The 451795-nt window shown below is 57.2% G+C and carries 470 protein-coding genes and 9 tRNA genes (2 of these 479 cut by a window edge); 227 read left to right on the forward strand and 252 right to left on the reverse strand.

From position 1 onward, the window contains the following. Both WCY31_RS06635 and WCY31_RS06640 read left to right on the forward strand, forming a co-directional pair. Positions 1–200, forward strand: partial view of an efflux RND transporter permease subunit gene (locus tag WCY31_RS06635; RefSeq protein WP_345971737.1) — the end only. The gene continues 2311 nt to the left of window position 1, outside the view; 200 of the gene's 2511 nt are visible here — the last part of the coding sequence; the start codon falls outside the window, past its left edge; the stop codon is at positions 198–200. A 69-nt stretch (positions 201–269) separates the two neighbouring features. After that, positions 270–2093, forward strand: coding sequence for a response regulator (locus WCY31_RS06640; RefSeq protein ID WP_345971739.1), 1824 nt, complete (start codon positions 270–272; stop codon positions 2091–2093). Between the two features lie 59 nt (positions 2094–2152). Here the strand turns inward: WCY31_RS06640 and hemH are convergent, their stop codons facing one another. Genes hemH through WCY31_RS06660 form a run of 4 tightly spaced genes read right to left on the reverse strand, consistent with a single transcriptional unit; the run spans position 2153 to position 6063 of the window. Beyond that, positions 2153–3106 (reverse strand): ferrochelatase, encoded by a 954-nt coding sequence (gene hemH, locus WCY31_RS06645; protein WP_345971741.1) that lies wholly within the window; start codon positions 3104–3106, stop codon positions 2153–2155. Then, positions 3106–3876 (reverse strand): alpha/beta hydrolase, encoded by a 771-nt coding sequence (locus WCY31_RS06650; RefSeq protein WP_345971743.1) that lies wholly within the window; start codon positions 3874–3876, stop codon positions 3106–3108. The genes hemH and WCY31_RS06650 overlap by 1 nt, the downstream gene beginning before the upstream one ends. Positions 3877–3886: 10 nt before the next feature. After that, complete coding sequence (locus WCY31_RS06655; RefSeq protein WP_345971745.1) at positions 3887–4921, reverse strand: hypothetical protein; 1035 nt, start codon at positions 4919–4921, stop codon at positions 3887–3889. 17 nt (positions 4922–4938) lie between these two features. Further along, on the reverse strand, positions 4939–6063 hold the full coding sequence (locus WCY31_RS06660) for an NAD(P)/FAD-dependent oxidoreductase (RefSeq protein WP_345971747.1): 1125 nt from the start codon (positions 6061–6063) through the stop codon (positions 4939–4941). A gap of 153 nt (positions 6064–6216) precedes the next feature. Between WCY31_RS06660 and WCY31_RS06665 the strand changes: the two genes are divergently transcribed. From WCY31_RS06665 to WCY31_RS06700, 8 genes are all read left to right on the forward strand, one after another. After that, positions 6217–6885, forward strand: coding sequence for a nitroreductase (locus tag WCY31_RS06665; protein WP_345971749.1), 669 nt, complete (start codon positions 6217–6219; stop codon positions 6883–6885). A 67-nt stretch (positions 6886–6952) separates the two neighbouring features. Then, positions 6953–8185: a multidrug effflux MFS transporter gene (locus WCY31_RS06670; protein ID WP_345971751.1), complete on the forward strand. Its 1233-nt coding sequence runs from the start codon at positions 6953–6955 to the stop codon at positions 8183–8185. A gap of 98 nt (positions 8186–8283) precedes the next feature. Then, positions 8284–8745 (forward strand): hypothetical protein, encoded by a 462-nt coding sequence (locus WCY31_RS06675; protein WP_345971753.1) that lies wholly within the window; start codon positions 8284–8286, stop codon positions 8743–8745. Positions 8746–8845: 100 nt separating this feature from the next. Beyond that, complete coding sequence (locus tag WCY31_RS06680) at positions 8846–9313, forward strand: GNAT family N-acetyltransferase (protein WP_345969054.1); 468 nt, start codon at positions 8846–8848, stop codon at positions 9311–9313. Between the two features lie 57 nt (positions 9314–9370). Beyond that, entirely contained in the window at positions 9371–9901 is a 531-nt protein-coding gene (locus tag WCY31_RS06685; RefSeq protein ID WP_345969055.1) for a J domain-containing protein, read from the forward strand. A gap of 348 nt (positions 9902–10249) precedes the next feature. Next, positions 10250–11713, forward strand: coding sequence for a diguanylate cyclase domain-containing protein (locus tag WCY31_RS06690; protein WP_345971755.1), 1464 nt, complete (start codon positions 10250–10252; stop codon positions 11711–11713). Between the two features lie 41 nt (positions 11714–11754). Next, positions 11755–12273 carry a hypothetical protein gene (locus WCY31_RS06695; protein ID WP_345971757.1) on the forward strand — a complete coding sequence of 173 codons (519 nt, stop codon included), beginning with the start codon at positions 11755–11757 and terminating at the stop codon, positions 12271–12273. Positions 12274–12365: 92 nt separating this feature from the next. Then, positions 12366–12818 (forward strand): DUF4188 domain-containing protein, encoded by a 453-nt coding sequence (locus tag WCY31_RS06700; RefSeq protein WP_345971759.1) that lies wholly within the window; start codon positions 12366–12368, stop codon positions 12816–12818. Here the strand turns inward: WCY31_RS06700 and glyS are convergent, their stop codons facing one another. After that, the gene (gene glyS / locus WCY31_RS06705; RefSeq protein WP_345971761.1) at positions 12819–14867 is read right to left on the reverse strand and encodes a glycine--tRNA ligase subunit beta; all 2049 of its coding nucleotides are present in this window, start codon (positions 14865–14867) and stop codon (positions 12819–12821) included. 172 nt (positions 14868–15039) lie between these two features. Between glyS and WCY31_RS06710 the strand changes: the two genes are divergently transcribed. The 5 genes from WCY31_RS06710 (at position 15040) to WCY31_RS06730 (ending at position 19464) form a co-directional block, all read left to right on the forward strand. Beyond that, positions 15040–15516 carry a HugZ family protein gene (locus tag WCY31_RS06710; RefSeq protein ID WP_345969060.1) on the forward strand — a complete coding sequence of 159 codons (477 nt, stop codon included), beginning with the start codon at positions 15040–15042 and terminating at the stop codon, positions 15514–15516. 36 nt (positions 15517–15552) lie between these two features. Further along, positions 15553–16941 (forward strand): phospholipase D-like domain-containing protein, encoded by a 1389-nt coding sequence (locus WCY31_RS06715; RefSeq protein WP_345971763.1) that lies wholly within the window; start codon positions 15553–15555, stop codon positions 16939–16941. Positions 16942–17060: 119 nt separating this feature from the next. Further along, positions 17061–17450 carry a class II SORL domain-containing protein gene (locus WCY31_RS06720; protein WP_231018099.1) on the forward strand — a complete coding sequence of 130 codons (390 nt, stop codon included), beginning with the start codon at positions 17061–17063 and terminating at the stop codon, positions 17448–17450. 77 nt (positions 17451–17527) lie between these two features. Then, entirely contained in the window at positions 17528–18190 is a 663-nt protein-coding gene (locus WCY31_RS06725) for a uracil-DNA glycosylase (protein WP_231018100.1), read from the forward strand. Then, entirely contained in the window at positions 18187–19464 is a 1278-nt protein-coding gene (locus WCY31_RS06730; RefSeq protein ID WP_345971765.1) for a hypothetical protein, read from the forward strand. Before WCY31_RS06725 ends, WCY31_RS06730 begins: the two co-directional genes overlap by 4 nt. On the opposite strand, the gene WCY31_RS06735 is transcribed toward WCY31_RS06730, so the two are convergent. The 10 genes from WCY31_RS06735 to WCY31_RS06780 form a co-directional block, all read right to left on the reverse strand. Next, entirely contained in the window at positions 19450–19830 is a 381-nt protein-coding gene (locus WCY31_RS06735) for a YbgC/FadM family acyl-CoA thioesterase (RefSeq protein ID WP_345971767.1), read from the reverse strand. The two genes, WCY31_RS06730 and WCY31_RS06735, sit on opposite strands and share 15 nt — an antisense overlap. A gap of 5 nt (positions 19831–19835) precedes the next feature. Continuing rightward, positions 19836–21473 (reverse strand): alpha-glucan family phosphorylase, encoded by a 1638-nt coding sequence (glgP, locus tag WCY31_RS06740; protein ID WP_345971769.1) that lies wholly within the window; start codon positions 21471–21473, stop codon positions 19836–19838. Between the two features lie 5 nt (positions 21474–21478). Then, positions 21479–22744: a glucose-6-phosphate isomerase gene (locus WCY31_RS06745; protein WP_345971771.1), complete on the reverse strand. Its 1266-nt coding sequence runs from the start codon at positions 22742–22744 to the stop codon at positions 21479–21481. A gap of 74 nt (positions 22745–22818) precedes the next feature. Beyond that, positions 22819–24741, reverse strand: coding sequence for a 1,4-alpha-glucan branching protein GlgB (gene glgB / locus WCY31_RS06750; RefSeq protein WP_345971773.1), 1923 nt, complete (start codon positions 24739–24741; stop codon positions 22819–22821). An 11-nt stretch (positions 24742–24752) separates the two neighbouring features. Further along, positions 24753–26240: a glycogen synthase GlgA gene (gene glgA, locus WCY31_RS06755; RefSeq protein ID WP_345971776.1), complete on the reverse strand. Its 1488-nt coding sequence runs from the start codon at positions 26238–26240 to the stop codon at positions 24753–24755. Between the two features lie 49 nt (positions 26241–26289). Beyond that, positions 26290–27723, reverse strand: a complete 1434-nt coding sequence (locus WCY31_RS06760) for a glycogen/starch synthase (RefSeq protein WP_345971778.1) — start codon at positions 27721–27723, stop codon at positions 26290–26292. Continuing rightward, entirely contained in the window at positions 27716–28741 is a 1026-nt protein-coding gene (locus WCY31_RS06765; RefSeq protein ID WP_345971779.1) for a UTP--glucose-1-phosphate uridylyltransferase, read from the reverse strand. Before WCY31_RS06765 ends, WCY31_RS06760 begins: the two co-directional genes overlap by 8 nt. A gap of 44 nt (positions 28742–28785) precedes the next feature. After that, complete coding sequence (locus tag WCY31_RS06770; RefSeq protein ID WP_345971780.1) at positions 28786–30819, reverse strand: glycoside hydrolase family 57 protein; 2034 nt, start codon at positions 30817–30819, stop codon at positions 28786–28788. Further along, positions 30819–33326: a sugar phosphate nucleotidyltransferase gene (locus WCY31_RS06775; RefSeq protein WP_345971781.1), complete on the reverse strand. Its 2508-nt coding sequence runs from the start codon at positions 33324–33326 to the stop codon at positions 30819–30821. Before WCY31_RS06775 ends, WCY31_RS06770 begins: the two co-directional genes overlap by 1 nt. A 93-nt stretch (positions 33327–33419) precedes the next feature. Beyond that, complete coding sequence (locus WCY31_RS06780) at positions 33420–33701, reverse strand: hypothetical protein (protein WP_345969072.1); 282 nt, start codon at positions 33699–33701, stop codon at positions 33420–33422. Between the two features lie 178 nt (positions 33702–33879). On the opposite strand from WCY31_RS06780, the gene gatC reads away from it, so the two are divergent. Genes gatC through WCY31_RS06795 form a run of 3 tightly spaced genes read left to right on the forward strand, consistent with a single transcriptional unit; the run spans position 33880 to position 35587 of the window. Then, on the forward strand, positions 33880–34170 hold the full coding sequence (gatC, locus tag WCY31_RS06785) for an Asp-tRNA(Asn)/Glu-tRNA(Gln) amidotransferase subunit GatC (protein WP_345969073.1): 291 nt from the start codon (positions 33880–33882) through the stop codon (positions 34168–34170). Beyond that, complete coding sequence (locus tag WCY31_RS06790) at positions 34167–34514, forward strand: arsenate reductase family protein (RefSeq protein WP_345971783.1); 348 nt, start codon at positions 34167–34169, stop codon at positions 34512–34514. The genes gatC and WCY31_RS06790 overlap by 4 nt, the downstream gene beginning before the upstream one ends. Beyond that, on the forward strand, positions 34511–35587 hold the full coding sequence (locus WCY31_RS06795) for a type IV pilus twitching motility protein PilT (protein WP_345969075.1): 1077 nt from the start codon (positions 34511–34513) through the stop codon (positions 35585–35587). Before WCY31_RS06790 ends, WCY31_RS06795 begins: the two co-directional genes overlap by 4 nt. Before the next feature lie 94 nt (positions 35588–35681). Here WCY31_RS06795 and WCY31_RS06800 read toward each other — a convergent pair whose 3' ends face one another. After that, positions 35682–37031, reverse strand: coding sequence for a class II 3-deoxy-7-phosphoheptulonate synthase (locus WCY31_RS06800; RefSeq protein WP_345971785.1), 1350 nt, complete (start codon positions 37029–37031; stop codon positions 35682–35684). Between the two features lie 150 nt (positions 37032–37181). On the opposite strand from WCY31_RS06800, the gene WCY31_RS06805 reads away from it, so the two are divergent. From WCY31_RS06805 to WCY31_RS06845, 9 genes are all read left to right on the forward strand, one after another. After that, positions 37182–37784 (forward strand): CvpA family protein, encoded by a 603-nt coding sequence (locus tag WCY31_RS06805; protein WP_345969077.1) that lies wholly within the window; start codon positions 37182–37184, stop codon positions 37782–37784. Further along, positions 37781–38263, forward strand: coding sequence for a Fur family transcriptional regulator (locus WCY31_RS06810; protein ID WP_345969078.1), 483 nt, complete (start codon positions 37781–37783; stop codon positions 38261–38263). Before WCY31_RS06805 ends, WCY31_RS06810 begins: the two co-directional genes overlap by 4 nt. A gap of 15 nt (positions 38264–38278) precedes the next feature. Further along, positions 38279–39835 (forward strand): lysine--tRNA ligase, encoded by a 1557-nt coding sequence (gene lysS, locus WCY31_RS06815; RefSeq protein ID WP_345971787.1) that lies wholly within the window; start codon positions 38279–38281, stop codon positions 39833–39835. A 124-nt stretch (positions 39836–39959) separates the two neighbouring features. Then, positions 39960–41207, forward strand: a complete 1248-nt coding sequence (locus WCY31_RS06820) for a serine hydroxymethyltransferase (protein WP_345969080.1) — start codon at positions 39960–39962, stop codon at positions 41205–41207. Continuing rightward, the gene (locus tag WCY31_RS06825) at positions 41207–41743 is read left to right on the forward strand and encodes a DUF1882 domain-containing protein (protein WP_345969081.1); all 537 of its coding nucleotides are present in this window, start codon (positions 41207–41209) and stop codon (positions 41741–41743) included. The genes WCY31_RS06820 and WCY31_RS06825 overlap by 1 nt, the downstream gene beginning before the upstream one ends. After that, positions 41736–42425: an SPOR domain-containing protein gene (locus WCY31_RS06830; protein ID WP_345971789.1), complete on the forward strand. Its 690-nt coding sequence runs from the start codon at positions 41736–41738 to the stop codon at positions 42423–42425. Before WCY31_RS06825 ends, WCY31_RS06830 begins: the two co-directional genes overlap by 8 nt. A 12-nt stretch (positions 42426–42437) precedes the next feature. Then, positions 42438–43844 (forward strand): anthranilate synthase component I family protein, encoded by a 1407-nt coding sequence (locus tag WCY31_RS06835; RefSeq protein WP_345971791.1) that lies wholly within the window; start codon positions 42438–42440, stop codon positions 43842–43844. Continuing rightward, positions 43841–44638: a shikimate dehydrogenase gene (locus WCY31_RS06840; protein ID WP_345971793.1), complete on the forward strand. Its 798-nt coding sequence runs from the start codon at positions 43841–43843 to the stop codon at positions 44636–44638. Before WCY31_RS06835 ends, WCY31_RS06840 begins: the two co-directional genes overlap by 4 nt. Continuing rightward, positions 44619–45605, forward strand: coding sequence for a lytic murein transglycosylase (locus tag WCY31_RS06845; protein WP_345971795.1), 987 nt, complete (start codon positions 44619–44621; stop codon positions 45603–45605). Before WCY31_RS06840 ends, WCY31_RS06845 begins: the two co-directional genes overlap by 20 nt. Positions 45606–45659: 54 nt before the next feature. Here the strand turns inward: WCY31_RS06845 and WCY31_RS06850 are convergent, their stop codons facing one another. From WCY31_RS06850 to WCY31_RS06875, 6 genes are read right to left on the reverse strand one after another with little or no spacing between them, the layout of a single operon-like run. Then, positions 45660–46442, reverse strand: a complete 783-nt coding sequence (locus tag WCY31_RS06850; protein WP_345969086.1) for an ABC transporter ATP-binding protein — start codon at positions 46440–46442, stop codon at positions 45660–45662. Then, a complete protein-coding gene (locus WCY31_RS06855; protein WP_345971797.1) occupies positions 46435–46983 on the reverse strand; it encodes a hypothetical protein in 549 nt (182 codons plus the stop codon). Before WCY31_RS06855 ends, WCY31_RS06850 begins: the two co-directional genes overlap by 8 nt. Continuing rightward, entirely contained in the window at positions 46973–47620 is a 648-nt protein-coding gene (locus WCY31_RS06860) for an energy-coupling factor ABC transporter permease (RefSeq protein ID WP_345971798.1), read from the reverse strand. Before WCY31_RS06860 ends, WCY31_RS06855 begins: the two co-directional genes overlap by 11 nt. A 9-nt stretch (positions 47621–47629) precedes the next feature. Next, on the reverse strand, positions 47630–48604 hold the full coding sequence (locus tag WCY31_RS06865) for a transporter (protein ID WP_345971800.1): 975 nt from the start codon (positions 48602–48604) through the stop codon (positions 47630–47632). Continuing rightward, the gene (locus WCY31_RS06870; protein ID WP_345971802.1) at positions 48601–49020 is read right to left on the reverse strand and encodes a hypothetical protein; all 420 of its coding nucleotides are present in this window, start codon (positions 49018–49020) and stop codon (positions 48601–48603) included. The genes WCY31_RS06865 and WCY31_RS06870 overlap by 4 nt, the downstream gene beginning before the upstream one ends. Continuing rightward, positions 49020–49688, reverse strand: coding sequence for a DUF4198 domain-containing protein (locus WCY31_RS06875; protein WP_345971804.1), 669 nt, complete (start codon positions 49686–49688; stop codon positions 49020–49022). Before WCY31_RS06875 ends, WCY31_RS06870 begins: the two co-directional genes overlap by 1 nt. Before the next feature lie 227 nt (positions 49689–49915). Between WCY31_RS06875 and WCY31_RS06880 the strand changes: the two genes are divergently transcribed. Then, positions 49916–51259, forward strand: coding sequence for a hypothetical protein (locus WCY31_RS06880; RefSeq protein ID WP_345971805.1), 1344 nt, complete (start codon positions 49916–49918; stop codon positions 51257–51259). Here the strand turns inward: WCY31_RS06880 and WCY31_RS06885 are convergent. Beyond that, the gene (locus WCY31_RS06885; protein ID WP_345971807.1) at positions 51256–52794 is read right to left on the reverse strand and encodes an AAA family ATPase; all 1539 of its coding nucleotides are present in this window, start codon (positions 52792–52794) and stop codon (positions 51256–51258) included. The genes WCY31_RS06880 and WCY31_RS06885 overlap by 4 nt on opposite strands. Positions 52795–52799: 5 nt before the next feature. After that, the gene (gene recR / locus WCY31_RS06890) at positions 52800–53369 is read right to left on the reverse strand and encodes a recombination mediator RecR (protein ID WP_345971809.1); all 570 of its coding nucleotides are present in this window, start codon (positions 53367–53369) and stop codon (positions 52800–52802) included. Between the two features lie 145 nt (positions 53370–53514). Here recR and WCY31_RS06895 point away from each other — a divergent pair, with 145 nt between their 5' ends. From WCY31_RS06895 to WCY31_RS06910, 4 genes are all read left to right on the forward strand, one after another. Further along, positions 53515–54186: a class I SAM-dependent methyltransferase gene (locus WCY31_RS06895; RefSeq protein WP_345971810.1), complete on the forward strand. Its 672-nt coding sequence runs from the start codon at positions 53515–53517 to the stop codon at positions 54184–54186. Between the two features lie 281 nt (positions 54187–54467). Further along, entirely contained in the window at positions 54468–55427 is a 960-nt protein-coding gene (locus WCY31_RS06900; RefSeq protein WP_345971811.1) for a hypothetical protein, read from the forward strand. Positions 55428–55546: 119 nt separating this feature from the next. Then, positions 55547–56266, forward strand: a complete 720-nt coding sequence (locus WCY31_RS06905; protein ID WP_345971812.1) for a caspase family protein — start codon at positions 55547–55549, stop codon at positions 56264–56266. Beyond that, a complete protein-coding gene (locus WCY31_RS06910; protein ID WP_345971813.1) occupies positions 56267–57049 on the forward strand; it encodes a hypothetical protein in 783 nt (260 codons plus the stop codon). Positions 57050–57083: 34 nt separating this feature from the next. Here the strand turns inward: WCY31_RS06910 and WCY31_RS06915 are convergent, their stop codons facing one another. Together WCY31_RS06915 and mltA are read right to left on the reverse strand one after the other, a co-directional pair. Continuing rightward, complete coding sequence (locus WCY31_RS06915) at positions 57084–58037, reverse strand: class I SAM-dependent methyltransferase (RefSeq protein ID WP_345971814.1); 954 nt, start codon at positions 58035–58037, stop codon at positions 57084–57086. A gap of 7 nt (positions 58038–58044) precedes the next feature. After that, positions 58045–59067: a murein transglycosylase A gene (gene mltA, locus WCY31_RS06920; RefSeq protein WP_345971815.1), complete on the reverse strand. Its 1023-nt coding sequence runs from the start codon at positions 59065–59067 to the stop codon at positions 58045–58047. A 172-nt stretch (positions 59068–59239) separates the two neighbouring features. On the opposite strand from mltA, the gene dnaJ reads away from it, so the two are divergent. Genes dnaJ through WCY31_RS06935 form a run of 3 tightly spaced genes read left to right on the forward strand, consistent with a single transcriptional unit; the run spans position 59240 to position 61296 of the window. Beyond that, positions 59240–60361 (forward strand): molecular chaperone DnaJ, encoded by a 1122-nt coding sequence (dnaJ, locus tag WCY31_RS06925; protein WP_345971816.1) that lies wholly within the window; start codon positions 59240–59242, stop codon positions 60359–60361. Positions 60362–60402: 41 nt separating this feature from the next. Next, positions 60403–60696: a chorismate mutase gene (locus WCY31_RS06930; RefSeq protein WP_231018142.1), complete on the forward strand. Its 294-nt coding sequence runs from the start codon at positions 60403–60405 to the stop codon at positions 60694–60696. After that, positions 60697–61296, forward strand: a complete 600-nt coding sequence (locus WCY31_RS06935) for a class I SAM-dependent methyltransferase (protein ID WP_345971817.1) — start codon at positions 60697–60699, stop codon at positions 61294–61296. Between the two features lie 66 nt (positions 61297–61362). Here WCY31_RS06935 and WCY31_RS06940 read toward each other — a convergent pair whose 3' ends face one another. The 4 genes from WCY31_RS06940 to WCY31_RS06955 all read right to left on the reverse strand — a co-directional run bounded on the left by WCY31_RS06940 (position 61363) and on the right by WCY31_RS06955 (position 65359). Further along, complete coding sequence (locus WCY31_RS06940) at positions 61363–61578, reverse strand: DUF2892 domain-containing protein (protein WP_345971818.1); 216 nt, start codon at positions 61576–61578, stop codon at positions 61363–61365. An 84-nt stretch (positions 61579–61662) separates the two neighbouring features. Next, entirely contained in the window at positions 61663–63435 is a 1773-nt protein-coding gene (locus WCY31_RS06945; protein ID WP_345969105.1) for an ABC transporter ATP-binding protein, read from the reverse strand. 86 nt (positions 63436–63521) lie between these two features. Further along, positions 63522–64076: a DUF4382 domain-containing protein gene (locus WCY31_RS06950; RefSeq protein ID WP_345971819.1), complete on the reverse strand. Its 555-nt coding sequence runs from the start codon at positions 64074–64076 to the stop codon at positions 63522–63524. An 83-nt stretch (positions 64077–64159) separates the two neighbouring features. Then, positions 64160–65359: a dihydroorotase gene (locus WCY31_RS06955; protein ID WP_345971820.1), complete on the reverse strand. Its 1200-nt coding sequence runs from the start codon at positions 65357–65359 to the stop codon at positions 64160–64162. 97 nt (positions 65360–65456) lie between these two features. On the opposite strand from WCY31_RS06955, the gene WCY31_RS06960 reads away from it, so the two are divergent. The 10 genes from WCY31_RS06960 (at position 65457) to WCY31_RS07005 (ending at position 74171) form a co-directional block, all read left to right on the forward strand. Next, positions 65457–65825, forward strand: coding sequence for a c-type cytochrome (locus tag WCY31_RS06960; RefSeq protein WP_345969108.1), 369 nt, complete (start codon positions 65457–65459; stop codon positions 65823–65825). Further along, a complete protein-coding gene (lpxB, locus tag WCY31_RS06965; protein WP_345971821.1) occupies positions 65822–66874 on the forward strand; it encodes a lipid-A-disaccharide synthase in 1053 nt (350 codons plus the stop codon). The genes WCY31_RS06960 and lpxB overlap by 4 nt, the downstream gene beginning before the upstream one ends. Continuing rightward, positions 66871–67968, forward strand: coding sequence for a DegT/DnrJ/EryC1/StrS family aminotransferase (locus tag WCY31_RS06970; RefSeq protein ID WP_345971822.1), 1098 nt, complete (start codon positions 66871–66873; stop codon positions 67966–67968). The genes lpxB and WCY31_RS06970 overlap by 4 nt, the downstream gene beginning before the upstream one ends. Further along, positions 67965–68864, forward strand: a complete 900-nt coding sequence (locus WCY31_RS06975; RefSeq protein WP_345969111.1) for a Gfo/Idh/MocA family oxidoreductase — start codon at positions 67965–67967, stop codon at positions 68862–68864. The genes WCY31_RS06970 and WCY31_RS06975 overlap by 4 nt, the downstream gene beginning before the upstream one ends. After that, positions 68861–69583 carry an acyl-ACP--UDP-N- acetylglucosamine O-acyltransferase gene (locus WCY31_RS06980; protein WP_345969112.1) on the forward strand — a complete coding sequence of 241 codons (723 nt, stop codon included), beginning with the start codon at positions 68861–68863 and terminating at the stop codon, positions 69581–69583. Before WCY31_RS06975 ends, WCY31_RS06980 begins: the two co-directional genes overlap by 4 nt. A 10-nt stretch (positions 69584–69593) precedes the next feature. Then, entirely contained in the window at positions 69594–70061 is a 468-nt protein-coding gene (locus WCY31_RS06985; RefSeq protein WP_345971823.1) for a hypothetical protein, read from the forward strand. Positions 70062–70064: 3 nt separating this feature from the next. Continuing rightward, positions 70065–71105 carry a coproporphyrinogen III oxidase gene (locus WCY31_RS06990; protein ID WP_345971824.1) on the forward strand — a complete coding sequence of 347 codons (1041 nt, stop codon included), beginning with the start codon at positions 70065–70067 and terminating at the stop codon, positions 71103–71105. Positions 71106–71148: 43 nt separating this feature from the next. Continuing rightward, positions 71149–71292: a hypothetical protein gene (locus WCY31_RS06995; protein ID WP_345971825.1), complete on the forward strand. Its 144-nt coding sequence runs from the start codon at positions 71149–71151 to the stop codon at positions 71290–71292. A gap of 117 nt (positions 71293–71409) precedes the next feature. Continuing rightward, complete coding sequence (locus WCY31_RS07000) at positions 71410–72735, forward strand: NAD-binding protein (RefSeq protein ID WP_345971826.1); 1326 nt, start codon at positions 71410–71412, stop codon at positions 72733–72735. Further along, positions 72717–74171: a TrkH family potassium uptake protein gene (locus WCY31_RS07005; protein WP_345971828.1), complete on the forward strand. Its 1455-nt coding sequence runs from the start codon at positions 72717–72719 to the stop codon at positions 74169–74171. Before WCY31_RS07000 ends, WCY31_RS07005 begins: the two co-directional genes overlap by 19 nt. On the opposite strand, the gene WCY31_RS07010 is transcribed toward WCY31_RS07005, so the two are convergent. Beyond that, positions 74168–74683, reverse strand: coding sequence for a hypothetical protein (locus WCY31_RS07010; protein ID WP_345969118.1), 516 nt, complete (start codon positions 74681–74683; stop codon positions 74168–74170). The two genes, WCY31_RS07005 and WCY31_RS07010, sit on opposite strands and share 4 nt — an antisense overlap. 174 nt (positions 74684–74857) lie before the next feature. Between WCY31_RS07010 and WCY31_RS07015 the strand changes: the two genes are divergently transcribed. From WCY31_RS07015 to WCY31_RS07035, 5 genes are all read left to right on the forward strand, one after another. Further along, positions 74858–75433 (forward strand): class I SAM-dependent methyltransferase, encoded by a 576-nt coding sequence (locus WCY31_RS07015; protein ID WP_345971829.1) that lies wholly within the window; start codon positions 74858–74860, stop codon positions 75431–75433. A 43-nt stretch (positions 75434–75476) separates the two neighbouring features. Further along, positions 75477–75806, forward strand: a complete 330-nt coding sequence (locus WCY31_RS07020) for a hypothetical protein (RefSeq protein ID WP_345971831.1) — start codon at positions 75477–75479, stop codon at positions 75804–75806. A gap of 58 nt (positions 75807–75864) precedes the next feature. Next, the gene (metE, locus tag WCY31_RS07025; protein WP_345971833.1) at positions 75865–78216 is read left to right on the forward strand and encodes a 5-methyltetrahydropteroyltriglutamate--homocysteine S-methyltransferase; all 2352 of its coding nucleotides are present in this window, start codon (positions 75865–75867) and stop codon (positions 78214–78216) included. Beyond that, positions 78171–78899 carry a tRNA pseudouridine(65) synthase TruC gene (gene truC, locus WCY31_RS07030; protein ID WP_345971835.1) on the forward strand — a complete coding sequence of 243 codons (729 nt, stop codon included), beginning with the start codon at positions 78171–78173 and terminating at the stop codon, positions 78897–78899. Before metE ends, truC begins: the two co-directional genes overlap by 46 nt. Positions 78900–78981: 82 nt before the next feature. Further along, positions 78982–79374 (forward strand): hypothetical protein, encoded by a 393-nt coding sequence (locus tag WCY31_RS07035; RefSeq protein ID WP_345971837.1) that lies wholly within the window; start codon positions 78982–78984, stop codon positions 79372–79374. 10 nt (positions 79375–79384) lie between these two features. Here the strand turns inward: WCY31_RS07035 and dsbD are convergent, their stop codons facing one another. Together dsbD and WCY31_RS07045 are read right to left on the reverse strand one after the other, a co-directional pair. Then, positions 79385–81184: a protein-disulfide reductase DsbD gene (gene dsbD / locus WCY31_RS07040; RefSeq protein WP_345971839.1), complete on the reverse strand. Its 1800-nt coding sequence runs from the start codon at positions 81182–81184 to the stop codon at positions 79385–79387. A 105-nt stretch (positions 81185–81289) separates the two neighbouring features. Continuing rightward, the gene (locus WCY31_RS07045; RefSeq protein ID WP_345971841.1) at positions 81290–83116 is read right to left on the reverse strand and encodes a protein containing Six-hairpin glycosidase-like domain protein; all 1827 of its coding nucleotides are present in this window, start codon (positions 83114–83116) and stop codon (positions 81290–81292) included. Between the two features lie 14 nt (positions 83117–83130). Here WCY31_RS07045 and WCY31_RS07050 point away from each other — a divergent pair, with 14 nt between their 5' ends. Further along, on the forward strand, positions 83131–84312 hold the full coding sequence (locus WCY31_RS07050; protein WP_345971842.1) for a hypothetical protein: 1182 nt from the start codon (positions 83131–83133) through the stop codon (positions 84310–84312). 257 nt (positions 84313–84569) lie between these two features. On the opposite strand, the gene WCY31_RS07055 is transcribed toward WCY31_RS07050, so the two are convergent. From WCY31_RS07055 to WCY31_RS07080, 6 genes are all read right to left on the reverse strand, one after another. Beyond that, entirely contained in the window at positions 84570–85103 is a 534-nt protein-coding gene (locus WCY31_RS07055) for a response regulator transcription factor (protein WP_345971843.1), read from the reverse strand. An 85-nt stretch (positions 85104–85188) separates the two neighbouring features. Next, the gene (locus WCY31_RS07060; protein WP_345971844.1) at positions 85189–86577 is read right to left on the reverse strand and encodes an HlyD family type I secretion periplasmic adaptor subunit; all 1389 of its coding nucleotides are present in this window, start codon (positions 86575–86577) and stop codon (positions 85189–85191) included. Then, entirely contained in the window at positions 86570–88723 is a 2154-nt protein-coding gene (locus WCY31_RS07065) for a type I secretion system permease/ATPase (RefSeq protein ID WP_345971845.1), read from the reverse strand. Before WCY31_RS07065 ends, WCY31_RS07060 begins: the two co-directional genes overlap by 8 nt. Then, positions 88724–90628, reverse strand: a complete 1905-nt coding sequence (locus WCY31_RS07070) for a bifunctional diguanylate cyclase/phosphodiesterase (protein WP_345971846.1) — start codon at positions 90626–90628, stop codon at positions 88724–88726. It lies immediately after the preceding gene. Beyond that, complete coding sequence (locus WCY31_RS07075) at positions 90625–91281, reverse strand: transglutaminase-like cysteine peptidase (RefSeq protein ID WP_345971847.1); 657 nt, start codon at positions 91279–91281, stop codon at positions 90625–90627. The genes WCY31_RS07070 and WCY31_RS07075 overlap by 4 nt, the downstream gene beginning before the upstream one ends. Positions 91282–91310: 29 nt before the next feature. Next, on the reverse strand, positions 91311–92687 hold the full coding sequence (locus tag WCY31_RS07080) for a TolC family outer membrane protein (RefSeq protein ID WP_345971848.1): 1377 nt from the start codon (positions 92685–92687) through the stop codon (positions 91311–91313). A 170-nt stretch (positions 92688–92857) separates the two neighbouring features. On the opposite strand from WCY31_RS07080, the gene WCY31_RS07085 reads away from it, so the two are divergent. Further along, positions 92858–94798, forward strand: coding sequence for a thioredoxin domain-containing protein (locus tag WCY31_RS07085; protein WP_345971849.1), 1941 nt, complete (start codon positions 92858–92860; stop codon positions 94796–94798). Between the two features lie 21 nt (positions 94799–94819). On the opposite strand, the gene WCY31_RS07090 is transcribed toward WCY31_RS07085, so the two are convergent. Then, on the reverse strand, positions 94820–99448 hold the full coding sequence (locus tag WCY31_RS07090; RefSeq protein ID WP_345971850.1) for an SBBP repeat-containing protein: 4629 nt from the start codon (positions 99446–99448) through the stop codon (positions 94820–94822). Then, positions 99445–100002 (reverse strand): hypothetical protein, encoded by a 558-nt coding sequence (locus tag WCY31_RS07095; RefSeq protein ID WP_345971852.1) that lies wholly within the window; start codon positions 100000–100002, stop codon positions 99445–99447. The genes WCY31_RS07090 and WCY31_RS07095 overlap by 4 nt, the downstream gene beginning before the upstream one ends. Before the next feature lie 212 nt (positions 100003–100214). Here WCY31_RS07095 and ppk2 point away from each other — a divergent pair, with 212 nt between their 5' ends. Then, the gene (ppk2, locus tag WCY31_RS07100; RefSeq protein ID WP_345971853.1) at positions 100215–101168 is read left to right on the forward strand and encodes a polyphosphate kinase 2; all 954 of its coding nucleotides are present in this window, start codon (positions 100215–100217) and stop codon (positions 101166–101168) included. Here the strand turns inward: ppk2 and thrC are convergent. Genes thrC through cutA form a run of 3 tightly spaced genes read right to left on the reverse strand, consistent with a single transcriptional unit; the run spans position 101165 to position 103322 of the window. Continuing rightward, positions 101165–102634 carry a threonine synthase gene (thrC, locus tag WCY31_RS07105; RefSeq protein ID WP_345973768.1) on the reverse strand — a complete coding sequence of 490 codons (1470 nt, stop codon included), beginning with the start codon at positions 102632–102634 and terminating at the stop codon, positions 101165–101167. The genes ppk2 and thrC overlap by 4 nt on opposite strands. Before the next feature lie 56 nt (positions 102635–102690). Beyond that, complete coding sequence (locus WCY31_RS07110) at positions 102691–103005, reverse strand: MGMT family protein (RefSeq protein WP_345971854.1); 315 nt, start codon at positions 103003–103005, stop codon at positions 102691–102693. Beyond that, on the reverse strand, positions 103002–103322 hold the full coding sequence (gene cutA / locus WCY31_RS07115) for a divalent-cation tolerance protein CutA (RefSeq protein ID WP_345971855.1): 321 nt from the start codon (positions 103320–103322) through the stop codon (positions 103002–103004). The genes WCY31_RS07110 and cutA overlap by 4 nt, the downstream gene beginning before the upstream one ends. Positions 103323–103395: 73 nt before the next feature. Between cutA and WCY31_RS07120 the strand changes: the two genes are divergently transcribed. Further along, positions 103396–104127, forward strand: a complete 732-nt coding sequence (locus WCY31_RS07120) for a methyltransferase family protein (RefSeq protein WP_345971856.1) — start codon at positions 103396–103398, stop codon at positions 104125–104127. On the opposite strand, the gene WCY31_RS07125 is transcribed toward WCY31_RS07120, so the two are convergent. From WCY31_RS07125 to WCY31_RS07150, 6 genes are read right to left on the reverse strand one after another with little or no spacing between them, the layout of a single operon-like run. After that, on the reverse strand, positions 104128–104847 hold the full coding sequence (locus tag WCY31_RS07125) for an LrgB family protein (protein WP_345971858.1): 720 nt from the start codon (positions 104845–104847) through the stop codon (positions 104128–104130). Continuing rightward, the gene (locus WCY31_RS07130) at positions 104837–105199 is read right to left on the reverse strand and encodes a CidA/LrgA family protein (protein ID WP_345971859.1); all 363 of its coding nucleotides are present in this window, start codon (positions 105197–105199) and stop codon (positions 104837–104839) included. The genes WCY31_RS07125 and WCY31_RS07130 overlap by 11 nt, the downstream gene beginning before the upstream one ends. 17 nt (positions 105200–105216) lie before the next feature. Further along, a complete protein-coding gene (argB, locus tag WCY31_RS07135; protein ID WP_345971860.1) occupies positions 105217–106068 on the reverse strand; it encodes an acetylglutamate kinase in 852 nt (283 codons plus the stop codon). After that, a complete protein-coding gene (locus tag WCY31_RS07140) occupies positions 106052–106975 on the reverse strand; it encodes a tetraacyldisaccharide 4'-kinase (protein WP_345971861.1) in 924 nt (307 codons plus the stop codon). Before WCY31_RS07140 ends, argB begins: the two co-directional genes overlap by 17 nt. Further along, the gene (locus WCY31_RS07145; protein ID WP_345971863.1) at positions 106972–108090 is read right to left on the reverse strand and encodes a DegT/DnrJ/EryC1/StrS family aminotransferase; all 1119 of its coding nucleotides are present in this window, start codon (positions 108088–108090) and stop codon (positions 106972–106974) included. Before WCY31_RS07145 ends, WCY31_RS07140 begins: the two co-directional genes overlap by 4 nt. 9 nt (positions 108091–108099) lie before the next feature. Beyond that, a complete protein-coding gene (locus WCY31_RS07150; protein WP_345971865.1) occupies positions 108100–108900 on the reverse strand; it encodes an NAD+ synthase in 801 nt (266 codons plus the stop codon). A 211-nt stretch (positions 108901–109111) separates the two neighbouring features. On the opposite strand from WCY31_RS07150, the gene WCY31_RS07155 reads away from it, so the two are divergent. Then, positions 109112–109768, forward strand: a complete 657-nt coding sequence (locus tag WCY31_RS07155) for an OB-fold nucleic acid binding domain-containing protein (protein WP_345971866.1) — start codon at positions 109112–109114, stop codon at positions 109766–109768. 165 nt (positions 109769–109933) lie between these two features. On the opposite strand, the gene WCY31_RS07160 is transcribed toward WCY31_RS07155, so the two are convergent. Further along, positions 109934–110749 (reverse strand): ferritin-like domain-containing protein, encoded by an 816-nt coding sequence (locus tag WCY31_RS07160; protein WP_345971867.1) that lies wholly within the window; start codon positions 110747–110749, stop codon positions 109934–109936. A gap of 25 nt (positions 110750–110774) precedes the next feature. Between WCY31_RS07160 and WCY31_RS07165 the strand changes: the two genes are divergently transcribed. Next, positions 110775–111368 carry an MBL fold metallo-hydrolase gene (locus WCY31_RS07165; RefSeq protein WP_345971868.1) on the forward strand — a complete coding sequence of 198 codons (594 nt, stop codon included), beginning with the start codon at positions 110775–110777 and terminating at the stop codon, positions 111366–111368. Positions 111369–111405: 37 nt separating this feature from the next. Here WCY31_RS07165 and WCY31_RS07170 read toward each other — a convergent pair whose 3' ends face one another. Continuing rightward, positions 111406–111699 (reverse strand): hypothetical protein, encoded by a 294-nt coding sequence (locus WCY31_RS07170; RefSeq protein ID WP_345971869.1) that lies wholly within the window; start codon positions 111697–111699, stop codon positions 111406–111408. A 57-nt stretch (positions 111700–111756) separates the two neighbouring features. Between WCY31_RS07170 and WCY31_RS07175 the strand changes: the two genes are divergently transcribed. The 7 genes from WCY31_RS07175 (at position 111757) to WCY31_RS07205 (ending at position 119607) form a co-directional block, all read left to right on the forward strand. Beyond that, the gene (locus tag WCY31_RS07175; RefSeq protein WP_345971870.1) at positions 111757–112482 is read left to right on the forward strand and encodes a tetratricopeptide repeat protein; all 726 of its coding nucleotides are present in this window, start codon (positions 111757–111759) and stop codon (positions 112480–112482) included. Positions 112483–113115: 633 nt separating this feature from the next. Continuing rightward, positions 113116–115311, forward strand: a complete 2196-nt coding sequence (locus tag WCY31_RS07180; protein WP_345971871.1) for a TonB-dependent receptor — start codon at positions 113116–113118, stop codon at positions 115309–115311. Between the two features lie 7 nt (positions 115312–115318). Then, entirely contained in the window at positions 115319–116239 is a 921-nt protein-coding gene (locus WCY31_RS07185; RefSeq protein ID WP_345971872.1) for a hypothetical protein, read from the forward strand. 120 nt (positions 116240–116359) lie between these two features. Then, positions 116360–117331: a 4Fe-4S binding protein gene (locus WCY31_RS07190; RefSeq protein WP_345971873.1), complete on the forward strand. Its 972-nt coding sequence runs from the start codon at positions 116360–116362 to the stop codon at positions 117329–117331. Then, positions 117318–118592, forward strand: coding sequence for a 2-hydroxyacyl-CoA dehydratase family protein (locus WCY31_RS07195; RefSeq protein WP_345971875.1), 1275 nt, complete (start codon positions 117318–117320; stop codon positions 118590–118592). Before WCY31_RS07190 ends, WCY31_RS07195 begins: the two co-directional genes overlap by 14 nt. 73 nt (positions 118593–118665) lie before the next feature. After that, a complete protein-coding gene (locus tag WCY31_RS07200) occupies positions 118666–119295 on the forward strand; it encodes a sulfite exporter TauE/SafE family protein (protein WP_345971876.1) in 630 nt (209 codons plus the stop codon). Positions 119296–119391: 96 nt separating this feature from the next. Beyond that, positions 119392–119607 (forward strand): hypothetical protein, encoded by a 216-nt coding sequence (locus WCY31_RS07205; protein ID WP_231018191.1) that lies wholly within the window; start codon positions 119392–119394, stop codon positions 119605–119607. Between the two features lie 5 nt (positions 119608–119612). On the opposite strand, the gene WCY31_RS07210 is transcribed toward WCY31_RS07205, so the two are convergent. The 6 genes from WCY31_RS07210 to WCY31_RS07235 form a co-directional block, all read right to left on the reverse strand. Next, positions 119613–120230, reverse strand: coding sequence for an arylesterase (locus WCY31_RS07210; protein ID WP_345971877.1), 618 nt, complete (start codon positions 120228–120230; stop codon positions 119613–119615). Positions 120231–120235: 5 nt separating this feature from the next. After that, a complete protein-coding gene (gene mnmA, locus WCY31_RS07215) occupies positions 120236–121258 on the reverse strand; it encodes a tRNA 2-thiouridine(34) synthase MnmA (RefSeq protein WP_345971878.1) in 1023 nt (340 codons plus the stop codon). A gap of 71 nt (positions 121259–121329) precedes the next feature. Beyond that, a complete protein-coding gene (locus tag WCY31_RS07220) occupies positions 121330–122598 on the reverse strand; it encodes an ArsS family sensor histidine kinase (RefSeq protein WP_345971879.1) in 1269 nt (422 codons plus the stop codon). Then, positions 122585–123265 carry a response regulator transcription factor gene (locus WCY31_RS07225; RefSeq protein ID WP_345971880.1) on the reverse strand — a complete coding sequence of 227 codons (681 nt, stop codon included), beginning with the start codon at positions 123263–123265 and terminating at the stop codon, positions 122585–122587. The genes WCY31_RS07220 and WCY31_RS07225 overlap by 14 nt, the downstream gene beginning before the upstream one ends. Before the next feature lie 51 nt (positions 123266–123316). Continuing rightward, complete coding sequence (locus tag WCY31_RS07230) at positions 123317–124102, reverse strand: TIGR00730 family Rossman fold protein (RefSeq protein ID WP_345969155.1); 786 nt, start codon at positions 124100–124102, stop codon at positions 123317–123319. Positions 124103–124104: 2 nt separating this feature from the next. Then, positions 124105–125031, reverse strand: coding sequence for a 5'-nucleotidase (locus WCY31_RS07235; protein WP_345971881.1), 927 nt, complete (start codon positions 125029–125031; stop codon positions 124105–124107). Positions 125032–125133: 102 nt separating this feature from the next. Between WCY31_RS07235 and fbaA the strand changes: the two genes are divergently transcribed. Further along, a complete protein-coding gene (gene fbaA, locus WCY31_RS07240; protein ID WP_345971882.1) occupies positions 125134–126213 on the forward strand; it encodes a class II fructose-bisphosphate aldolase in 1080 nt (359 codons plus the stop codon). Here fbaA and WCY31_RS07245 read toward each other — a convergent pair. From WCY31_RS07245 to WCY31_RS07255, 3 genes are all read right to left on the reverse strand, one after another. Further along, the gene (locus WCY31_RS07245) at positions 126210–127085 is read right to left on the reverse strand and encodes a pyridoxal-phosphate dependent enzyme (protein ID WP_345971884.1); all 876 of its coding nucleotides are present in this window, start codon (positions 127083–127085) and stop codon (positions 126210–126212) included. The genes fbaA and WCY31_RS07245 overlap by 4 nt on opposite strands. A 1-nt stretch (position 127086) precedes the next feature. Next, positions 127087–127926, reverse strand: coding sequence for a peptidylprolyl isomerase (locus WCY31_RS07250; protein WP_345969159.1), 840 nt, complete (start codon positions 127924–127926; stop codon positions 127087–127089). 76 nt (positions 127927–128002) lie between these two features. Further along, the gene (locus tag WCY31_RS07255; RefSeq protein WP_345971885.1) at positions 128003–129943 is read right to left on the reverse strand and encodes a response regulator; all 1941 of its coding nucleotides are present in this window, start codon (positions 129941–129943) and stop codon (positions 128003–128005) included. A 129-nt stretch (positions 129944–130072) separates the two neighbouring features. On the opposite strand from WCY31_RS07255, the gene nth reads away from it, so the two are divergent. Next, positions 130073–130729 (forward strand): endonuclease III, encoded by a 657-nt coding sequence (nth, locus tag WCY31_RS07260; protein WP_345971886.1) that lies wholly within the window; start codon positions 130073–130075, stop codon positions 130727–130729. Here the strand turns inward: nth and WCY31_RS07265 are convergent. The 4 genes from WCY31_RS07265 to WCY31_RS07280 are packed head-to-tail and all read right to left on the reverse strand — an operon-like array spanning position 130726 to position 134080. Further along, positions 130726–131982: a M20/M25/M40 family metallo-hydrolase gene (locus WCY31_RS07265; RefSeq protein ID WP_345971887.1), complete on the reverse strand. Its 1257-nt coding sequence runs from the start codon at positions 131980–131982 to the stop codon at positions 130726–130728. The genes nth and WCY31_RS07265 overlap by 4 nt on opposite strands. A 9-nt stretch (positions 131983–131991) precedes the next feature. Next, positions 131992–132702: a carboxy-S-adenosyl-L-methionine synthase CmoA gene (gene cmoA, locus WCY31_RS07270; RefSeq protein WP_345971888.1), complete on the reverse strand. Its 711-nt coding sequence runs from the start codon at positions 132700–132702 to the stop codon at positions 131992–131994. Continuing rightward, positions 132702–133046, reverse strand: coding sequence for a TraR/DksA C4-type zinc finger protein (locus tag WCY31_RS07275; protein WP_345969164.1), 345 nt, complete (start codon positions 133044–133046; stop codon positions 132702–132704). Before WCY31_RS07275 ends, cmoA begins: the two co-directional genes overlap by 1 nt. Continuing rightward, positions 133043–134080: a bifunctional 3,4-dihydroxy-2-butanone 4-phosphate synthase/GTP cyclohydrolase II gene (locus WCY31_RS07280; protein WP_345969165.1), complete on the reverse strand. Its 1038-nt coding sequence runs from the start codon at positions 134078–134080 to the stop codon at positions 133043–133045. Before WCY31_RS07280 ends, WCY31_RS07275 begins: the two co-directional genes overlap by 4 nt. Positions 134081–134256: 176 nt before the next feature. Here WCY31_RS07280 and WCY31_RS07285 point away from each other — a divergent pair. Together WCY31_RS07285 and WCY31_RS07290 are read left to right on the forward strand one after the other, a co-directional pair. Further along, positions 134257–134331 (forward strand) — tRNA-Gln (locus WCY31_RS07285). Between the two features lie 26 nt (positions 134332–134357). Continuing rightward, a tRNA-Met gene (locus WCY31_RS07290) sits at positions 134358–134434 on the forward strand. Positions 134435–134497: 63 nt separating this feature from the next. Here WCY31_RS07290 and WCY31_RS07295 read toward each other — a convergent pair. The 20 genes from WCY31_RS07295 to WCY31_RS07390 form a co-directional block, all read right to left on the reverse strand. Beyond that, on the reverse strand, positions 134498–134962 hold the full coding sequence (locus WCY31_RS07295; RefSeq protein WP_345969166.1) for a hypothetical protein: 465 nt from the start codon (positions 134960–134962) through the stop codon (positions 134498–134500). Beyond that, entirely contained in the window at positions 134959–136350 is a 1392-nt protein-coding gene (locus WCY31_RS07300; protein WP_345971889.1) for a glycosyltransferase family 2 protein, read from the reverse strand. Before WCY31_RS07300 ends, WCY31_RS07295 begins: the two co-directional genes overlap by 4 nt. Further along, positions 136343–137473: a hypothetical protein gene (locus tag WCY31_RS07305; RefSeq protein ID WP_345969168.1), complete on the reverse strand. Its 1131-nt coding sequence runs from the start codon at positions 137471–137473 to the stop codon at positions 136343–136345. The genes WCY31_RS07300 and WCY31_RS07305 overlap by 8 nt, the downstream gene beginning before the upstream one ends. Further along, positions 137473–139212, reverse strand: coding sequence for a YaiO family outer membrane beta-barrel protein (locus WCY31_RS07310; protein WP_345971890.1), 1740 nt, complete (start codon positions 139210–139212; stop codon positions 137473–137475). The genes WCY31_RS07305 and WCY31_RS07310 overlap by 1 nt, the downstream gene beginning before the upstream one ends. 387 nt (positions 139213–139599) lie before the next feature. Next, positions 139600–140013, reverse strand: coding sequence for an ArsC/Spx/MgsR family protein (locus WCY31_RS07315; RefSeq protein WP_345969170.1), 414 nt, complete (start codon positions 140011–140013; stop codon positions 139600–139602). Next, a complete protein-coding gene (locus WCY31_RS07320) occupies positions 140010–140312 on the reverse strand; it encodes a hypothetical protein (RefSeq protein ID WP_231018219.1) in 303 nt (100 codons plus the stop codon). The genes WCY31_RS07315 and WCY31_RS07320 overlap by 4 nt, the downstream gene beginning before the upstream one ends. A 2-nt stretch (positions 140313–140314) precedes the next feature. Further along, positions 140315–141010 (reverse strand): hypothetical protein, encoded by a 696-nt coding sequence (locus WCY31_RS07325; RefSeq protein WP_345971891.1) that lies wholly within the window; start codon positions 141008–141010, stop codon positions 140315–140317. 109 nt (positions 141011–141119) lie between these two features. Further along, positions 141120–142274: a vWA domain-containing protein gene (locus tag WCY31_RS07330; RefSeq protein WP_345969172.1), complete on the reverse strand. Its 1155-nt coding sequence runs from the start codon at positions 142272–142274 to the stop codon at positions 141120–141122. Positions 142275–142337: 63 nt separating this feature from the next. After that, the gene (locus WCY31_RS07335; protein WP_345971892.1) at positions 142338–143042 is read right to left on the reverse strand and encodes a DNA alkylation repair protein; all 705 of its coding nucleotides are present in this window, start codon (positions 143040–143042) and stop codon (positions 142338–142340) included. Positions 143043–143082: 40 nt separating this feature from the next. Continuing rightward, the gene (locus WCY31_RS07340; protein WP_345971893.1) at positions 143083–143613 is read right to left on the reverse strand and encodes a hypothetical protein; all 531 of its coding nucleotides are present in this window, start codon (positions 143611–143613) and stop codon (positions 143083–143085) included. Positions 143614–143699: 86 nt separating this feature from the next. Beyond that, positions 143700–143900 carry a hypothetical protein gene (locus WCY31_RS07345; RefSeq protein ID WP_345971894.1) on the reverse strand — a complete coding sequence of 67 codons (201 nt, stop codon included), beginning with the start codon at positions 143898–143900 and terminating at the stop codon, positions 143700–143702. 35 nt (positions 143901–143935) lie between these two features. Next, the gene (locus WCY31_RS07350; protein ID WP_345971895.1) at positions 143936–144763 is read right to left on the reverse strand and encodes a hypothetical protein; all 828 of its coding nucleotides are present in this window, start codon (positions 144761–144763) and stop codon (positions 143936–143938) included. Between the two features lie 337 nt (positions 144764–145100). After that, the gene (locus WCY31_RS07355; RefSeq protein ID WP_345971896.1) at positions 145101–145301 is read right to left on the reverse strand and encodes a hypothetical protein; all 201 of its coding nucleotides are present in this window, start codon (positions 145299–145301) and stop codon (positions 145101–145103) included. A 99-nt stretch (positions 145302–145400) separates the two neighbouring features. Next, positions 145401–145541, reverse strand: coding sequence for a hypothetical protein (locus WCY31_RS07360; protein ID WP_231018229.1), 141 nt, complete (start codon positions 145539–145541; stop codon positions 145401–145403). 133 nt (positions 145542–145674) lie between these two features. Then, on the reverse strand, positions 145675–146685 hold the full coding sequence (locus WCY31_RS07365; RefSeq protein ID WP_345971897.1) for a MoxR family ATPase: 1011 nt from the start codon (positions 146683–146685) through the stop codon (positions 145675–145677). Between the two features lie 53 nt (positions 146686–146738). Next, on the reverse strand, positions 146739–147083 hold the full coding sequence (locus WCY31_RS07370; RefSeq protein WP_345969179.1) for a nitrogen fixation protein NifQ: 345 nt from the start codon (positions 147081–147083) through the stop codon (positions 146739–146741). A gap of 42 nt (positions 147084–147125) precedes the next feature. Further along, a complete protein-coding gene (locus WCY31_RS07375; RefSeq protein ID WP_345969180.1) occupies positions 147126–147434 on the reverse strand; it encodes a hypothetical protein in 309 nt (102 codons plus the stop codon). Between the two features lie 37 nt (positions 147435–147471). Further along, positions 147472–148704, reverse strand: a complete 1233-nt coding sequence (locus tag WCY31_RS07380; RefSeq protein ID WP_345971898.1) for a nitroreductase family protein — start codon at positions 148702–148704, stop codon at positions 147472–147474. Continuing rightward, entirely contained in the window at positions 148697–149131 is a 435-nt protein-coding gene (locus WCY31_RS07385) for an ankyrin repeat domain-containing protein (protein ID WP_345971900.1), read from the reverse strand. The genes WCY31_RS07380 and WCY31_RS07385 overlap by 8 nt, the downstream gene beginning before the upstream one ends. Positions 149132–149155: 24 nt before the next feature. Beyond that, entirely contained in the window at positions 149156–149710 is a 555-nt protein-coding gene (locus WCY31_RS07390) for a redoxin family protein (protein ID WP_231018238.1), read from the reverse strand. Positions 149711–149898: 188 nt separating this feature from the next. Between WCY31_RS07390 and nifA the strand changes: the two genes are divergently transcribed. After that, a complete protein-coding gene (gene nifA, locus WCY31_RS07395; protein WP_345971901.1) occupies positions 149899–151539 on the forward strand; it encodes a nif-specific transcriptional activator NifA in 1641 nt (546 codons plus the stop codon). A gap of 29 nt (positions 151540–151568) precedes the next feature. Next, positions 151569–151736 (forward strand): hypothetical protein, encoded by a 168-nt coding sequence (locus WCY31_RS07400; protein WP_345971902.1) that lies wholly within the window; start codon positions 151569–151571, stop codon positions 151734–151736. 183 nt (positions 151737–151919) lie between these two features. On the opposite strand, the gene WCY31_RS07405 is transcribed toward WCY31_RS07400, so the two are convergent. Next, a complete protein-coding gene (locus tag WCY31_RS07405; RefSeq protein ID WP_345971903.1) occupies positions 151920–152789 on the reverse strand; it encodes an AraC family transcriptional regulator in 870 nt (289 codons plus the stop codon). A gap of 171 nt (positions 152790–152960) precedes the next feature. Between WCY31_RS07405 and WCY31_RS07410 the strand changes: the two genes are divergently transcribed. Beyond that, the gene (locus tag WCY31_RS07410) at positions 152961–154412 is read left to right on the forward strand and encodes an acetyl-CoA carboxylase biotin carboxylase subunit (RefSeq protein WP_345969186.1); all 1452 of its coding nucleotides are present in this window, start codon (positions 152961–152963) and stop codon (positions 154410–154412) included. A gap of 144 nt (positions 154413–154556) precedes the next feature. Continuing rightward, positions 154557–154802, forward strand: a complete 246-nt coding sequence (locus WCY31_RS07415; protein ID WP_345969187.1) for a hypothetical protein — start codon at positions 154557–154559, stop codon at positions 154800–154802. 16 nt (positions 154803–154818) lie between these two features. On the opposite strand, the gene nifT is transcribed toward WCY31_RS07415, so the two are convergent. From nifT to WCY31_RS07435, 4 genes are read right to left on the reverse strand one after another with little or no spacing between them, the layout of a single operon-like run. Continuing rightward, positions 154819–155040 (reverse strand): putative nitrogen fixation protein NifT, encoded by a 222-nt coding sequence (nifT, locus tag WCY31_RS07420; protein WP_231018245.1) that lies wholly within the window; start codon positions 155038–155040, stop codon positions 154819–154821. Positions 155041–155067: 27 nt separating this feature from the next. Next, complete coding sequence (locus WCY31_RS07425) at positions 155068–156732, reverse strand: L-aspartate oxidase (protein ID WP_345969188.1); 1665 nt, start codon at positions 156730–156732, stop codon at positions 155068–155070. After that, on the reverse strand, positions 156722–157843 hold the full coding sequence (locus WCY31_RS07430; protein WP_345971904.1) for an aldo/keto reductase: 1122 nt from the start codon (positions 157841–157843) through the stop codon (positions 156722–156724). Before WCY31_RS07430 ends, WCY31_RS07425 begins: the two co-directional genes overlap by 11 nt. Continuing rightward, a complete protein-coding gene (locus tag WCY31_RS07435; RefSeq protein WP_345969190.1) occupies positions 157843–158814 on the reverse strand; it encodes an iron-sulfur cluster assembly scaffold protein in 972 nt (323 codons plus the stop codon). The genes WCY31_RS07430 and WCY31_RS07435 overlap by 1 nt, the downstream gene beginning before the upstream one ends. A 162-nt stretch (positions 158815–158976) precedes the next feature. Between WCY31_RS07435 and WCY31_RS07440 the strand changes: the two genes are divergently transcribed. Further along, on the forward strand, positions 158977–159372 hold the full coding sequence (locus WCY31_RS07440) for a P-II family nitrogen regulator (RefSeq protein ID WP_231018251.1): 396 nt from the start codon (positions 158977–158979) through the stop codon (positions 159370–159372). Positions 159373–159375: 3 nt separating this feature from the next. Here WCY31_RS07440 and rpoN read toward each other — a convergent pair whose 3' ends face one another. The 9 genes from rpoN to nifN form a co-directional block, all read right to left on the reverse strand. Beyond that, the gene (rpoN, locus tag WCY31_RS07445; protein ID WP_345969191.1) at positions 159376–160644 is read right to left on the reverse strand and encodes an RNA polymerase factor sigma-54; all 1269 of its coding nucleotides are present in this window, start codon (positions 160642–160644) and stop codon (positions 159376–159378) included. Between the two features lie 147 nt (positions 160645–160791). Continuing rightward, on the reverse strand, positions 160792–161082 hold the full coding sequence (locus WCY31_RS07450; RefSeq protein WP_345969192.1) for a 2Fe-2S iron-sulfur cluster binding domain-containing protein: 291 nt from the start codon (positions 161080–161082) through the stop codon (positions 160792–160794). 15 nt (positions 161083–161097) lie between these two features. Continuing rightward, a complete protein-coding gene (locus WCY31_RS07455; protein ID WP_231018255.1) occupies positions 161098–161478 on the reverse strand; it encodes a 2Fe-2S iron-sulfur cluster-binding protein in 381 nt (126 codons plus the stop codon). 68 nt (positions 161479–161546) lie between these two features. Next, positions 161547–161963: a nitrogen fixation protein NifZ gene (locus tag WCY31_RS07460; RefSeq protein WP_345969193.1), complete on the reverse strand. Its 417-nt coding sequence runs from the start codon at positions 161961–161963 to the stop codon at positions 161547–161549. Between the two features lie 123 nt (positions 161964–162086). Continuing rightward, positions 162087–162467 carry a nitrogenase-stabilizing/protective protein NifW gene (locus WCY31_RS07465; RefSeq protein ID WP_345969194.1) on the reverse strand — a complete coding sequence of 127 codons (381 nt, stop codon included), beginning with the start codon at positions 162465–162467 and terminating at the stop codon, positions 162087–162089. An 87-nt stretch (positions 162468–162554) separates the two neighbouring features. Continuing rightward, positions 162555–163073, reverse strand: a complete 519-nt coding sequence (locus WCY31_RS07470) for a flavodoxin (RefSeq protein ID WP_345969195.1) — start codon at positions 163071–163073, stop codon at positions 162555–162557. A gap of 23 nt (positions 163074–163096) precedes the next feature. Next, positions 163097–163552, reverse strand: coding sequence for a NifX-associated nitrogen fixation protein (locus WCY31_RS07475; RefSeq protein ID WP_231018261.1), 456 nt, complete (start codon positions 163550–163552; stop codon positions 163097–163099). Positions 163553–163596: 44 nt separating this feature from the next. Further along, a complete protein-coding gene (gene nifX / locus WCY31_RS07480; RefSeq protein ID WP_345971905.1) occupies positions 163597–164055 on the reverse strand; it encodes a nitrogen fixation protein NifX in 459 nt (152 codons plus the stop codon). 17 nt (positions 164056–164072) lie between these two features. Then, on the reverse strand, positions 164073–165389 hold the full coding sequence (gene nifN, locus WCY31_RS07485; protein ID WP_345971906.1) for a nitrogenase iron-molybdenum cofactor biosynthesis protein NifN: 1317 nt from the start codon (positions 165387–165389) through the stop codon (positions 164073–164075). 189 nt (positions 165390–165578) lie between these two features. On the opposite strand from nifN, the gene WCY31_RS07490 reads away from it, so the two are divergent. After that, a complete protein-coding gene (locus WCY31_RS07490; RefSeq protein ID WP_345971907.1) occupies positions 165579–166154 on the forward strand; it encodes a YceI family protein in 576 nt (191 codons plus the stop codon). A gap of 7 nt (positions 166155–166161) precedes the next feature. After that, the gene (locus WCY31_RS07495; RefSeq protein WP_345971909.1) at positions 166162–166764 is read left to right on the forward strand and encodes a TetR/AcrR family transcriptional regulator; all 603 of its coding nucleotides are present in this window, start codon (positions 166162–166164) and stop codon (positions 166762–166764) included. Between the two features lie 49 nt (positions 166765–166813). On the opposite strand, the gene WCY31_RS07500 is transcribed toward WCY31_RS07495, so the two are convergent. The 3 genes from WCY31_RS07500 to WCY31_RS07510 form a co-directional block, all read right to left on the reverse strand. Further along, entirely contained in the window at positions 166814–167227 is a 414-nt protein-coding gene (locus WCY31_RS07500) for a hypothetical protein (RefSeq protein ID WP_345969200.1), read from the reverse strand. A 221-nt stretch (positions 167228–167448) separates the two neighbouring features. After that, entirely contained in the window at positions 167449–168816 is a 1368-nt protein-coding gene (nifE, locus tag WCY31_RS07505) for a nitrogenase iron-molybdenum cofactor biosynthesis protein NifE (RefSeq protein WP_345969201.1), read from the reverse strand. Positions 168817–169004: 188 nt separating this feature from the next. Further along, entirely contained in the window at positions 169005–169286 is a 282-nt protein-coding gene (locus WCY31_RS07510) for a hypothetical protein (protein ID WP_345969202.1), read from the reverse strand. 110 nt (positions 169287–169396) lie between these two features. On the opposite strand from WCY31_RS07510, the gene WCY31_RS07515 reads away from it, so the two are divergent. Continuing rightward, complete coding sequence (locus tag WCY31_RS07515; RefSeq protein ID WP_345971910.1) at positions 169397–170203, forward strand: hypothetical protein; 807 nt, start codon at positions 169397–169399, stop codon at positions 170201–170203. A gap of 49 nt (positions 170204–170252) precedes the next feature. Then, positions 170253–172199, forward strand: coding sequence for a diguanylate cyclase (locus WCY31_RS07520; protein ID WP_345969204.1), 1947 nt, complete (start codon positions 170253–170255; stop codon positions 172197–172199). Positions 172200–172212: 13 nt separating this feature from the next. Here the strand turns inward: WCY31_RS07520 and WCY31_RS07525 are convergent, their stop codons facing one another. The 3 genes from WCY31_RS07525 to WCY31_RS07535 all read right to left on the reverse strand — a co-directional run bounded on the left by WCY31_RS07525 (position 172213) and on the right by WCY31_RS07535 (position 174688). Continuing rightward, positions 172213–173268, reverse strand: coding sequence for a hypothetical protein (locus WCY31_RS07525; protein WP_345971911.1), 1056 nt, complete (start codon positions 173266–173268; stop codon positions 172213–172215). 147 nt (positions 173269–173415) lie between these two features. After that, complete coding sequence (locus WCY31_RS07530) at positions 173416–173877, reverse strand: hypothetical protein (RefSeq protein WP_345971912.1); 462 nt, start codon at positions 173875–173877, stop codon at positions 173416–173418. 73 nt (positions 173878–173950) lie between these two features. After that, on the reverse strand, positions 173951–174688 hold the full coding sequence (locus WCY31_RS07535; RefSeq protein ID WP_345971913.1) for a hypothetical protein: 738 nt from the start codon (positions 174686–174688) through the stop codon (positions 173951–173953). Between the two features lie 163 nt (positions 174689–174851). Between WCY31_RS07535 and WCY31_RS07540 the strand changes: the two genes are divergently transcribed. Then, complete coding sequence (locus WCY31_RS07540; protein WP_345969208.1) at positions 174852–175247, forward strand: hypothetical protein; 396 nt, start codon at positions 174852–174854, stop codon at positions 175245–175247. A gap of 22 nt (positions 175248–175269) precedes the next feature. On the opposite strand, the gene amrA is transcribed toward WCY31_RS07540, so the two are convergent. Further along, positions 175270–176268, reverse strand: a complete 999-nt coding sequence (gene amrA / locus WCY31_RS07545) for an AmmeMemoRadiSam system protein A (protein WP_345969209.1) — start codon at positions 176266–176268, stop codon at positions 175270–175272. Positions 176269–176327: 59 nt separating this feature from the next. After that, positions 176328–177536, reverse strand: coding sequence for a tryptophan synthase subunit beta (trpB, locus tag WCY31_RS07550; protein ID WP_345973769.1), 1209 nt, complete (start codon positions 177534–177536; stop codon positions 176328–176330). Between the two features lie 165 nt (positions 177537–177701). Here trpB and WCY31_RS07555 point away from each other — a divergent pair, with 165 nt between their 5' ends. After that, positions 177702–178292 carry a phosphoribosylanthranilate isomerase gene (locus WCY31_RS07555; protein ID WP_345971914.1) on the forward strand — a complete coding sequence of 197 codons (591 nt, stop codon included), beginning with the start codon at positions 177702–177704 and terminating at the stop codon, positions 178290–178292. 10 nt (positions 178293–178302) lie between these two features. Here WCY31_RS07555 and WCY31_RS07560 read toward each other — a convergent pair whose 3' ends face one another. Beyond that, positions 178303–178878 carry a hypothetical protein gene (locus tag WCY31_RS07560; protein WP_345969211.1) on the reverse strand — a complete coding sequence of 192 codons (576 nt, stop codon included), beginning with the start codon at positions 178876–178878 and terminating at the stop codon, positions 178303–178305. 124 nt (positions 178879–179002) lie between these two features. Between WCY31_RS07560 and WCY31_RS07565 the strand changes: the two genes are divergently transcribed. Continuing rightward, entirely contained in the window at positions 179003–179356 is a 354-nt protein-coding gene (locus WCY31_RS07565; protein ID WP_345971915.1) for a hypothetical protein, read from the forward strand. Positions 179357–179386: 30 nt separating this feature from the next. Here WCY31_RS07565 and WCY31_RS07570 read toward each other — a convergent pair whose 3' ends face one another. The 3 genes from WCY31_RS07570 to WCY31_RS07580 form a co-directional block, all read right to left on the reverse strand. Then, positions 179387–179596: a hypothetical protein gene (locus WCY31_RS07570; protein ID WP_345969213.1), complete on the reverse strand. Its 210-nt coding sequence runs from the start codon at positions 179594–179596 to the stop codon at positions 179387–179389. Positions 179597–179664: 68 nt separating this feature from the next. Continuing rightward, positions 179665–179850 carry a hypothetical protein gene (locus WCY31_RS07575; RefSeq protein WP_345969214.1) on the reverse strand — a complete coding sequence of 62 codons (186 nt, stop codon included), beginning with the start codon at positions 179848–179850 and terminating at the stop codon, positions 179665–179667. 82 nt (positions 179851–179932) lie between these two features. Beyond that, positions 179933–180151, reverse strand: a complete 219-nt coding sequence (locus tag WCY31_RS07580) for a cold-shock protein (RefSeq protein ID WP_345969215.1) — start codon at positions 180149–180151, stop codon at positions 179933–179935. Positions 180152–180453: 302 nt separating this feature from the next. Between WCY31_RS07580 and WCY31_RS07585 the strand changes: the two genes are divergently transcribed. Next, positions 180454–181059 carry a superoxide dismutase gene (locus WCY31_RS07585; RefSeq protein WP_231018295.1) on the forward strand — a complete coding sequence of 202 codons (606 nt, stop codon included), beginning with the start codon at positions 180454–180456 and terminating at the stop codon, positions 181057–181059. Positions 181060–181113: 54 nt separating this feature from the next. Here the strand turns inward: WCY31_RS07585 and WCY31_RS07590 are convergent, their stop codons facing one another. After that, positions 181114–181863 (reverse strand): response regulator transcription factor, encoded by a 750-nt coding sequence (locus WCY31_RS07590; RefSeq protein WP_345971916.1) that lies wholly within the window; start codon positions 181861–181863, stop codon positions 181114–181116. After that, entirely contained in the window at positions 181860–183149 is a 1290-nt protein-coding gene (locus WCY31_RS07595) for a sensor histidine kinase (protein ID WP_345971917.1), read from the reverse strand. Before WCY31_RS07595 ends, WCY31_RS07590 begins: the two co-directional genes overlap by 4 nt. Before the next feature lie 158 nt (positions 183150–183307). On the opposite strand from WCY31_RS07595, the gene WCY31_RS07600 reads away from it, so the two are divergent. Genes WCY31_RS07600 through WCY31_RS07610 form a run of 3 tightly spaced genes read left to right on the forward strand, consistent with a single transcriptional unit; the run spans position 183308 to position 185771 of the window. Further along, positions 183308–183637, forward strand: coding sequence for a cytochrome c (locus tag WCY31_RS07600; RefSeq protein ID WP_345971918.1), 330 nt, complete (start codon positions 183308–183310; stop codon positions 183635–183637). A 9-nt stretch (positions 183638–183646) separates the two neighbouring features. Beyond that, complete coding sequence (locus WCY31_RS07605) at positions 183647–184213, forward strand: twin-arginine translocation signal domain-containing protein (protein WP_345971919.1); 567 nt, start codon at positions 183647–183649, stop codon at positions 184211–184213. A 10-nt stretch (positions 184214–184223) separates the two neighbouring features. Further along, a complete protein-coding gene (locus WCY31_RS07610) occupies positions 184224–185771 on the forward strand; it encodes an FAD-binding oxidoreductase (protein ID WP_345971920.1) in 1548 nt (515 codons plus the stop codon). A 53-nt stretch (positions 185772–185824) separates the two neighbouring features. Here WCY31_RS07610 and WCY31_RS07615 read toward each other — a convergent pair whose 3' ends face one another. Further along, positions 185825–186478, reverse strand: coding sequence for a DUF3530 family protein (locus tag WCY31_RS07615; protein ID WP_345971921.1), 654 nt, complete (start codon positions 186476–186478; stop codon positions 185825–185827). A gap of 309 nt (positions 186479–186787) precedes the next feature. Here WCY31_RS07615 and WCY31_RS07620 point away from each other — a divergent pair, with 309 nt between their 5' ends. From WCY31_RS07620 to WCY31_RS07630, 3 genes are all read left to right on the forward strand, one after another. Next, on the forward strand, positions 186788–187066 hold the full coding sequence (locus WCY31_RS07620) for a hypothetical protein (protein ID WP_345971922.1): 279 nt from the start codon (positions 186788–186790) through the stop codon (positions 187064–187066). A 561-nt stretch (positions 187067–187627) separates the two neighbouring features. Continuing rightward, entirely contained in the window at positions 187628–189463 is a 1836-nt protein-coding gene (locus tag WCY31_RS07625; protein WP_345971923.1) for an ABC-F family ATP-binding cassette domain-containing protein, read from the forward strand. After that, positions 189460–189987, forward strand: coding sequence for a 3'-5' exonuclease (locus WCY31_RS07630; RefSeq protein ID WP_345971924.1), 528 nt, complete (start codon positions 189460–189462; stop codon positions 189985–189987). The genes WCY31_RS07625 and WCY31_RS07630 overlap by 4 nt, the downstream gene beginning before the upstream one ends. A gap of 67 nt (positions 189988–190054) precedes the next feature. Here the strand turns inward: WCY31_RS07630 and WCY31_RS07635 are convergent, their stop codons facing one another. The 5 genes from WCY31_RS07635 to WCY31_RS07655 form a co-directional block, all read right to left on the reverse strand. Continuing rightward, positions 190055–190906: a Dam family site-specific DNA-(adenine-N6)-methyltransferase gene (locus WCY31_RS07635; RefSeq protein WP_345971925.1), complete on the reverse strand. Its 852-nt coding sequence runs from the start codon at positions 190904–190906 to the stop codon at positions 190055–190057. Continuing rightward, the gene (locus WCY31_RS07640) at positions 190906–193218 is read right to left on the reverse strand and encodes a DGQHR domain-containing protein (RefSeq protein ID WP_345971926.1); all 2313 of its coding nucleotides are present in this window, start codon (positions 193216–193218) and stop codon (positions 190906–190908) included. Before WCY31_RS07640 ends, WCY31_RS07635 begins: the two co-directional genes overlap by 1 nt. Positions 193219–193900: 682 nt before the next feature. Continuing rightward, the gene (locus WCY31_RS07645) at positions 193901–194284 is read right to left on the reverse strand and encodes a thioredoxin family protein (protein WP_345971927.1); all 384 of its coding nucleotides are present in this window, start codon (positions 194282–194284) and stop codon (positions 193901–193903) included. 28 nt (positions 194285–194312) lie between these two features. Continuing rightward, positions 194313–194678, reverse strand: coding sequence for a rhodanese-like domain-containing protein (locus WCY31_RS07650; protein WP_345971928.1), 366 nt, complete (start codon positions 194676–194678; stop codon positions 194313–194315). A 642-nt stretch (positions 194679–195320) separates the two neighbouring features. Beyond that, a complete protein-coding gene (locus WCY31_RS07655) occupies positions 195321–195629 on the reverse strand; it encodes a Dabb family protein (RefSeq protein WP_345971930.1) in 309 nt (102 codons plus the stop codon). A 175-nt stretch (positions 195630–195804) separates the two neighbouring features. Between WCY31_RS07655 and trxA the strand changes: the two genes are divergently transcribed. Both trxA and WCY31_RS07665 read left to right on the forward strand, forming a co-directional pair. After that, on the forward strand, positions 195805–196179 hold the full coding sequence (trxA, locus tag WCY31_RS07660) for a thioredoxin (protein WP_231018312.1): 375 nt from the start codon (positions 195805–195807) through the stop codon (positions 196177–196179). A 393-nt stretch (positions 196180–196572) separates the two neighbouring features. After that, positions 196573–196866 carry an ATP-dependent Clp protease adaptor ClpS gene (locus WCY31_RS07665; RefSeq protein WP_345971931.1) on the forward strand — a complete coding sequence of 98 codons (294 nt, stop codon included), beginning with the start codon at positions 196573–196575 and terminating at the stop codon, positions 196864–196866. A gap of 137 nt (positions 196867–197003) precedes the next feature. Here WCY31_RS07665 and WCY31_RS07670 read toward each other — a convergent pair whose 3' ends face one another. From WCY31_RS07670 to WCY31_RS07680, 3 genes are read right to left on the reverse strand one after another with little or no spacing between them, the layout of a single operon-like run. Continuing rightward, positions 197004–197885, reverse strand: a complete 882-nt coding sequence (locus tag WCY31_RS07670; RefSeq protein WP_345971933.1) for a hypothetical protein — start codon at positions 197883–197885, stop codon at positions 197004–197006. A 39-nt stretch (positions 197886–197924) separates the two neighbouring features. After that, positions 197925–198365 (reverse strand): DUF6527 family protein, encoded by a 441-nt coding sequence (locus WCY31_RS07675; protein WP_345973770.1) that lies wholly within the window; start codon positions 198363–198365, stop codon positions 197925–197927. Beyond that, on the reverse strand, positions 198355–199551 hold the full coding sequence (locus WCY31_RS07680; RefSeq protein ID WP_345971934.1) for a ThiF family adenylyltransferase: 1197 nt from the start codon (positions 199549–199551) through the stop codon (positions 198355–198357). Before WCY31_RS07680 ends, WCY31_RS07675 begins: the two co-directional genes overlap by 11 nt. 441 nt (positions 199552–199992) lie before the next feature. Here WCY31_RS07680 and WCY31_RS07685 point away from each other — a divergent pair, with 441 nt between their 5' ends. From WCY31_RS07685 to WCY31_RS07725, 9 genes are all read left to right on the forward strand, one after another. Next, on the forward strand, positions 199993–201036 hold the full coding sequence (locus WCY31_RS07685; protein WP_345971935.1) for an XRE family transcriptional regulator: 1044 nt from the start codon (positions 199993–199995) through the stop codon (positions 201034–201036). Between the two features lies 1 nt (position 201037). Then, positions 201038–201415 (forward strand): hypothetical protein, encoded by a 378-nt coding sequence (locus WCY31_RS07690; RefSeq protein WP_345971936.1) that lies wholly within the window; start codon positions 201038–201040, stop codon positions 201413–201415. Between the two features lie 125 nt (positions 201416–201540). After that, positions 201541–202293, forward strand: a complete 753-nt coding sequence (locus WCY31_RS07695; protein ID WP_345971938.1) for a TSUP family transporter — start codon at positions 201541–201543, stop codon at positions 202291–202293. Positions 202294–202451: 158 nt separating this feature from the next. After that, a complete protein-coding gene (locus tag WCY31_RS07700; RefSeq protein ID WP_345971939.1) occupies positions 202452–202805 on the forward strand; it encodes a GerW family sporulation protein in 354 nt (117 codons plus the stop codon). Between the two features lie 10 nt (positions 202806–202815). Further along, a complete protein-coding gene (locus tag WCY31_RS07705) occupies positions 202816–203337 on the forward strand; it encodes a hypothetical protein (RefSeq protein ID WP_345971940.1) in 522 nt (173 codons plus the stop codon). 57 nt (positions 203338–203394) lie between these two features. Next, positions 203395–204117 carry an acetolactate decarboxylase gene (gene budA, locus WCY31_RS07710; protein ID WP_345971942.1) on the forward strand — a complete coding sequence of 241 codons (723 nt, stop codon included), beginning with the start codon at positions 203395–203397 and terminating at the stop codon, positions 204115–204117. Positions 204118–204349: 232 nt separating this feature from the next. Next, a complete protein-coding gene (cowN, locus tag WCY31_RS07715) occupies positions 204350–204661 on the forward strand; it encodes a N(2)-fixation sustaining protein CowN (protein ID WP_231018324.1) in 312 nt (103 codons plus the stop codon). A gap of 172 nt (positions 204662–204833) precedes the next feature. Continuing rightward, positions 204834–205247: a MarR family winged helix-turn-helix transcriptional regulator gene (locus tag WCY31_RS07720; RefSeq protein WP_345971944.1), complete on the forward strand. Its 414-nt coding sequence runs from the start codon at positions 204834–204836 to the stop codon at positions 205245–205247. Positions 205248–205257: 10 nt separating this feature from the next. Continuing rightward, positions 205258–205926 carry a CatB-related O-acetyltransferase gene (locus tag WCY31_RS07725; RefSeq protein WP_345971946.1) on the forward strand — a complete coding sequence of 223 codons (669 nt, stop codon included), beginning with the start codon at positions 205258–205260 and terminating at the stop codon, positions 205924–205926. Here WCY31_RS07725 and WCY31_RS07730 read toward each other — a convergent pair. The 6 genes from WCY31_RS07730 to msrP all read right to left on the reverse strand — a co-directional run bounded on the left by WCY31_RS07730 (position 205923) and on the right by msrP (position 211599). Beyond that, complete coding sequence (locus WCY31_RS07730; protein ID WP_345971947.1) at positions 205923–206171, reverse strand: hypothetical protein; 249 nt, start codon at positions 206169–206171, stop codon at positions 205923–205925. The two genes, WCY31_RS07725 and WCY31_RS07730, sit on opposite strands and share 4 nt — an antisense overlap. Positions 206172–206718: 547 nt before the next feature. Then, entirely contained in the window at positions 206719–208071 is a 1353-nt protein-coding gene (locus WCY31_RS07735; RefSeq protein WP_345971948.1) for an MATE family efflux transporter, read from the reverse strand. 56 nt (positions 208072–208127) lie between these two features. Continuing rightward, a complete protein-coding gene (locus WCY31_RS07740) occupies positions 208128–208916 on the reverse strand; it encodes a phytanoyl-CoA dioxygenase family protein (RefSeq protein ID WP_345971949.1) in 789 nt (262 codons plus the stop codon). Positions 208917–208980: 64 nt separating this feature from the next. Then, positions 208981–209961 carry a sce7726 family protein gene (locus WCY31_RS07745; RefSeq protein ID WP_345971951.1) on the reverse strand — a complete coding sequence of 327 codons (981 nt, stop codon included), beginning with the start codon at positions 209959–209961 and terminating at the stop codon, positions 208981–208983. Between the two features lie 133 nt (positions 209962–210094). Then, on the reverse strand, positions 210095–210643 hold the full coding sequence (locus WCY31_RS07750) for a ferric reductase-like transmembrane domain-containing protein (RefSeq protein ID WP_345971952.1): 549 nt from the start codon (positions 210641–210643) through the stop codon (positions 210095–210097). Further along, positions 210640–211599, reverse strand: a complete 960-nt coding sequence (gene msrP / locus WCY31_RS07755) for a protein-methionine-sulfoxide reductase catalytic subunit MsrP (RefSeq protein ID WP_345971953.1) — start codon at positions 211597–211599, stop codon at positions 210640–210642. Before msrP ends, WCY31_RS07750 begins: the two co-directional genes overlap by 4 nt. A gap of 101 nt (positions 211600–211700) precedes the next feature. Between msrP and WCY31_RS07760 the strand changes: the two genes are divergently transcribed. The 4 genes from WCY31_RS07760 to WCY31_RS07775 all read left to right on the forward strand — a co-directional run bounded on the left by WCY31_RS07760 (position 211701) and on the right by WCY31_RS07775 (position 216952). Continuing rightward, a complete protein-coding gene (locus WCY31_RS07760) occupies positions 211701–212231 on the forward strand; it encodes a YgjP-like metallopeptidase domain-containing protein (protein ID WP_345971954.1) in 531 nt (176 codons plus the stop codon). 117 nt (positions 212232–212348) lie between these two features. Then, positions 212349–215192 (forward strand): choice-of-anchor I family protein, encoded by a 2844-nt coding sequence (locus tag WCY31_RS07765; RefSeq protein ID WP_345971956.1) that lies wholly within the window; start codon positions 212349–212351, stop codon positions 215190–215192. A 107-nt stretch (positions 215193–215299) separates the two neighbouring features. Continuing rightward, positions 215300–216181 (forward strand): hypothetical protein, encoded by an 882-nt coding sequence (locus WCY31_RS07770; RefSeq protein ID WP_345971958.1) that lies wholly within the window; start codon positions 215300–215302, stop codon positions 216179–216181. A gap of 147 nt (positions 216182–216328) precedes the next feature. Then, positions 216329–216952, forward strand: coding sequence for a hypothetical protein (locus WCY31_RS07775; RefSeq protein ID WP_345971959.1), 624 nt, complete (start codon positions 216329–216331; stop codon positions 216950–216952). A gap of 1 nt (position 216953) precedes the next feature. On the opposite strand, the gene WCY31_RS07780 is transcribed toward WCY31_RS07775, so the two are convergent. After that, complete coding sequence (locus WCY31_RS07780; protein ID WP_345971960.1) at positions 216954–217292, reverse strand: hypothetical protein; 339 nt, start codon at positions 217290–217292, stop codon at positions 216954–216956. 218 nt (positions 217293–217510) lie between these two features. Between WCY31_RS07780 and WCY31_RS07785 the strand changes: the two genes are divergently transcribed. From WCY31_RS07785 to WCY31_RS07820, 8 genes are all read left to right on the forward strand, one after another. Beyond that, positions 217511–218449, forward strand: coding sequence for a hypothetical protein (locus WCY31_RS07785; protein WP_345971962.1), 939 nt, complete (start codon positions 217511–217513; stop codon positions 218447–218449). 55 nt (positions 218450–218504) lie between these two features. Further along, on the forward strand, positions 218505–218681 hold the full coding sequence (locus tag WCY31_RS07790; RefSeq protein WP_345969246.1) for a hypothetical protein: 177 nt from the start codon (positions 218505–218507) through the stop codon (positions 218679–218681). Between the two features lie 68 nt (positions 218682–218749). Next, positions 218750–219673 (forward strand): DUF6515 family protein, encoded by a 924-nt coding sequence (locus tag WCY31_RS07795; protein WP_345971964.1) that lies wholly within the window; start codon positions 218750–218752, stop codon positions 219671–219673. A gap of 10 nt (positions 219674–219683) precedes the next feature. Beyond that, on the forward strand, positions 219684–220259 hold the full coding sequence (locus WCY31_RS07800) for a class I SAM-dependent methyltransferase (protein WP_345971965.1): 576 nt from the start codon (positions 219684–219686) through the stop codon (positions 220257–220259). A gap of 68 nt (positions 220260–220327) precedes the next feature. Then, positions 220328–220804: an FKBP-type peptidyl-prolyl cis-trans isomerase gene (locus tag WCY31_RS07805; RefSeq protein ID WP_345971967.1), complete on the forward strand. Its 477-nt coding sequence runs from the start codon at positions 220328–220330 to the stop codon at positions 220802–220804. Next, on the forward strand, positions 220804–221247 hold the full coding sequence (gene dtd / locus WCY31_RS07810; protein WP_345971968.1) for a D-aminoacyl-tRNA deacylase: 444 nt from the start codon (positions 220804–220806) through the stop codon (positions 221245–221247). The genes WCY31_RS07805 and dtd overlap by 1 nt, the downstream gene beginning before the upstream one ends. Continuing rightward, complete coding sequence (locus WCY31_RS07815) at positions 221247–221909, forward strand: DUF6498-containing protein (protein ID WP_345971970.1); 663 nt, start codon at positions 221247–221249, stop codon at positions 221907–221909. The genes dtd and WCY31_RS07815 overlap by 1 nt, the downstream gene beginning before the upstream one ends. Before the next feature lie 113 nt (positions 221910–222022). Next, positions 222023–222571, forward strand: a complete 549-nt coding sequence (locus WCY31_RS07820) for a hypothetical protein (protein WP_345971971.1) — start codon at positions 222023–222025, stop codon at positions 222569–222571. Between the two features lie 8 nt (positions 222572–222579). Here WCY31_RS07820 and WCY31_RS07825 read toward each other — a convergent pair whose 3' ends face one another. Further along, positions 222580–222957, reverse strand: coding sequence for a hypothetical protein (locus tag WCY31_RS07825; protein WP_345971972.1), 378 nt, complete (start codon positions 222955–222957; stop codon positions 222580–222582). Next, complete coding sequence (locus WCY31_RS07830; RefSeq protein WP_345971973.1) at positions 222944–223195, reverse strand: hypothetical protein; 252 nt, start codon at positions 223193–223195, stop codon at positions 222944–222946. Before WCY31_RS07830 ends, WCY31_RS07825 begins: the two co-directional genes overlap by 14 nt. A 115-nt stretch (positions 223196–223310) precedes the next feature. On the opposite strand from WCY31_RS07830, the gene WCY31_RS07835 reads away from it, so the two are divergent. Then, the gene (locus WCY31_RS07835; RefSeq protein WP_231018368.1) at positions 223311–223547 is read left to right on the forward strand and encodes a hypothetical protein; all 237 of its coding nucleotides are present in this window, start codon (positions 223311–223313) and stop codon (positions 223545–223547) included. Between the two features lie 12 nt (positions 223548–223559). Here the strand turns inward: WCY31_RS07835 and WCY31_RS07840 are convergent, their stop codons facing one another. Continuing rightward, entirely contained in the window at positions 223560–223973 is a 414-nt protein-coding gene (locus tag WCY31_RS07840; protein WP_345971974.1) for a hypothetical protein, read from the reverse strand. A gap of 125 nt (positions 223974–224098) precedes the next feature. Between WCY31_RS07840 and WCY31_RS07845 the strand changes: the two genes are divergently transcribed. Together WCY31_RS07845 and WCY31_RS07850 are read left to right on the forward strand one after the other, a co-directional pair. Continuing rightward, complete coding sequence (locus WCY31_RS07845; protein WP_345971976.1) at positions 224099–224485, forward strand: hemerythrin domain-containing protein; 387 nt, start codon at positions 224099–224101, stop codon at positions 224483–224485. Beyond that, positions 224478–225323, forward strand: coding sequence for an aldo/keto reductase (locus WCY31_RS07850; protein ID WP_345971977.1), 846 nt, complete (start codon positions 224478–224480; stop codon positions 225321–225323). Before WCY31_RS07845 ends, WCY31_RS07850 begins: the two co-directional genes overlap by 8 nt. A 357-nt stretch (positions 225324–225680) precedes the next feature. On the opposite strand, the gene galU is transcribed toward WCY31_RS07850, so the two are convergent. The 5 genes from galU to WCY31_RS07875 are packed head-to-tail and all read right to left on the reverse strand — an operon-like array spanning position 225681 to position 231600. Beyond that, on the reverse strand, positions 225681–226532 hold the full coding sequence (gene galU / locus WCY31_RS07855) for a UTP--glucose-1-phosphate uridylyltransferase GalU (RefSeq protein WP_345971978.1): 852 nt from the start codon (positions 226530–226532) through the stop codon (positions 225681–225683). Continuing rightward, positions 226529–228304 carry an alpha-amylase family glycosyl hydrolase gene (locus tag WCY31_RS07860; RefSeq protein WP_345971979.1) on the reverse strand — a complete coding sequence of 592 codons (1776 nt, stop codon included), beginning with the start codon at positions 228302–228304 and terminating at the stop codon, positions 226529–226531. Before WCY31_RS07860 ends, galU begins: the two co-directional genes overlap by 4 nt. A 3-nt stretch (positions 228305–228307) precedes the next feature. Continuing rightward, positions 228308–229525 (reverse strand): glycosyl transferase, encoded by a 1218-nt coding sequence (locus WCY31_RS07865; protein WP_345969260.1) that lies wholly within the window; start codon positions 229523–229525, stop codon positions 228308–228310. Further along, the gene (locus WCY31_RS07870) at positions 229518–230798 is read right to left on the reverse strand and encodes a glycerate kinase type-2 family protein (RefSeq protein ID WP_345971980.1); all 1281 of its coding nucleotides are present in this window, start codon (positions 230796–230798) and stop codon (positions 229518–229520) included. Before WCY31_RS07870 ends, WCY31_RS07865 begins: the two co-directional genes overlap by 8 nt. Continuing rightward, positions 230791–231600: an HAD-IIB family hydrolase gene (locus WCY31_RS07875; RefSeq protein ID WP_345971981.1), complete on the reverse strand. Its 810-nt coding sequence runs from the start codon at positions 231598–231600 to the stop codon at positions 230791–230793. The genes WCY31_RS07870 and WCY31_RS07875 overlap by 8 nt, the downstream gene beginning before the upstream one ends. A gap of 144 nt (positions 231601–231744) precedes the next feature. Here WCY31_RS07875 and WCY31_RS07880 point away from each other — a divergent pair, with 144 nt between their 5' ends. The 4 genes from WCY31_RS07880 (at position 231745) to WCY31_RS07895 (ending at position 234375) form a co-directional block, all read left to right on the forward strand. Next, entirely contained in the window at positions 231745–232497 is a 753-nt protein-coding gene (locus WCY31_RS07880) for a TIGR01458 family HAD-type hydrolase (protein WP_345971982.1), read from the forward strand. 83 nt (positions 232498–232580) lie between these two features. Beyond that, positions 232581–233183: a hypothetical protein gene (locus tag WCY31_RS07885; protein WP_345971983.1), complete on the forward strand. Its 603-nt coding sequence runs from the start codon at positions 232581–232583 to the stop codon at positions 233181–233183. 13 nt (positions 233184–233196) lie between these two features. Further along, a complete protein-coding gene (locus WCY31_RS07890) occupies positions 233197–233631 on the forward strand; it encodes an ankyrin repeat domain-containing protein (protein WP_345969265.1) in 435 nt (144 codons plus the stop codon). A 114-nt stretch (positions 233632–233745) separates the two neighbouring features. Continuing rightward, a complete protein-coding gene (locus WCY31_RS07895; protein WP_345971984.1) occupies positions 233746–234375 on the forward strand; it encodes an HAD hydrolase-like protein in 630 nt (209 codons plus the stop codon). A 10-nt stretch (positions 234376–234385) separates the two neighbouring features. Here WCY31_RS07895 and ald read toward each other — a convergent pair whose 3' ends face one another. Then, on the reverse strand, positions 234386–235483 hold the full coding sequence (gene ald / locus WCY31_RS07900) for an alanine dehydrogenase (RefSeq protein ID WP_345971985.1): 1098 nt from the start codon (positions 235481–235483) through the stop codon (positions 234386–234388). A gap of 424 nt (positions 235484–235907) precedes the next feature. Between ald and WCY31_RS07905 the strand changes: the two genes are divergently transcribed. Next, positions 235908–236831, forward strand: a complete 924-nt coding sequence (locus WCY31_RS07905) for a glutaminase (protein WP_345971987.1) — start codon at positions 235908–235910, stop codon at positions 236829–236831. A gap of 178 nt (positions 236832–237009) precedes the next feature. On the opposite strand, the gene WCY31_RS07910 is transcribed toward WCY31_RS07905, so the two are convergent. After that, positions 237010–237165: a hypothetical protein gene (locus tag WCY31_RS07910; RefSeq protein ID WP_231018384.1), complete on the reverse strand. Its 156-nt coding sequence runs from the start codon at positions 237163–237165 to the stop codon at positions 237010–237012. Between the two features lie 248 nt (positions 237166–237413). Here WCY31_RS07910 and WCY31_RS07915 point away from each other — a divergent pair, with 248 nt between their 5' ends. The 11 genes from WCY31_RS07915 to WCY31_RS07965 all read left to right on the forward strand — a co-directional run bounded on the left by WCY31_RS07915 (position 237414) and on the right by WCY31_RS07965 (position 250199). Next, positions 237414–238418, forward strand: a complete 1005-nt coding sequence (locus tag WCY31_RS07915) for an AAA family ATPase (protein WP_231018385.1) — start codon at positions 237414–237416, stop codon at positions 238416–238418. Between the two features lie 9 nt (positions 238419–238427). Beyond that, positions 238428–239597 carry a vWA domain-containing protein gene (locus tag WCY31_RS07920; protein ID WP_345971988.1) on the forward strand — a complete coding sequence of 390 codons (1170 nt, stop codon included), beginning with the start codon at positions 238428–238430 and terminating at the stop codon, positions 239595–239597. A 58-nt stretch (positions 239598–239655) separates the two neighbouring features. Further along, positions 239656–240036: a hypothetical protein gene (locus WCY31_RS07925; RefSeq protein WP_345971989.1), complete on the forward strand. Its 381-nt coding sequence runs from the start codon at positions 239656–239658 to the stop codon at positions 240034–240036. After that, positions 240036–240728 carry a DNA/RNA nuclease SfsA gene (gene sfsA / locus WCY31_RS07930; RefSeq protein ID WP_345971990.1) on the forward strand — a complete coding sequence of 231 codons (693 nt, stop codon included), beginning with the start codon at positions 240036–240038 and terminating at the stop codon, positions 240726–240728. The genes WCY31_RS07925 and sfsA overlap by 1 nt, the downstream gene beginning before the upstream one ends. 85 nt (positions 240729–240813) lie before the next feature. Then, positions 240814–241632 (forward strand): thioredoxin family protein, encoded by an 819-nt coding sequence (locus WCY31_RS07935; RefSeq protein WP_345969274.1) that lies wholly within the window; start codon positions 240814–240816, stop codon positions 241630–241632. A gap of 70 nt (positions 241633–241702) precedes the next feature. Then, positions 241703–242320, forward strand: a complete 618-nt coding sequence (locus tag WCY31_RS07940) for a hypothetical protein (protein ID WP_345971991.1) — start codon at positions 241703–241705, stop codon at positions 242318–242320. A 105-nt stretch (positions 242321–242425) separates the two neighbouring features. Continuing rightward, positions 242426–243979 (forward strand): SulP family inorganic anion transporter, encoded by a 1554-nt coding sequence (locus tag WCY31_RS07945; protein ID WP_345971992.1) that lies wholly within the window; start codon positions 242426–242428, stop codon positions 243977–243979. A gap of 106 nt (positions 243980–244085) precedes the next feature. Continuing rightward, a complete protein-coding gene (locus tag WCY31_RS07950; RefSeq protein ID WP_345971993.1) occupies positions 244086–244538 on the forward strand; it encodes a MarR family transcriptional regulator in 453 nt (150 codons plus the stop codon). After that, positions 244538–245662: an efflux RND transporter periplasmic adaptor subunit gene (locus WCY31_RS07955; RefSeq protein WP_345971994.1), complete on the forward strand. Its 1125-nt coding sequence runs from the start codon at positions 244538–244540 to the stop codon at positions 245660–245662. The genes WCY31_RS07950 and WCY31_RS07955 overlap by 1 nt, the downstream gene beginning before the upstream one ends. 12 nt (positions 245663–245674) lie before the next feature. Then, positions 245675–248809, forward strand: a complete 3135-nt coding sequence (locus WCY31_RS07960) for a multidrug efflux RND transporter permease subunit (RefSeq protein ID WP_345971995.1) — start codon at positions 245675–245677, stop codon at positions 248807–248809. Next, a complete protein-coding gene (locus WCY31_RS07965; RefSeq protein WP_345971996.1) occupies positions 248796–250199 on the forward strand; it encodes an efflux transporter outer membrane subunit in 1404 nt (467 codons plus the stop codon). The genes WCY31_RS07960 and WCY31_RS07965 overlap by 14 nt, the downstream gene beginning before the upstream one ends. Positions 250200–250226: 27 nt before the next feature. Here the strand turns inward: WCY31_RS07965 and WCY31_RS07970 are convergent, their stop codons facing one another. Together WCY31_RS07970 and WCY31_RS07975 are read right to left on the reverse strand one after the other, a co-directional pair. Then, positions 250227–250424 (reverse strand): hypothetical protein, encoded by a 198-nt coding sequence (locus WCY31_RS07970; protein ID WP_231018395.1) that lies wholly within the window; start codon positions 250422–250424, stop codon positions 250227–250229. Further along, positions 250424–250636: a hypothetical protein gene (locus tag WCY31_RS07975; protein WP_231018396.1), complete on the reverse strand. Its 213-nt coding sequence runs from the start codon at positions 250634–250636 to the stop codon at positions 250424–250426. Before WCY31_RS07975 ends, WCY31_RS07970 begins: the two co-directional genes overlap by 1 nt. A gap of 168 nt (positions 250637–250804) precedes the next feature. On the opposite strand from WCY31_RS07975, the gene WCY31_RS07980 reads away from it, so the two are divergent. Together WCY31_RS07980 and WCY31_RS07985 are read left to right on the forward strand one after the other, a co-directional pair. Then, complete coding sequence (locus tag WCY31_RS07980; protein WP_345971997.1) at positions 250805–251950, forward strand: hypothetical protein; 1146 nt, start codon at positions 250805–250807, stop codon at positions 251948–251950. A gap of 9 nt (positions 251951–251959) precedes the next feature. After that, complete coding sequence (locus WCY31_RS07985) at positions 251960–253126, forward strand: hypothetical protein (protein WP_345971998.1); 1167 nt, start codon at positions 251960–251962, stop codon at positions 253124–253126. A 19-nt stretch (positions 253127–253145) separates the two neighbouring features. On the opposite strand, the gene WCY31_RS07990 is transcribed toward WCY31_RS07985, so the two are convergent. From WCY31_RS07990 to nifB, 14 genes are all read right to left on the reverse strand, one after another. Beyond that, positions 253146–253715, reverse strand: a complete 570-nt coding sequence (locus tag WCY31_RS07990; protein ID WP_345971999.1) for a DUF2628 domain-containing protein — start codon at positions 253713–253715, stop codon at positions 253146–253148. Between the two features lie 115 nt (positions 253716–253830). Continuing rightward, positions 253831–254070: a hypothetical protein gene (locus tag WCY31_RS07995; protein ID WP_231018400.1), complete on the reverse strand. Its 240-nt coding sequence runs from the start codon at positions 254068–254070 to the stop codon at positions 253831–253833. Between the two features lie 10 nt (positions 254071–254080). Further along, a complete protein-coding gene (locus WCY31_RS08000) occupies positions 254081–254233 on the reverse strand; it encodes a hypothetical protein (RefSeq protein ID WP_231018401.1) in 153 nt (50 codons plus the stop codon). 244 nt (positions 254234–254477) lie between these two features. Further along, positions 254478–256028: a nitrogenase molybdenum-iron protein subunit beta gene (gene nifK / locus WCY31_RS08005; protein ID WP_345969285.1), complete on the reverse strand. Its 1551-nt coding sequence runs from the start codon at positions 256026–256028 to the stop codon at positions 254478–254480. After that, positions 256028–257500, reverse strand: a complete 1473-nt coding sequence (gene nifD, locus WCY31_RS08010) for a nitrogenase molybdenum-iron protein alpha chain (protein ID WP_231018403.1) — start codon at positions 257498–257500, stop codon at positions 256028–256030. The genes nifK and nifD overlap by 1 nt, the downstream gene beginning before the upstream one ends. A 48-nt stretch (positions 257501–257548) precedes the next feature. Further along, complete coding sequence (locus WCY31_RS08015) at positions 257549–257902, reverse strand: hypothetical protein (protein ID WP_231018404.1); 354 nt, start codon at positions 257900–257902, stop codon at positions 257549–257551. Positions 257903–258003: 101 nt separating this feature from the next. Continuing rightward, complete coding sequence (gene nifH, locus WCY31_RS08020) at positions 258004–258909, reverse strand: nitrogenase iron protein (RefSeq protein WP_345971537.1); 906 nt, start codon at positions 258907–258909, stop codon at positions 258004–258006. 327 nt (positions 258910–259236) lie between these two features. Then, positions 259237–260745: a GNAT family N-acetyltransferase gene (locus WCY31_RS08025; RefSeq protein ID WP_345972000.1), complete on the reverse strand. Its 1509-nt coding sequence runs from the start codon at positions 260743–260745 to the stop codon at positions 259237–259239. 2 nt (positions 260746–260747) lie between these two features. Next, complete coding sequence (locus tag WCY31_RS08030) at positions 260748–261014, reverse strand: hypothetical protein (protein ID WP_345969287.1); 267 nt, start codon at positions 261012–261014, stop codon at positions 260748–260750. 39 nt (positions 261015–261053) lie between these two features. Beyond that, entirely contained in the window at positions 261054–261248 is a 195-nt protein-coding gene (locus tag WCY31_RS08035; protein ID WP_231018408.1) for a CCE_0567 family metalloprotein, read from the reverse strand. A 71-nt stretch (positions 261249–261319) separates the two neighbouring features. Further along, complete coding sequence (locus WCY31_RS08040) at positions 261320–261547, reverse strand: FeoA family protein (protein WP_231018409.1); 228 nt, start codon at positions 261545–261547, stop codon at positions 261320–261322. Between the two features lie 12 nt (positions 261548–261559). Continuing rightward, positions 261560–262384 carry a GNAT family N-acetyltransferase gene (locus WCY31_RS08045; RefSeq protein WP_345969288.1) on the reverse strand — a complete coding sequence of 275 codons (825 nt, stop codon included), beginning with the start codon at positions 262382–262384 and terminating at the stop codon, positions 261560–261562. Then, on the reverse strand, positions 262375–263490 hold the full coding sequence (gene nifV, locus WCY31_RS08050; protein ID WP_345969289.1) for a homocitrate synthase: 1116 nt from the start codon (positions 263488–263490) through the stop codon (positions 262375–262377). The genes WCY31_RS08045 and nifV overlap by 10 nt, the downstream gene beginning before the upstream one ends. Positions 263491–263599: 109 nt before the next feature. Beyond that, the gene (gene nifB, locus WCY31_RS08055) at positions 263600–264982 is read right to left on the reverse strand and encodes a nitrogenase cofactor biosynthesis protein NifB (RefSeq protein ID WP_345969290.1); all 1383 of its coding nucleotides are present in this window, start codon (positions 264980–264982) and stop codon (positions 263600–263602) included. 348 nt (positions 264983–265330) lie between these two features. On the opposite strand from nifB, the gene WCY31_RS08060 reads away from it, so the two are divergent. The 5 genes from WCY31_RS08060 to clpX all read left to right on the forward strand — a co-directional run bounded on the left by WCY31_RS08060 (position 265331) and on the right by clpX (position 269025). Further along, a complete protein-coding gene (locus tag WCY31_RS08060; protein ID WP_345969291.1) occupies positions 265331–265771 on the forward strand; it encodes a hypothetical protein in 441 nt (146 codons plus the stop codon). Further along, positions 265761–266243, forward strand: a complete 483-nt coding sequence (locus WCY31_RS08065) for a redoxin family protein (RefSeq protein ID WP_345972001.1) — start codon at positions 265761–265763, stop codon at positions 266241–266243. The genes WCY31_RS08060 and WCY31_RS08065 overlap by 11 nt, the downstream gene beginning before the upstream one ends. Next, entirely contained in the window at positions 266243–267109 is an 867-nt protein-coding gene (locus WCY31_RS08070) for a hypothetical protein (protein WP_345969293.1), read from the forward strand. Before WCY31_RS08065 ends, WCY31_RS08070 begins: the two co-directional genes overlap by 1 nt. A 93-nt stretch (positions 267110–267202) precedes the next feature. Continuing rightward, on the forward strand, positions 267203–267799 hold the full coding sequence (locus WCY31_RS08075; RefSeq protein WP_345969294.1) for an ATP-dependent Clp protease proteolytic subunit: 597 nt from the start codon (positions 267203–267205) through the stop codon (positions 267797–267799). After that, on the forward strand, positions 267799–269025 hold the full coding sequence (clpX, locus tag WCY31_RS08080; protein ID WP_345969295.1) for an ATP-dependent Clp protease ATP-binding subunit ClpX: 1227 nt from the start codon (positions 267799–267801) through the stop codon (positions 269023–269025). Before WCY31_RS08075 ends, clpX begins: the two co-directional genes overlap by 1 nt. A 166-nt stretch (positions 269026–269191) precedes the next feature. Here the strand turns inward: clpX and WCY31_RS08085 are convergent, their stop codons facing one another. Further along, positions 269192–271198 carry a diguanylate cyclase gene (locus tag WCY31_RS08085; protein WP_345972002.1) on the reverse strand — a complete coding sequence of 669 codons (2007 nt, stop codon included), beginning with the start codon at positions 271196–271198 and terminating at the stop codon, positions 269192–269194. A gap of 212 nt (positions 271199–271410) precedes the next feature. On the opposite strand from WCY31_RS08085, the gene WCY31_RS08090 reads away from it, so the two are divergent. After that, positions 271411–272592 carry a NifS family cysteine desulfurase gene (locus WCY31_RS08090; protein WP_345972003.1) on the forward strand — a complete coding sequence of 394 codons (1182 nt, stop codon included), beginning with the start codon at positions 271411–271413 and terminating at the stop codon, positions 272590–272592. Positions 272593–272595: 3 nt separating this feature from the next. Next, positions 272596–272799, forward strand: coding sequence for a hypothetical protein (locus tag WCY31_RS08095; protein WP_345969298.1), 204 nt, complete (start codon positions 272596–272598; stop codon positions 272797–272799). Here the strand turns inward: WCY31_RS08095 and WCY31_RS08100 are convergent, their stop codons facing one another. Next, positions 272800–273090, reverse strand: coding sequence for a helix-hairpin-helix domain-containing protein (locus WCY31_RS08100; protein WP_345969299.1), 291 nt, complete (start codon positions 273088–273090; stop codon positions 272800–272802). Positions 273091–273405: 315 nt separating this feature from the next. Between WCY31_RS08100 and WCY31_RS08105 the strand changes: the two genes are divergently transcribed. Then, the gene (locus WCY31_RS08105; RefSeq protein WP_345969300.1) at positions 273406–273969 is read left to right on the forward strand and encodes a hypothetical protein; all 564 of its coding nucleotides are present in this window, start codon (positions 273406–273408) and stop codon (positions 273967–273969) included. A gap of 53 nt (positions 273970–274022) precedes the next feature. Here WCY31_RS08105 and WCY31_RS08110 read toward each other — a convergent pair whose 3' ends face one another. The 10 genes from WCY31_RS08110 to WCY31_RS08155 all read right to left on the reverse strand — a co-directional run bounded on the left by WCY31_RS08110 (position 274023) and on the right by WCY31_RS08155 (position 280289). Beyond that, complete coding sequence (locus tag WCY31_RS08110) at positions 274023–274790, reverse strand: SDR family NAD(P)-dependent oxidoreductase (protein WP_345972004.1); 768 nt, start codon at positions 274788–274790, stop codon at positions 274023–274025. A 125-nt stretch (positions 274791–274915) separates the two neighbouring features. Beyond that, positions 274916–275254 carry a P-II family nitrogen regulator gene (locus tag WCY31_RS08115; RefSeq protein WP_231018425.1) on the reverse strand — a complete coding sequence of 113 codons (339 nt, stop codon included), beginning with the start codon at positions 275252–275254 and terminating at the stop codon, positions 274916–274918. Positions 275255–275321: 67 nt separating this feature from the next. After that, entirely contained in the window at positions 275322–276626 is a 1305-nt protein-coding gene (locus WCY31_RS08120) for an ammonium transporter (RefSeq protein WP_345972005.1), read from the reverse strand. A 197-nt stretch (positions 276627–276823) separates the two neighbouring features. Next, positions 276824–277174, reverse strand: a complete 351-nt coding sequence (locus WCY31_RS08125; protein ID WP_345969303.1) for a hypothetical protein — start codon at positions 277172–277174, stop codon at positions 276824–276826. A 19-nt stretch (positions 277175–277193) separates the two neighbouring features. After that, entirely contained in the window at positions 277194–277469 is a 276-nt protein-coding gene (locus WCY31_RS08130) for a hypothetical protein (protein WP_345969304.1), read from the reverse strand. A 10-nt stretch (positions 277470–277479) separates the two neighbouring features. Then, positions 277480–277875, reverse strand: a complete 396-nt coding sequence (locus tag WCY31_RS08135) for a 4Fe-4S dicluster domain-containing protein (RefSeq protein ID WP_345969305.1) — start codon at positions 277873–277875, stop codon at positions 277480–277482. Between the two features lie 80 nt (positions 277876–277955). After that, a complete protein-coding gene (locus WCY31_RS08140) occupies positions 277956–278333 on the reverse strand; it encodes a NifB/NifX family molybdenum-iron cluster-binding protein (RefSeq protein ID WP_231018429.1) in 378 nt (125 codons plus the stop codon). A 176-nt stretch (positions 278334–278509) separates the two neighbouring features. Then, positions 278510–278902 (reverse strand): 4Fe-4S dicluster domain-containing protein, encoded by a 393-nt coding sequence (locus WCY31_RS08145; protein WP_231018430.1) that lies wholly within the window; start codon positions 278900–278902, stop codon positions 278510–278512. A 27-nt stretch (positions 278903–278929) separates the two neighbouring features. Next, complete coding sequence (locus tag WCY31_RS08150; RefSeq protein ID WP_345969306.1) at positions 278930–279379, reverse strand: TOBE domain-containing protein; 450 nt, start codon at positions 279377–279379, stop codon at positions 278930–278932. Between the two features lie 10 nt (positions 279380–279389). Beyond that, a complete protein-coding gene (locus tag WCY31_RS08155; protein WP_345972006.1) occupies positions 279390–280289 on the reverse strand; it encodes a NifU family protein in 900 nt (299 codons plus the stop codon). Positions 280290–280368: 79 nt separating this feature from the next. On the opposite strand from WCY31_RS08155, the gene WCY31_RS08160 reads away from it, so the two are divergent. The 4 genes from WCY31_RS08160 to WCY31_RS08175 are packed head-to-tail and all read left to right on the forward strand — an operon-like array spanning position 280369 to position 282177. Continuing rightward, positions 280369–280764, forward strand: a complete 396-nt coding sequence (locus WCY31_RS08160) for a NifB/NifX family molybdenum-iron cluster-binding protein (RefSeq protein WP_345969308.1) — start codon at positions 280369–280371, stop codon at positions 280762–280764. Continuing rightward, positions 280757–281002, forward strand: a complete 246-nt coding sequence (locus tag WCY31_RS08165) for a hypothetical protein (RefSeq protein WP_231018434.1) — start codon at positions 280757–280759, stop codon at positions 281000–281002. Before WCY31_RS08160 ends, WCY31_RS08165 begins: the two co-directional genes overlap by 8 nt. Positions 281003–281005: 3 nt before the next feature. After that, positions 281006–281650 carry a hypothetical protein gene (locus tag WCY31_RS08170; RefSeq protein WP_345969309.1) on the forward strand — a complete coding sequence of 215 codons (645 nt, stop codon included), beginning with the start codon at positions 281006–281008 and terminating at the stop codon, positions 281648–281650. 20 nt (positions 281651–281670) lie between these two features. Continuing rightward, positions 281671–282177, forward strand: a complete 507-nt coding sequence (locus WCY31_RS08175; RefSeq protein ID WP_345969310.1) for a hypothetical protein — start codon at positions 281671–281673, stop codon at positions 282175–282177. Between the two features lie 100 nt (positions 282178–282277). Here WCY31_RS08175 and WCY31_RS08180 read toward each other — a convergent pair whose 3' ends face one another. The 3 genes from WCY31_RS08180 to WCY31_RS08190 all read right to left on the reverse strand — a co-directional run bounded on the left by WCY31_RS08180 (position 282278) and on the right by WCY31_RS08190 (position 285180). Further along, on the reverse strand, positions 282278–283531 hold the full coding sequence (locus WCY31_RS08180) for a M18 family aminopeptidase (RefSeq protein ID WP_345972007.1): 1254 nt from the start codon (positions 283529–283531) through the stop codon (positions 282278–282280). Between the two features lie 128 nt (positions 283532–283659). Then, positions 283660–284727: an ADP-ribosylglycohydrolase family protein gene (locus WCY31_RS08185; protein ID WP_345972008.1), complete on the reverse strand. Its 1068-nt coding sequence runs from the start codon at positions 284725–284727 to the stop codon at positions 283660–283662. Between the two features lie 9 nt (positions 284728–284736). Then, positions 284737–285180 (reverse strand): thioredoxin family protein, encoded by a 444-nt coding sequence (locus WCY31_RS08190; RefSeq protein WP_345969313.1) that lies wholly within the window; start codon positions 285178–285180, stop codon positions 284737–284739. A 142-nt stretch (positions 285181–285322) separates the two neighbouring features. Here WCY31_RS08190 and WCY31_RS08195 point away from each other — a divergent pair, with 142 nt between their 5' ends. The 3 genes from WCY31_RS08195 to WCY31_RS08205 are packed head-to-tail and all read left to right on the forward strand — an operon-like array spanning position 285323 to position 287658. Further along, a complete protein-coding gene (locus tag WCY31_RS08195) occupies positions 285323–286075 on the forward strand; it encodes a hypothetical protein (RefSeq protein ID WP_345972009.1) in 753 nt (250 codons plus the stop codon). 27 nt (positions 286076–286102) lie between these two features. Continuing rightward, entirely contained in the window at positions 286103–286963 is an 861-nt protein-coding gene (locus WCY31_RS08200; RefSeq protein WP_345972010.1) for an NAD(P)-dependent oxidoreductase, read from the forward strand. Continuing rightward, a complete protein-coding gene (locus WCY31_RS08205) occupies positions 286960–287658 on the forward strand; it encodes an SDR family oxidoreductase (protein ID WP_345972011.1) in 699 nt (232 codons plus the stop codon). Before WCY31_RS08200 ends, WCY31_RS08205 begins: the two co-directional genes overlap by 4 nt. Before the next feature lie 8 nt (positions 287659–287666). Here WCY31_RS08205 and WCY31_RS08210 read toward each other — a convergent pair whose 3' ends face one another. From WCY31_RS08210 to WCY31_RS08250, 9 genes are all read right to left on the reverse strand, one after another. Beyond that, the gene (locus WCY31_RS08210) at positions 287667–288089 is read right to left on the reverse strand and encodes a pyridoxamine 5'-phosphate oxidase family protein (RefSeq protein WP_345972012.1); all 423 of its coding nucleotides are present in this window, start codon (positions 288087–288089) and stop codon (positions 287667–287669) included. An 84-nt stretch (positions 288090–288173) separates the two neighbouring features. Beyond that, entirely contained in the window at positions 288174–289049 is an 876-nt protein-coding gene (locus WCY31_RS08215) for an AraC family transcriptional regulator (RefSeq protein WP_345972013.1), read from the reverse strand. Between the two features lie 17 nt (positions 289050–289066). Next, positions 289067–292687, reverse strand: a complete 3621-nt coding sequence (dnaE, locus tag WCY31_RS08220; RefSeq protein ID WP_345972014.1) for a DNA polymerase III subunit alpha — start codon at positions 292685–292687, stop codon at positions 289067–289069. A 132-nt stretch (positions 292688–292819) separates the two neighbouring features. Beyond that, positions 292820–294991, reverse strand: a complete 2172-nt coding sequence (locus WCY31_RS08225; protein WP_345972015.1) for a TonB-dependent receptor — start codon at positions 294989–294991, stop codon at positions 292820–292822. A gap of 175 nt (positions 294992–295166) precedes the next feature. Further along, complete coding sequence (locus WCY31_RS08230) at positions 295167–295979, reverse strand: acyl-CoA dehydratase activase (RefSeq protein WP_345972016.1); 813 nt, start codon at positions 295977–295979, stop codon at positions 295167–295169. After that, the gene (locus tag WCY31_RS08235; RefSeq protein WP_345972017.1) at positions 295979–297253 is read right to left on the reverse strand and encodes a double-cubane-cluster-containing anaerobic reductase; all 1275 of its coding nucleotides are present in this window, start codon (positions 297251–297253) and stop codon (positions 295979–295981) included. Before WCY31_RS08235 ends, WCY31_RS08230 begins: the two co-directional genes overlap by 1 nt. Then, positions 297240–298226 carry a 4Fe-4S binding protein gene (locus WCY31_RS08240; protein ID WP_345969323.1) on the reverse strand — a complete coding sequence of 329 codons (987 nt, stop codon included), beginning with the start codon at positions 298224–298226 and terminating at the stop codon, positions 297240–297242. The genes WCY31_RS08235 and WCY31_RS08240 overlap by 14 nt, the downstream gene beginning before the upstream one ends. After that, on the reverse strand, positions 298213–299214 hold the full coding sequence (locus WCY31_RS08245) for a hypothetical protein (protein WP_345972018.1): 1002 nt from the start codon (positions 299212–299214) through the stop codon (positions 298213–298215). Before WCY31_RS08245 ends, WCY31_RS08240 begins: the two co-directional genes overlap by 14 nt. A gap of 12 nt (positions 299215–299226) precedes the next feature. Further along, complete coding sequence (locus WCY31_RS08250; RefSeq protein ID WP_345969325.1) at positions 299227–299871, reverse strand: sulfite exporter TauE/SafE family protein; 645 nt, start codon at positions 299869–299871, stop codon at positions 299227–299229. 180 nt (positions 299872–300051) lie between these two features. Between WCY31_RS08250 and WCY31_RS08255 the strand changes: the two genes are divergently transcribed. The 5 genes from WCY31_RS08255 to WCY31_RS08275 all read left to right on the forward strand — a co-directional run bounded on the left by WCY31_RS08255 (position 300052) and on the right by WCY31_RS08275 (position 303901). Continuing rightward, entirely contained in the window at positions 300052–300303 is a 252-nt protein-coding gene (locus WCY31_RS08255; RefSeq protein WP_345969326.1) for a hypothetical protein, read from the forward strand. Beyond that, positions 300300–300986, forward strand: coding sequence for a TIGR01621 family pseudouridine synthase (locus WCY31_RS08260; RefSeq protein ID WP_345972019.1), 687 nt, complete (start codon positions 300300–300302; stop codon positions 300984–300986). The genes WCY31_RS08255 and WCY31_RS08260 overlap by 4 nt, the downstream gene beginning before the upstream one ends. 81 nt (positions 300987–301067) lie before the next feature. Next, a complete protein-coding gene (locus WCY31_RS08265) occupies positions 301068–302417 on the forward strand; it encodes an FAD-dependent oxidoreductase (RefSeq protein ID WP_345969328.1) in 1350 nt (449 codons plus the stop codon). After that, positions 302414–303526 (forward strand): glycosyltransferase, encoded by a 1113-nt coding sequence (locus WCY31_RS08270; protein ID WP_345972020.1) that lies wholly within the window; start codon positions 302414–302416, stop codon positions 303524–303526. The genes WCY31_RS08265 and WCY31_RS08270 overlap by 4 nt, the downstream gene beginning before the upstream one ends. 57 nt (positions 303527–303583) lie before the next feature. Then, positions 303584–303901 carry a pyrimidine/purine nucleoside phosphorylase gene (locus tag WCY31_RS08275; protein ID WP_345969330.1) on the forward strand — a complete coding sequence of 106 codons (318 nt, stop codon included), beginning with the start codon at positions 303584–303586 and terminating at the stop codon, positions 303899–303901. Between the two features lie 6 nt (positions 303902–303907). Here the strand turns inward: WCY31_RS08275 and WCY31_RS08280 are convergent, their stop codons facing one another. The 3 genes from WCY31_RS08280 to WCY31_RS08290 all read right to left on the reverse strand — a co-directional run bounded on the left by WCY31_RS08280 (position 303908) and on the right by WCY31_RS08290 (position 305742). Beyond that, on the reverse strand, positions 303908–304471 hold the full coding sequence (locus tag WCY31_RS08280; protein ID WP_345972021.1) for a DJ-1 family glyoxalase III: 564 nt from the start codon (positions 304469–304471) through the stop codon (positions 303908–303910). A 93-nt stretch (positions 304472–304564) separates the two neighbouring features. After that, entirely contained in the window at positions 304565–305131 is a 567-nt protein-coding gene (gene efp / locus WCY31_RS08285) for an elongation factor P (RefSeq protein WP_345971539.1), read from the reverse strand. Positions 305132–305193: 62 nt separating this feature from the next. After that, on the reverse strand, positions 305194–305742 hold the full coding sequence (locus WCY31_RS08290) for a hypothetical protein (RefSeq protein WP_345972022.1): 549 nt from the start codon (positions 305740–305742) through the stop codon (positions 305194–305196). A gap of 95 nt (positions 305743–305837) precedes the next feature. Between WCY31_RS08290 and WCY31_RS08295 the strand changes: the two genes are divergently transcribed. The 4 genes from WCY31_RS08295 to msrB all read left to right on the forward strand — a co-directional run bounded on the left by WCY31_RS08295 (position 305838) and on the right by msrB (position 308108). After that, positions 305838–306473 carry a hypothetical protein gene (locus tag WCY31_RS08295; protein ID WP_345972023.1) on the forward strand — a complete coding sequence of 212 codons (636 nt, stop codon included), beginning with the start codon at positions 305838–305840 and terminating at the stop codon, positions 306471–306473. Between the two features lie 234 nt (positions 306474–306707). Then, positions 306708–306953 (forward strand): helix-turn-helix domain-containing protein, encoded by a 246-nt coding sequence (locus WCY31_RS08300; protein WP_231018463.1) that lies wholly within the window; start codon positions 306708–306710, stop codon positions 306951–306953. 335 nt (positions 306954–307288) lie between these two features. After that, positions 307289–307573, forward strand: a complete 285-nt coding sequence (locus WCY31_RS08305) for an HU family DNA-binding protein (RefSeq protein WP_231018465.1) — start codon at positions 307289–307291, stop codon at positions 307571–307573. A gap of 142 nt (positions 307574–307715) precedes the next feature. Next, positions 307716–308108, forward strand: coding sequence for a peptide-methionine (R)-S-oxide reductase MsrB (msrB, locus tag WCY31_RS08310; RefSeq protein WP_345972024.1), 393 nt, complete (start codon positions 307716–307718; stop codon positions 308106–308108). A gap of 2 nt (positions 308109–308110) precedes the next feature. On the opposite strand, the gene WCY31_RS08315 is transcribed toward msrB, so the two are convergent. Continuing rightward, positions 308111–308620, reverse strand: coding sequence for an outer membrane beta-barrel protein (locus WCY31_RS08315; protein ID WP_345969335.1), 510 nt, complete (start codon positions 308618–308620; stop codon positions 308111–308113). A 71-nt stretch (positions 308621–308691) separates the two neighbouring features. Here WCY31_RS08315 and WCY31_RS08320 point away from each other — a divergent pair, with 71 nt between their 5' ends. Then, positions 308692–309231 carry a peptidylprolyl isomerase gene (locus WCY31_RS08320; RefSeq protein WP_345972025.1) on the forward strand — a complete coding sequence of 180 codons (540 nt, stop codon included), beginning with the start codon at positions 308692–308694 and terminating at the stop codon, positions 309229–309231. A 6-nt stretch (positions 309232–309237) separates the two neighbouring features. Here WCY31_RS08320 and WCY31_RS08325 read toward each other — a convergent pair whose 3' ends face one another. From WCY31_RS08325 to WCY31_RS08350, 6 genes are read right to left on the reverse strand one after another with little or no spacing between them, the layout of a single operon-like run. Further along, positions 309238–310824 carry an inorganic phosphate transporter gene (locus WCY31_RS08325; RefSeq protein ID WP_345969337.1) on the reverse strand — a complete coding sequence of 529 codons (1587 nt, stop codon included), beginning with the start codon at positions 310822–310824 and terminating at the stop codon, positions 309238–309240. A 20-nt stretch (positions 310825–310844) separates the two neighbouring features. Then, complete coding sequence (gene folP, locus WCY31_RS08330) at positions 310845–311987, reverse strand: dihydropteroate synthase (RefSeq protein ID WP_345972026.1); 1143 nt, start codon at positions 311985–311987, stop codon at positions 310845–310847. After that, positions 311977–312600 (reverse strand): DNA polymerase III subunit delta', encoded by a 624-nt coding sequence (locus WCY31_RS08335; RefSeq protein ID WP_345972027.1) that lies wholly within the window; start codon positions 312598–312600, stop codon positions 311977–311979. The genes folP and WCY31_RS08335 overlap by 11 nt, the downstream gene beginning before the upstream one ends. Continuing rightward, positions 312593–313141, reverse strand: a complete 549-nt coding sequence (locus WCY31_RS08340; protein ID WP_231018472.1) for a HobA family DNA replication regulator — start codon at positions 313139–313141, stop codon at positions 312593–312595. Before WCY31_RS08340 ends, WCY31_RS08335 begins: the two co-directional genes overlap by 8 nt. A gap of 6 nt (positions 313142–313147) precedes the next feature. Continuing rightward, positions 313148–314359, reverse strand: a complete 1212-nt coding sequence (locus WCY31_RS08345; RefSeq protein ID WP_345969340.1) for an aspartate kinase — start codon at positions 314357–314359, stop codon at positions 313148–313150. 1 nt (position 314360) lies between these two features. Beyond that, complete coding sequence (locus tag WCY31_RS08350; RefSeq protein WP_345969341.1) at positions 314361–314831, reverse strand: RNA pyrophosphohydrolase; 471 nt, start codon at positions 314829–314831, stop codon at positions 314361–314363. Positions 314832–315003: 172 nt separating this feature from the next. Here WCY31_RS08350 and hemW point away from each other — a divergent pair, with 172 nt between their 5' ends. From hemW to queA, 4 genes are all read left to right on the forward strand, one after another. Then, a complete protein-coding gene (hemW, locus tag WCY31_RS08355; RefSeq protein WP_345972029.1) occupies positions 315004–316059 on the forward strand; it encodes a radical SAM family heme chaperone HemW in 1056 nt (351 codons plus the stop codon). Between the two features lie 109 nt (positions 316060–316168). Beyond that, on the forward strand, positions 316169–316603 hold the full coding sequence (gene tatB / locus WCY31_RS08360; RefSeq protein ID WP_345972030.1) for a Sec-independent protein translocase protein TatB: 435 nt from the start codon (positions 316169–316171) through the stop codon (positions 316601–316603). A gap of 104 nt (positions 316604–316707) precedes the next feature. Next, the gene (tatC, locus tag WCY31_RS08365; protein ID WP_345969344.1) at positions 316708–317505 is read left to right on the forward strand and encodes a twin-arginine translocase subunit TatC; all 798 of its coding nucleotides are present in this window, start codon (positions 316708–316710) and stop codon (positions 317503–317505) included. Next, a complete protein-coding gene (gene queA / locus WCY31_RS08370) occupies positions 317459–318502 on the forward strand; it encodes a tRNA preQ1(34) S-adenosylmethionine ribosyltransferase-isomerase QueA (protein ID WP_345972031.1) in 1044 nt (347 codons plus the stop codon). The genes tatC and queA overlap by 47 nt, the downstream gene beginning before the upstream one ends. A gap of 8 nt (positions 318503–318510) precedes the next feature. Here the strand turns inward: queA and WCY31_RS08375 are convergent, their stop codons facing one another. Next, on the reverse strand, positions 318511–319014 hold the full coding sequence (locus WCY31_RS08375) for a heme-binding protein (RefSeq protein ID WP_345972032.1): 504 nt from the start codon (positions 319012–319014) through the stop codon (positions 318511–318513). A gap of 97 nt (positions 319015–319111) precedes the next feature. Here WCY31_RS08375 and WCY31_RS08380 point away from each other — a divergent pair, with 97 nt between their 5' ends. Then, complete coding sequence (locus WCY31_RS08380) at positions 319112–319651, forward strand: lipocalin family protein (protein ID WP_345972033.1); 540 nt, start codon at positions 319112–319114, stop codon at positions 319649–319651. 3 nt (positions 319652–319654) lie between these two features. Here WCY31_RS08380 and WCY31_RS08385 read toward each other — a convergent pair whose 3' ends face one another. From WCY31_RS08385 to WCY31_RS08400, 4 genes are all read right to left on the reverse strand, one after another. After that, the gene (locus tag WCY31_RS08385) at positions 319655–320197 is read right to left on the reverse strand and encodes a nitroreductase family protein (RefSeq protein WP_345972034.1); all 543 of its coding nucleotides are present in this window, start codon (positions 320195–320197) and stop codon (positions 319655–319657) included. Positions 320198–320286: 89 nt separating this feature from the next. Further along, positions 320287–321060, reverse strand: a complete 774-nt coding sequence (locus tag WCY31_RS08390; protein ID WP_345969349.1) for a DNA-processing protein DprA — start codon at positions 321058–321060, stop codon at positions 320287–320289. Beyond that, positions 321053–321931, reverse strand: coding sequence for a divergent polysaccharide deacetylase family protein (locus tag WCY31_RS08395; protein WP_345972035.1), 879 nt, complete (start codon positions 321929–321931; stop codon positions 321053–321055). The genes WCY31_RS08390 and WCY31_RS08395 overlap by 8 nt, the downstream gene beginning before the upstream one ends. A 202-nt stretch (positions 321932–322133) precedes the next feature. Then, positions 322134–322346 carry a hypothetical protein gene (locus WCY31_RS08400; protein WP_345969351.1) on the reverse strand — a complete coding sequence of 71 codons (213 nt, stop codon included), beginning with the start codon at positions 322344–322346 and terminating at the stop codon, positions 322134–322136. Between the two features lie 211 nt (positions 322347–322557). Here WCY31_RS08400 and WCY31_RS08405 point away from each other — a divergent pair, with 211 nt between their 5' ends. The 3 genes from WCY31_RS08405 (at position 322558) to WCY31_RS08415 (ending at position 325796) form a co-directional block, all read left to right on the forward strand. After that, positions 322558–324162 carry a cation:proton antiporter gene (locus WCY31_RS08405; RefSeq protein WP_345969352.1) on the forward strand — a complete coding sequence of 535 codons (1605 nt, stop codon included), beginning with the start codon at positions 322558–322560 and terminating at the stop codon, positions 324160–324162. A gap of 12 nt (positions 324163–324174) precedes the next feature. Beyond that, the gene (locus tag WCY31_RS08410) at positions 324175–324939 is read left to right on the forward strand and encodes a DUF5995 family protein (RefSeq protein WP_345972036.1); all 765 of its coding nucleotides are present in this window, start codon (positions 324175–324177) and stop codon (positions 324937–324939) included. A 77-nt stretch (positions 324940–325016) separates the two neighbouring features. Continuing rightward, complete coding sequence (locus WCY31_RS08415) at positions 325017–325796, forward strand: PhzF family phenazine biosynthesis protein (RefSeq protein ID WP_345972037.1); 780 nt, start codon at positions 325017–325019, stop codon at positions 325794–325796. 19 nt (positions 325797–325815) lie between these two features. Here WCY31_RS08415 and WCY31_RS08420 read toward each other — a convergent pair whose 3' ends face one another. After that, positions 325816–327117 (reverse strand): cytochrome-c peroxidase, encoded by a 1302-nt coding sequence (locus WCY31_RS08420; protein ID WP_345972038.1) that lies wholly within the window; start codon positions 327115–327117, stop codon positions 325816–325818. A gap of 123 nt (positions 327118–327240) precedes the next feature. Here WCY31_RS08420 and WCY31_RS08425 point away from each other — a divergent pair, with 123 nt between their 5' ends. The 5 genes from WCY31_RS08425 to WCY31_RS08445 all read left to right on the forward strand — a co-directional run bounded on the left by WCY31_RS08425 (position 327241) and on the right by WCY31_RS08445 (position 332711). After that, positions 327241–327843, forward strand: a complete 603-nt coding sequence (locus tag WCY31_RS08425) for a c-type cytochrome (RefSeq protein WP_345972039.1) — start codon at positions 327241–327243, stop codon at positions 327841–327843. Beyond that, on the forward strand, positions 327840–328865 hold the full coding sequence (locus tag WCY31_RS08430) for a hypothetical protein (RefSeq protein ID WP_345972040.1): 1026 nt from the start codon (positions 327840–327842) through the stop codon (positions 328863–328865). The genes WCY31_RS08425 and WCY31_RS08430 overlap by 4 nt, the downstream gene beginning before the upstream one ends. 78 nt (positions 328866–328943) lie before the next feature. Beyond that, positions 328944–329564: a Crp/Fnr family transcriptional regulator gene (locus WCY31_RS08435; RefSeq protein WP_345969358.1), complete on the forward strand. Its 621-nt coding sequence runs from the start codon at positions 328944–328946 to the stop codon at positions 329562–329564. Positions 329565–329870: 306 nt separating this feature from the next. Continuing rightward, positions 329871–331922 carry a 2-isopropylmalate synthase gene (locus WCY31_RS08440; protein ID WP_345972041.1) on the forward strand — a complete coding sequence of 684 codons (2052 nt, stop codon included), beginning with the start codon at positions 329871–329873 and terminating at the stop codon, positions 331920–331922. 216 nt (positions 331923–332138) lie between these two features. Beyond that, the gene (locus WCY31_RS08445; protein WP_345972042.1) at positions 332139–332711 is read left to right on the forward strand and encodes a transglutaminase family protein; all 573 of its coding nucleotides are present in this window, start codon (positions 332139–332141) and stop codon (positions 332709–332711) included. 18 nt (positions 332712–332729) lie between these two features. Here WCY31_RS08445 and WCY31_RS08450 read toward each other — a convergent pair whose 3' ends face one another. The 3 genes from WCY31_RS08450 to ilvC all read right to left on the reverse strand — a co-directional run bounded on the left by WCY31_RS08450 (position 332730) and on the right by ilvC (position 335850). Then, a complete protein-coding gene (locus tag WCY31_RS08450) occupies positions 332730–333335 on the reverse strand; it encodes a superoxide dismutase (RefSeq protein ID WP_345972043.1) in 606 nt (201 codons plus the stop codon). Positions 333336–333499: 164 nt separating this feature from the next. Further along, complete coding sequence (locus WCY31_RS08455) at positions 333500–334648, reverse strand: polynucleotide adenylyltransferase (protein ID WP_345972044.1); 1149 nt, start codon at positions 334646–334648, stop codon at positions 333500–333502. A gap of 179 nt (positions 334649–334827) precedes the next feature. After that, positions 334828–335850, reverse strand: coding sequence for a ketol-acid reductoisomerase (gene ilvC / locus WCY31_RS08460; protein ID WP_231018496.1), 1023 nt, complete (start codon positions 335848–335850; stop codon positions 334828–334830). Positions 335851–336044: 194 nt separating this feature from the next. Here ilvC and WCY31_RS08465 point away from each other — a divergent pair, with 194 nt between their 5' ends. Further along, on the forward strand, positions 336045–336719 hold the full coding sequence (locus WCY31_RS08465; protein WP_345972045.1) for a hypothetical protein: 675 nt from the start codon (positions 336045–336047) through the stop codon (positions 336717–336719). Here WCY31_RS08465 and ruvX read toward each other — a convergent pair. The 9 genes from ruvX to WCY31_RS08510 form a co-directional block, all read right to left on the reverse strand. Then, on the reverse strand, positions 336691–337089 hold the full coding sequence (gene ruvX / locus WCY31_RS08470) for a Holliday junction resolvase RuvX (RefSeq protein WP_345969370.1): 399 nt from the start codon (positions 337087–337089) through the stop codon (positions 336691–336693). The two genes, WCY31_RS08465 and ruvX, sit on opposite strands and share 29 nt — an antisense overlap. A gap of 3 nt (positions 337090–337092) precedes the next feature. Then, positions 337093–338442 (reverse strand): tRNA uridine-5-carboxymethylaminomethyl(34) synthesis GTPase MnmE, encoded by a 1350-nt coding sequence (gene mnmE, locus WCY31_RS08475; protein ID WP_345972046.1) that lies wholly within the window; start codon positions 338440–338442, stop codon positions 337093–337095. Then, complete coding sequence (locus WCY31_RS08480) at positions 338439–339212, reverse strand: Jag N-terminal domain-containing protein (protein WP_345972048.1); 774 nt, start codon at positions 339210–339212, stop codon at positions 338439–338441. The genes mnmE and WCY31_RS08480 overlap by 4 nt, the downstream gene beginning before the upstream one ends. Positions 339213–339214: 2 nt before the next feature. Continuing rightward, on the reverse strand, positions 339215–340834 hold the full coding sequence (gene yidC, locus WCY31_RS08485) for a membrane protein insertase YidC (RefSeq protein ID WP_345972049.1): 1620 nt from the start codon (positions 340832–340834) through the stop codon (positions 339215–339217). Positions 340835–340837: 3 nt separating this feature from the next. Further along, on the reverse strand, positions 340838–341164 hold the full coding sequence (gene yidD / locus WCY31_RS08490) for a membrane protein insertion efficiency factor YidD (RefSeq protein ID WP_345972050.1): 327 nt from the start codon (positions 341162–341164) through the stop codon (positions 340838–340840). Further along, entirely contained in the window at positions 341161–341478 is a 318-nt protein-coding gene (gene rnpA / locus WCY31_RS08495) for a ribonuclease P protein component (protein ID WP_345969374.1), read from the reverse strand. The genes yidD and rnpA overlap by 4 nt, the downstream gene beginning before the upstream one ends. Before the next feature lie 11 nt (positions 341479–341489). Continuing rightward, entirely contained in the window at positions 341490–341624 is a 135-nt protein-coding gene (gene rpmH / locus WCY31_RS08500; protein ID WP_231018503.1) for a 50S ribosomal protein L34, read from the reverse strand. A 104-nt stretch (positions 341625–341728) separates the two neighbouring features. Continuing rightward, a complete protein-coding gene (locus WCY31_RS08505; protein WP_345972051.1) occupies positions 341729–342127 on the reverse strand; it encodes a hypothetical protein in 399 nt (132 codons plus the stop codon). A 23-nt stretch (positions 342128–342150) separates the two neighbouring features. Beyond that, a complete protein-coding gene (locus WCY31_RS08510) occupies positions 342151–344727 on the reverse strand; it encodes an ATP-dependent Clp protease ATP-binding subunit (protein ID WP_345972052.1) in 2577 nt (858 codons plus the stop codon). Between the two features lie 219 nt (positions 344728–344946). Here WCY31_RS08510 and WCY31_RS08515 point away from each other — a divergent pair, with 219 nt between their 5' ends. Genes WCY31_RS08515 through WCY31_RS08550 form a run of 8 tightly spaced genes read left to right on the forward strand, consistent with a single transcriptional unit; the run spans position 344947 to position 351309 of the window. Continuing rightward, positions 344947–346275 (forward strand): S41 family peptidase, encoded by a 1329-nt coding sequence (locus tag WCY31_RS08515; RefSeq protein ID WP_345969377.1) that lies wholly within the window; start codon positions 344947–344949, stop codon positions 346273–346275. After that, a complete protein-coding gene (gene purC, locus WCY31_RS08520) occupies positions 346275–346991 on the forward strand; it encodes a phosphoribosylaminoimidazolesuccinocarboxamide synthase (protein WP_345969378.1) in 717 nt (238 codons plus the stop codon). The genes WCY31_RS08515 and purC overlap by 1 nt, the downstream gene beginning before the upstream one ends. Beyond that, a complete protein-coding gene (gene purS, locus WCY31_RS08525; protein ID WP_345969379.1) occupies positions 346991–347233 on the forward strand; it encodes a phosphoribosylformylglycinamidine synthase subunit PurS in 243 nt (80 codons plus the stop codon). Before purC ends, purS begins: the two co-directional genes overlap by 1 nt. Continuing rightward, positions 347230–347904 (forward strand): phosphoribosylformylglycinamidine synthase subunit PurQ, encoded by a 675-nt coding sequence (purQ, locus tag WCY31_RS08530; RefSeq protein ID WP_345969380.1) that lies wholly within the window; start codon positions 347230–347232, stop codon positions 347902–347904. Before purS ends, purQ begins: the two co-directional genes overlap by 4 nt. Continuing rightward, complete coding sequence (locus WCY31_RS08535; RefSeq protein WP_345972053.1) at positions 347904–349082, forward strand: hypothetical protein; 1179 nt, start codon at positions 347904–347906, stop codon at positions 349080–349082. Before purQ ends, WCY31_RS08535 begins: the two co-directional genes overlap by 1 nt. Next, positions 349060–349752 (forward strand): lysophospholipid acyltransferase family protein, encoded by a 693-nt coding sequence (locus tag WCY31_RS08540; protein ID WP_345969382.1) that lies wholly within the window; start codon positions 349060–349062, stop codon positions 349750–349752. The genes WCY31_RS08535 and WCY31_RS08540 overlap by 23 nt, the downstream gene beginning before the upstream one ends. Continuing rightward, complete coding sequence (gene crcB, locus WCY31_RS08545; protein ID WP_345969383.1) at positions 349749–350135, forward strand: fluoride efflux transporter CrcB; 387 nt, start codon at positions 349749–349751, stop codon at positions 350133–350135. The genes WCY31_RS08540 and crcB overlap by 4 nt, the downstream gene beginning before the upstream one ends. Before the next feature lie 31 nt (positions 350136–350166). Then, positions 350167–351309, forward strand: coding sequence for a DegT/DnrJ/EryC1/StrS aminotransferase family protein (locus tag WCY31_RS08550; RefSeq protein ID WP_345972054.1), 1143 nt, complete (start codon positions 350167–350169; stop codon positions 351307–351309). Here WCY31_RS08550 and WCY31_RS08555 read toward each other — a convergent pair. Both WCY31_RS08555 and WCY31_RS08560 read right to left on the reverse strand, forming a co-directional pair. Further along, positions 351306–351857 carry a YqiA/YcfP family alpha/beta fold hydrolase gene (locus WCY31_RS08555; RefSeq protein WP_345972055.1) on the reverse strand — a complete coding sequence of 184 codons (552 nt, stop codon included), beginning with the start codon at positions 351855–351857 and terminating at the stop codon, positions 351306–351308. The genes WCY31_RS08550 and WCY31_RS08555 overlap by 4 nt on opposite strands. A 10-nt stretch (positions 351858–351867) precedes the next feature. Continuing rightward, positions 351868–352182 carry a hypothetical protein gene (locus WCY31_RS08560; protein WP_345972056.1) on the reverse strand — a complete coding sequence of 105 codons (315 nt, stop codon included), beginning with the start codon at positions 352180–352182 and terminating at the stop codon, positions 351868–351870. A gap of 139 nt (positions 352183–352321) precedes the next feature. On the opposite strand from WCY31_RS08560, the gene WCY31_RS08565 reads away from it, so the two are divergent. Further along, complete coding sequence (locus WCY31_RS08565) at positions 352322–352960, forward strand: response regulator transcription factor (protein ID WP_345972057.1); 639 nt, start codon at positions 352322–352324, stop codon at positions 352958–352960. On the opposite strand, the gene WCY31_RS08570 is transcribed toward WCY31_RS08565, so the two are convergent. The 4 genes from WCY31_RS08570 to WCY31_RS08585 form a co-directional block, all read right to left on the reverse strand. Beyond that, positions 352954–353487, reverse strand: a complete 534-nt coding sequence (locus WCY31_RS08570) for a histidine phosphatase (RefSeq protein WP_345969388.1) — start codon at positions 353485–353487, stop codon at positions 352954–352956. The genes WCY31_RS08565 and WCY31_RS08570 overlap by 7 nt on opposite strands. A 45-nt stretch (positions 353488–353532) precedes the next feature. Further along, positions 353533–353922, reverse strand: coding sequence for a hypothetical protein (locus WCY31_RS08575; protein WP_345969389.1), 390 nt, complete (start codon positions 353920–353922; stop codon positions 353533–353535). A gap of 17 nt (positions 353923–353939) precedes the next feature. After that, complete coding sequence (locus WCY31_RS08580) at positions 353940–354458, reverse strand: PAS domain-containing protein (RefSeq protein ID WP_345969390.1); 519 nt, start codon at positions 354456–354458, stop codon at positions 353940–353942. A 126-nt stretch (positions 354459–354584) separates the two neighbouring features. Next, entirely contained in the window at positions 354585–357740 is a 3156-nt protein-coding gene (locus tag WCY31_RS08585) for an FIST N-terminal domain-containing protein (RefSeq protein WP_345972058.1), read from the reverse strand. A gap of 160 nt (positions 357741–357900) precedes the next feature. Between WCY31_RS08585 and WCY31_RS08590 the strand changes: the two genes are divergently transcribed. Then, entirely contained in the window at positions 357901–359961 is a 2061-nt protein-coding gene (locus WCY31_RS08590; RefSeq protein ID WP_345972059.1) for a hybrid sensor histidine kinase/response regulator, read from the forward strand. 69 nt (positions 359962–360030) lie between these two features. On the opposite strand, the gene WCY31_RS08595 is transcribed toward WCY31_RS08590, so the two are convergent. From WCY31_RS08595 to WCY31_RS08605, 3 genes are all read right to left on the reverse strand, one after another. After that, positions 360031–360402, reverse strand: a complete 372-nt coding sequence (locus WCY31_RS08595) for a response regulator (RefSeq protein WP_345972060.1) — start codon at positions 360400–360402, stop codon at positions 360031–360033. A gap of 101 nt (positions 360403–360503) precedes the next feature. Further along, on the reverse strand, positions 360504–361073 hold the full coding sequence (locus WCY31_RS08600) for an ATP-binding cassette domain-containing protein (RefSeq protein WP_345972061.1): 570 nt from the start codon (positions 361071–361073) through the stop codon (positions 360504–360506). Continuing rightward, positions 361073–362338, reverse strand: a complete 1266-nt coding sequence (locus WCY31_RS08605) for a glutamate-5-semialdehyde dehydrogenase (protein WP_345972063.1) — start codon at positions 362336–362338, stop codon at positions 361073–361075. The genes WCY31_RS08600 and WCY31_RS08605 overlap by 1 nt, the downstream gene beginning before the upstream one ends. Before the next feature lie 83 nt (positions 362339–362421). Here WCY31_RS08605 and WCY31_RS08610 point away from each other — a divergent pair, with 83 nt between their 5' ends. Beyond that, a complete protein-coding gene (locus tag WCY31_RS08610; RefSeq protein ID WP_345969395.1) occupies positions 362422–363630 on the forward strand; it encodes an MFS transporter in 1209 nt (402 codons plus the stop codon). A gap of 86 nt (positions 363631–363716) precedes the next feature. Here the strand turns inward: WCY31_RS08610 and dnaK are convergent, their stop codons facing one another. Both dnaK and grpE read right to left on the reverse strand, forming a co-directional pair. Further along, positions 363717–365597, reverse strand: a complete 1881-nt coding sequence (dnaK, locus tag WCY31_RS08615) for a molecular chaperone DnaK (protein WP_345969396.1) — start codon at positions 365595–365597, stop codon at positions 363717–363719. 20 nt (positions 365598–365617) lie between these two features. Further along, the gene (gene grpE / locus WCY31_RS08620) at positions 365618–366175 is read right to left on the reverse strand and encodes a nucleotide exchange factor GrpE (RefSeq protein ID WP_345969397.1); all 558 of its coding nucleotides are present in this window, start codon (positions 366173–366175) and stop codon (positions 365618–365620) included. A 215-nt stretch (positions 366176–366390) separates the two neighbouring features. Here grpE and WCY31_RS08625 point away from each other — a divergent pair, with 215 nt between their 5' ends. The 5 genes from WCY31_RS08625 (at position 366391) to WCY31_RS08645 (ending at position 373723) form a co-directional block, all read left to right on the forward strand. Beyond that, a complete protein-coding gene (locus WCY31_RS08625; RefSeq protein ID WP_345969398.1) occupies positions 366391–366780 on the forward strand; it encodes a hypothetical protein in 390 nt (129 codons plus the stop codon). Between the two features lie 68 nt (positions 366781–366848). Beyond that, complete coding sequence (locus WCY31_RS08630) at positions 366849–368822, forward strand: hypothetical protein (RefSeq protein ID WP_345972064.1); 1974 nt, start codon at positions 366849–366851, stop codon at positions 368820–368822. Between the two features lie 110 nt (positions 368823–368932). Continuing rightward, positions 368933–371275, forward strand: a complete 2343-nt coding sequence (locus tag WCY31_RS08635) for a putative bifunctional diguanylate cyclase/phosphodiesterase (protein ID WP_345972065.1) — start codon at positions 368933–368935, stop codon at positions 371273–371275. Positions 371276–371410: 135 nt separating this feature from the next. After that, a complete protein-coding gene (locus WCY31_RS08640) occupies positions 371411–372967 on the forward strand; it encodes a SagB/ThcOx family dehydrogenase (RefSeq protein WP_345972066.1) in 1557 nt (518 codons plus the stop codon). Between the two features lie 33 nt (positions 372968–373000). After that, on the forward strand, positions 373001–373723 hold the full coding sequence (locus WCY31_RS08645) for a DUF4230 domain-containing protein (RefSeq protein ID WP_345972067.1): 723 nt from the start codon (positions 373001–373003) through the stop codon (positions 373721–373723). A 3-nt stretch (positions 373724–373726) separates the two neighbouring features. Here the strand turns inward: WCY31_RS08645 and WCY31_RS08650 are convergent, their stop codons facing one another. From WCY31_RS08650 to WCY31_RS08665, 4 genes are all read right to left on the reverse strand, one after another. Next, complete coding sequence (locus tag WCY31_RS08650) at positions 373727–374299, reverse strand: ComF family protein (RefSeq protein ID WP_345972068.1); 573 nt, start codon at positions 374297–374299, stop codon at positions 373727–373729. A 10-nt stretch (positions 374300–374309) separates the two neighbouring features. After that, positions 374310–376106 carry a translation elongation factor 4 gene (lepA, locus tag WCY31_RS08655; protein ID WP_345972069.1) on the reverse strand — a complete coding sequence of 599 codons (1797 nt, stop codon included), beginning with the start codon at positions 376104–376106 and terminating at the stop codon, positions 374310–374312. A 110-nt stretch (positions 376107–376216) separates the two neighbouring features. Continuing rightward, complete coding sequence (locus WCY31_RS08660) at positions 376217–377143, reverse strand: ribose-phosphate pyrophosphokinase (RefSeq protein WP_231018534.1); 927 nt, start codon at positions 377141–377143, stop codon at positions 376217–376219. A gap of 98 nt (positions 377144–377241) precedes the next feature. Next, positions 377242–377910, reverse strand: coding sequence for a HesA/MoeB/ThiF family protein (locus WCY31_RS08665; RefSeq protein ID WP_345972070.1), 669 nt, complete (start codon positions 377908–377910; stop codon positions 377242–377244). A gap of 155 nt (positions 377911–378065) precedes the next feature. On the opposite strand from WCY31_RS08665, the gene WCY31_RS08670 reads away from it, so the two are divergent. Both WCY31_RS08670 and WCY31_RS08675 read left to right on the forward strand, forming a co-directional pair. Further along, positions 378066–378557: a hypothetical protein gene (locus tag WCY31_RS08670; RefSeq protein ID WP_345969407.1), complete on the forward strand. Its 492-nt coding sequence runs from the start codon at positions 378066–378068 to the stop codon at positions 378555–378557. A 7-nt stretch (positions 378558–378564) separates the two neighbouring features. Next, complete coding sequence (locus WCY31_RS08675) at positions 378565–378969, forward strand: secondary thiamine-phosphate synthase enzyme YjbQ (protein WP_345972071.1); 405 nt, start codon at positions 378565–378567, stop codon at positions 378967–378969. 413 nt (positions 378970–379382) lie between these two features. Here WCY31_RS08675 and WCY31_RS08680 read toward each other — a convergent pair whose 3' ends face one another. The 9 genes from WCY31_RS08680 to ileS form a co-directional block, all read right to left on the reverse strand. After that, entirely contained in the window at positions 379383–379886 is a 504-nt protein-coding gene (locus WCY31_RS08680; protein ID WP_345972072.1) for a protein disulfide oxidoreductase, read from the reverse strand. Next, positions 379879–380673: a carbon-nitrogen hydrolase family protein gene (locus tag WCY31_RS08685; protein WP_345972073.1), complete on the reverse strand. Its 795-nt coding sequence runs from the start codon at positions 380671–380673 to the stop codon at positions 379879–379881. Before WCY31_RS08685 ends, WCY31_RS08680 begins: the two co-directional genes overlap by 8 nt. Continuing rightward, a complete protein-coding gene (gene xseB / locus WCY31_RS08690; protein ID WP_345972074.1) occupies positions 380670–380870 on the reverse strand; it encodes an exodeoxyribonuclease VII small subunit in 201 nt (66 codons plus the stop codon). The genes WCY31_RS08685 and xseB overlap by 4 nt, the downstream gene beginning before the upstream one ends. A gap of 33 nt (positions 380871–380903) precedes the next feature. Then, on the reverse strand, positions 380904–382019 hold the full coding sequence (gene metX / locus WCY31_RS08695; RefSeq protein WP_345971541.1) for a homoserine O-acetyltransferase MetX: 1116 nt from the start codon (positions 382017–382019) through the stop codon (positions 380904–380906). Continuing rightward, positions 382016–383287: an O-acetylhomoserine aminocarboxypropyltransferase/cysteine synthase family protein gene (locus WCY31_RS08700; RefSeq protein WP_345969411.1), complete on the reverse strand. Its 1272-nt coding sequence runs from the start codon at positions 383285–383287 to the stop codon at positions 382016–382018. Before WCY31_RS08700 ends, metX begins: the two co-directional genes overlap by 4 nt. Positions 383288–383409: 122 nt before the next feature. Then, a complete protein-coding gene (guaB, locus tag WCY31_RS08705; RefSeq protein ID WP_345972076.1) occupies positions 383410–384855 on the reverse strand; it encodes an IMP dehydrogenase in 1446 nt (481 codons plus the stop codon). An 11-nt stretch (positions 384856–384866) separates the two neighbouring features. Beyond that, complete coding sequence (gene gatA / locus WCY31_RS08710) at positions 384867–386207, reverse strand: Asp-tRNA(Asn)/Glu-tRNA(Gln) amidotransferase subunit GatA (RefSeq protein WP_231018543.1); 1341 nt, start codon at positions 386205–386207, stop codon at positions 384867–384869. Then, positions 386204–386329 (reverse strand): hypothetical protein, encoded by a 126-nt coding sequence (locus tag WCY31_RS08715; protein ID WP_345972077.1) that lies wholly within the window; start codon positions 386327–386329, stop codon positions 386204–386206. Before WCY31_RS08715 ends, gatA begins: the two co-directional genes overlap by 4 nt. Further along, positions 386322–389084, reverse strand: a complete 2763-nt coding sequence (gene ileS / locus WCY31_RS08720) for an isoleucine--tRNA ligase (RefSeq protein ID WP_345973771.1) — start codon at positions 389082–389084, stop codon at positions 386322–386324. Before ileS ends, WCY31_RS08715 begins: the two co-directional genes overlap by 8 nt. A gap of 157 nt (positions 389085–389241) precedes the next feature. Here ileS and WCY31_RS08725 point away from each other — a divergent pair, with 157 nt between their 5' ends. The 16 genes from WCY31_RS08725 to WCY31_RS08800 all read left to right on the forward strand — a co-directional run bounded on the left by WCY31_RS08725 (position 389242) and on the right by WCY31_RS08800 (position 400799). Then, a complete protein-coding gene (locus tag WCY31_RS08725) occupies positions 389242–390336 on the forward strand; it encodes a CinA family protein (protein ID WP_345972078.1) in 1095 nt (364 codons plus the stop codon). A gap of 60 nt (positions 390337–390396) precedes the next feature. Beyond that, a tRNA-Lys gene (locus WCY31_RS08730) sits at positions 390397–390472 on the forward strand. Between the two features lie 83 nt (positions 390473–390555). Beyond that, positions 390556–390632, forward strand: a tRNA-Asp gene (locus tag WCY31_RS08735). Between the two features lie 10 nt (positions 390633–390642). Further along, positions 390643–390718 (forward strand) — tRNA-Val (locus WCY31_RS08740). A 293-nt stretch (positions 390719–391011) separates the two neighbouring features. Continuing rightward, a complete protein-coding gene (locus WCY31_RS08745; protein WP_345972079.1) occupies positions 391012–392040 on the forward strand; it encodes a lactonase family protein in 1029 nt (342 codons plus the stop codon). 214 nt (positions 392041–392254) lie between these two features. Further along, positions 392255–392330 (forward strand) — tRNA-Glu (locus WCY31_RS08750). A gap of 71 nt (positions 392331–392401) precedes the next feature. After that, positions 392402–392478 (forward strand) — tRNA-Asp (locus WCY31_RS08755). A gap of 635 nt (positions 392479–393113) precedes the next feature. Further along, positions 393114–394547: a Fe-S cluster assembly protein SufB gene (sufB, locus tag WCY31_RS08760; RefSeq protein WP_345972081.1), complete on the forward strand. Its 1434-nt coding sequence runs from the start codon at positions 393114–393116 to the stop codon at positions 394545–394547. Next, positions 394544–395290 (forward strand): Fe-S cluster assembly ATPase SufC, encoded by a 747-nt coding sequence (gene sufC / locus WCY31_RS08765; protein WP_345972082.1) that lies wholly within the window; start codon positions 394544–394546, stop codon positions 395288–395290. The genes sufB and sufC overlap by 4 nt, the downstream gene beginning before the upstream one ends. Then, complete coding sequence (locus WCY31_RS08770; RefSeq protein ID WP_345972083.1) at positions 395287–396459, forward strand: SufD family Fe-S cluster assembly protein; 1173 nt, start codon at positions 395287–395289, stop codon at positions 396457–396459. Before sufC ends, WCY31_RS08770 begins: the two co-directional genes overlap by 4 nt. Beyond that, positions 396456–396872 (forward strand): SufE family protein, encoded by a 417-nt coding sequence (locus WCY31_RS08775; RefSeq protein WP_345972084.1) that lies wholly within the window; start codon positions 396456–396458, stop codon positions 396870–396872. The genes WCY31_RS08770 and WCY31_RS08775 overlap by 4 nt, the downstream gene beginning before the upstream one ends. A 1-nt stretch (position 396873) precedes the next feature. After that, positions 396874–397203: an iron-sulfur cluster assembly protein gene (locus WCY31_RS08780; protein WP_345972085.1), complete on the forward strand. Its 330-nt coding sequence runs from the start codon at positions 396874–396876 to the stop codon at positions 397201–397203. Between the two features lie 37 nt (positions 397204–397240). After that, the gene (locus WCY31_RS08785; protein ID WP_345972086.1) at positions 397241–398074 is read left to right on the forward strand and encodes an HAD-IIB family hydrolase; all 834 of its coding nucleotides are present in this window, start codon (positions 397241–397243) and stop codon (positions 398072–398074) included. Beyond that, a complete protein-coding gene (locus WCY31_RS08790; RefSeq protein ID WP_345972087.1) occupies positions 398067–399341 on the forward strand; it encodes a sugar MFS transporter in 1275 nt (424 codons plus the stop codon). Before WCY31_RS08785 ends, WCY31_RS08790 begins: the two co-directional genes overlap by 8 nt. Further along, positions 399334–400191, forward strand: coding sequence for a D-hexose-6-phosphate mutarotase (locus tag WCY31_RS08795; RefSeq protein ID WP_345972088.1), 858 nt, complete (start codon positions 399334–399336; stop codon positions 400189–400191). The genes WCY31_RS08790 and WCY31_RS08795 overlap by 8 nt, the downstream gene beginning before the upstream one ends. Then, positions 400188–400799, forward strand: coding sequence for a fumarylacetoacetate hydrolase family protein (locus tag WCY31_RS08800; RefSeq protein ID WP_345972089.1), 612 nt, complete (start codon positions 400188–400190; stop codon positions 400797–400799). Before WCY31_RS08795 ends, WCY31_RS08800 begins: the two co-directional genes overlap by 4 nt. Before the next feature lie 330 nt (positions 400800–401129). On the opposite strand, the gene WCY31_RS08805 is transcribed toward WCY31_RS08800, so the two are convergent. Genes WCY31_RS08805 through WCY31_RS08830 form a run of 6 tightly spaced genes read right to left on the reverse strand, consistent with a single transcriptional unit; the run spans position 401130 to position 406193 of the window. After that, positions 401130–401414, reverse strand: a complete 285-nt coding sequence (locus WCY31_RS08805; protein WP_231018556.1) for a hypothetical protein — start codon at positions 401412–401414, stop codon at positions 401130–401132. A 13-nt stretch (positions 401415–401427) separates the two neighbouring features. Continuing rightward, on the reverse strand, positions 401428–402870 hold the full coding sequence (locus WCY31_RS08810) for a DASS family sodium-coupled anion symporter (protein ID WP_345972090.1): 1443 nt from the start codon (positions 402868–402870) through the stop codon (positions 401428–401430). After that, positions 402867–403427: a hypothetical protein gene (locus WCY31_RS08815; RefSeq protein WP_345972091.1), complete on the reverse strand. Its 561-nt coding sequence runs from the start codon at positions 403425–403427 to the stop codon at positions 402867–402869. Before WCY31_RS08815 ends, WCY31_RS08810 begins: the two co-directional genes overlap by 4 nt. Then, the gene (gene murU, locus WCY31_RS08820; RefSeq protein ID WP_345972092.1) at positions 403427–404092 is read right to left on the reverse strand and encodes an N-acetylmuramate alpha-1-phosphate uridylyltransferase MurU; all 666 of its coding nucleotides are present in this window, start codon (positions 404090–404092) and stop codon (positions 403427–403429) included. The genes WCY31_RS08815 and murU overlap by 1 nt, the downstream gene beginning before the upstream one ends. Positions 404093–404137: 45 nt before the next feature. Continuing rightward, entirely contained in the window at positions 404138–405109 is a 972-nt protein-coding gene (locus tag WCY31_RS08825) for an aminoglycoside phosphotransferase family protein (protein ID WP_345972093.1), read from the reverse strand. Further along, a complete protein-coding gene (locus tag WCY31_RS08830; RefSeq protein ID WP_345972094.1) occupies positions 405102–406193 on the reverse strand; it encodes an anhydro-N-acetylmuramic acid kinase in 1092 nt (363 codons plus the stop codon). The genes WCY31_RS08825 and WCY31_RS08830 overlap by 8 nt, the downstream gene beginning before the upstream one ends. 56 nt (positions 406194–406249) lie before the next feature. On the opposite strand from WCY31_RS08830, the gene WCY31_RS08835 reads away from it, so the two are divergent. Together WCY31_RS08835 and WCY31_RS08840 are read left to right on the forward strand one after the other, a co-directional pair. Next, positions 406250–407104: a DUF808 domain-containing protein gene (locus WCY31_RS08835; protein ID WP_345972095.1), complete on the forward strand. Its 855-nt coding sequence runs from the start codon at positions 406250–406252 to the stop codon at positions 407102–407104. 240 nt (positions 407105–407344) lie between these two features. After that, positions 407345–410782, forward strand: coding sequence for an HD domain-containing protein (locus WCY31_RS08840; protein ID WP_345972096.1), 3438 nt, complete (start codon positions 407345–407347; stop codon positions 410780–410782). A 48-nt stretch (positions 410783–410830) separates the two neighbouring features. Here WCY31_RS08840 and WCY31_RS08845 read toward each other — a convergent pair whose 3' ends face one another. Then, positions 410831–411133 (reverse strand): hypothetical protein, encoded by a 303-nt coding sequence (locus tag WCY31_RS08845; protein ID WP_345972097.1) that lies wholly within the window; start codon positions 411131–411133, stop codon positions 410831–410833. 335 nt (positions 411134–411468) lie between these two features. Between WCY31_RS08845 and WCY31_RS08850 the strand changes: the two genes are divergently transcribed. After that, positions 411469–414096 (forward strand): hypothetical protein, encoded by a 2628-nt coding sequence (locus WCY31_RS08850; RefSeq protein ID WP_345972098.1) that lies wholly within the window; start codon positions 411469–411471, stop codon positions 414094–414096. A 103-nt stretch (positions 414097–414199) separates the two neighbouring features. On the opposite strand, the gene WCY31_RS08855 is transcribed toward WCY31_RS08850, so the two are convergent. Next, positions 414200–415693 carry a sodium:solute symporter gene (locus WCY31_RS08855; protein ID WP_345972099.1) on the reverse strand — a complete coding sequence of 498 codons (1494 nt, stop codon included), beginning with the start codon at positions 415691–415693 and terminating at the stop codon, positions 414200–414202. Further along, a complete protein-coding gene (locus WCY31_RS08860; protein ID WP_345972100.1) occupies positions 415693–417402 on the reverse strand; it encodes a glycoside hydrolase family 3 N-terminal domain-containing protein in 1710 nt (569 codons plus the stop codon). The genes WCY31_RS08855 and WCY31_RS08860 overlap by 1 nt, the downstream gene beginning before the upstream one ends. A 109-nt stretch (positions 417403–417511) precedes the next feature. On the opposite strand from WCY31_RS08860, the gene WCY31_RS08865 reads away from it, so the two are divergent. After that, positions 417512–417817 carry a hypothetical protein gene (locus WCY31_RS08865; protein ID WP_345972102.1) on the forward strand — a complete coding sequence of 102 codons (306 nt, stop codon included), beginning with the start codon at positions 417512–417514 and terminating at the stop codon, positions 417815–417817. A gap of 18 nt (positions 417818–417835) precedes the next feature. Here WCY31_RS08865 and WCY31_RS08870 read toward each other — a convergent pair whose 3' ends face one another. From WCY31_RS08870 to WCY31_RS08880, 3 genes are all read right to left on the reverse strand, one after another. Next, a complete protein-coding gene (locus WCY31_RS08870; RefSeq protein ID WP_345972103.1) occupies positions 417836–418045 on the reverse strand; it encodes a hypothetical protein in 210 nt (69 codons plus the stop codon). 49 nt (positions 418046–418094) lie between these two features. Continuing rightward, complete coding sequence (locus tag WCY31_RS08875) at positions 418095–418496, reverse strand: hypothetical protein (protein ID WP_345972104.1); 402 nt, start codon at positions 418494–418496, stop codon at positions 418095–418097. A gap of 90 nt (positions 418497–418586) precedes the next feature. Next, on the reverse strand, positions 418587–420995 hold the full coding sequence (locus WCY31_RS08880) for a S8 family serine peptidase (protein WP_345972105.1): 2409 nt from the start codon (positions 420993–420995) through the stop codon (positions 418587–418589). A 208-nt stretch (positions 420996–421203) separates the two neighbouring features. On the opposite strand from WCY31_RS08880, the gene WCY31_RS08885 reads away from it, so the two are divergent. From WCY31_RS08885 to WCY31_RS08895, 3 genes are all read left to right on the forward strand, one after another. Beyond that, positions 421204–422424, forward strand: coding sequence for a hypothetical protein (locus WCY31_RS08885; RefSeq protein ID WP_345972106.1), 1221 nt, complete (start codon positions 421204–421206; stop codon positions 422422–422424). Between the two features lie 142 nt (positions 422425–422566). Next, positions 422567–423580 carry a hypothetical protein gene (locus WCY31_RS08890; RefSeq protein ID WP_345972107.1) on the forward strand — a complete coding sequence of 338 codons (1014 nt, stop codon included), beginning with the start codon at positions 422567–422569 and terminating at the stop codon, positions 423578–423580. Beyond that, entirely contained in the window at positions 423573–424556 is a 984-nt protein-coding gene (locus tag WCY31_RS08895) for a hypothetical protein (RefSeq protein ID WP_345972108.1), read from the forward strand. Before WCY31_RS08890 ends, WCY31_RS08895 begins: the two co-directional genes overlap by 8 nt. A 3-nt stretch (positions 424557–424559) precedes the next feature. Here the strand turns inward: WCY31_RS08895 and WCY31_RS08900 are convergent, their stop codons facing one another. After that, a complete protein-coding gene (locus WCY31_RS08900) occupies positions 424560–425858 on the reverse strand; it encodes a GNAT family N-acetyltransferase (protein WP_345973773.1) in 1299 nt (432 codons plus the stop codon). A 168-nt stretch (positions 425859–426026) separates the two neighbouring features. Here WCY31_RS08900 and WCY31_RS08905 point away from each other — a divergent pair, with 168 nt between their 5' ends. Both WCY31_RS08905 and WCY31_RS08910 read left to right on the forward strand, forming a co-directional pair. After that, positions 426027–426560, forward strand: coding sequence for a YaeQ family protein (locus WCY31_RS08905; protein ID WP_345969445.1), 534 nt, complete (start codon positions 426027–426029; stop codon positions 426558–426560). Beyond that, complete coding sequence (locus tag WCY31_RS08910) at positions 426551–427357, forward strand: fructosamine kinase family protein (protein ID WP_345969446.1); 807 nt, start codon at positions 426551–426553, stop codon at positions 427355–427357. The genes WCY31_RS08905 and WCY31_RS08910 overlap by 10 nt, the downstream gene beginning before the upstream one ends. On the opposite strand, the gene WCY31_RS08915 is transcribed toward WCY31_RS08910, so the two are convergent. The 3 genes from WCY31_RS08915 to WCY31_RS08925 are packed head-to-tail and all read right to left on the reverse strand — an operon-like array spanning position 427325 to position 431091. Further along, a complete protein-coding gene (locus tag WCY31_RS08915; RefSeq protein WP_345972109.1) occupies positions 427325–429190 on the reverse strand; it encodes a pyruvate kinase in 1866 nt (621 codons plus the stop codon). The genes WCY31_RS08910 and WCY31_RS08915 overlap by 33 nt on opposite strands. Positions 429191–429224: 34 nt before the next feature. Continuing rightward, complete coding sequence (locus tag WCY31_RS08920) at positions 429225–430502, reverse strand: DNA polymerase IV (RefSeq protein ID WP_345972110.1); 1278 nt, start codon at positions 430500–430502, stop codon at positions 429225–429227. 43 nt (positions 430503–430545) lie between these two features. Then, a complete protein-coding gene (locus WCY31_RS08925) occupies positions 430546–431091 on the reverse strand; it encodes a hypothetical protein (RefSeq protein ID WP_345972111.1) in 546 nt (181 codons plus the stop codon). A 170-nt stretch (positions 431092–431261) separates the two neighbouring features. Between WCY31_RS08925 and WCY31_RS08930 the strand changes: the two genes are divergently transcribed. Then, entirely contained in the window at positions 431262–431561 is a 300-nt protein-coding gene (locus WCY31_RS08930) for a hypothetical protein (protein ID WP_345972112.1), read from the forward strand. Between the two features lie 12 nt (positions 431562–431573). Here WCY31_RS08930 and WCY31_RS08935 read toward each other — a convergent pair whose 3' ends face one another. Then, entirely contained in the window at positions 431574–432023 is a 450-nt protein-coding gene (locus WCY31_RS08935; RefSeq protein WP_231018581.1) for an ankyrin repeat domain-containing protein, read from the reverse strand. A 144-nt stretch (positions 432024–432167) separates the two neighbouring features. On the opposite strand from WCY31_RS08935, the gene WCY31_RS08940 reads away from it, so the two are divergent. From WCY31_RS08940 to WCY31_RS08990, 11 genes are all read left to right on the forward strand, one after another. After that, a complete protein-coding gene (locus tag WCY31_RS08940) occupies positions 432168–433928 on the forward strand; it encodes a proton-conducting transporter membrane subunit (protein WP_345972113.1) in 1761 nt (586 codons plus the stop codon). Further along, positions 433925–434743, forward strand: coding sequence for a complex I subunit 1 family protein (locus tag WCY31_RS08945; RefSeq protein WP_345972114.1), 819 nt, complete (start codon positions 433925–433927; stop codon positions 434741–434743). Before WCY31_RS08940 ends, WCY31_RS08945 begins: the two co-directional genes overlap by 4 nt. Continuing rightward, positions 434740–435267: an NADH-quinone oxidoreductase subunit NuoB gene (locus WCY31_RS08950; protein ID WP_345972115.1), complete on the forward strand. Its 528-nt coding sequence runs from the start codon at positions 434740–434742 to the stop codon at positions 435265–435267. Before WCY31_RS08945 ends, WCY31_RS08950 begins: the two co-directional genes overlap by 4 nt. Then, the gene (locus tag WCY31_RS08955; protein ID WP_345972116.1) at positions 435254–435598 is read left to right on the forward strand and encodes an NADH-quinone oxidoreductase subunit C; all 345 of its coding nucleotides are present in this window, start codon (positions 435254–435256) and stop codon (positions 435596–435598) included. The genes WCY31_RS08950 and WCY31_RS08955 overlap by 14 nt, the downstream gene beginning before the upstream one ends. Then, entirely contained in the window at positions 435595–436680 is a 1086-nt protein-coding gene (locus tag WCY31_RS08960; protein WP_345972117.1) for a nickel-dependent hydrogenase large subunit, read from the forward strand. The genes WCY31_RS08955 and WCY31_RS08960 overlap by 4 nt, the downstream gene beginning before the upstream one ends. A gap of 172 nt (positions 436681–436852) precedes the next feature. After that, entirely contained in the window at positions 436853–437287 is a 435-nt protein-coding gene (locus WCY31_RS08965) for a 4Fe-4S dicluster domain-containing protein (RefSeq protein WP_345972118.1), read from the forward strand. Between the two features lies 1 nt (position 437288). Beyond that, the gene (locus WCY31_RS08970) at positions 437289–439736 is read left to right on the forward strand and encodes a hydrogenase small subunit (protein ID WP_345972119.1); all 2448 of its coding nucleotides are present in this window, start codon (positions 437289–437291) and stop codon (positions 439734–439736) included. Continuing rightward, positions 439726–441420: a nickel-dependent hydrogenase large subunit gene (locus tag WCY31_RS08975; RefSeq protein WP_345972120.1), complete on the forward strand. Its 1695-nt coding sequence runs from the start codon at positions 439726–439728 to the stop codon at positions 441418–441420. The genes WCY31_RS08970 and WCY31_RS08975 overlap by 11 nt, the downstream gene beginning before the upstream one ends. A 221-nt stretch (positions 441421–441641) precedes the next feature. Beyond that, positions 441642–442325, forward strand: coding sequence for an orotidine-5'-phosphate decarboxylase (gene pyrF, locus WCY31_RS08980; protein WP_345972121.1), 684 nt, complete (start codon positions 441642–441644; stop codon positions 442323–442325). 74 nt (positions 442326–442399) lie between these two features. Further along, positions 442400–442488: transfer RNA gene (locus tag WCY31_RS08985), tRNA-Ser, on the forward strand. A gap of 11 nt (positions 442489–442499) precedes the next feature. Continuing rightward, positions 442500–442574, forward strand: a tRNA-Asn gene (locus WCY31_RS08990). Positions 442575–442855: 281 nt separating this feature from the next. On the opposite strand, the gene WCY31_RS08995 is transcribed toward WCY31_RS08990, so the two are convergent. The 3 genes from WCY31_RS08995 to WCY31_RS09005 all read right to left on the reverse strand — a co-directional run bounded on the left by WCY31_RS08995 (position 442856) and on the right by WCY31_RS09005 (position 447863). Next, positions 442856–444100 (reverse strand): DEAD/DEAH box helicase, encoded by a 1245-nt coding sequence (locus WCY31_RS08995; protein ID WP_345972122.1) that lies wholly within the window; start codon positions 444098–444100, stop codon positions 442856–442858. Between the two features lie 125 nt (positions 444101–444225). Further along, positions 444226–446199 carry a fused protease/ribonucleoside-triphosphate reductase gene (locus WCY31_RS09000; RefSeq protein ID WP_345972123.1) on the reverse strand — a complete coding sequence of 658 codons (1974 nt, stop codon included), beginning with the start codon at positions 446197–446199 and terminating at the stop codon, positions 444226–444228. A gap of 1130 nt (positions 446200–447329) precedes the next feature. Next, complete coding sequence (locus tag WCY31_RS09005) at positions 447330–447863, reverse strand: hypothetical protein (RefSeq protein ID WP_345972124.1); 534 nt, start codon at positions 447861–447863, stop codon at positions 447330–447332. Positions 447864–448154: 291 nt separating this feature from the next. On the opposite strand from WCY31_RS09005, the gene WCY31_RS09010 reads away from it, so the two are divergent. From WCY31_RS09010 to WCY31_RS09020, 3 genes are all read left to right on the forward strand, one after another. Further along, entirely contained in the window at positions 448155–448949 is a 795-nt protein-coding gene (locus WCY31_RS09010; RefSeq protein WP_345973774.1) for a DUF4395 domain-containing protein, read from the forward strand. Between the two features lie 322 nt (positions 448950–449271). After that, complete coding sequence (locus tag WCY31_RS09015; RefSeq protein WP_345972125.1) at positions 449272–449772, forward strand: DUF4145 domain-containing protein; 501 nt, start codon at positions 449272–449274, stop codon at positions 449770–449772. A gap of 60 nt (positions 449773–449832) precedes the next feature. Further along, entirely contained in the window at positions 449833–450855 is a 1023-nt protein-coding gene (locus WCY31_RS09020) for a DUF21 domain-containing protein (RefSeq protein WP_345972127.1), read from the forward strand. Positions 450856–450868: 13 nt separating this feature from the next. Here the strand turns inward: WCY31_RS09020 and WCY31_RS09025 are convergent, their stop codons facing one another. Continuing rightward, on the reverse strand, positions 450869–451795 hold the 3' portion of the coding sequence (locus tag WCY31_RS09025) for a lipid A deacylase LpxR family protein (RefSeq protein ID WP_345972128.1). Its footprint extends 84 nt past the window's final position; 927 of the gene's 1011 nt are visible here — the last part of the coding sequence; its start codon lies beyond the right edge, outside the window — the gene reads right to left on this strand; its stop codon occupies positions 450869–450871.

The following is a 451795-nucleotide window of genomic DNA, read 5'->3' on the forward strand; positions in this document are numbered from 1 at the left end:
ACGCGATGAGCTACACCTCTGCGGCCATCATGATCGGTTTTGTCATCCTCGTGCTTTCGGTCTTTATCCCGACCATCTACTTCGGCCTTCTGACCGTACTCGTCATGTTTATGGCGATCGTCGCGGACCTTCTGCTGCTACCGAAACTCATCTTGCTGCTGCGTCCTTTCGGACAGGTGACGAAAAAAGTTGTCAATTAAAATTAACACGCTACAATAGTAACAATATCTACCGGGGGGCCTACGCTCCCTGTGCCATTAGGATGGATCATGATTAAGTTACGTCGTCTTCTTGTTGCCGCTATGTTCCTGGCCGCCGGAGCATTTGCCGCACTCAACCAGGCTATTTCCATCGGTGCCTTCAGCAACGCCGATGCCGCCCAGTCACGCATTGCAGAGGTCAAAAAGCATCTCATGCAGGATGAAGCCGTCGCTGCGCTCATTACCGCAAAGAGCTTCAGCTTCACCGTCGAGCAGGTGAAAGGGCTCTATCGTTCCGAACTGACCGGGTTCGCAGATGCCGGCGATCTTCCCGTCGTTATGGAACGTGTCAAGGGTGTCGTCCCCGACGCCTATTATGTCAGCCGTACTACTGCCGCAAGCGACACAGCGACGGCACCGGTTCCGGTCCAGGAGGAAGACGGCGTCTTCGTCGTCGATGAAACGGATGCTGTCGTCGAGGAAGTCCCTCTTGCCGCAGCGCCGGAAGCAGCCGAAGTTCCCGAAGCCGCGCCCGAAAAGGTTATCCCGGAAGCTGCAGCCGTGGACGAACTCCCCGCCCCCGCCGCTTCGACCGAAGTCACCGCCAGCAACGAGCTGCCCGAACCGCCGCTGGACGGTACCTCCTCGATGCTGCTGTACAGCATCCTCCTCGCCGCCGTCGCCCTGCTGATCCTGCTCTACGTCGCCCGCAGGAAACGGACCTCCAACGACTTCTTCCCCCAGCATGAAAAAGAGGACTTCGAAGAGCTTGCCGAAAAATTCGCCGCTTCTTCGTCCGCTGCGCATGCCCCTGAAACGGAAACGGCTCTTGAGGAGCCCGAAGCACCGGAGAGTGCGCCCGCTGAAGAGCACTTCGAACCCGAACCGGCGGTCGAAATAGAAGAGACGCCGTTCTATGAGGAGCCGGCCGCCGAACCGGAACCGGTCGTCTTCGAAACCCCGGAGGAGACAGTCGCCGAGACCACCCCGGAAACGGCGGAAGAAGTTCCAGAAGCGCCGGCGGAGCCCGCCGCCGCACCGGCAGAAACCGTTTCACGCAAGAAACGCAGCCTGCCGGCGGACCTGGGTTCCGTGACCAAGGAGCGGCTGGCCGAATTCGCCGGCAACCGCCTGCTCATCGCCGAGGACAACCTGATCAACCAGAAGGTGATCTCCCGTCTTCTGGAAGGGAGCGGCATGGAGATCGTCATCGCCAATAACGGCCAGGAAGCCCTGGACATGCTCAATGCGGATCCCGGCTACAACATGGTCCTGATGGATGCGCACATGCCGGTCATGGACGGGTTTGAGGCAACACGGGCCATTCGCCAGGATCCCCGTTTTGACGCCATTACGGTTGTCGCATTGAGCGGGGACGTCGGGGCCGACGACATCCGCAAGATGCGTGAAGCCGGCATGGAGGAGCAGCTGGCCAAGCCGCTGCGGGTCGACGCCCTTTACGAAGTGATGTACCAGTACCTCAACCTCGCTTCGGAAGCGGCCGAAACGGCGGAGGATGAAACACTTCCGGAACTGAAGACCCACGAGTACGACGGGGTCTTCAATGCCTCCGTCGGTCTGGACATCTGCGCCGGTGACAAGGTGATGTATGCGGAGATCCTGGATGAGTTTGTCGCATCGTACAATGAGGCGGACAACCTGGTCCGAACCTATATCAGAGCCAATGACGACGCGAGGCTCGTCGCCTTTATGCTCGACGTCAAAGGCGTCGCATCCAACATCGGCGCCGACGCCCTTGCCGAAGCCGCGGAGACCCTGCGCGAAGCGGTGCTTATCAACCGTGTCGAAGAGTATACAAAGCTCGCCGACGCCTTTGCCTCCACTCTGCACAAAACGATGGCCGCCATCGACAGCTTCAAAACGACGCTCTAAGCGCTACCCCAGGCGCCCGCGCGCCTTCCCCACTATCGTATTTTGCCCTTTTACAACGCTCAGGCGCGCATCTTGCCGTAGAGCGATACCAGCGCCTCTACAAACAGCGGATGGTCGTTCGGACAGGCCGCTACGCGGTAATCCTCGAACCCAAGTTCCTCCGCGACTTCGCGGTACTCCATATCGAGTTCGTAGAGGGTCTCGGAGTTGTCGATCGTAAAGGCGATCGGGAAGACGAGCACTTTCTTGCGCTCCAGGCTTTCGAGCTTCTGCTCCAAAGAGGGCTCCAGCCACTTCATCGGCCCCACCTTGGACTGGTAGGCGATATGGATGTCGGCAAAGGCAAGTCCCGCCGCTTCGAGCATCGGCTTCAGCAGCGCAACGTGTTCGGTGACATGGTGCTCATAGGGGTCGCCCTTGTCGACGATCTTCTGCGGCAGCCCGTGCGCGGAGAAGATCAGCTCGAACGCCCCCGCGTCCGCGCCGGCCATCGCCTCGCGGATACGGTCGATGATGACCGCGTTGTACGCCGCGTTGGCGTAAAAGTGCTTGATCTCCGTCACCAGGGCCTTGAACCCCAGGGCGTGCATCCGCGCTTCATAATCTTCCAGAGAGGACTTTGTCGTTGTCGTCGAGTACTGCGGGTAGAGCGGGATCAGGTAGACATGCGTCACCCCCGCCGCTTTCAGGCGGGCGATGGAAACATCCGCGAAGGGCGGCGTATAGCGCATGGCAAAGTCGACGACAACCTCTTCGCCCAGCTTCACCTGCAGCGCCGCGACGAGTTTCTTGGTGATGCCGGCGATCGGCGACTTTCCGCCGAGTTTCTGGTAGACCTCCTGCGCGCTTTTCGTGCGGTTCGAGGTAATGACGCTGGCGATGAAGCGCCGCAGCAGGCCGCTCTTCATCGTCAGGATATTGGGGTCGTTGAACATGTTATGCAGGAAGGTCTGGACCTCGTAGAGGTCGTTCGGGCCTCCCATATTAAGCAATATGACTGCATTTTTGGCCATCAGCACACCTTTGAGACGTCGGCGATGAAACGATCGCTGCCGAGTATTTCTGCATGATTGTACCCGCTGTATTCTTTATAGACAGCTAACCGCGGCGCTTTCGCCTTCAGCGCATGGCTCTGTTCGATCGGCACGATCTCGTCGTCCCGGCTGGCGAAGATGCTCACCGGCGCCGAAACGCCGCCGAGGTACCGGGCCGTCTCGAAACGGCAGCGCATCATCCAGGCGGGCAGATAGGGGATCCTGAGCCGCGCCAGGGAGGGAACGTCGTAAAAGGGTGCGACGAGAATGAGCTGCGTCACGCTGGTACGCGAGGCGGCATAGGCGGCCACGCTGCTGCCGAGACTGTAGCCCATCAGCATCAGCGGGCCGAAACGCTCCCGCGCGTACGCCACCAGGGCCACGGCGTCTTCAAGCAGAAGCCGTTCGCCGGGTCTGCCGCCGCTGCGCCCGTAGCCGCGGTAGTTGAAGGCGATGATGCGCCAGGCGGGAAAGCGCTCGCTGAGCTTGCCGACCAGCGCGACGCTGTCCTGCTCCTTGCCGCCGAAATAAAAGACGGTACAGCGGGGCGACTCCGGCTCATAAACGACGCCTTCGAGCACGACGTTGCCGCCGCGCACCCGTTCGAGCCCATGGAACCGCTCCGGATGCAGGTGAAAGGCGTCGCGGTTCGGGTAGTATACGGGGGCGAAGACCAGCCGGGGCCACACAAGAAAAAGAATGCCCCAGAGCAGGAGGATCGTACCGAGTACCGTCAGGACTACCGTCATCGCACCCTCACTAAAGCCCTTCGAAACTGCCCGTCTCGAAACAGGCACGCTGCCGCAGCGGCGCGAAAGCGGGATCGTCGACCGCCGCCTCGTGCGCGCCGATCGCAGTGCCTTCGGCATCGTGGTACGTCGCGGCATAGAAGGATTTCCACTGCACGCCCTCTGTCAGGCCTATTTGCGCGTAGGCGTAAACGAAATCGCTGTAGGAGGGGTCGTCCGTCGCCGTCACGGCGCGGATGCGTGCGGGGTCGGGGACAGGCGGCGTCTCGGTGATCCAGTCAGCGACCGTCCCCGTGACGGGCACGTCGTCGGGCACGTCGTAGATGCCCGCGAGCATGCAGACGTAGCCGGCGCCGAAATACTTGGAGAGGTAGAGCGCCTGCCCCGCTCCCTGCGAGTGGCCGCCGGCGTAAAGGTTCGCCCATGCCACGCCGCCCGCGCCGACAACCTTCACCGGGAAGTGAAAGCCGTTGGCTTCAAAATACGCGACGAGCTTCTGCAGCCGCGGGATGACGGCGTCGGCCTCGGGCACGTCGACGACGGCGGAGAGATCCTCGCCCGTCAGCTTCTCCCGCCGCACCTTTCCGGCGCAGTTGTCCACCTCGGGATGGCCGCCGCACTCGGTCGTGCCGTTGACGAGGTAGCGGTTATGGTAGGCGACGTTCAGCACGACGAAACCGTTCTGCGCCGCTTCATGCATAAAGGTTTCGGAAGCGAACGCTCCGTTTTCCTGGTTGTAGGGACGGCCGAAGGTCCCGACCATATGCACGTAGACCCCTTTCACACTGCTCCCCTCCGGCGGGAAAACGGCACTGTGGTATCCGAACCCCAGCCGCTGATCCAGGAGCGTCGCCGTACCGAACTCGTCGCGGGCGGCGGGGTCGAGACGGGAGGGACGCACGGCACAGAGCAGCGTCCCGTCGTCGAGGGTCTTGCTGGCGTCGCAGAGCGCAGCGGAGGGCGGATGAAAGGCGTCTGCGGAGCTGCTGCTCCCGCACCCCTGCATCAGCGCCGCCGCCGCGACGAACAGAAGGAGCGTTTTCATACGACTATTGTAGCAGATCACTTCCCGGCGCGTTTCGCCCAGCGGTAGAGGAAGCGGGTCGGATCGAGCGCCTCGGGGAGCGGCTTGCCTTCCAGCAGCGCCTGGGCAAGGGTGCGCGCGAGCAGCGGGCCCATAACGAAACCGTAGCCGCCCGTGCCGTTGATCATGTAGAGTTCGGGGTGGTAGACAAGCGACGCCGCGTCACTTTTGGCGCCCTTCGCCAGCCCGGGAGCCGCGCACAGCGACGCCTCGGCGTCGGCGACCCTGCCTACCAGCGGATAGTAGTCGTTGGAACCCGAACGAAGGCCCGTATAGTCTTTGACGACTTCGATATGCTCCAGGCTGACGGTCCGCGACGCCTTCTCCAGCAGCTCCGCACGCCCCTGCTCGACGTCATAGGGCTCCGTCGCTGTCTGCGGATCGTAATGCACGTCGTGCGTCGCCCCGATGGCACCCTCCCCGTTCGTACCGGTCGCGGCGATGGAGACGTACTGGTGCAGGTGGCACGGCAGCGGCGTCGTCGTCCTGATATCGACACGGTGCCCCCAGACGGCCCGCAGTGCAATATGCGGCATCGCCACGACGGGCCGGTACGCTCCCGTCGCCAGGACGACCCGTTTCGCACGGATCGCGCCGACCGTCCAGAGGCCGGATTCATATTTGATAATATTAATATCATCCAATATAAAGTCGGAACCTTCCGCCAGACGCGTACAGACTGCCTGGGCGTTGACCAGTCCGCTCCGGGCCAATACGACATGTTCAAAGGCTTCGGTCTCCTTCGTCAGCGGCGCCTCAGGCATCACTGAGAGCATCGGCAGCGCCGTCGTTTCCCTGAAGGCCCTTACCTTTTCGTTCTCGTCCTCGTACTTGGCAAAGTGAATCAGAGGCGCAATACGGATCAGTTCGGGAAAACGGCGCTCGTAAAAATCGATGGAGAAGAGGTAGCTCTCCTCCATCAGGGCCTTGAGGGGGCCGCCCTTGGAGAACTTGGGCGAGACGAAGGCCCCCGCGGCCCCGCTGCCGCCCGCGGCGATCCCTTCGCGGTCGATGAGGGCGACTTTTTCGCCCCCCTGCGTCAAAAAATACGCCGTCGCGCAGCCGTTGATACCGGCGCCGATAATGGCCGTGTCGTAGGTCAAACGGGTCCTTTTTCTTTTGGCTTAGTGTAACGAAACTCCGGTTCAAAACTCGTACACTCCCCCCGCCAAAGCAGGCGCAATGTTGGTCATTGAGTGTTATACTGCCGCCAATAGCATACCCGCGGTCACAAACCGCACGGCATGAGGAATCCGATGAAGACACTCGACGCACTCCTGGAAAGAAAATCGGTCAGGGCCTACCTCGACAAAACGGTGGACCACGCGACCGTCACGGCGATCCTCGAACATGCAAAGCATGCGCCCTCCGGCGTCAACATGCAACCGTGGCGCGTCTGCATCGTCAGCGGCAGCATGAAAAAGCGGATCGAAACGCAGGTTATCCAGGCCTTCGAAGCGGGTGAAAAGGCCCGCATGGATTACCGCTACTACCCGCCGCGGTGGGAGGAGCCCTACCGGAGCCGACGCAAAGAGACGGGCCTGCAGATGTACAAAACCCTGGGGATAGGCAGAGAGGACAAAGCGGCCCAGGCCGAACAGTGGAAAGCCAACTACAGGGCCTTCGATGCCCCTGTCGTGCTCTACTTTTTTGTCGATGCCGCACTGGAAAAAGGTTCCTGGCTCGATTACGGCATGTTCTTGCAATCCGTGATGCTCGCGGCGACCTCCCTGGGGCTGGGGAGCTGTCCCCAGGCCGCTCTGGCCGAGTACCCGGACATCGTGCGCGATGCGCTGGGCATCGCCAGCGACAAAACCCTGCTTTGCGGCATGGCCCTGGGCTACGAGGACAAGGCGGCCCCGATCAACGGCTACCGGACGGAGCGGGTCCCCTTGGAATCATTCGCCGCGTTTTACGATGCCTGAAGCTGAAAGCGTTCCCCCGATGCCCCGCACCGGCCCAACCTGAAGCCGATCCGTGCTAAAAAGGGTTATGATGAAACCGCAGACCCACCAACCCTCCTTTAAAGAGTTCGTCCTGCTGATGAGCCTGATGACCGCCGCGGCGGCCCTGGCCATCGATGCCGTCATGCCCGCGCTCAGCACCATCGGCACGGCCCTGCAGGTGCAGACGGACAACGACCGCCAGCTGATCATCTCCCTGCTGTTTGCCGGGATGGCCCTGGGACAGCTGCTCTACGGACCGCTCAGCGACAGCTTCGGCCGGAAGCGCGCCATCTATGTCGGTTTCGGCCTCTACATCGCCGGTTCCGCCATCGCCCTTTTCAGTCCGAACCTGACCGTCATGCTCTTCGGCCGCTTTCTGCAGGGCCTCGGCGCCGCCGGGCCGCGCATCGTCTCCGTGGCGCTGATCCGCGACCTCTACGAAGGGCGTATGATGGCACGGGTCATGTCCTTTGTCATGAGCATCTTCATCTTCGTGCCCGCCGTCGCCCCGGCGCTGGGCGAAGGTCTCCTCTACCTCTGGGGGTGGCAGGCGATCTTCGGGCTCTTTATCGCCGTCGCCGCCGTTACCCTGGTCTGGTTCACCCTCCGCCAGCCGGAGACCCTGCCGAAAGAGCGGCGCATCCCCCTCTCGCCCGCGCACATCCTCACCGGCGTCGTCGAAACCTGCAAAAACCGCACCGCGCTGGGGTACACCGTCGCCATGGGTTTTGTCTTCAGCGTCTTTATGGGCTATCTCAGCTCCGCCGAGCAGATCTTCCGGGACACCTACGGCGCCGGGGAGCTCTTCGCCCTCTACTTCGGCATCTTCGCCCTCTCCATCGGCCTTGCCTCCTACCTCAATGCACGGCTGGTAATGCGCTACGGGATGCGGCCGCTCAGCGCTTCGGCGCTCGCGGCCCTCACCCTCCTCTCGCTCCTCTTTTTCGCCTATGCCTACGCCCACAACGGTGTGCCGCCGTTTTGGAGCTTTATGCTTTACGGCCTGCTCACCTTCTTCTGCTTCGGACTGCTCTTCGGTAACCTCAATGCCATGGCGATGGAGCCGCTGGGACACATTGCCGGCATCGGCGCGGCGGTCGTCGGTTCGCTCTCGACCTTCATCGCCCTGCCCATCGGCGTGACGATAGGCCGCCTCTACGATGGCGGTATCCTCGCCCTCGTCGGGGGCTTCGCCCTGCTCGGCGCCGCCGGGCTTGCCGTCGTGCGCCGCACCGGCCGCGAAACGATGCAGCGTGTCCCCGTTCCTGCGGACGACTGAGGTCTTCAAGTTACATATTAATTAATATACTATATAGTCGCCGCCGTTCCGGGAGCTTTTTTTGCATTGATGCGGCACAATACGGCAAAAGGAGTCCCATGGAAACGCACAAGGACAGAGTCTTCCTGAGAGGCCGCGGAGGAAGCGACGCGGCGCATCAGGCCGACGAGGCGCTCTACCACGAGCTGCTCGTCCGCCACGACGAACTCGACCGCACGACGCAGAGAACCGATGAGGGGATCGAAACGGTCACCCGCGTCACCTCGGGGGACGCCAAGCTCGTTACCATTCTGCACGAACACGTCGTCGGGATGAAGAAGCGCTACGACGGCGGCCGCGCCGTGCGCTCCTGGGACCCCCTCTTTGTCGAGCTCTTTGACAACCGCGACGCCATGACGCTGTCGTGGGAGATGCTCGAAGACGGCATCAAGGTCACCCTTACCTCCGACGATCCCGCTGTCGTCGACATCATTCACCGCCACGACGAGACCCTGCAGATGTTCGTCCAGCACGGCCTGCAGGCGTCGCGCCACGAAAGCCCTTACCAGCCGGAGGCGTAACGCGACACAACGTCCGAATTCGGACAATAATTATCTGGCATCTTTTTTGCAGTTTCCCGCTCATGATAACGACAACTACCAATATTCAGGAAAAAAACTGATGCGATGGCAATGGTCCCTGTTTGAGACACTCTCCCCCTGGGAAATTCTGGAAATCATGAAACTCCGTCAGGCCGTCTTCGTCGTGGAGCAGGCATGCGCCTACCAGGACGCAGACGATCTTGATCCGCTGTCGTGGCACCTTACGGGGTGGGAAGAGGATTCGAAGGGAAAGCGGCTCGTCGCTTATCTGCGCGTCGTCTTCCCGGGCAGGAAGTTCGACGAACCCTCCATCGGGCGTGTCATCACCCCATTGGCGCTGCGCGGCAGGGGCCTGGGCAGTGCGCTCATCCATGAAGCGATAGAGCGTATCCCTTCTCTTTTCCAGAAGGAGTCCATCCGCATCTCCGCGCAGCAGCGTTTAGAGCCCTTTTATGCCGCTTTCGGCTTTGAGACGGTCTCCACCCCCTATGATGAAGACGGCATACCCCACGTCGAAATGCTCAGAATGCCCCAAAACGACAGCTGATCGTCTTCCAATAGTACGTATATTGCATCTCCTGCCGAACACGCAAGGAGACAGGTCATGCAAGAGCGTTCGTGGGAAGAGGAGCAATTCATCATCTGGAACAGCGCGCTCGGTCTGCGCGACTTTGTCATGATCGACCGGGTCGAAGGCGACGAAGGAAGCCGGGTCGCCTGGCTGGAAGAGCCCTACGAGATGGTCGGCCCCTTCGACTTCGACGAGTTCGTCTCCACCGGCTGTATCAGCTTCGCCGCCTGCGTCGTCATGTCACGCCAGAAGTGGAACACGGACCGCACCCAGCTGCTGCAGGAGTCCATGGAGCGGCGCCGCAAAAATCAGGAGAAGATCTTCGAGGACCTGGCACGGCGCAACCGTCACAAACGTCGCCACGGCAGCCCCTTTCAGCAGTTCAACGAGCGGGAGATGCGCGAGCTCCTGGAACTGCCCGTCAACGGGGAGCTCGAAGCGGCCCAGATCAAAGCCGCCTACCGTCGCCGCGCCAAAGAGGCGCACCCCGACGTCGGCGGCAGCCACGAGCTCTTTGTGCAGATCACTGAAGCGCGTAACCTCCTGCTCGAGTTCATCTCCTAATGCCGCACTGACCGGCCACCAAAACAGTAGAAGACGGCACATAGATTACATCTTCCTCTCAAATAAATGTCAATAAATTATGCTATATTGTTATCTATTACTAATTTTTCTCCAATGGAAAAAATTCAATGGGAACAGATAATCTGCTAATCCAGATGCAGTTGAGCACAGTATCACAGGTTCCATGTTGCACTACCTGCGCTATGGCATCTTGGCCCATACGACACAGAGCACAGTAGCGCAGGAGATGACTATCATGAATCAACGAACTGACGACGCGGCGGGATCGGAATGAAACGGCAGGTGCCGGCCGCTCGCACAAGCGATTACCGGTCTGACACGTTAGCGATGGAACAGATGCGGGTGCTCTACGCCCATCTGCCCTCATCGCTCAGTATCAGCGCTATACTGGCTTTGATCCTGGTAATGATTCAAGCGCCAGTCATTGAGTCCGGTCTGCGATATAGTTGGCTCGCGCTCCTTTTCGCTGTTCTGCTGGGGCGGGTGGCCCTCCTGATTGCCTGGCGACGGTCGGCTGACACTGTGACCCCGGCTGACGCCAAACACTGGCTGCTGCGTTTCCGCCTAGCACTTACAGTGACTGGTATGGTCTGGGGCCTGGGCGGTGTCGTCTTAGTTCCTGCCGAAGACATCTCCCATCAAGTCTATGTTGCATTCACACTTGCCGGACTGAGCGCCGGCAGCGCCACGGTACTGGCTATTGATCGCATATCCGTGTTTGGCTTTATTCTGCCAGTTCTCTTGTCGCTGATTGTGCCTCTTTCAGTCACGGACAATACCCTTTCTCAGGGTATGGGCGCAATGCTCTCCCTCTTCTTGCTCTTTTTACTGCTAAGCGCCCGCGATACCAGGCAAAGGCTCGAAGAGAATTTTCACCTGCGCGTCAAGGCGGCTCAAAACGAGGAGAGTCTCCTTAAAATGCTGGAGAGCAGCCCCATTGCGACGCGCATCTCGGATCTGGCCAGTAATAGCGTGGTGTTTGCCAACAGTCGTTACAACGCCCTACTCGAACTGCCTTCAGAAGAGATCATCGGTATACAACCCTCCCGCTATTACGCCCATCCGGAAGAGCTCTCCGACATTGATGCCATTGTCACCGGGGGAGAAAAAGTTGTCGACAGATTGATAGAACTTCGCTCGCCCGGATCGTCTCCGTGGACCAAATGGGTTTTGGCATCCTACTTCCCGATCGAATATCACGGCAAACCTGCAGTACTTGGATGGTTTTACGATATCACCGATCGCAAACTGGAAGAGGATGTGGTCGAGCACGAGGCTTTCCACGACATGCTGACCGGCCTGCCGAACCGTCTGCATTTCCACAACCGGATTCATAAAGCGATTGCCCATGCCGAGCGCAAGGGTACCGACCTCGCCCTGATGTTTATCGATCTGGATAAGTTTAAACCCGTCAACGATCAATTCGGCCACGACATCGGCGATATGCTGCTCAAGGCGGTTGCCAATCGCCTAGTCGATTGTCTGCGCCAAACCGACATCGCCGCGCGCATCGGCGGTGACGAATTTGTGGTGCTGCTTTCCGACGTGGGGGGCGAAGAGAACGCCGTTGCGATCGGGGAAAAGATTCGGCATGCGCTGGCGATGCCGTTCAAGATCGTGGGGCAGATGATCAACATATCATCAAGCATCGGGGTAGCCATCTACCCCAAGGATGCCGCGCAGGAAGACGAGCTGATCAAGCGCGCGGATATCGCCATGTACAACGCCAAAGCCAAAGGGCGGAACAGTGTGGTGACCTATGAACCGGGCATGCAGGGGGAAGGCGATTAATCACCGTCTGCCGCATCACTAAACAAAAAAGGAAATACTTCATGAACCCGTATTCCACTGAGACAAATCCCCAATTGCCACATCAGGAGTGCTTCGCGTTCAGATTACGCATGCTCGAACAAGGTGCAAAAGAGCTTCAAGAGCATATCAGAAGAGTAGATGACATCCTTTTTAAAATAAAGACCAGTGCCATTACTGTTTGGATTGCACTGATGGGCTGGTCTTTTACAGAAAAAATATGGCATCTGATTCCGTTCGGTCTTATTGTGATTTTGGGCTTCTGGTTGTTTGAAGGTTTCTTTAGGGGCATACAGGCACGCTACTTATTGGCATCGGGAAGATTAACGGCTTTTTTGAATGACGATACGTTGATAAACACCTCATTTGACAGGAGAAGCTTTCCGGCCGACACCATCTATCCCATGACCTTTCAAAGCAACGAACGTGAAAAGTTCATATGGTATCTCAAAGGCCTTATCGCTCCTTCTGTTGCAATTTTATATATCTTCTTGCTGTTTTTGAACATATTTTTAGTGTATACATTGACGACGTTCAATTAATCTGGAATAGTTATCTACAGCATTGTATAACGCTGCTAAAACGTAATGAAAAATTGGGAAACAGAACCATGCAAAAGATTTTCAGTCAAAGAATGACCGCCAGACCCGAAGGGGAATTTGTCGTCTTCCTGATCGGGATGCGTATCAACAAACCGTGGAAGGTCCACAAGTGGCTGCCCGTCGCGCTGGCCATGCCGCGGATGCTCAAAGAGCTTCAGGCCGATCCGGAGCTGGGGCTGCTGCATTACGAGCAGTGGTTCGGGCGCACGATCATTCTGGTGCAGTACTGGAAGTCGTTCGAGCATCTGGAGCAGTTCGCGGGAATGAAAGAAGGGGAGCACCCGCCGGCATGGGCGCAGTTCAACAAGCGCGTCGGGTCAAGCGGCGACGTCGGCATCTGGCACGAGACCTATGTCGTGCGGCCAGGACAGTATGAAAACATCTATCACAATATGCCGCAATTTGGGCTGGCGAAGGCCTTCGGTTCTGTCGAAGCGGAGGGCCGCCATACGACGGCCAGGGGGCGCCTGGAGGGCGAGAAGTAGTTAGATCGAGATCTCTTTGATGTCCGCGATGCCCAGCAGCGTCTTGTAGACGGAGGCGACGAGAACCTTGCGGTTGTAGCGGACGGCTTCGTCCTCGGCGTTGACCATGACGTTGTCAAAAAAGGCGTCGAGCTGCGGCTTCAGGCCGAAGAGAGCGTCGAGCTCCGCTTCGTAGCTGTCGTACTCGGCATCGACGACGGCTTTGAAGGCTTTGTAGAGTGCGCCCTCTTCCACCGCCTCGAAACGGCTGAGGTCAATGTTGAGCGGGCCGTTGACGTCGAAGTCCTTGGTAATGTTCGCAACGCGTTTGAAGGTCGAGAACATCGTGGAGAAGCTGTCCGACTCCACAAAGCTTGCGACGGCCTTGATCTTCGCGTCGAGGGAGAGGATCTCCCGTTCGCCGGAGGCGAGGACCGCCGCGACGATGGAGGGGTTGACCTTGTAGTACTGGTTGACCCGTTCGATGAAGAAGGATTCGAGTTTTTCGAAGTCGATCCCCTCGTACTTGGCGCCGAGTTCGCGCAGGGTCGCCGCGATGTCAAAGGGCAGATCGTGAGCCAGGGCGATGCGGACGATCCCGTTGACGGCGCGGCGCAGACCGAAGGGGTCGCGGGAGCCGGTCGGGATCTGGTCGACGCTGAAAAGGCCCAGGAGTGTGTCGAGCTTGATCGCGAGGGCCACGAGGGCGCTGAAGCGTGTCGAAGGTACAGGGGAGTCCTCGCCTTCGGGGAGGTACTGCTCTTTGATGGCGAGGGCGACTTCGTCCGCCTCACCCAGCGCCTGCGCGTAGTAATAACCCATCAGACCCTGCAGCTCGGTAAATTCGTAGACCATCTCGCTCATCAGGTCGGCCTTGGCCAGTTCGACGGCACGCTGCACGAGCTCCTGGTTCATCTCGTAAGAGAGGCTGTTCTCCGCCGCCACGAGGTCGCCGTAGCGCTCAAAGAGGGCATCGGCGATGTCGTGCTCGCGGTTGATCTTGTCGCGCAGCGTTCCCAGACCGTCCATAAAGACGACCTTCTCCAGCCCCTCGGTGCTGAGGCCTTTGTTCAGGTCGTTGTCGTAGAAGAAGAGCGCATCGGCCAGGCGCGGGCGCAGGACCCGCTCGTTACCTTCGATGACCTTACTGAAGTCCTCCGTCAAAGCGTTGGAGACGACGACGAACTGGTTGACGAGCTTGCCGTCCTTGAAAACGGGGAAGTAGCGCTGGTGCTCCTTCATGGAGGTGATGATGACCTCCGGCGGCAGGCGCAGGAAGGTGTCGTCGAAACTGCCCAGCAGCGGCGTCGGGTTCTCCGTGATGGCGATGACCTCGTCAAGCAGGTCGCCGTCAACCTCGATGGCGATGCCGTGCTCTTTCTCGAGTGCTTCGAACGCGTCGAGGATCGTCTTGCGGCGGTCGTCGGCAAAGAGCGTGACCGCGCCCGATTCGAGCAGCTCGAAGTACTGCTTCTCGTCCGCGACCATCTGCGGCTCGAAGCTGTGCATGCGGTGCACGTAAGTGACCGGAGCGCTCTTGACGTTGAAGAGGGTCATGTCGACGCTCTCGCCCTCCATCATGACGTTGATCCAGCGGATCGGGCGGATGAAGCTCTCTTCGAGCGCGCCCCAGCGCATGGATTTTCCAAAGCTGAGGCTACGCAGCCACTGGGAGATCATCCCCTCGAGCAGCGCCTGGGAGGGCTGACCCTTGATCTCTTTCTTATAGTAGAGGACCTCTTTGCCGCCCTTCTCCGCGCGGCCGACCTCGTCGAGGGAGACGCCGCATTTGCGGGCAAACCCCTCCGCCGCCGGCGTCGGCTTACCCTCTTTGAAGGCGATGGCTACCGGCGCTCCGAAAAGCTCCTCGGTCGTGTCGTCCTGGGCGGACTTGAACTCGCGGTGCCACAGCACGAGGCGGCGCGGCGTGTAGTAGAACTCGAACTCGCACATCAGCGCGTTCTCCTCGAGCACCTTCGCCCACTTCTTCTCGATGTTTCCAAGCTCGCCCAGCAGCGGTACCGCCGGAAGCTCCTCTACCCCGATCTCGATCAATAGTGTCTTCAGCATATCTATCCCGTCGAATAAAAAGTATCGCGATTTTAGCGCGTGGCAGGTTAAAAGCGGATGATAGATGCCCCACCCGGGGGCCGTTGCCCGTTAAAACGGCACACTCTCTCCGTTTTTTTACGCAGGTACCCTATAATAGGGGCAGATTTCGCCATTGAAAAGGCCTGAACTTATGCTCGATTTTCTCTCCGCCTTCCAAAGCACCGTCATCGGGACCGTCGACGCCGACGGATTTCCCTTCTCCTCCTACGCCCCCTTCATCCGGGACGATCACCGCTACTATGTCTTTATCAGCGACATCGCCCGCCATGCGGCCAACCTCCGCCGCGAAGGTCGCGCGTCGCTCTTTTTTATCGAGGACGAGTGCAACGCCGGGAACCTCTTTGCCCGCAAAAGGGTCTCGCTGCAGTGCGAAACGCGCATCGTCCCCCGCGGCACCGCGCGCTTCGACGCCGTCATGTCCCGTTTCAAGGAGACCTTCAACCCCGAGCTGATCTCGGGCCTGATGCAGATGCAGGACTTCAACCTATACGAATTCACCCCCGTCGCCGGGGAAGCGGTTTTCGGTTTCGGCGAGGCCTATACCCTCGGCGGGGAGCATATGGAGACCCTCCTCCCCCGCCGCGGCGGCGGGCACAAAAAGGGGTAAATCACGCTATGCTTTCGGTAAACGCAAAGGGGTGAGATGAATTTCGACTGGCTGCACCTGCTGCTCTTTCACACCTTCGTCATCCTCGGCGAGCTGATGGTCATCGCCTCGCTGCTGCACATGGTCTACCAGCGGCGCACCCCGGCAAGCATGATGGCCTGGATGCTCGCCATCGTGCTGCTGCCCTACCTGGCCGTTCCCCTCTACTTCGTCCTGGGGTCGCGTAAACGCCGCTCGCGCTACCTCAAGACGGCTTTCGACATGCGCGAGACCGAGGCCGCCGTCACCCAGGCCAACCCTATCGACGGCATCCTGCGCAGCAACGGCATCCCCGGGGCGACTTCCGGCAACCGTTTTACCATGCTCTTCGAAGGGACGGAGGCTTACAGTACCCTCCTGGAGCAGATCCGTGCGGCACAAGAGAGCATCTGGCTGAGCACCTACGTTCTCAAGCACGACGCGGTGACGGCGACGCTTTTCGAAGCGCTCATTGCCAAACGGCGCGAGGGCATCGAGGTTAAGCTCCTGATCGACGCCCTGGGCTCCTGGCCGCTCTACTTCTGGCAGTTTCCCCTTCGCGCCCTGCGCAGCGCCGGGGTGGAGGTCTGCTTTTTCATGCCGATCCTGCGGATGCCGTTTCGCAACTACATCAACCTCCGCAACCACCGCAAAATCTATCTTTTCGACCGCACCACGGTGCTGACCGGCGGCATGAACCTCTCCGCCGAATACATAGGCCCCGATGTCGAACCGAAACGGTGGGAGGACCTGCTCTTTCGCATCGAAGGACCGGCGGCCTACCACTACGCGGAGATCTTCGCCGCCGACTGGGCCTACGCCTCCGAAGCGGCACCCCCCGCGCCGGGCACCCCCGTCCATACCGACGGCGATGCCTACGTGCAGGTCGTTCCCTCCGGCCCCGACGTGGCGGACGACGCCCTCTTCGAGGCGCTTCTGAGCGCCGTCTATGCCGCCCACGAACGCATCTGGATCGTGACGCCCTATTTCGTGCCCGACGCTTCGCTGATGCAGGCCCTCACCATCGCCAACACCAAGGGCGTCGACGTCAAGCTCATCACCCCGCGGGACTCCAACCACCTCCTCGCCGATCTCGCCCGCAGCAGCTACATGCGCGAGCTCGAAGAGGCCGGCATCCACGTCGCCCTTTACGAGGGGCCGATGCTCCACGCCAAGGCAATCCTTTTCGACAATCTCGGCGCCATGCTGGGATCGGTCAATATCGACAACCGCAGCCTGCTGCTCAACTACGAAGTCGTCAGTTTCGCCTACTCCGAACGCATCATAAGCGAGACCGAATCATGGATGGAAAAACTGCTCTCCCGCTCGACGACAGTGGTGCATCCGGCGGGGCGTCTGCGGCGGCTCGGAGAGAACCTGATGCGCCTTATCGCACCGCAGCTGTAGCCCCGCTTTCCCGGGCCCTTAGGGATTTATTAAATCAGATATAATTTCTCTTATTTATGTTTTATTAAATCTTTGCAGGTGTACAATGCACGCGTAAATCAAAAACAGAAGGAAATGCCATGCCAACTATCAACCGCTATGTCGACATCGACACTGTCGAACGCGAAGCAAAAAAAGACTACATCGACCGCCACTCTCCGTTCATCCACTGTGATGCAACGGCGAAAAAAGGTGAAAAATTTCCGGTAACGGTCAAAATGGGTAACGAATACACGCACCCGGACGATCCGGACCACTTCATCGAAAGCATCCGCCTCTTCAACGGCGAAACGCTCCTCGGTGAAGCCTCTTTCACTTCCGGCATGCTCGGCGGACAGGACATGAAAGGACACGCAGAAGTCACTTTCAACATCATCCCGAGCAAAAAGATGAAGCTGGTTGCGCAGGCTTACTGTACAAAACACGGTCTCTGGGAAAACGAGCCCGTCGACGTCGCAGTCGAAGACTGATTTCCCTCTTCCGCCGCGCCTTTGCGGCGGTTTTTTTATAATCCCCTTTTAACACCGCATTCACTATACTCTGATTCATGAAATCGTACCAGAACGCTGCGCTACTGCAGAACCTTTACCGGCTCAAAGCCCTGGGTTTCGACTACTGCGACCCGGTCATCGTCAACCCGCGCAACGTTGAAGGGGAACTCCCCGACGATCTTGCCTCCCTGCAGCGCATCGTCGCGAACTGCCACCTCTGCGACCTGGCCAAGATACGCCGCCAGAGCATGGTCGGTACGGGCAGCGGCGGCGCGGACCTCATGATCATCGACGCCTACGTCTCCATGGCCCAGGACGAGAGCGGGGACTACTTCGCCGGCCGGTCCGGGGCCTCGCTCGAGAGCATGATCACCAACGTCCTCGGACGCCCTACGGCGTCGGTCTACCTAACCCATGCCGTCAAATGCAAAGGGGCCGGAACCCAGAAGCCGACACCGTCGGAGTGCAGCAGCTGCAAGCCCTACTGGCGCAAAGAGATCGAACTGCTCCGACCGAAGGTCATCGTCACCCTCGGCCCCGACGCCTACCGCATCGTCACCGACGACAGCACCCCTTTCGAACAGGTGCGCGGGCACAAGATCGACTATGACAAAGGCACCCTCCTCGTGCCGCTGTACCACCCGCAGTACCTGCTCCGTAACCCGTCGCTCAAAAAGGTGACGTTCTTTGACCTTCAAAACATCAAGGCTGCCCTGTGAAAACCCTTCTGTTTACCCTGTTACTCCTCCCCGTGCTGCTCTTTGCCCGCAGCGGCATCGTCTCCGGCCTTCCCCTGCCCAAGACCTACGTGCTCAACCTCGACCCCTACGAATGCGACACCGACTGCCTCGAGGATCTCGTCGAACACGAGCAGTTCTTCTCCCTGCTCGCGCAGATGCCCGAACCGATCGAGGACGAGGAGCTGAACGAACAGCGCCTTATCTACGTTGCGCTGTTCAACATCGACGGGGCCGTCATCGGCACCGGGGTACGTTTCGCGCTGCTGCTGCCCGAACGCGTCATCGGACGCTACGCCGCATCCACGACGAACAGCGTGCTGGCCTACCTGCTGGGCAAAAACCGCGACTTCGAGCTCAAGACTTTCAATATCGGGACCGAAAGCCCTGATGATATCCGCGCCGGGCTCAGCGCCGTCAGCCAGGACCATTTCCACTATGTTATCGCCCCCTTCACCAAAAAGGGCGCCGAGACCCTCGTGCAGCTTCGCCCGCGCTGCAACGTCTATCTTCCCACCGTCAATATCGCCGATATCAACGCCACCGAGCTCGAGGAGAGCGACGGACACTTCTACTTCGGCGGGATCGACTACCGGGCACAGATCGGGAAACTTGTGGAGAATGCCACACCGCCGCTGGTGATCTTCTACGACCAATCCGCCCTGGGCGAAGAGCTGAAAAACGCGGCGGAGTCCGCCTACATGGAACGCTTCTCGGACAACGACCCCCGCAGTTACGATGCGGCAGGCCGCGCCGTTTACGCCTATCCCATCGACAAGCGCACCACGAACCTGAAACACATTCTCGACAAGAATGAACGGCTCCAGCACGGCACCTTCCTGCTCAACACCCCGCTCATCAAAAGCGCGATGATCATGTCGCAACTGACCCTTTACGATGCCAATGCCACGCAGGTGCTTGCAACCCAGATCGGCTACAACTCCATGCTCTTCGACATCACCCAGCCCCTGGACCGCGAGCACATGCTCGTCGCCAACTCCATCAGCAAGCAGAACGGGGTCCTTGTCGAAAGCAACAAGCTGCTGCAGAACGACATCGAATACGACTGGATCAACTACGCCACGACGCTTGGGGTAGACTACTTCTACTCCCTTGCCGCCGGTACGCCGCGCGAATATACGATTCCGATCGAAGATCATCAGGTGGCCTACCCCGTGACGCTCTACCGCGCCGGGATATCAAAGTTTGCGTTGCTGGATGAGGAGGAGGAAGACGAGGGGTCACTCTTCGAGTAGGGTTTTGAGCTTCTCCCGCTTGGCGGCATCGAGCCGCCCGACCCGTCCGTCGGTCATGAGGTAGACCAGCCGGACATCGAGGGTAAAGAGCACCTCGTTTCCGCGCCGCACGGTCTGATGCATCTGCAGTCCCGTACCCCTTATAGACACCACTTCCGCAGAGACCTCCAGCAGATCCCCCAGCACCGCCGAACCGAGGTAATCCGCTTCGATGTGCCGCACGACAAAGTGCCCCCCTTCAAACAGCGGTGACTCCCCTTTGGAGAAGAAAAGTTCGCTGCGGGCGCGTTCGCAGAACTTCAGGTAGTTCGCGTAGTAGACGACCCCGCCCACGTCCGTATCTTCGTAATAGACGCGTATCGTCATCGGGGTCACTTGTACATCAGTTCGTAGTACTCATGGGCCATCCGGCCCGAATCGAACTTCGGAATGACATCGGACATCGCCCGCTTCATCATGTGCGTCCACTGTTCGGGATGGTCGTAGTAGAGCGGGATAATCTGCTGTTCAAGCATATCCATCAGGTTTTTGTTGTCCTCGCGGTCCTGCACCTCCGTCGGGGTGCTGTGGTCGATCGGCGGGATGGTAAAGGCATTCATCCCGTTGATGGCGAACTCGGGGTGCCACCCGTCATCGGTGGAGAGGTGCAGTGTGCCGTTCATGCTCGCGCTCATCCCGCTCGTCCCGCTGGCTTCCCGGGAGACCCGCGGCGTATTGAGCCAGATGTCGCTCCCTTTTTTAAGCACCGCGGAGAGTTCCAGCTCGTATCCCGTCAGTACGGCCATGCGCTTGAACTGGTGGCTGATATGGATCAGCTCGTTGAAGAGGTTGACCGCGCTGGTATCGAAGGGGTACGGTTTCCCGGCCCAGATCACCTGGATGGGCTGTTCCGTCCGCTCGATGAGCGCCTTGAAACGTTCGAAATCGAGCTTGAGCAGTCCGGGACGCTTGTACTCGGCGAAACGGCGCCCCCAGACGATGGTCAGGATATCCGGGTCGAACATTTTTCCGGTCTGGTCGGCCACGATATTGAAAAGCTGCCGCTTGAGGTGCTTTTTGCGGGCGAGCAGTTCGTAATCCTCGTGGCTGTCCAGGGCGGACTGCATCCCCTTGTCCGTCCAGAAACGGCGGTTCTGGGCATTCGTGATGGAGATGATCTCCGAGCGCCCTTTGCAGTTCGCCCACATGCGGTTTGCCACCTCTTCATGGAACTTGGAGACGGCATTGGTCATCTTTGACGCCCGCAGGGCGCCGACGGTCAGGTTGAAGTTTTCGCCGTACTCGCCCGTGATGTTGCGCACTTCGTCCATCTCCAGGCCGTTAAAGAAGCCGAAACGGTGCAGCAGGTGGATGTTGTGTTCCTCGTTGCCGGCGGCCTCGGGAGTATGGGTCGTGAAGGCGACGTGCTGCTTCAGCTCTTCAAGCGAACCGTAGCGTTTGTAGAGTTCGTAAGCCAGTGGCAGCGCGTGCCCCTCATTGAGGTGGTAGACATCCACATGGTGCTTGAGCGACTCCAGCACCTTGACGCCTCCGATGCCCAGGACGATCTCCTGGGAGATGCGGGTCTCCTCGTTGGCATCGTAGAGCTTATGGGTGATGGTGCGCGCGAGGAAGTCGTTTTCGGGGATGTCCGTCGAGAGCAGGATCACCGGAGCCGAGGAGAAGATGTCCGGCGGCAGGTAGTAGGCCTTGATATAGACCTCCTCCCCGTGGATCTTCACCGTCGCGCAGATGCCGAGATCTTTGAGGAAGTAATAGTGCTTGCGGATAAAGTTGATCTTGAGGCTGCGGTCCTCGTGCCGTCCCTGGTCGTAATAGCCGTAGCTCCACATAATACCCACACCGACCATGTTCTGTCGCAGGTCGTAGGCACTGCGCATGTGCGAACCCGCCAGGAACCCGAGGCCGCCCGAATAGACCTTCAGGGCCTGGTGAATGGCGAACTCCATGGAGAAGTAGGCAACAGGTTTGGCGTACTTGGGATCGAAATCGTAATCATGCAGGATCATTGCGATCAGCCTTTGTCTGTAAATGTTTCGTAAAGGATCACCTTGCCGAGCTCGACGCCCGGCTGGTCATAGGTATTGACCAGCAGCATCGCTCCGACGAGGGACGTCAGCAGTTCGTAGTAGATGATCATGGTGCCGACGCTCGCGGCATCGATCTGTTCGATGACGATGCCGTCCGTCGGCACGCCGCTGCGCACGAGGCTTTCGCGGGTAGCCGCGCACTGGGCGTTGATGAGGGTACTGAAGCTCTTGCCGTTGATGAAATCGGTCTTTTCGATGTGCTTGAGCGAGATCTCGGGGATGACGAGCGGCGCGCCGAAATCCTCGATGCTGATAAAGGTGACCGTCTTGTCCTTCGGTCCTTCGATCAGCAGCTGCAAAAAGGAGTGCTGGTCCACCGAACCGATCAGCCCCACCGGCGTCATGCCGACGTGCGATCCCATCGCATCCACCTTGCCCAGCGATTCGCCCCAGAGCTGCACGTACCACTTGGTAAAGTTCTCCAGGTCGTTGGCGTAGGAGAAGAGGACGTTGACGGAGTGTTCTCTGTCATGTTCGTAGATGAAACACGCTTTCTCCAGCAGGTGCTGCTCTTTGCCCTCGAAGAAGGAGGTGAGGAAGCTTCCCGCCCCCGCCAGCAGCGCCGCCGTATCGTAACCCGCCAGCGTCAGCGGAATGATGCCCACGGCGCTGAGCACGGAGAAGCGCCCGCCGACATTGTCGGGGATGTTGAACTGCCCAAGGCCGTACGCGTCGCCGAACTTTGAGAGGCTTGAACCTGCGTCGGTGATGACAAAGACACGCTCCCGGTCCGCACCGTCCAGTTCCAGGCCGAAATGCGCGATCAGCGTCTTGAAGATGGAGGTCGTTTCGATCGTACCGCCGGACTTGGAGATGACAACGAAGAGGGTCTTCTCCTTCGTCAGCTTCGCCATCGTGCGGGTGATGTCGATGGGGTCGGAGTTCTCGAAAAAGTGCAGTTCGCGGGTTTTGTCGCCCCGGGACGCCAGCAGCGAATCCACCGCCTTGATCCCCAGTGAGGAGCCGCCGATGCCGATGACGGCGATGTCCGTGATCGCCCCCGATGCCAGCAGGCTGTTCTGTGTCTCCAGCGCTTTGGCCGCTTCCACCAGCGTCCGGGAGCCTTCCGGAAGGTCATAATAGCCGATCCGTCCCTTGTGTTCTTCAGTGACGACGGCAAACGCCTCCTCCATGACCCGGTGCTGTGCCTCTGAACCCTCAAACGTAAAATCGCGATCAAAACGTAACATTATTCATTCCCCTCATTCTTATTCATATTAGTATAGCCCCATTCTGGCCGAAAAATCACCACCTGACTGCGCGACTATTGTGCAATCAGCTTTTTAAAGTAGACGACGCCCATCGGGGGCAGCGTCATCGCGAGCGAGAAGGGACGGCCGCATAGCGGCGTCTCTTCGGCATAGAGCACACCCTCATTGCCGATCTCCCACCCCTCGTAAGCCTTGGCCTGGGAGTTGAAGATCTCCACGTATTCTCCGCCCTCGGGGAGTGCGAGCCGGTACCCCTCGCGCGTCTCGTCGGCGAAGTTGCAGACGACGTAGACGGTCTCGTCTGGGTTCTCGCTTTTGCGCATGAAGCTGATGCAGTTATGGCTGTAGTCGGCGTCGTCGATCCACTCGAACCCCTTACGCTCTACGTCGTGCAGGTAGAGCGCCGGTTCGCTGCGGTAGAGACGGTTGAGCTCCGCCATCATCTTCTGCAGTCCCTGGTGCAGCGGGAACTCCAGCAGGTGCCACTCGAGGCTGTGCTTATACGCCCACTCGGCGTACTGGGCGAATTCCCCGCCCATAAAGAGCAGTTTCTTGCCCGGGTGGGCCATCATGTAGCCGTAAAGCGCGCGAAGGTTGGCGAACTTCTGGTTCGTATCGCCGGGCATCTTGTTGATGAGCGACCCTTTCATGTGGACCACTTCGTCGTGGCTCAGCGGCAGCATGAAGTTTTCGTCGAAAGCGTACCACATGCTGAAGGTGAGCTGGTCGTGGTGGTGCTGGCGGTAGACCGGGTCGCGGTGCATGTACGCAAGCGTGTCGTGCATCCACCCCATGTTCCATTTGAAGCCGAACCCGAGCCCGCCGACCTCGATCGGGCGCGTCACCATCGGCCAGGCCGTCGACTCCTCGGCGATCATCATGATATCCGGGTGTGCTCCGTAGGCCGCCGCGTTGAGCTGGCGCAGGAAGGCGACCGCTTCGAGATTCTCGTTGCCGCCGTGCTCGTTCGGGACCCATTCGCCCTCTTCGCGGGCGTAGTTGAGGTAGAGCATCGAGGCGACGGCGTCGACGCGGATCCCGTCGATGTGGTACTTCTCCAGCCAGAAGAGTGCCGAACTGATGAGGAAAGCCCTCACTTCGTTGCGGCCGTAGTTGAAGATGATGCTCCCCCACTCCGGGTGGTATCCCTGCCGCGGATCGGCATGTTCGTACAAAGCGGTGCCGTCGAAGTTGATCAGCCCGTGCATATCGACGGCGAAGTGCGAGGGCACCCAGTCCATGATGACGCCGATGCCGTTTTGGTGCAGGGCGTCGATCAGGTGCATCAGGTCCTGCGGTTCCCCGTAGCGCGCCGTCGCGCTGTAGTAGCCCGTCACCTGGTAGCCCCAGGAGCCGTAGTAGGGGTATTCGGTCAGCGGCATGAACTCGACGTGGGTATAGTTCATCTCCTTGAGATAGGCCACCAGCTCGTCCGCCAGCTCGCGGTAGGTCAGATAGCGGTCGCTCTCCTCGACCTTCCGTCGCCAAGAGCCCAAGTGCATCTCGTAGACGCTGACGGGAGCGTCGTGGCGGTTGTGCAGCGCGCGCGTTTGCATCCATCCCCCGTCGTTCCAGCCGTAGCCGTCCAGCTCCCAGATGCGCGACGCGGAGTTGGAGGGCACCTCCGCGTAAAAGGCGAAGGGGTCCGCCTTGTCGTGCACGATGTTATGGAATTTCGAGACGATATGGTACTTGTAGGTCAGCCCCGCTTCGACCCCCTGGATGAACCCTTCCCAGATCCCCGAGCCGTCTTCGCGCAGCCGGAGCGGGTGGCGATGGGTGTCGTAATCGTTGAAGTCTCCCCGGACGCTGACGCGCTCCGCGTTGGGCGCCCAGACGGCGAAATAGACGCCGCGCGCGCCGTCGCGCTCCATAAAGTGCGCCCCCATCTTCTCATAAAGCTTGGTATGGGTCCCCTCTTTGAAGAGGTAGATGTCCATGTCGGTAAAGCGGGAGATATCGTAGTGGATCGTCATGTTGGCTCCGTTTATTGATGGCGGCTGCTGCGCCGTCCGCCGATAATGCGACAGTAGAGGTCGCCGTAGGCTTCGGCCGCGACTTCCCAGTCGAAACGCTGCTGCATCGCATTGAGACGCATCTGGTCGATGGCATCCGGGTCCCCGTACCAGATCTCCGTTGCCCATTTGACGGTATTGCTTAGCGCATCCGGCGTCGCAAAATCGAACTTGAAGCCGGTACCGCTTTGATGGTCGTTCCCGTAATTCCGGATCGTATCGTCCAGTCCGCCCGTTGCGCGGACGATGGGCAGGGTGCCGTAGCGGAGGCTGTAGATCTGGTTCAGCCCGCAGGGCTCGAACAGGGAGGGCATCAGGAAAAGGTCGCTGCCCGCCTCGATGCGGTGGGCCAGGTCGTTGCGGTAGCCGATGTAACAGCCGAATTTATCCGGGTACTTGGCGGCCACGTCGCTGAAGAAGAATTCCGCCCAGGTCTCGCCCGTGCCCAGCAGCACGATCTGGATGTCCAGCTCCATCAGGTTCCAGATCGCCCCGGCCAGCAGGCCGATACCCTTCTGCTCCGCGAGCCGTCCGACCAGGCCGATCAGCGGCACGTCCTCGCGTTCGGGGAGACCGAATTCGCGCTGCAGCTCCTGTTTGCAAATCGCTTTTCCGGCAAGGTTGTCGACGTCGAAGGTCTGCGGGATCAGCGGATCGACCGCCGGGCTCCACTCGTCGTAATCGACGCCGTTGAGGATGCCGTAAAGCTTATGGGCGTTGGCGTCTATAAGCCCCTCCAGCCCCCAGCCGAACTCCGCCGTGCGGATCTCGTTGGCGTACTTGCGGCTGACGGCGTTGACGGCATCGGCGTGCACGATGCCCGCTTTGAGCAGGTTCACCCCGCCGAACTCTTCGAGTTCGTCGGCGTTGTAGTGTTCCCAGCCGACGCCGAGCACATCCATCGCGCCCTTGTAGAACTTGCCCTGGTGCTGGAGGTTGTGGATCGTCAGCAGCGTCCCGGTGTTCTCGAAGTCGGGATCGAAGGCGTAGGTCGTGTTGAGCAGCAGCGGGATCGACGCCGTGTGCCAGTCGTTCGCGTGGATGACGTCGGGTTTGAACCGCAGCATCTTTGCGAGCTGGAACACCGCCTTGGAGAAAAAGATGAAACGATTGTCGTTGTCGCCGTAGGCCTGGCCGCCCTCGTCGTAGAGCCCCTTGCGGCCGAAAAAGCCTTCGTGATCGATAAAGTAGACGGGGACGTCGCTGCCGGGCAGCACCCCTTCGTACACGGCCGCCCACGCTTCGCCCATGCTTCCCATCGGCACGCCGAGGGAACCGTTGAGCTTTTTCAGCCCGTACTTCTCGGTATCAACAATGTAGTAACGCGGCATTACGACGCGGACATCGTGTCCCAACGCGCGCAACGCCTTCGGAAGCGCGCCCGCTACGTCGGCGAGACCGCCGCTCTTGGCAAAAGGAACGGCTTCGGAGGCCGCCAGAAGAATATTGAATGATGTCATATATTGCCTCGTGTTGGAATACGGAATTTCCCGGACGCGATAAAGGGGCTCATTTTAACGCGCTCCCGCTGATTTTCCGGTACAGCGCGGCGTACGCCGAGGCACTTTGACCCCAGGAGACATCCGCCTTCATATTGTGGGTTGCGACCCTGCTCCACGCTTTCGCGTCATTGAAGAGCCCGAGGGCCGCCTCAAAGGCGCCCAGGAGCGCCTCGGGAGTTGCGGCGTCAAAGGCGATCCCGCAGGGGCTCTGCGCTTCGGGGGCATACGCGACCGGGGCCACCGTATCGGCAAGCCCGCCGACACGGTGCACGACCGGCACGGCACCGTAGTGCGCCGCGATGAGCTGGTTCAGCCCGCAGGGTTCGAACAGGGAGGGCATCAGCAGGAAATCCGCCGCCGCGTACATGCGGTGGGCCAGCGCCTCGTCGTAGCCGAAAAAGAGGTGGATGTTGGGGTGCGCCTCCGCCGCCTTCTCGAAACGCGGGGCATACTGCGGCTCCCCCTCCCCCAGAACGGCGATATTGCACGGCAGCGCCGCCATCTGCGGCAGTGCCTCGAGGAGCAGGTCTATCCCCTTCTGCCAGGTAAAGCGCCCGATGAAGATAAAGAGCGGGAGCTCGGCATCGCAGAGGCCCGCCTCCGCCAGATAGTGCTTTTTGTTGGCGTGCTTGCCCCGCGGCGTTTTATAGAGGCGAAAAAGGCTACTGTCCGACTGCGGTGCGAAATGCTCCGTATCGATCCCGTTCGCGATGCCGGTCACTTTAGCCCGGTGGTGCTGCAGGTACCCCTCCAGCCCGCAGCCGAACCGGTGGGTGAGGATCTCCTCCGCATAGGTAGGGCTGACGGTCGTGACGGCATCGGCATACCCTATGCCCGCCTTCATCAGGTTGATCCGGTCGTAGAATTCGATCCCTTCGAGGGTAAAGTGGCGCTTGTCCACTCCCAGCGCAGAGAGCGCACTTTTCGGGAACTCCCCCTGATACGCGAGGTTGTGGATCGTATAGACGGTAGAGGCCTTCAGGGTATCGTCCTCGGCGATGATCAGCGCCGTCAGGGCCGTCTGCCAGTCGTTGAGATGGACGATATCGCTCTGCAGGCGCCGGGCGAGCTCGCTTACCGCATAACTGAAAAGACCGAAACGCTGCGCATTGTCGTCGTACCCCTCGCCCGGCGGGCCGTAGAGGTAATCGCGGTCGCAGAGCTGCGGTTCATAGACAAAGAGGTAGGCGCGCCCTTCGAAGCGGCTCTCATAGACGGAAACGGTACGGCGTTCTATGCCCAGCATCACGTCAAAGAAGTCCGTCGGCCCTTCGATGCCGAAGCGCTGCCGGTCCACCGTGTGGTAGAGCGGCATCACCACGGTCACGTCGAAGGCGTCCGAGAGAGCCTTGGGGAGGCTGTAGCCGACGTCCGCCAGACCGCCGGTCTTTGCGAACGGGTACACCTCGCTGGCGGCGAAGAGTACACTCTGCTTACGCATCAGGTTCACCCCTCAGCAGTCTTGCCGCCGTTTCGGGGGCGACGGGGTTGATCATGACCTGCGTCGAGAGCTCAAACCCGCCGTGCCTGTAGAGCCGCGGCTGGATCCGGAGGGTAAAGCGGAACATATCGTCCGTCGTCGCATAGGGCGCCATGCCCTCGGGGACATGGAACGGGGGCGTGGCGATCTCGACGTTGAAAGCCAGGCACCCCAGCTGCCGTTCCAGCTTCGCGAGGACGTCCAGCAGCAGCGGTGCCAGGGGCTCGAAATCCTTCGGGCCGAGGGTGTCGATCTGGCCGCGCCGTTTTTCCGAGGCAATGATCACCTCGAACGGGTAGGCGCTTGCAAAGGGGCAATATGCCGTATAGCCCCCCTGCTCGGCGATGATGCGTTCTCCCGCCTGGCGCTCGTGGCTGATGATCGCCGCAACGAGCGGCGTGCCGTGCTCGCGAAAATAGTGTGCGTTGCGTTCATAATAGGCGCGCTGCGCCTCCGGGAGGATCGGCAGGCCGATGAGCTGGGTGTGCGAATGGGGCTGGGTCGCCCCCGCGTCGCTCCCCTCGTTTTTAAACAGGGAGATATAGCCGATACGGATGTCCCGCCGCAGGTCCGCCACCCGCGCGCCCAGGGTCAGGAGCCAGTCCACGACCTCCTGTTCGCTCCACTGCGTCATGGAGGTGCGGTGCTCAGGTGTGTCGATGATCACTTCGTGGGCCCCGAACCCGTCGTGGTATTCAAAAAGCCCGTAATGGTGCCGGTGGGGCGTCTCGATCTGCACGGCCTTGTAGAGGTTGGGGACGACGCGGGTCTTCCACCCCGGCTCGTTTGCAAAACTCCCTTCGTCTCTGAGGGCGAAGATCTCCGGCGGCGTCAGCGATTCGTTCCCCTCGCAGAAGGGACATTTGGCCACATGGTGGAACGCCTTGACACGTTTGGGGATGCAGTCAGGACGGTGGAGCCGTTCGGGGGCGATGAGGACGTGCACGTCGTGCAGCTTGTCGTACCGGATCTCAGACATTGCCGCCCCTTTGCATCAGATCGTGTACCATGTGCTCTTTTCTCCTAGACAAACCAGTGCTCCGCGTAAGTTTCATTCATATCGATATGCAGCGATCCGTACCCCGGCAGCGTTTGGATAATCTCGTCGCCGTGGGTAATCTCGAAACGCAGATGGAAGACATCGAGCCCGAGGAACCCCTCGCGTGAGAGCGCCAGTTCCGGGCGCTCGTCGAAGGCGAACGCGAGCCGCTTATCCTGCAGGGTTCTCGCCATCGGCACCACCGCTTGCCGGCCGTTCTCTTCGATCGTCACAACCAGCATGCACCCCTTGGTGCGCAGCATCTCGGTGTCCCCTTCGAAAGCGAGGTAGACCTGTTCCTCGTCATGCCCGTAGTGGATCTTCTCGATGGGGCCGCGGACCCGGTCCATCGTCGAGTACCCCTTGCTTTCGTCGACCATACCGCTGCCCAGCCACTCGAAAAAGCTCGATTCCTTTCCGTCGATGATCGGCGAGACCGCGCTCTGCGGGTAGGTGAGGAAAGCATCGCGCCCCTTCTGGGTGATGATCGGATCGAAAAGATCGGCCGGGGGCTGCATCCCCAGCAGGCGGTAGATAGCGATAAGGTGGTCGCGGAAAAGCGCGTCGAACTCTTCGGCGAAGTCCGTCGCGTGGTCGTCGCCGTACCACCAGAACCAGTCGCTGCATTCGGCGGCCAGGAAATGAAATCGGATCTTTTCCGCCGTCTCCGGGTCAACCCCGCCCCCGTGGTGGTCGGCATCGCGGCGGGTCTGGTAGATCAGTTCCCAGGCGCGGTTCTTCTCGACGTGGCCGCTCCAGGTGTCGAAGTTGCCGTAGATCCAGCTTCCCGGCGCCAGATGCGGCAGCGTCGGCTGATCGGGCTGGAGTGCAACCTCGTTCATCGTCACCGTCTGCAGGCCGTCGCTGCTCTTCAATCGGGCGTAGAGCGCGGTGAAGAAGTCGTAGGCGTTGTTTTCAAAGAACTCCCAGGCGTTCTCCCCGTCAAGGATGACGAAGACGGTACGCTCCGCTTTTCCCGAAGCGATACCGCCGACGGAACGGATAAAGTGCTCCGCCGCTTCGTCCGCCGGTTTGAAACGGTAGGTAAAGCCGATGAGGTCGCTGAGCCCGTGGTCGCGGAAGCCGATGGTGACGCCGTCGAAACGGTAGGGGCTGTAGAGGTCCTCGCGGGCGCTGTTTTTGAGCGAACGGAACAAGATCTCCTCGTCCGTCGCAATCCATTTGAGACCGTGTTCCCGGTAAATGCCGACGCTGCGCTCGTCCACCGCCCCTTCTGCCGGCCAGAACCCGACCGGGTCCGTTCCGAACGTCTTTTGATACAGGGCGATCGCGCGCCGTACCTGCTCCACCGCGTCTCCCTCGAGCGAGAGCGGGTTGGCCGGCAGCGTCGTGTGGGGATTGGCCTTTTTGGCGTTCCCGACATCGAGCAGCAGTGGCAGAATGGGGTGGTTGTACGGCGTCGTCGAGACGGCGATCGTCCCCGACTTCTGCAGCTGCGCGTAAAAAGGGAGGATCGTTGCGACAAAGGAGGTCAGCTCCTCGAGCAGCGCATGCTTGTCCCGCTGGGAGTAGGCATCCTGCTGCGCCAAAAGCTTCTTAACTACGCTGCTGTGCTGGCGCAGGTAGTTGCCGCACCATGCCAGCATAAAGAGCAGCTGCAGCTCCAGCAGCTGCGCGTGGCTGTAATCGTCGCGGTGGAAGAGCGCCGCATAGCGCGGCAGCGGCCGCACCATCGTTTCGAACTGCGTCGATTTGCACATCTTGACCATCCAGGCGCGCTCATGCTCCTCGAGCTGCTCCGTCGGTTTGATCCAGAGCGCCAAAAAGGCGTCGTTGGCAAGCGGATCGCGGTAGAGGTTCAGCTGTTCGATCAGCGGAGGGGTGACGTTGAACGTCGCCTTGAGACCCGGGAACCGCGTCAGCAGCCACGGCATCTCGTAGTAATCTTTGATGGCATGCAGGAACACCCACGGCATCGTCATGACACCGCTGCTGTCCCGGTAATCGGGCTGGTGCATGTGCCAGATGAATGCGAGGTTCAGCGATGCTCTGCGCATTAGACTGTGGCCCACTCCGCGATCTTGGCGGTATATTCCGAAAGGATCTCCTCGCCGCGTTTATCCGACTCCGCCTGGATATAGAGGTTGAGACTGTCGTTGTACTGGTCTGGGATCATCAGGATCCAGTCGTTGGCATCGAGCCAGATCTTCACCCCGTCGAGGGTCGACGCGTCTTTACCCTTGGCATCCTCGAGGAAGCGGCGCATCATCTTGCCCTTGTGGGACTGGCTGCACGCTGCCTGGGCCGCGCGGTAATAGAATTTCGGCAGCGATGCGATCAGGTCGGAGAGTTTGACGTCGAACTTGATCATCAGCTCCAGGATCTTCAACGTCGCGAACATGCTGTCACGGTGCGTCGCGAAGGCGGTAAAGGCGAAGTTCCCCTCCCCTGTCGCCACCAGGTCGTACTGGCGCATCTGCTCGGATTTGAAGTTCGCGTACTGCCCCCGTTCGATCTCCAGGGCGTCGAAGTAGACAATGTCCGCCGCCCAGGTCGGCAGGAAGACTTTCATCTTCTCGCCCCGTTCGCGCGCTTCCATGTTCAGCAGCGTCAGTACGATATAGAGGGCCGTCTGCTTCTCGAGCACCTTCCCTTCGTCGCACACGATCTCCAGACGCTGGCCGTAGGGGTAGACCAAAAAGCCTGCATCGAGTTGCATGGATTGGATCACGGCGCTCAGGTCGCTGACGGAGCGCTTGACCAGGGAGTTGATGTTCGCGAGGCGCTGCTCATCCGCATAGGCGTTGAAGATGATATTGTCCACCTCCATGTCCCGCAGGATATCCGGATAGACCTCGTACCCCATCCCGTGCATCACGTCCACGGCGATCCGGTACCCGCCGCGCTTGAAGAGGTGGGCATCGAAGAGGCGTTCCATCTGCTTCTGATAGGCGGCATACTCTTTGGCGTGGTCGGACTCGAAAATCTGGCCGATCTGGGAGAAGTCCACCCGGCGGAAGGTCTCTTTGAAAAAGGCCTTTTCCACCTTCTTTGCCACCTCGTTGTTGATCCGCAGGGCTTCATGGTTGTAGAAGGTGATGACCGTACTGGTCGGGTCGTCGATCTGCTGGCGGAAGTAGACCCCGGCGACGACGCCGTTGTCCATGGAGAGGCTGCAGCGCAGGACCGAGGAGGGAATGCCGTTGTAATCCTTGACGTTGACGCCGGACGAGAGCAGGCCCCCGACGAAGGCGCGCTTGAGCATCCGCGATCCCTTGTTGTAGTCCCGGGCCATGACGACCGTCGAACCGATGGGCAGCTGGGCGCCGAACGCTTCGGCAAGCTTCGTTGCCATCTCGCAGGAGAGCTCGACGTTGGATTTCCCGATGACGTAGCCGTTCTCGAAGATGGAGTTCTTGTAGCGGCTCCCGAGGATGACGCTGCGGCTGACGATGGCGGCGTCCTCGATCACCTTGTGCGGCCAGATCGTGACGTCTTTTTCGACGGTGACCAGCTGGCCGATCTCACACTCTTCGGCCAGGATCATCCCCGCCTTCGCCGTGACGTTCTTGCCGATCTTGTTGTCGTTGCAGATGACGCAGCCGTCAAAGAGGGCGTGTTTGTCGACGTTGACCCGCTCCCACAGTACGCTGTTGCGCACCTTGCTCTCTTTCCCGATCTCGCAGTCGTCGCCGACAACGACGTTGTTCAGCTTTGTCCCCTTGCCGATCGTGACGTTCCGTCCCAGGACGACCGTCCCGATGATCTCGACGCTGCTGTCGAGTTCATAGGGCTCGTCGCTGAAGAGCACGCCGTCAGGGTACTGCCGGCGGACCGGCGGCATCTGCACCTTCACCCTGCCCCCGAGGATATCCTCGTAGACATCGCGGTAGCTCTCCGGGTTGCCGACGTCGCGCCAGTACCCTTCGGCGTTCCCGGCCATCAGGGGAACCCCTTCGCGCATCAGCAGCGGGAAAAGGTCCTTGGCGAAGTCGAAGTTCTCGTTGCTCGGGATATAGGAGAGGATCTCCGGTTCGATGACGTAGATCCCCGTATTGATCGTATCGCTGAAGACCTCGCCCCAGCTCGGCTTTTCAAGAAACTTCTCGATCCGGCCCTCTTCGTTCGCGATCACCACCCCGAACTCCAGGGGGTTTTCGACGGAAGTGAGCGTAATCGTCAGCTTCGAATCTTTCTGCGCGTGGTAATCGAAGATCTTCTTGAAATCGAAATCGGTCACCAGGTCACCGCTGATGATGATGAAGTTGTCGTCGCCGATATGCTCTTCGGCCAGCTTGACCGCCCCCGCCGTGCCGTAATCGTCATCGGGCAGGACGTAGGTGATATTGATGCCCAGGTGGCTACCGTCTTTGAAATAGTCCCGGATGACATCGGGCTTGAAGTAGAGCAGCACGATAAACTCGGTGATCCCGAGCTCCTTCAGGGTCAACATCGTGTGCTCCATCATCGGACGGTTCACGATCGGCAGCATCGGCTTGGGACGCGAATGGGTTAACGGCTGGATCCTCGTTCCAAACCCACCTGCCATAACAACGGCTTTCATACACTCTCCTCACAATTAAATCGACCCCTCCGTTTAACGACCGGTAAGGCAGTTACGTCGTCCTTACTGCATTATTTAAAGTTCAAAGGGCATTCAAAGCTCCAGCAAAGCGTTGTCGCTGCCGAACGGCGAGGGAACGCAAGTACAGTCGGTTTCCGCCATCCAGGCGCCGTCACCGCTTTTGTAGCCGAATTCAAATGTGCTACCGGCGGGCAATACCTTTGTCAGATAAAACTCGCCGTTCTTCTTCTGCTTCATCGGCTCGTCCGACCAGCCGTTCCAGGCGCCGCACAGTGCGACCGTTTCCATCCCTGTTTCAGGGGACACCGTAAACGTAACCCAGACTTTTTGTCCGTTCTGTTTTTTTCTGATCATTACCCACCTCGTATGTTTTGAAATGTGCGTAAAGGATTTTACTACAAAATAGTATGCAAAACAGATTACAAAGTGATTGCAATTTAATCAACCCTCCCTGCTGCAGGGTCAAAGTAGCCCTCAGAATCTAAGTATCTTTTCGCTACAATTAATATCATTACGTCAAAAAAGGTATGCCATGCAAATCGACGACGCCCTGTTAAGCCGTCTGGAAAAACTCTCAATGCTCAAAATCGATGAGGCCCATCGCGAGGAAGTGATCGGCCAGCTCAGCGAGATCGTCTCATTCGTCGACAATCTTAGCGCGCTTGACACAACAGACGTTCCCGACACCTTCGCCATGACCTCCAATGCGACGCAGCTGCGCGAAGATGTTCCGAACTGTGACACCGCCGTCAACGACGACATCCTGGCGCACGCCCCGCACAGCGACGAGCACTTCTTTATCGTTCCGAAGATTATCGAATGATCACGGTCTACGGCATCAAAAACTGCGACAGCGTCAAAAAGGCCCTCGCCTTTTTCAAAAAGCACGCCATCGACTACACCTTCGTCGACTTCAAGAAAGATCCCGTCGGCGAATCGGACGTCGGCCGCTGGCTGTCGCAAGGTGCCGAAATGCAGCAGCTTTTCAACACCCGGGGCACGACCTACCGCACCCTGAAACTCAAAGAGCTGAACCTGGATGATGCCGGAAAACGCACCTGGCTCACAAAAGAAAACCTGTTAATAAAACGCCCTGTTGTCGAAACCGGAAATCATGTTATAATCGGTTTCAATGAACCCCTCTACGAAGGAGAATTTCTCTCATGAGTCAGACCCTGGATATCCGTAAACTATTAAAAAGCGTCGTTGCCTACAATGCATCGGACCTTCACCTCGTTTCCCGTTCCGAACCGCAGATCCGTATCGACGGGCGCCTGGTCGCACTGAACCTTCCCGTCCTCGACGGCAAAACAATTGAGGATATGTCCTACTCCCTGCTGACAGAGAAACAGAAGAAAGAGTTCGAAGAGCATAACGAACTCGACTTCGCGATCCTGCTCCCCGAAGTCGGCCGTTTCCGTGCGAACTACTATAAAACGATGGGCGACATCGCCTGCGCCTTCCGTATCATTCCGATCGAGATCCCGAGCCTGGACGATCTCAATGCCAAGCCGATCTTCAAAAAACTCGTCAAACGCGAAAAAGGACTGATTCTCGTCACCGGACCGACCGGTAGCGGTAAGTCCACCACCCTGGCCGCGATGCTCAACGAGATCAACGAAACGGAAAACCGCCACATTATCAGTGTCGAGGACCCGGTCGAATTCGTCCACACCAACAAGCAGTGTCTCTTCTCCCACCGTAACGTCGGGACCGATACCGCCAACTTCGCCAACGCGCTCAAATACGCGATGCGTGAAGACCCCGACGTCATCCTCGTCGGGGAGATGCGTGACAAGGAGACCATCGCCGCAGCACTCACCGCCGCCGAGACCGGTCACCTCGTTTTCGGTACCCTGCACACCAACTCCGCGCCGCAGACGATCAACCGTATCATCGACGTCTTCAGCGGGGACGAGCAGCCGCAGGTCCGCGCCCAGCTCTCCACGTCCATCATCGCCATTATCGCCCAGGCGCTGCTGCCGCGCCTCGGCGGCGGCCGTGTCGCAGCCCAGGAGCTGATGATCAACATCCCGGCGATCGCCAACCTGATCCGCGAAGACAAGGTCCACCAGCTCTACTCACAGATGCAGCTCAACCAGCAGGAGACCGGCATGGTCACCCAGACCCAGGAACTCTTCGACCTGGTACGCAAACGCGTCATCTCCAAGCAAGACGCCATCCAGTGGTCCAACCGCCCCGACGAACTCATCAAGGCGCTTGACGCCGCCGCGCTCTAAGCGCACCGCTTCGCACATCCCCGCTCGGGGAAAAATCACTTATTTGTTTTTCTTGAAATTGTTTTGAATCTGAAGGGTGCCGCCGCGTGTAAAATTACGCGCGTGCAGCTTTGAGGGTATCGGCGATCAGGAACGCCAGTTCGAGGGACTGGTCCGCATTGAGACGCGGGTCGCAGTGGGTGTGGTAACGGCTGTTGAGGTCCTCTTCGGTGATCTGGAAGGCCCCGCCGAGACACTCGGTGACGTTCTTGCCCGTCATCTCCAGGTGGACGCCGCCGCCGTAGGTGCCTTCGGATTTGTGGACTTGGAAGAACTCTTTCATCTCGGTGAGGATGTCGTCGACGCGGCGGGTCTTGTAGCCGTTGCCGGACTTGATGATGTTGCCGTGCATCGGGTCGCAGCTCCAGAGCACCTTTTTGCCTTCACGCTCGACGGCGCGGATCAGCTCCGGCAGATGGTTGCCGACCTTGCCCGCACCCATGCGCACGATAACGTTGATGCGTCCCGCTTCGTTCTCCGGGTTGAGGGTGTCGCAGAGCTTCAACAGGTCTTCGGTCGTCATGGACGGGCCGGCTTTGAACGCCAGCGGGTTCTTGACGCCGCGCAGGAACTCGACGTGCGCGCCGTCGACCTGGCGCGTGCGGTCGCCGATCCAGAGCATGTGCGAGGAGACGTCGTACCAGTCGCCCGTCAGGGAGTCCTGGCGGGTGAAGGCCTCTTCGTAGTTGAGCAGGAGCGCTTCGTGGGAGGTAAAGTAGTCCGTTTCGCGCAGGGTGCGGTAGCTCTGCGACGTCACGCCGCACGCCTCCATAAAGCGCAGGGACTGTTCGATCTGCCCCGCGAAGGCTTCGTACTTCTCCGACATCTCCGTCTGCTTGACGAAATCGAGGTTCCACTTGTGCACCTGGTGCAGGTCCGCCATCCCGCCCGAAGCAAAGGCACGCAGCAGGTTCAGCGTCGGGGCCGCCTGGTGGTAGGCATGGATCATGCGTTCCGGGTCCGGGATACGCGCGGCCTCCGTGAACTCGATGCTGTTGATAATGTCACCGCGGTAGCTTGGCAGTGTGACATCGTCGACGGTCTCCGTATCGGAAGAACGCGGTTTGGCGAACTGACCTCCCATGCGTCCCACTTTGACGACCGGCAGGCCGCTGGCAAAACTCATCACGACCGCCATCTGCAGCATCACTTTGAAGGTGTCGCGGATATTGTCGGCATGGAACTCGGAGAAACTTTCGGCGCAGTCACCGCCCTGGAGCAGGAATGCCTTACCGTCGGAAACCTGAGCCAGCTGGGCCTTGAGATTGCGCGCTTCGCCCGCGAAGACCAGCGGGGGATAACGCCGTAGCTCCGCTTCGACCCGTTTCAGATGATCCTGATCGGGGTATGTCGGTTGCTGCTTGATCGGAAAACTTCTCCAGCTCGATGGTGACCAGTTGCTCATAGCTCTCTATACCTTATAACTAATTTTGGGTGGGAATCATACATCAGGAAGCTTTAACAGGGGGTTAATAACGCGCTCCGGGCACTTTGTCAAGCTATTTTTAGTGAGAGTTGTTTATAATTCTTCTCAATTTCAAAACGGGCGTTCTGAATGGATTTCAACTACTTCGACCTGGTCGTCTCCGTCATCATCTTGCTGCTTGGCCTCAAAGGCATTCTCAACGGCTTCTTCAAAGAGCTTTTCGGGCTGATCGGCATCATCGGCGGTATCTTTGTCGCTTCACGTGTCAGCGGCGAGGTCGGTGCCTTCCTCAGCGACAACATTTTTCATTTCGAAAGCCCGTCTCTTATCGCTTTTTCCGGCTTCCTCCTCACCCTCGCCCTCTTCTGGCTCGTGATGGTCGGCCTGGGGCACCTTTTCAAACGCCTGAGTGCGGCCAGCGGGCTGGGGGCGCTCGACCGCATCGCCGGTTTCGTCTTCGGGAGCGGGAAGTTCTTCCTGATCGCGGCCGTCATCGCCTACGCCCTCAACAACGTCGTGACGATACGCGACAACATCAAAGAGCCGCTCGAAGGGAGTATTCTCTTCCCGATTCTCGTTGAAACGGGCGGCTATATCATGCACCTCGACACCGAGAGCCTGCAGCCCGAACCCGCACCGGCAAACGAGACGAACGACACCGGCATCTCGCTTGAACGCGCCGGCGAGATCATCGATACGGTAAAATCGCAGTTGAAGGAGAAGACGCAATGAGCCAAGATAACGACTTTACCGCGAAGACGATCGAGTACGAACAGCTCCTTGAGGATTTCAAACAGCTGCTCAAAAAGAACGGCCTGAAGTTCACGATCCAGCGCGAAGTGATCCTCGAAACCCTTTACAACTCCGACGAGCACCTGACCCCCGAAGCGCTCCACAAGAAGATCCAGGAGAACTATCCGGACCTCAAAACGGGGATCGCGACGATCTACCGCACGCTGGGGCTGCTGGAGAACGAGGATATCGTCACCTCCCTCTCCTTCGGCGCCCAGGGCAAAAAGTACGAACTGGGGGCCAAGGAGCACCACGACCACATGATCTGCACCGAGTGCGGCTCCATCACGGAGTTCGTCGACGCGGAGATCGAGAAGCGGCAGCACGCCATCGCCGACGCGCTTGGCTTCCTGATGAAGGACCACTCCATGCAGATCTACGGGGTCTGCGCCGAGTGCCGGAAAAAACTAAACATCTAACAGAGGAGATCGCTATTGTCTTTTTTTGACAACAAATATATCCAGCAACGTATCGAAAAAGCCGAAGCGCTCAAGGCGGCGGGCATCAACCCCTACGCCAACGACTCGGCCCGCAATACGACCATCGACAAATTCCTGAACGTCAACTCCGACCTGGCGCACAGCGAGACCAAACGCGACGAGAATCGCCGCTACTGCGTGGCGGGGCGCATCAAATTCTTCCGCATCATGGGAAAAGCGAGCTTCGTCAAGATCGAAGACGAAAGCGCCATGCTGCAGATCTACGTCACCCGCGACAACCTGCCGGAGGGATTCTACAACGAGGTCTTCAAAAAACAGATCGAGGTCGGCGACATCATTGAGGTCGAAGGTTTCCCCTTCGTCACCAAACAGGGTGAGCTCTCCCTGCACGTCGACGCCCTCAAACTCCTGACCAAGGCGATCGCCCCGCTGCCGGAGAAGTTCCACGGTCTCACCGACAAAGAGATGCGCTACCGCCAGCGCTACCTCGACCTGATCATGAACAGCGAAGTGCGCAAGACCTTCAAGATTCGCAGCCAGATCATTTCGCTCACGCGCCGCTTCTTCGAGGACAAAGGTTTCCTCGAGGTCGAAACGCCGATGATGCACCCTATCGCCGGCGGCGCCAACGCCAAGCCCTTCGTGACGCACCATAACGCCCTGGGCGTCGACCGCTACCTGCGTATCGCCCCGGAGCTCTACCTCAAGCGCCTCATCGTCGGCGGCTTCGAAGCGGTCTTCGAGATCAACCGCAACTTCCGCAACGAGGGAATGGACGCAACACACAACCCGGAGTTCACCTCCATCGAGTTCTACTGGGCCTTCAAGACCTACAAGGACCTCATTGCGCTGACGAAGGAGTATTTCGAGTACCTCTTCGACCACCTGAACCTGCCGACGCTGCTCCCCTACGGTGAGATGGAAGTCGACTTCTCCAAGTTCACGGAGATCCCGCTGGTCGAATCGCTGAGCGCGATCGGCGGCGTACCGGAGATCATCGTCCACGACAAAGAGAAGATGCTTGTCTACCTCCGCGAAAACGGCTTTGAGGTGAGCGACAGTCTCAACGTCGGCCAGCTCCAGGGCGAGATGTTCGACGCCTTCGTCGAGGAGAAGCTGATCAACCCGACGTTCATCACCATGTACCCGGTCGAGATCTCCCCGCTGGCGCGCCGTAACGACGCCAACCCCGCCCTCACCGACCGTTTCGAACTCTTTATCGCGGGGCGCGAGATCGCCAACGCCTTCAGCGAGCTCAACGACCCCATCGACCAGCTCGGCCGTTTCGAGGGACAGCTCGAAGCCAAAGCCGGCGGTGACGAAGAGGCGCACGAGATGGACGAGGACTTCGTCCGCGCGCTGAGCTACGGGATGGCGCCGACCGCCGGCCAGGGGATCGGTATCGACCGTCTCGTCATGTTGCTGACCAACGAGCACTCCATCCGCGACGTGCTCCTGTTCCCGGCGATGAAGCCGCTGAAACACGAAACCAATCAATCTAACGACGGAGAAGACACAAACGAACCTGACGTAGACTTGAGCGAGATTTAGAGAAGAAAAACATGAGTGCGGTTCACCTGCACGCGGGCCCACCGCCGAGGTGAACATAGCGTTAGCGTAGGCAGCCGGACTTTGTTCGGATGCCGTATAAAACAAATCAACAAAGAGGAAAAAAATGAGCTTTCTGCAAGAGTTTGACAACGAAGTCTATGCCCTGTGTGAAAAAGAGCTGGAGCGTCAGACCGACCACCTTGAGATGATCGCTTCCGAAAACTTTACCCTGCCGGCCGTCATGGAGGCGATGGGTTCCGTGTTTACGAACAAATATGCCGAGGGTTACCCGCAAAAACGCTATTACGGCGGTTGTGAATTCGCCGATGCCGTCGAGCAGCTGGCCATCGACCGCGCCTGCGAACTCTTCGGCTGTAAATTCGCCAACGTCCAGCCCCACGCCGGTTCCCAGGCGAACGGTGCCGTCTACGCCGCGCTGATCAAAGCCGGCGACAAGATCCTCGGTATGGACCTGAGCCACGGCGGTCACCTGACCCACGGCGCCAAGCCGAGCTTCTCGGGCAAGAACTACCAGAGCTTCACCTACGGTGTCGAACTCGACGGCCGCATCAACTACGAGCGCGTCATGGATATCGCCCGCATCGTCCAGCCGAAGATCATCGTCTGCGGCGCTTCCGCCTATGCCCGTGAGATCGACTTCAAGAAGTTTAGAGAGATCGCCGACGAAGTCGGTGCGATCCTCTTTGCGGACATCGCCCATATCGCCGGCCTCGTTGCCGCCGGTGAGCACCCGAGCCCGTTCCCGTACGCGGACGTTGTCACGACGACGACGCACAAGACCCTCGCCGGTCCGCGCGGCGGTCTCATCATGACCAACGATGAAGAGATCGCGAAGAAGATCAACTCCGCGATCTTCCCGGGCCTGCAGGGCGGACCGCTGGTCCACGTCATCGCCGCCAAAGCCGTCGGCTTCAAATACAACCTCTCCGAGGAGTGGAAAGCCTACGCAAAGCAGGTTAAGTCCAATGCGAGCGTCCTCGCCGAGGTCATCATGAAACGCGGCTACAAGGTCGTCAGCGACGGTACGGACAACCACCTCGTCCTCGTCTCTTTCCTGGACCGAGACTTCAGCGGTAAAGACGCCGACGCGGCGCTGGGCCGCGCGGGCATCACCGTCAACAAAAACACCGTCCCGGGCGAATTCCGCTCGCCCTTTGTCACTTCCGGTATCCGTATCGGTTCGCCGGCACTTACGTCGCGCGGCATGAAAGAGGAGCAGTTCGAGATCATCGCCAACCGCATCTGCGACGTCCTTGATGATATCGAGAACGAAGCCAAGCAGGCCGAGATCAAAGAAGAGCTCAAAGCACTCGCCCAGCAGTTCGTCATCTACTCCCAGCCGACGTATTGATGGACAGAGAGGCCCGTTTTTTCGAAGGGATCGTCCGGAACCACTACTGGCAGAAGATGCCGGAGGTGGCTGAGAAGATCTCCTTCGGGAACCGCACCTTCTTTTCAAAATACAAACACATCGAGGCGCCGCTGAGCGATGCGCTGATCAACGCGCACCGCGCCGGGCAGCTCACCCTGGCCCATCCCCTTGTCGACGATGACGGTAACGTCCCTTTTATCGTGATCGACTACAACGGCGATGCGGCAAAACATTTCTACCACCATGCGGGAAAAGTCCTTGCCGCCCTGGGCTACGGGGAGCTGGTCACCTTCCAGTCGGCCACCCCGCAGCACCTGCACCTCTACATTCCCTGCGGCAACGCTTTACAACAGGCCGTTGAAATGGGTAAAATCATTTCCCAAAAACTAGAAGAGAAAATGAACCGGCAATGGCGGGTCTTTCCGACCGATACCCTGCCCGATGCCTACAACATCATCAATCTTCCCTACGCCCTGTTTACACCCGGCGGCAGCAAAGGAGCCCAGCATGCCTGACGAACACCACAACGAACTCAACGATATCATCCTCAACCGGAGCGCACGGGACGGTACCCGCAAGAAGATGCTTATCGGAGTCGGCACGCTGGTGGTCGTCGCCATCGTCATTGTCGTCATCATGGGGCGTATGAGCGGTTCCTCGCCCGTGCAGGTGGCCCATCCCGAAGTCGTCACCCAGCCCGTTGCGGAACCGGTAACGCCTCCGGCATCCGTCAACGCAACGGCCGAAATGCCTGAACCGGCCCCGCTCCCGACAGCCGATGCCACGCCGGCCGCGGCCCCCGAAGTCGCCAACCCGGTGCCGATCGAACAAAGCGACATCATCGTCATCGACGAAACGGAACCCGAAGTCGCACCGCAGCCGAAGCCGGCGCCTGCACCGGTCGCGACGCCCAAACCGACGCCGACACCTACGCCGACCGTCGCGGGTCACCCGGCACCGGGCGACATCTATATCCAGGTCGGCTCGTTCAGCCGTTACAAGCCCAACCGCGCCTTCCTGGACAACATCAAGCGCAGCGGCTACGACTACACCTTCCACCGGGTCGTCATCAACGGTGCAACGGCCAACAAGGTCCTCGTCGGTCCGTTCAAAAACCGCACCGATGCCAAGGCACATCTGCAGGACGTCCGCCGCAAGATCGAGTCCGGCGCGTTCATCTATACCATCAAACCGTAAGAAGCGAGAGTTATGTTCCACCATACCCAGTTTATGCTCGATCAGTTCGCACCGATCGCGCTTTACCAGAAACTCAAAAACGCCTTCGCGGACGAGATCACCTTTTTGTTCGAGAGTGCCGGCGGCAGCGGCGGCAAGAACAGCATCGTCCTGATCGGCGCGCGCGAGCGGCTGCAGTACCGCGAAGGCGAGACCCGCTATACGAACGGCGCGGGCGAAACCGATGTTTCCGCAACCTCCCCCTTTGATTTTCTCAAGTCCTACTACGCCGCGATCGACACCGCCCCGTACAAAGCGGTCTGCAAGAGCCTCGACATCGGCTACGCCGACGGCTTTATCGGCTACATCGGCTACGACATGGTCAAGGTGTTCGAACCGGTACTGAAGAGCTACATGGAGAAGCTCGACGACCCGATGCAGGTGCCCGACCTCGACCTGATCCTGCCCAAACTCGTCGTCGTCTACTCCCACCAGAACCACAAGGTTACCCTGCTGACGACCCTGGACGCGATGGCGGAGCTCTTCGGCACCCTCGAGGCCGAGATCAAGGGCGAGTACGACTACACGCCGCTCGTGCCGATGCACAATGACGAAGGGGGCAGCTTCGCCTTTACGAAGGAGCGCTTCTTCGAGATGGTGGCGGACTCCAAAGAGATGATCAAGAGCGGCGACGTCTTCCAGATCCTGATGACGAACCGCTACACCCGCAAAGCGCATGTGGACCCCTTCAGCTTCTACCGCATCCTCCGCACCAAGAACCCTTCGCCCTATATGTTCCTGATGGAGTACGAGGATTTCGCCATTGTCGGAAGCTCCCCGGAGGTCATGGTGCGACTGCAGGAGAACGAACTGCTGCTGCGCCCCATCGCGGGCACCCGCAAACGCGGCGACACCAAAGAGCGCGACCGTGAACTCGAGGAGGAGCTGCTGGCAGACCCCAAAGAGCTCTCCGAGCACCTTATGCTCATCGACCTGGGCCGCAACGACATCGGCCGCGTCGCCAAGACCGGTACGGTCAAGGTCGAGGATATGATGCACATCGAGCGCTACTCCCACGTCATGCACATCGTCAGCGACGTCACCGCGGAACTGCGCGACGATAAAGATATGTTCGACCTCTTTATGGCGACTTTCACCGCCGGCACCATGACCGGGGCGCCGAAGATCCGCGCGATGGAGCTTATCGCCGAATTCGAAGGCCTCAAGCGCGGCTTCTACAGCGGTGCCATCGGCTACTTCGGCTTCGACGGCAACATGGACAGCGCCATTACGATCCGGACCTCCCTCGTCAAACCGGGCGAGGTGATCCTGCAGGCGGGCGCGGGCATCGTCGCCGACTCCCAGCCCGAACTGGAGTACCTCGAAGTCCAGAACAAACTGGGCGCACTGATGAGCTCCCTGGAGGACCTGAAGTTTTGACCCCCGCCCTCTTCGCCATCTTCGGCGATCCCGTCCACCACTCCCGCTCGCCGCTGATGCACAACCACGTCTTCAAACGCCTGGGGTTTCCCGGCTGCTACACGCGGGTACACCTTACCGACGGCACCAAGCTGCGCAAAACCTTCTTCGACCTGGGGCTTCAGGGCGCGAACATCACCGTACCGCACAAAGAGGCCGCCTATAACGCCTGCGACGAGATCCGCGGCTTCGCCCGCGAGGTCGGCGTCGTCAACACGATCATCAACGAAAACGGGAAGCTCATCGGCTACAACACCGATGCCGACGGCTTCCTCTTCGCCATCCGCAACTTTGAGAACGTCAATGACGTCCTGATCCTCGGCGCGGGCGGTACGGCCCGCGCGCTGGCCTCGCGGCTGCGACAGGAGGGCAAGAGCGTCCATGTGCTCAACCGCTCCGCCGGACGCCTCGCCCCCTTTGCCGACGACGGCTTCGCGACGATGACCTGGGACGATTTCACCCCTAAAGGCTACGACCTCGTCGTCAACACGACCTCGGCCGGGCTCGAAGACGACAGCCTCCCCGCCCCCGAAGCCCTGCTGCTCCCGCTGCTGCAGCAGAGCCGCTACGGGGCCGATGCCATCTACGGCAAGGTGACGCCCTTTCTGGCCCTTTGCGCCGATAACGGCCTGCGCGCCATCGACGGTGCCGAGATGCTCCTGGGCCAGGGGGTCCTGGCCAACCGCTTCTTCACCGAAGAGCGCTACAGTGCCGAATCCATCGAAGAGGTGATGCGTGAAAGTTTTGCCTTCTAAGCGCGCTGCCGCCCTCCTGCTTCCCCTGCTTGGCACCACCCTCTTCGCCTACAGCGACTGCGCCTTCAGGCTGGACGCCTACGAAACTATCTGCAAAAAAGCCGTCTCCAAGGGCGTCAGCATCGACTACGCCAACCGCTACCTTCTCGACTCCCAGACCGCCCTGCGCGACGGCCAGAGTCTCCGCCTCTTCAGCCCCAAGATGATCACGGTGCACCACGCCAACGAAAAACGCGCCAACAACGCCCTTGTCACCTTCGTGCCCGCGATGGTCGAGAACCTGCGGCAGTACCGCGCCGTCTACGACGAAGCCGAACGGCGTTTTCACGTCAACCGCGAGGTCATCGCCGCCATCCTCGCCAAGGAAACAAGGCTGGGACGTTTCGGCTCCAAGCACGACGCCTTTACCGTCTTCAACACCCTCGTGCGCGAACTTCCCGGCAATACCCCGCGCAACAAGGGGCTCCTCGCCATGGCCGAACGCAACATCGTCTCGCTGATGCAGTTTTGCTACGCCAACGGCATCGCGCCGGCCCAGTGCCGCTTTAAAAGCTCCTACGCCGGGGCCGTCGGCATCCCCCAGTTCATGCCCCAGAACTTCTATCTCATCGAGCGCTACGGCGAGGGGACGGGCGACCTGGAACGGATGGAGGACGCTATCCTCTCCACCGCGCGCTTCCTGAACGAAAACGCCGCGTTTAAAGCATTGATCGACTGGAAGCAGTTCCCGGAGATGCCGACGGTGGAGTCCGCGTGGTACGACTACGATTTTGCCAACGACAACGCCTCGTTCGCCTTCGACAAAGGGCGCAACGGACACACCTACAACTGTTTCGCCTGCAAAAAGCCGGAACTGGATTACCTCTCGCTCTACGTCAAGAAGATCATGCGCTACAACAACTCCAGCAACTACGCGCTCGGCGTGCTGCGGCTCGCCTACGACGCCCACGTTCTTTTAAACAAATAATACGGTATCCGGGCAAAACAAGGGTACCGCTCGCGTAGCGATGTTTCAAATGGCCTACGCCCAGTCGTGCAGGTGCGCGTGGGTATGTTCCTTGCCCTCGTGGGTATGGCGGTGGCGGTGCAGCAGCCTCGCCTCATCCAGGATCTCCAGGCGCTCGAACAGCGCTTCGACCGGGCCGTCGTAATGCAGGGTATGGTCTGGACCGAGCACCAGGGCCCTTGTTCCCAGCTCCCGGCCGAGGCTGAGGTTGTGCGTGCACAGCAGGGTCGTGATCTTCATCTCCTGCAGCAGCTCCACGAGCCACCCCGTCGTCGGCGGGTCCAGGTGCGCCGTCGGTTCGTCCATCATCAGGAATTTCGGCTCGACGGCCAGCAGGGACGCCAGCAGCACGCGCTGCTTCTCCCCGCCGCTGAGCCGGTAGGGGGCGCGTTCAAGCAGCTTGGTCACCCCGAAGAGCTCCGCGAAGTGCCTTACCCTTTCGTCGACGTCGTCAAACCCGAAACTGCGGGGCCCGAAGGCGATCTCCTCGTAGACGCTGGTGTTGAAGAGCATGCTGTTGGGGTCCTGCATCTGCAGTACGTTCTCCCGCCGGAACGTCCCTTTATTCGCTTTGAGAAAACGTTTGTCCATCAAGGCGCCGCCGTAGAGGATCTCGCCGCTTTTGGGATACTCCAGCCCGTTGAGGAGTTTGAGCAGCGTCGATTTGCCCGAACCGTTGATCCCGAAGAGCACGATCTTCTCCCCCTCCCCTATGGTGAAAGAGACGTCGCGCAGGAGCGGGAACTTCTCCCCCTCGAAATCGGTCGCGTCGAAACAGACGTTACGGCACTCAATCATCCATCACCCCCCGTGAGCGCATCCCCATCGCATTCTCCTGCGACAATGAGAGCGTTTTGTACATGAAAAAATAGAGCTGGGCCAGCAGCGCGTGCAGCCTCGTGCCGCGCTGCCGCCCGGCATGGCGGCTCTTCAGCCCCTCCGAGAACGCCGCGTAACTGCGCATAAAGGCGATGACCTGCGACACGCAGAGCGTATAGAGCAGCGAGAGCGTCTTTGAGAAGGAAAGTGCCCGGGCCATGTTAATGCGCGACACGAGCGTAAAGGTCATCAGCGTCATCGCCAGGGCGCGCAGGTTTATCAGCAGCAGGGCGGCCTCGGGGAGCCCGAAAAAGTAGTGGGCGAGCAGATAGGTCAGGGTCACCGTCGCGTTAAAAAGCAGCAGGGCCGCGACCGCCCGGCGCAGCAGCAGCCAGCGCCGCCGCCCGCCCAGCGCGACAAGCACGAGCACGGCGGCGGCGACCACGCGGACGTCGTGGATGTAGCCGAGCGCGACGATCCCCGCGAGGTACGCGAAGAGCCAGAGACGCTCACGCTGCATAAAACACCCCCTTGAAGTAGCGCTTTACGAAACGCACCATCATCACCGTCACAGCCCCCTCGGCAACCCCCGCGATCAGGTGCGGGATAACGATGCTCGGCAGCGTCACTTCCAGCCCGAAAGGGAAAAAGAGCGGTTTGCCCCAGGCGTCGTGGGCGATCAGCGGCTGGATGCCCAGCACCGCCGCGACGATCACCGCCGGGACGACGAGACCCATCCAGCCCGCCGCGAAGAGGGCAATGGACTCCGAAACGCGTTTGAGGAAATGGTAGATGCCGTAGGCGGAGAGCGTGCCGGCAAAGGCGATCGCGATGACGTGCACCCCGTACGCGGTGACACCCCCTTCCCCGAAAAGCAGCGCTTGCACCAGCAGCACCAGGGAGAGCGCGCCGAAGGCCGTCCAGGGGCCGAAAAGCACCGCCATCAGCCCCACCCCGCCCAGGTGCACCGAGGTGCCGCCGGGCATCGGGATCGCAAAGAGCATTGCGACAAAGCTGAAGGCGCTGATCGCCGCGATGCCGGCGATCCTGTCCGCATCAAGCTCGGTGCGCTTCAGGGCCAGGATGATAAGCCCCGCCGCCACGGCGGTGGCGGGGAGGTAGGTGGCCGGGGAGAGAAAACCGTCGGGTATATGCATTGTTAAGCCTTAAAAGAGGGTCGAAAAGGTAAAGATGAAGCGGTAGCGCTCCTTGCCCTCGGAGCCCTGCTGCAGATCCTCTTCGTTCAGGTCGGTCGCCGTCGGCAGCTTCACGCCCATCGCGGCCGAGATCGTCTTGTAGGTCAAGCGCAGGCTGGGAGTCGTGTAAAGGATAGACCCGCCCGTCGCTTCGGCGCCCACGCCGTCCTCCTCGTCCCGGCCGAGGTAGAGGTAGTTCGCCTCAAGAGACGCGTCGACCCGAAGCCGCGACTTCGGCACTTCGTAGACCCTTGCCGTCACCGCGCCGTTGACGCGGTACTCGTCACCGAAGCGTAGCTTGGTACCGTCGTCATAGGTGTGTTCAAAAAAGGTATTGTACGAACAGTCGCCGACAAAGGTAAAGGCGTTGCCGAACCACTTGGTCATGCTGGCGCCGACCATCAGCGAGGGTTCGCCGAACCCCGTCTGCATCCCCGGGTCAATGAGTGCACCGCCGGCGTCCTTGCGTTCGGAATTGCCCGTTGGCAGGGTACCGTTGGCAAAAATTGTAAAGTGCCAATCCTCCATGTCGTCCAGACTTTCATTTTTGCGCGCGAGTTTGAACCCCTCGTCGTAGACCAGGCCGAGAACGACCTGGAAATTGACGTCATGGAAGCCCGATACCATCGTCGAATCGTCCAGCGCCTTCGTATAGTAGGGCATAAAGACATAGGCGCTCAGGTAAGGGGTCGCCCCGTAGCCCAGACCGTAGAGCCAGTAGTCCGTCCGATCCATCTCGCCGTCCCTGGCACTCGTATAGGTTTTGTACTTCGCGTGGTCGAGTTTCAGATACCCAAGAAAGGAGCCTTCGGGCAGCGTGGATGAGCTCGTCGTCTCCAGCGGCGCCCCCGGCCCGTCGACCCCGGTCAGGCTGATCGACGGTACGCCGTGATGCCCCCATGCCGCGGCACATGCCAATAATGAACCTCCCAATACCTTTTTCATTTACTCCTCCTTTTTTTATACAGATACAGCGTGCAGAACAGCGCAAAGATCAGCGCCAGCCCGACGAAGATCTTCTGAAACTTCTCGTACAGCGGCTGCGCATACCCGCTGAGCGCCAGATGCTCATTGACGGTGATTTCCACCGACGCGCCGTGCCCGTCCTCGCCGAAGGCTTTCAGGGTCCACACCCCCTGCTTCGTCGGCCGGAAACAGAGCGAGGAGGTTTTGTCCGTCCGCCCGACCTGGTAAGGGATCGTCTCCCCCGGGGCGTAGAGCTCATACGCCTGGTAGGAGAAGTCGCTTTGGTCGGCGTAGGCGAAGGAGACGGCGATGCACTCCGAATGCGACACCCGGTGCACAAGGTCATGGGCCGATAGCAGCGACACCAGGGCCAACAGCGCGAGGAACAAGCGCATTACTTCACCTCCAGGTTCAGCGTCGCATTGTAGAGGCGCTCGGCGACGGGTGCGTTTGTCAACGGCTGCCGCAGGGTGGCACGGACCAGCTGCAGTCCCGCATGGCGGATGCGGACGTTGATGCGCCCCGCGTCGTCCGTCGTGCCGACGACCCGCCCCTCGTAGGCAACGACCGCGCCCGCTTTCGGCGCGCCGTCATAGGTTGCCAGGAGCCGCATCTTGTCCCCCGCTTCCAGGCCGGAGGGGTCCCGGCTGAAACTGAGTTCAAACCCTTTGCCCAGGGGTGCGAAATCCGACAGCTGGTTCAGGCGCTTGACACTCTCAATACTCTCCCAGCTCTTAAGTACCATCGCCGGGTTCGCCTCTGAGGCAGCGACGATGCCGTAAGGGGTTTTGGCGTAGTCGCCCAGGTGCAATATGACCATCATCGTGTCGCAGGCCGTGCCGACACGCTCGGAGACCCCGAACACCCCTTTCACTTCGTCCACGGCGCCACTTTGGCGGCAGTAGCGCTCCGAGGGGTACTGCTTCACCGCTTCGTCCTTGTGCATATGCTCCGATGCATCCGCGCCCAGGTGTCCCCGCTGAAGGCTTCCCGACGCGTCGATCCAGTACTCGTGTGCCGTGAGCGTCGCCGCCGTCGCCAACAGAAGAAAGAGTCGGTACATGCATGCCTCCCGATCAGCCTGCGCTGATTTAAATGAATCATTATTCACCTGCATCTTAAAGAAGGATCACTAAAGCCGCACTAAACGAAATCATTTCTTATATCGTTTTGGGACCAAAAAAGATGAAATATGCTTTTTTCCGCCGCCGTCCCCTCCCCTGAGGCGGCACGTTACAAAAAACTGATACACTGACAGCAAAGATTCTACCGTTTTGCCAAGGAGCCGCCATGCACCCGACCCGTCCGCTTTTTCTGACGCTGCTCGCCTCCCCCCTTCTTTTCGCCGCCACCCTGTCGCCCGCGTCGACGGAAACGGCCCTCGTCATCTACAACGCCGGCATCGGACTGGTGCATGAGAAACGGCAGCTCACCGTCGAGAAGGGAAAACAGAGCATCGTCTACCCCGGCGTCGCGACGACCGTGCAGACCGACGCCGTCAGCGTGAAGCTGCCCTCTGGCGTAACGCTCTACTCGCAGCAGTACCGCTTCGACAAGATCACCCTCTCCAAGATCATCGAGGCAAATATCGGCAAGCGCGTGCGCTTCAAAACCGGCGACGCCGAACATCCGGGCATCGGCGGCGGAACGCTTCTGGCGGCATCGCCTGCCGTCGTGCGGACCGACCGCGGCATCGAGAGCGGCATCAATAATGAGGATTTCATCTTCGACGCCATCCCCGACACGCTCATCATGAAACCTTCCCTCGTCTGGAACGTCGAAGCGTCCAAACGGATCCGGGGCGAGATGGCGCTGGACTACCTCATAGGCAGCATCCAGTGGAAAAGCGACTATACCCTCACCATGGACGGCGACAAAGGGGACCTGACGGGATGGATCACCGTCGACAACCGTTCGGGCAAGCGTTTTGAAGATACGAAGCTGCACCTGCTCGCCGGAGAGATCAACAGGGCTGCCCAGCCGCGTCTCTATGTCGGCAAGGTGATGATGGAGGCCGCGGCGGCGCCGGTGGCGGAGCAGGCCGTCGAGGGGTACCACCTCTACAGCGTCCCCTTCGAGGTCACCCTCGCCGACAATGAAAAGACGCAGATCAGATTTATCGACCGGCCCTCGCACGCGCTCAAGAGGCGCTACGAGGTGACCATGCCCGCGCCCCTGCAGAGCGGTGCGGAGCTCAAACGCCCCGTCAGCCAGTTCGTCGACCTCGAAGGCTTCGACATCCCGCTGCCCGCGGGCACCGTGCGCACCTACGCCGAAACGGACGGCACGACCATCCTGCTGGGCGAAAGCGCGCTGGACAATACCCCCAAAGACGAGACGGTCACCCTGCGCCTGGGGACGAACTTCGACCTCGTCGCCAAGAGCACGCTGGAGACGCGCAAGGACGAGGGGTCCTACTGGAACGTGAAAGTTGCCTACCGCCTCTCCAACCGCTCCGACAGCGCCAAAGATGTCGACGTCCTCGTCCCCGGCGTCTCCTCGGACGGCAAAGCCACCATCAAAAGCACCCTCTCCTACGAACGCCGCGACGGCTACACCATCCGCTTCTCGCCGACGCTGAAGGCGGGGGAGACCAAAACGTGGCAGGTCACGTACCGCAGCCCCAAGCCCTAACTTTTTTGCGCCCCTATAAACGCCGCCAGCGCCTTTACCGGCAGCGGCGCGTCGCACTGCAATACAAAACGGTACGCCTGCTCTGATTGTAAGAGCGGTTTAACTCTGCTCTGCTGCATGGCCAGGACCGCTTCGTCCGCTTCGGAGACGTCGTCGCCCTTCTCGCCGCGCAGCCGTATGCGGCGCAGAAGTTCCTCTTCACCGCACTCGATATCCAAAATGGCATAGGGCACGCCCAGGCGCGCAGCCAGCACGGCAAAGGGCGCGCGCTGTACCGGCAGGAGAAAAGTCGCGTCGGCGACGGCGCTGCAGCCCGCCTCCAACAGCGTTTCGGCAAGCGTTTCGAGCCTGCCGTAGGTTGCAGTCGTCGCTTCCGGTGTGTAGATGTCGACTTCTTCCCCTTCGCTGCGGAACAGGCGCATCCGCTCGATGTCCGAGCGCAGCCGCAGCGCGCCGAACGCTTCGACGGCTTCCAGGGCCAGGGTGCTCTTGCCCGAAGCGGAGACCCCGTGCATGATCATCAGGAAGGGCTCGCCTTTCTCCCCGTAGTTTTTTGCCAGCGCGATGTAAGATCGTACTTCCTCAACGACGCTTTCGCGCTCCTCCTCCGTAATCTCCTGCGCGGCATGGAGGGCGAGAACCTTCGCCCGCACCATGGCCCGGTAGGTCTTGTAAAAGGGCAAAAGGGCCACGGCGGCGTAGTCGCCCGTATGCTCGAGGTAGCGGTTGAGGATGCGGCGGCTCTGACGGGCCAGTCCCCTGTACTCCAGATCCATCAGCAAAAAGGCGAGGTCGCTGATGACGTCGATGTGGTTGAGGTAGGGGTTGAACTCGATGGCGTCGAAGAGCATGGGCCTGCCCTCGAAGAGCGCCATGTTGTGCAGGTGCATGTCGCCGTGGACTTCGCGCACGAAGCCCTCATCCCGCCGGCGCTGCAGCAGCGGGGTCAGGCGCGCGTGCTCCGCCTGCGTCCACCGCGCGAGCGCCGCGACGTCCGCGGCCAGGTCACCGTCGCGGTGCAGGGAGGCCATGAGGTCGAAGTTCTCCTGCATCGGCATGATGACCCTCGCGGGCGTACCGTAGTCGCTCTCACTGTCGACAACACTCGCCCCGTCGTGCATGGCCGCGGCCGTGTCGGCGACGGCGTCACACTCTTCGTCTGTCAGTCCACGCTCGGAAGCGATGTTGTCCAGCTGCGCCCCGGCGTCGAAACGGCGCATCTTGACGGCGTACTCTATGGCAGGGCCCTCTCCGTCCAGCTCCGGCGATGCGATGCTGCCCGTGACGGCGACAACCCCCAGGTAGAGCAGCGGGGCGTAGCGGCCGTTGATGCGCACCTCCTCCTGGCAGAAACGCTTGCGCCGCTCAAGGGTGGAGTAGTCCAGGAAACCGAAGTCGACGGGTTTTTTCAGCTTGTAGACGACGTCTTTGGCAATGATGACGCTGGAGATGTGTGTCTGGATAAGGGAGGATTCGGGCTGCCCCAATGTTTGCAGCAGGTTGCGCACCAGCCGGTCGTGGTCGCGCTCGGTCATTTTGCCTAGACCTTGACGCGGTCTTCGAGGGCCCGGGCGAGGGAGAGCATGTCGATGTTCTCCAGGCTCACGCCCGTGGGCACCCCCTGGGCGATCCGGGTAAACCGCACGTCCATCCCCTGCAGCTTGTCCTCGATGTAGAGGATGACCGCGTCGTTGGCGATGGAAGGCGTCAGCGCAAAGATGATCTCCTCGACGCCGCTGCCCGCCGTGGCGCGCAGGTGGTCGATGTCGAGGCGGTCGAGGGCGTCGAGGACGTAGTAGCGGCCGCCGAAAAGGCCGTTCTCCTCGATAGTAAGGATGTCCTTCGCGTTCTCGACGATGCACAGCAGCGACACGTCTCGCCCCTCGTCGGAGCATACGCCGCAGAGCTCGTCCTCGCTCATCCCCCCGCAGGAACGGCACTTTTTGATGCTGCCGACGGCATCCTCGATGGCATGGGCAATCTTCATCGCCCCAAAGCTGTCATGCATCAGCATATGGTAGGCCAGGCGGGTCGCCGACTTCTGCCCGATGGTCGGGAGCTCCTGCAGGGCGTCGACAAGGCGCGTAAACTTCTCAAGGCTGTGTTTCATAGCGCTATTTTAGCGTAAAGCCGCCCCGGTGAGGCGCTGCCGCCTGAAAGATTTTTCAGCAATTTCGCCGGGAACGGCGACGATAGAAAACCTTTACCTGTTACGGCCTAAAATAAACCATTGTAGCAGAGCAAGGAGTAGCGCGATGGCAGAGTTTGACCCCGAGACATACCGGCAGATGGTCCGTTCCTACCAGGAGCGCGACGACCCGCTGGGGTGGTTCGACAGCATCTACAGCAGCGCAGAAGGCGACCACACCGCCGTCTTCTGGGCCGATCTCGCCCCCAACCCCTACCTCTCGGGCTGGCTCAAAGCGCACCCTCTCGCACCGGGGGAGAAGAAAAAAGCCATCGCCGTCGGCTGCGGGGTCGGTGACGACGCCGAAGAGCTCTCCGCCTTCGGCTACGACGTCACCGCCTTCGACATCGCCCCCAGCGCCATCGCGCTGTGCAAGAACCGCTACCCCGACAGCAAAGTGGAGTACCTCATCGCCGACCTGTTCGACTACCCCGAAGCGTGGCGGGAAGCCTTCGACGTCGTCTACGAATGCAACACCATCCAGGTGCTGCCGGGCAAGTACCGCATCATGGCACGGGACGCCATGGTCTCGCTCCTCGCCCACGGCGGCACCATCCTCGTCTCCTGCCGCAGCCGCCTGGCCGGGGAACAGGAAGAAGCCATTCCCCTCCCCCTCGACAAAGACGAAATAAGCGGCTTCGTCCGCGCAGGCCTTAACCAGGAGAGCTTCGTCGCCTACGACGATGACCAGACTCCGCCGGTGCCGCACTTTTTTGCTACCTACAGCAAGCCTCTCTAGCTGTCAATTCCCAAGCTCAAATGTATGATTAAAACCAAAAACTTCCGATCGACCTGCAATTTGTTAATCGGGCACTTAATATCAGTATTAGTCATACATTCATTTTTGAGTTTATGATCAAAAAGAACTATAGCATATGTTAAAGTGTTATATATTGTGCAGCTTATTCTAATGGATAAATTTATATACTTCTCAAAGGAGAGTAATCGAAAACCTGGAAGCAGCTTTTTGATTACTCATTTCGAGACATCATACACCATTAATTAGACTACGGAGTAATAATGCTTCTTAATAAAGAAACAATAGAAAATTTATCAGTTAATAAGCAAGGTGCCGATTACTGGAACACAATCAAAAAGAATATATCGGAAAACTTTGGACAAATAATCAATAATCCATATTTTGATAATTATTTGAAAACAAAGTTAGATATTTCATTTGAATTCGATTCAGAGGATAAGCCAAAAATTGATGGCCCTAATGCGTATGCAGGAAAACTTGAAAATAAAAAGTATGAGATTGTAATAAGTAGAGAACTTCTCATTTTAATGAGACATTATTCATATAAAATTATCGATTACTCTTTACTATTTTCTGAGTTAGAAAGATGTGAAAAAAATAAAAAAACCTTGTCACAAGTCTCCGACATTATTTTTTACTTTTGGATGGATTTCATTTGTTTACACGAATGGTCTCATATTGTAAAAGGACATTTGGAAGATTATGATAATAACAATTCAACTAAAAAGTTACATTTTGAATTTGGGAAATTATGTGAAGATAATGAAGACAGTATTTATTTAGAAATAGATGCAGATAGAAATGCGGGTAAAATCATGTTTGGAAGGTTTGCTTGGAGTATTCCAAGAATACAAGAAGTTCTCAATGTTGATGAATCAGAAATTGTGTTTAATTTTTGTATCGGTATGCTTTATTTGTTTGACTTGATTTTCTTTATAGGAGGGAACAACAGACAATGCCACCCCTCCCCTGTTGATAGAATGATGATCTTAGGAGCTTCTATGTCAGAAGCACTACATATCAAACATGATATCCTCAAGATGAGTGAAAAAGAATTGAATAAAATTGTAGAAAGAAGTGCTCAAAGGTTTATCCTAGAATATCATATTGACTATAAGCTAAACGCATCAAAAATGCTTAATGAATTTCCAAAATTATTAGAAGAATATACAAAAAAAATGAAGGATTTAAAGCTTTCAAATTATGACTTTATCAAGTAGATATCTAAATACAATGAGAATGGCACTTTACAGTCAATCGAAGCGAATGAATGTCCCCTCAACTCCAATTTATTCACTCATTGTACTATGCATAAAAATTTCAAAAAAAGGATAGAGATTTGAGACGAAGAGCATTAATCATTGGAGCCCCTGGAAAAAGTCAAGAGTATTTACCCGGTGTTAGAAAAGATGTTGAAAACTATACTAATTTTCTTACTTCTAATATTGGTGGTAAATGGTTGAAGGACGAAATTGTTTCGCTATATGACCAAGACATCAATACTGTCCAGAGAACCATCAATTTAGTTAAATCCGAGAATAATGATTTTGTACTCGTAGTATTTTCAGGTCATGGCAATTATTCTGCAATCATGTCGAATAGAAGATTATACATTGATCATGACAATTATATCTACGAAGATAATCTGAAAGGTCTATCAAAAAAAGAACTTCTTATTATTGATACATGTGCAGGAATAGAACGAGAAGTTGGTGAGCGTAAAGTAAAAAAATCAGCTTTTGCTTTATTTCGAGAGAGTTATACAGACTATAGAAAGAAATACGAAGATGCTATATTGAGCTGTCTTGATCAAGAGATTGTATTGTATGCCAGCGATGTTGATGAATATTCAGCTGATACTTCAAAAGGTGGGCTATACTCAAAAAACTTGCTTGAAACTGCTTACAATAATTCGTATGAAGAAGTTTTGAGTAGCTTGGTAGCACATGACATAGCAAGTAGCATCGTAAGGAAAGAGTCGAAAAACAAGCAAAATCCACAATATTCATGTAGCGTCAGAAAAGGCAATAAATTGCCCTTTGCTTTGAAAGAACTGTAAATGGCTGTTGATTATAATGAAGCAAAATGGGGAGAATTGGAAGTAAAGTATTTAGTACTTGATTCTCAAGAATATATCGTTTTCATAGACAATCAGAATCAACTAGATTGGATTACATCTGATGAATACGATGCAAAGGGACATGCTGATTTATCAAAACACAATAGTGTTCTACATCGAATCGCAGTATTAGAATGTAGGCCAAACGATCATCTGTCAGAAAAAGTAATTTTAGATTTTAAACGGCTATTAGGAGAAGCTCTTTCAAGCAGTCTATCTGATGACTATGAAACAGCTGACAAAATAATCATAGATGCAGCTCATTTCATCCAAAATAGAGGAGAAGAACTATCTAGGCAATGGTATTTGTCAACAGCTGGATATTCAACATTAATCATCTTATTAATTGGTATTGTAGCTTGGTTGTTTAGGGATTATCTTATTACAATGGTTGGAAAAACATTTTTCATTTGCTCTCTTTCGATGGTTGCCGGAGCATTAGGGGCTCTTCTCTCTATCATTATGCGTATGGGTGAAGCAAAATTAGATGTCCATGCAGGTAAAACAATCCATGAATTAGAAAGTAGATACAGAATAATAGCAGGCATGCTTTCAGCATTCTTAATCACACTTGGAATTTCAAGTGAAACCATATTCCCCGCATTAGCAACAGTACACAATCCAAATATATTTATCATTTTCATTAGTTTTGTTGCGGGTATGAGCGAACGTTTAGCTCCTTCTATTTCATCTAAACTAATAGAGAAAAATGAAGGTGAGTAATTCGTAAGCTGCTTTTTGATTTCTCACAGAGACATTACACTTGCTGGTGAAGCTTAAATGGAGTTGCGCTCAAATAAAGATAGGGTTTCCCTGTCAGCGTCACCCGGAACTTTTTCTGCTGCAGATACTTCTTGCAGAAGTAAACATCCTTGTAGAGCAGTGACTGTTCCGAAAAGGCATAATTTGGTGCTTTGGCACCGTAGATGAGTTCGCCGTCTGTCCAGCGGCTGTTGGGGAAGCCGAGGATGACGCTGCCGCCGGGGGCGAGGTAGTTTTGTATCAGTGACATAAACAGAGGCTTGAACTCCACGCCCGGACTCTGCAGGGTGCCGATGCTCATAATGAGGTCGAAACGGCCCAGTTCGAGACTGTCGAGATCATTGATGTCGTGGACGTGGAAGTTCACGTTTGGCTCGGGGAACTTCGCCCGGGCTTCGGCGATGGCCGTGGCCGAGTGGTCCACCCCTACAAGCTCCATATCACCAAACTTTTCGCCGAGCATCCGGCGGATAAGCTCGAATTCCTCCCCGCTGTTGATGCCGAGGTTGAGCACCCGCTTCCGCTGTTCCACTTTTACCCGCTCCAATGAATGGCGGTAGGCCCAGAGGAAAGCCGGTTCTTCGTTCTTGTTGATGGCCGCAAAAGGAGAAGCCGCGCCGTACTTTTCCGTCTTCTCCTCCACCTCTTCCCGGTGAAAGGATGATGCCGTGTTGAGCTTCATAAAGCGCAGACTTATCGTGCCGTTTTCGAGGCGTTCGGGGGTCATCATCCGGCACAGCAGAAGCTCCGCTAGGTCAGTCCACGCCTTGTAGCCGCGGTAGAGGTACTCCACGCCTTCAACGGTAACAGTCGCTCCGGCGTAGTTGCCAGCCCCCAGGTCCGGGTCGAGGGCGGAGAACTCAACAATCTCCCCCGCACCGAGCTGCGCCACCTGCGCCTCGAGCAGGGGCAGGATCTCCGCCATCGGTTCTACTGTAAACGTCAGCATCTGCTCCCTACTCTGCTTTCGGCACAAGGAGCCAGAGACGCAGCGGCGACTTCATACGGCCCGCTTCCGCTTCCGCATGTTCGCCGTAGCCCCAGAAGAGGTCGGCGCGCACCTGCCCCTTGATGGCGCTGCCCGTGTCCTGCGCCATCGCCAGGAGCTGTAGCGGTTTGCCTCCCAGGGGTTCTACGGCGTCGACGTAGACGGGGTAACCCAGCGGGATGCGCGTGCGGTCGACGGCGACGGAGTGCATCGGCGTCAGCTCCGCGCCGAGGGTGCCCGTCGCCCCCTGGGTGCGCAGGCCGAAGAAGATGTAGCTTGGGTTCGACTCCAGAATGCGTTTCTTCTCTGCAGGGTGGCTGCGCAGATAGGTGCGGATAGTCTGCAGGGAGATTTCGGCTTTGGGGATGAGCCCCTCCTCGACCATCAGCTTCCCGATGGAGTGGTAGGGATGGCCATTGCGGTCGGTGTGGCCGACGTAGAGGGTCGTGTTATCATCAAGCAGAACACGCCCGGAGCCCTGGACATGGAGAAAGAAGCGGTCGATGTCGCTGCTGACATAGCACAGCGGCCGTGCGTCAACGTCCCCGGCATTGATCTGCGCGCGGGAGGGGTACGGCACCACGCGGTTGCCCTCTGCTCTGCCGCGCAGATAGCGGTGGGTCAGGTCCGGGTAGAGCGAAGCGAGTTCGACGCGCAGCAGGTCCTTCGGCGGCGCATACAAAGGATAGGGATACGCTTCGCTTTGCCGATTGGAACCATGCAGGAGCGGTTCGTAGTAGCCCGTCATCAGCCCCTCACTCTCCCCCTTTTCCGACAGCATAAAGGGGCGGAAGTATGTTTCAAAAAAGACTTTGGCTTCCGTACTCTTTTCCGCCTCGGCGCAGAGGGGCTGCAGCGCAGGCACCCTGTTTAGGCCGCACTGCTTTTTGAAAACGGCCAGACCTGCTTCCGCGCGGGACATGTCCCAATTTGGCAGCACGTCGAAGGAAACGAAGACGCCGCTGCTGTCCGCTTCGCCGTTCAAACTCAAGTGCGTTGCCTTCTCGGCACAGCCGGCCAAAAAGATCAGAAAAACGAGGGTAAAAAGGGAATGAAAAATGTACAACTTTATATCACTTCACTCAAGATGGTATAATTCCGAAAATTTTTTCGGGGCACCTCATTTGTGCCGATCAAAAAAAACAGTATAACAAGGGATTTGTATGGAAGAGATGAGCTATTACGAAATTTTGGAGATCAGCCAGAGCGCTGAAAAGACCGAGATCAAGAAAGCCTATCGCAAAATGGCAAAGAAGTACCATCCCGACGCCAACCCGGACGACCCGGAAGCGGAACACAAATTCAAGCTCTGCAACGAGGCCTACCAGGTTCTCAGCGACGATGAAAAACGGAGCATCTACGACCGCTACGGCAAGCAGGGGCTCGAAGGGATGGCCGGCGGCGGTGCGCGCGGCGGTTTCGGCGGGTTTGAGGACCTGGGCGAGATCTTCGAAGAGATGTTCGGCGGCGGCGGACGCCGTTCGCGCCAGAACCCTGCGGACATGGACAAATACCCCCTCGACCTCGGCGTCGATATCGTACTCAGCTTCAAAGAGGCGGTCTTCGGCTGCGACAAAGAGATCAGCTTCAGCTACAAAAAGGCGTGCGCGATGTGCGACGGCACCGGCGCCAAAGACGGCAAGCTCGCCCCCTGCCAGCAGTGCGGCGGCAAGGGCCAGGTCTACGTGCGCCAGGGCTTCATGACCTTCTCCCAAACCTGTCCGGTCTGCCACGGCGCGGGTACAATGCCGGGCGAGCCCTGCTCCGAGTGCCACGGCGCGGGCTTTGAAGAGGTCGAAGAGACCATCACCATCAAAGTCCCCGCGGGCGTCGACAGCGATAACCGCCTGCGCGTCTCCGGCAAAGGCAACGTCGGCAAGCGCGGCAACCGCGGCGACCTCTACGTCACCTTCCAGGTCGAACACGACGAGACCTTCCAGCGCCACGGCAACGACGTCTACGTCGAAGTCCCCGTCTTCTTCACCCAGGCGATCCTCGGCGAAGCCATCACCATCCCGTCGCTCACCGGCGAGATCGAGCTCAACCTCGACCAGGGGACCCGCGACAAGCAGCAGTACCGCTTCCGCGACGAGGGGATCGAAGACGTCCACGGCCACGGCAAAGGGAGCCTGATCGCCCAGGTCAAGCTCGTCTACCCGAAAAAACTCAACGATGACCAGAAAGCCCTGCTCGAACAGCTCCAGGAGAGCTTCGGCATCGAATCGAAACCCCACGAAAGCGTCTTCGAGTCGGCCTTTGAAAAAGTGAAAGGGTGGTTTAAATAAGGGGCGGTAAAATACCTCTATAATCCCTACAGGAGCGCCCTATGAAAGAGTGCAACTCCCTTGCAGAAGTCCGCGACGAGATCGACCAGCTTGACGACCAGATCGTCGAGCTCATTGCCAAACGCAACAAGTACATCAAGCAGGCCGCCCGCTTCAAGAACACCATCGACGAGGTCAAAGCCCCCGACCGCATCGATGCCGTCATCCAGCGCCTGCGGCGCAAGGCCCTCGACCTCGACCTCTCCCCCAACCTCGTCGCCGACCTCTACAAACTGATGATCGACGAGATGGTCGAAACGGAAATCGCCGAACTCCGCAACGCGAAGGACCTGTAGATGTCCCGTTTCGACGCCGCGGCCGCCGACTGGGACAAGGGGGACCTGCGCCAGCAAATCGCCGCGCACACCGCCGACGCCGTCATCGGCACCATCCCCCTGAACGACACCATGTCCCTGCTTGACTTCGGTGCGGGGACGGGGCTGCTCACCTACCGCGTCGCCCCTTTGGTACACTCCGTCACCGCCGTCGACACCTCCGAGAAGATGCTGGAGGTACTGCAGAGCAAAAGCACACCGGAGCACCAGATCAAGACCGTCTGCGCCGACATCACGCAGATCCCCCTCGAGGAGAACTTCGACGGCATCATCAGCTCCATGGCGATGCACCATGTCAAAGACACCGAAGGGTTCCTCAAGACCCTCTATGAGCACCTCAATCCCGGCGGTTTCATCGCCGTCGCCGACCTCGACAAAGAGGATGGCAGCTTCCACTCCCACGGGAATGAGGGCGTCTTTCATTTCGGTTTCGATCGGGAAAAGTTGACGGAGATGGCAAAAAAGTGCGGATTCACCAACACAGCCTTTACGACCGCGCTGACCATTGAAAAACCGGAGAAGAGTTACCCGGTCTTCCTCTTTACTGCGTACAAAGCATAAGACGATATCCGGGCCAAGCCCGCATATCGACGCTAAAAAATTATGATCAGCACCGAAAGTTGCCGATCACTCCGCTTCTTCTTTCTTCTCTTCGTGCTTGCACCCCGTATTGAGCTTCAGCGGAATGTACAGCGGACAGACGCCGAATACGCCCGTCAGCAGCGGCACGAGCCCGATCACGGCAACAATGTAGTTCGGGGCGACAAGCCCGTAGGCGATCAGGGCGATGCCCAGAATGATCCGGATGACCTTATCGACGGTTCCCATATTGATACACATCATATTCTCCTTGGTATTGAAAACTTGGATGCGTTCAGTATATACAAAATAGGTAACCGCCGTCAGTAACCTAGGTCACCAAAGGCGTCAATGCACGAGCTGTTTCTGCACAAAGCGCTGGTAGAACCCCTCACGCCGCAGCAGCTCCTCGGGCGTGCCCGCCTCGACAATGCGCCCGTCGTCGAGGAAATAGACGTAGTCCGCATGCTCGACGGTACTGAGGCGGTGGGCAATGATGAGGGTCGTCTTGCCCTTGAGGTAGTCGCGCAGAGAGGTGAAGAGGTGGCTCTCCGTCTGCACGTCCAGCGCCGAGGTCGATTCGTCGAGGATAACGACGCTCGGCGCGTGCAGCAGCATCCGGGCGATGGAGAGGCGCTGGCGCTCCCCGCCGGAAAGCCGGATGCCGTCTTTGCCGATCATCGTCTCCAGCCCCTCCGTGAGCTTGGACACGACGTCGTCAAGCTGCGCGACGTGCAGCACGTCGTAGAGCTTGTCGTCGGGGAGATCCCGCCCGAGGGTCAGGTTCTGCCGCAGGGTGTCGTTGAACATCTTCGGCGTCTGCAGCACCAGGGCGACATGGTCGCGGATGACGTCGAGGCCGATCTGCTGCACCGGGATGTCGTCAATGCAGATGCTCCCCTCCTGCGGGGCGTAAAGGCCCAGCACCAGCTGCGCCAGCGTCGTTTTGCCGCTGCCGCTGTGCCCCAGCAGGGCCACGGTCTTGCCCGCGTCGATCTGCATCGAGATGTCGTGGAGTACCCGCTTTTTGCCGTAGCCGAAACTGAGGTGTTCCACGGAGATGGCGTTCGTCGCCCTCCCCTCGAAGGGGTTCTGCTCGTGGGGGTATTTGGGCTCCTTCTCCAGGCGCAGCAGCGCGTTGAGGCGCTCGAGTGCCGCCGTGGCGTTCTGGTAGGAGAAGATGATCTGCAGCATATCCTGCAACGGCGTCACCATGAACCAGAGGTAGCCCAGCACGGCGAACATCTCGCCGATGGAGAGCGATGAGAAGAGCACCATCAGCATGGAGCTCGCCCGGAAGAACTCGAACCCGCTCAGAAAAAGCAGCGAGGAGAGCTGCCCCGCCGCCTCGCTCTTCCAGCCGTACTGCGTCGAGGCGTCGCGGATGGAGCGGGCGTCGTCGATCATGCTGTCGATGTAACGACGCTCCTGGTTATAGGTACGGATCTGCACAAAGAGGTCCAGGGTCTCGGAGAGGCGGTTCTGGAACCGTTCGATCCTCTGGTTCTCCGTCTTTTTCAGCCGCCGCACCTTCTTGCCCAGCCAGGTCGTCAGCGCGACGACGGCGGGATTGAGCAACAAAATGATCAGGGCCAGCTGCCAGTTGATGAAAAGCAGCACGAGCGCCACCCCGATCAGGGAGAGGGCCGAGACGAAAAAGCGGCCGATGCTCACCCCGATGAAGGCGTCGACCGTGTCGATGTCCGTCACCAGCCGCGCGCTCACGCCCCCGCCGCCCAGGGCTTCGTACTCGGAGACGGAGACGCGGCGCAGGTGTTCCAGGATGCGCCGGCGGATCGTAAAGACAAGGTGCTTGGAGATGATCGTAAAGAGGCGGGACTGGAAGACGTTGGCGACGACAAAGAGCATGCGCAGGAACAGCGTCGTCAGCAGCACGACGACAATGTAGCCCCAGGGGTGTTCGGGCGCGAACAGCAGGTCAATCAGCCCCGTCAGCTGCGCGGGTTTTTCGAGCAGCACCTGGTCAACGAGCAGCGGGAAGAGCAGCGGCACCGGGAGGGAGATCGCGACGGCCAGCACCGCGACGAGCTGCCCCAGGGTGATCCGCTTTCGAAAAGGTTTCGTATCGCGCAGCAGCGTGCGCCAGGTCATTTCTTGCATGCAGGATTATAGACTAGGAAGGGTGTATGAAACGTAAAGCGGGGAGACAACGCCCCCGCGTTTACCCGTGTGAAAGGTTGAAGCGTTTACTTCGTATCGACGTGCAGGACCGGCTTGAGCATCCACTTGTTGCTGCCGGTGGAGTGGATCGACTGGTTCGCGTCGAAGTCGACCGTCATCGTCATGTTGCCGTCCGCCGCCATCACGAAGTTGTGGCTCTCTTTGATGACCATGCTCGGTACCGTCAGTTCGCTGGGAGTACCACCGATAACGACATAGTTACCGTACGGGTGAACCGTAGAGTCGTTGCTCTCAGCGGAGAGGACCAGACGCATCTGCGTATACTTAGCCGCCGGGATGTTCGTGACGCCGATCATCGAGACGTTGCCGTCGCGCAGTTTCAGCAGGTCGTAGGTACCGTTGACGTCCGCCACGGTGAGCCAGGTCGCGTTCGATTCGTTGGTGTCGTCCGCACGGTGCACCATGACCTTGTCAATCGTCACATAGACGGCTTGAAAATCAGCCGGTGCGTCGATCAGGGCGACGTTCAGCGTCCCGCTGTCGGATGAACTGCCGCCGCACCCGGCGATCCCGGCCATCAGCAGTGCGGCCGCGGCAATACTTGCGTAAATACTTTTCATTCAGAGCTCCTTGTTATTTACTGTATACCAAAGATTATAACAAAGAAAAGTGACCGGCCTCAAAGCCCTGTTTATAGGGCTTTTTAGGAGATTGTGAAGAGTTTTTCGACCGTTCCATGAAGGGTTTCGCCGTTGTAGAGCGACTGACGGTTTTCCAGCATGCGGACGGGCCGCGGGTCGAAGAGCACCAGGTCTGTGCTTCCGACGCCGACGGTGCCGGCGTCGCGCCCGATCGTGCGGGCCGGTTCGCGCACGCAGAGCGCAATCAGCCGTTCCCAGCCGATCCAGCCCGAGGCGACGAGTTTCGTGTAGAGCAGCGGCAGCGCATCGGCAATGCTCTCGCAGCCGTAGGCCGCGTCGGCGTAGGCGACCTCTTTGTTCACCGGCGAGTTGGGCTGGTGCAGCAGGGTCAGCATGTCGACCGCCCCGGCTTCGAAAGCTTCGCGCAGCTTTGTCACGTCCGCTTCGGACTGCAGCGGCGGGTCGAGCTTGGCGACGGTGTTGAAGTCTTCGCACGCCGCGTCGCTTTTGAGCAGGTGGTGCAGGCTCACTTCGCAGCGCACGTCCACCCCCTCGCGCTTGGCGGCGGAGATCATCTCGAGGGAGCGCGGAGAGGCGATGCTTTTGAAGACGATGGCGATCCCGAATTCGCGGGCGATCTCGATCATCCGCGCGACGTGGACCGGTTCGCCGAGCGACGGGATGCCGACCAGGCCGAGGCGCTGGGCCACCGCCCCTTCGTTCATCACCCCGTTCGAGGAGAGGTTGCGGTCGTAGGCGCGGCAAAAAAGCGTCCCGCCGAACATCTTGACGTACTCGGCGACCCGCACGGCCAGGTGGTTGGAGATGGACGTCGTCATATAAGGAGCGACCGCCCCGCGCTTGAGCAGAATGGCGATGTTGCTGAAACGCTCGTCGTCAATGGTCGCGGCGATGGTCGTTTCGATCCGCGCCCCCTCGCATCCGTCACGCTGGTTCTGGACGAACTCCAGGGAAATCGCATCATTGACCGAGGGCGTGGAATCCGGGGAGAGGACCGCCGTACCGACGCCTCCCTCCCGGGCCGCTTTGGCCAGTTCGGCCAGGTGGCGGCCCGTGAGGCGCCCGTCCTTGAGGCGGACGTTCGTATCCACGAGCGCCGGCAGCAGAACCTTGCCGGTGGCATCGACCCGCTCGTCGCCGGCGATCTGTTCGGCGATCTCGGTGATGCGCCCCTCCTCGATGCGTACGGAAGCGACGCGTTCGCCGTCGCAGTCGCAAATCGTCACGTTTTCAAAAATCATGCCCGTGTCCTCACTCCCGGGCCCCGCAAGCGTGCGGGAAGGCCCGGATGCTATAATGTCGACATTGTATTGCAAAACCAATAAGCCAGGGGTTAGAGTGCGTTTTTTTCTTTTGATTCTTTTCGCGGCCGTTGCATTCGCGGCGCAGGAGAGCGATGAGACCTACGAACGGGGGAAGACCCTCTACTTTCAAAACGGCTGCAACAACTGCCACGGCTCACGGGCCGAGGGGACCGGCAACTACCCCTCCCTCGCCAACCGCGCCCAGGGGTTCCTCGCCTATAAACTCCAGACCTTCCGCAAAGGCGTCGCCGATACGCCGATGCAGGAGATGATGATCGGGTTCGCCGCCGCCCTCAGCGACGAGGACATCGAGGCCATCACGACCTTCCTGCACGACTTTCACGACGCCCAGACGGAACGCTACGACCCGGCCTTCCAGCAGTGGGGGGACGGCGGATCATGAAGCTGCTCGTTTCCGCCCTCGAACACTCCGCCAATGTCCACCTGAAAGCCCTCAAGGCTGAACTCGGGGACGACGTCGAACTGATCGGCATCTTCGACAGTTCCCTGGGCAAGCCCGTCGTCGACCTGCGCTCCCTGGCGATCATGGGTTTCGTCGACGCCCTGAAAAAGCTGCGCTACTTCTTCAAGCTCGCCGACGAGATGGTCGCGCTCGCCGCCGAGGCCGACAAGGTGCTGCTGATGGACTCGTCGGGCTTCAACCTCCCCCTGGCCAAAAAGATAAAAAAGCGCTACCCCGACAAAGAGATCATCTACTACATCCTCCCCCAGGCCTGGGCGTGGAAACGCAAGCGTATCCCCGTGCTGGAGCGCACCATCGACCGCCTCGCCTCCATCCTCCCCTTCGAGAAGGATTACTACAGCCCGCAGGCCCCCATCGAGTACGTCGGCCACCCGCTGCTTGACGAGATCGCGCACTTCAAAACCGAGGCCGCCCCGACACTCAAACGCGTCGCCTTCATGCCCGGAAGCCGCAAAAGCGAAATACGGCGTCTGATGCCGGTATTCAGGGAACTGCGCTCCCGCCTCGATGCCGAAGCGGTGCTCGTCGTGCCGAAGCATTTTGCGAAAGAAGAGCTGAATGATCTTTACGGTAACCTATCACCGTTTATTGTGGCACACGATGCGCATGCGGCCCTCTACGAGAGCGATTTCGCCTTTATCTGCAGCGGCACCGCGACCCTGGAGGCTTCACTGATCGGTACCCCCTTCGTCCTCGCTTATGTGGCGAAACCGCTGGACTACCTGATCGCAAAAAGTTTGGTCAAACTCGACTACATCGGCCTGGCGAACATCATGTTCTCCCGCTTCAAGGGGCGGCCGCTGCACCCGGAACTGATCCAGAACGACGTGACGGCGGAGGCGCTTTTGGGCGCAATGCAGGCCCTTGATCGGCAGGCATTCCTCGAAGACGCCAAGGCGCTCCGGGGGTACCTCGAGCACGGCAGCAGCGCACGTGTGGCACATCTTATCGAAGGTGAACAGGAATGAAAATCAATTTTATCGATCTGCAGGCGCAGTATCAGGCATACAAAGAGGAGATCGACCGCGAAGTCGGCGAGGTCATGGCATCGGCCCAGTTCATCGGCGGGCCGAAACTGCAGAAACTTGAGAGCGACCTGGCCGCCTACACCGGCGCCGCGCACGCCATCGGCTGCAGCAGCGGCACCGACGCCCTGCTGCTGGCCCTCATGGCCCTCGACATCAAAGCCGGCGACGAGGTCATCACCACCCCCTTCACCTTTATTGCCACGGCGGAAGTGATCGCCTTCCTCGGCGCCAAGGCGGTCTTTGTCGACATCGACGAAGCGACCTACAACATCGACGCCGCGCTGATCGAAGACGCCATCACCGAACGCACCAAGGCGATCATCCCCGTCTCGCTCTACGGGCAGTGCGCCGACATGGACGCCGTCAACGCCATCGCCGCCAAACACGGCCTCCCCGTTATCGAGGACGCCTGCCAGAGCTTCGGGGCCGAGTACAAAGGCAAAAAGTCCTGTAACCTCTCCACGATCGGCTGTACCTCCTTCTTCCCGTCCAAACCGCTGGGCGCCTACGGGGACGGCGGTGCCGTCTTTACCAGTGACGACGCTCTGGCGGAAAAGATCCGCATGCTGCTCAACCACGGCCAGAACGAGCGCTACAAGCACAAGTACATCGGCATCAACGGCCGCCTCGACGCCATCCAGGCGGCGGTCCTTAATGTCAAGCTCGCCCACTTCGACGATGAAGTCGAGGCGCGAATGCGCATCGGTGCGGCCTACAGCGGAAAGCTCGCCAACGCGAACGTCGTTACCCCTGCCGTCATGGAAGAACGTACCAGCGTCTACGCCCAGTACTCCGTCCGCGTCAAGCACCGCGAAGCCGTCGCCGCGGCCCTGAACGCCAAAGGCATCCCGACGGCGGTCCACTACCCCATGCCGCTGCACCTGCAGGAAGCCTTCGCACCGCTGGGCTACAAACCCGGCGACTTCCCCGTCTCCGAGCGTGTCAGCGAAGAGATCATGTCCCTGCCGATGAGCCCCTACCTCACCGCGGAGCAGCAGGACTTCATCGTCACCGCCCTGGAGGAGAACGCATGATCAAGATCGCCCTCATCGGCCTGGGTTCCATGGGCCGCAACCACTACCGCATCCTCCACGCCCTGGGCGAAAAAGTCGAGATCGTCGCGCTCTGCGACGTCGTGAAAAACGGCGAGTTTGCCGAGCCCTTCTTTACCGACGTCGACGAGATGCTCGACACCGCCAAGCCCGATGCCGCCATCATCGTCGTGCCGACCTTCCTGCACAAAGAGGTCGCGCTCAAGTGTATCGAGCGCGGGGTGCACGTCTTTATCGAAAAACCGGCGGCCTCGACGATCGAAGACGCGAAACTGATCGCTAAGGCTGTCCAAGAGGCGGGGCTGAAAAGCTGCGTCGGCCACGTCGAACGCTTCAACCCCGTCGTCCAGGCGCTCAAAGAGGAGCTCGAGGGCAAGGAGATCTATACGATGTCCATCACCCGCGTCGGCCCCTTCCCGCCGCGCATCGCCGACGTCGGTGTCCTGACCGACCTTTCGGTGCACGACATCGACCTGATGCGCTTCATCACCCACCGCAACATCCTGGAAAAGAACATCTTCAAATCCCGCAAGATCCACAACCACCACGAGGACAACGCGGTACTGAGCTTCGAGCTCGAAGACGCCATCGTCGGCGAGATCCTGACCAACTGGCTCACGCCGTTCAAAAAGCGTACCATCGAGGTCGCCTGCAAGGACGCCTACTTCGAGGCGGACCTGATCACGCAGAACCTCACCGAGTACTCGAACTTCCACGTCAACAACTCCTACGTCGTGCGCGGCTGCCACATCAAGAAGGACGAGCCGCTGCTCAAAGAGGTTGAGGCCTTCATCACCTACCTCGAAACGGGCGAGCGCGGTTCGCTGGCCACGATCGAAGACAGCATCATTACCCTGCAGGTGGCAACCGAAGCATGATCCATCCTACCGCCGTCATTGCTCCGGGCGCCGTGATCGCCCCGGACGCCCATATCGGGCCCTTCTGCAACATCGGCGCCGACTGCGTGATCGGTGCGGGCGTACGCCTCGAGGCCCACGTCGTGCTTGAAGGCCCCGTCACCCTCGAAGCGGGCGTACGCCTCTTCTCCTTTGTCAAGATCGGCAACGGCGTCGCGCCCGTTACCGTCGGAAAAGGCACCTTTGTGCGCGAGTTCTGCCAGTTCGCGACGCAGAACGACACCGCCGACGCCGTTGTCATCGGCGAAGAGAACTTCATCATGGCCTACGTCCAGCTCTTCCCCGGCGTCACCCTCGGCGCCAACTGCATCCTGACCAACGCCGTGACGATGCAGGCGAAGAGCCGCTGCGAAGAGCGCGTCATCATCGGCGGCCTCAGCACCGTGCACGCGGAGTGCACCATCGGCACGGGCGTGATGGTCGGGGGCGCGTCGAACCTGCAGTACGACGTCCCGCCCTTCTGCCTCGTCGAGGGGAACCCCGCCACCGTCCGGGGACTCAACCTGATCGGGATGCGTCGCCGTTTCGAGGACCGCGAGGACATCGAGAGTGTGCGCCGCTGCTTCCGCCAGCTGCACAAACAGTTCGACCCACACACCGCCGCCGAAATGAGCGAGGCCCTCGAGAATCCTCAGGCCAAACGTTTTACCGGTTTCATTGCCGCGCACCACTGCGCCTGAGGAGAAAAAAATGCTGCAATTCAATACCTATGACAACGACACCCTCGCGGCCATCCGCGAGCAGCTTAACGCCTGCGCCGAAGCCCTGGGCGGTACCGGCCGCCTGCTCGGCCTGGTGGAGACGATCCTCGGCATGAAGCCCTCGCCCCTGCAGAACAAGACGGCATCGTTCCACTTTGAGCAGGGCAAGGTGAGCTGGAACAAAGTCCTCTTCGCCGACAAGATCGAGACGATCACCCAGATGGTCAAGAAGCATGACACGATGGAAAACCTGCTGGAAAAGGGCTCGAAAAAAGAGCAGAACGCCGTGCGGACCCTCTTCCCCGTCACCTTCACCATCACGCCCAAAGAGGGCGAACCCTTCACCTTCAAGGCCGTCGACGCCCCCGATGCGAATACGGCGCGCATCGATCCGCTCTTCGAACTGCTCTTTTTCGCTTCGACGGGGCTGATTAAAAAAGCAATCAAGGAGGCCTAAGTCATGGAACGCATCTATTCGAAAACGGCGGAGTCCGAGGCGGCGATCGCCCTGATGGAGAACCTGCAGCTCTACTTTGTCAACCGCCTCAACGGGCTGAGCCAGATCTTCGGCGGGAACGTCCCCTTCGAAGCCATAGAGTGGTTCCGCGACGAGGGGCGCCACGGCGGCGGGATGCGCTACGAAGGGCGCGACGAGCGGCTCTTCAACCGTGCTTCCGTCAACGTATCGCAGGTGCATTACGAGGATATGCCCGAGAAGAAGCTCGACGCCGCCAGCGCCATCTCGACCATCATCCACCCGCGCAACCCCCATGTCCCCTCCATCCACATGCACATCAGCTATACCCGCATGAAGGACGGCGAGGGCTACTGGCGCATCATGGCGGACCTGAACCCCTCCATCTTCTACGAAGAGGATCAGCACCGTTTTATCGAACACCTCAATTTCATCACCCCGGACCTCTTTGAGCGGGGCGCGGAACAGGGTGACCGCTACTTCAACATCCCCGCCCTCGGACGCCACCGCGGCGTCGCGCACTTCTACCTTGAGCACCACAACAGCGGCGACTTCGGGACGGACTACGGGTTTGCGAAATATTTTGCCGAGCAGGTGATCGACGTCTATGTCTCCATCATCGCCGACGCCCTGGCCAAGCGGACGGAGGTGAGCGAAGAGGATGTCGCCGAACAGCTCGCCTACCACACCCTCTACCTCTTCCAGGTCCTCACCCTCGACCGCGGCACGACCTCGGGGCTGCTGATCCACGACCAGAACGACGTCGGCATCATGGGCTCCATCCCCGAGTTCGTCGACAAGGCCCTGCTGCAGAGCTGGCTGCCGAAGATGGCTGCCCCGCAAGACGCGCTCCTGCAGGCCATCATCGACGCCCTTCCCGAAGCGGACGAGATCGTCCTGGTCGACGAAGCGGTCAAGGCGCGCCTGGCCGAAGCGGTGCGCGCCCATTACAAAGCCCATCCCGAAGCCCTCGCCATGCAGGCCGACAGCGCCGTTGTTCCCCCGACCGTGGAGAACCACCGCTGATTTCAGGCTATAATGGTCTGAAGACAACCACGAGGAGTTGACAGTGGGCCCCGCGAACCTCCCGCCGGACAGTGCCGGCCATCTCAACACCGCCGCCCTGCCCGGCTTTATGGTCTGGGCCGGGGTCATCATCTGCCTCGTCGCCTTTGCCTGGTACCTCGAAAAGCAGCGCAACGACGACGAATAATCCCCAGCTCGTACCCGGCGCATGGTTTTCACCTCCGCCGGCGATTTTAAGCCCCCTCTTTTACAAACCGGATGCCCTTAAGAAACTGTGTACTACAATGCACCTCAAGGACACAGCGTGAATATAATCATTGCGGGTGCGGGACGGGTCGGCTACCGCCTGGCGGGTACCCTTTCGCACCGCCACAACGTCACCATCATCGACCAGAGGCCCTCCGCGCTGCAGCAGCTGCAGGAGAGCATCGACGTCTTCACCATCGCCGGGAACATCGAAGACCCAGACACCTACGCTCCCCTGAAAAACCGCCGTTTCGATATCTTCATCGCCGTCACCGACAGCGACGAGGCGAACATCCTCTCCACCCTCATTGCCGGGGACGTCATCGTCGCCGACCGGAAGATCATCCGCCTCAAGAACCCCTTCTTCGCCGACAGTACCATCGCCGGGAAGCTCGGGATCAGCACAGCCGTCTTCCCCTTCTCCTCCGCGGCAAAGTCCATCAGCGCGCTGCTGGATTTTCCCCAGGCGAACAACGTCAAATCCTTCATCTACACCTCCTTCCTCATGATCTCCGTTTTCGTGGACGAAGCCCCCGAAGCGGGCATCCCGGTGTCGCATTTTATCCATGAAAGCTCCGTTGTCGTTGGGCTTGAGCGCGATAAACGCTTTATCCTCCCCGAAAAAGAGACCCTGCTGCAGCGGGGGGACCTCGTCTATTTCTTCGGCGACCCCGACACCCTTCGCGCTTACTGCGCAAGGCTCAACCCCTCCCTCCCCGATCGGATCAGCCGCGTTGCCATTTTCGATGCCGACCTGCTGGGGCTGGAGATCGCCAGGGCGCTCATCCCCAAGGGGGTGCAGCTCAAGATCATCGACAACCAGATCGAGAAGTGCGAGCACGCCTCCGAACTGCTGCAGGAGCAGGCGACGGTCATCAACAGCCACTACATCGAGCATACCCTCTTCGACAACGAGCACGTCGGGCGCGCGGACATGGCGATCTTCACGAGCAAGGAGGATGAGGAGAACATCATCCGCTCCCTCGAAGCGAAAGAGCGCGGCATCACGCGGACCGTGGCGATCAACAACGACCTCGAACGCTACCAGCTGATGCACTCCCTGGGCATCACCGCCATCCGAGGCCCGAAATCGAGCGCCTACTACACGATCCTCGAGAAGATCAGCTCCAGCTCCATCATCTCCGAGCGCCACTACTGCGGCGGCAAGGGGCTGATCTACTCGCGCAAAATCTTCCCCGATTCGCCGCTGCTGGAGAAGATGGTCAAACCGCCGAACCCGAAGCGGTGCCGCTGTTTCCTCTTCCGCGACAATCTCCTGCTCCCCTGGGTGGCGAAACTGCAGCTGCACCGCGAAGACGTCCTGTTCGTTTTCGTCCATGCCGATAATGAGGAGGAGATCAAGCAGTGGATCTACACACTCTGATCAACAGCGCCAAGTTCATCAGCGCCATCGGAATAGGCCTGGCGCTCTTCTTTCTCATCCCCATCGGGACGGGCATCGTGTACGGCGAAAACATGGCGCCCTTCATCCGCTTCGACCTGCTCTTTTTCCTCTTCAACCTTACCCTGTTCGCCGCCCTCTACCGCCGGCGGATGCGGATGACGGTCAAAAGCGCCATCTTTTCGGTCAACCTCGTCTGGATCCTGCTCGGCATCGCCGGGGCCGTCCCCCTCTACATCTACACCGAGGCCACCTTCGCCGAATCTTTTTTTGAAGCGATCAGCGGCTTTACGACAACCGGGGCGACGATTTACACGGAAATAGAGCATCTGCCCAAAAGCATCCTGATGCTCCGCAGCCTGATGCACTGGCTCGGCGGGATGGGGATCATCGTCCTGGGCGTTGGCCTGCTCTCGCTCATCAACCCGACCGGTTCCATGACGATGTTCCGGGCCGAATCCACCGGCGTGCAGCTGGAGAAGGCGACGCCGAAGATCAGGGATACGGCGCTGCGGCTCTGGGGGCTTTACCTCTTCTTTACCGCGGCGAACACCGTGCTGCTCCTTGCTGGCGGAATGGACCTTTTCGATGCCGTCAACCACGCCTTTTCGACGATATCGACGGGCGGTTTTTCCACGCGCGACCTCTCGATGGGGTACTGGGACGACGCGCCCGTCATCCTCTGGACGACGACCTTTTTCATGATGCTTTCGGGGATCAACTTCCTCGCCCACCTCAAAGCGGCCCGGGGCGACTTCAGCGGTTTCCGCGCCGAAGAGGTGCGGTGGTATCTCGGACTCTTCATCCTGCTTGCCTCCATCCTCACCCTGGTGCACCTGGCCAACAGCGGCGACAGCATTGTCTACAGTACGACCCACGCCTTTTTCACCGTCGCCTCCCTGCTGACCACCACGGGCTTCGCGACGATCAACTACGAGCTCTGGGGCGCCGTCCCCGTCGCGCTCCTGCTCATCGCCATGCTGCTCGGCGGCAACGCCGGTTCGACGGCAGGGGGGATGAAGATCATCCGTTACGTCATCCTCTTCAAGAACCTGAAAGCCCAGCTCAAACAGATCCTCCACCCCAATGCCGTCGTGGGGGTCTTCGTCGACCGCAAACCCGTCAGCGGCAAAGTCATCGGCAGCGTCAGCGGTTTCCTCTTCCTCTTTATCACCACCAACGTCCTGCTCACCTTCTACCTCTTTGCCCGCGGCTACGATGCGGTCACCTGCATCAGTACCTCGATTGCCTGCGTCGGCAATATCGGGCCGGGCTTCGCCATGACGGGCCCTTCGGAGAACTTCCACTTCTTCAGCGGGATCGACAAGATGATCCTTTCGGCGGCCATGATCATCGGCAGGCTGGAGTTCTTCACCGTCGTGCTGCTCTTTACCCGGGATTTCTGGAAACGCTTTTAGCGCTCCGGGGAGGTTTCGTTCCAGAGGGGGTTTTCCCGGTCATCGGGATGGAGTTTTGCCTTCTCTTCCGGGTAGATGTGCCAAAATGACTGGTCGATAGCCGCCTCTTTGTAGGAGGGCTTTTTGTCATGATAGAAGGGGCACCACCAATTCTCCACGACTTTCACGAGATAGGCCAGGTAGCTAAAGAGCGCCACGCTCAAAGGGCAGTAGAGTTTGCAGTTGAAGAGCCAGAAAAAGCGGAAACGGCTGAGGTGCCATCGCGGCGTCTCCGTCGTGAAGGTGATCTGGTCTTGCCGCGTATAGCGGTGGCTCTCCCAGTCGGGAATGAACTCCCGGTAAGATTTCAGCTGCTCCGCCCCCATGATACGGAGGTGCCAGCGCACCAGGATGACCGCCAGCACGGCGAAGGGGATCGCCGCCAGGATCGGCAGGTAGATCAGCACCGTTCCCGGCACCGTTTTCCACATTGACTTCGTTTTATGATGCGCCCCGATTCTGACCCGTTCCATACTGCTCCTTTAGTGGTACCCAGTATAGACAAAGCGGCTTGAGGGGCTGATTAAGCTGCCGCTCCGGCGTTTCCGTGGCAACGCCGCCATCGTTTCATCAGCCGTTTGGGACTATAATCGGTCGCATCGTTTCTGCATACCCCGGACAACAGAGACATACGACAAGGAGAAGCATTGGCCCAGAAAGACAAAGTAAAATGGGATAAAAAATACACGGAGATGGAGGGCCTGCTTGACAGGCGGCCGCCGAGCGAACTGGTGAGCGCCCACGCCGCCGAGGCCCCGGGGAGAAAGGCCCTCGACCTTGCCTGCGGCGGCGGGCGCCACAGCCTCTACCTGGCCGACGAGGGGTTTGCGGTCGATGCCGTCGATATCTCGACCGTCGCCCTCGCGGCCCTGCGGGAGAAGGCAGACCTTGCGCACATCAACCTGATCGAAGCGGACCTCGATACCTTTGTCCCCGACGCGGAAACCTACGACATGATCGTCAAGACGAACTTCCTCGACCGCGACCTGATCACGCGGGCGAAAGCGGCGCTGAAGCCCGGCGGCATCATGGTCGTCGAGACCTATATGGCCGACGCGGGCAACGAGAAGCCCGACTCCAACCCGGACTTCCTGCTCCAGAAAGAGGAGCTTAAATCGCTCTTCGGCGAGGGCTTCAGCGTGCTGGAGTACAGGGAGTTCTGGAACGAACCGCACGAAAAATACCGCATGCGCAAACAGGCGATTGCCGTACGCAAAGATTGATCTCAGTATAATGGCGCAAGATTTTTAGAACAGGAGCGGTGCGTTGAGAACACCCAGAGGCTTCGGCAAGCGTTATTTTACCCTCGCTTCCATCCAGGCGCACAGCGTCGCGCCCGCGCAAAACGCCCTGCGGGTGTGTCTCGAAACCTACGCCACCGTCCTGCAGCACGACCGCGAAAGCGACGAAGCACCGCCCGAGGAGCCCCTGGAGGCCCTCACCTGCTTCACCAGCGACAAACCCTGCCACTGCGACTGTTACTTTAGACGCCGAACCTTCCTAACCCTGCGCGCCTGCCGCAAAAAATCCGCCTGTACCTGCAACTGCCGATTCTACAGCTTCCGACGTACCGGGGTCCATCCGCCGCACCTCTGATTTTTTCCATCCGATCATAATGACAATCAAAAATAGAAAAAAATCAAAGGACAGACCCATGTCAAAAAACTACGTCATCGGCTACCCGCGCATCGGGGAGAACCGCGAACTCAAGTTCGCGCTGGAGAGCTACTGGAGCGGCAAAAGCGACCTTTCCGCCCTTGAAAACTGTGCGGCCGATCTGCGCCGCCGCCACTGGGAGGAGCAGCAGGCCGCCGGCATCGGCGCGATCAGCTGCAACGACTTCAGCTTCTACGACGCGATGCTCGACACCTGTATCATGCTCGGCGCGGTCCCGGCCCGCTTCCGTAACATTGAAGACGAAACAATCCGCTACTTCACCATGGCCCGCGGCGACAGACAGCGCACCGCGATGCAGATGACCAAATGGTTCAACACCAACTACCACTACATCGTCCCTGAGTTCGCGGCGGATGACGCCTTTGCGCCGAACGCTTCGAAAATCGTCGCTGAATACCAGGAGGCGAAGGCGGCAGGGATCGCCCCGAAAATAAACCTGGTCGGTCCCCTTACCTTCCTCGGCCTCGGCAAAAGCGCTGACAAAAACTTTGACCGCTACGCCCATTTCGATGCGATTCTGGAGTGCTATGACGCAGTGCTGACGGCCATCAGCACCCTCGACGACCGCGTCACCGTCCAGATCGACGAGCCGCTCCTCGTCACCGGGCCGGACGCCAAGACACTGAGCCTGCTCAAACGGGCCTACGACCGGCTCGGCAGAAGCGTGTCGAATGTTGAAATCATCGTCGCGACTTACTTCGAACACGCCTGCGAGGCCGTCGAAGTCCTCGCCCATACGCCCATCAGCGGGATTGCCCTCGATTTCGTCCACGGCCCGCGCAATAGCGAAGCGCTCGGCACGATCGCGCAAAGCGGCAAAACGCTCATCGCCGGGGTGATCGACGGTCGTAACGTCTGGCGCAGCGACCTCGATGCCGTCGGCAACACGCTCGAGACGATCGCGCAGACGGTGCCCCGGTCCCGCATCGTTCCCGCCACCTCCTGTTCGCTGCTGCATGTGCCCTATTCGCTCGAAGCGGAAACGGCACTGGATGCGGAAATAAAGCAGTGGCTCGCCTTTGCAAAAGAGAAACTGGCCGAACTGAACGTCGTCGCCAAACGCTTTGCCGGCGAGGCGCTGGACGATGCGGAGCTGAGCCTGATGCAGCTCAGCCGGGAGGCCGTCCATACACGGCAATGCTCCCCGCGTATCCACGACGCCGCTGTACAGCAGCGCGTCGCAGCTCAGACAGGGACGGAACGTGCCGAGCCCTATGAAACAAGGATCAAGGCCCAGCGCGAGGCGCTGCGCTACCCCCTCCTGCCGACGACGACGATAGGCTCCTTCCCCCAGACGCCGGAACTCCGTACGCTGCGTCGTGACTTCAAACGCGGCGACATCGATGTGCAGGCGTACGACGCGGGCATCAAAGCCTACATCGACGACTGTATCGCTTTCCAGGAGTCGATCGGACTGGACGTGCTTGTACACGGCGAGCCCGAACGCAACGATATGGTGGAGTACTTCGGCGAACAACTCGCCGGCTTTGTTTTCAGCGCCAAGGGGTGGGTCCAGAGCTACGGCAGCCGCTGCGTCAAGCCGCCGCTCATCTACGGCGACGTCAGCCGTCCCCTGCCGATGACCGTTGACTGGACGACCTACGCGCAGAGCAAAACGTCCAAGATCGTCAAAGGAATGCTCACCGGTCCCGTCACGATCCTCAACTGGTCCTTCGTCCGCGACGACCTTCCCCGTGCCGACGTCGCCGCGCAGATCGCCCTGGCCATCGGCGACGAGGTCGACGACCTCCAAAACGCCGGCATCCGCATTGTCCAGGTGGACGAAGCGGCCTTCAAGGAGGGGTACCCGCTGCGCCGCGAGAACATCTCCGCCTACGAGACCTGGGCCGTCGACGCCTTCCGCCGCAGCGTTGCCTGCGCGCGCAGCGAGACGCAGATCCATACGCACATGTGCTACAGCCAGTTCAACGACGTCATCCATACCATCGAGGCGATGGACGCGGACGTCATCTCCATCGAGACCGCCCGCAGCGGCAACGCCCTGCTGCGCATCTTCAAAGAGGTCGGCTACAAGCAGGAGGTGGGTCCCGGCGTCTACGACATCCACTCCCCCCGTGTCCCGCCGGTGGCGGAGATGGTCGCGCAGATCAACGCCCTGCTGGAGGTGCTGCCCCAGGAGCAGCTCTGGATCAACCCCGACTGCGGCCTCAAAACCCGCAAATGGGAAGAGGTCAAGCCGAGCCTGGCCAACATGGTGGAAGCCGTTCGGGAGGTGCGCGCCTCATTTGACGCTATAATCGCATCCAAAAAAGGCGACGCAGCATGGACGAACCCCTCGAGATCCTCTACCGCGACGAGTGGCTTGTAGCCGTAAACAAGCCCAGCGGGCTGCTCGTGCACCGCTCCTGGATCGATAAGGACGAGACGCGCTTCGCGCTGCAGCTCGTCCGGGACCAGATCGGGCAGTACGTCTACCCCGTCCACCGCCTCGACAAGCCCACTTCCGGCGTGCTGCTCTTCGCACTCGACCCGGAAACCGCCCGCAAAGTCGGCGAGATCTTCGAGGCCGGGAGCGTCCGCAAGGAGTACCTCGCCGTCGTGCGCGGCTACATTGACGAAGGGGGCCGCATCGACTACCCGCTCAAAGAGCTGCTCGACAAGATGACCGACGCGAAGGCGCGCACGGACAAGGAGGCCCAGGAGGCCGTCACGCTCTTTGAGCGTCTCGCGACCGTCGAGCTTCCTATCCCCGTCGGGCGCTACCAGACCGCCCGCTACTCCCTGGTACGGCTGCGGCCCGAAACGGGGCGTAAACACCAGCTGCGACGCCATATGAAACATCTGCTGCACCCCATCGTCGGCGACACCAAATACGGCCGGACAGAGCACAACAACCTCTTCCGGGAACATTTCGCCTGCCACCGACTGCTGCTGGCCTCGACGAAGCTCGAACTCCCCCATCCCGTCACCGGTGAGCCGCTCTGTATCGAGGCCTCTGTCGGGGAGGCCTTCGCAAGTATCATCACCGCTTTCGGCTGGGACGCTGAATAATATTTTTTAATTCTACACCCCCGATCTCTCCTTAACAACACAGTGGCATAATGAAAAATAACGCCCATGTAAAGGAGTGCCGATGAAACCGATGATCCTGCCCCTCCTCCTCGCCGCATCGCTTTTTGGCGCGGACGGCTACAAGGTTTACGAGCAGCACTGCGCCTCCTGCCATATGGTCATGCTCCCGCTGGAAGAACCGGCGCGCGGCCAGCAGAAGGCGAAGATGAAAGCGCCGACGATACGCATGGTCGCCATGCGGCTGAAGATGATGATCCACATCCACAACGAGGATGAAGATGTCCAGCGCAAAGTCGTCAAGGCCTTTGTCAAGGAGTACATCGACGATCCCGACGAAGAGTATGTTCTATGCCTGCCGGAGATGGTGGAAAAGTTCGGGGTGATGACGCCCGTCAAAGGGTTGACGAACGCCGAAAAGGAGGCCGTGGCCGAGTGGCTCTGGGAGCAGTTCTAGGCGCTGCGTATTAGAGCGAGCGCAGGTGTTCCAGGAAAGCTTCGGGCGGCTTGTAGCCGATCAGTGTCTTCTCCTTCATCAACTTCCCTTTTTCATCAAAGAAGAGGATGCCCGGAGGGCCGTAAAGTCCGAAGTTTTTCGTCAGCGCCCTTTCAGGGTCGCTGTTCTCCGTCACGTCCGCCTGCACCAGGACGAAATCCTGCAGTGCCGCCGCGACACGCGGGTCGGCGAAGGTGAACTCCGCATATTCCTGGCAGGCCGCGCACCACGTGGCGGAGAAGTCCAGCATCACCTTTTTCCCTTTGTTGTCGGCGATGATCTGCTCCAGTTCCGCTTCGGAGTGGATCACCTCGAAGGCCACCTCTTTTGTAGCGGCAGGAGCAGCAGAGCCATCCGTGCACATTTTGACCTCAAACCCTTTGAGCGGGTGCGTCATCGACGTCCCGCCTGAGAGCGCCCCGACGAGCAGAATCGTGCCGTAGAGCATGAAGACGATGCCGATCGCCTTGATAAAGGAGTGCATTGAACGGCGGACACCGCCGTGGATCGGTTCGAAAGCACCGAGGTAGACGGCGGCGACGATGAAGTAGATCGCCCAGAGCATCATCGTGATCCAGTCCGGGATCACCCGCGATACCATCCAGATAGCGACACCGATCATCACGGCGCCGAAGACCTCCGTGACAATGTTCATCCAGCCGCCCGGTTTCGGCATAAATCTGCCGGCGCCCAGGCCGATGAGCAGCAGCGGAACCCCCATGCCGAGGCTCATGACAAAGAGAGCGACGCCGCCGAGGGCCGCATTGCCCGTCTGGCCGATGTAGATCAGCGCCGCCGCCAGGCCGGGGGCCACGCAGGGGCCGACGATAAGCGCACTCAAAAAGCCCATCACCGCGACACCGGTAAACCCGCCCTTTTCACCCGCCTTGTCCGAAAAACGCGACAGACGCGTCTGCAGCGTCGCCGGGAGCCCGATCTCGTAAAACCCGAACATTGAAAATGCCAGCGCGACAAAGATCAGCGCGAATGCCCCGATGGCCCACGGGTTTTGCAAGATCACCTGCAGGTTCTCTCCGAAAAGGCCCGCCATGATCCCGGCGATCGTATAGGCAAAGGCCATCGCCAGGACATAAACAAGCGAAAGGGTGAACCCGCGCCGGGCCGTCAGTTTCTCCCCCTGCGACACGATAATGGAGGAGAGGATCGGGATCATCGGAAAGATGCACGGGGTCAGCGAAAGCGCGAGTCCAAAGCCAAAAAAGAGGGCCAGGATCGCCCAGAGACTGCCGCCTTTGAGCGTGTCGACGATGATGTCCGTTTCACTCTCACCCTGCACGCTCGCCGGAGCTTTCGGCTTTTCGGGTGCCGCGGCGGCGGGCGAACCAAGTTTGGCGAGATCGACGTCGAAGGTGTACTCTTTGTTCTGCGGCTCGTAGCAGAGCCCGCGCTCCGAACACCCCTGAAACGCGAAAGCGACGGTCACCGGGACTGTGCCCGTTTTCTGCGACGATGTCAGGATGATCTCGACGGGCACGTTGTGCAGGTGGACCATGTCGCCGTCATGCTCTTCCGCAACGCTGTTGACCTTCACTTCGGAGATGGAGACCCCGGAGGGCGCCTTGACCTTGGCATCAAGTTTGTCGGCATAGACATAGATGCCCTCGCCCAGTTCGATGTCAATGGCGATGTGCTGGTTGTCGAGCAGGGAAGCCTTGGGTTTGAATGCCTCTTCGGGCATCAGGAAACTGCTCTGAAAGGCGAAGAGGAGCGTCGCCGAAAGCAGGGTAAAAAACGCGAGGAACCGTTTCACAGAAAGCCTTTGTGACGAAATTGGCCCACATTTTAGCGCAAGAAGCAAAAACAAAACAGTAACGCGCGCCCAGCTGTGGGGGGTTAAGCTTTCAGCCCAGGTATTTCACTTCAGTATCGGGAGCAGACGGGCATAGAAACAGGCGGCATGCTGCACGGCATCGACACGGATCCATTGGCGCGTCAGTTTGAAGCGGAAGCTGCCGACGCTGCGCTCGGGGTAGCGGTGGGCGTACGCGGATTCGGGCGTATTGAAGGTGGCGAGCAGTCCCCGCGCCGCCAGAAGCATGGGCCCGAGGATGTGCGTCATCTGCGCCCGCTCCCCCCGCTGCCGCGCCAGCCGGTAGGCCGCCATCAGTCCTTCGCAGCGCGAACCGTCATGGTAGACGTGGTCACCGAAACGGTAGTAAAACCCGCCGGCATAATCTGGACAGAGCGCATTATCAGGCGTGTACATATGGCGGATCATCTGTGCCGCGTCCCCGTACACGAAGGCCCGGTGGGCATCGGTGACGACGCCTTCAATCCCGTCCCAGGCCTCGATTGCCTGCATCAGCCAGCTGTCTGCCGGCAGCGGCTCGAAGAGATCGGCATAGCGCTTCGGACGGATATGGATGAGAAAATCAAGTGCCCGGCGGCTCTCATGCCGAATGCGCGCTTTCAGTTTTTCCGACCCGTCGCCGTGTGCATGGAAAAGTGCCAGGCCAAGCAGCGCCTCGCCGGGGTAGTAAAAGGAGAAGAGGCCCCGCTTCGTCTTGTCATCGATGCCGACAAGCGGCGCCCCCTTCCCGAAACGCGGGTGGCGGTAGTAGCCGATCATCTCCCCCTCCCCGTCGATACGGCTGAGCAGGTGCCGGACCAACCCCTCTGCATAGCGCCCGTAACGCCCGTCGCCGCTGAGATGGCGGTAACGCATCAGGGCGGCCAGCCCTATGCCCGCACCCCCGAGCTTGGACTTCTTGTTATAAAAGGGGTAGCAGCGATACCCCTCCGCATCCTCCTCTTCTTGCAACGTCGTCACAAAATAATCGATGGAGCGGCGCGCCGCCTCCAGCAGACGGCGTTCTTTGAAGAGCGTATACCCCTCGAGCAGGGTGATCGTCGCGCCGCTGTGGCGCAGTATGTTGTAATAACCCGGGTTCTTCGGGTGCTGAAAATCGGCTTCGCTGTCACGCAGGGGATCGTAATAGTAGAGGAAGCGTCCGTCGCGCCGCATATTGTCCGCCAGCCAACCGATGCTCTCGCGCAGTACCCTCTCCACGGTACCGGCCGAGAGGGGAAAAGGCGACGGAAGCCCCCGGTACAGCGGAAGAGTCTTCGCTTCATAGGTGATTACGGCAACGCTTTTGAGCAGGCAGCACTGCAGCGGGAGGCCGCGCATCATCGCGGCACGCTGCTCCTCATCCTGCCCCTTCTGCGCCAGACCGAAGCGCCCGGCAAGATAGTCCAGCAGCTGCGTCACACTCATGATGCTGTGGGTCACGGCATCGGTCGGCATGACGTAACGCACCGTCCCCTCATAGACACAGCGTACCCCGGTCACCCCGGGCTCATATCGCGCCGGCGACACGTCCATCCACGTCAACTCTTCCGGACGACAGGGGATCTCCTCCGTCACCATCTCAACCATGATCCGGCACACGGAGGGGTCGGAAACATGAAAAGCCTCAAAGCCTTTGCGTTTGCGTACTCCCGCCACGGCGCGGCGTACGCTCTCCGCCAGCGAACGGCGACGCGATCCCCAGCGCATCGGCTTCACGCCGCGTTGAAAGAGCGTAATATAGAGCTGCGAGCAGGAGGGATCGAAGCTCCGTGCAAACCGTTTGGGAAGCGGGAATGCCGAAGGCTCTCCCGCCAGCAGCTTCCGAACCGCCCCAAAAAACTGCATCTCATCTGCCGTTTCCGCGCCGGAGACCGCGTGCGGTACCGTCATACCCTCTCCTTCACATGCCTTGCATCGCTTGTGATGCTTTCCGGCCCTTACAAAAACGTGCCTCGCGGGCACCCTTTGGTAAAAGCGGTGCGGGACGAGCCCGCCGCTTAGACAACGCTGTCCGGATCCGGATCCACATCCAGATCGTCCAGATCGCCGTCATCGAAGAGGTCGAAGTCCTCCGCATCCATCGCACCATGGCCGCCGCCGCCCTGTCCGGGGTTGCTGTCGTCGTCATGGTCCTCATCGTTGCCGTGACCGTTGTCATGGTCGTCATCGCTGTCAGAGTCGGCATCGGTATCCGTATCCGTGTCGGTATCGGTATCCGTGTCGGTGTCGGTGTCTGTATCAGAGTCATCGTCCGTGTCGGCACCGTGACCGCCGCCGCCCTGACCCGGGTTGCTGTCGTCATCATGGTCATCGTCATTTCCGTGACCGTTGTTACCATCGTCGTCCGTATCGGTGTCGGTATCCGTATCGGTGTCGGAATCATCATCCGTGTCGGCACCGTGACCGCCGCCGCCCTGACCCGGGTTGCTGTCGTCATCATGGTCATCGTCATTGCCGTGGCCGTTGTTGCCGTCGTCGTCATCGTCGGAGTCATCGTCCGTGTCGGCACCGTGACCGCCGCCCCCCTGACCCGGGTTGCTATCGTCATCATGGTCATCATCGTTACCGTGGCCGTTGTTGCCGTCGTCATCATCGTCATCATCGTCATCGTTGTCATCGTCGTTGTCGGTATCGTCGTCGTTGTCGGTATCGTCATCGTCGTCGTTGTCGGTATCCGTGTCGGTGTCAGTGTCTGTATCCGTATCGGTGTCTGTATCCGTATCGGTGTCTGTATCCGTATCGGTGTCTGTATCCGTGTCAGTGTCTGTATCGGTGTCCGTGTCTGTATCGGTTTCAGCCGCCGGACGGGCATCCGCCGGATTGCCGATTTCCGCGCTCGCAACACCGCGGGCACCCACTTCGTCACCTTCCTGATCGGCACCGACGTCACCCCGCGCGTCATCACGCTCTTCATAGATGGCGCCTTCGCTCAGTCCGCTGCCCTGGCCACCGCCCTGACCTGCTGCAGTCGCACCCATCTCGCCGCCCATCAGGGCGGTTTCGAGGGCGGTAACATCGCCGATCAACGCGTCGTTTTCCGCCGTATCGACCGTTACGCTGCTGTCGAGTACGACATGTTCGTGTGAGCCGATCTCAACGGTATGGCCGTTGTCGAGGCTCAGTACGATACCGCCTTCCCCGGTGATCACGGTGTCATTTTCGTGGATGATATCCCCGGATACAGCGATCTTTTCGTGGCCGCCCGGTCCAATCACTTTCACAACGCCTTCAATTGCCGTTACCATTCCGATTGCAGTTGCCATCTCATCTCCTTTTGATGTATCTTAGCTGTATTATAGGCTTTAACCGCCGCACAGCTCAATACTACTTTCGTATGAATTTGTTATCGTCTGGCATTATTGACCATAATGGCCAGCTCGAGCCGGCTGGCCACGCCGAGCTTCTCATACACCGTCTTCAAATGGGTCTTGACCGTCTGTTCTGTGATATCCGCCGTCTGGGCGATCTCCTTGTTGCTCATCCCGAGCGCCACCATCTCCGCCAGCTCGCGTTCCCGCGCCGACAACGGGTCAAGCGCTTCCTGACGCTGGGCTGCCATCATGCTGTTCTGCCGGATCATCATCTGGATAAACTCCGGGTAAAGCCAGATATTGCCGCCGACGACGGCCTTGACGGCCTGATTGATGTTGTTGGCAGAAGCGTAGGTGTTCAGCAGGGCGCGTGCCCCCTCCTTGAGCAGCAGAATCCCGTCAGAATAGACGGGGCTGCTGTTCATCGCCATCACGGCGCTCTTCGTCCCTTTGAGAAACTGGAGCAGCTCCTCCAACTCCCCGATATTGCCGTCATAATCGAACAGCACGACCGCGGGATGCGCTTTGTCCAAAGCGCCGTAGAGCGCTCCGAGATCCTGAAACATCTGCAGATCATACAACCGTGACATCCCGGTTTTCCAGTGTTTGAGCACAGAATCCCGCCTAGAATAGAGGTAGAGTTTTTTCATCCTATCGCTCCTTGAAGGCATTGTCTTTCGTACGCAGCAGCGGTTGAAGAATATAGTCGAGAATGCTCTTTTTGCCCGTGATGATCTCCGCGTTGACGACCATGCCCGGAATCAGCTTCAACGGATTCTCCACCGTGCCGAGGAACGTTTTGTCCGTTTCGATCCAGACCTGGTAGTAGGTCTTGCCGTCGGCTTCGTTAATGGAGTCGGGGCTGATCCGCACGACCCGGCCGCTGAGTCCCCCGTAGATGGCGAAATCATAGGCCGTAATCTTGATCACCGCGCGCTGATCGGGGTACAAGAAGGCGATATCGCGCGGATGGACCTTGACTTCGACCAGCAGCGAATCTCCCGTCGGAAGGATATCCATCATCTTCATGCCCGGCGTCACGACCCCGCCGATCGTTGTGACATAGAGGCGCTTGACGATCCCGTCGACGGGCGAGCGCACCAGGGTCCGGCTCACCTGGTCTTCGAGCGCCGCCTGGGACTCCTTGATCCGCTGCATCTGCGCCTCGATTCCGTTGAGCTCCTCCTTGGCACGGTTCTGGAAAGCGAGCTCGGCTTCGTCGCGTTTGCTCTTTGCCTCGTCGATCATCGCCCGCGTCGACGCGATCTGATGTCTTGTCGTCGTCAGGGACTGCTGTACGTTGTTGGCATCGCGCTGCAGCTTGATATAGTCAACCTCGGGCACGATCCGCTTTATGACCAGGGGCTTGTTAATCTCGATCTCCTTGCGAACCAGTTCCATCTCCTGCTCAAGCTCGACATAGTGCTCCCGCGCTTCTTTGAGCTCGCTGCTGCGCTGGACGATCTGCGCGTCGAGCACCGCGATGCTCTTTTTGAGTTGCTTCCGGTTACTCGTGAAAAGGCTGCGTTCCTTCTCGATCAGCGCCTTTTGCGCCGGGTCGCTCGTCTCGGGTTCGAGAAAAGCCGTCCCGTGGGCCTCCGCCCGCAGGCGGACCGCCCGGGCGTAAAGTTCGTCATACTCCAGCCGGGTCTTCTCCACCGTCGAACTGAAGTAGATATCCTGCATCTTCAGCAGCGGTTCGCCTTTTTTGACCAGGTCGCCCTCTTTGATGAGGATCTCCTTGACGATCCCCCCTTCGAGGTTCTGGATCGGCTTGATCTGACTGCTCGGCACGATCTTGCCGTTGCCCTTGACAACCTCGTCGATCATCGCGTGATCCGCCCAGACGATGAAAACCGCCACCGTCAGCAGCATAATCCAGAGGAAAAGCCGTGAATGCAGGGCCGTACGCTCCAGTACCGCGGCGCTGCGGCTGTTAAGATAGGCCAGCTCCTCCTCTGAAACGACCCTGGGACGCTGATCACTCTTGTCAGAGGGGCGCTTCGGCGGCCGGCTGGAGAGCATGGAACTGTCAAGCACTGTGCACCTCCGACTTTTTAAGGTAGGCGAGGACCTCCGCCTTCGTTCCGTCCATCACGACCTCCCCGCGCTCGAGCAGGATGATGCGCTCGACCAGTTCCAAAACGGCGTCTTTGTGCGTCACGAAGAGCGCCGTCTTCCCCTTGATCTTCTGGGAGATCCCGAGGATGGCGATGCGCTCGCTCTCTTCATCCAGATGCGAGGTCGGCTCGTCAAAAAGGACCAAAGAGAAATCGTCGATCAGGGCCCGTGCGATTCCGATGCTCTGGCGTTGCCCGCCCGAAACGTTCTGTCCCTTCTCCTTGATCTTCATATTGAAGCCGTCGGGGTTGAGATTGATGTAGCGCAGGGCGCCGCTCAGGCGTGCCGCCTCGACGATCTCGTGCGAATCGATACCGGGATGCTTCAGGGCGATGTTCTCCTTGATCGTCCCCTGCAGCAGAACGATCTCCTGGGGCACGTAGGCGATCTGTTTGCGCAGCTCCGCCGGGGCGTACTGATCCATCTCGACGTCGTCCGCGAGGATCATTCCCTCCTTCGGTGCATAAAAGCCCATCAGCAGGTTGATGATGGTCGTCTTGCCCGATCCCATCTCTCCCATGATGGCGACGTGTTCGCCGGGTTCGATCGTGAACGAGACGTCATGCAGGGCATTGCGCGCCGAATCGGGGTAGGCGAAATCTACATTGACGAAATCGATCTTTCCTTTGAGATGGCTTGCACTGATAAACTCACGCTCTTTGGGGTGTTCGATGGCACTTCCCATCACCTTCTCGATTGCACGGAAGCCTGCACGGGCTTTGTTGAACTGCAAGATCAGCATCACCAGCTTCCCGACGGGGTTGACGGCCCGCGACGAAAGGATGTAGGCGACCAGTAATCCCCCCGTCGTCAGTATGCCCTGGTGGATCATGTAGACGCTGGCCACGATCACGGCAACCGTCTGTACGCGGATCAGAAAGGAGGTCGCCGTCGCGATGGAGCCGTTGAGGACGCGGGATTTGAGCCCCCGCTGGGCAATGTTCCCCGTCGCCTCCTCCAGCTTCCACTGCATAACGCTGTTGTAGTTGAAGGCCTTGATCGTTTCAATGGCATTGAGGCTTTCGAGCAGAATGCTGTTTTTCACCGCCGATGCCTGGTTGGAGTTGCGGATGCTGGTCCGGATCGGTCCTTTTATAAGGAAGGCGTACACTGCGATCAGGACGATTGTCATCAGCGGGATATAGACAACATCGCCGGCGACCCAGTAAACCACCAGCAGGAAAAGAATCGAAAACGGGAGATCGACGAGGGTCGTCACGACGGTGGAGGTCAGAAAGTTCCGGATGCTCTCGTACTGTTTCAGGTCGCTTGAAAACGCGCCGACGGAACCGATCTGCTCGGAGAGCTTCATATCCATGACGTGCTCGAAGATCTTCGACGACATGATCACGTCGCTCTTTTTCGCCGCGATCTCCATAAAGTAGCTCCGCAAAAAACGCAAAAAGGCTTCGAGCACGAAGATGGCCACGACACCGTAGGTGAGGACCCAGAGCGTGTCGAGGGCCGTATTCGGGATGACCCGGTCAAAAACGTTGCGCATATACAGCGGCAGGATCAGAATAAAAAGATTGACCAGGAAGGAGCCGACCAGAATGTCCATATAGATCGTTCTTGTGCGCGACAACGTACTCCAGAACCAGTGCCTTTCGTCCTCCTCTTCCTTCTCTTCCTGCGCTTCCAGGCTGAACCCGAAGTTCTTTTTCATCAGGAAACAGTACCCGAGGTACTCCGCTTCCAGGTGTTCGATGGGGATCCACCCCTCCTGCTCGGGAACGCCGGGAAGCAGTACGTTCGCATACTCCATCTCTTTGTCAAACTCGAGCAGCACGCAGGCGCGATCCTCTTTCAGAATCAGGATACACGGCAGCAGGTGCTGTGCGATCTTGCGCAGGGATTTCTTTTGAAGGGTACTGGCGAAGCCCGCCTTTTCCGCCGCCCGGCTAAAAAGCGAACGGGAGCGCTGGGGGTCGGGCTCGAACAGTTTCGGGTCCTCCGGGTCGACCGGCAACCCCGCCAGGACGATCTCCGCGGTCACTTCCTGGTGATAGAGTTTTGCAACAGCCAACAGGGCGTCAAGCAGCCCGGAACGATTCTGTTCGCCCATCTACACCGCCCCCTTGTCTGGCTTGCCGATCCAGAAGCCCTGCAGCCGCTCAATACCGTGCTCGTACAGACTTGTTGCCGTCTCCTCGCTGTCGACCCCTGTCGCGATCAGATCGATGTCGATCAGCCTGGCGATGGTAAAGAGCGCCGATTCGCGTTTGCTCTCGGAACCGACCAGGGAGAGCAGGTACGCCGCGTCGATCTTCAGGTAGGAGGGTTTGACACGCTGCAGGAAGGTCAGATCTTTTTCGGATTCGACCGTAAAGTGGTCGATGCCGAAACGCCATCCCTGCTTCTGTACGAACATGGAGAAAGCCGCCGCGGGCTCCGGCGCGCTCAGCACCGTACTGTTGGAGACCTCGAACGCCAGTTCCAGCGTATTATCGTCCCAGGCATCTTTCCTGGCGGACAACCATCCAATGGTAGAACTGTGGGCGATAAAATCCTCCGAAACGTTCACCGCAACCTCGACGGCATGAAAGCTCTTGCCCATCTTGTCGAGCACGTAACGGTCAAGCTCCTCGAGCAGATCGAGGTGTGAAACGACCGGAATGAATGCCCCGGCGTTGAGCAGCTTGCCTTCCAGCTCCAGGCGCAGCAACAGCTCTTTTTGCACCGTCTCCCCGCTGCGGGCGACAACGGGCTGGTACACGGTCACAAAACGGTCGAACTGCATTGCGTCGCGCAGATGTTTCCGCCACTCGTCGTGTCCCCATGAAGGAACATGATCGTGTTTTTCACGGTAAAGGACCGGTACGGCCCCGCCGGCTTCTGCCTGCATCAGCGCATAATCGAGATGACTCAGGAGGTCAGAAGGGGTCTCGCCGGTACGGTAGGCCGCCGCGGCGATCGTCACGCAATAGCCGGCCCCCTTGCAGCTCTCCGCCGCCGAGGTGAGCAGTGCCGAAACATCCGACTCTTCCAGCGACGGGAGGATGAGGATCACTTCGAATTCACGGACCCGGCAGGCGACGCCCTCTTCGACCCCGTTGACGATGCCGCGGGCAATGTCGCCGATAAAGGAGAGCACCTTCTGCAGGACGTATCCTCCCTCTTCATGTTTCACCTTGTCGGGGTCGCACAGCTGCAGCGCGGCGACATAGCCGGCGGAGAAGCGGTCTTCGCCCGACATCAGGCTGCCCAGTTTCATCATAAAGAAATCGCGGTTTTTCAGGTGGGTCTGGCGGTCTTCATACAGGAGCGTATTGTAGCGGGCGACGGCATCGGCCTCCTTCTTGAAAACCTCCTTCACTTTAAACACCAGGGTATTGATGGCCTGGACCACATCGCGGAACTCCCTTGTTCTCGGCAGCGACTCCTGGATGATAAAACGGTTCCCCGAGACGGCTTCCGCCTGTTCGCGGACCGCATCGAGCGAACGCAGCACGATCTTCAACATAAAGTAGATCCCGCCCATGGCCAGCAGGCTCAGGATGAAGAAACTGACGAGCACTTCCTTGAGCGCATCCCACATCTGGGTATAAGCGTTGCCGCGGTGTCCTTCGATCTGAAGCTCTCCGACCTGCATCCACTCTCTGCCCACGGGCACGGATGCGGACGCAGGCGGCAGGGCGATGCTGTCGGCGAACCATGCCGGCACGTCATCGAGGATCAGCGGCGTATGACGCTCGTAGAGCACCTTTCCGTCGACGTTGCGGTAGACGATCGCTTCGTAAAGTCCGCTGTCAAATACGGCGTTGATCATCGTTTCGGCCATCGCGACATCCTGACCGTCGGAGGCCCGGCTGATCGCCAGCCCCAGGGATGAAGCCGTGTTGCGTGCACTCGTATAGAGCTGCTCCTCGATGAAACGGACGTTCGTCCGGTAGTTGCTGAACATCGTCATCGCCAGCAGCGCTATCACCAGAATAGACATTGCCAGCGTGATCTCTTTAAAGAGTGTCACAATCCCTCCTTTTCAATGCGTTGCAGGAATGCAGCCCACGCCTTATTGCGTGACTTCCCGCCTGAAAGCGTTTTGCCTCTTCCCTGCTGCGTATTCAAAAAGAGGGACTCCGCGTTGAAACTGTAGACATAGACAAGGTCTTTACGTTTCGTTGCCGGGAAAATGCGGTAATTGAGATTATCCAGGACCAGCGGTACTGCTTTCGGGTCTTCGTAATAGGTCAGCACCATATGCGCCTGGTTGAACTTGACGGCCTTTACGTAGGTAAAGAAGAGCTTTTTTTCGGGGACACCGAGCCGTTTCAGGGCAAAATACTTTGCGATGACGTAATCTTCGCAATCCCCCTGGTCACGCGCGAGGAATTCGCTCGGGCGCGCCCAGTAGTCCTCGACACCCCAGTTTTGGATGTCGGAAACGAAACGGACGCGGTTGAAGAAGTCGTTGACCCCTTTGAGCTTTTCCATTTCACTCTTGTCCCGGAGGCCGTTGAGCATCCGCTCCATCGCTTCTAAGCGTTTCCGGGCGAAATATTCCTGTTCGTTCGCGTTGACGGCTGCATGCCCTGCCGACGCCTTCTCCCCGATGGGAGTCAGCGTGGCACCCTGTCCTGCACATCCTAGAAGGAGCGAAAGAAGTGCGAAATACCTGAGCAAATCAAAAACCGCCTTTTAGCGTCCAGCGTCTACTCAGACGCCGGGACCTCAGTCGGTGCCATCGCATCGCGCTTCAGGGCCAGAACCTCTTCGGGCTTCACCTCCGCGACCAGCGGCAGACTCCCGACGTTTTCAATGACCCGGTATTCGGCCAGTTGCTGATCGTACAGGGTAGAGACGTAAGCCTTGCGGGAAGTGTAGTACTCGTTCTCGACATCCAGCACGTCCAGAAGTGTCCGGCGTCCGAGGCGGAACTCTTCGTTGTACGCCTGCAGGGTTCTTTGTGTGAAGTCACGGTGCTCTTTCAGATACTCCAGCTGCTCCGTGATCCGGGTTTTGGCCGCCCAGGAGTAGTTCAGACGTTCAAAAACAAGGCGCTGGTTCTCCATCATTTTTTCGGAGGCGTTGAAAGCGGAAGCGAGCGCTTTTTTGCGGCTGGCGACATCCGCACCGCCGTTATAGATATTCCACGATGCGACCAGCTGCACGCTGAATTCATTCTCGTCGCCCGCATCCGTGCGCCATGCGTAATCGCCCGTCCTGTCATTGTTGACATGGGACTGTTTGACCTCCAGGTCGACGCTCGGATAGTAGGTGTAAGCCGCCTGGCTGTATGCCTCCTGCGCCGCCTTGATGTTTTTACGGCTGGCCATCAGGGTCGGATAATACTGAAGCGCCGTTTTTTCCGCCGCCTCGATGCTCATCGGCATCAACGCAGCGTTGACCTTCGCTTCCATCATATCCTCGGGGTCGACCGTTTCTCCGTAGATGCGCTTGAAGTTCGTCTGGGCATCTTCGAAATTGTTGATGGCAACCTTGACGTTCGACTCGGCCAGTGCGAGACGGCCGGAGATCTGTTCCATATCCGACTGTGCGCCCACGCCGGCTTCGAGACGCTCTTTGATCATGTCATAGTAGCGCTGGTGCGTGTCGCGGTTCTCCAGCGTCAGGGCGAGGATCTGCTTCTGCTTTAGCACGGCCAGATAGCTTTCGATCATGGTGAGGCCGAGCTGGCTCACTTTTTCCATCAGCGAGTACTCCGCGGAGAGCAGTCTCGCATCCTGCTGCGCGACGTCGTGCATCGTCGAGAAACCGCGGAAAAGGTTTTCGCGCGCCCGAACGAACGCTTCCGTATGCATGTAGGTGTCTGAATCCACGTTAGGACCGATCGGTCCATTGGAACCTTCATCATGCTTAAGACCGACGGATCCCTGCAGATCTACCACCGGGAGGTAATCAGCGAATGCGATCGTTTTGTCCTCTTCGACGGCACGGTAATCTTCAATGCGCTGCCGGATTTCCGGATTGGTGTCCACCACCGTCCGATACGCTTCTTCCAATGTCAATCCGTGGCCTGCCGTTGCCAGTAGGAAAGGCAGAATCCCAAGTATTCCCTTATGTTTCATCGTCGATCCTTTGCACTTGATTTGCCAGTTATTGAAACTGTCCTTAAAAGGATTATAGCCCGTTTCAACCTTACAGAAACATAATGTAATAATTTCCATTGATCTTCTTTTTTTATTTAAGTAACAGATTGTATATAATGCCCTACGAATCCAACGCAGACGGACCGACCATGCCCAACCGACTTGCCAACGAAGACTCCCCCTACCTGCAGCAGCACAAGAACAACCCCGTCGACTGGTACCCCTGGTGCGACGAAGCCTTTGCCCGCGCCCGCGACGAGAAGCGTCCGATCTTTATCTCCATCGGCTACAGCAGCTGCCACTGGTGCCACGTGATGGAGCACGAGGTGTTCGAAAACGAAGCCATCGCTGCGTATCTGAACGAACACTTTATCAGCATCAAGGTCGACCGCGAAGAGCGCCCCGACCTCGACAAGTACTACCAGGAGGTGCACCAGCTGCTCAACCGCCGTGCGGGCGGCTGGCCCGCCTCCATCTTCTGCACCCCCGACAACAAACCCTTCTACGCCGGCACCTACATCCCGCCGACCACCCGCGACCGGATGCTGGGATTTACGGAACTGACAGAGATCATCGCCACCAAGGTGGCCGAGGGGGACGAGAAGCTCTTCCAGAACGCCGACGAGATACAAAACTACCTGAAACCCGAAGCGCGGCCGAAAGAGGCGACAGTCCTGAAGCCCTCCCTGGCCACCGGATTCGTCAAACAGGCGCTGCACAACTTCGAGAGCACACATGGCGGCTTCTCCCAGCAGCCGAAGTTTCCGCACACCTCGACGCTGAACGCCCTGCTCGACATCGTGCTGCTGCAAAACGACGCCGATGCGAAAAAGATGGTGACGCAGACCCTCTCCACGATGCACCGCGGCGGTATGTACGACCTCGTCGACGGCGGTTTCTGCCGCTACAGCGTCGACCCGGAGTGGCTGGTGCCACACTTTGAGAAGATGACCTACGACAACGGGCTGCTCTGCGAGCTCTACGCCCGGGCCGGGCGGATGTTCGGCGATGCCTCCTATACACGGACTGCCACGGAGATCGCCGACTTCATGGCGGCGAAGATGCAAGAAGACGGCCTCTTCTACTCCGCCAGCGACGCCGACAGCGAAGGGGAGGAAGGCACCTACTTCATCGTCGCGTACGACGTCGCCAGGGCGGCGCTGATCGAGGACGGCTTTGCCGAAGATGACGCCGATGCGATCCTGGAGACCCTCCACGTCACACCGGGCGGCAACTTCGAGGGCAGGAACATTCTCTGGCTCTCCGAACCCGTCGAACGCCCCGAGTGGTTCGCCCCCGTCCGCGACGTCTTCCTCCGCCTTCGCACAGAGCGCGAATACCCCTTTATCGACCGCAAGATCCAGACCTCGTGGAACGCGATGATGATCCGCGGCCTCTTCGAGCTCGGCAAAAGCGACCCGACCTATATCGAAAAGGCGGTGACGGCCCTCAAGGCCCTGCAGGGTTTCCTGATGCCGGACGGCACGCTCTACCACACGGCCCTCATCCACAGCACGCCGAAGATCGGCGCCTTCCTGGAGGATTACGCCTACCTCGGCACCGCTTTCGTCAAGGCCTATGAAGCGACCTACGACGAGACCTATCTTATGCAGGCGCAGCAGACGGCCAACCGCGCACTGGAGACCCTCTACGACAGCGGGCGCTGGTACTTCGTGCGCGGCGAGTTCGTCACCGACGCCGACCCCACCGACAGCTCCTACCCCGGCTCCGTCGGCGTCATGGTCGACCTGCTGCTGAGCCTCGGCATCCTCGTCGAGGAGAAGTACCGCCACTTCGCCTTCAAGACCCTGGAGTACTACTCGGCCCGCCTGGCGAAGACGCCCATCTACTTCCCCTACCTCTTCAACCAGGCGCTGCGCTACCTCTACGAAGACCTCGTCGTCAAAGCCGACGCCGAACGGCTGGCATCGGCCGCAGGTAACATTTCGACGGTCACCTACCCCTACGTCCACGTCAAGGCCACAGACGACAACAGCTACATGCTCTGCGGCGTCCAAAGCTGTTTCGCACAGCTCAAGAGCGCAGACGAGATCGCCCCGACGATCAAAGAGAAGCTCCCGGCGTTATAAACACGCCTGGGACACCGAAATCTAGTCACCAATTTTCATTAAGAATGCATCTGCCACACCTAAGGGTGGGTTTCCATCCAGCGCTTCATAAACTAATCCACCCAAAAGCACATTTCCATCAAGGTCGATCACCATATCCAGTACACTGTCATTGTCGATCGTCCCATACTGTTTAGTGCTAATTTCAGTTCCATTCAAGTCCATTTTCATCAAAAAGAGATCGCTTTTCTCACTGCTTTCAAGATAGGGCGTTTTGTTGAAGTTTCCATTTAAGTCGCCGGATGTATTTCCAACAATATACAACACACCTAAAGGGTCATAAATTATTCTACTCGCTGTATCATTTTCTAGTGTTCCGTAATGACGACTCCAGAGCATAGTACCATTCATATCTACTTTCGCCAATGTGACATTTAGATCGTAGTATCCCCTATATTCGGTTTCCCAATACACATCATTAACTCCGACCAAAAATAGATTTCCGGCCCCGTCAAATGTAAAATCTTTATAATAATTACAGTCATATGATGTTGAGGTATCGCACGGATAGGAATGCATCCAGATCAACTTCCCATTACTATCATATTTAACAAGCATTTCATCCTCTAAGACAAAGAGTTTTCCGTCATCATCCAATGCGATTCCATTGGCGAAATCGGAGTATCGGGTGCCTATTTGATGCAGCCATATTGTGTCGTTCTCATTGGTAAGCTTGGCTACAAAAATATCTGTATGACCATAATTGACTCCCCCGTCAATAGAACCGCCTGTTTCTCCTAAAATGTATAAGTTCTCAACTTTGTCAGCTACAACTCTTTCCACCGAGTCCCAATAGTCATCACCACTGTTATATAGATGCGTCCAAAGTTCATCACCATCATTTGAAACAGCCATGATCCATCCCGCAGTTCTATAATTTATCTTATTACAGCAACTGTACGGCTTCGAATATTGACTTCCAACGAGATAAATTGTGCCGTCACTGCCTATGGCCATATCCGAAACAGATGTCTCAAACTCGTTTTTATACTGTTTAATCCAGAGCTGTTTACCTGCCGGATCAAATTTGGACAAAAGGACGCTCCTTTTCCCTTCGCTTGCATTGCCATCAATAGCTCCGTATGTCCATCCTGCAGTATAGATATTATTTTGTGTATCGACAACAATTGCAGTCGTGCTGTCAGATGCTGATGTACCATATTGTCTAGTCCATTTATTTACAAAAATCACAACTTCTACGGATTGGCTGGCACCAAGACTGTTCGTGCCGATAGCTTCTAAATGATATTCCGAATGTAGCATACGGTTCAAATCCGCTGTAGGTGACACTGAAATCGTACCGTTGGTATCGATGACGAAATCCTTGCTCCCGTCACCCTCCAACGCGACCGAAAGACCCGTCCCTAATCCGGGGTAAACATACATCTGACCCACTTCTTTTCCGGCAGGAGCGTGTTCATCCATACTTCCGGTAAAAGGATGCAGTTCCGGTAGAGGCTCCTCAACATCTTTGACGTTGACGATCACCTCTGCCCATGCCGATGTTTGTCCAACGCTGTTAACGGCTCTGGCCTGAAACCGGTAGTTGTTTTCTTTTTCGAAATCAAAAGGATTTCTTGTTATGATCGTCCCATTCTTATCTATTCCGAAATCGAGATAACCCCAGTAATCGAGTTCATACCGTGTAATGTTTCCGTCACCTTCACTGATTAACGTAACATGCCCTATTTGGCTCCCCACTGGAATGTCTTCATCGACCACCATGATGCTCTGTCCCAATACAGGCGCCTCATAAACGTCATCAACGACTATAGTGATGTTAACATCAACAGCATTTCCGACACTATCGGTGATACGCACTTGTACTTCATATGTATTATCTTTATTACTGTCATCAGGTTTTTCGAAATTAGGAGCATTGTTAAAGATAAGATGCCCCATCGTATCAATAGAGAATAAATTTGCATCTACTCCACCGGAAATCACATAAGTAAGAGGTAGACTAGTATCCATTGCATTGATATAGACAACTGTCTGAATGTTCTCATTTACATGCACCTTGTCAGGCATATCGATCTGCGGAGGGGTTATATCAGGTATGGTAACCAGTTCTGTAAACTGCGTATAGAGCAGTTGCCCTTTATCTCCCCTAACTCCTACTGTAAAAGTCAGTGTATAGTTCTTTCCTTCCGTCAATGCTTCTGAGGGAATAAATGAGAGGGTTCTATCGTTGAGTACAACCTGCCCCTTAATAATATTCCCAGTCTCATCAGTCAGAATGATCTCCACTGATTCAATCATGGACATTTCAACAGAAGCATTAATAGTAAATGTGAAATTTCCATCTGTAGCCGTACCTTCCCAACCGGACTGTTCAAAGTCTAGGTTGGCATAAACCAGCGCATAGGCATCTGCATAGATATCCTGACCGAGATGAACTTTCTCGACAATAGGCAAAATACGTCTGTCATAGTCGGCGCGCAGTCGGCTTTTCCCATCATATGGCAGCCATCCCAGCACGGCTTCGTAATCGGAAGGTGCATTCGTATTGGTAACATTCTTCAGTAACCTGCTCGCAACATCATCCAAATGAGCGATAATCTCAGCTGTTGAGACATTTGCCTCCAACATATGCTTCGTCACCTGGTACGCGATCTCGGTCAGAATATTGACTTTATAGCCCCCTTCTTCTATTCTGCTTCCAAATAGAAGCGCACGTAATGTGCCGTTATTTTCTGTCGGGGTCTGATCAATGGCCATATCGTCGTCGACATCGATATCCTGACCGCCATGAATACTAAGCAGATAAAGCTGTGTTGCGTCGATTGACGTCATGAAATCAGACGGCATGCTGATCAGGCCTGTTGTGATGCTGGATCCACCATAGGTTGTCGAACCGCTTGCAAGGGGTTCGGCAGCGCTGCCGAACGCATCACGCACTTCAATAGTAGCTCCGCCAAGCGGCCCGAGCAATGCCTGTGTCAGCATAGGAACGATCCCATAAATATGCTTTGTTTCGTCAAATTGCCTTCTGCTTTTTCCCAACTTCACTAATGTATGATTGCAATCTATGCATCCACTGTTTTTTGACACTGTCGAATAGTTCCCATCCTTAACAACGATATCAAGCACATGCCCGATATTAAGTCCGGATGGATCTTTAATGTCCAATGCAAACATCTCCCCCCCATCAGGTGTTATGACATTAAAAATCAGTGTCTCCGGCGATCTACTATTTACGCATGTTTCGTCGATTTCCCCTTTACTGTTGGCAAAAACCCCATACGTCCCGACAGAAAGGTCATCTTCAACATAGTAGTGCTCAAAGGCCGTGTCTTTCAAGTCCGAAAGGTCCTTGACCGCCTGCTCTGCCTGGAAGTCGAGGTCCATATCAATATACGGATAGCGCCATGTCAGCCCGACAGTCACTTTGCCGTCATGAGCTGTGTGATTGCTGTCGTTTACATCCCGGCACTGGGACATGACATAGGAATTGCCTTCACCATGTATTTTCCCCATCTCTAAAAAATAGACGTCTTTAAGATCCGGCATGGCTTGAAATCGGTGTTCCATAGGTCTTATGGTCCCAACCATACACAGATCCGCACTTTTTGGTATGTACTGTGAAGGAGCATTTTTATGCGTCAAAACGGCATTGTCAATAAACTTAAGGATTTGCTGGCGTGTCAAATCCGTCGCCATATAACTCTCAAGAAATGCATGTGCCTTGATCGAATAGTGGATCTCTATCTTTTCGCCGGTTGAACTTACAAAAAAATATCGCTTCGGGTTCTCAACAAAATCATCCAGACTATCAGGAACCAGCCGAATCATGTCATTGTCAAAAGTGAGATATGGCGTTTTCTCACCGATCACATTATTTGCCGGTGTCGCAACGCCCATAACATAAAAATACTGCTGTACCCATGTCAGATTTTTAATTTGCGTAGGGTCACTGAATGTAAAGAATGCCCGGTTTGTAAAAAAATTCCCCTGACTGTGGGCAATGATGATAACACCATGTCCACTTTCTACACTCTTGGAATAGGCATTGACCTGCTTCTCCACATCTTGCTTTTCCTGCGCAATAATTTCTTCTTCAGTCATGTCAAAAATACTACCGACCGTCTCATCTATAATCTGATCCAACAAATAAACAAACATCTCTTCGAGCTGCTGTTCAGTCACCTCCTTTCCCAAAGACCCTTGACCAAGTTTTATAAAAGCTTCTTTTGCCATCTTTTTTGCGAGTTCTCGCGCATACTCTTTCGTTTCTTCTTTGGCTGCTTTTTGTGCAATCTTTTTGATTAAACCTTTAACTGAATAATTAAATAAATCCAGTATATTCCATACTACAGCCTTGATGTTTACACCGTAATCGCCTTCATATATTTTCTGGATCATTGATTCATAAAGATCGATTCCAATACCAAAAGTGTGGTTATAGGAAACCTTCCAGTCGGCAATTGTCTGATATGCTTCGGAAGAGTGCATCTTAAACTTCTCTTCTATTTGCTTAATAGACTTCTCAGCTTTTTTCTTACTAGTGTTAATTCCATTCGCAAAATATACGTCACTTTTGCACTCATTGATCCCAGCCTGAAGGAAAGTAAATATAGATATGAATATAAAAGTAGCTATTTGTTTCATGGCACGGAATTCAATTCACCATGATCGTTAAATCTACACTTTTCTTTGGTTGCAGAAGGAGCCGAAAATACTTCACCATCAAATTCTTCATTATATTTTTCATAGGCCATAAAACGTTCAGCAGTATTAAATTGAATTCCTTTAATTTCATCTTCCAAGCTTCGATATTCATCTAAGTAGAATGACTCATTATGATCTTTAGCGTGGTATGTCCAATAAAATTCGCAAGACAATGCGTCATCTAAGTATTTTGTTGTTTCATGAGCTTTGTATGGTTCCATAATGACTTTTTGATATGCTCTCGCATTCTGCATAAATAAACCTCGTTCAATCGGATGCTCATATGTCTTATAAATCCACCGCTCCACATCGTCTCTGACACCGTCATGGTTACTGTCAATCCCCAGAAGCGTTTCCTTCCCGGCCTCCCCGGGATCGGGCGGAAGCGTATGCCCGTCAACGATTTCAACCTCGTCTGATGATGTATTTTTTGTATCGTATTCCCAGCATCCTGATAGTAGAAACAGAAGCGTGAGAATGGAAAAGAGCTTCATAATTTTCCTCCAATAATATTTATAGTGTTTTAATGTTTTAACATATTATTATTAAATTTATATTAATCCATTGCACCAAACGTGCACAAGTTATTTAAATTCTTGTTTGAAGATCATGTGGAAATAGATCTTGCACTCTAGTGCACTGCAAAGGGGCTCTGCAACGCCCTGCAACCGTCCTATCCGTGCTATAATCAGCCAAAGGAGCATGTATGGGCACGAAGCACGATATGCTGGGAACGGAACTGGAACAAGGGGAGATCCTCAAAGAGATCGTCCATGACGACCGCAGGATCGAAAGCGGCAAGGCGTTTGAGCGAGAGCGGCGCGAACACAACAAGAACGGCAAAAAGCGGGTCGCCGTCTGGATCCGCAAGAGCGTCATCGACTACGAGGACGAGCTGAAGCAGCTGCAGATCGAGCTGCTGAAACTGCAAAAACACGTCAAAGAGCAGGGACTGAAACTGCTCCTGCTCTTCGAAGGGCGCGACGCCGCGGGCAAAGGCGGGACGATCAAGCGCATCACCGAACACCTCAACCCCCGGGGCGCGCGCGTTGTGGCCCTCAACAAGCCCTCGGACGTCGAGAAGACGCAGTGGTATTTCCAGCGCTACGTCGAGCACCTCCCCAGCGCGGGCGAGATCGTCCTGTTCGACCGCAGCTGGTACAACCGCGCGGGGGTGGAACCCGTCATGGGCTTCTGTACCCAGGACGAACACCAGGAGTTCCTGCACGAAGTCCCGCAGTTCGAGCGGATGCTCGTCAATGCCGGCATCATCCTTGTGAAGTTCTACTTCTCCGTCTCGAAAAAAGAGCAGGCCAAACGCTTCAAAGAGCGCGAGAACAACCCCCTGAAACACTACAAGCTCTCCCCTATCGACCTCCGCTCGCAGGAGCTCTGGGACAAATACACCATCGCCGAGTACTCCATGTTCATGGCGTCGCACACCGATCACGCTCCCTGGACGATCATCCACGCGGACAAAAAGAAAAAAGCGCGCCTGAACTGCATAAAACACATACTGAAACAGATTAATTATTCGGAAAAGATCGGCAAGAAAGTATTGAAGACGGATAAAGAAACGCTCTATTCAGCAGACAGGATGATCGCCGAATTCGACAGCAGCGTTGCCCTGCAGCCCGAAAAGGCCGCAAAGGGGAGTTAGATAAAGTTCAGGATCTCCGCTTCGATCTGCTCTTTTTCGATGATGGTCTTCTGCGTGACCGGCTTGTCAAAGAGGGCCTTGATCATCTCCGGGATGCCGATCTTCGCTTCGGCAGAGATAGCGTTGAGGGCGTCGATGTCGTGCGTATCGACTTCGCCCGTCAGCGCGTTCGCGATCGTCGGGGAGAACTTCGTCCACTCCGCCGTGGAGTAGGCGATGGTTTTGAACTCTTTCTTCGCGCAGTTCTCATAGGCTTTGAAACAGGTCGCCGTATGCGGGTCCATCAGGTAGCCGTCCGCGAACGCCGCTTTGATATAGGCCTTGCCCTCGTCGCCCGTGGCGTAATCCGCCGCGAAGAACTCCTGGAGTTTGTCCAGTTCCATGAAACAGAGCTCGTAGTTGTGTTCCTCGTCCAGTGAGTGCATCAGCTCTTTGGTACGCGCTTCGCCGAAGAGGTCATAAAGGACGCGCTCGACGTTGGAGGATTTGAGGATGTCCATCGCCGGTGACGTCGTTGCGACGACGTGGGCGTCGCGCAGATCGTATTTTCCGGTCGTAATGAGGCGGGTCAGGACGTTGTTCTCGTTGGAGGCGATGATGATCTTCTCGACCGGCAGTCCCATCTTCATGGCGTAGTAGCCGCCCAGGGCGTTACCGAAGTTGCCGCTCGGTACGTCCAGGTAGACCTTTTCGCCCATGGTGATCTCGCCCTGGCGTACCAGTTCAAGGTAGCTGTGGATGTGATAGATGATCTGGAAGATGATGCGGCCGAAGTTGACGGAGTTCGCCGCGGAGAGGGAGGTGTTCTTCTCTTTCAACGCCGCTTTAAAGGTCTCGGATGCCAACAGGTGCTTCAACGCACCCTGCGCGTCGTCGAAGCTCCCCTTGATCCCGATAACTTTCAGGTTTTCCGCATCCTCCGTGACCATCTGCAGGCGCTGCACGTCGCTGGTACCGCCGTCGGGGTAGAGACACGCGACCTTGACGTTGGCACGGTTTTTGAAGGTCTCCAGTGCCGCCGGGCCGGTGTCGCCGCTGGTCGCGGCGAGAATGAGGTAGTTCTCGTTACGTGCCTGTGCGATGGAAGAGAGGACGATGCCGAAGGGCTGCAGCGCCATGTCTTTGAAGGCGCGGGTCGGGCCGTGGTAGAGTTCGCTGACATAGAGGTCCTCGCGTACCTTGACGACGGGCACGGGGTTGGAAGGGTCGTCAAAAGCGTCGTAGAGGGCAAGCGCCTCGTCGATGACCGCTTCGTCGATGTCGATCGCAAAACGCGTGAGCATATCCTTCGCCATCGTCTTGTAACTGCTGCCCAGGTGCTTTTGCAAGAACGCTTCGCCCAGTTCCGGCAGGGTTTCGGGGACGTACAAGCCGCCGAAAGAGGCGATCGGGCTCAAAATAGCCTGGGAGAAGGTCACTTTTACAGGATGGGTTCCGTCATTTCCACGTGTCTCGATAAACTGCATCATCTTCGCTTTGAAAAAATTTTCGCAATTATAGCGAAGCGGTAGTTAGAGGCGCCCTAAACGAAGCGGTGGCGTTTTTCGGCAAAATCCCTGACTCTGCCCGCGCTTACATGCACCCCTTCCGAAGCCAACAGGGAAATCTTGCGCTTCACCCCGCCCTCGCCCGAATAGCTGCCGATATGGCCATCACTGCGGACGACGCGGTGGCAGGGGACATCCGGGGCATAGGGGTTCTTGCCCACGGCCGTTCCGACGGCGCGTACGGCGCGCGTTTCAAGATAAGCTGCCAGGTCCCCGTAGGTCGTCACCCTCCCTTCGGGGATGCGTTTGAGCGCGTCCCAGACGGCCCGCTGAAAAGGGGTGCCGCTCACTTCACGCTCTCCTGCAGCCAGGCCAGGTAACCGCTGTTGCCGGCGACGACGGGGGCCGCGATGATCTCGGGCACGTCGTAGGGATGCAGCGTCTCGATGCGCGCTCTGAGGCGCTCGAAGGCATCGGCGGTCGTCTTGATGATCAGCAGCACCTCCTCGTCCTCGCAGTATTCGCCTTTGAAGATGTAGTGCGACATAACAGCAGGCAGGCGGTTGACACAGGCGCTGAGCCGCTCTTTTACCACGGCTTCGGCGATGTCTTTGGCACTGACGGGATCGGGGCAGGTGCAGTAAACGATAATTGATTCTGTTTTCATAGCTTCATTATAACGCTTCTGGAAAAACCGGTGTGCGCAGAAAAAGAACAGCTATCATAAAATATAATGCATTATGCGACAAATTCTTCTCTTTATCTACGCCCTGTTCGCCTACCTTTCGGCGATGGTCTCCGTCTTAGTGCTGATCCTCTGGGTCTACCCCTGGTCGTTTATGCCGATCAACATTGACAGCGGCAGCGGCGGCAGCTTTGCCCTGCCCGTCGACCTCGCGCTGATCGCGCTTTTCGGCCTGCAGCACTCCGTCATGGCCCGTCCCGTCGTCAAACAGGCGCTTTTCGGCGCCCGGCCCGTCGCCTTTCGCACCTCGACCTACACCGTACTCTCCGCCCTCTGCCTGCTGCTGATCGTGCTGCTGTGGCAACCGCTGCCCACCCCGCTCTACGCCTTCGAATCCGGTCCGTTTTTCTGGCTGACGACGCTGTTCTACGTTCTGGGGTGGAGCATGGCCTTTGTCGCGACCTTTCAGATCGACCACTTCGAGCTCTTCGGGCTGCACCAGGGGTACCGCGCCCTGCGGGGAATCCCGGAACCCGAAGTACGCTTCCAGAAAAAAGGGTTCTACAAATATGTGCGCCATCCCATCCAGACCGGCACCGTGATCGGTCTCTGGGCCGTCCCGGTCATGAGCACGGGTCACCTGCTCTTTTCGGCGGGCATGACGCTCTATGTTCTCATCGGCCTCATGTATGAAGAGAAGGACCTTGTAAAGACACTGGGCAGCGCCTACCGCCGTTACCGCGAAGAGGTCCCGATGCTGTTCCCCTTCAAAAAGAGACGCTCCTGATCAGAGCCACCCCATCCATTCGAACACGGGCGGCAGCAGCAGCGCCGTCAGGAACGCGGCCAGCGCCATGGCCAGCCCCGCGAACGCGCCGCTGACGGGGTGGGCTTCGAAGGCCCGCGCCGTCCCGACGCCGTGGGCCGTCACCCCCATTGCAATACCGACCGCGCTCTCATCGGTCACCCCCGCCGCTTTCAAGATACGCAGCCCAATAACCGCCCCCGTAATGCCCGTGAAAACAACAAATGCTGCCGTCATGGCCGGGATGCCGCCGAGCACCTCGCTTATTCCCATCGCCACCGGCGTCGTCACCGATTTCGGGGCCAGGGAGATCAGCGTCTCACGGTCCAGCCCCAGGGCATAGCCGATTGCCACGGCGCTGAAGGCCCCTACGAGCACACCGACGGCCAGCGACACCGTCACGGGGAACCAGATGGCGCGCAGACGGGCCATCTGCCTAAAAAGCGGCACGGCCAGCGCCACCGTCGCGGGGCCCAGCAGGAAGTGCAGGAACTGCGCCCCGGCGAAATAGGCGTCATAGGAGGTCCGGCTTAGCTCCAGCAGGACGATCAAAGCGACGATGGAGACGGCCACGGGGTTCAGCAGCGCGATACTGCCGCTTTTTAAAAAGAGTTTCTGCGCCGCCAGGTAGACAAGGATGGTCAGCGTCAGCCACCACAGCGGCGACGCGGCGAGGTAGACCCAGAAGCTGTCAAAGACCATCGGTGTACTCCGATTTCTGACGCCGCAGCAGCCACTGCATCGTCCACCCCGTCACCACCAGCGTGATCACGGCACTGGCGAGCAGCGTCACTCCCAGCTTCAACCAGGTGCCGCCCAGGGCGTCAAAATAGACCATCACCCCTACCCCGGCGGGCACGAACAGGAGTGCGAGATATTTGAGCAGTCCGTCGGCGGTCAGGTCAAGATCGTGGGAGGAACGGCCCCGGTAACGGAGCCAGAGGAAAAGCAGCAGCATCCCGATCACGGGACCGGGAACCGGCCAGCCAAAAAGCCGTACGAGCGCCTCGCCGCAGAGCTGGCAGAAAAGCAGGAGCGCTATACCGTTGAGCATTGTGTCTGCCCCGCCCCCTACAGTGTGATCTGCGTGCCGATACCCTCTTCGGTAAAGAGTTCAAGCAAAATAGCGTGTTCGATACGGCCGTCGATGATGTGGGCCTTCTGGACACTGCGTTCAATCGCCTCGATACAGGCGTCGACCTTCGGCACCATCCCGCCGTGGATCGTCTTGTCGGCTTTGAGCGCCTCCACCTTCGCTTCGGTCAGGGACGAGAGCAGCTTTCCGTCAGCATCGAGGACGCCCGGGGTGTCGGTCATAAAGACGACCTTCTTCGCCCCGATGGCCCCGGCGATCTTGGAAGCCGCCAGGTCTGCGTTGATGTTGTAGCCCGGATGGCCCGTCTCGCCGTCGGATGCTATGGGCGCGATGACGGGGATGAACTTCTCGTCGATCAGGCGGTGGATAACGTCGGCTTTGACATCCTCAATGACCCCGGTAAGGCCCCATTTACCCGAATCTTTCGGCTGGGCGCGCAAGAACTGCGCATCTTTGCCGTTGACACCGAAGGCGCTGGCGCCGTGGGAGTTGAGCAAGGCGACGATCTCGTTGTTGACTTCGCCGCAGAGCACCATCTCAACGATGCGCATCACTTCGGGAGTCGTGACACGCTGCCCGTCGATGAACTCGGTGGGGATGTCCAGTTTGGAGAGCATTTCGTTGATGCGCGGTCCCCCGCCATGGACGATGACCGGACGGATCCCGACAAGGTACATCAGCAACACATCTTTGGCGAATTTCGCCTTGAGCGTTTCGGAAGTCTGCGCCGCACCGCCGTACTTGATGACGACGATCTGGTTTCTGAACTCCTTGATGAACGGCAGCGCCTCCAGGAGGGTCTTGACGGTATCAATCTTTGTTTTCATCGTATGTCCTGATGTAGTGTTCCACGTCTGCGGCCAGTGCGTCGTCGAGCTCCAGATGAAGCTCCATCAACGCGAGCGGCAGGTCAAAGTGGCGAATTTTAACGTAATCTTTATAAGTAACGAGCAAGGCATCCGCCCCGCTCTGCTCGAGGATGGACACCAGTTCGTCGCGCGCAAAGAAGTGGTGGTCCGGAAAGGTCGATTTGGCGACAACCTCGGGCAAAAATGGGTCCAGCCGCTCGGGCCGGGCGATGGCGGTGACCAGTGCCATCTTCGGCGCCGCATCCCTGATCGTCACACGGCGCGTGAAATCCACCCCCTCCCGGACAAGCCGCACCTCTTTCCCCGGCCAGAGCCGCTCGCGGAAGGGGCCGGCGGGAAGGCAGAAGCCATTGACCGCCACGACGTCGATGACGATGTCGTACTTGGCGATAAAGTGCTTGCCGTAGCCATCGTCGAGAAAAACGCAGCCGCACCCCATCGCTTTGGCTTTGGCAATGCCCGCTTCGCGATCCTCGCTGACGATGACGACAGCGTGGGGCAGCTCCAAAGCGTAAAGCATCGCCTCGTCACCGCTGCACGCCACATCGCAGAGTACGCTGCTACCGTCGGAGACGACCTGAAGCCCGCTGCTTTGGCGCCCGTAGCCGCGCAGCACGACGGCGGGATTCGCCTGCCGCTGCGCCAGCGCCACTGTCAGCGGGGTCTTTCCGCTCCCGCCGACGGTCAGGTTGCCGACGCTGACGACGGGGATGCCCTGGTGACGCGGTACGCTGTTTTGATAGCGGCGGTGCATGATAAAGCAGTAGAGCGCACCGAGGGGCCAGAGCGCGTAGGCGAGCAGACGCTGGTAGGAAGAAGGAGCGTAGAAGAAACGCTCCCCCCAGGCGACGAGGCGGGGTTTCACACGCGGGTTTTCGCGAGTTCGATCACTGCGTCGCAGATGTAATCGACCTCTTTGTCCGTGATGGAGCCGTAGATCGGGAGGGAGAGCACCTGCTGGTAGTTGCGCAGAGCGATCGGGAAATCATTGATGCGCAGATTGTATTTATTCTTGTAGTACGCCATCAGGTGCAGCGGGATATAGTGCAGCCCCGTCTCGATCCCTTTGGCCAAAAGGTCGCGGGCGAAACCGTCGCGGTTCTTATCGATCTTGATGATGTAGTTGCTGAACGCGTGGTCGCCGTGGATCTCCGGAGGGGTGATGTGGTAGACCCCTTTGAGCCGTTCGCTGTAGCGCGCCGCCACCTCTTTCTGACGGGCGATCACCTTGTCCTGGTGGGAGATGAAAGCATCGTTAAAAGCCGCCTCGATGGGGCTCATCGTGTATTTGCTCCCGATATCGACGACGTCGTAGATGTAGCTCAGTCCTTCGTCGTCACGCACCATCGCATGGTTGCGCAGCAGGGTCGCGCGTTCCATCATCTCGGCGTCGTCGGTGACGAGCATGCCGCCGTTGCTGATGGTCTGCTTCATGTGGGGGCTGAAGCTGAAGCAAGTGATGTCCGCCCCCGTCGAGCCGATCTTCTTCCCCTTGTAGGTCGCACCGAGCGCGTCCGAAGCATCCTCGACGATCTTGACGTTGTAGATCTTGGCGATGTTGTAGAGCCGGTCGAGGTCCATCGGCTGCCCCGCGATGTGCGAGACGATGACCGCCTTGAGCTTTTTGGCGCTGTTGGCTTCGAGGTAGCGTTCGAGCTTGTCGATATCCATGTTCATCGTCCACTCATTGACGTCGACAAAGATCGGTTCGGCGTCAAAGTGGCGCACGACTTCCGGTACGGCCGGGAAGGCGTTGACGGAGCAAAGCACCTTATCCCCGCGTTTGAGGTCGATGGCCAGCATCGCCAGGTGCAGCGCCGCCGTGCCGTGCGAGGTCGCCAGCGCATAGCCGCAGCCGATATAGTTCTCAAAATTCGCCTCGAGATCCTCCACGGCGAATTCGGCATCGCCCTGCAGTACCTGCTCGACCTTGTTACGTTCCTTGGGACCGATTTCCGGCCGGTAAAACGGTACTTTCATCCTTGTCTCCTATAAAGTGATATCGCGTGGATAGTTAAAATCGTGGTTGATCGTCCGCGATGTCAGTTTCGCGATGACGGGCATTTTGCGCTTGAACTGGTTACGGTAGATCCGGGTCAGGATCAGCTCCACCAGCGCCGCGTCGCACCCCTCTTCGATCAGTTCCGTTTTGCTGGCGCGCTCCTCGACGTAGCGGCGCAGCACCGCGTCGATCTGCGCGTAGCTGTACCCCAGCTCCGCTTCGTCACTCTGCCCCGCCCAGAGATCCGCCGAGGGGGGTTTGCCGATAATGCTCTGCGGCACCTCCAGATGCGCCGCCAGTTCGAAGACCTCCGTTTTGTAGAGATCCCCGATGGGATTGACCGCGCTGGCAAGGTCCCCGAAAAGGGTCCCGTAGCCCAGCATCAGTTCGCTCTTGTTGCTCGTGCCCAGCACCAGGGCGCTTTCGCGCGCCGAGATGTCAAAGAGCGTCGCCATCCGCATCCGCGCCGAAAAGTTCCCGATGCGCAGATTGTCCATCGCCTCATGCTCGTAGGCTTTGAGCATCGGTTCGATGCTGTGGGTTTCCGCGCGGATGCCGAAGCGTTCGCAGAGCTCGTCGGCGTCATCGAGGCTGCTTTGCGAAGAGTAGTGCGACGGCATCTTCACACAGAGCAGCCGGTCCCCGAAGGCGCGGTGGGCCAGCACGGCGACCACGGCGGAATCAATCCCGCCGCTGAGCCCAACAACGACACGTTTCAAACCGGTTTTTTCGACTTCGTCAATGAGGAACTTCGTCAAAAAATCGGTAATCATTGCGTATTTGCCCATCCGACGTTCCTCGAAATCTTTATTTTCCCGCTTCTCTCTCCTCCATGGTATCAGAGTATTATTTTAGAGAAGCCTTAACAATCAAAATTATATCAAATTTTCCTTCGCAAACGATAATTTTTATAATTGAGATCATATTTTTTCGCAAATTTCCATTCGTTGGGCAACAGTCTGATATGATGCGGATACCGAATAAACGAGGAGAATCCGAATGAAGACATTACTCTTTCTTATAGTGGCCGTTTGCGGCCTCTGGGCGGCCGGCCCGAATGCGCCGGTGCAGCACACCGCCAGCGTCGTGGAGACAATGGATGCCGGCGGCTACACCTATATGAAAGTCAATGAGGGCAAAGAACCCTACTGGGTTGCGGTGACGGCGACAAAGGTAAAAGTGGGCGAGAACGTCTCTTTCACCGAGCAGATGTGGATGCCGAACTTTAAAAGCCGCGCCCTCGGCCGTACCTTTGAAAAGATCCTTTTCGCCTCCATGGCCCCGGGAACAGCAGCGCCCGCCGAACAGGTCCAGCCGCAGAGCGCGCCGAAAGAGGTCTTGAAAAAAGCCGAGGGCGGCTACAGTGTTTCCGAAGTCTTTACCAAACGCCAGAACCTCAAAGGCAAAACCGTCAAAGTGCGCGGCAAAGTGACCAAGATCTCCAGACAGATCATGAAACGCAACTGGGTCCACCTCGAAGACGGGACCGGCGATACCATGACGGACGACCTCGTCTTTACGGCTAACAGTGTTGCAAATATTAAAGCGGGCGATATCGTCGTTGCGACGGGAAAAGTAGAGACGGACAAGGATTTCGGGTACGGTTATTTCTACCCGGTCATCGTCGAAGAGAGCAGCTTTGTCAAAGAGCGCTGATCAGCGCTCCTTTACGCCTCCGGTGCGAATCAGCACCGAGGCGCCGAAAATGACCAGTGCCGCTACAGCGACGACGGTCTGAGTCTGCGCGAAGAAAGCGTAATCCATTTGTTCCCCTTTTGTTACCTTTACGTAACCTTATTGTAACAAATTGGCCTTCTTTCGTCAACAGACCTTTTCCGTGCTCATGCGGTTGAGTTCGCTGCAGCTGAACCCCGCCGCTCTGCGGGCATCGACGTTGAGATACTTCTGCCGGGGATAGCTGCCCGGGCAGCACTGTTCGACGATGTCGAAATAGACCGACTTCTCCGCCCCCGCCGCTTCGCAGGCGTAATCGAACCAGCGGTCCCCCTTGCGGACATGGTCCACCTCCTCTTCCAAAATCACCTGCAGTGCATCGACGATCCGGCCGATCATGGGGTCGTTTTTGATCGGCAGCAGTCTCTCCAGGATCTGCGGCGTTGCATCCAGACCGTTCGCCTCGAAATAGCGCGGCACCACCGCCATCCGTTCGAGCAGGGTTAGTGTTTTCTGCCCAGCCTCGAAGAGCCCCGCGTGCACCGGAAGATCGCCGTAACGGCTGCCGAGCGCTTCGAGCAGAGTATGCAGCATCTCGAAGTGGCGGCACTCGTCGTCGGCGACCTCGAGCCAGTCGTCGTAGAACGCTTTTGGCATTCCCGTGAAACGATAGGCGTGGTCCAGGGCCAGGTCGATCGCACTGTACTCGATATGGGTGATGGCGTGCAGCAGCAGGATCTGCCCTTCCGCGGTGACGGGGCTTTTGCGCCGGGGGACGTCCTGCGGCAGGACGATCTCGCAAACGGAAGCGAAAGAGGGTTCGTCGAACAGCACCGGAGTGAATGCCGCTTCGAAAACGGTTTCCCCCGCCTGGTACGCGGCATAGAAGGTACGGAACGCCGCCAGTTTTGCCGCCGGCTCCGCGGTCATGATGATCGATTGAAGGGTCGTGTGAAATTGCATGTATAATTCTACCAAAGGAAAGCGTATGCAGATAAAAAAGCAGCCCATGGGGCCCTACCAGACCAACTGTTACATTGTCACGGAGAACGGGAAAGACATCATCATTGATCCCGGCGTCGGTGCGGTTGAATGGGTCAAGGCCAACGTGACGAATCCCGTGGCCATCCTCAACACCCACGGCCATTTCGACCATGTCTGGAGCAACCAGGAGCTTAAAGAGCAGTTCGACATCCCCCTTTACACTCCCAAAGGCGACGTCATGCTACTGCAGAAAAGCGGCTGGATGCCGGACCTCCCGCCCTCCTACCCAGACGTCGAGGTCGAGGGGGACCAGACCTATGATATCGACGGCATCGAAGTGACCTTCCGCCACTTCCCCGGCCACTGCCCCGGCTGTTCCATGATCGAGATCGGCGACGCCGTCTTCAGCGGGGATTTCATCTTCCAAAACTCCATCGGCCGCGTCGACTTCCCCTACTCTTCGCCCGCAGACATGAAAAAGAGCCTCCAGAAGTTCCTGCAGATCGACTACGACAAGAAAGTCTACCCCGGCCACGGCGCGCCGACGACGATCAAGGCCGAGCAGCGCAACGTCCCCTACTGGCTTAAAGCGATCTAAGCCTTTGTGACGCGGCAGGTCTTTCCACACCTGCCAATCATCCATAGCTCCCCGTCCCGATTTCCCCCTTTTTAGACCCGTCTCCCAAACCAGCATAAAGCACTCCTCTGACCGTGCAGACATTACGGATGCATGATGTGTAACGGCTCAAGCAGCCGTTCATCAAATTTAACCCGCTTTCCTTGCCGCCGGGATCGTCCGTGATCGGGCAGTAAACAATGCCGTTTCCTGTGAATTTTTCTGCAGAATGACCGCTCCAAACTGATAATTCAGGTCCTAAAAGCCCCCTAAAACAGGAGCAAAGAGCGGATAAAGCCTGCTTCGCTACCATGCGGCGGCTCATTGCCACTATCAACATACTTTTATCACTATCCTAAGGACCCAAATTATGAAAAAAACCATCCTATTGCTGCTTGCAACCGTGCCGATGTTCGGCGACGCTTTCAACGAAGGCCAGTTTGCATACGACAAGGGGAATTACCGTCAGGCCGCCATCCAGTGGGAAAAAGCCTGCAATCTCGGTGAGGAAGCTACCTGCTACAACCTCGGGATCATGTACTACAACGGCCAGGGCATCGGTCAGGATTATGCCAAAGCCGCCGACTACTACAAAAAGGCCTGCGACTCGGGGAGTGCTCCGGGGTGTACCAACCTCGGCCGCATGTACGAACACGGCCGCGGCATTGCCAAAAATGAATCCCATGCCGTCCTGCTCTTCCGCAAGGCGTGCTACGGCGGTGAAGCAGCGGGATGCTTTAACCTCGGCAATATGCTCCGTGACGGCCGGGGCGCGGAGCAGGACTATACTCAGGCCGCCAAGCTTTTCGATGTCTCCTGTGAGCTCGGGAATGCCCACGCCTGCACAAACATCGGCTACATGTACAGTTCCGGCAAGGGCATGCAGCGCAATGCAGCCGCAGCGGTCGAGTATTTCAAGATGGCCTGCGACAACGGCAGCGCCAGCGGATGCTATAACCTCGGGAACATGTACACGCTCGGTGAAGGCACTACGCGCAATGATGCGGCAGCGGCGCTGCTGTACGGCAAGGCGTGCAACGGCGGCTCTACGCTCGGCTGCAAATACTACAACCGATTGAAGCAGGCGGGGCTGTAATATATTCATACGGCAGTTTGCGGTAGCATAGTCCCATCGGAAAGGAGAGCGTAGTGTAAAAAAACAGTGACGTTCATCCTGGCAACGCTGCCGCATAGCTTGCTTTGAAAACTGAAGGTTCAAGATGAACAAAGACCCCAAGACATTCCTGCAGCCAATTGACGAGGAAACAGTCTGCCCCGGCCACGGTGCACCGACGACGATCAAGGCCGAGTAGCGCAACGTCCTCCCCTACTGGCTCAATGCAATTTATCCGATAGTCGATGGATCACATACCGACTTTCACACTCTCTACAACCCACCGGCCCAAACACTTCGATATGCATGAAAGTACCATTGGCGCATAGCCTTGGATATCCATAAATTAACACTTAATTAACATTATAAAAATAAAATAACAAGCTCATTTTAAGAAAATTGAGAAGATTGAGGAGAAACGGACCCCTTCTTTCACAAGTTTGGCGACTGAAAGAGAAAGGGTCGGGTGATTGGACACCATACAGGTGATTATACACGGTATTGATTAACCTCCAGACAGTATCCGCCGCGCTACTCCCTGCGGCGGAACGCCCTCTGAACGTATCCCGAAGCATGTCCGGTCTCTGAAATCAAAAATATGATGTAGGAGCGTTTATGAAATTGTTCTATCTGTCTTTGGCTGCCGCCGTCGCGTGTAGCGGCCTGAACGCAGAGAATGTTGTAAAAATGGGTGACCTCACGGTCACTGCCACTAAAATAGAGCAGGATACCTTTGAATCGCCGGCCAGTGTCAGTGTCGTAACGGCCAAAACGATTGAAGAGAAGTCCGTGCAGCGAGCCGACCAGGCACTCAAGGACCTACCGGGGGTTTACGTGCGCGCGCTCGGAGGCAACCTCCCGAGCAATTTTAGCAATACGGTGACGCTAAGAGGGATTCCCGGATATTATCGTACGGCTGTCCTGGTGGACGGCATTGCGCTTAACGATGCCTTTTCCGGCGCGGTCAACTGGTCGAGTATCGCCGTTGACGATATTGATCAGATCGAAGTCGTTTCCGGGCCCTTTTCCTCTCTATACGGCGGTAATGCAATGGGTGGTGTTATCAACGTCATCACGAAAAAACCGACCAAAACTCAACTGAGTGCGAAAATCGGCTTGGGCAGCAATCAGTACAAAAGTGAAAAGTTCCTGTATCGGAGCAAGTTAGGGGAGAAGCTGGGAATCGCGTTGAACTATGAGCGCCAGGACAGCGACGGATATATCAGCGACAAGGTCGTCAAAACGTTCTCGTCCGGCAGCGGTACCACCCCGGTTACCGGCTGGAAAAAGACGACAAACACCTACGGCGATACGGCATACATCCTTGGAGACAAGGGGAGAAGATCCTGGTGGTCCACGAATGCCGGGCTCAAACTTTTTTACGATATCGATGAGCGTTCAGAGCTGAGACTTGGGGCTTCCCAATACCGCTACGAGACGGACTTCGAACATTTCAACACCTACCTGCGCGATGGCGCTGGCACGCCGATCTACTCGGGCAATGTCGAGATCGACGATAACGGCCCTTACAACAAAACGATCAGCGAAAAAGATTTCCTCTTCGGTCCCAACGGTCAGGATATCACCAAATATACGCTCGAGTATAAAATAGACTTCGAAAATGACATCACCGTCAAAGCGGATGCCGCCTATACCGAGTACGACTACTGGTACATTTCGCAAGCTTCCGGGGCGACCATCAGCGGCGGTTCCGGGAGTATCTCCGAGATACCCAGCAAAAAGACATACGGCGCGCTGCAGGCAAGTTTTCCGATCGGTCAGAGCCATCTTGTCGTAGCCGGGGTCGACTTCAACAAGAACGAACTTTCGAAAAAAACGACCAATTTGACCAACTGGCGTTATGACGGAAGCAAAACGGACCTTACCTACCATTCGGACGGGCAGAGTACGACCCAGGCCGTTTTTTTCCAGGATGAGATCCTCCTGGGTGAAAAGTGGAGCTTCTATATCGGCGGACGCTACGACTACTGGAAAACCGATGGCACCGTCCGCGGGTACGGCACCTCCCCTTATGTGCTGCCCTACCCTTCACGTAACGATTCGCAGTTCAGCCCCAAGGTATCCGCGGTCTATCGCGCCGGGGAAAAGGCGACGATCCGCGCCTCCGTCGGCAGCGCTTTCCGGGCACCGACACTGAGCGACCTGTACTCCTCCTGGCTCGCATCCAACGGCAAACTGTCGCAGGCAAATCCGAACCTGAAACCGGAAAAAACCACTTCGTGGGAGATCGGGTTCGAGCAGCAGTTCGACTCGAAAACGTTGGTACGCGCGACTTATTACGAAAACTACCTCACGGACCTGATCTATACCACGGACGTCAATGCAACGCTGAGCGAGAAACGCAATGCGGGCAAAGCCGAGATCAAAGGGGTGGAGCTCTCTATCAAACAGGAGCTCATCGAGGGGATTGACGCCTTCATCAACTACACCTATACCGATGCAAAGATCGTCAAAAACAGTGCCGTGCCAGCCAGTGAGGGCAAACGCGTCACCTATACGCCCGAACACCAGTTCAACCTCGGTATGAACGTCTCCAAAGGCGCATGGAGCGGCTCCCTGATCGGCAGTTACGTCGGCGATGTGACGACAAAAGACGATAACTCCGACACCGTGAAAAACGTCTACGGCGGGTTCCAATCCTACTTTGTCGCCGATGCGAAAATCGCCTACGACGTTCAGGAAAACCTGGGGATTTCTCTGGCAGTGAATAACCTCTTAGACCGCGAATATTATCAATATTACCTGATGCCGGGAAGAACCTTCTATGGCGAACTCTCGTTCAAATTCTAGTGCCGTTTTGCGCCTGGGCCTCTTGGCGCTGCTGCTCTTCCCAATACTCAGTGATGCCTCGGTATGGCTAAAACAGCACTACGTAAAAAGCACGGGCACGACCGAGATGCGGACGGAATTTATCCTGACGGAGGGAGCCTTCCCTGAAGGAAAGCCACAAGCCCTTTCAGGCTCCGCGGCTTACTATCTCCGGGATAGGGAGGGGCACGTCAGCGAACGCAATATCAGTAGCGCCGTTGTGCCGTTTGAGCCTCCTTACAAAGGGAACTACCACCTTTTCGTCGAAGAGCGGTACGTCGAGGCGGGAATCTTGCATGTCCTCCTGGCGAAGACCAGGTCCTATAACATGCACGGGAATATTTCAACCTCCCTCGCTTCGGAGATCCGGGGCAAGACGATCGGCTCTTATTACGGCAAGCCGCCGCTGCCGGAGATCCCCTTCGAGATCGTAATGCAGCGCCCGATCAAACACCACCACATCAACTGCTGTATCTACTCTGGGGATATCGCCCGTTTCAAGATCTACTTCCGCCAGAAGGCACAACAAAACATCCCTCTGACCGTCGTCACGCAGACAGGGTGGCGCAACCGTTTCCTGCCCGATGATACAGGAATGATCGCATTTGAAATCCCGCGTAACAGCTATGCCGACATCCATACCGACAAGCGGCACAAGGAATGGATGCTTATCGAGGCGGCATATACCGAAGCGGCATCGGGCGTCTATAACAGCGTACCCTATACCAGCGTACGTTATACGATGAGCATCCCCCTGTCATTTCACAGCTCGCCACTGGAGTATACCTCGGAACTTTCAGGCTTTTTCACCGTGCTCGGGGTCATGCTCGTATTCAGTCTGGGGGCTTATTACCACCGAAGAAGAAAGCGCAAGACACCGACGGAAATTTGGTTTGACGACGATGCATGAAAGCATCCGAAAATCTTTTTCCTCGTCGGAAGGGCACGCCACTCTGACACCGACGATCCCACACCTGTTTACAAGGAGACACGCTTGTTGCGCCGCGCAATAAAAAAACGTATCAATAACATGAACCTGAACCGGTTCCGGTTCCTCTTCCAGCTTGCCGCTTTCATGCTGCTCGTCTACGGCGGCTATGCCGGCATCGACCTCGGTAACAAACTGCCCACCTTCGCCTGTGTCTTCAACTCCGAAGGCAGCGGCGGGAAGTGCTATCTCGGCATGCTGCAGCACGATCTGAACCACCCTTTGAAATCGTTCCTTGGCTTCGCCGGCGGAGCGTTTCTGATCTCGCTGGGGGTCTTCATCCTCTGGCTCGTGCTGCTCAACAAGGCGTGGTGCGGCTACATGTGCCCCTTGGGGACGATGCAGGACTGGATCACCGCGCTGCGCAAAAAGATGCGCATTGGCGCTTCGGAGTACACCTGGGAGAACCGCAGCCGCATCAAACCGATAAAATATATTTTGCTGGTCCTGCTGCTGATTATCCCGATTATGATTAGTAATTCGCTGTTAGGGCTGCCGACGCTCCCATCAGGGCTCTCCATGCCCTTTTGTGACATCTGTCCGGGGCGGATGATGATCCCGCTCTTTACCGGGGATTTCCACCAGTTCTATATCGACTACTCCACAACGGCCGACCTGGTCATGACGACGCTCGGCATGGTCGTCACGGGACTCTTTCTGGCCGGCGCATTCATCAAAAAGCGCTTTTTCTGCTACTTCTGTCCCATGAGTGCGCTGCACTACGTCTTTTCCAAAAGCACGGCCTTCCGCCTGCTCAAAGATGGCGCGAAGTGCACCAAATGCGGCGACTGCTATCAGGCCTGCGACATGGACATCCTCGAGATCGCCGACGACGTGACGCACCGCAACCTCGTGACCGAAGACTGTACCCTCTGTCTCAAGTGCGTCGCCGCCTGTCCGGAAGAGGGGTGTTTGGAGGCGAATTTTGCCGGCCAAACGTTGTTTGAATCGACCAAGGAGGGGTTTATCCTCCGAATGGCGATGGAAAGGAACACACAAAATGCCGACAGCTAAGCACACGATCGAAACGCCGCAGGCGCGTCAGAACCGCCACAAAGCCATGGAAGCGATCATCCTGCTCAATGCCCTAAGGGAAGATTTCAAAGCGCCCCTGGAGGGAATGCGCTACTTTTACGACCTCTTTGAACGGGTCTACTGCCACCAGGAGCCGCAGCATGAAGGGAGCGTCAAGGTCGGGACGATGTGTATCCAGATCCCCTCCGAGATCATCCGTGCGCTAGACGCCGTCCCCATCCGGCTCTGCAACGGCTTTTACGCCGATGACGAGATCGGCAGCGAACTCATGCCCCAAAAGTCCTGTCCCCTGGTCAGGGCCACGGTTGGCCATTTTGCCTCGGACAATTTCAGCGACCGGCCCGATATCCTCTTTTCACCCACGACCTGCGACCAGAAGACCAAAGCCGGCGCCATTATCGAGAGCTTCGGCCACCGGGTCATCGACGTCGAATTCCCGCGGACCAAGGAGAGCGAGGCGAGCCGGAACTACTGGCGCACAAGCGTCAGGCATTTTGCCAAAACGCTCAGCAGCTTCCGCGGAAGGAAGCTGACACGCAGCCGGATGCATGAGGCCATCCGAGAGGTAGGCTATGCCCAGTCGCTCTACCACCGGCTGGCCGCGGCACGGGAAAACGACGCGGTGCCCATCCGGGGAGTCGACATGTTTTTGGTGACAAATGCCTTTTTCTTCGACAAAAGCGAACGTTGGATCGCAGCGGCGGAGCGGCTGGTCGACGAGGTCGAAGCGCGGGTGGCATCCGGGTTCCATGTCGGCGGCAAGATGAGTCCCCGTATCGTCTTTACCGGATCGCCGCCGGTCTTTCCGAACTACAAGATCCCGGTGATCCTCGAAACGTCCGATGCAGTTATCGTCGCCGACGAGACCTGCAGCTCCAACCGGATGTTCAACGATATGGTCTCCGTGGACGAGTGGAATCTCAACAGCATGATTGATTCGGTTGCGGACAAATACCTCAAAGCGTGCACCTGCCCTATCTTTACGAAAAACGATGACCGCATCCGCAAAATCATCCGTCTGGCAAAACAATACAACGCCGACGGGGTCGTCTACCAGGCGTATGCCGGGTGCCAGGTCTACGAGATGGAGCAGCAAAGCGTCCTAGCGGCGATGGAAAAAGAGGGTATCCCCATCCTCTACTTAGAGAGTGACTACAGCCCTTCGCAGCAGGGGCAGCTCACCACACGGGTGGAGGCCTTTGTCGAATCATTGAAAAACAGACGGAGAAAGCGGAAGTGAGCCGTTTCACATGCATATCGGTGAGTGTCATCATTGCCTCCTGCCGCTACGGGTACGTGTAATGCTTTCGCTTGTGGGAATTTTTCTGATGGGACTGCAGCTCGGGGCCACGGCCTGTACCCTCAGCTGCATGCCGGTCATGATACCGCTGCTGCTAGGCAGTGCGGACAACAAACGGGATGCGACGACGGTCCTGACACAATACTTCGGCGCAAAGGTCTTTGCCTACACCCTCATCGCCCTCATCGCCTTTTTCGGCGCGGACTTCGTCAAAAGCCACCTTCCGGACAGCGCCCTGTTTTCCAAAGGAGCCGCCCTCTTTGTCATCGCACTTGGCGGAGTGATGCTTTATCAGGCATTCAAAGGGGAGAACAGCTGCAGCGCCGGTGCCTGCCGCCGCTCAAAGGGACTGGGGTACATCGGCACGGGTTTTTTTAGCTCTTTTAATTTCTGCCTTCCCGTCTCTACGCTGATCGCGATGAGTGCCCTGAGCGGCTCTGTCGAGCTCTCCGCGCTTTTCGGTCTGCTTTTTGGGCTGGGAGCCGTCACCGTACCCTTCCTCTTCTTTTACCTCTTCATTTTCCGGATCACTTCCACCGTCCTTACGGAGTTTTCGCGCCATAAAAAGCGCTTGAAAGCCGGTTCGGCACTGCTACTTATCTTTATAGGAGGGATGCTTTACAGCGGAATAATACACTTGTAAAAGTGATATCGTACGTTTTCAGCCATAGCTGGTTATGATGATGAAAAGATCGACGCAGCTGCCCCGGGCAGGGGTGTGCCGCCAGGGAGTGAGACCATGACCAAATTTGTCCATAACGCCCCGACGCAGGATGAAGTCTATTCGTTCAATATGCATGTCGCCCACAGCGAAAACTACACGACCTACCGCATTCCCCTCGGCGCCACGTCCGAAGGGCAGAAAGAGCGTCTCTCACGCCGCTACGGCATACCGCTGCGCATCCTTGAGGACGAGCAGGAGCTCGTCATCAAGATTATGAATGAAATGGGGTAAAAGGGCTATTCGACATACCCCAGGGAGCGCAGTCGTTCCGCAACCCTTTCAGCGATGACACGGTATCCCGCCGCGTTAGGGTGCACATAGTCTGCTCTAAGCGCCCGGTCCCCCAAGACATCCGGCAGTAGTGAAGGCATATAGGGTATGCCCTCCTCCTCGGCGATCTCCTTATACAGCGGCAGCGACGTCATACCGAAAACCCCGAATGTCGGAACTCCGATCAATACAACATCGATCTTTTTCGCTTTGGCCATCTGTACGATACGTTTGAGGTTTGCTTTCAGACGGCGCTTCGAACGCTGCTGCAAAATGTCGTTCCCGCCCAAACAGAGCAGCATCAGCCGGATAGTGTCATCTTCAAGCACGCCGGGGAAGCGCGCCAGCCCCTCCGATGTCGTATCGCCGTTCACGCCGGCATTGATCACCGGGGAACCGGTCAGTGTCTGCAACACGACAGGGTAGCTTTCATGGGCCGATGCGCCGTAACCGTGGGTAATGCTGTCGCCGAACGCGAGAATCGTGTCGCCTGTTTGCAAAGGGGTGACCTCTGGAGCCGATTTCATAAAATAGATTGCTGCCAGGAGCAGCAGAAGGAGAAGAGAGGCAAAGGCTTTAAGCATCGATGTTACTCGATCCAGCCCCCGCCGATCAGCTTGTCACCGTCGTAGAAGACGGCTGCCTGTCCGGCTGCGACACCCAATACAGGCTCCTGCAGCTTGATCTGTGCCTTTTCCCCTTCGATCTTGACATGGCACGGCACGGCTTTCGTACGGTAACGCAGTTTCACCGTCGTATCGAATTCACTGCGCTCGTCGAAGAGGTTGATGTTGCCGATGGTAACATCCCATATCTCCAGATCCTCTTTCTTACCGACGACGATCTGGTTCGTCTCGGGCTTGATCTCGAGAACGAAGTGCGGTTCATGGGCGCCGTGGACGGTGAACCCCTTGCGCTTGCCGATCGTGTAGTGCATGTACCCTTTATGCTCTCCGACGACGTTGCCGTCACTGTCAAGCACCTCGCCGGGCTGGTCAATGTTCACATAATCCTTGAGCACGTCCGCATAGGTCGTCTCGACAAAGCAGATCTCGCTTGATTCCGCCTGCGACGCGAAGGATTCCAGCCCCTCAACGGAGGCGGCGTAGGCTTTGATATCCGTCTTTTTGCGTTCGCCCAGCGGGAAGATGAGGCGCGGCACGATCCTTTTGTCGATATAGAAAAGAAAATAGCTCTGGTCTTTGGTATCATCCTCCGCCTGGTAGAGGAAGTGCCCATCGGTCTTGATGTAGTGCCCCGTCGCCAGGTAATCTGCCCCCACCTTATCGGCGAAATCCGCCAGGGCACCGAACTTCATCGTCCGGTTGCACAGGGCGCAGGGGTTCGGCGTACGACCCGCTTTATAGGTCTCGACAAAGGGGGTAAAGACGTTTTGGTTGAACTGTTGCTGCAGATCGAGGACATGCAGCTTCACCCCGGCGAAATCCGCGGCTTTCTGGGCGCGGGCCTGATGGATCTCATGGTATCCCGGTTTGGAGTGCAGCTTCATGTACACCCCTTCGACCTCGTAGCCCTGTTCTTTGAGCAGCATCGTCGTCACCGTCGAGTCCACCCCGCCGCTCATCCCGATAAGCACTTTTTTCTTTTCCATTACCCTTCCAGCATTTTTTCGCAATTGTAACAACTTAGTGATAATTAAACCTAATATTTTCTTCCCAAACGCTATGTTTCAGGCAACCGCGCCGCCCGGGGTGCATTATCAAAACAGATCTTGAAGACATGCTGCCCCTCTTCGTACGCGTAACGCAGCGCATAGCCGTGGCGCGTCACGATCTCGTTGACGATATAGAGCCCCAGTCCCATCCCCTCCAGGGAGTGCTGGGAGAGATCGCGCTGGTATGCCTTGAGGTAGTGGGTATACTCCTCCTTGAACGGCTCCCCGGCATTGGCAATACGGAGGCAATTTTCCGAGAAGGCGATGGACACCGGCCGGTGTGAAGCATACTTTACCGCGTTGTCAATCAGGTTTTTGAGCGCATAGGCAAAGAGGTCGAAATCCACCATGATCTTCTCGTTACCGACGGTGATCTCCAACTCCGAACGCGGCACGTCCAGCAGGTCGATCGCCTGGTCCAAAACGTCGATACAGGCATAAAAGCGGATATCGAGCTGCAGGTGGCGCGCCGTCAGCGACTCCACTCTCGCCAGGTCGTTCAGGTGTCCCTGCATCTGTTCAAACAGTTCCTCAAGGATCGCCTTGTCTTTCGGGTTGATCTCCAACAGATGCGCCAGCAGCTTCCCTTTGCTAATAGGGGTTTTGAGCTCATGCATGACGTTGCGGAGGAAAAGCGAACGGCTGCGCTGCAGGGCTTCGATTTTCTGGACGCTGTCGTGGAAGGCGTTGGCCACCTGCGCCACCTCGTCGCTCCCTTCGACCTTCGTGTCGATCCCCTTCTCCCCGTCGGCGAAGCGGAGGATCTGCCGGTGCAGGTTCTGCAGCGGTTCGATAGAGCCCGACATGTAGCGGTAAAGCAGGATCACCGTCACCAGGACGAGTGTGGCCGCGATGAGGATATAGAGCATGTAGGGCGTCATCTCCTTGTCGCTGCGGTAGTAATACATGTCATGCATCTTGTAGGCGTAATAGCAGTGCATGTCATAGACAAAGATCTCGATGTTCCCCGACTGGAAGGTACGACGCAGGAGCGGATCCTCAATGAAGGGCTTGCCCTCTTCGCGGATGCGTTTCATCACCTCCCCGCCGACGGGGGTGAGCTGATGCTCTTTAAGGTAACGCGCAAACGCTTCGGGCGTCGGCTTTGTCATAAAAAGCAGGTCGTAGAGCATGACGGCACGCTGGATCTCGTTGCGTTTGTCGAGCTGGATGGAGAGGTAGAGCGCCATCAGGGTCGCGGCGATCAGCAGCAGGGCCGTAATGGCGCCGACCAGGCGGGCGGCAAAGATGATGGAACGGGGGTTAATGTTCGTCAAACCGGTACCCTATGCCGCGCACGGTCTGAATGAAGGTGTCAAAATGCTCCGGGTCGAGCTTTTTGCGGATGCGCCCGACGAGGATATTGATGCTTTCGACCCCGCTGTCAAAGCGGTGCGACTCGATGCTGTTGGCGATATCGGCGCGGGAGATGGTGCGGTTGGGGTGCCTCAGCATCAATTTCAGGATCTCGTACTCCGCCAGGGTCAGTTTCAAAGGTGTGCCGTCGAAATAGATCAGCGTCCCCTCTTCGTCGATGCGGAAACGGCTCTGCGGCTCCTCCGTTTCCGTCTCGCTCCGTCCCCGGCGCCGCAGCACGGTCTTGATCCGCGCCATCAGTTCGCGGGGATCGTAGGGCTTGGGCAGGTAGTCGTCCGCCCCGTTTTCCAGCCCCGTCAGCTTGTCGTCGAGGTCCGTACGCGCGCTGGAGATGATAATGGGAACGTCGGAGCGTTCGCGGATTTTGCGGCAGAGCATCAGCCCGTCCATCTCCGGCAGGGAGAGATCGAGTACCACGAGGTCGAACGGCTCCGTTTCCAGCGCCTTCATCGCCCGGGAGGGGCGTGTCACGTGTTCGACCGTCATCCCCTCCTGGCGCAGAAACCGCCCCAGCAGTTCCGCCATCTGGACGTCGTCTTCGATCAGTAGCAAGCGGGTCGCTTCCACGGGCCATCCTTTCAATGTCATCCAGCATACCCGTTCATCAAAAACATTTCATTAACGCAGCAGCGTATCGTGATCCTCCCCGAAGCCGCGCTCCTCGAAGAACTGCTGCAGCTTCTTATAGTAGGGAGTGTCCGCCAGGCCGCTCGCCCTGAGCGATCCCAGCTGAAGATCCAGCGATTCACGGATCTCCCGAACGACCAGGTCCACGTCATCCGTCAGCGTCAGCTTCGCCAGGTCCTCTTCGTCGATCATCCCCTCGGCGAGCAGCGAGCTCCGCATAAACGCCAGCAGCGGGGCGTAAAAGGCCTCCCCCATTAAAAAGACGCAGACCCCGTCGACCTTCTTGGTCTGAATCAGCGTCAACGCCTCGAAAAGTTCATCGAGGGTGCCGAACCCGCCGGGCATGATGACGTAGGCCGTGGAGTATTTGACGAGCATCACCTTCCGGGAGAAGAAGTAGTCGAAATTCTCCTCTTTGGTCGTATAGGGATTGGAGCGCTGTTCCATCGGGAGTTCGATGTTCAGACCGACCGATTCGACCCCGGCTTCCCGGTGCTCGTAGGCCCCGCGATTGGCCGCTTCCATGATGCCCGGGCCGCCGCCGCTGATCACGTTGAAACCCGAAGCAGCCAGCTTGCCGGAGAGTTCGACGGTTTTGGCGTACCAGGGGTGCGTTTCATCGACGCGGGCGCTGCCGAAGATCGTCACGGCCGGGCCGAGGTCGCCCAGTTCGTCGAACCCCTTGACAAAGTCGGCCAGGATCTTGAATACCGACCAGACGTCGGAGGACTTGATATCTTTGACATAGCGCTGCTCTATCTTCTGCTCCGATGCCATACCTATTTCTCCTCGGGGATAAGTGTGCGAATCGGCGAATCGCTCTTGTAGGGGACCTTGCCCGACGGTACGACCCGCGACGCCCCGTCCAGATGGACGTCCTGGTCATCAAAGAAGATGTGGGCCCCGTACGCTTCGAGGATCGCCTCCTTGCCCAGCCCGCCCAGGAAAAAAGCTTCATCCACGTTGACGCCCCAGCGCCGCAGGGTCTGGATAACCCGTTCGTGGGCCGGCGAGTTGCGCGCCGTGACAATGGCAATACGCACCGGCGACGGTGACGGGGCGAAGTGGCGCTGCAGGTACGAGAGGGTAATCAGCAGCTTCGCGAACGGTCCCGCTTCCAGGGGCTCGTCCGCGTGCGCCTTCTCGTGTGCCCAGAACGCCTCGATGCCGTCGCGTTTGTAGATCAATTCGCTCGCTTCGGAAAAGAGGACCGCGTCGGCATCGAAGGCGATGCGGATCTGGTCGTCATGGTGTCCGGCACTCTGCGGCGGCGCGTAGAGCACCGCGGCGGCCACCCCGCCGTCAACGGCCTGCTGGACGTCCTCTTCGGACTTGGAGAGGAACAGGTCGACTTTGAAGGAGTCCAGGTAGGGCGAGAGCGACGTTCCGCCGCTGAACGCCGCCCGTGTGATCGGCAGCCCGTAGTGTTCGACGGAGTTGAAGACCCGCAGTCCCGTATCGGGGGAGTTGCGCGACATGACTATCACCTCGACGACCTGCTTCCCCGCCTTCACGTTGAGACCCAGCAGGGCCTCAACGAGGGGGAACGCCGTCCCCTTTTCAAGGGGGACTTTCTCGTGTTCAAGCTGGTAGGCGCGGTACGCCTCAAGTCCCTCCTCCTCGAAAATGCGGTTGGAAGCCTCGAGGTCGAAGAGCGCCCTCGAGGAGATGCCGATCACCAAAACCGAAGAGAGATCAAATGCCATGCCGTGCAACCTTCGCGTAATAAATACGCACGTATTTAACGGTTATCATAGCGAAAAGCGCTATAATCCGCATTAGAAATTTTCTGTCCCAAGGATCTTTTTATGGCACAAGGTATTCTCGATCTGGTCAAACCAGGCGTCCTCTTCGGAGACGACGTCCAGAAGGTGTTCGCAGCGGCGAAAGCGGGCGAATTCGCCCTTCCGGCGGTCAACGTCGTCAACGTGGAGTCCATCAACGGCGTCCTGGAAGCGGCGGCAAAGGTCAACTCACCCGTCATCATCCAGTTCTCCAACGGCGGCGGCCAGTTCTTTGCGGGCAAAGGGCTCTCCAACGACGGCGAAAAAGCCGCCATCGCCGGAACGATCAGCGGGGCGCAGCATGTCCATATGATGGCCGAGCTTTACGGCGTGCCGGTCATCCTGCACACCGACCACGCCGCGCGCAAGCTCCTGCCGTGGATCGACGCGCTGCTCGAGGCCGGCGAAGTGCACTTCGACCGCACGGGCAAGCCCCTGTTCAGCTCCCACATGCTCGACCTCTCCGAAGAGAGCCTTGAAGAGAACGTTGCCACCTGTGCCGAGTACCTGGCCCGCATGGACAAGATCGGGATGACGATCGAGATCGAACTGGGCGTCACCGGCGGTGAAGAGGATGGTGTCGACAACACGAACATCGACAACGCCCTGCTCTATACCCAGCCTGAAGACGTCGCCTACGCCTACGAGATCCTCAGCAAGATCAGCCCGCGTTTCACCGTCGCGGCCTCCTTCGGGAACGTCCACGGAGTCTACAAACCGGGCAACGTCGTGCTGACGCCGAAAATCCTGGACAACTCCCAGAAATACATCGCCGAGAAGTTCGGTACGGCTGAAAAACCGGTCAACTTCGTCTTCCACGGCGGCTCCGGCTCCGCCCCCGAAGAGATCAGCGAAGCCCTCGGCTACGGCGTCATCAAGATGAACATCGACACCGATACGCAGTGGGCGACCTGGGACGGGGTCAGAGGCTATGTCGCGAAGTACCACGACTACCTGCAGGGCCAGATCGGCAACCCCGAGGGCGAGGACAAGCCGAACAAGAAGTACTACGACCCGCGTAAATGGCTCCGCGCCGGCCAGGAGACCCTGGTCGCGCGTGTCGAGCAGGCCTTCGCCGACCTCAACGCCATGAACCGCAACTAAGGGCGTCGCGCGTAGCGCGCGAGCATCGTCTCGTTGCCGCTGACGCCGCCCGAGTGCACATACAGCACTTCCCCCTCCAGATCATCCCACGCTTCCATTAACGCCAGCCACATCACCGGGGCATAGATCAGGTCGAATGCCACACCTGCCGCTTTCAGTTTTTCATACGTCTGCAGCAGCGCCGCATCCAGGCTGCCGAAACGGTAGGGCGTGGAGAGGATCATCAGGTTCGGCGGTAGCGGCATCAGCGCTTCGATCTGCCGCTGCAAATAGGCGGGATCGCCCACCGCCGCCACGGTGACCACGCGGCATTCGGGCAGGGCCCTGGCCAGGTAGGCCGCCGTCGTTCCCGTGCCCGAGGGCGTCACGACATTGAGACGTTCGATGCCCCGTTTCTCTTTCCATGCCCGGATCTCTTCGGCCAGGGCCCTCACCCCCTCCTCCGCGGCCGGGTCGGCCCCGCCCTGGGCGATGAGCCGCGAGCGCTCCTGTTTTGCGCAGCGCTGTTTCAGCGCCGCTACCGCCGCATCGTATTCGGTCGGATGCACCTCATGCACTGCCATCCCCAGTGCCAGGGCATGCTTGTAGTTCCCCTGCGGGTCCGCTTTCAGATGCCGCGGCGCCGTTTTTGCGGTATATTCGAATCGCCACCCTTTCAGACGACACAGCGCTGCGACGGAGAGCATGGCGTTGGACTGGATACCGCCGTAGGAGACCAGCGTATCGATCGCTTCGGAAGGGGTCTGCAGCAGTGCATAGAGTTTTCGGTATTTGTTGCCGCTGAAAAGGGGGTGAATCAGGTCGTCGCGTTTGAGGGTGAGTTCCCGCCCTTCAAACCGGAAGGGTTCGAAAGGTGCGGGGGAGAGGTGCAAATTATTTGCTGTAGGTGATTTTTGCAGCGTTTTTGAGCGCTTTGGTCTTCGCTTCCATCTCTTTTTGGAATTTTTCCTGCTTCAGGCGCTGTTCGATGAACGGTTTTGCTTCGTCGAGTGTCGCTTTCTTGCCGGCCTGCTTCTCTTCGAGATAGATGACGTGGTAACCGAACTGGGTCTTGACCGGTTCCGGCGTGATCGTTCCGACCTTCATGCTGAAGACGGCGTCGTTGAACTCCGGTACCATCTGTCCCTGCTGGAAGAAGCCGAGATCGCCGCCCTTCGGACCGCTCGGGCCTGTCGATTTGGCTTTGGCGTCTTCGATGAACTTCTCTTTGAGCTTGTCGCCTTTGAGGCTCTTCATCCCGCTGATGATCTTCTTCGCTTCGTCTTCCGTTTTCACGAGGATGTGGCGTGCATGGACTTTTTCTTTCTGCTCGAACTCGTCGCCGTGGCCGTCATAGTAGGCTTTGATCTCTTTGTCACTGACTTTGATGCCCTCGAGCAGATTCTCCTGCCAGACTTTCGCCGCGAGCTGCTTCTGGATGCGCGCTACGATATCGTCATACTCTTTTTTATATTTGGCGGATTCGAGGACACCTTCTTTCTTGGCTTCTTCGTAGACGAGCTCCTGCATGACGAGGCCCTCGACGACGCGCTGCTGCAGTTCATCCTGCTTCTCTTTCGGCAGTGAGGTAAAACGTCCCTGCGTCCCTTCCATCAGGACCGCGTTCACTTCCTCAGATGTGATCGTTTTACCGTTGACCGTTGCCAACACTGCCGCAGAGGCGCTTACGCTGATCAGCGCCGCCGCCATCAATGATTTGATGATAAGCTTCATTCATTCACCTTTGTTTAATGTGAAAGTATTGTATTTATGAATATTAAACAGACACCCAACGGCCGGGGCGGCCGCGTCAGGAGAGGGCTGGTTTGCTGAGATAGCGTTCGAGGATCCCCTCGAGTTTTTCGCGGCCCAGGGGTTTGGCGAGGTAGTCGTCCAGCCCCTCAGCGAGGATGCGTTCGCGGTCCCCTTCCATCACGAGAGCCGTCAATGCGACGATGGGTGCGGGATGCTCGCGGAAGAGCGGAAGCTTGCGGATCTCCTGCGTCGCTGCGATCCCGTCCTTGACCGGCATGTCGATGTCCATGAAGATCACGTCAAAAGGGAACTTGCGGCAGAGCTCCACCGCATCGGAGCCGTTCGAAGCGGTCGTAACGGAGAGGTTGTACTCTTCAAGCAGCAGCTTGGTCAGGCGCTGATTGATGATGTTGTCCTCGACGACCAGCGCTTTGACCTTGCGCTCTGCGCCCTGCGGCTTCTCGACCGCCTTGACCGGCAGCTGCAGCACCTGGGTAAGGTGTTTCGAAATCCGGGAAGGAAGCAGCGGTTTTTTGAGGGTGTAATCGACCACCTGGCGCACCCGCTCCGGCAGCTCCTCGTCCTCGTCGATGAGCATGACGAAGCGGCACGGATGCGACTCAAAGGCCCCCAGCTGCATCAGCCAGCCGGAGTTCTCCTTGGGGGCGACGATATAGAGGATATCCGCCTCGCCGCAGTCGACGTGCTCGGTGTAGTGCACCTTCGTCACCGAGAGCCCGAAAGACTGCAGGTAGCGGCTGAGCAGGTTGCCGTCGAAGAGACGGTCGTCGTCAAAGAGCAGCACCTTCGCGCTGTGGTCGCGGATCGGGTCGAAGCTGGTCACCGTCGTGCCCGTCACCTCGAGGTTGAAGGAGAAGTGCGAACCGCGCCCCGCCTCGGAAGTGACGTCGAGCCAGGTGCCCATCATCTGCAGCAGCCCCTCGGTGAGGGTCAGCCCGACGCCCAGACGGTTGTCCGAATGGCCGCCGGTCTCGAACGGTTTGGTGATCGAAGCCAGCCGCTCCGGCTGGATACCGACGCCCGTGTCCTTGACGCTGACGTGGAGAGTATAGAGGTCGTTCGCATGCTTTTTGAGCACGCGGATATCGACATGGACCCGCCCGCCCGCTTCGGTGAACTTGACCGCGTTGTCCACCAGCAGGGAGATCACCTGGCGGAATTTGCGCGGATCGGCCTCGATATAGGTCGGCATTGCCGGGTCGATAAAGACATAAAGACCGATGCCGCGCTGGCGCGCCTCGTACTCGTAGTGCTTGAAGAGCGCTTCGAGTTCCCCCATCGGTTTGAACTCGGTCACCTCCAGGCTCAGACGGCCCGTCTGCATCTGCGCGAGGTCCAGCAGGGATTCGATATTGTTCATCATATACTGCGAAGAGCGTTCGATCATCTCGATGTAATCGCGCTGGGTCGACGTGGGGTGGGAAGATTTCAGCAGCTCGACAAAGCCCATAATGCCGTTCATCGGCGTGCGGAATTCATGGGAGATATTGTGCAGGAACTGCTGCTTGGCCGTCTCCGCGCGCTCGCGCTCCTGGCGTGCACGTTCCTGCTCGGTCACGTCCGTCATCTCCAGGAAGGACAGACCGTTCAGGCCGCTTTTGAAGACCCTGCTGCGCAGGGCGAAAACCTTGGTCTGGCCGTTCGGAAGCTTCATGTGGACCTGCGGCGGCTTCTCCGCTTCGCGCTCCAGCTGCCGGAGCCACTGCTCGTCGGTCTCGGCAAAGATTTCGTAGTTCGGATCGTTAAAGAAGTCCGCGATCCGGTCATACTGCGCGCGGAACTCCTCCATATTCTTGAAACCGAAGGTGTTGTAAAAGGCAAGGTTTGCCCCCACCCACCCCTTTGCCGGGCTGAAGAACATTACCGTGGCGCTCTGCGCGTCCAGGTAACTGAACAGCAGCGACTTGCTGATGTAGTCGTCGGGGAGGTCCCCCGCATCCGTGCGCTTCCCGAAAAGCCAGCTAATCAATCCCATCGGGCGCTCCTTTCACAATCTTTCACAATGTTAAGTTTCATAGTGTAGCCACCCCAAGCTTTTACATTTATTACACTTATATCAAAATTTCACACGCGTAATCCGGTGCGCTTTGCTACAATGGCACCCATGAAAAAAGTGAAAAAAGCCACCAAAGTAGAGATCGAAGCCATCAAAGCGACCCTGATGGAGCGCTACAGCGAGGCCGTCACGGAACTGGATTACCGCAACGCCTACGAACTCGTCATCGCCGTCGCCCTCTCGGCCCAGTGCACGGACAAGCGGGTCAACCTGATCACTCCCGCGCTTTTCGAGAAGTACCCCGACCCCGCGACCCTGGCAGTTGCCGACGTCGACGACGTGAAGGAGATCATCCACAGCTGCTCTTTCTTTAACAACAAAGCCGTCAATATCGTCAAGATGGCGCAGCGGGTCATGGAGGTCTACGGGGGCGAGATTCCGATGAATGAAAAGGATCTTGTCACCCTCGCGGGCGTCGGGCAGAAGACGGCCCACGTCGTCATGATCGAGTACACGGGGGCGAACCTGATGGCCGTCGACACCCACGTCTTCCGCGTCGCCCACCGCCTGGGGCTCAGCGACGACGAAACGGCGCTGAAGACCGAAGAGACCCTGGTCAAGAAGTTCAAGACGGACCTGCACGCCCTGCACCAGGGGATGGTCCTGTTCGGCCGCTACATCTGTACGGCGAAGAACCCCAAATGCGACACGGAGTGTTTTTTGAAGGCGTACTGCAAGAGTACGGAGGGGTTCAAGGCGCGTTAAGCACGCGCCGCGATGACGCGCTCCACGACCGCGAACAGCTGTTCAACGCTTTCAAGGTCGACGCGTTCGCGGGTCGAATGCGGATGGGTGATCGTCGGCCCGACGGAGGCCATCTGCATCTGCGGAAAGTGCTTCTTGATGATGCCGCACTCCAGTCCGGCATGGATCGCGCCGATCGTCACGGCGCCGCCGGAAACCGCCTCGTAGGCCGCCCTGACCTCTTCGACGAACCCCTCTTGCTCCGGCTCCCAAGGGGCATAGAATCCCTCGCTCTGCACCGCCGCTCCGAAGGCTTCGAAATAGGCCGTCGTTTCCGACGCGATACGCTGCAGCTCCGCCTCCATCATCGAACGGGCGCTGAGTTTGATGGTAATCGCCGTCTCGGTCGTCGCGATCTCGGCGAGGTTGATGCTCGTGCGCACGATGCCCAGTCCGGCATCAAAGGCTCTTACCCCGTGCGCAAACGCGTGCAGCATCGGCAGCAGCGGATTTTCAATGACCTCGCACTGCTGTTTTCCCAGGGAGCGGAGCATCGCATCATCTACTTCCGTCTCGAACGCGACCGTCGCAATGGCCCGTTTGGGCACGGCGTTGCGGCGCTCTCCCCCCCCGATGGAGACGACCGAAGCTCCCAGATCGTAGAGCTTCGCTGCAAGTTCCTTGATCGCATTGGGAATGTTTTTGTCGATATCGACGCCCGAGTGGCCCCCGGGGTACCCTTCGGCCACCGCTTCGTAACAGTAGAGCTCCCGCGCCGTGCGTGTCAGCGGCAGCGTCACGTTCAGGTCGACCCCGCCGGCACACCCCACGGTGATCTCGCCGAACTCCTCGCTGTCGAGGTTGAGCAGCAGCGGGGTCTTGAGCGGGACGCCAAGGTCCCGGGCGCCGACAAGCCCCGTCTCCTCGTCGGAAGTGAAGAGGCAATCGACGGGCCGACCCGCTTCCATCAGGGCCAGCATCATCGCCATTCCCATGCCGTTGTCCGCGCCGAGCGTGGACTCTTTGGCGTGCAGCCATCCCGCCTCTTCATAGAGTTCCAGCGCCGGGGCCCGTCCGATGCAGACCATGTCATAGTGCGCCTGCAGGGTCACGCGGGCCTCCGGATGGGTGCAGAGCAGATTCCCCGCGGGGTCTGTATGCACGGCATAGCCGTACGCCTCCGCTTTTTCCCCCAGGTAGGCGAGCATCTGCGCCGTCTCGCCGGAACAGTGCGGAATGGTACAGAGCGTTTTGAAATGTTCGATGACCGTCATGGGGCCCTCCTATTTTTTCAGCGCGATAAAGGTCGCGAAGTTGCCCCAGCGGAAGATCGTCTCGCAGTGGGCAAAGCCGCAGCGCGTCACCATCTCCCTGTTTTCCGCCTCGGTATAGGGGATGAGGACGTTCTCCAGCGCTTCGCGCTTCTGCATGATCTCGTACTCGCTGTACCCCTGCGCTTTTTTGAAGTCGTAATAGCCGTCGATCAGGAGCTTATTGAGGCGCTTGTCCTCGCTGACGACCTTTTCACTGAAGATGAAGACCCCGCCGGGATTGAGCGCGTCGAAAAGGCGCTGCACGAGCGTCTCGCGCACCGGCGGACGGATGAACTGCAAGGTGTAGTTCGTGATGAAAACATCGGCCGCCTCGTAGTCGAAGCGCATAATGTCGGCCTCTTCCAGCCTGATCTTCGAGCCGAAGACGGCGAGCTTGCGCCTGGCCTGTTCGAGCATGGAGGCGGCGTTGTCGATGCCGACGAGCTCGGCGCCGACATGAAGGTCCCGCTCGATGCTCAGCAGCGTCGAGGCGGTGGAGCAGCCCAGATCGTAGAGCCGTCCGCCCTCGGGAAGGTACGCCAGCGCGAAACGCTTCGTCAGCGCCATCGCCTCCTCGTAAAAGGGGACGGAGCGCTTGAGCATGTCGTCAAAGACCGCGGCGATCTGCTCATCGAACTCAAACTGCTTCTCGATCGGTTTGTTGAATACTTTGTCTTCCATTACTCTCCCCTCTCGTTGGCGCACGCCACGCAGAGCGTCGCTTCGGGCATCAGTGCCAGCCTCGCCGGCGCGATCGCTTCGTCACACGCTTCGCAAACCCCGAACGCTTCGGCATCGATGCGCGACAGTGCGTAGGCCAGACGGTTTTTGCGCCGCAGCGCCGCTTCATAAGCCTTGGCCGCGACCTCCTGCTCCCCCATCAGCTCCGAACGCGTCAGTTCCCCCAGGCAGCAGTCCGGGGCGATCGGCTCAAGCTGGGGTTCCAGCTGCGCGATCTCGTCGGCCGTCTTCGCCGCTGCCGCTTCAAGCGTCTGCCGCAGCGCCGCCTTCGCTTCCGTTGTCATTCATCGGCATCCAGGTGGATCACTTCGGCGACGTCCAGGCCGAAACCGCCCAGACCGACGAATGAAGGCGCATGGGCATCGGTGATGAGACGCATATGCTTCACGCCCAGGGACTTGAGGATCTGTGCACCGACACCGTACTCTTTCATGTTGCCCCCGGTTGCATCGGGGTTGTTGATGAAGACCAGGACCCCGCTGTTCTGCTTGAGGTACTCAATGCTCTCGATCAGGCGGCCGTACTTGGACTGGTTGAGCAGCAGGTCGAGGTCGGGGATGACGTTGTGCACCTTGACGTTGGCCGTTTCATTGACGTTGTAGAAGACGACGGCCGTATGGCGGTTCCCCTCGTGATCTACGAAATCGTGGCGTTTGGCCTTGACGCCGAAGAACTCGATGTCCGCCTCTTCCGTGCTGTGTACCAGGGTCTCGTTGGCCATGCGGTACTCGACGATGTCGGAGATATAGACAACCTGCAGCGCATGCTTCTCGGCGAAGATGTCGAGGTCGTCGCGGCGTGCCATCGTGCCGTCCTCTTTCATCACTTCGCAGATGACGGCCGACTCGCTCAGCCCCGCGAGGCGGCAGAGGTCGACGGAACCTTCCGTATGCCCCGTGCGTACCAGGGTACCGCCCTCTTTGGCGATGAGCGGGAAAATGTGCCCCGGGCGCGCCAGCTGCTCCGGGCGGCTGAGGGGATCGGCAAGGATGCGGATAGTGAGGTCGCGCTCGCCCGCGGAGATCCCCGTGGTCGCTTCCGTCGCATCGACGGAGACGGTAAAGGCCGTTTCGTGTGCCGAGGTGTTGGAGGTGACCATCGGCGTCAGCTCCAGCCGCTTGGCCGTCGCTTCGGAAAGGGCCACGCAGATGAGTCCCTTGGCGTGCGTCGCCATAAAGTTGACGTGCTCCGGCGTTGAGAAGACCGATGCGTAAACAAGGTCCCCCTCGTTCTCTCTGTCCTCGTCATCCATCATGATGACCATCTCGCCGCGCTTGATCGCTTCAATCGCTTTTTTTACCCGTTCGATCGGTGTCATTTCTCTCCCTAACAATGCTTCGGAATGCATACTTGTTTTGTGAAATCCGTATATAATAGTTGCAATTATAGCCAATAAAAATTTTTCGTAAATTTCTCCCAGAAACCCTTGACATTGCGGCATATATTGCCTATAATTTCGGCCTCAACTGACACAGAGCAGTTGGAAATGCGGACTGGGGTATCGCCAAGCGGTAAGGCACTTGGTTTTGGTCCAAGCATTCGGGGGTTCGAATCCCTCTACCCCATCCACTTGGATGACTCTTTTTTTTAACGATCGCGGGATAGAGCAGTTCGGTAGCTCGTCGGGCTCATAACCCGAAGGTCACAGGTTCAAATCCTGTTCCCGCAACCAATCGAAACCTTCAACTTAACCATCAAACTTTTTTTCCAAAACGAGCTCTTTTCTTTTCAGGTATTACTGTACGCTGCGCGCCGCCACGTCCCTGACCATTCGGCTGAAACCGGACGTCATGAAATAACCGTGCACGTAGGTCTTGATCTTTGAAGGCGCCAATGCCCCGGCCAGTTCCGGGGTCTCCGCATCGGGAAGCACGATGTATTCCATCCCCAGGCGCCGGCACGCCTCGGCTTCACTCAGTACCAGCTCCCGCACAAACGGCGTCTCCGGGTTCAAGACGGAAACCACGCGTCGTATCCCGTTGCGGCGCTGCAGCCGCTCCAACGCCGCCGGGTCAGGATAAGGGCCCGCGTAAAGATTCGTGCCGACGAAATAGACGCTCCCCTTAAAGGGCTGCAGCGGGTTGGCATATGCTTCGACTATGTCGAAATGGGTCAGCACCATCAGCAGGTAGTAGCTTAAAAACGTCAGCAGCAACAAAACGCGCACGCTCCAGAAGCGGAAGTTCTCAAACCATTTCAAATCGACTTCCTTTTGATCTGGCCCCAGGAGCGGTTAAAGAAGTTGAACGTGGCGAGGAACCCCTCCACTTTGAGAATCGGCCGGTAGAAGAACGGTTCCAGGAAACTCAGCACCAGCAGCCGATAGATATCCTTCAGCTTCGTGAAACGGCGCTTGACGAACATGTCTAAAGAGAGGGCGCCGATGTTGAGGACGGTTCCCCAGGTGAACTCCAGCAGGAAGAAAAGCACGAGCGCCTCCTTGTTCAGCAGGCCGAAAACATAAAGCGTGATGATAGAGACGAGGCCCAGGAACGTCACCAGCGGCGCGACTCCCTCGATCAACAGATAATAGGGCATCGCGAGCATTCCCACCCTGCCGTATTTCGGATTGAAGACCATATCCCGGTTGTAGTAAAGGGTTTCGATCAATCCCCGGTGCCAGCGGTTGCGCTGGCGCAGAAGCGATTTGTAGTCGGTGGGCACCTGCGTCCAGCACATCGTGTCGGGGAGGAAGCGGACGGTATGATCGATGCCGTGGTCGTAACAGTGGCGATGCATGCGCACGAGCAGATCGAAGTCCTCCCCCACCGTGTGGCGGTAACCGCCGATGGAGAGGACCATATCTTTGCGGAAAACGCCGAAAGCGCCGGAGATAATGAGCAGGGCGCCGAAACGTTCCCAGGCGATCCTGCCGGCCAGAAAGCCCCGGGTGTATTCGAGCACCTGGAAGGCCTCGATCTGCGTGTTCGGCACGGCCCGGCGCAGGACATGCTTCTCGACGACATCGCAGCCGTTCATCACGTTGACCCTGCCGCCGATGGCCACCAGCCTCCGGTCGAGGGAGAAAAGGACGATGCTCCTGAGAATCGCGTCGAACTCCAGCAGCGAGTCTGCGTCCACACTGCAAAAAAGCGGATACCGTGAGACGTTGATGCCGCAGTTGAGCGCATCCGCCTTCCCGCCGTTGCCTTTGTCGACGACGATCAGGTTCGGATAGTCCGGCGAGGTATAGGTCTGCCGGATCGCTTCGTGGGGGACGTTCAGGCGTACGGGAACGTTGCTCGGTTCCAGGGCGAACTCCTCCTTGAGGCGCGTCAGCGTGCCGTCGGTTGAGCCGTCATTGATGACGATGATCTCATACTCGGGGAAATGCAGCTTTAAAAAGGAGTGGACCGAGGCGGTGATCGTCTTCTCCTCGTTGAACGCCGGGACCAGGAGCGATATCGGACGGTAGTTGTTCGAGTTGATGATCCGGCTGACAATGACGTTCTTGGCCGAGAAAAAATAGCCCATGATCTGTTTGAGCGAGATCAGGATAAACACCGTCGTCGTCATGTTCGTCATCACCAGGAACAGCAGGTAAAGCACCTGAAGCAGCAGAAAAAGATAGATCAGATATTCATGCATTATCGTACTCCGCAACCGGGCAGAAGGCGTTGAGGCCGTCAAGGAAAAAGGCATCGTTGATTTTATCGGCGGCGTTGCGCGTGACGATCTCCAGGATCTCCGCGCGCCCGATGCCGTGTTGTTTACAGGTTTCGAAGATGTTCCGTCTGACATAGTAGTTTTCGTCGAAAAAGTAGACGTAGAGGAAGCTCAGCGCCTCGTTGCCGCAGAGGTCGAGCCCCGTCCGCGAGCAGACGATACGGGTCACGGGGGCGTGACTTTGATAATACGCCGCGATCACGTCGCACTCCATCGCCCCGATCTTGTGGAAACTTCGGATATAGGTGATGACGAACTGTTCATCTTCCCGGTAGCGCGCAAACAGCCTTTTGAGCAGCGGAGCGTACTCGGGGTTCTTCGTGTCCCCCATCGCCGCGACGACGCTGCGAACCATCACCATCGGCGCGGCGCGGAACAGCACCCCGTTCAAAAAGATCTCGAGCTCCCGGTACGGGACGTTCACGAGCGCCTGCATATAGACGAATTCGCTGAACTTCAGGCTGATCCCCCGGTTGTATGCCCCCTGCAGGACATCCGTGATGTGTTCAAGGTCTTCGTCCGTTTCGGCGAGCTTCGCAAAACCGTACACGGAGTAGACCATCATCTCGAACTCGGTATGTTTTTGGATCATCCGCTCGAAAAAAGATTTCAGACGCGGCGAATAGAGGAAGAGCATCTTCGTAAAAAAGAACTTCTTTTTCACCTCCGACCAGCTGGTGCGGTAACGGTGAAGCAGATAGGTGTCGACCTCCATCTCCATGGCAAGGTCGCGCGTCTTTCTCCGCTCCCCGACGGGGAGAAAACTGTTCACCTCGGTCAAGGCGTCGGCGAGCGCATAGTAATCGAGCCTGCCGTTCACCGCGAGTTCGTTCCGCCCCGATGCAAGGTAGCGGTTGATCTGCGGAACGTACTGCTCTTTGCGCAGCAGCACGATGTGCCGTCTGCGTTCGATGGAGTACTGCGAAACCGACAGGACGATGAGCAGAACGACCGCGCTCAGGAAGAACACGACCGTCACGTCCCAGACGAGCGGCAGCTTGTCCGTCAGAAACGTCAGCCATATCTGCAGAATATTTTCCGGCATTACCAGTACCTTTTGACGTAGACGCTCGCGCCCCGGCGATCGAATGTCGCGGTGTCTGAACGGTAATGGTCATAAAAGAGGGCCGCGCCCGCCATCCATTCCGGCGTCAGCCGGTAGCTCCCCTCCCCCCGGAACATGTCCGCGTCCGTATGGCTGAACACATTGCCGATGTCGACCTTTTCCGACGAGGAGGCCCGTGTATAGGAGAGCATGGCCTCCCAGCGGCAGGCGCTTTCGTATTTCAGCAGATTCAGCAGCGCGTAACTGCCGCTCTCGGGAATCCAGTAGAACTTCTGGTTCCAGGTGTAACGGTCGCCGAAATAGAGGGAGTACTCCGGCACCAGCAGATGCGTGTCGCTCTCTTTATAGTGGCTATAGACGTACCCCATGCCGAACTCAAAATGCCCAACCCCCTTGTAAAGGTGCCCGCCGAGGCTGTAACGGGGGAGGAAATCCGCGTCCGGCGCCGCGGAAATGGAGAGGTAGCCCCAGGTCCCGTTCCCGAAGGCACCATAAAGCTCTCCGCGCACATTCGTGTCGTAGAGGCCGTATCGCCAGACCCTTTCAGCCGTGGCGACAAGCACACTGCGCGCGATCGGCACTTCGACTCCGGCATAGACCCGCCCGTCGTCGTCCCTGTTGTCGCTGTAGCCGGCGAACTCCGCTCCCGCCTCGAACGCGTGGACCATGGTACGGCAGTAGAGCTGCGGGTAGGTCTTGCGGAACGTCACCAGCGCCTGCCCGTCCAATGCCGACACAGCGGCCCCCGCTTTGGATTTTTCATGCAGCCGCAGCAGCACCGTGACATAAAGCCGTGTCGTTTCCAGGTCTCCGGGCTGCTCCGCGACCAGCGTTTCAAGCAGCGCTTCGGCTTTCCCCGGCTCTCCCGCTTCCAGGTAGAGCGCCGCCAGTTTTTTCCCCGTTTCGCGATTCGCATTGAGTGTATAGCTTTGCTGCAGCCGTTCGGCGGCTTCGGCGTATTTGCCCTGCCAGCGCAGCAGGTCCGTCAGGATCGCCTCCGCCTCCGCACTCGCGGGGTAGCGCTCCAAAAGCGCGCGGTCGGCGGCTTCCGCTTTGGGCAACGCACCCAGCCTGATCAATGCGCGGACGCGCAGCAGCATGGCATCGTAGGCGTTCCTGACCGCTTCGGGTTCGCCGTCGATCAGTGCCGGGACCTCTGCTGGCGCCTCCTCCAGGAGTGCCTCGCCCTTCTCGAGAAGCAGGGTCGTTCGCACCTGCAGGTAGACTTTGTCGTTCCTGTAAACCGGGTCCAGCGACACAAGTCGCCCGAACTGCGTTGCCGCCTCCCCGGTGCGTCCCGACCAGAAGAGCAGCGTCGCGTACTGTTTCAACACGGCCCCGTCGCCGGGAAAGGCCTCGGCCAGCATGCGTGAGGCGTCGCAGGCCGCCGGCGCGCCCTGCGCGCGTGCCGTTTCATAAAGGTGGTCGATGAAGAGCTGCCTGATCCTGCCGGGATCGTCTTTCACGGTCTCAAAGTCACCGACGCCGAGCGCTACTGCCATCTGGCGGATGTCGGCGTCGCGGCTGCCGACAAGGCAGCGTACCGAGTACTCCCCCGGCTCCGCGTAGGTCACGCAGTAGGGCGCGAGACCGGCCGAGAGACGCGCCCTCGCCCCCTCCGCTTCCGATGCCGTTTCGAAATGACCGAGTCTTGCCGAGAATATCTCCGCCGACAGACAAACCGGCAGCAGAATCAACGGCAGAAAAGTGCGTTTCATGCTTTCTGACCACATTCTTTCATATTTTTATCATACACTGCATGATACGGTATGCTACCTAAAGTGTTGATTCTCCACGTTAAAAAACAATATTATTACGTTTCTTATACATCAACATTATTCAGCCACAGCACTTCACACAGATGAAACATAGACAGGAAACAGGGTGCGCCTGCAAAGAGGGTAGGAACGGTATAAAAGAAGAGAGGGAAATAGTTGCTTGCCAGGACGGCGGGACGTCCCGAAGCGATTAGAACTGTTTGGCGTAAACGGCAACGGCGATCAGACCGACATAGACCATTGCCATGAAGTTGAACTTCGTACGAAAATAGTTATCCAAAGCGTGCATCGTTTCTCCTTGTGCCTTGATTGTCACTCTTATTGCAATTATGGTTCCGGACAGGGTTCGCCGTTTTCGGAGGAGCAGCTGTTATCGATGGGGGTGCCCAGCGGCGTGTTGATGATTCCCTCGATTTTTGCCTGGTCGAAGCCGCACATGCGGTGGCCGTTGACGCTGATAAGGGGACGGCGGATGAGAATGGGGTCTTGCAGCAGCATGCTAAGGGCCGCTTCGGCGTTATAGGCCGTGGGGTCGACCCGCCCCTCTTTGACGGCGGGGGCGTTGGGGTTGAACCACTCGGCCACGGGACGCTCGTCCAGGTAGGTCTTCAGTTCTTCCGGGCTCATACTGAGCGCCAGCAGGTCCTGCACGATGAGCGTGCATCCCGCCTTGTAGAGCAGCTTCTTCTGGCGCGCGTTGGTCGCACACCCGGGTTTTTCGTAAAAGAGGACTAGCGTCATCCCAGCTCAACCATATCAATGGCTTTATCGGTAAGGCAGTAGGTCGTCGTACCGTCGTCGTCCTCGGTCATGCAGTGGTTCAGACACCCCGCATCCCACAGGGTTTCGATCGCTTCGTCGACAAGCTTCTGATCAAGCCCGAGGTAAAAGGCGATATCCTCGGCTTCGTAGACGCTGTAGTTCTCCTCGTCGGCGAGGTTGTAGATCGCCTTCATCACGCTGCGGAGAATCCGCGTCTTGCTAATCGGTTCGGACATATCCATACCAGTTTCGGACATCTCAACACTCTCTTCGGACATTTTTACTCCTTCAAAGCCGCTATCTGTTTTTGCAGTGCGATCCGCTGCAGCGGATGCAACTGCGTCTTTTCCACCCATGTCTCATACGCCTCGGTATAGTGCGCTTTAAGTAGAGGATGCAAATTCTGTGCCTGCTTGCTCAGCGTCTCCAGGTAGGCCTTCGCCTCGTCGTAACTGAACTTCTTGACCGGCTGCAGGCGGCGCTTTACCCCGTCGACCAGCTTGTCGTCCAGGTGCGCTTCGGCCATGCCCAGGAAGCTCGTCGCGGCCCCCAGGTCGGCGTAATGTTCGTTCCAGATACGGCCGTTGATGACCTGGTCGCAGGCCATGTCGATAAAGACCGGCGCGTACTGCAGCACCTGCACCAGTTCGGTAAAGTCGTTGTCGACCATGGCACGGAAGAGCATCCGGCTCCGGTTGCGCACCTTGACCCGCAACCGGTCGTTGGCAATGACGTCGGGGTGCAGACGGGTAAAGCGTTCGTACGCCCCCAGGCGCGAGTGGTTGAAGGCCATGATGGAGACCATGACGTTTTTGTCGCTGACCTGCTCCGGGTGCGAACCGGAGGGGCGGTAGAAGGCCCACTCCAGCCGCGCTTCGTCATCCTCATGGTAGAGGTAGAGCTCGTCGCCCCGCGTTTCGAAGTCCGGCTCATCCTTGAGGGCTTCGATCTCTTCCTTGTAACTCAGGTCGTACATATCTACTCCTCACGGCATCCGAACAAAGTCCGGATACCTGCGTTAACACTGGGTTTGCTTCGGCAGCAGGCCCGCGCATCCTTGATGCTTTTATACAACGCAAACCTCCTTACAGATCAAAGTAGAAGACGTCGCCGTAGGGCTCGAAACGCTTCATGTTGCGCTTCTCGCTCACCAGGAAAAGCGTCGGCAGGTGCGAGGCCTTTTCGATCTTGAAGAAGCCGTCGCTGAGCACCATCAGCGTCGCTGCCGCTTCGTCCGCGGTGTTGAGGTACTCCAGCACCGGTGCGAACTGCGTCCCGCCGTTGCCCTTCTCGAACGCGACCTCCGGTTTGAGCGCCTGGGCGTCGTAGGTGACGATCTTCTCTTTGTCGACCTCATCGTCAAAGGGAATTACCGTCACCTTGAAGTCGGTACTGAGTCGCAAAACCCCGTCGATGATGCCGAGGAACTTCGAGAAGGTATCTCGGCTGATACTCATGGAGCGGTCCAGCGCAATGTAGAGGTTGAGGCGATTGTTCTCCTGACGGTAGCCGGGCAGGTAGAGCTCCTGGTAGATGAAACGGCGGTTGGGCCGGGAGAAGTCGCTCTGCTTATCGAAGAAGCTCTCCGTCATATAAGTGTGCAAAAGCGTCGCCAGGTCGATCTTGGGGCGGGTGACTTCACGGATCACCTCCAGGAAGGAGGCCGGGATGTTCCCCTGCTTCTGGGCTGCTCCCATCGCCTGGACGATCAGCGCGTCGATATCTTCCATCGCCGCTTCGCTGTCGCCCTCGCTCTCTATAAGGTCCTGCTTCTGCTCCTGCGGGTTCTCGTCGTCGGGCGTACCTTCGCCCTCCGGGTTCTCCTGGTACAGCGTGTTGTAGACCTCTTCGACACTCTGGTCGCGGTACTTTTCCATCATCACTTCGTGCTCCGGCCGCTCGCCGACCCGCTCGAAGTCGTCGAGCAGCAGGTTGATGACGACGTCGCTGCTGCGGTTCCACGTCTTGTGGTCGCGCCCGCCCATGCGGAAGGGGTGCTTGAGCATGATGTGCAGCAGCGTATGCGCGTAAATGTACTTGAGCTGCTGTTCGGGGATGGTGTCGGCCATCGTCGTATCGACATAGATGGCCGTCCCGTCGGTCTCGAATGCTTCGTGGGGGTTCTTGCGGAAGCGCATGGGCAGGGAGAGTGCCAGCACGCTCAAAAACGGATGGTCAAATAGAAACTGGACGCGGATCTTCTCCAGCCGGCGCTGCAAATCGCTCTGTTCTTCTGGCATAGCCCTCTCTCTACCCTGGGTTTATACCGGAAAATATGCAATCGCTGTTCTATCAATCAGAGGCTACACCTCCCCCTTCAGGTAAGCCTTGCGCTCCGGTTCAGGAAACTTCTCGATGGCGTAGCGCAGCATCGTCCGCGGCATGGACTTGTAGCGGGAAGCAAGAAACGCCCGCTCTCTGTCAGGGTCGCGGTTGCCCACTTCCCGCAGCATCCAGCCGACGGCCTTGTGGATAAGGTCATGGGTGTCTGCGAGCAGCAGTTCAGCAATCTCCAGCGCCGTATCGAACCTGCCTTTGCGGATAAAGTAGAACGTCGCCATGATCGCGATGCGGCGCTCCCACAAGCTCTCTGATCGGGCGAACGTATAGAGGATCGCTTTGTCCCTTGCTATCAGGTACTCACCGACAATGTAAGGCGCGGAGCTGTCGACGAGGTCCCAGTTGTTGATGGAGGCGGTATTGGCCATGTAGCAGTTGTAAACCGCCTCCTTCTCCGCCGCATCCCCGCGCTCGTACTTCGCGACCATCAGCAAGAGTGCGAAGAGACGCTCTTCATGATAGGGAGAGTGCAGCAGCTTCTTGACCTCTGGCAGCGGCGCCGCACGGAACGCGGCTACCTGCTTGCGCAGTACGGGAACGCGGACACCTAAGAACCTGTCCCCCGCTCCGTACTCCCCCTCGCCCGTTTTGAAAAAACGCTGCGAATGCTCGGCGATATCGGGGTCGCCAAGATTCTTTAGTGTTTCGCTAATCGTTTCTGATGTCATTCTGCAGGCTTCTGGCGACTACACTGAAAGATCATGGATTTTACCTCGGCTTGTTGATCGGCTCAACTTCGTTGTCATAGACTTCATCTTTGTGACGAATCCAAATCATGATAAATATTGCAACAATTCCGGCTATATAAAATACTATGTTCGGTATAGCATATTTTTGATACTCTGCTTGCTCTCTATAGTATTCAGCATAATCATCTCTAAGCAGCCAATCGCGAATTTGGATCTGATAAATAATTTTACGTTTTCCAAAAATACCTTTTAGAACTTGGTACCATACTTTAGCATTTTGATTGACCATAGCCTTTCGGTCCAGCCCTGATAAAGCGACACCGAACTTTTCATTATTAAAGACCAGCGAGCGAAACTTGCCAGTATAGACAGCTTGGATAACCCCATGCGAAGAGTGCATCTCTTCAAGCTTCAATAGTGGATTCAAAATATACCTTTCCCACTGGAAATAGGCAGTGACTAAAAATATCAAAGACAAGACATACAAATACCGAGAAATTCTACTTTTTGGCGCTTTCTGAATATATACTCTATAAAACTTAGTCAGCATGCATATCCCATATATGACGTTTAAAATGAGCAATCAAAAAGCAGCCCGCGGGTTTTTGATTGGTCTCCTCTGATTTGTTATATTCTTCAAAGCCATCTATTCTCATCTTTGTTTTTTCCTCTTGAGATTAGTAGTAAAATGCCTAGAGCAGTCAATATCAAGCCGAATAGAATGTTGAAATTCATGTAAGAAAAATCCGTTGTTCCTCCTCTTGCTGTAAACTGCGGGTTTGCAATAACAAATATTCCAAGCGCAATAAGACTAATAGCGCCTATTGTTTTTTCCATTTAACTTTCCGTAATATAACGTTTAAAATGAGCAATCAAAAAGCCGCCCGCGGGTTTTTGATTGGTCTCCTCTGATTTGTTATATCTATTGGATTCTCGTATGGTGCCATTTTCAAATCGCTCAGGTCAATTTCTTCTTCATTGTATGATTTTCTTTTTGGAAAAAAGAGAGCTTTATCATAGGGTGTCACGTTTCTTGGATAGCACTGCCTAGAATCAAAAGAAAAAACATTTATAAGAGCTTTTGACTCATTGTTTCCGACATCTTGTGCAAGGTAGTAATAATTGTCGGAAAAACCTTTTGCTTGTGCCAAATAAAAACCGATGATTTTATATTCTTCTCCATTAGGTACATAAGAAAGAATCCATGGGCTACGTTCAAGATCCTTATCAAGGATTTCGAGAGTATTATGTGTCAAAAAATATGCACTGCGAGGTAACATCCCATCTTTGTTGGATATTAGTACCATTTTCTCTTTTGTTTTGAAAGTCACATTTTCACAAGGGAAAGCATGATATTTATAGAGTTTAAGATAAGTACCATTCCATATAAGTAAGATAGGAAGTGACATCCATGTCAATATGGCAAACGGAAAGATAAAGATAATTAAACCCAAGCCCTTTTTGAGAAGTGACTTTTCTTTTTCCATTTGAGGATCAGTTTTTTTATTTATAGTCTTAACAAATCCAACACCAAAAAATATCATACCTGCAGTTATCGCTAACAATTTCCCTGTGTTTGGCTCAATCGCACCTCCCCATGCAACAAAAAGCGAAAAGAAATAAATTCCCCATGACACTAAAACTGCAGTAGCTACAAGCCAAATTATTTTCAAAAACTTTTTGATATTTTCTCCTTGCATGTTTGATAGCTGGATTCTAGACTATTGATAATTCGATATAACGGCCGGGCTTAGCGAGTGACTCCTGCCATTTGTTGGTCGTAGCGAAGCGGAGACCGGCAGATGGCAAGGTGGCACGTTCAGTGCTCAGCGCGGACGTTGCTCGTTTCCGCAAGCGGGAACGAGCAACTCTTTATTCAACGTACAAAATGTTCAATTATCTATTGAAAAATCGTATTAATCATACATTGCGTATATTGATGCGAATCAATATACCACCTATCGACTTAACACAAAACAAAACTATTTAATACAGAAAAAGAGGAGTGGGACGAAGGGAAACGTCCCGGGAAAGAACTTAGTGCCGATACTCTTTATGATGCCCGTAGGTGTGGCCATGACCGTTGCTGCGTTTATAGACGGTACGGCCCTCTTCGTAATAGCCTGACGGGTAACCGGACTCATAATAGATGACCGGTTCACCTCTGTAAGCGTACGGCGCACGAATGACGCAGCCGGTAAAAAGCAGTGGGATGAGTGCAAGCAGAATGTATCGCATCTTCTATCCTTTAATTGTTAGATAGAAGAAGCATAGAAAAAAATCGTGAGTAGATCGTGACGCGGTTAGCCCTCACAGGCTAATCAATGCCGCATTTTTTCAGTACCGGTGTCCCCGATGGTAGCCGCCGTACGGATAGATGTCATAGTAGATAACCGGGCCGTGGTGATGCGGCCCCGGGACCCGGACGACACAGCCGCTGAAAAGCAGTGCAATAAGCAGTATGAACAGGTATCGCATCGTTTATCCTTTTGTCGTTCTTTTCAGAAAGCATAGGAAAATTTCATGAGTCGTTTGTGAGGGAGAAGTGCTGCCCCGGAGCAACCGGGCGTAGCGGTTAGAGAGGAGAGGTCTGCTCTATCAAGCGGACCTTTTAAAGGATGTACTCCCCGTACTTCGCCAGCCAGGCGTCGAAGGCGCCGTGGGTCGCGATGGATTCGTCCTTGACGATGACGTCCTTGACGAGCATGACGCCGAACTCCGTCGGGAGGGTTTCGCTGTAAGCAAAGAGGTGGTCTTTATGCGTGTCGGAACCGTTGTAGTACTCGACGAGCGCGGAAACGAGCGCGTACAGCAGTGCCGGCTGGTTCTCGATCTCGGGGTAGTGCCCCTCGTAGATCGCGGCGACATCCGGCAGCTCCTCGTAGACCTTGACGTAGGAGACGAACTCGATGCCGGCGGCGTAGCCGATGGTGCCGTAGATGACAGGGGCGATCTTGCCGATGTCCATGTTGGACTTCAGGATGTTCGAGAGCATGTGGTAACTGCGCGGCGTCGCAAACGCCGGGTTGGCGTCGTCTTCAACAACCGGTTCGGTCGAGAGCAAGTCCGGGCGGAAGCCCAGGAAACCGATGACGAAGTGGTGCAGTTTCGATTTCAGCGCGAAGAGCTTGAAGTCGTCGAAGCGGGCCTGAACGTGCAGGTGTACCATCCGGTTGGCCAGCGGTGTGGGCAGGCGGAAGACGACCCCGCGGTCGCTGACGCGGTTCCCCGCGCAGATGATCCGCCACCCTGCGGGCAGGTCGTACTCGCCCATGCGGCGGTTGAGCACCAGCTGGTAGATGGCCGCCTGTACCGACGGCGGCGCGGAGTTGAGCTCGTCGAGGAACAAAATCCCCTCGGAATCGGGATCTTTCGGAAAAAAGACCGGCGGCATCCAGACCGTCTGCTCGTCGCGGATCGCCGGGACGCCCCGGAGATCGACCGGGTCCATCTGCGAGAGGCGCACGTCGACGAGCTCCAGTTTATTCTTTTCCGCAACATCGGCAACAATGTAGGATTTGCCGATGCCCGGGCTGCCGTGAATGAACAGAGGGGTATCTGTCTTAATCAGTGTATCGATATGGTCGTAAAGTTCCGTGGTCGAGATCGAGGGTGTTGTCATTGAAGGGTAGCGTTCCTTTCGTGGGGGTGGTTAAAGTCGTGTGCCTGAAAACGTCAGGCACTCAGCTCTTTGACCATGCATTTGAAGCAGGTGAGCTGATCATCGCAGGTGGCGCAGGCCGGGGCGATGGAGCCGACCCGGTCATAGATGTATTTTTTCCAAAGCTTCTCTTTGGGTTTCTCCTCCGCCAACTTCGGGAAGTTCTTTTTCATGAACTGGCCCATCTCCGTACGGCTGTTGAAGCCCATGTCCTCGTAGAGGTGGTCCATCAGCAGCGATTTCTGCGCGACCAGGGGTGCCAGGACCGTTTTGGCGTAGTAGTTGACCGCATACGCGGCGAGGAGTGTCTTGACGTCTTCATACATTTTGACATGTTCAGGCGGCATGATGGCTGTCATGGAGTCTCCTTGAATATAACTCATCAACATGCAAGTACCGTTCTACTGTCTGCCGTAGAGCAGGTAGAGATAGTCGTGAATGTCGCTGAGGAAGAAGCGGCGGTTGTCCCGCTCCTCGAAATGCCCGACCCAGCCCGGGTCCCCCTCCGCCGTCATCTTGCTCGGATGGACGAACTCGTTATAGGGGAGCGTCGCCTTGAGCGGACCGCAGTCGTTGATGGCGTCGACGACCGCTTCAAAAATCGCGTCGAGCGTTTCGTCGTCCGCTGTGAGGTACAGATTCCCGTCTTTCTGGTAAAAGCGGTAGATGTTCAGGATCTTCTGTGCTTCGGCACTGTGTGCTTTGTTCATTTTCTTGACATTCATAGCAAGGGCACCTCCATATACCCTAACGTTCCAGACCGAAGACGCCGACATAGAGTATGTCTTCCGGCGTCTCCAAAAAGGTCTGCAGTTTCTTATCGTAAAAGGCGCCTATGGCCGTGTACCCCACCCCGCGCGCGGCGGCTTCCAATGAGAGGCCGTGCGCAAAGGCGGCCGAGGCCATCTGCAGGTCCGCACTGTACTTGGGCGTGCTCAGGACCATGACGATCTCCGCGTTTGAGACGAAACGCTGATCGACCAGCATCCCGGCGATGGGCTCGGCAAAGTCGCCCGTCTTTATCCGTTTGCCCCCGCGGTAGACACCGGCAGGGGTCTGATCATCCCGGAGCACGATCGCGTAGGCGTTCATCCACTCCGGCGTTCGCGTGAGCGTATGCATAATGCGTTCAAATGCATCCGCCGGCATCGTCTTCCCGGCGAAAACCCGGGCGGAGCGGCGGGCACGCTGCAGGGCCTCGTCGGCGCTGCCGCTCATGCGCGGCGGCAGGGTCGTGCCGACGGGATGGTGCTGCACGATCCAGCCGGGAACGACCCCGTCGCTCTCGTCGTAGTCCGTGGGTGCCACCTGCATCAGGGGCGTTTTCGGCAGCTTGACGGGTTTCTCCCCCGCCTTTCCTACGGCCATGGCCGCGCAGACGAACTCCTGCTGCCCGAACCCCATCATGTGGTTCAGCGCCGAGAAATCCGCCTCGCCCAGCAGCGTCGTGTCAAGCCCGTACGCTTCCATTGCGGCGCAGAGCGCGCCGATCTGGTGACCGGCATCCATGTAGCAGTAGCGCCAGGCGCGGTGACCGTACTTCCATTCGGAACGGAACGGGACGACGCTGACGACAAAAAGGAACCCGTCAAAGCGCGTTTCCATCCCGACGAAGTGCTCCAGGCCCTCCGCGCCGCATTCGCGGATAAGGACCATCTCCTCTTTGAGGGCGTCCAGGTGATACGTGCCGCTCAGTACCCCTTTGACCCCCCGAACCTGCACATAGAGCTCCACGGGGTGGAGATTGCCGGCAGAGGGGGTATTGAGGCGCAGGTAGGGTTTGCCACCGACGTTACCCTCAAAGGTGATGCAGCGCGAAAGCGCCAGCGGGGCGAGCTCTTCATGGGCGTCGAAACCGATGCGGTAGAGAAACTCCGGGTACTGTTTGAAAAGGGAGGGCTGCGAAGCCCAGTCGATGTAGCCGCCGGAACGGGCGACACGCAGCGGCGTCAGCGCCGTGGCATCATACAGCTCACGCATAGCGCAGCTGATTGAGAACGTCCCGGTTGACGGCGAAATCGATGGCGCAATAGCCGTCCATGTTCTGCATGGATTTGTCGGCGCCGAGGGAGAGAAGCGATTTAACGCTATTAAGACGGGAAGCAGAGACGGCGTACATCAGCGGTGTTTCGCCGTTCTCGTTGATGTCGTCAATGTCCGCGCCGGCAGCGAAAAGGCGGGCAATGATCGCGGCACTGTCGGCATAACAGGCGTTGAAAATGACGCCGTTAAAGTCGTAGTTGACCGCATAGAGGTCCACGCCCGCTTCCAGCAGGCGCTCGACCATCATATCGTTACCCTCAAGCGCCGCCTGCAGCAGCGGAGTATTACCGTTAAAGGCCCGGGATTCCAGGTCGCTGGGGTCAAATCCGCGTGCCAGCAGCCACGCAATATAGTTCTCTGCCATGACGAACTCCTTAGTTAGAAGGGCTTAGACGCTCATCCACTCTTCGTGAGAATGGCCGTGACCGGTCTTCTTCTCGTTGACCAGTTTGTCAACGGCTTCGATACAGGCGTCGTAATTGACTTCGTCAACGATCTCGGGAACGATCTCGCGGTAGGCGACGAGGCCGTCACGGTCAATGACGTAGACGGCGCGGGCCATACGGTCTTTGAGTTTGCCTTCGCTGATCAACAGGCCGTATTTTTTCGCAAAGTTGCGGTCCGGGTCAACAACAAGTTCCGCAGCATCGATGGACTCTTTCTCGGCGAAGTCTTTGACAAAGTCAAGATCGTCCGTCGTCACCATGACGGCGTTGAGCTTTTTGAAGGTTTTGAGAAGATCATTGAACTTCTTTGCGCCGAGGGAACACACTTCCGTCTTCAGCGAAGGAATAGCGATGAGCAACTGGGTATTGGGAGCGATCATACCAATGACGTTCTGTGAACCGTCAAGTTTCGTAATGCGTGCCGCCGGGGCTTCTCCGCCCAGAGTGGGCTGCTTTCCGATAAGGGGGGTCGGGGTGCCGTGTACCGTAATTTCCATAACATATCCTCTGTGAGATTTTCGCTAACAATGCAAAAAACGTTCTTGTGAAATTCCCATAGGTGCCTATTTTTTATACTACATATTTGTCGCATTTTGGTGTAGGCATGGACTATAATAACGACTGAATCTAGGTTCAACCAGGCGATTGAAACCGCTATAAACTGTAGTAAGAAAGAAAAAACGTAATGATGTATGACTCCCCCGTGATCCCCGACAGGCCCGAATGTAAGACCTGTTCGTTGACCTTTGCCTACAAAGAGATCGAACTGCTTTACGAAATCGCGGTCATCCTGGCCAGTTCGACGGACATCAAGGAGACGATTGAACAGGGCATGCGCCTGCTCAAGCGTCACAACTACCTGGAACGCTGTGCACTTTTCCTGCTCAATGAAGAAGATGTCCTGGACCTGTACGCTTCGATCGACCTTACCGAACAGCAGCGCCTGATGGCGACCTACAAACTCGGCGAAGGCGCGACGGGTCTGGCAGCACAGGGCGGCGAACCGGTCGTGATCGAAAATATCCACAACAGTATCGACTACCTCAATAAAATGGGTATCGTCAACAGCAAATCCGTCTCCTACGTCGCCGTACCGGTCATCCAGGACGATGCCGTCACCGGCGTCATCTCCGCCAACCTCGGCCCCAACGCGCCGCTGAACTTCGACGAGATCGTTCGCATGCTCACCATCGTCGGTTCCCTCTTTAGCGGAACGCTCGCCATCCAGCAGCGCTACCTCAAGGAGAAAGAGGAGCTCAACCAGCTCAAGATGTACTATAAAGAGGAGATGCTCAGCGAGCACCGCTTCGAGAACATCATCGGGCGCAGTACGAAGATGCGCCAGATCTTCAGCATGCTCGAGACCGTCGCCCCGACGGACGCGACGATCCTTGTACGCGGCGAGACGGGTACAGGTAAGGAGCTGATCGCGACGGCCGTGCACAACCTCAGCCAGCGCAAGAACGGTCCCTTCATCAAGCTTAACTGCGCCGCCATCAGCGAGACCCTGCTCGAATCCGAACTCTTCGGTCATGAGAAAGGCGCCTTTACCGACGCCAAAGAGATGCGCAAAGGACGCTTCGAGCTGGCCGACGGCGGCACCCTCTTCCTCGACGAGATCGGCGACATCACCCCGGCCCTGCAGGTCAAACTGCTCCGTATCCTCCAGGAGCAGGAGTTCGAACGCGTCGGCGGTACAAAGACGATCAAGACCAACGTCCGCCTTGTCGCGGCGACGAACCGGAACCTCGAGGATATGGTCAAAAAAGCAGAGTTCCGCGAGGACCTCTACTACCGCCTCAACGTCATTCCGCTGAACCTGCCGCCGCTGCGCGAGCGCTACGAAGACGTCAAACTGCTCGTCGAACACTACATGAAGAAGTTCATGAAAGAGCACAACAAGAGCATGGTCCTCTCCAAGGCGGCACTGGAGCTGCTGCTCGACTACCCCTGGCCGGGCAATATCCGGGAACTGCAAAATACGATGGAGCGCCTCGTGCTGATCTGCCCCGAGGGCGAAGTCCAGCCGGAGATGCTCAACCACGTTCTGCCGTTCAATTACCAGAAGCTCTACAACCCCTCCACGCCGGAGCCGGCACCGCAGCCCGCGCCGGCAGCCCCTGTCGCCCCGCCGCCGATCGAGGAGGCGCCGGCCAACGCCGAATCGCACCCGGTCACCAAGGCGACCCTCCAGGAGCTGGAAAAAGAGTCCATCATCCAGGCCCTGATCGAGAACCGCGGTATCCAGACCAAAGCGGCGGCCCAGCTGGGCATGACGCCGCGCCAGATCGGCTACAAGATCAAGAAGTACGGCATCGACATCTAGATGCCCCACCCCAACCAAGGAGCATAATCATGGCACACGCGACATCAGACAACCCGAGCGTTTCACCCGCCATCGGCACCACATACGACACCTGGTTTCTCGGACGCAAAAAAGAGGCCTGCGCCAAGAGCAGCAAAGGCGTCGCAGCCGTCTGCCGCGAAGTGAAACCGAGCTGGTTCCTCGGGCGCAAACAGTAGTCTGGCAGCGCTCAAAAAACCTGGAACGCCGTTTGCATTCTCCTTCATACCAAGGAGTAATAAATGGCAATGCACTACTATCATAAACAGCTTCTCGCGCTGCGCAACCGTCTCGCCTGCAATGGCTGCGGTGCGACCATGGCGTTTTACAGCGCCCCCGCCGCCCTCATCTACGGGGTGTGATCAGTACCGAATCGAGATATAGAAACTGAGATCGAAGGTGCCGTCCTCCGAAAGGAAGTTGTTCTTCCGGTAGACGGCATAAGAGGGCTTCGTCGTCGTTTCATACTCGCTGCGCGGCAGCCAGACGTGGTAGACCCAGTGGATGAACCGCAGAAAATCCTCATGGCGCCCCTGCAGGTCGAAACGGGCATAGATCCCCGACGCGATCTTGAACTTTGGCAGGCGGTCGCTCTGGACTTGCTCGTCCGTCTCGATACAGGCGATATAGCGGCACTCCTCCAGCGGCGTCACCGTCGGGTTGTCGTGAAAGAGCGCGATCTGGCGGTACTCCGATAGATTGTTGTCCAGCACCCAGGTCTGCAGTTTCTGCCAGGTCGGCTTGATCATGCTGTCATACCCTTTGTGCCGGATATAGTAACTCTCCAGCTCCGGCCGCTTTTCGATGATGGGCTCCATGCCGTCAAATTCGGAGAGCTTCGCCGTCTCTATTCCCGCCCGTCGGAGCAGACGGTCGGAATAGGTTTTATACCCCCCTTCCCGCCACCGTTTCGGGCTCTTTCCAAACCGCATCTTGAACGCCTTGATAAACGATGAATGCGAGCTGTAACCGCACAGGGACGCCACCTCGGAGATCGTCGAATAGCGGTTGGTGATCAGCAGGCTCGAGGCTTTCTGCAGCCGGATCGACTTGATGCTTTCATAGATGTTCTGGCCGAACATCTCCTTGAAAATCCGGTGCATATGGAACTTGCTGATCTTTAGATCGCGGCTGAGTTCCTCCAGGTCGATATGGGTCTCGATATGGGTGTAGATGTAGTAGAGGATATCGTTGGCGATCTTCGTATGCCGCTGCAGCGTCTCTTTTCTCATGCCTACATTATAGCAATAATAGACAATTTTTCTATCAATTAAAAAGAAAAAAACTCACATTATAAGCCAAGAAAAAAAGCATGAAATAGAAAGAAATAATTTTCGGAACCCTCTAAAATGTCTCCATCCTTTTGAAACAGGATGCCCGAAGGCGTCCGAAACGGAGTCATCATGCAAACGATTACGAAAATTCTGGTCGCCAACCGCGGCGAGATCGCCCTGCGCATTATCCGTGCCTGCAAAGAGCTGGGCATTACCAGCGTCGCCATGTTTTCCGAAGTCGACGCCGAGGGGATCTGGGTCCGCAAGGCCGACGAGGCCTACCCCATCCTGGGCAACGCCCTGCAGGCCTACCTGGACTATGACCGCATCATCTCGCTGGCAAAGAAAGCGGGCTGCGACGCCATCCACCCCGGCTACGGTTTTCTCAGTGAAAACGCCGAGTTCGCCGACGCCTGTACCCGTGCCGGGATCATCTTTATCGGCCCGAAGGCGGAGCACATCATGCTCTTCGGCGACAAAACGGCCTCCAAGGCGGCGATGAAGGCGATCGGCGTCCCCGTTATCGAGGGGACCCAGACGGCCATTACCGACAAGAAAGAGGGCGCGCGCGTCGCGGCGGAGATCGGTTTCCCCGTCATTATCAAGGCGGCGTTCGGCGGCGGCGGGCGCGGGATGCGCATTGTGCGCAAAGAGAAAGAGTTCGATGAGCTGTTCGACTCCGCGACGAACGAAGCGAAAAAGTTCTTCGGCAAAGGGGATGTCTTTATCGAAAAATACGTCGAGAACCCGCGCCATATCGAGGTACAGATCATCGCCGACAAGTACGGCAACGTCGTGCACCTCGGCGAGCGCGACTGCTCCATCCAGCGCCGCCACCAGAAGGTGATCGAGATCGCGCCCTCCCCCCGTCTGAACGATGCGGTCCGCAAGGAGATCTTCCGCATCTCCACCAAGGCGATGTTCCGGCTGGGATACGAAAGTGTCGGTACCATCGAGTTCCTCGTCGATGAAGCGGACACCGTCTTCTTTATCGAGATGAATACCCGCGTCCAGGTGGAGCACCCCGTGACGGAGCTGATCTCCGGCATCGACATCATCCAGCGCATGATCGAGATCGCCGCGGGGGACAAACTCCGCTTCCTGCAGGAGGAGATCATCTTCCGGGGCTACGCCATCGAGTTTCGCATCAACGCCGAAGACCCCCAGAAACAGTTCTTCCCCTCCTGCGGAAAGATCACCAACTACATGGCCCCCGGCGGCCCCGGCGTGCGCCTCGACACGAGCCTCTACGCCGGCTACGTCATCCCGCCCGATTACGACTCCATGATCGGCAAGCTCATTATCTGGTCCCTGGACTGGGAGGGGGCTGTCCGCAAAGCGCGCCGCGCCCTGGACGAATTCTATATCGACGGGCTGCCGACGAACATCCCGCTGCACAAGGCGATCGTCCGCGACCAGGACTTCATCGACGGGCGTTTCACCACGGCATACCTGGACGAGAAACTGGACAAGTTCAACCTCGACGCGATCAACTGCATCAAAAAAGAGGAAGAGCGTATGGATCAGATCAACAAGCTGATCGGCACGATCAAACAGAACAACCTCTCCATCCGCCACTGACCCTACGAAGCCGCCCCTCTCCCCGGGGCGCACCCTCATATCATATTTTTTATTATGTGCAGAAATTAATTTGTATATTATTTGATCAATTTACTTTTTTATGTGGTAATATTTTGCGTGTTTATCTTACTAACGAGGTGTTCCTTGACCACAAAAATCATCTTTTCCGACGGAAAAGTACAGTTCATTGACAGTGCCGACACGGCATTTTGCAGCAAACTCAAAGATGCGCAGAGCGACAAAGGCATCAACGACCTGCTCTCTCAGCATATCGGCAGTTTTGCTCTGTGTGAAGAAATGGATGTCGGTGAGGTAGAGTGTACGGTGGATCTGCTGAAGAAAAAGCAATCGAGCATCAAACGCATGAAGCGGGCGTTCGGCGGGCACTAGGCCCGCAATGTAGTCATTAGTCCTCGCCGCGGGTAATGATCTTTGCGTCGACTTCGTCGGGGAGGTTCTTCGGCCCCGGTTTGATGTACCATACGTCACCGTTGGTCAGGCTAACGTTTCCGCCCCACTTCTCATCGCTGTCAAATTCCAGCTCCTTGATGATCTCCTCCATGTCCTTTTTTGCCACGTAAAAGAGGATCTGTCCGTCCCCGTTGTCTCTTAACATTACTTTTGCCATTGTTTTTCCTTTGTTGTTAGATGGATATCAGACTTTGATAGAAGCCAGAACCTTTTTTGTATGATGCCATAAACCACCCCGCACGACCCGCTCGAAAGAGATCTTCAGGTAATCGCGCCCGATCAGTTTGATGTAGGAGGCCGCATTGAAATAGCGGTCGTCGCGCTCGGGATAGTCGACACGGTAATGCACCCCCCTGCTCTCCTTGCGTTTGAGCGCCGAAAGGATCATCGCCTCGGCGATAGTCAGCGCATTCTCGAACTCCAGAATGGAGGCCAGCTCGACATTGTTGTCGCGCTCCTTGTGAATGCAGTGCAGCCCGTGTTTTCTGCCCATCAGATAGTGGGAGTATTCCAGCGCACTGGAGAGCGTCTCTTCGCTGCGGAAAACCCCCGCGTCGCGAAAGAGCGACGCACCGAGGTTCTTGCGCATCGCGTTGATGTTATAAAGGTTGTCTCCATCCAAGATCAGCTCCACGCGCCGACTCTCTTTGTCCACGTCGCGGTAGTCGATGGGCCGGAACTCCCGGCGTCGGGCGTAGCGCGCGGCTTCAATCCCGGACATCCGGCCGAAGTAGGCCCCCTCCAGCAGAGAGTTTCCGCCGAGGCGGTTCGCCCCGTGTACCCCCGTCACGGCGCATTCGCCGCAGGCGAAGACCCCCGGCATATCCGTCGACGTATCGTCGCGCGTCCAGATGCCGCCGATGGTGTAGTGCGCAGACGGGGTGATCGGCAGCAGCTCGGTGGTGATATCTATGCCCGCGCCGTTGAGAGCCATTTTCCGTGCCGAAGGGAGCTTGGCGTCGATAAGCGCCTCGTCGAGATGGCGGAAATCAAGGTAGACCGTATGCCCTTCGCGCATGTGCTCGGTGATGGCGCGGGAGAGCTTGTCGCGGGTCTGCAGTTCGTCGGTGAAGCGCGTGCCCGTCTCGTCGACAAGGTAGGCCCCCTCGCCACGCGCCGCTTCGCTGATCAGCGAACCGTTCGTTGCCAGGGTCGTCGGGTGGAACTGCACGAACTCCATATTGGAGAGGCGCAGGCCCGCCCGCAGCCCCGCCGCGATGACGTCGCCCGAGCTCTCCTGGGCGTTGGTGGAGTGCCCGCGGAAGATCCCCGCGTACCCGCCGCCGGCAAGAATGAGCGATTTGCAGGCGAAAGCGATCACCTGCGAGTCCCGGCGCCGCAGTACGGTGACGCCGGAGAGCTTCTCTTTGAAACTGCAGATGTTGAGGAACTTGTGGTTGGCGAGGATATGTACCCCTTCGTTGCGGCACTGCATCAGCAGGGTCTGCACGATGGCCGAACCCGTCCGGTCGGCGATGTAGCAGGTACGGTTCGCGCTCGCGCCCCCGAAGGGACGCTGGGCGATGGCGCCCTCCTCGTCCGTATCGAAACCGACGCCCATCTCCTGGAGCTCCTGCACGATCTCCGGGGCCTGGGCGCACATTTTGCGGATATTCCCGAGATTCGCCAAACCGTCCGAACCGTCGAAGGTGTCGGAGACATGGCGCTCGACCGAATCGTATTCGTTGACGTTGATAACGGCGTTGATGCCGCCCGAAGCGACGGCGGAGTTGGAGCGGAACGGGTTGCTTTTGGTCAGGACGGCGACGTGACAGCCGGCGCGTTTGGCAAAGAGTGCTGCATGTAAACCTGCGATCCCGCTTCCGACGACGATCACATCATACAGCATACTCACCCTTTACGACACGCTGCACCGTCTCCTGGGGCAGCTGCGGCACATAGGCCAGCAGCAGGTTGTCCTCGACGTGCTGCGGATCGACGGCCCCGAAGAGCGCGCTCATGATCCCACCGGAACGGGCGAACTGCAGCGCACTGATAATGTCCGTGAGTTCGCCGGTACCCATCATCTCGCCCAGGCGGCTGTCGAACTTTCCTTTGAAGAGGTTCATCTGCAGCAGCGACGACGCCGCGAAACACTGCAGCCCGTAGCCGTAAGCCGCCTGCAGCAGCGTATAGTAGCGCCCGTCGGGGCCCTTCTGGTTGGCGTAGCTGTACGCGTGCGGCTTGGCAAGGTTGAACGGCACTTCCAGGAAGCGCAGGTGGTGATCCTTGCCCCCGACCTCTTCGGCGATGGCGACGATGTCTCTGAGGCTGAGGTACTCGGTGTGTCCCTCTTCGTACAAAAAGCCGTTCCACGCCGCAATGCCGTAATGGCGGATCTTGCCCTCCGCCACCAGTGCTTCAAAGAGCTTGAACGCCTCGGCGATGCGCAGGCGCAGCGTCATGTAATCCACGTAGCCCAGCTGGGTCTCCGGGTTGTGGAGGAAGAGCGCGTCCAGGGTCTCGATGCCCAGGTTCTGGAGCGACCTCTCGACGCTCCAGCGCAGGAACTTGGGGTTCATGCAGTGCTGGTCGACGACAATGTCGTCCTTGGTCGCCAGTCCCGCCTCGAGCATGTTCTTGTTGATCCAGTCGTAGGGATCCGGGAAAGGGAACTCCAGGGGGATGAATCCCGCTTTGGAGGTGATAAACAGTTGTTCGCGGGTCGCTTTGCCCTCTGCAAAAAGCTCGGCCAGTGCCTCGCCGATCTCACGCTCGCTCATCTGGTAGCGGTAGTTGATCGCCGTATCGATGACGTTGATGCCGTTGAGCACCGCCGTCTTCACCGCATCTTTGTAGTTGAGAACATAGTTCTCTTCGCGGTAGGGCTCTTTGCGGAAGGTCCCGAGCCCCATCGACGAGAGGAAGGCCTCGCCGTTGAAGCGGAAGAAGTCCCGACTGTATTTCGGGAACTGTTTCAGGTAGCCGAATGTTCCTTCTTTGGTCGCGTATGAGGCCATTAAGTAACGATTACCTTGATCGGGGCTTTGAGTTTGAAGTTGAGCATGTCTTCGATACCCGCCAGCGTCGTCGTCGTATTCATAGAACAGCTCATACATTCGCCCTGGTACTTGATGAGGACATCCCATTTGCCTTCGTTCTCAACGATATCGAGCAGTTCGACGTCGCCGCCGTCGGCTTTGAGGGTCGGACGGATATACTCTTCGAGAATAGACTCGACCGCTTTGATCTTCTGGACAAGGCCCATGGATTCGAACGTACCATCGCCTTTTGCTTCGATGATCTTGCGGCTTTTGTCTTCGGCAGCCATTTCCTCGAGCGCCTGCTCGAGCAGGTCGACGAGGTAGACGTCTTTCTTCTCGTGACCACCCTCTTTGACACAGGATTTACAGAAACCGCCGGCCTTGGTATAGTCGGTGATCTCCTCGACGGATTTGAGCTTGTTGAGTTTGATAACTTCCATGATCGTGTCCTGAGTGATACGGGCACATTCACAGATGATGAACTCATCCTCGAAACTCTCCATGTCGACACCCTTGTAGATGGAAGCCGCTTTTTTGATAACGTCGTAAGCCATAACGGAACAGTGCATCTTCTGTCCCGGTACCGCCGGCACGTCCGGATCGTCACGGAGCGCTTTTTCGACGTCGATGTTCGTAATTTTCAGAGCATCGTCGACGGTCTTGCCCATACAGAGTTCGGCCATCATATCAGAACTGGCGATCGCCGTACCGCAACCGAAACTTTTGAACTTGCTGACCTTGATCGTATCCGTCGCCGGGTCGATCAGCCAGTAAAGGCGTACGGCGTCGCCGCAGCTCTCTGCACCGAAATCGGCGATAACGAGTTTGTCCTCGCCGGCATCGGCCTCGGTCAGCTCACCCATATTAATAGGATCGTTCATTCTACGCTGTACTTCGGTTGAGTACTCCTCCCAGAGTGCTCCGCCGATCAAATCATCTCTAGCCATTGTGTGACCCCTTTTTGAAAAAGATTTCTACCGGCCATTATGCAAATGGCGTTCCAGTTGAGCCCCCCTGCCGAAAAACATTTTCAATGACAAAAATGTCACCCTGTAACATCGGGAACATCTTATGCAGAGTTTATAGTAATCCCTATAAAAGGATCAGCCATGTACCAGCTGACTGCCATCTTCAACCGCAGTTGCCTCAGTGACGTGTTACTGGAGCTCAAAGAGCGCGCCATCGAGGGCGTTACCATCAGTGAGGTCATCGGAAAAGGCGGCGTCGCGTTCGACGACGCGGGTCCGGTTGAACTCGATGAGAACATCCGCCTCGACATTGTCGTCTCGAACGAACTCTTCAAAGAGGCGGCCAAAGAGGCGATCCGATGCAATACCCGCGATCTCGGCAAGGGAAGCGGCAAGATGTGGGTCACCCCGGTCCTGGAAGTCGAACGGATCCGTACCGGGGAGACCAACGAAGCTGCCCTGCGCCACAACGACAGCGACGAGCGCGCCCTGCACTTCGACAGCTACTACACCGCGATTGATACGCCCGCGAGCTGAGCCTCAGCTCTCGGCCAGCTTATAGAGAAAGCGCCGCTCTTTGAAGGGCGGTATCTCCAGCTCCTGACGGTACTTCGCGATGGAGCGCCGCACCATCGAAATCCCGAAACGCGCCTCGATCTTCTCATGCAGGATCTTGTCGCTGAAGGGTTTGTCATGGTCCTCGCTTTTGACCAGCCGCTCCAGGAAATGTTTGATCTCCGCCGTGGAAACGTTCCCGATGGCATTGGAGAAGAACTCTTTGAAGGCGAACACCCCCCGCTCCGTCTCCAGGTATTTGTCGCTGATGGCCCGGGAGATCGTCGATTCGTTAAAACCGAGCTCGTCCGCGACGTCCTGGAGTTTCAGCGGCTGAAGCTCCCCGCCCATGAAGAAAGCGTACTGTTTCTCCAGCAGGACCAGCGTGACGTTGTAAAGGGTCGCTTTGCGCAGGTCGAGCAATTTGACGAGTTCGCGCGCCTCTTTGAATTTCTGTTTGGCAAAATTGTCGTACTTGTCGATCTGCGTCACTTTGAGGTCGGGGTAGAAAGCGTTGTTCATCTTGATAATGAACTCGCCGCCCTCGAACGCGACGTAAAGGTCGGGCAGAACCGGCGGTTCACTCTCCATGTACTCCAGCGCCGGCGGATTCTTCAGGTGGCTGATCACCTCTTTCGCATCCCCCAGGCGCGGGTGGTTGACAAACTTCTCCATGGACTCGAAGCGGGTGATCATCGCGCTGACGAGAATGCTCAGTTCGTCATCCATCTCGACGTCGTTGAGCTGGAACAGGAACGACTCCTTGTAGTCCTTGGCCCCGACGCCCGAAGGCTCCAGGTAGGCAAAACGCTGGCGCACCTTCTCGACCTGCTGCATGTCCGTATCGCACTGCTCCGCGATCTCCTTGATCGACCCCTCGAAGTACCCTTCGTCACTGATGTAATAGATAATCTGGCGGGCGATCTTCTGGGAGATCGGTGTCGGAAAGAGCGGTGCGGCGATCTGCTCGTCGAGCTTTTCATAAAGAGACTGGGCAGAGACGCTCAGCCACTCGATTTCGTCGCTGGAGGCGTTTGAAACGTGGTTCTGGTACTCCATGTAGGCACGGTGAGAACGGTCCGAAGAGCTCTCCGAGACTTCGAAGCCCGACGAAACTTCAAGACAGGGGTTTTCACTCGAGATGACCTGCAGGTGTTTGTCCAGGTCCGAAAGCGAACACTGTAGCAGCGGCAGCCATGTCTGCATGGAGAGGCGCGGCAGCTGTTTCTGTTTGAGGTTTAAAGCTTGTTTCATCGTCTAATCATACCTCTGCTGCTAAAAATGTGATACGAGAATGTGAATAATTTTTGTGCATTCGGCTGTAAAAATGCAAATTTTGTTCTAAGGGTTTCGAAAATGTAGGAAGAAAAGGAGTCCGGAGGGGAAAACCCTCCGGGAGAATTAGTACTTCAGACGGACCAGACCGTTCGGCTGAGCAATTTTCATCTGGCAGGCCAGACGTGCTTTCGGGTTGGATTCGTTCAGCGTTTTCATGACAGCTTTTTCTTTGTCAGTCACGTCGCTGAGGAAGTCCATACCGGACTCAACGAAGACCACACAGGTCCCGCATTCGCCGTCACGGCAACCAAACGGCAGGGCAGAACCTGACGCTTCAACAATGTCCTGAATCGTTTTACCCGGCTTAACGTTGATCGCCAGGAAGTCATTCATAATTTCTACACGTGTTGTCATTCAATACTCCTTTTTTTACTCGAACGGTTTAACAATAATGTCGCTTCTTACAATGCACTGGCATGCAAGGCGAACGGGGGTTTGACGGTTGAATTGCTGGGCAACTTCCGCCTCTTTCTTTGTGATCGCAGCCATCTCGACCAGTGTCTCGAGCTCTTTGTCTTCCATATAGTAAGACTGGGCATGCGCATCATAGTCTTCGGTCGTAGGGTTCATAGTCTCTTCGACGCTCAGATCTTCGATCTTTACCGCACAACTACCGCACGTCCCGTCCTTGCACTCGGTCGGGATCTTCACGCCGTTGCTTTCCGCTACACGCAGAAGCACGTCGCCCGTGCGGGCCTGTACACGCTTGTCCATGCCATCGCCAAATCCGCAAAAAATGACGTTTGCCATGTTGTTCTCCTTCGTTTAATCCCTCGCTACATCATGGCTGATGCATCAAGTTCGTCAATACCCAAAATTCAGGCCATGTCTCCTTCGTCTTGGGATTGCGCCCCTTTTGCGGCGAGTTCGGCAGCTTCTTTTTCTGCAGCAGCTTTGGCGAGTTTTTCCGCTTCGCGCTTCGCACGGTGCTCGCGGATCCAGCGCAGCTCGTCCTCCACTTCGTCGTAACCGTCTTCCTCTTCGACGGCGACCAGTTCGCCTTCGCGGCAGCCGAAGGTAGAGCCTTCCTCGATGAACTTGACGTCATAGACGCGAATAACCTGGAGGAAATCGCCGATATTCGTGACGTACCCCTCGGCGCCCGGTTCGATCAGGATACCGTCTCTTGGGTGGAACGGGTTCGTACCGTCATTGCGGATCGCCTTCGTGATTTTGACGCGCTGTCCGATCCGGAAAACCGGAAGAATGGCATCTTTTTTTGAAGGGGATATCATTTTGCTATCAGCAGTCGACATTTTATTTTCATCCATGGCTTACCTCCTATATTTTGAACTGTTGTTGCGGACCGCTTTTGGCAATCTACCCGTGGCAATCCGAAAAACGTGAAAACGGCTTCGTTAGTTGAAGCTGAGATCCGCCTGGCTTGTGCAGGCGTGAACCCCATTGCTCACTTCCTCTACGTCGCTACAGCTGTCGGACGTCGAACACGTTCCGCAACCGCTCTCTTTTCCGAACATATCCCACACGTCCGCTGCGGACGGGGCATAGCCGTTCTCAAAATTCTTATACACGGTGATGAGTGCGAACTTATAGTATTCAAGCATTTTCTCATCACCTTCGAGCTCGCTTCCGATGGCGCGGTCCATCATCGCTCCGAACTCTTTCAAGATATGAAAGCGTTTAACGTATACCAAACGCTCGTCATAATCAAGATCGAAAAAATCAAAGTAATCTTCGGCATCAGTCAACGATTGAAACTCTTCAAGCGTACCCATCATTCATCCTTTCTAAGTGATTTGCAATTTCGATTCTTTAGTTTCTAGACAACAGAATCGTTTAAGAGAGGCTGTAGAAACAATTTCGTCCTACAGTCCCATCTCCTGTTTGAGCTGAGAGGCCCAGCTGCTGACACGATCTTCGGTCAGATCTTCCTGGTTGATCTTGTCGATCGCAAGTCCGACGAACTTGCCGTCTTTCTCGGCAGCGGAAAACTTATAGGTATAACCTTCCGTCGGCCAGTATCCGAATTCGGTATTGGCACCGAGCTGGGCGAAAAGGGTTTTGAACTTCACCAGGGCGCTGACAAACTCCTCGCCGTGGGTGTCCTGGTCGCCGGCACCGAAAAAGGCGACTTTTTTGCCACTGAAATCGGGTGTTTCGCTCTCAAGCTCCATTATGGGGTCAACCCAGTCGCGCTGCGGGTCGCCCTGACCCCAGGTAGAAGAACCGATCAGCAGGACGTCAAAATCGTCGAACTGCTCGAGATCGTCGAAATCCTCTTCCATATTGATGAGCTCTGCTCCCTCAAACTGCTCTTCGAGCAGTTCCGCTACTTCCTGTGTCGCACCGGTACTACTACCGACGAAAATACCTACGTTTGCCATATGTGTCTCTCTCCTTGTTGTAATTAAGCTTTGTCTTTGCAGGGTTTGTACTGTTCAAAAATGTCGAACGCTTTGTCCAGCAGTTTCTGCCCGTCCTCGTACAGTTTGTCGAGGGTGCGGTAGCTGAAGCGGTGCGCATCTTTGAAGTACTTGTCCACCAGGACGATCTTGTCTGCGATGACGATACAGCGTCCGAAGCCCTCGTGGCTCATCTCCATAACGACATTGCACATGACGCCCGTCTTGCGCTCGAACTGCAGGGCGATCGCTTTGTAGATCATCTTGATCTCACCGATGAGCATCTCGTCGATATCCGCGATGATCGGGATCTCCTTGAGCTGCTCTTTCGTCTTGACGTATTTTTTCGTCAGGAGCTCTTCGTCGCTCATTTTCGCCCAGTTACCGAACTGGTCCGTCGCGCGCAGCTGACGGATCAGCTCCTCGGTGAATGCATTGATTTCAAGTGCCGTATCGGTCATAGTTTTCCTTCGTTTAGATTGAAATTATTTGGTATTGCTGCCGTTTACTCGACGGCCCAGCGCGCCAGGCGCGGGTCTTCGACGGTTTCCATGTTGATGATCCGCTTGACCCACGGCGGCGGGTTGCCGTTAATCATCTTGACCAGTTCCTCCAGGATCTCCTCGATCGCCCGGGGGTCCGGGACCTTCATCGGGTTGATGCCCGCGCGGATCACCTTCGCCGCCGCCGTACCGCCGATGGATTCGACGTACATGATGTTGATTCCCGCAAGGCACTGCACCTTGAAGTCGGTCTTGTCGTCGCCCGTCAGTCCGCTGGTGTCCGATTTGATCACCCCGTTGAGCTCATAGCCGTCTTTGGAAACGTTGTAGACGACAAACTCCTTCGCTCCGCCGAAGTGCGCATTGACCGTCTCCATATCCTTTGACGCAAAGGCGACTTTCATCGCGTTTTCAAGTGTGCCGGTGCTCTCGACGCTGATCTTCGTACTTTCACCCATCATGACCCCTTCAATTCAGTTTAGTGTTCGCCGTGCCGGACATGACGCAGCGTATTCGCCGCTTCGAAAAGAAAGAAACAGCTTCCTTCGTAAAGCTGATCGTTCTTAAGCTGATTGCCGAGTTCCTCGTAATTCGGGAAGCCCCGCAGCATCAGCCCGGCATGGCTTTTGTCATCCATATGCAATAATCGTTCCGCATGGAAATTGCTGATGACGAGATCGGCGTTTTTAAAGTGCTGCGCCGCATCTTCAAGGTCCCCGACAAAGATGTGTTCGGCCTCGATCTTCTCGAGAATCGGACTGTAGGTCGTTGCGACAACGGTATCGATAATACCGCCGACGCTCTGCAGCAATTCGCAGATGCCGATGCACGCATCGGGCTCCCCGGTCACGATGAAACGGGCGCCGCCGACCAGGAAGTGGCTGTCGAGCATCACGTCCTGCAGGCGGCCGCGCCAGCGCTTCATGAGCGGCGGCGGATCGATCTGTCTTATCTTCATCAGTTCCGCGACAAAATTGTCATTATTTTCCAGCCCCATCAGGTGGTCGAAATGGATGTGGCAGACGGCGGGGTTCTTCTTCTGCAGCGCCTCGGCGCCCACTTTCATGGAGCTGCCGATGGTGATGACCGTCTCCGTGTCGCCGAGGGCCACGATATCGTCGATGCCGATGCCCCCTGTGGCCAGTTTGCCCTGCCCCTCGCTGAGGTAGCCGTCGAGGGAGGTGGAGAGATCCGGGAACGCGAGGGTCTCGAACCCGAAGTTCTCGCACATCTCCTTGATCTTCTCGATCTCGCCGGGCTGGATGCCCACATGCGGCATCAGCACGAGCTTGTTGGGCTTGCACTCCGTCGCCGGTTCGGTGTGCTGGTCGACAAGCGCCTTGACCGTGAGGGCCCAGCCGCTCTCCATCCCCCCTTCGAAGTCGGGCGTATTGACGTAGCAGTAGGGGATCTCGATATGCATCCCGACCCCGCGGACGTCATCACCCTTCGTCTCCGTCAGCCCCGTCGTATGCAGGCCGATGAGTTCGGGCTTGAGCTTGCTCTTCTTGGTGATATTGTCGATAGCAAGCAGAATGGAGTAATCTCCCCCGTCAAGTACGGCGGTAATATCGCTGACCGAGGTGTTGTACATCGCGATCGGCTCGTTGAAGTGCTTGGTATAAAAGACTTTGGTATAGGAGGCACACCCCTGCGAGGCGTGCATCAGCGGCAGGCAGTTGCGGATACCCATAAAGGCAAGCGCCGCCCCCATCGGCTGCGAATGCTTGATGGGATTGACCTGCAGCGGCTTGTGTTCTTTCCTATTGAGTTCGAAGTCGGCTTCTTGAGACATGGCCCCTCCTTAATATAGAGAAGCATCTGCATTTCGCGTTCTCGCAGCCCTTTTTCGATAGAAATTATCATATTAGTGCAATTACTCTTGACATGCATGGAAAAAGAGAGTAAAGTTTTAGAGTAAATACACTAAAAGACACCTCTGAGCACCCTCTGTGGAGCCAGGAGATGCCAAAAAGGATACGAAATGAAAATCTACACTCGCATGTTGGGAGCCGCCGCGGCGCTCTCCCTCTCCACCTCCCTGCTCCTTGGCGCCGTCTACGACGTCGATCCGACCCACTCGAACGTCGGCTTCAAGATCCGCCATATGATGATCAGTAACGTCAACGGACGCTTCGCCGAATTCAGCGGGAACTACGATCTGGAAGGCAAAGTGCTCAAAGCGCTCTCCGGCACCATCAAGAGCGCCAGCGTCGATACGGACAACGCCAAACGCGACGACCATCTCCGCAGCGCCGACTTCTTCGACGTGGCGAAGTACCCGGAGATCACCTTTACCATGACCAGCTTCGACGGCGATAGCGTGACGGGAGAGCTGACGATCCACGGGGTCACCCGCAGCGTCACCCTGGAAGCGGAAGTGTCGGGGACCATCAAGGACCCGTGGGGCATGACCCGCAGCAGCATCATTCTGGAGGGGAGCATCAAACGCAGCGACTTCGGACTGACCTATAACCAGGTGCTCGAAGCGGGCGGTGTGGCACTGAGCGACAAGGTGAAGATCACCATCGAGCTCGAGGGGATCGCCAAGCCGGTATAATGCCGCCATGGGAACGAAAAAGAAAATCCTTGCCGGGGCGCTGAAGCTCTTCAACGAGAGCAATACGCAGGCCGCGACGACGAACCATATCGCCGCGGCGCTCGGGATGAGCCCCGGCAATCTCCATTACCACTTCAAAAACCGCGAAGCGATCATTCTTCGGCTCTACGAGGAGATGAAAGCCCAGACGGAACTGGCCACGGAAGCCCTCCCCGGCTCCATCGGCGCGCTGCACGAGCACATGCTGCACCTCGGCCGGGTCTACTGGGAGTACCGCTTTTTCCACCGCGAGCTGCTCTTTCTGCTCTCGCGCGACCCGGAACTCAAAGCCCTCTATGTCCGGGACAACCTGGCCCACCGCGAACGCATCCTGCGCGTGCTCACCAACCTTGTGGAAAACGGTTGCCTGCAGGTGCCTTACGCAAACGTCCTCGAGCACCTCGCCGACACGACCCTCCTGGCCACACAGTTCTGGATCCCCTTCCTCGAAACCCTCGGCACGCCGCTTGATGAACGCAATGTGGAGGGAATGTTTACGCACGTTCAGGGCGCAATGCGCCCCTACCTGACCCCCAAGGGCCTCAAGGCACTCGCCGACCTCGTCGCATAGCGCACGGGCGGCGCCGCTTCGCTGTTACCGAAAAAAAGGGAAGGACCGTTTAGGTACGGCCGTCGAGGATCTGTTCGCTGTCGATGCGTTTGCGGGGGTTTTTTCGAATTTCGACCAGGATCTGCTGCAGGCGGCTGAGCACGATCTGGGCGTTTTTCGACGTGTCGAAGCTGTCCATGGCGATGTAGGTGGTGTCGTTGCGGAAATGATCGTCAAGCTTGCAGAGCAGGTTCTGGCTAGCCTTGTGGGCACGGGCCGAGTCCGTAAAGTCGAAGACGATGAAGTAGTGGTTGTCATCGATCTTCTCTAGGTGGTCCGAGAGGCGCAAGAAACCGCCGAGGGTCTGAATGTCCAGCGGTTCGGTGTGGTGCAGGAGCGCGAAGGTCACATCGACGCCGTAGCGTTCATAAATATAATAGTGTTTTTTTATCAGCACTTCAAAGCGTTGAGCTGTTTCACTCATTGCAGTCTTACCTTTACCAGTATTGTATTCGTGTCATTCATTATAACGACAAACATACAACTTTTATCAGAGTTTCTTCAATATATTTTGTGAATAAAGGATTATAGCAAAAAAATGTGATAGCAACTTAATCTCCCGGGAAACGTTATGCTTCCCGGAGAACCTTTGCCGAAAACCGTGACACGGATCGGAAGCGCAAAGGCTGTCTCGCTAGTCGCGGATCAGCCGACTTCCCAGGGCGCTTTGGCCGAAACATTGGCGAACACCGGGTTCGCGAAGGCGGACTTGAGGTCCTCGGCGAGATTGATGAGTCCGTTGTAGCCGCCGTAGGAGGTCTTCTTCTCCTGGTTGACGTCGATGAAGGAGATCTTCTTCTTGATCGCCGTGTAGAGGCTCCGTCCCCCGGCGAGGAGGATGTGGGCACCCCGTTCGTCGATCACCTTGGACTGCTGCGCGGCGGGCTTGTCCATCAGCACACCGTCCTCACCGAGGTATTCGCGCGCCTTTTCGATGTCGTCCGCCGTTGACTTCTTGATAGAGGTCGCCACAACCTCGATGCCGAGGTCCTGCAGGCCCGACGCGATGGACCACGCCTTGTTCCCGCCGGTATTGAGGACAGCTTTTTTGCCTTTGAACATCCGGCGATAGGGCTCCAGGGCGAGGTCGAGTTTCGCCTCTTCCTCGTCGATCAGGCGTTCGGCCTTCTCGATCAGTTCCGGGTCGCCGAGCCCTTTGACGATCTCGCGGATGGCGAAGGTCGTGTCGCGCTTGCCGTAGAAGGAGACGGAGACCCAGGGGATGTCCCACTTCTCGTTCATCTTGCGCACCAGCGTCACCAGCGACTTGGCACAGACGATGACGTTGAGCTTCGCGCGGTGGGCCGTACGAATGTCGCCGACCCGGCCGTCGCCGCTCATGGAGGCGAGAACGCGGATGCCGAGCTTTTCGAACATCGGCATATACTGCCACATATCGCCGGTGACATTGTAGTCGCCGATCAGGTTGATGTCGTACTTCGTCGTATATTCCGGCTCCTTGGTGCCGATCAGGTGCTCCAGCACCGCCTCGCCCGCCAGGCGCGAACCGAGGTTCTTGCCCCCGACAAAGCCCGGCGCATGCACCGGGACAACCGGCACGCCGTGCTTCTCGCTGCCGAGTTTGCAGGTCATGTCGATGTCATCGCCTACCAGCGCCGTGACACAGGTGGAGTAGACGAAGATCGCTTCGGGTTTGTAGTGTTCGACAACGTAGTCGATGGAGTCTTCCAGGCGCTTGTCTCCGCCGAAGATGACGTCGTTCGTCGTGATCCCCGTCGTGAAGCCCATAAAGGTGTGGTTGCGTCCGTTGTAGGAGCTCAGGCTCTCGCGGGTCTCCCAGGAGGCCCCGAGACAGGTCTGCGGGCCGTGTACGAGGTGGACGGCGTCCGCATAGGGAAAGAGCGAGATCTGTGCGCCGTCAAAGGCGCACCCTCCTGCCGCAAGGCCCGGTTTGGGCTTGTCGCACCCCTCGCCGGGTTTTTTGTCTTTACTGTGCGAACAGGCACTCTCGTTCAACAACTCTTTGATCTTTGCGCGGTTTACCATTGCCATAATGTCATCCTTCCTATGGAATTTTCATAGTCAGAAAGCTGCTCATCCGCTTGCTTTTCGCTATAGATTTTCTTGTCAAAGCGATATGCAATATATGTACCTGTAGCGGTTTTTTGGGAGGGGTTATCAGTTAGCGGGGTGGCCGTAGCCGTCAAAATGCCGGGCGCGCCCGGCGGGGTGCCGGGGGATTACTCCGCGTCGGCGACGGGGTCGGTCGTTTCGACGACTTCCGGCTCGGTGACCGTCTCTTCGACACCGTTTTGGTGCTTGTACTGGTGCTGCGCCTGCGTCATATTGCGGACCTGGTACTGGTAGCGCATCTGGCTCTGCATCTGCTGCTGCATCATTGCCGCGCCGCGCTGCATCGTTGCCGTGCCCGCACCTGCACCCGCACCCGGGCCCTGCTGCGCCATTGCCGCCGTGGAAGCGACCAGTGCCGCTGCTGTCAATGCCATGATTGTCTTTTTCATCCTATGTCCTTTTTCTGTTGGGATGCCGAAATTGTAGAGCAGGAGAGTGAGCGGAGTGTGAGAGATCGGGCGCAGTTTCGCTAAGATATGGCAAGACCCAAGGAGCCCCCATGCCCGCATCCGAAACGCCCGCCCCCTTCCTGCGCCGCCGCCGGAATCAACTCCTCATTGTCACGCTGTCGCTGCTGATGCTGCTGCTCTCCTTTACCGGCACCTTTGATAGGCCCGGGCGCGCGATCGTCGATAGCTCCTTTCAACAGGCCCTTGTCGTCTTTGGCACGGCCAAGTCCCTCAACGCCGTCATCTCAGTCATACAGGGCACCGAAGTCGGGCCGCCCGGCGTCACCCTCGCCGTGGGAGAGGTGCTCGACCCCGTCAACGACCTCATCGAACGCTTCTCCTGGATCATGCTGGCTTCCATCACCTCCCTGGGGATCCAGACGATCTTTATGAATATCGTCACAGACCCCCTTTTCAACTACCTGCTGCTCGCGCTCGTGCTCGCCTACAACCTCTGGCTCTTTGTCCGTTTTGAGCGCGACGAAAAACCCCGTACACTCCTGTTCAAGATCACCGTGATCATGGTCTTTCTGCGCTTTAGCGTGCCGCTTATGGCCCTCACCAACGACCTCGTCTACGCCCATTTTGTCCAACCCGAATACAATATTGTCGAACTCGACCGTGGGGTCACGGCGATCTCGGACGACATTGAGGGGTTCAAGAAAAGTTCGCACAGCCTCTTCAGTACCAGCTACTATACGGAGCAGGTCGAGCACTATAAGGCCGAGGCCAATGCCGCCGGCGACCAGATCGTCCGGCTGATCATCGCCTTCGTCTTCCAGACCGTCGTCTTTCCGCTGCTGTTTTTGTTCCTGCTCTACAAGTTCGTCTTGAGACTGTTCGATATCGGCAGGTAAAGTCCACCCCAAGGGAAAAAATTAATCATCCCTTTTATATACTGTAAATATGAACATTTATCACAAGAAACTGCATTGGGCACCGGCGTTGACATACCTGGTCTTTTTTGTGTTAAGTGCCCTGCTGATCCTCCTCTTCAGCCACGACATCCTCTCCGACCGCGTAAAGGGGCATCTCTCCGCCGAAAAAGAGCTGACGGAAACGACCTACCAGAGCATCATCGGCGGTTTCAAATCCCAGGCCGACATCATCTTCTACAACCGCATCAACGTCAAAGACGTCATCGATCTTTTCAAACAGGTGCCGTCGGCATCGGAGACGGAGCGCGCCGCGATCCGCCAACGGCTCTACGACCTCCTGCTCCCCGTCTACCGCAATCTCAGCCTCTACCACCTCAAGCAGATGCATTTCCATCTCAGCAACAACGAGAGCTTTCTGCGCTTTCACCGCCCCGAACGGTTCGGGGACGATCTGACCGGCGTGCGTGACAGCGTCGCCTATGTCAACAAGACGCACCAACCCGTCAGCGGCTTCGAAGAGGGGCGCATCTTCAACGGCTACCGTTTCGTCTACCCCCTCTTTGACGGAAACGACTACCTCGGCAGCGTCGAACTCTCCATCTCGATGCAGACCATCCTCGAAAGGATCCGCCACGACATCCATGCCGACACCGGTTTTATCATTCTCGCCGACACGGTAAAATCGAAAGTTTTTCCCGAAGAACAGAGCTATTATGTGCCCTCGCAACTGTTTGAAAATTACATGACCGAAAGAGTCCTGCTCCAGCGGCACGCTTCAAAAACGACGACGCTGCTCCGCGCCTACATCAAGCAGAACGGTTCCCTGGACGCGATGCTGGCCCGGGGGAAGGCCTTCAACTTCTTTGAAACCAACGACCGCGACCTCTACGCGATCACCTTCGTCCCCGTCGTCAATGCCATCTCCCGCAAAACCGTTGCCTACATCATCATCGACCGCAAGCATGGCGACCTCCAGGCCCGCTTTTTTCAGTACAAGGTCATGGCAGGCGTCGTCGTGGCCCTCCTGGCCCTGCTCTTCTACCTCCTCTACCGCGCCAACCTGCAGCGCAGTGCCATCGAAATCGACAAGCGCCAGCTGCAGTCGCTTATCGACCTGCAAAAAAACGTCGTCATCCTCACCGACGGCTATACACTGAAGTTCGCCAACCGCTTCTTCTTCGAGTCGTTCAGCTACGACTCCCTCGAGGAGTTCCTCAAGGAGCACGAGTGCATCTGCGAGCTTTTCATCGCCGACGAACGCTTTTTCCACCTTGGCAAGGTCCCCGACGGCAAGCAGTGGGTCAAAACACTGATGGAGACCCCCGCGACGCGGCGGATCGTCAAGATGCTCGACCGCGAGGGGACGCCCCGCGTCTACACCGTCACGATCAACCCCATCCCCGGGCAGCGCTACATTGTCGTCTTCACCGACATCAGTCTGACCATCCTCAACCAGCGGGAGCTCGAACGACGTGCCTCGCGGGACAAGCTGACCCGCGCCTACAACCGCGAATTCCTCGACGCCTCCTTCCACAAGCTCTGCCACTCATCCAATGCACAGCAGAAACTGCTGGGGGTCATCATGGTGGACCTGGACCACTTCAAGCGCGTCAACGACACCTACGGCCACAACCGCGGCGACGAAGTGCTCAAAACCTTCGTTGACGTTATCCGCCGCGCCATCCGTCAGGAGGACTTCATCATCCGCTGGGGCGGCGAGGAGTTCCTGCTGCTTATGATGGTCGACAGCCTCCATAGCCTGACCGCCATTGCGGAGGGGGTCCGCGAGCGTATCGAAACCGCGGCGTTCGCGGAGGTCGGGCAGATCACCGCGAGCTTCGGCGTCACCATCTACCATGAGGGGGACGACCTCAAAACCACCATCGCACGCAGCGACAAAGCCCTCTACGAGGCCAAGGCGTCCGGCAGAAACATCGTCGTCGTGGACGAGGCCATTACCGAGACTGCCGTTTAACAGCCGCGCCGCATCACCCTTCGTTGCCGTCGGCCGCGCCCCCCGCGATGTCGATCTTCTTCTTCTCCTTCGTCGCATAGGTCTCAACCTTGGTAATCATTTTTTCAAAGAGACCGGCCGAGTAGCCGAAGACCAGGGCGATGATCATCAACGCCGCGGAGGGGCACCCCTGCGACCCGCTGAGGATCTCTTTAAACAGCGTCCCGAAGATATCCACCTCGACAAACACGATCACAAGATAGAGGCCTGCCCATCCCGTCAGCACCCCGACCATCGGCGTCAGGAAGAGTGTGGACCATGAGAAGCCGTAATCATTCGGGATATCGGGTTTCTGGATCACGCTTCTGAGCTTGCTGAGCAGACCGCCTATTCCCCCTGCGACGAGCAGCAGTGCATTCTGCTCGACCCAGAGCAGCATCGCGATGAACAGAAGGGTAATATACGTCAGCCACATTGTCTTGTTCTGCCAATCGGCGAGCATCTCGAAATAGTCGTCGCGGTAGCTGTAATAGACGCGCCGTCCCTCCACCAGAAGCTGCTTCCGGCTCTTCTCCGTCGCCTCCTCTTTTTTGAGATTCAGTTCGATGCGTTTGGCCAGGCTCTTCGCCTCCGCCGAATCCAGTTCGGCAAGACGCAGGCGGGTAACCTCCAGCTCTTCGTTGATGTCCCCGATATCGTCGATGATGATGTTTTTTGCATTATGCAGCATGCGCCAGCCCGAGATGATCCGGCCCGAACTGATAAAGCATTTATCCAGTGCGTTCAGCCCCACGACCTTCTGCTCGATCATCTCGAGGATGCTCTTCTGCTCTGCAACCAATTTGCTCTGGGAGGGGGTGTCGGGATACGCGAGGGCCTGGGCCCGGAGCGACTGCAGTTCGGACTCGAGGCGCATCATCGACGGCGAGATGATCGCCCGGTACCTGAACACAAGCATCCCGATAAAGAAGAGCAGCAGGCCTACTCCGACAATCATATTGTCCAGATCGGACGTTCCCATCGTTTGAAGAGTACAGTACAGACTCGTATTGATGTCCTGGGTGGCATTGATATCGGTAGGCGATGGCATCGTCTCTTCTCCTGTCGGTTTATCTGCTGCTGACAGCGCAATAAGTTATTATATCCATTGTTTTATGTGTTTTATGATGAAGAGGCGGTTTAGCAAAGGGGAAAAAAGAGAGGCGGCAGTCCGGGGAATCCCGTCTGCCTGAGAACGTTAGTCGCTCTCGACGTGGATGCGGTCTCTGTCGCGATCCTGGTCGGGTTCGTCAACCTGGTCCTGCAGTCTGTCCTTCAGACGGTCCTGATCCGGCTCGTCGATCTGATCTTTCAATCGGTCGCGTGTCTGGTCCTTATCCTGGTCCGGCACATCGACCCGATCATGCAGTCTGTCCTGCAGGCGGTCCTGATCCGGCTCGTCGATCTGATCTTTCAAGCGGTCACGTGTCTGGTCCTTGTCCTGGTCCTTCGTCGCGTCGAGAAGCTGGTCTTTCGTCCGGTCCCGCGTCTGCAGATAGGTCTGGTTCTGGATCATCATGCCGCTCTGCTTCATCTGCATCTGCTGCGTCTGCATCTGCGACTGGGACTTCTGCATGGTCCCGCCGCCCGGGCCCTGCGCCAACAGCGCCGTCGCCGCCAGCAGCGATAATGCTGCCGCTAATGTCATTACCCTTTTCATGACGTGCTCCTTTTCAGGTGGGATACTCAAATGGTACGCCCGCACTATGAGCGAAGTATGAGTACTTCTACGATTATACCTCGTACGGCGTCGGGAGCGGCGGGTTCGTGTCGAAGGCCCGGGCCAGCGCCTCGGTCACCTTCGTTTTGAGTTTACCGGCGGCGACGGGGTGGAGGAACCGCACCCCCTCTTCGCTCATCTGCTGCCGCAGCCCCGGGTCGTAGATGTAGGCACGCTCCTTGCCGATCTTCGCGCTCTGATCGAAAATGGATTTGGCGTAGGCAAGGATGTTGGGGTGGTGGCGGTCGAAGCGGTTGCCCCAGGCGAAAAAGACGAACTTGCCGCTGAGGCGGATGTTCCTGACGTCGTGGTAGTTGAGCTCGCGGCTGAAACGGGTCAGCTGGAACGAGGGGAGCTTTTCGATATCCTCGTTGAAGGTCTCCATCACCGAAGTCGGTTCGATGTCGGGCCGGTTGTAGTTGAAGAGGTACTTCACCTCGATCAGTTTCCCCTCGAAACCGTGGACGCGCGACTGGAAGATATCCATCAGTTTGTTGAACTGCAGCGGCGTATAGCGGCCGTCGAAGGCGTAGCCCTGCTCCGACAGAGTCGTATCGACGTTGTACCCCTCCGGCGCCATGGCGGGGTTGTAGAGGAAGATCGTCCCCGCGACGGTTTTGTTCTTTTTCTTGAGCAGTCGCGGCAGATCCTCCGCAGTGATCGCCTCGTCCGGGGCATTAAAGTAGAGGTAGTGTTCGACGAGGTACTCCAGATCGTACTCGGTCGCGAATTTTCCGAAAGCTTGCATCATCCTGGCCTTTAGAGCATTTAGCGGATTTTACAGTAATTCGCCGCGAATGGAAAACCCCCGTTCTGCCCAGCCCTCCCCGGCGTTGGAGCGTAAAGTGCAATACACCCCGAAACGCGCAGGCCATCGGCATGGCCGAACTCCATCCCAACACCAAAGGAAACCAATGAAAGCATTGACACAAAACATGATGACGAGCGGGGCACGCTTTGTCGAACTGCTCGACGAGCGCGGGCTTAAGCCCAAAGCGGCATTCTGGATCTACAACCCGGAACAAGACGCATGGCAGCTGTTGGTCGGGCACATCGACACCGTCGATGACGCCGCGTTCGATGCGGCGGTCGCGGAACTCATGGCCCTGCACGATGCGGAACTTCCCGAACTCGCCCTCACCGACATCGGCCTCGCCTTCGACGACGCGCCGATCCTCGAACTGCTCAACTCCGTCGTCAATACCGGCGACGAGATCCTGGGCATCAACTTCACCCGCGAAGAGATCAACGGCGTCGTCATCGACGGCGTCTTCCTCTACCGCATGAACATTACCGAACCGGTTTTCTAAACTGCGCCCGCGCCGGCGGATGCTAGCGCATCACCACCGGATCGGGAGAGGCGTGGTGCATCAGCATCCGCCATCCCCCCTCTTCCTGCTTATAGACGTTCGTCGTCAGCGCCACCCCGGCCAGCTGGCTGCCGACGAAGATGCGTTCGCGCAGCGTATGGACGCTGAGCTGCGCATCCCCCGTACGCTGTACCTCTTCGAGTTCGAAACGCATGATAGGCTGCCCCGAGAGCATCTCGCGCCAGCTCCGGTTGACCGCGGCGCTCCCCTGGATGCGCTCTCCGCCGGGGTGAATGCAGACGACGGCATCGTCCTCGGCCCACACGCCCAGCATCGCGTCCAGGTCCCCGTACTCCAACGCCCGGTAGAAGCCCGCCTCGGCGTCCTGGGCGGTCGCATAGGAGGCTGCGGGTGTGGGTTCGGCAGCCGCAGCATCCTCGGAAAGCGCCTCTTCGTCATCCAGTGCCCTGTCCTCGAAACGCTCGACCTGGTAGATATAGATCCGGGGATGCTGGTCGAGCGCAAACCCTCGGATGCCCGCCTTGACGCCGAGCTGGCCGAAGAAGTGGTCAAAGCTCGGGAACTCCTCCCACACCTGGGGCAGGAAGGTCGCGCTGCGGTCTTCCTGCTGCAAGATCACCCCGTCTATTCCGGGTCTTATTTTCGCTTTAAGATCCTCCGCGTCGCTGTACTCCACCTCTTCGGGGAGGCCCAGCAGCGAGATCTCGATGCTGCAGTAAGGGTACTCGCTTTCGCTCAGCGGGAAAAAACGTTTGTCGCTGAAGGCCGCGGCTTTGGCGTTGTAAACGACGTCGTCGAAGAGGGTGGCGTGGGGCAGAAGCGAGCCGATGCAGCCCCGCAGCGAATCGCCGTCGATGTTGATCGTCACGAACGTCGCGCGCTGCTCGGAGAGCTGCGGAAACTGCTCCATCAGTATCTCTTTTGAAAAACTGAACGGTTTTCCGAATCTCTCTTCGATCGCCGCACGGGCGAGTTTGAGTAGTATGTCTTGCAAGGTCATGATATCTTTTCCTTTAGGCGATTTTTTCTCCCTTACAATTTCTGTTCCTCCCGAGGTACTTACCCCTTCGGCGGGATGGGATAGTGCTCGATAACGTAGTCGATATCCTTGTCGCCGCGCCCGCTGAGATTGATAAGGATGGCGTCTTTGGGGTTGGCGCGCGCCAGCGTCATCGCGTAGGCCACGGCATGGGCCGATTCCAGCGCCGGGATGATCCCCTCGTACTGGGAAAGTTTGTAGAAGGCGTCCACCGCTTCGTCGTCCGTCGCCGTACCGACGATGGTGCGCCCGATCTCGCGCAGGTAGGCGTGCTCCGGCCCGACGGAGGGGTAGTCGATGCCCGAACCGATGGAGTGCACCGGCGCGGGGTTGCCCTCGGCGTCTTTGAGCATGATGGAGTTGAAACCGTGCATCACCCCCTCCTCGCCGTAGGTAAGCGTGGCGGCGTGCTCGCCGAGCTTCTCCCCCTTGCCCATCGGTTCGACGCCGTGCAGCTGCACCGGATCGTCGATAAAGCCCGAAAAGAGCCCCATCGCGTTGGAGCCCCCGCCGACGCAGGCGACGGCATGGTCGGGGAGTTTGCCCGTCATCTCGAAGAACTGCTCTTTGGCCTCGATGCCGACGACGGACTGGAAGTCGCGCACCATCCGCGGGAAGGGGTGCGGCCCGACGACGGAGCCGATGGCGAACATCTGGGTCTCCGTATCGGCCAGGTAGGCCTCGAACGCGGAGTCGACCGCCTCTTTAAGCGTTTTGAGCCCGTGCGTCGCGGGAACGACCTTGGCACCGAGGATCTTCATCCGCACGACGTTGGGGTGTTCCTTGGCGATGTCCACCTCGCCCATGTGGATCTCGCACTCCAGCCCGAAATAGGCCGCCGCCGTCGCCAGCGCCACGCCGTGCTGCCCCGCCCCGGTCTCGGCGATGAGCTTCTTTTTGCCCAGGTACTTGGCCAGCAGCGCCTCGGCCATGCAGTGGTTGAGCTTGTGCGCGCCGGTGTGGTTGAGGTCTTCGCGCTTGAGGTAGATCTGTCCGCCCCCGCAGAACGCGCTGAGGTTTTTCGCGTAATAGACCGGCGTCGGCCGCCCCTGGTAGTGCTTGCGGATCTTGCGCAGCTCGTGCAGGTACTCGTAGGATTTCGACAGTTTGTCGTAGGCTTCGCGGATCTCCCGGAAAGGCTCCTCGAGCTGCGGCGGAATGAACGCGCCGCCGAATTTGCCGAAAAAGCCGTTCTCGTCCGGCATCGTTTCCAGATACGGTTTGAGTATTTGCATAAGATCTCCTTCTCGTTGTCTGTGTCGATTCTAGCGGAGGAGTTCTTAGAAAACAGTAGCGGGGAGCGCCAGCGTGAACGGGCATTGCATTACAGAGGGTGAAAGGCGCTCCGGCATCTATCGGAGGCCGCACCATCTTTACATACGACAGGAGGACAGATGCGCGTAAAAATCACCGGCATCACCAATCTCGAGGATGCGCTCGCCGCCGTGGACGAAGGCGCCGACGCCATCGACTTTATCTTTTTCCAGGGCTCCCGGCGCTTCATTACACCCGAGGCGGCCTTCAAGATCGTCGAGCAGCTGCCCCCCTTCGTCGAGAAGGTCGGCATCTTCGTCGACAGCGATGCCAAATTCATCAACAAGGCGATCGCGCTGAGCGGCATCACCCTCGCCCAGATCCACTTCGAGGCGACGGACGCTTTGTACGGTTCCCTCGTCGCGCCGCACCTGCGCGTCGTGCGCGCGCAGCGCGAGGCCGACGTCGACTATCTAAGCGACCGCTACCGCATCGTCGACGTCTTCGGCGCGAACACGCTCAAAGCGGACGGCAGCCTGGACCTGTCGTGGTTCGAGGGCAAGGACTGCTCGAAGATCATCCTCTCGGGCAACCTGACGCCCGAAAACGTCGCGCAGGCCCTCCCCTACGGCTTTTACGGCGTCGACGTCAGTACCGCGGTCGAGAGCGAACCGGGCAAAAAGGACCGCGAAAAGATGCGGGCCTTTATCCGCGCCGCCAAACAGTGCTAGGCAGGCGCGTTTACGCCTGCAGCAGCCACTCTTTGCGCGCGGGGGCGAGTTCCTCGAGCGTGTGCCAGACGGTGGGGTAGTCGCCGATCTGCGCGATCATCCCGTTAAAAATGTGGTAGGCCATGCCGTCTCCGGCTTCATTCTGCGCCTCGCCCCTTGCCCGCTCCAGTACCTCCTGGGGATCGAACGTTCTGACAAAGCGCGTCTCGACCGGCATCCCCGTATGATTCGCAACGGTGGCAATGATGACGTTGTACTTGTCCATTTTCAGCAGCGCCTTCAGGGATTCGTACATTTTTGGCTCGGTAATGTCGTAGTGTGTCGTAAAGATGTAGTTGTCGTCTTTGTTCAGACGGAACTGGACAATACAGACCCCGATCGTTTTGCCGTCATAGGGCATCAGCAAAAATGTCGGCTTGAAGTCGCACTCCAGCTCGGGGGCGTCAAGCAGTTCCTCCGCCCCGTCGCTGAGACGCAGCAGGATCATGGGCTCATCGTTTTCGATTCCCAGAGGGAGGGCGTCGCCCGGGTCCATGGCGAGGATGGCTTGTTGTACTTCCGGTGGCAGTTCATGGTTGAAAATCATAAGTCGGTTCCTTTGTGGTTTTCCCCGGACCTACATTTTTTGTTCTTCCACGCACAAAACGGCGTCAGATTTCGCGCCCGTTTCCTGCATTGAGCCACGGAGAAAGCACGCAAAAGGAGTCAATGTGCCAAGAGGTACGATCATAACGCTGCAGGAGGTACAGGACGCTTTTTTCGAAAGAGGCATCCATGAGTTCGACAAGGAGAAGATCGCCGAACTCTACTACCTCATCGACGATCACGGCTACGTCTGCCTGCGCGACCCCGGGCGCGCCTGGGTGCCCAACATGGATGAGGACGACGAGCGGATGGCCTGCAACGAGATCGCCGACATCCTGGAGCTGGACCACTCCATCATCGAAGAGTACTACATGGTGGTCGTGGCCGCCGTCCAGGCCGCCTGCGAACGGTTCACCGACATGACGATGCGGGAGAAGGTCCCCTTTTACATCGTGGCACTGCACGAGCTGCTGCCGTAGCCTGCCGGCGGTCGGGGAGACGGAGGCTGATCAGAGGAAGTAGAGGTTGTGGGCTTCGGTATCGACGATCTCGAAAGAGACATCGTGGCCGACACGCAGGGCGCGGATGCCGTCGGCACGGTGGTGGTGAATCTGACACTCCGCGATAGAGACGGTCCGCCGTTCGGCGCGGAGACGGATAATGCCGTAACCGTTTTCGGCGTCGTACCAGATGACGGTCCCTTCAAATCTTTTGTGCATGGATATAGACCTTCTGTGCGTATGGGAGCGCGGACGTCCCGGGAAGGGTGGTACCTTGCAGGTGTCTTTCAGTACTGCAGGTTCTGCCAGGAGACGGGGTTGTAAAAATCCAGCCCGCTGCGCTCCCACTGGGCGCGTTCGCTGTTTCTGGAGTGGAGGAGTCCCTCGATGAGTTTGTATTTCAGACCCGTGACGGTGCTGGTCAGCTCTTTGCCTTCATTCAATGCCTTGAGTGTCTCTTCCTTCGTGTCCATCGGGGTCCTTTAGTCGCTCTATAAAAGAGCAGTGCTCTCTTAATCAAACGCCTGGAACGGCGGAAAGCTCCGCCGCTAGGAGTTACAGGGCAGTAACGTTCTCCGCCTGCGGGCCTTTCTGCCCCTGGCCGATTTCGTAGGTCACTTCCTGACCCTCGTTGAGCTCGACACGACCGTAGCCGCTTCTGTTAACCTGGCGGAAGTGTACAAATACGTCGTCGCCGCCTTCATTCGGGGCGATAAACCCAAAGCCTTTTTCGCTGTTGAACCATTTAACGGTTCCGTGTTTAAGATCTGCCATTGCAAAACCTTCTTGTTGGAGTGTTGTCAAAATATAATGCGGAGTAAAACGAGGAATAGAAATACTGAGGAACTCTTCAATAGTCACAAACCAAGATGAAACTCTAGATCATCTTTCAATGGCTTAATTATACCTGAAATATTCAAAAATAGCAAGCGAATGCCAAAGGAATTTCCGCGGGTACGGCGGCGGTATCATTGGGCGGCAAGGCGCCCAACCGTGCGGTGAGATTCATTTTTGCACATTAAAAGAGCTTATGCAACAAAAACAGAAGAACACCAATGCAACAAGGAGCAAAAGTAATGGCATTCGAACTGATGAAACTGCCTTTTGAAGAGGCGGCACTGGAACCGATGATCTCCGCGGAGACGATTCAGTATCACTACGGCAAGCACCACCAGGGCTACGTGAACAATCTCAACAAGCTGATCGAAGGCGGCAAATACGCGGACGCGTCGCTGCTCGACATTATCCGCAAATCCAAGGGCCCCACGTTCAACAATGCCGCACAGGTCTTCAACCACGACTTCTACTGGTACGGCCTGAGCACGGAGAAGACCTCTCCTTCCACGGTACTCATGGACAAGATCGAGCACGACCACGGCTCCATGGAGGATTTCAAAGACGCCTTCCTCAACGCCGCCGCGAGCCTCTTCGGCTCCGGCTGGGTCTGGCTCGTCAACCAAAACGGCAGCCTCGCCATCAAGAAGTACAGCAATGCCGAAACGCCCATCAAGGACGGTCTGCGCCCGCTGCTCGTCTGCGACGTCTGGGAACACGCCTACTACATCGACCAGCGCAACAACCGCGCGGCCTACCTGGAGAACTGGTGGAAACTCATCAACTGGAAGTTCGTCTCCGACAACTGGGCAGCCAAAGAGGACGACCCGATTATCGGGTATAACTAGGCTTTTCTCCCCGCCCCGGGCCAGGGAGCGGCCGCCGCGCTTTGAGGGCGCGTCTCACCCGAGGGTGACTTTGTACCCGATCTTGGAGTAGCAGGTAATCAGATCCTTGGGGACTTTCTGCCGAATTCGAAAGATCAGGGAACGCAGGGCCCCCTCCCCGACCAGTTCACCGTCCCAGACATAATTCTCGATCTGTTCGACACTGACGACTTGGCCGAAATTCTTGACCACGAGCCTCATGAACTTCTTCTCTTTATCGTTCAGCGGCACCTCCTTTCCCGACAACAGCAGCACATCCTCCTGCGTATCGTAGAGATAGCCGTACTTCAACCTGACAAAATGGCTTTTCGCATTCTCTTCCAGCAGGAGGCGGTTCTGGATAGTGGTGTACTCGTGGTTGATCGTATCGATTGTCGTCGAGAGGTTCCGATTGGCCGCAAAATTCTTCAAAGCGATCTCTATAGTCGTTTTCAGCACCGCTTCTTTGAAGGGCTTGAGGATATAACCGTAGGGCTGGATGTCGATGGCCCGGTCAATCGTTTTGTCCTTGTCGTTCGCCGTCAGAAACACGATGGGTATCTCCAGGTCTGCCGTTATGTTCCGGGCCAGTTCAATGCCGTCTTCACGGTTTTTGAGGGTGATGTCCATGAGGATCAGGTCCGGCTTCCTGCGCTCCAAAAGGGCGAATGCACTTGCCCTGTCCGGGGCGATCCCGGTCACCTCGTACCCCTGCATCAGCAGGATCTCCTTGATATTCAGGGCGATAATGCTCTCATCTTCGACGATCATGATGCCCGGCTTCATTTGCTCCCCTGCTCATTGGGGCGGAAACGGATGGTGCAGCAGAAGCCGTTGTCGTTGACGACCTCGATCGTTCCGTTGAGCTGGAACTCGGTGATGGAGTTGATCAGCTGGCACCCCAGGGTGTTGGTCATGTCCGTCGTCTTCGGATCAAAGCCGACGCCGTTGTCGCGTACACCGAAGAGGATGCTCCCGTCCTCCGCATGATGGATAAAGATACGGATCTCTCCGCGGCCGTCCCCTTTGAATGCATGTTTGATCGCATTGAGAAAAAGCTCATGCACGATCAGCGCGACCAGCACGGCGTTGTCCATCGAGAGGCTGACGTTGTCCGCCTCGACATGCACGGCGATGCGTTCGTTCGGGTCGTAAAGCTCCATCATCGCCTCGGAGAGGCGCTCGAGGTGCTGTTTCATATCGATCGTCGCAAGCCCGGAGTTCTTGTAGAGCATTTCATGGACGAGCGCAATGGCAAAAATACGGCTTTGGCTCTTGGAGAGCGCGTCTTTGACATGCCGGTCCGTTTCACGGCGGTTCTGCATCTGCAGCAACGAGGAGATCACTTCCAGGTTGTTCTTCACCCTGTGGTGGATCTCCTTGATCAGGGCCTCTTTGTCCTCCAGGGAGTGCTTCAGCGCGCGGTTCTGTTCGATGATGATTTTTTCTTTTTCTTTCTGCTCGGTGATGTCCCGACCGAACGCGCAAATGAACTCGTGCGTCCCGTTGCAAAAATAGTTCGTCGATACCGATGCGGGGAAACGGCTGCCGTCCTTGCGGATCTGGATGCTCTCGAAACAGACGAACCCGCGCTCCTTGACCTCTTCGAGAAACGCCCTGCCGTTGAGATCGCTGTTAGGATCGATCTCGCACAGTTTCATCTGCAGCAACTCCTCTTTCGAGTACCCCAGCATCTTGCAGGCGGCGTCGTTGACATAGAAAAAACGGGTGTCGAAGGTGAACCAGTAGATGGCGTCCGCACTGTTGTCCAGGGCGAAGTTGAAGAGCTGGAGCTCCTCTTTCTCCTCGCGCTGGCAAGCCGCCAGCGTCGCCTGCGCCTTTTCGGCGACCATGGCCGTTTTGCGCAGCAAAGAGTAGAGAAAAATTGCGCTTAACAGGAAAAAAAGGACGCCGATCAGGAAAGGCAGACCGTACGTATCTTCTTTGATCTGGATCAGACCGATCGAAATCCTGTCAACAATCGCGACCCCGATGACACCGGCAAACGCAAACCCTGCGGCCTGGATCTTCGCCTTGTTCCGATCGGAAAATTCAAGATGAGTACGGTTCAAAACCAACCTTGCGTACATGATGTGAAACGATATTCTATCCCACATTCCGCACAGGATGTCAAGGGGTCGCCGAGAAAAAATACAAATTTTCCGTTGCGATTTTTATGCGATTTTTTTTCCCTATATTTTCGGCTGAACACATCTAAATAGGGGGTCATATGACACGATTGGCTATCACGCTTCTGTTTGCAGGTACGTCCATGTTCGCGGTCGAACTTGGCAAACAATACAAATTTGCAGACGGGAAAGAGGCATTTCAAAAAGTATGCGCACACTGCCATACGCTGAAAACCGCACCGCACTCCATTTTCACCAAAATGGACGACGCCGCGGGTGTAAAGGCGAGAGCGGAAGGGATTTTCCAGACGGTGAGACACGGCAGCAACGCCATGCCCGCCTTCCGGAAGTCGGAAATAGACGACGCGACGCTGATGGAACTGGCGACGAACCTGGCCGACGGCACGATCGCCGATCCGACGGCAAAGTGAGGCGCGGCGATGTATCGTAGAGCTTTCATGAAACACGCCGCGCTGGCCGCGGCAGCGGCGGCGCTCTCCTCCCCGCTCGCCGCGACGGGCGCCGAGGGCAACGAAGGCGGCAGACTCATCACCGTCGTTTCCGCTCGTGCCGACGAAACCGGCTATGTAGACGCCCCGGATGCGGGCGACCTCATCCGCCTGGGCAGCGACAGGCTGGAAAACTTCCGCCTGCTTGCCGCGGCCATCGCCGAACACAGGGGCGCGACGTTCTGCGGCCTGGTGGCGCCGAGCGATTATGCCCTGCTGCAGCAGGCGGCCATGCCGGCGCGGGTCTCTTTCGTTTCCGAGATTACCCATATGCCCACCGCATCGGGGACGCACCATACGGAATCAACCCTCTCCGCCACGACGATGAAGAAGGTTTTCGACCATATCGATGCGCTCAGTACCGACCGGTACGGCATGGCGGTCTCGGCCTACCACACCGTCGTCGGACTCAAAGCGGCGGCCGTCGCTAAACGACACGACTTTACCACCGGACATTTCGCTCAGAACGCGTTTGTCTCATTCGTATTCAAAGCATAAGGAAGATTAAATGAGTAATAAACTGACGGCCATGCCGAAAAACGTTTCGCATGAAACGATGCAGAAAGCCATCAAGGCGTTTGTCAAAATCGTAGGCAAGGAGAACGTGCTCATCGGCGACGAGGAGATGCTCCCCTATGAGAAGATCATGATGGCCGTGCCCATCGAAGAGCATATGCCGGCGCTCGCCGTCCAGGCGTCAACCAAAGAGCAGGTCGTCGAGATCGTCAAGGTGTGCGACAAATATGTCATCCCGATCTGGACCTTCTCGACGGGTAAAAACATGGGGTACGGTACCGCCGCGCCCGCGCAGCGGGGTTCGGTCATCCTCGATCTGCACAAGATGAACCGCATCATCGAGGTGAACCCCGATCTGTGCTACGCCATTGTCGAGCCCGGTGTCACCTACCAGCAGCTCTTCGACTACATCCATGAAAAAGGGTACAAACTCTGGCTTTCGTGCCCGGCACCCAGCGCCATCGCCAGCCCCCTGGGCAACACGATGGACCGCGGCGTTGGCTATACGCCCTACGGCGAACACTTTATGATGCAGTGCGGCATGGAGATCGTCCTGGCCGACGGCTCGGAGTTCCGGACCGGGATGGGCGGGATTGAGAACTCGACCAGCTGGGGCGTCTTCAAATGGGGCTACGGCCCCTACCTCGACGGTATCTTCACACAGAGCAACTACGGCATCTGTACGAAAATGGGGATGTGGCTGATGCCCGAACCGCCGGCGTACAAACCCTTCTGCATCACCTTCGACAAAGTCGAAGATGTCGAAAAGATCGTGGAGGTCCTGCGCCCGCTGCGTATCGCCAACATCATCCCCAACGCCTTCACCATCGCCAGCACGCTCTACGAGGCGGCCGGCGTCGTCAGCCGCGCGGACTATGTCGACGGAAACCGCGCCATTACCGACGGGGAGATCGAAAAGATCAAAAAAGATACCGGCATGGGCACCTGGAACGTCTATGCGGGATTGTACGGGACGGAAGAGGCCAACGAGCTCAACTGGAAGATCATCCAGTCGGCCGTCTCCGCCAACTTCAAAAATGTTGCCTTCCTGACCGCGGCCGAGATGGGAGACGACCCCATCTTCACATACCGCGCCGATCTGATGCGGGGCTACATGACCCTTCAGGAGTTCGGCCTGTACAACTGGCGCGGCGGCGGGGGGAGCATGTGGTTCGCACCGGTGGCGCCTGCCGAGGGGAAACACACCCTGAACCAGTCCGCCCTGGCCAAAAAGATCCTGAACAAATACGAATTCGACTACGTCGCCGAATTTATCGTGGGGTGGCGGGACATGCACCATATCGTCGACCTGCTCTATAACCGCAACGATCCCGAAGAGATGCAGCGCGCGCACGACTGTTACGCGGAGCTGGTCCGGGAGTTTGCCGCCCAGGGCTACGGCGTTTACCGTACCAGCAGCGGGTTTATGGACCTCGTCGCGGAGACGTACGGCCCTGAGATCCACAACGTCTTCCAGAAAATCAAACGCGCGCTCGACCCCAAAGGGATCTTGGCACCGGGCAAGTCGGGGATCTATTAATCCCCCGGCCGGTGCAATGCGCGCCGGGCCGGCCTGACTCCTTCACGATAAAATCACTCCGTTTCCTGACCTTCAAGCCACGTTTCGACCTCGTCGACAAAGAACCCCTCGGCCCCGTCGAGCACATGGTTCGCGCCGTCGATGCCGTACTGTTTGTACTTCGGACCGACAAGTTTTCTTCGTGTCGCGGCGAACCCTTCATCCTCCGCGTTCGCCCTGCCCCAGACGTCCAGCACGCTCGTTTTGATCTTCGGCATGTTGTCGTTGCAGGAGACGACCTTGCTACCGTTGCCCCGGCACCCTACGGCGATGTAGCCGTCAATGGAGGCGTCGGGATGCGAAACAAGGTAGCCCGAAGTCATTCCCGCCCCCAGAGAGTGCCCCATGAGGTAGATCGACTTTACCCCGTGCTCTTTCAAGTAGACGATCGCCTGGTCGATCATGGCGTTTACACGCGGCTGCTCCGCCTCGTACCCTGCGTAATCCTCGTGGTTCGTCGGCATCTGCAAGGAGAGGGTGTGGAAATCCAGGTCTTCGTGCAGCGCCTTTCGCAACGGCCCGACGACTTTGAAATCGGGATGCATCCCCTTGCCATGCGCGAGAATGATGCCTTTGTCGCTACTGCCTTCGAGGTAGAGTGCTTTTTCGGGCAGGGTGACGGCCAATAGGGAGAGAGGAACGAGCGCTGAAAGCAGTAGACTGTGCATGAATGTATCCTTTTTTCGGACAAGGATAATCCATGAGTATAAATTCTATGTAAAAATCGTCAATATACGCTTCACGAAATCCATAGAGCTTCGACACGTCGAAGCGCATCCAATCAAATCAGGAATTGGTCTGTTCCATTCTTTTCTTTTTCATAAGAAAAGAACCAAAAGAAAATCGTCGTTGCGCGAATCGCTCGTTGCTCCCGGCTTGAGGGGTTATAGATATACCCTTACCTCCAGGGCGGCTTTCAAGGCACGCTTAACGACACTTAGCCTATTGATTTATGTGCTTCGGGAACCAATGCTAATATGAAAAAAGAGCTTTGTCGCGACAAAGCGCATCCAATCAAATTGAAAATTGGCATTGAGCGCTCCTTGAAAGCCACCCTGAAGGCACAAAGCCGAGAAAGGGTGAGCGATTCGCGAAAGGCCGCTTTTTGTGCTACTTTTTCTAAAAAAGTGGCAAAGCAATACTCTTCTCTATCTTTTCTTTTTACAAAGAAAAGAAACAAAAGAAAATCGTCGTTGCGCGAATCGCACGCTGCTCCCGGCTTTGGGCCTCCGCAGCGGCTTTCAAGGCACGCTTAACGACATTCTGCCTATCGATTTTATGCGCTTCGACGTGTCGAAGCTAATATTGAGAATAAAGAGCTTTGTCGCGACAAAGCGCATTCAATCAATTAAGAATTGGCCTCGAACGCTCCTTGAAAGCCATCCCGGAGGTAAGGGTATATTTATAACCCCTGTGCAGTTTCCGCGAAGCAGAGAAAAGCCATAATCAAGGCGGCGTTTTGAAGGCCTGGCCATAGCCAAGTCGAGAAGCGGCAACGCTGAGTATGGCTTTTCTCTGTTTCGCCCTTCGGGAGGACTTTGGAAGCGCGACTTTCCCTCCGTTTTCCGCTCGACTTGGCTAAAACCAGGCCTTCACAAAAAACAAAGACAACCTCACGCTTCCAAAACCCTCTGAAATCTGTACAGGGGTTATAGATATACCCTCAAGCCGGGAGGGATGAGCGATTCGTGAGAGGCCGCTTTTTGCGCTACTTTTTCTAAAAAAGTGGCATAAGAGTACACATATTCGTTCTTTTCTTTTTAAGCGGACGCAACCTGTTATAATGCGCAAAAACCTTCACCCGTCCAAAGAGTCCCATGATACAGTTTTCAAACCTCTCCAAGAGCTTCGGCAGCCAGGAGCTTTTTTCCAACCTCAATTTCCAGCTCAACCCGGGCAACAAGGTCGGGCTCGTCGGCCGCAACGGCAGCGGCAAGTCCACGCTTTTCAAGATCATCCTCGGCGAAGAGAGCCCTGACAGCGGCGAAGTCATCACCCCCAAGGGCTACCGTATCGGTGCGCTGAAGCAGTACCTCCATTTCACCGAACCGACCCTGCGCGAAGAGGCGGCGCTGGCCCTAGGCGAGGAGATGCAGTACGACTTCTACCGGGTCGAGAAGATCCTCTTCGGCCTCGGCTTCGACCAGGAGGACCTCGACAAGGACCCCGGCTCCTTCTCCGGCGGCTACCAGATCCGCATCAATCTCGCCAAGCTGCTGGTGACCGAACCGAACCTACTGCTGCTCGACGAACCGACCAACTACCTCGACATCCTCTCCCTGCGCTGGCTCAAGGCTTTCCTGCGCAGCTTCAAGGGCGAGGTGATCCTCATCACCCACGACCGCGACTTCATGGACTCCATCGTTACCCACACCATGGGGCTCGTGCGCCGCAGCCTCTTTGTCATCCCCGGCGACACGCACAAGTTCTACGACCAGCTCAAGGCCAACGACGAGCTCTACGAGAAGCAGAAGGCCGCCGACGACAAGAAGCGCAAGGAGCTCGAGGATTTCATCGCCCGCAACAAGGCGCGCGCCTCTACCGCGGCGCTGGCTCAGTCCAAGGTCAAGCAGCTCGAGAAGATGGGAGAGATGGACGACCTCGGCTTCGACCCCACGCTGACGTTCGACTTCAACTTCAAGGAGACCCCGGCAAAGGTGCTCCTCGACGTCAAAGGGCTCAGCTTCGGCTATACGCCGGAGCACCTCCTCTTCAAAGACGTCTCCTTCACCCTGGAGAAGGGGCAGTGCCTCGCCATCATCGGTAAAAACGGCTCGGGTAAATCGACCCTGCTCAACAACATCGCCGGCGAGCTGACCCCTCTCGGCGGCGAAGTGGCGTTTCACCCCTCGACCTCGTTCGGCCACTTCGGGCAGACGAACATCTCGCGCCTCAACCCGGGCAACACCATCATGGAGGAGATCTACGAGGCCAACCCGAAACTCTCCGCCTCCGTCGTGCGCGGCATCTGCGGCGGCATGATGTTCAGCGGGGACCTCGCGGAGAAGAAGGTCTCCCTGCTGTCAGGCGGCGAGAAGAGCCGCGTCATGCTGGGCCAGATCCTCGCGCGCCCGGCGAACCTGCTCTTCCTCGACGAACCGACCCACCACCTCGACATCGACTCCATCGAGGCGCTGATGGTCGCCATCGAGAATTTCAAAGGTTCATGCATCATCGTCACCCACTCCGAGGAGATGCTCCGCCGCGTCGCCGACCGGCTCATCATCTTCTCCAAAAACGGGGCCGAATACTTCGACGGCGGCTATGACGACTTTTTGGCGAAGATCGGCTGGGGCGAGGAGGACCAGGTGGAACGGGTCAAAACCGCCCCCAAGAACAACTACAAGGCGAACAAAAAAGAGATCAACGCCCTCACCCGCGAACGCTCCAAGGCGACCGCGCCGCTGCGCAAAGCGGTGGAGAAGCTGGAAAAAGCAATCATGGAAAGCGAATCAGCCATCAAAACGCTCCACGCGGAGCTTGTCGCTGCTTCAAACAGCGGGGACAACTCCAGGGTAATGGAACTCCACCAGACCGTTGCCAAAGAGGAGAAGGCGGTCGAGGCGGATTTCGAACGCCTCGCCGAAGCGCAGGAGAAGCTCGACGAGCTTATGGAAAGCTACGAGAAACGCTTCGCGGAGCTGGAGGGGTGATCTTCCTCGACTTCGAGACGAACTCGCACAACGTCCACGACGTCATCGAAGTCGCCGCACTGCGCGTCTCGAAAACTGCGGCGGGCTACGTCGTCACCGAGACCTTCCACCGCTACTACCTGTCGCGCTACCCCGTCAATCCGCACGCCCTCGCCGTCCACAAGCTCTCTCCCTCACGTCTGATCGCGCTGCGGGAAAACGCGACGTACCCGGAGCATTTCGACGAGGACAGGGAGTTCGCCGATTTTTGCGCAGGTGCGACGACGCTGGTCGCGCACAACATCGCTTTCGAACTGCGCCATCTCGGCGACCTCGTCGCTTTTGATAAGCACTTCTGCACCATGCAGGCGAACAAGCGCATCGTCAACGCCAAAAACGTCAGGGGCGGGCTGAAAAACCCAAAGCTCGCAGAGACCTGCTCATTTTACGGCATCGACTTTGACGAGGAACAGTACCACAGCGCCCTCTACGACGTCACGAAGACACTGGAGATTTTGAATCGTATGGACAGTACGCTGCACTGAACGCAATGCTGGATGAGAGTGAATAAGTAGAGATCAATCCCTGGGGTGTACTTAAAATTTCAATAGCTTAAAACTCATTCATTTGTTCTTTCTTAACATCCCAGCATCTAATCATCAACTCATCATACTTCCCTCGATATTCAGACTTAGCTGCAAGTACACTTTTTCTTGTCAAAACTATTTGATCAAAACCATCATACAGCTCACAAATCGATTCATGATTAGCATTTAAGACCATTACTTTAGCTCCACGTCCACTAGCCTGTTTTACTGCATTTGCCAATCGAACTTGATCATCCCAACTGAAAAGTTTTTCATTATATTTAATAAAACCATTCATATTATGCTTGACCGTATAAGGTGGGTCTATAAAAACAAAATCATTTTGCTGTGCTTTTGCAATTACATCTTCAAAGTCTGAAATTATCAATTCAGTATTTTTCAAACTTTCGGAAACACTTTCAAAATCATCTGTGCTCAGAAGGACTGTGTCTTTTGTACCTCTAGGGACATTAAATTCACCACGCAAATTTACACGGTATAACCCATTCCAGCAAGTACGGTTTAAATAAATAAACCTTGCGGCTTTTGTATGTAATTGTCTTGGTTTCATGGAACGAAGCTTGTAATAGTACTCATCCGAATGATTAGCTTGATGTTGTTCTAAAGCTTTCTGTACAGAGAACCAATCATTTTTAAGTGCTTCATATGTACTGATTAAATCTTTATTCATATCTGCCAATGTTGCGCATCTTGGCTGCATGTGAAAAAACACTGAACCACCACCTATAAAAGGTTCATAGTAATGATTAAAATCTTGTGGTAGGAAATCAGCATGAGTTTCTACAAACCACCTTTTACCACCAGCCCATTTCAGAAAAGGTACTATTTGTAATTTTTGATCAACTAGTTTAGTCATTATTGATTTTGAATCCGTTCATTGATTTGTTCGCATATCCAATCCAAGAACTGATAATGTTCCAATTTATAAGTTCTTTGTTCAGTAGGATGAGCATAAATTTTTCGTATCTCGTTTAATTTGTCCATCCATGATAAATATTTTGCTTTTCCCTTATCTTCATTTATCATTTTAATATCAAACATATTTTTGAAATGTGGCCAATTCTCTTTTTGTTCAATCACTTTTTTGTACTGTATAAAATCAAGATAATGTTCTTTTGGCATGAGTTTACCACTATTGTCTTCAAGTTGTTTTTGATACGCAGCAAGTTTTATATTTTTGTCTTTTATACCCTGTTCCCAATAACCACTTTCTTGTTCACCATAAAGAACTTTCAATTTATCAAAAATCGCTTTCTGGATGTCTAAATTCAATTGTTTAACTTGCTCATCTGCCTTTTTAATATTTTCTTCAGATTGTTCTTCTTCCCACTCAGCATATCCTGAAGGTATAAAGTCTTCGTGTTCTTTTCTAATAATTCTCGCAAGTTTAAAAAAGTACTCTTTTGGTGCCCCAGAACCATACTTTCCCTTAAATTCACTTTCTATAGTTGTTATTGAACTATTGATGTAGTAGTCTAATAATGGCTGTAGAAATTTTTGGAAACTTTGAATCGTTTCTTCAATTGTAAGTTGAGAGTAATCAAATCCATCTTTTTCTGATAAATGCTTGAACAATGCGTTCAACAAATGCATATGGCCTTTTATACCAATATTTGTCCATACAAAACTTTCTTTACCTGCTTCCCAGTTTTTCTCGCTGACATCTTTGATCATATCTAGATAAGCAATCAATGTTTTATATGCTTTTTTTAGCGTTTCCTCATCTGACTTGTCACTCAATGGACCAAATTGAATTTCATTATTCTTGACACTACCAATAAGTTCGCTTTTTTTAATGCCATCTTTTAATTCTGGTAATGTCAAACACCGTACAGATGTTTTTATATCACCCTCTGCACAAATTCGCCCGTATAGAGGACTTGACAATTCTGAACCTAATATATCTACAATTCTTGTAGAAATAGCTCCAATTCTATCAGTCGCTTTCTCAGACCCCCATTTGAGTTCACCTTCTAAAGAGTCAATAATTGTTTTCGGCACAGATTTTTGTTCTTGGTTAATAGTGACAAAGAGTTTTGCTTCATCTTCATGCTTCATATTTTCAAATGCAAGCACAAAAATGCTCTGATCAAGGTATTCTTCATCTAAGTTAGAATAACCATACAAACGATGTTGCCCATCAATTACCCAAGCTGATTTAAATGTCGATGGAAGGTATAAATGTCCATGAGTTACACCAGTAAGTGGGTCTTTATATTGTGGTTCAAATTTCACTTTCTTCGTAAAATTAATCAATATATTCGTCGGAAAGAAACCACCTTCTTCAATAAACTGACTAATCTTATTTAGTCTTGTTTTTTGTATTACTCTTTGATAAGTTGGTATTCCATCTGGATCATTTAAATTTCTATGATTTACAAACGCTATTTTTAGTAAATGCCTTGGTGTTGTAATAAAACTGTAAAACGGTTCTCCGCCAAGTTTTCCTTTTGATGCTGAAACCTTCACACCAACCAATTCTGGAATCTTTTGGTTTTGAAAAAACTCAGCCAAAAACTGATACTTAGCTGCTGCCCCTAAATGTTTTACTATTAATTCATAATATGGCAAATGTTGTTCTGTAATAACTTTGATATTATATTCTTCTGCCCTTTTTTTATCGTTCTCAGACCATATAATATTTTCCGTCACAAATAGCCACAGAATCTTAGGCTTAAAGTCAGCTCCGTAATGTTTTTTTATAGATTTGGCTAATGAATTTTGGATGGAGTTAAACTCTTCTAAATCTTTTTGAAGTGACTTCTTTTTTAGTTTTTCAGCTGTTTTACATTCTGCAAGAATAACAGTCTCATCATCTTTTGCGAATACATCAATTTGTTTCTCACCATCTTCCACATATTCCCTTGGAAGTGTAATCTTGAAGTTTCTGCTGTAATTCATTTCATGAAATCGCATTTTATACAACAAAACCCAAAATCTATTTTCTAGTAATTCATCAAATTTTCGTTCTTTACGAACTTTTAAATCACGTTGGAGTTCTTTGGAAAGTTCCCAACCTTCTGACATATATTCATCCAATAATTGAGGACGAATGGTTTCATATTTATATTTATCTTTTCTGAGGTTAAATTCTTTTTTGAGTGCATTTTCACCAATTAAAAGTTCACCTAAATATTCCGAAGAAACCTTCCCAACAATTGCCTTCATATTTTCCACCCAGATTCATATTTGTCATATTTTAACTTAATAACAATCTTTATCAAAAATTGATATTTAAAATTTTTTCATAATTCATCAAAAGGTAACTTAGATAAACATTAGCAACTATAGATCTATAGGGAGATATGATAACTTGAACTGTTTAATCGACTACAGCACACTATGTCAAATGCTTCACGAAGCCAACGGCTTAATCCGCTCCAGCTCCGCCGCCTCACTCCGCTGTGAACGGTAGATATCCCATCGAAATCATAGGGATCAGGTAGCAGTAATTGTTCTAGTACCCGACCCTTGACTTGCTCATTCTTTTCTTTTTCATAAGAAAAGAACCAAAAGAAAATCGTCGTTGCGCGAATCGCTCGCTACTCCCGGCTTTTGGCCTCCGCAACGGCTTTCAAGGCACGCTTAACGACACTTTGCCTATCGATTTGATGCGCTTCGGGAACCGAAGCTAATGTATAAAAAGAGCTTCGACACGTCGAAGCGCATTCAATAAAATTGGAAATTGGCCTTGAGCGCTCTTTGAAAGCCATCCCGGAGGCACAAAGCCGGGAGGGATGAGCGATTCGCGAAAGGCCGCTTTTTGCGCTACTTTTTCTAAAAAAGTGGCAAAGAAACATTCTGTCTTCTAATTGTCATTCGCTTCGGGGAGCGAAGCTAATTGAAGACGCTATTTTTGCTGGCGTGCCGCCCTTCTCGCTGCTTTTTCCGCCGCTTTCGCCGCGCGGAACTCTTCCATATCCATCGTTTTTATCTCTTCGATAATTTCGACAAGCTCCTCTTCCGAAAATACGCCAGGTTTTTTGAAAACGACCGTTTTCTCCTTCATAATCACCGTTGTCGGCGTGCTTGAGATAAAGAAATGATCCGAAATACTCGTTTCCACCTGGGAGTTGAGCTTCGTGAAGGTAATCTCAGGGTATTTTTCAGACGTCTTTTCAAAGATGGGGGCGTACTGTGCACACGGAGCACAGAATTGTTGCCAGCAATCTATGAGCACGATATCACTGCCGTCAACGGTATTATCATAATTCTCTTTTGTCAGTTCGAGCATCTATTTTTTCTCCTGCTTTTGCTTTTTCTTACTTGACGGTTTCCAGACCCTTGTCGATCCAGCCCCAGTTGATCCCGCCGTCGAGCTCATAGACATTTTTGTAGCCCAGTTTCGAACCCATAATCTCGCACGCCTGCTTTGTCCTGCTGGCATGCGCGCAGACCATGATAAAAGGCTGCTCTTTGTCGGTGACGACCTTCGAAAACGACTCCAGGAAGGCGTCGATGTCAAAGCCTCCCATCGCGTCAAAAAAGGTGATCTTGTGGCTCCCTTCGATGATGCCGTCGTATTCCCACTCGTCGGCTCTTCTGATGTCGATGACGGTGAAGCCTTCCTCCAGCTTCTTCTGGAACTCCTTCGTCGAAAGCGACTTGAACGGTCCGAAATTTAACATTGTTTCCCTCCTGGTGGCGCAGCCGTGCGCCGGGTGTTTTTGGGGATATGTACAATAATCATGCCTGAAGAAAAGAACCAAAAGAAAAGCGAAGCTATTACCAGAATAAAGAGCTTCGACACGTCGAAGCGCATTCAATAAATTGGAGGTTGGCCTTGAGCGTTCCTTGAAAGCCACCCTGAAGGCATAAAGCCGAGAAAGGGTGAGCGATTCGCGAAAGGTCGCTTTTTAGGCTACTTTTTCTAAAAAAGTGGCAAAGCAATATTCTTCTCTATCTTTTCTTTTTACAAAGAAAAGAAACAAAAGAAAATCGTCGTTCTGCGAATCGCTCGCTGCTCCCGGCTTTATGCCTCCCCAGCGGCTTTCAAGGAGCGCATAACGACAGTCTATGATTTATTAATGCGCTTCGGGAACCGAAGCCAATATAGCTAGAAAGAGCTTCGACACGTCGAAGCGCATCAATAAAATAGACCCTTGGGCCTTGAGCGCGATCCTTATAAGCCATCCCGGAGGCACAAAGCCGGGAGGGATGAGCGATTCGCGAAAGGCCGCTTTTTGCGCTACTTTTTTTAAAAAAGTGGCAAGAAGATATACGCTTCGTCGAAGAGAATCAAAGCGCATTGCTGCAAATGAGTGACTTTCCTATTCCTCTTCATCAACCTCGTAATCGACAACATGCATCTCTTCGGTATTGTCCTTGATGAAATTAAGAACTTCCAGGCTCTCCGGTTCGACCTTGTACCACATCAGGTGCTCCTTGGTCTTAAAGGTCGCGTAGAGGCACAGGTCGTACGAGTGCGCCCCGTGGTTAAAGTCCAGCCCCACCTGCATCGTCTGCAGCCACTCCACCTTTTCGGGCAGCGCTTCGAGCAACTCTTTGGCCTTGACCATATTGGCCATCTTGCTCAGTTCGTGTTTGAACTTATACATTTCAACGTGTACTATCATCATTCACCTCGCTTAGAAAAAATATGCTATCAACACAATGAACAGTCTGCATCATCCATTAGCTGCCGGCCGAGTTGCAAAATTTATACATGAAGGGGGTATTTCACCACAAAAACTCCCCTAAAATCACCCCTTGAATCTAATTTGCATAGCAGCGTAAAACAACCAAGGAGAAAGAATGGCATTAATGGCACTGACAGAGGAGAACTTTGAAAAAACAATCGCGGACAACGAAATCGTTATCATCGATTTCTGGGCAACATGGTGCGGCCCCTGCAAGCAGTACGGCCCCATCTTTGAACGCATCGCGGAGAACGTGACTGACATCACCTTCGCCAAGATCAACACGGACGAGCAGCAGCAACTCGCCGCGCAGTTCCAGATCCGCTCTATCCCGACAACGGTGGTCATGAAAGACGAAATTGTCGTGTTCCAGCAGGAGGGGGTTCTCTTCCACGAGAAGCTGCTGGACATCGCGGAAAAGGCGCAGGCGCTCGATATGGACATGGTCCGTGAAACAATTGCAAAGCAGGAAGCGGCCGCGCAGCAGTAAGTCTCGCCCCTCCCCCCACCAAATAAATTAGCTTCGACCCGTCGAAGCGCTTCCAATCAATAGGCGTTCTGTCGTTAAGCGTGCCTTGAAAGCCGTTGCGGAGGCATAAAGCCGGGAGCAGCGTGCGATTCGCGCAACGACGATTTTCTTTTGTTTCTTTTCTTTGTAAAAAGAAAAGATAGAGAAGAATATTTCTTTGCCACTTTTTTAGAAAAAGTAGCGCAAAAAGCGGCCTTTCGCGAATCGCTCACCCCTCCCGGCTTTATGCCTCCAGGGCGGCTTACAAAGAGCGCTCTAGGCCAATTCCCAATTTCATTGAATGCGCTTCGGGAACCGAAGCTAATTTAGGGGGATGAAATCCCTTTGCATCTTTTAATATGCTAGACTTCCGCCATGTCAACACAACTCGAAAGCAAGACCGAACTCGCCACCAGCGAACCGAAAATGTTCGCCGTCTTTATGCTCAATGACGACTATACGACCTGGGAGTTCTGCATCAAGATCATCAACGCCGTGTTCCACAAAACCATCGCGGAAGCGGACGCCATCACCCACGACATCCACACCAAGGGCAAAGGCCTGTGCGGCATTTACACCTACGAGATCGCAGAAACAAAAGCTTTCATGGTCAGGGATCAGGCCCGCAAAGAGGGCTTCCCTATGCGCTGTTCGGTTGAAGAGCAGTAATAGAACATCATCCTTGTTTTCTTCTACTCAACACTTCTTCCTAAAAACATTAATATTGTTCCTACTCCAGCTGACAACGATATTCTCTTATAAAAAAGAAGATACCAATAATTAGAATCTCATTCTAGCTATATCTTTCATGTTTCTAAATACTCTTCTCTGTAACGCTGAATGTTTATAAAACTTGTATTCGCACAAAAAATTATTGGCTTGCCCGTAGAAGCATATTGAGATTTACCAACAACGATGACAAAGGCACCATTTAACTCTTCAAGATCCTTGACTTCAAAAACATCTATAAATTCTTTGGCTTTATCGGGAAAAATTTTTACACTTAATTCTCTTTTCGAGTCGCCGGCATTAAGCCATATTGTCCCATCCCGACTTTGATCCGCAGAAACGATCAATCCCCAATAAATTTTATGTTCCCGACCTTCCGTTGGTTTAAAAACATCAAAATGGATTATCTCATCTCTCACGACACCATTGATTTGGATCGCACCTGCTGATGAAAAGAAACGTATTGGTTTGTCAGAAAATCGAAAATTTGGATATCTAACTAACCAAGATAGGACCAGTCGCAACGATTTATCTCTAGCTACGTAATTTTTCCCGGCCAGGCCCTTAACATTTCGTGTACCACACGGCTCAAAGTCAGCATCTGTCACCTTGTGATCTTCTTTAGTCAAATCCGAAAGTTGACCACCTTTTTTGTCATCTAAATTAACTGTAATTTCATCTGTTGTATTGACAGTTTCAGTTGTAGTCGGTGCCACATCACGCTCATCTTCAATTAATATATAATTCGTTTTATGACTACATCCCTCTTTGTGGTGTGAATTAAAATAAGCATTCCTATGCTTGGTCCCTTTTTGCGTTGATCGCGTAAACCATGCTCTTTCCTCACACTCAATACAAAAAAGATTTGCTCTTTTTTCGTGCAATTCATCGTCAGATAAGTTTTCGAATTCTCTTGCAGAATATTTTTTATTATCACTTTTACAAAAGATATATTTCATATTTCGCCCTTATGGCATAGTAGCCTGTTGCATTCATAGTCACCGTTGAATACCAAACAATTTGAAAAGGTAGCGGAACAGTTTGAATACTTTCGATTTATTACAATATGAGTCAGAAGTACCCTGTCGAATGTTTTCATTTGAAGACGAATTATTTTGATGCATTTGTTTTAAACTAGAAAGATCTTTCTTCTTAACATCATTAATCATCTCATCGGAAAATTCATCTGCCCAGACCACTTTACTATTCGTAATAGAGTAATGAGATCGGCAAGGGAAAGACCAACTACCAATCGAAGGTTTTATAGTCACATTCTGTCCATCAAATCTCATATTCCATTGGGCAGGGGAAAGAGGCGTAATCGCCTCTCTTCCACACCCACATGGACAAAGATGGATAATAGTTTTATACTCCATTGAGATATAAAGGACTCCATCTTCAAGCACATCTGGGATATTCTTTACAAATTTATGAAGCATCACGTTTCACTCTCGTCAACTGTAAACTATCAGTACATAAAGAAGTATTTCCGATTCCAATAACTGGTGCATAAAACGAAACGTATAGCTTCCATTTTATTACAGCGATACAGGCATTAAGCATATTTAAATCAGCTACTTGTATATTGGTATTGTAGTCTTCATTTGGAACATCATGCATCTCGCAAAAGTGTTTAAAATCCCCGTCGTCTTCAGGGACTACGATAGTCGTCCTAACTGTACCACGCACAGTACTATCATCAACATGCTGAACACCAATCCCAACATCAATATACGGCTTCTTCTTACTATCTAAATAATCGTAAATGATGCGTTTACTATCACCACAATCGATAGCCACAAAAACAAAATCGAGTTTGTCTAACAAAGCTAGATTATCTACTGTTAAATAGAGAGGGTGAGAAGTAACAGATTTATGCATATAACTATACACCTTTGCGAAGTAATCTGCTTTATTTGGGCAACTGCTTAATTCTTCAATTGTTGCAGCACCTGGTGCTCTAAAGGCATTGTGGGTATAGAAATTATCACCATCGAAAATGTGTATTTCTGATACTGAAGTTTTTGTAACAAGATCTAGCATATATGAACCCGTTCCACCAATACCGACAATACCTATTTTCAGGCCATGGAACTTCTCTGATGCTTTGGAAGTCCCAGCCCTTGCTGTATAGGTATCTTGATACTGATGTACTGATTTTTCAGTACTTACCATGGGTTTATGTAATTTTGCTGTCACTTTGTTATTGAGTTTTTGAGCCGGTGCCACAATGATAGTGGCATAGGTACTCATTTTGTGATGATAATCAGTATAATTTGCAATATTTCCTGCTGAATCTAATGGCTTCAGGGAAAACATTGATTGAGTTATGATACCATTCGGATGATGTTGAGGGTTTTTGTTATTAATTAATGACGACAATTCCCGTCCTTCACTGTCACAGGGTGCTTCTCCTGTGAAAAAGACGGTATGTACTCCGTCATAGTGTGCTCTGTTCCCCGCCAGGTTCAGTGCACAAATTAAACTGCCACGTCTTATTTCTTTTTTCGCGTTTACATAGGGAACATCATCAATAACCAGCATTCCATTTTGTACTGAAATACTATATCCCTCTTCTTGTAAACGTTTTAAATCGCTACTATGATCTATTACATGGACTGACATGGAAAACCATCCCATTTCTCACAGGAACTACATCACCAGGCTTTTCTAGTGTACCTTCAGCGTTCCCATGTCCATTTTCATACGCAATTGCCAACTGATGACCAATTGGGAGTTTCGCCAACTCTAACACTTCTTCATACGTGATTATAGGTCTGCTGACTACTGCTGATCTCGCGCAAACAATGATGCTAAATTCTTTATTTTGACCGGGTGCATCTTCCCGCCCATTTCGTTGATTACTCATTTAAATCTCCTTGTAAGATGAGTAGTTTTTCAAGCTAAATGCTTCACCTTATACCAAAAGCCAATGCAGAACATAGAAAAATGCTTGCATGTTTACAATAATACTTAAACTTTTCTTTTTTGTCAACTATTAGCAAAAAATTATTTACATTTAAATTTTTTATAAGTATTATTGTAATTGCTAAATGGAGGTGTAATATGATTGGTGAAAGACTACAAAGAGCGAGAGAGTCAGCAAGTCTCTCTTTACGAGCCTTAGCAGAAAAAGTATGTGTGAGTCAAACAACCATTTCAAAATATGAAAAGAACATCACGATGCCTGATTCCGAAATGTTATTGAAATTGTCAAAAGCACTAGATGTCAAAACAGCATATTTTTATCGAACTGATTCTTTCGTACTTGAGAATATTGAATATCGAAAAAGAGACATTCCAAGCACAGAACTTAGAACTATTGAGTCTAAAATACTCGATCAAGTTGAAAAAAGATTTGAGATTGAATCATTATTTCCAAAACCTCCATTTGAAAGTTTCACAATACCAAATATAGTAAGAAAGAAAATTAACTTCCTCAAAGAAATCGACAAGATTGCATATGAACTAAGAAATACATGGGAACTTGGATATGACCCTATTTCTGACTTATCTGATATCTTGGAACTACATGGAATAAAAATTTTCATGATAGATGAAAATGCTGATAATAATTTTGATGGGCTAGCAGCAAAAGTTAATGGTGAACAAATCATAGTAGTTAGTAAAAACTGGCCTGGAGATAGGCAGCGCTTTACATTGGCTCATGAATTAGGTCATTTACTTTTAGAGAAAAAGCTTGGACCAAAGCTTGACGAAGAAAAAGCGAGTGATAGATTTGCTGGCGCTTTCCTCCTTCCTGCAATCCCTTTAATAAATAGACTTGGTACATTCCGAAAAAACATTGAAATCGCAGAGTTGGCTTTAATTAAAGAAGAGTTCGGTGTTAGTATGCAGACGGTATTTATACGTGCAAATCATGCTGGCATTATTAATTACTTTTGTTCAAACAACTTATGGAAACTCTTCAAAAAAAATGGTTGGAATATAAATGAGCCGGGGAGAGATTATCCAGGAGAGAAGTTGTACGTATTTAAACAGTTAGTCCTACGTGCACTGTCAGAGGATTTAATCGTAGAAAGTAAAGCTGCAGATGCTTTAAATATGTCTCTTGCAAAGTTCAAAAAGTTTCGAAACAGTGGAAAATAATTTGAATACTTTCGTAGGCAACATTGATTTTTTATTAGACAGTACAAATTCTAAAACAACTCCTAATATTTTTGATTTTTCCTGCATATTTGTTACACCAAACCTAGTTTTTGTAGAGGAATTACTAGAAACAGATATTGATTTTCTTCAGTTAGGTTTGAAAGTTTTTCATTTATCTGCTGATTCAATGACATACGTATCTACACTTTCAAGAAAATGTAAATTAGTAAGTATTTATGACCTCTATTCTTTAGCACTTGCAAAGCAAGAAAATATCCCCATTGTTTCAGATTGTAAAGCCGTATTATCTTGTGCAAATGCTGAAGATATTGCAGCTTTAAACAGTACTGGTTTCCTTCATTTCTTATGCCCTTCCTGAAACATCAGCCAGTAAAGACTTTTATTGTACCTTTTTCTCTTTTTCCACTTTTGACAGCAGTGGGCTTATTCAATCCTATCTACCAATACTTTCTTACTAGAACAAAATAAGCATCACATACACTTATGGAAATATCAATCGAAATGCTCATGTTCCTCTTTGCCGCATCCATCGTCGCTGGCACGATGGATACGATGGTCGGCGGAGGCGGGCTCATTACCCTGCCCTCGTTGATGCTCACCGGCCTGTCGCCCATCAACGCGCTGGGTACGAACAAACTGCAGGGGTGCATCGGTACGGGGACGGCGACTTTTTTGCTGCTCAGGAAGTCCAAAATACGCTGGCGGCACATCCGGCCCCTCTTTATTGCCGCCTTTGTCGGTTCGGTCATCGGCACCGTGGCCGTGCAGTTCATCAGCCAGCACTCTTTGTCGCTGGTCATTCCCGTCGTGCTCGTGCTGATCATCGGCTACTTCCTGCTCTACAATCCAAGTAGAAACAGTAACTTCAGCATCAAAATGGGTGCGAAAAAGTTCACCTGGCTCGTCGTTCCCGGCATCGGTTTTTACGACGGCATGTTCGGCCCCGGCACGGGCTCCTTCTTCAGCTTTGCGAACGTGCTGCTGCGGCGCGCGAAACTGGTGGCGGCCACCGCCACGGCCAAGCCGCTCAACTTCGCCACCAACGTTTCGTCCCTCTTGGTCTTCATCCTCTTCGGCAACGTCGTCTGGCATGTGGGCCTGGTGATGATGCTGGGCCAGGCCGTCGGCGCCTGGCTGGGGGTGCATCTGCTTTACAAAATCAACCCGCAGTATCTGCGCAGCTTCGTCATCGCCGTCTGTCTGCTGATGCTCGCTAAGTACATCGCCTCCTCATGATGTTCTGACCCTCACTGGCAGCATTACTTTCAAACCCCTTCGTTCCCCATTGTCACTTTTTGCTACAATCAGTGAAGGAGTACAGACATTGTCGTCCGGATGCAACACCCCTCCGGATCAATCGCAGCGTATCTGCATTAGCAAGCAAGGAGAGCGCGATGGAACATGTTCAAGAAGTGTTAAAGACCTCCCTGGAGGAGCTTGAAAGGGTGCTGAGCACCAAAACGGTCGTCGGGGAGCCCTTCGTCATCGAAGGCAACACCCTCATCCCCCTCATCAGCATCGGGTTCGGGTTCGGTGCCGGCGGCAACATCGGCGGCAAAAAAAGCGGTGACGGCGGACAGGGCGCCGGCACGGGCGGCGGTGGCGGCATCCGGCCGGTGGCCCTCGTCATCATCAACAAGGAGGGCGTCAGGGTCGAACCCATCAAGAGCGGGATGGCCGGGGTCTTCGAACACCTCGGCGACACCCTCGCCAAGGCGATGAAGGAGAAAGAGGACGACGACGATTAGCGGCTGAACCATGCTAGTAGTTCTCTATCTCATCGCCTTTCTGCTCCTGTTCCTGCTCGCGTTGCTCGCCACTCCCGTCGAGCTGAGCCTGCAGCTGGAGAAGGAGGAGCGCTTCGACTACAAGGCCCGGCTGCACTGGTTTTTCGGGCTTGTTTCCGTCGACCTTACCGGGCTGGCAAAGAAAGCGGGCTCGATGAAAAAAGCGAAGCGCAAAAAGCGCAAAGCGCACAGGACAAAGTTCCCGGGCGGGAGTGTGTCGCCCCAGAGCGTCACCCGGCTTTTGCGGGGGCTGCGGCACAGCATTCATGTCAGGGAGCTTAGCCTTCACGGCCGTATCGGCCTGGGCGACCCGGCATGTACCGGTATGCTGATGGGTCTCTTGCAACCGCTCCTGCTGCCCGCGCGGCAGGTAAGCCTCGTCGCGGATTACGAGGAGGCCGTCTTCGAAGGGCGCTTCAGCGCAAGGGTCCGCCTTGTCCCCCTGCGGATCTTCGGCGTTTTGCTGCGCTTTTTCTTTGCGGGAAGGCGCTAGGATGATCACTGCGGCAGGGTGACCGTCCGCATTACCCACAGAAGAAAGGAGAATCCAATGCCCGCCGAGCGCACCGCTTCATCGCACCCCCTCTACCTCTGCGCCCCCGTCAACGCCCTCGTGGAGGGGATCTACGAGGAGAATATCCCCCTGGCCGAGATCAAACGCCACGGCGATTTCGGCCTGGGCACCTTCGACGACCTGGACGGGGAGATGGTGATGCTAGCAGGCGACGTCTACCAGATCACCGCCGACGGGGAGGCGCACGGCGTCGCCGACGCCAAACACACCCCCTTTGCCGTCGTCACCTTTTTCGAACCGACCTTCAGGGTGACTTTCGATGAGGCGATGGACTACGACACCTTCCTCGCGCGCCTCGACGCCCTGCTCCCCTCGCCCAACCTCTTCTACGCCCTCCGCATCCGCGGCCGCTTCGACCTGGTCCGGGCGCGCTCCGTCCCCAAGCAGCACAACTACCGGCCGCTCAGCGAAGCGGCCGCCGAACAGCACGAATTCCGCTTTGAGAACGCGGAGGGGTGCCTCGCCGGCTTCTACACGCCCGCGTTCATGGCCTCGCTCAACGTCCCCGGCCTGCACCTGCACTTCCTCACGCAGGACCGCCTCCGCGGCGGCCACCTGCTGGAGTGCCGCACCCGCGGCGTTACCGTCGAGGTGCAGATGCTCCACACCCTCGAACTCTCCCTCCCCATGACGCACGACTACCTGACCCGCGATTTCGGGCGAGACACGGCCGCAGACCTCGAGGCGGCGGAGAAGTAGCGCCCGGGAGAGATGCGATTTTCTGCTGTATTGACCGTAACCATCCCTCCGACCGCACTGGACAAATATAGAGCATCCTGCCGTGGCGCAGCATGCGGAGTCCCGGCAAAAGGGCCTTTTCACAGCCACTTTCCTTAAAATACAAAGAGTATAATATTCCACAAATATTTTTAAGGAAACCAATGACCCTCTGCACCGCCGCGCCCCTCCTCCCTTCCGAAAAGCACGCCCAATGAACAATGAAATCCGCATAGACGAACGCTACGTCTCCTTTGCGAACATCGACTGCTTCGAGAACGCCTGCCTCGTCATCGACCGCCTCCTTTATGTCACCGGCCAGGCCGAGCACGTCAACCTCTACTGGAAAAAGATCATCCCGACGATCCCCCAGGCCTACTACGACCGCGACCCGAAAGCCGATGAGAAAGAGGCCCTGCTCTACCTTGTCTGCTCCAACGTCTTCTACCTCGAAGAGCTCTTTGAGAACGAAGAGGACGAGGAGGGGCTCAATGCCCTGAAGCGCGCCGAACTGGAGTGCTGCTAGGCGGCAGCACAGCGCGCCCACTACCCACTACCCACTACCCACTACCCACTACCCATTACCTAATACCTAATACCTAATACCTAATACCTAATACCTAATACCCATCACCATCTTGACGAAAAGAAATATTTGCAATATACTTGTGTACTCAAATATATTGCAAGGATATTTCATGGCTTCAAAACTGGAATGGCTCTTCGCCTTCTCCTCCGCGCATGCGAAACTCTTCAAGCAGGTCGACCGGGCGCTCAGCGTCCACGGCATCAGCTTCTCGGAGTTTTACATCCTTCACCGGCTCCAAAATGAGCCGGGGCGGGCCATGCGGCGCATCGACCTGGCCGAAGAGGTCGGGATGAGCGCCTCGGGGATCACCCGGGCGCTGAACCCGCTGGAGAAGCTGGGGCTGGTGCAGAAAGAGAAAAACCCCAGGGACGCGCGGGTGAGCCTCGTCAAGCTCTCCGACACCGGGGTACAGCACTCCACCGACGCCCTGGCAACGGTGCAGTCAACCCTCGACACCCTGCTCTCGCCGCTGGAAGAGAGCGATATCGACGCCTGCATGGCAATCGCGGCAAAACTAAACTAAGGAGAGCACTATGCTGGACCCGGCAAAAAAACACCCCATGGTGATGCCCGACGGCACTGCCGTCCCGCAGGTCGTCTACCTGAGGGCGGTCATCGACCACCCCCGCATCGAGGTGGGTGAATTCAGCTACTACCACAATTTTGAAACGCTGGAGGACTACGCGGGCTATCTCGCCCCCTACCTCTTCCCCCTCAGCCTCGACAGGCTCATCATCGGCAAGTTCGTCCAGATCGCCCACGGGGTGCGCTTTATTACCAGTTCGGCCAACCACGCCATGGGCGGGTTCTCCACCTACCCCTTCGACAACTTCACGATGAACGCGGAGACGACGGGCGCCGATATCGTCGCCATGTTCGAAAAGTCCGGCAACCGCGGCGACACCGTCGTCGGCAACGACGTCTGGATCGGGCTGGGGGCCACGATCATGCCGGGGGTGACCATCGGCGACGGGGCGATCATCGGCAGCCATGCCGTCGTCGCAACAGATGTGGCCCCCTACACCGTCGTGGCGGGCAACCCGGCACGCCCCGTCCGCAAGCGCTTCGACGACGAGGTCACGGCGGCGCTGCTCGCCATCCGCTGGTGGGAGTGGCCGACCGCGAAGATCGAAAAGCACATCAACGTCATCACCGGCGGCGACATCGACGCGCTGAAACACTGCAGCCGGGAGAGCTGCTAATCCCTCTGCCGTTTCTCCAGCAGCTCGCGCCGGAACTTCTCCTGCGCCTCCTTGGCCCTCTCCCGCTCCGCGTCACGCTGCCGAATCCGCTCTTTGAAAACCGCCTCCTGCTTCTTCTGCTCGGCGGTCAGCTCTTTTTTCGGGACAGGCTTCTCCTCTTCATAGGGGACGATAACGCCGATGCTGACGGCGAAGGCCAGGCTGCCATAGAGCAGGAAAGCCGCTGCAAATACGCTCTTTTTCATACGCTGATCCTTTTGACTCTATGCACCCACGCATAGTAAAAACATTTTAGCCAACATCTTTTCATACACAAGCTTCGACACGTCGAAGCGCATTCAATCAAATTGAAAGTTGGCCTTGAGCGCTCCTTGTAAGCCATCCCGGAGGCACAAAGCCGGGAGGGATGAGCGATTCGTGAAAGGCCGCTTTTTGCGCTACTTTTTCTAAAAAAGTGGCAAAGAAATACTCTTCTCTATCTTTTCTTTTTACAAAGAAAAGAAACAAAAGAAAATCGTCGTTGCGCGAAGCGCACGCTTAACGACAAGTCGCCTATTGATCAATGCGCTTCGATGAATCGAAGCTAGTAGAAGGAAGAGAGCTTCGACACGTCGAAGCGCATCAATAAAATAGACCCTTGGGCCTTGAGCGCGATCCTTATAAGCCATCCCGGAGGCACAAAGCCGGGAGGGATGAGCGATTCGCGAAAGGCCGATTTTTATGCTACTTTTTCTAAAAAAGTGGCAAAGAGACTACTGTTCAATTGTCAGTCTAAATAATGAGAGGAATAGATCATATCTTCGTCTTCAGCCACTTCCGACCGGCAAAGATCTTCCAGAAGATGAAGCCTTTGATGAAGGTTTCCACCGTCATGATGATGTAGACGGCGATGATGCCAAATCCCAGTTTCATGGCGATGTAGGAGGGAATAACCCGCAGCAGCCAGAGGGCCGCAATATTGATCTTCAGCGGCGTGCGCGTGTCTCCCGCGCCGCGCAGGACGTTGCTGAGCACGAAGAGCACGGCCAGGGGCACCTGGGAGAGGCCGACGAGGCGCAGGTAGAACGACGCCTGCTGAACGGTCGCGGGATCGTGGGTGAACATCCGCACGAAGAGCTCCGGCCAGATGACCATGACAAGCCCGAATACTCCCATGAATGTCGCGGCGACTTTGAGGCTGTAGAGCCCCCCTTCATAGGCCTCTTCAGGGCGCTTCGCCCCCAGCTGCTGGCCGACGATGGCCATCGCCGCGACGGCGAAGCCAAACCCCGGCATAAAGGCGAGCCCCTCCACGCGCAGCCCCACCTGGTACCCCGCCAGCGCCGCCGTGCCATAAGAGGCGATGACCCAGATAAAGAGCAGGAAGGAGCTGACGGTGATGAGCCGTTCCAGCGCCGCGTGGCTGCCGACCTTGACGGCGCGCTTCAGGTCCGGCAGGTTCCACAGCGGCAGGAAATGCAGCCGCGCGTCGTGCCGCCGCAGCAACAGCAGGTAGAGCACGATGTTGAGGCCGTACGCCGCCACCGTCGCGTAGGCCGCCCCGGCGACGCCCATCGCGGGCAGCCCCCAGTGGCCGAAGATGAGCAGGTAGTCCAGCAGCGCATTGACCCCGGCGGAGGCGAGCTTGATGTAGAGGGAGCTCTTCGTATCACCCGCCGCGCTGAGCTGGTTGTAAAAGAGCGCGTCGAGGAAGATCAGGGGAAATCCAAGGGCGAGCGCGCCGAAATAGACGCCGCCGTAGTGCACGACGTCCTCACCCGTGCCAAGCAGGCGGTAAAACTCTTCGGCAAAGAGGGTACCGGCCGCGGTAAAGGGGAGCGAGAGCAGCAGGGAGAAAGCCCCCAGGGTGAAAAGAAGCGCGTTGGCCCTTTTGCGGCGCCGCGCACCGATAAGCCGCGCCGTCACGGCGTTGCCCCCGACGACGTAGAGGGTGATGACGACGTTGACGACCATGATGAACTGCATACTCGTCCCGACCGCCGCCAGGGCGGAGACGCTCAGTAGCCCTACCATCAGCATGTCGACGAGGATCTGCAGGACGTCGAGGAGGTGTTTGAAGGCCGCGGGCAGCGCCAGCCGCAGCACCTCGCGCAGGCGTGCGTTGGGGCGCAGAGACGTCAATACGGAGCGGGACGGTTGGTTCATTTAAAGTTGCTTCCTGCCTGCACCCGCCATCGGTGCGGCAATGGTTAAGATGGGTGTTAACGCGGCGGGAGGGCCGAGACGTGCAGGACGACGGAGCGCCTGCTGGAGCGTCTGTTCTCTATCACGCTGCCGCCGTGGGGGAAAAGCGGGTGCCATATGAGGGCGTCGCCGCTGCGGAAGGCGAACGCCTCCTCGCTCAATCCGGCCGCTTCGTACTGCCGCTTCAGCGTCTCCTGGTACCGGCGCCATGCGTCGGGATCCTGTGGCGGCATTGTATCGAAACGTTCGTAGAATCGGTACGGCAGTTTGTAGCGCTCGGCAGCGACCCGGTGGGCCCCTTTGACCCCCGTCAGCGTGCCGTTCTCCGGCGTCGTATCTTCCAGGGCGATCCAGATCCTGAAATAGGGCTCCCCCGGCATCACGTGAAAGACGGGAATGTCCCGGTGCAGCGGCTGCTGGCTCCCCTGCAAAAAGGTAATGGTCGTCCGCAGCGACGGCCCCAGGCCGAACAGCAGCTCCTGCAATTTGACGATCGTGCGTTCCGCGAAGAGCGCATTGATCTCGGGAATTTCATCGTGCAGCCCGATCAGGCGCGGGTAGGTGCCGTCGGCTTTTTTGTTCGCCGCCAGGGCTTTGACGTTGGCGACCGTCCAGTCGTCCAGCGCGTCGTTGACCTTCTCGACCGTCTCGTCGCCGATTGCATTCCGAAAGAGGTAGCAGCCGTCCGCGTTGAACTGCTCGACTATGGCCCTCTCCTCCTGTGAGAGACCGAGGTAGCGGGGGTGCTGGCGGTAGTTCTCGTATTCGAACCAATGTTTTTGTGCCGGCATCGGCCCTACTTTCACTGCACTGCTCCCCTCTCTATTGTCACACGTTGCAAACGCAAAGCAATTTCTGTTCGACCCCGCGTCAAAAGAGCGTCGGCTGCCGCAGCTGCCGGTAGAGTTCCAGCACGCCCGGAAGCCTCACCGCCCTGCCCAGCCGCCCCGCTTCCCAATAATCGGGTTTCAGCAGTTCATCGAAGAGCAGCTGCTTCTCCAACGGGTCGACGTAATCCACCATCTTAACATTATCGGGCCTGCCGCCGCGCAGACGGGTGACGAAAAGCTGCCGGGCGATCTGTTCGCGTTCGCGCTGGGTATAGACGGCGTCGATGACGTCGCGGTAGGTATTGTAGTCGTTGCCGGGAAGGCGGCTGCGGTTGTTCAGCATGGAGAGGTAGTGCTTCAGCTCCGGGGCGCGGAGCATGGCGACGAACGCATCGGGCAGGAGCGGTTCGGGCTCCTTGTAAAGCCCCAGGCCGGCTTCGCCGTAGAGCAGAATGCCTACATGCTCGAAGCGGTTGCCGAAAGTCTGCAGGTACTTAGGCAGGAATCGCTCGTCAAGGGCGACGTAGACGTGGTTGCTGAAACGGGAGTAGCCGTCAAGCTGGCGGTAGAGGCGGTCGAGGTTGTCCTTGTCGCTTTTGATCTCGACGGCGACGAGCGTTTCACTGTCGGAGAGGGCGAAGAGGTCCGGGCGGACATTTAAATTCCACTGCGTGAACTCGTGGATGATTGTCGTCCCCTCCCCGTAGCGCCCGCGCAAGAAAGTTTCGGCGGCCTCGCGCAGTTCGGCCTCGTTCGACGCCGGGGCGGGCCGCAGCTTGCGGTACTTGGCGAGGAAGCTTTTGTGGTCCCGGTCGCGGCGCTGGCGCGGGGTCATCGCCGCGTAGGCCTCATGCACGAAAGCTTCGTCGTCGCCCCCGCTGCAGTAATCGCGCAGCTGCTTGCGGCGCCGCGTCAGGCGGCGGGGAAGGAAGGGGTTGTCGCGCTGCTCTTCGAACAGGGCTTCGTCGGCGGCGATGGCATTGAGAAGCGCAAGGACTTCATTGGCGTTGACGGCATCCATGGCGCGATTATAGCGCGTCCCCGGGCGCGGCGGCGAAAAGATGGCAAGCGCGCCATGTGAGGGCTGCGGCCGGCTTCCAGGACGTTTCGGATCATCGGGAAGAGCGTTTCCGTCACCCGCTGTATGGTGCCGTTCAGAGCTTCGTGAGCCCCGTTTTCTGCAGCACCTTCAGCAGGCCGATGACGGCCATCGTCGCCAGGATCGCCCACTGCCAGTAGGCGAGCGCCTTCTGCGCCATGACGAAGTGGACCGTCACCAGCAGCAGGGCGACGTAGATGAGCTGGTGGTACCTGTAGAACCTGGCGAAGAGCTTGGGCAGGGAGGTAACGGCCATGAAAAGCAGGATGGCGAAGGCCGTCATCCCGAGATAGATAAAGGGCCGCTTCAGCGTCTCATCAAAGGCGGCGGCGGGATCGAGCTCCATGTCGAGGATGAGGAAGTTCGAGAAGTGCAGCAGGGCGTAGAAAAAGGCGAAGAGCCCCACCATGCGACGGTAACGCAGCAGCCGGATCTTCTTTCTCACCAGGGAGATGGTCGTCGTCGCGTAGAGCAGCGTCAAAGCGCTGTAGCCGGTCATGCTGTAGATGGCCTTGACGGGGTCTTCCGCCCCGCCGGCGAAGAGGCGGTAGAGCAGGAAGAGCAGCGGGGAGAGGCAGAGGAGGAAGAGGAGCGCTCTTTTCAAAACTGTTTCCTCAGGTCCATCCCCTTATAGAGGTGGGCGACCTCTTTCGCGTAGCCGTTGAACAGCTGCGTCGGCTGTTTGAAGAAGTGCCCCAGCACCCGTTCGCGCGCCTGGGACCAGCGGGGGTGGTCGACGCCGGGGTTGACGTTCGCGTAAAAGCCGTATTCGCGCGGGGCGTAGATGTTCCAGGTGTTCTGCGGCTGCGTATCGGTAAAAGTGATCCTCACGACCGACTTGATGCTTTTGAAGCCGTACTTCCACGGCACGACAAGGCGGATCGGCGCGCCGTTTTGCGGCGGGAGGGTGTGGCCGTAGAGGCCGACGGCCATCAGCGTCAGCGGGTGCATCGCCTCGTCCATGCGCAGCCCCTCGACGTAGGGATAGTCCAGGGTCGCCAGGAAGCCGCGGCCCTGGTCGGGGAACTGTGCGGGGTCGTACAGGGTCTCGAAACGGACGTATTTCGCCGAGGAGAGGGGTTTGGCCATGGCAATGAGCCTGGAGAGTTCGAACCCGATCCACGGCACGACCATCGACCACCCCTCCACGCAGCGGAAGCGGTAGATCCGCTCCTCCAGCGGCATCTGCTTCATCAGCTTCCAGACGTCCAGTTCGAGCGGCTGCTCAACCATCCCGTCGACGGTCAGTTTCCACGGCTCGCTTTTGAACCGCTTTGAGAGGGGCTTGACCCCCTCCTTGCTCGTCGTGAACTCGTAGAAGTTGTTGTAGGAGGTGATCTGCTCGTAGGTGTTGAGTTCGAGGTTCCCCGCGTTGGGGTCTTTGGCGTAGTCGAGGTTTGCGGCGGGCAGCTGCTCTTTCGCGGCCAGCTCCAGCACCGCCGCCGTGCTCACCAGGGTCGCCGCCCCCAGCTTCAGGAATTTCCGGCGTTCATCGAAGAGGGCCTCTTCCGTTACGTCGGCTTCGCGCGGCGGCCGGTTTTCGTATCGCTTGCGTTGCATGGTCGCTCCTTTTCGGGCGTTTTACCTTTACTACTACTATACGCCCGACGCATAAATAGTTCAAAAACGGCCGCGGCCGTGTTGGCGGAACAGATGCTACAATGGCGCAAACCAAACAGGGAGGCGGTATGAAGGAGCTGCGCTATCTTGCCCACTACCCCGAGACGCTCCAGGCCCAGGTGCGCCGCCTGATCGAGGGCGGGAAGCTCGGCGATTTTTTGCTGCAGAAGTACCCCGAAGCGCACACCCTCTCCACCGACGGCGCGCTCTACGACTACGCCGATGCCATGCGCAGTGCGCACATGCGCAACTCCCAGCCCCTGCACAAGGTCGTCTATGATACGAAGATCAGTGTCATAAACGACGCCCTGGGGATGCACACCCGCATCTCGAAGGTGCACGGCGGCCGGGTACGTTCCCGGCGGGAGATACGCATCGCCTCCCTTTTTAAAAGGGTGCCCGAGCCCTTTTTGCAGATGATCGTCGCCCACGAACTGGCCCACCTCAAAGAGCGCGACCACAACAAGGCCTTTTACAGCCTCTGCGAGCACATGGCTCCCGGCTACCACCAGCTGGAGTTCGACCTGCGCCTCTACCTCACCCACATGGAAAGCTTCGGGAAGCTCTACTGACCGCCGCCACATTACAAATGTGATACCGGGATATGTTCAATCCCGCAACCCTGCGGTAATGGCAGTGTAATACTGCTTCCCTACCATCTGCGGAATTTTCACATTCCGGAGTCTCACATGATCGGCAACCTCTACCCTCTTCTCCTCTCCACCGTTACGGCGGCGCTCCTGCTGAGCGCCTGCGGCGAGAGCGGCAACAGCAGCGCGGACAACGTCGGCGCCATCCCCGACGCCGGCGCGCTGCTGCCCTACAGCGTCCTGATGGACAACCTCGCAGACGGCGCGACCCCCGGCGAGACCTTCGGGATCCGCAACGGCGGTTTCGGTTCGGCGGCCGCCGCCGACCCGACGAACAAGAACCGCTTCTACGCCATGACCGACCGGGGTCCCAACGCTACCTACAGCGGCGCCGAAGGCAAAGGCAAGATCTTCCCGACGCCGGATTACACCCCGCGCATCGGTCTTTTCGAAGTCGGCGCGGACGGCAACGTCACGATGGTCAAAGAGATCCTTTTCAGAGACACGGCGGGGCAGCCGATCTCCGGCCTCCCCAACAGCGCGGCGCTCGGCGGCACGGGCGAGATCCCCTATGATACCGACGGCAACGCCATCCGGGATGAAAACGGCAGCATCAAAACCGACGACTTCGGCCTGGACAGCGAAGGGCTCGCCGTCATGGAAGACGGCACCTACTGGGTCAGCGACGAATACGGTCCGCACATGGTCCACTTTGACAAGAACGGCAAAGAGATCGGGCGCATCAACCCCTTTGCCGACGACAGCCGCAACCTCTACACCCTGCCCGCGGAGTTCGGCCGCCGCTGGGCCAACCGCGGCATGGAGGGGCTGACGGTCACACCGGACCAGAAGAACCTCGTCGGGATCATGCAGTCCACCCTGGACAACCCGAGCAGCGCCGTGCGCGGCACACTGACGCGCATCGTGACGGTCAGCCTCGAAAACGGCACGGTCAAACAGTACCTCTACAAGCAGGAGAAAGCGAAAAACTCCAACTCCGAGATCACCGCGCTCAGCAACGACGTCTTCCTCGTCATCGAACGCGACGGCAGCTTCTACAAAGATACGACGACGGGACAGAAGCACGTCTACAAGATCAAACTCACCACCGGCACGGAGCTCGAAAACGTCGCTCCCGACGCCAACCTGACGCAGGACGCCGATGGCGGGCTGCTGCTCGACGGCAAGACCCTCGAAGAGGTTACGATCCAGGCGGACGGCTGGGAAGCGCTGGCGGATAAAGGGATCGTCCCCGTCCAGAAAGAGCTCGTCGTCGACATGATCAAAGAGGTCCGGTACCCGCATGACAAAATGGAGGGGCTGATCGTCTTCGACGAGCACACCCTCGGCATCGTCAACGACGACGACTTCGCCATGTGGGCGACCGGCGGGGTATTGGAGCAGAAATACCTCGATGCGGCCAAGACGAAAATAGACGGCAACACCCTCTATGTCGTCCATGACCTGGAGTTGAGCGGCATGACCCTGCACAAACTCGCTGCTTATAACAGCGGCAAGGAGGGAGGCAGCGAGATCTCAGCCTTTGACAGCGCCTCCAAGCGGCTCTTCATCACCAACGGCGCAGACAACAAGCTCGACATCGTCAGCGTCGCCGACGTCGCCGCACCGGTGCTGGTCACCTCCGTCGACCTCTCCGCCTACGGCGCGGGCGTGCAGAGCGTGAGCACCAAGAAGGGCAAGGTCGCCGTCGCCGTCGGCAGTGCCGACAAAGTCGGCACGGTGGGCAAAGTCGTTCTTTTCGACACCGACGGCGGTTTCCTTGCCCAGACGCGCGTCGGCTACCTGCCGGACATGGTTACCTTCAGCGAGGACGGCAAAAAGATCCTCGTCGCCAACGAAGGCGAACCCGATGCCTCCGGCGGCAGCTACGCGGACGCCAAGGGCTCCGTCGGCCTTATCACCGTCGCCGATGCGACGGCGGCGGACGATGCCGCCGGCTACGCCGAGGTTGATTTCAGCGCGGCGGTCCTGAGCAACGCGGCGGACGGCACGCCGGTCCGCCTGGGCGGGACGCCGAAAAACGACAAGGCGTTCGATCTCGAACCCGAGTACATCACCGTCAGCGGCAGCGACGCCTACGTCACCCTGCAAGAGAACAACGCGGTGGCGAAGGTCGACATCTCCGGTGCGACACCGACGCTCACCTGGGTCAAATCCCTGGGGGCCAAAAGCTACGAACCCGGCAGCGGCAATACGATCGACATCGAAGAGGAAGGCAGTATCACGATGAAGTCCTACCCGGGACTCTTCGGCCTCTACATGCCCGATACCATCGCATCGTACAGCGCCAGCGGCGAGACCTACTTCGTCACCGCCAACGAAGGCGACGGCCGCGAATGGTGCAACGGGGACGAGAGCTACTGCTTCGTCGACGAGGCGAAGATCAAGAAGCTCAGCCTCGACCCGGCGATCGCCGACGCCTACGCGGACGAGAACGACCTGAAAGTCGTCACCGACATGGGCGATACCGACGGCGATGATGTCTACGAAAAGCTCTATGCTTACGGCGCGCGCAGCTTTAGCATCTGGAACGGCAACGGCGACCTCGTCTTCGACAGCGGGGACGCCATTTCCAAAAAGATCGCCGAGATCGAACCGGCGCTCTTCAACCAGGACGACGGCGAGATGGACGGCCGCAGCGGCAACAAGGGGGGCGAGCCCGAAGCCCTGGCCCTGGGCTCCATCGGCGGCAAAACCTACGCCTTTGTCGGCCTGGAACGCCAAAGCGCCATCCTCATCTACGACATTACCGACCCGATGCACCCCGTATACGTCGATTATGTCGTCACGCATACCGAGGGGGACGTCAGTCCCGAAGGGATGCTCTTCGTGCCGGCGGACCAGTCGCCCAACGGCAAAAACCTGCTGATCGTTTCCAACGAGGTCAGCGGATCGACCGTCCTCTACGAAATCACGCAATAAACTGCGGGGGTCCGATCTCCCGGGCCCTCCCGACTCCCCGCAGCCGCCCCATTTTCCCCTGCACGCTATAATGGCACCCGTTTATCCCGCTATAAAAGGTTCCCTGCATGCAAACATTTTTTCTCCGGCTCTCACTCTCTATCACCATGCTTTTCGCCCTCACGGCCTGTTTCGAACCCGAAACACCTCAGGAGGCGGCGGCGGCGTTCTGGAGCGCCGTGGAACGAAACGATGCGGGCGGCGCGGTGCGCTACTCCACCCTGGAGGACGAAGCGGCGTTCGACGCCTTCGGTCACTCCTGGCAGGGGGCCGAAGCGACGGTCGAGAAAGTACTCATCGAGGGAAGAGCGGCGCAGATCGTCTCCAGGATCACCGCGCCGGAGGGGAGCGATCTGCCCGCCACCGTGACGACCTACCTCGTGCAGCGCGACGAAACGTGGCTCGTCGACTACGCGCGCACGGCGGAGGGGATGCGCGGCAATGCCCTCACCGCCCTCTTTGCGGAGCTCACCAAGATCACCCAGGACCTGGCGGGACGGCTGAACAGCGCCTCCGGCGACCTGCAGCGCCAACTCGAAACGATGCGCGGGCAGATGGACGCCTACGCCGACACACTTAACCGGCAGATGTCCGAATCCATCGGCCGCTACGGCAGCGTCCTGCGCGAACGCATCGACGAACTGGCCGCGTCGGCCCGCGATGCGCTCGATGCGAACGGGGAGCAACTGACACCGCAGGAGCAGCAGACGCTGGACGACGTCGCCGGGGAGATGGAGCGCCAAAGCGACACCCTCTCCGAACCGGACGCGGACAACGTCACCGAAGGGACGGAAAAAGCCCTTGCGGCCCAGCAGAAACTGCTGATGCTCGACGAAGAGACCCTGGAGCGCTATCAACGGCAGTGGATCGAGTGGCGCGACCGGTTCGAACAGGAGGCCAAAGCCTTCTTTGACGCCCTGAATGCCGAACTCCGAAAACAGAAGGAGTGAGGCGCTCCCTCCGCCTCCCGCTTCCCTACCGTCTCCCCTCCCCCGACTAAAAACCTTTTAAAATTTTTTAAAAAAATGTTTAATAAAGTTATTAATGCTAAAATTATTTTCAGGCACCGTCCCTCGGTGTCGTCGAGAAGGAGAACCATGCGACCGATCATCGCGATACTACTACTGTTAATCACGGCGGCGTCCCTCACGGCCGCCACCACCAAGGTCATCGTCGTCGGGGCGTTTCATACCCCCGAAGGGGCGCAGCAGCGCGTCGATACGCTCAAGGGGTATCTGCGCTACGAGCCGGAGAGCTACGCCCTGCAGCGCGCCGGATACTATACCTACGGCGTACGCAGCGCGGCCCCTTACTACGTTGCCGTGCTCTACCATTTCCGCAATTTTGACGAACTGCTGACGGTACGCAACAGCATCAAAAAGATCTATCCCGATGCTTACGTCAAGAACAACATGAACTTTACACGGCCCCTCGGCGCTGCCACACCGGCATCGTCCGCGGCGGGCTCGGAAGCGGCTGTATTCGAACCGGCAGCCGCTCCGGCATCGGAAAGTGTCATGACAGCGACGGATACGAGTGTCGTGGAGACGGTACCGGGCACGGAAGTGACGGCGATGAGAACCCCAGGGTCGCTTTCGGCGGCTTCCATCACCCCGGAAACGACGGGGCCGTCCTTTCTGCCGCTGCTGATCGCGGAGCTCCTGGGCGGTGCGGCATTCATTATGCTCTTTGCGGGCAGACGCCAGCCGGTGCAGGGGTAGTTCAGAGCTGTTTGACGCTGAGGAGCGCTCCGCCCGGTGCGATCACCGCGGAGAGGTGCACGGTACAGGACTCGCCCCGGTAGTTCAGCGCCGAGAAGGTCGTCATGACACCCATGTTCTGCCCGACGGCATAGGCGAGCGTCCTGATATGCGCGTAGCTTTCGGGCACCCGCAGCCGTTGACGGATAAAACGGGCCAATACGGGGTGGATGCCGTCGTGCGTCACGGTGAGCCGTGGTGTATCCGGCGCCTCATCTCTTCGCGGCAGTGCCGCCGCCCTTAATGCCGTGACGGGTACTCTACGCCGCACTGCATCTCGGTATGCCGGGGTCATTGTCATCACCTTTTCCTCCCGAAAGCGTCAATAAAAGCACACTATACACCCCGAGTATCACAGCCGTGTTACAACCGAATCCGATGATTTTTATCCTCCAAACATGTGAAAAAACGGCAAAGCACAGTATTTTTACCGCAAAAAAAAGTTAGACAAAGTTCCGAATGCTAAAATAACCTTCTCTCATTGGTGCTATCGGGCGCCATATTCATTAAAGGAGTTGCATGCGTCTGGCCACCCTATCGTTTTTACTGTTTCTGTCGGCGGTCTCGCTTGCGGCCGCGACGACAGAAGCCATCATTGCGGGGGCGTTCCAGACGGAACAGGATGCGGCACAGCGTATCGAAGCCCTGCAGTGGTACCTGCAGCAGGACCCCGACGTCGGTCCCCTGCAGCAAACGGGTGCCTTTAGCTACAACGTACGCAACGCCGCGCCGGGCTTCCTGGCCGTGTTGTATCGTTTCCGCAGCAGCGCGGAGCGCAAGATCGTACTCGATACGATCCGGAAACTGCACCCCAAGGCCTACATGAGCGACGGCGGTGAAATCATTGCCGGCGTTTTCCAAAGCAAAGTAGAAGCGCAGCAGCGCAACGAGGCACTCCATTGGTACCTGCAGCACAACCCCGACACCGGCAGCCTGCAGAACGAACACGCCTTCGCCTACGCCGTCAGCGGCGGATCGCAGACCTTTCTTGCCGTCCTGGAACAGTTCCGCAGCAGCGCCGAAGCCAACACCGTCCTCAAAAGCATCCGGAAGCTGCATCCCAACGCCTACATCGCGAAGGACCCCAATGCCCTGCAGCCGGTCATTACCGAACCGCTCGAACCGCAGGTCATGGCGGCCGCCAAAACACCGGCCAAGGTAACGGAAGCGCCGAAGGCCGAAGCGGCGGCACCTGCCCCCGACACGAAGCCCCGGGTCGTGGAAGAGCCTGCCAGCGATGACGCCGCCCCGGCGGAAGCGGCCGTGACGCCGCCGGCCGCCGCCGCCAAGCATATCCCGACGACACAGTCCTTCCACCGCACCACCCCTTTCGAGGTGACCGGTGACACCGAAGCATCGGACGAGTCCATGCTCTCCTCCGTCGTCACGCTGCTCCTCGCCGAACTGCTGCTCGGCGGCGCGGCGCTGATGCTCTTCTTCCGCAAACGCACCCACTGATTCTTCCCCCCGGCGGGAACGCGCGTCGTGAACGCCGCTTGCATATGGATAGGCAATGGAAACCCTTTACTGCGAACACTGTGCCAAAAGCTACCGGGTCAGACCCGAAGACATCCGCCTCGTCCTCCGGCACGGCCGCGGACTTGAAAAAAAAGAGACGGAGTACCGTTTCACCCAGGGCTGTTTTTTCAAAACGCTGACGGCCCTGAAACGCGAACATTCCCGCCGCTGACCGCAACGCCTCTCACGATTATTTAACGATTTCCCGTTATACTGGACCTATCAATCAAGGAGGATGCCATGCGATACAGCAACTTCATCTCAGTGACAGCAGCACTGCTCATCGGTTCGGCCGGGCTGCATGCGGCCCCTGACCATGACGGCCGGAAGGATAACGACCGGGGCGGTTCCAAACAGGAACGTTCCTATAATAATAAGCAGGACCGCTCTTATAGCCAGGAGCGTTCCAACAGCCGAAGCAACACCCTCGGACAGGAGATACGCCGCGACCGTACCCAGCCCTCGAAGGGTGAGATCCGCCGTGAAGAGGTTCGCCGTTCCGAACCCCAGAAGTACACCCCGCACCCGGTGAGACCCGCGCCGGTCGTCCGGCCCAACCAGCGCGAGGAGAACCGCTACACCGAACAGCGTACGGTGCGCCCGCAGAAAGGGGACCAGCGTAACGTCGGCAAACGGGTCGCTCCGCCCGCCAAAGGGGGTGTCGTCCATATCGACAAGCATAAGCACTACTACCGCCCGCCGGGTGCCCGTCCTCTGACCTACTACCAGCGCCCGGGCTATGTCGTACGCAGCCTGCCGCGCGTGGCCATCTCGCTGAGCCTCGGCGGCCTCGTCTTCTACTATGCCGACGGCCTCTACTACCGCCACCACGACCGGGGCTTCATCGTTGCCGCACCGCCGGTGGGGCTGGTCGTCCGTACCCTGCCGGTGGGCTACACGGTCTTTGTGCACAGCGGGCTCACCTACTACTATTACGCGGACGTCTACTATACCTGGGACACCTACCGTAACGCCTACCGCGTCGTCAACCCCCCGGTGACCTACTATGACGTCGAGTTTGCCCCCGGCCAGGTCCTGGATTACCTCCCCGACGGCGCCTACAGCGTCACAATCAACGGGGCGCAGTACTACCGCTATGCGAATACCTACTTCATGCAGGCCATCCAGGGCGACCGCGTCGTCTATATCGTCGTGACGCCGTAAAGCGGGTCGCATGATCCCCTTCAACCATCTCGGTTGGGTCTTCAGCCGATTCGGCGCGGCGGTCTACCCCGCGGCTGCCGTCTCCCATCTCTGTACATCCCTTCGTTCCCTTCCTCCCGGCGCCGATCTCCTCGACCTTGGCGCGGGAACAGGTACCCTGGGCAACTATGCGCTCGGCTGCCGGGACGATCTCCGTCCCGTCGCCGCCGACCCCGCCGAGGGGATGCTGCGCTACCTTCCTGAGAGCGTCGAACGTTTTGCGGCCCGGGCCGAGGCCCTCCCCTTCGAGGCGGACCGTTTCGACGCCGTCGTGGTGGGCGAGGCGCTGCACCACTTTGACGTCCCCGAAGCGGCCCTCGACGAGATCGCCCGCGTGCTCAGACCCGGCGGGCTTCTCTTCATCTACGACTTCGATCCCTCTACCCTGCTGGGCGCTGCCCTGAAGCGGGCGGAAAGGCTGCTGGGCGAACCGGGCCACTTCTATCCGCCGGACACCCTTTCCGCGCTGCTGCTGCGGCGGGGCTTTTCCGACACCGACATCCGCCACGGCTGGCGCTATACCCTCGCCGCAACGCTCGGAGCCTAAGAACGGCGCGTTTGTCTATTCCTCCGTTTCGTTGTAAAATTTCCCTATCCCACCGCTAAGGCCGCACCATGCAGATCACGAAGAACACCCTTGTTACCCTCAACTATGAACTTACGACCGCCGACGGCACGCTGCTGAATCCCGACGACACGGAGCTGATGTACCTGCACGGCGGCTACGGCCAGATCTTCGCCAAGCTGGAAGCGGCACTCGAAGGCAAGCAGGTCGGAGACGACGTCTACGTCGCCCTCTCCCCCGCCGAATCCTTCGGGGAGTATGACGGCTCCCTCCTTGTCGAGGAGGCCCTCTCCGAACTCCCCGACGATCTCGAGGTCGGCATGGAAATAGAGGGGCACCTCGAGTCCAATCCCGACGACGTGATCATCTACACCGTCAAGGAGATCCGCGGCGACGAAGCGGTCCTCGACGGCAACCACCCCCTCGCCGGCAGCAGCCTCGTCTTCGACGGAGCGGTCAAGGAGATTCAGCCACTGGATGACGCGGCCGTCCGCGAGCTCCTCGAACACGAGCACCATCACCACTGATGCTAGCCGTCCTGCAGCGGGTGACGGCCTCCTCCGTCAGCGTGGAGGGCCGTGAAGTCGCCGCGATCGGGAAGGGGCTCATGCTCCTGCTGGGGGTGCTGGAGGGCGATACGGAGGCGGACGCGGAGAAGCTGTTGGCCAAAACCCTCCATCTGCGTATCTTCGCCGACGAGGCGGGAAAGATGAACCGCTCCCTGCTTGACGTCGGGGGCGAGCTGCTCGTCGTCTCCCAGTTCACCCTGGCCGCCGACGTCAAAAAAGGGCGGCGCCCCTCCTTCGACGCTGCCGCACGCCCGGCGGAAGCCGAACGGCTCTACCGCCACTTTATTACCCAGGCGTCCAGGAGCGCCCCGGTCCGGCACGGCGTCTTCGGCGCCCACATGGACGTGCGCATCGCGAACGACGGGCCGGTGACCCTCATGATCGATTCGAAAACCCTCTGATGGCTTTACTGTTTACCCTGCTTCGGCGCTACGCCTCCCTGCCCCTTTTTGTCCTGCTGGCGGCGAACCTCTACCCGCTTTATGGCGTCCTGGAACTGGGTTGGGGCGTCTTCGAGCTGATCTTTCTGTACTGGATGGAGAATATCGTCATCGGCTTTTTCAATGTGCTCAAGATGATCGCCAACCGCCCCGAGGAGCTGGCCGGCAATCTCGGCAAACTCTTTCTCGTCCCTTTTTTCATCTTCCACTACGGTATGTTCGCCTATGCCCACGGCATCTTCGTTATCGCGCTCTTCGCACCGGAGGAGCTGCACCTGAACGTCTTCGGGCTCGCTGATTACATCTATCACCGCGACGTGCTGTTCGGCAACGGCATCCTCACCGCCCTGACGCTGCTCATCGTCAGCCACGCCGTCTCCTTCTACGTCGATTATGTCCGCAGCGGCGAATACGAACGTACCACCCTCTCGGACTGGATGGGCGCACCCTACGGCCGGGTCGCCGTCCTGCACATAGGACTGATCGGCGGCGGCTTTCTCGTCGCGGCACTGGGCCAGCCCCTCGCCGCGCTCATCGTCCTGCTCTTTTTGAAGGTCGGAATGGACGCACGCTCCCTGGCACTGCGCCACGCTTCCGTGCAGCGGAAACATCCGGTGGATTAATATGATTTTTTGATAATCACTCTTCTGGAGAGAATGATTATTTTTTATCCATAGAAACGTCAACATTTCCCCCCGCCTTGTCGTACACTTCCGTATCTTATGCGGAGGTCATTATGGCATCAAAAGAGAATTACATCCAAAACATCCGAAATGCACGGACCCATCAGCTTAAATGGGTCAACCAGATCAAGCTGATGGTCTCCGGGGTCAGCAATGAAAAGGATGCGGTGCCCGTCAACCAATCCGACAGCGATTTCAGCCGATGGCTCTACGAAGAGGCGATGGTCTTTTCGACATCCAACGCCAAAAGCGTTATTGACGAAATGATCGAGCTGCATACCAACTGCTACGACATTTATCTCAAGATCTATGCCACGCTCTTTGCCGGGAAATCGGGGGGATTGATGGGGGTGTTCGGTTCAAAAAAAGCGAGTGCCAGCGACCTGAAACTCGCCCAGAACTACTACGAAGAGCTTCTGCCGGTCTCTGACAGTCTGCTCAAACGGCTGCGGGCCTTCGAGAGCGTCATGCTCGCCACCCCGCAAACCAAGTTTGACGAACTGATCGTCGCCCCGGCTCCGGAAGCACCCGCCGCGCCGAAACCCGAAGCGACCGGGACAAAGCAGAAACTCTACTTCCGCGGACAGCTCATCGAGGGGTAACCCCCCGCCTAGTAGTCCGTAAAGATGGTGTAGGTCGTCATGTCGCACGGCACCCATACACCCGTTCGCTCGACGACGTACCCGTCCTCATACTCCACCCGAATATCGTAATTCTGATCGCATTCATAGATATCCACGACCAGATCGTCCCCCGGGTAAAGCACATCGGCGCCCAGCAGCTCCTCGCCCCAGCTCGAAGCCAGGGAGGGCGCGGCATAGGCGTACCAGATGCTGCCCCAGGAGGTCTCGTCGTTGTGGATCACGAGCGTCGCCGGTACATAGGGAAGATGGGAAGGATTGTCCTCGACATAGATGAAACAGCCTGACAACAGCCACAGGGGCATCGCCAGTACCGCCAGGCGGAGCATCAGTTTACTGCGCTTCATCGGACACCTCCGGTTTCGGCAGATAAAAGATGTTGGGCAGTTCGCGGTCATGCAGCTTGCCGAAATCTTTTGCCGGTTTGGCACCCGCCGGGACGGCTGCGGGTTTCTCCACGGCCTCGGGGTGGGCGTGAAGCCGGACAATCTCGCGTACCTGGGGTGGCTGCGGCACTAGCGGCGCGGCGGCATAAAGGGTCGCCGCAGCAAGCGCCGCAGCGCTCCATGGAATAAATCGTTTCATAATCGCTCCTTTATCTTTTTGAGAGTATCTCATACAATCATGAAGCGAATGTGAAGCCCGCAGGAACGGCAGATGCATCCGTTCAGACACAATATCTACGTGTAAGGAATCCGCTATGGAATACCATGTCATCATCGAAAAACTTTGCAGTTGTGCCAAGAAAAAAGGGCTGGACCAGATCGTCACCTACGACAATAAAGAGAGTGCCAAAAGCGCGGCGGACGCCCAGCTGTCGCTCATGAAAAACAGCTTCTGCGGCAAGCACCACTTCGACGTGACCGAAGTGGATGACCACTTTGTCATCGGGATGCTTCAGGGCGGCTGCGGCTGCGGCACCCACGAGCACCACTAAGGCGTCTTCGCCTCAGTGCTGCACGCGCAGGAACACCTGAAAAAAGGGCAGCACCTCCAGATCCTCCGGATCGATACTGACCCTGCCGTCATCCGCGACACTGGCGATGATCTCCACCATTTTATCCTCGCTGTAAAAACTGAGCAGCGCCGTATCATCGCTCTTCTCCTCCAACAGTCCCAACCCCGTACTTCGTACCAGATCGCGCAGCGCCTCCGCCGAATCGAAAACAGCGGCGGTAATCGCCGTCAAAAAGGTGGCAAAGGGTTCACAGCGTACTTCGCAGAGCAGGCAATCCTTTTCCGAGCGGCTGATGCCGCGGTTCTCAAACTGAATAAAGTCATATTGCTGCAGGACGTCAAGATCCTCCATGGATATCTCGCGCGAAGCATACACAGATTTGAGTGCATTGAACGTTGATAACATCGTTACCTCCTCTCGCCCGGTGGCGGGTGTATCGTCCAGTGACTGCATATTCCGTGCGACGGCGGGCATCGTATGAAAGTTGCATTCGTCTGGCCAACGCCCCGGGCGTACCGAAGGAGACAGCGATGGAAGAACTGACACTCGGCGTCGCGACGATGGATGAAACCCACGCGGATTTTCTTCGTCAGCTCGATGCCGTCAAACAGGCGACGGGAAGCGCCTTCATTGAGGGATTTGCCGCCCTTGTCGAACATACGGAAGCACACTTCGCCATGGAAGAGGAGATGATGCGTTCGCTCGCTTTTTACGGCCAGCAGGAGCACCTGGACGAACACGAGACCCTGCTCTCGGAGATGCGCTACTTCCTGCAGAAGGCGCGCAAACTCCCCCCTTTCGGACGTTCCTATATCGACGACTACGCCTATGAGAAGTTCCGGCGCCACATTATCAACATCGACTCGCAATTGGCGATGTTCCTCAAAAGCCTCGAAACGGAGGCGGCGCATGGCTGAAACACTTCTTACACGTGCCGCCGTGCAGATGCCGGCGCTGATCTACGGTACGGCCTGGAAGAAGGAGCAGACCGCACCCCTCGTCGAAGCGGCGCTGCGCTGCGGCTTCCGGGGGATCGATACGGCCTGCCAGCCCCGCCACTACCATGAAGCCGGCGTCGGCGAGGCCCTGGAAAAGATGCACGGCGAAGGGCTCGAGCGCGAAGCAGTCTTTCTGCAGACGAAATTCACCCCCGTCGACGGGCAGGACCCGGAGAACACCCCCTACGACCGCAACGCCCCGCTCCCCGAGCAGGTGGCGCAGTCGTTTCGCGTCTCCCTGGACAATCTTCGCACCGGCTATGTCGATTCGTACGTCCTGCACTCGCCGCTCTTCCCTTTCGCACGCCTCCTCTCCGTCTGGCGGGCGATGGAAACGATCGCCGCGGACGGCGGTGCGCGGCAGCTGGGGATCAGCAACTGCTACGAACTGCGTACCCTGCAGCGGCTCTTCGACGAAGCGGAAATCAAACCGGCCGTGTTGCAGAACCGCTTCTACGCCGATTCCGGCTACGACGTCGAGCTGCGCGCCTTCTGCGACGCCAACGGCATCCGCTACCAGAGTTTCTGGAGCCTGACCGCCAACCCCCACCTGCTCGGCAGCGAACCGGTCATCCGCGCCGCGATGGCACGGCGCATCGGCACACCGCAGATCTTTTACGCCTACCTGATCGCCAAAGGGATCACTCCCCTGGACGGCACCACCTCGTCGGTGCATATGCAAGAGGACCTGCACGTCACGGAAATCCGCCTGGCACCGGAGGAGATCGCGGCGATCGACCGCCTGCTTCTCTCCTGACGCATCGCACCGTTTCGCGCAGGGATTTTCAAAAATAGACAGCGCCGAAAGACAATTGGTTAAAAGTTAACCATTTTGTTGTTCATGCTGTTTCCAAAATATCCTATACTGTTCTTACCCGTAAAAGGGTAAGCATTCCGATGCGATTGATTTGTAAAAGGTTCTCTTTGAGAGCCGCCATTACGTTTTTGTTCTTCTACTCCCTTGCATTCGCGGTGCTGCTGTCACCGCGAACCTTTCTCCAAAAAACATTGACAACTGAAACTGCATAGAAAACTTGGTATAAAGCGGTATGGAAGTGTGCCGACCGCAGCGGCCGTCACGGGGAAGGAAAAGCTGAGTTGCGAAGCGATGCGGCTACTTCTTTGCCGCTTTCGCCTCCGCTTTTTTCTCAAGATCGTAGAAATAGTTCGTCGCTTCGACGAAACCGTCGACGCTTCCGCAGTCAAACCGCTTGCCCTTGAACCTGTAGCCGAGGACCATCCCTTTTTTTGCCTGGGTCAGCAGGGCATCGGTGATCTGCAGCTCGCCGTTTTTGCCCGGCTTGGTATTTTTGATCACCTCGAAGATATCCGGTGTCAGGATATAGCGGCCGATAATGGCGAGGTTGGAAGGGGCTTTGTCGTTATCGGGTTTTTCCACCATGTCGTCGACCATGAAAACACCGTCCTCGATCTCGCGGCCGGCGATGACGCCGTATTTGTAGACCTGATCCTTCGGGACTTCCATAATGGCGACAATGCAGCATTTGTACTTGTTGTAGAGGTCCACCATCTGCTTGAGCACCCCGTCACCCGCCGGGTTGATACAGAGGTCGTCGGCAAGAATGACGGCAAAAGGGTCGCTCTCGCCGACAAGGACTTTCCCCTTGTAGATGGCGTCGCCGAGCCCTTTCATCTCGTTCTGGCGTGTATAGGTGAAGGTACAGTTGTCGATCAGGCGGCGGATGTCTTTGAGCAGCGATTCTTTCGAGGAGCCCTTGATCTGGTGTTCAAGCTCGTAGCTGATGTCGAAATGGTCGGTGATGGCGCGCTTGCCACGGCCGGTGATGACGGCCATGACATCGCAGCCGGCCTCGTTGGCCTCTTCAACCCCGTACTGGATCAACGGCTTCGTCAGGATCGGCAGCATCTCTTTGGGCATCGCTTTGGTCGCGGGCAGAAACCGCGTGCCGTATCCGGCCGCGGGAAATAAACATTTTGTAATCATTCAAACTCCTTTTCATTGATGATGGGCAACACGCTGTTGCAGCACTCTTCGAACGCCTCGACATCGATACGGCATTTTATCCACATCACGCCGTAACCTTCAATCTGCAGCGTCTCCGAGGTTACATGGATGTTACCGATACACTCCGTCGCCGCGAGCTCGACGTAATCGGGCAGACGGAAATTCACCGTCTCATTGCTGAAGTTATGCACCGCCAGCATATGGCTGTCCATATCGCGGCTCTCGCGCTGGAGGCAGAAGAGCGAGGGGTGCAGATTCAGGAAGACAAAGGGACCGAAGGGATCGAAGGCCGTCTCGTTGATCCGGATGGAGAGCAGACGCTTGTATGCCAGATAGACCCGCCGCTCCAGGCTCCCCTCCTTCTGCAGCTGTTCATCAAGCCAGTTGGAGTTGAACTTCTCGCGGTTGATGGAGCGGTTTATCCCCGTCATTTTGACACCCTCGAGATAGTTGCGCGAACCGAACAGCGAATGGAAGTAGATTCCCGGCACCCCCGGCATGGCCAGGGCCACAGCCTGGGTCAAAAGCATCCGTTTGGCCCGGACGGCGTCGTCTTCCTCGGGCGGCGTCAGCAGGTCGATGTAGCTGCAGTTGAGCTCGTAGGGGCTCTCCGTGCCGTCGGTATTCGCCCGGTAGGAGACAAGTCCCTCCGAACGTTTGGCGGCCGCCTCGAGCACCCCGATCTCGCGCTCGCTGAGGATCTCGCTCACGGGCCGCAGGCCCACCCCGTCGTGCGACGCGGTAAAGTTGAAGAAACAGACTTTGTCGCTGGGCAGCTTCAGCGTCCGCGCCCAGGAGAGCAGTTTGGCGGGGTTGCCCGTCAGCACCGCGTGCGCCAGCAGCGGAGGCAGCGCAAAGTTGTAGACCATCTGCGCCTCGTCATCCCCGCTGCCGAAATAGGAGACGTTCTCCTGGTGCGGCACGTTCGTTTCGGTAATGATGATGACCTCGGGCGCGACCTTGTGCAGCACTTCCCGCATCAGCTGGATCAGTTCGTGGGTCTGCTCCAGGTGAACACAGGGGGTCCCGATCTCCTTCCAGACGAAGGCGATGGCGTCCAGGCGCAGTAGCGTCGCCCCCTTTTCGATGTAAAAAAAGAGCGCATCGAGCACCGCCAGCAGCACCTTGTAATTGGCATAGTTCAGGTCGACCTGGTCGCGGCTGAAGGTCGTCCAGATATAGCGGATGCGTCCCTCGACATCTTTGAACTCGTGCAGCAGCGGCGAGGTCCTGGGACGCACGACCTGGCTCAGGTCCAGCGTGGGATCGGCATCGATGAAAAAGTCGGCGTAGGCGTGATCGCCCTCGAGGTACTTTTTGAACCAGTTCGAGAACTGGGAGACGTGGTTGATGACCGCGTCGAACATCAGGCGAAAGTGGGTACCGAGCAGCTCCACTTCCCCCCAGGAGCCGCAGTGCGGGTCGACCGCCTTGTAATCGACGACGGAGAATCCGTCATCCGAGGAGTAGGGGTAAAACGGCAGCAGGTGGACCGAATTGACCAGGCCGTCGATATGCGAAAAGAGAAAGTCATTGAGTTCTTTGAGCGGCGGTTCGGGCGGGCTCTGCACCTGATCGCCGTAGGTGATGAGAATGGCGTCCTTCTCGCTGAGCTGATAGGGATGGGATTCGATCCGTTCGCGGTAGGTGTTGATCAGCTCCCGTATGCCCGTGTAGGCTTCGTCCGCGTCGTCAGAGCTGTAAAGGACCGACAGACGCTCCCGTATGGAGTGCGGTTCATACTGGATCATCCGCTACGCCTCCTGCGCATCCAACGCGACGGCACGGGCGAATTTTTCCGAGAACTCCGGCAGCACCGAGCGGACGGTAATCCACGGGGACATCGACGGCACCCCCAGCGGGTTCTCGAAGAACTCCCTGGCCGCCTCCTCGATGGCGTCCTGGAAGGCTTCGACGGCGCCGATCTCCTTCTCGCGGTTGTACTCCAGGCCGTTGAGCTTGGAGAGCGCCACGTACTTGGAGATCTCGAAACGCGACTCCTGGAAGTACGTCGCCAGCAGGGTCTTGAAATGCGACTCCGTAAAGACGATCCCCTCCTGCGCCATCACCCGGAAGAGCGCCTTGGCGATGTCGCCGGCCATTTTGTAGACGCCGCCGCCTTCGGTCTTGTTGCCGAGGTCCTGGTGTTTGTGCTCGTAGGTATCCATGATCTCCGTCTGGCAGATACGGCGGTTGGAGGTGTTCTTGTAGACCTCGCTGAGTGTCGAGACCTCCAGGCCCCAGGTCGGCGAGATGGCGATACCGCGTCCCAGCGAACGGATAAAGGCGAACTCCCCCGAAAGCGCGTAGCGGAAGCTGTCCATGTATTCGAGGTAGCGGTTCTTGCCCATCACCTTCTCCAGCGCATGGATCAGCGGGGTGTAGAAAAGGCGCGTGACCCTGCCGTGGAGCTTGTTCGTCACCCGGGAGTAGTACCCTTTGTTGAACTCGTAATCCAGGGCCGGGTGGACGATTGGGTAGAAAAGACGGGCGACGATCTCGCGCGAGTAGTTGACGATGTCGCAGTCATGCAGGGCGAAGGCGTAGTTCTCCTCCCCCGTCAGGCCGTAGCCGATCATCGTCCAGACGTTGCGCCCCTTGCCGGGATCTTTCAGGCAGGGGAAACCTTCGCGGGTCAGCTCCGCGTAGAGCTCCTGGATACGCGGGCCGTCGTTCCAGAGGACGTCCACTTCGCAGGGGAGCTGCACCATCAGTTTTTTTACCTCGAGGAACTGCTCGTGGGTCGCGCGGTCGAGCCCGAGGATGATGCGGTGCAGGTAACGGACATGCTTCAGCTCCTCGATGATTGTATGCATCGCCGGCGTTTCGAACTCGCTGTAGAGCGCAGGCAGCAGCAGGACCATCTTGCGGCGTTCGGACATGTGTTCCAGGTCCTTTTCCATTGCCTCGAGACTTCTGTCCCCTACCCGTTGCAGTGATGTGATCACCCCGTTTTGAAAAAAGTCAGCCATTATCCTCTCCTTTGTAAGCTAATACCACATCCATGACATTGGTGCCGGTGTAGCCGGTCTTGATCAGGGCCTCTTTGCCTGCGAAGAACGTGTTGGAGTCGAAACGCGCCAGAGCGTCGTCGATCTCCGCGGTGCTGCAGCGCCGGAATAGCGTATCGGAAATGCGCGCCCCCGCCGCATCCGAATTGCCGTCGATCCCGTCCGTGCCTGCACAAATGATATCGTAACTGCACTCCGTCCCCAAATGCCGGAGGCAGAGCAGTGCAAAATGCTGGTTCCGGCCGCCCCGGCCGCCGCCGGAGACCGTGACCGTCGTTTCGCCCCCCTGCAGGAGCAGCGTTCCGGGAGGCAGGGCCTTAAAGCGGCGGCAGAACGCCTCCGCCGCCTCGGCGACATCCCCCTGGATGGGGGTTTCGACCACCCGCACGTCGCGGCCGTGTTCCACGCCGCAGGCTGCCGCGGCTGCCAGGGCCTGCTTGTTGCTGCCGATGAGCAGATGTTTCACCGTCGGGAGCGGAAGCGTCGGCGTTTCGGGAACGCCCCCCTTCTCCCCCTTCGTCAGTACCTCGCGTACCGTCTCGGGCAGCCTTTCCATCAACCCTCTGTCCCGCAGAAGCGCCGTCACGTCGGCGTAGGTGCTCCGGTCGCAGTACAGCGGTGCGGAGCCGATCGTTTCCAGATCGTCCCCGATGACGTCGGAGACGACCAGGACAAGCACCGTCGCCCTGGTCATCTGCGCCAGCCGTCCCCCCTTGATCATGGAGAGGTGCTTGCGCACGCTGTTCGTCTCTTCGATGCTGCAGCCGTTTTCCAGCAGCAGACGGGTCGTCTCCGCCATCGCCCCGAGCGTGACCGGGGGCAGCGGTTTTTCGATCAGTGCGGAGGTACCGCCGCTGAGCAGAAAAAGGATCAGGTCCCCTTCGCCCGCCCGGGCAAACTGTTCCATCAGCCGCTCGGCGGCTTCGACGCTCTCTTCGGAGGGGAGGGGATGGGTGCTGTGGACGTAGGTGCAGTAGCCGAGCGGACGTTCCGCTTCGGGGGTGACGATGATCCCGCCGGCGATCCGCTCTCCCAAAATGGCTTCGCACGCTTCGGCCATCGGCAGCGCGGCTTTGCCCGCGCCGCAGAGATAGAGGTTGCCGTAGCGCTCCAGGTCCAGCCGCTCGCCGCCGACGTAGAGCACTCCGTCATGCAGCCGCATCCGGCCCGGCAGCATACGCTGGGGCATCACCGCGTCAATCGCGGCATCGAAGAGGGATGCCAGTTCAGGCAACACCGAAGAGCTCCTGCAATACGGCGTTCCAGCCCCTGGGGCCCGGATAGGGGGCCTTGATGAGATTGGGAAGGTTGATGGCGGCGTAACTGCCGTCGTGCTTGGGAATGAGGACCGGGATGTCGACGCTCTGCAGCATCGAGAAATCGTTCTCGCTGTCGCCCAGCGCGATGGAACTGAAATGGATCCCCGTCGACGCTTCCGCGCGCTCGAGCAGTGCCTGGACCGCGCTGCCCTTGCTCTGGTTGCGTCCGATAAGATGGTAGAAACGCCCCCCTTTGGTCACCGTGAACCCCTCGGCCGAGACGGTGGCGACCAGTTCGTCGAACAGGCTCTCGTCTTCCATAATGAAGGGTTCGGAGCAGTAGCGCGTCTTGGCCATCACCGCCCCTTCGGTGTGCAGTCCCGTCCGTTCGGCGACCTCGTCATGGTGCATATGCGAAAAGCCGCGAAGACGGAAGCGGGATTTCAGGCTGTCGAGCAGGTTCGTACAGGCGTCGTAGGCGGCACCCAGGGTGATCACCTCGTAGTCGGCCTCGTGGTCTGCGCCGTAGAAGCGGCTGCAGCAACGCGGGATGAAGATCGCTCCGCCGTTTTCCACGATAAAGGGGGCGCAGAGCCCCATCTTCTCCTGGAGTTTGACGGCTTCGGGCTGTGTTTTACTGGTAACGAACACCAAGGGTATCTCTTCACGTATCAGGTAGTCGATCGCGGGCTGGGCCGCAGAATGCGAGTAGGTTTCGTGGTCAAGCAGTGTGGCATCGAGGTCAGTGAAAACGATGTAGTGCGGCGAATCAGACATTCGCTTTGCCTTGCATGTTTATCATGTCCCCATTGTAACATCACTGGGGGCGTTATCCGCTGGTGCGCTGCCTGCTTTTTAGGCATACTTGGAAGCTGCCGTTGGGGTATACTATGAAAACAGACCGGGAAAGGAGGACATTTTATGACCACCTCTACCATTAAAGGCGTCCTGTGCGATATCGGCGGGGTCCTGTACGAAGGCGACACCCCCTACCCCGGCGCCGTCGAAGCGATTGCACGGCTCAAAGCGGCCTACCCCGTCCGCTTTGTGACCAATACGACGCAGAAGAGGGGTGCGGATGTCGTGGCCAAGCTGCAGCGGATGGGCTTCGGCATCGAGGCCTCGGAGGTGATCACCGCCCTCGATGTCACCAAGGCGTACCTGATGAAGCACAAAAGCCGGGCGACCTTCCTGCTCACCGACAGTGCCGAAGCCTTTTTCGACGACCTCCCCGACGCCCCCTGCCGCTGCGTCGTCGTTGGCGATGCCCAGGAGAACTTCACCTATGCGCGCCTTAACACCGCGTTCCGAACCCTCATGGCGGGCGGCGAACTCCTCGCCGCGGCGAAAAACCGCTACTTCAAGGACCACAGCGGCCGGCTCAGCATGGACGCCGGGGGGTTTGTCACGGCCCTGGAGTACGCCTCGGGTAAAACGGCGACGGTCATCGGAAAGCCGAGCGAGGCCTTCTACCGCCTCGCCTGCGCCCAGATGGGGCTCGAACCCGAAGCGGCGGTGATGATCGGCGACGATATCGAAAGCGACGTCGGCGGCGCCCAGGCGGCGGGACTGCAGGGCATTCTCGTCGAAACGGGCAAATACACCCCCGCCGACCTCGCACGCGGCATCACGCCCGATGCCGTCTTTCCCTCCCTCGCCGAAGTCACCCTCTGAAAAGCCCCGGAACCAGACTTGCATATCCTCCCCCGCACAATAGGACACCTCTATAGAGGTGCCCTAACGAGGAGTTTCTATTTATGACCATTGACGTCAACGTTAAAGCAACCAATGAGGATTTTCTCGACGATATCGACGAGATCATTGAGGATACGATGGTGCAGATCTTTTTTCTGCAGCCCGAAGATGAAGCCGCGCTTGAAAAAGCCAAGGAAGAGGCCGAAGAGTACACGGCCCTCTTTTACACCGCCCCCCTCTCCCTGGGGGAGCAGAGCGATGCGAAATGCGTGGGCTACCGCGTCAAAAACGCCGACGAACTGCGCGCCGCCCCCAAAGCGGGCAAACCGCTCTTCGTGGACGAAGCCGACCTGGACGATACGCTGCGCGCGCTTTTGATCGAGCGCGGCGACCAGGGGGTCATCCTCAACGCCACGCAGGCGCACGAGGAGCTTGAACAGTTCTTCATCGCCATCGGCCCGTCCAACGTCAATGCCTTCGACCATGAGGTCCTTGCGGGCCTCTCCATGGACAAGATCATGCTTCAAAGCGGTTTCCCCGAACACGGCTTCGACGAGATCTTCCCGGCAGTCAAAACAATCTCGGACGCGATGTTCCGCCCCGAGCACAGCATCATCGCCCGGGCGACGAAGCACGCCCTCTCCCTTGCGGGCCTGAAAAAATAGTCAGGAGCAGCTTATGACCGATATGACAATGAACTGGCTTGCCGAAAATGATTACGACGCCAAGAACCTCGACCTGCAGGGCAGCTACGGCAATACGGCGCTTATGAAAGCCGCCCGCGAGGGCAACGCCGCGATCGTGCGCGAACTGCTCGACGCCGGCGCGGACATCATGCTTAAAAACGTCGACGGCAACACGGCGCTGTGGCTCTCCTGCTTCGGCGAAAACCCCGAGGTCGTCTCCATGCTCATCGATGCGGGCATCGAACTCGACACGGCGAACGTCAACGGTGTCACCTCCCTGATGTACGCCGCGTCCAGCGGCAAAGAGGCGATGGTGAAGATGCTCGTGGACGCGGGCGCCGACGTCGCCATCAAAAACCCCGACGACTTTACGGCCCTCGACCTCGCCGTCACCCCGAAGATCCTCCGCCTGCTGCGGAAAAAATAGGAGGGAGTCCCTCCCCCTATCTGCTTTCTCACACTGCTCCATACCCCGCTCGACAGCCGCACTTCTCATAGTATAATAGGCGGTAACAAGTGTAAAACCCGTTCAGGAGAAGCTGTGAAGTACAAGCTCGTCATCTTTGATTTCGACGGCACCCTGGCGGACTCGTTCCCCTTTTTCCTGACCGCGCTCAATGCCCTGGCCGAAAAGCACCGTTTCAGGCGCATCGACGCGGAGCAGGTCGAGACCCTCAGACACTATGACGCAAAACAGATCATCCATCAGCTGCATATACCGTTGTGGAAAGTGCCGATGGTCGCCGCCGCGTTCAGGAAAAACATGGCGGTAAGCGTCGCACAGATCCCGATGTTCCCGGAGGTGACGGAGATGCTGCATGCGCTGGCGCAGCGTGAGATCGCGCTTAGCCTCGTCACAAGCAACTCCCGTGAGAATGTCCTCAAAATTCTGGGACGGGCAAACACGGAGCTTCTGATCCATCCGCAATATGGGACACACATGTTCGGAAAAGCGTCGAAGTTGAAACAGATCCTGCGCCAAACGGGCATCGATCCTTCAGAAGCCATCTATATCGGCGACGAGATCAGGGACCTTGAGGCCGCCCGGGCTGTCAAGATGGATTTTGGCGCGGTCTCCTGGGGCTATACGCGCGACGAAGCGCTGATGGAGCACTCCCCGACGATGATGTTTTCAAATGTCGGGGAGATCGTACAGAGGCTGGCGCGCTGACGCGCCGATTTTAGAGTTCGCAGTAGTCGAGCCCGTGCGCTTCGGCAACGGCGAGGTTTGTCAGTTTGCCGTCGTAGGTGTTGAGCGCACTGTGCAGCAGCGGGAATTTCGCGTAGGCCTCCTCGCCGCCGAACTCCGCCAGTTTCAGCAGGTAGGGCAGCGTCGCATTGGTCAGCGCCATCGTCGAGGTGCGCGGGTACGCCCCCGGCATGTTGGCGACGCAGTAGTGTACGACCCCGTCGACGACGTAGGTCGGTTCGGTATGCGTCGTCGCTCTGGACGTTTCGAAACAGCCGCCCTGGTCGATGGAGACGTCGACGAGCACGCTGCCCTCCCGCATGAGGGAGAGCATCTCTTTCGTGATCAGTTTCGGCGCCTTCGCCCCGGGGATCAGCACCGTGCCGATGACGACGTCCGTTGTCGGCAGCAGCGACTCGATGGCGTCCGTCGTGCTGTAGAGGGTGCTAACGTTCGCGGGAAGGACGTCGTTGAGGTAGTGCAGACGGGCCAGGTTGATGTCGAGGATTGTCACCTTCGCCCCCATGCCCGCCGCGACCTGCGCCGCAGAGAGCCCTGCGACGCCGCCGCCGAGAATAAGGACGTTGGCTTTTTCCGTCCCGACGACGCCGCCGGGCAGGATCCCCCGGCCGCCCTGGTAGCGTCCCAGGTAGAAGCCGCCCATGATCGCCGCCATCTTTCCGGCGACCTCGCTCATGGGTTCGAGCAGCGGCAATCTCCGGTCGACCTTGAGCGTCTCGTAGGCGTAGGCCTTGATCTTCTTCTCCAGCAGGAATTTCGTCTGCGCCTCATCGGCGGCCAGGTGCAGGTAGGTAAAGAGGGTCTGCCCCTCTTTGAACAGGGGGTACTCCTGCGCGATGGGCTCTTTGACCTTGACAATAAGCTCCGCCGCGTCGAAGACGGCTGCGGCGCCTTCAAGCAGTTCGGCGCCGGCCGCGCTGTAATCATCGTCGTTGAAGCCGCTGCCCTCGCCCGCGCTGGTCTGCACGTAGACCGTATGGCCGTTTTTGACCAGCTCTTTGACCCCCGAAGGCGTCACCGCTACCCGGTACTCTTCCGTTTTAACTTCTTTTGGCACACCGATTTTCATGGGGTCCCCTTTAATGATTAGTGATATGGGTTGTAACTAAAGGATAAATACTATCAACTACATGCATTAACAGTTCCCAAAAGGGGATTGTTGCCTGTTTACCGTACTTCCGTACCTTTCCCGGCATCAATTTGTTCTGTCGGCAATGTGATATGATATAGCAGATTGATGCGAAAGGGTCCATAATCAAACATATACGTCTGTTTTTTGTGTCGGTATCTGTCCTTTTCTTGTCACTTTGTTTCGCCAATGACTCCGACCTTGTCATCAACGGACATTTGCTTCCACCCGAACCTGATCCCAAAGTCAACAATGCAACGCTGCTTGGCGTGGATGCGAGCAGTAACGGCGTACGCGATGACGTGGAGCGGAAAATCTATTTCAGATACAAGCGACCCATTTCGCAGGCATAAAGGAAAAAATAATGGACTACCAGGCCGTACTGAACGAGATCGCCGAAGAGATCAAACCCTATGTCGGTGAGGGGAAAGTCGCCGACTACATCCCCGCCCTGGCCGAGGTCGACCCGCAGCAGTTTGGCATGACGCTGACCCTCTTCGACGGGACACAATACAGCGTCGGGGACGCCGACACCCCCTTCTCCATCCAGAGCATCTCCAAGCTCTTCACCTTCACCCTGGCGCTCGACGCCTACGGCTATGACCTCTACCGCCGCGTCGGCCGCGAACCCTCGGGCAACCCCTTCAACTCTTTGGTGCAGCTCGAATACGAACACGGGATTCCCCGCAACCCCTTCATCAACGCAGGCGCCATCAACGTCACCGACGCGCTGATCTCGCACTACGACTCCGTCGCCCGCACCTCCAAGGAGATTCTGAGTTTTATCCGCGAGATCGCCGACGACGGGATGATCGAAAGCGACAAGGAGGTGACGGAGTCGGAGATGCAGCACGGGTTCCGCAACCGCGCGCTGGCGAACCTGATGAAGAGTTTCGGGAACCTCGACAACGACGTCCTGGAGGTCGTGCACACCTACTTCGAGCACTGCGCCATCGCCATGAACAGCCGCACGCTGTCGCGCGCCATGCTCTACCTCGCCAACCACGGCGAAGACCCGATCACGGGCAAGAAGTTCATCACCCCGCAGCAGGCCAAACGGATCAACGCCATCATGCTCACCTGCGGCCACTACGACGCCTCGGGCGATTTCGCCTTTCACGTCGGCCTGCCGGGCAAAAGCGGCGTCGGCGGGGGCATCGTCGCCGTCATACCGAAAGTGATGGGAATCTGCGTCTGGTCGCCGGCACTGAATGAACAGGGAAACTCCCTGGCGGGAACGAAGGCTTTGGAGCTCTTTACCAGTAAAACGGGATTGTCAATTTTTTAGGAGGAGCGTACCGGGGAGACCCGGTACGTGTTTTAAACATAGGTCAAGTGGCGGCGAATAATATGGAGGAGAATGCGCCGCCGGGGTGGTGCTAATACCCAAATAATTCCGAAGTCTTAAAAGGGCACCCCTCAGGCCGTTGGAACAAAGGGCTTCAGGGGTACCCTCGCAGAGGCGATCAGTCCCAGAGGATCTCTTCGCAGCAGTCCGCCAGGGCGTCGATGCAGTCAAACTCTTCGTTGAAGTGCATATCTTCACAGTTGCAGTCATCATAGTGATGCAGCAGGTGGTTAAAACTAAAATCTTCCAGCTCGATCATTTCACATTCAAACATTTTGTATCCTTTATGGCAGAACCGCTCGGGCTCCAAATTTACCTACTTGATACAATTAGCGTTCTCGTTTTTCACTCCAAATGTATGCAATTTTCATACTAAAATATAATTATCACGACAATTTTGTCATTCTTGTCAGAAAATCCCTGATATTTGTCATTAAACAGACTCTTTTTATCTCTTTTAACCCGTTCGTATCAAAATTGCAAAGGCGTCGGCGAAACCTATATAGTATTGCAAGGACCGCCATGAACCCGATAAGCACGAAACGCTCCCTGACCCACCTCACCGACCGCAAGGTACCCGTCTTCTTATGGGGGCCTCCGGGCATCGGCAAATCCTCCATCGTCGCCCAGATCGCCAAGGAGAAAAAGATCTCCTACATTGACCTTCGTCTCTCCCTGCTCGACCCGACCGACCTGCGGGGTATCCCTTTCTTCAACGCCGATTCGGGAGAAGCCGTCTGGGCCCCCGCCTCCTTCCTGCCTGACGGCAGCGAGGTAGAGGGGATCCTTTTCCTCGACGAGCTCAACACCGCCGCTCCGATGGTACAGGCCTCGGCCTACCAGCTCATCCTCGACCGCAAGATCGGCGAGTACAAGCTTCCCGACGGCTGGGCGATCGTCGCCGCCGGTAACCGCGAAAGCGACCGGGGTGTCGTCTTCCGCATGGCCGCGCCGCTGGCCAACCGCTTTGTGCACCTGGAGATGGAAGCGAGCGTCGAGGACTGGAAACAGTGGGCCGTCGGTGCCGGGATCGATCCCGCCATCATCGCCTTTATCTCCTACCGCCCCGACGCGCTCTTCACCTTCGGACAGGGCAAGGACGACAGCCGCTCCTTCGCAACACCGCGGACCTGGGAGTACGTCAACGAGATCGTCGCTTCCGAACCCGAACCCGACCTCATCATGCCACTGGTCGCCGGCGCCATCGGCGAAGACCTGGCTGCCGCGTTCCTCGGCTTCAAGGTCGTTGCCGGCGAGCTCCCCGACCTCGACGGCATCTTTGACGGCAGCGTCTCCGCCGTCCCGTCCGAACCGGCGGCCCTGCATATGCTCAGCACCGCCCTGGCCATGCGCGTGGGCGAAGGGACCAGCAGCAAGAAGCTCAACAACCTCATCACCTACACTTTGAAGATGCCGGGCGAATTCGCCGTCATGATCATCCAGGACCTGCGCGAACGCAAGATCGAGCTCGACCACGTCGACAGCTGGACGCTCTGGATGCGCCAGTTCAACAACCTGCTGCGCTAAAGGCCTGTTTTGACCCCGGAACACTTACTGACCAAAGCCAAGTCCCAACTGACAATGAAGCACCCCTACTTCGGGATGCTCGCCTCCCGCCTCAAGCAGGAGCCCAAAGAGGGACTGCGCGGTTATGCCAGCAACGGCAAACGCTTTTTGTACGACCCGGAGTTCATGGGACGCCGCAGCATCGAAGAGGTGATGTTCATCCTCACCAACTGTGTCATGCACCACGTCCTGTCGCACCAGCAGCGCCAGCTGGGACGCAAAGGGGGGCTTTGGCAGCTGGCAACAGACTACGCCATCAACAACCTCCTGCACAAAAACGGCCTGGAGATCCCCCAGGGGGCCAACTACAATGAAGAGTTCAAGGGGATGTACGCCGAGGAGATCTACGACGCCCTCAAAGAGAGCTATTACAGCGACATTGACGACGCCTTCGGCGGCGAGGACGACGTGCCTCCCCCGCCGGGCATGCCGGGCGGTACCGGTGAAGGGGGAGAGGAGGAAGACGACAGCGGCGCTTTCTCCAACCTCGGCAATATCGAGGAGGAGCTCGACGCCCAGAACGAGTCGGAGTGGCAGTACGCCTCCTCTGTCGCCCAGGAGGTCGCCCAGCGCAAAAGCGCGATGCCCTCGGGCATGGACCGGCTGGGCAAAAAGGTCAAGGCCGCCGATGTCGACTGGCGTTTCGAACTCTACAACGCCGTCAACAAGCACATGCGCAACAACTATGCCTTCATGCCGCCGAACAAGAAGCACATCTACCGCGGGATCGCGCTGCCCTCCCTGGCCAGCGATACGCTGAGCCTCTGCGTCGCCGTCGATACCTCCGGCTCCATCAACGAGGCGCTGCTCGGGGCCTTTACGGAGGAGTTCAAAAACATCATGACAATCTTCCCCGCCATCCGGATCGAGCTGATCATCGCCGACGCGAAGGTGCACGGCCACTACAGCTTCCAGGGCGGCGAGAAGCTGGACTTCCCCCTCAAAGGGGGCGGCGGGACGGACTACCGCCCCGTCTTCGACTACATCGAGGCGGAGCTGCCGATGACGACGATGCTGCTCTACTTCACCGACGGCGACGGCTGGTTCCCGCGTATCCCGCCGCCGTACGAGGTACTCTGGGCCCTCTCAAGACCGGCCAAAGTCCCCTTCGGGCGGGGGCTGGTGATCTTCAATTCCTAGCCTTCAGCCCCCCGGGGCTACAATAAACGACAATTTTTTTGTCGCGAGTATGCCCGAAATGTCTATTCAAACCATTATGATCATCGCCTTTACCGCCGCCACCGTGCTGGCCGCGTGGAAGCTCTACGCCTTTTTGCCCAACAAGCCGCTGCCCGACGACGACAGCAACGAAGCCTCCAAAGAGGAGTTGACCACTCTGATGCTCGACGTCATCGAGAAGGAGCATCGCCACGAGGCGCCGCTCAGCGAACAGGAGCTCTTCGAATACATCGTCCGGCACGAAGCCTTCGACAAAGAGCACTACTGGCGCTTCAACCAGAACAAGCTCAACCAGCTGCTGCGCCGCTACTACCTGCATTACCCCCACACCGGGACCATCCCCGCCATCTATGACCATCTCCGCGACGCTAAAACGGATGATACGGAGAAGGAGGCGTAATGCGGTTCGAGACTCCCCTCATTCCGGGAACCCTCATCAAACGCTACAAGCGTTTCCTCGCCGACATAAGCCTCGAAGACGGCAGTATCGTCACGGCCCACTGCCCCAACTCCGGCTCCATGAAAGGGTACAAGGAGGAGGGGCTGCGGGTCTGGCTCAGCGAGAGCGACAACCCCAAACGCAAGCTGCGCTACACCTGGGAGCTCGTCGAAGATGCCGACGGGGAGACGGTGATGGTCCATGCGGCCCGGGCCAACGCACTGGCCGAAGAGGCGGTCCGCGAAGGAGTCGTCACGGAACTGCAGGGGTATGACCGCCTGCGCCGGGAAGTGAAATACGGCAGTCAGAACAGCCGGATCGATCTGCTCCTCGAAAAAGGGGATGCGAAGTGTTTCGTGGAGGTCAAGAGCGTCACCCTGCGCGAAGGCGACACGTTGATGTTCCCGGACGCCGTAACAACAAGGGGGCAGAAGCATCTTGAAGAGCTGATGGAAGTCAAAGAGAAAGGCGACCGCGCCGTTTTGTTCTTTGCCGTGCTGCGCGAAGGGGGCACGCACTTTGAAGCAGCGGCCCATATCGACCCCGCCTATGCCTCCCTTCTGGCGCAGGCAAGCGATGCAGGCGTCGAAGTGCTGATCTACCGGGCGGCGTTCGCACCCGAGGGGGTTGCCCTTGGCAAACGTATCGGGTAAACCGATGCAACGAACCGCCTTCTTACGTGAAGCGGGGAAAAGATTGACTACAATGCGCGTTAGATTTTCCACTGGAGCTGACACTATGAACCGTTTCTTTATTCTTTTACTCTTCGCGGCAACCTGGCTGGGCGCCGAGTCCATCTTTACCCTGCGCGGCGTCGACAAGGTCTATCCCGTCGTCGACATTTCGGGCGAAAAGGTGCCTAAAAGCAGCAAAGCCTACCTCCGCGAAGCCCTCGACACCATGACCGGGGAGCTCGGCATCGACACGGCAGGCTACAGCGGGCGCTCCCTCGCCCTGCTCGTCGCGGAACAGTATGTCGGCAAGAGCGTGCTGATCAGCGTCCGGCTTGTGATCGGCGAGCAGGTGCAGCGCAGCGGTTCGGAGGACAAAGTCTTCGCCCTGACCTACCAGAACGCCCTCACCTTTCCCTATGACAGCGACACGGTCGAGGAGAACCTCGAGGACAGCGTCGACGAGCTACTGGCCAAGTTCGCCGACCAGTACGCCCAGGAGCGCGGTACGCTCAAACGCGTCAAAGAGAAGGGGAGCCTCGCGGCGTCGCTGGACTATGAAACAAACTTCGACAATGCGCTCAAGCGTGCCAACAAAGAGCACAAAAACGTCATGCTCGTTCTTGTCGCGAACTACTGCCCCTGGTGCCGGAAGTTCGAAGAGCTCGTCCTGCGCAAAGAGGATGTCAACACCCTCGTCCACAGTAAATACGTCCCTGTGATCCTCAACAAGGAGAAAGATGCCTTCCCGCCGGAGTTCAACATCTCCTTTACCCCCGTCGTGCACTTTATCGACCCCGCGACGCAGAAGGGGTACCACACCGTCGCCGGCTATAACAGCCGCGAAGAGTTCATCCATTGGCTGGAATCGGACAAACATCCCTAGGTGGGGGTGTTGACCCATGGCGCCCCATACAGTACAATGCCCCAAACCATTGCTATGACGAAGGAATAATATGAAAATACGCCCGCTTCTTTTGGCCTCGGCTGCCGCTGCCGCTCTGACCTTCTCCGGCTGCGGGGAGGACAGCTCCACCGAGCCGCGATTGAATTTCATCACGATGATCAACGCGACTGACGCTGACATCGTAGGTCACCTCTTCAACAAGAGCTTCTACACCATTGCGCCGAAAACACAGAAAGATGATGATTTCGAAGCCGTATCCGAAGCCCCCGACGTCTGGTATACGACGGCGATTGACACGTCCACGAAAATCGGAATGGAGACTATCCACAGTGGAGATCTGATCAACGCCTATATTGCGGCAAACTGCAACAATGGCAGTGTAGACAAGAATCATATTATCCACCAGCCGGCTCCGGGAACCCTCAGCGTCGTCAATATCACAAATTACAGCCTGGACGTCACGGCCGACGGCAATACAGAGACCTTCAATGCCTGTGCTGTCAAAGAGTTCCCGGGGGTTGGGTTTACGGGGGAGAAAGACATCAATGTCAGCTACGGTGCCGAGACGATTCTCATTCCGCTTCCGAATCCCGGCGAAGCCTACGATGTGATCGTCTTCCCCGATTTTACGATCGGCCTTTTCAAAATCAAAGCGTTCAAGGGCTAATCCGCCACGGCGGATGACAAATTTGTCATCTGCTTTTTTCCCGATCTGCTATACAATGCCATTTATCTTTCGGCGGCCCCGGTGCCGTCATGCAAAGGCCCACAGTTGTCTCTCTTTTCCAATCTTCGCGGTAATCTCTTCGGCGGCCTGACCGCAGCCGTCATCGCACTGCCCCTCGCACTCGCTTTCGGCGTCGCCAGCGGTCTCGGCGCGGCGGCGGGCCTCTACGGCGCCATCATCCTCGGCTTCTTCGCCGCGCTGTTCGGCGGCACCCGCACCCAGATCTCCGGCCCGACGGGGCCAATGACCGTCGTCGTGGCCGCCGCGGTCGCATCCCTGGGCGGCGACGTCGGACTGGTCGCGACCGTCGTACTGCTGGCGGGTATCTTCCAGGTCGTTTTCGGTTTCACACGACTGGGACGATTCGTCCGCTTCATCCCCTACCCGGTCATCTCCGGCTTTATGAGCGGGATCGGCATCATCATCATCCTGCTGCAGCTCAACCCTCTGCTGGGGCTCCCCTCCGACGCCGCCGTCCTGCACCTGCTGGTCACCCTGCCCTCGCTGCTGCCCCAGACAAACCCCTGGGCGCTCCTGCTGGCACTCGCTGCCCTTGCCATCGTCTTTTTCACCCCCGCGCGCCTCGCCAAAGTCGTCCCCTCGCCGCTGATCGCCCTTGTCGTGCTCACCCCGATCTCTGCGCTGCTGCAGTTGCCGGTGGAGACGATCGGCACGATTCCCGCCGAACTTCCGGAGCTTGTCTTGCCGGACTTTACGCTCGAGCATTACACTGTGATCGTTTCGCTGGCCTTTACACTGGCCGTGCTGGGCACCATCGACTCGCTGCTGACCTCGATTGTCGCCGACTCCGTCACCCGGACCAAACACAACCCCGACCGCGAGCTCTTCGGCCAGGGGATCGGCAATGCGCTATGCGCCCTCGTCGGGGCCGTCCCCGGCGCGGGGGCGACGATGCGGACCGTCATCAACGTCAAAAGCGGCGGCACCGACCGCCTCTCGGGCATGATCCATGCCGTGGTGCTACTGCTCATCGTCCTCTTCCTCGCGCCGCTGGCGTCCAAGATCCCGCTCGCCGTCCTGGCCGGCATCCTGATCAAGGTCGGCGTCGACATCCTGGACTACCGTTTCCTGAGAGTCTGGAAAGCCAGCCCCCGCAGCGACCTGATGACGATGCTGACCGTCTTCTTCGTCACCGTCTTCGTCGACCTCATCACTGCCGTCGGTCTCGGCATCGTCCTGGCATCGCTGCTGATCGTCTACCGCATCACCAAGCAGACGCAGATCGTACTGGAATACGCCGGTACGGGCAGCCAGCCCGACCTCGACGGGGAGAACGCGCGCATCATCCGCATCAACGGCGCTTTCTTCTTCGGTTCGAGTACTTTCTTCGAACACCAGGCAAACAACCTGCTCGATACGAAAACGGTCATCATCGACATTCTGAACGTTCCTTTCATGGATATCACGGCGATCTTTACCCTCAAGGACCTGATCGAAAAACTGAAAAAGGACGGGGTCAAGGTGATCATAGCGGCCCCCGATGCCTTCACGGAGAAACTGATGCGCTTCAACCACGAAAAACGGTTTGAGAACGTCACCTTCGCCCCCTCCCTCCAAAGCGCCGTCGCGCTGATTTAAACGCCGGGCCCTGAGGCCCTGTACCCCTCCCATTTTTTAACCTCAGACGCTAAGCGTATAAAAAGGTTGCTTACGCAATAGTTGCATAGGTAATTAAAGGAGCCCTATGGAATATCTGCTGGATACTTCGATCGGTTTTCGTCTCAACCGCACGGCCAATATTATTCACGCCGGTTTTACGAAATGCATCGAACCCTTCGGGATCGCGCCCGAGCAGTTTGCAACGCTGAAGATCATCAGCGAAGACGGCGAGATCACGCAGTCCGAGATCGCCGAGATCCTTGCCAAGGGCAAACCGACCGTCAGCCGGGCCCTTGACGCCCTTGAAAAAAAGGGGTTGATCGTCCGCGAACGCAAAAGCGAAGACCGCCGGATCAAACCGATCCACCTCACCGCGAAGGGGCAGGAGATCCTTGACCTGGTCATTCCCAAAGCCCTGACCTTCAACAATGCCATCAAAGACCGGCTTACCCTGGAAGAGATAGAGACTTTTTTTCGTGTCCTCGATACCATCGTCGACACTTCCGAAAACCATATCAAGCAATTAGGAGCATCATAATGAAACGCCCCCCCTACGCCCCGCTCGTTTTCGCAGCGTCACTGCTGTTCGGAAGCAGCCTCGTCGCCGAAACGGCAGCCCCTGCCGCCCCGGCCCCGCACGCCGACGCCTACGTCGTCAAAGCCGTTGCGAAACGCGACGTCGTCCTGAACTATCCCGCCCGCCTCAAGAGCATCCGCAGCGCGACCGTCGTCTCCCGCGTCACGGGCGTACTGCTCACGAAGCGTTTCAAAGAGGGCGACTACGTCAAACAAGGCGCCCGCCTCTACAAGATCGAGCCCGACCTCTACCAGGCGGCAGTCAACGAACAGAAGGCCTCTGTCATCCTGCAGGAGTCGCTTTATACGAAAGCCGAGCGCGACTGGAAACGCGCACAGGCCCTCTACAAGGACAACGCCATCAGCGTCCAGGAGCACGATGCCGCGCTCTCGGCCTATGAAACGGCCCGCGCGCAGGTCAACGCGGCGAAAGCACAGCTGCAGACCAGAGAGCTGGAACTTGGCTATACCGACGTCGTCGCCCCCATCAGCGGGATCGCCGGCATCAAGCAGACCGACGTGGGCAACGTCGTCAACGCCGGGACGCCGCTGGTGACCATCACCCAGACGGACCCGATTTACGCCCTCTTCTCCATCCCCGCGGGCGATCTGCAAAAAGCGCGCGTGGAGAACAAAGAGGGACGCTGGAGCTGGGGGGATGAAGGGCGTCTAAAAGCCTCCCTCGACGTCGACGGCATCAAGGTCAGCGGCGACATTGACTTTATCGCGCCGACGGCGGATACGCAGACGGGAAGCATTAGTATGCGCGCACGTTTCAAGAACAGCGACAACCTCCTGCTGCCGGGTACCTTCGGACGCGTGACGCTGGAAGGGATTAGTCGTGACAATGTCATCATGATCCCGCAAAAAGCGGTCCTGCAAAACCCGATGGGCACCATCGTCTTCGTCGAGCAGGAGGGGCAGGCGGCCGTCCGTCCCGTCGTCCTGGGGGACCCCGTCGGCAACAGTTTCGTCGTGCGCAAAGGACTCGCCGAAGGTGACAAAGTCATCGTGAACAACTTCTTCCGTGTCAAACCCGGCGCCCCGGTCATTATCGACAAAACCGTCGATGCGGAAGGGAAATAAAGGTAACCGTTTATGTTTTCAAAATTTTTCATCGACCGGCCCATCTTTGCCTCGGTCCTCTCCATCATCGTCATTCTGGCGGGGGTCGTAGCGATCAAAGGGCTGCCGGTCCAGGAGTACCCCAGCATTGTGCCGCCGCAGATCAACGTCCAGGCGGTCTACCCGGGTGCGGATGCCGAAACCCTCGCCAACACCGTCGCCGCACCGCTCGAAGATGCTATCAACGGTGCGAAGAATATGATCTACATGACCTCGACCGCATCCCCGAGCGGGATCCTGACCATGAGCATCACCTTCGCCACCGGCACGGACCCCTCCGCCGCCAACGTCGACGTCAACAACCGCGTCCAGGTGGCCCTGAACAAGCTGCCCGAAGAGGTACGCCGGCAGGGGGTCAGTGTGCGCGAACGCTCCCCGGACATGCTGCGCGTCATCGCCTTCACCTCCGAGAACCGCGTCCACGACGCGCTGTGGCTGAACAACTACGCCCTGATCAACGTCATTGACGACATCAAGCGTATTCCCGGCGTCGGGGACGCCTTTTTGTTCGGTTCGAAAGAGTACGCCCTGCGCGTCTGGCTCAAACCCGACAGCCTCGCGGCCTATGACCTGACAGTGAACGACGTGCTGGGCGTCATCCGCAGCCAGAACGTCCAGCTCGCCGCGGGCCAGATCGGCGGCGAGCCCGCCGTGGAGAAGATGGCCTACACCTATACGGTCACGACCCCGGGGCGTCTGAAGACCGCCGAAGAGTTCGGTAACATTCTCGTGCGTACCAACGCCGACGGCTCTTCCCTGCGCCTCAAAGACGTCGCCCGGGTCGAACTGGGGGCCGAACGCTACATGCTCAAGGGCACCCGCAACAAGGAGCCGATGGCCGTGGCCGGGGTCTTCCTGGCCCCCGGCGCCAATGCGCTCGAGGTCGATGCGGCCCTGACCAAGGTGCTTGAAACGGTCTCGCAGAAGTTCCCCGAGGATGTCCGCTACCATACGCTCTATGACACGACGACCTTCGTCAAAACCTCCATCGAAGAGGTGTTGATGACCCTGGCCGAGGCGATCGTGATGGTCGTACTGATCATCTACTTCTTCCTCGGAAACGTCCGGGCGACGATCATTCCCGTTCTGGCGATCCCCGTCTCCATCGTGGGGACCTTCGCTGGGCTCTACATTGCAGGGTTCTCCATCAACCTGCTCACCCTCTTCGCCCTGATCCTCGCGATCGGGCTCGTCGTCGACGACGCCATTATCGTCATTGAGAACGTCGAACGCCTGCTGCACGAGCGCAAGGACCTGAGCGTCCGCGATGCGACGATCGAGGCGATGCGGGAGATCACGGGGCCGGTCATCGCGATCGTTTTCGTCCTCTCGGCCGTCTTCATCCCCGCCTCGCTCATGGGCGGCTTCAGCGGGGTGATGTACCAGCAGTTCGCCATGACTATCGTCATCTCCGTCGTCATCTCAGGTATCGTCGCGCTCAGCCTGACGCCGGCGCTCTGTAACGTCTTCCTCCGCCGCGAAGAGCCGACGCCGATCCTGCCGATCCGGATGTTCAACGCCTTTTTCGCGCGCCTCACCTCCGGTTTCAACCGCGGGGTGCGCCTGACGCTCAAACTGGCCGTCATGAACCTGCTGATCTTCGGCGTCCTCATCGGCGCCGGTGCGTGGATGTCGCAGAAACTGCCGACGGGGCTTGTGCCGGGCGAGGACAAAGGGGTCCTGATGGTCCTCACCTACCTCATGCCGGGAGCCTCGCTTGAACGCACCGTCGAAGTCCAGGGGCAGGTCGCCGATACCCTTCTGGCCGATCCCCTTGTCGAATCCCTTGGGGCCATGAGCGGGATCGACCTCGCGACCTTCGCCTTCAAATCCGATGCGGGGATCGCCTTTGCACACCTCTCGGACTGGTCCGAACGGACCGAACCGGGACAGAGCGCCGACGCGATGGCCGGCAAGTTCATGATGCAGATGATGCAGAACAAAGAGGCGATGATCATCCCGGTCAACCCGCCGCCGATCCGCGGCATGAGCGCCACGGGCGGTTTTGAGCTCTATGTCCAGGACCGCACAGGCGGCGATCTCCTCGCCTTTGACGGTGTGATGAAGCAGCTGGTCGCAAAGGCCAACGAACGGCCGGAACTCACGCGGGTCCGCACGACCTTCAACGCCGGCGTGCCGCAGTACCGCATCACCGTCAACGAGGACAAGGCCAAAGCCCTGGGCGTTCAGATCTCCGATATCTACACGACGCTGGGCTCGACCTTCGGGACCGGGTACGCCAACGATTTCAACCTCTACGGCCGAACCTACCACGTCAACGTACAGCTCGAGCCCTCCTACCGCGAGAGCGTCGAGGACTACCGCGACGTTTTCGTCCGTTCAAGCAGCGGCGCGCTGATCCCGATCAGCTCCCTCGTCGACGCCAAACGTATCGTCGGGCCGAGCGTCGTCCAGCGCTTCAACATGTTCACGGCGGCACAGCTCTCCGGACAGCCCGCCCCGGGTTACAGTTCGGGCGACGCGATGCGCGCCATCCAGGAAGTGACAGCGGAGGTCCTGCCGGAGGGCTACACTATCGCCTGGGCCGGTACCTCCTACCAGGAACAGCAGGTAGCGGGCAAAGGCAACAACGCCTTTATCTTCGCCATCGTCTTCATCTTCCTGATCCTGGCGGCGCTCTATGAGAGCTGGATGATCCCGTTCACGATCCTCATGACCGTCCCGTTCGCCCTGCTCGGTGCGACACTGGCGGTCTATTTCCGCGGGCTCGAGAACGACATCTATTTCCAGGTCGGGCTCGTCACCCTGGTCGGCCTCACCGCGAAAAACGCGATCCTGATCGTTGAGTTCGCCCAGCAGAAACTGCGCGAGGGGCTCGACCTTTACCAGGCGACGGTTGAAGGGGCGCGTATCCGTTTCCGCCCCATTGTCATGACCTCGCTCGCCTTTATCGGCGGGACGCTTCCGCTCGCGCTGAGCAGCGGTGCCGGGGCGAACAGCCGCCATATCATCGGGACGACCGTCGTCGGCGGGATGGTGATGCTGACCGTGGTCGCGATCTTCTTCATCCCGCTCTTTTACTACCTGATCATGCGCCTGCGGGCCAAATTCTACACCGACAAAGGAGGCGAAGATGCACGCAAATAAGCTCCTCTCCCTCGCGGCGGCCCTCTGGCTGCTCGGCGGATGTTCCATGGCGCCGAAGTTGACCGTCACGCCGCCCGAACTGCCGGCACAAAGCACGGCGTCGGCCGACGCCAATGCCAGCACGATCGGTGCGACATGGTGGGAAGCCTTCAACGACGAGACGCTCAATCTCCTCGTTACGGAAGCGCTGCGCAACAACGACGACCTGAAAATCGCCGCGAGCCGCGTCGCCCAGGCAGCGGCATCGCTGGGCTACAGCCGCGCCGAACGCTACCCCACCCTCGACGGCGGGGCGTCGGCGTACCGCCAGAAGACCAGCGGAGAGACGCTTTCGCCCTTCTCCGGGTTTATCTACAACAGTTTCGACCTCTCCGTCACGGCGGCCTACGAGTTGGACTTCTGGGGTAAATACAAAAACCTCGAAGCGGCGGCGCGCGGCGAGCTGATCGCGACCGATGCCGACCGGGAGACCGTCCGCATCGGCCTCATTGCCGGTGTCTCGGAACTCTATTTCAACCTCGTCTCCCTGCGGCGGCAGATCACGGTCACCGAGGAGACGGTCCAGGCCTACAAGGAGAGTTATGAGTACCGCGCACGCCAGTTCCAGCACGGCGCCATCGACGAACTGACGTTGCAGCAGTCGCACGCCCTCTATGCCACGGCGAAGGTCTCCCTCGCCGGCCTGCGCGAGGAGCACGCCCTCGCCGAAAACGCGATGGGCATCCTGCTGGGGCGTTCCCCCAAAGGCCTGCTCGAAGCGGCATACGACACGGCGAGCGCCCTGCCCGAACCGCAGCCCGTCCCGGCCGACCTCACCTCGGGCCTGCTCGAGCGGCGCCCCGACATCCTCGCCGCCGAATCGCGCCTGCGCACGGCCAATGCGACGATCGGCGTGGCCAAGGCTGCCTACTTCCCGACGATTTCGCTGACCGGCACCGCCGGCTACAGCAGCAGCGAGCTTGACAACCTGCTCAACGCTTCGGCCCAGATGTGGGGACTCGGCGCCGCGCTGTACGTTCCCCTGTTCGATTTCGGCCGGATCGAGAACAGCGTCAACGAGGCGGAGGCGAAAAAAGACGAAGCGGTCATGGTCTATGCGCAGACGGTGAAAGTGGCGTTCAAAGAGGTGTATGACGCGCTGGCGAAGATCCGCGCGGCCGATGAGAAACTCGCCGCGCAGGAGGAGGCGAACCGGGCGTATGAGAAGGTGCTCTCCCTGTCGCAGCGCCGCTTCGACAGCGGCTACGGGACCTACCTGGAGGTGATCGACGCCAAGCGGGCCCTGCTGGCCTCGCGGCTGAACCTGGTGCAGCTCGGTGCCGCAAGGATCACGAACCAGATCTCCCTCTACAAAGCCCTGGGAGGTGGATGGAAGCGCGAGCGCCCCTAGCGGGCGCCGAGCTCCCGGAACTCCGTATCAGAAGTTCCCGTTGAGAAAATCCGAATCGTTAAGGACTCTCGCTTTTTCAAAGCCGTCCTCGGTTCCTTTCGGATTGGTGGAGAAACCGGCGAGCGAGCCGCAGTGCGGGCATTTACCTTCATTGAGAAGTGCCAGCTGGTCCAGGGTGATTTTCCCGTTGCACTCCTGGCAGTAGAAGAACGTTTCCTCTTCCATCAGAAGCTGCCTTCACCGACAGAAATGACGTAGTTGTCGTCGACAGAGATTACGTTGAATTCATGCTTGCCGCAGAAAGATTCGTTAAGCTGCTGCGCCCAGGCGCGGGCAACCATCAGGGCATTTTCTTTGTCATCAAAGGTCTTGATCTGCGGCATATTATTGCGCTTCGCGCATCCGCACATTTTCTCTACTACAACATGGTATTCCATCTGTAATCCTTTTTTTGAGTTCCCGTTGTTCTGCATACCCCGTTCCAGAAGCCCCCTTTTCACTCGACTCTATTCTTGAATGCATCATTTAGCATAAGATTAATATAAATACGTAATATAATTTACGATAATATTCCGCCCCCAAATACCAATTTTCAAGGAATACTTTTGATTCGAAAAAGTCTCATGATTATGCTCTTCTTGTTGTGGCAGAGCGCTCACGCGTCGACGACAACGGACCTGCAGGGTCTCGTCACCCAGGGCGAAACCCTCAACGGCGAACTCGCCGCGTTCAGCTTTGCCCAGGAGGGCTCCTGCAGCGAGCTCGGGACACTCAATACGTCTGTGAAGGAGTATATCGCCTCTATCCAGATGGTATACACCCACATCCCCTCCCCCTATTCGGTCACTGTTGACGACCTCGATTCCCTCGACAGCCTCGCGGCGCTGGCGCTGCAGATGGCCCAGAACAGTTTCCGCATCTCCACGGGGCTGCAGACGAGCGGTAGCTGCTATGAACGCTCCAATTTCGAACTGCTGACGGCGGCGATGCTCCGCCTCTCGGACGATATCGGGACCATGGCCGACCGCATCCTCGAAATGGCGGACCGTATCCTTGTCATGGCCGACAATATCGGCATCATGGCGGACCGTATCCTCATCACCCAGCAGCTGCAAAACGCCAATGTCCGCCTCACGCAGGAGTCCGTGCTGCAGACGCAGAACAACATGATCGCGCTCAGCGATGCCCTCATGCCGGAGATCTATGACGCCACGCTGGCCGATCTGATCACCAAAAGCCAGGCACTTGCCGACGCCATGGCGGCAACGACCCTCTCGGAAACGACGATGGACGTCCAGCTGCAACAGCTCGAAGTCAACGCTTCGCGGCTGATGATCTCCACAAAAAACCTCTACGAGTGGGCCGCCAAAAACAACCAGCTCGCGGTCATGGAACCCAGCGACGACACCCTGACGATGTTCGGCGACCTTTCCCAGATCCACCAGGGTATGGGCGACAGCCTCCAAACCTTCGCAGCCGCCATCGAATCCCTCTCCGATCAGACCGATTCTGCGGTGCTGAAAGCGGCGATCGCCAACATGCTGAAGCTCAGCTACGACGTCGGCACCATGTCCAACCGCATTATGGAGATGTCGGACAAAATCATCGTTATGGCCGACAACATCGGCATCATGACCGACCGCATCCGCCAGACCCAGGAGCTGCAGCAGGGGAGCTTCGAGACGATGTTCCACTCCATGTTCAGTGCGCAGAGCGCCATGATCACCCTGTTCCAGTCCATGAACCCCTAAGGAGGCACCGTGAAAACATTTAAAAACCCTATGAAATCCCTGCTGCTTTACGGCGCCGTGCTAACCGCTTGGCTCCCGCTCAACGCAGCGCTGCTGACTGACCTGCAGACCGCCGATGCGAACGTCGCCGCCTTCAAGAGCCAGCTCGAAGCAATCAACCTCGGCAGTGACAGCGTCTGCGCCCCGCTGCTTCAGGCGAACACTGCGGCGCGCGATCTCGTCAACGAAATCAGCCGTATCGACGCCAGTCTTGCCGCCCCGCTCCAGGTGGACGCGGAGGTGCTGACGGCGCTCGACCAGTACACCGTGACGGTCCTCAGCCTCTCCAGTGAGGCGCTGAATCTCTCCACGGACCTCCAGATGCTCTCCTCGTCCATGAACGCCGCCACCCTGGGCGACGGCATCACGGCGATGCTCCAGCTCTCCGACGATATCGGGACGATGGCGGACCGCATCGGCGAGATGGCGGACAAGATCCTGATCATGTCGGACAACATCGGACTGATGGCCGACCGTATTCTCGAGACCCAGCAGCTGCAAAACGACAACGTCGCCCTCACCCAGTCGACCCTGCTGCAGACGCAGAAAAATATGCTCGCGCTGGTCTCGGTGATGCAATCGAACAGTTTCAACAGTCAACTGGAGGGGCTGAAATCGAGCGGCGACTTCCTGGCGCAGCGCATGGATGCCGTCAGCCTCACGCCGTGGACGATGTCCATGGAACTCGAAGCCGTTTCCTGGGACGTTCGGCAGTACCTGGGCGAAGTCGAATCCGTCTATAGCGATATCACGGCCAATTCGGTCCATAACCGTTTCTACGTCTCCGCGGACACCCTGGTCGACCTGGGCAATCTCGCGGTGATGCTCCGCTCCCTCTCCACCGCGGTGGACGGCTATGTCGTCGCGATCGGCGGCATGGAGTCCATGACCTCAGACCCCACGCTCTACACCTCGCTCAAAAGCATGCTGCAGCTCTCCGCCGATATCGGGGTCATGGCCAACCGCATCCTCGAAGAGGCCGATCTCATCCTGGCCATGGCGGACAACATCGGACTGCAGGCGGACCAGATCCTTTCCACCCAGCAGTCGATGAACATGAACATCGCCGCCGTGCAGGCTTCCATTCTCGCCGCGCAGCAGATGGCGATCACGCTCTTCTCCCAGCGGGGCCTCTAAAGCGCGTCCCTTTGGGCCGTTATCCCTGGCTAGTGCTGGTCAGGACAACGCCGAGGGCCAGGAACCCCAGCAGGATGCCTAGCAGCAGCAGGGCATTGATGATGGCGGCGACGACAACGACCCAGCTATGGTAGCCGCCGAGCTGCTTCATCGTTTCGATGCGCACCGCTGTATCCGTCGAAGCGGCCTCCGCCCTGCGCTGCAGCTCACGGTAGTTTTTGTAGACAAAATAGGGCGCGGTCCCCCCGGAGATGATCATGAAGATCAGTGTGCCGATAATGCCGAGCGACAGGAAGGAGAAAAGCAGTGCGGCGCCGAAATACCCTATTGCCGCAAGATAGGCTTTACGGTAGAGCAGAAACCAGAAGGTCACGAAGAAAGCCCACCAGGACCAGCTCCAGGCGAAGCCGTCGACGCCGTTCCGGTTGAACTTTGCGAAGGTACGCTTGTACCAGGCGAACTTCTCCGGCTTCTGCACAAAGGCGTCGAGCATCGCGTCATCATAGTGGATGCCGCGGGCATGCTCCTCTTCAGATGCCGTCGGCACTTCTTCGACGGCTTCCGCTTCCGTATTCGCTTGATTTTCCATTACATAAACTCCTCGGATTGTCCTTGATCCTCTCGGGCTGCCGCCCTGTAAAGGGCTCTTATGTTATCAGAAAATGCATTTAATATCGTGAATGTTTGGCGCAGATCATCTGCCGCTAGTAGAGTTCGCACGCTTCGACGAAACCGCCCTCTTCGACGGAGATGACAAAGTTGTCGCCCGTCTCCTTGACGTCGAAACCGTGTTTGCCGCAGAAGCTGTTGTTGAGGGTGTCCGCCCATTCGTACGCATGCTCCTCCGCCTCTTCGCGGCTGTAGAAGCTGCGGATCTGCTCGAGATCCCTTTTTTTCGCACAGCCGCAGAGCTTTTCGATGACGACGTGGTACTGCGCAGGCATGTGGGGCTTCCTAGGAGAGTTTGCTGTTGTTGGAGATCAGGTAGAACTGGTCTTTGAGTTTGTTGAGTTCCCGGATGACGAGATCGTGGTGTTCATCGCTGAGCGCGTAGTGCTGCTCCATAAAGTCGTAAAGCTTGTCGATGTTGGTGTAGATCTCTTTCATCAGATTTTCCTTGATCTTGTCGGAAACGGCCATTCGTGTGTCCTTTTTTCCGCAACTTATGCAAAAATCGTACTTGAAAGATGTGTGGATGAAGCGCTCCCCGAAGGGAGCAACATGAATTGAGGAGAGAGAAAGTCGGGGGTCCGAAGAAGACGCCCCGGTGCCGCCCCAGCGGTCCGAACCGGCCGTGGGGCCGCGGCGAAACTCAAAAAAAACAGGTATCCCTCTCCCCGGGGGAAGAGATTTAGCGGATAAGGTCGAAGAAGTAGTCCGTCGTAGCGATACCCTTCGTCTCTTCGTCGAGCTGATCAAGAACTTTGTTCGTGATCTGAGTGAGCATGTTGAGCGCACCTTCATAACCGCTCAGTGAGTAGCGGTGCAGGTGGTGGCGGTCAAAGATCGGGAAGCCCATGTAGATGAGCGGAGTACCCGTATCACGCATCAGCTCTTTACCATAAGAGTTACCGATCATGAAATCGACAGGCTCAGTAAAGAGGAATGAACGCATGTGCCACAGGTCTTTACCTGCCCAGACGTTCAGGTCGTCTTTAGCCGGTGAAGTGTCGAGAAGCGCACGCATCTCATCTTCCCAGCCGCGCGGTGCATTGTGGCACAGTACGTGTGTCGGTTCCGCACCCATTTCGAGCAGGAAGGAAACAACACCGATCAGGAAGTCAGGGTCGCCCCAGATCGCGAATTTCTTACCGTGCATGTACGGGTAGCTATCCTGCATTGCATCGACCAGGCGCTGGCGCTCGATCTTCAGTTCTGCCGGGATTTCGTTACCAGTCAGCTCGGAAAGCTTCATGATGAACTCGTCAGTCCCTTTCAGGCCTACCGGGTTACATGTTGTGCTCTCTTTGGATTTCCAGCGCTTCTGAACCATTTTCATGGTTTTCGGAGTCGCGTACTTCTGCAGAGAGATAGTCGCTTTGGAGTTGATACAGTCAGCTGCATCTTCCAGTTTAGTACCGCCGGCGAACATGTTGTACTCACCTGCAGGCATATCCCACTGATCAGAGTGGTCGCCGAGCATGATGTAGTCTGCACCCATCTTCTCTACGATCGTTTTGACCGCACGGATAGAACCGATGTACGTTTCGAAGCCCGGGATGATGTTGATGCGGTCTTTGACCTCTTCAGTTTTCTTCCCTTCAGTGAGCTGCTGCATTGTACCGTGCATCATGTTGTCGTAACCAGTGATGTGGCTACCGACGAAAGACGGAGTGTGCGCATACGGGATCGGGAATGATTCCGGAAGGTCAACACCACCGTCTTCCTCTTTCGCTGCAGTAATGAACGCGTAGAGGTCGTCACCGATGACTTCTGCCATACAAGTGGTAGAAACCATGATCATGTCCGGCTTGTAAACTGCTGCACAGTTTTTCAGACCGTCTTTCATGTTGACCAGACCACCGAATACCGCCGCGTCTTCAGTCATAGAGTCGGAAACACACGGTGTCGGCTCTTTGAAGTGACGTGTAAAGTATGAACGGAAGTAAGCAACACAACCGTGTGAACCGTGAACGTACGGCATACAGTTCTCGAAACCGAGAGCAACCATGACAGCACCGAGGGGCTGACATGCTTTTGCCGGGTTGACGGTGATCGCTTCACGCTGGAGGTTTTTCTCGCGGTAATCCCACGTTGTAGTCCACTCAGCGACTTCGGCGACTTTTTCTTTGTCGATGGCGCCCCAGGCACCCTCGAACTGTTTTTTGTTTGCCAGGACATCCCGGTACTCAGGATGCTGGAAAAGGTTCTTACCGTTGTCGATTTTATCTACATTCTGCATTAGGCTTCTCCTTCCGTTTCCCAAGGTGCTTTGCTATATCCCCAAACCGGAGAGTTGATCGCGAGGTCCATATCGGATGCGAAGATCGCGAAACCGTCGAATCCGTGGTACGGACCGCTGTAGTCCCAAGAGTGCATCTGGCGATACGGCAGACCCATTTTCTGGAAGACGTATTTTTCTTTAATACCAGAAGCAACGAGGTCCGGCTCAAGTTTCTTGACAAACGCTTCGAGTTCGTATTCGTTGACGTCATCGTAGATGACAGTTGAACGCATGATCTCGTCTTTTGTACGCTTGTAGTCATCGTCGTGTGCGAATTCGTAACCCGTACCGATAACTTCCATACCGAGGTCTTCGTAAGCACCGATAACGTGACGCGGGCGGAGACCACCGACGAACAGCATTACCTGCTTGCCTTCGAGGCGCGGGCGGTATTTGTCGACAACAGCGTTGATCATCGGCTCATACTTAGCGATGACTTCTTCACATTTCGCTTGGATCTTCTCGTCGAAGAATGCAGCGATTTTGCGCAGAGACTTGTAAGTCTGAGTCGGTCCGAAGAAGTTGTATTCAACCCAAGGAATACCGAACTCTTTCTCCATGTGACGGGAGATGTAGTTCATAGAACGGTAGCAGTGCAGGAGGTTCAGTTTAACCTTCGGCGTCTGTGCCATTTCTTTGAGCGTAGCATCACCTGACCACTGAGCAGTTACACGCAGACCCATCTCTTCGAGAAGGATACGGCTTGACCATGCGTCACCACCGATGTTGTAGTCACCGATGATCGCAACGTCGTACTCAGTCGGTTCGATAGCGTCACCCAGTGTTTCAACGTTGCCGTCGAAGACGTAGTCACGGACAGTGTCGTTCGCGATGTGGTGACCCAGAGACTGAGAAACACCGCGGAAACCTTCACAGTTAACCGGAACAATCGTGTTACCAGTCGCTTTCGCGTAAACTTTAGAAGTCGCGTTGATGTCGTCACCGATCAGACCGATCGGACACTCAGACTGGACAGTGATACCGTTGTTCAGCGGGAACAGTGCGTCGATCTCTTCGAAACAGACAGCCAGTTTCTTGTCACCGCCGAAGACGATGTCTTTTTCCTGGAAGTCGGAAGAGAAGTTCATCGTAACGAATGTATCGACACCGGTTGTACCGATGTAGTAGTTACGACGGCCGGCACGTGAGTACTGACCACAACCGATCGGACCGTGAGAGATATGAACCATATCTTTAACCGGACCCCAAACAACACCTTTAGAACCGGCATAAGCACAACCACGCTGGCTCATGACACCCGGAACAGTTTTCTTATTCGAACGAACGTTACCGCAAGTTTTTTGGCTTTCATCCTCCGGTGAACCTACACCGAGGTGCTTAGCACGATTTTTTGCAGCTTTCTCCGGGTACGCCTTGAGTACCTCTTCAATCGCTGCTTTTTGTTTTGCTTCCAATGATTCTGGACCCATAATATCCTCCTCTATGTCTTTTAAAGAATCTATAATTTAATAGTTTGCTTACGCTGCCGTAATACGGAACTGAGCCATAGAGTCGAATTTCTTACAAAGGGCCATAGTCTCGTCATCGCCTGCATCGAGACGCTTGGAGAGCTCTGCAATCTGATAGCGGTTTGTATAGATCATGTAGTCAGACTCAGCCGTTGTAGCGTAGTGTACAAGTGCTTTGAACATGAACGTATCTTTGTTCGTATAAGAAAGCTCTTCTTTTTGACCTTCACGGCTTTCCATCATCATTTTAATTTCGCTGACGCTGCCGAAATCAACGCCTGAGTTATCCAGTTTTTCAACAACTTTTTCGTCCGGGATTGAATTCCCCATATCTGCTGGGAAGTGGAAACCAAGAATAAACATAATAATTCTCCTTCTTTGTCTGTTTTTTTCTTTTCATTATGAGAATTTTTATTCCCCCGAAGGGGAAAACGCATCTTTCAACCAAGGAAAGCCAAAGGCGATTACGCTTCTGCAGCCTTACCAACGTTTTCTTCGTCAGCCTCTTCTTCAAGACCGTATTTCATCAGAAGGTCTTCGAGGTCGTCCATCTCGAGCGGAGTCGGGATGATTTTCATGTCGTTCGCGATGATTTTGCGAGCAAGTTCTTTGTACTCAAGAGCTTGGTCAGACTGCGGGCTGTATTCAACAACAGTCATACGGCGAAGTTCAGCGTGCTGAACGATGTTGTTACGCGGTACGAAGTGAATCATCTGAGTGCCGAGGTCTTTAGACAGTGCGATAGCAAGGTCATACTCTTTGTCAGTCATACGAGCGTTACAAACCAGACCAGCAAGGCGAACGCCACCAGTGTTTGCATACTTCAGAATACCTTTAGAGATGTTGTTAGCAGCATACATTGCCATCATCTCACCAGACATAACGATGTAGATTTCCTGAGCTTTACCTTCACGGATCGGCATAGCGAAACCACCACAAACAACGTCACCGAGAACGTCGTAAGAAACGAAGTCAAGACCTTCTTCTTCGTAAGCGCCTTCTTCTTCGAGGAAGTTAATTGCAGTAATAACACCGCGTCCTGCACATCCAACACCCGGCTCTGGTCCGCCAGACTCTGTACAGTTGATCCAACCGCCCGGTGCGTCAGGAGCAAAAATACCTGCACCCGGTTTCATTGCATCTTCGAGTTCAAGGTCCTCAACAGTACCCATTTCAGCAGCAAGCTGCAGAATTGTAGACTGTGCTTTCTCGTGAAGGATCAGACGAGTTGAGTCCGCTTTCGGGTCACAACCAACGATCATGATGTTCTTATCAAAGTAGTGAGCCATAGAGGCCAGAGTATTTTGGGAAGTAGTAGATTTACCAATCCCACCTTTACCATAGAATGCGATTTGACGAAGTTCAGCCATTTTTTTCTCCTTGTAGATGTACTTCGCCGTAGTTGGTGCATGATGCGTTCCCGGTTTTTTCAGCGACAATTCCTGACATTTCTGAAAAATACGCACAACAATAGGAAAAAGAGACAAATTTGTAAGAATAGGATTTGCAGCAGCGCCGACATTTTGTCGTAAAACGCTCGAAAGCACCTAAACAAGGGGCTTTGAAGGGTTTTTCTACTGAAAGGAATTCTCAAAATCAGGAACGACATACGAACATCAAAATTGTCGTAAAGAGGACAAAAATTGTCGCAGATGCGACAAAGTGTGTGTAAACCCCCTAAACAGGGGCTTTGAAGCTTAAATATTATTTTTAAAATGAAAGACGGTGAGATTGGTGCGGCGAAAACCGCGCCGGGTGTAGAAGTGCAGTGCGTTTTCATTGTCGATATCCGCGGCGAGTTGGATGCGTTTGTAGCCGTACGACTGTGCCATGAAACGCATTTTGTTGATGAGACGGCTGCCCACACCCATCTTACGGTACTCCTGTAACACGACGAGGTCCTCGATCTGTCCGACAAAATCCCCCTCGGCGCTGGAGATGAGACGCTGCATCGTCAGCATGCCGACGACCTTCCCCTCGTGACGCGCGACAAGCAGGTCGGTCCCTTCGTGGGTGTAGAGTTTCGCGATCCCCGAGAGCTGCTTGTCGAAGTCGATCTCGAAATCCTGTTCGATCGCGAAAAGCACCCCCAGCAGTCCCGCCATATGCGGCAGGTCCGCCTCCGTTGCAGGCTCGATTGTGATCCCCGTTTTCATATTGATATCGCAGATCTCCGGGTGGAGCACTTCGATGACGAGCTTCGCATGTTCGTTCAGCGGATTGTCGCCGATATAGAGCGACTGCAGGTTCTTCATATTCGCCAGCGCTTCGGGAAGATCCACGATAGCGTTACCGTCGATATCGAGTTCGTACAGTTCGGCATAGCGGCTGATCGATTCGGGCACCTCGGCAATGGCGTTGGAGGAGTAGCACAGAGACCCCAGGGCGGTCGACGGCACCATCGGGAATGCCGTCAGCCCGCAGCCGTCGCAGGAGAAGGCCCGCAGATAGGGAGCAAAGTCGTCCGCGATCTCCAACGAAGCGAGCGCATTATCGTCGAGCGTCAGCACCTCGAGCTCCTCCAGCCCGTGTAAGGCGATGTGGCGGAGACGGTTCGAGGCGAGATTGACCGATTCGACCCCCAGGGTGAAAAAGGCCTTGTCGATCGTCTCGATGCGGTTGTCGGAAAGATCCAGCTCCAGCAGGGAACTGAAGTACGCCGCCTCCGGCGGGACACTTGTGATCAGGTTGCCTTCGAGGTTCAGCCGTTCGACGGACGTGAGCTGGGCCGGCATCGCGGAGATATCATTAATGTAGTTGGTCGCGAGGTTGAGGGTGCGGAGTTCGTTGGGTACGCTCAGACAGCGCTCAAAACTTTCGAGAACGTTGCCGCTGAGATCGAGGACCCGGAGCGTCGTGCAACGGCTCAGTTCTGAAACGTCGCCGATGCGGTTCCCGCTGAGGTTGAGCGAACGGATCGGGGACATGCCCAGGATGGCCGGAACGGCCGTGAAAACGTTGCGCCGAAGATCGACGTTGCTCAGTTTCGTCATCGACGCCATGGAATCCGGCAGGGATGAAAGCTTGTTGTTGCCCAGATTGAGCGCGACCAGTTCGCTGAGCAGTCCGAACGCTTCGGGCAGCTGCTGCAGGGAACGGCTGCTGAGATCGAGGCGCTTCACCTCAGCGGGCGCTTTGATCTCCGATGAAATGGCCCGCTGTTCCATCAGCCATGCGCGCAGTGTCTCCCATTGCCTTTCGGGCATACTCACTCTCCTTCCGCCAAACGGCGTATCCGCTCGAGTCGCTGTTCAATGAGGTGTTCGATCTCTTCAAAATCATAGGTACCGAACTGGTTCATATCGTACAATTTTACCAGTGCCGCGCGGCAACAACTCTTATTGCATTCGGTCACAAGTTTTTTTGCTTTTTTAAATGGGAGGGAGGTATTTTGAAAGATGTCGATGGCCTCGGCCACGTTTTTTTCGCCGCATTCGCAGATCTCCATCCGGAGGATCTCTTCTTTAGTGCGCATGATTAGCCTCCGCAGGACAGGCGTCCATGGCGGGGAGGATCAAAGACCGTTTTCAGTCTTGAACGTGTTGGCTTCTTCGACGGCAACACGAAGTTTTTCACTCAGTTCCGGCATTTTGACATAATCGGTCCAGAGCGTATCTTCGACGATATCGTGGATCTCAGAAGCGATCTCGACCGCCAGACGTTTGCGTTTGGCCAACTCTTTTTTCAGTTCTTTTGCATCAGCTGACATTCTATCTCCTTGTTCGAGGTGGTTCAGGCCCCTCTGCAAACACGACCGAAATCGTCTTTGCAAAGAGGCCCTCAGGCCACTTTATGGACCTCGATCAGGGCAGCTTCCTCTTTGCGGAGACCTACCAGGGTACGATTGATCATCACCTGGACGGTGCTTTTGAACCAGCCGAAATGCTTAATGCTGATCTGCGCATTCGGCATCAGGCCCATTGCCAGCAGGCGTGCACGCAGTGCACCGTGGACGTTGATGGCGTCCACCGCTGCTATTTCACCGACTTTCATCTGCAGTAAACACATTCCAGGCTCCTTTTAAAGTGAAAATGCGTATATATTTTCGAACTTAATCGTATTGCCGCCCTTGCTCATATGGACGAACTTCTGTTGTTGCTTGAAGTGGTACTTCTCATACAGGTCCACGACCGGCTTCACGCCGAGGGGAACGTCGGCAAAGACTTTTTTGAGGCCCCGGAAATAGAGGACCCCTTTCATCATCTTCTCCGCTTCATCCTCATGCCCTTCACGGACCTGCCAGGGGCCCAGATAGACATGGCGTGCGTTCACGACGCTGGAGTGCTGGAAGGCATTGGGCAGCGTGAACTTGAGTGAGCTTGTGCGCTCCATCTCGTCCATGAGGAAGTCCAGACGGTTCTCACCGAAGGTCTCATGGTCGATGACGGAGATGGCGGACTCGAAATTGCCGCCGTCAAGCTCTTTGGCATGGGCATTGGTGAAGTTGAACGGCGGTACCTTGCCGACATTGATGAAACGACCCACTTCGATATTGGATTCAAAGCCGTGGGCTTCGAAAAACGGCACGAGGTCCGGATTGGCATGGAGATAGATTTTGCGGAAATCGTTCTCCAGTACCGTCAGAAGCGTCTTGAAAAGGCGGGTGCCGATTCCCTTCTTCTGATACTCCGGGCGTACCATGAAATATTTCATCTGTGCCGTTTCGGAAAAACCGATGGACATAATCGCCCCGACAAGCTTGCCGTCTTCATAAGCACCGTAACACAGATGCGGCGAGTGCATCATCATCAGTTTGATATGGTATCCGTCAGCGAGCCAGCCTACCGTATCGGCAATCTTGACCAGTTCACTGACGTCTGCGAATTTGAGCCATCCTATGAACATTGGCTCTGCCTGTAAAGAGATACGAGCTCCATGTCGTCAAGGACCTGCTTTCGTGACGTGACGATTTCGCGGATCCGTGGCAGCAGTGAGTGCAGCGCACTCTTTTCGGCAGTAATACCAAGCTGTTTGAGATGGTACATGACCGTGCCGGTTCCCGAATGTTTGCCGATGGGGAAGGCGCGAAGCCCCCCGACCTCTTCGGCATCAAACGGTTCGTAGGCACGGCTGTTTTTCATCATACCGTCGGCATGAATACCGCTCTCATGAGCAAAAAGGCGCTCCCCGATAATGGGAGCATTCGGCGCGATGGTCACGCCCGCCGCCTCGGCGACGATGGCGATGAGCGAACGCATCTGCATCGCGTCGATATGACGCGCGTCGCCGTAGAGATGCTTGAGGGCCATCGAGATCTGCTCGAACGAAGCGTTGCCCGCCCGTTCGCCCAGTCCGATAACGGTTGTATTGACGCTCTGTGCACCGGCATCGAGTCCGCTGAGCGCATTCGCATTGGCAAGACCGAAATCATTGTGCGTGTGCATTTCGATCGGAAGGAGATTGAGGGAAACCAATGCTTTGATGGCTTCATAAGTGCGCGTCGGTGTCAGAATACCGACGGTGTCGCAGTAGCGGAAACGGTCAGCACCGAGCGCATGGCCCAGCTGCATCACTTCGGCAATAAAGGAGAGATCGGCACGGGAGCTGTCTTCGGCTCCGATGCAGACATAGAGTCCTTCGCGTTTCGCGGCCAATATGACTGCCTCGAGTTGCGAAAGCATCCGTTCCTTGTCACCGCCGAACTTGACGTCGATCAGAATGTCAGAAACGGGAATGGAGAGGTCAACGGCCGGCACGCCGCATTCAAGCGATGCCTCAAGATCACGCATCGTCGCACGGTTCCAGGTCATCATCCGTGCACCCAGCCCCAGGGCCAGAAGCTCGCGGATGTCTTCTTGTTCGCGCGTTCCCATCGCGGGAATACCGATTTCGAGTTCATCGGCGCCGCACGCATCAAGCGCGCGGGCGATCGCTATCTTTTCAGCGGTGTTGAACGCCACATAGGGCGCTTGTTCACCGTCACGTAACGTCGTGTCGTTGATAAAAGCCATTTCCATCCTTCACCTTCGTCAATTCGTCTCATCTGACGCAAATGCGAAAGCATTTTCTGCTTGTTAGCGGCCTTCCGCTGTTTCCCGCCGAAGCGGGGAGAGCGATTGCTTAGTTCGCTTCCATCTCCTCGGGGAGATTGAAGTATTTGCGTGTTGCTTTCAGGACGGAAGCTTCCATCGGCTGATAAGCGTAGCTCATGTCGGCGACGAGGCCGGCAGCTTTGAGGTCATCCTGCGGACAACCGCCGATCTTCGCCGTGAGGATCAGCTTACAGTCTTTGAGTTTTTCAACAATAGCGTCGATCGGGTTCGTGCCATCCGGACCTGCACAGTACTCATAGTCGAGTTTGCGGTGGTGGATGAAGCGGATACCGAGGTCGCCTGCTTCGTAGATGAGGAACTCTTTGACAGAACCGAAGTGCTGGTTGATCATACCTTCGCCCGCTGTCGTAACGGCAACGAGGATCGTCTGACCGTCAGAACTGAGGTCTGCTTTCTCTTTACGGACACGCTCGTTCGCTCTGTCAAGGAAGAAGCGGAACTCTTCGATCTTGGCGTGCGCCTCTTTGCGTCCTTCAACGTTGTAATGCTCTTCGAGTGCGTCGAAGCTCATTTCTGCGAAGCGTTCTTTCGTGAATTCCGCACCGCGGTCTTCACCGATCAGACCGACGGCATCTGCGCGGCACTGGCGGCAGTGCTGCATCAGTTTCATATCCATACCGCACGCTTCTTGCACTTCCATCTGCTGCTGGTCAGTCGCAGACGGAACACCGTCGAGGGCGAATTTCGTACCGAACTCCGGCTCGGAGATGATCGGCATGATGTTGTGGAGGAAGACACCGATCTCTTTCAGTTTCTTGGAAACTTCCGGCAGGTGCTTGTCGTTGATACCCGGGATCAGAACGGAGTTCGCTTTGATGAGGATACCGTGTTCAACACACTTCGCCATACCTTCGAGTTGCTTCTCGAGCAGGATGCGTGCCGCTTCTTTGCCGTAGATACGTTTGTTGTTGTGGTAGATCCACGGATAGATTTTCGAACCGATCTCACCTGTTTCGTCGACAGAGTTGATCGTGACCGTGATGTGGTCAATGTCATATTTGACCATTTCGTCAACGTAGTCCGGCAGGGCAAGACCGTTCGTAGAGAGACAAAGTTTCAGGTCAGGCGCTTTTTCGCGGACCATTTCGAATGTCTTGAATGTTTTTTCCGGGTTGGCGAGGGCATCCCCCGGTCCGGCAATACCAAGAACACTCATACGCTGAACTTCACCGCCGACGAACATAACCTTCTTGACGGATTCTTCCGGCGTCAGGCGTTCGCTTGTAACCCCAGGACGGCTCTCGTTGGAACAGTCGTATTTACGGTTACAGTAGTTACACTGGATATTACATGCCGGTGCAACCGCAACGTGGATACGTGCGTAGTGGTGGTGGGCTCCTTCAGAGTAACATGGGTGATCGTGGACCTTTTCTGCAATATCAGCTGGCAATGCTGATTCTGTTGGGCTTGAACCGCAGCTCATTTTAGCTCCTTTAATAGATGTATAGGTTTGACGAACCTGACCTTGCATCATGTAGCTACAATCATATTCTGCTGCCAATGTTGCAAACCCTATTCCAGCCCTTTTCCCCGTGTTGGGGCTACCACCACCGACAATCTCGACAATTTTGTCCCCTCACCCCACACCATATTGCACCGCAACATTATTAAATAGCAACTCATACACAAAGGCGTATTTCCGTCTAATCCACGGCGGGCGGGGAACTCCCGACTGGAACGCATCTTGCAATTTACGCTGCAAGTACGCCTGATTCCGGGCGACGGTAAAGGAAAACCTATGAAGATCGCTGTCCCGTTCAATCAACAGCTTGAGCTCTATCGCGATAACCCTTCGACCGCCCCGAAATTCGGTATTTATGAAATCGTTATGGAAAAGAGCCGGGTCGGTATCTCACTGCTGAGCGTCGAGATGAACCCGTGGTGCAAAACGGCGTGCGGCCTTTTTGACACCTCTTCGACCACGTGCACCTGCGATGAAGAGCGTCAAAAAGACATCCGCCATATCACCGAACACTATGCCCTGCTTGAAGTGCTCGCCGGCTGCAGCTACCTGCTGGCCGACCGTTTCTGCGACAACACCAAACGGGCATTGACCAACGGCGGCATCCACCTGTTCAAATTCCCCTCCGTCATCCGTACGACGGAGAACGCCATCAAAAATTTCATCATAGGAGCTTCGCTTGCAAATACAGTTGAACACGTCTACTATGCGTCTTGAAGAGCAGCCGCTTGACATCGGGTACGCTTCCGAAAAGGTCATGCTCAAAGCCCCGGACGGTACGTCACAGAGCGTCGGGGGACAGGACGGCAAGACCCATCTGATCGTAACGGTCCCTTTTATAGATGACAACTGCATCGCCGAACTGCAAGCCATCGGCAAGGCCCTTCCGAAAGCCGACGACGTCACCGCGTCGCTGATCGTCGCCGCGACCTCCCACGAGGACCCTAAGGTCGAAGGCTTCCGCTTCCTGCTTGACAGCGACGAAGAGTTCGCCGACTGGTACGGTGTCCGCCTCAGCGGTGAGCCCCTCGACGGGGAGCTGACCAAGGCCCTGTTCATCATCTCCAAGGATGGTGCACTCTACTATGATGAATTTGCCAAGAACCTGCATGATCCGTTCAACGCCGAAACGGCCGTACGGAAAGTCTATGCTGCGCAGGAATGCTATACCGGAAAAGGATGCCACTAATGAGCGAAACAATGACAACAACAGAGACCAAAGACTACAGTGAACTGATCGAAACGATCAAGAAAGAGATCCGCAACCAGACGACCGTCCCCTATTTCGGGCTGGGAATCTTCAAAGGCATCACGACCAAAGAGGGTGAACAGATGCCCTTTGACTCGGATTCTATGATCCTGATGATGAACAACGGCCGTGCCATGAGCCCGCGTCTGATGTTCGAATACTCCCGCGCCGCCATGCACCTGGAACAGCGCCGGGGCGTCGACTACATCCAGCAGATGACCAACTGGATCTATACCAAGGAGTTTGAACCGACGCCGCTGCACAAGGCGATCCTCAACATGTCTCCGCGCTTCATCATCGACACCAACCGCGATGCCAAGCTGCAGGAGATGCTCGCCTTCGAACCGCACACGCTCATTATCGGGAAGTCCCGTATCCTTGACAACGACTACCGCTACGAGATCTACGAGTGGGATGTCGAGAACAAGAAGTACTTCCAGGTAGACGAAGAGGCCCTCGACGACGCCCAGAAGATTATCTTCAAGCCAATGGGAGCACCGCTGCCGGAGCCGAGCTTTGTCATCTCCGACGCCGACTACGTCGACTGGCTCACCGAGGCGATGGGCGGTTTTGCCGTGCCGTCCGTGCTCAAAACCTACCGCAAGACGAAAAAGTACCTCTTTATGGGTACCTATTTCGACCGCGACACCGACCGCATGGTCGCCAACGAACTGACACACGATCTCGAGGGCGGTTACTTCATTAGTGACCAGGAGCTCGGAAAGAAAGAGAAAAAGTTTGTTGAAAAACACAACCTCGAACTGATCGAGATGTCTCTCGAAGCCTTTACCGAGGCCTTTATCTAAACAATATACACCTGCCCCATGCGGGGCAAACGATACTCAATCTCGAGCGATCGCTTAGCGGGATGACGCGGCGAAGCCACACAAAGGAAACTTATGCCATACATACCAACCGTAAAAGACAGAACCCCCCGGGGCGAACGCTATTTTGACCTTTTTTCCAAACTGATGGGCGACCGTGTCATCATGATCACCGAACCGATTGACGACCACATGATGGGGATTATCGTCTCCCAGCTGCTTTATCTTGAAGCCGAAGATTCCGAAGAGCCGATCCACATGTATATCAGTTCTCCGGGCGGTTCGGTCATGGCGGGCCTCGCCATCCTTGACACCATGCAACTGATCAGCGCGCCGGTCTACACTTACGGTCTGGGCATGGTCGCATCGATGGCTGCCGTTCTCTTTACCTGCGGCGAACCGGGGCACCGCTACGTGCTCCCCAACGCTGAAGTGATGATCCACCAGCCCCTGGGCGGTGCGCAGGGCCAGGCCAGCGATATCGAGATCCAGGCCAACCACATTATCAGCCTCAAAAAACGGCTCTACAAGATCCTCGCCGAAGCGACCGGCGCGACAGTCAAAACCATTGAGAAAGCCAGCGATCGGGACAACTACTTCATTGCTGAAGATGCTATCAAATTCGGTCTGGCGGACCAGATCCTCAATGCTATTACGAAAAAGGAAGTCTGATGAGTACCAAAGAAGAAAAAACATGTTCGTTCTGCGGGCGTAAGCAGAGCGAAGTGAAAAAAATGTTCTCTTCTGAGAACACCAATATCTGTAACGAGTGTGTCACGACCTGTTCGAACATCCTGCAAAAGGAAGTCCGCTACGAACAGCAGGAAAAACTGCACCAGGAGCTGCCGAAGCCCGCGAAAATCGTCGAGTTCCTCGACAAGTACATTATCGGTCAGGAGGACGCGAAAAAAGTCCTCGCCGTCGCACTGTACAACCACTACAAGCGGATCGAAAACCCTATCTACAATAATGTCGAACTGGAAAAATCGAACATCATGCTGCTTGGACCGACGGGAAGTGGTAAGACGCTGCTCGCCAAGTCCCTTGCCAAGATCATGAACGTCCCCTTCGCCGTCGCCGATGCCACGGCCCTGACCGAAGCAGGCTACGTCGGCGAAGACGTCGAGAGCATCCTCTCACGCCTCCTTGCCGCGGCCAACTACGACATCGAAGCCGCCCAGCGCGGGATTATCTACATCGACGAGATCGACAAGATCGCCCGTAAAAGCGAAAGCGCCACAATGGGCCGCGACGTCTCCGGCGAGGGTGTCCAGCAGGGTCTGCTCAAGATCCTGGAGGGCAGCGAAGTCTACGTCCCGGTCAAAGGGAGCCGTAAAAACTCCACAACGGAGACCGTCCTCTTCGACACGACGCACGTCCTCTTCGTCTGCGGGGGCGCCTTCGTCGGCCTCGTGCCGGATAAGCATACGAAGCGCACCAATAAAGTCGGCTTCGCGAAGGTTCAGAAGAGCGAGATGGCTGCCGACTTCAAAGTCGACCAGCGCGCGCTGGTCCACTACGGTATCATCCCCGAGTTCATCGGGCGTATCCCGGTCATCGCGCAGCTGCGCGAACTGACCAAGGATCAGATGGTCCAGATTCTCCAGGAACCGGACAACGCCCTGATCAAACAGTTCCAGGCGCTCTTCGAGATGGACGGTATCACCCTCGAGTTCGAAGAGAAGGCCCTCGAAGCGATCGCCCAGCAGGCGATCGACAAGGGTGTCGGCGCCCGCGGTCTTCGCGGGATCATCGAAGAGGCGATGCTGCCACTGCAGTACAGCTGCCCCTCAAGAGAGAACCTCGAGAGTGTCACGATCACCGAGGCGGTCGTCGCCGACCCGACAACCGAACCGATCTATACCTTCAAAAAAGAGGACGAGAGCGCCGAGGCGTAATCCCTCTCTTCGCTCCCTATACCTTCAAGGGAGCACACCCTCCAATCCCGGATTTCCAGACACTCCTTTCTGATTATTCAACTCGCAACGAGCGTATTATAGAGGAAAGTTTTGTATGCATCTCCGGCGGCTAAAACGGCAAACCCCTTCAACATGAGGAAGAAGCCTAAGCGGAGACGACCCGGTTGCGGCCGGAGCGCTTTGCGGCATACATGGCCGCATCAGCCGCTTCGAGCAGTTTGACCGGACTGCCGGTACTTTTCGAGAGGCTGGCGACACCGATACTCACTGTCAGAAAAAACTCCCCTTCACCCCCCGTCATATAGGGCTCCCCTGCGATCTCGCCGCACAGACGCTGTGCCAGCTCCATCGCTTCATCATGTGAAGATTCGGGCAGAATGATTACGAACTCTTCGCCGCCGTAACGGGCAGTCATGTCCGTTTTACGCATCGTTTTTTTCAAAATGTCCGCCACCTTTCGCAGCGCCATATCCCCGATCTGATGACCGTAGGTATCGTTGATCTTCTTGAAATGGTCGATATCGAGCATAAAGAGCGACAGCGGGTGGTTGTAGCGTTCCGCCCTGCCGACCTCGGCACTCAGCTGTTTTTCCAGCACGTGGCGGTTGTACAGCCCGGTCAGGGCATCGTGCCGCGCCGAATACTCCAGCGCCCGTTCCATCCGCCGGTATTCGGTAACGTCACGGACGATCCCAAGCACCCGCTCCTCCTCACCGATCATGATGGGAGTGGCGGAGATCTCCGCCAAAAAGACAGTGCCGTCTTTGCGCCGCAGCTTTTTCTCCCGCCGGGACGGTTGGCGTGTCCTGATGATCCCCGGGAACATCTCCGGTTCCTGGCCGGGGGGCAGCAGGTCGAACACATGCATCCGGCTGAGTTCGCTCTTCGAGTAGCCGACGAGTTCCGTATAGGCGTTATTGACCATAATGAAATGCCCACTCCTGTCCACCAGACCGATCCCGTCCATGCTCTGTTCCACGACCGCGCTCAACAGTGCCTCGCGGTCTTTCAGGGTCTGCTCATACTTTTTGCGGTCCGTAATGTCATAGATCGTCCCGATGGACCGGACCGGCGTACCCTTCGCATCATAAAAAGTCTCGCCGCTTTCGAGGACATATTTGACCCTGCCGTCGCGCAACAGCAGACGGTGTTCGATTCTGTAGGGCGTATGACGGCTGACCGACTCCTGGTAGGTCCGGTCGACCAACGACCTGTCGTCGGGGTGTATAAAGTGTGCGAACAGCTCATAGGAGACGTCGTAATCGTCCCGATCGATTTCAAAAATCGGGTACACTTCATCCGACCAGGTTAGCGCGTTCGTTTCGAGGTTGAGTTCCCAGCTGCCGAAGTGCGCCAGGCTCTGCGCCTCCTGAAGTTTGCGCTGGGATGTTTCAAGGTTCTGCGTACGCTGCTCCACAAGGTACTCTAGTTTTTGCCGGTCAAGTTTATTGCGTTTGACGAGATAGCGGTAGATAAAAAGGTTGATAAAGATGTATCCGACAATGACCCCGAACATCACATATTCAAAAAAGGCGAGTTTGGCGTTCAGGGCATTGAAAATCCCCTCGATCCTGTCGTTGAGCAGGCTTAGAAAGTCGTCGATGGGATTCATAATCTTCTGCTTGGCCTCATAATAGGCCTTGGAATGCAACAACGCGATGGCCCTCTGCCGGTCGGGTTCCGCCCGGACCGTGTACATCCCCTCGGCATCCTTGAAACGCCCTTCCGCAGCGTTTATCGCCTCGATCTCCAGCTTGACAATCTCGTTTAAGTTGGCTTCCGCCATTGTCAGTTTTGCGGTTTCTTCCGGGGAAAAGGGGAGTTCCGCAATGATGGCATCCATGGATTTTTTCTCCCCCGGCGGATGCTTGCGTTCTCTGTCCTCTTTCGACAGGTCCCAATAGACCTTGGCATACCCTTTGGGTCTGGGCGCCATGCCGTTGCGGATATCCAGGGTCGTGTAGTAGCGATGTTTGAATTCGGGGTCTTTCGTCACAACATAGGAGCGTGCGAAATGCGTGAGGTCGTCGGAGGTCTGCCGCAGTTCGTCGGCGGTGACCAACATCTGTTTGGCATCAAGAATCTCCTGTTCCATCCGCACGTGGAGTGTCCCGGCCTTATAAAAGATAGCCGTTACAATACCGATCATCATGATTTCACTTAAAATAATAAAAAGATTATTTTTTGTTCCCATAATATATCTATTATAGCAGAGTCGGGGGATGGGCCGCAATCAAGATGGCCTATCGACCCCTCGACACGAAAAAAATCCCCCTTTTTGCGTAGCGAACGCTTTTGCACCCTCTTCTCGAACGGATTTTGCATTCTACGGGGCATTAACACCCAAATTACGAGGAACATTCAATGCGCGTTTATCTCGACAACAATGCCACTACCAAGATCGACCCTCTGGTCAAAGTCAAAATGCAGCCCTTTTTCGAGGACCTCTTCGGGAACCCGAACTCCCTGCACCTGTACGGGATGGAAGTCCGCCCCCACCTGAACAAAGCGATGGGCAAGATGTACGACGCCCTGAATGTACCGGACGAAGATGACATTCTCATCACCTCCTGTGCAACAGAGAGCAACAACACAGTTCTCAAAGGGATCTACTTCAAGCATATTCTGAAAAACCCGGAAAAGAACCATATCGTCACGACCTCTGTCGAGCACCCCTGTATCCTCGATACCCTCCACTTCCTGAGCGACTACGGTGTCGATGTCACCTACGTCGACGTGGACGAGAACGGCGGTGTCAGCGCCGAAGCGATCAAAGCGGCTGTCACCGACAAAACCGTCCTCATCTCCATGATGTGGGCCAACAACGAAACGGGGATGATCTTCCCGGTTGAAGAGGTCAGCGCCTTTGCCAAAGAGAACGACATCCTCTTCCACAGCGATGCCGTCCAGGCCATCGGCAAACTGCCGGTAGACCTGACAAAAGTCAATGTCGACTACCTCACCTTCTCCGCGCACAAGTTCCACGGTCCCAAAGGGGTCGGCGGTCTCTACGTCAAAAAGGGCAAGCAGCTTCCCAACCTGTTGCACGGCGGTGAGCAGATGGGCGGTAAGCGCGCCGGTACACTCAATGTCGCCTATATCGTCGGGATGGGCCTGGCGATGGAACAGGCTGCAGGCCACGTTGATAAGATGAACACGGAAGTCCGCCGCCTCCGCGACAAGCTTGAAGATGCCCTGGCGAAGATCCCCGACACCATCATCGTCGGGCCGCGTGACAAACGCACGCCGAACACCGTCCTTATCTCCCTGCGCGGGATCGAAGGTGAAGCGATGCTGTGGGACCTCAACCGGGCCGGCATCGCCGCATCCACCGGTTCGGCGTGTGCTTCCGAGTCCCTCGAAGCCAACCCGATCATGAGCGCCATCGGCGAAGACCCGGAACTGGCGCATACCGCCATCCGCCTCAGCCTTTCACGCTTCACGACCGAAGAGGAGATCGACTACGTTATCGATGCCTTCACCAAAGCGGCGGAGCGCCTGCGCTCCATCTCCTCTACATACGGTTACAAAAGCGAAGCGGGCTGAGAAATGCGTTACCTGATAAACGTTCGCGTCGACGGGACGAAAAAGCGCACCTATCCCGTCGATGCGGCGGATGAGACACAGGCCAAAGAACGCCTGCTGCTTCGTCTTCCTCCGCACCAGCGCGAGACGCTTATTGTCGACGAAATCAAGATCGACCCCGCATCACTGGTCAACGCCGATCCTTACGGGATCTTCGGCGAAGAGTGATCAGTCGCGCTGCTGCATCGCCTTGCGCTGCGGCGTATAGGCCCACCACACTTTTGCCTCTCCCCCGTTCATAAAATCCGTAATCGACATAAATACATCCAGGACACAGGGATCCTGTTCCGAACCCGTCAGCTCGCAGAGTATGCCGTAGAGTTCAACCGGGTCCTGCCCGACAAGCTGTTCGGGACGGTTGATCCCGATCCGGCGAAGATCACCGGCCAGCGAAGGCCCGATGTTTGGCAGATCCGTCAACGTTCTCGTCGTTTCGCGCTTCACTTTATCCGGGTGCATAGGCGTGTTCCCTTTCACTGGGGCTTGGGGAACGGGTAGAAAAGAAGGAGAGATACCGCAGGGTTTTCGCAGCTTACCCGCTCCCTTTGCAGTATAGATATTCACCAGCATAGCAATAAACATTTTAAGATGTGCTAAATTTAGTTTTTTTATATTTACATAAATTACTAAATTAGAAAGAAAATTTCAGTAATGAAAGGAATCCCAGAGTGATCCGAACATCAACGTCAACAGGAGAGAGATAATCTTAGCCGCAAAATCATAGAACACAACTTGCATCACGACGGCCATATCACAATATAAGGATGACTCCCTATGTCAACAGTACAGGACTTCATTTACGGGAACAACCTGCAGTGGCAGGCTTCTTTCAGCGAGAAAACGGACAAATACGATTACGGCTACCGCGGCAGCCTCGTCATTACGCCGGGCAAGGTACTCTCTGCCGACAAGCAGCTCCCGCCGAAAGCGACCGCAACACAGGTTATCCTCGTCAGCAACAGCGACAAAATCGACTTCATCGCCTGCGAACTGGAAACCTTCGATTTCTTCGAACCGTTTGTTGAACAGTACAAAGAGGTCCTTTCCACCGACGGTCTTTATATTCTCTTCGTCACCGACCTCGACGCCGACGGCAAGTTCGAGTACGAGGGCTTCACTTTTTACGCCTTCTCACTGGACGAAAGCTCCGTATGGAACGAACTGCTCGACCATGCAGATCTCTCCAAGGGCGACCTGAAAAAACTCGGTGCCGGCGAAAAGATCGATACCGTCTATGACGAGATCAAGGTCACAACACTGCGCATCGCCGACAAGAGCTATGACGACGTCAAAGCGGCGAAAAGCGGCGAAGGTAGAGTCCTCTTCGGCGCGGTCTGATCGCACCGCCCTCCGGGGCATCCCCTCTTCAACTTTTCCCTCTAGACCTTTTCCTACCCGTCCCGGCTTAATACATAAGGATTGCGCTGTGCCGTCGGCATGATGAGCACATCCTGGATGTTGACGTGTGCCGGCGCCTGCAGCATGTAGAGGGCCAGATCGGCGATGTCGTCGGCATGCAGCGGTTCGTACCCTTCGTAGACGGCATCGGCCCTGCGCATGTCACCGCCGAAACGGGTCGCGGAGAAATTCGTCTCAACCGCCCCCGGTGCGATGTTGCCGACCCGCACGGCCGTTCCGTCTAGGTCGATGTTCATCGCCTCCGTCAACGCGTGCACGGCCGACTTGGTCGCACAGTAGACATTGCCGCCCGGGTAGGTCATCTTTCCGGCGATAGAGCCGATATTGAGGATATGCCCGCCATTGCGACGGCGCATCTGCGGGATGACGGCGCGGCTGACATAGAGCAGCCCCTTGACGTTCGCATCGATCATCTCCTCCCATTCGTCGGCATCCCCTTCATCCAGAGGTGAGAGCCCGAGCGCCAGACCGGCGTTGTTGATCAGGATATCGACGGCGCTCTCTTCCAGCAGGGCGCCCATGGCCGCCTCGACTGCATGCCGGTCGCGGACATCGAATGTCACGGTATCGATCGTGACGCCGTGCTCGGACAGTGCCGTTTTCAGCGCATCGAGCTTTTCCTGGCTGCGCCCGTGCAGCACCAGGTCCGCACCCGCCGCGGCCAAACGCCGAGCGCACGCCTCGCCTATGCCCGATGTTGCCCCGCTGACAAAGGCTCTTTTCCCTGTTAATGATTTCACGATTGACTCCCGGAATATGATGGGGACAATCTATCGGTTTTGAGGTGAAAAGGGGCTAAAAAAGGGGAGGTATGTCTAAAAGAGTGGAGAGGGAAAAAGGCGGGAGTTCCCCGCCGGTGAAAAGGTTATACCGCTTCGGAGCCGGATTCGCCGGTACGGATACGGATAATTTTTTCGATATCGCTGATGAAGATCTTACCGTCACCGATCTTGCCGGTGCGGGCCGCTTCGACGATCGTATCGACGACCTGGTCGACCGATGCCGCTTCGACGACCATCTCCATTTTTACTTTCGGCAGGAAGTCAACGACGTACTCCGCACCGCGGTAGAGCTCGCTGTGCCCTTTCTGGCGCCCGTACCCTTTGACTTCGCTGACCGTCATACCGGTAATACCGATCTCAGCCAGTGCATCCTTCACATCCTCAAGCTTGAACGGCTTGATGATCGCTTCTACTTTTTTCATTCTGACAATCCTTTTTGTGCTTTGTATTGTAACACTGTTCGGAAGCCGAGGCTCCCGAGCCGTTCAATTAGAGGTTGAACCCGCGCTCGCCGTGGATGGATTCGTCCAGACCCATTGTCTCTGTCTCTTCGTCAACGCGTGCACCGCCGGTGATCGCAGAGGAGATCAGGTAGACAATGACCGTACCGACCAGGGTCCACAGACCGACGATCAGGACAGATTCGAACTGCACAAAGAGCTGACCCATACGGTCGCCGCTTGCTTTGAGCGGACCGTCCCAGAGGAGGTCCTGATCGTTCAGAGCGAAGATACCCGTTGCGATCGCACCCCACAGACCCGCGAGGAAGTGGATACCGAACGCGTCGAGGCTGTCGTCGTAGCCCAGTTTCTTTTTCAGGATCGCCACACCGAAGAAGCCGATGAGTGCACCGACGATACCGACGATGAAGGCACCGCCGACACCGACGAAGCCGGCTGCCGGCGTGATCGCGACGAGACCGGCAACGATACCGGAAGCGACACCGAGCAGGGTCGGTTTCTTGAACATGAACCATTCAATCAGCATCCAGGTGACACCGGCAGCTGCCGTAGCAATGGTCGTTGTCAGAACCGCCAGGCCTGCAACAGCGTTCGCACCGAATGCGGAACCGCCGTTGAAGCCGTACCAGCCGAACCAGAGGATCGCCGCACCGGCAGCGGTGAGGATAATGCTCGCCGGTTTCATGGCTGTCTTAGGATAGCCTGCGCGCTTGCCGAGCATGATTGCCAGGACCAGACCGGCCAGACCGCCGTTCATGTGGACAACCGTACCGCCGGCGAAGTCAAGGGCACCCTCATCGAAGAGGTAGGCACCGTCGCCGCCCCATACCATGTGCGTGATCGGTGCGTAAACCACCAGGCCCCACAGGACAACGAAGAGCATCCATGTTGAGAACTTCATACGCTCGATCGCGGAACCGGATGCGATCGCAACGGTGATCGCTGCAAACGTACCCTGGAACGCGATGAAGACGAAGGTCGGGTAGCTGCCGGAAAGGTCAGACCAGTTGATACCGGAAAGGAAGACGTTCCCGAAGCCGCCGAACACGTTCTGCAGTGCCGCGCTCTCGTTCGCGCCGAAGGCGATGGAGTAGCCTGCAATGACCCAGACCACAAACGCTACCACGAACGCACCCATTACCATTGCATAGGTATTAAGTACATTCTTTGTACGCGTCATCCCGGCGTAAAAGAGTGCCAGACCTGCCGGCGTCATCAGCAGTACGAACGCTGTTGACACCATCATCCAGGCCGTATCACCTGTATCGAGCGTATCCTCTGCCAGCGCCAGCGTCGGCAGAAGCATCATCATGGACAAAAGCCACTTCTTCATTGGTTAATCCTTTTTTCGCAGCCTTGACTGCGGAAGTTTCATGAAAATGGTATACAATTTTGTCGGCTTTTTGCTCTCTTGTTGTGATTATTTTTTAGGCAATAAGGAAAGAACACCGCCTGGCAGGTGGTGGCTCTGAAGGCTGTAGTCGTAGTGGTAAAGGGCCAAAAGGCCCTGTGGAAGGGTCCGGGGTGCGCCTACGCCGCTTCGTCGGCAGAGAGCCGCGCGCGGATCGACGCTTTAAAAGCTTTCATCTTCGGACGCGTGATGGCATCCATGGCCGACTCGCGCAGCGGTTTGATCGCCGCGGCGATCTCATCGCTCAGCGCGGAGCGTCCCTGGAGGATCAGCGCGTGCGCGTCTTCAGCGAACATCGCACTGCTTTTATCGGGCACAAGGTCGTAGAGCGCCATAAACAGTGCACGCTGTCCCGTACCCATTTTGCACGTATCGTCCGAGATCTTAAGGGCCACCGTAATAGCGCAGTCGATTTCGAAAGGCGAAAGCGCGGCGGCGATTTCAGCCAGACGGTTTTTATCAAAGTTCATAAGGCATCCGATGCTTCCTTTAGCAGCTTTCGCATTGTGCTATACCGAGACGGCCGAGCAGGTCGGCGAAAAACTCGCCGCCGTCACGGTCGTACTCGTCGTGAAACTCGATATAGATCGATGCATCGCTGAAGTGATTTAGGCTGGGGGAGATACCGCGCTGCTGCGACACGGAGTCGATCGTATCGAGAATCCGTGACTTCACGCTCTCGGAACCGTCAAATTCGATCTGCAGTCCCTGATAACGCTCTTCGCGCTGGTGAAAGGCCCGAATGGGCACAGGGTTTACGGCCATTGGCAGTGCCTCAACCCGCCTCGTTCAGCTCTTCTGGCTCTTCCTCGACCAGTCTGCCGACACCGCGGTCTTCAACCGGGATGTCCTCGCGGAATTTCTTTTTACGGAAAGACGGCGTTTTGAGCTTGCCGTTCTTTTCGCCGAGTTTGTAGATCTCTCCGTTGAGGAAATGCTCTTCGAATTCCGGTGTGAACGGCATGTCCCAGGTAATCGTACCGATGCTCGGGCAGATCGCGGCACACTGCGGATCGTCGTAGATCCCGACACACTCAACACACTTTTCAGGCTGGACGTAGTAGCGCTTCTCGCCGGTAGGGTTATCCGAATCGTCTACAATCGCATTGACCGGGCAGACTTGCAGACAGGCGTCGCAGGTGATACATTTGTCATCAATAATTACAGCCATAATTTATCCTTTAAGGTTTGTTGTGGATTTGATCCTTGTGAAACCTCCGTCATCCCGGGGGTTTTAGAAGAAGCAAAGCCTCAGGCGCTGCGCTGAGCACCTTTGTGGAAAATGCGCAGCAGCCACAGGGGCGGCTGCGTATTCAGCATCTCGTGGATCTGGTCGATCGCGCCCTGGAGCGCTTCACCCTCCTTGACCTGCACGGGGTGAATCCCCGCAGCCTGGACCATCTTGGATGCCTTCGGACCGATCTGGGTGCAATACAGAATATCCGCCTCTTCGATCGTGCCGATCTTGTAGTTGAGTTTCGCCACTTCTTCCTCAGGCTCGTCCGAGCTTTCAATAACTTTGAGCAGCGTCGCGCTCTCCTTATCGACCTCGTACAGATGGAAGGTTTTGGACCAGCCGAAGTGCTGATCGATCTTTTCGCCCGTGGATGAAGCAAATGCGATTCTCATGATTACTACCTTTTGTGTATGATGCGAGAGGAAGCTATCCGCTTCACCGTAAAGCGCCTTTCATGTGTCAAACACCCTCTCCCGCCGAAAAGGTGCTTGACACATGAAAGCTAAGACATACCAGGGTTCACTCTAGGGTGACCCCGGTGTTAACGTCGTGTTTCGGACGCTACGAATTAGAACGAGTCAGAGACGTTGGCGTGGCCTTCGCGCACGTCCATACCGATCTCATCCATGAACTTCTGTTCTTTGACTGACGGAAGCATCAGCCCTTTCTTTTTGTGTTCGCGGATCTTGTAGGTACCGTCTTCGTTCCCTTTGGAGTAGTACTCTTCGAAATCAACGGTAAAAGGCATATCCCATACGATAGAACCTTCGGTCGGGCACGCTTCCGCACAACGCGGCGCATCCGCATGGCCGACACACTCAACACACGTCTCCGGCTTCACATAGAAGCGCTCGTCGTCGTAGGGGTTCTTTTCGTCACCGTTGCTCAAGATTGCCGCGACCGGACATTCCGGTGCACAAGCGTCACAGTTGATGCACTCATCCGTAATCATTACTGCCATTTGTTTCTCCTGTTAAAAGTATGCTCTTTACGGTGCAACTTTCGTTCCTGCACGCTTCTTGAAACTGTCTACTGTCATTGGGACCACATCGGGTTCCAGGTGGATGTCGACGCCGCGCAGCAGCATCGTCGCGTCGCAGCCGACCTCGAGCCCCAGCTCATGACACGCCTTCTCCGTGATCAGCGATACGACCGTGCCGATATCGCTCTCAAAAGTGAGTTCGCAGAGCGAATCCTTGCTGCGGATCTTTTTCAACGTTCCGGGAATGCGGTTTTCAATGGAGACCTTGCCCGGGCACTCTTTGCTGACGCAGACCGACGCCTCCTGGAAGGAGAAGCAAACCTTGTCCCCCACCCCGGCCCAGACAGGGGTCTTTGTTTTGATGAGACGGATCTGGGTCTCGTTGCATTGAAGCGTGATGTACGTAACGATGTCCGTGCGTTCGATATCGGTAACGACTGCGGCTATCTTGTTCATCCCGCGCTCCCTACATCAGGTAAAGGACGACATTTTTGTCGATCAGCTCCTCGAAAGCGTCGAGCAGCATATCCGCCGTCGAGGTTGAACCGAGGTGACAGCCCGAGCAAGCGCCCAGGTAGTTCAACCAGATCTGCGGCGTCTCCCCCGGCACGTAGTTGAGCAGTTCGATCCCGCCGCTGTCGGCTTCGAGTGTCGGGCGGATCTTCTGGTCGATAACCTGCATGACCAGCGTAATCTGTTTTTCCACCGGCAGACTGCGGAACGGCTTGTTCAGCACCGTCGCCAGTTCCTTGTTGCTGACGTAGGTGACAACTTCCTGCGCCCGCACATTGTTATTGTGCGCGGCGGTAATCAGGTAGCGCATCGCTTCGGCCTTCTCGCCCGCTTCTTTGAGGAGCATGCCCGCTTTGAACTGGGCGTCGACATGCCCGATATCGGCTGCCTGCTTGAAATAGGTAAGCGCATCCTTCTCATTGGGCGTACCGTCGAGCCCTTTTTCGAAGATCTGCGCCAGGCTCATCATCGCATGCATGCTGCCCTGCTCGGCCGCCTTTGCAAACCACTCTTTTGCCGCCTCGATGTCGCGACCGCATCCTTTGCCCTGCATCGCCATGACGCCCAGGTTCACCATCGCATTGGCATCCGCTTTTGCCGCCGAATCGACAAAGAGGTCATACGCCTCTTTATACTGTTTCGCCTCGTAGGCACTGACTCCTGCTTCGAATGTCGTCATTATCTGCTCCTCCTGACTTTGAAAATAGGCTTCGAGCCGTTCATATGCATCCTCTTCGGCCTCCTCGAAGGTATCGCCGATTCCTTTGATCTCCGGGAACTCGACGAACTGGGCAACGCAGCCGTCCCCCTCCTCGTTGGAAAAACCGAAATAATCAAGTGCATACTTTTTCATAGCCAGCCTTATGCAAAGAACGTTCCAGAAGTATGGAACATTTTTTGCAATATAAGGAAAAATCATCTAAGGAGGCGACATGATCGCTATACCGGTGGACAAGGCGTCAATGGATGCCACGTCATCGAAACTTTTCGGAAATGTTCAGGCATTCGCCCTTTATAATAATGATGAAAAGGCATTCCGTTTCATTCCGAACGGCGGCCAAGGAGACGGTGTCAAAACCGCCAAACTGCTTGCCGATCTCTCCGTAACCTCCGTCGTCTACTCTTTCATGGGTAACGGCCCCTACGGCGTTCTGGAAGCGGAAGGCATCGGCGTCTACTACCTGGGGAAAGAGCCGCTGGCGCTCTCCACCATCGTCGAAGGTCTGGCGACGGAAAACTACGTCAAGGTTGTTTCCGAAAACGCGCAGACCTACCTCGATCCGGGCACGGCGTCGGGAGAATGCGGATGTGGATGCAGCCATGACTGAGATCATTACCAAAGAGATGCACGAAATCCGCGGCCTGATCGCACAGACCGTCGCCAAGCGCAATGCGCTCAAGGCGGAGATGCAGGAGTGGTACGAACGCTTCCCCAACGAACGCTTCGGCAAATTCAAGGACCTGATCGCCGTCGACGGCGTTCTTTCCCAGCTTGATTCACACTACAAGCAGCTCTGGGACTTCCACAACGCCCGCACCGAACCTGTGCAGAAAAAGGCAATGTAAGGTATGCCGGAGTACAGCAAGGCCAGTAAGGCCCGCGTGCCTGATGAGACCTCTGAGTACAGTGAAAAAGGGCGGCTGAGGGCCGCAGGAGCACAGATCGACCGCTACCGGATCATCCTGGACAAGGACAACTTCCAGCCTGAAGAGCCCCACTGGCGGCGCATCAGCAAAAACACCGTCAGTCTTTTCCAGGTCCTCATCGACCAGGACCTTCACGAGCTTGTCATGGTGCTGGAACACTACCCCCGCTACATCGAGTGGGTCTGTGAACACTTCCGCTACGCCTACAGTTACAGCGAGAACGAAGCGAGCATCGACGCCGCGTCCCGGCTCCTGGAGCTGGGAGAGCCCTTTTTCACCAAGCAGTTTGTCCGCAACCTCGTACGCAAGCTCCCGCGCCTCGATGCCATGGAGCTCGAAGCGCTCAAAACCTTTGCCGAAACGGTTGCGGCACAGCACGGGCAGTGGCATCCGATCATTACGAACCACTATTGCGACGCCATCGGAGAGAGCGTCGAATCCCGTAAACTGCATCCGCTGCAGCGCCTGGCCATCACCGGCAAGATCGCGAACATTGCACGGATCGACACCTTCGAGTACGACGCCGAAGACCGCGACGCCGTCCTCGATATCCCCTACATGAATTGAATTGAAAAGAAAGGTTACCCATGGATAAAGAAACTATCAAAGAAGAACTGCTTAAACACGCGCGCAACGCTTTTGAAACCGCTTCCACCCTGCGCGAGAACGAGCGCATCGAGGTCTACCTGCACGACGGCATCGCCAAGACCTCCGATGTCCTCGACGACAGCGACGAGATCGTCTACGGCGACAACCGGGTGCTCTGCTACCAGGTCCAGGGATACGACTACCTGGAGGGGGAGATCAAGACGTGGATCGACTATGCACGCGTCATCCCCCAGCCGACCGACGACGACACACCGCTGCCCGAACCCACCGACATCGAAAAGTCGATCCGCGAGCTCATCACCGACCTGGCAAAACCCAAAGGAGTGAGCCCCGACGACATCAGCTCCTTCGAGGTCTTCGCCAACCTGCCGATGGACCTCCTGGGAACGATCGAACAGCAGATCATCGAGTACTGGTGGAGCGCCGAAGAGGAAGAGAACGGCAAGAAGCTCGCCCTCGCACAGATCGAAGAGGCATTGGCCTAGATATTCAACGCCGTCCGGACACAGTCCGGACGGTCCAACCACCTGCTTTCACTACTTTCTTCAGTGAAAGTACCCCCACCCTTTATTCAGCATTGACGCTTTAAAGCGCCAGCAGCATCTCGTAGAGTTCGAAGGCATCCTTCGTGCCCGCCAGTTCGCGGATGGAGTGCATGGCATAGGTCGGCAGTCCGACGTCGAGGGTCTCTATGCCCAGCCGCGTCGCGGTGATGGGGCCGATGGTGGAGCCGCATCCCATATCGCTGCGGGTGACGAACTCCTGCAGCGGGTGGCCCGCGCGTTCCGAAGCGAGGACGAAGCGGGAGACGGTACGGGAGTTTGACGCGTAGCGCTGGTTGGCGTTGAGTTTCAGTACCAGACCCTTGTTGATGTAGGGGGCGTGCTCCGGGTCGTGCTTGTGGGCGTAGTTGGGGTGTTGGGCGTGGGCGTTGTCGCAGGAGACCATCAAGGAGCGCTGGCAGAGCTGAACAAAGGCTTCATAGCTCCCCGTGATACGCTGCAGCGTATTTTCCAAAAAGGGGCCCGCCGCCCCGCTGGTGCTCTCGCTGCCGACCTCTTCGTGGTCGGAGAGGATCATCAGGTAGGGACGGTCATTGCCGACGCTGCAGATGGTAAGCAGCGCCACGTAGCAGCTCAGCAGGTTGTCCAGGCGCGCCGAGGCGATAAACTCCTTTGCCACGCCGACATAGGAAGCCTTTTGCGTATCGTAAAGGCTCAGCTCATGCGACAGCAGCCGCTCGAAGTCTGCCACGCCAATAGCTTCAAGCTGCTTGCCTACCCACGCTTCGAAATCAAAGCTTTCGTCGCAGCCGATGAGTGCCGGCAGGTCCGTCTGGGGATTGACGGAACGGCTCTGGTTCGCCTCACGGTCGAGGTGGATCGCCAGGGAGGGGATCACCGCCACTGCGTCACCCGTGTCGATATTCGCCTCTTTGAGCTCCCCCGTTTTCGTCCGGTAGGCCACCCGCCCGGCAATGCCGAGGTCCCGGTCGAACCAGGGGTTCATCAGCAGCCCGCCATAGGGCTCGACGCCTAGGCGCACCGTACCGCTGCCCTTCAGTACCGGCGAAGGCTTCAGTTTGAGGTTGGGCGAATCCGTGTGCGCCCCGAACATGGCGTAGTCGCTCTCGCCCGTGTAGGTGAAGGCGATCACCGAAGAGGCGTTGCGCGTCGTGTAATAGCGCCCTCCCGCCTCCAGCGTCCATTCGCTGCGCTCGTCCAGGTAGGTGAACCCGGCGTTCTCCAGCATTCCCGTCACGTTCGCAACCGCGTGGAACGGCGTCGGCGACGCATCCAGAAAGCCCAAAAGTCCGTCGTTGAAATCTTCTCTCGTCATGCTCTTTCCCGTATGATATAGTCGTTTGATTGATATCTGATTATAGCGTCCGCACCGCTTCAGGACGCTTATGGGAGCAGAGCAGCCAAGCGTACGCTAGCAGGCTTTAAGCGTACAGCGACAGCATCTCACGCGCTTTGCAGCAGCGGCAGCTTCTCGAGCAGGGTTTCGCAGTACTCCCACTGGTCCAGTGACTGTTTCCATGCCTCCGGGATTGCGTTCACACCGTAGAGGGCGCCGAGTACCATCCCGATGGCGATGGCCCGCGAGGCGTTGTCGCCGCCGACCATCGCGTTGGCCTGCAGCGCCTTTTTCAGACCGTCCGTTTCGCCGCCGTATTTGAGGATGAAGTAGACGGCACCCGGCAGTGTACCCTCCGTCGGGCTCGCCTTGCCGACGCGCACCGGTTCGGAGCGGCCGATATCCCACAGCCGGGCCATACTGGTGAGTGCCAGGTCGTCGACGAACTTCTCTTTGCCGAGCGGGGATTCCGGGTCGGTCGCCTCTTCGAACTTGGCGATCGCCTGGAGGGTTTTGGCCTGGAAGAAGCCGCCCATCTGCTCGCCGACGGCGCGGATCGCATCGATGGGAGCCGTCCCGTTCAGTACCCGGTGGGTCACTCGGGCGAAGTACTCCCCGCCGCCGAGCGCCTCGGCGTTGCGGTGGGTAAACATCGCCTTCTGCGACGCGTCGACCACCGCCTCTTCCGTATCATAGTAGCCGTGCGCCGCGACGTGCCGGATCGCCATCGCGTTGGAGATCCCGCCCAGGTTCTCGACGGGGAAGCCCCGCTTCACCTGCGCGTAGGTCTCCTTGGTCATCGTGCAAATCCACGACCCCCAGCCGTTCTCCAGCCGCTGCATCCAGTGGGGGATGAGCTCGGAAACGCTGACTGCGCGCGGGGGCTCCGCCGTCTTGGCCAGATGCTCGAGAAAGAGAATATTGTAATCGCCGTAGTCGGTCGTCCCGCCCGCCTTTTTGCCGGGGTGGTAGTTCTGCGCCCCCCAGCCGATGCCGTGGGTCTGTCCGCCCATCATCTCGCCCGGAGACATGAAACGGTCCACCGGTTTGCGGCCGTAGGCCAGGTAGATCTTCTGGGCGTCGTACTCGTAGTGGCTTCCGAGGCAGAGGGCATCGCCGACAATCGCACCGAAAAATGCCCCTTTGATCGCCTCTTGTTTTGTGATCGCGCTCATGACCGTCTCTCAGAGCGTCATCTGGATCAGGCTCTCCGCCCACATGCTGAGCTGGTCTTTGGAGAGTTTGCTGGTAAAACGGTTCATCTCCATTCCCCTGCTGAAGGCAATGGTCGTGGGCAGTTCGTTCACACCGTATTGCAGCGCAAGCGGCGCGTCGTTGAGTGTATTCACCTTTAAAAAGCGCACTTCAAGGGCGCAGGAGGAGGCCGCTTTTTCGAAATCCGGCGCCATCTCCATGCAGGGACCGCAGTCGGGGGAGTAGAAATCGACGATGACGGGAATGTCGTTTTCGGCGATGTGGAGCTTGAACGCCTCCGCGTCGCAGGTGACGGGGGTCGTGTCCGTCAGGGGTTTGCCGCAGCTGCTGCAAGGCACCTCTTTTTTTTCGACTTCGTTGACGACGCTGTTGACGCTTTGGCAGTGGGGGCATACGATCTTGAGAGTGTCCATCTTTGGCTCCGGAAATATAGTGTTGCCGGAGGGCATGCAAAATCCATGCCCGTCGGCCGTTTTTGCCGCTGAAACGGAGTGCTGTTCCGTTTAAAAAGATGGAGTATCATCCCGCTTATACACCCTTAAAAAGGTATCTGCCATGACCCATTCACGTGTTCCCCAGATCATTTTGCTTTACTGGATCATCAAGATCGCTTCAACCACCCTTGGCGAAACCGGCGCTGATATGTTTTCCATGACGTTTGAGATCGGCTACGGAAGTACCATTCTCATTTTCCTTGCCATCTTCGCCCTGCTGGCCGCCGTCAAGATCGCGATGAAACGCTACGATCCGGCCCTCTACTGGCTGACGTTTACCGCCTCGGCCATCGCCGGAACCGCGATATCGGATTTTATCGACCGAACGCTGGGACTGGGGTACGCCGCGGGATCAATGCTCCTGCTCGTTCTGCTGGCAGGTGTCTTGTTGCTGTGGCGTGCCAAAACGCGTTCGCTCTCGGTCGAACAGATCAGCTCTGTCCCGGCGGAGACCTACTACTGGCTCGCCTTTTTGATCGCCAACACGCTGGGAACGGCGGCAGGTGATTTCCTTGCAGACGACCTTCAGATCGGTTTCATGTACAGCGCCCTTCTGATCGGCGGGGTTCTGGCCCTGACGGCGCTTTTGCACTATGTCACCGCCCTTTCGCCGGTCCTGCTCTTCTGGATAGCATTCATCCTGACCCGTCCTTTCGGCGCGACATTCGGCGACCTGTTGACCAAATCCGCCGACGACGGGGGCGTGGCATTCGGCACCATCGGCGCCTCGCTCGTTTTCACTCTGATGCTCGGTATCGCCCTCTTCTTCGAAATACGTCGTGAAAGGGCCTATATCCCGGAAGAAAAGGCATAATACGCAAAACAGAAAAAAGGAGTACACATGCATCTGGGATTTATCGGGCTCGGACACCTCGGCCGCGCCGTCGCCGAGCGGCTGCTGGAGTGCGGACATACGCTCAGCGTCTACAACCGGACGCCGCAACGAGCCGAGGGGCTGGCTGTCAACCTCTGCGGCCATCCGCGCGACGTCATCGAGCAATGCGACGTCGTACTGCTCTGCCTCTTCGACAGCGCCACGGTCGACGCCGTTCTCTCCGGCGAAAACGGCCTGCTTGGCGCCAACGCCCCCGGCAAGACCGTCATCGACCTGACCACCAACCATTTCGACGCCGTTGCGAGTTTCCACGAACGCTGCCGTCTTGCGGGGGCCTCCTACCTGGAGTGCCCGGTGCTCGGCAGCGTCGTCCCCGCGGCCAACGGGGCGCTGACGGTGCTGGCCAGCGGGGAGGAAGAGGTCTTTGAGGCGGCCCGGGGCATCCTCGAATCCATCGGAGCGCACCTCTTCTACCTGCGCGAACCGGGGCGGGCGACAAAGATGAAGCTCGTCAACAACCTCGCCCTGGGCGGCATCATGGCCGTTTTGGCGGAAACGGTCGGCATCGGCGAAGCGGCCGGGATCGAGCGTGAAACGCTCCTGGAGATCCTCGCCGTCGGCGGCGGCAAATCCCTCGTGTTCGACGCAAAACGCCAAAAACTGCTCGACGACGACTACGCGCCCCACTTCTCCAACGCCCTGATCTACAAAGACCTGCACTGCCTGCAGGACCTGGCCTACGGCCTTGAACAGCCCCTGTACACGGCCGCCATGGTCAAAGAGCTCTATGCCCGCACCTTCGCCGAAGGGTTCGAGGGAGAGGATTTCGCCTCCGTCGCCAAACTGTTCCGGAAGCGCAAGCAGTGAGAACGCTCCTCGTTACCGGCGCCGCGCAGGGGATCGGGCTCGCGACTGCGACCCTTTTTGCCGGACGCGGCTGGAAAGTCTACGGCCTCGACATCCAGGCGGAATCCCTCTTCGCCGCATCCCTGCAAGGCGGATTCGAACCGCTCGCCTGCGACCTCGCGGACCCGAAAAGCATTGAAAGAGCGGCGGCATCCCTGACGCACCTCGACGCCCTCGTCAACAACGCCGCAACACATGCCAACGGCGACCCCCTGACACTCTCCGTAGAGGAGTGGAAACGGGTACTCGACGTCAACCTGACCGCGCCCTTCCTCCTCAGCCGGGCCGTGGCACCGCTGCTGATGCAAAGCGGCGGCAGCATCGTCAATATCGCCTCAACCCGTGCGCTGATGAGCGAACCGCATACCGAGGCTTACAGCGCGAGTAAAGGGGGCCTGCTCAGCCTCACCCACGCCATGGCCATGAGCCTCGCCCCCGTGCGCGTCAACGCTGTCAGCCCCGGCTGGATCGAACACGCCGCCCCCGAATCTCTGCACGGTTTTGACCACACCTTCCATCCGTCGGGACGGGTCGGCGGCGTCTCCGATGTCGCGGAGATGGTCTGGTACCTCACCGGCGACAATGCGGAGTTCATTACGGCACAGAACTTCGTTATTGACGGCGGCGTGACGAAGAAGATGATCTATCCGGAGTGACGGGGGCTTTACGATGCGGGCTGAAACGGCACCCTTTCAATCGCCGCTTCGCGCAGATTGTCCGCAAGCGTCCAGAACCACGCTTCCCCGTTCACCGGTGACAGCAGCATAAAGGAGGGATCGTCCGCGCTGAAGTGCGCCAGGTACTCCCGGGTCTCGATCAGCTGCTGCTTGATCGCGCGATCCTCCACCGCTCTCATCTCCGCGCGGATCCGCAGCATTGTCGTAAAGTCCTGCGACAGGTAGCAGAGCTCCACCTTCGGGTTGGCCCGCAGCTGTCGCCCGACGGCTTTGGCGGTCGACGAGGTGAAATAGAGCTTCCCGCCGATGATGTTGCTTAAAAATCCGCGTACATGCGGCTGTTCCCCCTCCGCGGTCGCAAGGGTACAGACAGGGTTTTGTGTGATAAATGCCAGAATTTCCTGAGGCATAAACTACTCCTTTTTTCGGCACAGTATAGGCAAAGTCCCGGGGGCTTCGCGAGTACAAACACGCTGAAAAAGCGCACGATTCGGCTATTTGAAGCGTGAGGCGTACTCGGAGGGGGTCTCGCCGAAGGCCGCTTTGAAACGGCGGGCCATGTACGAGGCGGAGTTGAATCCCGCTCCGAGCGCGGCATCGGTCACGCTCGTCTTCCCCGACTCCAGCACCTTCTTGACATGCTGCAGCCGCACGCGCAGCAGGTAATCCCCCGCGCTCATCCCCAGCGCGGACCGAAAGAGCCGCCCGAAATGCGACACGGAGACGCCCGCGACCTCCGCCAGCGTTCGCTGCTCCAATTCATAGGCGTAATGGAGGTGGATATATTCGACCGCGGCATTGATGCGCCCCTGCAGCGAAACGCTCTCACGCTCAGCCGGGAACGTCGAGAGCGTATTGCGGACGATCAGGTGTGTCAGGCTCTGTGCCAGCGAGGCGGCCAGCGGACGGGCCTGTTCCCGGCACGACTGCATAAAGAGCTGCAACAGCGGCTGGATCCCTTCGTCCAGATCGAACATCTCGCCGTTGAATGCCACCGGATCATCGCGGTATTGTCCGTAGACGCTCTCAAAACTGCCGGGATTGACGAAGATGGCGCAGTAGCGCGGCGGAAGGTAGTTCTGTACCTCGTGGTGCGCAATGCGGGGGGAGAGGCAGAAAAGATGGCGGGGCTTCGGCGTCAAACGCCTTCCCTCTAGGACGACCTGCGTCGCTTCGTCGTACTGGATCACGAACATATAGGCGGGGTGCTCATGTTCGGGCGTCACGGCATAACCGCACTGCCCGCCGACGGGGATGAACGCGCAAAACTCGGGCGAAACATAGGCGTCGACGAAACGCAGCTGCTCCTCCGTCACATCACCGACGAGCGATCGGATCGTCCGCAGCGCTTCGGGCGAGATCGTCTGCATTAAGTGCCGTGACCGCGTTATGCCACGTCGACGTCCGAGAGGCCTGCCAGCTCCTCCATGATGGAGTTGTTGACGCGGATAGCCGAGTCGATGACGACGTTTTGCAGCTTGGAGACGATGTTGAGCTTCAGCGGGCGCGTGCCCGGGTGGCGGCGGACAAGACGGTAGAGCTCCTCGAGGCGCTCGACGCCGTTGTCCAGGTGCAGGCGCAGGGTCAGCGGCTCCTGCGGCACCTCGCGGATCTTCGTACTGACCTTCTTGCTCTCTTTCTTCACCTCTTTGAGGCTCATAATCTTCGTCACGCTCGTGCGGGTGAACATCTCCGTATGGGTCACCTTGACCTTAAAGGCGATCGGCTCGTCGAGGTTCATCGCCTCGAGCTCCTCGAGCTTGTCGCTGAAAAGCATCACCTCGAGGTTGCCGTGGAAGTCCATAAGGTTGACGATGCCAAACTGGTTCCCTTTCTTGGAGATCTTGTGCGTGATCTCCTCGACCTTCCCGATAAAGATGGCGAAGGAGCCGTCGGCGATGTTCTCCAGGTCGGACGAGAGGGTATATTCGAGCTGCTCGAGCTCCTCGCGGTAGTCATCCAGCGGGTGGCCGGAGACGTAGAAGCCCAGGGTCTCCTTCTCGAACTCGAGGATCTGCTTGAGACCGAACTCCGGAGCATCTTCGAGCCTGAGCTGTACCGTGGTGACGTCGGCGTCGTCGCCGAAAAGACTGCCCGCGGCGTTCTTGCGCGCCTGCATGGAGTCCTTGGCCGTCTCGATCACCGTTTCCATCTGCTCGAGCAGCGCGCGGCGCGAATACTGGTAGCGGTCGAAGCCTCCCGCCTTGGCGATGGATTCGAGCACCTTCTTGTTCACCTTCTGCGGGTCGATGCGGTTGACGAAGTCCTGCAGGTCCGTGAACTCGCCGTCCTTGCGCACCTCGAGGATCGATTTGACCGCGGAGGTCCCGACCCCTTTGATGGCGCCGAGCCCGAAGAGAATGTGGTCCTGGTCATCCTTGCGGGTGGCGCTGAACTCGAGCTGCGAATCGTTGATGTCCGGCGGGCTCAGCTCAATGCCCATCCGCTTGACCTCATCGATGTACTTGACGACCTTGTCGGTGTTATCCTTCTCCGAGGTGAGCAGGGCCGCCATGAACTCCTGCGGGTAGTAGGTCTTGAGCCATGCCGTCTGGAAGGTGACCATCGCGTAGGCCGCCGAGTGGGACTTGTTGAAACCGTAGCCGGCGAACTTCTCGATCAGGTCAAAGAGCGCGGAGGCCTTCTTGTAATCCAGCCCCTGTTGCTGCGCCCCTTCGGAGAATTCACGGTTGTACTTCTCCATCAGGTCCGCTTTCTTCTTACCCATCGCACGCCGGACGATGTCCGCGCCGCCGAGGCTGAAGCCCCCGACGGTCTGGACGATCTGCATGACCTGCTCCTGGTAGACGATCATGCCGTAGGTCGGTTCCAGGGTCTCCTTGAGCATGTCGAAGCTGACCTCCTCGAAGGGGTAGAAGATCTTCTTGCGCCCGTGCTTGCGTTCGATAAAGTCGTCAAGCATCCCCGACTCCATCGGTCCCGGGCGGTAGAGCGCCAGGACCGCAATGAGGTCTTCGAAGTTGGAGGGCTTGAGCCGCTTGTTCAGATCCTGCATCCCGCTCGATTCGATCTGGAACATCCCGACCGTCGCACCGGACTGGATCACTTCGTAGACCTTCGGGTCGTCCACATTGATCGTGTTCCAGTCGATCACTTCGTTATAGCGCGTCTTGACGAGCTTGATCGCGTTGTCGATGACGTCGAGGGTCTTGAGGCCGAGGAAGTCGAACTTGATCAGGTCGACATCCTCGAGGTAGTTAAGCGAGTACTGGGTGACGAAGGTCTCCTCCCCCGGCGGCTTGTAGATGGGAGTCTTCTTCCAGAGCTCTTCGTTGCTGATAACGACCCCCGCCGCGTGCATCCCGGCATTGCGCTTGAGCCCTTCGAGCTTGAGGCTGAACTCCCAGACGCGCTTCGCCTGCGGATCCGTGTCGATAAGTTCCTTGATCTTCGGCTCTTTCTGGAAAGCGCCCGGTTTGAAATCGTCGCCTTTCTTCTTGCCGTTGAGGGTGATCCCCAGCTCTTCGGGGATCAGCTTCGCCATCTTGTCCGCCTGACTCAGCGGCATATCAAGCACGCGGGAGACGTCGCGGATGACCCCCTTGGCCAGCAGGGAACCGAAGGTGATGATCTGCGCCACCTGGTTGCGGCCGTATTTGCGCACGACGTAGTCGATCACCTCGCCGCGGCGCGCCTGCATGAAGTCCATATCGATATCGGGCATCGATACACGTTCGGGGTTCAAGAAACGCTCGAACAGCAGGTCGTACTTCATCGGGTCGATGTCGGTAATCTCCAGCGCGTAGGCGACGAGGCTCCCCGCCGCGGAACCGCGTCCCGGGCCGACGGCGACTCCCATCCGCTTGGCTTCGGCGACGAAGTCCCAGACGATGAGCATGTAGCCGGGGAACTTCATGGAGTTGATGACGTCCATCTCGTACTCCAGGCGCGCCCGGTACTCCTCGTGGCGCTCCTGCGGCACGTGTTTGAGACGCTCTTCCAGCCCCAGGCGGCAGCGGTGGATGAAGAACTCCGCGTCGTTCTTGTCGGCGGCTCCCATCCACTTTTTCTTATCGTCTGCCGTCGCGCCGGGCCCCAGCGGCGCATCGTCGGCATGGTCGATATTGAGTCCCTCTTTCGCGGCGTATTCGCGGGTGAATTTGAAGTTCGGCGGCGTCGGGTTGCCCAGTTCGAGCTCGAGCTGGCACTTGTCGACGATCTCCTGGGTCGCCTCTAGCGCTTCGGGGATATCCGCGTAGAGCCGCTGCATCTGCTCCGGGCTCTTGACGTAGAACTCGTGGACCGAGTGGCGCAGACGGTTGGGGTCGTCGTAGAGTTTATTCATCCCGATACACATGAACGCCTCGTGGTACTGGGCGTCGTCGGGGAAAGTGTAGTGGGTATCGTTCGTCGCGACGAGCTTGATCCCTGTCTCCTGGGAGAGCTTGAGCAGCGGTTCGTCGATAAAGAGCTGGTCGGCGATGCCGTGGCGCATCAACTCAAGGTAGAAGTCCTCGCCGAAGATCTCCTTGTACTCCAGCGCGACCCGCTTCGCCTCGTCGTAGCCGCCGGCCCCGAACTTGACATTACGTTCGCTGTTGGTGTTGAGGTGCCAGCTCACCTCGCCCTGCAGACAGGCCGAAGTACAGACAAGCCCCTCGCTGTGCTCGCGCAGCTCCTGCTTCGTGATCCGCGGGAAGTAGTAGAAGCCGTGGATGTAGGCCATGGAGGAGAGGTACATCAGGTTCTCGTACCCCTTCTGGTTTTTCGCGTAAAGACAGATGTGAAAACGCTGGCGCGTGCTTTTGTCATCGAGGGTCTCGCCGTTGTGGATATACCCCTCCATGCCGATGATGGGCTTGATCCCCTCCCCTTTCATCTGGTGCCAGAAGTCGATGGCGCCGAACATGTTGCCGTGGTCGGTCATCGCCACGGAGGTCATCCCGAGCTCCTTGACGCGTTTGGCAAGATTGCTGATCTTGTTCGCGCCGTCGAGTAGGGAGTATTCGGTGTGCAGGTGCAGGTGGGTAAAGGGTTGGACGCTCATCGTAGGCCTTCAAAAACGTATTCGGTAATCAGGAAGTTATTATAGTGGGATGCGGGTAAAAAGAAGCTCTCGCCGAGCGCCGGGCTCGGGAATTGGAGGGCGCATTAAGCGAGGGGCAAAAGCACTGAACGCCTAGAAGCGGTAGATGAGTCCGGCGAAATACTCTTTGCCCGGTGCGACCGTGATCGTCGGGTCCTCCCGGTCGAAGGTACCGTCCCCGCTCTTGTCGCCGGTGAAGTAGACCGTCTGGTAGTAGTGTTCGTCAAAGACGTTGTTGACCTTGACGTAGCACTCCAGTTCGTTGCCGCCGACGTGCATCGTATAGCGCGCCTGCAGGTTAAGAAAAGCGTACCCCGGCATCTTGATCATGTTCGTCTCGTCCGCATAGTATTCCGATTGCGCGTACACCTGACCGATCACCTTCAGGTTCGGCGAGAACCTTATTGTCGTGTAGAGGTCGAAGATGTTGTTCGGGGTTCTCGGCAGCTCGTTGCCGACGATGTCATACTCCGGTCCGCGGTAGGCGATCTTCACGGGGTCATGTTTCGTGAACTCCGCCTTCAGATAGGTATAGGCGAGGTTGAACGAGAGGCGCCGCGTGGGGTCGCTCTTGAGGGAGAGTTCCACCCCCCGGTTGCGCGCATCACCGATATTGTCCGTGATGCCGCCGCTGGTCGCAAACGAATAGGTCCCGAAACGGTAACCGATGATATCTTTCGTATCCATCTGAAAAACGGAAAGCTCGTAATCGAGGAGATGGCCACCAAGATTCCCCCGCGCGCCGACCTCGTAGGTGATGCTGCGCTCGACGTCGATGGGCACGGCCACGCCGTCCGTACGGTTGCGGTTTTCGTAGTTCGTGACCATCTTGTCCACCGTCGGTGTCCGGTAGCCGGTGGAGATGTTGGCGTAGAGGGTCGTGTCGGCGTCAACGGCATAGGTCGTCCCGACCCGGTAGCCGTTTTCATTATAGGTGTGATCGTCATAAAGCTTCTCATTGTTCCAGTCGGTACCGTTGTAGTCGTGCGAAACAACCTCGTACATATCTTTCTGAATATCGTGGCGCATATTGAATACAGCCGTCCATGCCGGTGTCACGGCATATTTCAGCTCACCATAGAAGGCGTGCAGACGCTGGTCGTCATTGGTGTGTGTCAGCTCCCCGGCATAGTTCGCAACGGGATTTCCCTCGACGTCCGTCGAGTTGTAGTCGATCAGTGTCTCGCTGCCGGACTGGTACTGGCGATCGCCGAACTCGTAGCCGACAAGATAGGCGAAATCCGCCAGCTCCTGTTTGAACTCCAGCTTGGCCCCCTTCTGTTTTTTGTGTTCCAGGGTGTGCCGCGCGTAGGTGTCACCGATGCCGTCGCCGTCGGTATCCTGCGGGCTGGAGATGTAATCGTATTCGTCAATGTAGTCGTAGACGTTCAGCAGCAGGTTCCCCCCGTTGGCAAACTCTTTCGTATAGGTAAGGATGTACTTGTCCAGGTCGACCTCGTTGTCCTTCTGAAAGCCGCTCGCCGCCGTACCACGGGGATTGGCGTCCGCCGCGGTGACACCGGTCGATGAAGCGCGTTTTTGCTCCTCGTACTTGAGCGTCTTGTCGATGCCCAGCGTCACGTCGCTCGTGTCGTCGATATAGTAGGAGAGCTTGCCGCTGAGCGACTTGTTCCAGTAAGCAGAATCAACCCAGTAGCCGTCACTTTTGCGGTAGTTCGCGTTCAGACTGGCGGCAAAGCTCTCCCGGCTGATGCGGGCCGTCGCTTCGTAATCCTGGGCATTGAAGCTTCCCGCTTCCGCACTGACCGAATAGGCGTCGTCGCCGCCCCGTGGCTTGGAGGTCGTAATAACGATGGCACCGGCCATCGCGCGGTTGCCGTAGAGATAGGCCGCACTCCCTTTGATCACCTTGATGCTGGTGATATCGCTCATATTGAGACGGAATTTGCCGCTCTTGGCGTAGACGGGGACCCCGTCGACAATAATCGCGACCCCGGTATCCTCCCACATAAACTCCTGCTGGTTGATCCCACGGATATGGATCTCGACGACTTCGTTGCCCATAAAGTCCGCCGTCACGCCCGGCACGGTCTGAAGCACCTCGTTGAGCTGCTTGGGGTTGATCTGCTCGATCAGCTCCTGATCAATGTAGTTCACCGTCGAGGCTTCGGTTCTTCCCGCCGCTTCGTTGGTGATCGTCGATGACTCGACGCTGATCGTCTCCATCGTATAGTTGTCTGCCGCTCCGAGCGTCGTAAACGCTCCAAGCAGTACGGCACTGGCAGCCGCAACACCTCTTTTCATTTATACCCTCCTCTTAAAATATTAAATAAACATATGTATTTAATATTGAATATAATAATTAAGACTAGATTCTAGGAAAGGGGTGTTACAGATGTGTTAAATAGAGGGTTTTCATGAAAATTAATTGCTAAATTCGAAAAAAATGGGCGGATTCGGTATCCGTCCGGGACGGCGCCTACACCGCTTCGCCGCTTTCGTAGCCGTAGGACTCCCAGGCAAGGACCGCAGCGCCGAGGGAGGTCGTGATCTGCGGAAACGCCGGCACGAAGATCGGTTTGCCCAGCTCGTTCTCGATGGCGTTGACCAGCCCGTTGTTGAGCGCCGGGCCGCCGTCGAAGTAGATCCCTTCGTGGATGCCGACCCGCTTCACGAGCTTCACGATCCGCTTGGCGATGGAGTAGTGGACCCCGCTGACGATCTCCTCGACACGGTGGTTGTTTCCCAGCAGGCCGATGATCTCCGACTCGGCGAAAACGGCGCATGTGCTGTTGATGGAGAGCGGCGTGCCGGTGGATTTGAAGTGGTACTCCCCCAGTTCGTCCACGCCGATCTCCAGGTTACGGGCGACGACGTCAAGGAACTTGCCCGTCCCCGCCGCGCAGCGGTCGTTCATCGCGAAGTTGACGACGTTCCCCTCGCTGTCCATGGAGATCGCCTTGGAGTCCTGCCCGCCGATGTTGATGATCGTCTTAATCTCGCCGTGCTCCTGCGCCGCGGCCCGCGCGCCGATGGCGTTGGCGGTGATCTCACTGATGTTTTCGTCCGCCTCCTTGAAGAGTTTGCGGCCGTATCCCGTCGCGACGGTGTAGCGCAGCGCCTCCGGGGCGACGCCCACCTCCGCCATCAGCTGCGCCAGGCTCTCCTGGGCGTACTTGTAAAACATGCTGCCGCTGGCACTCACGCGGTGTCCGACCAGACGCCCCGTACCGTCGACGATGGCGATCTTAATCGCCGTCGACCCGATATCGATCCCTGCAAAATACTCCACTACTGTCTCCTTTTTCTGCTCTTGAGCGATTCGACGAAGGCTTCGACCCGCGTCGTGAGCTGCCCGAGCTGACTGGGGCTGTAGTCGCTCTCCAGGTAGAGGATGGGGATCCCCTCCTTCTCCATCGCCGCCAGCACCGAGCGCTGCTCCATCTCGTAGACCTGGCACCCCGCGAAGGCCTGGTAGACGACGCCGTCGGCGCTGTACTCTTTCACCAATTCGACGATACGTCGGATCCGGTCGTCGTTGCGGGTAAAGACCGGGCAGGTGCACCCTTTCAGATAGCGGTCCGCCACCGCGTCGACCATGTCGTAGAGGAACCACTCGTCCACCGAAACCATGTCGTTGAAGAGGCGGTTCGAGGAGCAGCTCTCATCGGCGACGATCACCGCGTCCGCCATCTCGATAAGCTGCGGTACCTTCAGGTTAGGGAAGATCGGGGGCGATCCGGTGTAAACGATGCGCGGGCTGCGCTTGCGGGCGGCGCCGATCCCCTCTTTTACCCTCTCCTCCATCTCCGCGAGCAGCCGCTCCACCGCCGCGCTCCACGCCTCGGTCTTGTCGAAGAAGAAAGCGTTGGTCACGAGGAACATATCGTTGCCCGAGATCGGCGGCAGCTCCGCTTTGCGCAGGGCGTTCAGACGGTGGTAAAGCGTCTGGGCATAGCCGACCTTCCGGATGGAGGCTTTGAGCTTCCCGCGCGTCAGCTTCGTTTTCAGCTCCTTTGAGAGGGTCTTGGTGAAGTTGCGCACGCTGCGGCGCCAATACTCCCGACTCTCCTCGCTCTCTTTGACCCGGGGAAACTCCATCTCGTACACCGGGTAGCCCATCTCCTCGACGATCCCCGTCGCCTTCGTCTTCTGGTCGCAGGTCGTCGGGGTCACGACGAGGTCCGGGGTATCGGCGAAGTGGTCCGTCGCAAAGGCCCCCACTGTCGCCTTGACCAGCGGGCAGGATTTCGACGGCAGGTATTCGCCGCCGATCTCGTCGTCGGTGTAAAAGCCGTTGCAGAGCCGCACCGGCGCCGCGCCGAGGGCGTCGATCACCTCGTAAGGAACCTGGATGCACATCGTCCCCACTTTCGTTTTCCCCTCGTGCATCGGCGTCATGTCGCAGTGGTAGCGCCGGTGAAGCTCGTAGAAGTACGCCATCGCCTCCGGAGGGTTGACGGCGTATTCGCGCAGCGTGTCGAGCACCTTCACCGCTTCCATCGCCTTGTGGCGTCCCTGACGCTCTCTGGGCGTCTCTATCGTGTGGTCGTTACGGGCGTTCATCTTCGCCTCCGGGTCTGTCTATCTGCATACGTTTGGAAAATCCTTCCTTGGTGGACTGAAAAATGGTCAAACCGGCGATATCGGCCTGCAGGCACCCCTCTTCCGGGCAGGCGGCGATGCACTTCATGCAGAGCGTACAGTCGTCGCGCAGGATGTCGCGGCTCTGCACGTCATCGGCGATATCCTTGATCTGCATGTCGCAGACGGTGTAGCAGTCGCCGCACTTGGTGCACTTGCCGCCGTCCTTCTTCAGCTTCAGTATGGAAAACTTGCTGAAGGAGTACTGCAGCGCGCTCATCGGGCAGAAGAAACAGAAAAAGCGTTTCTTCACAAAGGAGCCGGCGAGGAACATCCCCGTGATGACCATCCCCAGCGCCGTCAGGATCATCGTCGTTTTGCTCGAGAAGTCGATCGTCCATTGCGAGAAATCCCCGACAAAGAGCGGCGTGATCATCCGCCCCGGGCAGATCTGGCAAAACGCCGCCCGCCACTCGCCCCCGATCAGCCCCGCGCCTATCGCCACCGGCAGCAAGAGCAGAAGAACGAGCAGCACGTACTTAATAACCTTGAGGCGGTTGAACTGCGTCTGGTTGTAGCTGCTGTAGCGGATGCCGAAAAGCTTGCGCAGCGAAGTGAGCCAGTCCTGCATCGTCCCCAGGGGACAGACGAACCCGCACCAGGCCTTGTTGAAGACGATAAACCAGAGCAGGAAGGTGACGAATCCAACCAGAATCCCGATGCTCGCCATGCTGAAGAGCATGCCCAGCGGCCGGCCGAGCTGATGCTGCAGCGGCAGCAGGTAGCACATGCCGCCGTTTTGGCGGTCGTAGCCGCAGGAGAGCACCGGCATATTGCTACCCAGATCGATCGCGAAGTAGGCTCCGTAGACCAGGAGCACGAAACTAACCAGCTGGACGATGGCGCGGAAACGGCGCAGGTTGCCCAGATCGAGGAAACGTCTAATCCTTTTCATCGAAACGGACCTCCGCATACGGCTTCACCCTCCGGCGCCGGTAGAGGTAGACGAAGATGCCGGTGAGCAGCAGCGCCGCCGTGCCGAAAAGGAGCGCAAAGGCGTACGACTTGTAGCTGCTCGGTTCCGGAAAGAAACGGCCGGGGTAGGTCGTCACGAAACGGTGTGTGCCGTACGGTGCCTCCCCAAGCGTGCCGTTCCCCTCTTCCGACCATGCCGCCGTCACGACAAAGCGCTCTTCGTGGCGTTTGTCAAATGCGTTCCAGGCCGGAAAATACGCTTTGATCAGCGTAAACGTTGCCGAGCCGTTTTCATCGGAAACGGTCCGTTTGCTCCACCCCTCGCCGGTGCGCATCGTCACGGCCACTCCGGCCTTCGGCACGCCTTTATACATCGTCTTGAACATCAGCGTGTCGCCGGAGACGAAATGAGTGAAAAGTCCCTCTTCCGCCTCTTTGACGCGGACAATTTCGAACGGAAGCGCCGTCTCATTTGAGCGGTTGAGCTCCACCTTGTCCCCGTGGCGGCCGTAGGTCAGCTCATACTTGGCGCTGTTCGTACAGCGCACGCCCTCTTTGACGCTATCTTCGACGTAGTAGACGGCGTAGCGCCCCGGGGTGCGGGTCGCGACAGTGAGCGACGCGCTGCCCCGTTTCACCGACACATTGGCCTCAACGCCCCGGTGGTCGTTTTCAAAGGCCATCGCCATCCCGCCGGCGCTGCCGAGCGTGCGAGGAGTGCCTCCTCTGCCGCCGGTCACCAGCCACAGTTTCGTGCGTCCCTCCGGGCGGCCGTATCCGCTGCCGGAGCCCATGCCTTCCCACTTCTTCGCCCCCGCATAGGGGTTTTCCCTGCTGATCCACAGGGGGGCGCAAAAGACCTTGGCATGCGTCGCTTTCGCATACGCTGCTTTCGGCACGATCCCCTCGGGCCTCGCCGCCAGTGCGGTCACCGCCGTCAGCGCGACGGCGATCAAATATTTGACCATATCTTCTCCTCGTTATAAATGGCTCAATCCGTTGATGGTTGCGATGCCCACCGCCATCAGCAACAGCGCGGCGATCCGCTCGATCGCCGTCTTGTAACGCGCAAGCTGCGCCACCGCTTCACGCGCCACCTGGGAGAAAAAAAGCCCGTACAGGGCCCAGGATGCGCTCACCGCCCCAAGGCCGAAGGCCAGGCCCATCGCCAGGGCATCCGCCGCGTTTGCGCTCCCTGCCGCCACGGCGATGAGCGACATGACGGGGGCGCAGGGGTTCAGCGTGATCGCAAACCCCATCGCAAAGTAGCCGACGCTCCCGGTCGTCCCCTGCCTTCCCCCTGAAACACTGCAACAGCGGCGCTGCCAGAAACTCCGGTGCAGCAGCACGCCGCCTACGAAAACGGTGCTGATCCCCAGCAGGCTCTGCGAAAGCGCGGGATCGTCGAGCAGCGACTTGACCGCCATCGCGCCGAAAGAGGCCGCCACCGCGATCAGGCTGTAACTGACGATCCGCCCCAGGCTGAAGATGGAAACGACATAAAGCGCCCCGCCCTCTCTGCCGTTTTGCGTCAGCAGCAAGGGGCTTAGAAAGGGCATACAGCTGAACATGCAGGCCGTCGCGCCGTAAGAGAGACCGATAAGCAGTAAAGAGAGGTACGCCATCAAAACCTTGTCTGCACACGCCCGGAAGCGATCCGGTATATTATTTGTAAATTATTAGTGATTATTACTTTTAACTGTTAATTATTTGTTAAATATACGCTCTCCCGATCTCCACATGCCGATTGCGGGGCGGAAGCGGCAAAAACGCAACAGCGGACAGCCCCGCGTGCATGGTAAAATATGCGTCAGACATCCCGCCTCCAAAGGATTTTCATCAAGCGTCTCAAACCCCTCCTGGCGCGGCTGGCCGAGCGATACGGCAGACCCGTGCTCTGGCTCTACGCTTTTATCTTTCTGCTGGCCGCCACGGGGCTGCTCGCGGCGGTCTACTTCCTGCTCGGCTGGCTGATGCTGCAAAGCCCGAACGCCGTACTCGTGCTGACCGGAGTGCTCGTCGCACTGATTTTTTTCCTGAACCGGCGGCGCAAATGAGCCCGCTGACGCTTCATTTCGACCATGATGATTTTGCCGTTGTCGCCAAACCGGCAGGGATGAGCTTTCACAGCGAAGCCGGGGCCGGATTCGTCGTACGGGCCGCTGAACTCACCCGGTGTCCCCTCTACCCGGTCCACCGCCTCGACAGGATGACCTCGGGGCTCGTCATCCTCGCCAAGAGCAGCGAAGCGGCCGCTGCCTTTACGGCGCTGTTCGAAAAGCGTGAAATCGAGAAGTACTACCTCGCCCTCAGTCTGCGCAAACCGAAAAAGAAGCAGGGATGGATCAAGGGGGACATGGCCAAAGCGCGCCGCGGCGACTGGAAACTGCTCAAAACGACGGAAAACCCGGCGGTGACCCGCTTCATTTCCGCCCCCCTGCGCGAAGGGGAGCGCGCCTTCCTCGTCAAACCCTACACCGGCAAGACCCACCAGATCCGCGTGGCGCTGAAAAGCCTGGGCTCCCCCATCGCCGGCGACGTGCGCTACGCCGACAAGGCGGAGGCGGACAAAGAGGAGCGCGGCTACTTGCACGCCTACGCCTTGTGCTTCACCTACAACGGCGAGCCTTTCAGTTTCACCCTTTCCCCCGACGAAGGGGAGCGTTTTCTGTCGCCCGAGTTTACCGATCTCCTGCAGGCATGGCAGGTCCCCTGGGAGCATTTTCCCGAGAAGAAATAGTCCTTCCCGTTACCACTGACATATTTTTTTGCGTTATACTTGAAACACCACGACCCTGACGGGTCCGAGCGGAGCGACAACGTGAACCCCTCAACCTACGACGTCCTCATTGTCGGCGGCGGCATCTCCGGTGCAGCGCTGCTCTATGCCCTGGAGCGCTACAGCGATCTGGGCAGCCTCTGCCTCCTCGAAAAATACAGTGCCCTGGCCACGCTCAATTCCAGCGCCACTTCCAACTCGCAAACCCTGCACTGCGGCGATATCGAAACGAACTACACCCTGGAGAAAGCGGCCAAGGTCAAACGGACCGCCAAAATGGTAGAGAAATACTGCCTGCAGCACGGCTACGAGAACGATATCATCCTTGCCCACCAGAAGATGGCCCTGGGGGTCGGGTACGACGAAGTCAACTTTATGACGAAGCGCCACGAGGAGTTCAGCAACCTCTACCCCTACCTACGGATCTATGACCGCGACACGCTCAAACGGATCGAACCCGCCGTCGTTTACGACGCGGACGGCATGGAGCGTCCGGAGCCCATCGTCGGTGTCGGTGTACAGGGGGAGTACACCACCGTCGACTTCAAGCGCCTGAGCGACTCCTTCGTCGAAAACGCCATGCGGGGGAAGCAGATCCACACAGACGTTTTTTTTAACCAACACGTCATGCAGATCGAAAAACGCGGAGAGCTGTTCGAGGTCCGCAGCGGCGGCGGCACCTACTACGCCCGCTTCGTCGTCGTCGACGCCGGGGCCCACAGCCTCTTCCTCGCGCACCGCATGGGGTACGGGCTCGACTTCGGTATTTTGCCGATGGCGGGCAGCTTCTACCGCTCGACAAGGCATATCCTGAACGGCAAGGTCTATATGGTCCAAAACCCCAAACTCCCCTTCGCCGCCCTGCACGGCGACCCGGACCTGCTGCTGGGCGGCCTCACCCGGTTCGGCCCCACGGCCCTGATGCTGCCCAAACTGGAACGCTACAAGCGCGGGACGTATATCGATTTCCTCCGGACGCTCCGATTCGACCACAATATCGCAAGCATCTTCTACGACCTGCTCAAAGACCGGGACATCCGAAACTACGTCCTGCGCAACTTCCTCTTCGAAGTGCCGTGGCTGAACAAGCGCCTCTTTGTCAGGGATGCGCGAAAGATCGTCCCCTCGCTGCAGCTCTCCGACATCGAGTACGCCGCCGGTTTCGGCGGGGTCCGCCCGCAGGTGCTCGACAAAAAACAGCGCAAACTGCTGCTGGGAGAGGCGAGCATCGATACCGGCGAAGGGATCGTGTTCAATATGACGCCTTCCCCGGGGGCGACGAGCTGCCTGGGCAACGCCCGGCGCGACGTGGAAACGGTCTGCGCCTATCTCGGCCGCCGCTTTGACCACGCCCGCTTCGATGCGGAACTTACCGAAGGAGACCGTCCATGAAAAAGCTGCTCTACATCACGGACCAGCAGGAGTACGCCGACCACGGCACCATCGCCCCGCTCTTCGGTCACTACCTCAAAAAGTACCTGCAGGTCTCGATCGTCTACTACACCCGCTACAAAGACAGCTTCCAGTACAAAGGCGACGACTGTATCGTCCCCGAGGAGAAGCTGCATTCCATCATCGGCTACCTCGACGAAGAGGGGGTGGATGTCGGCAGCTTCGATTTTATCCTGGTGCGCAACCGCTTCGATATTCTCCGCACGGTGCTCGCCCACCGTGCGCGCTACGGCTACAGGGTCGGTTTCCGCCTCTCCTTCCCCAAGAACGAGACGGCCTACACCGCCATGATGGCCAAATACAAACGCGCACTCCTGCCCTCCCTCGCCCTGAAGTACAAGCGCGGCCGGGAGCGGAAACTGATCGAAGCCTGCGATCTCTTCCTCCCCTCTTCGGCGATGCTGGCCTCGGGGCTCTACCCCGCTCTGGCGCTGCCGACGTTCCCCCTGCCCGCCGGAATCGACCCCGCGCGCATCGCGGGCCCCAAAAACGACGGTACCGCCCCGCGGCGCTTTATCTACGTCGGCTCCCTCGACCCGCTGCGGCGTTTCGAAACGCTGCTCGACGCTTTTACCGCGCTCACCCGCCTGGAGTGGTCCCTGGATATCTCCACCTTCGACCCCACCTATCTCAAAACAATCCTCAAAGGGTACCCGATGCTCTCCGGGCGCATCCGGATACTGCAGGCAGCCAACCTTTCGGAACTGGGACGCCAGATCGGCGCCTGCGATGTCGGCCTGGCCCTGATGCCCGCCCTGCCGATCTTTGCCATGACCCTTCCGGCAAAGGTGATGGACTACTACGCCGCCGGCGTACCGGCACTGCTCACCGATACTCCCAAGAACCGCGACCGCCTGCGCGACGGGGATGAAGCCTTCTTCTGCACTTTCGATGCCGCCGCCATCGCCGCGACGCTCGAAACCCTGATCCGCAGTGACGCCGCGCACCTTGCCCTCGTCCGCGAACAGGGGCTAAGGCGGCTGCTCGGAGCGGGACGCTCCTACGACGTCATGGCCGAACAGCTCTACCGCCGCCTCACCGCGATCTGAACGCAGTAATTGCATAGCAATTCTTGGCTACAATGACGCAAAAATGAAGGAGGATTCATGTCTACATTTGAAAATGTCAGTGTCCAGAAAGAGGCCAACGTCTACTTCGGAGGGAACGTCACGAGCCGGACGCTCACCCTGCCTGATGGCAGCGTCTTAACCCTCGGCATCATGCTGCCGGGCGAATATGAGTTCGGCACGGGCAAACCGGAGCTGATGGAGATTTATGACGGGGAACTGGATATCCTGCTGCCGGGCGAGAGCGCTTGGCAGACAATCCACGGCGGCCAGAGTTTCAATGTCGGGGGCGACACCAAGTTCCAGGTCCGTGTCAAAAGCATCACGGACTACTGCTGCACCTACCTCGACGCGTAACGGCGCCTAGGCGCAGTAATCGGCGAGCACGCCGCGTTTTACGTTCTCATAGGCGGACGCCCCCGCCAGTTTCTTCACGATCTCGAGCCCGAAACAGATAGCGGTACCGGGACCGCGCGACGTCATGACGTTCGCATCTTCCACGACCGCGGCGCGCGCTCCCTGAAACCCTTCCGTCCGTATCTCCTTCTCGACACCGGGATAGGCCGTATAGTTCGGCTTCAGCACACCGGCGGCATTGAGGGCGATCGGCGCCGCACAGATGGCGCCGATCGGCTTGCCCTTGGCATCCATCTCCCCCAGCAGCGCCTGGATACCGGCATGTTCTGCAAGGCGTTTCGTGCCGCCGCCCCCGCCGGGCAGGACGATCATATCGATATCGTCCGCACCCAGCTCCCCGATGGGCGCTTCGGCCTTGACGACCAGGCCGTGTGCTCCTTCAACCTCCAGTGCGTTGTCCAATGAACGTACGAGAACGTCGATTCCTCCGCGGCGCAGCACGTCGATGACGGCAACGGCTTCGATCTCTTCAAATCCCTCGGCCAGCGGGACCAATACTTTTTTCGGCATGTGAGACTCCTCAATCAGCTTAATAGGATAATTGTAGCACGGAAGAAAAAAAGAGAGAGGAAAATCCCCGGGCAGAATGCCGGGGAGGCGGGATTATTTTACTTTTTCGACATACTCGCCGTCAACGGTGTTGACTTTGATCGTATCGCCTTCGAGGACATGATAGGGGACCTGTACGACGGCACCCGTCTCCAGCGTCGCCGGCTTCTTGGAGCCGCTTGACGTATCGCCTTTGAAGTTCGGCGGGGTTTCGGTAACGACGAGTTCCATCGTATCCGGCGCATCGACGGAGATCGCCTGGCCGTTGTGGAAAACGATCTCCACGTTGGTACCGTCTTTGAGCCACTTCATCGCATCTTCGCACTGCTCATACAGCAGGCCGAGCTGCTCGTAACTCTCGTTGTCCATGAACTGCAGCATTTCGCCGTCGTCGTAGAGGTACTGCATCGTTTTGTGTTCCATGTTCGGCACTTCGAACTTGTCGCCCGCATGGACCGTCTTCTCGATCACTTTTCCGTTGAGGAAACTCTTGACTTTCATACGGACGAATGCCGCACCCTTGCCCGGTTTGACGTGCTGGAACTCCACGACCTTGAAGGGTACGCCCGAGATCTCAAGGCGCACGTTTTTCTTGATGTCACCCATTCCGATTGTTGCCATCATATACCCTTAGATTATAATTTTCCGGGATTTTACACTATTTTCGCTAAAAAGCGGCGGGGTCACTGGTACCAGTGTCGCCGGATGCGCCGCCCCGATTCGTATTCGTCCACCAGAACCCGCGGCGGCGTCCCCCGCGAAAGGGTGATGATGATATTGCGCTGTCCGTCGACGATCAGCATCTCCCCGTGCTCCAACGTCTTGTAGTCGCCCCGGCTGACGTGATCGTAGACGATGCTGAGGACATGATCGTATTTAGGCAGGGTAAAACCCTCAATCGGCACTCCGTCGACGAGGTGCTGGTAGAGCAACCGCTTGGCCAACAGCAGCGTCGCAAAGAAGGTCGCCGTGCTGCGCATTGAAGAGGTCTTGACCAGGGGGCGCTGAAGGTCACCCAGAGGGTTGATCATGTCGCTTTTGGCGCAGGCCATACCGACCATCGCGGCAAAGTGGGCTTCGCGGCTGCCGGCGTAATAGGCCGACAGTCCCGATTTGCATGCCTGCAGATAGTCGCCGTCGCGGTAGAGGGCAAGCACCTGTTTCGTATCGGCGCCGTAGCTTGAGAGCGTCAGGAGCGCCAGGAGTGTCATTAGAGGAAATAATCGCTTCATGGTGGGCATTATAGCACTTCTGCCGACGCAAGGAAAAACGGCGTCGGGCCCCTTCCTAGTGCATCTTCAAGCAACTTTCGCTAAAATCGTCCTCCATGCAGATAACGATCGATGAATATGCCAACCGCTTCAAAATGTCCAAAGAGATGATCCGCGCCAAACTGCGTGCGGGCAGACTGCCGCATACCGTCATCGACGGCACGACCTACATTAGCGTTGAAGCGCCGGCCACGACCGCTCCCAGGCAGAGCACCCCGCAGCGGACTACCGCCGGGGCCGTCATCATGATGTACCAAAAAGAGAATGCCGAGCTCAAGCGGAAGATCGAGGAGCTGGAGACGAAGATCGACCACCTCATCGGGGACAAGGAGCAGATGCTGCGCGAAGAGCGCGACCGCATCGAGAGCATCTATGTCTCGCGGGACGAACAGCTCAAATCCTTCCTGGAGCTTGTCAACGCCAAACTCGTGCAGGAGGGACTCAAACTCGCCTCGCATACTGAAGCGACAGAGACGGCCCCCTTCGGTGACATCCCGGCGGCCCAGCCCCTGTCCGAACAGATTGAGCTGTTCCGCTACCTCGAGGCCAAGCACTTCTCCTCTTCGGAGACGAAAACGGTCAAAAAGCGCTTCGCAAAAGCGTACGGCAGCGATATCCGCGTCATCCAGCAAAACGGCGAATTTATCCTCGACTTCTCCAAGTACGACTACAGCGATCTTCTGGCGCGCTGAGCGCACCCTCAGGACATCGCCTTTCCGATAGCGTCCAACACTATATATTTGCCCTCATCCATCCTCTCCCGATAAATTATTTTTATACGGAATACCGTATAAAATATACGATTTAATGTAATCTTTGTGTATTTTATAGTATTTATATACCTCTATTTTCTATAAATGTACTATTATTGTATTTTATATACGGTTTTTTGCTTTATTTAAGAATCCTTCTTCTACAATGGAGCAATGGAACACTCCGATCTTTTCAATATTCTGCACAATGCGGTGGAAGCCCAGGGCAACGGCAAGAAGATCACTCAAAAAGAGATGGCGTCGCTGCTCGGGGTCTCCATGCGCACCTATCAGGACTGGCGTTTGGGCAATGCGAAGCCGCAGGCTGCCAGGGCCGTCATGCAGATGCTGGGGAAGCTCGAAGACGACGACATCATCAGGGTCGTGCGAAAAATCAACCGATTGGAGGAAGCCTCATGACGACATTGACACAAAAAGAGCGTGAAGATCTGCAGTCCGTTTTCAATTCAATTTCCGATAGCGAACCGACACGGGGCGCCAAACTATGCCGTATAAAGAATATAATTTTTATTTATATTCAGTCTCGTTTCCACCATCTACTGAAAAAACGGGTTTCCTACCAAAAATAGGCACTTCCGGGGGACAAATCCCCCCATTTCCCCCCAAAATCAATCACTTGAAGATAAATTTAAGCAAACAGACTATAAAGTAACCGTCAGAACAGCTTTGCGAGCGCCAATCCCCTAAATTGCGTGCTCCAAGAGGTGTTATATTTCAATGACTTGGAGCGTTTTATGAACAAAGCACAGTTTGTCGAACTGGTTCAGAAGCACGGTGACTACAAAACTAAAGCAGAGGCAGAAGCTGCCATTAAAGCATTCGCGGATGCGGTAACGGAAGCACTCGTCGCAAAAGAGGATGTCACACTTGTTGGTTTCGGTAGCTTCACATCTGCCCTTCAAAAGGGAAAAAGCGGTACGGTTCCGGGTACGGACAAAAGCTACACAACAGCGGACAAAATGGTTCCGAAGTTCAAAGCAGGAAAAGGTCTCAAAGACCGCGTTGCCGAAGGCAAATAACTCCTCACTCCGGCCGCGTGCCGCGGCCCGCTTTCCCCATACAACCATTAACTTCTGATTCTAATCCCTTCATAACCCATTTCAGACAGGATTCTTCTGGCACACTCATGCCCATAAACATCTATGCATGCAAAGGCACCCTATGGAAAAAGTGACCAAAACGGAACAGGAGTGGCGTGCGCAGCTCTCGCCGGAAGCCTACCACGTCTGCCGCGAGCACGGTACGGAAGCCCCCTTCAGCGGAAAATTCTACCAGCACAAAGGCGACGGTGTCTACCGCTGCGTCTGCTGTGACGCGCCGCTCTTTACCTCGGATACGAAGTTCGATTCGGGGACGGGCTGGCCGAGCTATTTCGAACCCTACAGCGACGAGGCACTGGTCGAGATCAAAGATACGAGTTTAGGGATGACGAGGGTGGAGGTAAGGTGCGCGCGCTGTGACGCCCACCTGGGGCATGTCTTTCCCGACGGTCCGGAACCGACGGGGCTGCGCTACTGCATCAACTCCGTCTGCCTGACCTTCGATGAGGGGTGAATTTAGAAGTTGACGGCCAGACCGATCATGTAGTTGTTCATCGCCTCGGACGTGTTGACATACTCGACGTAGAGGTCCAGCTGGTTGTTCAGCTCGTACATTCCGGCAATACCGCCCGAAATCGCCAGATCGCCGCGTGAGTGAAGCTCGTCGCCGAGGTTCGGGAGAATGAGACCGAATTTCGGGCGGACTTTGAAGGCGGAACCCGGGATATCGATCGTATAGGTCGCATAAACACCGAGGGTCGTGACATCGATCTTGTTGTTGCTGTTACTGATCTCCGGTGCAACCAGGGATGTACTCAGCTCCGCTTCCACGCCGAGGTTTTTCAGCACAGTGTCAAGCTCCAGACCGCCCTTGATCGCCAGACCGACGCCGTCGTCGACATGTTTCGGCATCGCTTCGAGACCGATACCCGCACCGACGTAGAAACCGTTACTGCCCTGCTGCTGGGCGTAGAGAGAAGATGAGAGCAGCACTGCCGCTGCGACTGATACAATTTTTTTCATCATTTTGTCCTTTCTATTGTTATGGCCGGCATTATAGCACCATGAGATATAATGGCGGAAAAAAAGGAGAGCCTATGCGAAAATTTTTCGCCTTTACCATCCTCTTTCTTGCTGCAGCAGCCCTCTTCGGCGCACCGGCCAAACACCCCCATGTCCTTCTGAAAACGAACCAGGGAACGATCGAACTCGAGATCCGTGAAGACCTCGCTCCCCTGGCGGCGGAAAACTTCCTCACCCACGTCAAAGAAGGCTACTACGACGGGATCATCTTCCACCGTATCATCAAGGGTTTCATGATCCAGGGCGGCGACCCGACAGGCACCGGCCGCGGCGGCGAATCCATCTGGCACAAACCCTTCAAAAACGAGTACGCCCCCAACGTCATCTTCGACAAACCGGGTATCCTTGCCATGGCCAACGCGGGGCGCAATACCAACGGCAGCCAGTTCTTTATTACAACGGCGGGGGCCCCCTGGCTGAACGGCGGCTACACGATCTTCGGTTATGTCGTCAAAGGGATGGATGTTGTTTATAAACTGGAAGGGGTCCGCACAGGCAGACAGGACCGTCCGCTGGAGGCGCAGACGATTCTCAAGGCAAGCGTCGCCGAGTAGCGGCGCTTAGAGCATCATGCCGCGGATCGTGTAGAAGATCGCGGCGGATAGCACGGCGGCAGCGGGAACCGTGATCACCCATGCCGCAATAATCTTCTTGATCGCATCGCGCTTGACATATTTGATCTTCTCGGCGCGCTTGAGCTGCTTCTTATCAATACGGATCTTCTCCTCTTCTTCCTCGATCATCTGGTACAGCTGGACGATACGCTCGTAATCCTCCTGGCTTTTGCCCTCTTTCGCCTCCAGGGTCTCCTTCTCGGCGTTCATTGCATTCAGGACCTTCTCATCCTCGGCCAGCTGACGGCGCTCGACGCGGATCAGCTCCTCCTCTTTCGTATGGTAGAGGAATTCGCGCAGGAAACCGACGCCGAAGACGCCGCCGATGGCGATGTGCGTGGAGCTGACCGGCAGGCCGAGCTGTGATGCGACGATGACCGTAATGGCCGCCGCCATCGCGATGCTGTAGGCGCGGACCTGGTCGAGCTCGGTGATCTCGCTGCCGACGGTGCGGATCAGCTTCGGACCGTAGAGTGCCAGCCCCAGCGCGATCCCGATGGCGCCGACGAGCATGACCCACATCGGGATACTCGCCTTGGTGCTGATAACGCTGTGCTGCACGGCATCGGCAATCCCCGCCAATGGACCGACGGCGTTGGCGACGTCGTTCGCCCCGTGGGCGAAGCTGAGCAGCGCCGCGGCGAAGATCAGGGGAATCGTAAAGAGCTTGTTGACGTCGTCACGATGGTTGCGCAGCGACACTGCTGCCGTGGCGACCATCGGCTTGACCATAAAATAGATCGCGACGGCCGCGGCAAATCCGATCCCCAATGCCGTCGGAAAATCGATTTTGACGATATGCTTGACCCCTTTGAGCATTAGGTAGGTGACGAAGGCCCACCCCATCACCGCGACATAGAGCGGGACCATTTTCTTCATGGCGCTCAGTTTATCCTCTTTGTAGATCATCGTCTTCTTAATGGTAAAGAGGAAGAGCGCGGCGATCACCCCGCCGAGCAGCGGTGAGATCACCCAGCTGGCGGCGATGGTACCCATCGTGCCCCAGGCAACGGCGCCAAAACCAGAAGCGGCGATCCCCGCCCCCATGACGCCGCCCACGATGGAGTGCGTCGTCGAGACCGGCGCGCCCATCGTCGTTGCCAGGTTGAGCCAGAGCCCGCCGGCCAGCAGCGCCGCCGTCATGGCCCAGATAAACTGGGAGGCATCGACGAAGGCTGCAGGATCAATGATCCCTTTTTTGATCGTCCCGACGACGTCGCCGCCGGCAATAATGGCCCCGCTGGCTTCAAAAATGGCGGCGATAATGATCGCGCCGCCCATCGTCAGTGCCCGGGAACCTACGGCCGGTCCCACATTGTTGGCGACATCGTTCGCCCCGATGTTCAGCGCCATGTAGGCACCGAAGAGCGCGGCAATCGCCAGAAAGAGGCTGTTGGTGACGCCGGAGTGCGTTACCGAGCTGTAAAAGAGTACGCCGACCATGAAAAAGAGGGCCAGCCCCAGTTTCGTAAAATCGTTTTTCGAGCTTTTGACAGCCTTCTTCTCCATTTTTTTGACGGTTCTAATATCCATCGTTTCTCCCCAATTGATGTTTATAAGTGATAAAGCGCCTCGTAAACCTTCAGCGCCTGAGCATGTGCCTTGACGTCATGCACCCGTATGATCTCTGCGCCGTTGCGCACGGCTTCGAGATGCAGAGCCAGCGTTCCCGGTAACCGCTCAAACGGTTCGGAGGGAACAATTTTAGCAATCATCGACTTACGGCTTGCCCCGACGAGCAGCGGGTATCCGAAGCGTCTGAAATGCTCCAGGTCGCGGATAAGTTTGAGGTTGTGTTCCAGGCTCTTTCCGAAGCCGATGCCTACATCCAGCACGATCTCTTCGACCCCGTACGCCTTTGCCTTGGCGATGCGGGATTCGAAAAAGTCGCCCAGCTCCCCGAAAAGATCGTCGTACTCCGGCTGCGACTGCATCGTCTGCGGGGTGCCCTGCATATGCATGATCACCGCCGTGGCGCCGTATTCGCCGCAGAGCTTCGCCACCGCGTCGTCGGCCAGACCGGTAATGTCGTTGACGATCGTAAATCCCCGCTCCAGGGCATAAGAGAGCACCGAAGGCGCGTAACTATCCAAGCTGAAGTCCGCGCGCTCGTAGAGGCGGTGGGCGTAGGCCGCATCGATAACGGGCTTCACCCGTTCAAGCTCTTCCTCTGCCGGTACCGCCGCGGAGCCCGGCCGGGAGGAGACCCCGCCGAGATCGATGATCTGGGCCCCCTCCTCGATCATCGTTTCGATCCGTTCGACCGCGGCGGCATCTTTGAAACGGCTTCCCGAAAAGAAGCTGTCCTCGTTGGTGTTGACGATCCCCATGATCTTCGCCGCTCCGGGCTTTTTCACCCCGGCAAAACGCTTCAGCTCGAAGGCCACCTCCTTGAGCCCGAAGGGCTGGGCCAGCTCCTTGCGGGAAAGCTCTTCAAGCTGCCGCGTCGTCGCCAGCAGCAGGGCATCGACCCGCGGGGTCTGCGCCAGGATCGTCCCCTTGGGCACTGCCAGGTCCGCCCCGACGGAGAGGGCGTCCTGTTTGAGGATATTGGCCGCGCCGACATGCAGGTCGCGAATGTAAATGAAATGGAGCGCCGCCTTGGCCGCGAGGATCTTCCGTCCCCCGGCGTCGACATCGAGACGCGCCAGCAGCGTCCGAATGTCGCTCTGCGTCGAGAGGCGTTCAACCCGCACGACGCTGCTCCGGCAGAAAGGGCATCAGTACCGTCAACAGGACGTTCTGCAGCCGGGCGTTTACTTCCAGCAGCCGGAACGCCCGTGCGAAAGCGTCGAGCTGCTCCGTGCTCAACGGAAGTTTCTCGACAACGCTCGCCTGGTAGAAAAGCCGCTCGATCAGCGCCTTGGACTCGTGGCGGTCCATCCGTCCTACCGAGGTGACGAAGCCGTACAGCGCCCCCAGGTCGAGCGATCCCAGGGTCAGCTCCACCCCCTGCGGCGCTTCGCCGGAGAGCTCGTTGAGGATCGGCAGGCGCGAACGTACCGTCGGCAGCAGCACCGACTTGCTCGGCGCGATGATGACGAGGGCGATATTGGTGGGAGGTTCTTCAAGCAGTTTGAGCAGGGCGTTCTGGGAGTAGATGTTGAACTGCTTTGCCGCCAGGACGACGTATTTCAGCGACGCCTCGCTGATATAGGCTTCGGCGATGACCGCTTTAGCGTCCTCGATGAGGAAATCGTCGCGGACGAAACCGACGACGCGGCTAGGGTGCACCGCCTTTTTGAAAGCCTCGAAGCGCTCCTCGATCTCCTCGGCGAGGATGATGTGGCTGCGTTCGAAACTACTCATCCGCGTCGACCTCCCCGAAAAGGACCGCGTTGAGCGAGAGGTCGAACAGGCGGTAGAGCTGCAGGAGCTTGATATCGAGGTAGGGGTCGAAAGAGCGCAGCTTCATCGCGTGGCCGAACTCTTCGTCGAGGAGCCAGAGGCAGCTGTTGTCCGCCCGCTTGGCGATCTCTGAGCGGGGATCGCTCCCCTTGCCGACGTACCAGAAGAAGTAGTTGCCCGCGAAGGAGAGGTCGAGCATGTCGGCGAGCATATCCATCGCGTCGCCGCTCGTCATCTCATCGAACTCCGGGTAGATCCGGTCCAGGCTGATCAGCGGCACCATCGGCCGGTCGTTGGAGAGCTGGTTGATCGTCGAGGAGATGTAGTGCTGGAACCATTTGCGCTTGCGGTCGGTCACCAGGACGATCGTCTTTCCCGTGACAATCTGCGACACGGCGAGCATGGTGGAGGCCGTCCATTCGAAACGGTTCTCTTCGACCCAGTTGAACGACGCCCCCTCGGAGCGTATGGTCTCGAGCATCCATTTCATGAACGACTGCATAGGGGTTTACTTCTCCAGTTCGTAAACGCTGTGAAGCGCGCGTACCGCCAGTTCGGCGTACTTTTCATCGATGACCATGGAGACCTTGATCTCGGAAGTGGAGATCATCATGATGTTGATGTTCTCCTGCGCCATCGACTTGAACGCCTTCGCGGCAACGCCCGTGTGCGATTTCATGCCGACGCCGACAATAGAGACCTTGCAGATCTTTTCGTCGTAGCTGGCCTCTTTGATCTCGCCCTCTTCGATAAAGGTCTCGACGACTTTTTTCGCATCGCCGAGTTCATTCATCGGGACCGTAAAGTCCAGGTTCGTCGAGTCGTCATGCCCAAGGGTCTGGATGATCATGTCGATGTTGACGTTGTTCGATGCCAGCTTGCCGAAAATATCGGAAGCGATGCCGGGACGGTCGACAACGCCTCCGAGTGAGATACGCGCCTGATTACGGTCGAGCGCCACACCGCTAACCAATGGTTTTTCCATAATGTTCTCTTCCTTTGTGATCAATGTCCCTTCGGCATCCGAAAAGCTCGAACGGGTGACGAGGTTGACGTTAAGTTTCTTGGCCAGTTCGACCGAACGGTTCTGCAGGACTTTTGCGCCGAGCGATGCGAGCTCGAGCATCTCGTCGTAGGAGATCTTCTCCAGCTTTTTCGCCTTCGGCTCAATGCGCGGATCGGTCGTATAGATCCCGTCGACGTCCGTATAGATCTCGCAGAGATCCGCTTCGAGCGCCCCGGCAATCGCCACGGCGGAGAGGTCGCTGCCGCCGCGGCCGAGCGTCGTGACGCGCCCCTGCTCGTTGACACCCTGAAAGCCCGCGACGACGACCACCTTGCCCTCGCCAATTGCGCGGCGCATCGGCGTCGGGTCGATGTGCTCGATCCGCGCTTTCGTATGGACCGTGTCGGTCACGATCCCGGCGCGGCGGCCGCTCATGGATTCGGCCGGCAGCCCCATTTCGTTCAGCGCGATGGAGAGCAGCGCCGCCGTGACCCGCTCACCGGAGCTCAGCAGCATATCCACCTCTTCGCGCTGGGGGTTGTCGCTGTAGTGTTCGGCGTAGGAGACCAGCTTGTTGGTCTCACCGCTCATCGCCGAAACGACGACGACGACGTCGTTCCCCTCTTTGACCGTTTTGGCAACGCGGTTGGCGACGTTCTGGATGCGCTCCAGGTCACCGACGCTCGTACCACCGTATTTCTGAACAATCAGCATCTTACAGATACCCCTTTGCTTTAAAATAGCCGATCACCTTCTCGTAGATCGGTTTCTTGAAGTGTGCAACGTAGTCATACAGTGCATCGATCTCGATGAACTTGTAATCGATAAACTCCGGATGTTTCGTCTCCAGGTTGATCTTCGCCTTGTGCTTGAGGCGTACGAGAAAATAGCGCTGTGTCTGCCCGCAATAGGGGCGCATGCGCTCCGCGACGTGCTCCGGAAAATCATATGCAAGCCAATCGGGATACTCGGCGACGACTTCCACCTTTTTCGTACCGATCTCCTCTTCGATCTCGCGGATCAGCGCCTCTTCGGGAGACTCTCCCCGGTCGATACCCCCCTGCGGGAATTGCCAGATGCCGCTGATATCGCTGCGTTCGGCGATAAAGATCTGCTTGACCTCCGGGTACTCCGGCGGGACAATGATCGCCGCGACGTTCGGACGGTAGGGTTTGACGGATTCCATAGGCCTCTTTACTCGTTTTGGAGCACCTCTAATAACCCCAGCGCAAACCGGGTAGGGTTATGAGAAGTGCCCGCTTTTTTCAATGCGCGTATTATAGGGCAAGCGCGGTTAAATCGTGCTTGTTTTTTGCCCGGCTCAACCGCGGCTAACGTCCAAGGGATTACAATGCGGCATGCTTTTATATGTCCATATCCCTTTTTGCGACAGCAAGTGCCATTACTGCAGCTTCAACTCCTATGTCGACAAGTTCGCGCTGCGGCGCGATTACATGGCGGCGCTCGGACGGCAGCTGGAAGAAGAGATTGAACGGCTGGACCTGGCACCGGAGAGCCTCGAGACCCTGTTTATCGGCGGCGGCACCCCTTCGACGGTCGCGCCGGAGCTCTACGCCCCGCTCTTTGCACGGCTCCGTCCCTACCTGAAACCCGGTGCGGAGATCACCAGCGAGGCCAACCCCAACAGCGCGACACCCGAGTGGCTGGCGGGCATGAAAGCGCTCGGAGTGAACCGCATCAGTTTCGGCGTCCAGAGTTTCGACCCGGAGAAGCTGAAGCGGCTGGGACGCGCCCATACCCCCGACCAGGCGGTGAGTGCCGTCACGGCGGCACAGGGCGCAGGATTCGAGCACCTCTCCCTCGACCTCATTTACGGTGTCGCCGGGGATACGAAACCGCTGCTGGAGCACGACCTGGAACAGGCCTTCGCCCTCCCCGTCGACCACCTCAGCGCCTACGCCCTCACCATCGAGGAGGGAACCCCCTTCTCCGCCACCCCGGAGGTCGCCGACGAAAAACTGGCATTGACCTCATGGCTCTTCGAACGCATCAGAACGCACGGTTTCACGCAGTACGAGATCTCCAATTTCGGCCGCTACCGCTCCCGCCACAACCTCGGCTACTGGGAGTACAAGCCCTACATCGGGCTGGGCGCCGGCGCCGTGGGCTGCATCGACAACGTCCGCTATTACCCCCACCGCGACGTTGAGGCTTACATCGCCGATCCCCTTTTTCGCACCACCGAGCCCCTTGATGCGGACGCGGTCAAAACCGAACGCCTCTTCCTCGGACTGCGCTCCGTCGTCGGCATCCCCGAGGCACTGCTCGACCCGGAGGAACTGCAACGCGCCCGCTGGCTTGAAGCGGAGGGGAAACTGCGCTGTGAGGCCGGCCGCTTTTACAACACAGACTACCTGCTCAGCGACGAGATCGTCCTCTACCTCCAGGGGTAAGCGCGCCCATTCGCTTCCCCTTAAACCTCCTGTGCTATAATCCCGGATCATAAATTTATCTAACGGGAGAGCCGCCGCTATCCGCAGCAGCACCCTGACGGGAAACGCCATGTTCGGAATGGGATTTTCAGAGATCCTCATCATCGCTATTATCGCCATCTTGTTTCTGGGACCGGACAAACTGCCCCAGACCATGGTCGATATCGCCCGTTTCTTCCGCAGCGCCAAGCGTACGCTGGCCTCGGCCAAGGCCTCTATCGAGGAGGAGCTGCATGTCGACGACATCAAGCGCGAAGTGAACAGCTACAAGGACAACCTGCTCGAAGAGAAAGAGAAACTGAGCCAGGCGAGCGCCTTTACCGAACTGACCGACGAGTTTGACGCCGTTATCGACATGGCCGGCGAAACGACGACGGTAGAATCCCCCGCCCCCAAAAAGCCTAAAGCCGAAGCCGCCCCGGATGCCAAAAAACCGGAAGTCGTCACCTTCAGCAAAAAGAAAAAAAGTACAGAGAGTACCGATGAGGACAATGAGAATGCGTAACTTTTCTGCCCTGACCGGGGCAAGCCGTTTTACTTGTTCTGTCCTCGCTACGCCGCGGAATTCCGCTGACGCTGCATGTGCAACAGCGGCTAATGGAGAAGAGAATGTTTGACGAACTGCGTCCCCACCTTGTAGAGCTGCGTAAACGCCTGGGCATCTCCGTCCTGACACTGATCGGCATGTTCTTCATCATGTTCTATTTTCACGAGCCGATCCTCGAATGGATGATCCACCCCCTCAACGACGCCCTGATCGAAGTCGGCAAAAAGTCCGTCAACGCCGCCAACGGTATGGTAACGACCAACCAGGTCGGCGGAGCCTTCTTCGTCGCGCTGAAAGTCGCCTTCTTTGCGGCCATTCTCGGCGCGCTGCCGGTCATCCTCTGGCAGATCTGGCTCTTCATCGCCCCGGGCCTCTATGAGAACGAAAAGAAGATGATCCTCCCCTTCGTCTTCGGCGGGACGACGATGTTCGTCGTCGGCGTCGCCTTCGCCTACTACATCGTCACCCCCTTCGGGTTCGACTTCCTTATCACCTTCGGTAGCTTCAAGTTCACCCCGCTGATCAACATCGAGGATTACGTCGGCTTCTTTACGAAGATCATGTTCGGCTTCGGCCTCGCCTTCGAGCTCCCGGTCTTTGCCTACTTCCTGGCGCTGCTCGGCCTCGTCGACGACCGCCAGATGACGGCGTTCTTCAAATACGCCATCGTCCTCATCTTTATCGTCGCCGCCCTGCTCACGCCGCCGGACGTCCTGACGCAGCTGTTGATGGCCGGTCCGCTGATCGTGCTGTACGGCTTCTCCATCCTCATCGTCAAAATGGTCAACCCCGCACCGAAAGAGGATGATGAAGATGACGACGAGGACGAGGAAGAGGCCGTTGCCCCTCAGAACGTCTAGTTACGACTTCACCCTCCCCGAAGCGCTTATTGCCGTCCACCCGGCCCAGCCGCGCGACCATGCGCGGCTGCTCGTTTATGACCGCAAAACCGACACGCTCACCCACACGCGCTTTGATGAGATCGAGGCCTTCCTGCCCGAGGGGTGCGGTATCATCTTCAACGACACCAAGGTGATCAAGGCCCGCCTTTTCGGAAAAAAAGAGAGCGGCGGAAAGGTCGAACTCCTCATCAACCGCCCCCTCGACGCCTACCGGGTCAGCGTCTATATCCGGGGGAAGATGAAAGCAGGCAGCCGTCTGCTGTTCGGACAGGAGCTCGAGGCCGTCGTCGAGGAGCTGCACGAGGACGGCAGCCGCACCGTTACGTTTGAGCGCGGAGGGGAGAAGCTGCGTTTCGAAGCCCTCCTGCCGATCATCGATATCATCGGGCATTTGCCGCTGCCCCCCTACATCCAGCGTGAGGACAACGACGAAGACGCCGTGGAGTACCAGACGGTCTTCGCGAAAAACGAAGGCGCCGTCGCCGCGCCGACGGCGTCGCTGCACTTTACCGACGCACTCTTCGCCTCGGTCTGCGCGCACCACCCCCACGCCTACGTCACGCTACACGTCGGCGCCGGTACCTTCAAACCCGTCGAAGCGGAGATCATCACCGACCACCCGATGCACTCGGAGTACTACGAGATCCCAAACAATGCCAAGGCCCTCATCGACGGCGACCTGCCCCTGCTCTGCGTCGGCACGACCTCGACCCGCACCGTCGAGTACTACGTCCGCACCCGGGAAACCGGGGGCGAAGCGAACCTCTTTCTGCACCCCGGCAACCCGCCGCAGCGCGTCAACCACCTGCTGACCAATTTCCACCTGCCCAAATCGACCCTGCTGATGCTTGTCGCCTCCTTCGTCGGACTGGAAAAGACCCACGAACTCTATGCCGAAGCGATCCGGGAACGCTACCGTTTCTACAGCTACGGCGACGCGATGCTGATCCTCTAAGTCCCTCCCTACTCGTCGTCATCCATCAAGGCGAACGCCAGCCGCTCCTTGAGCGATGCGAGGGCCTTTGCCGCGCAGGCGGCATCCAACTTGCCTCCGGGTGCACCGCTGACGCCGACGGCACCGATAAGGGTGTCGCCCGATTTCACCGGAAGCCCCCCTTCCATCATAATCAGCCCGTCGATGTTGTTCAGCTCATTGCGGATATCGCTGCGGTTGGCGACAAATGTCGTCGTGTCCGTCCCCGCCATGATCACCGCGTTGGCTTTCTGTTCGGCGATCTGCATCGTAAAACGCGCCGCATAGGTGTCGCGCATCACCACCTGGACATTGGCGCTGCGGTCGACGACGACGGCACTGACCCAGTACCCCTCCTGCCGGCAGGCCTCGACGGCGCGCTTGGCGACCTCCGAGGCGAGGCCGAGATCCATGCGTTCGATCCGGACGACGTCGGCGGCGGTGAGCAGAAAAGCGGGCAGTGTCAATACGCCCAAGATGGTTGCGATTTTCATAAGCACTCCTTTGCATAGTGTGGCATCGATTATAGCAGAGCGGTAGGAACGCGAAAATGGTAAAATGGCGCACACTCCACCATTAAACGGCGAGACCATGACGAAACTCCTGACCCTTTTGACACTGACCGTGCTCATCACCCTCCTGGAGGGCTGCCAGCAAAAAGCCCCTGTGCCCCTCCCTACCGTCGAGCACGTCGATCTGGAGCGCTACAGCGGTCTCTGGCACGAGATCGCCCGCTATGAAAACCGCTTCGAGGAGGGGTGTGTCGGGGCGACGGCCACGTACCGGCTGAAAGCGGATCATGTCGCGGTCGTCAACCGCTGCTATGACGATGCCGGGAGGTTAAAGGATCAGGCGCGAGGAGAGGCCCGCGTTGTCGAAGCGAGCGGGAACGCCAAACTACGGGTGAGCTTTTTCTGGCCCTTTTACGGCGATTACTGGATCATCATGCTTGCCGACGACTACCGCTATGCCGTTGTCGGCGATCCCCAGCGCAAGTACCTCTGGATCCTTGCCCGCGACACGGTGCTGGACGACAGGGACCGGGAAGCGATTCTCGCGCGCCTCGTCGCACTGAAATACGACCCCTTCAAACTCTACTGGACCGGCTTCAAGGCGATGTGCAACCACTGAGCCTCAGCTCTCCCGACAGTCGATGACGATCTCGTCGAGTCCGACGCGCGTCGTCATAGTATGGGGTTCATCACTGTAGCCCAGGGCAAGCACCGCATGGGGTTCAAGACCCATAAGCCCGAAACGCTCTTTCGCCCTGTCGATACTGAACCCGCCCATGGGATGCACATAGATGCCGCGTTTGGAGGCTTCGACGATCAGAAAAGCCATCGCCGTGCCGCTGTCGAAGGCGTGCCATCGGTTCGGTTTTCGGTTATAGGAGAAGGTCTGGGTCGAACAGACCATCATCAGCAGAGGAGCAGATGCAGCCCAATCGGCATTTTTCGTGCTGAGAATCTCGAGGAAATCCTCCTTCGGTCCCAGGACAAAACGCCACGGCTGTTCATTGAAACACGACGGCGCCGTCATCGCGGCTTCCAAGACGGCACAGAGGTCCTTCTCCCCCAGGGGTTTGTCCAGAAAATGTTTGGGGGAGAACCGTTTCAAAAAGAGGTCGTCGATACCGTATTCCGTGCTGCGCATCTGCCATCCTTTGGAGAGAAACATCTACACATCATACGCTTATCGCGGTTAAATCTTTCCTTAACACATCAAAAAAATGTTATGGCGACAGACGGGTCCTGCCTGCCGGTCATTTACACAAGAACGCTGATCCGACCCGCCGTAATGGCGATTTTGCCCTCAAGTTCGTAGCGGAAGACCTCCTGGGGATAGTCCCGTACGGCATCTTCGTAGGTCGGTCCGGTTCGGCAGTATTCCAAAAAAGGGTCGCCGACACAGCGCGTGGCCTCGCCGTAACGCGCCACGAAGGTGTCGATATCATAAATCGCTTCCGCTCTCCCCTCTTCGAGCAGACGGTTGGTTCCCTCGCTTTCGCCGATGCGGTGGGGAAGGACATAGATCTTCTTTCCCATGCGCAGGGCATGCTCTACACTGCGCATACTGCCGCTGTTCTCATCGGCCTGGGTCACGATCAGGGCATCGCCCAGCGCGACGACGATCTCATTGCGGACGACAAAGCTCCAGGGCGTCGCCTGGAAACCGTCATTGAAGGGGCTGAGTAGCAACCCTTCGTGCGCAATGCTGTCGAGCAGGGCGCGGTTTGTCGCCGGGTAACGAACATCGATCCCGCTGCCCAGCACGGCGATTGTATTGGCCGCGCCCGCTGCCGCATGGGCCGTCGCGTCGATGCCCATCGCACCGCCGCTGACGATACAGACCCCTGCGTGCGAAAGTTTCGACGCCAACTGTGACGTGATAAAGCGGGCATATCCGTCCGCCCGCCGAGAGCCGACAATGGAGAGCTTGACCCTTGAGAGCAGCGCCGTATTGCCCTCGAAATAGAGCGTTTCCGGATATTTCCGCATCGCCTCGAGGGCGGGGACCTTCACTGAAAGTAGATCACTCATGGCTTTCGTATGCCGCCAATGTGTCGATCCGCACAAGCTGTACCGACTCGAGAAGCGCCTTGGACTCTGCCAACCCCTGGAGCGTCTGTTTATGCGGATGGCCGATCACGACGACCGAACCGTACTTTTTCGCGATCTTCACCGCACGACGCACCTGCTTTTTCACCGCGTCGACATCGGGGTCGTGATCAAGGAAAACGTCGCGGCTGATGTAGGGACGGTGCAGCGACTTCATCAGACCAGGTACCGCCGTCTTGCCGGTCGTACGGCTGTCGATGAAGGTGATCCCTTCCCGGTCGAGCGCATAAAGGAGTTTCTCCATCGCACCACGGTCGGCGGTGAACTTGCTTCCCGTATGGTTGTTGACGAAGGCGACTTTCGGAAAAAGGTTCTTGATCTGCCGGATACGCTCATCGATCACCGCCTCGTCATCACTGACATGCAGGGTCAAAGGCTCTTCGGCCGAAAAGGAGACCGCCTCCATCGGAAGGTGGACCATATAGTAGGATTGCTTCGCCGCCAATGCAGCTGAATCGGGGTGGCGTTTGGAGGGGGGAAGGAAAGACATCGTCACCGGCAGGTTCAATGCTTTGATGTTGCGGACGTCATGGGCGAAAGAGACATCATCGAATATGATGGCCATCATCGGTTTCGCCCCCGTTTCCGGTTCGACTTTTTCAGCCCGTGCTGCCGGTCGCGGCGGTGCTTTTTCATATTCATGGCTGGCCGTTCTCGCTTTTGCCTTTTTAAGCGCCTTTTTCAGTTCGGCGCTGTGCTGACGCTCCGTCAAGAGTGCCCCGCGATGCTCCTGCTTCGCCTTCTGGTATCCAAAGAAATAGCCTCCCGCCGCCAGTATAAAGGCGATCAGCAAAAAGATCACTCCTTTGAGCAGCGTATAGGTAAATGTGTTTTTTTTGCGCCTGGTTTTTCCCCCGGCCGCACGCTTCCTGGGAGCACTCTTCTTCCGCTGTTGCGCCATTAAAATCCCTCATGATTCTTGTCGGCACATTGTAATAAGAATCTGATAACAGGGCGGTTAACAGGGCACTATGCCACCTTTTTTCACGCAGCCGCTACTCCTCTTTGCGCCCGATGACAATATCCTGACCGTCCCACTTCGTATAGAGCCGGAACTCCTCGGCGATCTCCCGGATCCGCATGACCTCCAACACTCCCTGCGGATCCATGGACGTGGCCCGCATTGTTATGACGCCCGACTCCGGCTTTTGTAGCGCATGATAGGTCCAATCCATCGCCGACAATTTATTATAAAGCTCTTGTATCATCAGCACCCCTTTCCCATATAATATCTACAGTGTATTATAGTTAATTTGAGTTAATGTATCCATTTTTTTGGCGTTTTGCCATTTTTTTTAACGCACTATTTCATATTTACACGCCATTTTACACTTGTCGGCACTTTGACTTCCCAGGTGATGCGCCATTTTTATACAGGGATTTCGATCAAATAAAATAAATACAGCCTATACTTTCAGCATGGACCAATTACTTCTGGCAATCTTTCTTACCCTTGCCATCGCCGCGGTACTGAGCATCCTGCTCAAGCGCCTGGGAATATCCCACCTCATCGGCTATATCCTCACGGGGACGATCATCAGCTACCTTTTCGGTTTCAACGGGCTGAGCATTCTCACCCTCGACGTCGTCGGCGAATTCGGCATCGTTTTTTTGATGTTCACCATCGGGCTTGAACTGAGCCTCGGGCGGATCCGGAGCATGAAAGAGATCCTCCTGACCAACGGTCTGCTGCAGGTCTCCCTCAGCGTCCTCGTTATTTTCGTCCTCGCCTATTTCCCTTTCGGCCTGGACTTCAATACCTCCCTTATCGTCGCCCTGGCCTTTTCGCTCTCGTCGACGGCGATCGTCCTCACCTACCTCAAACAGTCCAAGGACATCCTGACCCCCTACGGGCAGATCTCAATGGGCATCCTGATTTTCCAGGATCTGGCGGTCATCCCGATCCTTCTACTGATCAGTTTCCTCTCCAACCATGACCTCTCCATGGGCGAGGTGCTGCTTAAAACGGCCCTGTCGGCCGCCATCGTCATTACCGTCATGTTCACGGTGGGGGCGAAGAGCGTCAATGCCCTGTTGAAATTCTCCGCGCGCACGGAACTCGACGAACTCTTTCTCGGCGCCGTATTCGCCATCGTCATCGGCACCTCCCTGCTTGCGCACGGGATGGGCTTTACCTATTCGCTGGGGGCCTTCATCGCCGGGATGATCATCGCCGATACCGACTACAGCGTCAAGGTCGAGTCGGACATCGCCAGCTACCGGGACCTGCTGCTGGGTATTTTCTTTTTCGGCGTCGGCACCAAGATCGACCTGCTCTATTTCCTGGAGCATATCCATCTCATCCTGTTCGTTTTCGTCCTGGCCATGCTTTTCAAAGCCGCCGTCATCTACGCCATTATCCGTCGCAATAACGACAAGAACACCTCGGCCAAAAGCGCCTTCGCCCTCGCGCAGATCGGGGAGTTCTCCTTTGCCGTCTTCGCCCTGGCCGGGGCGGAGAAACTCATCAGCAGCGAAGCCGCCAGCTTCCTGATCCTTGTGAGCGTCATCTCCATGATCCTCACTCCCCTCGTCGTCAACAACATCTACAAACTCTCCTCCTACTTCGAAAAAGAGTTTTACGAAGCCGACGTCATCACCCCGATCGGCCGTAGCGGTCACATCGTTGTCGCCGGCTTTTCAACGCTGGGCAAGATCGTCTGCGCCGACCTGCAGGCCAAAGGCGTCTCCTTCATCGTCATCACGGACAACCTCAAGCAGGTACTGCATGCGCGCAAGCTCGGCTACATGGCCTACTTCGGCCACCTCAACAAACGCCCGGTACTCGAATCACTCAACGTCGAGAGTGCCAAAGCCGTTATCCTGACGGTCAACAGCGAACACAACAAGCGCCTGATCGGCGAGGCCGTCCGCGCCTTTAGCGCGCAGCCCGATATTATTATGAAGATCGACACTCCGACCGAACGGCGGCAGCTCCGCAGCATCGAAGGCGCCCGTTTCATTGATGCAAGTTTTGAGGTCTCAAGCCTCCTCGTCGAAGAGGCGACCGAGCCCAAATCCTGAAGGAGCCGTGCCATGCAACACCCTGCAACCACTATCGACGACGTCCTCGCACGTCTGCGGCAGATCATCGACCATGCCAACGCGCGCGGCAGCACCATGGGCTATTTCGCGGCGCTGTACCACCGGGTGACGGCAGAGGTGAAACAGAAAATCGCCGAAGGCTATTTTGACGACGGCGGCAGGATGGAACGGCTGGATGTCCGCTTTGCCAACCGCTACCTGGAGGCCTACAACGCCTACCAAGCCGGGAGGCCGGTCACCCGGGCGTGGCAGTACGCTTTCGACGCAGCCGGTACGAAACGCTATATCGTCTTGCAGCATCTTTTTCTCGGGATGAACGCGCATATCAATCTCGACCTCGGCATCGCGGCCGCCGAGACCGCGCCCGGTGAAGCCATTACATCCCTCGAAAACGATTTCAAAAAGATCAATACCATTCTCACCGGTATGATCGACGAAGTCGAACAAGAACTGGCAACCATTTGGCCTGTGCTGCATCTGCTGGACCGGCTGGCCCTGCGTACCGACGAAACACTGGCCGCCTTCAGCATGGAAAAGGCCCGCGATGCGGCGTGGGGCAATGCCCTTGCACTGGCCCGCAGCGACGCGGCGGCCGCTGCAGTCTACATCGACGCCCTGGACAAAGAGGTCATCGGCTATGCGGCACTCGTCGCCCATCCCGGCCCCATCGCCACGACGCTTTTCCTGCTGGTCAGAGTGGGCGAGCGCGGCAGCGTGACAGAGAAAATCGCGGCACTAGACAGTGCCGCTTCATGAGGCTTGGTCAGCAACTTTGACAAGTGGGCGCGTTCGTTTTATAATCATAGACCCATCAACCCAAAAGGGATAAAAACGTGACAATTCCCCTCTATCAGATCGATGCGTTTGCCGCGCACATTTTCGAAGGCAACCCCGCCGCCGTCTGCCCCCTGGAGACCTGGATGGACGATACAATGATGCAGTGGATCGCCGCGGAAAACAACCTTGCCGAGACGGCTTTTTTCGTTAAGGAGGCCCAGGGATACCGTATTCGCTGGTTCACCCCGACGACGGAAGTAGACCTGTGCGGGCATGCCACGCTGGCGGCAGCCCATGTCCTCTTCAAACACCTCGGTTACAGAGGGGAGAGCATCACCTTCGATTCGCGCAGCGGGCCTTTGCACATCACCAGCAAAGGCGCATATCTCGCCCTCGATTTCCCTTCCGAACCTCCCCTGGCCGTCCCCGTACCGCCGGAGATCGTCACCGCGTTCGAAAAGCCGCCGGTCGAAGTGCTCAAAGGCAGCGACTATATCGTCGTCTTTCCCGACGGGGAGGATCTGACCAAACTCACCCCCGATTACGCTGCGCTCCGCGCCCTGGACCTGCGGGGGGTCTGCATTACGGCGCGGAATGAACGCTACGACTTCGTCAGCCGCTTCTTCGCCCCCAACTTCGGCATCGACGAAGATCCGGTCACCGGCTCCGCCCACACCCAGCTCACCCCCTACTGGGCCAAGCGGCTCGGCAAAAGAACACTCCATGCCAGGCAGGTCTCCCCCCGCGGCGGCGAACTGCGCTGCGAGCTGGCCGGGACAAGGGTGATCATCTCAGGACGCGCCGTTACGTATCTCACGGGCAGCATCTCCCTCTGAGGCCCCCGAGCGTCCGCTATCACCTACTCTCCTTTCCCCGAACGCGTTTACGCATGTCCTTTTGCGCTGCAATATCATACGTAACCGGGGCGCCGTCCGCGGCCCTCAAAAATGCGACGATCTTCCCGATCTCGTTTTCGCTCAGATTTGTTCTGAGCTGGTGGATTCCCATCACCTTGATCGCCTCTTCAAGCTTCTCAACGCTGCCGTTGTGAAAATAGGGAGCTGTTTTGACGGCATTGCGCAGCAGCGGTACCCTGAAGTATCTGTTTGGCGCCCCCGTAAAGCCTCCCCGGTTCTCAAAAGGGAATGCGATGCGCGGCAGAAGCGCTTTTTTTATGCCGAGTCTCCCCTCCGTGTGGCATGCGGAACACCCTGAAGATGTCATGACCGATGCGCGTTCACTCTCTTTTATCCGGTCAAAAAATCCTTTTTCTAGCAGCACGAGATCGTCCTCGTCCAGCTTCGCTTTCAGGTACTGCAGCCGCGCCGCGTCATTGTCGAATGCCCTCCGGCGCAACGCCTCGACGGCCAGGCCGTACCTCTTTGTGAGGCTGTCGATCTGTTTCGGACGTCCCATACTCCAGATCCTGTGATAGGAGAGCGGGAACTTCCTCACAGCCTGACCGCCAAGGCCGATCCCGTTGTGGCACCCCACGCACCCTTTGGTGATAAAAAACTTCAACCCCTCTTTCTCCCCTGCGTTCAGCGCATCCGTATACCCCAATAAAAAGTCATCGTACCGGCCCCTGGTCTGAAGGGTCTTTTCATAAGCGGCGATCGCGTCGACAATGGTGTCGAAAGTCACCCCTCTCCCGCCGTACACCCCCCTGAACCGCCCGTCATACTCCCCGTCGGCGCGGACCCTTCTCTCCGCCGCTTTCGGGGTAATGGCCATTTCAAAAGGGGCCTGCAAAGGCCCCCTGGCCTGATCCTCGAGCGTCTCGCTCCTGCCGTCCCAAAACAGTTTTTTCGAAAACGCCGTATTGAATACCGTCGGCGTATTGAGATGGTACGGATTCTCCCGCCGCAGATGGCCGACGGCGGTGGGGCGCCCGTCGGCACCGCCTTTGTCGAAACGGTGGCACGACGCGCAGCTGACATCCCGTCCCAGCGACAGGTTCCTGTCAAAAAAGAGCTTTTTTCCCAGCGCGATCTTTGCGGCCGAAAACGCTTCGGGCTCCTCATTCAGAAGGAGCATGAGTCCCGTATAACGTGCCGGTACGGGCTGCAGTCCGCTCTCATACGCCAGCAGAATCAGGTTTTCATCATCGCCGGCGATGAGATGCAGCGCCAGCAAGAAGATCATCAGGTATTTCATCTTTCAACTCCTTGACGGACAATCCTATTGCATCCGTCGATTTTCTTATGTGATCCGAATCACAGTTCGGCGTATCGGATGCGGGTACATTGTGATTTCCATGCCACCCAAGGAGTACTGAAAATGAAATTTATCCCTGCCGGATTCGTGTTGATGGTCGCCATCCTCGCCTCCAAACTGTTTTTGGCCTTTTACATCGACGATGTCAATCACTACAATCTTCACGCCGACCGGGAGAAAAAAAGCGAAGCGCAGCTCACCCGCATCGGCGAATCGCTCTATACGATCCACTGCACCTCCTGCCACGGCAAAAATGGGGATGGCAACAACGGCAAAGCGCAGAACCACACCTATCGCATCGCGGAAAAGTCCGTTCTGTACGTCATTGAAAACGGGTCGAATAACTTCAGGAGCGTCTATCCGTCCGGTATGCCGGCGGGACTGGTTGAGGGGAGTGACGCGAAGGAGATCGCACGGTTCGTGTCAAAAGGGCTGAAGGGAAACAAGCCAAAAAGGTGGTCGGTCTGTGCATCGTGTCATGATGAAAGCGGCGAAGGCATCGCCTTTGTCGCCCCCGACCTCAAAACCTACAGCGATACCCTGGTGGCGACCGTCCTGAGCAACGGGAAAAAGGGAGCGATCGGGACGATGCCGGTGTTCAGGGAGCGGCTCTCGAAAATCCAGATGTCGGGGTTGGCACACTACATCAGAAGCCTCCAGAGATGAACGCCGGCCTGCTGCGCTGGCGCACAGCGCAATCGCTTCTGGGGGCTTATGCCCTGCTCCTGATCTATGCCCTGCTCTTTCATCCGGCATTGGGGCTGGACCTGTTTTGGAACCTTCTCATCCCGGCGGCACCGATGATCCTCTTCCTCTCCATAGGAACGTGGCGCAATATCTGCCCCCTGGCGACCCTCTCCCTCCTGCCGAAACATACAGGCACTTCAAGGCGCCGCAAACTAAAACGGATCCAGCGTGAATGGCTTCAGCTCTCCGCCGTGGCCGTTTTGCTGACCGTCATCCCGCTGAGGCACGCCGTTTTCGACCTCAACGCTGCCGCGACCCTCTCGCTGTTGGCCGCTACGGGCATCGCGGCTGCCGCCGCAGGGTGGTTCTTTGAGGGGAAAAGCGGATGGTGTTCGGGGATCTGCCCGCTCTTTCCCGCGGAAACACTCTACGCAACGGACAATACTGCACCACCGACGAACGCACGTTGCCGCGTCTGCAGCCACTGTACCGCCCCCTGCCCGGACCGGACAGCGGGTGCTGCCATTACAGCCGGACGGGCTTCCAGGATCGCCAAAGTCACCGCCTTTACGCTCGCCGGGGTCTTTCCCGGATTTGTCTATGGATGGTTTTTCGTCCCCGACATGCACAACGCCGTGGATGCGGCATCACTCTTTTCCGTCTATGCCCCCGGGCTCTTTTTCGGCGCCCTCAGTGCGCTCGTCTATCTTTTTTTACGCCTGCGGCTGCCCGAGGGCACGGTACGCCTTTTGAGCGCCGCCGGGACGCTCTCCATCTATTACGGTTTCAGGCTGCCGGCGCTTTTCGGCTTCGGCCTCCAACCCGGGGACGGGGTTCTCATCGACTTGAGCCCCTTGCTCCCTCCCGCGGCAATCCATTGGTGTACCGCCGGGCTGACACTCTTTTTCTTCTACCGGGCCTATCGTGCACTCGGCAGAAAACAGGCGTGGCTGCGCGGCCCTGCATCCTACCAACGTGATCGCGATCACAGAAAAAGGTAGTCCCTTGCCGTATCCTGTAGGCTCAAAACGCTTTCACCGGTGCAAATAGTGTAAAATGGATTTCGAAAAGGAGCGGGGATGCATTTACTGGAGTACGAATTTTTCAAGGAGTTGAGCACGCAGGAGCAGCAGATGATCGAAGCGGCTTCCAAGCCGGTCGCACTGCCCATCGGCACCATCCTCTATTACGAAGGCGACGTCTGCGAGGAGATCCTCTTTTTGAAGCGGGGAAAGGTCAAGGTCTATCTCTCCCCGGAGAGCATCGCCGCCGGCGAGATGACCCTCTACTACATCGCCCCCGGCGAACAGTGCCTGGTCAATACGTTCAGTACCGTTACGGCCGACAAAGCGCTCGCCTCCGCAGTCGTCGACGAATCCATCGAGGGGTGGCTGGTGCCGAGGGAGAAGATCTTGTGGCTCATCAACAACTCCGAGAGCTACCGCAACTTCAAGATTGAGCTCTGCGGCAGACGGATCGGCACACTGATGGACCTCATCAAGTCGATCAAATTCGACCAGCTCGACCAGCGGCTGCTCAACTGGCTCTATGTGCAGGGGAAGGACACCCTGCATATTACCCATGACAAGATCGCCTCCATTCTGGGCGTTTCGCGCGAGGCGGTCAGCCGCAACCTCAAAAAGCTCGAAGCTTCCGGGAGCATTTCACTGTCGCGCGGAAAAATCTCCATCGCGGAGTAGGGCCGCGCCAAAGCGCCACAGACACGGCCGATAGCCTCAAAACGTACGCGTCTCTGCGCAGAGAGCATTGATTTTATGTATAATGGTGTCATTATTTCACAAAGGAGAAGACTATGACACATAGTAACGACCGATTTTACCGGCACGCATCACCATCCCATACTGCGATGAACCGCGCCCTTCTCCTACGCCTACTCCTTTCTCTATAAACACCCCTTTTTATTTTTGATTTCTGTTTTGCCTTCCAGGGCGGTGCACGCCCGTATGTAGGCATTCTTTTTCGTTTTTATTGTCAAGGAAAATGCTATGTATACCAAATACCGGCCCTACCCGGCCGTGACCATGGAGAAAAGAGCCTGGGCGGACAACACCGCCGACGTTGCCCCCGTGTGGGCCAGTACCGATCTGCGCGACGGCAACCAGGCGCTCAAAAACCCGATGGACATCCCCCGGAAAGTCGCCTATTTTCAGGCCCTGGTCGATTTCGGCTTCAAAGAGATCGAAATCGCCTACCCCAGCGCGTCGCAGACGGAGTTCGATTTCTGCCGGACGCTGATCGAGGATGGGATGATCCCGGACGACGTCACCGTCGGTGTTCTCGTACCCGCTATCGAACGCCATATCGTGCGCAGTTTCGAAGCGCTCCGGGGCGCGAAGCGGATCATCTTTCACCTGTACAACCCGACCGCCGCGAACCAGCGCGATGTCGTGTTCCGACGCACGGAAGAGGCGATCATCGGTCTGGCGGTACAGGGCGTAGCGTGGGTCCGACGCGAAGCGGAAAGATTTGGCGGCGAGGTCGTGTTCGAGTATTCGCCGGAGAGCTTTTCGCAGACCGAACTCCCCTTCGCGCTGGCGGTCTCCAACGCCGTCATCGACGCGTGGGGACCGACACCGCAAAGTCCGATGATTTTGAACCTTCCCAATACGCTGGAAGCCGGTTCGCCCAACATCTACGCTGACCGGATCGAGTGGATGGGGGAGCGTATCGCGCAGCGCGAGAGCGTCGTCATCAGCGTGCATCCGCACAACGACCGCGGCTGCGCCGTCGCCAGCGCCGAACTGGCCGTCTTGGCAGGCGCACAGCGCGTCGAAGGCACAATGCTGGGCAACGGCGAGCGCGCCGGAAACGCCGACCTCGTCACGATGGCCTTCAACTACTACGCGCAGGGCGTCGACCCGCGGTTGAACGTCGGGAAGGTCGACGACGTCCTCTCGCGGATCACGGCGATTATCGGCACCGAGGTGGCTGAGCGCCATCCCTATGTGGGTGCCATGATCTACAGCGCCTTTTCGGGTACCCACCAGGATGCGATCAAGAAAGGGATGGAGCACCGCCGCGCCAACAACACGCATACGTGGGAGGTCCCCTACCTCGCCATCGATCCGGCCGATATCGGACGCGCCTATAAAGACGCCGTCCGCATCAACTCCCAGTCGGGCAAGGGGGGCGTCGCTTACGTCCTCAAAGCGTGCTACGGCATCGAGGTCCCCGCCTCAGAGCAGACGGCACTCGCGGATGCCGTCAAAAAGCGCTCCGAAGCGCGTGGCGGCGAGATCGGCGCCGACGAAGTGCGCGCGATCTACGAGCAGATGGCGCAGCGCGCAGAGGCCAACAGCTGGAATGCGGCACAGTACGCCCGCCATGCCGGCTTCGTCTCGGCGCTGGCGCTCCCCGTCGTGGAACTACTCTCGCCAAGAGAGGGCGAAAGAATCCTCGACCTGGGCTGCGGCGAGGGGAGCCTCGCCGTGGAGATCCAAAAGCGCGGCGCCGACGTCGTTGCGGTCGATCTGAATGCCGACATGGTCGAAAGCGCCAGGGCCAAGGGCATTGACGCCTATGTCATGAGCGCGACACGTCTCCCTTTTGAGCGGCGTTTCGACGCGGTCTTTTCCAATGCGGTACTGCACTGGGTCACGGAGCCCCGCACGGCCGTGCGGCAGATCCGCCGGGCCCTGAAACCCGGCGGCAGGTTTGTCGCCGAGTTCGGCGGGCACGGCAATGCGGCGCAGGTCGTCGAAGCGATGCGAATGGTCTTTGAACGGCACCCCGAATTCGGCCCCTTTGAAAACCCATGGTACTTCCCGACCGGTGCCGAGTACAGGGCGCTGCTGGAATCGGAAGGGTTCAGGGTCGCCTCCGCCGAACTGATCGCGCGGCCGACGCCCGTCGACGACATCGCCCACTGGCTCGACCTCTTTGCCAACGGCATCGTCGCGCACCTGGAGAGCGCACAGCTCTCCTGCTTCAAACAGGAGGTGCGGACGCGGTTGGAACCGACACTGTACACTGCATCGGAAGGGTGGCATGTCGATTACGTTCGGCTGAAGGTCAAGGCGGTCAAAGAGAACCTCTAAATATTTTGACGCGCGCGGGGTCGAATCGCAGCGGCCTCGACACCTTCATAGACGCCGGTGCGCGGGAGTTTCCGACCATCTTTGTCAGCGCGGGACGGCGTGGGCTGGAGCTCGAGCTCTCGCCGGATGACCTGCAGACGTTGTCCTCCGCCGTTTTTGCGCCGTTGACCCAAACGCAATAAGATGACGGCAACAACACCGATTGAGGAGGCCGATATGGAACAGTTTCTGGCACCGTCGACCTATATCGACTATCACCATCCCGCCGTCATGGCCAAAGCGAAAGCGCTGGCAGAAGGGTTGAACGCCAAAGAAGACGTTGCCCGAGTCTGTTTCCAGTACGTCCGCGACGCGATCGCCCATACCGGCGACGCGGGCTGCGGGGCCTCGACGATCAAAGCGAGCGAGGTGCTGGAGCAGAAAACCGGCTGGTGCTATGCCAAGAGCCACCTCCTCGCCGCCCTGCTGCGTGCCAACGGCATCCCGGCGGCGCTCTGTTACCAGCGGCTAAGCTGCTCGGAGTACACGCCGGGCGTCTACTGCCTGCACGGCCTGAATGCCGTCTGGCTGGAGGCGTACGGCTGGTACCGCTGCGATCCCCGCGGCAACAAAGAGGGCGTCGATGCACAGTTCACCCCGCCCGTCGAACGGCTCGCCTTTGCCCTCGGTGAGCACGAGTATGACGTCGCGGGGCGTTTCGCAGAGCCCCTGCCCGAAGTCATCGACGCATTGCAGACCTACAAGAGCTACGAAGCCATGATCGGCCATTTTCCCGATCGCTCTGCCTGAGGGCATGACCGCCGCTGTTCAGCACTGATGGCTGACACGGCATTTTTGCTTGTAGTTTTCCGAAACAAAATCCCAGTTGATCAGATGCCAGAAATTTTCGACGTATTTCGGGCGCGCGTTCCGGCAGTCGATGTAATAGGCGTGTTCCCAGACGTCACAGGTCAGCAGCGGATGTTTCCCCTCCGTCTGTACCGGGGTGTAGGCGTTGGAACCGTTTTCGATCGCCAGTGCGCCGTTCTCATCGATAATGAGCCATGTCCACCCCGAACCGAACAGTGACGTCGCCGCCGCGGTAAACGCCTCTTTAAAGCCCTCGACAGAGTCGAATGCTTCCGCCAGCGCCGCGGCCAGCTCCTCCGACGGTGCCGTCTCACCCGGCGTAAGACATTTCCAGTAAAAGTCGTGATTAAATGCCTGCGCGCCGTTGTTAAACAGCGCCCCTTCCGCCGTTCTCAGGACGTCGAGCAGCGGCTTTCCTTCGTACGCTGAGCCCGTCATCAGGTCGTTGTACTTCTTCACGTAGGCCGCATGGTGTTTTCCGTGGTGATACGCCAGTGTTTCCGCCGAGATGTAGGGTTCGAGCGCATGCTCTTCAAATGGTAAGCTTGGTAGATTCAGATGCATAGGAGACTCCTTTGGATGCAGTGAATCTCTATTATCCATGATTTTTCAACAAGCGGAGATTAAAAAAAGCGTGCTGTATTTTTTATAATTTTTGTGAATATAACGTCAAGGGGTAAAGCGTCGATCTGGAACGTCGGAGCGCGGCAGCTGTTTTCCCCATAGGATCATGCGAAAAAGGTGCGCTTGACTACTTCGACATTGTGCAGGTGCATGTGCAAAGCGATCGCTTTGTCATCGGGTTTTTCCGCCTGGGCCGCAATCCACTTTTCGGGGGTGTACGCGGTGATGGCATCAAAGGTCTTCAAGATAGCCCTGTCCCAAATGGCGGGCCTGGGAACATCCGTGAACCGCCCCTGGTCATCTGCCCGTTTGAAGCGTATGAGCGCTTCGAGCAGCGTTTCATCGCTCTTAAAACGCTCAAAGAAATCCGTAATGTGGTAAATGCTCATCTGCGGAAGCTTGGGCAGCTTGGTGTGCATTTCGCTCAGAAAAAGGATCTGCGCTTTCATCTGCTCCGGGATCGCCATGTCGATCCGCGGCGCGATCTTGTCCGGGTCCCCGTGATGCGTGCCGTTGCCGTATGTCCGGAAACAGTAGGGTTTGGCAATGTCGTGGTAGAGCGCCGTCAGCTTCAGCAGCGGGGTCTCGTGTTTCAGCTCGCGTAGCACCATCATGACGTGCGCAAAGAGTGAAGCCTCGCGGTGGTACTTCGTCCCCTCTTTGAACGTCGTCAAGGCAAAAAGAGACGGGAACACGGCATCGAGTACCCCCAGCTCGAAGAGCGTTTCAAAAAAGAGGTGGGTATCCGGGAGCACGAGCACCTGCTGCACTTCGTTCCAGACCTGTTCCGGCGGCAGCTGCGTCAGCGCTTCGTGCATGCCGTAAATCAGGACCCTTGTCGTGGCATGAATGTTCCACCCGGTGCCGAACGTTGCACGCAGACGCGCCAACCGCAGGACGTTCAGCGGCGCTTCCGCAAAAGCCTCGGAAGCGTGGCGCAGCATCCGTTTCTCGATATCCTCCCGCCCGTTGCTGGGGTCGACATAGAGCTCTTCTTGTTCCTCGTAGGCGACGGCATCGATGCTCAGCCCCTGCCGCAGCAGCACCGCCTCAATGCTCTCCCCAGGGGCTGCCAGCGTCAGCGTACTGCCGTCTTCTCTCACAAAGTGCGGATGCGCCCCCTCCACCTGCTCCAGGTGCGCAAAATCCGCCGGCGCGTACCCTACGGCGACATACGCTCTGTCGCCGGAAGCCCTGCCCATCAGTGTGTCTCTGACAGCGGCGCCGACGAGGTAGATTCGCTTTTCCTGCACCTTGTTCTCCTTTATTGACGGATACCTAATCGATATGTGATGATCGTTTTATTTTGAATGCTGCCATTATATAGAAGATCACTCAAAAAGCGAAAAAACGATAGCGCTGGAAGAGGCATACGGAGAAGTGTACGGAGGTACGGTGAAGGGGTCGGCAGCGCAGGAGATGCGCCGCTGTTTTAGTTTTTGTCCTGGTCGACGATTTTGTTCGCCTTGATCCACGGCATCATTTCGCGCAGACGTGCACCGGTCTTTTCGAGCGGGTGCGCTTTGAGGTTGTTGCGCTCTGCGTTCATGCGCGGATAGCCCGCCTGGCCTTCGAGGACGAAGTCTTTGGCAAACTGGCCGTTCTGGATCTCTTTGAGGACCTGTTTCATCGCCGCTTTGGACTCTGCGTTGATGACGCGCGGGCCGGAGACCATGTCGCCGTACTCCGCCGTGTTGGAGATGGAGTAACGCATATCAGCGATACCGCCTTCGAAGATCAGGTCGACGATCAGTTTCATCTCGTGCAGACACTCGAAGTATGCCATCTCTTCCGGGTAGCCCGCTTCTGTCAGGGTTTCGAAACCGGCCTGGATCAGCGCGGAAACACCGCCGCAGAGAACAGCCTGCTCACCGAAAAGGTCTGTTTCCGTCTCGTCTTTGAAGGTCGTTTCGATAATACCCGTACGACCACCACCGATGGCGGAAGCGTAAGAGAGCGCAAGCTCCTTGGTCATGTTGGACGGGTTTTGACCGACGGCGATCAGGTCAGGGATACCGCCGCCTTTGACGAACTCGCTGCGGACCGTGTGGCCCGGCGCTTTCGGTGCGACCATCATAACGTTGATGTCGGCTGCCGGCTTGATGCGTCCGTAGTGGATGGAGAAACCGTGACCGAAAGCGATCGTCGCGCCCGGCTTGAGGTTCGGTGCGATTTCGTTCGCGTAGATCTCCGCCTGGTTTTCGTCCGGCAGAAGGATCATAATGACATCAGCCGCTGCGGATGCGTCGGCAACCGTCATGACTTCGAAACCTTTCGCTTCCGCTTTCGCCCAGCTGGAGCCGCCTTTGCGCAGACCGACAATTACTTCTACACCGCTGTCGCGGAGGTTTTCCGCGTGTGCGTGGCCCTGGGAGCCGAAACCGATCATCGCGACTTTTTTGCCCTTGATGATGCTGATATCGCAGTCTTTGTCATAGTACACATTCAATGCCATCAGTTAATCCCTTGGATTGTGGACGATCATCCCGCCTGTAAGGCGGTCCCCGCACCACAAAAATTTTGCGCATTGTACCAAAAAGTCGTGAAAGAGTAGTTTAGCTGCCGCTTAGGCCTTTGAAAACGGCAATTTCTTAATCGCCCCGCGCTTCGGGCATGCTAAAATTTCCAAAAAATTGCGGAAGAGAACGTATGAAAAAATTCAACCTCGTCAAAGAGATCATCTCCGTCGACAAACCGGCCATGATGGCCGCGGTCAACGGTGGAAAGCCCTTCGGCATCACCATGAAGGGGGAGATCCACTATCCCCCCTACGATGCGCGCAGCTGCTACCTTTTCCAGGGCAGCGTCGCGCGCCCGGCGCCCTCGGCCCTGATGCCGACTCAGCCAAAAAGCCTTGCCGAACTGCTCGGCGGGAACATGCAGGTCGTCGAAGTCGAAGACCGCATCCTCATCAAGGCCGCGCGCAACTGGCAGGAGATCATCGGCTATAACGTCCGCCACGCGGACTATGACGATACGACCGGCGACGGCGTCGCCGAATTCACCGACAGTGAACTCGAGGAGATCGGCTGGCAGGCGACCGAGTTCGGCATCAACTACCGCGAACTCGTCGAACTGATCGAGGCGCAGTGCGACGGCACCCTCTTCTGCATCGAAAACGAAGGGGAGAACTACCACTTCAGCGGGATGGGGTTTATCGACGACATGGACTGCGCCCGGAAACAGTGCTTTGACTACTGCGTCAAGAGGATCGAGACGCTGCTAAGAGAAGATGAGAGTTACCACGGCGCCGTGCTCAGCGGCGACGAGGAGGAGGCACTGGCCTTCTTCGGGGTCACTGTCCCAGATAGCGCTGTAGAATAACCATCGCCGAGAGCGAATCCACGCGGCCGTCGCGCTTATAGCGGATTTCGCCCTTCATCAGCGCTTCGGCCTCGAGGGAGCTGTCGCTCTCGTCCTGGTAGGCGACGGGCCCGTCGAAATCGACGAGGTTCATAAAGTGCGCGACGCGACGCCGCATCTCCTCCTCGCTGGAGCCGCCCATCGGGATCCCGACGACGACCTCTTGTATCCCCCACTCCGCGATGACGTCGCGCACGGCCTGCGACGCCTGGTTGCGGTTTTTGCGCTCAATAGCGGCCAGCGGAGTGACGACTGTACCGTCCGCGCTGTAAGCCAGTCCGATCCGCTTGAGCCCAAGGTCGATGCCCAGGAGAGGGAACTGCGTCGCCATTCCCTACTTCCCGAGGCAGAAGCTGCCGAACATCTTGTCGAGCATCTCTTCGTTGTCAAAGGGGCGGGTAATGGAGGCCAGGGACTGGATCGCTTCGCCGACGTGGAAGGAGAAGAGCTCCAGCTCCTGATCCTCCAGGGGCATAAAAGCGTTATCGATCGCCGCAAGCGCCCCTTTGACGGCATCGGTCTGGCGCTGGGAGATGAGCATCGTCTCTTCGGAAACGTTCTGACGGTCCATCCGCGACTGCAGCGCCTCGATCAGGACCGAGGTGTCCTGCTTGCAGCTCATACGCAGCGGGGTGTACTCCTTCAGCGGCGTCTCATCGAAACGCTGGGGCAGATCGGTCTTGTTCAATACGGCGATGAACGTGCGTTCATCTGTATGCTCTTCCATCAGCGAGAGGATCGCCTTATCCTCGCCGTCGAGCGCGCGGCTGCCGTCAAAGAGCGCGATGACGATGTCGCTCTCGCTCACCGCCTCGATGGAGCGTTCGATCCCGATCCGCTCGATCTCGTCTCCCGCCTCGCGGATCCCCGCCGTATCGACCATGCGGATCAGATGACTGCCGATACGCACCTGCTCCTCGATCGTATCGCGGGTCGTCCCGGCGATATCGCTGACGATGGCGCGGTTGTAATCGAGGAGGCTGTTGAGCAGCGAACTCTTGCCGACATTGGGTTTGCCGATAATGGCGACTTTGAACCCCTGCATCAGCCCCCTACGGCGTTCGCTCGACGCCAGGGTACGGCGCAGCGCGGCGGCAATCGTCTCGAGCTTTTTAATGATCTGGTCGATCAGGTCCTGAGGGAGGTCCTCCTCGGCGTAGTCGATGGAGACCTCCGAATAGGCCAGGATCTCCAGCAGTGCATCGCGGTTCCCTTCGACGAAGGTCCGCAAAGAGCCTTTCATCTGCTTGGCCAGGATCTTCGCGGCGTCTTCGCTCCGCGCCTCGATAAGCCGGGCGATCGCTTCTGCTTCGGTCAGATCGATGCGGCCGTTATGGAAAGCACGGCGGCTGAACTCGCCCGGTGTCGCCAGGCGCGCGCCGCCGGCCAGGGCCGCCTTCAGCACCTCCTCTGCCACGATCTGCCCGCCGTGGCACTGCAGTTCGACGACATCCTCGCCGGTAAAACTGCGCGGACCGCGGAAAAAAAGGACGATCGCTTCGTCGATCAGCTCGTTTTGGGCGTTATAGAGGGGGTAGAGGTGGGCGCGCCGGTCTTCAAGGGGACGCTGCCCCGTCAGCTTCGAGGCGATCGTCGTCGCCTGCGCGCCGCTGATGCGGATGATGGCGATGGAGCCGATCCCGTGCGCGGTCGCAATGGCGGCAATCGTATCGTTCATAATCAATAGTTGTGGTAATCGTTAATGATAATGTATTTTCCGCCGTCACGGGTCGTCCGGATGGCAACGTACTTGTCATGGTAGCGCTCACGCAGCTGCTTGAGGGCGATCTGCACGAGTACGCCGTCGAGGACGCGGGTCTGGGCATGACCGTCGCGGTCGACGCTTTCAAAAACCCCTGTCAGGTAGCGTGCCACCGACTCCTCCTGATTGTGGAGGAATTCGGCGATTTCCAGACGAAGCTGCAGCTGGTACTCGGCATTGATCCAGTTGAAGAGCATATAGGAGAGCGCCTTATAGCGGTACCCCTCTTTGCCGATCAGCAGCGCCGCGTCTTCCCCGTTGAACTCCACGAGCAGCGTATTATCGTCATAGACGGAGACGTGGATAGGTTCGAGTTTGAAACAGATCGTCTTGAAAAGGACGTTGAGTTTCGTCTCCACTTCTTCGGCGATGGCGTCAAGATCGTCGTCGCCTTCCGTATAGTGATCCTCGTCGGCGTAGACCTCTTCGTATTCGCTCTCGTCGTCTTCCGGATAGGCGATCGGCTCCGTCGGTGCCGGGAGTTCCTCCTCCGTGAGCAGCTGCGCCTCATCCTCGGCTTCGTCCGCGGCCCTGGGGCGGGCGACAATGACGGCATGCTTTCGCAGCAGGCCGAGGAACCCTTTACTGGGGTGTTGTACCACGACGATATCGAGTTCCGTCACCGAGCAGCTGAACTGTTTGGAAGCTTCGCTATACGCCGCTTCAAGCGTCGGCGCTTCGATCTTCTTCATATTCAGGCCTCGCCCCCGTTATGCTCTTTTTGCGCCAGGTGCGCTTCGTGGCGTGCCGCTTTGATCTTCGCATACTGCTTGTTCACCATGTACTGCTGCGCAATGGAGAGCAGGTTGTTCGTCAACCAGTAAAGCACCAGGCCTGACGGGAAGGTGACGAAGAAGAAGGTAAAGACGACCGGCAGGTATTTGAAGATCTTCTCCTGCATCGGGTCGGTAAAGTTGTTCGGCGTCATCTTCTGCTGGAAATACATGGAAGCACCCATCAGGATCGGCAGGATGTAGGTCGGGTCCATGCGGGAGAGGTCGCCGATCCAGAACATCCACGGCGCCCCCTGCAGCTCGACGGCGTTGAGCAGAACACGGTAGATCGCGAAGAAGACCGGGATCTGCAGCAGCAGCGGCAGACAGCCGCCCATCGGGTTGGCACCGTTCTTCTTGTAGAGCTCCATTACCGCCGCGTTCATGCGCTGCGGATCGCCCTTGTACTTCTCGCGCAGCTCTTTCATCTTCGGTGCGAGGTCCTTCATCTTCTGCATGGAGATCATCCCCTTGTAAGTCAGCGGATAGAGCACCAGACGGATCACGACGACCAGCGCGACGATCGCCCAGCCCCAGTTTCCGAAGAAGCCGTGCAGCCACAGCAGGAAACCAAAGAGCGGTTTCGCCGCCCAGGTAAACCAGCCGTACTCGATGGCGTTGACGAGTACCGGGTTGATCGATTCGAGCAGGCGGTAATCCTTCGGACCGATGAAGCCGTTGAAGCTCAGGGAGTCGGTAGCTTCGAGATACGCGATCGGGTTGTCACTGCGGTCACGGTCGATGTTGACGATGACCTCGGGATCGAGCCCGTAGAAGATGGAAGCGAAATACTGGTCAAAGGCCGAGAGCAGTTTCACGTCACGCAGCGCAGTGCGTCCCTCGACGTCGCCGTCTTCAAAGATATTGGAGACGCCGTCAGCCGTGTAGCCCATGACGCCGTGCACGGCCATCATCATCTGACCCTTGTGCTCCGCATGCTGCCCGACATAGAGGAAATAGCGCATCGGTTTGGAGAGGGAAACCTTGATGTCGTAGTGGCCGTCGGCGTAGAAGGTCAGTGTCTTCGTCACGGTCACCTGGGAAAGCGTCTGTGTGAGCGTCACGCTTTTCGTACCCGCCGCATCCAGTGTAAGGCTACTGGCATCCGCACGGTAAGGGACTTTGAGTGCTTCCGCATTGATAGCCTCGTCGGCAAAACGGATGAAGAGCGGCTGCGCGCCCTCCTGGGCAATGAGTTCCGTCGGCTTGTCATCGACGTAGTACTTCTTGTCTTTAAGCACCTTGGACACGATCCGGCCGAGGGTATCGATCTTGAGCGTAAATTCGGAGGACTCCACCGTCACCAGCTTCGTGGCGTCGGGGTTGGCCACTTTTTCGCTGACCGCCACCGTATGACCGACACCGTTGTCCGTGACTGCCGGGGTCGTCGCCTCGGTACCTACCCGCTCTTTGAGCGTGACGTTCTGCTCTGCGCTCTCCGGCATCTCCGGCGGGAAGATCGCAGTATAGACAATAAAGAAGACAAATGAAAGGACCACGGCCAGGATCAGCCGCTGGTTGGGACTCATTTTTTCAAACACACGTTAGCCTTTAAACGAAAAATTCTTGATGAGATAAAAGCGGTTTCCCGCTTTTGGAACGAGCCAGTACTTTATCCTATTAATGGTTAAATCTTGCGGATTCGGCCGCAATTTCGCCACCTCGACATAATCTATTCCCCCGGGGAACAGCTGGTTGCATGTGAGGATGCGTTTCGTCGAATAATAAAAAGCATAGAGAAGCGGATTCTGTTCGAACTGCTGACGGGTATACTCCGAGCAGCTGGGATAGTAGCGGCAGCTCCCCCGGCCGATCAGCGTGAAGCTGCGCTGATAGATCCAGATGATCCCGAGTACCAGCCGTCGAATCATACCTGAAGCGCCCCCACCCGCTCCGCCATTTTCCGGAGCGCTTTTTCCATCACGGCGTAGGGGGTCTCGACCGTCGCCGCCTTGGCGACAAGGATGTAACTGCCGGCGGCAAGCTGCGGTTCAAGACCGTAAAAGAGCGCACGCATACGGCGTTTGGCCCGGTTGCGTTTCACGGCGTTGCCGACTTTTTTGCTGGCAGTGAATCCGACGGTTATAAAAGGGGTGTTGGGGAGGTAGAAGAGGACAAGCGCAGGTGAATGCGCGCTTTTGCCCTTACGGTAGACCAGCTGAAACTCGCGGTTGTGTTTCAGCACTGCGGACGAACTCAGGCGGCCAGTTTCTTACGGCCCTTGGCACGACGTGCGTTGATGATCTTGCGGCCGTTTTTTGTCGCCATACGTGCACGGAAACCGTGGGTACGTTTACGAGGCGTGTTATGCGGTTGGTATGTTCTTTTCATGACCATTCCTCTCTGAAAATTTAGTGCGCAATTATGCCTAATTCATACTTAATAGTTATTTAAGGATAAGAAAAAGTCTGCCATTTTTTTCCCTGCCGGATGACTCAAAAGCCGCCGTTCGTATCGGCCGGCGGGATGAGCAGCTCTTTCAGCGGCGGCATGACCGACTGGTCCTTCGGCGTCGCGATATCGCTGAGGGCCTCCTTGATCTGCACGTGGCAGTCCCGGCAGCCCCGGATCACTTTATGCTCCTCTACCCCCACATTCTCGATCTTCTCGACGGGGTGGCAGGCGAAACACTCGCTGCCGCATTCGGCCATGGCGTTGGGGTCGGCGCTGTGGCAATCGATACAGCCGAGCATCGGCTTATGACGCGGATCGTTCTGGATCGTCGGCAACAGTTTCGGGTGACAGGTAAGGCAATCCCCCGTACAGGCCAGGAGCGTCGCGAAAAGCCCCGGCATCACTACCGGGAGGAGTAAAAGGCGTTTGAGCATTTTCATACCGGGATTGTAGCGCGTCCGGATTAATCGACGGCCACGGTGATCTCTTCGCCCTCGGCATCGAAGACGACCCGGTTCCCCTCTTCGACCTCGCCGCCGAGAATCAGGTCGGCCAGGCGGTCTTCGACGATCTCGTAGAGCGCACGCTTCAGCGGGCGCGCCCCGTAAACCGGGTCGAAACCGGCCCGTGCGATGAGCCGTTTCGCCTCATCCGTCAGCGTCAGCGAAATGTTCCGCTCTTCCACCTTCTTGGCGATGGCCTCGAAGAAGAGGTCGACGATGGCGATGATCTGATCCTCGCCCAGCGGGTTGAAGATGACGACGTCGTCGAGGCGGTTGAGGAACTCCGGCTTGAATTTGCCGCGCAGTTCGCCCAGTACCACCTCTTCGAGGTTCGGGTCCCCCTGCATCGTCATGATCTTGTCGCTGGCGATGTTGGAGGTGAGGATGATGATCGTATTGGTGAAATCGACCGTCACCCCCTTGTTGTCCGTCAGCCGTCCGTCGTCGAGCACCTGCAGGAGCATGTTAAAGACGTCCGGATGCGCTTTTTCCACCTCGTCGAACAGTACGACGCTGTAGGGTTTGCGGCGCACCGCCTCGGTCAGCTGCCCGCCCTCTTCGTAGCCGACGTACCCCGGAGGCGCACCGACCAGACGGGAGACCGCATGTTTCTCCATGTATTCGCTCATGTCCAGACGGATCAGCGCCTCTTCGCTGTCGAAGAGGAACTTGGCCAGAGTCTTGGCCGTCTGGGTTTTCCCGACCCCGGTCGGCCCCAGGAACATGAACGATCCGATCGGGCGGTCGGCGTCGGAGAGACCCGCTTTGTTACGCTTGATGGCGCGGGCGACGGCGTGGGTCGCCTTGTCCTGCCCGACGACATCGCGGTTGAGTTCATCCTCGATATGGAGGATCTTTTCGCGTTCGCTCTGCAGCATCTTCGTCACAGGAATCCCCGTCCAGCGGCTAACGATCCCGGCGATGGAGGCTTCGTCAACGCTGTTTTTGAGCAGGGTGCCCTCCCCCTGCATCGCTTTCCACTTCTCCTGGAGCGCAACTTCTTCTTCGCCCAGCTGCGGGATCTTGCCGTACTCGATCTCGGCGGCCTTGTTGAACTCGCCCTGCTGCTTCGCCAGTTCCGCTTCGCGGCGCTTGGCCTCGATCTCGCCTTTGATGGCGGCGATGCGCTCGAAAACCTCTTTTTCCCCCTGGTACTGCGCCTCGAGGGTCCGTTTCTCCTCTTCGGCGTCCGCCAGCTCTTTTTCGATCTCGCCCAGACGCTTCTCATTGGCCGGGTTCTCGTCCATTTTCAGTGCCTCTTTCTCGACCTGAAGCTCCTGGATCTTGCGTTTCGCGCCGGAGAGTGCATGCGGTTCGGACTCGATCTGCATCTTCAGCTCCGCCGCCGCTTCGTCGATCAGGTCGATCGCCTTGTCCGGCAGGAAGCGGTCGGAGATGTAGCGGTCGGACAGCTTCGCTGCCGCCACCAGCGCCGCATCGGTGATGGTGACGTTGTGGTGCCCTTCAAGGCGCTCTTTGATCCCACGCAGGATCTGCAGTGCCTGATTGATGGAGGGCTCGTCCACCGTCACCGGCTGGAAACGGCGCTGCAGGGCCGCGTCTTTTTCAAAGTACTTGCGGTACTCCTTGAGCGTCGTCGCGCCGATCGTGTGCAGTTCGCCACGGGCCAGCGCCGGCTTGAGGATATTCGCCGCGTCCATGCTCCCCTCCGACGCCCCCGCGCCGACGATGGTATGGATCTCGTCGATAAAGAGGATAACGTTACCGCTCTGCTTCACCTCGTCGATGACCGCCTTGAGACGGTCCTCGAACTCGCCGCGGTACTTCGCCCCGGCGATGAGGGCACTCATATCCAGCGCCACGACCTTTTTATTCTGCAGGGAAAGCGGCACCTCTTTATTATAGATGCGCTGCGCCAGTCCTTCGACCAAGGCGGTTTTACCGACCCCCGGTTCGCCGAGGAGAATCGGGTTGTTCTTCGTTTTGCGGATGAGGATCTGCATCATGCGCTGCACCTCTTCGTCACGGCCGATCACGGGGGCGAGTTCGCCCGCCGCCGCCTGCGCCGTCAGGTCAATCCCGTACTTGGAGAGGCTCTCGAGGTTCTCGTCCGCCGTCTGGCTCTCGATCTTCTGCCCGCCGCGCATCGCTTCAAAGGTCTTGCGCAGTTCCATCTTGTCGATGTACTTGCCGAGGATCGTGCCGAAGGGCTCGCTCTCCAGGTTGCCGAGGATGAAACTGTCGACGGCCATGTAGCTGTCACCGTTGCGCGTCATCTCACCCACGCCCCGCTCAAGGGCCTGTACGAGGTTGCGCGAGATCCGCATGTTCTCCTTGCTCACCCCGCTGCTTTTGGGAAGCTTGTCCGCCGCGCTTTTGACGTCAAGCTCGATCGCGCTTTTATCAACGCCCATCTTCCGAAGGGCCTGGTTCAGGACGCTGTCGCTGTTCGTGAGCAGCGCCCAAAAGGCATGTACCGGCTCGACTTCGTTGTTCTGGTTATGCAGCCCCAGCGAAAGGGCCGATTCGATGGTCTGTGTCATCTGATGGGTCAGTTTTTCAAAAATCGTATTCATTTTATGCGTCCTTTATCAGCTGCTATTGAGTGGAATGATTATAGCATCTTTAGTCTAGTGGTGTCAACTATACTTGATACAGTAAGACTAAAGATTCATCAACCCTATCCATCATGCCGCTTTTTTCTGCACGGCATACCACGGTCTGCATGCTTTTATTTTACTATTGTTTGACTATAATAGACGCTCAAAAATTGCGAGACTGGAAAGCAGCAGAAAATGAAAAAGAAAAAGATGATGGCGATGGGCTTTCTCACGGCAACGGCGGCCGTAGCCCTGACCTATTCCACCGCCCTCCTCGCCGACGCACCCACCGAGGGAACACCGACGGTTGAAGCTTCCCGGCTCCAGGCGTTGGCGAAATTCACTAAGGTCCTCAGTATCGTCGAAAAATATTACGTCGACGAGGAGAGCATCGAGACCCTGATGAACAAATCCATCGAGGGAATGATGGGCAAACTCGACGCCCACTCCTCCTACCTGAACCAGAAGGGCTTTAAAGACCTCCAGGTGCAGACCAAGGGCGAGTTCGGCGGCCTGGGGATCACCGTCGGTATCAAAGACGGTGCCCTGACCGTCATCGCGCCGATCGAAGGCACCCCGGCGGACAAGGCCGGTCTGCAGGCGGGCGACATCATTCTCAAGATCGATGACACCCCGACAATCGATATGGACATCGATGAAGCGGTCCATCTTATGCGCGGCAAGCCGAAAACGCCGATTGACATCACCATCGTCCGCAAAGGCGAGACCAAACCCTTCCCGGTCCACATTATCCGCGACGTCATCAAGATCCAGTCCGTCTATGCCAAGACCATCGGCGACGACACCGTCTACCTGCGTGTCACGAGTTTTGACCAAAAAGTCGTCGAGGGTATCTCGAAGGCGATCCGCCAGCATAACGGCGACGCCAAAGGGTTCATTCTCGACCTGCGCAACAACCCCGGCGGTCTGCTTGACCAGGCCGTCGGCCTCGTCGACCTTTTTGTCGATAAAGGGGTCATCGTTTCGCAAAAGGGGCGTGACGAACGCGAAAACACCGAATACAGCGCCCACAAATCCGCAACTCTGACGAAGAAGCCCCTCGTCGTCCTCGTCAACGAGGGGAGCGCATCAGCCTCCGAGATCGTCAGCGGCGCCCTGCAGGACCACAAACGTGCCGTGCTTGTCGGCAAAAAGACCTTCGGGAAAGGCTCCGTCCAGGTCATTCTGCCGATCAGCGATAACGAGGCCATCAAGCTGACGGTCGCGCGCTACTACCTCCCAAGCGGCCGGACGATCCAGGCGATCGGCGTGACCCCTGACGTCCTGGTCGATCGCGGTGTCGTACCGAAGACCGACGACGACGAGTTTTCGATCAAAGAGGCCGACCTGAAGATGCACCTTAAAAGCGAGCTGCAGAAGATCGACGGCAATACCACCAAGAGCGGTGAGGACGAAAAGGTGGACAGCAACATCATCACCGAAAAACAGATCGGCAACGATATTCAGCTCAAAGAGGCTGTTGACATTCTCAAAGCACTTACCATCGTGAAAGGAACACATTAATGGAAAAACGCGAACTGCTGTATGAAGGCAAGGCAAAAAAACTTTTTACGACGGACGATCAGAACCTGCTGATCTCCGAGTTCAAAGATGACCTGACCGCATTCAACGGCGCCAAGAAATCGAGTGAAGCGGGCAAAGGCGCCCTCAATAACAAGATTTCGACGGAACTCTTCAAACTGATCGAATCGAAGGGCGTTCCGACGCACTTCGTTGGTATGCTCGACGACAACCATATGCTGCACAAGCGCGTCGACGTCATTCTGATCGAAGTGATCGTCCGGAATATCGCGACCGGAAGCCTGAGCAAAAACCTCGGGATCGAGGACGGAAAGGTCCTCCCCTTCACCCTCGTCGAATTCGATTATAAAAACGATGAACTCGGAGACCCGAAACTGAACGATCAGCACGCCCTGATCCTCGGTCTCGTCGACTACCAGGACGAGCTTGACAAGATCCGCCGCATGGCCCGCCAGGTCAACGACATCCTCAAACCCTACTTTGCCGAAAAAGGGCTCAACCTCGTCGACTTCAAACTCGAATTCGGCAAGGACAAAGAGGGCAACATCATCCTCGCCGACGAGATCAGCCCGGACAACTGCCGTTTCTGGGATATGGAAACCGGTGAAAAGATGGACAAAGACCGTTTCCGCCAGGGACTCGGTGGACTCAAAGTGGCCTACGAAGAGGTCCTCAACCGTATTTTGGGAGCAAAGTAATGAAAGCAATCGTCAACGTATTTTTGAAGCAGGGTGTCCTGGATTCACAGGGCAAAGCCGTCCATCACGCGCTGGACTCACTCAAATTCGACGGCGTCAACGACGTCCGCGTCGGTAAGCAGATCATCCTTGACCTCTCCGCCGCCGATGAAGCGAGCGCCAAAGCGGAGGTCACCGAAATGTGCGAATCCCTGCTGGCCAATACCGTTATCGAAGATTACGCCATCGAGATCGTCTCATGAAAGTCTCCATCATTCAGTTTCCCGGAACGAACTGCGAGTATGACACGCAGTACGCTTTCGAAAAGCTGGGGGCGGCGACGGAGCTCGTCTGGCATAAAGAGACCAAAATCGCCGACGATACGGACCTCGTCGTCGTCGCGGGCGGGTTCAGCTACGGCGACTACCTGCGCAGCGGCGCTATCGCCCGTTTCAGCCCCGTCATGCAGGCGGTCGAGGCCCACGCCAATCGCGGCGGAAAAGTCCTCGGTATCTGTAACGGCTTCCAGGTCCTGACCGAGTCACGGCTGCTGCCGGGCGCGCTCAAGCGCAACGAGCACCTCCACTTCATCTCCCGCCATCACCACCTCAAAGTCGTCGGGAACGAGAACGCATTCCTGAACAAGCTGGACAAGGGCGATGTCGTGAACATCCCCATCGCTCACCACGACGGGAACTACTATATCGATCCGGACGGTCTCAAGGCGCTTTACGACAATGACCAGGTACTGCTGCACTACTGCGATGCCGAGGGCAGCATCAGCAACCCCAACGGGTCCGTCGACGCCATCGCCGGCGTCTGCAACGCCGCCAAGAACGTATTCGGACTGATGCCGCACCCCGAACGCGCCATGGAAGCTATTCTCGGCTCCGCGGACGGCAAGGCGATGCTTGAAGGGTTCTTCGCTTCATAATGCGTTCACTCCTGCTGCTCCTCTGGCTCGGTACTATTGGCCTCCTGCAGGCCGTCACAATCGTCACCGACCTCCCCGAAACCGTTATGCCCTTTACCATGCAGGCCGAAGAGCCGAATGATGCGGCCGAGGTCGAAAGCGCCGACTTTTCCGTGCAGGAGGATGAGACGCCCGATACCCGCCATCTCTACGCCACGCTTGTCGAAAAGCCCGAGCGGCTCTTCAAAGGCGAGATCGTCTCCATCGTCATCCGGACCGTCATCACCACCGACCTTTTCGACGACCTCTCCTACCGTTTCAGCGGCGGCAGCGGCCTCTCACTGCTCAGCGACTCCCCCGAACGGGAGCGGCAGGAGCACACCTACCTTGACCGCTTCTATTTCAAAGTCACCGGAAAGCGCGCCCTGCTGCCCGATATCACCCCGGTCCTGACCCTGGGATACGGCGAAGAGGAGAGCTCCGCTCCCATCCAGGGCGGGGCTATCGAAGCAACGGTGCTCAATCCTCCGAAAAATTTCTGCGGCATCCTGGCGGACCGTTTCGCGATCACCCATGTCAAGACCACCGTCTACGACAAGGGGCACAACATCATCGTGATCTCGGCCGATGCCAACCGCAGCGACCTGAGGGACTTCCACCTCTCCGAGGCCGGAAAGCAGGACTTTGAATCGCTGCAGATCAACCCGCACTTCGCCTCGATGAGCTACTATGCCGTCCTGCCCAAAACCGTCGAAGTCCTCCGTTTCCAGTACTTCAACCTGCAGAACAAACGGTATGAACGCATCAGTATCCCGATCGAGGTCGACGACGATCTCGTCTCAACGACGAGCGATATCAATCCGATCGAGCACGGGCATGTGGCCCAGAAGACGATCATCTTCCTCGTGCTGTTCCTCCTCTTTTTCCTGCTGGCACTCTGGAAACGCTCCTGGACCCTTCTGGCCGTCGGCATCGCGGCCGGGGGCTATGCCGCCTGGCTCAATATCCCGCTGCAGCAGGTCTGTATCAAAGAGGGAGCGCCCATCTACCTGCTGCCGATGCGCAACGCGACGGTCTTCGAGATCACGCCGCAGCGCCACCAGCTCGATGCCGAAGGGCATAGCAAAGGCTATACGAAGATTCGCCTCCAGAACGATCAGATCGGTTGGGTCAAGAATGAAGATACTTGCGCGGATTAACTGGGTTTACAGCACCCTCGTCATCTTTACGGGTCTGCTGCTCAAGATCCTCTTCTATCCCTTCGTCCCCCGTCCCTACGCCTCCAAAATCGCCGCCTGGTTCATCCGGCTTCTGATCTTCGTGCACGTCCGCAAAGTCGGCGAGCCCGACCCCGAGGCGCAGATGTATATCATCAACCATCAAAGCGAACTCGACATCGGCGTGATCGAGAGTACGACGCAACGCGAACTCGCCTGGGTGGCCAAAAAAGAGCTCTTTGAAGTGCCCTTTTTCTCCCTGGCCGTCCGTCTCTCCCGGGAGATCCCCCTGGAGCGCGAGAGCAAAAGCGCCCTCGTTGCCCTCCTCAAGGCGGCCAAGGAGCGCATTGACGATGGGAGAATCGTCTGTATCTTTCCGGAGGGGACGCGTTCGGAAAGCGGCCGGATGCGCCGCTTCAAACCCGGGGCGAAACTGATCGCCGACAAGCTCGGCCTGACGGTACAGCCCGTCGTGCTGATCCACACCGCCCGTTTCTTCAGCACCAAGCGCATGACGGCCGCGCCGGGAATGATCACCGCGATCTATCTGGAAAGTTTCACCGCGGACAAAAGCGATAAAAAGTGGCTTGAAACCGTGCAGCATCAGATGCAAGAAACCTATGACCGCTATGTACAAAAGGAAAACGTATGAGCTTGACCACCCTGCTCGCTATCGGAAGCGGCGGCTTTATCGGTGCCGTGCTGCGCGCCTATCTCAACGGCCTCATCTCCCACCGCGTGCCGCATGACCTCCCCTTCGGCACCCTCGGCGTCAATCTGATCGGCAGTTTCATCATGGGGATTCTCGTCGCCTACTTCATGTACACGACCTATTTTTCCCTGCACGTCAAATCGTTCCTCTCGACGGGGATTCTGGGCGCCCTGACGACCTATTCGACCTTCGCGATCGAGAGCGTCATGCTGCTCAGCGGCGGCCATATCGCGCTGGCTGCCGCCAATATCGGACTGAATGCCCTGGGTACCGTGCTGATGGCCGGCGGGGGATTCAAACTGGCGTCGGCCCTGCTGCGGTGAGCGCAGACCAATATTAATCGAAAGGAAGGCTATGCACAGCAACACCGTACGATATATCCGGAACCTCTTCCGAAGCACCGGGGCGGTCCCCCTTCATGCGCCGCGTTTCGTCGGCAACGAGAAGAACTACCTCGGCAGCTGTATTGAAAGTATGGAGGTCTCCTCGGAGGGTGAGTACGTCGAACGTTTTGAGGGAATGGTCAATGAATACTGCGGTTCCCGTTATGCTGTCGCCTTCAACAGTACCGAATCGGCGATGCGCGTCGCCCTCGTCCTGGCGGGAACCGGTCCCGACTGCGAAGTCCTGACCCAGCCGCTTGCGCACGCCATGACGGCCAATACCGTCGACAGCTTCGGCGCCGAACCCATTTTCATCGACGTCGAACGCAAAACGATGGGCATGGACCCCGACCGCCTGCGGGAATTCCTCGCCTACAACGCTGAACTTCGCGAGGGGGGATGCTTCAACCGCCATACGGGACGGCGCATCACCGCCTGCGTCCCGGTCCACACCCTTGGATTCCCTTGCCGCATCGACGACATCCGGACCGTCTGCGACGAGTACGGCATCATGCTGATCGAAGATGCCTCCGAGGCCTTCGGTTCTGCCTACAAAGGGACCATGGCCGGGCGTTTCGGCCGCTGCGGCATCTACGGTTTCGAAGGGCACAAGATCGCTACCTGCGGGGATGGCGGCGTACTCGTCTGTGACGACGAGGCCCTCGCCGAGCAGGCAAGGAGCGTCGGGACGATCCCCTATCTTTCCGACGCCCAGGGCGCGGAACAGGGCCGCTTCAGTAGCCGCATGTCCAACCTCAATGCCGCGGTCGGATGCGCCCAGATGGAACACATCCGTACCATCGTCACCAAGCAGCGCGATCTGACACGCCGCTACCGGGAGTTTTTCGCCGAGTATGAAGAGGATGAAGAACTGCAGCTCTTCCGGATGAAAAAACAGAACGAGCCGAACTGCTGGCTCAATGCCCTGCTCTTTGAAGCGCCCGAAGACCGCGACGCCTTTTTGGAAGCGACCAATGCGGAGGGTGTCGCCGCACGCGCACTCTGGCCGCTGATCAGCGATCTGCCCCGCTTCAGCGAATGCGCCGGGACCGACGCGGACAACGCCCGCTGGCTACAAGAGAGGATCGCCACCCTCCCCAGCGGCGTCCGCTAGGCATCGCCGTAAAACACTTCGATCCGCTCCAGGTACTCCCCCAGATTTTCGAAGCGGTGGTTGCCGCCCGCTTCCACAATGACCTCGTAATCGCCGTAGACGGCTTCGGCCACGGTGTAATCCAGCAGTTCGTCCCCCGTCTGTAGCAAGACCAGCAGCCGCGCATCGGGCAGCCGCATCCTTTCGGCGATCCTTGCCAGCTGCAGCAGGTAGTCGCTTTCCCACTCGAAGGATTCACCGCTGCACCAGAAGGTATTGGTGCCTACATAGGGGGCGAGCGTCCTGAAAGGATGGACGGAGGGGTTGATCAGTACGGCGTCGAGCGCGTACTCACTACTCAGCGCCGTCGCGTAGAATCCCCCAAGCGATGAGCCGATCAACAGTGAAACGTCATGCTGCCCGATCAAGCGGCGCAGAAACGCCATGGCTTCGTCCGGTTCGACCGGCAGGTCGGGGGAGAGTACCTCCGCCTCGCCGAAATGCGCCTTGAGGAGTCTTGTTTTCGTCGAGTCGCCGCAGCTGGCAAAACCGTGAAGATAAAGGATCACGGGTGTGACCTCATCCCGCTGCCAGCAGTGCCAGGATCCCTGCGACCTCTTTGGTCGATTTAAAGGCTGTTTCCAGCTCTGCAAATACCTGCCCAGCGTTGTTATTGCCCATATTCATCAAAAGCCCCTTGAGCGCATGGAGCGACTGGGCCACTTTGTCCGCATCCGCGGGGACGGCTTCCGCCAACGATTTCAGCTGCAATAGCTCCTTGCGCAGGTCGCGCTCCCCTGCGACAAGCAGCGCATCCACCTGCGCCGTTTCCAGGCCGAAGGCCGTGAAATGGTCTCGGGCATACCCCAAAGTCTCCGTGATCAGATGCTCCAAATGTTCCTCTCCTTCCGTTTGGTTGGGGACAGGCTACCCCAGGATGAATTAAATCGCGTTAAAGCGCGTGCAACAGCCGCTTTGCATATTATTTTTATTATAATTGCTCACAAAAAAAAATAATGCGAAAGAGAGTGCTATGCTGAATATCATTATCGCCGATGACCATGAGATCGTCCGCAGCGGACTGATCATGCTGATCGAGCAGCAAGAGGAGATGTCCGTTGCCGCCAACGCCTCCTCTTTCGATGAACTGATGGCATTGCTCGCAAACGGGGAGTACGCCCTCTTGATCCTCGACCTGAACCTCGGCGACAAAAACGGCATGGAATCGATCGAAAGCGTCAGCGTACGCCATCCGACTCTGCCGATCCTGGTGCTCAGCGCCTACCCCGAAGACCCCTATGCGCTTCAGGCCTTCCGGGCCGGCGCTTCGGGCTACCTCAACAAGGCCGTCATCGGCGCCGAACTGATACGGGCCATCGCGACCGTGGCCAAAGGCAAAAAGTACATCAGCCCCACTCTGGAAGAGACCATGCCCTACGGCACCGATCTGGACAAGCAGGAGACGGCGATGACTGCCGCGCTTTCCAAACGCGAGCTGGAAGTGCTCTCCCTGATCGCCCGGGGCCTCTCCTACAAGGAGATCGCCGCGGAACTGGGTGTCAGCCCCAAAACCGTCTCTACCTACCGGACCCGTATCCTGGAGAAGCTGAACCTCTCCAGTACGACGGATCTGCTCCGTTTTGCCTTCGAGCACGACATCGCCGTCTATTGAGCGCCGGGCCCGTTTCGGTCCAGCACGGCCCGGATCTGGTTCGGCAGGTAGTATTTGAACTGCTTCGGAAAAATAAAAAAGTCGATTTCTCCCTTGCGTTCTTCGAGCTCCTGCCAGCTGCCGATGTCGAATGTCATCGCCACAACCCCCATCGTCGGGATCTTCGAGACATGCTCGTCGGTCAGCATATTCGCAAAAGCGGTCAGCTGCGGGTTATGCCCGATGACAAAGATCGTGTCGGCATCGTCTTCTTGCAGCATCACCGTTTCCAGGATTGTCTCCGGGGGTGTCAGGTAGAGTTCGCTCAGGTAGAGCAGCGGTCCGTCGAAGCCCACCTTGACGGCCAGCTTGTCCGCGCTCTCCTGGGCCCGCAGCGCACTGCTTGAGAGGATAATATCCGGGACAATCCCCCGCAGCAGCAGGTACGATCCGATCGTGTTGATATCCCGGTATCCCCTGTCGGTCAATCCGCGTTCAAAATCGCTCGCGCCCGGTTCTTCCCAGTCCGATTTCGCATGATGAATCAAATATAACGTTTTGATGGTATCGCCCTTTTGATGCGGGGGACGCTTTTAGATGCGCCCCAGCTCCTGAGACATGGTCTTGGCCGCTTTGTCCATAATCATCTTCGCCAGAGCGACATTCCCGTCGTCGCGGAAAATGGCGAAGACGTTGATCTTCGCGAAGTTGTCCTGGCCGAACTCTCCGGCGCTGTTGATGAGGAAGACGTGGCCGTCGTGGGTCTTCGCTTCGATGGAGGAGGCTTCGCTGAAGCCGACGTCCAGAGAGGACTCGGTCACCATCCGGAAGGCGTCATTGAAGATGCTGGCCGAATAGGGAATGTCTGTCCCCGTATGATCGTTATCGATATAGAGGGTTTCACCGGAATAGTTCAAAACGGCGGACCCGAGGTAGCCGTTCACCGCACGGAGTCTTTGCATGGATTTGTCAAAATCGATCATTGTCTATCCTTTTTCTCTTATTTGTTCAGCGACTGCATGAAGTCGTTGAATGTATCCGCACTCTGGCCGTTTTCCGCGAGAAAATCCATCAGCGCTTTCTCGGAAGCCTCAACCCCTTCGCTCTTTTCGATCTCGAGGAGCTTCGCATAGAGCGGGAGGATGACATCACGGGCCTTCTGCGTCATCCGGCGGCGTGTGGAGACGTAGTTTCTGAAAGAGCCGTCCGGGTTCTTGGCCATACGAATCTGGGCGAGCACCAGGTAGTACCCCCCGTCTTTGCAGAGGTTCTTGACGAAGGCATAGACCTCCTTGCCGGCTTTGATGTTCTCCCACAGGTACTTGAAGATCACCTTGGGCATGTCGGGGTGGCGCAGGATGGAGTGCGGCTGGTCCAGCAGATCTCCTTGCGTGTACCCGGAAACTTTCATAAAAATCGGATTGGTATAGGTGATGTTCCCGTCGGCATCGGCTTTCGAGACGATCATATCCACGTCGGTCACTTCATGTTCAACGTCAGTAGGTGTCGGTCTTTCCATTGTCTGGCTCCCATATTAATTTTCACGGAGCAATCTTAACGGAAAGGCACGGTCGGGATATGTAGGGAATATCCTACACTTGAGCAGGGGAGTATTTTTGCCGGTGCGAAGGGTCCCGGCAGGGAGTCAGGAGTATTGCCGCAGCACCGCTTCGAGCGATTTCTCCTCCAGCGGTTTGGTCAGGTAGCCGTTCATACCGCTCTGCATGAACTTTTCCCTGTCGCCCTCCATCGCATTCGCCGTCAACGCGATAATGGGGACACTGCTGCCGAGTTCCTCCCGAATCCGGCGTGTCGCATCGAGTCCGTTCAGGACCGGCATGTTGACATCCATCAGGATCAGATCGAACGTAGCGGCTTCCAACTTCTCGAGGACCTCCCGGCCGTTTTCGACAAAGACCGCGTCAATGCCGTAATTGGAGAGGAGCAGCTGGACCAGCAGACGGTTCATCTCCAGGTCTTCGGCGACCAGCACTCTCATGTCGCTGTTGATCGCCGCTTCGGCGGTTTCCTCTTCAGGCGGGGCCTCTTCCGTCCGTGCCATGGCCGTCGCAGCGGTATCATAAGGCGTCAGCAGAAGGTCGAAGTAGAACACCGTTCCTTTCCCCTCTTTGCTGTAGAGCTTGAGTTCTCCTCCCATGGCCTCGACCAGCGAAGCGCTGATGGAGAGCCCCAGACCGGTGCCACCGAACTCCCGCGTCGTTGATTCGTTCGCCTGCGTAAAGGCGCTGAAGATGCGGTCCTGCTTCTCCTTCTGGATGCCGATCCCGTTGTCTTCAATGACGAAACGCACCCACTGGCCGTCCCCGGGGTGGGTCTCGAGGACCTCGGTACGCAGCTTGACTTCACCGGACGAAGGGGTGAACTTGATGGCGTTGGAGAGCAGATTGATGATGATCTGTTTCAGACGGGTCGGGTCCCCCAGGATGATCTCGTGCATGGCCGGATCGAAATGGCTGGAGTAGTTCAACCGCTTCTTGCGGGCCACAGGCTGCATCAACGAGAAGGCAATGCTGAGCTCCGAATAGAGGTCGACCGGGATGCTCTCGATGACCATATGGTGACTCTGAATTTTTGAAAAATCGAGCACGTCGTTGATGATATCGAGCAGGGTCGCAGAGGAGCGTTCGATGATCTCCAGATACTCCAGCTGCTGCGCGTTCAATCCGCTCTTCTTCAGCATGCCCGTAAAGCCGAGGATCCCGTTCATCGGCGTACGGATCTCATGGGACATGTTCGCCAGGAAGGTTGCCTGGGCCTCTTCCGCCGTCTCCGCCTGCACGCGCGCTTCTTCGAGTTCGGTCACGTCGTTGAATGAGCAGAAGATGTACTGATCGTTTTCAAAGGTCACCTGCCTTGCCCGGGCGGAAAAAGTGTGGACGACCCCCTCTTTGTCCTCCATCAGGACCTTGTGGATCCGGTTCGGTTCATCCAGAAGCTTCTGATACCACGGGTGCGCGACGCCCCCGGCGCTGAGGAACCCCTCTTTGGGAATAAAGAGCGAATTGATGCAGCGCTTGGAGCGCCGCAGGTCGTCGAGATCTTTGAAGGGAAAGAGCCTGAAAAAAGCCTGATTCACCTTCTCCGTCATCCCGTTGCGGATAATAAGGATGATGTTCTCGTCGTTGTTGAGCAGTTTCTGCGTGAAGGTATGCTCGCGCTTGTAGGCCAGCTGCGTCTCGATCAGGTCGGTAATATCTTCGCGGATCGCAAAGAATTCTACAATCCTGTTCTTCTCGTCATGCAGGGGGATAATGGAACTTTTGACGTAATAGTCGCTTCCGTCTTTCCGGCGGTTTGCGAAACTGCCGTGCCAGATCTGACCGGAAGTAATCGTCTGCCACATCTCTACAAAGAGCGAATCGGGGGTCTTCGGACTGCGGACGATGTTATGCGACTGCCCGATCAGTTCTCCGCGCGTGTAGCCGCTGATACGTTCAAAGTTCGGGTTGACGTAAGTGATGATGCCGTTAGGGTCCGTCTTGGAAACGATCAGAACGTCGTTGATGCCGTCAATATGCTCTTTGAGCTGCCTTTCGGCCTTGGCCAGCGACCGCGACTGCTCCTCCAGGGCCTTCGTATTATAGTCGATAAGATGGAACACCCCCTCTTCGCTGGCATTGACGGCCCGCTGCCGTTTCCGCCCGCCAAGGGGAGTGTTGAAACGTTTGCTCTCTGTCCCGATTTCGCGCAGGAAGAGGATCGTCGAGGTGATATTGAGCAGCTCCGCCCCAGATGCGGAGGTATAGAACTCGCCGTAGGTAAAAAATCCGCTCGAGGGGGCGAAGGCATCGATTTTGTCCAGTGCGACTTCAAGCTGCTTGTCGAGGAACTGCTTTCGGGCCGAACAGGAGTAGACGAAGGCGGCCTGAAGCGCCTGCTCTTCGCGGGGGATGGCATCCCCGGGGATGTAGCTGTTGACAAGATCGGCACTGCCGATGCCGAACTGCACGCGCTCCCCCTCTTTCAGATTGCCGGCGAAAAGGACGCTCCCGTCCTCGAACGCTCCGATCATGGAACGCGCGACCGGAATACCGCCGCTGCGCTTGATCAGGGGGAAGCCGATCGCTGACGCGGGGAGCTCCCGGACGATGGCCTCCCCCAGCACCTCCCCGTAGAGCTCTTTTGTTGCCTTGCCGTCAATGGTATAGACCCTGTTCTTGCTGGCGCGGGTGATCGTCATCTCTTTGCCGACGGGGCGCCACCCGAGGTTGAAATCCTGAAAAACCTCCAGCGCCTCCCCGCTCAGCGCCACGCCGACGGCCCCGCCTTCAAAAACCTTGTCCTGATGGATGGTAAAGGTACTCTCAAACCGGAACAGATCGCCGGCCATACCGCCGGCAATCGGAATATTGTCGCAGTTGGCGGCACGCAGGGCTTCGAGGAAATCGCCGCTGTGGCGGATCCCGTCGGCGAAACAGATGATACAGCGCGCATCCTCCCGGCAGAGCGCTTCCCCCATCCGCTTTCCAAGCGCATACGACGCCGTATCGACCTCCGAAACGGACCGGATCCCGCTCTTCTCAAACACGGAGATCCCCAGGACCGTCTGCGCTTCCGTCATCACGCCGCCGACGATCTCCCCCGCGCTGGAGGCACCGATCAGCGTGGCATCGGGCAGCAGGGAAAGCACCTCTGACGCAATCGCAGCTACGGCGTCCCGCTCCTGCAGGGAAGAGAACATCTGAACAAGTACCGTCTTCTGATCGAAACCGACACCCGTCTCCGCCAAGGCTTTTTCGAGCCCCTCTTTGTCACTATAAATATGGTTAAACTGTATCATCTATCGTGCTGTTTCTCAATGTGTCTTTTTATGTATTGTCTCAATTGTATCACGAAGTGTAGGCATTTTCCTACAGTTTTTCCTCTACCGTTTTAACTATAATCCGTCTTAAAGCTTCCGGAGGGCTCTGCCCCTCCGCGCAGATTGGGAGGGGATACCGATGCAAAAATTCAACAGCAGCGAACTCAAGGCGATGCTCCAGGATACGACGCGCAAGATCGATGCCGCCGGGGACAACCGGCAGATCAACGCGGCAGCCGAAATGCTTGTCACGACGCTCCTGGATTCCGAGTTCGCTTCGCTCTGGGTATTTGACGAGATGGAAGCTTCCCTCAAACGCGCCCGCGGAGAGGACCAGGTCTGCGAGATCTCCATGCTCGACCAGCGCGGCGTGCTGGCCAAAAGCTTCCTCACCCTCACCGGAGGGATCTACAACTATCTCGCCAGCGAAAAAGAGTACTGTCCGGAAACGGACAACCCCGATGAGATCAGGATGAAATCCAAAATCATCCTGCCGCTGATCGACAACGAACGGCTGCTGGGCATCGTCACGGCCTACTCTTCGGTCCGCCACAAACAGAACTTTGACGAAAATGACATGGAGATGCTTGAAGCGATCGCCCCTTTTCTCCTCAACGTCATCTATCGTATGTTCCCGGAAAAACAGACGGAAGAAGCGCCCGAAATCTATCTCAGCGACCGTCTGAAAGAGAGCTCCAACGCGATCAGCCGGCAGATCGAGGCGAACGAACAGGCCCAGCCGGCACCGGCCACTTCCGACGAAACCCTCATGTTCCTGGCCAACACGGTACACGACATCCGGACCCCGGCCAATGCACTGTTCGGCTTCCTGGAACTGCTCGAAGGTCAGGTCGACAATGGCCGGCTGCTGCAGTACGTCCGCAATGCCAAGGAGAGCGCCCGCTTCATCAACGAACTGACCACCTCCATCCTCGACCGTGTTTCGACGCAGCGCGAACGGACGCTCTCCAAGCCGCTGCGGATCACGCCGGCGAAGTTCTTCGCCGATATCACCAATATCTTCTCGGCGAATATGTCGGACAAGGCCCTCGCTTACCTTGTCTATATCGACCCGGCGCTGCCCAAGGAGATCACCGTCGATGCCGCCAAGCTCAAGCGGGTCATTATCAACCTGATCGGGAACGCCTACAAATTCACCCCGACCGGGCGCTCCGTGGAGCTTGCCGTCGTGTATGAACCGGACGGGGGCACCATAAAGATCGCGGTAACCGATACGGGCATTGGGATCGCCGAGGAGAACCAGCAGGCGATCTTTAGAGCCTTTGAGCAGGCAACGGATGAGACGGCCGCAACATTCGGCGGCACCGGACTCGGACTCGCCATCAGCGCCCAGTACGTCCACGATCTCGGCGGAAAACTGGAGCTGGAAAGCGAAGTGGACAAAGGGAGTTGCTTCTTTTTCACCCTTCCGCTGCAGACCGCCAATACGGCGCCCAGCTTTGCTCCGGTCAACAACCCGGGCTGCAAGATCGCTATTCTCATGGACGAAACCAACCTGCCGACGAGTAAGAACATCATGCGCTACCTGCTGCGCATGGGCCTGCCGAAATCCAGTATTATCGCAATCCGCTCCGTCGTCCAGGCCCCTTCCGACGCCACGCACCTCATCGCTTTCCAAAGCAGCTACAACGAGCAGGTGCACGCGTACGCCAAAGAGAAGAACCTCCCCCTGACGGTGATGGAAGAGCGTTTCCTCTCCATGGCGAAAACGCAAACAATCCCGGGGGTGGATGTCATCTCCCAGTACGGCTACTATGCCAGTACGCTCCACGCCATGCTTTCAAGCCGCAGCGTTCCCAAAGTCCTTGTCGCCGATGACGACCGCATCAACATCGAACTGATCAAGGCGATTCTCGAAGAGGAGTTCTGCATGATCGAAACGGCCCAGGACGGGCAAAGCGCTATCGACCTGCTCGCCAGAGGCATCCTCGACGACCAGCCCTATTCCCTGCTTCTTCTCGACAACCATATGCCGAAGATTTCGGGCAACGACGTCGTCCGGGAGCTGCGGGCCATCGAAAAACAGCACAGCCTTCCGCCCGCGTACGTCGTCTCTATTTCGGGGGACCCCAAGGCGGCCGCATCGGACAATCCCCACTTCGACGCCTATGTCGGAAAGCCCTTCAACAAAAAAGAGATCAAACGGATGCTCAAAGCGGCATTGACCCCCAGGGATTAACCGGTCCGAACATCGCGGCGTCTCGTCAACGCACCGGTACGGCCATGCCAGGGAGATGAAGGTTCGTTTCTATACCTGGAGCAGTCGGCGGATATTCTCTTTGTACGTCGCCGGCAGAATCGGTTTTTTGAAAAAGACATCAAAAAAGGTGTGGTCCGGCTCGAACTTCTGGGGGTAGATCGTCAGGGCGGCAATGCGTGTCTGCGCGTTTTTTTCCTGTGCCGCCTTCGCGATCTCTATTCCCGATCCGTCGGGCAGGTTCATATCCACCACCATGGCATCATAGTCATTCTGCGCGATCTTTGAAAGCGCTTCGCGGACGGAGTTCGCCGAATCGATCAGGATTTTCTGACTCACCTCTTTGGAGAGGGCATCAATGACTTTCGATTCGAATTCGACGATAAAACCGATGTCATCCACGATCAAAATACGTTTGCTCATTGTGCATGCCTTGTAGTTTTTGAGGCATTGTAGCTAAGCGGCCGCTTCTTTTCTGTAGGTATTTTCGTACAAGAGGGAGGGAGCCGGGCGGCGCGAGCCCCTCAGCTGATTTCGACGATCTCGTCGGCGCACCAGTTGGCCAGATCGATCTCGTGGGTGATCAGGAGCATTCCAACCTCGCCCAGGTGGCGCAGCAGCAGCTGCATCACATCGAGCTGGATGACGTTGTCCAGGGCGGACGTCGGCTCGTCAAGCAGCAGCAGCTTCGGTTTCATCAGCAGCGCGCGCAGAATGGAAGCGCGCTGCAGCTGGCCCCCGGAGAGTTCGTGGGGGAGCTTGTGCAAAAGCGCCTCGTCCAGCCCCATATCGTCCAGGTAGCGCGCCATCCCCGCCGTATCCGCCACGTCCCTGATCTGGTTGAGCACCGTGTAGGTGGGGTGGAAAGAGCTGTAGGGGTCCTGGAAGACCATGGAGGCCGGCAGGGCCTCGATCGTGCCGGAGCGGGGGCGGAGGTTGCCGAGAATGAGTTCGAAAAGGGTGCTCTTGCCCGCCCCGCTGGGCCCGACGATCGCTTTGATCTCTCCCGCTGCGAGCGTCAGGGAAAAGTCGTCATAGAGTGCCCGCTCATGCGTATAGCCGAAGGAGAGCCCCTCGATCGACAATACCTGCATCAGCGTATCTGGCCGTTGCCGTAGATCTTGAACTTGTAGGTCGTCAGCCCCTCGATCCCCATCGGACCGCGTGCGTGCAGCTTGTTCGTGGAGATGCCGACCTCGGCACCGAAGCCGAAGGCCCCCCCGTCGGTGAAGCGGGTCGAGGCGTTGACGTAGACCGCCGCCGCGTCGACGGCGTTGAGAAAATACTCCGCCGTCGTGTAACTCTCCGTAATGATCGCCTCGGAGTGGCCCGAACCGAACCGGACGATGTGCGCTACGGCCCCGTCGACACCGTCGACTGTGCGGATGTTGAGAATGTTCGCCAGGTACTCCGTATCGAAATCCGCCTCCGTCGCTTCGGCGACGTCAATGATCGCGCGGGTGTCGCCGCACCCTTTGAGCTCCGTATGCGCCGCGTCAAACGCCTCTTTGAGCTTCGGCAGCGCTTCGGCCGCAATGGCTCTGTCGACGAGGAGGGTCTCCATCGCGTTGCAGACGCCGGGACGGTCCACTTTGGCGTTGACGGCGATCTTCACCGCCTTCTCCATATCGGCGTCTTTGTCGATGTAGGTGTGGCACTGCCCCTTGTCGTGCTTGACGACCGGCACGGTCGCGTTTTCGCTGACGTAGCGGATAAGCCCTTCGCCGCCCCGGGGGACGATCAGGTCGACGTACTTGTCCATCTTGATCAGCTTCGCCACCCCTTCGCGCGATGCATCCGGCAGCAGGGAAATAAGCGCCTCGGGCAGATCGTTGCGTTTCAACGTGGCGCGCAGCACCTTGGCGATGGCGGCGTTGGAGTGCTCCGCCTCCTTGCCCCCTTTGAGTACACAGACGTTGTTACTTTTGAAACAGAGTGCCGCCGTGTCGGAGGTGACGTTGGGGCGCGATTCGTAGATGATGCCGATGACGCCGATGGGGATGCTCACCTTTTCGATCTTAAGCCCGTCGTCGGTGACCCAGCCGTCGATGACCCGGCCGACGGGGTCTTTGAGCGCCGCGATCTCCTCGACGGCCGTCGCCATGGCATCGATGCGCTTCTCGTCGAGCAGCAGGCGGTCTTTGAGGGCGCTGCTCAGGTTGTTCTCCTCCGCCGCTTTCATATCCAGCGCGTTGGCTTCGATGATGTCCATCGTCGCGGAACGCATCGCCCCCGCCATCTCCCGCAACAGGCGGTTTTTCTCCGCGCCGCTGAGCAGCATCAGCTCCCGGCTCGCCGCTTTCGCTTCTTCCAAAAATGCATTCATATTGTCTCGCTTTCCCCTCTGTTTTGCGGCCATTATACCAAAGCACGGCTGTACGGCGCGCTTCGGCCGCGATTACGCTACCATTCTTCCGTCAATCTTCCCCGGAGCAACCCCGCGTGAAACACTACATCGCCCTGTTGAAAAACGAACCGCTGCTGCGGCGCATCTCCTCGATCCAGCTCATCGCCTATTTCGGGGCCTGGTTCAGCAACGTCGCCATCTTTACCCTGCTGCTGAAGCTCGGTGCCTCCCCCCTCGTTGTCGCCACCGTCGCGGCGCTGCATTTTCTGCCCGGGGTCCTGCAGGCCCCCTTTTCCGGCGCGCTGATCGACAAGATCGCCCCGAAGCGGCTGATGCTGGCACTGCTGCTTGTCGAGATCGTCACGACCCTGCCGCTGGTGCTGGTCGATGACGCGGCGCAACTCTGGCTGCTCTTCGTGCTGGTCTTTGTGCGCATGGGAGCCTCCAGTTTCTATTTTACGCTGGAGATGGCGCTGCTGCCGCGCTTTTTGAAGGCGTCGGCGCTCAAACACGCCAACGAGATCCATTCGATCATCTGGTCTGTCTCCTATACCGTCGGGATGGCGCTGAGCGGCATCGCCGTCTACTACCTCGGCGTCAAGACCGCCTTCCTCGCCGACGCCGCCCTCTTCGCCGTCGCGTTTGCGCTGCTCCTGCCCGCCGTTTTCCCCCCGCACAAAACGCGCGATACGGATCGCTATCTGGCGCTGCTCTCGCAGAGCGTCGGCTACCTAAAGCGCAACCCCCTGACCCTGCACCTGATCTTCCTGCACGCCTTCGTCGGCTTTACCGCCTTTGACGGCCTGGTCCCGCTCGCCGCGGAGGCCTACTACCTTCCGGCGATCGCCGCACCGCTGGCCATCGGGCTTACCCATGCGTTCCGGGCCCTGGGGCTGGTCGGCGGTCCGCTGCTGCTGGGGCGCTGGATCAGCATCAAAAGGCTGCCCCTGCTTCTGCTGCTGCAGGCCGCTGCCATCTTCCTCTGGGCGGCCCTGCTACCCCATTTCTATCTCTCGCTGGCAGCCTCTATCCTTGTGGGCCTCAGTACGACCGTCATCTGGTCCTTTACCTATACCCTGCTGCAGCGCAACACCGACGAAGCCTACTACGGACGTGTCATCGCCTATAACGACATGATCTTCCTGCTGACGGTCTCTGCCGTCTCGTTCCTGATCGGCGTCCTGGTGGAGTGGGGGATGGGACTGCAGAGCGTCATGGCGCTGCTCGGAGTCGCTTTTATTGTTTCGGCGCTCTATTTCGGCTGGATTGCCCGCCGTTTCGCGCTGGAAGAACCGGGAGTGTAAACAGGGCTCCCGCGCTGATCACGGAAGCCATAGTGTCATGGAGAAAAAAGGAGGAGTACTGAAGCGGAGCCCGAAGGCCCCGGGTTTTATTCGATCTCGGCGTCGATAACGTCGTCGTCGGCTTTCTTGGCGCCTTCGGAGGCCGCGGCACCGCCCTGCTCCTGCTTGTACATCTGCTCGGCCAGTTTATGGCTTGCTTCCGTCAGCGTTTTGAGCTTCTCTTCGATCTGCTCTTTGGTCGCGTTTTCGTCCTTGAGCGTCTCTTTGAGGGCGGCAATCGCGCTCTCGATGTTGGCTTTGTCGCCGGCGTCGATGTTCTCGCCCGCCTCTTTCATCGCTTTTTCCGTCTGGGCGATCATCGCGTCCGCCTGGTTGCGCAGGTCGACAAGCTCTTTGCGCTTCTCGTCTTCGGCTTTATGCGACTCGGCGTCCTGGACCATCTTGTTGATCTCCTCTTCGGAGAGTCCTGACGAACCGGTGATCTTGATCTCCTGGCGTTTGCCCGTACCTTTGTCGGCCGCGGAGACCGTCAGGATACCGTTGGCGTCGATATCGAAGGTGACTTCGATCTGCGGAACGCCGCGCGGTGCCGCCGGGATCTCGGTCAGTTCGAACATCCCGAGAGACTTGTTGTCCTTGGCGAACTCACGCTCACCCTGGACGACGTGGATGGAGACCGCCGGCTGGTTGTCTTCGGCCGTGGAGAAGACCTGGGACTTCTTGACCGGGATCGTCGTGCCTTTTTCGATGACCTTGGTCGCGACGCCACCGAGGGTCTCGATACCGAGGCTAAGCGGTGTAACGTCAAGCAGCAGGACGTCTTTGACGTCACCGCGCAGGACCCCGCCCTGGATCGCCGCACCGAGGGCGACGACTTCGTCCGGGTTGACCGATTTGTTCAGCTCTTTGCCGCCGAAGTACTCGGAGACCTTCTGCTGTGCCAGCGGGACACGGATGGAACCGCCGACCATGATGACCTCTTTGATCTCACCTTTGTCGAGGTCCGCATCTTTGAGCGCGACGTTGATGTGCGTCATCGTCTCTTTGATCAGGTCGTCGATCATCCCTTCGAACTTCGCACGGGTCAGTTTGACGACGAGGTGTTTCGGTCCCGTCGCGTCCGCCGTGATGAACGGCAGGTTGATCTCCGTCTCCGAAGCGGAAGAGAGCTCTTTCTTCGCCGCTTCCGCCGCATCTTTGAGGCGCTGAAGCGCCATCTTGTCCGCTTTGAGGTCGATGCCGTTCTCGGACTTGAACTCGCCGGCGAGGAAATCGACGATACGGTTGTCGAAGTCGTCGCCGCCAAGGAAGGCGTTACCGTCAGTGGAGAGAACCTCGAAAGTCCCTTCCGCGATCTCGAGGGTCGTGACGTCGAAGGTACCGCCCCCCAGGTCGTAGACGAGAACGTTCTCTTCGCCTTTTTTATCCAGACCGTATGCCAGTGCGGAGGCCGTCGGTTCGTTGATGATACGCAGGACGTTCAGGCCCGCGATCGTTCCCGCTTCCTTCGTCGCTTTACGCTGGGCGTCGTTGAAGTAGGCCGGAACCGTAATGACCGCGTCGGTCACAGGCGTGCCGAGATACGCTTCCGCATCCTCTTTCAGTTTGGTCAGGATCTTCGCGGAGATCTCCTGCGGCGTATAGACTTTGCCGGCGACGTCGACTGCTGCCATACCGTTTTTGTCGACGATCTTGTAGGTGACTTTGTCGTGCGCCTCTTTGGCCTTCTCTTCGTTCATCATGAGACCCATGATACGCTTGACGGAGTAGATCGTCTTCTCCGGGTTTGTGATCGCCTGGCGTTTTGCCGGGTCACCGACGAGGACTTCGCCCTTGTCCGTAAAGGCAACGACGGAAGGCGTCGTGTTCTTACCCTCTTTGTTCGGGATGATTTTCGCTTCGCCGCCTTCAAAGACCGCTACCGCGGAGTTGGTTGTACCAAGGTCAATACCGATTACTTTACTCATGTGTCGTTCCTCTCTTTTAATTAGTTTGCAATCACGACCATTGCGTCGCGCAATGTCCGCTCTTTATATTTGTACCCTTTCTGGAAGGTACTGACGATTTCCCCGCTCTCGTGTTCCGGGCTGTCCACCTGCTGTACCGCGTGGTGTACGTTCGGATCGAAGGGTTCCTCTTCGCCTACTGCCGTAATGCCGTGTTTTTCCAGGGCGCTGAGGAACTGCTTCATCGTCAGTTCGACACCCTCTTTCACCTTGGCCAGAAGCTCGGCGGCTTCCATCCCTTCGGCATCGGCGGCCTTGACGGCCATCTCCAGCGAGTCGACAACCGGGATCAGGTCCTTCGCGAACTTCTCCTGGGCGTATTCAAGTGCCTGGTACTTTTCGCGCTCCAGACGCTTTTTAATATTGTCAAAGTCCGCGTGGACCCTTGTATACTTATCTTTGAGCTGATCCAGTTCCATTTGGACACGTTCAAGGTCCGAACCGACCTCTTCCGCCTCTTCTGAAACCATCTCCTCAATCATTTCTTCATCATTGGGCAAAGTTTCTTCATTATTAGGCTTGTTTTCTTCCTGAGACATAGCGACTGTCAGACTCCTTTCAGTTGAAATCTGACCAAATTATACTACATGAGTCTATCTATGTCAAGTACTGATTGTAATATTTAGATCAATATAGTTGAGTCAATATGACTAAAGTAAAATCCTTCCCCCCTATTGACACCCTTCAGAGCCCTGCAGCAGGGGAAATGGTACAATTCCATCCTAAAAAGATCCCGCTTTTAAAGGCCGTTTACATGAGTATTTTTGCTTTGCAATCGCCGGCGGGAGGTTTTCTGGATGAGGATCTGAAGCACTTCAACAAAGAGTTCGACGACTGGTGCGTCCAGTTTGAAAGCTACGAGGATGCGGAGCTCATTGCCCAGACGTTTGACCGCAGGACAAGCGTCGACATCGTCGAAATCACGCCGCTGAGCTACCCCAAGTACTTCTTTCACACTCTCCAGGGTACCATCCATGCGACACGGCAGGTCGGCAACACGATCGTCTGTATCGTCGAACCGTTCATGGGTTCCAACTACCGTCTGGCCATTTGCGACCTGAAAACGAAAACCGTCCGCCTCACCCCGACGCGCTACAAGAGCGCATTAAGCGTCGAGGGCGCTTTCTCCACCTACACCGAATAGCCGACCGTCGACTGGCAAATGTATGCAGCGCTATAATAGCTTTAGACCTTTGGATGAAAAGAACCGATATGAAACGCATCACCCTGACGCTCATCGCCCTGCTTTCGCTTATCGCCATCGTGCTCATACTCCCCTTTACCCCGCCGGGCAACCGGATCATTGCCGGTATCGTGCAGCAAAAACTCAATGAAACCCTGCCCCTATCCGCCGATGTTCAAACTTTCGACCTCGGTTTCCGCCGTTTCAGCATCGTCATCCTACTGGGGAACGCCGGCCGTATCGAGGCGGACGGGGAGTATTCGCTCTTCGACCGATCACTCGCCGCCCGCTACCGCGCCGACCTGGCGGACCTTGCGTCGCTGAGCGCGCAGAACATGCAGGGGAGCCTGCAGACCGAAGGAACGGTCAAAGGCAACCTGCCGCTGCTTGAGATTGACGGGCACACCGATGCCGCCGGGAGTGACACCGCCTACCACCTGACCCTGACTGATTTCAACCCGGGGGCCCTCACCGCCACGATCCGCCATGCCCGACTGGAGCAGCTGCTGGCCCTCGCCGGCCAGGCACCGCTGGCCTCCGGGAGCATCGATGCGGAGATCCTCCTGCACTCCATAGACCCCGCCGCACTCGACGGGACGGTCGATGCCGTCCTGGCGCAGGGGACACTTGACCGTGCGCTGATCAGCAGCACCTACGGCCTCAACCTGCCCGATGCGGCCCTGAACGCTTCTCTGCAGGCACGGCTGAAAACGGACACCGTCACCTACACTGTCAAAACCGACTCCGCCCTGGGGCACCTCACTTCTGACGGGACACTGACGCCGCAAAACGGAGGGATGGACATCCGCTACGCTTTTTCGATCAAAGAACTCGCACTCCTGCAGGGGCTGACGGGACAGACGCTCCACGGACCCATCGCGCTTGCGGGGCAGCTCAAAGGCGACCGGGAGTATCTCGACGCCACGGCTTCGGGGGAGCTCGCCGGGGGCAAAGGCGCTCTCAAAGCCGTCCTCAAAGCCTACGCTCCTGTTTCCGCCGACGTCACCGTCCAGCACCTCCGTCTGGCACGGCTGCTGAATATGCTCGGTTATCCCCGTATTGCCGATGCCGACGTCTCCGGGCATGCGGTGCTGCCAAGCCTGGACCCGGAGGCGCTCAAAGGAACAATTGACGTAAATATGGCAAAAGGGAGCGCGAAAACCGATGCCCTCTCCAAGCTGCTCGGGCGCCCCTTCCCCGCAAGTACCTTCACGCTCAAAACCCAAAGCCGCCTCAACGGGGAGAGCGTCGCTGCGGCAGCAGATTTCGTCTCCGACCTCTTCACCCTGCGCTCCGACACGCTGCAGTACAACGTCAAGCAAAGCCGCATGACGGCGGAGTACACGGCAGACATCCCCGACCTGAGCAGGCTCTCCGCCCTGGCCGAACGCCCGCTGCGCGGAAGCGCAAAGATCTCGGGCGATCTCACCTACGATGATGCCCTGCTGCTTCATGCGAACAGCAGCCTCTTGAAGGGGGCGATCGCCACAACGCTGAAGGGGCAGGCGCTTCATGCGGATTTCAAACAGATCAGTACGAAAGCGGCGCTGCACATGCTCGTCCAGCCCGAAACCTTCGATGCCCGCTTCGACGGAGCGCTCGACTACCGGCTTGACAATAAACAGGGTGAACTCAAAGGCAAGCTGACCGAAGGAGCCTTCTCCCGCAACAACGTCTTCGATCTGCTGCGCCAATACACCAGTGTCGATCTCTATAAAGAGCGCTTCGACGGCACGACCCTCGCCCGCCTCGACGATACAATGATCGATGCGGATGTGCAGCTGCGTTCCGACCGCGCCGCCCTGCAGACCAAACACGCGAAGATCGATACCGCGAAGGAAACCGTCCGGGCCGACATCAAACTCGAAGCCTCCGGTGCCGTTATCCCTTTCCGCCTCAGGGGGAAAATGTCCCGCCCCGGCGTCACCGTCGACGCGGGGAAACTCATCGAACAAGAGGCCGGTAAACAGGTTCAGCAACTATTTGATTCTCTTTTCAAGTAAACCGCTCTTTTTTCCCTGGTATGGGGACTTTTATGCTATGATAGGGACTCTTAACATCCAATCACAGCATAAAAAGCTGTGAGGAAAGTTTTTCTGGGGAATAAGCAACAATGCGCCAATTCGACTTTGACAAACTGAAGTACCTCTACAGTACTGTTCCGGTCATTCTTCTCATCCACTTTTTCAGCGTCCTTCTTTTCAGTGTCTTCATGTGGCACTACGTCGACAACATTGCCCTGGCAGTCTGGATCAGCGTCTCGGTCATCGTCCTGCTCTTCCGCTTTTACCATTACCTGCTCTACAGCAACAGCTCCGAAGAGGAGCTCAGACCCCAAAGCACCCTTTGGCTGCACCGCTACTACACCTACGTGCTTATCGGCGGGGGGCTTTGGGGCAGCACCGCCGTACTGCTCTTTCCCCCGCACGAGATCCTTTACCAGATGGTCGTCGTCTTGTTCATTCTCGGCCTGACCGCCACCGCGCTGGGCATCATCTCCGCCTCCTGGGAGCTGGTCGTCGCTTACGCCCTGCTCTCCTTCGCACCCATTATCGTCCGCCTGGCGTGGATGGAAGACCCGCTCTACCAAACTATCGCCTACATTGTCAGTGCCCTGGGGATCCTGCTCATCTTCAGTGCCAAACATTTCGGCTCCGTCATCGACAATGCCATCTACAGCAAGTTCGCGCTGACCCAGGCCATGTCCGCCCTCGAAAATACGCAGGGGCGCCTCATCTCCCTCCTCGACAACGCCCCCGTCGGGATCTTTTATTATGACAGCAGTCTGCATATCACCGACCTTAACAACCAGCTGCTCAAAACATTTCGACTGACATCGCGTGATCCCCTCATAGGGTACGACCTCGGCACCCTCATGGACAAACGCATCCTGCCGGCACTGAATCAGGCACTGGAAGACGGTCAGGGACGCTACGAGGGGCCTTTCTACTCGACTTTCTCGGAAAACTCCCTCTATATCGAGCTCTCCACCGTGCCCGTCATCGATAAAAAACGGCTGCACCAGGGCGCCATCTGTTTTGTCAAGGACCTGACGATGGAGAAAGAGGCCCAGGAGTTGATCAAGCAGAACAGCTTCTACGACCCGCTGACCAAACTGCCCAACCGCAGTCTCGTCACCGACCGGATCAAACTCTCCATTGAACAGAGCAGACGCCATCTTTTTCACTGCGCCGTGCTCTTTATTGACCTGGACCATTTCAAACATATCAACGATGATTACGGCCACTATATCGGCGACCAGGTGCTCTACCAGGTCAGTCAGCGGCTGCTCAAACAGCTTCGATCCGAAGACACCGTCGCACGGGTCGGGGGGGACGAGTTTCTGATTCTCCTCAATACCCTCTCGGATGACTATACCGCAGCGGCCCAGGAGGCGATGGAGATCGCCCTGGGGCTGATTGACGCGATCAACGGGATCTTTGGCATCGACGGGGAGTCCATTTCGCTCTCCGCGAGTATCGGTATCAATGTCTTCCGCGGCGAAGAGGGGATGCTCCCCGACGCCATCATCAAACGTGCCGATATCGCCATGTTCCAGGCCAAACGGACCGGTCGGCAGCATGCCGAGCTCTACCATGAATCTTTTGAAACCTCCCAGCATGAACTCTTCCAAATGGAAAAAGAGCTTCGCACCGCCTTGGACGAGAAAGAGTTCGAACTCTACTACCAGCCGAAGGTGGCCATCGACAGCGACAAGATCGCTCAGGTCGAAGCACTTATCCGCTGGAACCACCCCGACAAGGGACTGATCATGCCGGAGGCGTTCATCCCCTACGCCGAGGAGAGCGGACTCATCGTGAAAATCGGCGAATGGGTGCTGGAGGAGAGTATCAAACAGATCAAGCAGTGGCAGCAGACGGGTGCGGCCAACGCCATCGAACGCGTCTCCGTCAATGTCAGTTCCCACCAGTTTAACCAGCCCGATTTCGTCGACTACCTCCGGGCCCTTGTCACCAGTTACGAGATCGCCCCCGAGATGATCGAACTTGAACTGACCGAAAGCGCCATGGTCGACAACTCCCGCGGCGCCATCGACAAAGTCAAAGCGCTTGAGGCCTTCGGTGTACGCGTCGCGCTGGACGATTTCGGTACGGGCTACTCCTCGCTTTCCTACCTCAAGCACCTCCCCGTCAGCGTGATCAAGATCGACCGCTCTTTCATCACCGATCTGAAGCACAACGAGAATTCCCTGATGATCGTCAAAACCATCATCGCCATCGCCAAAAGCATGGACCTGACCGTCGTTGCCGAGGGGGTCGAAACAGATGAGGAGCTGAGCATGCTCAAAGAACTCGGCTGCGACTACTACCAGGGCTTCCTGTGCGAAAAGGCCCTGCCGGTCAAAAAACTTGAAGCGCTGATCAGCACCAAAATCAGTACCCGGCAATCCATCGAAGAAAAACGCCTGCCCGAGCAATCGACAAGCGCAAAGTAATACAGCGCCCCCGGCCGTCATCACCGCTGTGCCCGGATGAATGGAAAATGCATCCATTCGGTGACAGTGCTTAATTATTTTTGCCGCACACCGTGTGCAAGCACCCCTTCAAAAGAGTTTAGGAACAATCACCGCATGCATACCCTTGAAACCGTTTTCGAATACCATGACCGTACCAAGCACCACCCCAACCGCTATGCGGCGTCGCTGGGCTATATGGACTGGGCAACGCAGCCCGATCCCTACCGCCGCTTCGACGGGGCAAAGGGAGTCGTCCTTCCCCTCCCCTCCCCGGGACCCGAACCGACCTACGCCGCCCTTTTTGAGCCACTCCCCTCCGAACCGCTCACCCTGGAGACCCTCTCCGTTCTACTGCGCTACAGCCTGGGACTTGCGGCCGTCAAATGCATCGGCAGCGACTGCTGGACGTTGCGCTGCAACGCCTCCAGCGGCAACCTCCATCCCACCGAAGGCTACGTTATCCTCCCCCCGATTGAGGGCGTCAGCACCCAAAGCGTCGTTGCGCACTACGCGCCGCTGACCCACAGTCTGGAGCTCCTTCATGCCTTCGATACGGACGTCTGGTCGGGACTCCCGGAGGGCTCCTTTCTGATGGGCCTCACCTCCATCGTCTGGCGCGAGGCGTGGAAGTACGGCGAGCGCGCCTTCCGCTACACCCAGCTCGACGCCGGCCACGCCCTGCGCGCCGCCCAGATATCCGCGCGCCTTAACGGCTGGCACGCCCGCCTCTTTGACGCCTTCGAGGCAGACACCCTCGACACATTGCTGGGGCTGGATCAGCCTGCCCGCTTCCAGCCGAACGAGGAGGAGATCGCCGATGCCCTGCTGCTCATTACGCCGGAAAAAGACGTCGTAACGCCCGACCTTATCCCCCTGCTCGCCCAATGCCGCACAGCCTATGCGGGGACGGCGAACCGTCTCAGCCCCTCCCAGCACCCCTGGGAGGCGATCACCCTTGTTGAGCGGGCCACATCCGCTGCGGTGAACCTCCCGACCGACACGGCACACCCGCCTTTCAGCAGCAACTGCGGCACCGCTGCCGAAGAGGTCATCCTTACCCGCCGCAGTGCCCGCGCCATGGATTTCGGCCGTACCCATATCGACTTCGAATCGTTCACCCGGCTGATGCAGGCGGCACGGAACGCTGTTGACGGTTTCACACCTGCTGCCTCCCTCATCCTTTTCGTCCATGACGTCGAGACCCTGGAGCCGGGTCTGTACCTTTACCTCCTGAACGACAGCTACCTGGAATCCTTTAAAACGAGCATGCGGGGCGACTTTCTCTTCCGGCCGGCCGGGGAGCACCTCTATCTGCTTGAAGCGGGTGACTTCCGCGCCCAGGCCAAATTCATCTCCTGCAGCCAGGAGATCGCATCCGACGGCGCCTTCTCGCTCGGCATGCTCTGCGAATTCGCCCCCCAGATTGAGCGCTTCGGGCCGGGACGCTACAAAAGCCTCTACTGGGAGTGCGGCGCCATAGGCCAGCAGCTCTACCTCGAAGCGACGTCGCAGGGGCTCAGCGCCACGGGCATCGGCTGTTTCCTCGACGATGTCATGCACCGGTTGCTGGGGCTGGAGGGGAACGATTTCCAGAGCCTCTACCACCTGGCCATCGGCTACGCCATTCCCGACCTCCGCCTGCAGACAAAACTCCCCTACAGCAGACGATAGCGCACTATTATCCCGGCTGAGCTACAATAGGGCATGGATAATATCATTATGTTTTTTAGCGGCCTCCTGCTTGCGGGAGGGATCGCGGTTCTGATCTGGTACCTGAAGCGCACCAAAAAAGAGGGCCCGGCCAACGTCGCGCTCTATTCGACCATAGAGAAGATGGAGTCCCTGGGGAACCTCAACGTCTACAAGGTCGTCACAAAGGAGATCGTCACGGCCTCCGATCATATCTTCGGGAACTTCGGGGAGAAGTACCTGCGCTGGCTCATCTCCAAGAAGAAACTGGCGATGATCTTCACCTTCGACATCGACTTCAGCTACAACCTCAAAGACAGCCACTTCGGCATCGAGGAGCTCGGCGAGGGACAGTACCTCTTCAAAATGCCCGAGTGCCGCTATTCGCTCAGCATCAAGGACATCAGTTTCTACGACGAACAGAACGGCAAGCTGCTGCCGTGGCTTCTGCCCGACCTCATTGCCGGGGTCTTCAGCGACGGCTTTGACGAAAACGACCGTAACGCCCTGATCAAGGAGGCAAAAAAGCAGGTCTCCGCCATCGCCAACGGCATGATGATCGAGCTGCTTCCCGATGTACAGAAATCCGCCCGCACGACGCTGGAGCAGATCGCCTTCGCCCTCAACGCCGCGTCGATTCAGTTCGACTTCTCCGAATCCCCGACGATCGAGAACACCGTCGACTACCTTCCGGGAAACCGGCCCGAAGCCCAGCTTCCCCCCGCTGCAGAGGCGTAATCTTCAGCGTTCCGCGTCGGCCAGCGTCAGGCAGAAAAGCACCTCTTTTCCCTCCCGCTCCAGCGCCTCCACCGCCTGGGTCAGTGTCAGGCCCGTCGTCAGGATATCGTCGACGAGGATCACTTTCGTTTCCGGGAAAGGCTTTAGTGTAAAATCCCGCGGGTGCGTCAGGCGGTACTGGAAGTCCTGCCCGGAGTAGCGGTGCCCCGATCGGTCGCGCAGCACGGTGTGCCTTGGCATCAATGCGGCGGTTTTCATCGCCCGGGCCAGCACCGCCGTATGCGAGTAGCCGTGCCGGACATGGTCATCCACCGCGATAACGGCCACGGCCTCCTCCATCCCCAATGTCTTTGCATACGGTGCAAAAGAGAGCGAAGCCATAATCCTGTAAAGGTGGTGTCCGATATCCGTATGCTTCGTCAGCAGCAGCGGCTCGATCTCGTCGTATCTGTAAAAGGAGTGTACGGGGAGTTTCCCGAGGATCTTTCGGGTGTGAAGGGAGGGGGTGAGATGTTCCTCGCGGCAGGCCCTGCAAATGCGGCTCAGTGACCACGATTCGCAGAGTAGACAGCGCAAAGTCCGCCGCCTAGTCCATTTTAAGGACGGACATGAAGGCCTCCTGCGGCAACTGTACCTTACCGATCGCCTTCATCCGTTTTTTACCGGCTTTCTGTTTCTCGAGCAGTTTGCGTTTACGGGTGATGTCCCCGCCGTAACACTTCGCGGTGACGTTCTTGCCCATCGACTTGACCGTCTCCCGGGCAATGACCTTGTTGCCGACGGAAGCCTGTACCGCCACCTCGAACAACTGGCGGGGAATCAGCTCTTTCATGCTCTTGACGAGGGCGCGGCCGCGCTGTTCGGCCTGTTCCCTCGGGACGATGACTGAGAGGGCGTCGACGACGTCGCCGGCGACGCGGACATCAAGCTTGACGAGGTCGCCCTCCCTGAAGTCGGTCGGTTCGTAATCGAAGCTCGCGTACCCCTTGGAGATGGACTTGAGCTTGTCGTAGAAGTCGACAACGATTTCGTTCATCGGCACGGAGTACTCCAACAGAACGCGTTCCTCGTTGAGGTAATCCATCTTCTCCTGGAGACCGCGCTTGGCGACGAGCAGGTTCATGATGTTGCCGAGGTACTCCGTCGGCGTGATGACCGTCGCCTTGACGTAGGGCTCCTCGATGCGCTCAATGTGGTTCACCGGCGGCAGCTCGGAGGGGTTATGCACCTCTTGCGTCGAGCCGTCCGTCAGGTAGACGTCGTAGACGACCGACGGCGCCGTGGCAATCAGGTCCAGGTCGAATTCGCGTTCCAGACGCTCCTTGACGACCTCCATGTGCAGCATGCCTAGGAATCCGACACGGAAACCAAAGCCCAGCGCGATGGACGTTTCCGGCTCATAGCTGAGCGAAGAGTCGTTGAGGCGCAGTTTATCGAGCGCATCGCGCAGGTCTTCGAACTTGTCCGTATCGATGGGGTAGAGCCCCGCGAAGACGAAGGGCTTGGCCGGTTCGTAATCGCCGACAGGTTCTGCCGTCGGGTTTTTCGCATCGGTGATCGTATCGCCGACATTAAGGGTCCCGACATCTTTGAGGCCAAGCACGACAATGCCGATCTCGCCGCTGCCGATGGAGTCGGTCTTCATCTTTTTGAGCGGGTGCGGGTACATGAGGTCGAGGACCTCGTGCTGCTCGTTGTTGCTCATCAGCTTGACGATCTGCTTTTTGCGGATGCTGCCGTCAAAGACGCGCACCAGTGCCAGCGCACCAAGATAGGGGTCGAACCAGCTGTCGTAGATGATCGCCTTCGTCGGCGCCACCGGGTCGCCCACCGGGGCGGGAATACGGTCGACGATGGCATCGACGAGCTCACGGATGCCTACACCCGTTTTGGCGGAGACCATCAGGGCGTCCGTGGCATCGATCCCGATACTCGATTCGATCTCCTCGGCGACGCGCTCCGGCTCGGCGGCGGGCAGGTCGATCTTGTTGATGACCGGGAGGAGTTCGAGGTTATTGTCCAGGGCCAGGTAGACATTGGCGATGGTCTGCGCCTCGACCCCCTGCGCCGCATCGACAATCAGCAGCGCCCCGTCGGAGGAGGCCAGCGATTTGCTCACTTCGTAGCTGAAGTCGACGTGGCCCGGGGTGTCAATGAGGTTAAGGACGTAATGCTCCCCGTCTTTGACATAGTCAAGCCGGACGCTCTGCGCCTTGATGGTGATACCGCGCTCCTGCTCGATGTCCATCGTGTCCATCATCTGCGATTTGAGTTCACGCTCCGTGACAGAGCCGCACTCCTGGATGATCCGGTCGGCCAGGGTACTTTTACCGTGGTCGATGTGGGCGATGATGGAGAAGTTGCGAATATGTTTGAGATCCATATATTCCTCATGATTGCACTGCAAAATTGTCAGTGCGGTTTAGCTGCGCGGGGCCCGCTGCCGAAGCGACCTCAGCGTTAGCGTCGTATCAGGGTTTGACGCCTGCTACGTTATGCAAAAAGCGAGTTGACGCTCTCGTTGTGGTAAACGCGACGGATGACCTCGCCGAAGAGCGGCGCGACTGTCAGCACCTTGATCTTCGGGTGCGGTTTGGAATCGAGGGAGTTGGTGACGATCAGTTCGTCCAGTTCGCCCTTGTCGATATTTTCGTAGGCTTTGCCGCTCAGGACCGCGTGCGTCGCACACGCCATAACAGATGTTGCGCCCTTGGCTTTGAGTGCCGCCGCCGCCTTGACCATCGTCCCAGCCGTATCGACCATATCGTCGATCATGATAACGTCTTTACCGTCGACGTCGCCGATGATGTTCATGACCTCGGCCACGTTCGCTTTTTCGCGGCGTTTGTCGACGATGACCATCTCCAGTCCCAGTTTCTCCGCGAAGTAACGGGCACGGGCGACCCCGCCGATATCCGGGCTCGCGATGATCGGGTTGGGAAGCTTCTTGCTCTCGATATGCTGCTGGAAGATAATAGAGCCGTAGAGATTGTCGACGGGGATGTCGAAGAAGCCCTGGATCTGACCGGCGTGCAAGTCGATGGTGACGAGGCGGTCAATGCCCGCCGTCTGGTAGAGGTTCGCAACCAGCTTCGCACTGATCGGAACGCGCGGTGCCGCTTTGCGGTCCTGGCGTGCGTAACCGAAATAGGGGATGACGGCGGTGATGGAGCTTGCGGAGGAGCGGCGAAGCGCATCGGTCATGATGAGCAGCTCCATCAGGTTGTCGTTGGACGGGGCTCCCGTTGACTGGATGATGAAGACGTCACGTCCGCGGACGCTCTCCGCTACCTGGACAGAGATCTCTCCGTCACTGAAACGTTTAATGTCCGCTTTCGCCAGGGGAACGTCGAGGTAGCTGCAGACCTCTTTCGCAAACTCTTCGCTGGCACTTCCCGCAAAAATCTTGTAACCGCGCATCGCAATTCTCCAAAGGTAATTATCGTTGCCGTTTCATACGGCAAATTGAGTATGAAATTATAGCGTGCGCGGCTTAGCAGGGAGTAAAACAGCCGCCGTTATACCGGCAGACCGAATTTCTGTGTCACGAGTTCGCCCTCGTCGTTGAAAAAGAGGTAGTAGAGGAAGTCTTTTTTGACCGGTTGTCCCGCCAGGTAGCGCAGGGCGAGGTTCGCCTGCAGCGAGGCGATATGCATGACAATCGGCGCGGCGATCCCCGCCGGTTCTTTCAGGGTGATCTTGAAGACGTCGTTAAAGGAGGAACGGTCGAAAAAACAGACCTGTCCGTGAAAAGCCTCCACCGATCCGTAGACCCAGGGCGTGTTGTGGATCTTGGCGTATTCGTTGATCTGCCCCCGCGTCGGCAGGTTGTCCGTCGCGTCGAGGATCAGGTCGACTTCGATCCCTTTTTCGGCGAAACCGTTGAAGTCGCACTCGTGGGCGTACGCCTTCGTAAAGGGGCAGCGCGCTTCGACGATCCCCGCATTGACGACGGCCTTGTTCTTGCCCTCGTCCCCCGTCTTGAAAGCGATCTGCCGGTGAATGTTGTGCACGCTCACCTCATCGAAATCCACAATGTGTATCTCCCCTATTCCCGTTGCCCCCAGGGCGAAGGCAAGGGAGCTTCCCAGTCCCCCGCTCCCGATGATGGCGATCCGCTTCGCCTGCAGCGACTGCTGGACCTCTTCACCCCAGAGTTTGATCTGACGATGGAAATACTGCATCATGATCCGCACCTCCTCAAATAGCTAATCGCACTGTAACATTAAAAAGTTTAATAACTTTTTGATAAATTCACCCGGACCCTCCCATTTTAGGCAATCCGAACGGCCAAAATGTGTAAAAACCGCTATAATAAGCCCACAAAACCGCAGGAGGAAGCGTGCTCGCCTTTATCGACAAGACCATCATCCCCTTTGTGACCCGCAGCAACGACCAGCCGCTGCTGCTGCGCGAACTGCTCGAGATCAACAAGAACCACGACGACGGTCTCAAGCTCGAAGGGAAGATCCCCGGGCTGAAACTGCGGATCGGCCGCACGATTCTCGTCTTCCTTATTCTCTGGAACATCATCCTCCTGCCGCTGAGCCTCCTCTTTCACAAAGAGCTCGAAAAGATCGACTGCCACCTGCTCATCATCCTCGCCATCCTCTTTACGGGGATGTTCTTCGGCACCTACATGATGTTCAAGGAGTGGCTCGTCGACCGGATGGCCACCCAGCGCATCAAAGAGGCGTGGCAGAACCACTTCCCCCATTTCGCCTACGAAAAACACCACGTCGAGGTAACCTCCCTTTATCGTGAAGCCATCGACAAAGATGTCCCGAACAAAGAGCTCTACCTCTTCATGATGAACAGGCTCGCGGCGGAATAGGCTCCAGGTGTATCAGACCGTCGTCACCCTGCCCCCCTATCCGCGGGGATTCCACCTCATCACCGACGCCATTGACAATGCCGTCGCCGCATCCGGCATCACGACCGGGCTTGCCCACCTCTTTCTTAAACACACCAGTGCATCGCTATGCATCAACGAAAACGCCGACCCTACCGTGCGCAAAGACATGGAGCGTTTCTTCAGCGACGTCGCCGACGCCAAGCCCTACTACGTCCACACCTACGAGGGCGACGACGACATGCCCGCACACATTAAAAGCGTCATGCTCGGTACGTCACTGACCATCCCCGTCACCAATGGCCGCCTGAACCTCGGCACCTGGCAGGGGATCTACCTCGGCGAACACCGCGACCACGGCGGCAGCCGGAAGATCGTCGTGACGGTCTACTAACACTGGACATTTCTCGCTCCTGTACTTGTCATAGGAACCATCTATCTCTTCATTCTTTTCTTTTTCATAAGAAAAGAACCAAAAGAAAATCGTCGTTGCGCGAATCGCTCGCCCTTCTCGGCTTTATGCCTTCAGGGCGGCTTTCAAGGCACGCTTAACGACAGGTTGCCTATCGATTTTATGCGCTTCGGAAACCGAAGCTAATCAAAAAACAAAGAGCTTCGACACGTCGAAGCGCATGAATTAAATGGACTCTTGGCCTTGAGCGCGATCCTTATAAGCCATCCCGGAGGCATAAAGCCGGGAGGGATGTGCGTTTCGCGAAAGGCCGCTTTTTGCGCTACTTTTTCTAAAAAAGTGGCAGAAGAGTATTGTCAAAATTGTAGATTGAAGAGCTGTCCGCTATCGTCTATTTAGAAAATCTCGGCCAGCCAGAGCCGCAGCTTCAACCCCCACGTCGTCGTATAGCCGCTCTCGGCCCAGAAGACTTTGCCGTCCCTGTCGACAATGATCGTCGTCGGGAAGACGCCGATCTTGAACGCCTCCGCGATGGCGCCGTTCTGGTCGTTGATGACGGGGAAGGAGAGGCCGTTTGCTTTCATGTACTCGCCGATCTTCTCCAGCCCTCCCGATTTGACGGCGACGGTAATGACCTTCTCGTCCTTGGCGAGGACGTCGATATTGCCCGCTTCCGCATGGCAGACGGGGCACCAAGTCGCCCAGAAGTGCAGGATGTAGGGTTTGTCCGGTTGGACACTGCTGTCATACGCCAGCCCGTAGAGTTTGGAGACCTCCACCTTCGGCAGGGCGGCACCCTCGAATGAGGGGGCGCGCAGGTAGCCGATGACGGTGGCACCGACTGCCGTCAGCAGTGCAAGAACAATGAACTCTTTGAGCCACCGCCTCCATCTACTCACGCCGCTTCTCCACCGCCTCTTTGAACTTCCATCCCCGGCGCGACTCCATCACCTGCGCATGGTCGATCTCGACGACCATCAGCTCCTCCGTGTCCCCCAGCGTGCTTTCGATCTCCCCGTCGGGGTTGGCCAGGAGCGAGTCGCCGTAAAAGCGCCAGAGGTGCCCGTCGTCTTTCACGTCGCCAATGCGGTTCGCCCGCAGCACGAAGCAGTTGTGCGTAAAAGCGCGCATCTTGATCAGCTCACGCCACCGCTGCTGCGACTCGAAAGTCGAGGCCGTCGGCAGCAGGATGCAGTCGATCCGCTTTTCCCAGATGCTCTGCCACAGCGCGTCGAAGTGCAGCTCGTAACCGCCGAGAATCCCAAAGCGGACGTTGTCGACGCGGAAAGTGAGCGGCTCATGCAGCGTTTCGACCGGGTTGGCAAAGAAGGCGGCCTCGTTCCAGTGGGGGTAGTCGATCAGCACCTGCTGCTGGTAATAGGCCGTCGAACGGGGAGAGACTTTGACGATGCTCTTAAAGGGGGTGCCCCCTTTGACCGTCACCAGGGGGGCGACGAAGGTCATGTCGTAGGTGGCGGCGAGGTCGCGCAGAATGCCCAGCTGGTGATCACAGAGTTCGCGCAGCATCGACACGGGGGTCTGCTGCAGCTCTTTGAAAAAGGAGTTCAGGAGGTACTCGCCCATCAGCAAAACGCGGACACCGCGCTTGTGGGCGATCCGGACGTAGTGGTACAGCTTCGTCGTGCTCATGCCGACCGAGGGAAGCTGCAGCACGCCCAGTGTCACGACTCCGTCTCCTCCCCGCTGCGGATCTGTTCGATCTTTTTGCGCGCCTCTTCGAGGATCCGCTGCGCCTCTTTGAGCGCCCTGGTCCCCGACTCGTAGGCCTTGACGCTCTCCTCGAGGGTCATCTCGGGGTTCATCAGCTTCTCGAGGATCTGTTTCGCCTCTTCCAGGCGCCCTTCAAAATCGTTCGCTTCCACTCTCACTCCTTCGCTGCGTGCAGCATGGGTACGCTAGATACCGTGTTCCAGCGCCTCGCGCACGTACTCTTTGAATTTCTCCAGTTCGACCAGGAAGGCGTCATGCCCGTAATCGCTCTTGACTTCCAGGTAATCGACCGGCGTCGTCTTCTCCTTCGCCAGAATGTCCGCCATCACCCGCATCTCTTCGGGAATGAAGAGCATGTCGTTCTCGAAACTGACCAGGTAGAGGCGGCTTCTGATACGCAAAAGCGCCTCTTCGAGGGTATCGAACCCCCGGGAGAGGTCGTAGATGTTGATCGCCTTCGTAATATAGAGGTAGCTCAGCGGATCGAACCACTTGGTGAAGTTGTAGCCGTTGTACTCGAGATAAGACTCCACCTGGAACTTCCCGAAGAGCTCGTAAAGGCCGTCGGTACGTTTGTATTCGCGCCCGAATTTCCGCTCCATGCTGTGGGGCGAGAGGAAACTGATGTGTCCCGCCATCCGGCCGACCGCCATTCCCGTCAGGCCGTTTTCTTTGATATCCGCGGGGTCGTAATAGCCGCTTTTGAAATCGGGATCTTTCAGGATCGCCTCCTGGGCGATCTTGTTAAAGGCGATCGTCCAGGGCTGGGTCGCATGGGTACAGGCCATGGCAACGATACGGTCGGCGAAGTTGGGGTAGTGCACCGCAAACTGCAACGCCTGCATGCCGCCCATAGAACCGCCGACGATGGCATGGACACGGTGGATCCCCAGCTTGTCAAAGAGGATACGCTGCGCCTTGACCATATCTTTGACCGTGATGACGGGGAACTTGTAGCGATAGGGCTCATCGCTCGGAAGCATCGGCGACATCGGGCCGGTCGAACCGAAACAGCTGCCGATGACGTTGGAACAGATGACGAAGAAACGGTCCGTGTCGATCGCCTTGCCCGGCCCGATCAGGCCGTCCCACCATCCTGGTTTGTTATCCCCTTCATAAAGGCCCGCGGCATGGTGTGACCCCGTCAGGGCGTGCGTGACGACAACGACGTTGTCCTTTGTCTCGCTGAGGTGCCCGTAGGTTTCATAGACAATATCATACGGTTCGAGGATACGCCCGCTCTCCAGATAGAGCGGATTGGTAATATGCTCGGTATGGGTCTGAAGGTTTAAAGGGTCTATGATGCCGCCTCGAGTGCCTGTTTGATGTCGGCGATAAGATCCTCCGCGTTTTCAAGACCCGCACTGATGCGGATCAGTCCCGCCGGAACGCCGCAGGCGTCCATCTCCTCGGCACTGAGCTGCTGGTGCGTCGTCGAGGCCGGGTGGGTGATGATGGACTTGGAGTCGCCGATGTTGACAACGAGCGAATAGAGCTGCGTTGCGTCAACGACCTGCTTGGCCGTTTCCAGATCGGCGACTTCGAAACTGAGGAGGCCGCTGCTCATACCGCCGTCAAAATAGCGGCTCGCATTCGCGTAATTCTTGTTGGAAGAGAGTCCCGGGTAGTTGACACGCTTGACCTTCGGGTGCGTCTCCAGGAACTTTGCGAGCATCAGGGCATTGTGCGAATGCTCTTTCATCCTTATTTGCAACGTCTCGAGCCCCTGGATAAAGAGCCAGGAGTTGAACGGCGATCCGACCGCGCCGATGTCGCGCAGAAGACTGAGCCGTCCGCGCAGGGTATAAGGCGGCAGCGGTACGTCGACGTAGACCAGGCCGTGGTAGCTGGCGTCGGGTTCATTGAACTGCGGATAGCGCGCGTTGCCCCGGAGTTTGTCGACGAGGTTGCTGCGTTCGACCATGATCCCGCCAATGGCGAGTCCCTGTCCCGTCGTATACTTGCTGGCACTGTGGACGACCACGTCGATGCCGTGCTCGATCGGCCGGCAGAGCGCCGGGGTCGCGACGGTGTTGTCGACGATGCTGAGGATGCCGTACTTGTCCGCCAGCGATGCGAGCTCGCTGATATTGGGAACGTCAATGCTCGGATTCGTCAGCGTCTCGAAAAAGAGCGCTTTCGTCTTCTCGTCGATGAGCTTCTCCGCTTCGGCGGGGTTGTGCACATCGAAAAAACGCGCTTCGATGCCGAAACGTTTCATGGTATGGGCCGTCAGCGTGAGGGAGCCGCCGTAAAGCTGCGCGGCGCAGACGATATTGTCGCCCGCCTCCGCCGCATTGGCCAGGGCGTAGAAGATGGCGGACATGCCGCTTGAGGTCGCCAGTGCCGCCGCACCCCCTTCGAGGCTGGCGAAACGCTTCTCGAAGACGTCCGTCGTCGGGTTGTTCAGGCGGGTATAGATATTGCCGAGCTCTTTGAGCGCGAACAGGTTCGCCGCATGCTCCGCGTCGCGGAACTCATATGCCGTCGTCTGGTAGATGGGCACCGCCATCGTTCCTTGCATATCCTTCGTATAGCCTTCATGGAGCGCTTTGGTCTGAAAATGCATGTGTACTTCCCCTCTTTACAACGCGGGGAGCGGGGCCCCTCCGCTTTTTCCGCCGATAGCGGCGGTCTGTCGTAGCGCAGCGGCGTGAAGCAATACGCTTACGCTATCCGTTAGTATACCGATCAGATATGATAATTCGGTGCTTCCGCCGTAATCTGGACGTCATGGACGTGGGACTCTTTGAGGCCCGCGCTCGTAATTTCGACGAACTCCGCGTTCTGCCAGAAGGCTTCGATGCTCTCGGAACCGCAGTAACCCATGGAGGAGCGAAGGCCGCCCATCATCTGGTGGACGATGCCCGCAATCGGTCCGCGGTACGGTACGCGACCCTCGATCCCTTCCGGGACGAGCTTGTCCGCCGCCGTGCCTTCCTGGAAGTAACGGTCCGTACTTCCCTTGGTCATCGCCCCGATGGAGCCCATGCCGCGGTAGGACTTGTACTGGCGTCCCTGGTAGTTGATCAGGTCACCCGGAGACTCCTTGGTCCCTGCCAGCAGCGAACCGGCCATGACACAGCTCGCACCGACGGCAAGCGCCTTGGCAATGTCGCCGGAGTACTTGATCCCGCCGTCGGCGACGATCGGCACGCCGACGCGGCGGCCCGCTTCGGCACACTCGTCGATCGCGGAGATCTGCGGCACGCCGACGCCGGCGACGATACGCGTCGTACAGATCGATCCCGGTCCGATACCGACTTTGACGGCGTCCGCACCGGCTTCGGCCAGCGCTTCGACCGCCTCGGCTGTCGCGACGTTCCCGGCGATGATGTCAATGTTCATCTGCGCCTTGATCGCCTTGACGGTGTCGATGATCCCCTTGGAGTGACCGTGTGCGGAGTCTAGGACGAGGACGTCGACGCCTGCGTCGACGAGTGCCTGCGCACGGTCAAGCTGACCGACGCCGATCGCCGCACCGACGCGCAGACGGCCGAACCCGTCTTTGAGCGCGGAGGGATACTCGATACGCTTCTTGATATCCTTGATCGTGATCAGCCCCTGGAGGTGCCCCTCGTCGTCGATGATCGGCAGTTTCTCGATCTTGTTCTTGTGCATGATCTGCTCCGCTTCGTCAAGGGAGATATCCTTGTTCGCAACGATCAGCGGCATCTTCGTCATAACGGCGTCGGCACGCTTGCTCAGGTCCTTTTCAAAGCGCATGTCGCGGTTGGTCAGGATCCCCAGCAATTTGTTGTAGAGGTCGACGACCGGGACACCGGAGATGCGGTACTCCTGCATCAGCGCCTCGGCATCGGCCAGGGTCGCGTCCGGGTAGACGTAGATCGGGTCAATGATGATCCCCGACTCGCTCTTTTTGACCTTTTTGACCTGTTTGACCTGGTTTTCGATATCCATGTTCTTGTGGATGATACCGATACCGCCCAGGCGCGCCATGGCGATCGCCGCACGGTATTCGGTCACGGTATCCATCGCCGCGGAGACCATCGGGATGTTCATCGTGATGTTCTTGGTCAGTTTTGTCTCAAGGCTAACCTCTCTGGGCAGTACTTCGGAATAACGCGGGACCAGCAGGACGTCTTCGAACGTCAATGCACGTTTACGGATTTTCATGGGACTCCTTCTTAAAGGTTTACGGCCTGCTCAAGGCTGAGCGCACCGTCGAAAAGTGTTTGTTCATCAAAGGCTTTGGCAATAAGCTGCAGCCCGACCGGCATACCGTTTTCCGCCGTGTCGACCGGCAGGGAGATCGCCGGCAGTCCGGCGAGATTGACCGAAATGGTATAGATATCGCTCAGGTACATCTGCAGCGGGTCGGAGAGGGCTCCGAACTCGTACGCGGTGTCCGGCGCAACGGGGCTGAGGATCAGGTCGACCTCTTCGAAGAGTTTCTCGTACTCCTCCTTGATCAGGTGGCGTACTTTCTGCGCCTTGACGTAGTAGGCGTCGTAGTAGCCGCTGGAGAGGACGAAATTCCCCAGCAGGATACGGCGCTTCACCTCTTCGCCGAAGCCTTCGGAGCGGCTCTTGATGAAGAGGTCCGAGAGATTCTCGCCCTCTTCCCGGCTGCCGTAGCGGATGCCGTCGTAGCGGGCAAGGTTCGTCGAGGCTTCCGCCGTCGCGGTGATGTAGTAGGCGGAGATGTCGTACTTGGCATCCATCATCGACTTCTCGACGACGGTATGGCCCGCGGCTTTGAGTGCCTCGACCGCTTTGTCGTACCCCTGCTTAACCGCGTCGGATGCCCCCTCCAGGTAGGAGGGGAGGATCGCGACGGTCAGTTTGCGGCTCGGATCGAGCTTGTCCGCGACGCTTTCATAGGCGACGTCCGCGCTGGAAGAGTCTTTCGGATCGTAGCCGCTGATGATATCGTAGAGGATCGCCGCGTCTTCAACGTTCTGCGTCATCGGGCCGATCTGGTCGAGCGAGCTGGCGTAGGCGCCGAGGCCGTAGCGGCTGACACGGCCGTAGGTCGGTTTCATCCCGACGATGCCGCAGAACGCCGCCGGCTGGCGGATGGAGCCGCCGGTGTCGGAACCCAGTGCCGCAACGGCAAGGCCCGCCGCGACCGCCGCCGCGGAACCGCCGGAGCTGCCGCCCGGGACGCAGCCGCGGTTGCGGGGGTTGAGCGTCTTGCCGTAAAAGCTGCTCTCGGTCGTGGAGCCCATGGCGAACTCGTCCATGTTCGTCCGTCCGAACGGCGCGAGACCAGCTGCCTGCAACTTCTCGACAACAGTCGCGTTATACGGCGCGACGTAGCCCTGCAGGATCTTCGAGCCCGACGTTACGCTCCACGTCTTGACCTGGATGTTATCCTTGATCGCGATGGGAACGCCGCTGCCGGCGGTCTCCATACCCACATAGGCACCCAATTCGCTGTCGCCTTCAATCTTCGATTTGAGTTCGGCGCGGAGGCTCTCCAGCGCTTCCGGCGAGAGTGTCAAAGCTTCCTTAAGCGTCATCAATGTTCATCCTTTGCTTTTTTTGCCCGGCGCACGGCCAGGATACCTATTGCGACCACGGCGAAGATCACCAGGACCGTCTCTGTGATGAAGCCCATCGGTACGGGGGCTGCCAGATCAGGCACCGGTCACCTCCGCGCAGCGGGCACAGAGTGTCTCTTCTTCGTGGGCGTGGAATTTCCAGCAGCGCGGACACTTCTGCAGCGCTGCCGCCGCGATCACGTAGCGCTCGCCGTCCACCTCGAATTCGCCCAGCGTCTCGCCCGCCGTTTCCAGCGGCAGTACGCCGGAGACGACGAACCAGTCCTCCGCTTCGATCTGCGGCAGCGCCTTGACGATCGCCGCGTCCGTATGCAGGGCCAGTTCCAGCGTACTCTTGATCTTCTTCTCTTTTTTGAGGGCGTCGACAATCTCGTACATCCCCTCTCTGACTTTCACCAGCGCACATTCGTTGAAGGTGCTCGTCGGGACGTCGATCGACGCGTATTCAAGGTCGAAGATGCTCGCGGCGTCGCCTTTGATCACCGCCGGGGCCGTCTCGACGATCTCGTCGGCCGTATAGGTGAGAATCGGCGCGACGAGCAGCAGCATCGAGCGGGTGATCATCGCCATCGCGCTTTGGCTGGCGCGGCGGTGCGGATCGTTCTTCGCATCGCAGTAGAGGCGGTCTTTCGTGATATCGAGGTAGATGCCGCTCAGCTCGTTGACAATGAAGTTGTTCAGCGTGCTCATCCCGCCGACGAAGTTGTAACGCTTGAACTGCGCGTGGACATTGTCGAAGACGTGGGAGGCCTTGGAGACGATCCACTGGTCCAGTACCCCCATCTCACCAAACGTGACGATCGTTTCCAGGTCGTTGATGTTCGCCAGGAGGAAACGGAACGTATTGCGCAGCTTGCGGTACTGCTCTGCCGTCTGCTTCAGGATATCATCGCTGATCTTCTGGTCGTTCTGGTAATCGGCCAGCGCCACCCAGAGGCGCAGAATCTCCGAACCGTACTGCTTGAGCACCTTGTCCGGGGCGACGACGTTGCCCTTGGACTTTGACATCTTCTCACCCTTGCCGTCCATCGTAAAGCCGTGCGTGATCAGCGCTTTATACGGCGCGCGGTGTTCGACGGCCGCGCTGAGGAAGAGTGAGCTCTGGAACCAGCCGCGGTGCTGGTCGCTCCCTTCAAGATAGACATCCGCCGGGTAGCTGCCCGCGTCGTAGTTGCGGGATTTAAGCACCGCGTTCCACGTCGAGCCGCTGTCGAACCAGACGTCAAGGATGTCATCGACTTTCTCCAGCTCGTCGGCCGTGTGTGCGCAGCCCGGGTAGAGCAGCTGTTCGATCGGCAGGCTGTACCATGCATCGGTCCCGTGCATCTCGAAGACCATCGCGGTAAAGTTGAGGACCTTCTCGTCCAGGACGACCTCGCCCGTCGCTTTGACGCGGAAGAAGGCGATCGGCACGCCCCAGTCGCGCTGGCGGGAGATACACCAGTCCGGGCGGTTCTCGACCATCGCCTTGATGCGGTTGCGGCCCCACTCCGGGTAGAACGTCGTCGCTTCGACCTCTTCCTGGGCGATCTCGCGCAGGGTCTTGCTCTGCCCTTCGGGTTTCTCGTCGACGGCGATGAACCACTGCTTCGTCGCACGGAAGATCAGCGGCGTATGCGAACGCCAGCAGTGCGGATAGGAGTGGTTGAACTTGCTGACTTTCAGCAGGCTCTCCCCCAGCAGTTCGATGATCGGCTCGTTGGCTTTGAAAATGTGCATGCCGACGAAGGTCTCCGCGTTAGGGATGAGGCGTTCGCGCACGACGCTCTGGTCGTAGCAGCCCGTCTCGTCGACCGGCATGATGACGTCGAGGTTGTACTTGAGGCCGACGCGGTAGTCATCCTCACCGTGGCCCGGCGCCGTGTGGACACAGCCCGTACCGTTGTCCATCAAGACGTGCTCGCCGAGCACGATCTGCGAGCGGCGGCCGTTGAGCGGGTTCACCGCGTGCAGGTTCTCGAACTGCGTCGCGTCGAAGGTCTGGACGACCTCGCCCTTGATGATCTCCTGCTCTTTGAGCGCGCCGTAGAGCTTCTGGGCGACAATGTAGCCGTCGGCGCTGCGGACATACTTCTCGTCGGGGTTCAGGGAGATCCCCGTATTGGCCGGCAGGGTCCACGGGGTCGTCGTCCAGATGACCGGCGCGGCGTTGCCCTCCAGCCCCAAGCGGACCTTGGACTCCTCGCTCAGCTCGAAGGCGACGAAGATGGAGTAGTCCTCTTTGTCTTCGTACTCCACTTCCGCCTCGGCCAGCGCCGTGCGTTCCGCCCAGCTCCAATAGACCGGTTTGCTGCGTTCGACGAGCAGCCCCTTCTTCGCTACGTCGCAAAGGGTGCGGTAGATGTTCGCTTCGAACTTGTAGTCCATCGTCAGATAGGGATTGTCCCAGTCCGCGATGATGCCGAGCTGTTTGAACTCGTCGCGCTGGATGCCGACGAAGCTCTGGGCGTGCTCGCGGCAGAGCTTGCGCACTTCGGCCGTGGAGAGCGCCTCTTTCTTCTGCTTGCCGCCGAGCTTTTTCTCGACCTGCTGCTCGATCGGCAGACCGTGGCAGTCCCAGCCCGGGGTAAAGCGGACGCTGCTGCCGTTGAAGTAGTGCTGCTTGACGATAATGTCTTTGAGGATCTTGTTGAGCGCATGGCCGATGTGCGTATGGCCGTTGGCATAAGGCGGGCCGTCATGCAGGGTGAAAGACGGGGCCCCCTCGCGTTTTTGTTTCATCGTCTCGTACACACCCGATTCGAACCATTTGGCATAGCGTTTGGGTTCGTTCTGGACCAGGTTGCCGCGCATGGCGAAGTCCGTCGTGGGCAGGAGCAGTGTCGCTTTGTAATCCATCATTTTCCTTCAAGAAGGGCGAATATTCTCAATCTAAAAAATTGGTGCATTATAGCTTCAAACCCATTAAAAAAAGCTGTTTATTCCTGCGCAGGGGCCGAACGGGGCGCAATCTTCGTTTCGCCGACAACGGAGCGTTTTGCGCTATACTCACGGTATGAAGTACTCCCTTTTTCTTATCGGCGACGGCCTGATCGAAAACCAGCCGATGTGCCGCTATATCGACCGCCATTTCGCGCGTTTCGGCATCACCCCGGAAAAGCGCTTTCTGTTCAGGGAGCCCCAGCGCTTTTTTCCGGAACGCGCCGGCGACACGGAAAAGGCAGAGACCTGTTTTATCCTTTGCGATCCCTCCCTGGCCCCCCTCGTCGCCAGGGAGATCGCCACGCTGACGGGCGACACCCTCATCATACGCGATGAGTACCTCGTTCCTTCCCGCTCCAGCAGTATGGCTCCGACCTATTACCATCTCAACGACGGCACCCTGCATCTGCACGTCATGCAGGTCGAAAGCGGCGGCGAGCTCCCTGCCCCCGAGTTGACGCTCCCCCCGTCTGAGAGCGCCGTCGTTCACCTTTTCGAGAGCGACGAGACGGCGTTAATGCCCGTGCTGAAACAGATCGCGGAGAGCTACCGGGTCGATTACGCCCTTACCGCGCCCATCCCCGGCTGGCTGCAGTGCCGCCTGGAAGCGGAGCGTTTCGGGGATGTCGACGGTGCCCTCCAGCATCTTCTGACCCGCTTCCCGAGTGCCGTCGCGTCGGACAATATCGCCCTTTGGCTCATCGAAGTCCTGCAGGATGCGGGCAAGACGGTCACGTTCGCAGAGAGCTGCACCGGCGGCCTGCTCAGTTACTACCTTACCAAAGAGAGCGGCGCTTCCGGGGTCTTCGAAGGCGGACTCATCACCTACTCGAACCGCCTCAAATCCGAATGGATCGCCGTGGAAAACGCGACCCTCGAAGCCCACGGCGCCGTCAGCCGCGAAGTCGTCGAGGAGATGAGTGCCGGTGCGCTGGAAGTTTCCGGCGCCGATTACGCCATCGCCGTCAGCGGCGTCGCGGGGCCGACGGGGGGCACGCCGCAAAAACCTGTCGGGACGGTGCAGGTCGCCGTGCGCAGCAACGAGGCAGTGACTACGGCACGTCTGCAGCTCTGCGGCGACCGCAACTATATACAGGAACAGACCGTCCTGTATGCGGTCAAAATGCTGATGCTCCTGGATAAAAAAACTTTTTTCAAAATTTATTGAGTTTTTCTTGACTTTATCAGGCATATTTCCCTATAATTTCGGCCTTGCATTTGTGAGCATGTCTCGTTAGCTCAGCTGGTAGAGCACGTCACTTTTAATGATGTGGCCGTTGGTTCGAATCCAACACGGGACACCATCTATTTTGCAAAATGAGATTGATCCACCATTAATCTTTTTTTAAAGATTAAGCGGTAAAATTTCGCCCTACTTATTACGGATGCGGTGGTAGTTCAGCTGGTTAGAATACCTGCCTGTCACGCAGGGGGTCGCGGGTTCGAGTCCCGTCCACCGCGCCACATTTTGGTTGGGAGCTTAGCTCAGTTGGTAGAGCGCTACCCTTACAAGGTAGATGCCACTGGTTCGAGTCCAGTAGTTCCCACCATTTCCCGAAATACTTTCTTTGTATCACAAAAAACCAACTTTATCGACACCGAAACTCAAAGTGACCAGCGCCACAAACAGCATTTACCCGCACATCGAAAGATCACACTGGCAAAACCACTATAACATATAAAAATATATAATAATAAAATACACTACAACACCCTATTTACCGTACAAAACCCTTAAGCCACTGCTAATTTTTGTTATGCCATTCTGTGTTATCAACACAAAGGAATGGCTATGAAAAACGTCGGTTTAATAGGTCTGTCATTACTGGCAGCAGCATTAGTTATGTCCACAGGATGTGGCAGCAGCAGTTCAAGTGTTCCGAAATCAAAATACGTCATCACCGCCAATGCGGAAGATGATACCCTCTCCTCTTTCAGCCGTGATACGACAACGGGGGCGTTGACACCGGTTGCGGTGATGGCTGCGGGCTCCAACCCGACCGGCCTGGTGCAGCATCCAAACGGCAAATTCGTCTATTCGATGAACGTTGACGACTGGGACAACACCTCTTCAGCCAGTATCGATACCTGGGAGCTCAATGCAAGCGGTGCCCTGTCGCACCTTGCAAATACCAGAGTTGTGGGTATGGCCCTGAACGCCGTTATTTCACCAAACGGCAGATATCTCTACGTCACCGATCAGAATGACTATGAGTTGCATTCATTCAAGATCAATACGACCACGGGCGCATTGACGGAACAGCCCTTCTCACCGACATATGAGTATGAGGCGCACTCCATCGCCATGCACCCCTCCGGCAAGTTCTTCTATGTCGGGACGGAAAATAATCAAATCCATGGGCATGTCATCACGAATGACGGTAACTACACCGGCACGCCCAATACGCCCTATGCGGCTACAGGGGCCAACAACTGGCTGGCCATTACCCCGAACGGCGATTACCTCTATACGGTCGATGCCACCGGCAATGAAATCAAGGGCTTCAGTGTGAATGAGAAGACCGGCGAGATCACCCTCATGGCCGGTTTCCCGGTCACGACCACTGGCTCCGGTATGAAAAGCTGTGCCGTAACACCGAACGGTAAGTATTTTTATGTGACAACGAAATCCGATGCTTCCGTCAATGCGTACAACGTCGAATCAAACGGTTCGCTGACATACATCGACACCTATGCCTCCGGCGGCCATCCGAAATCTGTGGCCGTCGACTCCAAGAGTACCTCGCTTTACGTCGCAAATTACGACGATAATAATGTAAGTGCTTTCGAGATCGGCGCGACAGGTGCATTGACACCTATCAGCAAGTATGCCGTGGGAGTCGGACCGAAAATGTTGATCACGGCGCATTAAGCCGTCAACAACACGGTGTGTCGGTACATGCGCCGGCACATCCCCTTTCAAGACACTTCATCCTTTCATGCCTCTCGGCTTATCATCGTATTTTATCTTTTCGCTGCTCACAGGTAGACGCTATTTCCATACCAAAGACAAAGCGGCAATTTTCGATAAATTAATAACAGAATAGGTAACTTCGCAGTATAATCCTCCCCTGCTTTTGCACGATGACCCTTTCGTCTAGGGGCCAAGGACGCTGCCACTTCATGGTAGAGACGGAGGTTCAAATCCTTCAAGGGTCGCCATATGGGTGCTTTTAGATGCCCAAAAAGCTCTTTTTAAAGTTAGCGAAGTATACTTTCGCTCTACTTCATGTGCGGTGGTAGTTCAGCTGGTTAGAATACCTGCCTGTCACGCAGGGGGTCGCGGGTTCGAGTCCCGTCCACCGCGCCATGCTTTTACAATCAAAACACCTTTATTTCAACCTATTTCCAACCGTTCCAATACTCTCTCACCCGCTTCGCTATCAAGGTATCGCTCCGCTCTCTGTTTATGACACCACCTTCGTGGTCTCACGCCGTTCGACAACACGCCGGTTTCAAAGCTAAAAACGTGAAGCAGTTCACGTTTTGTGACGCTTCTCACGTCCACCGCGCCATGCTTTTACAATCAAATCTCCTTTTATCAACCTATTTCCAACCCCTTCAGAACACACTGACTTTATTCCACCATAGCATCTCTGCCTGTTTTATTTTTTAAGAGTGATTTTGTCTTATTTACCCTATAGTGGCTGGATAGACACGAGGGCATCACCAAAATCCCTGTGCGGTCTCAGCATAGCAGAGAAAGTCATAATCAAGGCGACGCTTTGAAGACCTAGCCTTAGCTAAGTCGAAAAGTGGCAACGCTGAGTATGGCTTTTCACTGTTATGCCCTGCGGGAGAGCGTTTGAAGCACGATCTTTCTTCCGTTTTCATCTTGACTTAGCTTTTGGCTAGGCCTTCAATGAAAACAAAAAAAATCTCATGCTTCAAATGCTCTCTGAGCTCCACACAGGGACTTTGGTGATGCCCTTAAAAGGAGCCGCCATGGCACAGACTGAAGTAGACAAAATTCTTGCAAAAGATTATGAACTCGGCTTTACCGTCGATATCGAAGAAGACACCGTTCCCCCGGGACTGAACGAAGACATTATCCGCTTCATCTCCGCCAAAAAGCATGAGCCCGGGTGGATGACCGAACTGCGCATCAAGGCCCTGCACAAGTGGGAAGGGATGGAGGAGCCCCACTGGGCCCATCTGCACTACACCTCCATCGACTACCAGGCCATCTCCTACTTTGCCGCCCCCAAAAAAGCCCCAAACAGCCTCGACGAGGTCGACCCGAAGATCCTGGAAGCCTACGACAAACTCGGCATCCCCCTGGACGAGCAGAAGATGCTCCAGGGCATCGCCGTCGACGCGGTCTTCGACTCCGTCTCGGTCAAAACGACCTACGCCGACACCCTCCAGGAGCTCGGGATCATCTTCTGCTCCATCTCCGAGGCGATGCGCGACCACGCCGAGCTCGTGAGAGAGTATATGTTCTCCGTCGTCCCGATGACGGACAACTACTATGCCGCCCTCAACGCCGCCGTCTTCACCGACGGCACCTTCGTCTACGTTCCCAAAGGGGTCCGCTGCCCCATGGAGCTCTCCACCTATTTCCGCATCAATGCCCAGAACACCGGTCAGTTCGAGCGCACGCTCATCATCGCCGACGAAGGCAGCTACGTCTCCTACAACGAGGGGTGTTCCGCCCCGCAGCGCGACGAGAACCAGCTCCACGCCGCCGTCGTCGAATTGATCGCGAAAAAGGACGCGGAAATAAAGTACTCCACCATCCAGAACTGGTACCCCGGCGACAGCAAGGGCGAAGGGGGGATCTACAACTTCGTCACCAAGCGCGGCATCTGCGAAGGGGAAAATTCCAAGATCTCCTGGACCCAGGTCGAGACGGGCTCCTCGATCACCTGGAAATACCCCAGCTGCATTCTCAAGGGCGACAACAGCGTCGGCGAGTTCTACTCGGTCGCCGTCACGAGCCGGGCCCAGCAGGCGGACACCGGCACGAAGATGATCCACATCGGGAAAAACACCCGTTCGACCATCGTCTCCAAGGGGATCTCCGCCATGCACGGCCAGAACAGCTACCGCGGTCTGGTCAAAGTGGGGCCTAACGCAGCGGGGGCGCGCAACTTCAGCCAGTGCGACAGCCTCCTTATCGGCGGGGAGTGCGGGGCTCACACCTTCCCCTACCTCGAGTCGCAGGAGGCCTCGGCACAGATCGAGCACGAAGCGACGACGAGCAAGATCAGCGACGAGCAGCTCTTCTACCTCCGCTCGCGGGGTATCGGCGAAGAGGATGCCGTCTCCATGATCGTCCACGGCTTCTGCAAAGAGGTCTTCGCTCAGCTCCCCATGGAGTTCGCCGTCGAAGCCAAAGAGCTGCTCAATCTCACCCTGGAAGGAAGTGTCGGATGATGGAGATAAAGAACCTGCATGCCGCCATCGGCGGCAACACCATTCTCAAAGGTCTCAGCCTGACCCTGGAAAAAGGCAAAGTCCATGCCATCATGGGCCCCAACGGTGCGGGAAAATCGACCCTCTCCAAAGCCGTCGTCGGCCATTACGACGTCGACGTCACGGAGGGAGAAATCATTTACGACGGACAGAATGTCCTTGAACTGGAACCGGAGGAGCGGGCACTGGCAGGGATCTTCCTCAGTTTCCAGAATCCCGTCGAGGTGCCCGGCGTCAACAACGCCTATTTCCTGCGTACCGCCCTCAACGCCAAGGAGCGCCATGAGGGTAAACCCGAAACGAACGCGGCGCAGTTTCTGCGGCTGATGCGCAGCCACGTCGAACAGCTGGGGATGAAACCCGACATGATCTCGCGCAACCTCAACGAAGGCTTCTCCGGCGGCGAGAAAAAACGCAACGAGATCCTGCAGATGGAGATCCTGCAACCCGACGTCATCCTCCTCGACGAGATCGACTCCGGCCTCGACATCGATGCGCTGAAAGCCGTCTCCGAGGGGATCAACCGGATGAAGAACGGGGAGCGCACCTTCCTCGTCATCACCCACTACAGCCGCATCCTCGACTACATCGACCCCGACTATATCCATGTCCTCCAGGACGGAAAAATCGTCAAAACGGGCGGCCCGGAACTGGTCAAACGCCTCGAGTCCGAGGGCTACGGGGCGATCGCGGAGGATGCATGATGGGCGCGCTGACCCTTGACCTCGTCCGGGAACAGGCCCAGGAACCGCTGTTCGAACGGCTCACTACCCTCGGGCTTCCCGGCAACAAAACAGAGCAGTACCGCCATTTCGCGATCAAACCCCTGTTCGCACGGGACTACACCCTCAAGACGGCGGCAGTGCACACACCGAAAACCGGCGAACGCCTCGTTATCGAAAACGGGACCGTCACCGAACTCCCGGCGGGCTGTTCGATCTCCTACCGTTCCCCTTTCCCGGCCGATCCGGACCACTACGACGCGCTCTATTTTCTCTCGCACCTGCTGGCGCCCGCCGTCATCGCGCTCGAGATCGCCGAGGAAGCAAGTTTTGAGCTCCGGCATATCGTCAGTGACGCCCGGACCCTGCTGCCCTACCGCCTCTCTCTCACCGTCGCGCCGGAGAAACATGCGGAGATCTTCGAGACCTTCGAGGGGGAAGGAAGCGCGGAGAGCCTCGTGCTCTACGGTATCGACGCCAAGATCGGCGACGGTACCGCCCTGCGGTGGATCCGGGACGAGAGCGGCACGGCGGAGGAGACGGCGCTTATCGGCACCCACCGCTTCCATGTCGGCGCAAACGGCCGACTGGAGCTGAAGACCTTCGACTTCGGCAGCGCCCAGGCCCTGCACCTCTACAAGATCGACCTGGAGAGCCATGCCCGCTGCGACGCCGGCCACCTGCTGATGGCGTCAGGCACGGCGCGCCGGGGCAACGTCGTGCATATCATCCATCACGCCCCCCACGCCACCTGCGTCCAGGAGGCGCGCAGCGTCCTGCGCGGCGCGGCCACCGGGATCTTCGACGGCCTCATCCGCGTCGACGCCAAGGCGCGCTACGCCGACGCGCGGCAGAACACCAAAGCCGTGCTGCTCTCCCCGCAGGCCTATATGTACGCCAAGCCGCAGCTGGAGATCTATACCGACGAACTCGAAGCCTCCCACGGAGCGACAATTGGCCAGCTCGATGAAGACGCCCTCTTCTACCTGCGTTCACGGGGGATCGCGGAGAAGGAGGCGCGCAGCATGCTCGTCCTCGCCTTCGCCGACGCCCTCATCGGCAGCGTCGGCGACAACGCCTATGCCGAACGCATCCGCGCCGATTTCCGGTCGGCCTATTTTACGGCACCCGCCGCAAAGGAGATACCATGACGATGGATGAACAGGTTCAGCTCTACAAAGAGGACCTTGCCCTCCTCCCCGACAAAGACGCGAAGATGGAGTACATCCTCGATTTCGGCAAGGAGGCGGGGACACTTGAACCGCAATACAAAACCGACGAGAACATCATCAAAGGATGCTCCTCCCTGGCGTGGCTGCACAAAGCTTATGACAAGGGAAAGATCCTCCTCGAGGCCGAAGGGGACTCCATCATCGCAAAAGGGATGCTCGTGATGCTGCTCGGCATCTTCCACAATAGGACCCCCGACGAGATCCTCGCCTTCGATCCGAACAAACTCAAAGAGATGGGGATTATGGAGCTGCTCAGCCCCGTCCGCCAGCAGGGGCTCGAAGCCTTCCTGAACGTCATTTACGGGTACGCCAAGGCCTGCAAAGGGGAGTGAGATGAACTTCGACGCCCTCAAAGAGAAGATCACCGACAAGCTGCGCGGCATCTATGACCCGGAGATCCCCGTTAACATCTACGACCTCGGGCTTATCTACGGTATCGACTGCGCCAAGGAGAGCGGCGGGGCGACCAGGTGCGTCGTGACGATGACCCTCACCTCCGCCACCTGCCCCGTCTCCGAGAGCCTGATCGACCAGGTGCGCAACATCGGCTACCTCATCGACGACGAACCCGACCTCGTCGTCGAAGCCAACCTCGTCTTCGATCCCCCCTGGACGATGGAGAAGATGAGCGAGGAGGCGCGGCTGCAGCTGGGGATGCTGTAAGTCCGTTTCCAAGCGCACAAGTGCTACACTATGCCTTATGAACAGTCCCGTATTTCTGACCGATCTTGACCACACCTTTCTGCGCTCCGACCAGAGTGTCAGCCCCTTCTCCCGCGACGTCTGGAACCGCATCGCCCGCCACACGCCCCTGACCGTCGCCACGGCACGCAGTTTTTCCAAGTCGCACGATTTCCTCAGCGCCCTGCATCTCGACGCGCCGATGATCCTGCTCGACGGCTCCATGGTCGTCCTCCCGGACAAGACCCTCATCGACATCAAAACCGTCGCCAAAGAGATCGGGGACGAACTGATCGAGGCGGGACGCCGCTTTGACAACATAGAGCCCTTCGTCATCGGCCTCACCGACCGCGACCTCAACGAAGCGTTCCGCTACCCCGAAAAGGTCACGCCGATGCAGCGGCAGGTGCTGGAGAACTACAAAAGCGATCCCCGCCTGGAGCGGCTGGGGCGCATGGAGGCGATGGAGGAGACCCTCAAGATCGTCTACATGGCCGAAGAGGCGCGCCTGCGGCCGCTCACGGAGCACTTCAAGGCGCTCTTCGGCGATGCGCTGGAGTTCAAGCTCTCCCCGGAGAAGTATACTGGGGGCTACTACCTCACCATTTTGCACCCCCTCGGCGACAAGGCCCACGCCATGGCGAAGGTCGCCGAGTACATGGAGCACGACACCGCCGACTTCACCGTCTTCGGCGACAGCCTCAACGACCTGGGGATGTTCGAACTCGCCGGGACCGCCTGCGCCGTGCAGAACGCCCTCGACGAGGTAAAGGCCGCCGCGGACATCGTGCTGCCCCACACCAACGACGAAGATGCCGTCGCACGCTACCTGCAGGAGGCCACCCATGCCTGACAAAACCTCCGCCCTCCTGCCCATGAGCATCCTCGGCCTGCTCTTCTTCATCTTCGGATTCGTCACCTGGCTCAACGGCTCGCTCATCCCTTTTCTCAAGATCATCTGCGACCTTACCGCCTTTGAAGCGCTCCTGGTCACCTTCGCCTTTTACATCGCCTATACGGTGATGGCCCTGCCGATGGCGACGGTGCTGCGCTACACCGGCTACAAACAGGGGATGGCCCTGGGGCTCGGCATCATGGCCGCCGGGGCCCTGCTCTTCATTCCCGCGGCCCAGAGTGCGGACTACCGCCTCTTCCTCGGCGGCCTCTTTACCCTGGGGGCGGGCCTCACCCTGCTGCAGACGGCATCGAATCCCTACATCGTCCACATCGGCCCCCACGAGAGCGCGGCGGCGCGCATCAGCATCATGGGGCTCATCAACAAGGGCGCCGGCGTCCTCGCCCCGCTGCTCTTTACCGCCCTCATTTTCGCCGACTTCACCGCCCCCGTCTCCGCCGATGCGACGCCGGAGATGAAAGCGGCCCTGGCGCAGAAACTCGTCAGCCCCTACCTCTCCATGGCCTCCGCCCTCGCGCTGCTGGCGGTCTTCGTCCGTCTCGCACCCCTGCCGAAACTCCCCTTCGAAGCCGTTCCCGCCGCCCCGGGCGACTCCGTCTGGCGCCATCCGCACCTCCTGCTCGGGGCCGTCACCCTCTTCTTCTACGTCGGCATCGAGGTCATCGCGGGGGACACCATCGGCCTCTACGGCCAATCGCTCGGCATTGAAAACGCGACGGCGCTCACCGCCTATACGATGGTCTTTATGGTGGCGGGATACCTCATCGGCGTCACGACGATCCCCAGGTTCATCTCCCAGGAGAAGGCGCTGCGCTACACGGCCCTGGCCGGTCTGGTCTTTACGGCCGGGATCCTCTGGAGCAGCGAACAGAGCCACACGGTCGCGTCGATCCTCTGGGGCTGGAGCGGCATCGCCACCCTGCCCGACAGCCTCACCTTCGTCGCCCTGCTGGGGCTCGCCAACGCCCTTGTCTGGCCCGCCGTCTGGCCCCTGGCGCTCAAGGACCTCGGCCCCCTCACGGCCAAGGGGAGCGCCCTGCTCATCATGGGCATCGCCGGCGGCGCGCTGCTGCCGCTGCTCTTCGGCCAGATCGGGGAGATGGGCGGCACCCTGCGCCACGGCTACGCCCTGGGCTTCGTCTGTTACGCCTTCATCTTCTACTACGCCCTTACCGGCCACAGCATAAGGAGAAACCATGCATAAGCTTGTCACCTCGGAAAACGGCCTGGAAATCCTCGAGATCATCAACACCGAAGCCACGGCCAAGATCGCCCTGCAGGGGGCGCATCTTTTCGAATACGCCCGCCACGGCCAGCCCGAACTGCTCTGGCTGAGCCCGACGGCCCGTTTCGAGCCGGGACGGGCCATCCGCGGCGGCGTCCCCGTCTGCTGGCCCTGGTTCGGCTCGGACCCCGACATCCCCGAGCGGCCCCAGCACGGTTTCGCCCGCGCCGTACTGTGGCGCCTCGAGAGCGTCGAGGAGGCGGATGACACCGCGACCGTCGTCACCCTAAAGCTCGACGACACGATGCTCGAACAGCACGAGCGCCGCTGGTTTCCCTACCTCTTCGAACTCACATTGCGCATCACCATCGGCGAGCAGCTTGAACTCGCCCTTACGACAAAGAACCTGGGCAAGGAACCCTTCGAGATCACCGAGGCGCTGCACACCTACTTCAGCCTCGGCAATATCGCCGCCGTCAGCATCGTCGGGCTGGAGGGGGTCACCTACGCCGACGCCCTGGACGGGTTTGCCAAAAAATCCTCCGGCGCCCCCATCGGTATCACCCGGGAGACCGACCGCGTCTACCTCGACACCGAAGACACGGTGATCCTGCTGGACGAACGGCTGGGACGCACCGTCATCGTCGGCAAAAGCGGCAGCAGCTCCACCGTCGTCTGGAACCCCTGGATCGACAAAGCGGCGCGCATGGAGGATTTTGCCGACGACGGCTACAACACGATGGTCTGCATCGAAACGGCCAACGCCCTCTCCAACTCCGTCACCGTCGCCCCGGGCGATTCCCATACGATCACGCAGAGCATCAAGTGAAGCAGGTCATTTTCGACGGCCGCGAGGTCTCGCCGTCCAAGGTCGTCTGCATCGGCCGCAACTATGTCGAACACATCGAGGAGCTCGGCAACGAGATCCCCGAGCAGATGGTCGTCTTCAACAAACCCAACTCCGCCATCACCGACACCCTCCGCTACATCGAGCCGACCTGCCGCTTCGAAGGGGAGATCTGTTTTCTCATTGAAAAGGGGGAGATCGCAGGAATAGGCTTCGGTCTCGACCTCACCAAGGCTTCTATTCAGAACCGTTTGAAAGAGAAGGGCCTGCCCTGGGAAAGGGCGAAGGGGTTCGACGGCTCAGCCGTTCTGAGCGACTTTGTCCCTTTTCGCGAATCAATGGAGTCACTTCGGATGACCCTGCACGTCGACGGCAAACTCCAGCAATACGCCGGCTACGGCCTTATGATGTACAAACCCTCAGTCATGCTCGAAGAGATCAAATCGTTTATGACATTGGAAGACGGCGACATCATCATGAGCGGGACCCCAAAAGGGGTCAGCACCTACGAGGCCGGGCAGACCTTCGTCGGTCGGGTCTACTCGGATGAAACCCTGCTTATCGAGCAAACGTGGGTTGTTCAGGGCTAGAAGAAAGACCACTTCCAACTAAGTATGTAGGAAGAGGTTATTCTGTTGCACTTTCGTCAACTTCTTCATTGATGATACTTTTTTTATGTCTATGATCAGCGATGATTACGAGAATGAATGCGAATGCAAAAAAAAGATTAATAGCAGCCCATATGGGATGCCCTGCGTTATAAGCAGTATATAGCAATATGATTATTGTGATATACAGAAATATAATCATCTACTCTTTTTCTCTCCTTTATTAGTAATTCTGATTACACATGATCACAATATACTGTAAACAATTCCACACCCAAAATTGATACAAATTTCAGGTATGTCAGTGCCGCATCACCACCGAGGTCCATATTTAAAGAAAGTATAAATATACATCAACGCAATCCCAAGCGCTGCCAGTTGTAACTCAGGGGTTCGCGTCATGTGGAGATCTTCTATCAGTGAACCGCCTTTGAAAATCACTCCATATGAACCAATACAAACAAACATGAGAGTGAGATAGATGATTCCCTTGAGGTCAAAAAAATACTCATGTTTGTACCTAAACACCTTTTTAAGAATAAGTGTCACAACACCCCAGAGGGCAATTGACACGAGCATAAAGATAATAACTTCCATCAACCACTCCAGGTTAAAAAAACGTAGACACCAGGTAGATCCACCCCAGGATAACGAGGGGCCCAAGCACCCCGGAGACGATCCCCATCATCCAGAAATCCCGGCTTTTCAGCGCCCCTGACGCAAAGACAATGGCGTTGGGCGGGGTCGAGACCGGCAGGGCCATCGCCAGCGAGGCGCTGAGCGCGACGGTGACGACGGCGAGCACCGGGCTGCTGTTGCCCACGACGACGGCGACGGCCGCCACCAGCGGCAGCAGAATGTTCGCCGCGGCCGTATTGCTCATAAAATTAGACAGCAGCACGACGAGGTAGGCGAAGATCGGAACAAGCAGGAGCAGCGGCAGCGTCTGCTCGGCAAAAAGCGTCGCGATCCAGTCGTCCAGCCCGCTGCTGCTCACAGCGCTTCCCAGGGAGAGCCCCCCGATGATCAGGATGATGACGTCCCAATGCAGCGCCCGGATATCCTCCGCTTCCAGGATGCCCAGCATCGTGAAGATGACGATGGGAAGGAAGGAGACTACTGTCGTCGGGATGTGGTGCAGCGGCCCCGTCAGCCAGAGCAGGACAGTGACCGAAAAGGTGAGGACGACGGCGCTCTTTTTCCAGCTGGGCACGCTCGGCACCGTCGCGTGCACAAGGCTGGTGTCGTCGGTGTGGTCGACCCCGTGCAGCGGGCCGAGGTCGATCAGCGGTTCGTTGGAGGGGTAGCGCTTCAGCAGCAAAAATCGCAATGCGATGACCAGCAGCAGCGCCGGCGGCAGCGCCAGCATCATCCAGCCGACAAAGCTGGGGGCCTCCGCACCCAGCAGCCCCACGGCGATGGCGTTGGGCGGCGTCCCGATGATGGTCCCCATCCCCCCGATATTGGCGGCCATCGTGACAGCGAGCATCAGCCCCTTTCTATAGGGATTGTCCGGCCGCATCGTGGCGAGCATGGGGAAGAGGATCGAGACGATCAGCGCGGCCGTCGCCGTATTGGAGATGAACATCGACATCGTGAATGTCACCAGGATCATCCCGCTCATAATGTGCTCGGGGCGGTTGCCTACGAGGAAAAGGACCCGCTTGGCGATCCAGATGTCCAGGCGGGTCTTCGACGCCGCGCTGGCCATAATGAACCCGGCCAGAAAGAGGAAAACGAGCGGACTGGCCCAGGGGGAGAGGAACGCTTCCCACTCCTCGCCGGGGATGAGGCCGAGCATGACGATCTCAAGCGCGATGATGAGGAAGGAGACGGCAAAGGCGGGAATAGCCTCCGTCAGCCAGAGCCCGGCGGCGAAGATGAGAATGAAGAAGGTCGCCCGCCCTTCGCTGCCCAATCCTTCGTACTCGGGGAGGTAGGCCGCCAGAAGCGCCACGATCAGCGAGACGGCAAAGCGGATAAGGCGGTCTGCCCGGTTCTCAACGCCCCCCAGGTTGGCGAACTTCCGAATGCCTTGCCGCGTATCGATCATGTTAGCTTCTCTTCTACAACTTGTTTCTCATGCCTTTTTCTAAAACACCTTGCCAATCCAAGCAATACAGAAAAAACAACGATAAAAATCCATGCTACGGTATTTCGTTTCGTCCCTCTTGTCATAGCATCCATGCAAGCTTCTGTTATCACCCATTCCTTGAAAGTGTCGATATCCTCCTGGGTAGGTGTAAATACTACCTCTTCCCCTTCACAATTTTCATATGTTCTCAAAACCCCATTTTTCATAAATGCTCTTTCCGAAATTACTTTTTGAGCCATCATCACAAAATCGCAATCTTTATGCTCTAATCTGGAAAGGAGCTTTTTTTCAATACCCTTGTCATCATTAAGTAGAGAGGTCAAATTTCGAATCGTTTGGTTCATGTAAATAGGCCCGCCTACCATTAAAGCAGCTATCAATACTCCAGCGGTAATGAAAGAAAGCGCTTTAAGATGAAATCCATACTTACACCATTTTTCCGTTCCTAAAAACAACCCAATTATTGCCATAACGATAAGGAGGGAATCAAAAATACTTTCCTGTCCCCACGGCATCAGTTTTCCTCATTCAACAATTGAAGCCGCTCCGGCGTCCCGATGTCGCGCCACTCTCCCTCGTAGAGTTCCGCCGAGACGAGGTTCCCGGCCATCTTCGTACAGTAGGTAATCTTCAGGGGCTTGTTGCCGTACGTCAGTCCCCAAAAGAATTTCGGTGCATAGTAGCCGATGCCCGAAAAGGTGTAGTTCTCTTCATCTTCGTCGCAGGCGGCGCGCCCCTCCTCGATGGCGAAGTCGCCTTCGGGGTTGTGCTCGGGGTTGGGCACGAGGATCAGGTGCCCCAGCGATGCGGGCAGTTCGAACTCAGTATCGAAGGGGAAGTCCGTCCAGACGTCGCCGCTGATGATGAGAAACGTCTCGTCCCCCAGCATCCCCAGCGCCTTGACGATGCCCCCGATCACGCCCAGAGGCTCCTCGTGCTGCTCGTCTGAGTAGAAAATCTCCACCCCCCACTTTGACCCGTCGCCCAGCGCTTCGGGGATCATATAGCCCAGGTAGGCGATGTTGATCACGATCCGTTTGAACCCCGCCGCCGCGAGGCGTTCGATGTGATGCACAATGAGCGGTTTACCCCGGACTTCAAGCAGGGGCTTCGGAATCGTGTTCGTAAGCGGGCGCATCCGCTCGCCCTTTCCTGCCGCCAAAATCATCGCTGTATCCAAATCATCTCCTCTTTGTCGGGCCGAAAAGCCCCTGTTGAATTTTTCTCATTTTCCTTCGCTATCCGACGGCAGCGGCGGCAGTGTCACCCGCTCAAGCAGCGCGGCGAGCGGCTTTGTCTCTTCGTAGCGGTTCGCCGCCTCGATGGTGTAGCGCAACGTCAGCGGCAGGTCGCCGAGGTAGCCCGGTTTGCCGTCGCGCAGCCAGAGGCGCGCGAAGATGCCCAGCACCTTGATGTGGCGCTGCAGCCCCATGAAGTCGAACCACTTCAGGAACGTCGCGTCGTCGGCGACGATCCCCGCCCTGTCCCGGAAGCGCAGCGCCAGCACCGCCATCTCTTCCGGCTCGAAACGGATGTAGAGGTCCTTGAGCAGGGAGACGAGGTCGTAGGTTACCGCCCCCTTCATGGCGTCCTGGTAGTCGATGACCCCCGTCTCGTCCGAGGGCGTCACCATGATGTTGCGCGAATGGAAATCGCGGTGGACAAAGACGCCCTGCGGCTGCGACAGCACCGTCTCCGAGATCGTATCCAGCACCTCGGCGAGCATCCGCTCCTCCTCTTCGCTCAGAGTCATCCCGAGGTACTTCTCCAGGAACCAGGTCTTCATCAGGTCCATCTCAAAGTGCAAAAAGGCCTTGTCGTAGAGCGGCAGCCCCTCCGCATCCGCCGCCTGCATCTTGACGATCTCGTCGATGGCGCTGCCGTAGTAGGAGTCGAAATTCGCCTCGTTCAGGACATTGAGCAGGGAGCGCGAACCGAAATCCTCCAGGACGAGGAACCCTTCGTCCCTGTCCTCCAGGTACACCTGCGGCGCTTTGACATCGACACCGAGCAGCCTTCCCGTGACGTCGAGGAAAGGGTCAAGCGACTCCTTTTCCAGCGAAGCGTCCATGACGATGAGCTTCTCCCTCCCCCGGCGCAGCCGGAAATAGCGCCGGAAACTGGCGTCGGCACTGGCGACCTCCACCTCCCAGTCGCGGTAGGGCGTCTTTGCCAGCCACGCTTTTACTTTATGCATATATCCCCCCGAGGATCGTATTTTGCGACGCGCCCGTCACGCTGGAGAGCTCGACGGTCTCCTCGTTCATGCGCTTAAAAGCCAGCCAGGCGAAGGCCATCGCCTCCATCCACTCGCCGGGGATGCCGTATTCGTCCGTGCGGACAACTTCGACGCCCGCCAGCTGCGAGGCGATCCGCCCCCGCAGGTAGACGTTCTCCGCCCCGCCGCCGCAGAGCAGAACCCTCGACGGGGCGTATTTCGCGGCCTCCTGCGCGATGCTGCGGGCCGTCAGCTCCGTCAAGGTCGCCAGGAAGGCGTCGCTGCGCATCCCCTCTTTGACAAAGCGCTCCGCCCAGGCGGCGTTGAACTGCTCCCGCCCCGTGCTTTTGGGTGCCGGGCGCGAAAAATAGGGGTCGGAGAGCATCGCGCCGAGCACGTCTTCGTCTACTTCCCCCCGCTGCGCGATGGTTCCGTTCTCATCATAGGAGCAGCCGAACTTCTCCGCGCACCAGCCGTCCATCAGCACGTTGCCCGGCCCCGTATCGTACCCCAGCAGTTCGCTGCCGATGACGGTGATGTTGGCCATCCCGCCGATATTGACGACGAGGGTGCGCCCTTCGAGCTTCTCGAAAAGGAAGCGGTGAAACGCCGGGGCGAAGGGCGCGCCCTGCCCCCCGAAGGCCATATCCTTCCGGCGGAAATCCGCGACGGTCTTTATGCCGGTCCGGGCGCAGACAATGTTGGGGTCCCCCAGCTGCATTGTAAAGGGATTGGGGCCGGAGGGACGGTGCCAGAGCGTCTGGCCGTGCAACCCTATCGCCTCGATCCGGCCCGTGTCGAGATGGTGCTCGCGGATGAGCGCTTCTACGGCCTCGGCAAAGAGCAAGCCCAGCCGGTGATCGAGTTCCCCTATCTCCTCCAGCGTCGTGCTGCCGCCGATAACGCGGAGCAGGTCGGCACGCAGCTGCGCGTCAAAAGGGTAGGCAAGCGACGCCGCCAGCTCGATGCCCTCCCCGTCCACGGGACAGAGCACGACGTCCACCCCGTCCAGGCTCGTTCCCGACATGACACCAATATAACACTGTTTCGAATCAAAGCTCATTTTCATTCCTACCGATATGGTACTATATGCATCTTCAACTTCCGCAGGAGAGTCCTATGACAGGAGGCTTTTTCGCCATTCTCGATGATATCGCGGCGCTGCTCGACGACACGGCTGTCATGAGCAAGGTCGCGGCCAAAAAAGTGGGCGGCGTCCTGGGCGACGATCTCGCCGTCAACGCCGAACAGGCCTCCGGCCACGCCAGCGCGCGCGAGCTGCCGGTGCTCTGGGCCATTACAAAGGGCTCTTTCCGCAACAAGGCGATCATCCTCCCCATAGCCTTTCTGCTCAGCGCCTTCGCCCCCTGGGCCATCGTGCCCATCCTGATGCTCGGGGCGGCCTACCTCAGCTACGAGGGGGCGGAAAAAGTACTGGAATACCTCCGGCCGGGTCACCATGGTGAAGAGCAGAAAGGCGCCGTCGACGAGGCCGTCAAGATCAAATCGGCCATCCGGACGGACTTCATCCTCTCCATCGAGATCATCGTCATCGCCCTGGGCGTTGTCGCCGGGGAGGCGCTGACGACCCAGATCCTCGTCGTCACCCTGATCGCGCTGCTCGCGACCGTGGGGGTTTACGGCATCGTCGCACTGATGGTGCGCATGGACGACATGGGCTTCGCGCTGGTCGGTTTCAGTCAGACAAGCACGGGGACAAAAGCCGCGGTGCTGAAACGCTCCGGCCTGCTGCTCGTGCAAGCCATGCCAAAACTCATCAAGGCGCTGGGCTACATAGGCACCGTGGCCATGCTGCTGGTGGGCGGCGGCATCTTCGTCCACCACTTAGAGTGGCTGCACCACGCTCTCGCTTTTATGCCCTTCGTCCTGCCCGAACTCGTAAGCGGTCTTGCCGCTGGTATGCTGCTCGTGGCGCTTGTCCTTCTCTGGGAACGGCTGACGCAGCGGAACTGATTCTCGGATCGCCATCCAAATGATTCCACCATATAATTAGCAAAAACCTTAAGTATTCCTCTGTAGAATATGTGAAATTATGTCATTTTGTTGAGTTTTAAAAATCATTTTTTGATAGCAGGACACTTTTGATGTCTGAATATCTTTTGAGATTCCGACAAAAGAACATAGTTTTGGTATCAATGAATAGTTATGTAACTGCTAGAAAACAAAAAATACATATCAAGATAAAGAAGAAAAATGACAATTATCAAAGAGCTAAAACGACGAAGTGAGAATCCATCTGATAATGTAAAAATTGAATTAAAGCTTTACAATCTTGCAGATGAATTAGAGAAAAAAGCCAGAGCTCATCTAAAACGAATCACCAATATACTTCCTGAATTTGATATTCATGATGAAAATCATAGTGAAAAAGTCATTTTCAATATAGAGCAGTTATTGGGAGTTGAGAAGATTAAAGAATTATCTTCTTATGAGCTGTTTTTCCTTTATTTATCATCATATTTTCATGATGCAGCTATGGCACCTTCAGATTGGGAAATAAACACGTTAAAGCTTACAGAAGGAACTGATAAATTTATTTCGTTTGAGCAATCTATTAGACATGACTTAAAGACACCATTGAAGCTGTCATCCGCAATTGCGTTGATAAAAGAAAAAAAAGAGCTTCTCTATCCAAAGTTTGAAGGTGATGTAGCAGGTTGGTTGTTTAGTCCAAAACAAGAAAATATACTAATTGAATACTTAGCTAAATTACTTATTGAATACCAAAATTTTAGAAATGGGTTTGCAGATAAAATTAAAAAGATAAAAAATCAAAAGGATTTTGACAGCCTAAATGAATTTATTCGAATTGACTACATTAGAGCTACCCATCACATCCGAATAGAAACTTATATCAAACATCTAGAATCATCAATCAGTAGTGCATTTGAACAGCCTGCTTGGGGGAAAAAGCTTGCTAAAGACTTGGCATTAATTTGTAGGTCTCATGGTGAAGATGCCAACTTCATTAATCCATTTGATACTAATGCACAATATTATGGCTCAGAAAGTACTAATTTGCAACTTGTTGCAATTTTGCTTAGATTGGGAGACATTATTCACTTTAGTTTTGATCGAGCACCGTTCGACTTACGATCCTCTCGCTTGTTCAAATCAGAATATAGTTTTCAAGAATGGGCAGTAAAAAATAGTGGTGTCAATTATACTATTGAGAATGGTGAGATAATCTTTAGAGCATATTGTGAAACACCGGAAACCTATTTTAAATTGCACCAATATATAAAATGGATCGAAAATGAAATACAAAACTTTTTTATTTTCCAGAGACAATGGGAAAAAACGTATATAGAAAATCTAAAAGACAAAGTCAATATAAAAAACATAACAAATGATACAGAAAAATTTCTTCCCCAATTAGGGTTAAGTTTTTCATTGAATCAAAATAAAATAATCGAGCTACTGATGGGGGTTGGGCTCTATAAAGATAAGTTTGCTTGCTTAAGAGAGCTCTATCAAAACTCGCTGGATGCTTGTCGTTGTGCATTGTCAGAAAATATGGTGTCAAGTATCACATCAAAAAGATCAATCGAATTTTCCCTGATCCAAGATGGAGATGAAATTTATTTATCTTGCCTAGATAATGGTATAGGCATGTCGAAATATATTATTGAAAGATATTTACTTAAAATAGGTAATTCTTATTATAAATCATCAGACTTTTATAGACAACAAGCACAATGGGGAGGAACCTTTACACCTACTTCTCAATTTGGCATAGGTATTCTCTCTTGCTTTATGATTGGGGAGAAAATAGAAATCACTTCTAAAATGAGAGATAATGATTATGTTTCCTGCACAATAAATGGACCTCATGAAAATTTTTACTATAAAAGTACAACAGAACTTGAAAAAGAAAAAATTCCTTCTACTGGAACCTGGATAAAAGTATTATTAAATGATGAAACAAAAAGCACATTAGTCAATAGCGAAATCAATAAATTAGGATTGTTGCTATTCTCTAAACCACTTAGGTTTGCAGATAATTTTGAAAAGTATGCACCATATTATAAAAATTGGGAACATCATTTATATAATATAGTTAATGGGTTTGTTCAAATAATACCAGATGATATTGAAGTAAGTGTTACTTTATCTGACAACCAGCTAATTCCAATATGGTCTAAACCTATGGTGCTTGATTTGGACAATAAAAGATTAGATATCAACGATGATGATTTAGAATTCATCCATTACTTGAATAACTACAGACGTATACATCCTTTCAAAGTAAAATATAGCGAAACAAAAGAATATATCGAGACATATATCATATCAGTTTCTTACAAGTCTTTAGAATACAAAACGATACTGACTTTGCCCAAAAATAATTTCAGTTTCATGGAATTAGACCACTTATATACAATTCCAACGATTGGAATAAATGGGTTGTGTATTGATGGAATTCTCGTTAATAATAGCAATCTTTTAGGCCTTGACAATGACTATTCAAATGCACTTATATATATAGGTGTTATGAGTTTTACAGGTGAAACAAGACCACAACTATCTGTCGACAGAACACAGCTAGTAAATTATCCAGTTGAATGTGAACTTATAGCTAAAGAAGTGGCTAAGTTATTCGTTAGAGAAGTTCTAGACATTACAAAAAAACATATCGAAGTTCATCTCATAAAAGATGATGCTTTAAAATTGACTTGGGAATATGTATTTAATAAAATAAATTTTGCTGATATATATTTTATCAATGAGTTATCTCTAACTGAATATGGAAATATAATTTGGGAAGGTTTAACAAATAGTATCGATCAAGAAATATCAATTCGAGAATTTTTGTCAAAAAAAGAAATCACATTTAAAGATGTTGATTTCTCTAATCTTGATATTTTGACAAAAAAGCTAATTTTGACTAAATGTATTTCTGCGAGTGAAATTGAAGTTGATGAAAATACCATGTTCTTGAAGTTTGATGAATTATTGTTTACTGAGTTACTACCAAAGGGACGTTCAAATTCTGATAGTGACATAGTGATATTTACAGATAAATGGAAGGGGTCTATTGCTGAGTACGATATAGTCTCTAATTTATACCCTTTTATATCGCCATCACTATATTCTTTAATGAATCAAGTTGAATTGCAGGAATTTTTCAAATCACATATAAATAAAAAAGTTAAAGTTTTGCATGCCTACAGTAATGGAATAACAGCTTTTTTCACTCAGAACCCTTTATTGATAAATGAAAAACTTGGTCTATATTCAGAAGAAAATGACATATACGGAAAAAAGAAAAGCCAGGTATACAACTTCGAGAAAAAACGAGCAAACTTTTGGCTCAGTGAAATGAATGAAAGAGACTATGAAAATGAAAATATGGACAAGTACGTACTAGTTGTTTTTATTGCACCTAAAGAATTAACAGCAGAAGAAAAAATCGAATTAGAAAAAATTAAATATGATGATCCATCTTACTATAAAGGTGTGAATCAAGGATGGAGCTTACTTGTTACAGGAATGAAAAAAGAAAATATTGTGATTATTCCTGGTAAGTGTGAAAGAAAAGTATTGGTTGCTAAATTATCTGACTCTTTTTGGCAAGAGTATGATAAGTATACTTTTAAGTTTACAGATGGATCTGTAATGGAAAAATAACATAACAAAACCTCGAACTAAACAGTGAACTATTGGTTGAGTTGAACGTTACTCTCCCTTGCTTCCAAACTGCATAATCACAAATGCCACCGCCGTCCCTCCGACGAGCTGATCGGCCAGGGAGAATGCCCCGCCGAAACAGTAAGGCTGCAAGAGAAGGACCGTGACGAAACCGCCGCCCAGGGCCCACGGCACGGCCCGTGCGCTTCCGCGTTTTGTAAAGAGCGCCGAGGCGTAGACGCCCAGCAAGCCGGCATAGGCAAAGCTCATCACCCCCAGCGCGAAACTGACCAACGGCAGGTCCGTCGCACGCTGCCAGTAATAGCTCACGACGGCCATCACGGTCAGCACGAGCGCGAAGAGCAGTACGGCCTGGCTTTCCTCCCTTCCCTCCTGCCCGAACTCGCAAGTGGCCTCGTCGCCGGGATGCCGCCGGTGGCAATTATGATAGCCTGGGAGCGTTTAGTACAACGGCAGTGACCCTTGCGGACAAACAGAATTAGGAAAAAGCTAAAATATTAATATATTTTTTTTGTTTAATAACAAACATGATCATTCACTGCTAAGGTATCCGGAAAAAATAGTCAGTGCTATTAAACAAAAAAGGTTTCGCTATGGCCATTAGAATAGAGGCTCCATTTATTCATTACGCAACACATCAGAGTTGCACTTTCAATCAATAAATCATGCTCATTCAGATTCGATACGCGCTCGCGGCACTTGTCGCCGTCTCCCTGACTTCCTGTGCCACTGGCCCATCCCCATCCGCTTCTGCCGGGGCCAAGCCCACCCAAAAATCCGCACCGCCAAAAACAGCCGGCGACCTGGACCCGATGTACCGGCCACTCGGGGATGTCGATCTTTCGCAATACAAGAGCGCCGGTAACGGCCTGCTGCTGGTTGCCCGAAAGGGCGACTACGATATCCTGCTGACCAAACCCGGGTACCCCTATGAATTGCCTGCAATGGGCTGGTCCGGCATCAACTACCACAAAGCCACACGAAACGTATCACAGTTCAGCGGGTACATGATGCGCGCGAGAAATAATGGGAATAATCCACTTCCCTACATCGGGCGCCAGGTATTCGTAGATATTGACGGCGTCGCGGAGTCCTACTACGGATCGTTTGCTTGGAACAGCTTCAAGCAGTGCCTGTTTTGCAGCCGCGACACCATTGTAGAGTTTGTCGAGGGTATTCCCGAGGTTCGGGACACGGACGGCAAGGTACTTAGAATGCCGTACAAGATCAACCGCTATTGGGAATATTGGTATCAATTCAACAGTGGCAACTACGTATGGCATTACGTTACCAATAGCGAACAAACTTCCCGCAAAATCCAGCTAAGACCGGCTAGCCATGACCAAAAACCGGTCTACACCGAGGTCTCCGGTCTGCCCCAGTACGAATTCGTGCTGCCGCATCCAGAGCAGGTCGCTGCCAATTTTCCCAGCACTGACCGTGCGCTGTTCACACGTACCTACTCGCTGGGCGACCTGCTCCGGCAAAAAAAAATCAATCCTGACAACCTGCTCCTGAAGCCGTTTAGCCCAACCTCGCTGAGGGACAACTTCAATAAATCCAAGATTCACAAGTATGATCATGCCTGGATTTCACACGGCCAGTCGGCGTTCGTCTCCAGCCCGATGACCGGGAAAACCTACCTGCAGCCGTACCAAAAACCGCCGGTGCTGACACTGCCTTCATTGAAAGAGATCGTCATGAACGGCAAGCTCTCCGTCAACCGTCAGTGCATGGGAAAAACGGATGGCATGGTAGTACTCACAGGCCAGTGTGACCCCGCATCGCCGGTGTTCCCACTGACCGTAATGACGCAGATCTCCGCCAACCAGTTTGTCGTTAACGTGTGGTCGGACATCAATCGCCGCAGCAGCTACCTGCTGACCGGCGGCCAGTTCCCAAAACAAAACTTCTACCGCTGGAACATCGATGCCTTTATGGTGAACACAACTGTTGATCCCGACACTACACTTGCTGCCCTAGAGACGGGTGACGATCCCTTTTCGGAAAAAATAATCGCCTTTGCCAACCAAAACCAGGACCGTCAAGTCTGCGACAAGATGGCCACGGCGGTCAGCAACGCCGAAAAAGCCCTGCACTTCGACCCGGATATCGAGGAGCGTCTCGCGAAATATGAGCACTACTACAAGATGGATTGGGCTGACATGGGCAAGGCCATCTCAAATATCGACAGAAACCCCAAGCACACGCCGGTCACCGATTTCGAGGAGTTCGTCTGGGACGATCTGGTCAGTATGAGAACGGACATCGACCAACGTCTCAATGTCCTCAACCGCTACAAGGATGTCAACAATAGCGTATGCCAACCGGATCCTCAACGTATGACCCAACTGGTAACGGCGCTCACGAGCTTCAAAGCAGATCTTAGGGCCTCTATGAAACAGTTGGACGACACCTACTACGATCAAGCCGTTGAACGCAAAAAAGAGATCTACTATTGGGCCAACCGGCTGGAAGAGGCCAAGAAACAGGCTGCAATGGCACAGTTTATGGACAAGCTTCATGCCTCACTGAATGCCGATCTGGCGGCAAAACAGGCGGAACGCCGTTCGATGACGCGCAGCATACTCGAGAGTCGCCGCGCCGTCAAGGCCCAAATCGCGGATGTCAAGGCACGCAATGCCGCTTATTTTGCCAACCATAAACCGGCCGTGAGTGCACCGAGCGCGGTGACCATCGCCCCGGTCACGATGCCGTCGTACTCGCTCGACACTACCGCGGATTCAAAGGTCTACCTTGGTGGCTTGAGATCGAATCGTCTCAGTTTCCAAGACGCTATCGCTCAGTCAAAGATCAAAACCGCACAGCTAAAGCAAACGACTACGGGCACGGCTCCAAACGCGACCGCTGCAACACCGTCCGCAGAGTCGGCCCCTGAAGCGAAACCTTCCAGAGATGCTCCCGGAGGTGCTGCGATCTGTGTCGCTGTGAGCCGCAATGCCAGCAATAACATGACAGACCTTGGCTACTACTACGCCTATGATCAGCACTCTACGCCACTCAAGACCGACAGAGTGGCTCGCCAGAAATATGCCGCCGAACACAACGGCACCCCAAGCTGTAAACACAATGACGAAGACGAGGTCGGCGCATTGGTCGTGGTCGTATGGGACGGCAAGGACTATACCGGTGCCGCAAGCCGAACCTACGGCATGGGCTTCGGTCTATCAACCGGTGCCGCGGAAATGGATGCCGTCAATAATCTGTCCAATCGCAACTGGAGCTGGAAACCATCAATGGGCTACCGCGTTGTGTTCGCCAAGCAGTATTGAGCGGAAGTAACAGTCTACTATGAAGAAAACTTTCAACTCGTCCCGTCAACCCTGAGGATGAGTTGCAAACATGACCCAATAAAAAAATTAATTTGTCATTGGACTAGCCGACTGCTTTTTCCTCTGTCCCCAACTGCATAACCCCGAAAGAGACCATTGCCCCCGCGACGAGCTGATCGGCCAGGGAGAAGGCCCCGCCGAAACAATAGGGCTGCAAAAGCAGGACCGTGACAAAACCGCCGCCCAGGGCCCACGGCACCGCCCGTGCGCTTCCGCGTTTCGTAAAGAGCGCCGAGGCGTAGACGCCCAGCAGCCCGGCATAGGCAAAGCTCATAACTCCCAATGCAAAACTGACCAGCGGCAGGTCCGTCGCCCGCTGCCAGTAGTAGCTCACGACGGCCATCGCCGTCAGTACGAGTGCAAAGAGCAGTACGGCCGACCGGGCAGCGGCCACGTAGTGAGCCTCTTCCGTCTCGCCCCGCGCGCTCTTCCAGGGACGGTAGATGTCTTCCACGGCGACCGAAGCCATCGCCGCGAGTACCGAGTTCGTCGAGGAGAGCGCGGCGGCAATCGCCCCCACTGTCACGAAGCCGCGCAGCCCCGCGGGCATTTCGTTGAGGATGTAGGTCATGAAAATAGTGATCTTCTCCCCGCCGAACTCCTGCACGGCACCGCCGCCGATGCCGGAGAGTTCCGGGTGGTTGTAAAAGAGGTAGAGCAGCAGCCCTATCGCCAGGAAGAGAAGCACGACGGGGATCGTCATGACGATGGAGACGACCAGCGCCCGGGAGCCGTCGCGACCGTTCTTGCAGGCCAGCACGCGCTGGGTCATATCCTGGTCCAGGCCGTAGGCCGCGATGTTGAGCAGCAGCCATCCGCCCAGCAGGCTCCAGATGCCGAAGTTCCCGGCCGTGTCAATGACAGTCAGTTTCCCCTCGGCATTCAAAACGTCAACCATTGTGCCGATGTCCGTCTGCAGCGTGCCATAGAGGTAGATCAGTACGGCGACTCCCGCCCCGATGTAGGTCACCGCCTGGATGACGTCGCTGTAGATGACCGACTTCACCCCGCCGAAGTAGGTATAGGCCAGCGCGCCCAGCACGAGCATAAGGATAGCGGCAAAGAGGTGCAGCGGCGCGATGTCGGCGAAGACGATCATCGAAACGGCCAGCGCCCCGATGTAGAGACGCGCGCCGCTGGCGAGGACCCGGCCGACCAGGAACATGATGCCCGCTTCGCGTTTGGCCTTCGCCCCGTAGCGCTGCTCCAGCAGTTCGTAGACGGTGACGGCGCGGATGGCGTAGAAGCGCGGGACCAGCACCTTGGCAATGAAGAGCACGGCCAGCAGCGCCGAGACGTAGAAGCCGACAAAGGTGAGGTTGCTGCGGTAGGCGTACTCCGGGCCGCCCAGGAAGGTCGCCGCCGACTGCGAGGTCGCCAGCACGGAGACGGCGGCCGCGAGCATCGGGACGCTGTTGCCGCCGACGAAGTAATCGCGCGATGAACGGATGTTCACGCGGGAGAAAAGCCACGAACTGAAAGCGAGGATGGCAAAATAGCCGCCGAAGACGGTCCAGTCGAGGGGGGAGAATCCCATCAACGCGCTTCCGGCGGGGCTTTCAGCTGCAGGTCGCTGACGGCGCTGCGCACCTTCCGCATGAATGCGTCTCCCGGGTCGCTCTTTTCCGTGCGGTACCCCTTGTCAAGCTCCCGCCACAGCGGGGTCGCTTCCATTTGGCGGTATTCATGGTGGCCTATGAGGTATTCCATGTGGGGGTACTTCCGGGCGAGGTAGCGCACCAGCGCAATGTTCGCGCGCAGCTGCGCCGGGGTGAGGTCCTCTTTGGCGTTGTCCTCCCCGCCGACGTTCTCGATGCCGATACTGTCAAAATTGAGCCCGATGACATGGCGCGCCATCCGGTTCTCCGGCATCAGGCGGTAGATCGTGCCGTCCCGGTCGACGAGGAACTGCGAGGAGACGTTGAGCGCGCCCGCGGTCGCGATGTCGCCGCGGCTTCCGGGCAGCAGCTCCGGCTGCAGGCGCGAAAACGAGGACTCCAGCCCCATATCGGCCGTCCAGTGCAGGACGATCACTTTCGGATCGATCGTAATGTCACTCACGTCCATACCGTAGTGCTGCTTGACGTACTGCTTAGTCAATGCGATGCGCTGCGGCCCGAAGGCGATGGGCTTGTCGACGATTGTCGGCGCGCCGATGCCGTAGGCGTCAAAGAGCGCGTTGATACGGCGGTTCGACTCGGCGATCCGCTCGCGGGAGATCCGCCCCGCTTTGACCTCGGCGTAGATCGTCTCGACAATCCGGCCGAGCATGTTGCTGCCGAGCTGGTTCGCGAAGAGCAGCATGTCCACCCCGCCGTTGATGGCGAGGCGCACCGTCTCTTCAAGCGTGTAGTGTTCCGAGATCGCCTTCATCTGCAGGTCGTCGCTGACGATGACCCCCTTGAAGCCCAGCTCACCGCGCAGCAGCTCCGTGTTGATCTTGTGCGAGAGCGTCGCCGGATAGTCGGGGTCGAGACGGCGGTTGAAGACGTGGGCCGTCATGATCATGTCCGCCTTGCCCTCACCGATCAGGCGGCGGTAGGGTTCGAGCTCTACGGGCGTCCACGTTTCGGTGACATCCACAAAGCCTTTGTGCGAATCCCCCAGCGACGAGCCGTGGCCGGGGAAGTGCTTCAGCACCCCGATGACCTTTTGCCCACGCAGGGCGTCGAGCATGATTCCCGCGTACTTCGTCACCTTCTCCGGCGACTTGCCGTAGGAGCGCTTCAGCCCGACGATCACCGTGTTCTCAGGGTTGACCGCCAGGTCGACGTCGGGGGCGAAGTCCGTATTGATCCCGGCATCTGAAAGGGTAGTCGCCAATGTCCCGTACACCTGCTGCGCGTACGCCGGGTCGTCCCGTCTGCCAACCGCTTCCGCCGAGGGGACTATAGGGAAACCGTAGGCGTGTTTCAGCCGCGCGACCCGTCCGCCCTCCTGGTCGACGGAAATGAGCAGCGGGGCGGTGGCAAAGGCCTTCAGCTGGGCCGTCAACGCCGCGAGCTGGCGGGGTGAACGGATGTTCTTCGTACGTTTCAGGTCGGGGTAGCCGAGGTCAAAAAGGATCACCCCGCCCGGTTTGTACTGCCGCAGCTCCGTCACAAAAGGGTCCGACGCGTCAAGCGATTCGGCATCGAAACCGACAATGAGCATACGCCCGATCTGCGCCTTGAGCTCGGCGTCAGTTGGCGCCGCCGCACCGAAGAGAAAAAGGGGAAGTAAAAGTAAGAGTGTCAATGTTCGCATCACCCGCATTGTACACACTCATTGTGGATAATGCGTTTAATGGATCAAAGCTACCAATGGCGCCGGAAATAGTGTACAATAGTTATAATCCACTGAAAGGAGCGATACCATGTCCGCTAAGAAGAAAGACGAAGAGATCATCGAAGAGAGTCAGAAAACCCTCGAGGGCTACCGCGCCGAGATCGAAGCACTGAAAGAGAAAGCAAGTCACTACAGCACCGAGGTCAAAGCCGAGTTCGACAAGCGTCTTGACGAGCTGGAAAAGATGTACGGTGAAATGCAGGAGCGTTACGCCGCCTTCAAGGATAAAACCGAAGCCAAATGGGATGAGACGAAAGCCTTTGTCATCCTGACCAACAAGGCGCTGGCCCACTCCTACCACTATTTCCTTTCCCACTACAAGAAAAAAGGGTAAACGTGTGCCGGGGAGGCGCTAAAAGAACTTAGCATCCTCCATCTCGTCACGCAGCCCCTTGCGTTTACGCGTCTCTTCTCGCCGCTCGACGGCAACGTTGGAGGGGTTTTCCGGGTTGGAAAAAACAGCTTTGCCATAAAGCACGCACCCTTTGTCGCCCGGATCGCAAACTTTTTTCAAAAGATCGCACAGCTCGCCGCGCTGATGCGAACAGGTCCATCCGCCCATCACTGTTCCTTCGTTTTTGACAATTATAACCTCCCCGGCCCCGCTTTGCCTAGTAGAGTCTGACCGGGAGGACCCAGTCCGGTTCTGCCGATGCGACGTCCGGATTCTGCATCAGGCTGTTCGACTGATCAATATCATTTCTGTCGCTTTTGTTGACAAATACGACGCTACTCCCGTCGATACCGATACGGCGGCGAAACTCCAAACCGTTTGACGCCGCAAACGTCTCCGGGTCAATCCGTTTCCCGGAGACAAAGCGGACGACGATATGGCCGGTCGTCACATGGCGGAATGCCGCTTCTTTCACACCCCATTTATAGAAGATCTCCCCGGCGTGCGCTGCCTTTTCACTTGCCAGGCGTGCATGATTCGATGCAGCCTGCTCGGCCGTATCAAATGCTTTTGCTTCCGTCTTGACGAAGAGTGTTTTTCTCCCGTGGCTGTTTTGCAAATAACAAAATTGCCCGATCGAATCTGCGAAAACCACTCCCGCAACTATCAAGCTTCCCACCATATATACAAGCTTCATCATTCCCACCTTCTAATGGCCGCTGATCTGTATGCCCCAGCTTGAGAGCGAGCCGATATAACCGCTCCTGAGATCCATGACCTTCAGACGCCATGTCCCCTGCGCGGGTTCATCCAGGCATCGTACAGTTGAAAAACGCCAATCTGCATAACGTTCTACGCCGCGAATGTAGTTTTCACCGCCAACCGCGAGAACGCTTTCCGTCCCCAACGGAGAGACTACTACGATGCGGAGATCATCGATTCGGTAGTGTTCCGTCGTGATCCAAATATCCACATGTTCGACCGTCATGGATTCACTAACATTCAAGGTACGCTCAATCCCGCTGCTGTTGGCATCGGGAATATCGACGTTGGCACTGTCGGTATACAGCGCGCTCGTCTGTTCCTGCCCCAAGGAAGAAAACCCCTCCGCCATAGCGACGGCAGCTGCTGCATCCACGATGCCGAAACCGTATTTGTCGTTGATAGGCAGTCCTGCCCCGTTTAGACTCCAACTCCCGTCGGATGCATCGTTCTGACGTGCGCTCCTGGCGAGAATATACCGAACATCTCTCCGTGTCAGTGCCGGATTGGCCTGGAGCACCAGGGCACACACGCCAGCCACTGCCGGACAGGCCGAAGATGTCCCGTTCATGAAACGGGTGTAGTTGCCGTCGGGATTGTTCCCATCAAGCAAAGAGTCACCGAGAACAATCTCGTCATTATCGTACTTTATATCATGCCCGATACCCAGCCCCGTCAGGTCCGTCGTCACGATGGCAGGGTTCGTAAGCCCATACTCGCCTCCCGTTCCAGCGACAAGCACGTTCGCCCCCGTGTTGGAATATGAGCTTAGCGTACCATCTGCATTCACGGATGAAACGGTAATGGCGTATTTGCTGTTATGCAGGCTGGAGGTGTTGGCATATCCCTCATGGCTTGCCGTACGATCATTGCCGGCGGCAAAAACATAGATGGCGCCCTTGCCGTCACGACCGTTCACTGCGCCCTCTTCCAGCGCGCCTTCCAGCACCGGTCCCCAATCGGTCAGTGCGGCTGAAGTCATCGCCCCCCAGCTGTTCGAAAATATATCGATGCCCGGCCGGAGAAAGGCATCAGCAAAATGGGAGACCCTGCCTGTCGCCAGCACATTAAACCCGGCCAGCCGCGTCATCGGGGCAATGCCCCGTACCCCCCGTACGTTGAACCCCTGCGCGCCAATAATCCCCGCGCATGCGGTCCCATGGTATCCGATATCACTGCCGAGAGGCACAGGATCGTTTGCGTGGGTGCCGTAGTGATAGCTCAGGCTTATGTCAAGGTTGTTTGTCAAATCAGGATGCCCGGACTCGACGCCAGTATCGACAATGCCGACGACCACGTCACCACTGCCGGTAAAAGTGGTCGGCAGCCCGACGATGTCGAGGTCTTCTCCAGCGATGCCCCCGTTTTGCGCACCGCCCGTCTGCCCCGTGTTCAGCAGGTACCACTGATAGGGAAAAAGCAGGTCCCCCTCGACGCTTCCCCCGTTGAGAGGATCCGTACCGCTCCACACTTCGGCATAATCGTTCACCCCGTCGCTGTCGCTGTCGGGCAGCCCAGGATCCGTACCGGCGAGCTGTTCAAAGGCGTCCATAAGCCCCTCCTGATCGCCGTCTTTTTTCCAAAGCCCTTCACTGCCAGCATAGAGCCCTGTTCCATAATTGCCTTCCGCCAGCACCTTGTAACTGTCCGGGTCGTTCAGATAACCGAAATGTGTGGAACAGTTGTTCTCGATAACGGCAGGGTTAAACCGTGTCAGTGTCGCAGCATCGATCATACTCCCTGCCGGGTCGGAACTGAACAGCTTCTGCGCAACCTTCCCGAGGATCATTGTGACCGTTGAGGGCACGGAGAGGTGGCGTTCCGCCGCGACGGCGGCAGCGGCAGAACTGAAAAGGTTGACCGACACGTTGCCGTCGCGCAAAGCCCCGAAGGTTGCGTAGGCATAAAGGGGACCGGCAAAGCTGCGTATTTCTCCCGGGACGACAAACCCGTCGCCGTCGGGGTCGATCTCATTCCCTCCGCTTACTTTCAGAAGCATCATCGTTTCTTCCGAAGGCAGGGACGATACAGCGAAGGTGCGTGTAGCCGAAAAACGGCCGGAGGTCCTTTCGCCGAATGGCAGTAGTTTTGTCGCCGTCGCGTTGTACTCCGTGCCGTCGCGCTGCGGATCATAAGTGTAGCTTTTAGCAAGAAAAAGAGCGCTGCCGTCCAGCTTCGTCACTTCTATATCCGCACCGCAAAGTGCCCCCCTGACTGCCGTACTGCCTCCGATGCTTACGGTAATGGTCTCTGTCGGCGTCGGCGTCTCGGAATGCGAGCCGCTCCCGCATGCCGTGAGCAGAAAAACAGCTGTGACAGGAGCGATCACTTTATGTACGACGCTATAAAAAAGCATTCCTTTCCTTCCGGGTCGATCCCGATATCCTTATGCATACAGCCGATTGGTCATCCCCTTAAACACTCCTATTATAGGGTATATGAGCTTCAGAGAAAGCGGCATAACCCAATAGCATTTTTTAACGCTTTCTATTTTATTGAAGCAATGTTTAAGCTTATCATTCATACACTGATAGTATCTCAACCATTGGTATAAGGGGTATATTATGAAACGTGTTAGCGTGATAGGTATTTCTGTCGCAACAGCGGCATTGATCATGGGCGGCTGCGGCAGCAGCTCCTCCGGACCATCGGCACCTGCTGAGACCAAAGCTGCTACCAGCATTGATCTCGCAACGGTGGAGAGTGCGTTGAGCATGCTCTATAACGGCGGAATTGCCGCCGCCGGTGCGCCAGCATCCCCGGTTAAAGCGGCGGTGGCGGACATCAAAACGGCGATCCAGACGAAAGTGGCCGCCAGCGGCGGCTACAGCGGAGGGGACAGCTATTCGCAGACTTATGATTGTCAGATCAGCGGTACGCGCACCAGCTCATATGAAAGTAGTTACGATTACCCGGCAGAGGGCGGCTGGACGGAAACCTATGCCTATACGTATAGGTACGACCACTGTATCGACAACTCCAGCGGGGACGTCAACGGTGAACCGGTCAACCGCTATTTCCAGAACGGAACATACTCCTACTCGAACACGGCAACGTATGACAACGACTCGAACATGTCCAAAGAGACGTGGTCCTGGAGTGATAATCGCAGTTACGGCTACGACAACAACGAGACGACAACGTCACGCACCTATACCGCCAAAAACAGCGGGAAAGAGACCTGGGAAGCAGACGGTGATTACTTCGACGCCACCGGAATACCGGCATGGAGCGACACCTGGCACTACTCAGGCTTCAACAAAGTAGTCGACATCAACAGCAGCGGAAAAGTCAGCGGCGGTGAAAGAAATGTCTATAACGAGACATGGACCGACTCCGGCGCCCAGGACAACTCCCACTATAAAACAATGGCCGACGGGTTCTATACACACTATGAAACCGACGCAAACGGCGTGGAGAGTGTCACAGGGGGCGAATACTACAACAACTTCGTCATGGAAGTCTACATGAGCGGCAGCGAAGAAAACGTCACTATCAACGGAACCTACGGCACAACCTGCCTCGGCGGATCGGTCACGTTCAAAACCGATCCGGTCGTCCAGTCCAACCAGGATGATTACTTCGACGGCGACGGTGCCCACGGCAGCGACGTTCTTCCGTATGCCGGTACCGTTACCGTCAGCGGCAGCGGCAGCGCGACAGTCAGCTTCGACGCCAACGCCTCCATGTACTCGACGGTCACCATCGTCGCACCGGATGGCAGTGCAACCTACAGCCGATGGAGCGACATCCCTGTCGGCAGCTGTAGCTCGATGATGCCATAACGGCCGTGGCACTCAGAAGTGAGGTACCTCCTCCCTTCTGCATGGTCAATCTTCTGACTTTCCGGCTTCCAAAACACATTTAGAGACTTGTAAGTCCCTATCCACGATAATCCAGTATCTTTACAACCGAAAGCATCTGTACATGACTACTATTTTGCAACTGGCGGGCCTGCCCGATTCGAATGAGATCGTCCTGGAGACGACGGATGAAGCGGGAGCACGCCGTTTTCTCGATTTCGCCTGGCTCTCGCCCCTGCTCGAACCGCTCGATCCGGCCCGTTTCCGGCACCTCAAGCTGCTCTACGGCGGTGCCGAAAACCCGATCAGCGTCAATATCAGGCCCGATGTCGTCTACAACAGCATCAGTGATCCCGAACGCTGTAGCCATGCCCTGGACCGTGCACAGCACGCGGCACAAAGCAATCCCTACCCCTTCATCAATCCGCCGGCCAATATTCCCCGTATCCGCTCCGACCGCCTCAGCGAGACCGTTGCCCCGCTTAAGGGGATCACGATGCCCAAAACCGTCCGGCTGACGCCGCATTCGCTCTCCGACGTCAGCAATACGCTGGAGCGCTCCGGCCTGAGGCCCCCGCTTCTCTTCAGGGAAGCCGCCGCTTACCCGGAACGTCCGAACCACTTCATCCTTGAAAGTTTTGACGATCTCCACGCCCTCGAACGTTTTCCCTTCGACGGTCGCGCCTACTATGCCTCCGCCTTCACAGACTACCGTTCACCGGACGGCCTCTACCGTCTCTACCGTTTCTATGTCATCGGAGACACCCTGCTGCCCGGTCACCTTATCCTCTCCGATCAGTGGCATATCCGAAACGATGCGGAGGCCCACCGGGGTTTGAAATCGAAAATGACAGGCATTCTGAACGAGGAAAAAGCCTTTCTCAAACAATTTCGCAAAAAGAGCTTTCCCGCCCTCTACGTGTTGAAACAACAGCTCGGTCTTGACTATTTCGCCGTGGAGTGTACCATTGACAAAAAAGGGGAACTGCTGCTTTTCGGTATTGATTGCAACGGCCACTATGCCGACGGGACAAAGATGCAGGGCTATTATTCGACAAAAGAGCTCGCACAGTTCAACCAAGCTGTCGAGAAAATGCTGCTTGATAAACGCCCTGCGGCAAAGGGCTATCATGCTTAAAGTACTCAATCCCATCGGCACCCCCGACAACGGCCGTGCAACCGTTATCTGGAACAACGGCAATCCCCAGCAGCTCAGGATCAATTTTGAAGGGACCAACAGCCTTGTCGCCCTCATCGACCAGCAGCGCTGCCGCGTCCTGCCCGTCACCTTCGGTGGCCGCCATCCCAAACAGATCGTTCCCGAAGATGCCGATGTCGTCGTCAATTCGGTCTGCGACCCCGATACGAACGCCAAGGCCCTCCATCAGCTGGAAGCGACACTGAGCAGTCTTACGATCCCCGTCATCAATCCCCCCAATCTGACCTTCCTGACTACCCGTGAACAGACCTACTCCCGTCTGCACAGCATTCCCGGTCTGCGCGTACCGAAAACGGTACGGCTCTCGCCGACGCGGTTGGCGGAGATCCCGGGGATGATCGCGGAACACGGCCTGGACTACCCCTATATTTTCCGCTCGGCAGGGGAACACGGCGGCGGGGGGATGGTCCTGGTCGAAAGCGCACAGGATTTGCCGAAACTGGAACGCTTCGCTTTCGACGGCAGGGAGTTCTACGCGATTGCCTTCCACGACTTCCGGGACAAAGACGGCCTCTACCGCAAATACCGTCTTGTCGTCATCGATGGACAGATCTATCCGCGCCACCTCATCGTCTCGAAATCATGGAACATCCACTCGGAAACACGGCAGGAGCTGATGAACGATTCTCAAGCCTTCCAGGATGAGGAGATCGCCTTTCTGGCGCACCCTCCCGCGCGCCCGGAAGAGACCTGCCGCCGCATCTATGAAAAACTGCCGCTCGATTTCTTCGGCATCGACTGCCACCTGGATACGGAAGGCACTATGTTCATCTTCGAACTCAACACCTGTATGCGCATCGTCAGTAACGACCCCATTCCCTACCAGGCCCCTGCCCTCGATGCCATCAGGGAGGCCTTTAACGCACTGATTGCACGCAAGGCCGAAGGCCGCTGACCCCTAAGCGAGTCCCAGCATCGCCCGCGTCTCATCGGGCGTCGCGATACGACGCTGCAACTCCTCCGCAATCCGCGCGACCCGACGGACCAGCGCTTCGTTCGAGGCGAGTACTTTCCGCTCGTAGTCGTAATGGATGTTATCCTCTATCCCGACGCGGACATGCCCTCCCGCAGCGACGGCGGCAGCATTCATCGGCAGCTGGAAACCGCCCAGCCCCGCCCCGGCCCAGACGGAATCCTCCGGCAGCGCCTCCGCGATCATGGTCAGGTTGCCGAGCGTCGCCGGCGCCGTGTTGAGATTACCAAGCAGGATGTTGAAGTATTTGCGCCCTTTGATGATCCCGTGCCGCTCAAGATACTTGGCCAGGTTGACCATCCCGTAATCGAAGACCTCCATCTCCGGCCGGATCCCCTTCTCCTGCATCGTCATCGCCAACCGCTCGACCATGTTGATCGTATTGACGCTCGCCCCGGAAAGGAAATTGAGTGACCCGAGCGTCAGGCTCGCCATATCCGGTTTCGCCGCACCCGTCAGATGCAGCACCTCGGAGCGCCGTTCGAAATCACTCCAGTTTCGTCCCGACGTGGAGACACAGCAGACCATCCCCGGCCGCTCCCGGCGTATCCCCGTCAGAATCGCTTCGTAATAGCGGGCATCCGGCGTTGGCAACCCCCGTTCATCCCTTGCGTGGATATGGACGATGCGCGCTCCTGCATCATAAACGCGGATCGCATCCGCAACAATCTCCTCGACATGGACCGGGACATACGGCGTGCTTACTTTCGTCGGTACCATCCCCGTCAGACAGACATTGATCATCAGCGGGGGGAAGGGGTTCAGCGGGTGCGGATCGTTCCCCTCGATATAGGCCGCTGCCGCGATCTCGCGCTCTGCCCTTGTCTCGAAATGGCGGACAAGGTCCATCCGCAGCGTCGTCCAGTGGGTGACATCCTCCAGGCTGAAGGCGCAAAGCTTCTCCAGGCGGCCGACAACCTCATAGCCGTAATGCTTACGGTACCAGACGATCGTCTCGGGATGGTCCGCATTTGTCGTCACGTACTTCACGCCCGCGTCGTACATCGCCTCCAGCCGGGCATTCTGAAGCGCCTTCCCGATGTTCATGCCCTGGAATTCGGGATAGACTCCCAGCAGCGTCGTCTTTCCCTCCTCCGGGGAGAGGATCTTGTAACCACCCGCACCGATGATCCGACCATCTTCCGTCCGGGCGACATAGAAAAAGGCAAGATCGAGTTCTTCCATCTCCACCGAGGGGACATGGTGCATATTCCATGGTTCCATCACTTTGAGAATTGCATCTCTGTCACCTATAGCGGCTCTTTCGATTCGGTAATCCATCGTCAACCCCCTAAGATCATCTATTCTACTGTTTTATAGCGCTCTTTTCCATTAGACCGCCCCAGATCCCGGAGTAAAGTATAATTACGCAGCTAATGACAAGGAGACCCCATGGCGCTGGGCGCAACGATCTACAAAGTATCTCTTTCCATCTCCGACCTCGACCGCCACTTCTACCATGATTTCGACCTGACCGTCGCCCGCCACCCCTCCGAAACGGAGGAGCGGATGATGATGCGCCTGGCTGCCTTCGCCTTTCATGCCGACGAACGGCTCGCCTTTACCAAGGGGATCGTCCAGGAGGATGAACCCGACCTCTGGAACAAGGACTATGACGGCACCATCCGCCTCTGGATCGACCTGGGACAGCCCGACGAAAAGCGCATACGCAAGGCGTGCGGACGCGCCGAGGAGGTGATCATTTACACCTACTCCCGCCGGGCGGCCGACGCGTGGTGGCGCCAGAACGGTTCGAAACTGGCGCGTTTCGGCAATCTTCAAGTGATCCAGCTGGATGCGCAGGGCGACGCCGAAGCCTTTGCAGAACGGAGTATGCAACTCCAGGCGCTGATCCAGGACGGCGAACTGCTTCTGAGCGACGAAAAGGATCGGCAGCTTAAAATCACGAGGGAGTCATGGGCGTAAGAACAATCCGTCTCGGCAGCAACTCCATTGCGACCATCGACCTTGAGACGGCCGAAGACGGTACGCAGCGGATCGTCAAATCCTCCGAAGACCCCTTCGCGCTGGAGGCGGAAGCGACAATGCTCGAACACCTCCGGCCCCACCTGCGCGTGCCAAAGGTGTTCGAGCAAAGCGCAGGGCGCCTGGTCATGGAGTACATTCCCAACGACGCCGCCTGCAACGGCCGCTGCGAAGAGGAGATCGCCGATGCCCTGGCCCACCTGCACAGCATCCCCGCCCAGGGTGTCTTCGGGTTCGGCTCCGATACGACCATAGGCCCCTTCCGCCAGCGCAACCGGCCGCGGATACGCTGGGTCGATTTCTACCGGGAGATGCGGGTGCTCGATTTCGCCGCCAAGGCCTTCGACGAGGGGCAGATCGACAAAAGCCTTTTGGGGCGCATCGAAAAGCTGGCCGCCGACTTCGAGCAGTTTCTGGACGAACCCGAGCACTCATCCCTGCTGCACGGCGACGTCTGGGGCGGCAACGTCCTGACCCAAAATAACCACCTCGCCGCTTTTATCGACCCGGCGTGCTACTACGGCCACTTCGAGATGGAACTCGCTTTTATCGGGATGTTCCAGACGTTCGGCGAAGCTTTTTACGCGCGTTACCGCGCTCACCGTCCCATCCCCGAGGGCTTTTTCGAGCACAGAGCCGACCTCTACCGTCTCTACCCCTACCTCGTGCACGTCCGCGCTTTCGGCGGCAGCTACCTGGCGGGTTTAGAGGCCATCCTCCGGCGCGTCGGCTACTGACCAGAGCATCTCTTTGCGCAGGAGCTGCCGGTTTTTCCGGAAGCTCTGGTGGACCTGCTCCAGGATGCGCAGCAGCGCCCCCGCCGTATCGATGGCGAAGGGACCTTTGTTGAGCATGACGCACTCCGCCCGCCCCGCCATCGCCGCGTCAGTGATCTCGGCGCGGCTGGGGAGGTTGTTCTTCATCTGGCTCTCGAGCACCTGCGTCGCCCAGATCACGGGGAGGTGTGCCGCGCTGCAGAGATCGAGCAGGCTCTCCTGAATGGTGGCGAGGTTCTCGAAACCGGTTTCGATCGCCAGGTCGCCCCGGGCGATCATCACCCCGCTGCGCTCCCACAACAGCAGCTGTTCCAGGATGCGCGGCATTCGGAAAACCGCGTGCCGGGTCTCGATCTTGGGCACGATACCGATATGGCCGCACGTCTCCGCCTGCAGGAGCGCCTGCAGGTCGGCGACGTCCCGGTCCGTCTGGCAGAAGGAGAGGCCGAGCATATCGGCATAGTGTTTGACGGCGCGCAGGTTCTCCCGGTCTGCCGGGGTCAGGGCCGGGATGTTCAGGTAGGTATCGGGGAGGTTGATCCCCTTCTCCTCCTTGAGCAGCGTCCCGCCCGGTTTCGCCTGGGTCACCCGGCAAAGCACGCCGTCCGCTTCGACTTCATGCACCGAGAGACCGATCTTGCCGTCATCGATGTAAATCCGGTCACCCGGACGAACGTAGGAGGCGAATGCCGGCAGCGTACAGGAGATCTGTGCCGGTACGGCCGTCTTGCCCGTCTCGTCCCGGATCGCGGCACACCCCTCCGCATCCGTCGCGGTAATACGTAAAGTGTCCCCCGTAAAGAGCCGGATGCGTTCGGGCTGGACGACACAGCCCCGCACGTACCCCTTCCGGCCGCCGCCTGAGACCTTGCAGCTTTCGTCGACGGCGACCTTCTTGCTGATGACACCCGTCACCCCCTCCCCGTCGCGCTGCATGATCCTTACCTTGGCGTGCCGGCCGTTGATGTCCATCACTTTCAGCACGTCGCCTTCTGCAAGTTTGTCGAAGAGGCTCCTCTCCAGTGCGAGCTGCCCCGGGATCCTCGCACGGGTATTGGGATCGGTACGCTCGGAGATGGTCTGTGCAGGCAAGGGGCGGATCAAAATCGTCTTTTCGCGCTTGTTGCTGCCGAGCACGACGGGCAGCTTCAGCCGCCGGATCCGCCCGGTGCGTATCTTCGGCCCCGCCAGGTCGACAAAGATCTTCAACGTCTCCTCCGCGGGCCGCGTTTCGTTCAGCGCCAGGATGACATCGGCCATCCCCTGCCAGACGGCGGGATCGTCGTGCGCGGTATTGATGCGGAAGAGATTGACCCCGGCTGCCGAGAGGCCCCGGATCAGTTCCCCGCCGTTGCGGGCGGCGTCGGAGGGGAGCGTCACCATGACCGCCGTCGTCTGCTCCGCCGCGTCCGCAGCGCCTTTGCCGCCAAAGAGGGCCCGGCTGTTCTGCGCGATCATCTCCTGTGCCGCGGCGATGCCGAGGTGGTGGAACGCCGCCGTCTCCTCCGGGGAGATCTCCCCCCGTCCCAGTGACGAGGAGAGCTGGTCGTAGAGCGTATCGACACTGGCGGCGACGTGGGCGTAGGAGCGTCCGAGCGAGGAGAGCGAGAGCAGGAAAAGCTTCTCCTGCAGCTCCGTCCAGTCTTTGGAGCGGAGGATGAGATATTGCCTGAGATTGAGAAGGCTCCGGTAGTGCGGGTGGTTCCGGTCGGTCCCGTGACGGGCCGCGAGCAGGTCGCTCCGAAGCTCTTCGAAGATATCGAGAGCCGATTGCATCAAAGTTCTATCCAGCATACCGATATCTTACCGTGAAGGCGTTTCAAATCGGTTACGTTTTACTGCCCATTTCTGCGGCACGCCGCACGATATCCATGCCGTAACGCTCCCGCATCTTCATAACCGCGCCGTCGAGCCGCTGCATCTTCCGGTCCTCCTCGAGGGTGAACATATCGACCGCCTTGGGATCGTGGTGGAGGAACTTCGTCGCGCTCATGGCGATGTAGGTAACGGCCGCGTTCGGATAGCAATCGAGCTCCCGGAACTTCTCCAGGGCGAAGGCGGTGATAAAACGCTCGTTGAAAAAGCGGTAGACGGTGTACTGTTTCTTGCTGCGCAGCCTCCCTTCGTACCCGATGCTGAAGTAGAAGGTCGTGGGGTTGACGCCCAGGCGGGCGATGGTATGCGTCCAGTGGCGCACCATCACCCGCACGCGGCGGTAGAACTCGTCGCGTGCGCGGATGGGGCGGTCCATGCTGCGCGACATCCCGATCCCCTTGCGGCTGCGGCGGGGGTTGATCCCCTCCCCGTCACGCCCGCTCATACGGGCATAGAGGTCCCGCCCGTGCCGCCCCCAGCTCGCAAACAGGTGCGGGCTCGCCACGGCCTCGCCGACGGTGGTGATGCCGTAACGCGCCAGCTTCTTCCCGAAGGCCCTGCCGACCCCCGGGAACTCCCCGACGGGGACGTCGCGCGTAAAGTCGTCGATCTCGTCATCGTAGACGACCCGCAACCCGTAGGGCTTCACCGTTGAGGTCGCCAGCTTCGCGATCCATTTGGCGTTGCTCGCCCCGATGGAGACGGGCAGCAGCAGCTCCTTCGTCACCTTCTCCTGGAGGTAGCGGATAAAATCGGGCATGTCACGCTCCTCGACCCAGCCCGTGACGTCGCCGAAAAGCTCGTCGATGCTGTACTGCTCCACCAGCGGGATCTCCTTGGCCAGCATCTCCATCATTTCGTGCGACAGGGTGTGGTAGAGCAGATGGTCCGGGGGGACGAGGATCGCCCGGGGGCAGAGCTGCAGCGCCTCGCGGATGGTCATGGCCGTCTTGACGCCGCAGGCCCGTGCCTCGTAGCTGGCCGTCGTCACGATCCCCCGGATGCGCCCGGCGTCGAAAAAGTAGTTCGAGGCGTCGTGCTCGGCGTGAAAGAGCGTCGGGACGAAGGCCCCCTGGTTGAGCTGGATGAGCTTCTTCTCCTTTGCCGGTTTCGCGTCAAAGATAAACGGGTCCCCCCGCCCGCCGACGATCACGGGCTTGCCCACGAGATCGGGGTTGCGGGTGCGTTCGGCGGAGACAAAAAAGCTGTCGAGGTCGAGGTGCAGTATCATACCGCCATGATACGGCCAAATGCGGACGGCGGGCCGTTTTATTTCACGGCGCCATCCCCTGCTGCGGCGGGAAGAGGCATCGCAGCAGTACGGGCGGCATCGGCACGCCGTCGTCCGAGAGCGTGTAGCGGATCCCGACCGTGTCGTCCACCGTCATCATCCCCGCGAAAAGCGAGGGAGGGGTGATGCCGAAGCGGCTCATTTTCGTTTTGAACGTCCCCGAAATCACCCCATCTTCCATACGGTCCGGCGTGGCGGCGACCTGCGTTTCATGGCTTCCGATGCGCATCACCCCTTCCAGCGAACCGTCCTCTTTTTGGGCCCGCAGCGTGAAAAGAACGGGACACTCCCGGTCGACGCCGAAAGCCTCATAGGCGTCGTTGTCCAGCGCCTCGTTCCCGCTTTTGAGCGTTTCGATGACCAGGGCGACCTGCAGCGTGTCGACCCTGCCGTTTTCCTGCACCATGTAAACGCGGACACTCTCCGACGCCAACTTCCAGTCATGCAACGAGGAGGTGCCGTTGACCTCAATGCTCCCTGCGGCCCATACGGTCTGCATCACGACCATCAAAAACCAAATAGCTTTCATCGCTTCTCCCCCTCCTCGGAACACGCGGGGCGCCTCTTTTCCGCACCGCGCCATTGTAAAAAGTGTAACACAAAAATGCCGTGCGGCCGGAGAAAGAGACAGCGGTACCGCCATATGGCGTTCTGCCCTCTTTTGCGCTTTTGCGCGCAAAGTGCCATAGACTTGCACTTATGAAACGCACTATCGACGCCGAAGAGATCCGGATCCTTTTTTTTACCACCTACTTTCTTTACGGCAGAAGCAAATACGGCAGCAGCGAGCGGGGAGACGTACGCCTGGGGAGGATGGGGGCGTACCGGGGAGTGATGCAGCTCTGCCGCGCGGCGATGGACGCCCCTTCGCCCTGCCTGCGCAGTGCGATGATCGAGGGGTGCCGCCGGCTGGAAGCGCAGGCGGAGGGGCTTCCCGAAGGCACGTTCAAAACCGCCTACCTCGAAACCCTTGCCGTCTTGCAGCGGCGCATCGCGTAAACCGAAAGCGGCCTAGAACATCCCCATCATCGAGGTGCGGCCGAACTTCTGCACCAGCATTGCCGCCGTCCCGCCGCGCTCGTTGGCGATGGAGGTATCGGCCCCGGCGTCGAGGAGCGTTTTGCACAGCTCGGGCATATCGTCCATGATGCTCTCCATCAGCGGCGTCCAGCCCACGCCGTCTTGTTTGTTGATGTCCGCGCCGTGGGTAAGCAGGTACGCCACCATGTCGCGGCGGTCGCGGCGGATGGCGATGTGCAGCGGGGTCCAGCCGTACTTGTTCTGCAGGTTGATATTGCCGCCGTTTTCGAATACCGCTTCGAACGCTTCAAGGTCATTCATGTAGACAATGTCCTCCAGCAGGTCGAACAGTCCCCCCTCGGGGTGGGAGGCGTAATCCAGAATGCGCTCTTCGATCTCCGGCGCCATCTTGTCCAGGATCTCCAGTTTATGATCGTCCATTCTCGACTCCTTGTTAAATGTAAAGCTTTTCCTATTATACAGTCCGCCGCTTTTTTATACACCCGCGCTACCCCCGCCGTAGTCGTTTTGTGATGTAATGAGAGTACAATAGCAAAAACCACGGACGAACGGAGTTTGGCAGAAATGATGGTTTTTATACTGCTTTTATCACCGATGATTGCGGCACTGGCACTCTTTGCCCTCCCCTCGCTGCGGGGGCGCTATGCCGTGGCGACGCTGCTGTTCGGCGTGCTCTCGGTAGCGGCCCTCTCTCTCTTCCTGCACCCTGAAGCGCAGCCGTTCGCCATTACACCGGGAATGGGCACCCTGATCGAGGCCGCCGACATCGTTTTGCTCTTCTATTTCCTCTTCCAGGGGGTAAAACACCGCTCCCCTCCGGTTCTGCTGCTCGCGTTGATTCAGCTGCCGCTCTACCTCTGGGCCGTTGCGATCACCCCGGCAGAGGCCCCGGCGCTGGTCGTGGACGATCTCTCGCGTTTCATGTTCCTCATCATTAACATCGTCGGCGGCGCCATCGTCCTCTACGCGGTCGAGTATATGCGCCGCGAAAAAAGCAGTGAAGGGAAACAGCGCCTTTTCATCGCCTATCTGATGCTCTTCCTCGCCGTCATGAACGCCATCGTCATCGCCGACGACATCCTGCTCTTCTTCTTCCTCTTCGAGATGACGACGCTGGCCTCTTACCTCCTGATCGCCTTCCGCGGCGATGCTGCCGGCCGCCGGAACGCCCTGCGCGCGCTCTGGATGAACCAGGTCGGCGGGGTGTTCCTGCTTTTGGGCGCCCTGGCCGCAGCCTACGGGCCGGGCAGCGCGACCTTCAGCGGCCTGCTGCAGGGCGGCGGCGGGCTGCTGCTGCCCGCCCTGGCCCTGCTCGCCATGGCCGCCCCGGTCAAGGGGGCTTCGCTCCCCTTTGACGGGTGGCTGCTCGGCGCCATGGTCGCCCCCACCCCGGTCAGCGCCATGCTGCACTCGGCGACGATGGTCAAGATCGCCCCCTTCCTGCTCCTCAAGCTCGCCCCGGGGCTCGGAGGCACCCTGCCCGGTACCCTTTTGGCCCTCTTCGGCGCCCTGGTCTTCGTCGCCGCTTCCTACCTGGCGCTGTCGCGCAGCCTGCTCAAGGAGATCCTCGGCTACTCGACCGTCGCCCTGCTGGGGCTGATGATGAGCCTGGCCGCCGTCGGCACGCCCGAGAGCATGCAGCTCGCGATGGCGCTGATGCTCTTCCACGCCCTTGCCAAGGCGCTGCTCTTCCTCGCCGCGGGCGCGCTTGAGAAGGATTTCGGCCTCAAAGACGTCGAGCAGATGAAAGGGCTGCTGCAGTACGCCCCCCGCAGCGTCGGTTTCCTGTTGTTCGGCTTCTTCTCCCTCACCCTGCCGCCTTTCGGCCTCTTTATGGGGAAACTCTTTGCCATCGCCTCCGTCGCGTCGCTGCTGCATACGCAGCCGTGGTTCGTCGTGGTGCTGACGGGCATCGCCGTCGGCAGCGCCCTGCTGGTGCTGCTCTATTTCAAGATTGCCGCCGCACTCCTCGCCGCCGCCCCGGACACCCTCACCATCGAACGCGAAATGATGCCCCCCGGCTTCGCCGCCCCGCTGACCGTTTTGACCCTGCTCAGCCTCGCAGCGGCGGGCGGCTACATGCTGCAGCAGCACAGCAGCCTCCTCTGGCTGCTGGCGCTGCCCGTACTGATTGTCGCCCTGCTGCCGCTGCTGGCGCGCTCCCTTCAGCGCTTCGACCGCGTCATGCCTTACCGCTGCGGTGAAAAGAGCGAGTTTGACGGCGCCCTCTTTTACGTAGAACCTTCGGCGGCCGCGGCACGGAGCCTGCAATGGGGCTTCGGCCTGTTCTTCGCCGCCGTGGCCCTCTCGGGAGCGCTCACATGAGCTGGGTCATGATTCTCCTCGCCCCCCTGCTCGGCGGCCTCGTCTACGGTGCGGAGCGTGTGCTGCGTGCGCGGATGCAGCGCCGTCAGGGACCGCCCCTGCTGCAGCCCTTCTATGACATGTTCAAGCTGATGGACAAGCGCACCCTCATCATCCATGCTCCCCACGCCCTGCTGGCGGTGGCCCACTTCCTGCTGCTCTGGCTCGCGGTGGGGGCGCTTTTTGCCGGATGGAACCTGCTCTACATCGTCTTTTTGCACCTCTTCGCCCTGATTGTCCTGGTCCTGGCGGGCTACAGCGTGCGCTCACCCTATTCGCAGGTGGGAGCCAACCGCGAACTCGCCGCCCTGGCCGCCTATGAGCCCATATTGGTGCTCCTCGCCGTCGGCTTCTACCTCGTCTCGGGCAGCTTCGACGTCAGTGCGATCCTGGAACACGGCGGCTACCTGGCACAGATGCCGCTGCTCTTCGCCGCGCTGCTGATCATCCTGCCCATCAAGCTCAAAAAGTCCCCCTTCGATACCGTCGAAGCGCACCAGGAGATCGTCGGGGGCGTCGAAGTCGAATACAGCGGGCTCTTCTACGAGTTCCTTTACATGGCGCGTTTCCTGGAGTACCTCTTCGTTTACGGCCTTGTTTTCCTCTTTGCCGGGGCGTCGCCGCTGCAGGGGGTAGCGCTCGTGCTGGCCGTTTTCCTCCTCGTCAATCTCGTCGACAACGCCACCGCGCGGGTCAGAACCGACCAGATGATAAAGATCATCTATGCCACGGCGTTTATAATGGCAACAGCCAATATCATCTGGATCAGCCTATGAAATTTTTCAGCGCCTTTCGGAAAAAATCCCCCTGGATCCTCCACTACAACGCGGGCAGCTGCAACGGCTGCGATATCGAGATCCTCGCCGCGCTGGGACCCCGCTATGACCTGGAGCGCTTCGGCGTCATCAATACCGGCAACCCCAAGCAATCCGACATCTTCCTCGTCACGGGCCCCGTCACCTACCGCTCCCGCGAACGGCTCGTGGAGCTCTACTGCCAGATCCCCGAACCGAAAGTCGTCATCGCCGTCGGTTCCTGCACGGCGGCGGGCGGGGTGTTCCGCGGCATGTACAACGTCGAGGACGGCATCGACCGCTACATCCCCGTCGACGTCTATGTTCCGGGCTGCGCCTCCTCGCCCCAGCTCATCATCGACGCCCTCGTGGAAGGGGTGCAGATTCTGGAGACAAAGAGCAAGGCGATCGAAACCCCCTTCAAACTTTTCGGCGCCGTCGAAACGATTGCCGGGAAACTCAGCCGCCTCAAAATGGCACGAAAGGTCAACGATGCAGAAAATTGAAACGACACTGGACGCGCTGCTGGGTGACCTTGGCGCTTTTTACGACCCCAAAACATGGCACTTCCTCACCGTCAACGGGATCGACCTGGGCGAGGGGAAAATAGAGCTGCAGTGGATCTTCTCCCGCTACGGCGCCAAGAACGACGTTGTCGTCTACTACGCGCTGAGCGACTACGATACCGCGGTCCCCTCCGTCGTGCCCGTCATCCCCTCCGCCTTCCTGGGCGAACGGGAGGTCGTCGATATGTTCGGACTCCATGTCGAAGGGACCGCGGGCGGCCTCTACCTCGACGAAGACTCCCAGCCTCATCCGCTAAGGGGGGATGCATGAAGAAAACCGTCCAGATCCCGCTGGGGTCGCAGCACATCTCCCTGCTCGAGCCCATCCGTTTCCAGTTCGAGTGCGAGAACGAGACCATCGTCGGCGTCGACGCCGACGTGGGGTTCGTGCACCGCGGCGTCGAGCAGGCCTGCACCACCAAGTTCGACTTCAAACAGGTCGGCTTCGTCGTGGCGCGCGTCTGCGGGCTTTGCGCCATCACCCACTCTCTCTCCTACACCCTCGCCGCGGAGAAGCTGCTGGACTTTACTCCGAACGACCGCATCAGGTACCTGCGGATGCTGATGGTCGAACTCGACCGCATCCATTCGCATATGCTCTGCCTTGCGCACACGGCGGAAAACGCCGGCTTCGAGGCGCTCTTTATGCAGATCATGGGCGACCGGGAGCTCGTGATGGATATCCAGGAAGCCATCAGCGGCAACCGCATCCAGTTCGACTTTATCGCCATCGGCGGCGTCACCCGTGACCTTACCCCCGAGATGGTCGCGCTGCTGCACAAAAACCTCGACCTCCTCTTCCACAAAATCTTCGACCTCATCGAGCTCTTCGAATCCAACTGGTCCCTCTCGCTCAAGTACAAAGGCATCGGGGCGCTCTCGCTGGAGGAGGCGCAGATCTACAACGCCCTGGGCCCCCTCGCCCGTGCCGCCGGGCTGGCCACCGACGTGCGGGTGGAGACGGATGACTTCCCCTACGAGGCACTGGGGTACGAGATGATGCTTGAAACGGGCGGCGACATCCATGCCCGCAACCGGGTGCGGCTGCGCGAGATCATGAACTCCATCGCGATGTGCCGCAACATTGTCGACAACCTCCCCGCCGGGGAGATCATGGAGAAGGCCAAGGGCAAACCGAAGGGCGAGGCGATTGTACGCGTCGAAGCGCCCCGGGGCGAGCTCTTCTACCTCGTGCGCGGCGGCGGGCAGAACATGCTGGAGCGTGTCCGGATCAAGACCCCGACCTTCTCGGGCATCCCTGCCATGATGGAGGTGTTCAAGGGTAGCCGCTACGCCGACGCCCCGGCGATCCTCGCCTCCTTTGATCCCTGCATGTCGTGTACGGCGAAGTGAGTTGAAAATGCATGAAAAGCAAATCATGATGTCCAGCAAAGTCCGGCTAGCCGGGCGGGCCCGCCGCCGAGGCGAACCCAGTGTTAACGTAGGTCAAGGGGCTTGGCTCCTTGAGCGTGTGAAAACTTTAGAAGTACCCTGCATGTCCTGTACGGCGAAATAGGAGGAGTCTATGTTCAGATCGATGTTCAACGCCTTTGCGAACCTCTTCAGACCCGTACGCACCCACCCTTATCCCGCCGAACCGATGCCCCTGCCCACGGCCTGGCGGGGGCTGATAGAGTATAATGAGGAAGCATGCATTTTCTGCGACAAATGCGAGAAAGCGTGCCCGCCCAAATCGATCCGGTTTTTCCAGCATGAAGACGGGCGCAAGGAGTACCGCTACAACGCCTGGCTCTGCATCTACTGCGGCGAGTGCGTGCGGGCCTGTCCCAAACCGGAAGAGGCACTGTGGCAGAGCGAAACGAAGGCTCGTCCCGCCGTCAAAGCGGACAACGTGAACGGCGGCTGGTTCGACTGGGAAGCGGAGTGCGCCCAAAGCCGCGACGATTATGCCGCGGCCAAAAAAGCGGCGAGGGCCGCCAAGAAAAACGAAGGAGCCTGATATGCGTATCGTTATCGTCGGCGGCGGGATCGCGGCCGCGTATATCGCCAATGCGATTAAAGAGCAGTCGCCCTCCCACGAAGTGCTTATCGTCACCAAGGAGGCCCATCCTCCCTATGACCGTATCCACCTCTGCGCGCTTGTCAGCGGCAGCACCGATATCGACGAGATCGCCCTGCCCCTGCCTGCCGATGTGCAGGTGGAGCTGAACGCCGAGGTCACCAGCCTCGACACCGGGGCCAAACGCATCTTTACCGCTTCCGCTTCTTATGCCTACGACAAGCTCATCCTCGCCACCGGTTCCGAGCCGCGCCGCCTCTTCGACACGGCAGGCCTCACCAACGTTGCCACCTTCCGCAGCGCCGACGACAGTGACTGCATCGCACAGCGGATCGTTGGCAAAAACGTCGTCATGATGGGCGTAGGCCCCATCGGGCTGGAGCTGCTCGATACGCTGAGCACCTTGGAGGGACCGGAGCATATCTATCTCGTCTCGCGGGGGAACCATCTTTACGACAAAGCCCTCACCCCCTCCGCCGTGGCGCTGATGAAACGCATCTACGAAGGCGCCGATCCCCGGGTCCATATCCTCTTTGAGGAGGAGATTACGGACAAGGTGATCGAAGGCGATACGATTACGAAAATCGTCATGAAAGAACACACCATCGACAACCCCTTTGTCATCTTCGGTGTCGGCATCTCCCCCGCCGCCGCCTTCGCCAAAAGCGCCCTGGAGACGGACAAGGGGATCCTGGTCGACGAGCATATGCGCACCTCCGATCCCGACGTCTACGCCGTCGGCGAAGTGGCCCAGCTTCACAACGGCTATATCGCCGGACGGGTCAAGGAGTGTACGCTCCAGGCCGACGCCGCCGTCGCCGCCATCCTCGGGGTCGAAGACGAAGGGTTCCGGGACTTTGTCACCATCGACGGCCTCAAAGTCGGCTCCTTCCTGCTCGCCGACGTCACCTCGACCGCCTATGAGCCCAAGGACGAAGCGAACGAGGACATTGTCATCGCCTCGAAGGCGGAGGGACGTATCGACCAGTACATCGTCAACGACGACCGCCTCGTGCGTTTTATCGGGATCAATACCAACATCGACGTCCTGGCCCTCAAAACGATGATGGAGGAGGCCAAACCGGTCGACCCGGCTTTCTTCTACGACAACCGGCTGGTGAGCGAACGCGGACGCCTGATCTGCAGCTGCGCCAGCGGCTACGAACAGGACCTCGTCGCGCTGATCAAGGAGAACTGCATCGAGAGCTTCGCCGACCTCAAACCGCTGAGCGAAGCGGGGCGGGTCTGCGGCCGCTGCAAGCAGGACGTCGTTAAGCTCATCGCCGACACCCCGGTCGACCCCGAAGAGGCGGCCCGCCTCAAGGCCGAGCGCGAAGCGGCGGCCCAAGCCGAGGAGATGGCGAAGGTGCAGCGGCGCATCGACAAGTTCAACAAGCTGCACCCCGCCAACCGCATCGACAGCGAGAACCTCGACGAAGCGCTCAAAGCCTTCGACATGAGCAGCGAGTTCAACCGCTGGGTCTCCATGATCACCGCCAATATGCGGCTGCACCCCTCCTACGAACCCCTGGTGGGCCAAAGCATAGAACAACTCAACAAAATCCCCATCATCTGGCTCGAACTCGCCGACTGCAGCGGCAACTCCGAAGGGTTCATCAAGTCCGCCCACCCCAAGGTGGATGACCTCATCCTCAAATACATCTCCCTTGATTACCACGAACTGCTGATGGCGGGTTCGGGGGACCAGTCGGAGCTCTCCCTCGACGGGGTGCTCAAAAACGACAAGGGACGTTACATCCTGATGGTCGAGGGAGCCATTCCCCTCGGCCTGGAAGGAAAGTTCCTGCGCATCGGCCCCAAGGGCGAAACGGGGCTGGAGCTACTGAAGCGCACGGCGAAAGACGCCGCGGCGGTCTTCTCCATCGGCTCCTGCGCCTTCGACGGGGGTGTCGTCGCCGCCGCGCCCAATCCCACCGGCGCCGTCGGCGTGGCGGAGGCGCTGGGGCGGGACGACATCATCAACCTGCCCGGCTGCCCGGTCAACCCCATCAACATCGTCGGGACCCTCCTGCACTACATCATGTTCGACGAACTCCCCAAACTCGACGAAAAAAACCGCCCCGAATGGGCCTACGGTTTCCGGGTCCACGACAACTGCGAGCGGCGCGGCCACTACGACCTGGACGAATTCGTCCTCGAATGGGGCGACGAAGGGGCGAAGAAAGGGTGGTGCCTCTTCAAGATGGGCTGCAAAGGGCCCTATGCCGATCTAAACTGTTCGCTGGTAAAATTCAACGAAGGCACGAGCTGGCCGGTCCAGGTCGGCCACGGCTGTTTCGCCTGCGGCCAGGGCAAGATCGCCTTTGACAAGTACGCCAACAACCGGCCCCTGCCGGAAGGGGAAGAGGAAGAGATTCATGGCCACTAAAAAAATTGTTATAGACCCCATTACCCGCATCGAGGGGCACCTGCGCATCGAAGTCGAAATCGATGAAAACAACACCGTCAAAGAGGCGTGGGCCTCCGGCCAGCTTTTCCGCGGCATCGAAACCATCCTCAAAGGGCGCGACCCCCGGGACGCCGGCCTCATTGCCCAGCGCATCTGCGGGGTCTGTACCAACGTGCACTACCGCGCCTCCATCAGTGCCGTCGAAGACGCCTACGGCATCGCCCTGCCCCCCAATGCCGAGAGTATCCGCAACCTCGTCACCCTCGCGCTCTTTGTCCAGGACCACATCGTCCACTACTACCACCTGCACTCCCTCGACTACGTCGACGTCGTCAGCGCCATCTCCGCCGAGCCCGACAGGGCCGCAGAAGTGGCACAGACCTATCATAACTACCCCTACCGTACGTCGACGGGGCATATGAGTGCCGTCAAGGAGAAGCTGACCTCCTTCGTCAACGCGGGACGCCTTGGGCTCTTCGCCAACGGTTACTGGGGGCACAACGCCTACCGCTTCACCCCCGAGCAGAACCTTATCCACATGAACCACTACCTCGAGGCCCTGCGGGTCCAGCGCGACCTCAGCCGGGCGGTGGCGATCTTCGCCGGCAAGACGCCCCATCCGCAGAACCTTGTCGTCGGCGGCGTCACCAGCGTCGCGGACATGCTCAATCCGCAGCGTCTCAACGACTTCATGTTCATCATCAAAGACGCCCGCGACTTCATCGAGCGCGCCTACCTCCCCGATATCAAAATGGCGCTCGAGGCCTACAGGGACGATATCAAAGCCGGCACGGGGCGCGGCAGCGGCAACTTCATGGCCGTGGGCGGCTACCAGTTCGGACAGGAGCAGCAGCTCTTCGAGGGGGGAACCGTTTTCGGGCATGACTTCGGCAGCGTCGAACCCTTCGACGAACAGTACATCACCGAAGAGGCGTCACGCTCCTGGTACGCCGATGACGCCCCGGTTGCGCCCTACGACGGCAAGACGGAACCCTTCTATACGAACCTCAACAAAGACGGCACGCTGAAGACGGAGGGCAAATACAGCTGGGTCAAGGCGCCGCGCTACAAAGGCAAGCCCATGGAGGTGGGGCCACTCGCCAGGATGATCATCGGCTACCTCAAGGAGTCCCCGGTCATCAAGCCCTACATGGAGCAGTTCATGAAGGAGACGGCCCTCGAACTGATGGACTTTTCGACGACGCTGGGGCGTAACGCCGCCCGCGCCGTGGAGGCGCGGGTCTGCTGCGACTACCTCTTCGATTTCTGCAGCGACCTGATCGAGAACATCAAGTACTACGACGAGGAGACCTGGACGAAGTACGACTTTGCCGCCCTGCCCAAAGCGGCGCAGGGGCGCGGCATCTTCGAGGTACCCAGAGGGGTACTCGGCCACTTCATCCGCATCGACGACGCCAAGATCGCCAACTACCAGGCGGTGGTGCCGACGACCTGGAATGCATCGCCCAAGGATGAAGGCGGTGTCCGCGGCCCCTACGAAGAGTCGCTGGTCGGCATCACTCTCGCTGACCCTTCTGCGCCGCTGGAAGTACTGCGGGTCGTGCACAGTTTCGACCCCTGTCTCGCCTGCGCCGTCCACGTCATTAACACCAAGGGCAGAGAGCTCTCGCACTACAAGATCGCCGCGGCGTGCGTACTTTAAAGAACGGCATCCGAGCCAAGCCCGGATACCTACGCTAACGCTATGTTCGCGTTGTCCTCACTGCGTTGCGAAATTCCGCTTTGCTACATCGGCAGCAAGCCCGCGCACAGCTAAACCGTGCTAACCCTTATCTTCAAAAACATTTGACGCAATCTGTTTTAGGCCCCCTCTAACGCAGCAGACGTTATACTTCCGTCATCTATTCATTGAGGGGAATACGTATGGAACTTTGCGTCGCGCTCGATCTGCCGAGCATGGAAGAAAACCTGGCACTGGTGGAAAAGATCAAGGCCTACCCGGTCTGGCTCAAAGTCGGGCTGCGCGCCTACATCCGCGACGGCGAACCTTTTCTCAAAGCGCTCAAAGCGATCAACCCGGACGCGAAGATCTTCCTTGACCTCAAGCTCTACGACATCCCCAACACCATGGCCGACGCGGCGGAGTCCATCATGGGCCTGGGCGTCGACATGTTCAACGTTCACGCCAGCGCGGGCAAACGCGCCATGCAAACGGTCATGGAACGCCTCTCGGCGTATGAGAAACGCCCCCTCGTTCTGGCCGTCACGGCGCTGACCTCCTTCAGCGAGGAGGAGTTCGGCGACGTCTACAACAGCGGCATCGCCGCGACGGCGGACAAGTTTGCTCAGGACGCACACGAAGCGGGCCTGGACGGCGTCGTCTGCAGCGTCTTTGAAAGCGCATCCATCAAACGTATGACCAGTAGCGACTTCGTGACTCTGACCCCGGGCATCCGTCCCTTCGGCGAGGACGCCGGCGACCAGCAGCGCGTCGCCACGATCGAAGCGGCCGAGGCGGAAAAAGTCGACTTCATCGTCGTCGGCCGTCCCATCTACCAGGCCGAAGATCCCGCCGCCGTCGTCGCAAAGATCCTCGAACGCCTTTAAAGAGTCGGCGGCACACTTTTTAAGCGAAATATTATGTCTGTCTGATTATAATCTCACTCTCATTTTTGAGACTTGGACAGGTGGGTGAGAGGCTGAAACCACACCCCTGCTAAGGGTGCGTACGTCCTGCGTACCGAGGGTTCGAATCCCTCCCTGTCCGCCACTCACATCGATTCCGGATTAGCTCAGCGGTAGAGTAGGTGACTGTTAATCACTTGGTCACTGGTTCGAATCCAGTATCCGGAGCCATTTTCTTCGACGCTTTTTCCTTTACTCTTCGTTGTCAACAAGCTCATGTACATGAGTACACTTCACTTGTCTCCGCCTCGATTAAAGAAAAAATCGTCTTCGAAAATTTGCTTATCCAAAAAAACATGCATTTAGCATCTTTTTTATCGGAATATCGTTGTCAACAAGCTCATGTACAATAGTAAGCTTCGCACTGTTCCGCCTTGATTTTAGAAAAAATCGTCTTCGAAAAATTCTTTCATAATCTAAATTCAAATTGATTGAGAGTGTATACTCGGCGCCTAACGCTCTTCGGCCTCTTTGCGGGCCTGTTCGCGCAGACGGTCTTTCTTGCTTTTTTTCTTTCCCTTTACCGGGGCCGGACCTTTTGTCTTTACCGGTGCTTCGCCGGTCAGTTCGAAACCTTCGACCCGCTCGCGGGGCAGCCGGATCTTCGCGCGTTTTTCGATGACTTTGAAATGCGCCTGCGTCTCATGGTCGATGAACGAAATGGCCGTGCCCGACTTTCCGGCGCGCCCTGTCCGTCCGATGCGGTGAATGTAATCCGCCGGAGAACGCGGGAGGTCGAAATTGACGACGCAGTCGATATCGTCTACATGCAGTCCCCGCCCGACGAGATCGGTGGCAAAGAGGATACGGAACCGCTTTTGTTTGAAATCGTCCAGCGTCGCACTGCGCTCCTCCTGCGTGAGGTCGCCGTGGAACGACTCCGCCGAAAAGCCGTACTTGCGAAACTTCGCGGCGATATTGTCCGCCGCGCGCTTGTTGGCCATGAAGACCAGGACCTGTTCCCACGGTTCGTTCTCCAGCAGGTGCCGCAGCAGCGGCCCGCGCTTCTCGCGGTCCACCTCGATAACGTGCTGGTCGATGCTCTGAACCGTCGGTGCTTCCGACGCAAAGGCGACTTCCACGGCCTCCTGTGTAATGCGCGATGCGATGGTCTGCATCTTTGGCGGGTAGGTTGCGGAAAAAAGAAGGTTCTGCCGTTTTTCTGGAAGCTGCGGCAGAATAAGATCCAGCTCTTCGGCAAAACCGAGATCGAGCATCTTGTCCGCCTCGTCAAGGACCAGGAACTCCAGGTGCGAGAGATTCATCTGCTTCTTGCTCAGTACATCGATGAGCCGCCCGGAGGTCGCCACGACGATATCGCACCCCTGCTGTACGGCGTAGAGCTGGTCGCCGATACGCTCGCCGCCAATGATGCTGACGACCTTGGGCAGCTTCGGCAGGAAAACGCCAAAGGTCTCGAACGCCTGCGCCACCTGCAGCGTCAGCTCCCGCGTCGGGGTCAGCACCAGGGCCTTGATCTTCGCCTTGCCCTCCCCTTTGCGCTGCGACCAGAGCTGCAGCAGCGGCAGCACGAAGCCCGCGCTTTTGCCGCTGCCCGTCTGCGCCCGTGCCATGACGTCCCTTCCTTCGAGCACCAGCGGGATCACCCGCTGCTGTACGGGCGTCGGTTCCACGTAGCCGTTCTCCCGCAATGCGCGTTCAATCGCGCCGATAAGTCCGAGTCCGTTAAACGGCATAAAGCTTTCCTCGTAGTTTGTTAGACGTATTTTAGGGGGTTTGAGCTTTAACGCGTATCGTCACGACTGCAAAAAGCCGGTCAGTCACCCTCCCTTACACCATGCTGTTAGAAAAATTCACCCGCTCACAGTTCGCAGGTATCGTTTGAACAAAAACGGCTCTCGATGCCGTCGCTGTCTGCGAACTTGTTCCAATCTATATGCGGCATGGCGGCAAGCTTCTCTTCGTAGGTTTCCCGGGTGATCCCTTCGTAGGGCATCTGCTTGTAGGCGCCGGTCTCGGAGTGCGGCAGCATGGAAACCGATTTGATCACCGGGGCGAACTGAGCAAGCATATGCTCGACCTGGTGGCCCTCCGTTTCGGGGTCGAAATAGACGGTGCAGCTGACCATGTTGTCGCTCCACTCGCGCTGTATCATGGCGAGGAAAGCGAACTGCTCCCAGGCGGACACCTCGGTCGCCTTTCGTGTTTTTCCCTGGTCGATCGGGAACGCGAAAACGGTCGTATTCTCGCTGTAGACGTCGGGTTCATGCACAACGCCTGCCGCCTTTAGCAGACGGCAGACCGCGGTGTCATTCCCGACGCGCATCCGTCGCAACGCGTATTGGAACGTCGGGAAGTGCATCCCGGAACTGACGCCCGCCAGTTGTGAGATCGTCCCCGAGGGCTTGATCGTCGTCACCCGGATGGAGGGTGGCACGCCGGCTTCCGACGCCAGTTTCCGGTTCGCCGCGCGCACCACCTTGTACCCCCTGCGCAGCCGCCTTGTCAATTCGGTCGCCCCCAGCTGGTCGAGCATGTCCGCCATGCCCGAAAGGCTGACCCCGATGCGCCGGTTACGGACCACGATTGCGTTCGTTTCGGGGCGGTGCGTCGGCAGCAGCGCGACCGTTGAAGCGTAAAACGTGGCGTACTCCAGAACCTTATAGAAGTCGTCTTCCCCCGCGCATCGCGACGGAAAGACCTCGGCCAGGTTGCACAGCTCGTAACTCTCGAGCGGGATCTCGCTGCAGGGGTTTGCCAGCCACGCCAGGTCCTCGGACTCTCTGCCGTATCGCCCGTACTTCTGTACATTGATCAGGTTCATGATGCCCGGTTCGCCGTTGGCGATAATGTGCTTTGCGATAATAGGGAGTTTCGCAAAATCTTCCGTCTTTTTCAGCACAACGGTGTTGTTCGACATCCAGCCGATCTCGGCACGTTCGGGGAAACGTTCATAATCTTTCAGGGAGAGAAAGCTCTCATCCTCCGCCGATCCCAGGGCGATCTCGGCACTGCGGCGCACATTGCCGGCCACAACGCAGGCCCCGATGGCATTGAAGATATCGGCGGTACAGCGCGTCGCATCCGTTTCTTCGACGCAAAAAGCATCCAGGTAGCTCTCGATCCTCCGGTGAAGCGTCTTGAGCGGCTCCGGTCCCGAAGCGGTTCCGCCAAAACCCCTGATAGGCGACCCCGCGGGCCGGATCATATCGTAGTCGAATGTGAACCACGCCCCGCCCCTGGTGTAGCTTTCGATCAACAGCCTTACCGATGCGACCCACCCCTCCCTGCTGTCGGGAATGACAAAAGGCACCGGGCGCGATTTATCCGGCATGGCCGTACCCGGCCCCTTCCATGCAGTGTTGAAACCGACGCCGACGCCGCACATCAGCATGTCCATCGTCCAGTCCGCGGCGGTGGCGAGGTCGGCAGTGTCTACCGCCCCGCAGTTGTTAAGCGCCGCGGCGCCCCGGGTGTAAACGTACTCCGTGCCCATCGCCCAGAGCCCCCGTCCCGGCGGCAGCCACTTCATCTCGAACATCGCCTCGGCCATTTCGGCCGCATAAGACTGCCAATACCCTTCATCCCAATGCAGCCTACTCAGCGCATAATGGTGTTTTCGGACGGACATCACCCCGTTCGTCACCCGGATAACGGTATCGGCCCAATGCTCCTGCGACCCATCTTCCATTTTCCGACTATAAGTCCGGTAATACGTCGTTTCTCCAAAACCGCCAAAGCCGAAATCCGGTCTGCGCTGCCGCAGCGCGCCGCAAATCTGCTCTTTTAGTTCAAACCGCTCCGTAATCATCATCTTTGTGTCACTGTCGCTCATCCCTCGTCTCCTTGCTGTCCTATGCAACAAGTATAGTACGATTCCTACAAGCACTCCTTGATTTCTGTCAAACGTCTTGGAGAGCAGTCAGTAGATGTGTCAAAAGTATAGGAGTTGTCGAGAAAAGAGATCGGGCGGCCAGTGTAGTGCTAACCGTGAAAATCAGCCCGTTGCAGTTTACGCTACTTTAAACGTCATGATCCGGCAGTTGCACCGCTTTTTACTCAAAGTCATTAAATTTATTGCGCCTATCATCAAGCTCTTTATATCTCAGCTTCCTGCGTCCGACTGCATAGATCACAAACCCAACAATGAATGTTCCCAGTCCCACTCGTTGATACTGAAGTTCCTCAAGATTTATAAGATAAAGCCCTGCGGCCATGATACATGCACTTATGAATAAGTGTAAATCCTGCTTCCACACCTCAATACCCCCTAATCACTATCGACCAAAAACGCATGCCGCCCAATGCAGCCATAATAATTCCAAGTATCATCCACATATCCGGTATGACACCTTTCAACGCGATAAAAAGGAGAAAAACAATCCAGCAAATCAAGCCGAGCCAAAAAGAGCGTTTCTTTACATCATTTGTTTTCAAGTAATGCACCTACGATACACATCATGCCGAACAACAGTTGTACTCCCCCCATAAGCAGCATTAGGTTTTCGCCCTTTATTGATGTTCCGTAAATACCTATAAAAAGACGATGATTAAAAAAGGTGTCATAAGCGCCAAATAGGAAACAAACCCCAAGAAACAGTAGCCCTTTATTCACTCCTCTTCACCGGCTTTCTTTACAAAATATTTGTTCACGTAAATTTCCAAAGGAATAAAAAACATCATCAGTAACAACAAGAATAATGCTGCTGTTGCAGCCCCAGGCAGATTGTCGTTTTGATGTTGTCGACAATCGTTGAAATGAAACGGATTGTCAGCAAAATCATGGCGGTGTATCGAAACATTATCTATCCTCTCCTAGGCCGCATCACAAACAATTTTACTTGCCTCACGCGGGAAACCTTCAGCCTCTATCTGATGTAACTGTTTTTCTTTTACTGGATTAGATAAACAGCACACCTCCCATTTCAAAGTGCCAAAACCCTCCGAGAGCGTTTTGACTTCGGATTATTTTGAGACTGAAGTAGGAGCTACTACCGTACAATCGAAGTTAGCAATGCTGTTGATATGCACGGTACCTGTCGTCGCGAGTACTGCCTCTAAAAAGAGATCGATATCGTATGTAGCACCTACTTCCAGGATATCTGTCGATGAATTAACGTCATATGAAAGTGCTCCAGTTGCATTGGATGTAAACTCCAGAGTGCCGCTCTGCGCCATATATGCCAAGTAGCCGTAATCGAAATCAGGTTCATCCACAAGCAACTCGGAACCGTAAGCACGATCTTGCGTATACGCATAATAGTCATAGCTTCCAACAGCATCCGTACAGAAATAGTAATCGATATTGGAGGCGTCATATGTGTTATTCGCGAAATCCAGATCCACATTAATGTGGTATCCCATGACACCCGTGGCATTCAGCTCTGCAAAGGTGACGTTGATGTCGCCTACGCCAAAATTGCCCGAAGAGCCAGAACCACAACCGGCAAGGCCCAGGACCAACGCACCTGCGAGCATAGATGAAACGTACTTTTTCATTGTTCTCTCCTAATATTTAATATAATCTATCCTACATTTATAGAGATTACATATCACTTAATCTATAGAATATATATCAATAATATTAAACTGTAAAAAATTTTTTGTTAATTCAATATTGTGGACTGAAATCTTTGACGGCAGCTTTGCCAAGCGGGAAGCGCTCAAAACGAAGCTGCCCAATAGAGAAAAAACATATTTTTCAATGCCCACTCTTTTCAAAATTTGTTATAATTCGTCCCGCATCAAAACTTTATCACAATGCAAAAGCGTGGACCCCTTGTTCATACGATGTTTATAGAAACAGGGAATGCTTGCACATACACTCACGCATCCAAAGGAAGTTTTTTGAACCTTCAGAGTTTTTTATGGGATTACGGAGAAAAAGTACCCGGGTACGACGTCAGAGTCGTTAATGAAAGAGAAGCCAGAGCCGCAGCGGGGATCCTTGGAATCCTCGGAACTATCATCATCTTCGTCGGGATAGGTTTCAACCACATCATGGCAGCGAGAATCTATTTGGCCTTTTTATTTATAGATTTTACGCTGAGAATGATCAGTCCGAAATACGTCCCTTCCCTGCTGCTGGGCAAGTTTGTCGTGCAGAACCAGAAACCGGAATACGTCGGCGGACTGCAGAAGCGCTTCGCGTGGACGCTGGGCTGGCTGATCTCCCTGCCGATGGTCTGGTGGTTCGTCATCAACTGGGACATCACCTTCTATAAAGTGCTCATCTGTGTGCTTTGCGCGTCGCTGATGTTCCTGGAAAGCGCCTTCTCCATCTGCGTCGGCTGTATGATCTACAAACTGCTCACGCGCATAGACCCGGTCCACTGTCCGGGCGGCACCTGCGAGCTCCGTATCAAAGAGCCCATCCAGAAGTTCAACCCCGCCCAAAAGGTGATCGCGGCCCTGACCGTCGTCGGTTTCCTGGTGGGCACCTACGCGTTTTTGGCCTACGAGGAGCCCAAGACCTTCTTCGGCGAGTTTCTTCATGAAGCCGTTTTGACGGAATCGCAATTGATCAAAGAGAAAGAAGAAGCGTACCAGAGGGAGCTGGAAAAAGAGTTCGGTGATGACTTTTAAACGTTCTTCTGACGCTTAACGACACCCTCGGCTCCACCTTCCTTCTACCGGCCTGGGTGCCGGCCTCCCGCTTTGTGATTCACCCATGCTTCATCTGTCTGTAGTTGATCCGGATCTCCCGAATGAAACAAAGTGGATACAAAAACATATCCAAACAGAAAATAGATATTTTTTTAGCAGAACCAAGGTCTCTTTTGTCTAAGATGCCTCCTCCAGAACACTAAAACCGATACGCCTCTGTGTGAACCCTGTTTCGATTGGAACGTCGCAGCGGTTTTGGTGCAGCAGAGGAAGATATCACGAACGGTTGCATGAACAGCATATGAAATTACAAACACTTTGGGAAAAGATACGGCGCCGAAAATCCGGCCAGCAATCCTTTTGGATCAATGAAGAGATGATCGTCCTTGACAACACCACGGTCCCCCATCCACATGCAGACATGCCGAGATCGTGTATCAAGCTGTACAATGAGGCCCGTACCATCGTCAGGCACTCTCCAAAATCCTCTGCAGCAATACTGCGCCTGGTTTTCTACGCATTGATGAAAGAACTCGGCGAAACAGGGGTTCATATCGACAGGGATATCCACGCCCTCGTGAAACGCGGGATGCCAAAGCGGATACAAACAACGCTGGAGTACTGCCGGGTCACGGGGAAGAATGGCGTCCCTCCCGGAGAAGTCGATCTCCATGTCACGCCCGATATGCCGCTGATCATGTTCACCCTGATCAACTTTATCGTCGAAGAACAGATCACCCGGGCGAAACGGATCGAAAAAGCCTACGACAACCTGCCGGTCTGGGAACCGGATGAGACCTGAAACACGCCCTGCACGCAGCCCCCGCTCCTTTTCCTTAAGCCCTTCGGGGTAAGATAGCACATGGAGATTACATCTTTAACACTTCTGAACTGGCTCGGCATCGTCTTCTGCATCACGCAGTCGGCGATGTTCTCCGGGCTCAACCTCGCTTTTTTCAGCATCAGCAAAATGCGGCTGCACATCGATATGTCCAAAGGCGATGCTGCCGCGGCGAAGGTCTACGCCATGCGCGAAGACCCGAACTTTCTGCTGACGACGATCCTCTGGGGCAATGTCGGCATCAACGTTCTGTTGACCCTGCTCTCCAACTCCGTCATGGCCGGCGTCATCGCCTTCGTCTTCTCGACCTTCGTCATCACCCTCTTCGGCGAGATCATCCCCCAGGCCTATTTCTCCCGCAACGCCCTTAAAATGGCCTCCACGCTGGCCCCGCTGCTGCGTTTTTACCAACTGCTGCTCTGGCCGTTGGCCAAACCCTCGGCCAAGATGCTCGACCTTTGGTTGGGAAAGGAGGCCGTACAGTTCCTGCGCGAAAACGAGATCGAGGAGATGCTCAAACTTCATATCCAGGAACGCGATTCGGATATCACGCGGACCGAAGGGGTCGGCGCGCTGAATTTCCTCGCCATGGACGACCTCAAAGTCGGCGAAGAGGGCGAACCCATCGAACCGCTGAGCATCATTCCCCTCAAGTTCGAGGGCAGCGTGCCGCAGTTCCCCGAGATTGCCTCCTCTTCCAAGGACCCCTTCTTGCGCCGGGTGCAGAGGCCCCACAAGTCCTGGATCATCCTGACCGACATGCGCGACAACCCCCGCCTGGTCATGGACGCCGACGGCTTTATCAACGCCGCCCTCTTTGAATTCGACACCTTCGACCCCATGGAGCACTGCCACCGCCCGACGATCATCACCAATATGGAAACGACGCTCGGTTACATTCTACCGGGCCTGCAGGTCGATCCGGAGCATATGGAAGACGACGTTATCGACCAGGACATTATCCTTGTCTGGGGAGCCGAACGGCGCATTATCACCGGGGCGGACATTCTCGGGCGGCTGCTGCGGGGCATCGTGGCAAAATAACTTCTATGCCATCTTACGGCACCTGCAGCACCAGGTTCAAACGCCCGAAATAGTTGGAACGGACATACTGCCCGATCGGACGGCTGGGGTAGAGTTCCAGCGAAGCCCGCAGCCTCTCGTAATAGAGATCGAACCCCAGCAGCCCTGTGATGAGCGTCGTCGGCATCTCGAAATCGTACCCGTGCTGCTTGGCGTACTCATGCAGGTAAAAATAGCCGACTACATCGGCAAAAAGAGCGAGCTTGACGCTCCATCCCCACCTTCCCCTCCGTGTATCCAGATTGAGCTGATGCGCCAGCGAACGGTTGATGATCCCGCTGATCGTGACAAAGTTTTTGGGAGCGTTCTCCCCAATGCGCACGGCCGTGCCCCCGCCCGCTCCAACATAGCTGCTTCCCGCGTTGAGGGAGAGGCTGTTGAACCACTCGAAGGTATATCGCCCTGCGACACGGCCCGAGTATTGGCGTGTTCCCACGACATAGCCGGTCTGGAACAGCAGCCGATCCGGCACCTGATTGTCCCACCCCTGGGGTTCATCGATCCGGAACCACCGGTGCAGACCCTTTTGCACGGTTTCCGCCCCCGAGGATGGTCCCATGACGCCCAGCGTCATCAACACCTCGTGGAAGATATGCTCATTCCAGATAAACAGCGACGCGGTCAGTGCCGTCGACCCCATATAGGGGACGTCATCATAGACGGGTTCGGTCTCATTCGTATCTTCAGGCGTAATGGCGATCCCCTGGAGGCTGATGGCCCCGTTTTGTTTCATCTCGGAGAGATCGAATGGGTAAACGGCCCGCAGCAGATCACTCATCCCCTTGACGTAGCCGTATTGAAAACTCCCCTCTTCACTTACACCCAGTTCATCGCTCATCCAGCCGACCTGGAAACCGCCCGTGTATTTGTCGTCCGACCCGAAGATCATGTCGTTGTCGAT

Origin of the sequence: Sulfurimonas sp. HSL3-1 (assembly GCF_039645995.1) — a bacterium.
Lineage (GTDB): Bacteria > Campylobacterota > Campylobacteria > Campylobacterales > Sulfurimonadaceae > Thiomicrolovo > Thiomicrolovo diazotrophicus.

Bases quoted from the DNA above. Each gene is read 5' to 3' on its own strand.
- WCY31_RS06640 (WP_345971739.1), top strand. From the start codon at position 270: ATGATTAAGTTACGTCGTCTTCTTGTTGCCGCTATGTTCCTGGCCGCC.
- hemH (WP_345971741.1), bottom strand. From the start codon at position 3,106: ATGGCCAAAAATGCAGTCATATTGCTTAATATGGGAGGCCCGAACGAC.
- WCY31_RS06650 (WP_345971743.1), bottom strand. From the start codon at position 3,876: ATGACGGTAGTCCTGACGGTACTCGGTACGATCCTCCTGCTCTGGGGC.
- WCY31_RS06655 (WP_345971745.1), bottom strand. From the start codon at position 4,921: ATGAAAACGCTCCTTCTGTTCGTCGCGGCGGCGGCGCTGATGCAGGGG.
- WCY31_RS06665 (WP_345971749.1), top strand. From the start codon at position 6,217: ATGAAGACACTCGACGCACTCCTGGAAAGAAAATCGGTCAGGGCCTAC.
- WCY31_RS06670 (WP_345971751.1), top strand. From the start codon at position 6,953: ATGATGAAACCGCAGACCCACCAACCCTCCTTTAAAGAGTTCGTCCTG.
- WCY31_RS06675 (WP_345971753.1), top strand. From the start codon at position 8,284: ATGGAAACGCACAAGGACAGAGTCTTCCTGAGAGGCCGCGGAGGAAGC.
- WCY31_RS06680 (WP_345969054.1), top strand. From the start codon at position 8,846: ATGCGATGGCAATGGTCCCTGTTTGAGACACTCTCCCCCTGGGAAATT.
- WCY31_RS06685 (WP_345969055.1), top strand. From the start codon at position 9,371: ATGCAAGAGCGTTCGTGGGAAGAGGAGCAATTCATCATCTGGAACAGC.
- WCY31_RS06690 (WP_345971755.1), top strand. From the start codon at position 10,250: ATGGAACAGATGCGGGTGCTCTACGCCCATCTGCCCTCATCGCTCAGT.
- WCY31_RS06695 (WP_345971757.1), top strand. From the start codon at position 11,755: ATGAACCCGTATTCCACTGAGACAAATCCCCAATTGCCACATCAGGAG.
- WCY31_RS06700 (WP_345971759.1), top strand. From the start codon at position 12,366: ATGACCGCCAGACCCGAAGGGGAATTTGTCGTCTTCCTGATCGGGATG.
- glyS (WP_345971761.1), bottom strand. From the start codon at position 14,867: ATGCTGAAGACACTATTGATCGAGATCGGGGTAGAGGAGCTTCCGGCG.
- WCY31_RS06710 (WP_345969060.1), top strand. From the start codon at position 15,040: ATGCTCGATTTTCTCTCCGCCTTCCAAAGCACCGTCATCGGGACCGTC.
- WCY31_RS06715 (WP_345971763.1), top strand. From the start codon at position 15,553: ATGAATTTCGACTGGCTGCACCTGCTGCTCTTTCACACCTTCGTCATC.
- WCY31_RS06720 (WP_231018099.1), top strand. From the start codon at position 17,061: ATGCCAACTATCAACCGCTATGTCGACATCGACACTGTCGAACGCGAA.
- WCY31_RS06725 (WP_231018100.1), top strand. From the start codon at position 17,528: ATGAAATCGTACCAGAACGCTGCGCTACTGCAGAACCTTTACCGGCTC.
- WCY31_RS06735 (WP_345971767.1), bottom strand. From the start codon at position 19,830: ATGACGATACGCGTCTATTACGAAGATACGGACGTGGGCGGGGTCGTC.
- glgP (WP_345971769.1), bottom strand. From the start codon at position 21,473: ATGATCCTGCATGATTACGATTTCGATCCCAAGTACGCCAAACCTGTT.
- WCY31_RS06745 (WP_345971771.1), bottom strand. From the start codon at position 22,744: ATGTTACGTTTTGATCGCGATTTTACGTTTGAGGGTTCAGAGGCACAG.
- glgB (WP_345971773.1), bottom strand. From the start codon at position 24,741: ATGACGATCCACTACGATATCTCCCGCTTTACCGACATGGACATCTAC.
- glgA (WP_345971776.1), bottom strand. From the start codon at position 26,240: ATGACATCATTCAATATTCTTCTGGCGGCCTCCGAAGCCGTTCCTTTT.
- WCY31_RS06760 (WP_345971778.1), bottom strand. From the start codon at position 27,723: ATGCGTAAGCAGAGTGTACTCTTCGCCGCCAGCGAGGTGTACCCGTTC.
- WCY31_RS06765 (WP_345971779.1), bottom strand. From the start codon at position 28,741: ATGTCTGAGATCCGGTACGACAAGCTGCACGACGTGCACGTCCTCATC.
- WCY31_RS06770 (WP_345971780.1), bottom strand. From the start codon at position 30,819: ATGCGCAGAGCATCGCTGAACCTCGCATTCATCTGGCACATGCACCAG.
- WCY31_RS06775 (WP_345971781.1), bottom strand. From the start codon at position 33,326: ATGAAAGCCGTTGTTATGGCAGGTGGGTTTGGAACGAGGATCCAGCCG.
- WCY31_RS06780 (WP_345969072.1), bottom strand. From the start codon at position 33,701: ATGATCAGAAAAAAACAGAACGGACAAAAAGTCTGGGTTACGTTTACG.
- gatC (WP_345969073.1), top strand. From the start codon at position 33,880: ATGCAAATCGACGACGCCCTGTTAAGCCGTCTGGAAAAACTCTCAATG.
- WCY31_RS06790 (WP_345971783.1), top strand. From the start codon at position 34,167: ATGATCACGGTCTACGGCATCAAAAACTGCGACAGCGTCAAAAAGGCC.
- WCY31_RS06795 (WP_345969075.1), top strand. From the start codon at position 34,511: ATGAGTCAGACCCTGGATATCCGTAAACTATTAAAAAGCGTCGTTGCC.
- WCY31_RS06800 (WP_345971785.1), bottom strand. From the start codon at position 37,031: ATGAGCAACTGGTCACCATCGAGCTGGAGAAGTTTTCCGATCAAGCAG.
- WCY31_RS06805 (WP_345969077.1), top strand. From the start codon at position 37,182: ATGGATTTCAACTACTTCGACCTGGTCGTCTCCGTCATCATCTTGCTG.
- WCY31_RS06810 (WP_345969078.1), top strand. From the start codon at position 37,781: ATGAGCCAAGATAACGACTTTACCGCGAAGACGATCGAGTACGAACAG.
- WCY31_RS06820 (WP_345969080.1), top strand. From the start codon at position 39,960: ATGAGCTTTCTGCAAGAGTTTGACAACGAAGTCTATGCCCTGTGTGAA.
- WCY31_RS06825 (WP_345969081.1), top strand. From the start codon at position 41,207: ATGGACAGAGAGGCCCGTTTTTTCGAAGGGATCGTCCGGAACCACTAC.
- WCY31_RS06830 (WP_345971789.1), top strand. From the start codon at position 41,736: ATGCCTGACGAACACCACAACGAACTCAACGATATCATCCTCAACCGG.
- WCY31_RS06835 (WP_345971791.1), top strand. From the start codon at position 42,438: ATGTTCCACCATACCCAGTTTATGCTCGATCAGTTCGCACCGATCGCG.
- WCY31_RS06850 (WP_345969086.1), bottom strand. From the start codon at position 46,442: ATGATTGAGTGCCGTAACGTCTGTTTCGACGCGACCGATTTCGAGGGG.
- WCY31_RS06855 (WP_345971797.1), bottom strand. From the start codon at position 46,983: ATGCAGCGTGAGCGTCTCTGGCTCTTCGCGTACCTCGCGGGGATCGTC.
- WCY31_RS06860 (WP_345971798.1), bottom strand. From the start codon at position 47,620: ATGCATATACCCGACGGTTTTCTCTCCCCGGCCACCTACCTCCCCGCC.
- WCY31_RS06865 (WP_345971800.1), bottom strand. From the start codon at position 48,604: ATGAAAAAGGTATTGGGAGGTTCATTATTGGCATGTGCCGCGGCATGG.
- WCY31_RS06870 (WP_345971802.1), bottom strand. From the start codon at position 49,020: ATGCGCTTGTTCCTCGCGCTGTTGGCCCTGGTGTCGCTGCTATCGGCC.
- WCY31_RS06875 (WP_345971804.1), bottom strand. From the start codon at position 49,688: ATGTACCGACTCTTTCTTCTGTTGGCGACGGCGGCGACGCTCACGGCA.
- WCY31_RS06880 (WP_345971805.1), top strand. From the start codon at position 49,916: ATGCACCCGACCCGTCCGCTTTTTCTGACGCTGCTCGCCTCCCCCCTT.
- WCY31_RS06885 (WP_345971807.1), bottom strand. From the start codon at position 52,794: ATGACCGAGCGCGACCACGACCGGCTGGTGCGCAACCTGCTGCAAACA.
- recR (WP_345971809.1), bottom strand. From the start codon at position 53,369: ATGAAACACAGCCTTGAGAAGTTTACGCGCCTTGTCGACGCCCTGCAG.
- WCY31_RS06895 (WP_345971810.1), top strand. From the start codon at position 53,515: ATGGCAGAGTTTGACCCCGAGACATACCGGCAGATGGTCCGTTCCTAC.
- WCY31_RS06900 (WP_345971811.1), top strand. From the start codon at position 54,468: ATGCTTCTTAATAAAGAAACAATAGAAAATTTATCAGTTAATAAGCAA.
- WCY31_RS06910 (WP_345971813.1), top strand. From the start codon at position 56,267: ATGGCTGTTGATTATAATGAAGCAAAATGGGGAGAATTGGAAGTAAAG.
- WCY31_RS06915 (WP_345971814.1), bottom strand. From the start codon at position 58,037: ATGCTGACGTTTACAGTAGAACCGATGGCGGAGATCCTGCCCCTGCTC.
- dnaJ (WP_345971816.1), top strand. From the start codon at position 59,240: ATGGAAGAGATGAGCTATTACGAAATTTTGGAGATCAGCCAGAGCGCT.
- WCY31_RS06930 (WP_231018142.1), top strand. From the start codon at position 60,403: ATGAAAGAGTGCAACTCCCTTGCAGAAGTCCGCGACGAGATCGACCAG.
- WCY31_RS06935 (WP_345971817.1), top strand. From the start codon at position 60,697: ATGTCCCGTTTCGACGCCGCGGCCGCCGACTGGGACAAGGGGGACCTG.
- WCY31_RS06940 (WP_345971818.1), bottom strand. From the start codon at position 61,578: ATGATGTGTATCAATATGGGAACCGTCGATAAGGTCATCCGGATCATT.
- WCY31_RS06945 (WP_345969105.1), bottom strand. From the start codon at position 63,435: ATGCAAGAAATGACCTGGCGCACGCTGCTGCGCGATACGAAACCTTTT.
- WCY31_RS06950 (WP_345971819.1), bottom strand. From the start codon at position 64,076: ATGAAAAGTATTTACGCAAGTATTGCCGCGGCCGCACTGCTGATGGCC.
- WCY31_RS06955 (WP_345971820.1), bottom strand. From the start codon at position 65,359: ATGATTTTTGAAAACGTGACGATTTGCGACTGCGACGGCGAACGCGTC.
- lpxB (WP_345971821.1), top strand. From the start codon at position 65,822: ATGAAGCTGCTCGTTTCCGCCCTCGAACACTCCGCCAATGTCCACCTG.
- WCY31_RS06970 (WP_345971822.1), top strand. From the start codon at position 66,871: ATGAAAATCAATTTTATCGATCTGCAGGCGCAGTATCAGGCATACAAA.
- WCY31_RS06975 (WP_345969111.1), top strand. From the start codon at position 67,965: ATGATCAAGATCGCCCTCATCGGCCTGGGTTCCATGGGCCGCAACCAC.
- WCY31_RS06980 (WP_345969112.1), top strand. From the start codon at position 68,861: ATGATCCATCCTACCGCCGTCATTGCTCCGGGCGCCGTGATCGCCCCG.
- WCY31_RS06985 (WP_345971823.1), top strand. From the start codon at position 69,594: ATGCTGCAATTCAATACCTATGACAACGACACCCTCGCGGCCATCCGC.
- WCY31_RS06990 (WP_345971824.1), top strand. From the start codon at position 70,065: ATGGAACGCATCTATTCGAAAACGGCGGAGTCCGAGGCGGCGATCGCC.
- WCY31_RS07010 (WP_345969118.1), bottom strand. From the start codon at position 74,683: ATGGAACGGGTCAGAATCGGGGCGCATCATAAAACGAAGTCAATGTGG.
- metE (WP_345971833.1), top strand. From the start codon at position 75,865: ATGTCAAAAAACTACGTCATCGGCTACCCGCGCATCGGGGAGAACCGC.
- truC (WP_345971835.1), top strand. From the start codon at position 78,171: ATGGACGAACCCCTCGAGATCCTCTACCGCGACGAGTGGCTTGTAGCC.
- WCY31_RS07035 (WP_345971837.1), top strand. From the start codon at position 78,982: ATGAAACCGATGATCCTGCCCCTCCTCCTCGCCGCATCGCTTTTTGGC.
- WCY31_RS07045 (WP_345971841.1), bottom strand. From the start codon at position 83,116: ATGACGGTACCGCACGCGGTCTCCGGCGCGGAAACGGCAGATGAGATG.
- WCY31_RS07050 (WP_345971842.1), top strand. From the start codon at position 83,131: ATGCCTTGCATCGCTTGTGATGCTTTCCGGCCCTTACAAAAACGTGCC.
- WCY31_RS07055 (WP_345971843.1), bottom strand. From the start codon at position 85,103: ATGTTTCAGGATCTCGGAGCGCTCTACGGCGCTTTGGACAAAGCGCAT.
- WCY31_RS07065 (WP_345971845.1), bottom strand. From the start codon at position 88,723: ATGGGCGAACAGAATCGTTCCGGGCTGCTTGACGCCCTGTTGGCTGTT.
- WCY31_RS07080 (WP_345971848.1), bottom strand. From the start codon at position 92,687: ATGAAACATAAGGGAATACTTGGGATTCTGCCTTTCCTACTGGCAACG.
- WCY31_RS07085 (WP_345971849.1), top strand. From the start codon at position 92,858: ATGCCCAACCGACTTGCCAACGAAGACTCCCCCTACCTGCAGCAGCAC.
- WCY31_RS07090 (WP_345971850.1), bottom strand. From the start codon at position 99,448: ATGAAACAAATAGCTACTTTTATATTCATATCTATATTTACTTTCCTT.
- WCY31_RS07095 (WP_345971852.1), bottom strand. From the start codon at position 100,002: ATGAAGCTCTTTTCCATTCTCACGCTTCTGTTTCTACTATCAGGATGC.
- ppk2 (WP_345971853.1), top strand. From the start codon at position 100,215: ATGGGCACGAAGCACGATATGCTGGGAACGGAACTGGAACAAGGGGAG.
- thrC (WP_345973768.1), bottom strand. From the start codon at position 102,634: ATGCAGTTTATCGAGACACGTGGAAATGACGGAACCCATCCTGTAAAA.
- cutA (WP_345971855.1), bottom strand. From the start codon at position 103,322: ATGAAAACAGAATCAATTATCGTTTACTGCACCTGCCCCGATCCCGTC.
- WCY31_RS07120 (WP_345971856.1), top strand. From the start codon at position 103,396: ATGCGACAAATTCTTCTCTTTATCTACGCCCTGTTCGCCTACCTTTCG.
- WCY31_RS07125 (WP_345971858.1), bottom strand. From the start codon at position 104,847: ATGGTCTTTGACAGCTTCTGGGTCTACCTCGCCGCGTCGCCGCTGTGG.
- WCY31_RS07130 (WP_345971859.1), bottom strand. From the start codon at position 105,199: ATGCTCAACGGTATAGCGCTCCTGCTTTTCTGCCAGCTCTGCGGCGAG.
- argB (WP_345971860.1), bottom strand. From the start codon at position 106,068: ATGAAAACAAAGATTGATACCGTCAAGACCCTCCTGGAGGCGCTGCCG.
- WCY31_RS07145 (WP_345971863.1), bottom strand. From the start codon at position 108,090: ATGAAAGTACCGTTTTACCGGCCGGAAATCGGTCCCAAGGAACGTAAC.
- WCY31_RS07150 (WP_345971865.1), bottom strand. From the start codon at position 108,900: ATGGGCAAATACGCAATGATTACCGATTTTTTGACGAAGTTCCTCATT.
- WCY31_RS07155 (WP_345971866.1), top strand. From the start codon at position 109,112: ATGAAGACATTACTCTTTCTTATAGTGGCCGTTTGCGGCCTCTGGGCG.
- WCY31_RS07160 (WP_345971867.1), bottom strand. From the start codon at position 110,749: ATGCAATTTCACACGACCCTTCAATCGATCATCATGACCGCGGAGCCG.
- WCY31_RS07165 (WP_345971868.1), top strand. From the start codon at position 110,775: ATGCAGATAAAAAAGCAGCCCATGGGGCCCTACCAGACCAACTGTTAC.
- WCY31_RS07170 (WP_345971869.1), bottom strand. From the start codon at position 111,699: ATGGTAGCGAAGCAGGCTTTATCCGCTCTTTGCTCCTGTTTTAGGGGG.
- WCY31_RS07175 (WP_345971870.1), top strand. From the start codon at position 111,757: ATGAAAAAAACCATCCTATTGCTGCTTGCAACCGTGCCGATGTTCGGC.
- WCY31_RS07180 (WP_345971871.1), top strand. From the start codon at position 113,116: ATGAAATTGTTCTATCTGTCTTTGGCTGCCGCCGTCGCGTGTAGCGGC.
- WCY31_RS07190 (WP_345971873.1), top strand. From the start codon at position 116,360: ATGAACCTGAACCGGTTCCGGTTCCTCTTCCAGCTTGCCGCTTTCATG.
- WCY31_RS07195 (WP_345971875.1), top strand. From the start codon at position 117,318: ATGCCGACAGCTAAGCACACGATCGAAACGCCGCAGGCGCGTCAGAAC.
- WCY31_RS07205 (WP_231018191.1), top strand. From the start codon at position 119,392: ATGACCAAATTTGTCCATAACGCCCCGACGCAGGATGAAGTCTATTCG.
- WCY31_RS07210 (WP_345971877.1), bottom strand. From the start codon at position 120,230: ATGCTTAAAGCCTTTGCCTCTCTTCTCCTTCTGCTGCTCCTGGCAGCA.
- mnmA (WP_345971878.1), bottom strand. From the start codon at position 121,258: ATGGAAAAGAAAAAAGTGCTTATCGGGATGAGCGGCGGGGTGGACTCG.
- WCY31_RS07230 (WP_345969155.1), bottom strand. From the start codon at position 124,102: ATGGCATCGGAGCAGAAGATAGAGCAGCGCTATGTCAAAGATATCAAG.
- WCY31_RS07235 (WP_345971881.1), bottom strand. From the start codon at position 125,031: ATGGCATTTGATCTCTCTTCGGTTTTGGTGATCGGCATCTCCTCGAGG.
- fbaA (WP_345971882.1), top strand. From the start codon at position 125,134: ATGGCACAAGGTATTCTCGATCTGGTCAAACCAGGCGTCCTCTTCGGA.
- WCY31_RS07250 (WP_345969159.1), bottom strand. From the start codon at position 127,926: ATGAAGCTTATCATCAAATCATTGATGGCGGCGGCGCTGATCAGCGTA.
- WCY31_RS07255 (WP_345971885.1), bottom strand. From the start codon at position 129,943: ATGGGATTGATTAGCTGGCTTTTCGGGAAGCGCACGGATGCGGGGGAC.
- nth (WP_345971886.1), top strand. From the start codon at position 130,073: ATGAAAAAAGTGAAAAAAGCCACCAAAGTAGAGATCGAAGCCATCAAA.
- WCY31_RS07265 (WP_345971887.1), bottom strand. From the start codon at position 131,982: ATGACGGTCATCGAACATTTCAAAACGCTCTGTACCATTCCGCACTGT.
- cmoA (WP_345971888.1), bottom strand. From the start codon at position 132,702: ATGGAAGACAAAGTATTCAACAAACCGATCGAGAAGCAGTTTGAGTTC.
- WCY31_RS07275 (WP_345969164.1), bottom strand. From the start codon at position 133,046: ATGACAACGGAAGCGAAGGCGGCGCTGCGGCAGACGCTTGAAGCGGCA.
- WCY31_RS07280 (WP_345969165.1), bottom strand. From the start codon at position 134,080: ATGACACCGATCGAACGGGTAAAAAAAGCGATTGAAGCGATCAAGCGC.
- WCY31_RS07300 (WP_345971889.1), bottom strand. From the start codon at position 136,350: ATGCATGAATATCTGATCTATCTTTTTCTGCTGCTTCAGGTGCTTTAC.
- WCY31_RS07305 (WP_345969168.1), bottom strand. From the start codon at position 137,473: ATGCCGGAAAATATTCTGCAGATATGGCTGACGTTTCTGACGGACAAG.
- WCY31_RS07310 (WP_345971890.1), bottom strand. From the start codon at position 139,212: ATGAAACGCACTTTTCTGCCGTTGATTCTGCTGCCGGTTTGTCTGTCG.
- WCY31_RS07315 (WP_345969170.1), bottom strand. From the start codon at position 140,013: ATGACGCTAGTCCTCTTTTACGAAAAACCCGGGTGTGCGACCAACGCG.
- WCY31_RS07320 (WP_231018219.1), bottom strand. From the start codon at position 140,312: ATGTCCGAAGAGAGTGTTGAGATGTCCGAAACTGGTATGGATATGTCC.
- WCY31_RS07325 (WP_345971891.1), bottom strand. From the start codon at position 141,010: ATGTACGACCTGAGTTACAAGGAAGAGATCGAAGCCCTCAAGGATGAG.
- WCY31_RS07330 (WP_345969172.1), bottom strand. From the start codon at position 142,274: ATGCCAGAAGAACAGAGCGATTTGCAGCGCCGGCTGGAGAAGATCCGC.
- WCY31_RS07335 (WP_345971892.1), bottom strand. From the start codon at position 143,042: ATGACATCAGAAACGATTAGCGAAACACTAAAGAATCTTGGCGACCCC.
- WCY31_RS07340 (WP_345971893.1), bottom strand. From the start codon at position 143,613: ATGCTGACTAAGTTTTATAGAGTATATATTCAGAAAGCGCCAAAAAGT.
- WCY31_RS07345 (WP_345971894.1), bottom strand. From the start codon at position 143,900: ATGGAAAAAACAATAGGCGCTATTAGTCTTATTGCGCTTGGAATATTT.
- WCY31_RS07350 (WP_345971895.1), bottom strand. From the start codon at position 144,763: ATGCAAGGAGAAAATATCAAAAAGTTTTTGAAAATAATTTGGCTTGTA.
- WCY31_RS07355 (WP_345971896.1), bottom strand. From the start codon at position 145,301: ATGCGATACATTCTGCTTGCACTCATCCCACTGCTTTTTACCGGCTGC.
- WCY31_RS07360 (WP_231018229.1), bottom strand. From the start codon at position 145,541: ATGCGATACCTGTTCATACTGCTTATTGCACTGCTTTTCAGCGGCTGT.
- WCY31_RS07365 (WP_345971897.1), bottom strand. From the start codon at position 146,685: ATGACAACACCCTCGATCTCGACCACGGAACTTTACGACCATATCGAT.
- WCY31_RS07370 (WP_345969179.1), bottom strand. From the start codon at position 147,083: ATGACAGCCATCATGCCGCCTGAACATGTCAAAATGTATGAAGACGTC.
- WCY31_RS07375 (WP_345969180.1), bottom strand. From the start codon at position 147,434: ATGAACAAAGCACACAGTGCCGAAGCACAGAAGATCCTGAACATCTAC.
- WCY31_RS07380 (WP_345971898.1), bottom strand. From the start codon at position 148,704: ATGCGTGAGCTGTATGATGCCACGGCGCTGACGCCGCTGCGTGTCGCC.
- WCY31_RS07385 (WP_345971900.1), bottom strand. From the start codon at position 149,131: ATGGCAGAGAACTATATTGCGTGGCTGCTGGCACGCGGATTTGACCCC.
- WCY31_RS07390 (WP_231018238.1), bottom strand. From the start codon at position 149,710: ATGGAAATTACGGTACACGGCACCCCGACCCCCCTTATCGGAAAGCAG.
- nifA (WP_345971901.1), top strand. From the start codon at position 149,899: ATGATGTATGACTCCCCCGTGATCCCCGACAGGCCCGAATGTAAGACC.
- WCY31_RS07400 (WP_345971902.1), top strand. From the start codon at position 151,569: ATGGCACACGCGACATCAGACAACCCGAGCGTTTCACCCGCCATCGGC.
- WCY31_RS07405 (WP_345971903.1), bottom strand. From the start codon at position 152,789: ATGAGAAAAGAGACGCTGCAGCGGCATACGAAGATCGCCAACGATATC.
- WCY31_RS07410 (WP_345969186.1), top strand. From the start codon at position 152,961: ATGCAAACGATTACGAAAATTCTGGTCGCCAACCGCGGCGAGATCGCC.
- nifT (WP_231018245.1), bottom strand. From the start codon at position 155,040: ATGGCAAAAGTAATGTTAAGAGACAACGGGGACGGACAGATCCTCTTT.
- WCY31_RS07425 (WP_345969188.1), bottom strand. From the start codon at position 156,732: ATGCTGTATGATGTGATCGTCGTCGGAAGCGGGATCGCAGGTTTACAT.
- WCY31_RS07430 (WP_345971904.1), bottom strand. From the start codon at position 157,843: ATGGCCTCATACGCGACCAAAGAAGGAACATTCGGCTACCTGAAACAG.
- WCY31_RS07435 (WP_345969190.1), bottom strand. From the start codon at position 158,814: ATGGCTAGAGATGATTTGATCGGCGGAGCACTCTGGGAGGAGTACTCA.
- WCY31_RS07440 (WP_231018251.1), top strand. From the start codon at position 158,977: ATGTACCAGCTGACTGCCATCTTCAACCGCAGTTGCCTCAGTGACGTG.
- rpoN (WP_345969191.1), bottom strand. From the start codon at position 160,644: ATGAAACAAGCTTTAAACCTCAAACAGAAACAGCTGCCGCGCCTCTCC.
- WCY31_RS07450 (WP_345969192.1), bottom strand. From the start codon at position 161,082: ATGACAACACGTGTAGAAATTATGAATGACTTCCTGGCGATCAACGTT.
- WCY31_RS07455 (WP_231018255.1), bottom strand. From the start codon at position 161,478: ATGGCAAACGTCATTTTTTGCGGATTTGGCGATGGCATGGACAAGCGT.
- WCY31_RS07460 (WP_345969193.1), bottom strand. From the start codon at position 161,963: ATGATATCCCCTTCAAAAAAAGATGCCATTCTTCCGGTTTTCCGGATC.
- WCY31_RS07465 (WP_345969194.1), bottom strand. From the start codon at position 162,467: ATGATGGGTACGCTTGAAGAGTTTCAATCGTTGACTGATGCCGAAGAT.
- WCY31_RS07470 (WP_345969195.1), bottom strand. From the start codon at position 163,073: ATGGCAAACGTAGGTATTTTCGTCGGTAGTAGTACCGGTGCGACACAG.
- WCY31_RS07475 (WP_231018261.1), bottom strand. From the start codon at position 163,552: ATGACCGATACGGCACTTGAAATCAATGCATTCACCGAGGAGCTGATC.
- nifX (WP_345971905.1), bottom strand. From the start codon at position 164,055: ATGATGGGTGAAAGTACGAAGATCAGCGTCGAGAGCACCGGCACACTT.
- nifN (WP_345971906.1), bottom strand. From the start codon at position 165,389: ATGTCTCAAGAAGCCGACTTCGAACTCAATAGGAAAGAACACAAGCCG.
- WCY31_RS07490 (WP_345971907.1), top strand. From the start codon at position 165,579: ATGAAAATCTACACTCGCATGTTGGGAGCCGCCGCGGCGCTCTCCCTC.
- WCY31_RS07495 (WP_345971909.1), top strand. From the start codon at position 166,162: ATGGGAACGAAAAAGAAAATCCTTGCCGGGGCGCTGAAGCTCTTCAAC.
- WCY31_RS07500 (WP_345969200.1), bottom strand. From the start codon at position 167,227: ATGAGTGAAACAGCTCAACGCTTTGAAGTGCTGATAAAAAAACACTAT.
- nifE (WP_345969201.1), bottom strand. From the start codon at position 168,816: ATGGCAATGGTAAACCGCGCAAAGATCAAAGAGTTGTTGAACGAGAGT.
- WCY31_RS07510 (WP_345969202.1), bottom strand. From the start codon at position 169,286: ATGAAAAAGACAATCATGGCATTGACAGCAGCGGCACTGGTCGCTTCC.
- WCY31_RS07515 (WP_345971910.1), top strand. From the start codon at position 169,397: ATGCCCGCATCCGAAACGCCCGCCCCCTTCCTGCGCCGCCGCCGGAAT.
- WCY31_RS07520 (WP_345969204.1), top strand. From the start codon at position 170,253: ATGAACATTTATCACAAGAAACTGCATTGGGCACCGGCGTTGACATAC.
- WCY31_RS07525 (WP_345971911.1), bottom strand. From the start codon at position 173,268: ATGCCATCGCCTACCGATATCAATGCCACCCAGGACATCAATACGAGT.
- WCY31_RS07530 (WP_345971912.1), bottom strand. From the start codon at position 173,877: ATGAAAAGGGTAATGACATTAGCGGCAGCATTATCGCTGCTGGCGGCG.
- WCY31_RS07535 (WP_345971913.1), bottom strand. From the start codon at position 174,688: ATGATGCAAGCTTTCGGAAAATTCGCGACCGAGTACGATCTGGAGTAC.
- WCY31_RS07540 (WP_345969208.1), top strand. From the start codon at position 174,852: ATGAAAGCATTGACACAAAACATGATGACGAGCGGGGCACGCTTTGTC.
- amrA (WP_345969209.1), bottom strand. From the start codon at position 176,268: ATGACCTTGCAAGACATACTACTCAAACTCGCCCGTGCGGCGATCGAA.
- WCY31_RS07555 (WP_345971914.1), top strand. From the start codon at position 177,702: ATGCGCGTAAAAATCACCGGCATCACCAATCTCGAGGATGCGCTCGCC.
- WCY31_RS07560 (WP_345969211.1), bottom strand. From the start codon at position 178,878: ATGATTTTCAACCATGAACTGCCACCGGAAGTACAACAAGCCATCCTC.
- WCY31_RS07570 (WP_345969213.1), bottom strand. From the start codon at position 179,596: ATGCACAAAAGATTTGAAGGGACCGTCATCTGGTACGACGCCGAAAAC.
- WCY31_RS07575 (WP_345969214.1), bottom strand. From the start codon at position 179,850: ATGGACACGAAGGAAGAGACACTCAAGGCATTGAATGAAGGCAAAGAG.
- WCY31_RS07580 (WP_345969215.1), bottom strand. From the start codon at position 180,151: ATGGCAGATCTTAAACACGGAACCGTTAAATGGTTCAACAGCGAAAAA.
- WCY31_RS07585 (WP_231018295.1), top strand. From the start codon at position 180,454: ATGGCATTCGAACTGATGAAACTGCCTTTTGAAGAGGCGGCACTGGAA.
- WCY31_RS07590 (WP_345971916.1), bottom strand. From the start codon at position 181,863: ATGAAGCCGGGCATCATGATCGTCGAAGATGAGAGCATTATCGCCCTG.
- WCY31_RS07600 (WP_345971918.1), top strand. From the start codon at position 183,308: ATGACACGATTGGCTATCACGCTTCTGTTTGCAGGTACGTCCATGTTC.
- WCY31_RS07605 (WP_345971919.1), top strand. From the start codon at position 183,647: ATGTATCGTAGAGCTTTCATGAAACACGCCGCGCTGGCCGCGGCAGCG.
- WCY31_RS07610 (WP_345971920.1), top strand. From the start codon at position 184,224: ATGAGTAATAAACTGACGGCCATGCCGAAAAACGTTTCGCATGAAACG.
- WCY31_RS07615 (WP_345971921.1), bottom strand. From the start codon at position 186,478: ATGCACAGTCTACTGCTTTCAGCGCTCGTTCCTCTCTCCCTATTGGCC.
- WCY31_RS07620 (WP_345971922.1), top strand. From the start codon at position 186,788: ATGAAAAAAGAGCTTTGTCGCGACAAAGCGCATCCAATCAAATTGAAA.
- WCY31_RS07625 (WP_345971923.1), top strand. From the start codon at position 187,628: ATGATACAGTTTTCAAACCTCTCCAAGAGCTTCGGCAGCCAGGAGCTT.
- WCY31_RS07635 (WP_345971925.1), bottom strand. From the start codon at position 190,906: ATGACTAAACTAGTTGATCAAAAATTACAAATAGTACCTTTTCTGAAA.
- WCY31_RS07640 (WP_345971926.1), bottom strand. From the start codon at position 193,218: ATGAAGGCAATTGTTGGGAAGGTTTCTTCGGAATATTTAGGTGAACTT.
- WCY31_RS07645 (WP_345971927.1), bottom strand. From the start codon at position 194,284: ATGCTCGAACTGACAAAAGAGAATTATGATAATACCGTTGACGGCAGT.
- WCY31_RS07650 (WP_345971928.1), bottom strand. From the start codon at position 194,678: ATGTTAAATTTCGGACCGTTCAAGTCGCTTTCGACGAAGGAGTTCCAG.
- WCY31_RS07655 (WP_345971930.1), bottom strand. From the start codon at position 195,629: ATGATGATAGTACACGTTGAAATGTATAAGTTCAAACACGAACTGAGC.
- trxA (WP_231018312.1), top strand. From the start codon at position 195,805: ATGGCATTAATGGCACTGACAGAGGAGAACTTTGAAAAAACAATCGCG.
- WCY31_RS07665 (WP_345971931.1), top strand. From the start codon at position 196,573: ATGTCAACACAACTCGAAAGCAAGACCGAACTCGCCACCAGCGAACCG.
- WCY31_RS07670 (WP_345971933.1), bottom strand. From the start codon at position 197,885: ATGAAATATATCTTTTGTAAAAGTGATAATAAAAAATATTCTGCAAGA.
- WCY31_RS07675 (WP_345973770.1), bottom strand. From the start codon at position 198,365: ATGCTTCATAAATTTGTAAAGAATATCCCAGATGTGCTTGAAGATGGA.
- WCY31_RS07680 (WP_345971934.1), bottom strand. From the start codon at position 199,551: ATGTCAGTCCATGTAATAGATCATAGTAGCGATTTAAAACGTTTACAA.
- WCY31_RS07685 (WP_345971935.1), top strand. From the start codon at position 199,993: ATGATTGGTGAAAGACTACAAAGAGCGAGAGAGTCAGCAAGTCTCTCT.
- WCY31_RS07695 (WP_345971938.1), top strand. From the start codon at position 201,541: ATGGAAATATCAATCGAAATGCTCATGTTCCTCTTTGCCGCATCCATC.
- WCY31_RS07700 (WP_345971939.1), top strand. From the start codon at position 202,452: ATGGAACATGTTCAAGAAGTGTTAAAGACCTCCCTGGAGGAGCTTGAA.
- WCY31_RS07705 (WP_345971940.1), top strand. From the start codon at position 202,816: ATGCTAGTAGTTCTCTATCTCATCGCCTTTCTGCTCCTGTTCCTGCTC.
- budA (WP_345971942.1), top strand. From the start codon at position 203,395: ATGCCCGCCGAGCGCACCGCTTCATCGCACCCCCTCTACCTCTGCGCC.
- cowN (WP_231018324.1), top strand. From the start codon at position 204,350: ATGAACAATGAAATCCGCATAGACGAACGCTACGTCTCCTTTGCGAAC.
- WCY31_RS07720 (WP_345971944.1), top strand. From the start codon at position 204,834: ATGGCTTCAAAACTGGAATGGCTCTTCGCCTTCTCCTCCGCGCATGCG.
- WCY31_RS07725 (WP_345971946.1), top strand. From the start codon at position 205,258: ATGCTGGACCCGGCAAAAAAACACCCCATGGTGATGCCCGACGGCACT.
- WCY31_RS07730 (WP_345971947.1), bottom strand. From the start codon at position 206,171: ATGAAAAAGAGCGTATTTGCAGCGGCTTTCCTGCTCTATGGCAGCCTG.
- WCY31_RS07735 (WP_345971948.1), bottom strand. From the start codon at position 208,071: ATGAACCAACCGTCCCGCTCCGTATTGACGTCTCTGCGCCCCAACGCA.
- WCY31_RS07745 (WP_345971951.1), bottom strand. From the start codon at position 209,961: ATGGATGCCGTCAACGCCAATGAAGTCCTTGCGCTTCTCAATGCCATC.
- msrP (WP_345971953.1), bottom strand. From the start codon at position 211,599: ATGCAACGCAAGCGATACGAAAACCGGCCGCCGCGCGAAGCCGACGTA.
- WCY31_RS07760 (WP_345971954.1), top strand. From the start codon at position 211,701: ATGGCGCAAACCAAACAGGGAGGCGGTATGAAGGAGCTGCGCTATCTT.
- WCY31_RS07765 (WP_345971956.1), top strand. From the start codon at position 212,349: ATGATCGGCAACCTCTACCCTCTTCTCCTCTCCACCGTTACGGCGGCG.
- WCY31_RS07770 (WP_345971958.1), top strand. From the start codon at position 215,300: ATGCAAACATTTTTTCTCCGGCTCTCACTCTCTATCACCATGCTTTTC.
- WCY31_RS07775 (WP_345971959.1), top strand. From the start codon at position 216,329: ATGCGACCGATCATCGCGATACTACTACTGTTAATCACGGCGGCGTCC.
- WCY31_RS07780 (WP_345971960.1), bottom strand. From the start codon at position 217,292: ATGACAATGACCCCGGCATACCGAGATGCAGTGCGGCGTAGAGTACCC.
- WCY31_RS07785 (WP_345971962.1), top strand. From the start codon at position 217,511: ATGCGTCTGGCCACCCTATCGTTTTTACTGTTTCTGTCGGCGGTCTCG.
- WCY31_RS07790 (WP_345969246.1), top strand. From the start codon at position 218,505: ATGGAAACCCTTTACTGCGAACACTGTGCCAAAAGCTACCGGGTCAGA.
- WCY31_RS07795 (WP_345971964.1), top strand. From the start codon at position 218,750: ATGCGATACAGCAACTTCATCTCAGTGACAGCAGCACTGCTCATCGGT.
- WCY31_RS07800 (WP_345971965.1), top strand. From the start codon at position 219,684: ATGATCCCCTTCAACCATCTCGGTTGGGTCTTCAGCCGATTCGGCGCG.
- WCY31_RS07805 (WP_345971967.1), top strand. From the start codon at position 220,328: ATGCAGATCACGAAGAACACCCTTGTTACCCTCAACTATGAACTTACG.
- dtd (WP_345971968.1), top strand. From the start codon at position 220,804: ATGCTAGCCGTCCTGCAGCGGGTGACGGCCTCCTCCGTCAGCGTGGAG.
- WCY31_RS07815 (WP_345971970.1), top strand. From the start codon at position 221,247: ATGGCTTTACTGTTTACCCTGCTTCGGCGCTACGCCTCCCTGCCCCTT.
- WCY31_RS07820 (WP_345971971.1), top strand. From the start codon at position 222,023: ATGGCATCAAAAGAGAATTACATCCAAAACATCCGAAATGCACGGACC.
- WCY31_RS07825 (WP_345971972.1), bottom strand. From the start codon at position 222,957: ATGAAGCGCAGTAAACTGATGCTCCGCCTGGCGGTACTGGCGATGCCC.
- WCY31_RS07830 (WP_345971973.1), bottom strand. From the start codon at position 223,195: ATGAAACGATTTATTCCATGGAGCGCTGCGGCGCTTGCTGCGGCGACC.
- WCY31_RS07835 (WP_231018368.1), top strand. From the start codon at position 223,311: ATGGAATACCATGTCATCATCGAAAAACTTTGCAGTTGTGCCAAGAAA.
- WCY31_RS07840 (WP_345971974.1), bottom strand. From the start codon at position 223,973: ATGTTATCAACGTTCAATGCACTCAAATCTGTGTATGCTTCGCGCGAG.
- WCY31_RS07845 (WP_345971976.1), top strand. From the start codon at position 224,099: ATGGAAGAACTGACACTCGGCGTCGCGACGATGGATGAAACCCACGCG.
- WCY31_RS07850 (WP_345971977.1), top strand. From the start codon at position 224,478: ATGGCTGAAACACTTCTTACACGTGCCGCCGTGCAGATGCCGGCGCTG.
- galU (WP_345971978.1), bottom strand. From the start codon at position 226,532: ATGATTACAAAATGTTTATTTCCCGCGGCCGGATACGGCACGCGGTTT.
- WCY31_RS07860 (WP_345971979.1), bottom strand. From the start codon at position 228,304: ATGATCCAGTATGAACCGCACTCCATACGGGAGCGTCTGTCGGTCCTT.
- WCY31_RS07865 (WP_345969260.1), bottom strand. From the start codon at position 229,525: ATGGCTGACTTTTTTCAAAACGGGGTGATCACATCACTGCAACGGGTA.
- WCY31_RS07875 (WP_345971981.1), bottom strand. From the start codon at position 231,600: ATGTCTGATTCGCCGCACTACATCGTTTTCACTGACCTCGATGCCACA.
- WCY31_RS07880 (WP_345971982.1), top strand. From the start codon at position 231,745: ATGACCACCTCTACCATTAAAGGCGTCCTGTGCGATATCGGCGGGGTC.
- WCY31_RS07885 (WP_345971983.1), top strand. From the start codon at position 232,581: ATGACCATTGACGTCAACGTTAAAGCAACCAATGAGGATTTTCTCGAC.
- WCY31_RS07890 (WP_345969265.1), top strand. From the start codon at position 233,197: ATGACCGATATGACAATGAACTGGCTTGCCGAAAATGATTACGACGCC.
- ald (WP_345971985.1), bottom strand. From the start codon at position 235,483: ATGAAAATCGGTGTGCCAAAAGAAGTTAAAACGGAAGAGTACCGGGTA.
- WCY31_RS07905 (WP_345971987.1), top strand. From the start codon at position 235,908: ATGGACTACCAGGCCGTACTGAACGAGATCGCCGAAGAGATCAAACCC.
- WCY31_RS07910 (WP_231018384.1), bottom strand. From the start codon at position 237,165: ATGTTTGAATGTGAAATGATCGAGCTGGAAGATTTTAGTTTTAACCAC.
- WCY31_RS07915 (WP_231018385.1), top strand. From the start codon at position 237,414: ATGAACCCGATAAGCACGAAACGCTCCCTGACCCACCTCACCGACCGC.
- WCY31_RS07925 (WP_345971989.1), top strand. From the start codon at position 239,656: ATGTCTATTCAAACCATTATGATCATCGCCTTTACCGCCGCCACCGTG.
- sfsA (WP_345971990.1), top strand. From the start codon at position 240,036: ATGCGGTTCGAGACTCCCCTCATTCCGGGAACCCTCATCAAACGCTAC.
- WCY31_RS07935 (WP_345969274.1), top strand. From the start codon at position 240,814: ATGAACCGTTTCTTTATTCTTTTACTCTTCGCGGCAACCTGGCTGGGC.
- WCY31_RS07940 (WP_345971991.1), top strand. From the start codon at position 241,703: ATGAAAATACGCCCGCTTCTTTTGGCCTCGGCTGCCGCTGCCGCTCTG.
- WCY31_RS07950 (WP_345971993.1), top strand. From the start codon at position 244,086: ATGGAATATCTGCTGGATACTTCGATCGGTTTTCGTCTCAACCGCACG.
- WCY31_RS07955 (WP_345971994.1), top strand. From the start codon at position 244,538: ATGAAACGCCCCCCCTACGCCCCGCTCGTTTTCGCAGCGTCACTGCTG.
- WCY31_RS07960 (WP_345971995.1), top strand. From the start codon at position 245,675: ATGTTTTCAAAATTTTTCATCGACCGGCCCATCTTTGCCTCGGTCCTC.
- WCY31_RS07965 (WP_345971996.1), top strand. From the start codon at position 248,796: ATGCACGCAAATAAGCTCCTCTCCCTCGCGGCGGCCCTCTGGCTGCTC.
- WCY31_RS07970 (WP_231018395.1), bottom strand. From the start codon at position 250,424: ATGGAAGAGGAAACGTTCTTCTACTGCCAGGAGTGCAACGGGAAAATC.
- WCY31_RS07975 (WP_231018396.1), bottom strand. From the start codon at position 250,636: ATGGAATACCATGTTGTAGTAGAGAAAATGTGCGGATGCGCGAAGCGC.
- WCY31_RS07990 (WP_345971999.1), bottom strand. From the start codon at position 253,715: ATGGAAAATCAAGCGAATACGGAAGCGGAAGCCGTCGAAGAAGTGCCG.
- WCY31_RS07995 (WP_231018400.1), bottom strand. From the start codon at position 254,070: ATGCCTGCGCAGTACCACGTCGTCATCGAAAAGCTCTGCGGCTGTGCG.
- WCY31_RS08000 (WP_231018401.1), bottom strand. From the start codon at position 254,233: ATGAAAGAGATCTACACCAACATCGACAAGCTTTACGACTTTATGGAG.
- nifK (WP_345969285.1), bottom strand. From the start codon at position 256,028: ATGCAGAATGTAGATAAAATCGACAACGGTAAGAACCTTTTCCAGCAT.
- nifD (WP_231018403.1), bottom strand. From the start codon at position 257,500: ATGGGTCCAGAATCATTGGAAGCAAAACAAAAAGCAGCGATTGAAGAG.
- WCY31_RS08015 (WP_231018404.1), bottom strand. From the start codon at position 257,902: ATGTTTATTCTTGGTTTCCACTTCCCAGCAGATATGGGGAATTCAATC.
- nifH (WP_345971537.1), bottom strand. From the start codon at position 258,909: ATGGCTGAACTTCGTCAAATCGCATTCTATGGTAAAGGTGGGATTGGT.
- WCY31_RS08025 (WP_345972000.1), bottom strand. From the start codon at position 260,745: ATGCCCGAAAGGCAATGGGAGACACTGCGCGCATGGCTGATGGAACAG.
- WCY31_RS08030 (WP_345969287.1), bottom strand. From the start codon at position 261,014: ATGCGCACTAAAGAAGAGATCCTCCGGATGGAGATCTGCGAATGCGGC.
- WCY31_RS08035 (WP_231018408.1), bottom strand. From the start codon at position 261,248: ATGTCAGCTGATGCAAAAGAACTGAAAAAAGAGTTGGCCAAACGCAAA.
- WCY31_RS08040 (WP_231018409.1), bottom strand. From the start codon at position 261,547: ATGTGTTTACTGCAGATGAAAGTCGGTGAAATAGCAGCGGTGGACGCC.
- WCY31_RS08045 (WP_345969288.1), bottom strand. From the start codon at position 262,384: ATGTTCATAGGATGGCTCAAATTCGCAGACGTCAGTGAACTGGTCAAG.
- nifV (WP_345969289.1), bottom strand. From the start codon at position 263,490: ATGGCTTTTATCAACGACACGACGTTACGTGACGGTGAACAAGCGCCC.
- WCY31_RS08060 (WP_345969291.1), top strand. From the start codon at position 265,331: ATGAAGATCGCTGTCCCGTTCAATCAACAGCTTGAGCTCTATCGCGAT.
- WCY31_RS08065 (WP_345972001.1), top strand. From the start codon at position 265,761: ATGCGTCTTGAAGAGCAGCCGCTTGACATCGGGTACGCTTCCGAAAAG.
- WCY31_RS08070 (WP_345969293.1), top strand. From the start codon at position 266,243: ATGAGCGAAACAATGACAACAACAGAGACCAAAGACTACAGTGAACTG.
- WCY31_RS08075 (WP_345969294.1), top strand. From the start codon at position 267,203: ATGCCATACATACCAACCGTAAAAGACAGAACCCCCCGGGGCGAACGC.
- clpX (WP_345969295.1), top strand. From the start codon at position 267,799: ATGAGTACCAAAGAAGAAAAAACATGTTCGTTCTGCGGGCGTAAGCAG.
- WCY31_RS08085 (WP_345972002.1), bottom strand. From the start codon at position 271,198: ATGATGATCGGTATTGTAACGGCTATCTTTTATAAGGCCGGGACACTC.
- WCY31_RS08090 (WP_345972003.1), top strand. From the start codon at position 271,411: ATGCGCGTTTATCTCGACAACAATGCCACTACCAAGATCGACCCTCTG.
- WCY31_RS08095 (WP_345969298.1), top strand. From the start codon at position 272,596: ATGCGTTACCTGATAAACGTTCGCGTCGACGGGACGAAAAAGCGCACC.
- WCY31_RS08100 (WP_345969299.1), bottom strand. From the start codon at position 273,090: ATGCACCCGGATAAAGTGAAGCGCGAAACGACGAGAACGTTGACGGAT.
- WCY31_RS08105 (WP_345969300.1), top strand. From the start codon at position 273,406: ATGTCAACAGTACAGGACTTCATTTACGGGAACAACCTGCAGTGGCAG.
- WCY31_RS08115 (WP_231018425.1), bottom strand. From the start codon at position 275,254: ATGAAAAAAGTAGAAGCGATCATCAAGCCGTTCAAGCTTGAGGATGTG.
- WCY31_RS08120 (WP_345972005.1), bottom strand. From the start codon at position 276,626: ATGAAGAAGTGGCTTTTGTCCATGATGATGCTTCTGCCGACGCTGGCG.
- WCY31_RS08125 (WP_345969303.1), bottom strand. From the start codon at position 277,174: ATGAACTTTGATAAAAACCGTCTGGCTGAAATCGCCGCCGCGCTTTCG.
- WCY31_RS08130 (WP_345969304.1), bottom strand. From the start codon at position 277,469: ATGGCCGTAAACCCTGTGCCCATTCGGGCCTTTCACCAGCGCGAAGAG.
- WCY31_RS08135 (WP_345969305.1), bottom strand. From the start codon at position 277,875: ATGGCTGTAATTATTGATGACAAATGTATCACCTGCGACGCCTGTCTG.
- WCY31_RS08140 (WP_231018429.1), bottom strand. From the start codon at position 278,333: ATGAGAATCGCATTTGCTTCATCCACGGGCGAAAAGATCGATCAGCAC.
- WCY31_RS08145 (WP_231018430.1), bottom strand. From the start codon at position 278,902: ATGGCAGTAATGATTACGGATGAGTGCATCAACTGTGACGCTTGTGCA.
- WCY31_RS08150 (WP_345969306.1), bottom strand. From the start codon at position 279,379: ATGAACAAGATAGCCGCAGTCGTTACCGATATCGAACGCACGGACATC.
- WCY31_RS08155 (WP_345972006.1), bottom strand. From the start codon at position 280,289: ATGAAAAAGTATGCACTTGATTATTTCGGTTTTTCCAACGAGGAGGGG.
- WCY31_RS08160 (WP_345969308.1), top strand. From the start codon at position 280,369: ATGATCGCTATACCGGTGGACAAGGCGTCAATGGATGCCACGTCATCG.
- WCY31_RS08165 (WP_231018434.1), top strand. From the start codon at position 280,757: ATGACTGAGATCATTACCAAAGAGATGCACGAAATCCGCGGCCTGATC.
- WCY31_RS08170 (WP_345969309.1), top strand. From the start codon at position 281,006: ATGCCGGAGTACAGCAAGGCCAGTAAGGCCCGCGTGCCTGATGAGACC.
- WCY31_RS08175 (WP_345969310.1), top strand. From the start codon at position 281,671: ATGGATAAAGAAACTATCAAAGAAGAACTGCTTAAACACGCGCGCAAC.
- WCY31_RS08180 (WP_345972007.1), bottom strand. From the start codon at position 283,531: ATGACGAGAGAAGATTTCAACGACGGACTTTTGGGCTTTCTGGATGCG.
- WCY31_RS08185 (WP_345972008.1), bottom strand. From the start codon at position 284,727: ATGAGCGCGATCACAAAACAAGAGGCGATCAAAGGGGCATTTTTCGGT.
- WCY31_RS08190 (WP_345969313.1), bottom strand. From the start codon at position 285,180: ATGGACACTCTCAAGATCGTATGCCCCCACTGCCAAAGCGTCAACAGC.
- WCY31_RS08195 (WP_345972009.1), top strand. From the start codon at position 285,323: ATGACCCATTCACGTGTTCCCCAGATCATTTTGCTTTACTGGATCATC.
- WCY31_RS08200 (WP_345972010.1), top strand. From the start codon at position 286,103: ATGCATCTGGGATTTATCGGGCTCGGACACCTCGGCCGCGCCGTCGCC.
- WCY31_RS08210 (WP_345972012.1), bottom strand. From the start codon at position 288,089: ATGCCTCAGGAAATTCTGGCATTTATCACACAAAACCCTGTCTGTACC.
- WCY31_RS08215 (WP_345972013.1), bottom strand. From the start codon at position 289,049: ATGCAGACGATCTCGCCCGAAGCGCTGCGGACGATCCGATCGCTCGTC.
- dnaE (WP_345972014.1), bottom strand. From the start codon at position 292,687: ATGAGCGTCCAACCCTTTACCCACCTGCACCTGCACACCGAATACTCC.
- WCY31_RS08225 (WP_345972015.1), bottom strand. From the start codon at position 294,991: ATGAAAAGAGGTGTTGCGGCTGCCAGTGCCGTACTGCTTGGAGCGTTT.
- WCY31_RS08235 (WP_345972017.1), bottom strand. From the start codon at position 297,253: ATGAACGCCCGTAACGACCACACGATAGAGACGCCCAGAGAGCGTCAG.
- WCY31_RS08240 (WP_345969323.1), bottom strand. From the start codon at position 298,226: ATGAAAAGGATTAGACGTTTCCTCGATCTGGGCAACCTGCGCCGTTTC.
- WCY31_RS08245 (WP_345972018.1), bottom strand. From the start codon at position 299,214: ATGGTCAAATATTTGATCGCCGTCGCGCTGACGGCGGTGACCGCACTG.
- WCY31_RS08250 (WP_345969325.1), bottom strand. From the start codon at position 299,871: ATGGCGTACCTCTCTTTACTGCTTATCGGTCTCTCTTACGGCGCGACG.
- WCY31_RS08255 (WP_345969326.1), top strand. From the start codon at position 300,052: ATGCGTCAGACATCCCGCCTCCAAAGGATTTTCATCAAGCGTCTCAAA.
- WCY31_RS08260 (WP_345972019.1), top strand. From the start codon at position 300,300: ATGAGCCCGCTGACGCTTCATTTCGACCATGATGATTTTGCCGTTGTC.
- WCY31_RS08270 (WP_345972020.1), top strand. From the start codon at position 302,414: ATGAAAAAGCTGCTCTACATCACGGACCAGCAGGAGTACGCCGACCAC.
- WCY31_RS08275 (WP_345969330.1), top strand. From the start codon at position 303,584: ATGTCTACATTTGAAAATGTCAGTGTCCAGAAAGAGGCCAACGTCTAC.
- WCY31_RS08280 (WP_345972021.1), bottom strand. From the start codon at position 304,471: ATGCCGAAAAAAGTATTGGTCCCGCTGGCCGAGGGATTTGAAGAGATC.
- efp (WP_345971539.1), bottom strand. From the start codon at position 305,131: ATGGCAACAATCGGAATGGGTGACATCAAGAAAAACGTGCGCCTTGAG.
- WCY31_RS08290 (WP_345972022.1), bottom strand. From the start codon at position 305,742: ATGAAGCGATTATTTCCTCTAATGACACTCCTGGCGCTCCTGACGCTC.
- WCY31_RS08295 (WP_345972023.1), top strand. From the start codon at position 305,838: ATGCAGATAACGATCGATGAATATGCCAACCGCTTCAAAATGTCCAAA.
- WCY31_RS08300 (WP_231018463.1), top strand. From the start codon at position 306,708: ATGGAACACTCCGATCTTTTCAATATTCTGCACAATGCGGTGGAAGCC.
- WCY31_RS08305 (WP_231018465.1), top strand. From the start codon at position 307,289: ATGAACAAAGCACAGTTTGTCGAACTGGTTCAGAAGCACGGTGACTAC.
- msrB (WP_345972024.1), top strand. From the start codon at position 307,716: ATGGAAAAAGTGACCAAAACGGAACAGGAGTGGCGTGCGCAGCTCTCG.
- WCY31_RS08315 (WP_345969335.1), bottom strand. From the start codon at position 308,620: ATGATGAAAAAAATTGTATCAGTCGCAGCGGCAGTGCTGCTCTCATCT.
- WCY31_RS08320 (WP_345972025.1), top strand. From the start codon at position 308,692: ATGCGAAAATTTTTCGCCTTTACCATCCTCTTTCTTGCTGCAGCAGCC.
- WCY31_RS08325 (WP_345969337.1), bottom strand. From the start codon at position 310,824: ATGGATATTAGAACCGTCAAAAAAATGGAGAAGAAGGCTGTCAAAAGC.
- WCY31_RS08335 (WP_345972027.1), bottom strand. From the start codon at position 312,600: ATGAGTAGTTTCGAACGCAGCCACATCATCCTCGCCGAGGAGATCGAG.
- WCY31_RS08340 (WP_231018472.1), bottom strand. From the start codon at position 313,141: ATGCAGTCGTTCATGAAATGGATGCTCGAGACCATACGCTCCGAGGGG.
- WCY31_RS08345 (WP_345969340.1), bottom strand. From the start codon at position 314,359: ATGCTGATTGTTCAGAAATACGGTGGTACGAGCGTCGGTGACCTGGAG.
- WCY31_RS08350 (WP_345969341.1), bottom strand. From the start codon at position 314,831: ATGGAATCCGTCAAACCCTACCGTCCGAACGTCGCGGCGATCATTGTC.
- hemW (WP_345972029.1), top strand. From the start codon at position 315,004: ATGCTTTTATATGTCCATATCCCTTTTTGCGACAGCAAGTGCCATTAC.
- tatB (WP_345972030.1), top strand. From the start codon at position 316,169: ATGTTCGGAATGGGATTTTCAGAGATCCTCATCATCGCTATTATCGCC.
- tatC (WP_345969344.1), top strand. From the start codon at position 316,708: ATGTTTGACGAACTGCGTCCCCACCTTGTAGAGCTGCGTAAACGCCTG.
- queA (WP_345972031.1), top strand. From the start codon at position 317,459: ATGACGACGAGGACGAGGAAGAGGCCGTTGCCCCTCAGAACGTCTAGT.
- WCY31_RS08375 (WP_345972032.1), bottom strand. From the start codon at position 319,014: ATGAAAATCGCAACCATCTTGGGCGTATTGACACTGCCCGCTTTTCTG.
- WCY31_RS08380 (WP_345972033.1), top strand. From the start codon at position 319,112: ATGACGAAACTCCTGACCCTTTTGACACTGACCGTGCTCATCACCCTC.
- WCY31_RS08385 (WP_345972034.1), bottom strand. From the start codon at position 320,197: ATGTTTCTCTCCAAAGGATGGCAGATGCGCAGCACGGAATACGGTATC.
- WCY31_RS08390 (WP_345969349.1), bottom strand. From the start codon at position 321,060: ATGAGTGATCTACTTTCAGTGAAGGTCCCCGCCCTCGAGGCGATGCGG.
- WCY31_RS08400 (WP_345969351.1), bottom strand. From the start codon at position 322,346: ATGATACAAGAGCTTTATAATAAATTGTCGGCGATGGATTGGACCTAT.
- WCY31_RS08405 (WP_345969352.1), top strand. From the start codon at position 322,558: ATGGACCAATTACTTCTGGCAATCTTTCTTACCCTTGCCATCGCCGCG.
- WCY31_RS08410 (WP_345972036.1), top strand. From the start codon at position 324,175: ATGCAACACCCTGCAACCACTATCGACGACGTCCTCGCACGTCTGCGG.
- WCY31_RS08420 (WP_345972038.1), bottom strand. From the start codon at position 327,117: ATGAAATACCTGATGATCTTCTTGCTGGCGCTGCATCTCATCGCCGGC.
- WCY31_RS08425 (WP_345972039.1), top strand. From the start codon at position 327,241: ATGAAATTTATCCCTGCCGGATTCGTGTTGATGGTCGCCATCCTCGCC.
- WCY31_RS08430 (WP_345972040.1), top strand. From the start codon at position 327,840: ATGAACGCCGGCCTGCTGCGCTGGCGCACAGCGCAATCGCTTCTGGGG.
- WCY31_RS08435 (WP_345969358.1), top strand. From the start codon at position 328,944: ATGCATTTACTGGAGTACGAATTTTTCAAGGAGTTGAGCACGCAGGAG.
- WCY31_RS08440 (WP_345972041.1), top strand. From the start codon at position 329,871: ATGTATACCAAATACCGGCCCTACCCGGCCGTGACCATGGAGAAAAGA.
- WCY31_RS08445 (WP_345972042.1), top strand. From the start codon at position 332,139: ATGGAACAGTTTCTGGCACCGTCGACCTATATCGACTATCACCATCCC.
- WCY31_RS08450 (WP_345972043.1), bottom strand. From the start codon at position 333,335: ATGCATCTGAATCTACCAAGCTTACCATTTGAAGAGCATGCGCTCGAA.
- ilvC (WP_231018496.1), bottom strand. From the start codon at position 335,850: ATGGCATTGAATGTGTACTATGACAAAGACTGCGATATCAGCATCATC.
- WCY31_RS08465 (WP_345972045.1), top strand. From the start codon at position 336,045: ATGAAAAAATTCAACCTCGTCAAAGAGATCATCTCCGTCGACAAACCG.
- ruvX (WP_345969370.1), bottom strand. From the start codon at position 337,089: ATGGCGACGCAGTTCCCTCTCCTGGGCATCGACCTTGGGCTCAAGCGG.
- WCY31_RS08480 (WP_345972048.1), bottom strand. From the start codon at position 339,212: ATGAAGAAGATCGAAGCGCCGACGCTTGAAGCGGCGTATAGCGAAGCT.
- yidD (WP_345972050.1), bottom strand. From the start codon at position 341,164: ATGATTCGACGGCTGGTACTCGGGATCATCTGGATCTATCAGCGCAGC.
- rpmH (WP_231018503.1), bottom strand. From the start codon at position 341,624: ATGAAAAGAACATACCAACCGCATAACACGCCTCGTAAACGTACCCAC.
- WCY31_RS08505 (WP_345972051.1), bottom strand. From the start codon at position 342,127: ATGAAAATGCTCAAACGCCTTTTACTCCTCCCGGTAGTGATGCCGGGG.
- WCY31_RS08510 (WP_345972052.1), bottom strand. From the start codon at position 344,727: ATGAATACGATTTTTGAAAAACTGACCCATCAGATGACACAGACCATC.
- WCY31_RS08515 (WP_345969377.1), top strand. From the start codon at position 344,947: ATGAAAAAGAAAAAGATGATGGCGATGGGCTTTCTCACGGCAACGGCG.
- purC (WP_345969378.1), top strand. From the start codon at position 346,275: ATGGAAAAACGCGAACTGCTGTATGAAGGCAAGGCAAAAAAACTTTTT.
- purS (WP_345969379.1), top strand. From the start codon at position 346,991: ATGAAAGCAATCGTCAACGTATTTTTGAAGCAGGGTGTCCTGGATTCA.
- purQ (WP_345969380.1), top strand. From the start codon at position 347,230: ATGAAAGTCTCCATCATTCAGTTTCCCGGAACGAACTGCGAGTATGAC.
- WCY31_RS08535 (WP_345972053.1), top strand. From the start codon at position 347,904: ATGCGTTCACTCCTGCTGCTCCTCTGGCTCGGTACTATTGGCCTCCTG.
- WCY31_RS08540 (WP_345969382.1), top strand. From the start codon at position 349,060: ATGAAGATACTTGCGCGGATTAACTGGGTTTACAGCACCCTCGTCATC.
- crcB (WP_345969383.1), top strand. From the start codon at position 349,749: ATGAGCTTGACCACCCTGCTCGCTATCGGAAGCGGCGGCTTTATCGGT.
- WCY31_RS08550 (WP_345972054.1), top strand. From the start codon at position 350,167: ATGCACAGCAACACCGTACGATATATCCGGAACCTCTTCCGAAGCACC.
- WCY31_RS08565 (WP_345972057.1), top strand. From the start codon at position 352,322: ATGCTGAATATCATTATCGCCGATGACCATGAGATCGTCCGCAGCGGA.
- WCY31_RS08575 (WP_345969389.1), bottom strand. From the start codon at position 353,922: ATGATCGATTTTGACAAATCCATGCAAAGACTCCGTGCGGTGAACGGC.
- WCY31_RS08580 (WP_345969390.1), bottom strand. From the start codon at position 354,458: ATGGAAAGACCGACACCTACTGACGTTGAACATGAAGTGACCGACGTG.
- WCY31_RS08585 (WP_345972058.1), bottom strand. From the start codon at position 357,740: ATGATACAGTTTAACCATATTTATAGTGACAAAGAGGGGCTCGAAAAA.
- WCY31_RS08590 (WP_345972059.1), top strand. From the start codon at position 357,901: ATGCAAAAATTCAACAGCAGCGAACTCAAGGCGATGCTCCAGGATACG.
- WCY31_RS08595 (WP_345972060.1), bottom strand. From the start codon at position 360,402: ATGAGCAAACGTATTTTGATCGTGGATGACATCGGTTTTATCGTCGAA.
- WCY31_RS08600 (WP_345972061.1), bottom strand. From the start codon at position 361,073: ATGCAGGTATTGTCGATCGAGGGGCTCTCCTTCGGCTATACGCATGAG.
- WCY31_RS08605 (WP_345972063.1), bottom strand. From the start codon at position 362,338: ATGGCCGCAAAACAGAGGGGAAAGCGAGACAATATGAATGCATTTTTG.
- dnaK (WP_345969396.1), bottom strand. From the start codon at position 365,597: ATGAGTAAAGTAATCGGTATTGACCTTGGTACAACCAACTCCGCGGTA.
- grpE (WP_345969397.1), bottom strand. From the start codon at position 366,175: ATGTCTCAGGAAGAAAACAAGCCTAATAATGAAGAAACTTTGCCCAAT.
- WCY31_RS08625 (WP_345969398.1), top strand. From the start codon at position 366,391: ATGAGTATTTTTGCTTTGCAATCGCCGGCGGGAGGTTTTCTGGATGAG.
- WCY31_RS08630 (WP_345972064.1), top strand. From the start codon at position 366,849: ATGAAACGCATCACCCTGACGCTCATCGCCCTGCTTTCGCTTATCGCC.
- WCY31_RS08635 (WP_345972065.1), top strand. From the start codon at position 368,933: ATGCGCCAATTCGACTTTGACAAACTGAAGTACCTCTACAGTACTGTT.
- WCY31_RS08640 (WP_345972066.1), top strand. From the start codon at position 371,411: ATGCATACCCTTGAAACCGTTTTCGAATACCATGACCGTACCAAGCAC.
- WCY31_RS08645 (WP_345972067.1), top strand. From the start codon at position 373,001: ATGGATAATATCATTATGTTTTTTAGCGGCCTCCTGCTTGCGGGAGGG.
- lepA (WP_345972069.1), bottom strand. From the start codon at position 376,106: ATGGATCTCAAACATATTCGCAACTTCTCCATCATCGCCCACATCGAC.
- WCY31_RS08660 (WP_231018534.1), bottom strand. From the start codon at position 377,143: ATGCGCGGTTACAAGATTTTTGCGGGAAGTGCCAGCGAAGAGTTTGCG.
- WCY31_RS08665 (WP_345972070.1), bottom strand. From the start codon at position 377,910: ATGATGCAGTATTTCCATCGTCAGATCAAACTCTGGGGTGAAGAGGTC.
- WCY31_RS08700 (WP_345969411.1), bottom strand. From the start codon at position 383,287: ATGCATTTTCAGACCAAAGCGCTCCATGAAGGCTATACGAAGGATATG.
- guaB (WP_345972076.1), bottom strand. From the start codon at position 384,855: ATGAAAATCCGTAAACGTGCATTGACGTTCGAAGACGTCCTGCTGGTC.
- ileS (WP_345973771.1), bottom strand. From the start codon at position 389,084: ATGGATTACAAAGCGACACTGCTCCTGCCCACGACGGACTTCGCCATG.
- WCY31_RS08725 (WP_345972078.1), top strand. From the start codon at position 389,242: ATGAAGTACTCCCTTTTTCTTATCGGCGACGGCCTGATCGAAAACCAG.
- WCY31_RS08745 (WP_345972079.1), top strand. From the start codon at position 391,012: ATGTCCACAGGATGTGGCAGCAGCAGTTCAAGTGTTCCGAAATCAAAA.
- sufB (WP_345972081.1), top strand. From the start codon at position 393,114: ATGGCACAGACTGAAGTAGACAAAATTCTTGCAAAAGATTATGAACTC.
- sufC (WP_345972082.1), top strand. From the start codon at position 394,544: ATGATGGAGATAAAGAACCTGCATGCCGCCATCGGCGGCAACACCATT.
- WCY31_RS08770 (WP_345972083.1), top strand. From the start codon at position 395,287: ATGATGGGCGCGCTGACCCTTGACCTCGTCCGGGAACAGGCCCAGGAA.
- WCY31_RS08775 (WP_345972084.1), top strand. From the start codon at position 396,456: ATGACGATGGATGAACAGGTTCAGCTCTACAAAGAGGACCTTGCCCTC.
- WCY31_RS08780 (WP_345972085.1), top strand. From the start codon at position 396,874: ATGAACTTCGACGCCCTCAAAGAGAAGATCACCGACAAGCTGCGCGGC.
- WCY31_RS08785 (WP_345972086.1), top strand. From the start codon at position 397,241: ATGAACAGTCCCGTATTTCTGACCGATCTTGACCACACCTTTCTGCGC.
- WCY31_RS08790 (WP_345972087.1), top strand. From the start codon at position 398,067: ATGCCTGACAAAACCTCCGCCCTCCTGCCCATGAGCATCCTCGGCCTG.
- WCY31_RS08795 (WP_345972088.1), top strand. From the start codon at position 399,334: ATGCATAAGCTTGTCACCTCGGAAAACGGCCTGGAAATCCTCGAGATC.
- WCY31_RS08805 (WP_231018556.1), bottom strand. From the start codon at position 401,414: ATGGAAGTTATTATCTTTATGCTCGTGTCAATTGCCCTCTGGGGTGTT.
- WCY31_RS08810 (WP_345972090.1), bottom strand. From the start codon at position 402,870: ATGATCGATACGCGGCAAGGCATTCGGAAGTTCGCCAACCTGGGGGGC.
- WCY31_RS08815 (WP_345972091.1), bottom strand. From the start codon at position 403,427: ATGCCGTGGGGACAGGAAAGTATTTTTGATTCCCTCCTTATCGTTATG.
- WCY31_RS08825 (WP_345972093.1), bottom strand. From the start codon at position 405,109: ATGCATAAAGTAAAAGCGTGGCTGGCAAAGACGCCCTACCGCGACTGG.
- WCY31_RS08830 (WP_345972094.1), bottom strand. From the start codon at position 406,193: ATGAGCTTTGATTCGAAACAGTGTTATATTGGTGTCATGTCGGGAACG.
- WCY31_RS08835 (WP_345972095.1), top strand. From the start codon at position 406,250: ATGACAGGAGGCTTTTTCGCCATTCTCGATGATATCGCGGCGCTGCTC.
- WCY31_RS08840 (WP_345972096.1), top strand. From the start codon at position 407,345: ATGACAATTATCAAAGAGCTAAAACGACGAAGTGAGAATCCATCTGAT.
- WCY31_RS08850 (WP_345972098.1), top strand. From the start codon at position 411,469: ATGCTCATTCAGATTCGATACGCGCTCGCGGCACTTGTCGCCGTCTCC.
- WCY31_RS08855 (WP_345972099.1), bottom strand. From the start codon at position 415,693: ATGGGATTCTCCCCCCTCGACTGGACCGTCTTCGGCGGCTATTTTGCC.
- WCY31_RS08860 (WP_345972100.1), bottom strand. From the start codon at position 417,402: ATGCGAACATTGACACTCTTACTTTTACTTCCCCTTTTTCTCTTCGGT.
- WCY31_RS08865 (WP_345972102.1), top strand. From the start codon at position 417,512: ATGTCCGCTAAGAAGAAAGACGAAGAGATCATCGAAGAGAGTCAGAAA.
- WCY31_RS08870 (WP_345972103.1), bottom strand. From the start codon at position 418,045: ATGGGCGGATGGACCTGTTCGCATCAGCGCGGCGAGCTGTGCGATCTT.
- WCY31_RS08880 (WP_345972105.1), bottom strand. From the start codon at position 420,995: ATGCTTTTTTATAGCGTCGTACATAAAGTGATCGCTCCTGTCACAGCT.
- WCY31_RS08885 (WP_345972106.1), top strand. From the start codon at position 421,204: ATGAAACGTGTTAGCGTGATAGGTATTTCTGTCGCAACAGCGGCATTG.
- WCY31_RS08890 (WP_345972107.1), top strand. From the start codon at position 422,567: ATGACTACTATTTTGCAACTGGCGGGCCTGCCCGATTCGAATGAGATC.
- WCY31_RS08895 (WP_345972108.1), top strand. From the start codon at position 423,573: ATGCTTAAAGTACTCAATCCCATCGGCACCCCCGACAACGGCCGTGCA.
- WCY31_RS08900 (WP_345973773.1), bottom strand. From the start codon at position 425,858: ATGGAACCATGGAATATGCACCATGTCCCCTCGGTGGAGATGGAAGAA.
- WCY31_RS08905 (WP_345969445.1), top strand. From the start codon at position 426,027: ATGGCGCTGGGCGCAACGATCTACAAAGTATCTCTTTCCATCTCCGAC.
- WCY31_RS08910 (WP_345969446.1), top strand. From the start codon at position 426,551: ATGGGCGTAAGAACAATCCGTCTCGGCAGCAACTCCATTGCGACCATC.
- WCY31_RS08915 (WP_345972109.1), bottom strand. From the start codon at position 429,190: ATGCTGGATAGAACTTTGATGCAATCGGCTCTCGATATCTTCGAAGAG.
- WCY31_RS08920 (WP_345972110.1), bottom strand. From the start codon at position 430,502: ATGATACTGCACCTCGACCTCGACAGCTTTTTTGTCTCCGCCGAACGC.
- WCY31_RS08925 (WP_345972111.1), bottom strand. From the start codon at position 431,091: ATGAAAGCTATTTGGTTTTTGATGGTCGTGATGCAGACCGTATGGGCC.
- WCY31_RS08930 (WP_345972112.1), top strand. From the start codon at position 431,262: ATGAAACGCACTATCGACGCCGAAGAGATCCGGATCCTTTTTTTTACC.
- WCY31_RS08935 (WP_231018581.1), bottom strand. From the start codon at position 432,023: ATGGACGATCATAAACTGGAGATCCTGGACAAGATGGCGCCGGAGATC.
- WCY31_RS08940 (WP_345972113.1), top strand. From the start codon at position 432,168: ATGATGGTTTTTATACTGCTTTTATCACCGATGATTGCGGCACTGGCA.
- WCY31_RS08945 (WP_345972114.1), top strand. From the start codon at position 433,925: ATGAGCTGGGTCATGATTCTCCTCGCCCCCCTGCTCGGCGGCCTCGTC.
- WCY31_RS08950 (WP_345972115.1), top strand. From the start codon at position 434,740: ATGAAATTTTTCAGCGCCTTTCGGAAAAAATCCCCCTGGATCCTCCAC.
- WCY31_RS08955 (WP_345972116.1), top strand. From the start codon at position 435,254: ATGCAGAAAATTGAAACGACACTGGACGCGCTGCTGGGTGACCTTGGC.
- WCY31_RS08960 (WP_345972117.1), top strand. From the start codon at position 435,595: ATGAAGAAAACCGTCCAGATCCCGCTGGGGTCGCAGCACATCTCCCTG.
- WCY31_RS08965 (WP_345972118.1), top strand. From the start codon at position 436,853: ATGTTCAGATCGATGTTCAACGCCTTTGCGAACCTCTTCAGACCCGTA.
- WCY31_RS08970 (WP_345972119.1), top strand. From the start codon at position 437,289: ATGCGTATCGTTATCGTCGGCGGCGGGATCGCGGCCGCGTATATCGCC.
- WCY31_RS08975 (WP_345972120.1), top strand. From the start codon at position 439,726: ATGGCCACTAAAAAAATTGTTATAGACCCCATTACCCGCATCGAGGGG.
- pyrF (WP_345972121.1), top strand. From the start codon at position 441,642: ATGGAACTTTGCGTCGCGCTCGATCTGCCGAGCATGGAAGAAAACCTG.
- WCY31_RS08995 (WP_345972122.1), bottom strand. From the start codon at position 444,100: ATGCCGTTTAACGGACTCGGACTTATCGGCGCGATTGAACGCGCATTG.
- WCY31_RS09000 (WP_345972123.1), bottom strand. From the start codon at position 446,199: ATGAGCGACAGTGACACAAAGATGATGATTACGGAGCGGTTTGAACTA.
- WCY31_RS09005 (WP_345972124.1), bottom strand. From the start codon at position 447,863: ATGAAAAAGTACGTTTCATCTATGCTCGCAGGTGCGTTGGTCCTGGGC.
- WCY31_RS09010 (WP_345973774.1), top strand. From the start codon at position 448,155: ATGTTTATAGAAACAGGGAATGCTTGCACATACACTCACGCATCCAAA.
- WCY31_RS09015 (WP_345972125.1), top strand. From the start codon at position 449,272: ATGAAATTACAAACACTTTGGGAAAAGATACGGCGCCGAAAATCCGGC.
- WCY31_RS09020 (WP_345972127.1), top strand. From the start codon at position 449,833: ATGGAGATTACATCTTTAACACTTCTGAACTGGCTCGGCATCGTCTTC.